The sequence below is a fragment of the Shewanella sp. NFH-SH190041 genome (assembly GCF_024363255.1).
GTDB lineage: Bacteria > Pseudomonadota > Gammaproteobacteria > Enterobacterales > Shewanellaceae > Shewanella.
Window position 1 is genome coordinate 3,111,033 of the sequence record NZ_AP026070.1, and the last position, 461,373, is coordinate 3,572,405.

Annotated in this window: 393 protein-coding genes, 11 tRNA genes, 2 other RNA genes, 4 pseudogenes and 1 riboswitch (2 of these 411 running past the window's edge); of the genes and pseudogenes, 172 read left to right on the top strand and 238 right to left on the bottom strand. The window is 47.6% G+C overall.

Translation table 11 applies throughout. The features are described from left to right. The 7 genes from NFHSH190041_RS13825 to rfaH all read right to left on the bottom strand — a co-directional run. A protein-coding gene (locus tag NFHSH190041_RS13825) for a glycosyltransferase family 4 protein (RefSeq protein WP_261922358.1) crosses the window boundary here: on the bottom strand, positions 1-856 show its 5' portion. It extends 311 nt beyond the left edge of the window; the window shows 856 of its 1,167 coding nt (coding positions 1-856); its start codon is at positions 854-856; the stop codon falls past the left edge of the window. After that, positions 853-2,124, bottom strand: a complete 1,272-nt coding sequence (locus NFHSH190041_RS13830) for a flippase (protein WP_261922359.1) — start codon at positions 2,122-2,124, stop codon at positions 853-855. The genes NFHSH190041_RS13825 and NFHSH190041_RS13830 overlap by 4 nt, the downstream gene beginning before the upstream one ends. Further along, positions 2,124-3,269 carry a UDP-galactopyranose mutase gene (gene glf, locus NFHSH190041_RS13835; protein ID WP_261922360.1) on the bottom strand — a complete coding sequence of 382 codons (1,146 nt, stop codon included), beginning with the start codon at positions 3,267-3,269 and terminating at the stop codon, positions 2,124-2,126. The genes NFHSH190041_RS13830 and glf overlap by 1 nt, the downstream gene beginning before the upstream one ends. Positions 3,270-3,361: 92 nt before the next feature. Next, the gene (locus tag NFHSH190041_RS13840) at positions 3,362-4,357 is read right to left on the bottom strand and encodes a sugar transferase (RefSeq protein WP_261922361.1); all 996 of its coding nucleotides are present in this window, start codon (positions 4,355-4,357) and stop codon (positions 3,362-3,364) included. Positions 4,358-4,372: 15 nt separating this feature from the next. Next, positions 4,373-5,338 carry a Wzz/FepE/Etk N-terminal domain-containing protein gene (locus NFHSH190041_RS13845; protein WP_261922362.1) on the bottom strand — a complete coding sequence of 322 codons (966 nt, stop codon included), beginning with the start codon at positions 5,336-5,338 and terminating at the stop codon, positions 4,373-4,375. A 418-nt stretch (positions 5,339-5,756) separates the two neighbouring features. Further along, entirely contained in the window at positions 5,757-8,519 is a 2,763-nt protein-coding gene (locus tag NFHSH190041_RS13850) for an SLBB domain-containing protein (RefSeq protein ID WP_261922363.1), read from the bottom strand. Positions 8,520-9,088: 569 nt separating this feature from the next. Next, positions 9,089-9,628, bottom strand: coding sequence for a transcription/translation regulatory transformer protein RfaH (gene rfaH / locus NFHSH190041_RS13855; RefSeq protein WP_261922364.1), 540 nt, complete (start codon positions 9,626-9,628; stop codon positions 9,089-9,091). A 379-nt stretch (positions 9,629-10,007) separates the two neighbouring features. Here rfaH and NFHSH190041_RS13860 point away from each other — a divergent pair, with 379 nt between their 5' ends. Beyond that, entirely contained in the window at positions 10,008-11,531 is a 1,524-nt protein-coding gene (locus tag NFHSH190041_RS13860) for a peptide MFS transporter (RefSeq protein WP_261922365.1), read from the top strand. A 50-nt stretch (positions 11,532-11,581) separates the two neighbouring features. Here the strand turns inward: NFHSH190041_RS13860 and NFHSH190041_RS13865 are convergent, their stop codons facing one another. The 4 genes from NFHSH190041_RS13865 to smpB form a co-directional block, all read right to left on the bottom strand. Further along, the gene (locus tag NFHSH190041_RS13865) at positions 11,582-12,688 is read right to left on the bottom strand and encodes a response regulator (protein ID WP_261922366.1); all 1,107 of its coding nucleotides are present in this window, start codon (positions 12,686-12,688) and stop codon (positions 11,582-11,584) included. 34 nt (positions 12,689-12,722) lie between these two features. Next, complete coding sequence (locus tag NFHSH190041_RS13870) at positions 12,723-13,448, bottom strand: VacJ family lipoprotein (RefSeq protein WP_261925130.1); 726 nt, start codon at positions 13,446-13,448, stop codon at positions 12,723-12,725. A gap of 345 nt (positions 13,449-13,793) precedes the next feature. Continuing rightward, positions 13,794-14,175, bottom strand: a transfer-messenger RNA (tmRNA) gene (ssrA, locus tag NFHSH190041_RS13875). 93 nt (positions 14,176-14,268) lie between these two features. After that, on the bottom strand, positions 14,269-14,757 hold the full coding sequence (smpB, locus tag NFHSH190041_RS13880) for an SsrA-binding protein SmpB (RefSeq protein ID WP_261922367.1): 489 nt from the start codon (positions 14,755-14,757) through the stop codon (positions 14,269-14,271). Positions 14,758-14,950: 193 nt separating this feature from the next. On the opposite strand from smpB, the gene NFHSH190041_RS13885 reads away from it, so the two are divergent. Beyond that, entirely contained in the window at positions 14,951-15,385 is a 435-nt protein-coding gene (locus tag NFHSH190041_RS13885) for a type II toxin-antitoxin system RatA family toxin (protein WP_261922368.1), read from the top strand. Further along, positions 15,375-15,683 carry an RnfH family protein gene (locus NFHSH190041_RS13890; protein ID WP_261922369.1) on the top strand — a complete coding sequence of 103 codons (309 nt, stop codon included), beginning with the start codon at positions 15,375-15,377 and terminating at the stop codon, positions 15,681-15,683. Before NFHSH190041_RS13885 ends, NFHSH190041_RS13890 begins: the two co-directional genes overlap by 11 nt. A 60-nt stretch (positions 15,684-15,743) precedes the next feature. On the opposite strand, the gene NFHSH190041_RS13895 is transcribed toward NFHSH190041_RS13890, so the two are convergent. The 5 genes from NFHSH190041_RS13895 to NFHSH190041_RS13915 form a co-directional block, all read right to left on the bottom strand. Beyond that, the gene (locus NFHSH190041_RS13895) at positions 15,744-16,238 is read right to left on the bottom strand and encodes an outer membrane protein assembly factor BamE (RefSeq protein WP_261922370.1); all 495 of its coding nucleotides are present in this window, start codon (positions 16,236-16,238) and stop codon (positions 15,744-15,746) included. Between the two features lie 152 nt (positions 16,239-16,390). Continuing rightward, on the bottom strand, positions 16,391-17,377 hold the full coding sequence (locus NFHSH190041_RS13900) for a two-component system response regulator (RefSeq protein WP_261922371.1): 987 nt from the start codon (positions 17,375-17,377) through the stop codon (positions 16,391-16,393). A gap of 16 nt (positions 17,378-17,393) precedes the next feature. Then, positions 17,394-18,383 carry a response regulator gene (locus NFHSH190041_RS13905; protein WP_261922372.1) on the bottom strand — a complete coding sequence of 330 codons (990 nt, stop codon included), beginning with the start codon at positions 18,381-18,383 and terminating at the stop codon, positions 17,394-17,396. Beyond that, positions 18,376-22,383 carry a PAS domain S-box protein gene (locus NFHSH190041_RS13910; protein WP_261922373.1) on the bottom strand — a complete coding sequence of 1,336 codons (4,008 nt, stop codon included), beginning with the start codon at positions 22,381-22,383 and terminating at the stop codon, positions 18,376-18,378. Before NFHSH190041_RS13910 ends, NFHSH190041_RS13905 begins: the two co-directional genes overlap by 8 nt. Before the next feature lie 124 nt (positions 22,384-22,507). Further along, positions 22,508-24,085, bottom strand: coding sequence for a methyl-accepting chemotaxis protein (locus NFHSH190041_RS13915; RefSeq protein ID WP_261922374.1), 1,578 nt, complete (start codon positions 24,083-24,085; stop codon positions 22,508-22,510). A gap of 272 nt (positions 24,086-24,357) precedes the next feature. On the opposite strand from NFHSH190041_RS13915, the gene NFHSH190041_RS13920 reads away from it, so the two are divergent. Genes NFHSH190041_RS13920 through NFHSH190041_RS13930 form a run of 3 tightly spaced genes read left to right on the top strand, consistent with a single transcriptional unit; the run spans position 24,358 to position 26,569 of the window. After that, on the top strand, positions 24,358-24,681 hold the full coding sequence (locus tag NFHSH190041_RS13920; protein ID WP_261922375.1) for a hypothetical protein: 324 nt from the start codon (positions 24,358-24,360) through the stop codon (positions 24,679-24,681). Next, positions 24,678-26,261: a PepSY-associated TM helix domain-containing protein gene (locus NFHSH190041_RS13925; protein ID WP_261922376.1), complete on the top strand. Its 1,584-nt coding sequence runs from the start codon at positions 24,678-24,680 to the stop codon at positions 26,259-26,261. The genes NFHSH190041_RS13920 and NFHSH190041_RS13925 overlap by 4 nt, the downstream gene beginning before the upstream one ends. Then, positions 26,258-26,569: a DUF3325 domain-containing protein gene (locus tag NFHSH190041_RS13930; RefSeq protein ID WP_261922377.1), complete on the top strand. Its 312-nt coding sequence runs from the start codon at positions 26,258-26,260 to the stop codon at positions 26,567-26,569. The genes NFHSH190041_RS13925 and NFHSH190041_RS13930 overlap by 4 nt, the downstream gene beginning before the upstream one ends. Positions 26,570-26,707: 138 nt before the next feature. Here the strand turns inward: NFHSH190041_RS13930 and NFHSH190041_RS13935 are convergent, their stop codons facing one another. Beyond that, complete coding sequence (locus NFHSH190041_RS13935; protein WP_261922378.1) at positions 26,708-28,501, bottom strand: M61 family metallopeptidase; 1,794 nt, start codon at positions 28,499-28,501, stop codon at positions 26,708-26,710. Between the two features lie 131 nt (positions 28,502-28,632). Here NFHSH190041_RS13935 and NFHSH190041_RS13940 point away from each other — a divergent pair, with 131 nt between their 5' ends. From NFHSH190041_RS13940 to NFHSH190041_RS13960, 5 genes are all read left to right on the top strand, one after another. Continuing rightward, positions 28,633-30,909, top strand: a complete 2,277-nt coding sequence (locus NFHSH190041_RS13940) for a tetratricopeptide repeat protein (RefSeq protein WP_261922379.1) — start codon at positions 28,633-28,635, stop codon at positions 30,907-30,909. A gap of 347 nt (positions 30,910-31,256) precedes the next feature. Beyond that, positions 31,257-32,810: a GGDEF domain-containing protein gene (locus NFHSH190041_RS13945; RefSeq protein WP_261922380.1), complete on the top strand. Its 1,554-nt coding sequence runs from the start codon at positions 31,257-31,259 to the stop codon at positions 32,808-32,810. A 26-nt stretch (positions 32,811-32,836) separates the two neighbouring features. Next, positions 32,837-34,192 carry a nucleotide 5'-monophosphate nucleosidase PpnN gene (gene ppnN, locus NFHSH190041_RS13950; protein ID WP_261922381.1) on the top strand — a complete coding sequence of 452 codons (1,356 nt, stop codon included), beginning with the start codon at positions 32,837-32,839 and terminating at the stop codon, positions 34,190-34,192. Beyond that, on the top strand, positions 34,192-34,971 hold the full coding sequence (gene xni, locus NFHSH190041_RS13955) for a flap endonuclease Xni (RefSeq protein ID WP_261922382.1): 780 nt from the start codon (positions 34,192-34,194) through the stop codon (positions 34,969-34,971). The genes ppnN and xni overlap by 1 nt, the downstream gene beginning before the upstream one ends. A gap of 108 nt (positions 34,972-35,079) precedes the next feature. Then, positions 35,080-35,490: a DUF3192 domain-containing protein gene (locus NFHSH190041_RS13960; protein ID WP_261922383.1), complete on the top strand. Its 411-nt coding sequence runs from the start codon at positions 35,080-35,082 to the stop codon at positions 35,488-35,490. A gap of 144 nt (positions 35,491-35,634) precedes the next feature. Here the strand turns inward: NFHSH190041_RS13960 and NFHSH190041_RS13965 are convergent, their stop codons facing one another. Then, a complete protein-coding gene (locus tag NFHSH190041_RS13965) occupies positions 35,635-38,409 on the bottom strand; it encodes a prolyl oligopeptidase family serine peptidase (RefSeq protein WP_410010833.1) in 2,775 nt (924 codons plus the stop codon). A 244-nt stretch (positions 38,410-38,653) separates the two neighbouring features. Here NFHSH190041_RS13965 and NFHSH190041_RS13970 point away from each other — a divergent pair, with 244 nt between their 5' ends. After that, positions 38,654-39,661 (top strand): isocitrate dehydrogenase, encoded by a 1,008-nt coding sequence (locus NFHSH190041_RS13970; RefSeq protein ID WP_261922384.1) that lies wholly within the window; start codon positions 38,654-38,656, stop codon positions 39,659-39,661. A 96-nt stretch (positions 39,662-39,757) separates the two neighbouring features. Here the strand turns inward: NFHSH190041_RS13970 and NFHSH190041_RS13975 are convergent, their stop codons facing one another. From NFHSH190041_RS13975 to NFHSH190041_RS13995, 5 genes are all read right to left on the bottom strand, one after another. Further along, on the bottom strand, positions 39,758-41,017 hold the full coding sequence (locus NFHSH190041_RS13975; RefSeq protein ID WP_261922385.1) for a valine--pyruvate transaminase: 1,260 nt from the start codon (positions 41,015-41,017) through the stop codon (positions 39,758-39,760). Between the two features lie 286 nt (positions 41,018-41,303). Next, positions 41,304-42,398, bottom strand: a complete 1,095-nt coding sequence (gene rlmM / locus NFHSH190041_RS13980; protein WP_261922386.1) for a 23S rRNA (cytidine(2498)-2'-O)-methyltransferase RlmM — start codon at positions 42,396-42,398, stop codon at positions 41,304-41,306. 118 nt (positions 42,399-42,516) lie between these two features. Continuing rightward, positions 42,517-42,903, bottom strand: a complete 387-nt coding sequence (locus tag NFHSH190041_RS13985) for a DUF423 domain-containing protein (protein WP_261922387.1) — start codon at positions 42,901-42,903, stop codon at positions 42,517-42,519. After that, entirely contained in the window at positions 42,896-43,582 is a 687-nt protein-coding gene (locus NFHSH190041_RS13990) for an alpha/beta fold hydrolase (protein WP_261922388.1), read from the bottom strand. Before NFHSH190041_RS13990 ends, NFHSH190041_RS13985 begins: the two co-directional genes overlap by 8 nt. Then, positions 43,563-44,474, bottom strand: coding sequence for a transcriptional regulator GcvA (locus NFHSH190041_RS13995; RefSeq protein WP_261922389.1), 912 nt, complete (start codon positions 44,472-44,474; stop codon positions 43,563-43,565). Before NFHSH190041_RS13995 ends, NFHSH190041_RS13990 begins: the two co-directional genes overlap by 20 nt. Before the next feature lie 165 nt (positions 44,475-44,639). On the opposite strand from NFHSH190041_RS13995, the gene NFHSH190041_RS14000 reads away from it, so the two are divergent. Further along, positions 44,640-44,888 carry a hypothetical protein gene (locus tag NFHSH190041_RS14000; protein WP_261922390.1) on the top strand — a complete coding sequence of 83 codons (249 nt, stop codon included), beginning with the start codon at positions 44,640-44,642 and terminating at the stop codon, positions 44,886-44,888. 159 nt (positions 44,889-45,047) lie between these two features. On the opposite strand, the gene thiI is transcribed toward NFHSH190041_RS14000, so the two are convergent. The 3 genes from thiI to pomA form a co-directional block, all read right to left on the bottom strand. Beyond that, positions 45,048-46,502 carry a tRNA uracil 4-sulfurtransferase ThiI gene (gene thiI, locus NFHSH190041_RS14005; protein ID WP_261922391.1) on the bottom strand — a complete coding sequence of 485 codons (1,455 nt, stop codon included), beginning with the start codon at positions 46,500-46,502 and terminating at the stop codon, positions 45,048-45,050. Positions 46,503-46,672: 170 nt separating this feature from the next. Further along, positions 46,673-47,620 (bottom strand): flagellar motor protein MotB, encoded by a 948-nt coding sequence (locus tag NFHSH190041_RS14010; RefSeq protein ID WP_261922392.1) that lies wholly within the window; start codon positions 47,618-47,620, stop codon positions 46,673-46,675. 3 nt (positions 47,621-47,623) lie between these two features. After that, positions 47,624-48,391: a flagellar motor protein PomA gene (gene pomA, locus NFHSH190041_RS14015; RefSeq protein ID WP_261925132.1), complete on the bottom strand. Its 768-nt coding sequence runs from the start codon at positions 48,389-48,391 to the stop codon at positions 47,624-47,626. Positions 48,392-48,733: 342 nt separating this feature from the next. Here pomA and xseB point away from each other — a divergent pair, with 342 nt between their 5' ends. Genes xseB through dxs form a run of 3 tightly spaced genes read left to right on the top strand, consistent with a single transcriptional unit; the run spans position 48,734 to position 51,748 of the window. Then, positions 48,734-48,973, top strand: a complete 240-nt coding sequence (gene xseB / locus NFHSH190041_RS14020) for an exodeoxyribonuclease VII small subunit (RefSeq protein ID WP_261922393.1) — start codon at positions 48,734-48,736, stop codon at positions 48,971-48,973. 2 nt (positions 48,974-48,975) lie between these two features. Next, entirely contained in the window at positions 48,976-49,857 is an 882-nt protein-coding gene (gene ispA, locus NFHSH190041_RS14025; RefSeq protein WP_261922394.1) for a (2E,6E)-farnesyl diphosphate synthase, read from the top strand. Positions 49,858-49,879: 22 nt separating this feature from the next. After that, positions 49,880-51,748 (top strand): 1-deoxy-D-xylulose-5-phosphate synthase, encoded by a 1,869-nt coding sequence (gene dxs, locus NFHSH190041_RS14030; protein WP_261922395.1) that lies wholly within the window; start codon positions 49,880-49,882, stop codon positions 51,746-51,748. A gap of 65 nt (positions 51,749-51,813) precedes the next feature. Here dxs and grpE read toward each other — a convergent pair whose 3' ends face one another. Further along, positions 51,814-52,392, bottom strand: coding sequence for a nucleotide exchange factor GrpE (gene grpE / locus NFHSH190041_RS14035; RefSeq protein WP_261922396.1), 579 nt, complete (start codon positions 52,390-52,392; stop codon positions 51,814-51,816). Positions 52,393-52,484: 92 nt separating this feature from the next. On the opposite strand from grpE, the gene nadK reads away from it, so the two are divergent. The 6 genes from nadK to NFHSH190041_RS14065 all read left to right on the top strand — a co-directional run bounded on the left by nadK (position 52,485) and on the right by NFHSH190041_RS14065 (position 61,858). Further along, positions 52,485-53,363, top strand: coding sequence for an NAD(+) kinase (nadK, locus tag NFHSH190041_RS14040; RefSeq protein ID WP_261922397.1), 879 nt, complete (start codon positions 52,485-52,487; stop codon positions 53,361-53,363). Positions 53,364-54,204: 841 nt separating this feature from the next. Beyond that, a complete protein-coding gene (locus tag NFHSH190041_RS14045; protein WP_261922398.1) occupies positions 54,205-55,857 on the top strand; it encodes an L-lactate permease in 1,653 nt (550 codons plus the stop codon). Positions 55,858-56,054: 197 nt separating this feature from the next. Continuing rightward, the gene (locus tag NFHSH190041_RS14050) at positions 56,055-58,862 is read left to right on the top strand and encodes an FAD-binding and (Fe-S)-binding domain-containing protein (RefSeq protein ID WP_261922399.1); all 2,808 of its coding nucleotides are present in this window, start codon (positions 56,055-56,057) and stop codon (positions 58,860-58,862) included. Positions 58,863-59,157: 295 nt separating this feature from the next. Further along, entirely contained in the window at positions 59,158-59,904 is a 747-nt protein-coding gene (locus NFHSH190041_RS14055) for a (Fe-S)-binding protein (RefSeq protein ID WP_261922400.1), read from the top strand. Positions 59,905-59,915: 11 nt separating this feature from the next. Continuing rightward, positions 59,916-61,289 carry a lactate utilization protein B gene (locus NFHSH190041_RS14060; protein WP_261922401.1) on the top strand — a complete coding sequence of 458 codons (1,374 nt, stop codon included), beginning with the start codon at positions 59,916-59,918 and terminating at the stop codon, positions 61,287-61,289. 2 nt (positions 61,290-61,291) lie between these two features. After that, positions 61,292-61,858 carry a lactate utilization protein C gene (locus tag NFHSH190041_RS14065; protein ID WP_261922402.1) on the top strand — a complete coding sequence of 189 codons (567 nt, stop codon included), beginning with the start codon at positions 61,292-61,294 and terminating at the stop codon, positions 61,856-61,858. 167 nt (positions 61,859-62,025) lie between these two features. On the opposite strand, the gene NFHSH190041_RS14070 is transcribed toward NFHSH190041_RS14065, so the two are convergent. From NFHSH190041_RS14070 to NFHSH190041_RS14110, 9 genes are all read right to left on the bottom strand, one after another. Then, complete coding sequence (locus tag NFHSH190041_RS14070) at positions 62,026-62,907, bottom strand: hypothetical protein (RefSeq protein WP_261922403.1); 882 nt, start codon at positions 62,905-62,907, stop codon at positions 62,026-62,028. Beyond that, positions 62,904-65,303, bottom strand: a complete 2,400-nt coding sequence (locus NFHSH190041_RS14075) for a fimbria/pilus outer membrane usher protein (RefSeq protein WP_261922404.1) — start codon at positions 65,301-65,303, stop codon at positions 62,904-62,906. The genes NFHSH190041_RS14070 and NFHSH190041_RS14075 overlap by 4 nt, the downstream gene beginning before the upstream one ends. Beyond that, the gene (locus NFHSH190041_RS14080) at positions 65,300-65,998 is read right to left on the bottom strand and encodes a fimbria/pilus periplasmic chaperone (protein WP_261922405.1); all 699 of its coding nucleotides are present in this window, start codon (positions 65,996-65,998) and stop codon (positions 65,300-65,302) included. The genes NFHSH190041_RS14075 and NFHSH190041_RS14080 overlap by 4 nt, the downstream gene beginning before the upstream one ends. A gap of 52 nt (positions 65,999-66,050) precedes the next feature. Continuing rightward, on the bottom strand, positions 66,051-66,554 hold the full coding sequence (locus tag NFHSH190041_RS14085) for a hypothetical protein (protein ID WP_261922406.1): 504 nt from the start codon (positions 66,552-66,554) through the stop codon (positions 66,051-66,053). A gap of 42 nt (positions 66,555-66,596) precedes the next feature. After that, positions 66,597-67,043 (bottom strand): hypothetical protein, encoded by a 447-nt coding sequence (locus tag NFHSH190041_RS14090; protein WP_261922407.1) that lies wholly within the window; start codon positions 67,041-67,043, stop codon positions 66,597-66,599. Between the two features lie 229 nt (positions 67,044-67,272). Beyond that, complete coding sequence (locus NFHSH190041_RS19680) at positions 67,273-67,953, bottom strand: helix-turn-helix transcriptional regulator (protein ID WP_315972944.1); 681 nt, start codon at positions 67,951-67,953, stop codon at positions 67,273-67,275. A 130-nt stretch (positions 67,954-68,083) separates the two neighbouring features. Next, entirely contained in the window at positions 68,084-69,151 is a 1,068-nt protein-coding gene (locus NFHSH190041_RS14100) for an energy transducer TonB (protein WP_261922408.1), read from the bottom strand. A gap of 160 nt (positions 69,152-69,311) precedes the next feature. Then, positions 69,312-70,700 (bottom strand): MATE family efflux transporter, encoded by a 1,389-nt coding sequence (locus tag NFHSH190041_RS14105; RefSeq protein WP_261922409.1) that lies wholly within the window; start codon positions 70,698-70,700, stop codon positions 69,312-69,314. 577 nt (positions 70,701-71,277) lie between these two features. Beyond that, positions 71,278-72,162, bottom strand: a complete 885-nt coding sequence (locus tag NFHSH190041_RS14110; protein WP_261925010.1) for an IS1595 family transposase — start codon at positions 72,160-72,162, stop codon at positions 71,278-71,280. Between the two features lie 404 nt (positions 72,163-72,566). Between NFHSH190041_RS14110 and NFHSH190041_RS14115 the strand changes: the two genes are divergently transcribed. Next, positions 72,567-73,481, top strand: coding sequence for a tetratricopeptide repeat protein (locus NFHSH190041_RS14115; RefSeq protein ID WP_261922410.1), 915 nt, complete (start codon positions 72,567-72,569; stop codon positions 73,479-73,481). 545 nt (positions 73,482-74,026) lie between these two features. Continuing rightward, entirely contained in the window at positions 74,027-74,926 is a 900-nt protein-coding gene (locus NFHSH190041_RS14120; RefSeq protein WP_261922411.1) for a tetratricopeptide repeat protein, read from the top strand. A gap of 302 nt (positions 74,927-75,228) precedes the next feature. Here the strand turns inward: NFHSH190041_RS14120 and NFHSH190041_RS14125 are convergent, their stop codons facing one another. Beyond that, complete coding sequence (locus NFHSH190041_RS14125) at positions 75,229-76,551, bottom strand: DEAD/DEAH box helicase (protein ID WP_261922412.1); 1,323 nt, start codon at positions 76,549-76,551, stop codon at positions 75,229-75,231. 880 nt (positions 76,552-77,431) lie between these two features. Here NFHSH190041_RS14125 and NFHSH190041_RS14130 point away from each other — a divergent pair. From NFHSH190041_RS14130 to ablB, 3 genes are read left to right on the top strand one after another with little or no spacing between them, the layout of a single operon-like run. Then, a complete protein-coding gene (locus NFHSH190041_RS14130; RefSeq protein WP_261922413.1) occupies positions 77,432-78,628 on the top strand; it encodes a KamA family radical SAM protein in 1,197 nt (398 codons plus the stop codon). Next, positions 78,628-80,082, top strand: coding sequence for a sodium:solute symporter (locus tag NFHSH190041_RS14135; protein WP_261922414.1), 1,455 nt, complete (start codon positions 78,628-78,630; stop codon positions 80,080-80,082). Before NFHSH190041_RS14130 ends, NFHSH190041_RS14135 begins: the two co-directional genes overlap by 1 nt. Before the next feature lie 4 nt (positions 80,083-80,086). Continuing rightward, positions 80,087-81,058, top strand: coding sequence for a putative beta-lysine N-acetyltransferase (gene ablB, locus NFHSH190041_RS14140; RefSeq protein WP_261922415.1), 972 nt, complete (start codon positions 80,087-80,089; stop codon positions 81,056-81,058). Between the two features lie 368 nt (positions 81,059-81,426). Here ablB and NFHSH190041_RS14145 read toward each other — a convergent pair. After that, positions 81,427-81,900, bottom strand: a pseudogene (locus NFHSH190041_RS14145) (MarR family winged helix-turn-helix transcriptional regulator); the annotation flags it as partial. A gap of 362 nt (positions 81,901-82,262) precedes the next feature. On the opposite strand from NFHSH190041_RS14145, the gene yiaY reads away from it, so the two are divergent. After that, positions 82,263-83,411 carry an L-threonine dehydrogenase gene (gene yiaY, locus NFHSH190041_RS14150; protein ID WP_261922416.1) on the top strand — a complete coding sequence of 383 codons (1,149 nt, stop codon included), beginning with the start codon at positions 82,263-82,265 and terminating at the stop codon, positions 83,409-83,411. 376 nt (positions 83,412-83,787) lie between these two features. On the opposite strand, the gene NFHSH190041_RS14160 is transcribed toward yiaY, so the two are convergent. After that, positions 83,788-84,243 carry a YHS domain-containing (seleno)protein gene (locus NFHSH190041_RS14160; RefSeq protein WP_261922417.1) on the bottom strand — a complete coding sequence of 152 codons (456 nt, stop codon included), beginning with the start codon at positions 84,241-84,243 and terminating at the stop codon, positions 83,788-83,790. Positions 84,244-84,430: 187 nt separating this feature from the next. On the opposite strand from NFHSH190041_RS14160, the gene NFHSH190041_RS14165 reads away from it, so the two are divergent. Together NFHSH190041_RS14165 and NFHSH190041_RS14170 are read left to right on the top strand one after the other, a co-directional pair. Continuing rightward, positions 84,431-84,796 (top strand): cytoplasmic protein, encoded by a 366-nt coding sequence (locus NFHSH190041_RS14165; RefSeq protein ID WP_261922418.1) that lies wholly within the window; start codon positions 84,431-84,433, stop codon positions 84,794-84,796. 443 nt (positions 84,797-85,239) lie between these two features. Beyond that, positions 85,240-86,541, top strand: a complete 1,302-nt coding sequence (locus NFHSH190041_RS14170; RefSeq protein ID WP_261922419.1) for an NAD(P)/FAD-dependent oxidoreductase — start codon at positions 85,240-85,242, stop codon at positions 86,539-86,541. Between the two features lie 151 nt (positions 86,542-86,692). On the opposite strand, the gene ltaE is transcribed toward NFHSH190041_RS14170, so the two are convergent. After that, positions 86,693-87,727 carry a low-specificity L-threonine aldolase gene (gene ltaE, locus NFHSH190041_RS14175; RefSeq protein WP_261922420.1) on the bottom strand — a complete coding sequence of 345 codons (1,035 nt, stop codon included), beginning with the start codon at positions 87,725-87,727 and terminating at the stop codon, positions 86,693-86,695. Between the two features lie 340 nt (positions 87,728-88,067). Between ltaE and NFHSH190041_RS14180 the strand changes: the two genes are divergently transcribed. Next, positions 88,068-88,709, top strand: a complete 642-nt coding sequence (locus NFHSH190041_RS14180) for a trimeric intracellular cation channel family protein (protein WP_261922421.1) — start codon at positions 88,068-88,070, stop codon at positions 88,707-88,709. An 81-nt stretch (positions 88,710-88,790) separates the two neighbouring features. Here the strand turns inward: NFHSH190041_RS14180 and NFHSH190041_RS14185 are convergent, their stop codons facing one another. The 3 genes from NFHSH190041_RS14185 to NFHSH190041_RS14195 form a co-directional block, all read right to left on the bottom strand. Continuing rightward, entirely contained in the window at positions 88,791-89,672 is an 882-nt protein-coding gene (locus NFHSH190041_RS14185) for a mechanosensitive ion channel family protein (protein WP_261922422.1), read from the bottom strand. Further along, complete coding sequence (locus NFHSH190041_RS14190) at positions 89,672-90,355, bottom strand: OmpA family protein (RefSeq protein ID WP_261922423.1); 684 nt, start codon at positions 90,353-90,355, stop codon at positions 89,672-89,674. Before NFHSH190041_RS14190 ends, NFHSH190041_RS14185 begins: the two co-directional genes overlap by 1 nt. 71 nt (positions 90,356-90,426) lie before the next feature. Next, positions 90,427-90,894: a PACE efflux transporter gene (locus tag NFHSH190041_RS14195; RefSeq protein WP_315972945.1), complete on the bottom strand. Its 468-nt coding sequence runs from the start codon at positions 90,892-90,894 to the stop codon at positions 90,427-90,429. An 86-nt stretch (positions 90,895-90,980) separates the two neighbouring features. Between NFHSH190041_RS14195 and NFHSH190041_RS14200 the strand changes: the two genes are divergently transcribed. Continuing rightward, positions 90,981-91,892: a LysR family transcriptional regulator gene (locus NFHSH190041_RS14200; protein ID WP_261922424.1), complete on the top strand. Its 912-nt coding sequence runs from the start codon at positions 90,981-90,983 to the stop codon at positions 91,890-91,892. Positions 91,893-91,961: 69 nt separating this feature from the next. Here the strand turns inward: NFHSH190041_RS14200 and NFHSH190041_RS14205 are convergent, their stop codons facing one another. After that, the gene (locus tag NFHSH190041_RS14205) at positions 91,962-92,537 is read right to left on the bottom strand and encodes a DUF4136 domain-containing protein (RefSeq protein ID WP_261925135.1); all 576 of its coding nucleotides are present in this window, start codon (positions 92,535-92,537) and stop codon (positions 91,962-91,964) included. Positions 92,538-92,786: 249 nt separating this feature from the next. On the opposite strand from NFHSH190041_RS14205, the gene yciH reads away from it, so the two are divergent. The 3 genes from yciH to ruvX are packed head-to-tail and all read left to right on the top strand — an operon-like array spanning position 92,787 to position 94,137. Beyond that, entirely contained in the window at positions 92,787-93,116 is a 330-nt protein-coding gene (gene yciH, locus NFHSH190041_RS14210) for a stress response translation initiation inhibitor YciH (RefSeq protein ID WP_261925136.1), read from the top strand. Positions 93,117-93,139: 23 nt separating this feature from the next. After that, on the top strand, positions 93,140-93,700 hold the full coding sequence (locus NFHSH190041_RS14215) for a YqgE/AlgH family protein (protein WP_261922425.1): 561 nt from the start codon (positions 93,140-93,142) through the stop codon (positions 93,698-93,700). A 14-nt stretch (positions 93,701-93,714) separates the two neighbouring features. Then, on the top strand, positions 93,715-94,137 hold the full coding sequence (ruvX, locus tag NFHSH190041_RS14220; RefSeq protein ID WP_261922426.1) for a Holliday junction resolvase RuvX: 423 nt from the start codon (positions 93,715-93,717) through the stop codon (positions 94,135-94,137). Positions 94,138-94,253: 116 nt separating this feature from the next. On the opposite strand, the gene hemH is transcribed toward ruvX, so the two are convergent. The 4 genes from hemH to NFHSH190041_RS14240 form a co-directional block, all read right to left on the bottom strand. Beyond that, positions 94,254-95,270 carry a ferrochelatase gene (gene hemH / locus NFHSH190041_RS14225; protein WP_261922427.1) on the bottom strand — a complete coding sequence of 339 codons (1,017 nt, stop codon included), beginning with the start codon at positions 95,268-95,270 and terminating at the stop codon, positions 94,254-94,256. A gap of 42 nt (positions 95,271-95,312) precedes the next feature. Further along, positions 95,313-95,942: a glutathione peroxidase gene (locus NFHSH190041_RS14230; protein ID WP_261922428.1), complete on the bottom strand. Its 630-nt coding sequence runs from the start codon at positions 95,940-95,942 to the stop codon at positions 95,313-95,315. A gap of 317 nt (positions 95,943-96,259) precedes the next feature. After that, positions 96,260-97,372, bottom strand: a complete 1,113-nt coding sequence (locus NFHSH190041_RS14235) for a PilT/PilU family type 4a pilus ATPase (RefSeq protein ID WP_261922429.1) — start codon at positions 97,370-97,372, stop codon at positions 96,260-96,262. A gap of 9 nt (positions 97,373-97,381) precedes the next feature. Further along, positions 97,382-98,419 (bottom strand): type IV pilus twitching motility protein PilT, encoded by a 1,038-nt coding sequence (locus NFHSH190041_RS14240; protein WP_261922430.1) that lies wholly within the window; start codon positions 98,417-98,419, stop codon positions 97,382-97,384. Positions 98,420-98,454: 35 nt separating this feature from the next. On the opposite strand from NFHSH190041_RS14240, the gene NFHSH190041_RS14245 reads away from it, so the two are divergent. The 8 genes from NFHSH190041_RS14245 to NFHSH190041_RS14280 all read left to right on the top strand — a co-directional run bounded on the left by NFHSH190041_RS14245 (position 98,455) and on the right by NFHSH190041_RS14280 (position 106,022). Further along, positions 98,455-99,147 (top strand): YggS family pyridoxal phosphate-dependent enzyme, encoded by a 693-nt coding sequence (locus tag NFHSH190041_RS14245; RefSeq protein WP_261922431.1) that lies wholly within the window; start codon positions 98,455-98,457, stop codon positions 99,145-99,147. A gap of 351 nt (positions 99,148-99,498) precedes the next feature. Further along, positions 99,499-100,317: a pyrroline-5-carboxylate reductase gene (gene proC / locus NFHSH190041_RS14250; protein WP_261922432.1), complete on the top strand. Its 819-nt coding sequence runs from the start codon at positions 99,499-99,501 to the stop codon at positions 100,315-100,317. A 45-nt stretch (positions 100,318-100,362) separates the two neighbouring features. After that, entirely contained in the window at positions 100,363-100,911 is a 549-nt protein-coding gene (locus NFHSH190041_RS14255; RefSeq protein ID WP_261922433.1) for a YggT family protein, read from the top strand. A gap of 10 nt (positions 100,912-100,921) precedes the next feature. After that, the gene (gene yggU, locus NFHSH190041_RS14260; protein WP_261922434.1) at positions 100,922-101,209 is read left to right on the top strand and encodes a DUF167 family protein YggU; all 288 of its coding nucleotides are present in this window, start codon (positions 100,922-100,924) and stop codon (positions 101,207-101,209) included. Positions 101,210-101,307: 98 nt separating this feature from the next. After that, positions 101,308-101,742 (top strand): DUF4426 domain-containing protein, encoded by a 435-nt coding sequence (locus NFHSH190041_RS14265; RefSeq protein ID WP_261922435.1) that lies wholly within the window; start codon positions 101,308-101,310, stop codon positions 101,740-101,742. 313 nt (positions 101,743-102,055) lie between these two features. After that, positions 102,056-102,655, top strand: coding sequence for an RdgB/HAM1 family non-canonical purine NTP pyrophosphatase (rdgB, locus tag NFHSH190041_RS14270; RefSeq protein ID WP_261922436.1), 600 nt, complete (start codon positions 102,056-102,058; stop codon positions 102,653-102,655). A 44-nt stretch (positions 102,656-102,699) separates the two neighbouring features. Continuing rightward, on the top strand, positions 102,700-103,833 hold the full coding sequence (gene hemW, locus NFHSH190041_RS14275) for a radical SAM family heme chaperone HemW (RefSeq protein WP_261925137.1): 1,134 nt from the start codon (positions 102,700-102,702) through the stop codon (positions 103,831-103,833). Positions 103,834-104,150: 317 nt separating this feature from the next. Further along, complete coding sequence (locus NFHSH190041_RS14280; RefSeq protein ID WP_410010834.1) at positions 104,151-106,022, top strand: DUF885 domain-containing protein; 1,872 nt, start codon at positions 104,151-104,153, stop codon at positions 106,020-106,022. A gap of 105 nt (positions 106,023-106,127) precedes the next feature. Here NFHSH190041_RS14280 and NFHSH190041_RS14285 read toward each other — a convergent pair whose 3' ends face one another. From NFHSH190041_RS14285 to trmB, 5 genes are all read right to left on the bottom strand, one after another. Next, on the bottom strand, positions 106,128-107,069 hold the full coding sequence (locus NFHSH190041_RS14285) for a LysR family transcriptional regulator (protein ID WP_261922437.1): 942 nt from the start codon (positions 107,067-107,069) through the stop codon (positions 106,128-106,130). Between the two features lie 544 nt (positions 107,070-107,613). Continuing rightward, positions 107,614-108,411: a YggN family protein gene (locus NFHSH190041_RS14290; protein WP_261922438.1), complete on the bottom strand. Its 798-nt coding sequence runs from the start codon at positions 108,409-108,411 to the stop codon at positions 107,614-107,616. A 231-nt stretch (positions 108,412-108,642) separates the two neighbouring features. Further along, entirely contained in the window at positions 108,643-109,557 is a 915-nt protein-coding gene (gene glsB / locus NFHSH190041_RS14295) for a glutaminase B (protein WP_261922439.1), read from the bottom strand. After that, the gene (locus NFHSH190041_RS14300; RefSeq protein ID WP_261922440.1) at positions 109,558-109,884 is read right to left on the bottom strand and encodes a 50S ribosome-binding protein YggL; all 327 of its coding nucleotides are present in this window, start codon (positions 109,882-109,884) and stop codon (positions 109,558-109,560) included. It lies immediately after the preceding gene. A gap of 40 nt (positions 109,885-109,924) precedes the next feature. Further along, positions 109,925-110,641 (bottom strand): tRNA (guanosine(46)-N7)-methyltransferase TrmB, encoded by a 717-nt coding sequence (trmB, locus tag NFHSH190041_RS14305; protein ID WP_261922441.1) that lies wholly within the window; start codon positions 110,639-110,641, stop codon positions 109,925-109,927. Between the two features lie 279 nt (positions 110,642-110,920). On the opposite strand from trmB, the gene mutY reads away from it, so the two are divergent. Both mutY and NFHSH190041_RS14315 read left to right on the top strand, forming a co-directional pair. Further along, positions 110,921-111,982, top strand: a complete 1,062-nt coding sequence (gene mutY / locus NFHSH190041_RS14310) for an A/G-specific adenine glycosylase (RefSeq protein WP_261925139.1) — start codon at positions 110,921-110,923, stop codon at positions 111,980-111,982. A gap of 10 nt (positions 111,983-111,992) precedes the next feature. Next, positions 111,993-112,271, top strand: coding sequence for an oxidative damage protection protein (locus tag NFHSH190041_RS14315; RefSeq protein ID WP_261922442.1), 279 nt, complete (start codon positions 111,993-111,995; stop codon positions 112,269-112,271). 65 nt (positions 112,272-112,336) lie between these two features. Here the strand turns inward: NFHSH190041_RS14315 and NFHSH190041_RS14320 are convergent, their stop codons facing one another. From NFHSH190041_RS14320 to NFHSH190041_RS14330, 3 genes are read right to left on the bottom strand one after another with little or no spacing between them, the layout of a single operon-like run. Next, a complete protein-coding gene (locus NFHSH190041_RS14320; protein ID WP_261922443.1) occupies positions 112,337-112,795 on the bottom strand; it encodes a MarR family winged helix-turn-helix transcriptional regulator in 459 nt (152 codons plus the stop codon). Next, entirely contained in the window at positions 112,776-113,891 is a 1,116-nt protein-coding gene (locus NFHSH190041_RS14325) for a DUF2955 domain-containing protein (RefSeq protein WP_261922444.1), read from the bottom strand. Before NFHSH190041_RS14325 ends, NFHSH190041_RS14320 begins: the two co-directional genes overlap by 20 nt. After that, entirely contained in the window at positions 113,831-114,880 is a 1,050-nt protein-coding gene (locus NFHSH190041_RS14330; RefSeq protein ID WP_261922445.1) for an HlyD family secretion protein, read from the bottom strand. The genes NFHSH190041_RS14325 and NFHSH190041_RS14330 overlap by 61 nt, the downstream gene beginning before the upstream one ends. 331 nt (positions 114,881-115,211) lie before the next feature. Between NFHSH190041_RS14330 and NFHSH190041_RS14335 the strand changes: the two genes are divergently transcribed. The 6 genes from NFHSH190041_RS14335 to NFHSH190041_RS14360 all read left to right on the top strand — a co-directional run bounded on the left by NFHSH190041_RS14335 (position 115,212) and on the right by NFHSH190041_RS14360 (position 119,817). Further along, a tRNA-Phe gene (locus tag NFHSH190041_RS14335) sits at positions 115,212-115,287 on the top strand. A gap of 6 nt (positions 115,288-115,293) precedes the next feature. After that, a tRNA-Thr gene (locus NFHSH190041_RS14340) sits at positions 115,294-115,369 on the top strand. Positions 115,370-115,567: 198 nt separating this feature from the next. Next, positions 115,568-116,398 carry a phospholipase A gene (locus NFHSH190041_RS14345; RefSeq protein ID WP_261922446.1) on the top strand — a complete coding sequence of 277 codons (831 nt, stop codon included), beginning with the start codon at positions 115,568-115,570 and terminating at the stop codon, positions 116,396-116,398. A 223-nt stretch (positions 116,399-116,621) separates the two neighbouring features. Continuing rightward, positions 116,622-117,080: a peptidylprolyl isomerase gene (locus NFHSH190041_RS14350; RefSeq protein WP_261922447.1), complete on the top strand. Its 459-nt coding sequence runs from the start codon at positions 116,622-116,624 to the stop codon at positions 117,078-117,080. A gap of 238 nt (positions 117,081-117,318) precedes the next feature. Further along, a complete protein-coding gene (locus NFHSH190041_RS14355) occupies positions 117,319-118,065 on the top strand; it encodes a DUF2076 domain-containing protein (protein ID WP_261922448.1) in 747 nt (248 codons plus the stop codon). Between the two features lie 630 nt (positions 118,066-118,695). Continuing rightward, on the top strand, positions 118,696-119,817 hold the full coding sequence (locus NFHSH190041_RS14360; RefSeq protein WP_261922449.1) for a patatin-like phospholipase family protein: 1,122 nt from the start codon (positions 118,696-118,698) through the stop codon (positions 119,815-119,817). Positions 119,818-119,947: 130 nt separating this feature from the next. On the opposite strand, the gene NFHSH190041_RS14365 is transcribed toward NFHSH190041_RS14360, so the two are convergent. Genes NFHSH190041_RS14365 through NFHSH190041_RS14375 form a run of 3 tightly spaced genes read right to left on the bottom strand, consistent with a single transcriptional unit; the run spans position 119,948 to position 123,023 of the window. After that, complete coding sequence (locus NFHSH190041_RS14365; protein ID WP_261922450.1) at positions 119,948-121,012, bottom strand: DUF4056 domain-containing protein; 1,065 nt, start codon at positions 121,010-121,012, stop codon at positions 119,948-119,950. Continuing rightward, the gene (locus NFHSH190041_RS14370) at positions 121,012-122,145 is read right to left on the bottom strand and encodes a BamA/TamA family outer membrane protein (protein ID WP_261922451.1); all 1,134 of its coding nucleotides are present in this window, start codon (positions 122,143-122,145) and stop codon (positions 121,012-121,014) included. The genes NFHSH190041_RS14365 and NFHSH190041_RS14370 overlap by 1 nt, the downstream gene beginning before the upstream one ends. Further along, complete coding sequence (locus NFHSH190041_RS14375; RefSeq protein ID WP_261922452.1) at positions 122,142-123,023, bottom strand: virulence protein; 882 nt, start codon at positions 123,021-123,023, stop codon at positions 122,142-122,144. The genes NFHSH190041_RS14370 and NFHSH190041_RS14375 overlap by 4 nt, the downstream gene beginning before the upstream one ends. 132 nt (positions 123,024-123,155) lie before the next feature. On the opposite strand from NFHSH190041_RS14375, the gene NFHSH190041_RS14380 reads away from it, so the two are divergent. Beyond that, positions 123,156-123,755 carry a TetR/AcrR family transcriptional regulator gene (locus NFHSH190041_RS14380; protein ID WP_261922453.1) on the top strand — a complete coding sequence of 200 codons (600 nt, stop codon included), beginning with the start codon at positions 123,156-123,158 and terminating at the stop codon, positions 123,753-123,755. A 12-nt stretch (positions 123,756-123,767) separates the two neighbouring features. On the opposite strand, the gene NFHSH190041_RS14385 is transcribed toward NFHSH190041_RS14380, so the two are convergent. Continuing rightward, positions 123,768-125,714 (bottom strand): monovalent cation:proton antiporter-2 (CPA2) family protein, encoded by a 1,947-nt coding sequence (locus NFHSH190041_RS14385; RefSeq protein WP_261922454.1) that lies wholly within the window; start codon positions 125,712-125,714, stop codon positions 123,768-123,770. A gap of 222 nt (positions 125,715-125,936) precedes the next feature. Between NFHSH190041_RS14385 and NFHSH190041_RS14390 the strand changes: the two genes are divergently transcribed. Continuing rightward, positions 125,937-126,818: a GGDEF domain-containing protein gene (locus NFHSH190041_RS14390; protein WP_261922455.1), complete on the top strand. Its 882-nt coding sequence runs from the start codon at positions 125,937-125,939 to the stop codon at positions 126,816-126,818. A gap of 86 nt (positions 126,819-126,904) precedes the next feature. On the opposite strand, the gene tilS is transcribed toward NFHSH190041_RS14390, so the two are convergent. The 3 genes from tilS to NFHSH190041_RS14405 all read right to left on the bottom strand — a co-directional run bounded on the left by tilS (position 126,905) and on the right by NFHSH190041_RS14405 (position 133,511). Beyond that, positions 126,905-128,329, bottom strand: a complete 1,425-nt coding sequence (gene tilS, locus NFHSH190041_RS14395) for a tRNA lysidine(34) synthetase TilS (protein WP_261922456.1) — start codon at positions 128,327-128,329, stop codon at positions 126,905-126,907. Between the two features lie 9 nt (positions 128,330-128,338). Beyond that, positions 128,339-131,812, bottom strand: coding sequence for a DNA polymerase III subunit alpha (gene dnaE / locus NFHSH190041_RS14400; RefSeq protein ID WP_261922457.1), 3,474 nt, complete (start codon positions 131,810-131,812; stop codon positions 128,339-128,341). Between the two features lie 574 nt (positions 131,813-132,386). Continuing rightward, positions 132,387-133,511, bottom strand: coding sequence for an ISAs1 family transposase (locus NFHSH190041_RS14405; protein ID WP_261922458.1), 1,125 nt, complete (start codon positions 133,509-133,511; stop codon positions 132,387-132,389). Positions 133,512-133,571: 60 nt separating this feature from the next. Here NFHSH190041_RS14405 and NFHSH190041_RS14410 point away from each other — a divergent pair, with 60 nt between their 5' ends. Next, complete coding sequence (locus tag NFHSH190041_RS14410; RefSeq protein WP_261922459.1) at positions 133,572-134,696, top strand: tetratricopeptide repeat protein; 1,125 nt, start codon at positions 133,572-133,574, stop codon at positions 134,694-134,696. A gap of 54 nt (positions 134,697-134,750) precedes the next feature. Here the strand turns inward: NFHSH190041_RS14410 and rnhB are convergent, their stop codons facing one another. The 15 genes from rnhB to rpsB form a co-directional block, all read right to left on the bottom strand. Further along, positions 134,751-135,371 carry a ribonuclease HII gene (rnhB, locus tag NFHSH190041_RS14415; protein ID WP_261922460.1) on the bottom strand — a complete coding sequence of 207 codons (621 nt, stop codon included), beginning with the start codon at positions 135,369-135,371 and terminating at the stop codon, positions 134,751-134,753. A 46-nt stretch (positions 135,372-135,417) separates the two neighbouring features. Beyond that, entirely contained in the window at positions 135,418-136,575 is a 1,158-nt protein-coding gene (lpxB, locus tag NFHSH190041_RS14420; RefSeq protein ID WP_261922461.1) for a lipid-A-disaccharide synthase, read from the bottom strand. 1 nt (position 136,576) lies between these two features. Further along, positions 136,577-137,347 carry an acyl-ACP--UDP-N-acetylglucosamine O-acyltransferase gene (lpxA, locus tag NFHSH190041_RS14425; RefSeq protein WP_261922462.1) on the bottom strand — a complete coding sequence of 257 codons (771 nt, stop codon included), beginning with the start codon at positions 137,345-137,347 and terminating at the stop codon, positions 136,577-136,579. Then, entirely contained in the window at positions 137,344-137,805 is a 462-nt protein-coding gene (fabZ, locus tag NFHSH190041_RS14430) for a 3-hydroxyacyl-ACP dehydratase FabZ (protein ID WP_261922463.1), read from the bottom strand. The genes lpxA and fabZ overlap by 4 nt, the downstream gene beginning before the upstream one ends. 35 nt (positions 137,806-137,840) lie before the next feature. Next, positions 137,841-138,860, bottom strand: a complete 1,020-nt coding sequence (gene lpxD, locus NFHSH190041_RS14435) for a UDP-3-O-(3-hydroxymyristoyl)glucosamine N-acyltransferase (RefSeq protein ID WP_261922464.1) — start codon at positions 138,858-138,860, stop codon at positions 137,841-137,843. A gap of 4 nt (positions 138,861-138,864) precedes the next feature. Beyond that, positions 138,865-139,362, bottom strand: coding sequence for an OmpH family outer membrane protein (locus NFHSH190041_RS14440; protein ID WP_261925140.1), 498 nt, complete (start codon positions 139,360-139,362; stop codon positions 138,865-138,867). A 66-nt stretch (positions 139,363-139,428) separates the two neighbouring features. Next, positions 139,429-141,912: an outer membrane protein assembly factor BamA gene (gene bamA, locus NFHSH190041_RS14445; RefSeq protein ID WP_261922465.1), complete on the bottom strand. Its 2,484-nt coding sequence runs from the start codon at positions 141,910-141,912 to the stop codon at positions 139,429-139,431. 31 nt (positions 141,913-141,943) lie between these two features. Further along, entirely contained in the window at positions 141,944-143,314 is a 1,371-nt protein-coding gene (gene rseP / locus NFHSH190041_RS14450) for a sigma E protease regulator RseP (protein WP_261922466.1), read from the bottom strand. A 14-nt stretch (positions 143,315-143,328) separates the two neighbouring features. Then, complete coding sequence (gene ispC / locus NFHSH190041_RS14455; protein ID WP_261922467.1) at positions 143,329-144,519, bottom strand: 1-deoxy-D-xylulose-5-phosphate reductoisomerase; 1,191 nt, start codon at positions 144,517-144,519, stop codon at positions 143,329-143,331. A 5-nt stretch (positions 144,520-144,524) separates the two neighbouring features. Continuing rightward, positions 144,525-145,382 carry a phosphatidate cytidylyltransferase gene (locus NFHSH190041_RS14460; RefSeq protein WP_261922468.1) on the bottom strand — a complete coding sequence of 286 codons (858 nt, stop codon included), beginning with the start codon at positions 145,380-145,382 and terminating at the stop codon, positions 144,525-144,527. Positions 145,383-145,402: 20 nt separating this feature from the next. Further along, a complete protein-coding gene (gene uppS, locus NFHSH190041_RS14465) occupies positions 145,403-146,227 on the bottom strand; it encodes a polyprenyl diphosphate synthase (protein WP_261922469.1) in 825 nt (274 codons plus the stop codon). Between the two features lie 83 nt (positions 146,228-146,310). Continuing rightward, complete coding sequence (gene frr, locus NFHSH190041_RS14470; RefSeq protein ID WP_410010879.1) at positions 146,311-146,832, bottom strand: ribosome recycling factor; 522 nt, start codon at positions 146,830-146,832, stop codon at positions 146,311-146,313. 57 nt (positions 146,833-146,889) lie between these two features. After that, positions 146,890-147,618 (bottom strand): UMP kinase, encoded by a 729-nt coding sequence (gene pyrH, locus NFHSH190041_RS14475; RefSeq protein WP_261922471.1) that lies wholly within the window; start codon positions 147,616-147,618, stop codon positions 146,890-146,892. A gap of 195 nt (positions 147,619-147,813) precedes the next feature. After that, positions 147,814-148,665 (bottom strand): translation elongation factor Ts, encoded by an 852-nt coding sequence (gene tsf / locus NFHSH190041_RS14480; RefSeq protein WP_261922472.1) that lies wholly within the window; start codon positions 148,663-148,665, stop codon positions 147,814-147,816. 132 nt (positions 148,666-148,797) lie between these two features. Continuing rightward, positions 148,798-149,526 carry a 30S ribosomal protein S2 gene (gene rpsB / locus NFHSH190041_RS14485; protein WP_261922473.1) on the bottom strand — a complete coding sequence of 243 codons (729 nt, stop codon included), beginning with the start codon at positions 149,524-149,526 and terminating at the stop codon, positions 148,798-148,800. Between the two features lie 332 nt (positions 149,527-149,858). Between rpsB and map the strand changes: the two genes are divergently transcribed. The 3 genes from map to dapD are packed head-to-tail and all read left to right on the top strand — an operon-like array spanning position 149,859 to position 154,093. Beyond that, complete coding sequence (map, locus tag NFHSH190041_RS14490) at positions 149,859-150,656, top strand: type I methionyl aminopeptidase (RefSeq protein ID WP_261922474.1); 798 nt, start codon at positions 149,859-149,861, stop codon at positions 150,654-150,656. A 13-nt stretch (positions 150,657-150,669) separates the two neighbouring features. Next, positions 150,670-153,243, top strand: coding sequence for a bifunctional uridylyltransferase/uridylyl-removing protein GlnD (gene glnD / locus NFHSH190041_RS14495; protein WP_261922475.1), 2,574 nt, complete (start codon positions 150,670-150,672; stop codon positions 153,241-153,243). Between the two features lie 25 nt (positions 153,244-153,268). Next, entirely contained in the window at positions 153,269-154,093 is an 825-nt protein-coding gene (dapD, locus tag NFHSH190041_RS14500) for a 2,3,4,5-tetrahydropyridine-2,6-dicarboxylate N-succinyltransferase (RefSeq protein WP_261922476.1), read from the top strand. 50 nt (positions 154,094-154,143) lie between these two features. Here the strand turns inward: dapD and NFHSH190041_RS14505 are convergent, their stop codons facing one another. The 3 genes from NFHSH190041_RS14505 to NFHSH190041_RS14515 all read right to left on the bottom strand — a co-directional run bounded on the left by NFHSH190041_RS14505 (position 154,144) and on the right by NFHSH190041_RS14515 (position 156,038). Further along, the gene (locus tag NFHSH190041_RS14505; RefSeq protein ID WP_261922477.1) at positions 154,144-154,605 is read right to left on the bottom strand and encodes a flavodoxin; all 462 of its coding nucleotides are present in this window, start codon (positions 154,603-154,605) and stop codon (positions 154,144-154,146) included. A 319-nt stretch (positions 154,606-154,924) separates the two neighbouring features. Then, entirely contained in the window at positions 154,925-155,731 is an 807-nt protein-coding gene (gene truC / locus NFHSH190041_RS14510; protein WP_261922478.1) for a tRNA pseudouridine(65) synthase TruC, read from the bottom strand. Further along, positions 155,718-156,038: a YqcC family protein gene (locus NFHSH190041_RS14515; protein ID WP_261922479.1), complete on the bottom strand. Its 321-nt coding sequence runs from the start codon at positions 156,036-156,038 to the stop codon at positions 155,718-155,720. The genes truC and NFHSH190041_RS14515 overlap by 14 nt, the downstream gene beginning before the upstream one ends. A 181-nt stretch (positions 156,039-156,219) precedes the next feature. Between NFHSH190041_RS14515 and NFHSH190041_RS14520 the strand changes: the two genes are divergently transcribed. Further along, positions 156,220-157,236, top strand: a complete 1,017-nt coding sequence (locus NFHSH190041_RS14520; protein WP_261922480.1) for a DUF3549 family protein — start codon at positions 156,220-156,222, stop codon at positions 157,234-157,236. Next, entirely contained in the window at positions 157,233-157,622 is a 390-nt protein-coding gene (locus NFHSH190041_RS14525) for a DUF3301 domain-containing protein (protein ID WP_261922481.1), read from the top strand. Before NFHSH190041_RS14520 ends, NFHSH190041_RS14525 begins: the two co-directional genes overlap by 4 nt. Positions 157,623-159,053: 1,431 nt before the next feature. On the opposite strand, the gene NFHSH190041_RS14530 is transcribed toward NFHSH190041_RS14525, so the two are convergent. Next, positions 159,054-159,695: a GNAT family N-acetyltransferase gene (locus NFHSH190041_RS14530; RefSeq protein ID WP_261922482.1), complete on the bottom strand. Its 642-nt coding sequence runs from the start codon at positions 159,693-159,695 to the stop codon at positions 159,054-159,056. 193 nt (positions 159,696-159,888) lie between these two features. Then, complete coding sequence (locus NFHSH190041_RS14535; protein ID WP_261922483.1) at positions 159,889-160,263, bottom strand: DUF3192 domain-containing protein; 375 nt, start codon at positions 160,261-160,263, stop codon at positions 159,889-159,891. A 131-nt stretch (positions 160,264-160,394) separates the two neighbouring features. Between NFHSH190041_RS14535 and NFHSH190041_RS14540 the strand changes: the two genes are divergently transcribed. Together NFHSH190041_RS14540 and NFHSH190041_RS14545 are read left to right on the top strand one after the other, a co-directional pair. Further along, positions 160,395-160,706, top strand: a complete 312-nt coding sequence (locus NFHSH190041_RS14540; RefSeq protein ID WP_261922484.1) for a hypothetical protein — start codon at positions 160,395-160,397, stop codon at positions 160,704-160,706. 4 nt (positions 160,707-160,710) lie between these two features. Continuing rightward, positions 160,711-161,484: a Zn-ribbon-containing protein gene (locus tag NFHSH190041_RS14545; RefSeq protein ID WP_261925141.1), complete on the top strand. Its 774-nt coding sequence runs from the start codon at positions 160,711-160,713 to the stop codon at positions 161,482-161,484. A gap of 48 nt (positions 161,485-161,532) precedes the next feature. Here the strand turns inward: NFHSH190041_RS14545 and NFHSH190041_RS14550 are convergent, their stop codons facing one another. After that, positions 161,533-162,060 carry an RNA methyltransferase gene (locus NFHSH190041_RS14550; RefSeq protein ID WP_261922485.1) on the bottom strand — a complete coding sequence of 176 codons (528 nt, stop codon included), beginning with the start codon at positions 162,058-162,060 and terminating at the stop codon, positions 161,533-161,535. Between the two features lie 91 nt (positions 162,061-162,151). Further along, positions 162,152-162,808 (bottom strand): SecY-interacting protein, encoded by a 657-nt coding sequence (syd, locus tag NFHSH190041_RS14555; protein WP_261922486.1) that lies wholly within the window; start codon positions 162,806-162,808, stop codon positions 162,152-162,154. A 61-nt stretch (positions 162,809-162,869) separates the two neighbouring features. Here syd and queF point away from each other — a divergent pair, with 61 nt between their 5' ends. Further along, the gene (gene queF, locus NFHSH190041_RS14560; RefSeq protein WP_261922487.1) at positions 162,870-163,730 is read left to right on the top strand and encodes an NADPH-dependent 7-cyano-7-deazaguanine reductase QueF; all 861 of its coding nucleotides are present in this window, start codon (positions 162,870-162,872) and stop codon (positions 163,728-163,730) included. A gap of 467 nt (positions 163,731-164,197) precedes the next feature. On the opposite strand, the gene fusA is transcribed toward queF, so the two are convergent. From fusA to NFHSH190041_RS14575, 3 genes are all read right to left on the bottom strand, one after another. After that, a complete protein-coding gene (gene fusA / locus NFHSH190041_RS14565) occupies positions 164,198-166,216 on the bottom strand; it encodes an elongation factor G (RefSeq protein ID WP_261922488.1) in 2,019 nt (672 codons plus the stop codon). Positions 166,217-166,557: 341 nt separating this feature from the next. Next, positions 166,558-167,337 (bottom strand): hypothetical protein, encoded by a 780-nt coding sequence (locus NFHSH190041_RS14570; RefSeq protein ID WP_261922489.1) that lies wholly within the window; start codon positions 167,335-167,337, stop codon positions 166,558-166,560. Next, a complete protein-coding gene (locus NFHSH190041_RS14575) occupies positions 167,337-167,876 on the bottom strand; it encodes a heme NO-binding domain-containing protein (protein ID WP_261922490.1) in 540 nt (179 codons plus the stop codon). Before NFHSH190041_RS14575 ends, NFHSH190041_RS14570 begins: the two co-directional genes overlap by 1 nt. Before the next feature lie 324 nt (positions 167,877-168,200). Between NFHSH190041_RS14575 and NFHSH190041_RS14580 the strand changes: the two genes are divergently transcribed. Next, positions 168,201-170,060 (top strand): methyl-accepting chemotaxis protein, encoded by a 1,860-nt coding sequence (locus tag NFHSH190041_RS14580; RefSeq protein ID WP_261922491.1) that lies wholly within the window; start codon positions 168,201-168,203, stop codon positions 170,058-170,060. 191 nt (positions 170,061-170,251) lie between these two features. On the opposite strand, the gene NFHSH190041_RS14585 is transcribed toward NFHSH190041_RS14580, so the two are convergent. After that, a complete protein-coding gene (locus tag NFHSH190041_RS14585; RefSeq protein WP_261922492.1) occupies positions 170,252-170,902 on the bottom strand; it encodes a metal-dependent hydrolase in 651 nt (216 codons plus the stop codon). A 431-nt stretch (positions 170,903-171,333) separates the two neighbouring features. Between NFHSH190041_RS14585 and NFHSH190041_RS14590 the strand changes: the two genes are divergently transcribed. After that, a complete protein-coding gene (locus NFHSH190041_RS14590) occupies positions 171,334-172,077 on the top strand; it encodes a sporulation protein (protein WP_261922493.1) in 744 nt (247 codons plus the stop codon). Positions 172,078-172,164: 87 nt separating this feature from the next. Here NFHSH190041_RS14590 and NFHSH190041_RS14595 read toward each other — a convergent pair whose 3' ends face one another. The 7 genes from NFHSH190041_RS14595 to NFHSH190041_RS14625 form a co-directional block, all read right to left on the bottom strand. Further along, positions 172,165-174,285: a TonB-dependent receptor plug domain-containing protein gene (locus tag NFHSH190041_RS14595; protein ID WP_261922494.1), complete on the bottom strand. Its 2,121-nt coding sequence runs from the start codon at positions 174,283-174,285 to the stop codon at positions 172,165-172,167. A 96-nt stretch (positions 174,286-174,381) separates the two neighbouring features. Then, positions 174,382-175,191: a class I SAM-dependent methyltransferase gene (locus NFHSH190041_RS14600; RefSeq protein WP_261922495.1), complete on the bottom strand. Its 810-nt coding sequence runs from the start codon at positions 175,189-175,191 to the stop codon at positions 174,382-174,384. After that, the gene (locus NFHSH190041_RS14605) at positions 175,181-175,960 is read right to left on the bottom strand and encodes an ABC transporter ATP-binding protein (protein WP_261922496.1); all 780 of its coding nucleotides are present in this window, start codon (positions 175,958-175,960) and stop codon (positions 175,181-175,183) included. Before NFHSH190041_RS14605 ends, NFHSH190041_RS14600 begins: the two co-directional genes overlap by 11 nt. Next, complete coding sequence (locus NFHSH190041_RS14610) at positions 175,960-176,958, bottom strand: FecCD family ABC transporter permease (RefSeq protein WP_261922497.1); 999 nt, start codon at positions 176,956-176,958, stop codon at positions 175,960-175,962. Before NFHSH190041_RS14610 ends, NFHSH190041_RS14605 begins: the two co-directional genes overlap by 1 nt. Before the next feature lies 1 nt (position 176,959). Further along, a complete protein-coding gene (locus tag NFHSH190041_RS14615) occupies positions 176,960-177,994 on the bottom strand; it encodes an ABC transporter substrate-binding protein (protein WP_261922498.1) in 1,035 nt (344 codons plus the stop codon). Positions 177,995-178,217: 223 nt separating this feature from the next. Then, positions 178,218-178,559 carry a zinc ribbon domain-containing protein YjdM gene (locus NFHSH190041_RS14620; RefSeq protein ID WP_261922499.1) on the bottom strand — a complete coding sequence of 114 codons (342 nt, stop codon included), beginning with the start codon at positions 178,557-178,559 and terminating at the stop codon, positions 178,218-178,220. A 186-nt stretch (positions 178,560-178,745) separates the two neighbouring features. Then, positions 178,746-179,318 (bottom strand): porin family protein, encoded by a 573-nt coding sequence (locus NFHSH190041_RS14625; protein WP_261922500.1) that lies wholly within the window; start codon positions 179,316-179,318, stop codon positions 178,746-178,748. A gap of 235 nt (positions 179,319-179,553) precedes the next feature. On the opposite strand from NFHSH190041_RS14625, the gene NFHSH190041_RS14630 reads away from it, so the two are divergent. The 3 genes from NFHSH190041_RS14630 (at position 179,554) to NFHSH190041_RS14640 (ending at position 184,424) form a co-directional block, all read left to right on the top strand. Then, positions 179,554-180,714, top strand: coding sequence for an iron-containing alcohol dehydrogenase (locus NFHSH190041_RS14630; RefSeq protein ID WP_261922501.1), 1,161 nt, complete (start codon positions 179,554-179,556; stop codon positions 180,712-180,714). A gap of 525 nt (positions 180,715-181,239) precedes the next feature. Beyond that, complete coding sequence (locus NFHSH190041_RS14635) at positions 181,240-183,867, top strand: TonB-dependent receptor plug domain-containing protein (RefSeq protein WP_261922502.1); 2,628 nt, start codon at positions 181,240-181,242, stop codon at positions 183,865-183,867. A gap of 191 nt (positions 183,868-184,058) precedes the next feature. Further along, positions 184,059-184,424, top strand: coding sequence for a DUF333 domain-containing protein (locus NFHSH190041_RS14640; protein WP_261922503.1), 366 nt, complete (start codon positions 184,059-184,061; stop codon positions 184,422-184,424). Between the two features lie 201 nt (positions 184,425-184,625). On the opposite strand, the gene NFHSH190041_RS14645 is transcribed toward NFHSH190041_RS14640, so the two are convergent. Continuing rightward, entirely contained in the window at positions 184,626-187,175 is a 2,550-nt protein-coding gene (locus tag NFHSH190041_RS14645; RefSeq protein WP_410010880.1) for a TonB-dependent receptor, read from the bottom strand. 771 nt (positions 187,176-187,946) lie between these two features. Between NFHSH190041_RS14645 and NFHSH190041_RS14650 the strand changes: the two genes are divergently transcribed. The 3 genes from NFHSH190041_RS14650 to NFHSH190041_RS14660 all read left to right on the top strand — a co-directional run bounded on the left by NFHSH190041_RS14650 (position 187,947) and on the right by NFHSH190041_RS14660 (position 190,641). Then, entirely contained in the window at positions 187,947-188,615 is a 669-nt protein-coding gene (locus tag NFHSH190041_RS14650; RefSeq protein WP_261922505.1) for a glutathione binding-like protein, read from the top strand. An 81-nt stretch (positions 188,616-188,696) separates the two neighbouring features. Beyond that, positions 188,697-190,028 (top strand): RsmB/NOP family class I SAM-dependent RNA methyltransferase, encoded by a 1,332-nt coding sequence (locus NFHSH190041_RS14655; RefSeq protein ID WP_261922506.1) that lies wholly within the window; start codon positions 188,697-188,699, stop codon positions 190,026-190,028. 466 nt (positions 190,029-190,494) lie between these two features. Then, entirely contained in the window at positions 190,495-190,641 is a 147-nt protein-coding gene (locus NFHSH190041_RS14660) for a small highly charged protein (protein WP_261922507.1), read from the top strand. Between the two features lie 74 nt (positions 190,642-190,715). On the opposite strand, the gene NFHSH190041_RS14665 is transcribed toward NFHSH190041_RS14660, so the two are convergent. Both NFHSH190041_RS14665 and NFHSH190041_RS14670 read right to left on the bottom strand, forming a co-directional pair. After that, positions 190,716-191,261: a YfaZ family protein gene (locus tag NFHSH190041_RS14665; protein ID WP_261922508.1), complete on the bottom strand. Its 546-nt coding sequence runs from the start codon at positions 191,259-191,261 to the stop codon at positions 190,716-190,718. A 92-nt stretch (positions 191,262-191,353) separates the two neighbouring features. Continuing rightward, positions 191,354-191,869, bottom strand: coding sequence for a GNAT family N-acetyltransferase (locus tag NFHSH190041_RS14670; protein WP_261922509.1), 516 nt, complete (start codon positions 191,867-191,869; stop codon positions 191,354-191,356). Positions 191,870-192,053: 184 nt separating this feature from the next. Here NFHSH190041_RS14670 and NFHSH190041_RS14675 point away from each other — a divergent pair, with 184 nt between their 5' ends. Together NFHSH190041_RS14675 and NFHSH190041_RS14690 are read left to right on the top strand one after the other, a co-directional pair. Next, complete coding sequence (locus NFHSH190041_RS14675; RefSeq protein ID WP_261922510.1) at positions 192,054-192,533, top strand: glutathione peroxidase; 480 nt, start codon at positions 192,054-192,056, stop codon at positions 192,531-192,533. 1,281 nt (positions 192,534-193,814) lie between these two features. Beyond that, entirely contained in the window at positions 193,815-194,576 is a 762-nt protein-coding gene (locus NFHSH190041_RS14690; protein ID WP_261922116.1) for an IS5 family transposase, read from the top strand. An 87-nt stretch (positions 194,577-194,663) separates the two neighbouring features. On the opposite strand, the gene NFHSH190041_RS14695 is transcribed toward NFHSH190041_RS14690, so the two are convergent. The 5 genes from NFHSH190041_RS14695 to NFHSH190041_RS14715 all read right to left on the bottom strand — a co-directional run bounded on the left by NFHSH190041_RS14695 (position 194,664) and on the right by NFHSH190041_RS14715 (position 199,336). After that, complete coding sequence (locus NFHSH190041_RS14695; RefSeq protein WP_261925142.1) at positions 194,664-195,635, bottom strand: PstS family phosphate ABC transporter substrate-binding protein; 972 nt, start codon at positions 195,633-195,635, stop codon at positions 194,664-194,666. Between the two features lie 25 nt (positions 195,636-195,660). Next, positions 195,661-195,810, bottom strand: coding sequence for a hypothetical protein (locus tag NFHSH190041_RS14700; protein ID WP_261922513.1), 150 nt, complete (start codon positions 195,808-195,810; stop codon positions 195,661-195,663). A 269-nt stretch (positions 195,811-196,079) separates the two neighbouring features. Beyond that, positions 196,080-197,402 carry a phosphate regulon sensor histidine kinase PhoR gene (gene phoR, locus NFHSH190041_RS14705; protein WP_261922514.1) on the bottom strand — a complete coding sequence of 441 codons (1,323 nt, stop codon included), beginning with the start codon at positions 197,400-197,402 and terminating at the stop codon, positions 196,080-196,082. Positions 197,403-197,434: 32 nt separating this feature from the next. Next, entirely contained in the window at positions 197,435-198,124 is a 690-nt protein-coding gene (gene phoB, locus NFHSH190041_RS14710; protein ID WP_261922515.1) for a phosphate regulon transcriptional regulator PhoB, read from the bottom strand. A 252-nt stretch (positions 198,125-198,376) separates the two neighbouring features. Further along, a complete protein-coding gene (locus tag NFHSH190041_RS14715; protein WP_261922516.1) occupies positions 198,377-199,336 on the bottom strand; it encodes a porin in 960 nt (319 codons plus the stop codon). 285 nt (positions 199,337-199,621) lie between these two features. On the opposite strand from NFHSH190041_RS14715, the gene rdgC reads away from it, so the two are divergent. The 9 genes from rdgC (at position 199,622) to hydF (ending at position 209,952) form a co-directional block, all read left to right on the top strand. Beyond that, positions 199,622-200,533, top strand: coding sequence for a recombination-associated protein RdgC (rdgC, locus tag NFHSH190041_RS14720; protein ID WP_261922517.1), 912 nt, complete (start codon positions 199,622-199,624; stop codon positions 200,531-200,533). Between the two features lie 237 nt (positions 200,534-200,770). Further along, positions 200,771-202,486 carry a C4-dicarboxylic acid transporter DauA gene (dauA, locus tag NFHSH190041_RS14725; protein WP_261922518.1) on the top strand — a complete coding sequence of 572 codons (1,716 nt, stop codon included), beginning with the start codon at positions 200,771-200,773 and terminating at the stop codon, positions 202,484-202,486. A gap of 480 nt (positions 202,487-202,966) precedes the next feature. Beyond that, positions 202,967-204,199 (top strand): iron hydrogenase large subunit HydA, encoded by a 1,233-nt coding sequence (hydA, locus tag NFHSH190041_RS14730; protein WP_261922519.1) that lies wholly within the window; start codon positions 202,967-202,969, stop codon positions 204,197-204,199. Between the two features lie 14 nt (positions 204,200-204,213). After that, a complete protein-coding gene (gene hydB, locus NFHSH190041_RS14735) occupies positions 204,214-204,534 on the top strand; it encodes an iron hydrogenase small subunit HydB (protein WP_261922520.1) in 321 nt (106 codons plus the stop codon). Positions 204,535-204,547: 13 nt separating this feature from the next. Beyond that, positions 204,548-205,234: a cytochrome b/b6 domain-containing protein gene (locus tag NFHSH190041_RS14740; protein WP_261922521.1), complete on the top strand. Its 687-nt coding sequence runs from the start codon at positions 204,548-204,550 to the stop codon at positions 205,232-205,234. 85 nt (positions 205,235-205,319) lie between these two features. Next, positions 205,320-206,777 carry a [FeFe] hydrogenase H-cluster radical SAM maturase HydG gene (gene hydG, locus NFHSH190041_RS14745; RefSeq protein WP_261922522.1) on the top strand — a complete coding sequence of 486 codons (1,458 nt, stop codon included), beginning with the start codon at positions 205,320-205,322 and terminating at the stop codon, positions 206,775-206,777. Further along, positions 206,749-207,564 carry a hypothetical protein gene (locus NFHSH190041_RS14750; RefSeq protein WP_261922523.1) on the top strand — a complete coding sequence of 272 codons (816 nt, stop codon included), beginning with the start codon at positions 206,749-206,751 and terminating at the stop codon, positions 207,562-207,564. Before hydG ends, NFHSH190041_RS14750 begins: the two co-directional genes overlap by 29 nt. 53 nt (positions 207,565-207,617) lie before the next feature. Beyond that, positions 207,618-208,724, top strand: a complete 1,107-nt coding sequence (hydE, locus tag NFHSH190041_RS14755; RefSeq protein ID WP_261922524.1) for a [FeFe] hydrogenase H-cluster radical SAM maturase HydE — start codon at positions 207,618-207,620, stop codon at positions 208,722-208,724. Continuing rightward, a complete protein-coding gene (gene hydF, locus NFHSH190041_RS14760) occupies positions 208,708-209,952 on the top strand; it encodes a [FeFe] hydrogenase H-cluster maturation GTPase HydF (RefSeq protein ID WP_261922525.1) in 1,245 nt (414 codons plus the stop codon). The genes hydE and hydF overlap by 17 nt, the downstream gene beginning before the upstream one ends. 167 nt (positions 209,953-210,119) lie before the next feature. Here hydF and NFHSH190041_RS14765 read toward each other — a convergent pair whose 3' ends face one another. Further along, complete coding sequence (locus NFHSH190041_RS14765) at positions 210,120-210,572, bottom strand: hypothetical protein (protein WP_261922526.1); 453 nt, start codon at positions 210,570-210,572, stop codon at positions 210,120-210,122. Positions 210,573-210,746: 174 nt separating this feature from the next. Between NFHSH190041_RS14765 and NFHSH190041_RS14770 the strand changes: the two genes are divergently transcribed. Beyond that, positions 210,747-211,331: a hydrolase gene (locus NFHSH190041_RS14770; RefSeq protein WP_261922527.1), complete on the top strand. Its 585-nt coding sequence runs from the start codon at positions 210,747-210,749 to the stop codon at positions 211,329-211,331. Positions 211,332-211,457: 126 nt separating this feature from the next. Here the strand turns inward: NFHSH190041_RS14770 and NFHSH190041_RS14775 are convergent, their stop codons facing one another. From NFHSH190041_RS14775 to NFHSH190041_RS19770, 3 genes and pseudogenes are all read right to left on the bottom strand, one after another. Next, on the bottom strand, positions 211,458-212,921 hold the full coding sequence (locus NFHSH190041_RS14775) for a peptidase inhibitor family I36 protein (RefSeq protein WP_261922528.1): 1,464 nt from the start codon (positions 212,919-212,921) through the stop codon (positions 211,458-211,460). Positions 212,922-213,167: 246 nt separating this feature from the next. After that, positions 213,168-214,070, bottom strand: a complete 903-nt coding sequence (locus tag NFHSH190041_RS14780) for an alpha/beta hydrolase family esterase (protein ID WP_261922529.1) — start codon at positions 214,068-214,070, stop codon at positions 213,168-213,170. 333 nt (positions 214,071-214,403) lie between these two features. Beyond that, positions 214,404-214,565: pseudogene (locus tag NFHSH190041_RS19770) on the bottom strand (isochorismatase family protein); the annotation flags it as partial. A 193-nt stretch (positions 214,566-214,758) separates the two neighbouring features. Between NFHSH190041_RS19770 and purE the strand changes: the two are divergent. Next, complete coding sequence (gene purE / locus NFHSH190041_RS14785; protein WP_261922530.1) at positions 214,759-215,253, top strand: 5-(carboxyamino)imidazole ribonucleotide mutase; 495 nt, start codon at positions 214,759-214,761, stop codon at positions 215,251-215,253. A gap of 2 nt (positions 215,254-215,255) precedes the next feature. Next, positions 215,256-216,338: a 5-(carboxyamino)imidazole ribonucleotide synthase gene (purK, locus tag NFHSH190041_RS14790; RefSeq protein ID WP_261922531.1), complete on the top strand. Its 1,083-nt coding sequence runs from the start codon at positions 215,256-215,258 to the stop codon at positions 216,336-216,338. 201 nt (positions 216,339-216,539) lie between these two features. On the opposite strand, the gene NFHSH190041_RS14795 is transcribed toward purK, so the two are convergent. The 5 genes from NFHSH190041_RS14795 to NFHSH190041_RS14815 form a co-directional block, all read right to left on the bottom strand. Further along, positions 216,540-217,157: a hypothetical protein gene (locus NFHSH190041_RS14795; protein WP_261922532.1), complete on the bottom strand. Its 618-nt coding sequence runs from the start codon at positions 217,155-217,157 to the stop codon at positions 216,540-216,542. Between the two features lie 130 nt (positions 217,158-217,287). Then, the gene (locus tag NFHSH190041_RS14800) at positions 217,288-217,788 is read right to left on the bottom strand and encodes a hypothetical protein (RefSeq protein WP_261922533.1); all 501 of its coding nucleotides are present in this window, start codon (positions 217,786-217,788) and stop codon (positions 217,288-217,290) included. Then, entirely contained in the window at positions 217,772-219,355 is a 1,584-nt protein-coding gene (gene gshA, locus NFHSH190041_RS14805; RefSeq protein WP_261925143.1) for a glutamate--cysteine ligase, read from the bottom strand. Before gshA ends, NFHSH190041_RS14800 begins: the two co-directional genes overlap by 17 nt. Positions 219,356-219,708: 353 nt before the next feature. Further along, a complete protein-coding gene (locus tag NFHSH190041_RS14810; RefSeq protein WP_261922534.1) occupies positions 219,709-222,555 on the bottom strand; it encodes a M16 family metallopeptidase in 2,847 nt (948 codons plus the stop codon). A 273-nt stretch (positions 222,556-222,828) separates the two neighbouring features. Then, positions 222,829-223,254 carry a YqaA family protein gene (locus NFHSH190041_RS14815; protein WP_261925144.1) on the bottom strand — a complete coding sequence of 142 codons (426 nt, stop codon included), beginning with the start codon at positions 223,252-223,254 and terminating at the stop codon, positions 222,829-222,831. 251 nt (positions 223,255-223,505) lie between these two features. On the opposite strand from NFHSH190041_RS14815, the gene NFHSH190041_RS14820 reads away from it, so the two are divergent. Together NFHSH190041_RS14820 and NFHSH190041_RS14825 are read left to right on the top strand one after the other, a co-directional pair. Beyond that, on the top strand, positions 223,506-224,765 hold the full coding sequence (locus NFHSH190041_RS14820; protein ID WP_261922535.1) for a dicarboxylate/amino acid:cation symporter: 1,260 nt from the start codon (positions 223,506-223,508) through the stop codon (positions 224,763-224,765). A 431-nt stretch (positions 224,766-225,196) separates the two neighbouring features. Continuing rightward, positions 225,197-225,382 carry a hypothetical protein gene (locus NFHSH190041_RS14825; protein ID WP_261922536.1) on the top strand — a complete coding sequence of 62 codons (186 nt, stop codon included), beginning with the start codon at positions 225,197-225,199 and terminating at the stop codon, positions 225,380-225,382. Positions 225,383-225,533: 151 nt separating this feature from the next. Here NFHSH190041_RS14825 and NFHSH190041_RS14830 read toward each other — a convergent pair whose 3' ends face one another. The 17 genes from NFHSH190041_RS14830 to recA all read right to left on the bottom strand — a co-directional run bounded on the left by NFHSH190041_RS14830 (position 225,534) and on the right by recA (position 237,266). Then, the gene (locus tag NFHSH190041_RS14830; protein WP_261922537.1) at positions 225,534-226,664 is read right to left on the bottom strand and encodes a sodium ion-translocating decarboxylase subunit beta; all 1,131 of its coding nucleotides are present in this window, start codon (positions 226,662-226,664) and stop codon (positions 225,534-225,536) included. 9 nt (positions 226,665-226,673) lie between these two features. Then, on the bottom strand, positions 226,674-228,488 hold the full coding sequence (oadA, locus tag NFHSH190041_RS14835) for a sodium-extruding oxaloacetate decarboxylase subunit alpha (RefSeq protein WP_261922538.1): 1,815 nt from the start codon (positions 228,486-228,488) through the stop codon (positions 226,674-226,676). A gap of 32 nt (positions 228,489-228,520) precedes the next feature. Continuing rightward, positions 228,521-228,757, bottom strand: coding sequence for an OadG family transporter subunit (locus tag NFHSH190041_RS14840; protein WP_261922539.1), 237 nt, complete (start codon positions 228,755-228,757; stop codon positions 228,521-228,523). A gap of 506 nt (positions 228,758-229,263) precedes the next feature. Then, positions 229,264-229,340, bottom strand: a tRNA-Arg gene (locus tag NFHSH190041_RS14845). Positions 229,341-229,363: 23 nt separating this feature from the next. Next, positions 229,364-229,440 (bottom strand) — tRNA-Arg (locus NFHSH190041_RS14850). 14 nt (positions 229,441-229,454) lie between these two features. Further along, positions 229,455-229,546: transfer RNA gene (locus NFHSH190041_RS14855), tRNA-Ser, on the bottom strand. A 9-nt stretch (positions 229,547-229,555) separates the two neighbouring features. Then, positions 229,556-229,632: transfer RNA gene (locus tag NFHSH190041_RS14860), tRNA-Arg, on the bottom strand. Between the two features lie 21 nt (positions 229,633-229,653). Beyond that, positions 229,654-229,730, bottom strand: a tRNA-Arg gene (locus NFHSH190041_RS14865). A 29-nt stretch (positions 229,731-229,759) separates the two neighbouring features. Then, positions 229,760-229,836 (bottom strand) — tRNA-Arg (locus tag NFHSH190041_RS14870). A gap of 54 nt (positions 229,837-229,890) precedes the next feature. Next, positions 229,891-229,967: transfer RNA gene (locus tag NFHSH190041_RS14875), tRNA-Arg, on the bottom strand. Positions 229,968-229,993: 26 nt separating this feature from the next. Beyond that, positions 229,994-230,070, bottom strand: a tRNA-Arg gene (locus NFHSH190041_RS14880). Positions 230,071-230,090: 20 nt separating this feature from the next. Beyond that, positions 230,091-230,182 (bottom strand) — tRNA-Ser (locus tag NFHSH190041_RS14885). A gap of 1,212 nt (positions 230,183-231,394) precedes the next feature. Continuing rightward, a complete protein-coding gene (gene csrA / locus NFHSH190041_RS14895) occupies positions 231,395-231,592 on the bottom strand; it encodes a carbon storage regulator CsrA (protein ID WP_261922541.1) in 198 nt (65 codons plus the stop codon). A 119-nt stretch (positions 231,593-231,711) separates the two neighbouring features. Next, a complete protein-coding gene (locus tag NFHSH190041_RS14900) occupies positions 231,712-232,959 on the bottom strand; it encodes an aspartate kinase (protein ID WP_261922542.1) in 1,248 nt (415 codons plus the stop codon). Between the two features lie 10 nt (positions 232,960-232,969). Further along, complete coding sequence (gene alaS / locus NFHSH190041_RS14905; RefSeq protein ID WP_261922543.1) at positions 232,970-235,591, bottom strand: alanine--tRNA ligase; 2,622 nt, start codon at positions 235,589-235,591, stop codon at positions 232,970-232,972. 176 nt (positions 235,592-235,767) lie between these two features. Continuing rightward, positions 235,768-236,193: a regulatory protein RecX gene (locus NFHSH190041_RS14910; protein WP_410010881.1), complete on the bottom strand. Its 426-nt coding sequence runs from the start codon at positions 236,191-236,193 to the stop codon at positions 235,768-235,770. 23 nt (positions 236,194-236,216) lie between these two features. Further along, positions 236,217-237,266: a recombinase RecA gene (gene recA / locus NFHSH190041_RS14915; RefSeq protein WP_410010835.1), complete on the bottom strand. Its 1,050-nt coding sequence runs from the start codon at positions 237,264-237,266 to the stop codon at positions 236,217-236,219. Positions 237,267-237,611: 345 nt separating this feature from the next. On the opposite strand from recA, the gene mutS reads away from it, so the two are divergent. Then, entirely contained in the window at positions 237,612-240,188 is a 2,577-nt protein-coding gene (gene mutS, locus NFHSH190041_RS14920; protein ID WP_261925146.1) for a DNA mismatch repair protein MutS, read from the top strand. A 162-nt stretch (positions 240,189-240,350) separates the two neighbouring features. On the opposite strand, the gene rpoS is transcribed toward mutS, so the two are convergent. From rpoS to rlmD, 13 genes are all read right to left on the bottom strand, one after another. Further along, entirely contained in the window at positions 240,351-241,343 is a 993-nt protein-coding gene (rpoS, locus tag NFHSH190041_RS14925; RefSeq protein ID WP_261922545.1) for an RNA polymerase sigma factor RpoS, read from the bottom strand. Positions 241,344-241,422: 79 nt separating this feature from the next. Beyond that, entirely contained in the window at positions 241,423-242,310 is an 888-nt protein-coding gene (locus NFHSH190041_RS14930) for a peptidoglycan DD-metalloendopeptidase family protein (protein ID WP_261922546.1), read from the bottom strand. A gap of 39 nt (positions 242,311-242,349) precedes the next feature. Continuing rightward, positions 242,350-242,988: a protein-L-isoaspartate(D-aspartate) O-methyltransferase gene (locus tag NFHSH190041_RS14935; RefSeq protein WP_261922547.1), complete on the bottom strand. Its 639-nt coding sequence runs from the start codon at positions 242,986-242,988 to the stop codon at positions 242,350-242,352. After that, on the bottom strand, positions 242,985-243,731 hold the full coding sequence (surE, locus tag NFHSH190041_RS14940) for a 5'/3'-nucleotidase SurE (protein ID WP_261922548.1): 747 nt from the start codon (positions 243,729-243,731) through the stop codon (positions 242,985-242,987). The genes NFHSH190041_RS14935 and surE overlap by 4 nt, the downstream gene beginning before the upstream one ends. Further along, positions 243,728-244,801, bottom strand: a complete 1,074-nt coding sequence (gene truD, locus NFHSH190041_RS14945; RefSeq protein WP_261922549.1) for a tRNA pseudouridine(13) synthase TruD — start codon at positions 244,799-244,801, stop codon at positions 243,728-243,730. The genes surE and truD overlap by 4 nt, the downstream gene beginning before the upstream one ends. A gap of 26 nt (positions 244,802-244,827) precedes the next feature. Next, positions 244,828-245,310: a 2-C-methyl-D-erythritol 2,4-cyclodiphosphate synthase gene (gene ispF, locus NFHSH190041_RS14950; protein ID WP_261922550.1), complete on the bottom strand. Its 483-nt coding sequence runs from the start codon at positions 245,308-245,310 to the stop codon at positions 244,828-244,830. Further along, complete coding sequence (gene ispD / locus NFHSH190041_RS14955; RefSeq protein ID WP_261922551.1) at positions 245,310-246,050, bottom strand: 2-C-methyl-D-erythritol 4-phosphate cytidylyltransferase; 741 nt, start codon at positions 246,048-246,050, stop codon at positions 245,310-245,312. The genes ispF and ispD overlap by 1 nt, the downstream gene beginning before the upstream one ends. Beyond that, positions 246,047-246,346 carry a cell division protein FtsB gene (gene ftsB, locus NFHSH190041_RS14960; RefSeq protein ID WP_261922552.1) on the bottom strand — a complete coding sequence of 100 codons (300 nt, stop codon included), beginning with the start codon at positions 246,344-246,346 and terminating at the stop codon, positions 246,047-246,049. Before ftsB ends, ispD begins: the two co-directional genes overlap by 4 nt. Before the next feature lie 112 nt (positions 246,347-246,458). Continuing rightward, complete coding sequence (gene eno, locus NFHSH190041_RS14965; protein ID WP_261922553.1) at positions 246,459-247,751, bottom strand: phosphopyruvate hydratase; 1,293 nt, start codon at positions 247,749-247,751, stop codon at positions 246,459-246,461. Between the two features lie 359 nt (positions 247,752-248,110). Further along, positions 248,111-249,748, bottom strand: a complete 1,638-nt coding sequence (locus NFHSH190041_RS14970; protein WP_261922554.1) for a CTP synthase — start codon at positions 249,746-249,748, stop codon at positions 248,111-248,113. A 106-nt stretch (positions 249,749-249,854) separates the two neighbouring features. After that, positions 249,855-250,652 carry a nucleoside triphosphate pyrophosphohydrolase gene (gene mazG, locus NFHSH190041_RS14975; protein WP_261922555.1) on the bottom strand — a complete coding sequence of 266 codons (798 nt, stop codon included), beginning with the start codon at positions 250,650-250,652 and terminating at the stop codon, positions 249,855-249,857. Between the two features lie 26 nt (positions 250,653-250,678). Further along, on the bottom strand, positions 250,679-252,886 hold the full coding sequence (gene relA / locus NFHSH190041_RS14980; protein ID WP_261922556.1) for a GTP diphosphokinase: 2,208 nt from the start codon (positions 252,884-252,886) through the stop codon (positions 250,679-250,681). Between the two features lie 202 nt (positions 252,887-253,088). Then, positions 253,089-254,411, bottom strand: a complete 1,323-nt coding sequence (gene rlmD / locus NFHSH190041_RS14985; protein WP_261922557.1) for a 23S rRNA (uracil(1939)-C(5))-methyltransferase RlmD — start codon at positions 254,409-254,411, stop codon at positions 253,089-253,091. 101 nt (positions 254,412-254,512) lie between these two features. On the opposite strand from rlmD, the gene barA reads away from it, so the two are divergent. Beyond that, a complete protein-coding gene (gene barA, locus NFHSH190041_RS14990) occupies positions 254,513-257,353 on the top strand; it encodes a two-component sensor histidine kinase BarA (protein WP_261922558.1) in 2,841 nt (946 codons plus the stop codon). Next, on the top strand, positions 257,310-257,909 hold the full coding sequence (locus NFHSH190041_RS14995) for a YjaG family protein (protein WP_261922559.1): 600 nt from the start codon (positions 257,310-257,312) through the stop codon (positions 257,907-257,909). The genes barA and NFHSH190041_RS14995 overlap by 44 nt, the downstream gene beginning before the upstream one ends. An 86-nt stretch (positions 257,910-257,995) precedes the next feature. On the opposite strand, the gene NFHSH190041_RS15000 is transcribed toward NFHSH190041_RS14995, so the two are convergent. Further along, entirely contained in the window at positions 257,996-258,916 is a 921-nt protein-coding gene (locus NFHSH190041_RS15000; RefSeq protein ID WP_261925147.1) for a LysR family transcriptional regulator, read from the bottom strand. Positions 258,917-259,169: 253 nt separating this feature from the next. On the opposite strand from NFHSH190041_RS15000, the gene recN reads away from it, so the two are divergent. Both recN and NFHSH190041_RS15010 read left to right on the top strand, forming a co-directional pair. Then, on the top strand, positions 259,170-260,831 hold the full coding sequence (gene recN, locus NFHSH190041_RS15005; RefSeq protein WP_261922560.1) for a DNA repair protein RecN: 1,662 nt from the start codon (positions 259,170-259,172) through the stop codon (positions 260,829-260,831). A gap of 119 nt (positions 260,832-260,950) precedes the next feature. Continuing rightward, positions 260,951-261,550: pseudogene (locus NFHSH190041_RS15010) on the top strand (ISAs1 family transposase); the annotation flags it as partial. 22 nt (positions 261,551-261,572) lie between these two features. Here NFHSH190041_RS15010 and NFHSH190041_RS15015 read toward each other — a convergent pair. After that, positions 261,573-262,457, bottom strand: coding sequence for an IS1595 family transposase (locus tag NFHSH190041_RS15015; protein WP_261925010.1), 885 nt, complete (start codon positions 262,455-262,457; stop codon positions 261,573-261,575). A gap of 78 nt (positions 262,458-262,535) precedes the next feature. On the opposite strand from NFHSH190041_RS15015, the pseudogene NFHSH190041_RS15020 reads away from it, so the two are divergent. The 5 genes and pseudogenes from NFHSH190041_RS15020 to pbpC form a co-directional block, all read left to right on the top strand. After that, positions 262,536-262,703 (top strand): annotated as a pseudogene (locus NFHSH190041_RS15020) (ISAs1 family transposase); the annotation flags it as partial. Positions 262,704-262,797: 94 nt separating this feature from the next. Further along, positions 262,798-263,922, top strand: a complete 1,125-nt coding sequence (locus tag NFHSH190041_RS15025) for an ISAs1 family transposase (protein ID WP_261922561.1) — start codon at positions 262,798-262,800, stop codon at positions 263,920-263,922. Then, positions 263,885-264,280, top strand: a complete 396-nt coding sequence (locus NFHSH190041_RS15030) for an ISAs1 family transposase (RefSeq protein ID WP_315972946.1) — start codon at positions 263,885-263,887, stop codon at positions 264,278-264,280. Before NFHSH190041_RS15025 ends, NFHSH190041_RS15030 begins: the two co-directional genes overlap by 38 nt. A gap of 799 nt (positions 264,281-265,079) precedes the next feature. Next, positions 265,080-269,672 carry an alpha-2-macroglobulin family protein gene (locus tag NFHSH190041_RS15035; RefSeq protein ID WP_410010836.1) on the top strand — a complete coding sequence of 1,531 codons (4,593 nt, stop codon included), beginning with the start codon at positions 265,080-265,082 and terminating at the stop codon, positions 269,670-269,672. A 55-nt stretch (positions 269,673-269,727) separates the two neighbouring features. Then, positions 269,728-271,896 carry a penicillin-binding protein 1C gene (gene pbpC / locus NFHSH190041_RS15040; protein ID WP_261922563.1) on the top strand — a complete coding sequence of 723 codons (2,169 nt, stop codon included), beginning with the start codon at positions 269,728-269,730 and terminating at the stop codon, positions 271,894-271,896. A gap of 58 nt (positions 271,897-271,954) precedes the next feature. Here the strand turns inward: pbpC and gltS are convergent, their stop codons facing one another. Then, positions 271,955-273,181 carry a sodium/glutamate symporter gene (gene gltS / locus NFHSH190041_RS15045; RefSeq protein WP_261922564.1) on the bottom strand — a complete coding sequence of 409 codons (1,227 nt, stop codon included), beginning with the start codon at positions 273,179-273,181 and terminating at the stop codon, positions 271,955-271,957. 794 nt (positions 273,182-273,975) lie between these two features. Between gltS and NFHSH190041_RS15050 the strand changes: the two genes are divergently transcribed. Next, a complete protein-coding gene (locus tag NFHSH190041_RS15050; RefSeq protein WP_261922565.1) occupies positions 273,976-274,899 on the top strand; it encodes a M14 family metallocarboxypeptidase in 924 nt (307 codons plus the stop codon). Positions 274,900-275,114: 215 nt separating this feature from the next. On the opposite strand, the gene NFHSH190041_RS15055 is transcribed toward NFHSH190041_RS15050, so the two are convergent. The 10 genes from NFHSH190041_RS15055 to glyA all read right to left on the bottom strand — a co-directional run bounded on the left by NFHSH190041_RS15055 (position 275,115) and on the right by glyA (position 283,443). Then, positions 275,115-275,315: a hypothetical protein gene (locus NFHSH190041_RS15055; protein WP_261922566.1), complete on the bottom strand. Its 201-nt coding sequence runs from the start codon at positions 275,313-275,315 to the stop codon at positions 275,115-275,117. A gap of 508 nt (positions 275,316-275,823) precedes the next feature. Continuing rightward, positions 275,824-276,318 carry a phosphatidylglycerophosphatase A gene (locus NFHSH190041_RS15060; protein WP_261922567.1) on the bottom strand — a complete coding sequence of 165 codons (495 nt, stop codon included), beginning with the start codon at positions 276,316-276,318 and terminating at the stop codon, positions 275,824-275,826. Then, positions 276,319-277,275 (bottom strand): thiamine-phosphate kinase, encoded by a 957-nt coding sequence (gene thiL / locus NFHSH190041_RS15065; protein ID WP_261922568.1) that lies wholly within the window; start codon positions 277,273-277,275, stop codon positions 276,319-276,321. It abuts the gene before it with no gap. Between the two features lie 193 nt (positions 277,276-277,468). After that, positions 277,469-277,873, bottom strand: coding sequence for a transcription antitermination factor NusB (nusB, locus tag NFHSH190041_RS15070; RefSeq protein ID WP_261922569.1), 405 nt, complete (start codon positions 277,871-277,873; stop codon positions 277,469-277,471). 15 nt (positions 277,874-277,888) lie between these two features. Continuing rightward, the gene (gene ribE / locus NFHSH190041_RS15075; RefSeq protein ID WP_261922570.1) at positions 277,889-278,365 is read right to left on the bottom strand and encodes a 6,7-dimethyl-8-ribityllumazine synthase; all 477 of its coding nucleotides are present in this window, start codon (positions 278,363-278,365) and stop codon (positions 277,889-277,891) included. Between the two features lie 198 nt (positions 278,366-278,563). Next, positions 278,564-279,667, bottom strand: coding sequence for a bifunctional 3,4-dihydroxy-2-butanone-4-phosphate synthase/GTP cyclohydrolase II (gene ribBA / locus NFHSH190041_RS15080; protein ID WP_261922571.1), 1,104 nt, complete (start codon positions 279,665-279,667; stop codon positions 278,564-278,566). 75 nt (positions 279,668-279,742) lie between these two features. Continuing rightward, positions 279,743-280,399, bottom strand: coding sequence for a riboflavin synthase (locus tag NFHSH190041_RS15085; RefSeq protein WP_261922572.1), 657 nt, complete (start codon positions 280,397-280,399; stop codon positions 279,743-279,745). Between the two features lie 53 nt (positions 280,400-280,452). Continuing rightward, positions 280,453-281,589: a bifunctional diaminohydroxyphosphoribosylaminopyrimidine deaminase/5-amino-6-(5-phosphoribosylamino)uracil reductase RibD gene (ribD, locus tag NFHSH190041_RS15090; RefSeq protein ID WP_261922573.1), complete on the bottom strand. Its 1,137-nt coding sequence runs from the start codon at positions 281,587-281,589 to the stop codon at positions 280,453-280,455. Between the two features lie 45 nt (positions 281,590-281,634). Next, positions 281,635-282,084, bottom strand: coding sequence for a transcriptional regulator NrdR (gene nrdR / locus NFHSH190041_RS15095; protein ID WP_261925148.1), 450 nt, complete (start codon positions 282,082-282,084; stop codon positions 281,635-281,637). A gap of 105 nt (positions 282,085-282,189) precedes the next feature. Continuing rightward, entirely contained in the window at positions 282,190-283,443 is a 1,254-nt protein-coding gene (glyA, locus tag NFHSH190041_RS15100) for a serine hydroxymethyltransferase (protein ID WP_261922574.1), read from the bottom strand. Between the two features lie 433 nt (positions 283,444-283,876). On the opposite strand from glyA, the gene ettA reads away from it, so the two are divergent. The 7 genes from ettA to NFHSH190041_RS15135 all read left to right on the top strand — a co-directional run bounded on the left by ettA (position 283,877) and on the right by NFHSH190041_RS15135 (position 295,377). Next, positions 283,877-285,544, top strand: coding sequence for an energy-dependent translational throttle protein EttA (gene ettA / locus NFHSH190041_RS15105; RefSeq protein WP_261922575.1), 1,668 nt, complete (start codon positions 283,877-283,879; stop codon positions 285,542-285,544). A 197-nt stretch (positions 285,545-285,741) separates the two neighbouring features. Continuing rightward, a complete protein-coding gene (locus NFHSH190041_RS15110) occupies positions 285,742-287,505 on the top strand; it encodes a DUF1800 family protein (RefSeq protein WP_261922576.1) in 1,764 nt (587 codons plus the stop codon). 11 nt (positions 287,506-287,516) lie between these two features. Beyond that, the gene (locus tag NFHSH190041_RS15115; protein ID WP_261922577.1) at positions 287,517-288,929 is read left to right on the top strand and encodes a DUF1501 domain-containing protein; all 1,413 of its coding nucleotides are present in this window, start codon (positions 287,517-287,519) and stop codon (positions 288,927-288,929) included. 177 nt (positions 288,930-289,106) lie between these two features. Then, complete coding sequence (locus NFHSH190041_RS15120; protein WP_261922578.1) at positions 289,107-289,412, top strand: antibiotic biosynthesis monooxygenase family protein; 306 nt, start codon at positions 289,107-289,109, stop codon at positions 289,410-289,412. Between the two features lie 507 nt (positions 289,413-289,919). After that, entirely contained in the window at positions 289,920-291,014 is a 1,095-nt protein-coding gene (locus NFHSH190041_RS15125) for an efflux RND transporter periplasmic adaptor subunit (protein ID WP_261922579.1), read from the top strand. Further along, on the top strand, positions 291,014-294,172 hold the full coding sequence (locus tag NFHSH190041_RS15130; RefSeq protein ID WP_261922580.1) for a multidrug efflux RND transporter permease subunit: 3,159 nt from the start codon (positions 291,014-291,016) through the stop codon (positions 294,170-294,172). Before NFHSH190041_RS15125 ends, NFHSH190041_RS15130 begins: the two co-directional genes overlap by 1 nt. A 206-nt stretch (positions 294,173-294,378) precedes the next feature. Next, a complete protein-coding gene (locus NFHSH190041_RS15135; RefSeq protein WP_261922581.1) occupies positions 294,379-295,377 on the top strand; it encodes an FUSC family protein in 999 nt (332 codons plus the stop codon). A gap of 212 nt (positions 295,378-295,589) precedes the next feature. Here NFHSH190041_RS15135 and NFHSH190041_RS15140 read toward each other — a convergent pair whose 3' ends face one another. Beyond that, a complete protein-coding gene (locus NFHSH190041_RS15140; RefSeq protein WP_261922582.1) occupies positions 295,590-296,015 on the bottom strand; it encodes an OsmC family protein in 426 nt (141 codons plus the stop codon). A 458-nt stretch (positions 296,016-296,473) separates the two neighbouring features. Between NFHSH190041_RS15140 and NFHSH190041_RS15145 the strand changes: the two genes are divergently transcribed. Next, complete coding sequence (locus tag NFHSH190041_RS15145) at positions 296,474-296,803, top strand: DMT family transporter (protein WP_261922583.1); 330 nt, start codon at positions 296,474-296,476, stop codon at positions 296,801-296,803. On the opposite strand, the gene NFHSH190041_RS15150 is transcribed toward NFHSH190041_RS15145, so the two are convergent. Together NFHSH190041_RS15150 and NFHSH190041_RS15155 are read right to left on the bottom strand one after the other, a co-directional pair. Beyond that, a complete protein-coding gene (locus NFHSH190041_RS15150) occupies positions 296,744-298,630 on the bottom strand; it encodes a putative bifunctional diguanylate cyclase/phosphodiesterase (RefSeq protein ID WP_261922584.1) in 1,887 nt (628 codons plus the stop codon). The genes NFHSH190041_RS15145 and NFHSH190041_RS15150 overlap by 60 nt on opposite strands. A 39-nt stretch (positions 298,631-298,669) precedes the next feature. Then, positions 298,670-299,518 carry an HDOD domain-containing protein gene (locus NFHSH190041_RS15155; protein WP_261922585.1) on the bottom strand — a complete coding sequence of 283 codons (849 nt, stop codon included), beginning with the start codon at positions 299,516-299,518 and terminating at the stop codon, positions 298,670-298,672. Between the two features lie 258 nt (positions 299,519-299,776). On the opposite strand from NFHSH190041_RS15155, the gene yegQ reads away from it, so the two are divergent. Next, a complete protein-coding gene (gene yegQ / locus NFHSH190041_RS15160) occupies positions 299,777-301,129 on the top strand; it encodes a tRNA 5-hydroxyuridine modification protein YegQ (protein WP_261922586.1) in 1,353 nt (450 codons plus the stop codon). 831 nt (positions 301,130-301,960) lie between these two features. Here yegQ and NFHSH190041_RS15165 read toward each other — a convergent pair. Both NFHSH190041_RS15165 and NFHSH190041_RS15170 read right to left on the bottom strand, forming a co-directional pair. Further along, on the bottom strand, positions 301,961-302,932 hold the full coding sequence (locus NFHSH190041_RS15165; protein ID WP_261922587.1) for a hypothetical protein: 972 nt from the start codon (positions 302,930-302,932) through the stop codon (positions 301,961-301,963). Next, entirely contained in the window at positions 302,929-304,284 is a 1,356-nt protein-coding gene (locus NFHSH190041_RS15170; protein ID WP_261922588.1) for an AAA family ATPase, read from the bottom strand. Before NFHSH190041_RS15170 ends, NFHSH190041_RS15165 begins: the two co-directional genes overlap by 4 nt. Positions 304,285-305,815: 1,531 nt before the next feature. On the opposite strand from NFHSH190041_RS15170, the gene gfa reads away from it, so the two are divergent. Continuing rightward, the gene (gfa, locus tag NFHSH190041_RS15175) at positions 305,816-306,364 is read left to right on the top strand and encodes an S-(hydroxymethyl)glutathione synthase (RefSeq protein WP_261922589.1); all 549 of its coding nucleotides are present in this window, start codon (positions 305,816-305,818) and stop codon (positions 306,362-306,364) included. Between the two features lie 243 nt (positions 306,365-306,607). Here gfa and NFHSH190041_RS15180 read toward each other — a convergent pair whose 3' ends face one another. The 3 genes from NFHSH190041_RS15180 to NFHSH190041_RS15190 all read right to left on the bottom strand — a co-directional run bounded on the left by NFHSH190041_RS15180 (position 306,608) and on the right by NFHSH190041_RS15190 (position 311,167). Then, positions 306,608-307,939 carry a leucine-rich repeat domain-containing protein gene (locus NFHSH190041_RS15180; RefSeq protein WP_261922590.1) on the bottom strand — a complete coding sequence of 444 codons (1,332 nt, stop codon included), beginning with the start codon at positions 307,937-307,939 and terminating at the stop codon, positions 306,608-306,610. 332 nt (positions 307,940-308,271) lie between these two features. Continuing rightward, the gene (gene alr, locus NFHSH190041_RS15185; RefSeq protein WP_261922591.1) at positions 308,272-309,498 is read right to left on the bottom strand and encodes an alanine racemase; all 1,227 of its coding nucleotides are present in this window, start codon (positions 309,496-309,498) and stop codon (positions 308,272-308,274) included. Between the two features lie 835 nt (positions 309,499-310,333). After that, positions 310,334-311,167 (bottom strand): hypothetical protein, encoded by an 834-nt coding sequence (locus NFHSH190041_RS15190; RefSeq protein ID WP_261922592.1) that lies wholly within the window; start codon positions 311,165-311,167, stop codon positions 310,334-310,336. A gap of 543 nt (positions 311,168-311,710) precedes the next feature. Here NFHSH190041_RS15190 and NFHSH190041_RS15195 point away from each other — a divergent pair. Next, entirely contained in the window at positions 311,711-312,478 is a 768-nt protein-coding gene (locus NFHSH190041_RS15195) for a hypothetical protein (RefSeq protein WP_261922593.1), read from the top strand. A gap of 145 nt (positions 312,479-312,623) precedes the next feature. Here NFHSH190041_RS15195 and NFHSH190041_RS15200 read toward each other — a convergent pair whose 3' ends face one another. Next, positions 312,624-312,935, bottom strand: a complete 312-nt coding sequence (locus tag NFHSH190041_RS15200) for a hypothetical protein (RefSeq protein ID WP_261922594.1) — start codon at positions 312,933-312,935, stop codon at positions 312,624-312,626. Between the two features lie 324 nt (positions 312,936-313,259). Between NFHSH190041_RS15200 and NFHSH190041_RS15205 the strand changes: the two genes are divergently transcribed. The 3 genes from NFHSH190041_RS15205 to NFHSH190041_RS15215 all read left to right on the top strand — a co-directional run bounded on the left by NFHSH190041_RS15205 (position 313,260) and on the right by NFHSH190041_RS15215 (position 315,765). Further along, a complete protein-coding gene (locus tag NFHSH190041_RS15205; RefSeq protein ID WP_261922595.1) occupies positions 313,260-313,778 on the top strand; it encodes an endonuclease V in 519 nt (172 codons plus the stop codon). A 282-nt stretch (positions 313,779-314,060) separates the two neighbouring features. Next, on the top strand, positions 314,061-315,191 hold the full coding sequence (gene cfa / locus NFHSH190041_RS15210; RefSeq protein WP_261922596.1) for a cyclopropane fatty acyl phospholipid synthase: 1,131 nt from the start codon (positions 314,061-314,063) through the stop codon (positions 315,189-315,191). Between the two features lie 322 nt (positions 315,192-315,513). Next, the gene (locus NFHSH190041_RS15215; protein WP_261922597.1) at positions 315,514-315,765 is read left to right on the top strand and encodes a YfhL family 4Fe-4S dicluster ferredoxin; all 252 of its coding nucleotides are present in this window, start codon (positions 315,514-315,516) and stop codon (positions 315,763-315,765) included. Between the two features lie 83 nt (positions 315,766-315,848). On the opposite strand, the gene NFHSH190041_RS15220 is transcribed toward NFHSH190041_RS15215, so the two are convergent. Beyond that, positions 315,849-316,259: a nucleotide triphosphate diphosphatase NUDT15 gene (locus NFHSH190041_RS15220; RefSeq protein WP_261922598.1), complete on the bottom strand. Its 411-nt coding sequence runs from the start codon at positions 316,257-316,259 to the stop codon at positions 315,849-315,851. A 160-nt stretch (positions 316,260-316,419) separates the two neighbouring features. Between NFHSH190041_RS15220 and grxB the strand changes: the two genes are divergently transcribed. Then, positions 316,420-317,070 (top strand): glutaredoxin 2, encoded by a 651-nt coding sequence (gene grxB / locus NFHSH190041_RS15225; protein WP_261922599.1) that lies wholly within the window; start codon positions 316,420-316,422, stop codon positions 317,068-317,070. A gap of 269 nt (positions 317,071-317,339) precedes the next feature. Continuing rightward, on the top strand, positions 317,340-317,879 hold the full coding sequence (locus tag NFHSH190041_RS15230; RefSeq protein WP_261922600.1) for a DUF3016 domain-containing protein: 540 nt from the start codon (positions 317,340-317,342) through the stop codon (positions 317,877-317,879). 103 nt (positions 317,880-317,982) lie between these two features. Here NFHSH190041_RS15230 and gcvP read toward each other — a convergent pair whose 3' ends face one another. The 7 genes from gcvP to NFHSH190041_RS15265 all read right to left on the bottom strand — a co-directional run bounded on the left by gcvP (position 317,983) and on the right by NFHSH190041_RS15265 (position 325,839). Next, entirely contained in the window at positions 317,983-320,871 is a 2,889-nt protein-coding gene (gcvP, locus tag NFHSH190041_RS15235; protein ID WP_261922601.1) for an aminomethyl-transferring glycine dehydrogenase, read from the bottom strand. Between the two features lie 101 nt (positions 320,872-320,972). Then, positions 320,973-321,362 carry a glycine cleavage system protein GcvH gene (gcvH, locus tag NFHSH190041_RS15240; protein ID WP_261922602.1) on the bottom strand — a complete coding sequence of 130 codons (390 nt, stop codon included), beginning with the start codon at positions 321,360-321,362 and terminating at the stop codon, positions 320,973-320,975. Between the two features lie 26 nt (positions 321,363-321,388). After that, complete coding sequence (gene gcvT, locus NFHSH190041_RS15245; protein ID WP_261922603.1) at positions 321,389-322,483, bottom strand: glycine cleavage system aminomethyltransferase GcvT; 1,095 nt, start codon at positions 322,481-322,483, stop codon at positions 321,389-321,391. Then, entirely contained in the window at positions 322,473-322,610 is a 138-nt protein-coding gene (locus tag NFHSH190041_RS15250) for a hypothetical protein (protein WP_261922604.1), read from the bottom strand. Before NFHSH190041_RS15250 ends, gcvT begins: the two co-directional genes overlap by 11 nt. Positions 322,611-322,720: 110 nt before the next feature. Continuing rightward, the gene (locus NFHSH190041_RS15255; protein WP_261925149.1) at positions 322,721-323,935 is read right to left on the bottom strand and encodes an FAD-dependent monooxygenase; all 1,215 of its coding nucleotides are present in this window, start codon (positions 323,933-323,935) and stop codon (positions 322,721-322,723) included. Continuing rightward, positions 323,936-325,168, bottom strand: a complete 1,233-nt coding sequence (gene ubiH, locus NFHSH190041_RS15260) for a 2-octaprenyl-6-methoxyphenyl hydroxylase (RefSeq protein WP_261922605.1) — start codon at positions 325,166-325,168, stop codon at positions 323,936-323,938. It lies immediately after the preceding gene. A gap of 98 nt (positions 325,169-325,266) precedes the next feature. Then, positions 325,267-325,839, bottom strand: coding sequence for a UPF0149 family protein (locus tag NFHSH190041_RS15265; protein WP_261922606.1), 573 nt, complete (start codon positions 325,837-325,839; stop codon positions 325,267-325,269). A gap of 234 nt (positions 325,840-326,073) precedes the next feature. Between NFHSH190041_RS15265 and NFHSH190041_RS15270 the strand changes: the two genes are divergently transcribed. The 5 genes from NFHSH190041_RS15270 (at position 326,074) to NFHSH190041_RS15290 (ending at position 330,431) form a co-directional block, all read left to right on the top strand. Beyond that, the gene (locus NFHSH190041_RS15270) at positions 326,074-326,430 is read left to right on the top strand and encodes a cell division protein ZapA (protein ID WP_261922607.1); all 357 of its coding nucleotides are present in this window, start codon (positions 326,074-326,076) and stop codon (positions 326,428-326,430) included. Between the two features lie 8 nt (positions 326,431-326,438). Further along, a non-coding RNA gene (ssrS, locus tag NFHSH190041_RS15275) (6S RNA) lies at positions 326,439-326,620 on the top strand. A gap of 18 nt (positions 326,621-326,638) precedes the next feature. After that, a complete protein-coding gene (locus NFHSH190041_RS15280; RefSeq protein ID WP_261922608.1) occupies positions 326,639-327,211 on the top strand; it encodes a 5-formyltetrahydrofolate cyclo-ligase in 573 nt (190 codons plus the stop codon). A 397-nt stretch (positions 327,212-327,608) separates the two neighbouring features. Further along, entirely contained in the window at positions 327,609-329,777 is a 2,169-nt protein-coding gene (locus tag NFHSH190041_RS15285) for a TonB-dependent receptor plug domain-containing protein (protein ID WP_261922609.1), read from the top strand. Positions 329,778-329,828: 51 nt separating this feature from the next. After that, positions 329,829-330,431 carry a TlpA family protein disulfide reductase gene (locus NFHSH190041_RS15290; RefSeq protein ID WP_261922610.1) on the top strand — a complete coding sequence of 201 codons (603 nt, stop codon included), beginning with the start codon at positions 329,829-329,831 and terminating at the stop codon, positions 330,429-330,431. Positions 330,432-330,547: 116 nt separating this feature from the next. Here the strand turns inward: NFHSH190041_RS15290 and NFHSH190041_RS15295 are convergent, their stop codons facing one another. Beyond that, the gene (locus tag NFHSH190041_RS15295; protein WP_261925150.1) at positions 330,548-331,459 is read right to left on the bottom strand and encodes a DUF808 domain-containing protein; all 912 of its coding nucleotides are present in this window, start codon (positions 331,457-331,459) and stop codon (positions 330,548-330,550) included. 254 nt (positions 331,460-331,713) lie between these two features. Between NFHSH190041_RS15295 and rpiA the strand changes: the two genes are divergently transcribed. Then, a complete protein-coding gene (gene rpiA / locus NFHSH190041_RS15300; RefSeq protein ID WP_261922611.1) occupies positions 331,714-332,370 on the top strand; it encodes a ribose-5-phosphate isomerase RpiA in 657 nt (218 codons plus the stop codon). Positions 332,371-332,563: 193 nt separating this feature from the next. On the opposite strand, the gene NFHSH190041_RS15305 is transcribed toward rpiA, so the two are convergent. Then, positions 332,564-333,085: an SCP2 domain-containing protein gene (locus tag NFHSH190041_RS15305; RefSeq protein ID WP_261922612.1), complete on the bottom strand. Its 522-nt coding sequence runs from the start codon at positions 333,083-333,085 to the stop codon at positions 332,564-332,566. Between the two features lie 239 nt (positions 333,086-333,324). Between NFHSH190041_RS15305 and NFHSH190041_RS15310 the strand changes: the two genes are divergently transcribed. The 3 genes from NFHSH190041_RS15310 (at position 333,325) to NFHSH190041_RS15320 (ending at position 337,342) form a co-directional block, all read left to right on the top strand. Then, positions 333,325-334,338, top strand: a complete 1,014-nt coding sequence (locus tag NFHSH190041_RS15310; RefSeq protein WP_261922613.1) for a peptidase U32 family protein — start codon at positions 333,325-333,327, stop codon at positions 334,336-334,338. A gap of 45 nt (positions 334,339-334,383) precedes the next feature. Further along, positions 334,384-335,247, top strand: a complete 864-nt coding sequence (locus NFHSH190041_RS15315; protein WP_261922614.1) for a U32 family peptidase — start codon at positions 334,384-334,386, stop codon at positions 335,245-335,247. A 736-nt stretch (positions 335,248-335,983) separates the two neighbouring features. Further along, entirely contained in the window at positions 335,984-337,342 is a 1,359-nt protein-coding gene (locus tag NFHSH190041_RS15320; RefSeq protein WP_410010837.1) for a YjiH family protein, read from the top strand. Positions 337,343-337,429: 87 nt separating this feature from the next. On the opposite strand, the gene NFHSH190041_RS15325 is transcribed toward NFHSH190041_RS15320, so the two are convergent. Beyond that, positions 337,430-338,782 (bottom strand): NCS2 family permease, encoded by a 1,353-nt coding sequence (locus tag NFHSH190041_RS15325; protein WP_261922615.1) that lies wholly within the window; start codon positions 338,780-338,782, stop codon positions 337,430-337,432. Positions 338,783-339,536: 754 nt separating this feature from the next. On the opposite strand from NFHSH190041_RS15325, the gene NFHSH190041_RS15330 reads away from it, so the two are divergent. Genes NFHSH190041_RS15330 through torD form a run of 4 tightly spaced genes read left to right on the top strand, consistent with a single transcriptional unit; the run spans position 339,537 to position 344,044 of the window. Further along, positions 339,537-339,707 (top strand): periplasmic nitrate reductase, NapE protein, encoded by a 171-nt coding sequence (locus NFHSH190041_RS15330; protein ID WP_261922616.1) that lies wholly within the window; start codon positions 339,537-339,539, stop codon positions 339,705-339,707. 36 nt (positions 339,708-339,743) lie between these two features. Continuing rightward, positions 339,744-340,922: a NapC/NirT family cytochrome c gene (locus tag NFHSH190041_RS15335; protein WP_261922617.1), complete on the top strand. Its 1,179-nt coding sequence runs from the start codon at positions 339,744-339,746 to the stop codon at positions 340,920-340,922. A gap of 21 nt (positions 340,923-340,943) precedes the next feature. Then, entirely contained in the window at positions 340,944-343,436 is a 2,493-nt protein-coding gene (torA, locus tag NFHSH190041_RS15340) for a trimethylamine-N-oxide reductase TorA (protein ID WP_261922618.1), read from the top strand. After that, positions 343,433-344,044: a molecular chaperone TorD gene (gene torD / locus NFHSH190041_RS15345; protein WP_261925152.1), complete on the top strand. Its 612-nt coding sequence runs from the start codon at positions 343,433-343,435 to the stop codon at positions 344,042-344,044. Before torA ends, torD begins: the two co-directional genes overlap by 4 nt. Before the next feature lie 57 nt (positions 344,045-344,101). Here torD and torR read toward each other — a convergent pair whose 3' ends face one another. Next, complete coding sequence (gene torR / locus NFHSH190041_RS15350; protein WP_261922619.1) at positions 344,102-344,812, bottom strand: two-component system response regulator TorR; 711 nt, start codon at positions 344,810-344,812, stop codon at positions 344,102-344,104. Positions 344,813-345,083: 271 nt separating this feature from the next. On the opposite strand from torR, the gene NFHSH190041_RS15355 reads away from it, so the two are divergent. Beyond that, a complete protein-coding gene (locus tag NFHSH190041_RS15355) occupies positions 345,084-345,446 on the top strand; it encodes a PilZ domain-containing protein (RefSeq protein ID WP_261922620.1) in 363 nt (120 codons plus the stop codon). 113 nt (positions 345,447-345,559) lie between these two features. On the opposite strand, the gene radA is transcribed toward NFHSH190041_RS15355, so the two are convergent. Then, a complete protein-coding gene (gene radA / locus NFHSH190041_RS15360; RefSeq protein ID WP_261922621.1) occupies positions 345,560-346,930 on the bottom strand; it encodes a DNA repair protein RadA in 1,371 nt (456 codons plus the stop codon). A 98-nt stretch (positions 346,931-347,028) separates the two neighbouring features. On the opposite strand from radA, the gene NFHSH190041_RS15365 reads away from it, so the two are divergent. Further along, positions 347,029-349,380 carry a PilZ domain-containing protein gene (locus tag NFHSH190041_RS15365; protein ID WP_261922622.1) on the top strand — a complete coding sequence of 784 codons (2,352 nt, stop codon included), beginning with the start codon at positions 347,029-347,031 and terminating at the stop codon, positions 349,378-349,380. A gap of 129 nt (positions 349,381-349,509) precedes the next feature. Here NFHSH190041_RS15365 and NFHSH190041_RS15370 read toward each other — a convergent pair whose 3' ends face one another. Further along, entirely contained in the window at positions 349,510-350,469 is a 960-nt protein-coding gene (locus NFHSH190041_RS15370) for an alpha/beta fold hydrolase (RefSeq protein ID WP_410010838.1), read from the bottom strand. A gap of 107 nt (positions 350,470-350,576) precedes the next feature. Then, positions 350,577-351,560 (bottom strand): phosphoserine phosphatase SerB, encoded by a 984-nt coding sequence (gene serB, locus NFHSH190041_RS15375; protein ID WP_261922624.1) that lies wholly within the window; start codon positions 351,558-351,560, stop codon positions 350,577-350,579. A 120-nt stretch (positions 351,561-351,680) separates the two neighbouring features. Here serB and NFHSH190041_RS15380 point away from each other — a divergent pair, with 120 nt between their 5' ends. Then, entirely contained in the window at positions 351,681-352,322 is a 642-nt protein-coding gene (locus tag NFHSH190041_RS15380) for an AhpA/YtjB family protein (RefSeq protein ID WP_261922625.1), read from the top strand. A gap of 91 nt (positions 352,323-352,413) precedes the next feature. Here the strand turns inward: NFHSH190041_RS15380 and deoD are convergent, their stop codons facing one another. The 8 genes from deoD to prfC all read right to left on the bottom strand — a co-directional run bounded on the left by deoD (position 352,414) and on the right by prfC (position 361,995). Beyond that, complete coding sequence (gene deoD / locus NFHSH190041_RS15385; protein WP_261922626.1) at positions 352,414-353,124, bottom strand: purine-nucleoside phosphorylase; 711 nt, start codon at positions 353,122-353,124, stop codon at positions 352,414-352,416. A 61-nt stretch (positions 353,125-353,185) separates the two neighbouring features. After that, positions 353,186-354,400, bottom strand: a complete 1,215-nt coding sequence (locus tag NFHSH190041_RS15390; RefSeq protein ID WP_261922627.1) for a phosphopentomutase — start codon at positions 354,398-354,400, stop codon at positions 353,186-353,188. An 11-nt stretch (positions 354,401-354,411) separates the two neighbouring features. Next, the gene (deoA, locus tag NFHSH190041_RS15395; protein WP_261922628.1) at positions 354,412-355,743 is read right to left on the bottom strand and encodes a thymidine phosphorylase; all 1,332 of its coding nucleotides are present in this window, start codon (positions 355,741-355,743) and stop codon (positions 354,412-354,414) included. Between the two features lie 146 nt (positions 355,744-355,889). Further along, a complete protein-coding gene (deoC, locus tag NFHSH190041_RS15400) occupies positions 355,890-356,663 on the bottom strand; it encodes a deoxyribose-phosphate aldolase (protein WP_261922629.1) in 774 nt (257 codons plus the stop codon). A gap of 369 nt (positions 356,664-357,032) precedes the next feature. Continuing rightward, complete coding sequence (locus NFHSH190041_RS15405) at positions 357,033-357,821, bottom strand: outer membrane protein OmpK (protein WP_261922630.1); 789 nt, start codon at positions 357,819-357,821, stop codon at positions 357,033-357,035. 274 nt (positions 357,822-358,095) lie between these two features. Further along, on the bottom strand, positions 358,096-359,394 hold the full coding sequence (locus NFHSH190041_RS15410) for a NupC/NupG family nucleoside CNT transporter (protein WP_261922631.1): 1,299 nt from the start codon (positions 359,392-359,394) through the stop codon (positions 358,096-358,098). A 178-nt stretch (positions 359,395-359,572) separates the two neighbouring features. Then, positions 359,573-360,334 carry a TatD family hydrolase gene (locus tag NFHSH190041_RS15415; protein ID WP_261922632.1) on the bottom strand — a complete coding sequence of 254 codons (762 nt, stop codon included), beginning with the start codon at positions 360,332-360,334 and terminating at the stop codon, positions 359,573-359,575. Between the two features lie 74 nt (positions 360,335-360,408). Continuing rightward, positions 360,409-361,995: a peptide chain release factor 3 gene (gene prfC / locus NFHSH190041_RS15420; protein WP_261922633.1), complete on the bottom strand. Its 1,587-nt coding sequence runs from the start codon at positions 361,993-361,995 to the stop codon at positions 360,409-360,411. A 614-nt stretch (positions 361,996-362,609) separates the two neighbouring features. Between prfC and NFHSH190041_RS15425 the strand changes: the two genes are divergently transcribed. Beyond that, positions 362,610-363,158 carry a hypothetical protein gene (locus NFHSH190041_RS15425; RefSeq protein ID WP_261922634.1) on the top strand — a complete coding sequence of 183 codons (549 nt, stop codon included), beginning with the start codon at positions 362,610-362,612 and terminating at the stop codon, positions 363,156-363,158. A 275-nt stretch (positions 363,159-363,433) separates the two neighbouring features. Here NFHSH190041_RS15425 and NFHSH190041_RS15430 read toward each other — a convergent pair whose 3' ends face one another. Continuing rightward, positions 363,434-363,733: a DUF1289 domain-containing protein gene (locus tag NFHSH190041_RS15430; protein ID WP_261922635.1), complete on the bottom strand. Its 300-nt coding sequence runs from the start codon at positions 363,731-363,733 to the stop codon at positions 363,434-363,436. Positions 363,734-363,866: 133 nt separating this feature from the next. Here NFHSH190041_RS15430 and NFHSH190041_RS15435 point away from each other — a divergent pair, with 133 nt between their 5' ends. Beyond that, positions 363,867-364,391: a DUF4136 domain-containing protein gene (locus NFHSH190041_RS15435; protein ID WP_261922636.1), complete on the top strand. Its 525-nt coding sequence runs from the start codon at positions 363,867-363,869 to the stop codon at positions 364,389-364,391. Positions 364,392-364,406: 15 nt separating this feature from the next. After that, complete coding sequence (locus NFHSH190041_RS15440) at positions 364,407-364,934, top strand: SRPBCC family protein (RefSeq protein ID WP_261922637.1); 528 nt, start codon at positions 364,407-364,409, stop codon at positions 364,932-364,934. On the opposite strand, the gene NFHSH190041_RS15445 is transcribed toward NFHSH190041_RS15440, so the two are convergent. From NFHSH190041_RS15445 to NFHSH190041_RS15455, 3 genes are all read right to left on the bottom strand, one after another. Beyond that, the gene (locus tag NFHSH190041_RS15445) at positions 364,923-365,489 is read right to left on the bottom strand and encodes a phosphoribosyltransferase (protein ID WP_261922638.1); all 567 of its coding nucleotides are present in this window, start codon (positions 365,487-365,489) and stop codon (positions 364,923-364,925) included. The genes NFHSH190041_RS15440 and NFHSH190041_RS15445 overlap by 12 nt on opposite strands. A gap of 583 nt (positions 365,490-366,072) precedes the next feature. After that, entirely contained in the window at positions 366,073-366,762 is a 690-nt protein-coding gene (locus NFHSH190041_RS15450) for an LrgB family protein (RefSeq protein ID WP_261922639.1), read from the bottom strand. Further along, positions 366,759-367,118 (bottom strand): CidA/LrgA family protein, encoded by a 360-nt coding sequence (locus NFHSH190041_RS15455; protein ID WP_261925153.1) that lies wholly within the window; start codon positions 367,116-367,118, stop codon positions 366,759-366,761. The genes NFHSH190041_RS15450 and NFHSH190041_RS15455 overlap by 4 nt, the downstream gene beginning before the upstream one ends. Before the next feature lie 185 nt (positions 367,119-367,303). Between NFHSH190041_RS15455 and NFHSH190041_RS15460 the strand changes: the two genes are divergently transcribed. The 3 genes from NFHSH190041_RS15460 (at position 367,304) to NFHSH190041_RS15470 (ending at position 370,049) form a co-directional block, all read left to right on the top strand. Continuing rightward, entirely contained in the window at positions 367,304-368,218 is a 915-nt protein-coding gene (locus tag NFHSH190041_RS15460) for a LysR substrate-binding domain-containing protein (protein ID WP_261922640.1), read from the top strand. A 94-nt stretch (positions 368,219-368,312) separates the two neighbouring features. Beyond that, positions 368,313-368,981, top strand: a complete 669-nt coding sequence (gene nfsB, locus NFHSH190041_RS15465; RefSeq protein ID WP_261922641.1) for an oxygen-insensitive NAD(P)H nitroreductase — start codon at positions 368,313-368,315, stop codon at positions 368,979-368,981. Positions 368,982-369,377: 396 nt separating this feature from the next. Further along, complete coding sequence (locus NFHSH190041_RS15470; RefSeq protein ID WP_261922642.1) at positions 369,378-370,049, top strand: thiol:disulfide interchange protein DsbA/DsbL; 672 nt, start codon at positions 369,378-369,380, stop codon at positions 370,047-370,049. Positions 370,050-370,133: 84 nt separating this feature from the next. On the opposite strand, the gene NFHSH190041_RS15475 is transcribed toward NFHSH190041_RS15470, so the two are convergent. After that, on the bottom strand, positions 370,134-370,646 hold the full coding sequence (locus NFHSH190041_RS15475) for a cytochrome b/b6 domain-containing protein (protein ID WP_261922643.1): 513 nt from the start codon (positions 370,644-370,646) through the stop codon (positions 370,134-370,136). After that, positions 370,643-371,188 (bottom strand): menaquinone-dependent protoporphyrinogen IX dehydrogenase, encoded by a 546-nt coding sequence (hemG, locus tag NFHSH190041_RS15480; protein ID WP_261922644.1) that lies wholly within the window; start codon positions 371,186-371,188, stop codon positions 370,643-370,645. Before hemG ends, NFHSH190041_RS15475 begins: the two co-directional genes overlap by 4 nt. 309 nt (positions 371,189-371,497) lie before the next feature. Between hemG and NFHSH190041_RS15485 the strand changes: the two genes are divergently transcribed. Then, a complete protein-coding gene (locus tag NFHSH190041_RS15485) occupies positions 371,498-372,418 on the top strand; it encodes a TIGR03899 family protein (RefSeq protein ID WP_261922645.1) in 921 nt (306 codons plus the stop codon). Positions 372,419-372,433: 15 nt separating this feature from the next. Here NFHSH190041_RS15485 and cysC read toward each other — a convergent pair whose 3' ends face one another. The 5 genes from cysC to cobA form a co-directional block, all read right to left on the bottom strand. Further along, positions 372,434-373,054, bottom strand: coding sequence for an adenylyl-sulfate kinase (cysC, locus tag NFHSH190041_RS15490; protein WP_261922646.1), 621 nt, complete (start codon positions 373,052-373,054; stop codon positions 372,434-372,436). A gap of 24 nt (positions 373,055-373,078) precedes the next feature. Continuing rightward, positions 373,079-374,986, bottom strand: a complete 1,908-nt coding sequence (locus NFHSH190041_RS15495) for an SLC13 family permease (RefSeq protein ID WP_261922647.1) — start codon at positions 374,984-374,986, stop codon at positions 373,079-373,081. A gap of 3 nt (positions 374,987-374,989) precedes the next feature. Further along, positions 374,990-376,528: a sulfate adenylyltransferase subunit CysN gene (gene cysN / locus NFHSH190041_RS15500; RefSeq protein ID WP_410010839.1), complete on the bottom strand. Its 1,539-nt coding sequence runs from the start codon at positions 376,526-376,528 to the stop codon at positions 374,990-374,992. Positions 376,529-376,542: 14 nt separating this feature from the next. After that, positions 376,543-377,598, bottom strand: coding sequence for a sulfate adenylyltransferase subunit CysD (gene cysD, locus NFHSH190041_RS15505; RefSeq protein ID WP_261922649.1), 1,056 nt, complete (start codon positions 377,596-377,598; stop codon positions 376,543-376,545). A gap of 68 nt (positions 377,599-377,666) precedes the next feature. Next, a complete protein-coding gene (cobA, locus tag NFHSH190041_RS15510; protein WP_261922650.1) occupies positions 377,667-378,539 on the bottom strand; it encodes a uroporphyrinogen-III C-methyltransferase in 873 nt (290 codons plus the stop codon). Between the two features lie 234 nt (positions 378,540-378,773). Here cobA and NFHSH190041_RS15515 point away from each other — a divergent pair, with 234 nt between their 5' ends. Beyond that, positions 378,774-379,787, top strand: a complete 1,014-nt coding sequence (locus NFHSH190041_RS15515; protein WP_261922651.1) for a phospholipase A — start codon at positions 378,774-378,776, stop codon at positions 379,785-379,787. A gap of 32 nt (positions 379,788-379,819) precedes the next feature. Further along, the gene (locus NFHSH190041_RS15520) at positions 379,820-381,226 is read left to right on the top strand and encodes a hypothetical protein (protein WP_261922652.1); all 1,407 of its coding nucleotides are present in this window, start codon (positions 379,820-379,822) and stop codon (positions 381,224-381,226) included. Positions 381,227-381,443: 217 nt separating this feature from the next. Here NFHSH190041_RS15520 and NFHSH190041_RS15525 read toward each other — a convergent pair whose 3' ends face one another. Together NFHSH190041_RS15525 and NFHSH190041_RS15530 are read right to left on the bottom strand one after the other, a co-directional pair. Continuing rightward, positions 381,444-383,153: a hypothetical protein gene (locus NFHSH190041_RS15525; RefSeq protein WP_261922653.1), complete on the bottom strand. Its 1,710-nt coding sequence runs from the start codon at positions 383,151-383,153 to the stop codon at positions 381,444-381,446. A 190-nt stretch (positions 383,154-383,343) separates the two neighbouring features. Continuing rightward, positions 383,344-383,880, bottom strand: a complete 537-nt coding sequence (locus tag NFHSH190041_RS15530) for a thioredoxin family protein (protein ID WP_261922654.1) — start codon at positions 383,878-383,880, stop codon at positions 383,344-383,346. A 370-nt stretch (positions 383,881-384,250) separates the two neighbouring features. Between NFHSH190041_RS15530 and NFHSH190041_RS15535 the strand changes: the two genes are divergently transcribed. Both NFHSH190041_RS15535 and NFHSH190041_RS15540 read left to right on the top strand, forming a co-directional pair. Then, complete coding sequence (locus NFHSH190041_RS15535) at positions 384,251-384,550, top strand: hypothetical protein (RefSeq protein WP_261922655.1); 300 nt, start codon at positions 384,251-384,253, stop codon at positions 384,548-384,550. Continuing rightward, entirely contained in the window at positions 384,547-385,176 is a 630-nt protein-coding gene (locus tag NFHSH190041_RS15540; RefSeq protein WP_261922656.1) for a LysE family translocator, read from the top strand. The genes NFHSH190041_RS15535 and NFHSH190041_RS15540 overlap by 4 nt, the downstream gene beginning before the upstream one ends. 259 nt (positions 385,177-385,435) lie before the next feature. On the opposite strand, the gene NFHSH190041_RS15545 is transcribed toward NFHSH190041_RS15540, so the two are convergent. Beyond that, positions 385,436-385,765, bottom strand: coding sequence for a DUF3144 domain-containing protein (locus NFHSH190041_RS15545; RefSeq protein WP_261922657.1), 330 nt, complete (start codon positions 385,763-385,765; stop codon positions 385,436-385,438). A gap of 119 nt (positions 385,766-385,884) precedes the next feature. Between NFHSH190041_RS15545 and NFHSH190041_RS15550 the strand changes: the two genes are divergently transcribed. Continuing rightward, positions 385,885-386,217, top strand: a complete 333-nt coding sequence (locus NFHSH190041_RS15550; protein WP_261922658.1) for a DUF2956 domain-containing protein — start codon at positions 385,885-385,887, stop codon at positions 386,215-386,217. A 72-nt stretch (positions 386,218-386,289) separates the two neighbouring features. Here NFHSH190041_RS15550 and NFHSH190041_RS15555 read toward each other — a convergent pair whose 3' ends face one another. After that, on the bottom strand, positions 386,290-386,583 hold the full coding sequence (locus tag NFHSH190041_RS15555) for a winged helix-turn-helix domain-containing protein (protein WP_261922659.1): 294 nt from the start codon (positions 386,581-386,583) through the stop codon (positions 386,290-386,292). A gap of 255 nt (positions 386,584-386,838) precedes the next feature. Here NFHSH190041_RS15555 and NFHSH190041_RS15560 point away from each other — a divergent pair, with 255 nt between their 5' ends. Further along, positions 386,839-387,384 (top strand): DUF924 family protein, encoded by a 546-nt coding sequence (locus NFHSH190041_RS15560; RefSeq protein ID WP_261922660.1) that lies wholly within the window; start codon positions 386,839-386,841, stop codon positions 387,382-387,384. An 83-nt stretch (positions 387,385-387,467) separates the two neighbouring features. On the opposite strand, the gene NFHSH190041_RS15565 is transcribed toward NFHSH190041_RS15560, so the two are convergent. The 4 genes from NFHSH190041_RS15565 to NFHSH190041_RS15580 all read right to left on the bottom strand — a co-directional run bounded on the left by NFHSH190041_RS15565 (position 387,468) and on the right by NFHSH190041_RS15580 (position 390,249). Beyond that, the gene (locus NFHSH190041_RS15565; protein WP_261922661.1) at positions 387,468-387,893 is read right to left on the bottom strand and encodes a hypothetical protein; all 426 of its coding nucleotides are present in this window, start codon (positions 387,891-387,893) and stop codon (positions 387,468-387,470) included. Positions 387,894-388,017: 124 nt separating this feature from the next. Continuing rightward, the gene (locus NFHSH190041_RS15570) at positions 388,018-389,025 is read right to left on the bottom strand and encodes an adenosine deaminase (protein WP_261922662.1); all 1,008 of its coding nucleotides are present in this window, start codon (positions 389,023-389,025) and stop codon (positions 388,018-388,020) included. Between the two features lie 90 nt (positions 389,026-389,115). Further along, a riboswitch (purine riboswitch) is annotated at positions 389,116-389,215 on the bottom strand. A 124-nt stretch (positions 389,216-389,339) separates the two neighbouring features. Beyond that, positions 389,340-389,780: a universal stress protein gene (locus tag NFHSH190041_RS15575; protein ID WP_261922663.1), complete on the bottom strand. Its 441-nt coding sequence runs from the start codon at positions 389,778-389,780 to the stop codon at positions 389,340-389,342. A gap of 85 nt (positions 389,781-389,865) precedes the next feature. Then, a complete protein-coding gene (locus NFHSH190041_RS15580; RefSeq protein ID WP_261922664.1) occupies positions 389,866-390,249 on the bottom strand; it encodes an STAS/SEC14 domain-containing protein in 384 nt (127 codons plus the stop codon). Between the two features lie 171 nt (positions 390,250-390,420). Here NFHSH190041_RS15580 and NFHSH190041_RS15585 point away from each other — a divergent pair, with 171 nt between their 5' ends. After that, complete coding sequence (locus tag NFHSH190041_RS15585) at positions 390,421-391,875, top strand: coniferyl aldehyde dehydrogenase (protein ID WP_261922665.1); 1,455 nt, start codon at positions 390,421-390,423, stop codon at positions 391,873-391,875. 28 nt (positions 391,876-391,903) lie between these two features. After that, complete coding sequence (locus tag NFHSH190041_RS15590; protein ID WP_261922666.1) at positions 391,904-392,470, top strand: TetR/AcrR family transcriptional regulator; 567 nt, start codon at positions 391,904-391,906, stop codon at positions 392,468-392,470. 78 nt (positions 392,471-392,548) lie between these two features. Here the strand turns inward: NFHSH190041_RS15590 and NFHSH190041_RS15595 are convergent, their stop codons facing one another. Both NFHSH190041_RS15595 and NFHSH190041_RS15600 read right to left on the bottom strand, forming a co-directional pair. Continuing rightward, positions 392,549-392,938 carry an MAPEG family protein gene (locus NFHSH190041_RS15595; RefSeq protein WP_261925154.1) on the bottom strand — a complete coding sequence of 130 codons (390 nt, stop codon included), beginning with the start codon at positions 392,936-392,938 and terminating at the stop codon, positions 392,549-392,551. A gap of 83 nt (positions 392,939-393,021) precedes the next feature. Further along, positions 393,022-393,684: a porin family protein gene (locus tag NFHSH190041_RS15600; RefSeq protein ID WP_261922667.1), complete on the bottom strand. Its 663-nt coding sequence runs from the start codon at positions 393,682-393,684 to the stop codon at positions 393,022-393,024. Between the two features lie 290 nt (positions 393,685-393,974). On the opposite strand from NFHSH190041_RS15600, the gene NFHSH190041_RS15605 reads away from it, so the two are divergent. From NFHSH190041_RS15605 to NFHSH190041_RS15615, 3 genes are all read left to right on the top strand, one after another. Then, positions 393,975-394,412, top strand: a complete 438-nt coding sequence (locus NFHSH190041_RS15605) for a hypothetical protein (RefSeq protein WP_261922668.1) — start codon at positions 393,975-393,977, stop codon at positions 394,410-394,412. 396 nt (positions 394,413-394,808) lie between these two features. Beyond that, positions 394,809-395,852 carry a GMP reductase gene (locus NFHSH190041_RS15610; protein ID WP_261922669.1) on the top strand — a complete coding sequence of 348 codons (1,044 nt, stop codon included), beginning with the start codon at positions 394,809-394,811 and terminating at the stop codon, positions 395,850-395,852. A 407-nt stretch (positions 395,853-396,259) separates the two neighbouring features. After that, positions 396,260-397,741, top strand: coding sequence for an FMN-binding glutamate synthase family protein (locus NFHSH190041_RS15615; RefSeq protein ID WP_261922670.1), 1,482 nt, complete (start codon positions 396,260-396,262; stop codon positions 397,739-397,741). 88 nt (positions 397,742-397,829) lie between these two features. On the opposite strand, the gene djlA is transcribed toward NFHSH190041_RS15615, so the two are convergent. From djlA to NFHSH190041_RS15630, 3 genes are read right to left on the bottom strand one after another with little or no spacing between them, the layout of a single operon-like run. Further along, the gene (gene djlA, locus NFHSH190041_RS15620; protein ID WP_261922671.1) at positions 397,830-398,612 is read right to left on the bottom strand and encodes a co-chaperone DjlA; all 783 of its coding nucleotides are present in this window, start codon (positions 398,610-398,612) and stop codon (positions 397,830-397,832) included. A 15-nt stretch (positions 398,613-398,627) separates the two neighbouring features. Further along, on the bottom strand, positions 398,628-399,335 hold the full coding sequence (murU, locus tag NFHSH190041_RS15625) for an N-acetylmuramate alpha-1-phosphate uridylyltransferase MurU (RefSeq protein ID WP_261922672.1): 708 nt from the start codon (positions 399,333-399,335) through the stop codon (positions 398,628-398,630). After that, the gene (locus tag NFHSH190041_RS15630; protein WP_261922673.1) at positions 399,335-400,345 is read right to left on the bottom strand and encodes an aminoglycoside phosphotransferase family protein; all 1,011 of its coding nucleotides are present in this window, start codon (positions 400,343-400,345) and stop codon (positions 399,335-399,337) included. Before NFHSH190041_RS15630 ends, murU begins: the two co-directional genes overlap by 1 nt. A gap of 163 nt (positions 400,346-400,508) precedes the next feature. Here NFHSH190041_RS15630 and lptD point away from each other — a divergent pair, with 163 nt between their 5' ends. The 6 genes from lptD to NFHSH190041_RS15660 all read left to right on the top strand — a co-directional run bounded on the left by lptD (position 400,509) and on the right by NFHSH190041_RS15660 (position 407,349). Next, on the top strand, positions 400,509-402,803 hold the full coding sequence (lptD, locus tag NFHSH190041_RS15635) for an LPS assembly protein LptD (RefSeq protein ID WP_261922674.1): 2,295 nt from the start codon (positions 400,509-400,511) through the stop codon (positions 402,801-402,803). 167 nt (positions 402,804-402,970) lie between these two features. Further along, positions 402,971-404,269 carry a peptidylprolyl isomerase SurA gene (surA, locus tag NFHSH190041_RS15640; RefSeq protein ID WP_261922675.1) on the top strand — a complete coding sequence of 433 codons (1,299 nt, stop codon included), beginning with the start codon at positions 402,971-402,973 and terminating at the stop codon, positions 404,267-404,269. Between the two features lie 4 nt (positions 404,270-404,273). After that, the gene (pdxA, locus tag NFHSH190041_RS15645) at positions 404,274-405,263 is read left to right on the top strand and encodes a 4-hydroxythreonine-4-phosphate dehydrogenase PdxA (RefSeq protein WP_261922676.1); all 990 of its coding nucleotides are present in this window, start codon (positions 404,274-404,276) and stop codon (positions 405,261-405,263) included. Positions 405,264-405,274: 11 nt separating this feature from the next. After that, entirely contained in the window at positions 405,275-406,081 is an 807-nt protein-coding gene (rsmA, locus tag NFHSH190041_RS15650) for a 16S rRNA (adenine(1518)-N(6)/adenine(1519)-N(6))-dimethyltransferase RsmA (protein ID WP_261922677.1), read from the top strand. Between the two features lie 50 nt (positions 406,082-406,131). Then, the gene (apaG, locus tag NFHSH190041_RS15655) at positions 406,132-406,512 is read left to right on the top strand and encodes a Co2+/Mg2+ efflux protein ApaG (protein ID WP_261922678.1); all 381 of its coding nucleotides are present in this window, start codon (positions 406,132-406,134) and stop codon (positions 406,510-406,512) included. A 9-nt stretch (positions 406,513-406,521) separates the two neighbouring features. Continuing rightward, a complete protein-coding gene (locus tag NFHSH190041_RS15660) occupies positions 406,522-407,349 on the top strand; it encodes a symmetrical bis(5'-nucleosyl)-tetraphosphatase (RefSeq protein ID WP_261922679.1) in 828 nt (275 codons plus the stop codon). A gap of 113 nt (positions 407,350-407,462) precedes the next feature. Here the strand turns inward: NFHSH190041_RS15660 and folA are convergent, their stop codons facing one another. The 4 genes from folA to rplU form a co-directional block, all read right to left on the bottom strand. Further along, a complete protein-coding gene (gene folA / locus NFHSH190041_RS15665) occupies positions 407,463-407,945 on the bottom strand; it encodes a type 3 dihydrofolate reductase (protein ID WP_261922680.1) in 483 nt (160 codons plus the stop codon). A 122-nt stretch (positions 407,946-408,067) separates the two neighbouring features. Next, positions 408,068-409,234, bottom strand: coding sequence for an Obg family GTPase CgtA (gene cgtA / locus NFHSH190041_RS15670; protein WP_261922681.1), 1,167 nt, complete (start codon positions 409,232-409,234; stop codon positions 408,068-408,070). A gap of 217 nt (positions 409,235-409,451) precedes the next feature. Further along, entirely contained in the window at positions 409,452-409,706 is a 255-nt protein-coding gene (gene rpmA / locus NFHSH190041_RS15675; protein WP_011760936.1) for a 50S ribosomal protein L27, read from the bottom strand. Positions 409,707-409,721: 15 nt separating this feature from the next. After that, positions 409,722-410,033, bottom strand: coding sequence for a 50S ribosomal protein L21 (gene rplU, locus NFHSH190041_RS15680; RefSeq protein ID WP_261922682.1), 312 nt, complete (start codon positions 410,031-410,033; stop codon positions 409,722-409,724). 274 nt (positions 410,034-410,307) lie between these two features. Between rplU and ispB the strand changes: the two genes are divergently transcribed. Next, positions 410,308-411,279, top strand: a complete 972-nt coding sequence (gene ispB / locus NFHSH190041_RS15685; RefSeq protein WP_261922683.1) for an octaprenyl diphosphate synthase — start codon at positions 410,308-410,310, stop codon at positions 411,277-411,279. Between the two features lie 453 nt (positions 411,280-411,732). Next, a complete protein-coding gene (locus NFHSH190041_RS15690) occupies positions 411,733-412,293 on the top strand; it encodes a prepilin-type N-terminal cleavage/methylation domain-containing protein (RefSeq protein ID WP_261922684.1) in 561 nt (186 codons plus the stop codon). 153 nt (positions 412,294-412,446) lie between these two features. Here NFHSH190041_RS15690 and ung read toward each other — a convergent pair whose 3' ends face one another. Next, complete coding sequence (gene ung, locus NFHSH190041_RS15695) at positions 412,447-413,115, bottom strand: uracil-DNA glycosylase (RefSeq protein WP_261922685.1); 669 nt, start codon at positions 413,113-413,115, stop codon at positions 412,447-412,449. A 537-nt stretch (positions 413,116-413,652) separates the two neighbouring features. Between ung and NFHSH190041_RS15700 the strand changes: the two genes are divergently transcribed. Then, positions 413,653-415,419: an ABC transporter transmembrane domain-containing protein gene (locus NFHSH190041_RS15700; protein WP_261925155.1), complete on the top strand. Its 1,767-nt coding sequence runs from the start codon at positions 413,653-413,655 to the stop codon at positions 415,417-415,419. A 696-nt stretch (positions 415,420-416,115) separates the two neighbouring features. On the opposite strand, the gene NFHSH190041_RS15705 is transcribed toward NFHSH190041_RS15700, so the two are convergent. Genes NFHSH190041_RS15705 through NFHSH190041_RS15715 form a run of 3 tightly spaced genes read right to left on the bottom strand, consistent with a single transcriptional unit; the run spans position 416,116 to position 420,579 of the window. Next, on the bottom strand, positions 416,116-416,916 hold the full coding sequence (locus NFHSH190041_RS15705) for a phosphoadenylyl-sulfate reductase (protein ID WP_261922686.1): 801 nt from the start codon (positions 416,914-416,916) through the stop codon (positions 416,116-416,118). Then, a complete protein-coding gene (locus NFHSH190041_RS15710; protein WP_261922687.1) occupies positions 416,909-418,600 on the bottom strand; it encodes an NADPH-dependent assimilatory sulfite reductase hemoprotein subunit in 1,692 nt (563 codons plus the stop codon). Before NFHSH190041_RS15710 ends, NFHSH190041_RS15705 begins: the two co-directional genes overlap by 8 nt. A 47-nt stretch (positions 418,601-418,647) precedes the next feature. After that, the gene (locus tag NFHSH190041_RS15715; RefSeq protein ID WP_261922688.1) at positions 418,648-420,579 is read right to left on the bottom strand and encodes a sulfite reductase flavoprotein subunit alpha; all 1,932 of its coding nucleotides are present in this window, start codon (positions 420,577-420,579) and stop codon (positions 418,648-418,650) included. Between the two features lie 269 nt (positions 420,580-420,848). Between NFHSH190041_RS15715 and NFHSH190041_RS15720 the strand changes: the two genes are divergently transcribed. From NFHSH190041_RS15720 to NFHSH190041_RS15735, 4 genes are all read left to right on the top strand, one after another. Further along, a complete protein-coding gene (locus tag NFHSH190041_RS15720; RefSeq protein ID WP_261922689.1) occupies positions 420,849-422,045 on the top strand; it encodes a Re/Si-specific NAD(P)(+) transhydrogenase subunit alpha in 1,197 nt (398 codons plus the stop codon). Then, entirely contained in the window at positions 422,045-422,320 is a 276-nt protein-coding gene (locus tag NFHSH190041_RS15725; RefSeq protein WP_261922690.1) for an NAD(P) transhydrogenase subunit alpha, read from the top strand. Before NFHSH190041_RS15720 ends, NFHSH190041_RS15725 begins: the two co-directional genes overlap by 1 nt. Positions 422,321-422,326: 6 nt before the next feature. After that, positions 422,327-423,709, top strand: a complete 1,383-nt coding sequence (locus NFHSH190041_RS15730) for an NAD(P)(+) transhydrogenase (Re/Si-specific) subunit beta (RefSeq protein WP_261922691.1) — start codon at positions 422,327-422,329, stop codon at positions 423,707-423,709. A 248-nt stretch (positions 423,710-423,957) separates the two neighbouring features. Continuing rightward, positions 423,958-424,248 carry a hypothetical protein gene (locus NFHSH190041_RS15735; RefSeq protein WP_261922692.1) on the top strand — a complete coding sequence of 97 codons (291 nt, stop codon included), beginning with the start codon at positions 423,958-423,960 and terminating at the stop codon, positions 424,246-424,248. Here NFHSH190041_RS15735 and NFHSH190041_RS15740 read toward each other — a convergent pair. Together NFHSH190041_RS15740 and hldE are read right to left on the bottom strand one after the other, a co-directional pair. Next, the gene (locus NFHSH190041_RS15740) at positions 424,198-425,277 is read right to left on the bottom strand and encodes a hypothetical protein (protein WP_261922693.1); all 1,080 of its coding nucleotides are present in this window, start codon (positions 425,275-425,277) and stop codon (positions 424,198-424,200) included. The two genes, NFHSH190041_RS15735 and NFHSH190041_RS15740, sit on opposite strands and share 51 nt — an antisense overlap. Positions 425,278-425,351: 74 nt before the next feature. Beyond that, positions 425,352-426,782, bottom strand: a complete 1,431-nt coding sequence (hldE, locus tag NFHSH190041_RS15745; RefSeq protein ID WP_261922694.1) for a bifunctional D-glycero-beta-D-manno-heptose-7-phosphate kinase/D-glycero-beta-D-manno-heptose 1-phosphate adenylyltransferase HldE — start codon at positions 426,780-426,782, stop codon at positions 425,352-425,354. Positions 426,783-427,028: 246 nt separating this feature from the next. On the opposite strand from hldE, the gene lpxL reads away from it, so the two are divergent. Together lpxL and NFHSH190041_RS15755 are read left to right on the top strand one after the other, a co-directional pair. After that, entirely contained in the window at positions 427,029-427,955 is a 927-nt protein-coding gene (gene lpxL, locus NFHSH190041_RS15750) for an LpxL/LpxP family Kdo(2)-lipid IV(A) lauroyl/palmitoleoyl acyltransferase (protein WP_261922695.1), read from the top strand. 79 nt (positions 427,956-428,034) lie between these two features. Beyond that, complete coding sequence (locus NFHSH190041_RS15755) at positions 428,035-428,946, top strand: L,D-transpeptidase family protein (protein WP_261922696.1); 912 nt, start codon at positions 428,035-428,037, stop codon at positions 428,944-428,946. Between the two features lie 158 nt (positions 428,947-429,104). Here the strand turns inward: NFHSH190041_RS15755 and NFHSH190041_RS15760 are convergent, their stop codons facing one another. The 4 genes from NFHSH190041_RS15760 to glnE all read right to left on the bottom strand — a co-directional run bounded on the left by NFHSH190041_RS15760 (position 429,105) and on the right by glnE (position 435,292). Continuing rightward, positions 429,105-430,160: a 3-oxoacyl-[acyl-carrier-protein] synthase III C-terminal domain-containing protein gene (locus tag NFHSH190041_RS15760; protein ID WP_261922697.1), complete on the bottom strand. Its 1,056-nt coding sequence runs from the start codon at positions 430,158-430,160 to the stop codon at positions 429,105-429,107. Continuing rightward, entirely contained in the window at positions 430,151-431,005 is an 855-nt protein-coding gene (locus NFHSH190041_RS15765) for a hypothetical protein (RefSeq protein WP_261922698.1), read from the bottom strand. The genes NFHSH190041_RS15760 and NFHSH190041_RS15765 overlap by 10 nt, the downstream gene beginning before the upstream one ends. A 259-nt stretch (positions 431,006-431,264) precedes the next feature. Further along, positions 431,265-432,212: a succinylglutamate desuccinylase/aspartoacylase family protein gene (locus tag NFHSH190041_RS15770; protein ID WP_261922699.1), complete on the bottom strand. Its 948-nt coding sequence runs from the start codon at positions 432,210-432,212 to the stop codon at positions 431,265-431,267. A gap of 230 nt (positions 432,213-432,442) precedes the next feature. Further along, on the bottom strand, positions 432,443-435,292 hold the full coding sequence (gene glnE, locus NFHSH190041_RS15775) for a bifunctional [glutamate--ammonia ligase]-adenylyl-L-tyrosine phosphorylase/[glutamate--ammonia-ligase] adenylyltransferase (RefSeq protein WP_261922700.1): 2,850 nt from the start codon (positions 435,290-435,292) through the stop codon (positions 432,443-432,445). Between the two features lie 193 nt (positions 435,293-435,485). Here glnE and NFHSH190041_RS15780 point away from each other — a divergent pair, with 193 nt between their 5' ends. Then, a complete protein-coding gene (locus tag NFHSH190041_RS15780; RefSeq protein WP_261922701.1) occupies positions 435,486-436,271 on the top strand; it encodes an ion transporter in 786 nt (261 codons plus the stop codon). Positions 436,272-436,422: 151 nt separating this feature from the next. Here the strand turns inward: NFHSH190041_RS15780 and NFHSH190041_RS15785 are convergent, their stop codons facing one another. Further along, positions 436,423-437,439 (bottom strand): inorganic triphosphatase, encoded by a 1,017-nt coding sequence (locus NFHSH190041_RS15785; protein WP_261922702.1) that lies wholly within the window; start codon positions 437,437-437,439, stop codon positions 436,423-436,425. Between the two features lie 235 nt (positions 437,440-437,674). Between NFHSH190041_RS15785 and NFHSH190041_RS15790 the strand changes: the two genes are divergently transcribed. The 3 genes from NFHSH190041_RS15790 to NFHSH190041_RS15800 all read left to right on the top strand — a co-directional run bounded on the left by NFHSH190041_RS15790 (position 437,675) and on the right by NFHSH190041_RS15800 (position 440,343). Next, positions 437,675-438,355 (top strand): TIGR00153 family protein, encoded by a 681-nt coding sequence (locus NFHSH190041_RS15790; protein WP_261922703.1) that lies wholly within the window; start codon positions 437,675-437,677, stop codon positions 438,353-438,355. Between the two features lie 23 nt (positions 438,356-438,378). Beyond that, entirely contained in the window at positions 438,379-439,653 is a 1,275-nt protein-coding gene (locus NFHSH190041_RS15795; protein WP_261922704.1) for an inorganic phosphate transporter, read from the top strand. A gap of 111 nt (positions 439,654-439,764) precedes the next feature. Then, the gene (locus tag NFHSH190041_RS15800; RefSeq protein ID WP_261922705.1) at positions 439,765-440,343 is read left to right on the top strand and encodes a TIGR04211 family SH3 domain-containing protein; all 579 of its coding nucleotides are present in this window, start codon (positions 439,765-439,767) and stop codon (positions 440,341-440,343) included. 312 nt (positions 440,344-440,655) lie between these two features. Here NFHSH190041_RS15800 and NFHSH190041_RS15805 read toward each other — a convergent pair whose 3' ends face one another. Beyond that, the gene (locus NFHSH190041_RS15805; protein WP_261922706.1) at positions 440,656-440,901 is read right to left on the bottom strand and encodes a hypothetical protein; all 246 of its coding nucleotides are present in this window, start codon (positions 440,899-440,901) and stop codon (positions 440,656-440,658) included. A 394-nt stretch (positions 440,902-441,295) separates the two neighbouring features. Between NFHSH190041_RS15805 and putA the strand changes: the two genes are divergently transcribed. After that, entirely contained in the window at positions 441,296-444,628 is a 3,333-nt protein-coding gene (gene putA, locus NFHSH190041_RS15810; RefSeq protein WP_261922707.1) for a bifunctional proline dehydrogenase/L-glutamate gamma-semialdehyde dehydrogenase PutA, read from the top strand. Between the two features lie 138 nt (positions 444,629-444,766). Here putA and NFHSH190041_RS15815 read toward each other — a convergent pair whose 3' ends face one another. Both NFHSH190041_RS15815 and NFHSH190041_RS15820 read right to left on the bottom strand, forming a co-directional pair. Beyond that, entirely contained in the window at positions 444,767-445,150 is a 384-nt protein-coding gene (locus NFHSH190041_RS15815) for a DUF2541 family protein (RefSeq protein ID WP_261922708.1), read from the bottom strand. Positions 445,151-445,480: 330 nt separating this feature from the next. Next, complete coding sequence (locus NFHSH190041_RS15820) at positions 445,481-445,843, bottom strand: YggL family protein (protein ID WP_261922709.1); 363 nt, start codon at positions 445,841-445,843, stop codon at positions 445,481-445,483. 317 nt (positions 445,844-446,160) lie between these two features. Here NFHSH190041_RS15820 and NFHSH190041_RS15825 point away from each other — a divergent pair. Further along, positions 446,161-447,284, top strand: a protein-coding gene (locus NFHSH190041_RS15825) for an IS3 family transposase (RefSeq protein ID WP_261921917.1) whose coding sequence is annotated in 2 segments (ribosomal slippage) — positions 446,161-446,413 and positions 446,413-447,284 — 1,125 coding nt in all. Because the reading frame shifts where the segments join, the coding sequence is not laid out codon by codon here. A gap of 263 nt (positions 447,285-447,547) precedes the next feature. Here NFHSH190041_RS15825 and NFHSH190041_RS15830 read toward each other — a convergent pair. After that, positions 447,548-447,982 carry a DUF6491 family protein gene (locus NFHSH190041_RS15830; protein WP_261922710.1) on the bottom strand — a complete coding sequence of 145 codons (435 nt, stop codon included), beginning with the start codon at positions 447,980-447,982 and terminating at the stop codon, positions 447,548-447,550. Between the two features lie 250 nt (positions 447,983-448,232). Here NFHSH190041_RS15830 and NFHSH190041_RS15835 point away from each other — a divergent pair, with 250 nt between their 5' ends. Both NFHSH190041_RS15835 and NFHSH190041_RS15840 read left to right on the top strand, forming a co-directional pair. Beyond that, positions 448,233-448,409 (top strand): helix-turn-helix domain-containing protein, encoded by a 177-nt coding sequence (locus NFHSH190041_RS15835; protein ID WP_261922711.1) that lies wholly within the window; start codon positions 448,233-448,235, stop codon positions 448,407-448,409. A gap of 337 nt (positions 448,410-448,746) precedes the next feature. After that, a complete protein-coding gene (locus NFHSH190041_RS15840; RefSeq protein ID WP_261922712.1) occupies positions 448,747-450,099 on the top strand; it encodes a DUF5666 domain-containing protein in 1,353 nt (450 codons plus the stop codon). Between the two features lie 110 nt (positions 450,100-450,209). Here NFHSH190041_RS15840 and NFHSH190041_RS15845 read toward each other — a convergent pair whose 3' ends face one another. The 4 genes from NFHSH190041_RS15845 to cydD all read right to left on the bottom strand — a co-directional run bounded on the left by NFHSH190041_RS15845 (position 450,210) and on the right by cydD (position 455,226). After that, on the bottom strand, positions 450,210-450,686 hold the full coding sequence (locus NFHSH190041_RS15845; protein ID WP_261922713.1) for a NifB/NifX family molybdenum-iron cluster-binding protein: 477 nt from the start codon (positions 450,684-450,686) through the stop codon (positions 450,210-450,212). Next, the gene (locus NFHSH190041_RS15850) at positions 450,683-451,024 is read right to left on the bottom strand and encodes a DUF134 domain-containing protein (protein ID WP_261922714.1); all 342 of its coding nucleotides are present in this window, start codon (positions 451,022-451,024) and stop codon (positions 450,683-450,685) included. The genes NFHSH190041_RS15845 and NFHSH190041_RS15850 overlap by 4 nt, the downstream gene beginning before the upstream one ends. Positions 451,025-451,576: 552 nt before the next feature. After that, positions 451,577-453,376: a heme ABC transporter ATP-binding protein/permease CydC gene (cydC, locus tag NFHSH190041_RS15855; RefSeq protein WP_261925156.1), complete on the bottom strand. Its 1,800-nt coding sequence runs from the start codon at positions 453,374-453,376 to the stop codon at positions 451,577-451,579. Then, positions 453,376-455,226, bottom strand: coding sequence for a heme ABC transporter permease/ATP-binding protein CydD (cydD, locus tag NFHSH190041_RS15860; protein ID WP_261925157.1), 1,851 nt, complete (start codon positions 455,224-455,226; stop codon positions 453,376-453,378). Before cydD ends, cydC begins: the two co-directional genes overlap by 1 nt. Positions 455,227-455,501: 275 nt before the next feature. On the opposite strand from cydD, the gene NFHSH190041_RS15865 reads away from it, so the two are divergent. After that, complete coding sequence (locus tag NFHSH190041_RS15865) at positions 455,502-457,220, top strand: DEAD/DEAH box helicase (RefSeq protein WP_261922715.1); 1,719 nt, start codon at positions 455,502-455,504, stop codon at positions 457,218-457,220. 120 nt (positions 457,221-457,340) lie between these two features. Here the strand turns inward: NFHSH190041_RS15865 and NFHSH190041_RS15870 are convergent, their stop codons facing one another. After that, positions 457,341-457,931 carry a cytochrome b/b6 domain-containing protein gene (locus NFHSH190041_RS15870; RefSeq protein WP_261922716.1) on the bottom strand — a complete coding sequence of 197 codons (591 nt, stop codon included), beginning with the start codon at positions 457,929-457,931 and terminating at the stop codon, positions 457,341-457,343. A gap of 104 nt (positions 457,932-458,035) precedes the next feature. Further along, entirely contained in the window at positions 458,036-459,064 is a 1,029-nt protein-coding gene (locus NFHSH190041_RS15875) for an endonuclease/exonuclease/phosphatase family protein (protein WP_261922717.1), read from the bottom strand. Between the two features lie 855 nt (positions 459,065-459,919). Between NFHSH190041_RS15875 and NFHSH190041_RS15890 the strand changes: the two genes are divergently transcribed. Continuing rightward, on the top strand, positions 459,920-460,786 hold the full coding sequence (locus NFHSH190041_RS15890; RefSeq protein WP_261922720.1) for a substrate-binding domain-containing protein: 867 nt from the start codon (positions 459,920-459,922) through the stop codon (positions 460,784-460,786). A gap of 98 nt (positions 460,787-460,884) precedes the next feature. Here NFHSH190041_RS15890 and NFHSH190041_RS15895 read toward each other — a convergent pair whose 3' ends face one another. Further along, positions 460,885-461,373, bottom strand: the 3' end of a protein-coding gene (locus NFHSH190041_RS15895; protein ID WP_261922721.1) for a transcriptional regulator. Its footprint extends 792 nt past the window's final position; only the last 489 of its 1,281 coding nucleotides appear in the window; its start codon lies off the right edge, out of view; the stop codon is at positions 460,885-460,887.

Below are 461,373 nucleotides of genomic sequence, written 5' to 3' on the forward strand. Positions count from 1 at the left end.
CAGAGTTTTTTAATTCTGATAAAATATCACTATGTGGCATTGAATCAATAAATGAAACATTTGAGAACTCACTACACAAAGAAACAAGTGAATTCTTCATATCACCTGCACCAACAACTTTTATATCAAATCTATTCATGATGTCTCTAGGTAATAATTTCAATGCATAAATAAAATCTGAAAATCCCTTTTGATTATTCCCTAAATAATCCATTCGTCCCAAGGTGAATATTTTAATTTTTTCACCTACAATATAATCATCTGATGAATTAATTTCAACTGTATTAGGTAATACAAAAAAATTCTTTTCACCAATATTTATTAAGTTATTATTAAAATAATATTTTTTTACAAAATCAATATGAAAACTATTAGTTGAAAGAATCCATTTTATTTTTTTTGTAAGATATTTTTTTATAATATATTTTCTTAATTTAAAATCAAAAGAATTTCCAAATATAGTATACTCAGTTTCATTAGTTGAATGAATTCTTACAGCCAATCGTTCATAAATTTTTTTATTTAATGAATTTAAAAAAATAGCACTATCAAAAGTTTCAACAATTAATAAATCGAAATTATTTCGTAGAAATATTTTCGAAACAGTTTTCGCATAAAAATAAGGATTTAAAAAATACCTTAAAATTTTAATTTTTATTTTAGCTTTTAATCTTATAATGCTAAGGCGCTCTCTCTTTAGTTCTTCAATTCCATCTTCTAATTGATCAGGAGTTACAACAGTAATTTCAACATCTTGATCATGTTGAAGAATAGAGTTTACCAAATTTTGAAATGCATTTGAATATCCAGTATTTCTTGGATAAAACTCATTGCAATACAACATTATTTTTTTCATAAGACTTTCTTTAATTTCAAAAAAACATACATGGTAGAAGTCACAATAATTTCAACTAACAATAAATTAATAGCAGTACCAAAATCACTATATATAGGAACCAATATTAAAGCTAAGCAAAGACCAATTGCTGCCGCTATGATTAAAATTCTACTAAATTGTTTTTTATAACCAAGATTCAGCATTGTCTGTATACCATACATGTTACTTAAAGAAATAATGAATGGTAAAAATGACATCACCTTCAACAAAATAATTGATTGATGATACTGCTCACCAAGGAAAATATTAATTATTGGCTCAGAAAATAAAAAAACGATCAACGAAAAGAAAAGCATACCAGAACTAACAAATAAGGTTATTTTTTTAACAAATAATAACCCTAACCTTCTATTATCATGAATTTTTTTCCCTATGAGAGGATAAATAGATTTAGACACAGGCATATACAAACCTTTTACAGCTTGTATAATTCTATCCGCTGCGGAAAAATAACCGACAACAGTATTATTTGAGAACAGCCCAAGAATAAAAGTATTTGAAATAGTGTATAAACTAATTGCAATATCAGAAAAAAAAATATGCCATCCTTCAATTAATTGAAATTTAATATTTTCAAACTTCTGTAAAGTTAACTTAACCTTGAATTCTTTTTTTGCCAAAATAAGAGATAATACACCTGAAAGAATAAACCCTAATGAAGTAAAAAAAGGAACCAGTAAAAAATCTGATTGTTTTTTAACAAAGATAAAAATACAAACTGTAAATATTACTTTAGCACCTATGTTTAAATAGGTAATGTATTTCATTTTTTCCATACCTTGAAATAACCAAACAGGAAAAATTACTTGCCCTACGACCATTCCAAAGCTGATTAAATACAAATCCCAGTGATCTTTAAATTTATCGAAAATTAAAACCAATGCAATCATTACAAAAAAACTTGCAAACATCAATCCAATTTTTATCAACATTACTGAGCTAAAAATATCATTTACTTTTTTTTGATCTCCACGAAAAATTGAAATTTGTCTAGTGGCAGATAAATTAAAGCCATAATCGGTAACAAGTGCAAAATATGCGATGGTTGCAGAAGAAAATGCTAGCAAACCGAAATAATCAGGCCCTAACACTCTAACCAAGTAAGGCATAGTAAGCAAAGGTAATATGTAGTTTGCACCTTGGAGTATGGTTAATGAAAAAATATTAGAAATTAATCTTTTATTTTCTTCTGAATTCGCAAATTTATTTTTTAAATTTACGAACATTAAATTGGCTCTACAAAAAATGTTGGTAAAGTTTCATTAGAGGATATAAAACTTATTATTTGTCGACTTGATTCCAAAGCTTCCAAAATTGTAACATCCATATCCAGATACCTATAAGTCCCTAATCGTCCAAGAAAACTCACTTTACTTTGCTCTTTCGCCCTTTCAATATAAGTCATTAACATAGCTTTTTCATTCACTAATCGAATTGGATAATATGGAATATCCTCGTCCTCACAGTACCGACTATATTCCTTAAATATGACCGTTTTATCGTGGTATTCCCATGGTGAAAAATGTTTATGTTCACTAATTCTAGTATATGGAATATCTTGATCACCATAATTCATGACAGCACAACCCTGATAATCCCCATCATGCTCTTCTCGCTTAAAATCGAGAGTACGATAACCTAACCTACCATATTCATAATTAAACCAAGCATCAATTGGCCCAGTAAAAAATACATGATGAAAATCATCTTTTTGATCAGAGGAAAATTGAGTATTTAAATTTAATTTAATATTTTTATGATTTAATAATGACTCAATAATTGGTGTATAACCATCCTTAGGAATACCTTGATATTTATGATTAAAATAATTATCGTCATAATTAAAACGCACTGGCAATCTTTTTAAAATACTTGCTGGTAGCTCTTTAGGTTCAACGCCCCACTGTTTTATAGTGTAACCTTTGAAAAAAGATTCATACAAATCTTTACCAATGAACTTTAGCGCTTGCTCTTCAAATGAAGAAGGATCTTTTATACTCTCATCTGCAATAGATTCAATTAACTTTTTGGCTTCATTGGGATTTAAACATTTGTCAAAGAATTGATTAATAGTATGAAGGTTAATTGGAAGGGAAAAAACCTTACCTTTAGAAATAGTTTTCACTCTATTAATATACGGCATAAAGTTGGCGAACTGATTCACATAATCCCAAACTTCTTTATTATCCGTATGAAATATGTGAGGTCCATACTTATGTATCATTATATTTGTATTTTTATCACGTTCAGAGTGACAATTTCCTCCAATATGGCCACGTGATTCAAATATATGAATATAATGTCCCGCATTTGCCAATTCATAAGCCAAAACAGCACCCGAAAAACCAGCCCCAACAATTGCAAAATTCATAAATTACGCCTCAAATTATATCATTGTAGTTTGCATACATAAATTTTTCTTTTATTCACATTCTGTGGTGTTTTAGGTATATGAGTAAATCACTATCTACCCATGCCAAACATGACCACTTTAATTGTTTTTAATAATATTTTTAAATCTAAAAAACTACTGTGATGCTTAATATAATAAACATCATACTTATGCTTCCAAATAGCATCCTCCATGGAAGCTCCATAAGGATAACTAACTTGCGCCAAACCTGTTACACCTGGCTTTACTGCATGTCTAAATCTATAATATGGTATTTCTTTTTCAAGATTAGTAATAAAATATTCTCGCTCTGGGCGAGGACCAACAATAGACATCTCACCTTTAAGAATATTAATAATTTGTGGTAGCTCATCAATTCTTGTTTTTCTGATAAATTTTCCTACTTTAGTCACTCGCATATCATTTTTAACAGCCCATTTTGCACCTTGTGATTCAGCATCAACAGACATTGAACGAAATTTAATTACTTCAAATTGTTGATTATATAATCCTGTTCGCTTTTGTTTATAAAACACAGGACCTCTACTTTCTAATTTAATAACTAAGGCGGTCAATATAGAAATAGGAAGCGTCAATATCAACAAAAAAACCGCTGAAACAATATCAACAATTCTTTTAACTAGCTGAGTTCTTTGGGAAGACAAAATAGAAAATGCTTTCTGATGTAAAAAATAACCACTTCCAAGTAGTTTAACTTCAGTATAACCTAATCTTGCATCCAAATAGCTTACAAAAGGCTCGACCCAAGCACCAAGTTCAATTGCGCTAACCAAAAATAACCTTTGCTTCTTATCTAACAAAGCGCTTTCATAATGACAAATTACCTTACAACTAAAATCTGTAATTGAATAATCATTAATAATAATTTTAAATTTGTAATCTTGGGATATTTCATTTATTTCATTTATACGTTCTTCAGGACAGAATACATAGATTGGATCTGAGTTTAGTACTTGTACTTTTGTTTTAAAATGTCTATGGCGCACTTGTTGACTCGGTTCAAGTACTTTTTCAGGTGTTAATGCAGAACTTCTAAACAAATTCATTAATAATTATCCAATCTATATTTTACGCTTAGAAAAATAACGAATTAATACAATCATTACCCCTAGAATGACACCAAGTATAGTCCCCAAAATAGCCATCAATGCTCGTTTAGGTTTGGCCTTCTCTTCCGGCACCAAAGCAGGATCTATTGTCTTAAATACATATTCTTCTCGAACATTAGCAAACATAATTGTCTTCGCAGCTTGTTCCATTAACTGGTAGAGAACCGTCCTCATGTCTGCTACATTTGTTTTCCGTAATTGTTCTTCCAAAAATATCTGTCCACGAACAGCCTCCTCAACATCACGCTGTTTCATAACTTGATTTATATCAGCCACGAGCCAATCAACCCATTGTTTAGCAAGATTAGGAGAAAGACTCTCGATAGAAACTGTAACCATCCCTGAATCTTTTTCATTTTTAACATGAAATATCTTTATAAATACTTTATATGCTTCCTGCATTGATGGTTTAGGTTTAAAAGGTGCTTTTACCTCTCTAACCCATTCTTTTTTTTCTACGTCATATATTTCTGAATCATAAATTAACTTATTTGTCGCCATATCCCATTTATCAGCGGCCATTAACTCAGGTAAAATTTTATGTTTTTGAATAAAATCACTAATAAATTGTCGAGACTTTATCACCTCTATAGCTAATTGAGTTTTGTCTGTATGACTATCACCTAAGTTAATCCCAGCCATACTAGCTAAACCACCAAATTGGCCAGCTAATGCAGCCAACCCATTAGAATGGCTCTCACTCCCAGCAGGTGCTAATAATGCCTCTGACTTATAAATATTAGGTATACTCAATGCGTAAATTATCGAGCAAACAGCAAACAGAGCTGAAATTGCTATAATTACCCACTTGCCACCCCAGATAACAGAAAATAGCTCTCGCAGATCGATTTCATCATTAGCTATTTGTGAAGCTGTAATTTTAACGTCTTGATAGTTAGGTTGTACTTTATTAGCCATTTGTTAACTCAGGTTCGAGGCCCTAAGCTATAAGCTAAGGGTTCCATGTTGATACTTTAGTCAGCTGTATTCTTTCAATGACTTCTATTTTTATCTCTATATAAAGATATATCGTAAATTATCCTGTGGTTCTTTTTGCGAAATAGAAAACTCCGCAGGCTCAACTTCATTTTCTTTCCTCTATAGGATATTTGAATATATAGAGATTTCCGAGTGGGTCATTTGCCCTTTGAGCGCCACAACACCAGCAGGCGTAACATTTGGTATACGTTACACTCTAGACAATCACAATGCTTCCGTATGCCCGAGTTTTAAATTTATAAAGCTTTATATCATGATTGAGCTTCATTAGAGCCATCACAAGAACTATGTGGCCACGTTTCAAGCTCTAAAAAGAGCTAGAAACGTGGCCAATACCTTACAATTTTGCAACAGTAGCAAATGCTACAGCACTATTGTAGATAATCTGTGTAACTTGGGTCCATAAACTCAAATGATCCTTATATTCAGTATCAAGTGGAACAATGATAGTATCGCCAGGAATTAATTTGTCTCGATTGGTAAACCAAAAAGAATTTTTAGGAATCATTACACTACCATCAGCCTTTATCACATACGTATGGCTATCATCTGCACGACGTCGTGGTCCACCTGACATTTCGATATAATCATCAACAGTCAAGCCTTTTTTATATCTGAGCGTCGCTGCATGCTGAACTTCTCCCATAACGGCAATAGTCTGCTTCGTAGATGGAATATAAAGCACATCCTGATTCTCAAGTTGTAAATCAGCTTGTTTAACACCTAGTGCTATGGCAGGTAAGTCCACAACTAATCGACCAACAGGCTTGATACTCTCTAAGTCTGTTAACATCAATTGCGCATCTTTATAATTTGTCACATTACCATCTTTAGATACTCCCCTAGTAGCAATATCCCGCCTCAATTGATCTGCTAATTGTTTTACTTCCAAGGCTTCTTGTTTTCGTACCGATTCACGAACAAATACTGCAGCGGGAAGATAGGCATAACTAGTAAAGCCTCCTGCACGTTTAAGCACATCATGTAAGGTTTCACCACGTCGAATATTATATATACCAGGAAATTTTACTTCTCCTCGAATTTCAACTGACTGATAATCTTGCCAATCTGGTGTAGTCATCACAGTCAAAATATCCCGACTTTTAAGTACTGTATTTGCAGTCTTATCTCCATCGAGAGCCTTAGTTAAGGCAATATTTAAATGGGTAATAGATGATTCTTGGTCACCAAGCACAGTTCGAGACAGTTCTGCACGCTCAGTATAAGCGCCGTCCTTTAATCCGCCAGCTGCGGTTATTAAATCAAGGGCTTTACCATCGACGGGAAGCGGATAGATTCCGGGGTAACGGACTTCTCCATTAATTGCCACTACTTTAACACCATCACCTGCACGGCTTTGACTATTAAGTTTAACAACAATAGGATAGAGTAATTCTGCACGATTCATTTCACCACTAAGTTTGATAAGATCTTTATCCTCAAACAAGTTAGCCAGCATTTTGTTCACTTCACCTGAAATCAACTTCTGCTTATCATCATTAAGATTTTTCTTGTGATCATTTACAACTACACCACCTAACTCATGACGCTCAGTTAAGGTTCGCTGCTGTAATTGAGCAAATCCAGCTTTAAAAAGATCATTCCCTATTAAGCTATCATCAGTTAACGCTGTTGCTTTAGCGACACGTTGTTTTACTAATTTATTCAACTCATAACGATTTTTTGTTTCATCATTAAAGTTAAAAATAATAATCTTATCACGTGGTTGCAGAATTAAATTTTGAGCAATATCTTTATTAATAATTGCTTTTCCTGGTGCAAATTGATAAACCTTAACGTCACCAAATTTGTTCACTTCACGAATCAACAAGCCATAATCTAAATCTGCGGAGATAGCTAAATCCCCCCAAATAGAAGGCAAAAGGTCACTTATCCGTTGACCTTTTGACCACTGATATTTACCTGGCCGAACCACAGCACCAACAATCGTAATTGCGTCTTCAAACTGATTTGTAGCACTTTTTACATTCAGAACATCCCCAGATTGAGCTATAAGCTTCTTTCCTTTAGAAGAAGTTAAGTCAACATTAACTAGTGTCTTTAATCCTAAAGTATTGAAGCGTTCAATAGTACTAACCTTTGGATATGCTCCATTTTTAATACCTGCCGCCATAGTGATGACATCTGCCATATCATCACCATTTTTAAGCTCGTATATTGCCGGCCGACGAACTTCTCCTGTTACAGTAATTTGATTTTTTACTGCAGGAATAAACACCACATCACCAGATTGCAACCTGATATCACCAGATGCATCGCCCCTCATCAACAAATCATAAAGGTCAAATATTCCAACTAGCTTACCATTACGCTTCACCTGTATATTTCGCAGTGAACCGATATCATTAACACCACCGGCTACAAATAGTGCTTGAGTGATAGTGGATAGACTCGAAACAGTATATGAGCCAGGCTTATAAGCATCACCAGCAACAAAAATACGGATTGACCGTAACTCACCCATAGTGATATTAGAGTCAACACCAAGCATTTGATGACTAATTTGCTTACTTAAACTGGTACGTAATTCACTAAAACTCATACCTGCCACAGGGATTGGGCCAAGCTCTGGAAACTGAATAGAGCCATCTCGTCCTACGAGTAAGGTGTAATTCTCATTTTCCTTACCATAAAGCTGGATTTTAATATTATCACCTGGACCAACAATATATTCACTTGGGACTGGTACATCAGAAACAGGTGCAAATGTCGTAGGTGAGCCAGCAAATAACTCGATACCAAATCGTCTAAGCGGCTTTTTATCATCAGAGTCTTTCGCATGCTTTAGAGCACTAGTAGAATTAAGCTCAACTGAAACCTTTTTATCATTATCCTTTAATTCATCAACTCGAGGCGTAACAACCTGAGGAGACTCTAATTTTTGTGACGTACTAGCATTATCCCCCAACATATTCAAATCAATGCCATATTGCCGAGCAATTCTTTCCTGTTCAGCATGAGGCAATTGTTTGAATTGCTCTATCATTTGCGGGGATGGTGTAAAGGCTTGTGCATATCCAGTCAGCGTCGCCAAAACACACAGTCCTGTAATGAAGAGTTTCTTGGTTTTATGTAACACCGGTTATCTCCGTGATAAAAAGATCAGCTCTTGAAAAGAAAACAGATCCGAAAAGACAAAACTCAGGAACTATATCCGTAGTTAGAGTAAGAATTGTTAATAGTGTGAAAATATGACAATGCTCTAAATCAATTATTTCCAGATCTTGGAATACGCTATTTCGCACCCTAAAATGAAACATAGAACTACAATGTCGAAGTTATACCGTTACTAAAAGTAACAAGTTATTAGCTTGTTAAGCGCGAAAATGAAGAATTTAGGCACGCTACCGCCCGTGGATTATGGCTTCCAGCATGCCCCAGCCCAAGCAACTAATAGCTTAGTTCAAATAAAATTATGCTATATCACTATGGTCAGTTATGAAAACCGGTCCATACCATCACATAAGCCACGATATCGTCACATCTATACCTTATACAGCTAAACAAAGTGAAGCTCATTTACCCATATGTCACCAATCGGATAGTTCTGAATGCATGCCTACGCCGATATACCGCAACGAAAAACTGCAACTATATTACAACAACTATCCTTATTAGCTAGAAAATACTTACAACTACCTTAAGTCCTTATACTTGCGATAACTGAGCTAATGGCACTTTTGTGGATTGTATTTTCCCTAATACCGTCATTAATACTTGACATCGCCGAGAACCACTTGCCTGCTCAAAAACCCCTTCCAAATCTTTAAAAGGGCCACTGACAAACTTCACTTTTTCACCAGCGGTAAATGTTGGTAATGACAAAGAATCATCAAATTGTTTTGTATTTTCAATGGCGGCTTCTGGTGAGTCTATCATGTTTAACTTTTCCTCTTGCCGTCTAAGCGCAAAAACTAAATGGCATAGAGGTGTCATCTCTTCTCTACAATCAACCAGCTGTGCAACTCCTCGTGTTGCCTTAATTTTTGACACACTGATTACTTTAGGATCAAACTTAGCAAAAATGTAATTGGGAAATAGTGGGGATTCAACCAGTACTTCTTTGCCCCGCACAATCTTCTTGGCCTTAGCCATAGGAAGGTAAGTGTGTATATTTTGCAGGGTCAAATTTTGTTGTGCCCTCGTTTCACTTTTAGGCTTGCAGTACAACAGATACCAAGCATTCATTTGCAATTCTCAATACTAGATTAATGATAGGATGACGTCCCTTTGCAATCGCTAATTTTAATAGATTCAAGCATAGATTGAAAGCATCCCATGTAGAGGCTGACATGGTAAGCGCCATACAAAACAACACACTTACAATAAAATCATATCCATAACAGCAAATATCGATTTGACTTTACATCAATAACGAGGATATATAAGTGACCACATCTATTCTCAATCGCCATTAAATTATAACAAAATGATACATACAGCTGACTTTAGGGTAAAAGTAGCGATTGTTTGAAAAATCTCCCTATTTAAGTCTTTTGTTATTTGGTGCTGCATCAACTGCATGCCTTACACAAAACTAGTATGATCAAACTGAAGGTGGATATTCATGAGCGTCACAAAACCTCCGGGGACCATTCTTGGTCATCCTAAAGGATTATTCCTACTCTTTACGACCGAACTCTGGGAACGGTTTAGTTATTATGCAATGCGGGCAATTCTAGTACTATATTTGGTCGACCAGGTGGATAAACAAGGTGGCGGAGGTCTTGGCTGGACTCAAGCTGATGCTTTATCCCTTTATGGCACTTTTACTGCGCTAGTCTATTTGACACCATTGATTGGTGGTTGGTTAGCTGACAATTATCTTGGTCAACGAAAAGCGATTTATATTGGTGGTGCTCTTATGGCGCTTGGTCAGTTCACACTGGCCACACCGCACGACTTGTTTCCAGGTAATGCTACGGCCATATTCTATATCGGTTTAGGCACTCTCATTATCGGTAATGGGCTATTTAAACCCAATATCTCTACTATGGTAGGCGATCTTTATGAAGATGGTGATCATCGGCGTGATGGCGCTTTTACCATCTTCTATATGGGGATCAATTTAGGTGCCGCATTATCAGGTTTCGTCGTAGCTTGGGCCTATACCCACTTTGGGCATACAGAAATCATCGATGGGAAAGAACTATTTATCAACAATTGGCAAGCTGGCTTTTTCTGTGCCGGTGTAGGTATGGTGATATCTCTCATTATTCAGTTCCTTTTTGCCCAAAAACTCCTAGGTGATATCGGTACAGTCCCCGCAGCTAAATTGGAAAAATTGCGTGAGGCTGAACATGGCAATATACGCAAAGAACCGTTGACAAAAGAAGAACGTGATCGTATCAAAGTAATCATGGTGATGGGTTTATTCACTATCATTTTCTGGGCAGGTTTCGAGCAAGCCGGCGGCTTAATGAATCTATTCACGAATGACTTCACTGACAGAAATATTGGTACTTGGGAAGTACCAACCACATATTTCCAATCTCTTAATGCTATTTTCATTGTGTTATTTGCACCTGTGATAGCATCAATCTGGATACGACTAGGTAGCAAAGAACCAAACTCTCCGGTCAAATTTGCCTTGGGCTTATTTTTACTTGCCGTCGGTTTTCTTTTTATGATCGGCGCCGTAGTTGAAATGGATGGCAACCCAACAAACAAGTCAAGTATGTGGTGGCTGGTTGGAGCCTATTTTTTTCATACTATGGGAGAATTATGCCTCTCACCAATTGGTCTCTCGATGGTGACAAAACTTGCCCCCCTTCGTATAGCCTCTTTGATGATGGGAGCTTGGTTCCTCTTCATTGCAGCAGCAAATAAAGTAGCTGGCGTTGTCGGTTCATTTATTGGACATGGTGGCGCGAAAGAAGAGCAATTAGCTAATGCAATGGCTATCTTTTCTGGAATTGCCATTACAGCAGTGATATCCGGCATTATTCTTTATTTTATGGCCGATAAATTAGTTGATTGGATGCACGGTGCCGAAGGTAATATACATCCTTCTGAAGAGGAGGTTTTAGAAAGTGAAATTGCCATTACAGGGGAGCATGAAGCAATAGCAAAACATATGCCTAAACTATAAAGGCATAAAATGAAGCCGTTGAGCGACGGCTTCATTCTAACAATATACAACTATAGCCTCTCTAATTTAATGATTATTTCAGAGCTAGAAGAATGATTTTTACTCTTTTCATCAAACCTATTTACTAAATTATTAACATCAACACCTGAAAATAAATAAATATCTTTCGCCTCCACCCAAATATCTTCATTAACTAAGCTTTTCTCAGTAGAAAATGATTTTTGGGGTAGCATACGATCAAATCCACTATTTTTATTTACTATAGAAATATTATTTTTTGATGTTATATATAAATTAATTTTATTACTTGAACTGAGACTATTCAATTTCTTCTCTCTGAGATTAATTATAGTCACTAATATTTCAACAGCGAAATCCATCTCAGAGTTTAAAACTATCTCATCAATATAAGATTTTATTTCATTAAGCCTATCAATTGGAGTTTTATTATAACCATAAAATCTAGTACAGTAATCATTAATAGCGCTTTTAATGATTAAAGATACAATAGGGACTTGATTATTTTTTGGTGAAAATTTTGCAATATAAATCAAGATGTTATCATCATCTAATTGCAAGTAATCGAATGAAAAATCACTGATTTCAAAGTCATATGATAATTTATAACTCAATACAGTGTTATTAATCCTTAAATTATTTTGCGGATAAAGCTGAAGCTGAATACCTTTGGCGATATCTGGGCTTTTATCAATTACAGCTAAAGTCTCAAGTAACTCCTCTTTCGCCAACTGACCATAATCAAATGAACTATCTGTAGTTTTTTGAGATAATATCCCTTGTTTAATAGCTCGCTCAACCTCAAACAAATCTTTTACTGGTTTAACTAAAAAATCAGATGCCCCAAGCTGCAAAGAAGAAACGACATCGGCCATATTATCATTTCCAGAAATAACAACAGCAGGAGTTTCAGGCTTAATCACCTTAATCTCTTGTAACATCCCCAGACCATCGAGATAAGGCATCGATAAGTCAGCTACTACAATATCAACACAGCATTGTGTAAAAACCTGAATTCCTTGTAAACCATTAGCAGCAAAAAATACTTCAGCGCCTCTTTGACGTAAAAAATTGACCAACAGCGCTCGAAATATAGGATCATCCTCAACAACAAGAATCGAAGTTCCAATTAATGCCATAAGCCATCCTTCGCACTACTTCTCGAAATAATAATTAGTCCAATTGCTCAAGATACTCATCCAGCAATTCGTCACTATTATCCTGTTTAATCGGCATATTCCCATCATATACTTTGTAATCCATATGCTGGAGATAAGCATCCTTTACAAACGTATATGGGTCAAGCGCATTATCAACTAAGCGTTCCTGGTCAATTGCTTCTGCTCTTTTATTCAGATTTTTAACACCCCATTTCAACACAGACTGTGCAAACGTAAACTCAGATAAAGGGAAATACAGGCTATCCACCCAATCTGAAGCCAGTTCCCGAGTCACATGCGGCCCAAAAAACGGTGCCATAATATACGGCCCATTAGGAACGCCATAATAACCAAGCACTTCATTGAAATCATCTTGTTTACGGTGCATTCCCATCATATCGGCAACATCCACTAAGCCTACCAAGCCAATTGTTGAATTAACAAGAAAGCGTCCCCCCGCATTTGCAGCCCAGCCCCACTTTCCCTGTAGCGTATTATTAACGACACTTGCAGGCTCTTCGAGATTATCAATAAAATTGTTCAGACCATTTTTGACTGGCGAAGGAACATAATCAGCATAAGAATGCGCTACAGGCCGATAGATATAATGATCAAGATAGTGATAATTGAAATCCCACATACTGCGGTTAAAGCTCTCAAAGGGATCCCTTGGATCGTTATAAACAACCTTTGCTTTTGTCGTTATCGTATTATCATCTGCACTTTTGGCATCAACCATGCCAACTAAACTAAACCAGACATACAGCACTATCAATATTTGCTTCATATCATTCTCAATCGCACTTCCTGCGGCACAGCAACTACCCGAATTTTTTGATTACATCACTATAACAAAACTGATTGATAACGTCTCCGCCCATTAAGCGTCTACGCCCATTAAGCGTCTACGCCTATTGGGAAGATTCATCATTCAATGTCAGCATGACAAAGCGTCAGAAAATTGAATACTTATTTATATGCTAAAAATCAATGCCATAAAAGAAGTTCAAAATCAGTCGAGATAGGAGTTTAGTGAAATTTAGGCAATAAAAAAGACGTCCGAAGACGTCTCTTTTATCAGGTTTGGTGGAGGCGGCGGGATTTGAACCCGCGTCCGAAAAACCTACGCTCAAGGCGCTACATGCTTAGTCTCTCTTTTGTTTAACCAATCAACCTCCGAAAGACAGGATTTTAATTGGTGAGTCCGGTACTGTTTCGCGGTTCACCCCCGAACAAGGTTCCCTCGCTAGCATCATGTTAGATGACCATCAGATTCCACTACCCATGTGCTAAGCATGTGGCTGATGGGGAGATCTAGCCGATTAGGGCTAGAATTATGCTGCTAGAGCAACTCCGTTGTAGTTATCGTCGTTTGCAACTATAACTGTGCGGCTTTTAACGAGGCCAACCGCCCCTCGGCATGCTCCCGGAGTTTCGCGAATCCCGTCGAATCCAGAATCGCCCCCAAGATGTAAATCATTGTAATGCTAAAGCTGAATAATACCAAGCATGTTTTAGCCCGGCTTAAATCAACTGCCTGAATTATCGGCAGTTGCTAATTATTTGTTCTTCATTACTCGGGCTTTTTCAATTGCCCACTCTCGCTGTTTAGTATCTTCACGTTTATCGTGATCTTTTTTACCTTTACCCAGCCCGATTTCCACCTTAACCCAGGAACCTTTTCCCCAGTACATGGAAATCGCCACAATAGCATAGCCTTGCCGTTCAACCAGCCCCGCCAAGCGATCCAGTTCTCGACGATTTAGCAATAACTTTCTTGCCCGAGTCGGATCTGCCACTACATGAGTCGATGCCGTGTTCAATGGCGTGATATTGCAGTTATACATATAAGCTTCGCCATTTTTAACCATTACGAAGCTCTCAGACAGGTTTATTTTACCAGCCCGGATTGATTTTACTTCCCACCCCATCAGGGACAGGCCCGCTTCCAGCTTTTCATCAAAACGATATTCAAACGTCGCCCGTTTATTGCGAGCTATCGTTGCTGGTGCATTTTTTGCGGATTTTTTGGAATTTTTCTTAGCCATAGGCCCGTCATTATACGCTGAGGTAGTCAATTTGGAATTGTCTATTTATCACTTTTTCTTGTCATGTCAACCCAATGCTGTTTTTTTATCCACCTCTTAGCACAACATCGCCACTTCATAGGTTTATAAGTTCGACGATGATACAATACTCCGCAAATCGATACGAATAATGTTAATGCGGGATTATTTCTGAATGCCGAAAATCAGCCGTCAGGTACTGGTGCGTTTCAGTGCCCAACAAATGTTTGATTTAGTTAATGATGTCGAATCATACCCCCAATTTCTTCCAGGCTGTTCTGGGGGAGAAATTTTGGAAAGCAGCACCGAACATATGCTAGCCAGAGTCGATATTAGTAAAGCCGGAATAGCAAAATCTTTCACCACGCGAAATCGTCTCATTCCGGGAAAATTAATTCAACTAACACTGGAAAAAGGTCCCTTTAAATTTCTTCAGGGACAATGGCAATTTACAGCTTTGACGGATGATGCCTGTAAAATTGAATTCGAATTAGAGTTTGAATTTTCCAACTCTCTGGCAGCAATGGCTTTTGGAAAAATTTTTCAGGAATTAGTCGCCGCGATGGTAACAGCTTTTACAGAAAGGGCAAAAATTATATATGCCAAATGAACATGACAAATTTGCCGTAGATGTTATTTATGCGCAATCAGATAAGCAAAAAATTATCACGATTAATGTGACACCGGAGACGACCTTTATTGAGGCTGTTCGTCAAAGCCAGATGCAAGCATTTTATCCTGATCTTGATCTGGACACCGTTAAGTTAGGCACATACAGCCGATTAGCCAAGCATGATGAAATACTACAACCAGGTATGCGAGTCGAAATCTATCGACCATTAATCGCCGATCCTAAAGATGCTCGTCGGCGCAGGGCAGAAAGAGCCAAAGCCGACAAAGATGCCTGACATCGCTTAATACCTCATAGCCACACATAATTAAGCCCGTAGTTTACGGGCTTAATTGTTTTATTCCTGATCAATTTTCTGCTGCTGAGAAAGCGGTTTTTGCTCTTCAACGAGAGGTTTTGCCTCTGGGCGAGTTTCAGGTAATAGTGGCTCCTGAGGTTGGGCAGCGCCTCCTGGTAATGAACTTTGCTCCAATGGCACATTAAATTCTGGGCTCAAGGCATAATCACCATCAACACTCGCCAGATGGTCACCATTAAAATGTAAAATCAATTCCTTATGGGTAATACTAGCATCGCGGCCACTTTTGAAGTGGTAAACGTAATACCAAGTATCATCAGCAAAACTATCACGTAATACTGGTCGGCCCAGAATATAATCCACCTGTTCTTTGGTCATATCAATTCGGAGTTTTTCAACCTGTTGCGGCTCCATATAGTTGCCCTGAGGAACATCCGGCTTATATACCAACCAGTCAAAAACACTACATGCACTGAGTGAGAAAGACAGCGCGACAACACCCAGCAGGGTAACAGCTTGCTTTTTATTGATCATTATTTCTGCTACTTATTTGAAATCTATCGTTATCATACCCAAGGCTGAAGCAAAGTGACAGCACCTAACTCATTAGCAAAGCAATACCATCAATTCTCATCAAAAAAACGGCCTCATAAAAACTCAAGCACAACCATATTTACAAACTGATGTCAGTTATCAGGCCACTCCCGATACACTTTCTCCACTTGAGCAAATGTTTCCGGAGCTAAAAAATATTCCACCAGTTCGGGGTCAAAATGCACGCCAGCTTCACTGCGTAACCGCTGGCAGGTTTCAGTCAAGGACCAGCCAGACTTATAGGGCCGTTTACTGGTCAAAGCATCAAATACATCGGCTATTGCCACAATACGCCCAAATAATGGAATATCTTTACCAGCTAATCCGTGTGGATAACCACTACCATCCCATTTTTCATGGTGAGTCAGTGCGATCTCCCTGGCTGCACGCAGCAAGGGAATATCATGCTGGCCAATAATATCCGCACCGATCAGCGGATGTTGTTTCATAATCTGCCACTCATCGGCACTGAGTTTATCCTCTTTTAGCAAAATAAAATCTGGCGTGCCGATTTTACCCACATCATGCATCGGCGCAGCATGAAACAAGAGCTCGGCCTCACTGTCACTTAATCCAGCCGCTAATCCAAGCAACCGGGAGTAATGGCTCATACGGATAACATGGTAACCGGTTTCATTATCTTTATATTCAGCAGCCCGACCAAGTTTCTGCACAATCAAACGCCGAGTCTGTTCCAGCTCATCCAACTGAACCAAAGATAACTGATTACGGATCCTCGCCAATAACCTCGGGGCAGATAGCGGCTTAGTGATATAATCTACGCCACCAGCGGCAAACCCCGCAGTTTCATCCGCCTCACCATTCAGAGCTGTAATAAAGATGACCGGAATATGGCAGGTTGACCGGTGGGATTTCAGCTCACGACAAACCTGATAGCCATCCATCTGCGGCATCATAATATCCAACAAAATAAGTTGCGGTTGCTCTGCCCGGGCCCGCATCAGAGCTTCCTCTCCCGATTGGGCAAAACAGCAGCGGTAACCGGATTGCTCCAAAATACTCTTACACAGCTTCAGATTTGCCGGCATATCATCGACCACTAAAATGGGATACGACATTCAGCAAAGGCCTCCGTTATCCATTGCGCAAAGGCATTTTCAGGGTTAAGACTGTCTCTTGAGGGGTTGACTGACAGATCAATACCCCACCGTGTTTTTTTGCAATGACAGCCGCGCCAGCCAAGGACAAATCATAAAAATATTCGCTGTCATCCGCTGCTGCCATAGGGTCAAACATGGCATTAACGGCTTTGTCAGACAGCACAGGGCCGGAATCAAACAGCGTTAACATCACAGCATCTGCTCTCAGTGTAGACGACATCACCACATCATTGTTTTCTCGGCGAGCAGCACTGAAAGCAAACATGGCGACAAACATACGTTCCAGTAACTTACTGTCACCAGCGATGCGGAAAGGATCTTTAGAGTTATACCTCACCTCCACCGGGAATCTGTCTTTAACTGAAGCGCAGAGCTGCTTCATAAAACTATTGACTATAATGACATTTAAGCGAATTTCCGCTTTTTGAATTTGATAAAACTGCAACAGTTGGTCAATGCGGCTGATGCTTTTTTCCAACGCGCTTTCTGTGGCATCAGGATCCGAGTCGAGATTATCAATCGCCTGTTGTAACCGACTCAGTTCAGGGGTCAAAATTTGCTGTTGCGTTTCAATAGTGTCAAACACTGTCGGATGAGCCATACTGGCATCGATCCGCGCCAGCAACTCCCGTTTATTAAACGGCTTAGTTACATAATCTACCGCCCCTAATTGAAATGCCCGCAGCTTATCTTCAACCCGGTTCAGGGATGACAGCACAATCACTCTAATACGCCAGCTACGATCCCATTTTCGCAGCCGATCTAATACCTTGTAGCCGTCCATATCAGGCATCACCAGATCCAACAGCAGCACATCAAATGGCTCAGTTTCTATCCGCCTGATAGCATCTGGGCCATTAATCGCAAATGAGACCTCATAGCGGCTGGTACTAAGAATACTCTTAAGTAACTTTAAATTTGCCAATTCATCATCAACGGCCAATATCCTTGCTTTTTTATTCATGCAGGCCTTCCATCGTCAATATCAGCGCCTCGGCAATCCGGCCGATACAACTGACAGCGCCCTCAAAATCAAACTCATCAACACGAGTAGCCAGCTCAGCAATCACATCACGATCTAAATAACCCGCTAATCCCTGTAGCACATTAGCTAACTGCGTATCATCAAATGTTCCTCTTTGTAGAGCCTGTTTCAACGCTTCCAGCTCAGCCATAACATCCGCCAGCGGTCGCGAAGGTAAGGCCGTTTTAAAATCAGCTTCAACCGCGGGGGTTATGACCTGATTTAATACCGGCAACAAAGCAATCGCGGTGAGTATTTGGGATAATTGTTCCGTTAATTGCTCTGCGCATTCGAGGAGACTTTCGGTTGAAGCTGATGCCTTTATTGCATTTTCCAGCGTCCGAGCTGCATGGCTCAAACTCATCATGCCCAATCCACCAGCAACACCTGTCAATTGATGAGCAAGTTGGCTGCAGGCATGTTTGTCCTGCTGTAATAATGATGTCATCTCTGCGGCACCATGTTGCCACTTAACGGCAAAATCCCTCACCATTACCAGATATTTATCTTCACTGCCCCAATTATCCAGCGCCATGTCCAAATCCACTAAGGTGCTGAGTCCAGATAAGGGTTGTTGAATAGTCGATGCAGGCTCAGACTGAATCTGGGAGAAACATGTTTCAGAGAACGCCTGAGGTAAAAGTTCAGCCATCACAGCAGTAAGTTGGCTAAAGTCCACCGGTTTAATGACAAAGCCAGCCATTCCGACATCACGGCACTTTTCTCTGTCTTGTCCCATACCACTGGCTGTCAAGGCAATAATCGGCACATTGACTCCATGCTCAGCATTAAAACGGCTTATTTCTTCGGCAGCCTGATAACCGTTCATCATCGGCATATGAATATCCATCAGCACCAAATCAAATTCCCTACTGCGTTTTTTATATGTGTGCAGCGCCTGTAACCCATCCTGACACCAGCAAATTCTGTGCCCATCTCGGCCTAGTCGGGTTTGGATAAGTTCAGCATTAACGGCAATATCTTCTGCCAACAGAATATTTAATGATTGAGTGGGCTGAAAAATTCTTGTCGCATCATGGCAAGATACACTCTCAATCACCGGCGCCTCACATGACGGTAAACTAACGGTGAAATGAAACTTAGAGCCAACCTCAGGCTCACTTTCAACCCAAATTTTACCGCCCATTTTTTCCACTAATTCCCGGGAAATCGTAGTGCCTAACCCTGTGCCACCAAAACGGCGTGAAATGGAACCATCAGACTGCACAAACGGTTTGAAAATATGTGCTAACCGGTCTGGCGCAATTCCAATTCCAGTATCAGTAACCGTAAAATGGATTACCTTGTCATCCTCAGCAGGTATTACAAACACGTTCACCTCACCCTGCTCAGTAAATTTGACCGCATTACCGACTAGGTTCACCAACACCTGACGCAAACGCACCGGATCGCCTTTAACCCGAGTAGATAACCTTGAGTCAAGCTCACAACACAGTGACAACCCTTTGCCTTTGGCCTGCACTTCACTGATGCCGACTGCGGCCTGAACCACAGGTGCCAATTCAAAAGTAACCTGCTCAATCTCCATTGAACCACGCTCTAATTTGGTTAAATCGAGAATTTCATTTAACAGTGCCAGCAAAGCATGGGCCGATTTAGATACCGTGGTGAGGTGCCGGCGCTGCTCAGCAGAAAGCTGCGAGTCCAGCACCAAATCTGTCATACCAATAACCGCATTCATCGGCGTTCTCAGTTCATGGCTCATATTGCCAAGAAACTCAGATTTAAACCGGTTAGCCTGCTCAGCATCATCCCGGGCCTTGCGCAGTCTAACTTCGGCCGCCTTTCTGTCACTAATATCCCGTAACACCAAGGTATAGCCTTGCAAACTACCGCCATGAACGGCTGTTACTGACAACTCTATCGGAAAGATATGACCGGATTTATTGATAGCCTCCAACTCGGTTAACACAGCGGTACGGCGGGAAGATGTCTGCGCCAGCTCCCGACACCAAGATGCCATATCCACAATTTTGTTATCACAGGACAGCAGCACAGCGACATTCTGCCCGGACAGCTCATTGGTATTAAAGCCAAAAATGGTGCTGGTGCTGCGATTGGCCTGGCGAATAACCCCGTTGTTATCCACGACCACCAATGCGTCCATCATGGCATCAAAGGTAGCCCGCAGTTGATGCTCCGCCTGTTGCAGAGCCAATGTCCTGGATTGCACCCGATTTTCCAGATACAGATTCAACTCCCGTATCTGCTGTTCATAATTTTTCAGCTCACTGACATCAGTTTCTATGCCAACAAAATGGGTAATCACATTATCTTCATTGCGCACCGGAGAAATATAAAGGTGATTCCAGTACAGCTCCCCATTTTTACGGTAATTTTTCAGCACCACGTCAATGCTGCGGCCAGCTTTCAGCGCTAGGTTAATTTCTGCTATCTGGGGCTGGTCAGTGTCCGAACCTTGCAAAAAACGGCAATTACGTCCCAAGGTTTCAGATGCATCGTAACCTGTGGTGCGATAAAACGCCGGATTAGCATAAATTATCGGCGTATCTGCGGCCTGAGCATCTGCAATCACAATTCCTGTGGTCGCGGTATCAATCGCAGCGTCTTTAAGCAACAACTCCCGGCGCTGCTCATTATTTTTCTGCTCCAGTTTGTTTTTATAAATCAGATGATGTCGCAACACATCCAAAGCAATAAATGCCTGCTGGACTTCCCCTGTCAAACGATGGCGCAACACCATACTATCGAGTTGATTTTTAGACAGCGCAGCAATGGCGCGGGCCAACGCCGATAGTTCCTCCGCCAAACGATGGCCAAATATGATACTGGCTAACAAAATCAGCAGTATCACTCCGCCCATCAACCAAATAACCTTATTATTGGCCGCAATATTGGCGGCAAATGCCACCGCCACCGGCCGCCCGATCAGTACACTCCAGCCCGTACCGTGAAAATCATATGCTCCCTGGCTATGGGCATAACCAATCAATGCCGTATCAGACTGCCCTGGAAAGCGCCCCTGTATCGCCCCAGACTGGCCTGCAATGGCGGCCAGTGCCGCAGGCATCTGCAATTCAGCCCAATTATCACCCCGCAATGCCAACGCCTGACTCACGTGCGTCGGCATTACTGCTGTGGGCGCTACCTGCGGCAGTGTTGACTCCCGCCACAGGCCGGCATCTGACGGTGTAGCAACATGATGTTGTTGAGATAACGGCATCGATGCAGTATCAGAGGTCAGTAACACCCGACCACTGCCATCCAACAGCACCATAGCATCATCATGGGTCACCCCTTGTTGTTGCAGCAGGTGATGAAAATCATCCACCATCTGAGCTATGGCATTAAAATCCATCAAATTAACCAATACAGCCACTGGATGACCGTTTTCATCTCGCAGTGCAAAAGCAAAAATCATGTCATAGCTGTTTGGCTCTTGCGCGCTATAAAGGGGATTGGTCAAGGGGCCTGCAGTTACTGTGGGCACAGAGTCTGCGGTGTGATGGCTTCCGTGGGTGAGTGCTTGTTTAAACCAGTCAGAATGCCGGATAGCATCCGTATCTATGGCTAATAACGGCAAGGCATGTCCATCGGCACTGGAGTGATTACCTGCCAAGAACTCCCCTTGAGGGGATAACAGAACAATGCGCCGGTAAATCTGATAAAACCGCACCAGTTGGTCAAAATACACCGAAATCTGACGACGATTTGCTTGCGGTAAGGGGAAAGGATCTTGGCGCCCTTTAAGACTGAGAACAAATGCCTGAGCATCGTAGTAACGCTCAAATAAATTACGGTCGATAAGATCAGACAGCACCATGGCTTCATTGGCTAACTCACTGTATACCAACTCACGCACAGTGGCATTATTCTGGCTGTACTGAAAATACACCGCTGCAATCGGCAATGCGCCGACCAGCAACAAAAGTATGATCAATTTGCCCTTAAATGACATCCTGTATCCGCCTAATCCCTTTGAAAATGCAGCAATAAACACTTTCAAATAAGCATAGGCGATTTTGTCATTAAGGGCGGAAAAACCGCACCAGTGCCACCAACACACTGGCGCTAATGCCGGATCAGTCCAGGCGGCGTTGTACGCTTTGTTTCCAGAACTGAGCTGACAGACCGTAGGTTTTTATCGACAAACGGTGCATTTGACTGCCCATCTCTTCGGCTTGACGGGTCTGCTCAAAGCTATCTTGTGCCAAACCACTAATATCGTGGATGGATTGGCTTATCTCACCGGCGACCGTGGTCTGTTGACTCATGGCCGCCGCATTGGCATCACTTAAGCTGTTGAGACTTTCCATCGCTAATTGCAAATCCTGAAATGCCGTATCCGCCTCTCTGGCAAGTGCCACCGCTTTATCGACTTGCTCATTGCCCGCTTCCATCGCTTGAGCGGCACTGTCGGTACTGGCCCGGAATTTCTGCACAATGGTTTCAATCTGACCGGTAGATTCAGCAGTTCTGGCAGACAAGTGCCGCACTTCATCAGCCACCACGGCAAACCCACGGCCAGACTCACCGGCCCGGGCAGCTTCAATTGCAGCATTTAATGCCAACAGATTGGTTTGATCCGCAATCGCCCGGATCACCTCCAAAACATCGTTAATGGCTTGGCTGTCTTGCTCAATGGAATGCACAATGCCGGCAAAACCGCTCACCTGCGTGCTGACTGTTTCAATGGCATTTACCAGCAACTCCAGTTTGTCATGACCCTGATCCGCGGATCGCAGACTATCATGTACGGCACTGGCGGCTTGCTGAATATTATTGCCCACTTCGGCGAAACTGCAGTTCATCTCTTCAATGGCCGTTGCAGAGGCCGTTGTGTGTTCACTCTGGCTCTGGGCCCGCGCACAACTTTGCTGCATCATGTCACTCATATCCGCGCTCTGCTCACTAATCGATGCCGCAGAATCAGCCATACGCCCGACCACACCAGCGGTTTCTGAAACCAAAAACTGCAGGGCTAAATCCAGCTGACCGATATCATCTCGTCTGCCGGTGTAAATCGCCTTCGCCACAGGGTCATCAATAATTTTTTCTGCCCGGCGCACCAAGCGATTAAATGGTGCCAATAACGCCAGACCACCACCCAGTCCCACGACTAAACCAGCCACTAAACCCAATAACCAGTGACCTTGAGCTGCGGCCACAGAAATCGCACTGACCAGCGCCAACAAAAAGAGTATCCGGCCTGTCAGGCCTAATTTATCTTGCTTAATAATCCGTGGCGTTTTACCCGCATTCAGCGTCTGATACAAAGCTTCGGCGGCATTTATCTGCGCCCGAGTTGCCTGACGACGAACCGATTGATATTCATGTACCTGACCATTTTCATAAACCGGGGCCACATAGGCATTGACCCAATAATGGTCACCGCTACGGCAACGGTTTTTTACCATGCCCATCCAAGGCTTACCGCTTTGCACCCGTTGCCATAATGTTTTAAATGCAGCTTTAGGCATATCCGGGTGACGGATCATATTGTGTGGTCGACCATGCATCTCATCCATGGTGTATTCACTCTGCTCACAGAAAGCCTGATTGGCGTATTTGATTCTTCCCTTAAGATCTGTTGTCGACAGTAAAATTGCGTCCTCTGCAATCGGCTTTTCCCGTTGAGTCACAGGAGCCTGATCTCTCATTACTCTGATACCTTTGTAAATCATTGAAGCAGCATTTTGACAAGTCAGGCCATTAAACCCTATGACACATATCAAATGCATTTAAGTTAATTTGTTCGCCATCTAATAACTGGCGAAAAATAAGGAGGATTACCAGGGAAATACCGGCACGGAAGTGGGATCAACTTGGCAGAACCCAGCAATGGTACACTGAACGAGAATAAAAACGTTTATCAATTAAATTAATTTTAATTAAACTGACGCTCTTTCAAATGCCCTATGCGGACCAATAAATGTCATCCCACCGGACAAAGAACAGCGCGACTTTTTCTTGGCAATTTCCCCGTTCGCTCTATCCACTGAATCGGATACTCGCGGCTGGCGTCGGCGGCTATCTCACCACATCAGCACTGATTGCGCTGGCAGCAATTATCCTGCCGCTACCAGCCGCAGACAGTACATTACTGAGCATGATGTTAGCCTTCGCTATTTGGTGTGGGTTTGCATTGTGGGCATTTGCGGCGCGCTCTGCCACTTGGATGTGGGCTGTGATGACGGTGCTAAGCCTAGGCAGCTGCGCCATTATTTTTCTGCTACAACAAAGGCCGCTGCTATGAAAGAGAGTTTTTTCCGCACCATGACCTGGCTGCACAGCTGGACCGGTCTGCTGGTATGCTGGCTGCTATTACTGATCTTTTTTGCCGGCACCCTAAGCTATTACCGTTATGAAATTAATTTATGGATGAAGCCCGAGTTACACAGTCAGGTGATCACCGACTACGACAAGGTGGATTTGGCTGCGACATTGGTGAAAGGTCAGGCCTATCTGAGTGATATTGCCCCCCACGCTGCCAGTTGGCAGATCCGCCTGCCAAGCCACAGAATTCCCTACGTAAGCTTTGCTTGGCAGGAACCGTCAAGTCCTGGCGAGCGCGGAAAATTCTATGAACATGTGGTCACCACGGAAGGGCGAACGATTACTGATGTTCGGGCGACCAAAGGTGGCCACTTCTTTTACCGGCTACACTTTGACCTACACTATCTGCCGGTACCGCTGGCACGATATCTAGTGGGTTTTGCCACCATGTTTATGCTGCTGGCCATTATCAGCGGTATTGTGATCCATAAACGTATCTTTAAAGACTTTTTTGCACTGCGGCTGAAAAAGGGACCTCGCAGCTGGCTAGATGGGCATACCCTCACCAGTGTGCTGGCCCTGCCTTATCATCTGATGATCACTTATACCGGTCTGTTGGCCCTGATGTTTCTCTATATGCCTTCGGCGCTACATACTGCCTTTGATGGCGACCGCAAGGCACTGCAACAGGCGGTACTTCCTTTGGCGAAGGTGACTGCCTCAGGCCATCCAGCACCTCAAATAGCCCTGGGATCACTACTGCCGAGTATCCTTGAGCACGCCAAAGGCCATGCCATTAAGGATATCAAGGTAATTCATCCCGGCGATCGCAACAGTCAGATCCAGGTATGGCTTCGCAATGACCAATGGATCAGCGAAGCTGAACCTCGGCTGTTATTTAGCGGTACTGATGGTCGTTTTCTCGGCCGGGTGGGAGAAAGTCTTAGCCCGATGAAACAAAGTTACGATACCCTCATTGGCCTTCATGCTGCACGTTTTGCCGAGCCAACACTACGTTTTGCTTTCTTTATCAGTGGAATACTAGGTTGTGTGATGATAGCTTCCGGCGCACTACTATGGACCACCAAAATGCGGCAGAAATATCGCAGCAGTAAAACCAGTCACACATGCGGCAGCCAATTAGGGTTAGCAATCTGTGATGGTCTCAATCTTGGTTTTATCACTGGGTTGCCGATAGCCACTGCCGTTTTCTTATGGGCAAACCGCTTATTACCATGGGATTTGCCAAGCCGTTATCACTTTGAAATAAATATGTTTTTTATTGCTCTTGGCAGTACTATACTGCTGGCACTGTGCCAGAAATTGCGCTGGCATCAAGCATTACTGGCCGGAAGTCTACTTTGGCTAGGAGTGCCATTAATCAATGCTGCCAGTTCCAGTGAACATCTGCTTAGTAATATCGCCAAGGGACAATGGTTTATTGCTTGGGTGGATATCATGGCTCTGTGTTTCGCCGTCCTACTCATGCTGGGCGCCCATCACAGTAGGCAGCGCAACAGTCCTCGCACCATATTGCAGGCAAAGGAGGCCGCACTGTGAGTCAACTGCTGTTACCCCTGACCCTTATTAACCTGTGCGCATTTGCTTGTTTTGCTCTAAGTAGCTTTGGCATCTACCGCGAGTGGTTTGGCCGTGCGCCGGGGACAAGAACTAGCCTTATACTTAAATTGAGCGGGGCGTTACTGCTGTTCGCCAGCGCCCTACTCAGTGCTAATCATCAGCATTGGGGGCTGGGGATATTACTCTGGCTGGGGAATCTGACCATGACAGCGCTGTTTATCGCCCTGTTGCAATCACTTAAAGAGTTACGTGGCCAAACACAGAAAAGGCGGCAACAATCTCGCTAAAACAAACCGGATAACCGGTGTGCAGCACACAATAGCATTCATCACAACCGCAGCCGGCAATCACCGGCTGCATCGATGTCTTAGTTTTGTATCTAGTGCAGTGATAACAACACTTAGATTGCTACAGCATTGTTTGCCTTAACGAATAAATGCCCCTTTGGCATCGAATGGCCAATCAATACCTAACCAAGCAGTTAAAAAGGCTTTTTGCTGTTCACTGGCGCCGGCAAGAGCGCGGATCTGGGCTTTACCACTGTGGGTTTCCCCCAATGTCAGTGACAGTGTTTTCAGTTTGTCATTACTGAACAAGGTGACATCAAGTTTATCACCCGGTTGAAAGTCGGCTATCCGCTTATCAAATCTGGCACTCTCTAGCCTCAACCCATTAATAGCTACCAGCTGATCGCCAGCATGTAGCCCAGCTTGCCAAGCTGGTCCACCGCGTTGAACATGGGCCAAAGTTAAAGAGTCATCCGCCAGCATAACGCCCATAGAAGCTGTTACCTTATCGTCTTCTCCGTAACTAAAGCGTAATCCGGCCTGTTGCAATAAGGCGGTAAAGTCTAATGATAGTGGGCTATTCACATGGTGCTGCCACCAAGGGCGGTAATCCTGCCCACTCAATTGCTGCAAAATATGCTGTACCTGTGCCACGGTATAACCGGCTGGCAAACGATGATCGCGGTACAACGCACGGTGAACATCCCGGTAGGAATGAGCCAACTTAGTTTGCTCTAACAGCGAAAAATCCAGCGCCAGTGATGTCAGATACCCTTCAGAGTAAATATTGACGCTGTGGTTAATGGCATAATCCCCACCACTGCTGATCCAGGCGGTTTCACTGGCTTCAGCAACCGACTGCTGCTCCCGGCCCGGATTATTAAGATGCCGGTCTATGCGTTTAGCTAAATCAGCAAAAAACTCCTCTGGCGTCGCAATGCCAGCCCGCAGCAGTAATTGATACTGAAAATAACTGGTGGAGCCTTCTGCCAGCCAAAGCAATTGGGACATATTTTCCCCTTGATACTCATAGGGAACCAAGCCACTGGGGCGATATGCTTTCACATTCCAGGTATGGATAAATTCATGGGCGGCGGTGGCGATAAAGCCTAGGTAATCCTGCCGCTCGCGGAAACTGAAGCGGGGACGCTGGATAACAGTTGAATTCAGGTGCTCCGTGGCACCACGCTCACCCGCGGTGGCATGCACCATATAAACGTAACGCTCAAAAGGATAATCATCCCACAGTGCGGCAGCCGTACCACTTAACGCAGTTAAATCAGCCTCGATCTGATCCAGATCATAATTCCCCTCTCCCCATACAACTAACTCATATTCACGCCCATTGGCGTCAAAGGTACGGTGTTGAGAAATCCCAGTTTCAATTGGTGAATCCACCAGCACATCATAATTAGGGGCTACAAAACGATGCCGTCGACTGGATGCCATGCCTGAATAACTCTTCCATCCCCGCGGCACATCCAAATCAACCGTTACCGGCTCATCTCGAAAACGCGGGCTGTACATAAATACCCCGCTGGCATCGAGATAGGCATGACTGGCATCAATATGACGTACTCGCTTACCAAGTAGATCACCATGAATTTGGTAACGCACCTCGACCTCGGTTGGCTCAGGCAAACTGATTTGCCATTCACCGCTGGCAGTACGCTGCCAGGTCAGCGGTTTACCGTCCTCATCAAGCGCATTAAACATGCGCACCCCGTCAGCTAATGGCAGCACCTGATATTTACCTGTACGCCATACCGGCAAATTGACGGTCAACTGCCCCTCAGCTTGGGGGAAATTGATTTTTACCTGTGCGAGTTGATGCTCAGGTTCAGTTAAATCAATCTCATAACTAACCTCTGCCACAGCCGGCAAAGCAATAAGTGATGTGATGGTAAAAAATGCTATTAAACCCGGTTTCACTTGCAGTTCCTTCTGTTATCATTCCGGCAATAAAGTTCGCCGAGTATACCAAAACATTCTTCATATACTCAGCAACACTAACAAAACAAAAGAAAATTTCGGCCGGGAATGCCGGCCAGGATGATATGCCTATGTGTTTCACCGTCCGCGTTCTGTTTGCCCTGTTTTTACTGATTTCCATCCAGGTACCCGCCACGGAGATGCTTGATGATGAAATTCGTATCCGCGAGTCTGCCGCCAATTTTTACCAACAGATTAGCCTGCGACTTGATGAGTTACAGGGCAATGAAAGCCGCACTCAGTTACATCAATTTGCGGCTGGACAGGGGCTAAGTCGTAGCGGCCTATTTAGAAAAATTCAGTTAGCCGTCAGGCTGAATATGGAACCTGGGGTTAACCGTAACCCAGCCCAGCCGCAAAACCGCGAGCTACTTACCTTACTAGATAAATTGGCAGAGTCACCATTAGAAAAAGCCACTATCACCATGCTACTCGCCCGACTGGAGGGGCGTAATAAAATCCGTTATCAAGAAGCCATTACGCTCTACAATCATGCCCTGATACAGAGCGAGGAGCTCAGCGGCACCCAGGCTAAACTACTGCGCTACACCCTGCATGATCATCTCGGCTCGTTACACCTGCTGCTGCAGCAATACTCACTTTCACAGTCTCACCTAGAACAGTTACACCAAGTGGCCGATGAACTAAACAATGATTACCTCAATGCTTATGCCGCCTTTGCCTTGGGCAAACACTTTAATAAACGTGGTATGCAAACTAAAGCACTGCCTTTTTTCACCCGAGCATACCAACTGACCCGCCCGGATCAGCCTCAACAATTGGCGATGTTGAATCTGTCCTTAGCCAAGGTGCATCGGGAGTTAGCACACTGGGCAGAGGCGCTGAAACATGCTCATGATGCGTTACACAGCTTTGATAAAGCAGATAATGCGCCTTATTCATCCCATACCATGAGCGTCATAGCCAGTGTCTACGCCAAACAGGGAAACTGGCGTAAAGCTATCGATCACTATCTTAACGCCCAACAAATTGATATCCGCTCTGGCAACCGTATCAATCAGGCGCTAAATCTACACAACTTAGGGGAGGCGTATTTCAAACTGGGAGATTACCCTAATGCCATCAGATATCTGAGCAATGCTAACCACTTTTTTCAGCAGCGCCAGATGTCCCACTACCTGCTTTATAATGAGGCGCTATTAGCCGAAGTCTATCTAGCCGACCATCAATGGCAACCGGCCCGTCAACATGCCAAACTTTCGCTCCACCTGGCCGAGGAAAAGGGCTTAATTGAAGAGCAGCTTACCGCGCTCACCCTCAGTGCTACCGCCCTTCTGGCGCTGGACAACAAGGATAATGTCATTCAGCAGCAACAGCAGATTATTGCACTTAAAACGATTCCCCAGCGCCAAGCCGAAGACACCGAGGCCCTCAAAGCCGAGTTACAACGCCAGCAACACAGTCAAACGGAAACCAAGCTGCGCCATCAAATCTCCTCGCGGGATCAGCACATTATGCAGCAAACACAATTGCTATTATGTGCTGCAGTGATACTGATTATTTTGCTGCTGTTTCTTATCTATCTGCTACGCAGTAAAGCTGCTATGCAACAGCAAATAGCGCAATCAAAACGGCAATTGAGCATTGATGCAGCTACAGGCTTACCCAACTGTCACGCGCTATTTGAGCAATTATCACAACAGCAAGCGTACCAAGCCCCAGCCAGTCTGTTGTTGCTTGAGCTATGGCCAGAAATGCACGCCGATATCATGCAGGAACCCGCAAACCACCATTTAATGCTCCAACATTACCTTCACGGGATCACACATCAGGCTCAGCAGGATAATCCGTCATTAATACTTAGCCCTTTTATTATCCGCCCCGGCCTGCTAGCACTGTTAGGTAGCGCTCCACTATCAATTGAGCAAGCCCTGCACCTATTAACCCCTGCTGCAGCGCTGTTAACCCCTAGTTCCATCTGCGCTCCCGCTGTGGGCATTATTCCGCTGCCTCTGTGCGGCCATGCCAACTGGCGCATTGAACCACAACAACAGTTAGATGTTGCCCGTTACGCCCTGGCTGGCGCACTGTCACTGTCAAAGCCAGTATCCGTGGGCATATCATCCCCCTCTGAACCATGGGAACCTGACATCGATCAAGCTAATCACCAAGCTCAGCAACCAAAATCGGCGCAACAAGCGACGCAAAAAAATGGCATTAACATCCACGCAGTAAAACTCACGCCTCTGGAGTTTGCCCCACCGGGAATATTTACTGCGCCACTGTATTTCAATCTGAGTAAAGGCATTACCCGGGGGCTTATCCGGATAAGCTGCAATGCAGATAAAACCGCGATACGCTGGCCAAACGGTTCACCAACAAACTAAATAAAAAGCATTAATAGTTGGTGCTACCTGATAAGCCGATAACGTAGTAAAAAGGTGCCTCAAACGCGCCAGAAAGGTTCGGCTCTTAAGGCAGAGTCCTGTATCTATCCGGCTTGGTATTAGCCTGTCGCTATTATTCAAATTCCTTGCTGCCACACTGTTAGGTCACGACCTTGGTGGTAATTAAGGTACAAATTCCCCCTAAGGTTAGTCAGAAAGTCGCCCAAGGCTATGCTAGTTTTAAAAGGTAAATTTAGCCGTCGTTGTACAGCACATCAAAGCACATATTGTCGCTTTGCTCCCGAATACTTACTGACAGCATTACAGGGCAGGATAGTCATTCCACTATGGACACAAGTAACAACGCCTCACAAATCAAATTGCTGCAACAAAAACTGCAATCAGCCAAGCAGGCATTGACGGATATCAATGAAGATCGCAATGCCAAACTTCAAACCCTGCTCGAATTTATCCAGAGTCTCAGTCTTGCCTGTAAAGGGCAAAATCTAGAGCTAGATAATAAGCTAGCCAAACTACGCCACCAGCTAACTAACTACGAGAAATTGGATGATGCACTGCCGGACCTATTGGAAGTTGAACAGTTACTGAAAAAACAATATCACCTGATTATGAGTCAACTGGAGCAGAGTCGCGCCGGTCTAACCCGGATCACCCGACAAATTCAGCGTATTAATCTCCCTGAGGCAAAACTAAAAACCGAACTGAATTATTTTAAAAAAGGATTAGATAAACCACTGCATACAGTATGGGAGTATCTGCCTAAAATTGAACAAATTATCCAGTTTCAGGAACATCTACTCAGCGCGACTCTTGATCCAACCCAAAAAGAACAAGTGCTGCCTAAACATCAACAACTGGCGCAAGAACTGACCGAGCTAATTACAGAAATCGATTTCAACTATGATCAGCAAGATCAGATTCAGACGCTACAAGAACAACTGGGCAGCAATATTGATATCGACCATCTGCTAGAAGCCTATCAAACGATCCTAGGATTACTGCTGGGGAATATTGCCCAAGAAAAATGCGCATCCCAAGAGTTTCTTGCCACTCTTAACGATGCGCTCAGCGCAGTAAAAAACGTCGTAACTGACTCATATCATCAAACCCAACTCAGTGCCGATCTGAAATCTCAACTCAATGCCGAAATTAATCAGCAAGTCAATTCTGTGCAAAACAGCATTACCGATATCAATGAACTGCAGCAACTAAAAACTCGGGTATCAGATCAATTGGCCGGGATCCGTACGGCACTAACCCATAAAGAATCTTTAGAGCATAAAGAACAAGCTCTTATGAGAAAAGCAATAGAAGCCATGCGCAAAGAGTTAACAGAGCTAAACGAAGAGGCTAATAGCTACAAAGAAAAATTGATTGAGCAACAAAAGATCAACCAGCTTGATCCTCTCACCCAACTGCCTAACCGAGCGGCGCTGGAAGACAGAATGGCGCGGGAAATGCGCCGCTTCAAACGCCACGGTAACCCTTTGTGGCTGGCGGTAGTGGATATCGATCATTTCAAAAAAATCAATGATACTTTCGGCCACAGTTGTGGTGACAAAACCTTACAGGTTATCGCTATGGCACTTAAAAACGCCCTGCGAGATACTGAATTTGTGGCCCGATTTGGCGGCGAAGAGTTTGTGCTTTTAATCCCCAATGTCTCCGCCAAAGACATCAGTCAATTGCTCAATCGCGTGCGAGAAAAGATAAAAACCATCCCATTTAAATTTAAAAATCAGAAAATTACCGTTACAGTATCTATAGGAGCAGCACAGCTAAATCAGACGGAAGCGATGGAAGAAGTCTTTGAACGCGCCGATGCTGCTCTGTACCGGGCTAAAAACGCCAACCGGGACAGGGTAGAACTTGATAGCTGATCCTGTCCCCGGCTCAAGGAGGTGCCATGACAGTCAGGATTAGTCCCAAAGGCAGTATGGTGCAATTGTCTCAGCTGGAAGTGAATCTGCTGAAACAGAGCGCTAAAAGTGATTTATACCAGCTTTATCGCCGTTGCTCACTGGCAGTGCTGTCATCTGGCTTAAAAAGCGATGATGCCGATGCGCTGTTTGAACGGTATAAAGATTTTCAAATCAATGTCCTACAGCGTGAACGTGGCTTAAAGCTAGAATTGATGAATGCCCCGGAGCAGGCATTTGTTGATGGCCAGATCATTACCGGGATCCGCGAGCACCTGTTTGCGGTACTACGGGATATTCTCTATATCTCCAATAAATACGACAACCTGCGGCATATCAACCTGACTAATGCCACCCATATTACCAATGTTGTATTTGATATTTTGCGCAATGCTGGCGCAATTCCACCTGAGCGAGACCCTAATGTTGTCGTGTGTTGGGGAGGTCATTCCATCAATCCAACGGAGTACAGCTATACCCGGGAAGTCGGTTATCAACTGGGGCTCAGAGCACTGGATATCTGTACCGGTTGTGGACCGGGGGCAATGGAAGGCCCGATGAAAGGCGCAGCTATCGGCCATGCCAAACAGCGCATAAAAAATGCCCGTTATATTGGTCTGACTGAGCCCAGTATTATTGCTGCTGAGCCACCCAATCAGATTGTCAATGAATTGGTGATCCTACCGGATATTGAAAAACGACTAGAAGCCTTTGTCCGACTGGGACATGGCATCATTATTTTCCCCGGTGGGGCAGGCACAGCAGAAGAGTTATTGTATTTGCTGGGCATATTGCTTAATCCGGCCAACGCTGAAATTCCTTTACCGCTGGTATTAACCGGCCCGGCGCAGAGTCAAGATTATTTCCTTGAGATTGATGCCTTTATTAAAGCCACCTTGGGTGAAACAGCCCAAAATCGTTATCGTATCATTATTGATGATCCCGAAGCCGTTGCGAGGGTGATGAAACAAGGCATGGAAACCGTCAAAGACCACAGGCGCACCACAGGGGATGCCTATCAATATCAATGGTCATTGAAAATTGAACCCGAGTTTCAGCTACCATTTCAACCGAATCATGATGTTATGGCTAATCTCCGACTGAATTTTCAGGCCAATAAAGCTGAACTGGCAGCCAACCTGAGAAAAGCGTTTTCTGCTATAGTAGCCGGCAATGTAAAAGCTGACACCTTAGCGCTGATTAAGCGGCAGGGGCCTTTTCATATTCACGGTGATGAGAAAATGATGGAACTGATGGATCATCTTCTCAGCGCCTTTGTCACCCAGCAGCGCATGAAGCTGCCCGGCAATACCTATACACCTTGTTATCAAATCATCAAATAATGAATACGCTGCTTATTATTGACGGACTGAACCTGGTCCGGCGCATGCACGCCACCCAACCTAACGAAACAGATATGGCCGCCCTGACCTCCCGGGTCAGCGCAGCCTGTCGCAAACTGCTGCGTTTTCACCAACCAAGCCATGTGGCACTTGTCTGGGATGGTGACGGCGAAACCTGGCGCAAACAACTTTATCCCGATTACAAAAAAGGCCGAAAACCCATGCCTGAAGCACTGGCGCAGGGATTAGTTGCTCTAAAACAACACTTGGCCGATGAAGGGATTAACTCCATCAATGCTGAAGCAGAAGCGGATGATGTTATCGCTACCTTAGCCTGTAAACTGACCGAGCATGGCGGGCGGGCAATTATTGTCTCCACCGATAAAGGCTTTGCCCAATTGCTGCATCCGGCAATTAGCCAATGGGATCATTTCAGTCAGGGATATCTGGATATTACTGCATTGGAGAACAAACTTGGGGTAGATCGCAGCCAATTGCTGGACTTTTTTGCACTGGCAGGTGACAGCGGCAATCGCATTCCCGGCATCCCAGGTATCGGCCCCAAGTCAGCGGCAGAACTGCTGCGCAGTTTCCGGCATCTGCGTAACCTATATGCCTCGCTGGACAGCCTAGGCGCGAAACAGGCCAAAAAACTGGCGGATGGCCGAGAAATGGCCCGGCTCAGTTACCAATTAGCACGGTTACGTACCGATATCGACTTAGATATCCGTTTAAATCAATTCCGCTGCCAAGCAAATAAAACGTCACCAGCCCGTTAACCCGGTTTGGGTAAATACGTTTAACCCTCATATTTTTCACCGGTTTACCCAAACTGTGGGACGGGGTAAGGTAAGGCTTTCACGTTTACGCAAAGGATACTGTGTCACATGAAAGCCCCGATTTTTATTGCTGCCCTGGCAGGTGCTTATCTGCTTTTTGTCGCTATTGTGGTACTGAACTACGAAGCGGGTCCTGAGGATTTAGACTGGGATAAACGAGAGATACACAATCTGCAGGTGATTTCCGCTCTGCATCTGGGACAGGAAAAACATCAGGTGGTAAAACTGCTGGGCAATGCTGACTTTTCCGAAGCCAAACCCGGAGTTCAAGGGGATATGGTGGTACTGTTTTACCGCACCCGCCGTGCCCATGCCGATGGGCAAACCACCCGGGATGAATGCACCCCGCTGCTATTTCAGAATAACCGCCTGATCGCTTGGGGGCACGACACCTATCAGCAGTACCTTACCCAGCCGTGGGCACTCCAGCAATCTGCCGATATCAGCCATAAACTATAACCTTCTCAGACCCAGACAGATAGTTGCGAATACGCTAACAGCCAAACCGTTATCGACCAGCGCATAGCTGAAATGCAGAAAGCAAAATAACAAAGAACCGGCAAATAGCCGGTTCTTTTCTATCGCTACCCAAGTTAACGTAGATTATGACTTATCGTATGGCTGGTAGGCCTCACCGCGCCTTATCCAATCGGGCGCCGGTGTCCCTTTCAGATAATGATCAAAGTACTGCATCATCCGCACGCTGTAATCAAGCTTATTGGGGTATTTTTTGAGATGATGCGGTTCATCTTCATACTGTAAAAAGACCACATCTCGCCCGGCGCGGCGCATCGCTAAGTACAACTCAATCCCCTGCTCCCAAGGCACAGCATCATCCTTATCTCCGAACATGATCATCATGGGCGTGCGGATGCGATCGGCATAAAATACCGGTGAGTTTTCCATATATTTATGGGGCGCAGCCATTAAACTAGCACCAATGCGGCTCTGACCCGCTTCATACTGAAATTGTCGCGCCAATCCTGAGCCATGGCGAATACCGCTAAATGCACTGGTCATATTCGATACCGGTGCCCCGCTCACCGCCGCCGCAAACATATGGGTCTGAGTCACGGCAAAAGCCGTCTGATAACCACTCCAAGAATGACCATGTAACCCGATAGCCTTAGGATCCGCTACCCCCATATCGATAATATGCTGCACCCCGGAGGTTAAAGCCTGCACCGCAGATGGGCCCGGGTAGCCCACTTCAAAACGGATATCCGGTAAAAATACCGCATAGCCCCGGTCGGTATACCAAGCAAAATTTGGTCTGTGGTTAATTTTCATGGCCGGGAAGCTGTGCAATCTGTCACTCATAAAGCGATAGTAATACACCAGCACAGGGTAGCGTTTACCCGGCTCATAACCGGTAGGCTTAATCAGTACCCCATCTAATGGCCGCCCATCACCATTTGTCCAGCTGACTAACTCTGCCTGACTCCAGTTAAAATCCTCTTTTTGTGCATCTAAAAAAGTCTGCCGTTTAGCCTGCTCAGGCTTGAGGTATTCAGCCGCATAGAGATCTGGAAACTGGTCATAGCGCTCTTTACTGAATATCAGCGTATTGGCATCGTTACTGCGCGATAGCAGTTTCAACTTATAGTCACCGGCCATTAATGGCGTAACTCCAGCCTGCCCCACGGTGGCTCGATAAAAGCCATCGCCCTTAGTGCGCTCAGAATATCCCTGTAGCATCACAGCCGCGGCGTTGGCTAATGTCGCCGGGCGGTCTTTATCCTGCGCAAGCCCTGTTACCCGATATTGAACACCATTACGGCGTCCTTGCCCATCTGTCAGCATAAAGCCTTGCTGCGCCCGGGTATCAAACTGCCAAATATCATATTTGTCATACACAAGTAAGCCGGCATCATCCTCCAACCAAGGACCAAAACCATAACCCGGCGCTGCCGATGGGTAATCATGGTCTTCATCAGCAAAAGGAGTGCTGATGCCACCGCTGAGTAAAATACGCCGTTTCGCGGCAATATCGTGCAGATATACCTGTCCTTGTTGGAAATAAGCGAGATAATTTCCGCCGGGAGACAGCGTGGGTTTATCGCCACTTGGCTGTTGGCTTATTACCAATTGCTTGGCCCCGGTATTGAGATCCACCAAATAATAGTCGCGGTAAAAACCCGCCCAGGTGATCATCTTACGGTAAGGGATATCCGAGCTAGCTAACAGGTAACGACGTTGTGGGCCAGCCATCACATCGGGCATGGTTTTATCGGCCAGCTGCACCACATTGCCATTGGGTAAGTGCATTACCGCCAGATAAGTGCGCTTACGTTCCTTATCATATTGTTTAATTTCATGGGGTTTAATTCTGGCATCTTCACCATGCCAAATGCGCAGATTACGCTTAGCCGCGATAATGTCCGGATCGAATAAATCGGCTTCTTGCTGATATTGCGGCAAGGTCAGCGTCTGACTCAGCTGGGGGACACGCCCAAAAAATAGCCGACGATTGTCCGGACTGAAATCCAATTTCGCATGGCGATTCAATTGCCACTCGCGGGTGTTAGGCACCCTAATCTGCTCAGCTGAATCAAGCTGCTGCACAATTAACTGATATTCCCGCGCATCAGGCTCATCTCCGGCATGTCCTTGGGTAAATGCCAAATACGCCCCATTATCACTCAAGGCTAATGCGCCGATTTGCTGGCCCGGCTCACGGGGGAGCAACTGGGATTTCCCGGTGTCAATCTTCAGCAAGGTCAATTGGTGAAACCCACTGGCAGTGTCATTGCTGGCAATGGCAACCAATGGCTTATCCCGACTAAAAGCAAAGCCGGTCACATGGGGAAAATCATAGTGTTTATCTGCCGCTAAATGCAGTAACGTCATGGGTGTGCCGCGATCCGCTTTTGCCGTTTTTTCGCCGTCATTCCCTTTTGCTGATTTTTTTTCAGCCGCATCTGTCGATTGAGGTGCCTCAAACCAAATGGCAAGATAAGCCCCACCAGCAGAAAAATGCGCCGACTTCACCCGTTCAAACAGTTGCTGCCGACCGGTGTGGGTATCAAGCAGGATCAGATTATTTTTGAGCTGTTTTTTTGTCTTACTGTCTGCCGTCTCACGCTGCAACAATGGCAGTTTTTGAGTCATCACAACAAAACGGCCATCAGCACTGACTTGAGGGTTACTGCCGCCCGCAATATCAAAGCTGCGCTCACCGGTTAATTGGCGTATCAGGGTGCGGGACTGCCCTCGGTCTGGTGCGGCCTCAACAGCGAGCAAAGTTCCATTATCGGATAGCCGGGGCTTTTTTAGGGATTCAAAAGCCATAATATCTGGCAGGGTTATCGGTTCTGTGCCGGCGATAGCTGCGCCAGACACCAGCATCATGCAGGAAACCAAAGGTAGTAACTTCAATGTTATTCTCTTCTTATTGTTTGGTTGAATTAACGTGTTTTGCAGGTTATCGGCTCAATCTTCGCGACTTGCAGCCATTTATGCAAGTCAACATCCATGACCAAACGTGAGGATAATCACTAATTAATGTGAAAGCATGATAAAAAACGTTTAAAATAAGTGTTTCTTATGTCGAATAAAGTTGTTGGATTTAGCTATCCGGCACCGACACTTGCAGTAACGACCAACCGTGGATGGATTTCAGATGTCAAAAAGAACAATTACCGTGATCCCGGGTGATGGGATTGGTCCCAGCATCATTGATTCTGCGTTGAAAATTCTTGATAAAGCCGGCTGTGATTTTGAATATGAATTTGCCGATGCCGGTCTCACCGCATTAGAAAAACAGGGTGAACTGCTGCCACAGCGTACTCTGGAACTGATTGAAAAAAATCGTATTACTCTTAAAGGGCCATTGACCACCCCGGTCGGAGAAGGCTTTACTTCCATTAACGTTACCCTGCGTAAAACCTTTAGCCTGTATGCCAATGTCCGCCCGGTATTGTCTTTTGCTGGCACCCAGGCACGCTATGACAATATCGATATTATTACCGTACGGGAAAATACTGAGGGCATGTACTCAGGGCTGGGGCAGAAAGTCTCTGACGACGGCAGCACGGCAGAAGCCACCAGTATTGTGACTCGCCAAGGCGCAGAACAAATCACCACATTTGCCTATGAATTGGCTCGTAAAGAAGGCCGCAAAAAAGTCACCATAGTGCACAAAGCCAATATCATGAAGTCTACCTCCGGCCTGTTTCTGAAAACCGCCCGTGAGATTAGCCAGCGTTACCCGGATATCGAAACTGAAGAGATGATTGTCGATGCCACCTGTATGAAACTGGTGATGAATCCGGAAAACTTTGATGTGATTGTCACCACCAACTTATTTGGTGACATTTTATCTGATCTGTGTGCTGGACTAGTGGGCGGATTGGGGATGGCCCCTGGCGCCAATATCGGTAAAAACGCTGCGATTTTTGAGGCCGTACATGGCTCAGCACCTGATATCGCTGGCCAAAACCTGGCTAACCCCACCTCAGTGATCCTGGCTTCAGTGCAAATGCTGGAATATTTAGGTATGTCAGATAAAGCCGCCGCGATTCGCTGTGCCGTATCAGATGTGATTGCCAATGGCGATCGCACCACCCGGGATCTTGGTGGTAACCATGGCACCACTGATTTTACCCAGGCAGTGCTGGAGCGACTATAAAGCCATCGTGTTCATGACAATGAAAAGGTGAAGCAATACTTCACCTTTTTTATGCGATTGCTGTCATCAAACTGCAATTTATGACCGTTATGTTTGCTAATTCTGCCAAGCTTTTTTGACTTCCTCAGCAATAATCTCTATGCCACGGCGCATACTGTCCTCATCTTGCACATAATTCATGCGAATGCATTCACTGCGGTGGCGCCAGTTATCATCCTCATCCGACATACCAAAGAAAAAGTACTCGCCGGGCACCACCAACACGCCCCTAGCTTTTAACCGCCGGTACAATGTCAATGTTGTAATCGGTAATCCTTCAAACCAAAGCCAAAGAAAAATAGCGCCCTGGGGCTGATGAATATGAAAACCCGGTACATCAATGGCGGCCTGTAACATGACAACCGCTTGTTGGGCTTTATGCTGATAATAGGGGCGGATCACCTCTCGACTCATCGGCAATAGAGTGCCAGAAGCAATCATCTCACCAGCAACAACCGGCCCCATCCCTCCGGGAGATAGGCTGACAATGCCATTAATATTGGTCAGCGCCTGGGTGATCGCTTCACTGGCGATGACAATGCCACAGCGCAATCCGGGTAAGCCTAATTTTGATAAACTCATAGACAAGACAATATTGTCGTGCCACAGCGGCGTTGCTTTAGTGAAAATAATATTGGGAAAAGGCGTACCGTAGGCGCTGTCAATAATCAGAGGAATACCTCTTTGCTGCGCCAAAGCATCCAAGCGGTGGATCTCATCGTCGGTCAACACATTTCCGGTCGGGTTCGTCGGTCGAGAAACACAAATGGCAGCAATATCCTCATCCAGCGGCAGTGCTGAAAAATCCACATGATATTTAAACATGCCCCCTTCCAGCCGGGTAATCTGCGGTCGACAGGCAACAAATAACTCATCTTCCAACCCAGCATCACGGTAGCCAATATATTCCGGGGCGAGTGGTAGCAGAATTTTTTTCTGAATTCCATTGCGCTGCGGCCCAGCAAGTAAGTTAAACAGGGCAAAAAATGCGCTCTGACTGCCATTTGTCAGAGAAATATTATTAGCAGTCACCGGCCAGTCGTAAGTTTGCTGAAGCAGTGATGCTAACGCGTGAATAAAAGCATCATTCCCCCGAGGGCCGTCATAGTTAGACATGGCAGCGAGCAATTCGCCGCTTTCCAGTAATGATGCGGTAGCACGGTGAAAGTAGTCTTGCATTGCGGGAATAGCCGCCGGATTTCCACCACCAAGCATAATGACCCCCGGCGTGCGCAAGCCATCATTCAGATCATCCATTAATTGGGTAATACCAGCGTAACGGTTAAATTTTTCACCAAAGCGGGAAAAAGCATTCACAGGGTGTTATCTCATCTCCATTAAAATAATGCCTATGTATTAACAATAATGGTGGGGAAATGCACGAAAATGCGCTGTAAATAGCGACCTATCTCATAACATAAGACTGATTGCGGCGCTTGATATGCCCCGGAATCGGTGACTAAGTTACTCAAGTCAAAAGAAAAGCAGAAATAAAAACAGCCGGAAGGTTTCCCCGCCGGCTATCAGCATTGTGTAATGCCATTCAATGGGTGCTTCTCACTGACCACCTATGTCACCACACACAGAAATGCTCTTATACAATTTAATCCCGCGCAGGCACAGGATCATTGGGACGCAGCCACAGGTGTACTGTCACTTCATCACGATCATGGTACAGATGCTTACAGTTAATCGCGAAATCTTCTACGCCATTTTCCCGCAGGATCTCATCCATGGTTGCCAGAATTTGGCTCACTTCCTTAAACCGGCTTTTCATTGGCAATTTAAGGTTAAAAATGGCTTCCCGGAACCAGCCATTAATTGCCCAGGCTTCAATTAACTCAGCCACTCGGCTAGGTTTTTCCACCATATCACACACTAGCCAATAGATATTCTTGCGGGGCGGCTCCCAACGGAAACCATCAGCCCGGAAATGCTTTACCTGCCCGGTTTCCATCAGCTTGTCATTCATAGGGCCATTATCAATGGCAGAAACCATCATGCCGCGGCGCACCAGTTGATAAGTCCAGCCACCGGGACAAGCTCCCAAATCCACCGCATTCATACCACTGCGCAACCGGGTTTCATGGGCCTCTTTCGGAATAAAGTGGATAAAGGCTTCATCCAACTTCAACGTTGAACGACTTGGCGCATCAGCCGGGAACTTCAAACGGGGAATCCCCCCGAAATGAGGTGACGTATTATCACTAAAGGAAAAACCCGCGTAGGCCTGACCAGGAGCCACAAAACAGATATGGATCACCGGCCGACGTGGATTTTCTTTTGCCAGCAATGAGCCAGACTGGCGCAATGCCTGACGTAGCGGCACAGTAAACTTACGGCAAAAAGCCGACAGCTCTTTAGACTCATTGGTATCCGGAGTTTCAACCCGCAGCTCACCGGCTTTCTGTACATCAGCTAAAGCCGCCACGATCGGGCTCACTCTGTCTTCCTGTGGCAGATCTTTTAACAGCTCAGTAGCAGCGAACATCTGCCGGGTAAACACCAGAGAGTCCAGCGATAACTCCCGAGCCAGACGTTCAGCATCACCAGGGGCAAAACACTGAAAAATGACGTAAGCATCATTATTATTGGCTTTAACAAAGCCGCCTACGTTTAATTCGCCAGCGCGTTGCTGGATCTCCGCAGCACAGTCTTTCTCATAACCGGCGCGGCAAAACAAAAACAGGTTTTTCATCGGAAACTCTTGCAATGCAGGCCCGAGGGCCAGGATGAAATAAAATCGGCGCGCAGTATAGCAAGTTCAGCAAAAAATATCGCAGCCGCTTACTCTAAGCCTGTCAGGCCAATCAGCCTTAGTTACCGTCTACCACCCGATCGCGCCACACAGCAACGGCCAGCAGCAACCATCCCACCAGCAAACAACCGCCGCCCATGGGCGTGATAGGTCCGACCCACTTTACGCCAGTCAGGGTATAGAGGTACAGGGAACCAGAGAACAACACTATACCAGCCAAAAACAGATAGACCGCCCAATCCAGCAGCTTGGATTTTATCCAATGAGCTGCAAAGGCCGCCGCAATAATGGCAAAAGTATGGTAGAACTGATATTCCACGCCCAAATTAAATATTTCAATCAAATGGGGCGGAGCAATACTTTTTAGTCCATGGGCACCAAATGCCCCCAGCGCCACGGCCATAAAACCGCTGAGGGACGCCAACAGAAAAAAACCTTTACGCATAACATGCTCCAATAAATTGCTGACAAGCCCGACAGGCCTGCGCCATATTTTCATCCAGGGTAAACCCGCTACGTTTTCTGGGAATGAAGCTGTGATCGCCATCGGGCAAAAACACTGTCTCTACCTGCTGCCCCAGAGACCACGTGGCCAACTGCGCCTGATTACCGAAACTGTCCCGTTCTCCCTGGATCACCAACGTTGGCAACGGCACCTGCTGAAGTGGTGCAAGCCTAGGCTCAGCAGTTGCACGCTTAGCGGGTGGTAAAAAGGGATACCCCAAACAGACAACACCGGCAATCATCGCGGTATACTCAGGCTGGGCGGCTAGCATTGCTGCCATCCGACCACCCATAGACTTACCCATCAGTATCACTTTACCGGCGCCGGCATTGTACAGTTGTGTAAGATAATCGCCGAAACAAGCCTGCAGTTTCTCGGCTTTATCCGGTGGACGGCGCTTACCATCCAGTTGTCGTTGCTGCATATAGGGAAAATTAAACCGCACAACGCTATACCCACCTTGTCGTGCTAAATCTGCCGCGATTTGAGCCATAAAACTGTGGTGCATATCAGCCCCAGCCCCGTGAGCAAACAAAATCACCCGGCGTCCCGACGACAATAATGGTTCACCATCAACCAGTATCCGCCCGGCAACAATATTATCCCGGAAGCAGTTCACTGCGGGACTCCTCAGCAAACATATCCAACATCCATTCTCGGAATGCCACGATTTTGCCTAATTCCGCATGGCTTTGCTGGCAGACGAGATAGTAAGCATCCTTACTGACGAGCACTTCCTGAAACGGGCAGACTAGGCGACCGGCTTTAATATCCGGCCGAGCCAATACACTGTACCCCAGAGCCACCCCCTGCCCGTGTGCTGCCGCTTGTAGCACCAAAGACGAGTGGCTAAAAATCGGCCCCTGATTCACATTGATATCCGTTACCCCACACTGGCGAAACCAAGCCTGCCAGTTATGACGACTGCTATCATGCAGTAAGGTATGAAATTTCAAATCTGCTGGCTTTTCCAGTGGTTTAGGGCCATTGAGCAGCAGTGGAGAGCACACAGGAATTAAGACTTCATTACGCAGTTTATCTGCCCGCACCCCAGGCCAATTACCCTGACCGTAATAAATCGCCACATCAACATCATCGGTAAGACTGGCACTGTCTGAGTCCACCGCCTTGATACGTACATCAATATCAGGATTTTTTTCACTGAATTTTGCCAACCGGGGCACCAGCCATTGAATGGCAAAACTGGGCGACATGGCTACTGTTAGCGAGCCGATGGCACTTCGGGCCAAAAGTCGGTCAGTCGCCTCACCCAAATGAACAAAGATATCTTTGATATCAAGAAAGTAACTTTGGCCTTCTTCTGTCAGCAGTAAGGAACGATTCTTTCGCCGAAATAATTTTAATCCTAAAAAATCCTCCAGCGCCTTGATCTGATGGCTTACCGCTGCTTGGGTAACAAAGAGTTCTTCCGCGGCACGGGTAAAGCTAAGGTGCCTCGCTGCCGCCTCAAATGCCTTTACAGCATTCAGGGGGGGTAAGCGTCTAGACATAGTGATCACGATCCCGTTTTTTGATTAGTTTTTCTAATCATGATTGTTACATTTTATCGTTTGTTAACGCCACCAGATTTGACTAAATTTTGCGCCAACAACATTGAGTGTTCCTCGGCTCACAGGCTACCCACGAGCCGCTGATAAACTGCCAGGAGGCATATTATGCGCTTAATTCTTCCTTTTGCCGCAGCTCTACTGTGTTTCAGCCAGATAGCCACGGCAACTGAAGTTCAGGTGACTATGACACAGGATGTTCCCCCCACAGCAATTGAGTTTGATTTCAACGCGTTGGATCAGGAAATTGCCGGCAACCTTGCCGAGCAGCTGCAACAAATGCAACAGGCCGAGTTTTCAGAGTATGGCGGCGATGACATACTGCTGGCAAACGATAAAGACACGAAAACCCGCTAAGTCTAAACCAGCTATAAAAAAGCCGCATCAAAGATACGGCTTTTTGTGATAACTGCGTTGAAAATAACCGGTTAGGCAAAATCTGCTTACCTATGGCTCTCGCTTTAGCACCTGATATTTGCTAACCGATTACATCTTCTTATGCCTAGTAACACCAGGTTATGGACGGTAAACCTTCACGTTGTCATAGCCCTGCTCAATCAGATACAGTGCTTGCAGTTTACTCATCACCCCTCGGTCACAGTACAAGAGGTAAGTTTTGCTGCGATCCAAATCGGCAAACTGCGTCGCTAACTTGAAGAAAGGAATCACTTTCACATCCACGCCGTCAATTTCCAGCGGGCTATTTTCCTCTTCTTCCGGCGCGCGAATATCGACTACAATCTCACCAGCAGCAATGGCATTAACAGTTTCGGTTTCCGTTACCTTGGTATCCATACTGGCAGCAATCTCCCGGATATCGATAATTTTGGCTTCGGCCAGCACACGATCAATCAGATCTTCAGAGAATTTCGTCTCTTCGGCCTCAATTTTTGCCAATACCGCTTTAACTGTTGGACGTTGGGAAATCACACCACAGTACTCTGGCATAGACTTAGCGAAATCTTCAGTACCAATACGGCGGCTTTCATTGATGATATCCTGCTTATCCATGGTGATCAGTGGCCGCAGGATCAGGATGTCAGTACAACGGTCAATCACATTCAGGTTTGTCAGCGTTTGACTAGATACTTGGCCTAAGCTCTCCCCTGTTACCAGCGCCTGGATGCCCATACGCTGCGCAACTCGGCTGGCAGTACGCATCATCATCCGCTTAAGAATAACGCCCATCTGGCCGTTATCGATACGTTCCAAAATTTCTGCGACTACAGGCTCAAATGGAATAGAAACGAACTTAACCTTGTGTGACTCACCGTAGGTCTTCCACAGATGGTAAGCCACCTGCTTCACACCAATCTCATGCTGGGCACCACCCAAATTAAAGAAGCAGTAGTGGGTACGCGCCCCTTTTTTGATGAATTGGAAGCTCGATACCCCGGAGTCAAAGCCACCAGAAATCAATGACAACACATCTTCTTGAGTTGCCATTGGGAAACCACCCAGGCCATCAATGCGCTTTTCCACCATATACAGTTTGTCATTATCAATTTCTAGATTGATAACCATATCGGGATTTTTCAGCTTCACACCGGCCGCTTCAGTAAACTGATTTAAGCCACCGCCAACATAGCGCTCCACTTCGATAGATTTAAATTCGTGCTTACCGGTCCGCTTTACCCGCACGCAAAACGTTTTGCCTTTCAGCTGATCACGGTAAACCGGCAGCGCCTGCTGATAAATGTCATCAACAGAATCAAAGGTATATTCATTTACCTGCAGAGAGTGAGCAATACCTGGGATACAGGCCAAACGTTCAGCCAGTTTATCCTGCAATTCAGGTTTGTCTTTAGGTACCACAACGACCAACTTGTCCCACAATTGCTGAACTTTGACTTCTTCATCAACTTTTTTCAGCACATTACGGATATTGGTTTCGAGCATTTTGGTAAAACGTTTTCTTACCGATTTGCTCTTCATCATGATTTCTGGGTACAACTTAACGATAAACTTCATGGGGCTTCCACGGGCAATAATTCAAACAGCAATTTTCTGATTATAACAAAGAGCGCTGATACAGCGCACCACGTTTCCCCGTTCAGTTCATGCTACCAACGCAGTTTCCACTATTAATTGGCATCATCAATGCCATTAAACGCTGTTGGTATGAGCTAATATGCCTTGAACTAGCGGCCATCAACCGGGCCGATACTGATGGGATCAGACTGTTTCGCTTTCCCCTGCATAATGGCAATTTCTACGCGACGATTACGGGCACGGTTTCCCGCGGAAGTATTGGGACTAAGAGGGTTATTATCAGCCATCCCCACCACCTGCATTCGTGCAGGGTTTAAGCCCTTCACCTTAACCAATTCTTGAGCCACCGAGACCGCCCGGGTGGCAGACAAGTCCCAGTTAGAAGTGTAAAGCTCATTGGCAATTTGCATATTATCCGTGTGGCCAGAGACAATAATCACGCCGGGAACATCCTTTAGCAGCTCACCGATGGCACGAATAACCGGGCGAACTCTGGGTTGTAAAAAGCCAGAACCGGAGGCAAAAGCGCCCTTTTCACGGATACGGATAATAATTTGCTGCCCCAGTGATTCCAGCTCGATAGCGCCATCGGTAATTTCTTTACTCAGCTGCTCTGCCATTTTTTTCGCTTGCTGCTGTACTTCTTCTTGCTGTTTACTGCTGCTAGATTCACTCTGCGCTGCCGCAGCGGCCGCCTGCTGAGATGATGCGGCCGCGCTTCCCCCACGTTGAGCACCCTGCTGAGCCTGCACCCCGCCGGAGTTATCATCTTCTCCCGCTTGTAGCTCCATCATGGGCTCGGTCATTTCCTGAGTTTGCTGATTGATGACTTCGATGGGCGTAGGATCTGGCCGACCGGGACGAAATTCCAAGGCAATTACTGATGTCCCCTTGGGTACATCTTTCACATTGACCTTATTCTGCACCCCGAAAGCATGTTTCATGGAACCCGCAATTTGCTTGAACTTCACCACATCCATTTCAGAAAATGCCAACAGCAGTACAAAGAAACACATCAGCAGTGACATCAAGTCAGCAAAAGTGGCCAACCACATAGGCGCGCCCGGTGGGGGACAGACACACTTTTTCTTCGCCACCGGTTATTCCCCGTCCCCGGTTTCCAACTGACGCTTGCCTTCATGCAGATAGTTTTTCAGAAAACTTTCAATCACCCTGGGATTCTGGCCATCCTGAATCGCCAGTACCGCATCCATAATCAAATTACGTGCTAACAGATCTTCTGTCATACGTAACTCCAGCTTATCCGCAATAGGAATGGCCACCATATTGGCCAAAATCGCTCCATACAGCGTTGTCAAGAGTGCTACCGCCATCGCCGGTCCAATGGACTTGGGGTCGTCCATATTCGACAACATCGCCACCAAGCCCACCAGGGTACCAATCATGCCCATGGCTGGAGCAACATCGCCAAGGGCTTTGAAAATCCCTACGCCAGCTTTATGGCGCTCTTCCGTCAGGCCGATATCTTTTTCCAATGTATCACGCACCGCATCGGCATCATGACCATCAACCAGCATGTCCACCGCTTTTTGCATAAATGAGTTGGAAATCTGCGCCTCTTCCAATGCCAAAAACCCCCCTTTGCGGGCGGCATCGGCCATGGTGACAGACTGTTCAATCAGATCTTCCAATTTATCCAGCTTGAACATAAAAGCTTTACCAAAGATGCCCCCCGCCCCGATCAATGAAGCCAGATTGAATTTCATCATTACCACAAACAATGAGCCGCAAAACACAATCAGCACGGATGGAACGTCAATAAAAATTCCCAATCCGCCACTGCTGATCATGGCGCCGACCACAAAGCCAAAGGCCCCGATAAGTCCAATTAATGTTGCTAAATCCACCCAAGGCTCCTTGATCTGGACCGGCGCGGAGAGAACAGCCAATGTGTCACTGGCTGAGATGGCCGGTTGCATCCCTGTACTGTGCCTATTCCATTACTGACAACATATTCCGGTGCTCAAGCCATCAAGATGGCGCTTTTATCACCGGCAAAACAGTAAAGTCGTTTAATAAGTCGCTATTTTCAGTTATCGGACAAACTCCAGCCAAGTTTAGTCCGTTTTTATTTTTTCCAACAAAAATTGCCAGTTAAACCGTGCTATTGAGCAAATAACACGCGACTGAATTTGACCCAAATCCTCGCCTGATATACTTTGTGTCAGCTTAATCGAGGAATTGAACACGTGGCCAAAAAACCTGAAAATCTCAGCTTTGAAGAATCCCTGTCGGAGCTAGAAAAAATCGTTGCAGAACTGGAACGGGGTGAGGTTTCCCTGGATGATGCACTAAAACAATTTGAACGGGGTATTGCCCTAGTGCGCAGCAGTCAAACCAAACTGGAACAGGCCCAGCAAAAGGTGTCAATCCTGCTGCAGCAGGATGAACAAGCCGCCCTGTCGAGCTACAACACCGAGGAAGAATAAGCGTGTTAGCCGATTCCATTTTGCAGTATCAACAACGGGTTGATACGCAGTTAAAATCCTATTTAGATCCCCTTGATGACCATGCCAGCCAACTAAAATCCGCCATGACTTATGGTGCGTTAATTGGTGGCAAACGTATCCGACCATTTTTGGTATATAGCGTTGGTCAAATGCTGGGAGTGCCCCTGTCTCAATTGGATGCCTGCGCGGCGGCCATTGAATGTATTCATGCGTATTCGCTTATCCATGACGATTTACCCGCTATGGATGATGATGCGCTGCGTCGGGGAAAACCCACGGTTCATATTGCCTTTGATGAAGCAACGGCAATTTTGGCCGGCGATGCCCTGCAGACTCTGGCATTTGAAATTTTAAGCCAACCAATATCCGGCATGGCGGCCACGCAGCAGTTACAATTAATGTCAGCATTAGCCAAAGCGTCCGGCTATACCGGCATGTGTGGTGGTCAAGCAATTGATCTGGGTTGTACCGGCAAACATATTGATCTGCAGACCCTGACCCAGTTACACAATAAAAAAACCGGCGCCTTGATCCACTGTGCGGTGGAAATGGCACTGATTTGTGCCAATGCTGATAAGGACATTCGCCATGCCTTGCTCAGCTATGCCGATGCCATCGGGCTGGCATTCCAAGTGCAGGATGACATTTTGGATATTACCGCCACCACCGAGGAACTAGGTAAGCCACAAGGATCAGATTCTGAGGCCGATAAAAGTACGTTCCCACAGCTACTTGGGCTTGACGGCGCAACCGCGACAGCCGAGCAGCTTATTCAGGACGCACTTTCCGCACTGACAGCATTACCATACAATAGTCAGTTAATTGCAGACTTCGCTCAATACATTATTACGCGAAGAATATAATACAGAGACAAAGTAGCTCACTATGAGTTTGGACATTTCGCATTATCCACTGTTGGCACAGGCCAACACCCCTGATGAGCTCCGCCAATTGCCTCAGGAGGCCCTGTCACAGGTCGCCGATGAGCTGAGGGAATTTCTGCTCAAATCCGTAGGCATGTCCAGTGGACACTTTGCCTCTGGTTTGGGCACGGTTGAGCTAACCGTTGCGCTGCATTACGTCTATAACACCCCATTTGACCGCTTGGTCTGGGATGTGGGCCATCAAGCTTATCCCCATAAGATCCTGACCGGTCGCCGTGAACAGATGCCTACAATTCGTCAAAAGAACGGTCTGCATCCATTCCCGTGGCGCGGTGAAAGTGAATACGATACCTTTAGTGTCGGCCACTCAGGAACTTCCGTCAGTGCCGCATTGGCGATGGCCGTTGCCGCAGAGAAAGAAGGTGCTGGCCGTAAAGTGGTTGCGGTTATCGGTGATGGCGCGATGACAGGTGGTATGGTATTTGAAGCCATGAACCACGCAGGTGATCTGCATAATGACATGCTGGTTGTGCTAAATGACAACGAAATGTCCATTTCTGAAAACGTTGGGGCACTGAATAACCATCTGGCGCAATTGATGTCAGGCCGCTTCTACACCACGATCCGTGAAGGCGGTAAAAAAGTATTGCAGGGAATGCCTGTCATCAAGGAGATGGCCAAGCGGACAGAAGAGCACCTCAAAGGCATGGTGGTACCAGGCACCCTGTTTGAGGAGTTAGGCTTTAATTATATTGGCCCAATTGATGGCCATGATGTCAATGCCATGGTGGAAACCCTGCGCAATATGCGTAATTTAAAAGGGCCACAAATCCTGCATATCATGACCAAAAAAGGCAAAGGTTATGAACCTGCGGAGCGGGACCCCATCGGCTGGCACGCTGTGCCAAAATTTGATCCCAGTAAATTTGCCAAACCAGCAACCAAGCCTGGTAACCCGACCTTTTCCCAAGTCTTTGGCAAATGGCTGTGTGATATTGCGGCGACAGATGACAAAGTACTGGGCATTACCCCGGCGATGCGTGAAGGCTCCGGCATGGTGGAGTTTTCCCAGCGCTTCCCACAGCAATATTTTGATGCTGCGATTGCAGAGCAACATGCCGTCACCCTAGGGGCAGGCTTTGCTTGTGAAGGCTTCAAGCCAGTCGTGGCGATTTACTCCACCTTCCTGCAGCGCGGTTATGATCAGCTGATCCACGATGTGGCACTACAAAAACTGCCGGTACTGTTCGCCATTGACCGGGGAGGAATTGTGGGCGCTGATGGGCCAACCCACCAGGGGGCATTCGATCTGAGCTTTATGCGTTGTATCCCCAATATGGTGATCATGACGCCAAGTGATGAAAACGAATGCCGACAAATGCTGTACACAGGTTACTGCTATCAAGACGGTCCTACTGCGGTTCGTTATCCGCGAGGCAGTGCCACTGGGGTAACACCGGATGAAACCATGACAGCATTGGAGATCGGTAAAGGTCGCGTTGTCCGTCAGGGTAAGAAAGTGGCTATTTTAAACTTCGGCACCACCCTAAGCAGCGCTCTGACCGCTGCCGAGCAGCTGGATGCGACTGTCGCCGATATGCGTTTTGTCAAACCACTGGATACTGAGCTGGTTCGTCAACTGGCACAAGACCACGATGTGTTAGTGACACTGGAAGAAAATGCCATTATGGGCGGCGCTGGCACTGGTGTGCTTGAATGGCTGGCGCGTAATCAATTGATGCGACCAACATTACAGCTGGGTCTGCCAGATGAATTTATTAAACATGGCGCAGCAGATGAGATCTTAGCTGAGTTACGGTTGGACGCTGCCGGCATTACCCAGCAAATCAGAGAGTTTATCGCTGATTAACACGATTATCTTTAAAATAAAAAAGGACGCATTTTGCGTCCTTTTTGTTTTGCACAGTGCCAATCTTAGCCTTGGGAAACCATGACCATGGCTGGACGCAGCAGACGATCATTCAGCAGATACCCTTTTTGCATAACCAACATAACGGTATTTGCAGGGTATTCCGTGCTTGGCTGCATGCCAATGGCTTGGTGATGTTCTGGATTAAAAGCTTCACCCATAGGATCAACTGGGGTGATACCAAACTTGGCCACAGCAGTCATCAAGGTCTTCAGGGTCAATTCTACCCCTTCAATCACAGCTTTAGCTGCCTCATCTTCTACGGTACCAAGCAGAGCTCGTTCCATATTGTCGATCACTGGCAGCAGCTCATTGGCAAACTTTTCCAGGGCAAATTTACGTGATTTTTCAACATCAATGGCGGCGCGACGACGGATATTTTCCATTTCAGCGACAGCGCGCAGGGCTGCATCTTTTTCTTCTGCAGCTTTTGCTTCCGCTTCAGCCAGAGCCTGTTCCAGCTCTTCAATGCGGAAGTTAGCCTGGGTTAATTCATCCACCAGGGCGGCATCTTCCTGGGCAACCTCAGACTCAATAACGTCTTCAACCTGGTCCTGTGGTGCTTGCTTCTCTTCGTTGCTCATTGTTACTCCAGCTAAAAATGCTTTGGTTTCTGCATACTCAGGGCATATTATGGGGGCTAAATTTGATGTTTCAAGGCCTATGCCAGCTAAATATGACAAGCGAGTTCCACACTATCGGATTGATAGGAAAACCCCATCACAGCGGCACTAATCTCACTCTGAAACGCCTGCATCACTGGCTGACAATGCAGGGGTTTGAAATTCTGGTTGAAGAGCGGGTTGCCGGTGAACTCGGCAATCATGTTAAAGCGGTTGATATGCTGGAAATTGGCCAACGGTGCGACCTAGCCATCGTAGTCGGCGGTGACGGTAATATGCTCGGCGCCGCTCGGGTATTGGCCCGTTTTGATGTTGGCGTTATCGGAGTTAACCGCGGCAATTTAGGCTTTTTAACGGATCTGTCTCCCGATGCCTTCGAAGAAAAACTGGCGCGAGTATTAGATGGTGAATATGAAACTGAGCACCGTTTTTTGGTCGAAGCCGAGGTGTACCGCCATGGTAAACTGAAAGCCAGTAACACTGCGGTTAACGAAGCGGTGTTACACCCGGGGAAAGTGGCCCATATGATTGAATATGAGGTCTACATTAACGAGCAATTTATGTACAGTCAGCGGGCTGACGGTATGATTGTCTCTACCCCGACCGGCTCAACGGCATACTCTTTGTCAGCTGGCGGCGCCATCTTAACCCCGAAACTGCAAGCCATGATTTTAGTGCCCATGTTTCCCCATACCCTGTCATGTCGGCCGATTGTGGTGGATGCCGACAGCATTATCAAACTGGTGGTGTCACCCCATAATGGTGAAAATCTTGAAGTCAGCTGTGACGGCCATGTTACCCTCGCAGTATTACCCGGTGATGAGATTATTGTGAAGCGCAGCCCTGAGCGTCTGCGATTAGTGCACCCTAAGGGTTATAACTATTTCCATGTGCTCAGAAACAAACTGGGTTGGGGCAGTAAGCTGTTTTAGCCTGATGTTTAGACTGTGGCTCGACTAAGCTAAGGCAGCCTCACTTTCTGCCTTAGCGGCCTCAAGCCATCCACTCACGTGCTGGAGCTAGTGCTAATAAGCCTGTGATATAAATGTACTAACCGAGTAAGCCCTCTTCATCTCAACAATCGACTACCGCTTAACATCATCTCCAGCATCCATGCCTCGGCCGTTCACCCCGCTATCTGTATTACTGATTCAGCTGAGATATTTTCCGTTAAATAAGCCCATCACGCTCACGTCATAATTCACAAACCATAATTCACAAGCCATCTGCATAGTGGTATTGCCAAGCTGCAATGTTGCTGTCATAACGGCCGGCGCTACAAAAACGCAACATTATTTTTGGCAATTGAGTCATAGACATAGGACCTCCTAACCTGCAGCCATCATGACCCCAGCCTCAAAAATGTGATCAAGATCACCATTAAAACTCAAGCCAAAAACATGCTATTTATGGCAAAAATGAAAAAATAACGACAAAAAACACCATAAACACCATAAAAACCAGCCGTAGAACACAAAAAGCAAACAATCGAAAACATAAATAGCCATAATAAAAACCCAGTGATAACATCTGTGCGTAAGCAAGCGTGACACTTGTCACACACTGGCGTTTTATGCTGGCGTACTAGCTCTCATGCCCTTATATTGCGCTTCAGTAAGACACAAGGACCTTCCGGCCCCATGTTGCTCAGAAACACTGAGTCATGCCATCAAAATGCCCGCTAGAAGCATGCTCAAGGAGCCCCAACGGGGAGAGCAAACATCAGGCAGTAACCCCGATTGATTTCATGTAAATTGATATAAAGAGGCTAGCATGACCTTTCTCCAACTCCTCGCCAGTTTATCTCCCGTGATCAGTGTGATGCTATTTCTAGTGCTATTACGAATGCCTGCATCCCGTGCCATGCCCATCTCTATGGTTATTACAGCCTTGGCGGCAGTGTTTATTTGGAAAATGGATACTAACTTGCTAGCGGCCTCGGTTGTAGAAGGTCTGCTGTCAGCCATCACGCCATTGACGATTATTTTCGGTGCGGTTTTCCTACTCAATACCCTGAAATATTCCGGTGCAATGGACACCATTCGCGCCGGATTTACCAATATCAGCGCGGATGCTCGGGTACAGGTCATTATCATCTGCTGGCTGTTCGGTGCCTTTATTGAAGGCAGTGCCGGCTTTGGCACGCCGGCCGCTATCGGTGCGCCACTTCTGGTGCTCTTGGGTATTCCCCCGGTTGCTGCAGCAGTTGTTGCCCTGATCGCTGACTCAGCCTCAGTGTCTTTTGGTGCTATCGGCCTACCCGTTTTGTTCGGGATGGATCAGGGGCTGACCCAGGGTGGCGGGAATATGGCGGCAGCACAGATTGCCCAGCATGGTGGTAACTTTGCCGACTATGCCCAATTTATTGCCATGCATATGATCACCATAGACTTAATTATCGGCTCACTTATCCCCTTGGTGATGGTCTGTATCCTGACCGGTTTCTTCGGCCGCAATAAATCCATAAAAGAAGGTTTAGCGGTCTGGAAATTTGCCCTGTTTGCCGGCTTTACCTTTACGGTACCAGCTTGGTTAATTAACTATTTCGCAGGTCCTGAGTTCCCATCCGTTATCGGCGCCCTCGTTGGTATGGCAATTGTGATTCCTGTGGCCCGAAAAGGTTGGTTACTGCCCAAACAAACCTGGTTTGATTTTGCCGGTACCGAAAACGCTGACAATAACCAGCGTCAGGTCATTAGTGGCAAGCCCCCGTTCTCACAATTGGCGGCTTGGACGCCATACCTGATAATGGCGGTCTTGCTGGTCATGTCTCGCACTATTGCCCCACTGAAAGCCTGGCTGAGCAGTTTTAACCTCAGCTGGACAGGTCTGCTTGGCACTGAACTGAAAGCCGGATTTGCAACCTTGTACGCACCAGGTGCCTTCTTTGTCGCCGTGTGTATCCTGGGCTTTTTCCTGTTCAAAATGCGCGGAGAAGCTATCAAGACCTCGGTCAACGTATCACTTAAGTCAATGATCCCAACGGTTATTTCTCTTGGCGCTTCGGTGCCTATGGTCAAAATCTTCCTTAACTCAGGGGAGAACCATGCCCACCTTTCCTCCATGCCCGTTGCACTGGCGGATTTGCTGGCCTCCTCCATGGGACATATCTGGGACTGGGTTGCACCTGTTATCGGTATCTTTGGTGCCTTTTTGTCCGGTTCTGCGACCTTCTCCAATATGATGTTCTCTGGTTTGCAGTACAGTGTGGCGGATAACATCGGTGCCAACCATGCGCTGATCTTGGCGCTGCAAGGCATAGGCGCCAATGCTGGCAATATGATGTGTGTAATGAATGTCGTTGCCGCTGCAACTGTTGTGGGTATGGCCGGCCGGGAATCTGAAATTATCCGTAAGACCATGCCAGTTGCATTGGCTTATGCCATGCTGGCTGGCACCGTTGCCTTTATCTGGGGCGGATTCTAATCCCTAACCAGTGCCAGAGGCCGCCGTTTGGCGGCCTCTGTTTTTTGGTAACGACACAATTTAGTAATAAAGAATATAACCATAATAATCAGGCCTGCGAGATGTCGGCCACACCGGGGATGGGTTAACGCTTGCAGATAGTCCCAACCGGCTTTTTCGTTCAACGACCATTACGTGCTAACAAGAGACAATGACTGATGTCTATTAATTATCCCGCCGTGATACATGAGCTTACCGCTGCATTAGGTGAGCAGGCGGTATCGGCCGATCCAGTGCGCCGTTTTGCCTGGTCAACTGATGCTTCATATTTCCGTATTGTGCCTCAGGTAGTTGTCCATGCTGACACCTTAGCGCAGGCAAAACAAACCTTGGCTATTGCCCGTCGCCATGGCGCGCCGGTCACCTTCCGCGCAGCTGGCACCAGCCTGTCAGGTCAGGCCATTGGTGAAGGTATTTTGCTGATGTTGGGCCATGGAGGATTCCGTACGGTTCAAATCAGCGAAGACAGTAATACTGTGACCTTAGGGGTCGCGGTTATCGGTGCTGATGCTAATGCCAAGCTTAAGCCACACAATAAAAAAATTGGCCCAGATCCTGCCACCCTGGCCTGTGCCAAAATCGGTGGCATCGTTGCGAATAATGCCTCTGGCATGTGCTGTGGCACTGCCCAAAATTCTTATCAGACCATCCTCTCGGCAAAATTGTTGTTTGCCGATGGCACAGAGTTAGATACCGGCTGTGACGCATCCAAAACCGCCTTTGCCAAAAGCCATGGCCAGATACTGCAGCAACTCTGTGACCTGGCCCAAATGGCTAAAGCCAATACTGCTCTGGCCGAGCGGATCCGGCAAAAATACGCCATTAAAAACACCACAGGATATAGCCTGAATGCCTTGGTGGATTTTGATGATCCCTTTGATCTTATCAACCATTTGATTGTTGGCTCAGAAGGCACCCTTGCGTTTGTGGAGCAGGTGACATATCGCACAGTGGATGAGGCTAGATTCAAAGCATCGGCACTCGCGGTTTTTTACAATATGGAAGATGCCGCCAGCGCAGTGCCGCCCATCAAAGGTGATAGTGTCGCGGCCGCAGAATTATTGGACTGGGCATCCATCCGCGCAGTAACCGGTAAACCCGGTATGCCTAAGTGGCTTGAGCAACTCCCTGAAGGCGCAGCGATTTTACTGATTGAGTCCCGGGCTAATGATGAAGCAACTCTGGCTAACTACACCCAAGATGTGATTGCCAAAATAGCCCATATTCCCACCGAGCGGCCGATTGAATTTAGTTCAGATCCGGCGGTATATGGCCAATACTGGGCAATGCGCTCCGGTTTATTTCCCATTATTGGTGGTGCCCGCCCTAAAGGTACCTCAGTCATTATTGAAGATGTGGCCTTTCATTTGGAACACCTGGCAGGCGCTGCTGCGGATCTGACCGCCCTGTTCCAAAAGCACGGCTATCCCGAAGGGGTGATTTACGGCCATGCCCTGGCCGGTAATTTCCATTTTATTATTACCCCAACCTTTGCCACCCAAGCTGATATCGACCGCTTCCATGATTTTATGCAGGATGTCGCTGAAATGGTGCTGCATAAATATGATGGCTCCATGAAAGCCGAGCATGGCACCGGCCGTGCCGTGGCCCCCTTTGTGGAAATGGAATGGGGCCATGATGCCTATGTGTTAATGCAGCAGATAAAGCAGATTTTTGACCCTGAAGGACTGCTAAACCCCGGGGTGCTGCTCAATGATGATCCACAAGTCCATGTGAAAAACATCAAGCCTTGTCCTGTGGTGGATGATCTAGTTGATCGTTGTATTGAATGTGGTTTTTGTGAAAAAACTTGCCCAACCTCGGCATTAAACCTCTCCCCACGCCAACGGATAGCCACCTTGCGGGAAATCGCCCGGCTAGAGCAGGCTGGCGAGCAGGAAAAAGCGGCACAATTAAAAGCTGCCGCCAAATACGATGTAATTGATACTTGTGCCGCTTGTCAGCTGTGTACCATCGCCTGCCCGGTGGATAATTCCATGGGGCAACTGGTACGTAAGCTGCGCACGCCTTATATCAGCACTACAGAGCAAAAAGTACTGGATTTTCAAGCCCGTCATTATGCAGGGGTTAACCAGGCGATCAGCTCAGGCTTTAATGTACTGGGCATTTTGCATAAATTAACCGGCAACAGTATCACCGCCGGAGTAATGAATGCCGGTCGCCTGCTGTCCAAAGAAGTGCCTTACTGGAATCCAGATTTTCCCAAAGGGGCGGCACTGGCTAAACCAGCTCAACCGCGGTCTGACCGACCAACGGTACTGTATTTCCCCGCTTGTGGTGGGCGCACCTTTGGCCCAACGCCACTGGATCCTGATAACCGCAGTCTGCCAGAAGTGATTGTTACCCTGTTAGAGCGGGCTGGATACAATGTGCTAACCCCTGACAATACCCGGGATTTATGCTGTGGCCAGATGTGGGAATCCAAGGGAGATTTTCGCAATGCCGACAGTAAACGGGATCAGCTGATCCACGAGCTAGCCCGCCAATCTCACGGCGGAAAATTACCCGTGATTATTGATGCACTGTCCTGTACTAAGCGCACTTTACTGGGTAACCCGGATATCAATATTGTCGATATGGTGGATTTTATGCACGATGAATTACTCAGCAAACTGCATATTAAGCCAAAAGATCAGGTGGCGCTGCATATTGGTTGCAGTGCGCAACATCTGCATGTCGAGCAGAAGATGCTGACTATTGCCCAAGCATGTGCCCGCCAGATTGTACGGCCTGAAGGTATTTACTGCTGTGGTTATGCCGGGGAGAAAGGCCTGTACAAACCGGAAATTAATGCCAGCGCCCTACGTAACATTAAGAAACTGCTGCCAGCGGCCATTACGGAAGGGTATTATGCTAACCGCACCTGTGAAGTTGGCTTGAGCCATCACAGTGGTATTTCCTATCGCCATTTAGCCTTTTTATTGGAAGAATGTAGCCGCGGATAACGCGGTAAAACCGGGGGAAATGTAGACGCTAAGTGTCTGTTTTCCCCATTTATTCATTTTTGCTCTAAACATCCCGTAATCACAGCATTTAGTTGTAAAAAACACCCATAAAAAACGTTAAAAAACAAATGGTTAAATATTTTTCCAATTATGAAAAAATATTTAGGTTCATTTGCTAATTTAGCACTATTACTTATAAAGCTATCAGCCTATATTTGATAGCATTATGCTCTGCGTAAGGCATTTCAACGAGTGTTCCGCAGTGCAATAATCAGCCAAATAGTGAGATAACAAAATGAAAATCGCGCTTTTCATCCCTTGTCTGGTAAACCAGATGTTCCCTGAAGTGGGCGTTGCGACACTGGAACTACTGGAAAAACTGGGACATGAAGTGATCCTGCCTGAAGGGCAAACCTGCTGTGGTCAGCCAATGACCAACTCAGGCTGCTACGAAGATGCCAAGAAAACAACCCTGAAGCTGCTAAACGCATTCAAAGGCGTAGAATGTGATGCCATCGTGTGTCCAGCCGCATCATGTCTGGTTGCTGCCAAAGAAAACTTCCATGAATTCGACAACAGCCCAGAAGCCCAGGTTGTTATCGACAAGCTGTATGAACTGACTGAGTTCCTGCACGATGTAGCGCCGATTGCTGAATTCAAAAAGCCATTCCCACACAAAGTTAGCCTGCAGATGAGCTGTCACGGTATCCGTATGCTGAGCCTGGCAACGCCAAGTGAAAATATGTCACTGCAGCGCCACAACAAAGTGGAAGCGGTACTGTCTCAGATCGCCGATATTGAAATCTGCTACCCAGAGCGCCGTGATGAGTGCTGTGGTTTTGGTGGTACTTTCGCCGTTGATGAAGGCGCAGTGTCTGCCAAGATGAGCAAAGACAAGGCTTACTTCCACTATGAAACCGGTGCTAAGTACGTTGTCGGTTTCGACCCATCTTGTCTGATGAATATCGATGGCATGATCCGCCGCCAGAAGCTGCCGATTGAAACCCGTCACATCGCCCAAGTGATCAACGAAGCTCTGTAAGGGGAACCAGAATGTCTCATACTGCGTCCAAAATTCACGCCGATAAGGCAGCGATCTTCTGTAAAGATGAAGACCGCGTAAACTGGCACTCCAAAGCACTGTGGCTGCTGAGAGAAAAGCGCGACCGCGCTGCATCTAGCCTGCCAGAGTGGGAACAACTGCGCCAACTGGGCAGTGAAATCAAACTGCACACTCTGACCAACCTGGCCAAATACCTGGAGATGTTCGAGCAGAACTGTCAAGCCAACGGTATCCAGGTACACTGGGCAAAAGATGCTGCCGAGCACAATGAAATCGTGCACGGCATTCTGTCTCACCATCAGGTAAAGAAACTGGTTAAGTCCAAGTCCATGCTGACCGAAGAGTGTCACATGAACCCTTACCTGGAAGAGCGCGGTATTGAAGTGATCGATACCGATCTGGGTGAGCGCATCATCCAGCTGGCTGGTCAGCCACCATCCCATATCGTGGTGCCTGCTATCCACCTGAAAAAAGAAGAAGTGGGTGAGCTGTTCCATGAAAAAATCGGTACCGAAGCCGGTGCATCCGATCCAACCTATCTGACCCGTGCAGCGCGTGCTCACCTGCGTGAACAGTTCCTGTCTGCTGACGCGGCAATGACTGGCGTTAACATGGCTATCGCAGAAAAAGGTGCGGTAGTGGTGTGTACCAACGAAGGTAACGCTGATATGGGTGCCAACCTGCCTAAAGTGCAGATCCATTCCATGGGTATGGATAAAATGGTACCTAACCTGGATTCTGCCGCAGTACTGCTGCGTATGCTGGCCCGTAACGCCACTGGCCAGCCAGTGACCACTTACTCCAGCTTCTATCGCGGCCCTAAGGCTGGCGGTGAAATGCACGTGGTGATTGTCGATAACGGCCGCAGTAATATGCTGAAGGACAAGATCCTGGCTGAATCGCTGAAATGTATCCGTTGCGGTGGCTGTATGAATACCTGTCCGGTATACCGTCGCAGTGGCGGTCACAGCTACAACTACACCATTCCAGGCCCTATCGGTATTGCCGTTGGTGCCCAGAAAGATGACACCAACTCTATCGCATGGGCATGTACCCTGTGTGGTAGCTGTACTCAAGTGTGTCCAACCAAGGTACCGCTGGATAAGATTATCCACCACCACCGCCGCCTGAAAGCCGAAGCGGGCAACCTGCCTTACGGCAAGCGTAGCTATATGCCGGTTGTGGGTAAAGTGATGGGCAGCGCACCTATGCTGAACACCTCTATGGCTATGGCCCGTACTGCGCTGCGCATTCTGCCTGGCAGCCTGCTGAAGCCATTTGCCGGCGCTTGGGGTAAATACCGTGAGCTGCCAGTGGCACCAAAATCCAGTTTTGAAGCTTGGTACAAGAAGAACAGGAGCTAATCATGTCCAGCAAATCTTTTATTTTGAAGGCGCTTGAGCAAACTGCTATTGCCCCTCAGCCTATGCCGGAAATCAATGTGGCTCCACGGGTCGATGATCTGATCGGCCAGTTTGAAACCAACCTGAATACCGTTGCCGGTGTACTGCACCGTGCAGGCTCTCTTGATCTGGTTCAGGAAAAAGTGAACACTCTGGTTGCAGAAGGCAAGCAGGTGATTTCCTTGGTTGACGGCATTAATGCCAACCGCGAAACTCCAGAAGATCAACACGATCTGAAAGACATCGATTTTGCCGTTATTCCAGGTGAACTGGCTGTGGCTGAAAACGGTGCCATCTGGGTTAAGCAACCAGAAGGTCATCGGGTAACACCATTTATCTGTGAAAACCTGCTGTTAGTTGTTGAAGCTGACAATGTGGTTGCCAACATGCACCAGGCAGTGAAAAAGCTGACTCTAGACAGCGGCAAGTTTGGTGCCTTTATTGCCGGTCCATCTAAGACTGCCGATATCGAGCAGGCTCTGGTGGTCGGTGCTCACGGTGCTTGTAGCCTGAACGTGTACCTGGTGTAATCCAGCGTTATTCCGGTTTGTAACCGGTAAACAAAAGCCGTCACAACTGTGGCGGCTTTTTTGTTGTCTTCATTAAGAAAAAAGTGACCATCCCGAGCAAGATGGCCACAGTGAACAACACAGTGCCTGTTATTATCATTATGAGCAGCCTAGCGCCGTGTTACACCTTATCTTGCTTTTGCGGTAATCGTGATCTCCTCTGAGTAACGCCCTGCTGGCACATCCTGCATCTGTCCAATCCTCACTGTCATGGGATACAACACTGCCCCTCTATGCCGGGCATCCAAGGTATGCACCGCCCGATTTTTCAGATCCAGCGGATGCTGGGCAAACTTCATCGAGTAAGGTACCTGACCATTGCCATGACGACGCTGCAACATGCCCTGGTTTTTACTCTCAAACGTCAAGTCGACACTGGCATTACTGCGGATCAGCAATTCCAGTTGTTTTTGTTTTCCTGCCACCAATTGGCCAAAATCTAGGACGCAATAATCATTACGCCCGCCGTCACACTGTCCCGCCAGTTGCAGATCCACCACAGGCGTCACCGCAAAGTAAATCATGCTGTTTTCCTGCAGGTTATCAGTGCTTGCCCGATTCAATCGACCATTTAAGACGCCGGAATACATCCCTGGCACCATTTGCTCCACCTGGGGGATCCGCAGCCAAAAGTCGGTTATCCCGGAAGCATGTAAAAACAGTTGCTTACCGCGACCGAGATGGGTATCAGCCAAAGGCCGCTTTTGTTTATCAAACAGATACACCTGTTGGCGCATCCCGCGGGCATTAATGGTCACCGGCCGGTTCAATTCTCCACTCAGTACCACAGAGCCTGCGCAGCGGGCTGTCTCCGCTGACATCTGTACCTTAGCGGGGATCCACACTGCCAGCGGATCATGACGGATATAATTAGCTTTGCTCTGCTCAACCGTCAGTTGCCACTCACCGGCACAATCACCTGTTTGCGATGTTTGCGCCTGTAGCGTCAGTGGAAATACCATTACCATCAACGCCGCCAATAATGTGTATTGCGATATCAGGGTTTTCATTGCGCACTCCTTACGACAAAGATGGGCTCGAGGTATCTCAGTGCCGGGCCGTCTTGCTCTATTTGTAAAGTAAATTCACCAAACCGAGGGCTAGACAAGGTCATCCGGCATTCGCCCGGCGGCACCCCTTCGAGCACAAAACGGCCACCTTTATTGGTAAAAAATAACTGTGAGTCATCGCCACAATTCGCCACACCGCGCAGCAGAGCAACAGGGTGACCATCTTCCTGCAGCAGTGTGCCCACCACGGTTAAGGTGGCATCCGAGCCAATGGTGACGCTATGGCCGGTTAATGCACCGGGAGTCAGTGAAAGCTGCCCCTGTCCCCAGTCATATCCCCATTCCGCCTCGGGCACATCCAGCAACAATTCCTGGCGGTTAAACCCCCGTCCCAAATCAACCACAGCGGGCATTTCACTTGTGGCTAATGCTTCAGGCTGATCTTTAAAATCAGGATTGACATGCACATCGGCATTTAAGGTCTTATGGGCGCTGACCATGGCAAACGGCCCGCGGGACAGATTACCCAGGGCAAACTGACCATCTGCGTAAGCTAAACTGCTATTCAGCCTAAGCGAGGTACGTAAGTTATTCTGCCCCTGCCCGCTATTGCGCGTAGTGGATACTTCACCGCGCCAACGGTTGGCGTAGTAGCTAAGAGCAGCTTTCTGACCATCTTTTTCATCCTCATTGTTATAGTTGGCACTTAACTCATACCCATAACTGCCAACCCGCTCTTCATTGGCTTTTACAAACTCTGCGCTCATATTTTCAAAGCGGCTGTTGTAATTCGCCCGCGCACGATATCCTTGAGGATTGCCCCAGCTCCACTCCAAACTCAACTCCAGTTTCAGATCTTCTTCCAACGTCATATCCGGTCGGTCATAGATGCCAGCTAGGCCGACGCGCAAAAAGCGCCCGGTCCAGTTAATTCCGGCTTCCGCCTCTAGGCTACTATCCGCCTCAGCTTCAGCCTCGCTGTATAAACCGCTTAGCTGTAAATCCCAGGACTCATTGAAAAAGTAACTGTAATTCAGCAGGTATCTGTGCTCCCGCAGTGGCTCACCATCCTCCCAAGGGGTGGCGACAAAGTCATGATAATCTTCGAAACTAAAGCGCAAATTCGGGGTGTTATGATCTTGACCGGATAATAAGTTCGTTTCAAAATCAATGGAATACACCTCACCATGGCGCTGAGTCTTGCCATCGTAACTGCCCCGAGTACCGCGCAGGGAAATATTGCCCAGCGGCGTACCAATTACCCCGGTCAGCCCCCACAGTTGCCCCGCTGAACTGTATAAGCCACTGGTGCCAAGAGTGAGAAAATCTGTCACCCCGTATTCGGCAAAACCTGTGGCAATACCGTTACTTTGATAACTGTTGCTACCGCCATCAAGCTGGTTGGGATAGCCAAATGACAATGAGTAATCCCACAATCCGGCCGTCAACAACCGACTGTTATAGAACTGGCTAAAGCGAAATACCTCAGTACGACCATCGGCATAATAGGCCTTTACCAAAATATCGTTGGCACCAGTATTCAGTGGCAGATCAGATAAACGGTATTTCCCCGCATCCAAGCGGATTTTGCGCACGATATAGCCGTTAACGAATAACTTCACGTCGGCAGATTGGCGTAAATTCAGTACCTGATTACCACCGGGAGATAGCACCCGAGTCGGTTGCAGTTCAGCATAACTGCTTTGCAGCATCACCCCGCCGAGGTTGACTGAGGGTAGATGACCACCCACTGTAGGGTCGATATCACCGGCGCTTATCCGCAGCGGCCACTGGTGCACATCGTACCAAGCCGTCACATCCCCGCGCCGAAACGCATTATCCATGTCCCCTTCGTAATACAGATCCCAGGTCAGGTTAATGCCATCACTGCCACCCCAGTTAGCCTGCCCCAACCACTCTAAGGTCAGGTAGGTATCATCACTTTTATCTTCATGCACATAGTCATACATCAAGGTGAAGTTATTGTTGATGGCCAGCGGGGCCGCCTCACTTAGCTGGGGCAAACTGTAACCGGCCCAAGTGCTAACATCCTGTACAGCTTCAGCATTTTCAGCCAAAGTGAAACTTAAGGTTAAGGTACTGGCATCCAATATCAGGGTTATCCCTTTTTCAGCCAGCGCTTGCGGCTGCCAACTCTGCTGTTGTTGCAGCTGCTGTTTTATATCCGCTTTGATAAAGCGGCCAATACTCTGAATTAATGACTGGGTATCGACCTGCCGGATCACCCGGCCATCGGTATCCACCAACAGGGTGCCTACGCCCTGGTCCCTGAGCTCTGCCGGCAGGTCAAGATAATAACCTTCCCCACTCACCTGTCCTCCCAGCAGACATCCCAGTACCATGACAGCACAGGATATGGTCTGGGTTTTCATCATAATTTCCTGACATTAATAATTTCTGCCTGACTGATGGACTGAGCCAGTTCACCTTCCAAAGGAATGATTAGCGTGCGCCCCGGCATCACAAAGCTGGCTGGCGCTGTCTTGCGCAGTAATTCACCCAGCACTTGCTGCCGAGCTTTTTTCGTACGTAATTCTAACTGCCACTCCCCGAGCACCATGACTTCGGTGCCATGGTTAGTCATTAATAAGTGGGGAAGCTTATTACGCCACTGCAATCTGGCCTTAGGCTCTACCTTGCCGTCATGGGGGTTGATAAATACCAAGGTTGAAAAATTAAACAGCATCTTAACCCCGGTATCCTCAAGCTCAGACACCACGGGTAACTGGCGAAAATCCACCCGGTAAGAAATGGATTTGCTGGTATCTTCCTGCCCCATGTATTTCACTCTGAATACTTGAAATTGCCCGGGCGCTACCACAGCTTGCGGCGGCAAAATCAAAAAATCATCATCGGCAGGTTGCAGATGTTCTTTGCCTTTCACATCTAAAAAACGTCTGAAGGCTGAGACCTCAACAGTAACGTCACTACGACCGGTATTTTCCAAACGATAACTTGTATTGGACTCTTTACCCAACGCCTCCATTTGTTGAACCATAGGTTGAATTTGAAATGCTCGTGCGGAAGGAACAATCACGAGTAAAAGCAAAAATAATATGGATAATTTCATGGTGCTTTCCTCGAAATAGGCGGCAGGTTACCCCGCCGCCCAATAGGACAACTTATTTCAGTGCAATGGTGACTGTCAGTTCATCGGCATAATAACCTGCTTTAGACAAGCGATTCGCTTCATGGTCAATGATGAAATTAGTCACTGCGCCATCATTGGTATGATCGGCTTTCAATAATAATTTCATGCCATCTGAATCGACAATATCTTTATTACCTTGAGCATCAGTCACGTAATATCTGACTTTATCCTGATATTCATTTATGAGATATCCTTCATTTCTGGATGTTAATTCACCTTCCATATAGAAATGTCTCATATTACAGAATAAGTTGATCGCACCATTGGATTTAGCGCCCTTATCCATATCCACCCACATATGCGTAATTTTTTCAGATGGGGCATAAGGATTAACGAAGCCAACTTCACAGTAGGGATCAACAATGCCATATAACTCAACTGAGTCCATAGCCTTGTCCACGTCAGGCTCTGGACGGGCCATTGCGTTACCCGCTAACATTAAAGGCACCATAGCTAACACAAATAACTTTTTCATAATCAACTCCTTTTTAATCATAATAACGGTAATTTTTGGTGATTAATTCGCTTCAATTTCAACCGTGATAGTGTCGGTATACATCCCCGGCTTATATGCGGGATAACCTTCATGACTGACAACAAATTTATAATCTGTTACTCCGATAACATGAGGAATATCCATCTCATCACCATTACTCAAATCGATATCCATATTATTGAAGGTGAATTTATAAGGGATTTTTTTCTCATATCCCTGTTGAACTAATAAACCTTTATTTTTAGAAGTAAATTCAATTTCAAATGTTTCATAGTTACAGGAAATAGTTAAGTCATCTAATTTACTACCTGCTTTATTCAGGTTTAAATAAACTTCTTTATCCTGTCCGATAATGCTACAACTTGAACTGACTTCCCCATTGATAATAATTTTTGCCGTATCTTCACTCCCTTGGGCAAACAGTCCAAAAGGCACTAAAGCGGCTATTGCTAATAGCTTATAATTCATATTCCCTCCACGCCGGTATGTTGTTCATCACCAGATTAATGACGTGGAGAAATAAGGCATCACCACAGCGGGTGATTATTAAGGAGAGGGATGGGTGAGAAAGGCAGTATTTGCAAAACTAATTGATCTTGATCAAATTTCAAGCCGCTGAGTCATATATGACCAAGCGGCAGCAAGCATTATGTCGCGCAGCGCTTTACCGGCTCAGCGCTGTCTGTAGAGGCAAGATTCAACACGCGGTCGGTAGCTGGCCTGCAGATAACTTGGCAGTCAACTCACCCCGAGAGTTCACCCCCATTTTCTGCAATACCTTAGATACATGGGTTTTTACCGTGTTCTGGCTGATGTAAAGATGCTCCGCAATATCTTTATTGCTATAGCCCTGTGCCAACAGGGCACCAATTTCTCGCTCGCGACAAGTAAGATCAAACTGTAATAAACAATGCTGCCAATCCAATTGCTTATGGGGTTTCCCCCATGCTTGCTGAAATTGTTTGATGGATAAAGCGATAATATGGCGAGGATACCAAAGCTCCCCCAGCAGCAAGCTGCGCAGGGCGGTGGCATAGGTATCCGGGGGTTGATGGCTGTCCAGGGCGCCGGCAAAGCCTTGGGTAACACACTCCAGCAGTGCCAGCTCTGTGGTATGGCGTAAGATAATCAGCCAACTGCCGGGAAATTCCCGAGGTAATACATCGGCATCGGTGATTAACCCAAGGCTATCACTGTCATACACCAGCAAATCAGCCCGGCTTAACTCATCGGCTGAGCAGAACTGTAAACGGCTAAAATGCCGAATATGCAATCCGGGCAAACTGTATCCCAGTACCTGCCCCAATGCTCGAGCCCGCTCCTGATTAGCTGAAATAATCAGCAGAGTACGACTGTCACTGTCTCGTCTGATATCCATATCACATCCTGTCTCAGCCCATCATGAACTGGAAGATAAACATATAGATAACTATCTGATAATTCTTAGAGAAAAGCCTTGATAGGGATCACGCCTTGAGGCAGGAAATGTCAGTTTCCTGCCGGCATAACTAGCTCCGTTTAAAATCAATCCTGATTCGGGACTTTGCCGCTACCGGCTTGCCCTGTTCAAATTTCGGCGCATAACGCCATTTTTCCATCATGGTCAACGTACTGCGCTCAAAGCTGCTGCCACCTGATGAATTGAGCACCACAGGCTGAGTGACAAATCCTTGAGGATCAATCACAAACTCAAGCTCAACCCAACCTTCTTTTCCCGCTCGCAAGGCACTGGCCGGATATTCCGGCGTAATACGGTAGATAGGCGTCTGCTCCACATCATCCTGCCACGGCGTCATCTGCCCAATCGCCTGACAATGCTTTGAAGCCTGCTGCCGCAGCCCCTGATGCTCATAGGCTCTGACTAGATAAGCGCGGGCAGATAAGGCTACAGGGTGGGAGTAATCCAACACATCAAACTGATGGGTCACGCTTTCCAACAATTCTGCCGCTTGACGATAATCTTTGTTCGCCAACTTGAATTTCGCCAATCTAAAGGCTGCCAAATTACGCTCTAACGCATTTTCAGGGGTATGTTGCAGATATAATTGATAAGCCTGATGCGCATAACGGCTCGCTTTATGACTGTGCCCCGCCAATGCCTGTGCGCCGACATCATAAACCGAAGCCAGCAGCAAGGGATCATCCAGCCCTTTTGCTATTGCCAACATCTTGCTGATATAAGTTTTTACTCGACGTGGGTCATCATGGTGCAGTGCCAATTGAGTAAGAGGATCAAGTAATTGCTTGGCACTTTGCCCATATTCGGTTTGATAACGCTCCAACGCTTGTTGATATAACGTGATACCTTGTTTGGCTTGCTCATCCCCCGGATGACTCTGCTCCAACAACGCCTTAGCATAATTCATCGCTAAGTTAGTGGTATTAATATGCTGATGACCAAACTGCTGCTGCCCTAAATGGTATGCCTGAGCCGCTAAGGTGAGGCTGTGAGCCTTATCCCCCTGTGACAGAGATGCCTGATAGTCTCGATATGTTTGCGTAAAATCCGTCGCGGCCTGAGATGGCAAAACCAATACTGAGCCCAACAGTGTTGCAGCGATAATTCGTGTATGCATGTGATATCCTTAAATTCTGCCGGCCAATATCCGCTGGCCGCTACATCAAATCATTGTTGCTGACTTGGTTGATATCCCACCCAAGTCAAATGCGAACAAAAAACATACTGCACCAATAACAAAGATCAAACAATAGTCCATAACGACGTACCACTTAACGTCACGCTGGCTGATAAGGATTTAGTCCATTGTGCTGCCGATCAATTCGCCTCAGAGCCAATCCCATCCACAGGGCTAATATTGTTGAACTGACTGACAATGCCAGCCAAACACCCGTGGTACCCAGCCAATACCCGAGTAGCCATAGCATTAACATAATCACCACCAATTTAGTGCCCGTCAGCACTGAGGCTTCATAGCTGCGGTTTACCGCCTGACAAAAGCTGGCCCCCACCAAAAGCAACCCACCCATGGGTAATCCCCAGAAATACAGCAACATGCCAGTCTCCGCCACAGGTGTTAGCGTGGCATTATCCCCAGCAAACAGATACACCAGCCAATCTGGGCGGCTGTAGATGAATGCCATTCCTAACACAGCGATCACCAAGGTAGCGCCAAAGCCGATGCGCCTAGCCTGCAAGACTCTGTCATAACGCCCCGCGCCGGCATTAAAGCTCAAAATGGGTTGCACACCGAAGGCTATGCCTTCAAAAATCAGATAAAACAAGGCTTCTGAATAGCTGACCACACTGTAAGCGGCGACATAAATCGCGCCACCAACCCAGAGAAAAGCCATATTGTGCATCGTCAACACTAAAGAAAGGTACAAATTCATCAGCAAACTGGGCAGCCCTACCCGGCAAATATTGCTGCAGTGAGCCCAGCGCAGTTGCATCTGTTGCCAATTGATCCCCAACTGGGTTTTGTTGGTGAAAAAGTGCTGCAGACAGAGCAGTCCCGTCACCGCCTGAGAGAGCATGGTTGCCACGGCCGCTCCCGCCAAACCATAAGGCCACACCACAATAAACAGCCAATCAAGAATAATATTCAGCACGCCGCCAAGGATCAGTACCCAAGTCACAAATCCCGGCCGACCGTCGTTACGCAATAAGGCGGTAAATGCGATGGAAATAATCGGGAAAATCCCCAAAGCAAAGTACCAGAATAGATAACGCTCCGCGCTATTGAGTACCGCCCCTTCGGCCCCCAGTGCCGCTAAAATTGGCCGCCCTAAACTGGTTCCTACCAAGGCGAAAAATGCCCCGGTCAGCAAGCAAAGGGTAAAGGCATTTCCCAGCAACTGCCGAGCTTGCTCCACCCGCCCTTCCCCTTGGCGGATAGACACCAAAGCCGCAGCCCCCATGCCAATCATAGCCCCCACGGCATACAGCACAGCACCCACAGGATAGGCCAACATCATGCCAGCCAACCCCTGCTCCCCTAGGTAGTGGCCGACAAACATGCCATCAATGGCAACATAAATCCCCGTCACCAACATAGACATCACGGTTGGCAAACCATAACGCCAGCACAATCTGGCAACAGATTCAGTCAGTAGCGGATGATCCCGAACCGGCACATCGGTTAGGGCAGGAGAAGCACAGGACATGTAAACTCGCAGTCGACGCAGGCAAAAGTGCTGCCGAGTGTAACCGCACCACGCCCACTTTGGCCGCATTTTTTAGTATCAAACTGTGTCCCTGATTGCCGCATAATGTATTGGAAGCAACATTTAGCTAAACAGCAGGCGTACTTAAAATCGGCGTAATGAATGCAACTATATATTTATGCAAAGACGCACAGCCAAATGTTATTTGATGGCAATAACAGTATTGCCGAGAAAACTCGGCGGCATACGCTGAAACGTTTAAGAGCAAGCTTACTCTTTCATCGTCTTAATGATGGTGTTTATCAATAAGAATTGACGCCTATAAGGCTTGGTATTGAGTTACACAGTTCACTCAACAGATATTGACAAAACAAAAATAGGTCAGCTGAATGTATAGCCATATATCTAGAAAATTTTATAAACACAACACCTCAATATAATGAGAGCATAATAATTATATGAAAGTAATCACACTAATAATGATACCACCAATAATAACATCATAGTTTTATTTACATAATCTAATTATCAAGGCGTAAAATAATCAATAAAAAATTTACATGCCTATGCACTTTGCTCAGCATGAGTTCATAGGTGAATGAAAAATAGCTATATTTAACAGCCGCATAGGAATTTGTTTTTCTATTCTTCTGCGATTAAAACGATAAATGAACTCATTGAGGTATTCCTGTACATATTTTTTGGATATTCCGTGGAATGTGCCCTGAATAAATGTTTTCAGGTTGCTAATGGCGATATGTACCCACGGGAGCCACTCATCAACCAATTCTTTCGGCGTCACTCTGGCTTCGTGATGCTGGGTTTTATCAATGATAGTCAATGCACGTAGCCCATCTGAGCGAACATATTGATTGGGGAGAATATGCGCTTGCACAAATTGCTCGACACTTTGGTGGCTGATACGGTTAACAGCCTGCATGGCAATATAGCCGGCTCGTTCACCTTGGGTTTCAACGGCCACAATTATCGGTGTTTTCCCTGCCGCGCCTCGACCACGTTTACCTTTTTGTTTGCCGCCAACCAAGCAATCATCCAATTCTATGTTGCCAGATAACCAATACAGTCTGTCTCTGTGCCCCATTGCGATACGCAATTTTTTCAGTATCAACCTTGCCGTTCGCCAGTTAACTTCAATGAGCTTTTTGAGCCGTAATGCTGATATTCCGCCTTTGTCTGACCCTATAAAATAAATGGCCGTAAACCATTTAGACAGCGGGATATGCGTGCCGTGAAACAGCGTGTCAGATGTCACGGATGTTTGCTTATGGCACTGACAGCATTCATAAAGCTCACGGGTATGGATTTGATAGGCTTGACGATGACCACATTTAGGGCAGATAAATCCATCCGGCCATCGCTGCATTTTCAGGTAATCAAGACAGGCATTTTCTGAATGAAATTGACGTTGCCAATCTATAAAGCTCATTTCTGACATGTTCATCATAAAACCCTCCACAAGAAGCGATTTATGGTTCTATATTACGCCCAAACTGACCGAGGTGCATAGGCATGTAAAAAATTTATTACAATATTGCTTAAGAGAGATAATAACCCCGATGCACATAGGTTATATCAATTATAACCAGATCCTGAAGATTCATTAGCATTGCAGAAACTAGTAATATCCATTTCCGAAAATGGCGGTAAAGCCTTTGAGGCTATTATCTCAGAATTTAGAGCATTCGATTTAATCACAGATATCTCTTTATCTATCATTTATAATAAGTGTAAAATACAAACAATTTAATTCAGTATGGTAGGAAGGGAGCTGAAGATAAATCAATGAAAGAATAATGTGTGTATTTAATATTAAAAAAACTTTTATATGGAACTATGTAAATTAACATGAATAGAATTCTAACAATATTTTTAATTTTAATCTCGTTTAAATCTGTGGCATTCGGGGAATATAGCGGTAATCATACATATCATTTAGATATAATGAAAAATGGTAAAACATTCACATTAAATAGTGAAGATGAAACACTAAAGATATTTAATGATAAAAATCATCTTATTTTAAATTCAAGAAATTTCATTATCGATGGCTATTCATTTTTTTCTGAAATAAAGAAACTTCCAGGAAACCATAAAGGCTTTAAAATTATTAATGTTGGCGATCGCTTTTCTAGTGACATAACATACACGATTAAGTATTATAATAACTCATTTTTTGTTACAAATGTAAAGGAGCTAGCCTTCGTCAGGAGAGATGGCAGCCTCTTGTTTTCTAATAAAATAACGTGTAATCGAAATGTTAGTTACGACCTTAACAAAGAACCATATCCCACAATTCGTACAATTATATTTGACTATGATTATGATGATCATCGTAAATTCTGTAAAACAGAGGTTGTTCCTGTCTTCTCATTAAAACTTTTAGAGAAATATTTTAAAGAAAAACAGCTATTTGGATTAACTATGGCTGATACTATACGCTTAATAAAAGAAACACCTGTAACAAATAAAAATATAGTTACATATAACAATATCGCTTATTATGTTTATAGTGCAGGTGTAGATAATGATGAATATTTAAAAGAAAATACTAAAGTAGCAATATATATTTTAGAACATGTGATAAAAAAATCACCTAATCGAAGTGTTGCATACCTTAATATTGCTGATGCCTTTTTATCAGAAAAAAATTATAGTAAAGCAACAGAGATGTATAAAAAATATATATCCATATTAAAGGCGAAAGGCAAGGAAGATAAAATACCCAAAAGAGTTAAAGATTTTTTGCTTAATCATAAATAAGCTTTATAGTAACGCAAAAAATAATTAGACATGACAATTTAACCTACTTTCTTGTTTATTTCATCTGATAAAGAGTAAATATTGTAGATATCATAATATAAACCAGAATCAAACTTACAGATAAATATCTGTCTATACTTATTGCGACCAATCCAATATTTACAGGTAACAAATTTTGAAAAATCTATTTTCAGTAGCGAATGATACCTAGAGAAAAAGTATGATTTTGGCATCGATAGATTAACATTATTCAACGATATAATAAGTCTTGATATACGGATCAGTTAGTATATTAAAGCTTCGTTACACTTAAAAACATGAATACTTAGAAAGGAACTTTATGTGCTGATGTTTAATTATATATCATAGAATAATTGTAATTATGACGGCGACTACAACCATAATGTAAATGATTAATACGTTAAGGAAACACACTTAATAATAGGACTGCACAATAGTATTCAAATTTAGAATATATGGTTATGGTAAGAGACAAATCAAACAACAATGTGTATATTAAAAATTATTTTTCTGTGTAAATTATTATGAATAAAATTCTAACAATATTTTTAATTTTAATCTCATTTAAATCTATCGCATTCGATGAGTATAGCGGTATTCATACATATCATTTAGACATAATGAAAAATGGTAAAATTTTCACCTTAACTGAAGATAGTGGAGAAGGAACATTAAAAATATTAGATGATAAAAATGATCTTGTTTTAAATTCAAGCAATTTAATTATCGATGGGTATTCATTTTTTTATAAAATAAAGAATCTTCCAGGAAACCATAAAGGCTTTAAATTTATTAATAGAGGTAGTAGCTTTGATGGTGAAATGGTATATACCGTCGAATATTATAACAAATCATTTTTTATTACAAACGTAGAGGAAAGCGCTAACATTAGGAGAGATCCTAGTTACCAGTTTTCCTATGAAATAACGTGCAATAGAAAGGTTAGTTACAACCTTAATAAAAATCCATCACCAGAAATTCCATTTGTTATATTTGACTATAACAATAATAATTATGATAAATTCTGTAAAAAAAAGATTTATCCAATCTTTCCATTAAAAGATTTAGAAGAATATTTAAAAGAAAAAATAATGTTTGAAATCATTATGGATGATGCTATACATCTAGTAAAAGAAATACCTATAACAAATAAAAATATAGCTACATATAACAACATCGCTTATTATGTTTATATTAATGATCATTCAAATGCTAAAGTAGCAATATATATTTTAGAACATGTGATAAAAAAATCACCTAATAGAAGTGTTGCATACCTTAATATTGCTGACGCCTTTTTATCAGAAAAAAATTATAGTAAAGCAACAGAGATGTATAAAAAATATGTATCCATATTAAAGGCGAAAGGCAAGGAAGATAAAATCCCAAAACGAGTTAACGCTTTTTTGCTTCACCATAAATAAACTTATGGTAACGCAAAAAATAATTAGGCATGACAACTCAAGCTATTTTTTGCTTATTTTTTCTTCCGAAAAAAATATTGTAAATGTGATAACAAAATTTTCAATCCGTATTTGTAAATAAAGCGCCCGTTAGCAACAACTACCACTGTCAACGGACGCTTTATTACAAGTCAGGAATATCACAGTGATAAAAAGCGTACTATGTGCATATATTATGTTAATCAGGTTATAGAATCACACTGGGTTGAACACCTGATGATTTAAACGCCTTTTACTCCAACGCCTGTGAATTTAACGCCAATTTATTTAGTCGCTTTTCGCTCGCTACTGCGTCGTTGCGGTTGACCGCTGCGGGACTTAGCCGGGCGGCCAGCATCACGGGAACGGCGCTGTTCAGTGCCTTTATCCCGATTATGTGGCCGCTTAGCGCGGTTATCACGATTGCTGCGGCGTGATGCATTGCTATCGGATTTATGTTGTTCATAGCGGGCGGGTAACGGAGCACCGGGTTCATAGCCAGGGGCCACAGCCACCGGAATCGTTTGCTGCTGCAAAGCTTCAATCTCTTTTAATGCCAATCGCTCCGATGGGCTGAGTAAGGATAATGCCTCACCACTGTGTCCGGCCCGACCGGTGCGGCCAATCCGGTGAATATAATCTTCTGCCTGCTGCGGCAAATCAAAGTTCACCACTAACGGCAGTGCGGTAATATCCAGCCCCCGCGCAGCGACATCGGTTGCGACGAGCGCACGGATGGCGCCGGATTTAAAATCCTCCAACGCTTTAGCACGGCGGGCTTGGGTTTTATCACCATGGAAGACTGCGCAGCGCACTCCATCCAATGTCAGTTCATCAAAGACCTGCTCTGCCAGCATCTTACTACCAGCAAACACCAGCACCTGTGACAAATTCTGCCGACCAATCATTTCCGCTAAATATTCAGATTTACGCCGCGGATCTAACAGCACGCCATGCTGACGGATAGTGCCGCTTTGGCGATCACTGGCGACATTGATCTGAATCGGCGCCGTCATCAAGCCAGATGCCAATTGGCGCACCGCTGGGGTAAAGGTGGCAGAAAACAATGCGGTGCGATGTGCCAAGGGTAATAAACGTTTAACTCGCTGAATATCTTTGACAAAGCCCATATCCAACATGCGGTCAGCCTCATCCACCACCAATTGACTGATCTGCTCCAAACTGAGCCAACCCTGACCAATAAGATCAAACAGTCGCCCCGGCGTTGCGACCAAAATATCAATACCGGCAGCAATCGCTTTGCGTTGCACGGCAATATTTGCGCCACCAAACACAGCCAGTGCCCGAAGACCTGAGTCACCGGCGCAGGTAGTAAAACAATCACATACCTGAATGGCCAGTTCCCGGGTCGGCGTCAACACCAGTACGGTGGGAGAGCTAACGGCTGAGGGGTTCTCTATAGCTAGTAAACCGGCCAGTATCGGCAAGGCAAACGCGGCGGTTTTACCCGTTCCCGTTGGGGCGCAGGCCATCACATCCTGCCCCCGCAGCAGGGCGGGAATCGCCTGTTGCTGAACATCGGTCGGGGCGGTAAAGCCGGCGTTGGCGATAAGAGTGGCGGGCAAGCCAAGGGAAGAAAAAGACATAATGCTACCGATACTGATTTTGGGAACCGGAGTGTAACAAAAGCCGCCGCCGGACTCAGCAGTTTATCGCGCCATCAATGATTTTATGCCGCCTGATGGGGAACCAATGCTGTTCGTTCATTTGTTCGTCCATTGGGGTCTGACTCGAGACAGTTATCCGTAATGGGGTGAGATCGCTTAGGTTAATCATCTAGCCTTGCGCCCATCTCTTTGAAGATGAGCTCATTGAATCCTGAGCTTTGAGTACAGGGCTTTAAGTACGGGGCGTTAAGTGCAAGGCTGTGGCTATGGTGTTTTGAGCATGATGCTTTGAACATTATGCTGCTATAGCATTATGTAGGATACAAATTGTTAAGCGATTACTCACGCATGAAATACACAGTTCTCAAACTATCTTAAGATAAGCTGTGTGCCAGGCGAGAACGGTGAGTATCACATGCTCACTATACCGTTCGGTTCCGTTATCCCATATTGCTAGCCATTTTCACACGCCGCCTTATCCAGCAGGGCTAAACGCTTGCGATACGAGTGCAAAACTGGAGCAATAGAGCCAGAGTCAGATAGCGCCACGCTCACCCATTTAAAGTCAGTCCATTTAAAGTCAGCCGCCCCAATTAATTCCCTGCTAATTGCCTGCTAACTCACACACAAACTCACATGCTAGACGCTGGTTATGACTCATCGCCAAACATCATGTTGCAAAGATATCGTGACAGATACAACAAGGTTACACACTTGTATCAATCTCTGGTCAATGTAAAAATAGTTAGAACACTAACTATTTTTGTTGAATCTATTTAACTTGGTCGGCACGAGGCCGCCTAAGTGGTGTGACTTAACACCAAAGCATCATAATTATACGGTCAGGGAGACCCGCGCCATGCCTCAGTCCAATCTGAAAGTAAAACAATACAGCCCGCAAATTCCGTTAAAACTGATTAAACCCACGCAAGACAAAGCATTTTATAGCCATGATGAACTGATGGCTTTTGATGTTGCCGCCACCCCTTGGCGAGAGACACTGGCTCGCTCATTCAAAACCGACAAACAGCTCGCACAGGTATTCGATAATATTAATCCGGTAGATGATGCGGTTTATCAAGTGATTGCAGCCCGGATCACCCCTTATATTGCCCAGCTAATGGATAAGCAGGATCCTGCCTGTCCTATCCGCCTGCAATATGTACCGGAGCAGGATGAGATGGATGTAGCCCCTCATGAGATGGGCGATCAGCTGGCTGAAGACGATATGATGCCGGAAGGTACTTCCATCGTGCACCGCTACCCCAACCGGGTGCTGTTTCTGGTACACAATATCTGTGGGGCGTACTGCCGCCACTGTACCCGTAAACGTATGGTATCGGACCCGCTTAATGTCATTTCCATGGAGCGGATCCGCCGTTCGGTCGAATACTTACGGCAACATACCGAAGTGCAGGATGTCCTGCTGTCTGGCGGTGACCCGCTGTTACTGACTGATGATAAGCTGGATCAGATCCTATCGATGATCCGCGAAGCACGGCCAGATCTGAAAATTCTGCGTATTGGCAGCCGCTTGCCGACTCAGTTACCCACCCGGATTACACCAGAGCTGTGCAAGGTGCTGGTTAAGAACCGAGTCACCCTACTCAATACCCAGGTGAATCATCCTAAAGAAATTACGCCGCTGTTTATTGAGCGGATGTCACTCCTACGCTGCAGCGGCATTATGCTGGGGAATCAAAGCGTGTTGATCAAAGGGGTGAATGACAGTGTAGAGACGATGCGCGAGTTAGTAATGGAGCTGGTCTCCAATGGTATCCGCCCATACTATGTGTATTCCATGGACCCGGCACCGGGAAACAGTAAATTTCAGGTCAGCTATGACCGTATGTTGGAGATTTACCACGGCATCCGTGGTTGGGTATCCGGCCCTGCTATCCCCACATTTATTGTTGATGGTATTGGCGGACTGGGCAAAATGCCGGTACAGCCTGAATATGTCAGCAAGCAAATGATAGACGGCCAGCCCCGGCTGATGGCCACCAACTTTGAAGGCCGCAGTGCTGATGTGTCTTTCCTATTGGCTGATAACTGATGCATTGGCTGGATTATCTGATTTTTGCCGCCTATCTGTTCGGGCTACTGCTGTTTGGTCTGTACCACTACCGCAGACATCAAGGGGGCGAGGATTACTATCTTGGTGGGCGTAATATTCGCGCTCGCCATGTGGGATTCTCCATTGCCGCAACGGATGTCGGTGGCGGCTTTTCCATCGGGTTGGCGGGCCTTGGTTTTACCATGGGGCTCAGTGGCAGCTGGCTGTTATTTACCGGCCTACTGGGTGCTTGGTTATCTGCCGTGTTATTGATCCCCAGAGTTAAGTTACTGGAGCGCAAGCACTGTTTATCGACCTACCCGGACCTCTTACTCAGCCGCTTTGGCCCCAAGGTCACACTAGTCGCCGCAGTGATCTCTTGTATTGGCTATTTGGGCTTTACCGGGGCACAACTGCTGGCCGGGGCGAAATTAGCCGCGGCCACCTTGCTTGATCCACCAGCGACAACCGATGCCAGCAGTACAGCCGTTGATCCGCTGCAACTGGCGTTATGGCTTATTGGCGGCGTAACCATTATTTACACTGTGTTTGGCGGACTTAAGGCGGTGATCTATACCGATAGTGTACAGTGGCTGATCCTGCTATTGGGCCTGGCGGGTTTTGCCCTGCCCTATGCCCTGTCTGCCGTTGGTGGCTGGCAAGGGCTGATGCATAGCCTACCCGCACACTTTTTCAGCCTAGCGTTAGCACCTATCACCGCAATTAATTGGTTGCTCACCATCACGCCCATCTGGCTGGTTGCCATGACATTGTATCAACGCATGTATGCCTGCAAAGATACCCGCACCGCCAAGCGGGCTTGGTATCTGGCCGGAGTATTGGAATATCCATTACTGGCTTTTAGTGGGGTGATCTTGGGGATGTGCGCCAGGGTATTACTGCCACATTTAGAGGCTGAAATGGCGGTACCCGCTATGATCCGCGATCTCCTCCCCATCGGCTTAACCGGTATTATTATCGCCGCCTATTTTTCCGCCATTATGTCCACCGCAGATAGCTGCTTAATGGCGGCATCGGGTAATTTGACTCAAGATATTCTCAATATTCCCGCCAGTGGCCGCAATGCGGTGCATTACTCCATGATGGCCACCGCCGTATTAGGCGTTATCGCCATCATCTTGGCTAGCCAAGCCAATCAAGTGTTGGATGCCATTTTATATGCCTACGGCTTTATGGTGTCAGGTCTGGTGTTTCCCACGCTGGCAGCACTATTTTGGCCCAGTGTTAAGCCCATGACGGCCTTACTCTCCATGTTAGCCGGAGGCGTAACAACCCTGATATTACTCTTTGGTCTGCTGCCACCCCCGCTAAGTTACTGGGACGTGGCTGCTGAGCTTGATGCCAGCATTTATGGTCTGACGCTATCGGGCGCGGTAATGCTTCTGGGGCAATGGCTATCCCCCACCCGGCCCCAACCGATCACACAGGAGTGACATAATGCCCCCGCAGCTTATACAAAACCAACAAGCCCAACGTCATCCCGAGCCATTTAAACCTGTAGCAACTACCGCGGTAAAGCACACCGCAAGCTATGACACCTGTTGTCAGCTGCAAGGCGCCAGTATCCAGCACGGCCATAACAGTGACAGGGTTTACCTGATGTCCATGGGCAGCGCCGCACCTAAAACAATTATCCCGGCGATCAAGGCGCTGGCACAGCAACACCATTACGGAAAACTCATCGCCAAAGTTCCAGCGGGGGATGCCGCCGCATTTCTACAGGCCGGATTTACAGAAGAGGCTCGGATCCCAGCTTACTATCTATCGCAAGATGCCTTGCTATTGGCCTGCTATCTTGATGAATCGCGAAAACAGCAGTATCAGCACGACCAATATGAACAACATCTGCGACATGCGATGCAGGGGCTAAGTACCATTCATCCTAAGGATGAATATGAGAATAAAAACCGTAATGGGGTAACACAGCATCAGGCCGAGTTATTGCAGATACAAGATGCCGAAGCCATGGCAAAACTGTATCGCGCCGTCTTTCCCTCTTACCCATTTCCAATCCATCAGGCTGATTTTATTCGTGAAACCATGGCGGATAATCTGCACTATTTCGGCATTCGCGATCAGCAAGGCGCACTGTTGGCATTAGCATCAGCCGAGTTGGATAAGCAGCATCTCGCTGTGGAAATGACAGATTTTGCCACCCTGCCACAGGGACGGGGAAAATCGCTGGCGGGAATACTATTAACGGCAATGGAGCAACACGTTACTCAACTGGGGTATCGAACCGCATTTACCATTGCCAGAGCGGCCTCAGTAGCCATGAACCGCACCTTCTATAAACAAGGTTACCGTTACAGCGGTAGGCTGATTAACAATACCCAGATAAGCGGCAGCATTGAAAGTATGAATATCTGGCATAAACCACTGCAGCAACCAGACGAATACCCGGCGTAGATCAAGGCCGTTTTATCGCCGCCAAGGCATATCAAGGAAATCAAAGTAACTAAGCGAGATAAAGCCTGCAAAACAATAAAACCGCACACTTAATAAAACCGCACACTTAATAAAACCACACCATGGCTGTGCGGTTTTTTATTTCATATCGAGTTCAACTGATCATATTGTGTCGATTAATGCGTTGACTTAATAGGCGTTATGCTTGGGTTTCGTGCAATGGCGTAAGCCAACAATGTTGCGAAGCTGACGGATTAGTCTTGCTCACTTAAGCTTGCTGATTACCCTTGCTTAGTAAGCTTGCCCGCGGCCGGAATGTTATCTCGGGTATCTTCAGCAACCGCCGCCGGCGTTGCTGGCTCAGGTGCATCTTGGGAATGAATTTGCCCAACCACCAGCACAGGGGCGGCATCAAGCTCTTCAGCATCCATCATATAAGCAATACGCTCCACTGCCGATAACAGTTGGCTCTGCTCCCATTGCTCTAGGTTTTGATAACGGGTGATAAAGTGTTCCTGCAGTGCCCGGGGAGCCTCCTTATACAGCACTAAGCCCTGCTCACTAAGATACAAATGCACCTTACGTTTATCCGACTGACTGCGACGACGGATCACCAGGCCACGGGACTCCAACCGGTCAACAATATTGGTGACAGTGGCTGGGCTTAAATTAATTTCAGCTGCGACCTGCTTAGCAAGGGAGCCCTCTAACTCGGCAATTTTCTGCATCACCAGCAGCTGAGGGCCAGTGAGTCCCGCGTATTTATTTAACTGTTTAGAGTGGATATCAATGGCGCGGATAATGCGCCGCAGTGATACCAGAAGCTGTTCGTACTTTTCCATAAGTGTTCCACATGCTGCTATGCCAGCCAACATACCTGCTATCACGTTGTGATTAAAGGGGGGGCGGTGATTTTTCCAGCTCAGCACCACTGAGTGCTGCACAGTTTTACGGCGAAAGCGAGTAATTCGTCACTTTATCAACATGGGCTAATTTGACCCAAGCTGTATTTCCCATGGCTAAAACCGACTATCGGGACTTTATTTGCGCAGGATCACAAACATTTCCCAAACCCGCTGTTAGGTTAATAGTCAAGGTAACAAACATCACTGCAAGTTTACATAATTCGCTGTTTTTATTGGTTTTTAGTTGCAAATGCAAGTAACGAATTATGTAAATTACTCAACCAGTTAGAGGTGAGCTTATGGCCGCAAAATTCTTTATCCCTTCCGTTAACGTGTTAGGGCAAGGCGCAGTAGATGAAGCCATTAATGACATCAAAACCCTGGGATTTAAACGGGCGTTGATTGTTACCGATAAACCTTTGGTCAGCATCGGTCTGGCCGGAGATTTAATTGAGAAGCTGGGCAGCGCTGGCATCACCTCAACTTTATTTGATGGCGTACAACCTAACCCAACCGTCGGCAATGTCGAAGCCGGTTTAGCCCTGTTAAAAGCAAATAACTGTGACTTTGTGATCTCCCTTGGTGGTGGCTCCCCCCACGACTGCGCCAAAGGTATTGCTTTAGTCGCGTCCAACGGCGGCTCGATCAAGGACTACGAAGGGGTAGATAAATCCGCTAAACCACAGTTACCGCTGGTGGCCATTAATACCACTGCTGGTACTGCCAGTGAAATGACTCGCTTCTGTATCATCACAGACGAAGCCCGCCATATTAAAATGGCCATTGTGGATAAGCACACCACCCCAGTGTTATCAGTGAACGACCCAGAGCTGATGCTGAAAAAACCTGCCAGTTTAACTGCTGCCACAGGTATGGATGCGCTGACCCACGCAGTGGAAGCCTATGTGTCTACTGCCGCCAATCCAATTACCGATGCCTGCGCCATTAAAGCCATTGAACTGATTCAGGCAAATCTGGCTACCGCAGTTAAAGAAGGCAGTAATATTCAGGCTCGTGAACAGATGGCCTATGCCCAGTTCTTGGCCGGGATGGCATTTAACAACGCCTCTTTAGGTTATGTGCACGCCATGGCTCACCAGTTAGGCGGTATGTACGACCTGCCCCATGGTGTTTGTAATGCGCTGTTGCTGCCTTATGTTCAAGAATACAATGCCCAAGTCAGTGCTGAGCGGTTAACCGATGTTGCTAAAGCCATGGGTGTGGATATTGAAGGCATGACTGCCGAGCAAGGCGCTGCTGCGGCCATTGCAGCCATTAAGGCGCTGGCCCAGGCGGTGAATATTCCTGCCAGCCTGAGTGAACTGGGCGTTAAAGAGGAAGATATTGCCACTTTGGCTGATAATGCCCTGAAAGATGCCTGTGGTTTTACTAACCCTAAACAGGCAACCCATGAAGAGATCTGCCAAATCTTCAGAAACGCACTGTAATTTGCACTGTTTGGATTCGTTGCACTAGGGCGTGTTGACGTTTCGAGTTTGTTTTTGCAGCGATTTGAGGATTCTTTATACAAGGCAGAAGCTTTGATAGGTAGTTGCGCTACCTGATAAGCTGATAACGCAGTAGAAAGGAGCCTCAAACGCTGCCCGCAGGGTTTGGCTAAAAGCGTTTTACTCTTTGTTGAGCGGTTCTTGCTTAGCATACTAGGCGACAAACCACTCGCCGCGATTAAAACGCTTTTATCTCGAACAAAATTTAATCACGAAACGTCAACACGCCCTGGTTACATCGCAAGTCTTCTACTAAAAAAGCCACCTGACGGTGGCTTTTTATTTTCTGACGTCCCATGTTACTGCCCATATATTTTTACTGGCTATGCTTCAGCTTGGCTAATCGCTTGGCCCAATATTTATCGGCCGAAACAATATATTCATCTTTATGTTTCAGCCAAGTTTCCCGTACGGATTTAGAGTAGTTGAGATATAAACGCCCGCGGTACAAGGTAAAGGCTTGCGGATCCACCGGAACCAGAAAATCCTTCGACATAGCATAGGCACAATAGCCGCCATACTGGGGTTGATACAGGGCCGGATGGGCTAAAAAGGCTTGCCGGTTTGCTTCACTGCTAAACCACCAGGTTGCTCCCTCATACTGGGCCTGAAACTGACTACTGCCGGGCAGCGCCGCATTCTGTGAAAAGTAGGCCACCACGTCATAGCCATCAAGCACCACTTTTTGGTCATTGGTATTGAGCCCGCTAGAATTGAGTGATGCGCAGCCGCCAAGCAGCAGAAGGGTAAAAGCAAACAGGACTGATTTCATCAAATTTTCCGGTCAGTGTTTTTACATCAGACCTCACCCCTTCGAAAAAGCTTTCAATCCCCGCCCCTTAATGGCGCTGAAAAAAGCGCCACAATGCCGCCGCATCACAAAAAACATCGGGCTAAGTTGACCAAAGCGGCATAACTCCCCCATGATGGAATTACCCAGAGAAAAAGGAAATGAACGGATGACAGCCATTACTCAGGTGTACAACTATACCGTCAGAACAACCCGCCAAGCAGGAACCGCAGAGCCATTTGACTGGCACAAACATATCGAAATAAACCACTCATGTGAAATTGCGCTAGACCGCATCTATCGTTGGCATAATCAGGGCGGCACACTGACCGAAGATTTAGGCGCTATTGTTATCCGCCAGCAGCCGGATAAAACTGTTTTTTATGCCGTCATGCATGACAGGGTAAATGATAATAACCATGTTATGGCCACCTTTAAGCTCATCTTGGATGCCACATCAGCCCCCTTAAGTCCAAGGGAAGTATTTACTGAGTTGCTGGCCGATTATCAAACCCGTATTAGCCAACTGAAATAATAGCGAGCAACTGATTGTTATCTCACCGCTTTACGAGCAAATACACGGGGATAACTTGATTTTATACCAGCTAATTTAGTAATCGTTAAATAAGCACTTATTATCATCAGTTTTGTGGGCTGAGCCATTCTCAGCCCTCTTCCCACCAACATACTTAACATCATGATTTACAATGCAACAGCGGCAGATATTGATCACATTCCACAAAAATAACTTCCGCACCTAAAATGTAAAACAATACAAAAACTCTCTTTTATTACCTTTAAAATCATCATTTTGATGCTTAATTACCACAGTTATCACTATAAAAAATGATTTTCACTCCGTTTGTTGTATTTTTACCACATTGCTAAAATAGTGCCGCTGTCATAGAAAAGACATATCCAGCCTGGCAGCACGGGGCATTATCGCCATCTTCATCCTTACAGGAGCTTCAGGTAAACATGCAACACCAACCCAATATCGTCATTGTCGGCGGCGGTGCCGGCGGTATGGAAATTGCCACCAAACTGGGCCACAAAGTTGGTCGTAAAGGCAAGGCCAGGGTCACACTGGTGGACTGTGCTGATAGCCATGTTTGGAAACCCCTGTTACATGAAGTTGCCACGGGCGCACTGGATGTCGGGATTGATGCACTGGATTATCGTAGCCATGCCGCGGCTCACGGCTACCACTTCCAGCAAGGCGCCATGACGGATATCGACCGGCAGGCACGCCAGATTGTGCTGGCACCGCTTTTTAACGATAAAGGCATGGAGTTACTGCCCGCTCGCCGGATTGATTTTGACTATCTGGTAATTGCCATCGGCTCCATTGCTAATGATTTCCATATTCCTGGGGTGCGGGAGCATTGTGAGTTTCTCGATAGCACCGCCGAAGCCCTGGCTATCCGTAAGCGGCTGTTGAATAAATTTATGCGCTACGCCCGCCAGGAAAAACTGGATGAGCGCATTAAGATTGCCGTGGTCGGTGCCGGCGCCACCGGGGTTGAAATGTCCGCCGAGATGCACCATGCCGTGGCGCAGCTGCAAGGCTTTGGCTATCAAATCACCCCAGAGATGCTGGAGGTGACATTGATCGAGGCCGACAGCCGTATTCTGCCCAAAGTAGAAAAACCCCAAATTTCTGAATCCGTCACCCGTGAGCTGTTGGCACTGGGCATAAATGTTATGACCGATACCCGCATTACCAAGGTCGACACGAAAGGGCTCACCACATCCGACGGTACTGAGATCCCCGCCGATATGGTGATCTGGTCCACCGGGATTAAAGCACCTGACTTTCTGCAGCAAATCGGCGGGCTGGAAACCAACCGTATCAATCAAATTGTGGTACAGCAAAATATGCAAACTACACTGGATCCGCATATTTTCGCCATTGGTGACTGTGCCGCCTGCCCGCAACCTGATGGCAGTTTTGTGCCACCTCGAGGTCAAAGCGCCCGGCAGATGGCACTGATGACGGCTGATAATATTATTTTGATGCTGAAAGGTCAGGCACCTAAGCACGAATATCTGTATAAGGATTTAGGCTCACTGGTGAACCTGTCACGCTTCCATACTGTTGGTAACCTGATGTCATTTATTGGTGGTGGGGTACTGGTTGAAGGCAAAATCGCCCGCTTTGTTTATACCTCGCTGTATCGTCGCCATCTGATCGAACTACATGGTGTGGTTAAAGGCACCTTGCTGATGTTAGCAAAAGGCATCGGCCGTATTATCCATCCACATATGAAGCTGCACTGAGGCTAAGGCTTAGCGCCTAAAGCTCAGATACTGACAAATCCAATAGCAAACAGGCCGGGCATCAATACTGCCCGGCCTGTTATTTTCTGTCTAGCTTCCGCTATTTATCTTGCCGCCATACCGTGAGCGATAGCATGGTCACAGAGGAATCTCAGTGTTGTTGCTGCATAAATACTTTGAACTGACTGATGGTATAAAGAATATCTTCTCGACTGATATCCAGATGGGTCACAAGACGAATAGAGGCCTCTGGTGTGATTAAAATGCCCTGGTCGCGCAGAAAACGCGCCAGTTTCAACTGATAAGCCGGGCTATCAGCATGGGCTCCAGTCAAGGAGACAAAGACCATATTGGTCTGCACCTGACTCAAATCAACAGCCAGCCCTTCAATCTGTGCCAACTCACGGGCTAACAGGGCGGCATTATCATGATCCTCGGCTAAGCGCGCCACATGCTGAGTCAAAGCAACTTGTCCAGCCGCCGCCAAAATACCGGCCTGACGCATGGCGCCCCCTAACATTTTGCGCCAACGTCTGGCTTTTGCGATCAGCTTTTCATCCCCGAGCAACAATGACCCTACCGGCGCGCCTAGTCCTTTAGACAAACACAGGGACACAGAGTCAAAATATTGCGCCAGATCAGCCATCTCACAGCCTGAAGCCACCGCAGCATTGGCCAAACGGGCGCCATCAAGGTGAATCTTCAGGCGATGATGAAAGGCTAACTGCTGCGCTTGGGCTAAATAAGCTTGGGGTAATACCTTGCCACCGATAGTATTTTCCAAGCTGATCAGGCGAGTACGGGCAAAATGTACATCATCTGGCTTAATGGCAGCACGGATATCATCCAAGGCAATGGTGCCATCAGCTTGATTAGCCAGAGGCTGGGGCTGAATACTGCCCAGCACTGCCGCGCCGCCGCCCTCAAAACGGTAATTGTGGGCTAGCTGCCCACAGATATACTCATCTCCCCGCTCACAATGGCTCATCAATGCCAATAAATTAGCTTGGGTACCAGAGGGCACAAACAGTGCAGCATCAAACCCAAGCAGTTCAGCTGCGCTGTCCTGTAAAAGGTTGACGCTGACATCATCACCGTAAAAATCATCCCCCACTTCAGCCTCATACATGGCCTGTCTCATCGCTGGGGTGGGTCGCGTTACGGTATCACTGCGAAAATCTATCATGACGTTATCCAAAACAATTGATCGGGTTATGCCCACTTTAGACAAAGATGGTATCGGATAACAGCCTGCTATTGTGCGCTACCGCACCAAAAAACAACAATTAACCGGTATTTTTTACAAAGATAAAATTTAACTATTAGTTAGTTAATGATAATCATCGGCAACCAATAGGCAACATCAGATGCTACCTCGGTAAAATCAATCACTGTGGAATTCGCGCGCTGCATCACACTTAAAATAAAGATTAAATTTTCTAATGCATAGTTTGATTTTTTGTTGCTTGGTCGCAGCCAAATTTTCAGGCAAAATTCATGATAATTTCACTTTCAGGTTCCAAACAATGCAAGAAGCACAGTTCATCAGTTTTCTCTGGCTTATCGGGGTTCTGGCCGAAGCGATGACCGGCGCACTGGCGGCCGGCCGCAAACAGATGGATCTGTTCGGGGTGGTGATTGTTGGTGGGGCAACGGCCATCGGCGGCGGCACCCTGCGCGACATTCTCTTAGGCAATTATCCACTCGTATGGGTGGAGCATATTCATTATCTGATTGCGATTGCCTTTGCCTCCCTGGTCACGGTACTTATCGCCCCGGTGATGCGCTATTTGTCCAAACTGTTTCTTGCTATCGATGCGCTGGGGCTGGCGGTCTTTTCGATTATCGGCGCGCAAAAATCTCTGGTACTGGGCTTTAACCCGGTTGTAGCCGTGGTGATGGGGGTTGTTACCGGCGTCTTTGGTGGGGTGATCCGCGATATTCTCTGCAATCAGGTGCCATTGATTTTCCGCAAAGAACTCTATGCGGTTGTCTCTTTGCTAACCGCGGCATTGTATGTCGGCCTAAAAGCACTGGATGTGATTGAATGGGTTAATTTGATTGTCAGCCTAGGCTTTGGCTTTGGGTTCCGTATGCTGGCGCTGAAATATAAGTGGTCAATTCCTACCTTTGATTATCAGGCAGAAACTGATCCTCACGGCCACTAGGCTATGACACAGAGCGAGTACAGATAACAGCCATATACAGTCATAAAAACGGCCGGGGGAACATTGCCCCGGCCATGGTTGTTATTTTACCTCAGGTGAGTCCTGCTCTGGGGATGGCGATTTCTCACCGGCGGGGAAATGCACATCCATCTGCGGATAAGGTATGCCGATACCCGCTTCATCGAGCCCCAGTTTTATACTTTCTAACAGCTCATAATATGCCGGCCAGTAATCCGGGGTATTTACCCAAGGGCGAACCACAAAATTGACGCTGGAATCCGCTAGTTCATAAACCGCCACTGTAAAGGCTGGCTCTTCCAGCACATACTGATTCTGCTCCAGTAGCTGACTTAATAGCGCTTTCACCTCTCGCACATCGGCATCATAGGACACCCCAATCACCAAATCGATTCGCCGACTGGGCATCGCAGAATAATTGGTAATACTGCCATGCATTATGGCGGAATTGGGTACTGTCACCACCTTGTGATCCGAGGTCAGCAACCGCGTGGAAAATATAGTAATTTCATCCACGGTTCCCGACACCCCGGCCGCCACAATATAATCCCCCACCCGGCATGGTCGCAGCAGAATAATCAACACTCCGGCAGCAAAATTGGACAGTGATCCCTGTAGCGCCAAACCTATCGCTAAACCAGCCGCTCCCACTGCAGCCACCAATGACGCTGTATGCACCCCTAACTGCCCCAGGGTTGCGATAACCGTAAAGGCAAACACAGTGGCCCACATCATGTTGGCAATAAAACTCACCACGGTTTGATCGATATTGCGCCGGGTCAATACCTTGTGGGTCATGGCTTTTGCCAGCGATGACAACCAACGGCCAAGGGCAAAAATCACTATCGCTAACAGCAGTTTTAGCCCGTATTCAGTCACCAGCTCAGGTAACTGCTGCATGATTTTATCGCTGCTGAGTACCAGAGTATCCTGCATATCCGCCATTACTGCCCTCCTTGGCGGTTATCCGCCAAATGTCGCTGCTGCACAATAAATGCAACGCGGCGATTCAGTGACCGGCCATGGGCATGCTGATTGCTGGCTGCGGGCTGACTGGCAGCCTTTGCCTGAATCTTCAACCTGACAGGATCGATTTGATAATCATTGATTAATGCAGTGCGGATCAACTCTGCTCGCCGATAGGACAGCGGTTGATTCTGTAACTTATTACCCTGGTTATCCGTATGCCCGACTAGATAGAGGCTGACCGCCGGATAAGTGCGTAAAAACGCCGCTATCTGGGCTAAAACCGGCCATTGTGACTGAGGCAAATGACTGCTGTCAGAGGGAAAATAAACCGCCAATGGCTCAGTTGTCGCACACTTTGGCGGGTAACTTTGCCCTTGGCTATCCGGCAAGCACAAGGTGCTCAGGGGCGTCTCACTGCACCCATTAGCATGCACTGCCAGCCCTTTAGGCGTGTCGGGGCAAGCATCTTTATAATCTGGCACGCCATCATGGTCCTGATCGGCAAAGGCCATTGCCTTGGTGGATAACCCCGCTAAAAGCAAAACCAGCGCCAGCATCAACATCATGTTGCCAGACGATGTGAATGTCCCGGCTAGCTTTACCCTGTTACCGGCAGCAAGGCTGCGATATGTCAGCCTCTTGGTTTGTGTTGCCATCATGCTTGCTCCCATTTATTTTCCGTTTTCATGGGTATAGCTTACTGACAGGCAGAAAACAAAGTCCCCAACTATCAGGATAATTTGCCCCAATAATGGCTTCGAATACTGTCATAGGCCCAGTTAAACAGCAGGGCATAGGCAAAAAAGAAGAGTAAAAATCCCGCTTCCAGTGCCAATGCATGCAACAGGGAAATGTCCAGATACCATGCCACACTGGGGACAGTAACAAAAATTAAGCCGCCCTCAAATCCTGCCACATGGGCCAACCGCAAGGCCAGATTGCGCTGCAAGCGGGGCACCGAACACCAAGTATCAAATATCAGGTTGTAACAAAAGTTCCACACCACGGTATACAGGCTTAGCGCAACCCCCACCAATACTAACTCCCCGGCACCGCGCCCGGTAATGATGGCGGTTAGCGGGATCATCAGCCCAAGGGCAATCAGTTCAAATAAAATGGCATGGCCTACCCGCTCCTTTACTCCCATCACGGCGCTGTTCGTCTGCGCTGTCTCCTGTTTAATCACCCTACGCTGCATAATTGACTCCCGTAAAAATCAGACAAAGCAGCATTATCATCTGTTATATTTATAGCTAAAAGTTAGTATCTATCTGAAAATACGATATGTTAACCTCGGAACAATTAAGCTGTTTTGTCACAACCGTGGAGCAAGGCTCATTCTCTGCTGCTGGGCGCAAACTGGGTAAAGCCCAGTCAGCCGTGAGCCAACAAATTATCAATATGGAGATTGATAGCGGCACAGTGTTATTTGACCGCAGCGGCCGCACGCCGGTATTAACCCCAGCGGGGAAACAACTGCTCCCCTATGCCCGGGCCGTACTGGCCCAACATTTACGATTGGAGTTGCAGCTCTCTGCGCTACAACACAATGAACCGGCCAAATTGACGCTGGCATTGGATGAAGGTATCCCGCTCAATGGCCTGTTGCCGGTATTGCAAACCTTGACGGCGCAATTTCCCCACCTTGCATTGGAAACGCTGTCATCTGCCAGTGCCGATATTATTGATATGGTGGCTGAGGCTCGGGTGGATTGCGGGGTGATCTTTAGTGGGTTGCATTACCCTGCCATGGTGGATTTTGCTTCACTGGGCTGCGTCGCCTTTGATATCTACATCAGCCCTAACCATGCGCTGGCTCATACCCCATCACTGCATGCAGATATGCTGCGACTCCACCGCCAGCTAGTGATTGGCGCCCGCAATCAAGCTACCTGTGAATTTAACTATCCCCACTCGCCGGATGTCTGGCATGGCGATAATTACTATCTACTAGGGGAAATGACCCAAGCCGGATTAGGCTGGGCAATGCTACCTTGCCATATTGCTGCGCCGGCGGTAGCTCAGGGACAGCTTATCCGTTTGCCGGTGGCACTGGATCACCTTGGCTGGCAGGCCAATGTGGATTTAATTAGCCATCAGCGCATGGCGGCCAATCCTGTCTGCCAATTTCTGCGCCGTCATTTATCCACCCTGTTGCCACAGAACGAGGGGAAAACTGACAATAGCAACAGCTAAACAAAACAGGCGGCATAACACCATGTTATGCCGCCTGTGAGCTGCCAAGGCTGAATTTCTTACGCGAGTTTACTGCTCAGCTTTGGGCGGGTAATTAGCCAGAATTTTGGCCACTGACTGATTAATAAATTCAGTGCGTGCCTCGGGCGTTTTCTTGTCTTTGACAATATCAGAAATACTGCCGCGCCAGACAAGTTGTTTGGTGTGAGCATCAACCAAATCAACTATCAAGGTGCCAACATTGTATTCCCGAACCTGGGTTTGTGTCTGAGCGCCACCCCAAGGTGTGCCCCATCCCCACCCCGGACCATAGTATGGATAATAGGGGTTATAACCGTAGTAATTGGTAAAGGTATCCACATCCACCTTGGTATCTACCTTGGTCAGATAGTTCACCAAGAGCTCAGCATCGGCCTTATTGACCTGCTTCAAGCCTTTGGCTGCCAACTGGGTATCCACCGCATGACGCACTCTGGCATCCATCAGGCCATCGAGATGATACTCCGAGCCGTCATTATCGGCGGTGGCCCAAGCAAAGGTATGAAACTGACTGAAATTGATCTGGGGGTTGTAATCCCAGTTGGTATTGACGCTGGAGCAGGCACTTAAGCCCAACAGCGCACAGGCGAGGAATAGTATTCTCATCATGGTTCACCTACTGCTAATTATCATTGTTGCGGCAACCTGGCAGTCACCGGAAAAACCCACAGTAAACCATGGGTTAGCGCACAATTCTCGCTCTTGGATAATAAATGATCCGCCGCCGGGTTGCGATGGCAATTTTTCCCTTGGACCGGGCAATCAGCCAGATGGGCATTAATCTTGTTTCACACTCCCGCCCCGAGGCGTTATTTGATAGACTCGAACGCTAAATTCACCCAATTTTTACCCGTCATGAGAATCGATCCCAATATCGCGCTGGTCTTCAGTACCGACAAAGGCCGCATCAATCCTGAGCCCGAAGTCAAAGCCGTGCCCCAAGGCGACGGTACAGTGCGTATTCACCGGGACAGCAAAGGCCGTAAAGGCAAAGGGGTTTCCGTGATCAAGGGGCTGGGGCTGGACCAAGCCGCACTGAAAACCTTGGCACAGAAACTGAAAAAGCAGTGTGGCTGCGGTGGCACAGTGCGGGAATTTGATATCGAAGTGCAGACAGATAACCGGGAGTTAGTTAAAGGACTGCTGGAAAAACTGGGCTACACAGTGAAGCTGGCCGGCGGCTAAGACCGGTCACGGGAGCGTGAAATATGCAAAGTCTGCAACACCATTTTTTGGTGGCAATGCCATCACTGCAGGATACTTTTTTTGAGCGGACTGTGGTTTATATCTGTGAGCATGATAGCAAAGGGGCGATGGGGCTGATTATTAACCGGCCTTTTGATATCCCGGTGCTTGAGCTGCTGGAGCAGATGGAGCTAACCACAGAGCAAACCCGTTATATCGGATTAGATCAGCCCGTTATGGTGGGTGGACCGGTCGCTGCAGAGCGAGGATTTGTACTGCATACGCCACAATCTGGCTGGAGTAACAGCCAAGCCCTGAATGATGAGCTGATGCTGACTACGTCTCGAGATGTCTTGGCATCCCTGGGAACTGAGCAGGCCCCGGCACAATTTTTAGTGGCGCTTGGCTATGCTGGCTGGAGTCAGAATCAGTTGGAAGAGGAGCTAGCAGAAAACAGCTGGCTCACCATACCTGCCAATATGAATATCTTGTTTGATGTCCCTTGTGAGGACAGATGGCAACAGGCTACCCGCACCTTGGGATTTGATGTATGGCAGATGTCCGGGCAGGCCGGGCACGCTTAATAAGTGAAATAAACATGAACACACAAACAGTACTGGGCTTTGACTATGGCACCAAGAGTATCGGTGTTGCCATTGGCCAGCAGTTAACCGGCTCTGCCAACCCACTGACATCCCTTAAAGCCGTGGATGGCATTCCTAAATGGGAACAGATTGAAGCCCTGATTAAAGAGTGGCAGCCGGATTTTATTGTGGTTGGCCTGCCATTGAATATGGATGGTACAGAGCAGGAGATGACCCTGCGAGCACGCAAATTTGCTAACCGCATCAATGGCCGTTTTGGCATAAAAGTGGTAACCCAAGACGAGCGTTTGACCACCACTGATGCCAAAGCGCGACTGTTTGAGCTGGGCGGCTACAAGGCATTGACCAAAGATCAGGTAGATGCAGTTTCTGCCGTACTGATTATTGAAAGTTACTTTGAAAATCAGTACCAGTAAGCCTCCAATAACCAAATACAATAAAAAACCGGCAGCAAAAGCCGGTTTTTTTATGTACTAATGAAATTAGCACTGCGGAAAGGGGGTTCAGCTAAAAACGGTTAGTTCAGGTGGCATCAATCTAGATACGGCGTCAATAACTGCGCCATCATTTCAATATGGCTGTCGGCATCGTTAAGACAGGGAATATAACGGAACTTCTCCCCACCAGCAGACAGGAAAATATCCCGGTTTTCCACCGCGATCTCTTCCAGCGTTTCCAAACAATCAGCACTGAATGCCGGACATGCAACAGCAATATCCCGACAACCTGCTGTGGGTAACGAGCCCATAGTCTGATCTGTATAAGGTTGCAGCCATACCGCTTTACCGAAGCGGGACTGAAAGGTCGTCATAATCTCCTGCTCAGCTAACCCCAATTGCTCTGCCACCAAGCGACTGGTTTTCATACAAAAACAGTAATATGGATCGCCTTTATGCAAATTTTCTTCCGGCATACCGTGATAGGACAAGACTAATTTCTGCGGCCGCCCATGACGAGCAAAATCCTGAGCAATACTGTTACTCAAGGCGGTAATAAACGCCGGATTATCATGATAGGTATGGATAAAATGTAGCGATGGAACATAACGCCACTGGCTTAACTCCGCCGCCAATGCATCAAAAACCGACCCTGTGGTCGGGGCGGCATATTGAGGATAGAGCGGCAACACCACTATCCGGTCAACCCCATCTTGCTGCATCTGCTGCAACACACTGGCCATGGATGGATTACCATAACGCATGGCCAGATATACCTTTGCATGCTGCTTTTTTGCGCTCAATAGCGCCGTTAGCTTCTGCTGCTGACGTAAACTGATGTCCATCAGGGGAGAGCCCTGCTCTGTCCATACCTGACGGTATGCCGCGGCAGATTTCGCGGGGCGGGTGCGCAAAATAATCCCGTGCAACAATGCCTTCCATAATAACCTTGGCAGCTCCACCACCCTGGGATCAGAAAGGAACTCCGCCAGATAGCGCCGTAAAGAAGCCGTATCCGGCGCGTCCGGTGTACCAAGATTTACCAGCAAAATGCCGGTCTTATTGCGCTGGCCGTGTCCCTGCGCCTTGCTCAGCCCTGTGTATTGCACCAAACATTACCTCAACATGCAGAAATTCAATCAATTAGCTCGGCATTAAAGCACAGATTCTATTGCCTGAGTAAGCTCTGGACTGTTAGGTGCTACCCGAGAGTTGAACTGCTGCACGCTTTGGCCATCTTTACTGACCACATATTTGTAAAAATTCCACATTGGTGCCCCGGTTTTATCCGCCAGATAACGGAAAACCCGGTTAGCATCGCCGCCACGTACTGGAGAAGTGGATAACATGGTAAATGTCACGCCATAATTGATATAACAGACTTGGGCTGTTTTCGCTTCGTCGTCTTCTTCCTGAAAAAAGTCATCCGAGGGAAACCCTATCACCACCAGTCCCTGCTGCCGATATTTCTGATTCAACGCCTCCAACACTTTAAATTGCGGGGTAAAACCGCAGTTACTGGCCGTATTAACAATCAATACCGGCCGACCTTGAGTCAATTGACATAAATCGACCATTTCATCTGAATGCAGCCTTTTAGCCTGATATTGCAGATAATCTGGGCAGCTCGCTGACTTAGCGTTAAGGGCTCCGGGGTGTTTGTCTGAAGCCACAGTACTTGATGCGGCTGACTCCGCCCGGCTTGGCAACGGCGTCAGCGCTAAGCTGGCAATAAGCGTGGTAATGGCAGAGAGCCAAAGTCCGCCGGTGGCAATGCTTTTCATGAACCTATCTGTGGCTGCCGAATGACGGCGGGATAAGGTTGTGCTTCTGGAGTTGAATTGTTTAGACACCTTAATACCTCCCTGTGGTAGCGCACTCAATTGTGGTTTTAGCTTAGGGTTCTTGAGTACAACTGTGGAATAGGTTGTGGAGCATAATGGATATATGCTGCGGTTATATACCGACCGTTATATACCGGCTTAGACCGGAAAAAGATCAGTCTGGCCGGTATAACGAGGCTTTATTGGTTGAAAAGTGCCCATATATCATGGCAGCACAAGTTACATATAACTGCTGGTTGCCCGAATATGGCTGGCAATTAATCCATGTCGATAGTGACACCATCCATCATGCCAGAGCTGCCCTGGCCACTGCTGGCCAATTTGATCATCAAGCGCAAATCATTTGGTGAGTCGGCACAGTGCAGGGCATCGGCATAGCTGATCTCCCCTTCCTGATACAGACTGAATAGCGCCTGATCAAAGGTCTGCATCCCCTGCTCTGTGGATTTAGCCATGGTCTCTTTGATCAGATGCAACTCATTATTCTGGATAAGACTTGCCACCCTTGGGGTATTAATCAGTACTTCAATCGCAGCCCGGCGACCGTTACCGTCGATGCGGGGGATCAGCTGCTGCGCCACAATGGCTTTAAGATTTAATGACAGATCAAACAGCAACTGGTGATGTTTATTCTCCGGTACCAAATGCATAATTCGATCTAATGCCTGGTTGGCATTATTGGCGTGCAGGGTTGCCATACATAAATGACCTGTCTCAGCAAAGGACAGGGCAAATTCCATGGTTTCTTGGCTGCGGATCTCACCAATCAAAATCACATCCGGCGCCTGTCGCAAAGAGCTTTTCAGCGCGGCATCGAAGCTTTCGGTATCTATGCCAACTTCTCGTTGGGTGATAATGCTTTGATTGTGGTTATGAACAAATTCCACCGGATCTTCAATGGTAAGAATATGGCCGCGGGCGTGGGCATTACGATACCCGACTAAGGCAGCCAGTGAGGTCGACTTACCCGTGCCGGTGCCACCCACCATAATCACCAGCCCTCGTTTGCTCATCACCAAATCTTTCAGGATTTGTGGTAAATGCAGCTCCTCAACAGTAGGAATACGGGTTTCAATCCGGCGCATCACACAGCCACAAGACTCACGCTGCCAAAAAGCACTGACACGAAATCGTCCCAATCCTTTGACTGCAAAAGCGAAATTACATTCTTTACTCTGACTGAACTCCTGTTGCTGGGCGTCAGTCATCACCGAGTGCACCAAGGCTAGCGATTGCTCTGGGGTGAGGGCAGCATCGGATAATGGTGTTAGCTCACCATCGATTTTGGCACTGGGGGGAAAGCCTGCGGTAATAAACAGATCCGAGGCTTTACGCTCCACCATGGTACTTAATAGGGGACGAACATCCATACGATTTCCTTAGAAAGTGGCCTGACGGTTACTGCTTTTAGCCAGAGCATCCTCTCGGGTAATTTGGCCACGGTTAACCAGATTCTGCAGGCACTGCTCCAAGGTCTGCATTCCATGGGCCATGCCGGTCTGAATCGCAGAATACATCTGTGCTACCTTGTCTTCGCGAATCAGGTTACGAATGGCTGGCGTGCCCATCATAATTTCATGGGCGGCAATTCGGCCCCCGCCAACCTTTTTAATCAAGGTTTGAGAAATCACAGCCTGCAGCGATTCTGACAGCATGGTACGCACCATATCTTTTTCTCCGGCGGGAAACACATCCACTACCCGGTCAATGGTTTTAGCGGCAGAGGTGGTATGCAAGGTACCAAATACCAGATGCCCGGTTTCGGCAGCTGTCATCGCCAAGCGTATGGTTTCCAAATCCCGCAATTCTCCCACTAAAATCACATCCGGATCTTCACGCAACGCGCTGCGCAGCGCAGCATTGAAGCTATGGGTATGGCGGTGCACTTCCCGTTGATTGATCAGACAATGCTTATTGCTGTGCACAAATTCAATCGGGTCTTCAATAGTCAAAATATGGTCATGGCGATTTTCATTGATGTAATCAATCATGGCAGCCAACGTGGTACTTTTACCCGAACCGGTCGGGCCGGTGACCAATACTAACCCCCGAGGAAAACTGGCAATTTTTTTGAAGATTTCCGGCGCGGCTAATGCTTCCAGAGATAACACTTCACTGGGAATCGTCCGAAATACAGCGGCCGCACCACGAGCCTGATTAAAAGCATTAACCCGGAAACGAGCCAGATTCGGCACTTCGAATGAAAAATCAATTTCCAAATGCTCTTCGTAGTCTTTGCGCTGCCGGTCATTCATAATGTCGTACACCAGACTGTGGACGCCTTCATGATCCAGCGCGGGAACATTGATTTTTCTCACATCACCGTCGACCCGGATCATAGGAGATACCCCGGCAGAAAGGTGCAGATCAGATGCGTTGTGCTTTACACTAAAAGCTAATAACTCAGTGATTTCCATCGTTTCAGACTTTCCTTAAACTAATTGGTCACATCATGACAACAATAACAGACAGACTTGCTGCCGCCCAACAACGGATAGCGCAGGCTGCAGCAAATGCTTCACGTTCTTCCCATGAAATCAAACTGCTGGCAGTCAGCAAAACCAAGCCAGTATCGCAGATCCTTGAGGCCTATCAAGCTGGCCAGCGCCGCTTCGGGGAAAATTATGTCCAGGAAGGCCAGGAAAAAATCCTCGCCTTGCAGAGCGACTGCCCGGACATTGAATGGCACTTTATCGGCCCACTGCAGTCCAATAAAAGCCGGATTGTTGCTGAGCACTTTGATTGGATGCATACCGTCGACAGAGACAAGATTGCCCAGCGACTCAATGATCAACGTCCGGCCGATATGGCGCCATTGAATGTCTGTATTCAGATTAATATCAGCCAAGAGTCGAGCAAATCCGGTATTACGCCTACACAGATGATGGCACTGGCAAAAGAAATTGCCACTTTACCCCATCTCAAACTGCGTGGACTGATGGCGATCCCCACAGAGACGGATGACACCCAAGTACAAAATCGCGAGTTTGCCGAACTGAAACAGTGCTTTGATAAGCTCAAGGCGGCCTACCCTGAGGTGGATACACTCTCAATGGGGATGAGTGGCGATTTAGAGCAAGCTATTGCCCATGGCTCAACCATGGTGCGCATTGGTAGCGCGATCTTTGGTGCCAGGGGCTGTTGACCTTTCAAGTTTGTTTTTGCAGCGTGTTGGGGGTCTTTATACAAGGCAGAGGCTTTGATAGGTAGTTTCGCTACCTGATAAGCCGATAACGCAGTAGAAAGGCGCCCCAAACGCTGCCCAAAGGGTTCGGCTAAAAGCGATTTACTCTTTGTTGAGCGGTTCTTGCTTAGCATGCTAGGCGGCAAACCCCTCGCCGCGATTAAAACGCTTTTATCTCGAACAAAATTCAATCATCAAAGGTCAACAGCCCCTAGTAATACAAGTAAAACTTGTTTTTCAGTGATGTTGCCCAAATATCTACTCAAAGCAGCCACAGGCAGGATAGTCCTGCCTCTCACAATAGAGAACAGCATGAACCCAAGCAAAATTTGCTTTATTGGTGCCGGCAATATGGCCCGGGCCATTATCAGTGGACTGGTTGGTAGCGGTTATCCGGCCGATCATATCCAAGCCAGTAATCCCAGCCGCGGCAAGCTTGATGCCCTGAGTGACGATTTTGCCATTTTAACCACCTGTGACAATCACCAAGCTGTCCAATGGGCTGATGTTGTCGTGCTGGCAGTCAAACCTCAACTGATGGAAGCTGTCTGTCAGCCACTGGCGGATATTGATTTTAGCGATAAATTGGTTATCACCATCGCGGCGGGTATTCCTGTTGCACGTTACCGTGATTATCTGTCCCAATCTCTGCGCCTTATCCGCACCATGCCCAATACTCCGGCGCAAATTGGTTTTGGGATGACAGGCTTGTATGCCCCAGCTGACATTAGCCAGCAAGATAGAGATATTGCTACCCGGCTGATGCAAGCAGGCGGTGAAGTTGTCTGGGTTAAACAGGAGTCGGACTTAAATCTGGTCATCGCTCTGGCGGGCAGTTCTCCGGCCTATTTTTTCCTATTTATGGAAGCCATGGTCAGCGCCGCTGAAAAACTGGGCATGGATGAGCGACAGGCTAGAGCTCTGGCTCAGCAAGCTGCACTGGGAGCTGCACAGATGGTAATCCATAACCCGGATACCCCTTTAAGCACCCTGCGACAAAATGTCACCTCCAAAGGTGGCACCACAGCGGAGGCTATCGCCACCTTTGAGCAGGGAAATCTGCGGGATCTGGTCGATGAGGCCATGGTAAACTGCATTAAACGTGCCGACGAAATGGCGAAAACCTTTTAATACGGCTCCTGCGCATTAACTTAACCGGAAAAGGTAAACATCTGCATGAATGCAATGAGTTTTCTAATAAACACCCTGTTTGATCTCTATCTGTCAGTGGTGATTTTGCGGATTTGGCTGCAGTGGGCCAGAGCCGATTTTTATAACCCATTTAGCCAGTTTATTGTAAAAGCGACCCACCCATTAGTCGCCCCGATGCGCCGAGTGTTGCCATCTGTGGGCAATCTGGATAGTGCCTCTGTGGTATTGGCGCTACTGGTTGTTATCGTAAAACTGGTGCTGCTCAGCTTGATTGCCGGGGCTGATATGCAGTTTCTCAGCTTCTTTATCGTCGCTGTGGTCAGTGTGATCAAAAAAGCCGGGGTACTGCTGTTCTGGATGTTAATTATCCGGGCCATTCTCAGCTGGTTTAATCAAGGATATAACCCGATTGTCATGATTATGGAGCAGCTGACAGAGCCTCTGATGGCACCGGTACGCCGGGTGATCCCGCCTATTGGCGGTTTGGATCTGTCTGTGATGGTGATCCTGATCGGCATGAACTTCTTGAATATCCTGCTGGCACAATACATTCCTTACTGGGCCATAGTGTAAGGCTGAGTTGATGAGTGCCGTCAGTATGCAGCAGGATGACCTGCTGCTGAAATTGTATATTCAGCCAAAAGCGAGCCGGGATCAGATAGTTGGTTTGCATGGGGAAGAGTTGAAAGTTGCTATCACCGCGCCTCCGGTTGATGGCAAAGCCAATGCCCATCTGACCAAATACCTGTCAAAGGCATTTAAAGTGCCCAAAGGGGATATCAGTATTGAAAAAGGGGAGTTAGGGCGCCATAAGCAGATCCGCATCAGTAGCCCCAGACTGATCCCAGATGAAGTTGCTGCATTATTGTAAATTCAGTAATTAAGCATCATCGATTGTAAATAAACTGCTGGTCTGTAACAGCTGCGGCTTTTATACTTAAAGGCCATTTTCTGCACAGGCCAGCTATTATGTCCAAAGCTTTATTTGCCTTGCTGCTTAGCGCAGCCCTGTTCTGTATCCCGGCTCAAGCCGAGCAGAAACAACAGGTTGGTGACTTTGCCATTCACTATATCGCCTTAAGCAGTACCTTCTTAACCCCCAATATTGCCAAAACCTATGGTATTAAACGCAGTCGCTACACCGGCCTTGTGAATATTGCCGTACTGGACACTGCCCAGCAGGGCTCCCCCGCCGTCCCCGTTGAACTGAGCGGTATCGCCAGAAATTTGCTTGATACCCGCACTGAGCTGGATTTTCGTGAGATCCGTGAAGGTAAGGCCATTTACTATATTGCGGAAGTACCTTACCGCCATGATGAAGATATTCATTTTCAAATTGCAGTGAAATATGGCAAGCAGCTCAATACCATACTCAAATTCAAACAGCAGTTTTATGTTGATTAAGCCAGGCTCTATTGACCTTTCATGACCCAATTCGTTTGAGATAAAGCGTTTTAATCGCAGTAAGATGTTTGCCCCTTGGTACTAAGCACGAACCACGCAACAAAGACTAAAACGCTTTTAGCCCTAAGTCGCACATCAGTTTTGCCGCTATTAGGCGCCCTTTCTGGCTCAGCCTAAACATTACCCTCTGCGCCCCTTTCTTCCCCGCTGAATTCACACTCATTTTCAGCCGTCCACCAGCCACGGCGGGCGGTTTAATTTTATTGGGGACTTGGGTATGATGCCCGGATTAACTCCTATCGCGAGAAGCTCCATGAAACAGATTGTTCTGGCCAGCGGCAACAAAGGAAAGCTGCAGGAATTTGCCCAAATGATGTCCGGCTTTAAGGTAGAAATTCTGCCACAGAGCCAGTTTGATGTGCCGGAAGTGGCAGAAACCGGTACCACCTTTGTGGAAAATGCCATTATCAAGGCTCGTCACGCAGCCCAAGTTACAGGTCTGCCCGCTATCGCTGATGACTCAGGTTTAGAAGTGGATGCTCTGCGCGGCGCACCTGGCATTTATTCTGCCCGCTACAGTGGTGAAGGCGCTACCGATGTACGCAACTATGAAAAACTGCTCACGGCTATGGCAGATGAATCCAGCCGTAGCGCCCGTTTTCAGTGTGTACTGGTGTATATGCGTCATGCTGATGATCCCACCCCAGTGATTTGCCAAGCCAGTTGGGAAGGCCAGATTGGTGTTGCACCTGAAGGCCAGCAAGGACATGGTTATGATCCCGTGTTTATTCCTGAACATGAAAGCCGCAGCGCTGCCCAGATGAGCGCTGATGAGAAAAATGCCGTCAGCCATCGAGGTAAGGCGCTGGCATTGCTAGTTGAGCAACTGGCAAAACAGGGACAGCTGGCTTGAACCATTCACCCCATCATCTGTCAGCCAACGCGGCCGCACAACCAATGGTGTTACCACCACTGAGCCTGTATATCCATATCCCTTGGTGCGTGCAGAAATGCCCTTATTGTGACTTTAACTCCCACGGCCAACAGGGAGAATTGCCGCAACAAGAATATGTTGATGCCTTACTCAAGGATCTGGATGCTGATCTGCATTATGTCCAGAACCGCCCGCTGCACAGTATTTTTATCGGCGGCGGCACCCCTTCACTGTTTGATGCTGCGCAAATTGCCCGGCTGTTGGCAGGGATCCGTCAGCGGATAGACTTTGCTGCCGATATCGAAATTACCATGGAAGCCAACCCAGGGACGCTGGAACATGATGACTTTGCGGCCTATCGTCAGGCAGGGATCACCCGATTATCCATCGGGGTGCAGAGTTTTTCCTCCGATAAACTCAATCTGTTGGGGCGGATCCATAACCGCAATGAAGCTGAAGTTGCCGCGCAGCATGCCAAAGAGGCTGGCTATCAAAGCTTCAACCTGGATTTAATGCATGGTTTGCCGGATCAGGATTTAGCCCAAGCAATGGCTGATATCGATACCGCTGCAGCACTGATGCCGCCACATCTGTCCTGGTACCAGCTAACTATTGAGCCCAACACGCTGTTTCATTCTCGCCCGCCCCAATTGCCGGATGATGAGGCATTATGGGAGATTTATCGGGAAGGTCAGCGCCGACTCACTGCGCTTGGCTATCAGCAATATGAGATTTCCGCCTACGCCAAACCCGGCTATCAGTGCCGTCATAATCTGAACTACTGGCAGTTTGGGGACTACTTGGGGCTCGGTTGTGGTGCCCATGGCAAAATTACCCTAGCTGCAGAGCGTCGTATTATTCGCACAGTAAAAATCAAGCACCCCCGGGGGTATCTGGCGGCTATAGATTTTACTGATAATAGTTTTGACGTCGAAACGGACGATGTGCCATTGGAATATCTGATGAATCGGCTGCGGCTGATGAGCCCAATCCCTATGGTGGAGTTTGAGCAGCGCACAGGCTTAAGCCGAGACTGTATCCAAGACGGAATGGAAAAAGGTCGACAGCGGGGATTAGTGATTATCAGTGAAGATCACTGGGAACTGACGGATAAAGGCCACTTTTTTGTCAATGACTTACTGTCCCAGTTCTGTTAATACCCAATAACGCCCGCAGTTAATTGCTCAACAGCCGGTATCCAGTTTACCGGCTGTTTTATGTTAAAGAATCATATTTCACACCAAGCCCCCTGATGAGACTTTTAGCCTCGAAGCTTTTATACACGGCACTTTTATCCACGGCATACTAACTAGCATTTGCGACAGTAAGCATTACCGGCAGTGGTATCGCCGACAATCACTCATCGACACCCCTCATCAAAATTACAATAAATTCACATCCAGTAACAAAAAGTTAGAATATTTCTTGCTTGGCTCCATTAGCATATTTGCAACTTCAATTGCGGAGCATAAGAATGAAAACAATACCGACACTACTGACTGTCAGCCTATCTGCCGCCCTGCTTGGCGCTTGTCACACAGCCCCTGATACCAACAATGCTAACAATGCCGCTAATACCGGTTTAGCCGCTGTGAATGAGCCAAGTGCAGCAGACTCAACTACAGCATCAGCACAGGCCAATGCGCTATTTGAAACCATGTTTATGGAAAATGTGATGGCCAGTCCCGTCACTCAGACATATCTGGGCATTAAACAGGATTACGGTAAATGGGATGAAATCAGTGAAGCTAACCGACAAGCTGAGCTGGCACGTCATCAACAGCATCTGGCGCAACTAAAGCAACTGGATCCGGCTTTACTCGACGACCAGACGCGACTTAGCCTTAAGCTGGCTACCGATCTGCTTGAGCAACAGATCGCAGATTACCGCTGGCGCCATTATGTCTACCCGCTAAACCAGATGTATGGCGTGCACTCCACCACTCCAGCCCTATTGATTAACCAGCACCAGATCACCAACCTTGAGGATGCTAAAGCTTATATCAGCCGCCTTAATGGCATTAAACCGTTATTTCAACAACTGATGGCCGATCTGACCTTGAAAGCTGATATGGGGATTATTGCCCCCAAGTTTGTTTTCGCCCATGTATTATCAGACAGCAGCAATATCATCTCCGGCGCCCCGTTTGATAACACGGCTGACTCCACCCTATTGGCTGATTTTAAGAAAAAAATAAATAAACTCTCTATCAGCGATATGGAAAAACAAACATTGCTCAAGCAGGCACAGCAAGCACTGCTTGAATCGGTTGAGCCCGCTTATCAAGCCCTGATCCACTATGTGAAAGCGTTACAGCTACGGGCAGACAACCGCGATGGCGTGTGGAAATTGCCCCAAGGCGAGGATTTTTACAATAACGCCCTAAAGCGTACCACCACCACAGAAATGAGCGCCGGAGAAATTCATAATCTTGGCCTGGCGGAAGTGGCACGTATCCATAATGAAATGCGCCAAATCATGGTTAAAGTCGGTTTTAGCGGCACGTTAAAGCAGTTTTTCCAATTTATGCGGGATGATGAGCAGTTCTACTATCCAGATACCCAGCAAGGGCGTCAGGCTTATCTCAATCAAGCCAAACAGTATATTGATACCATGGATAACCGCTTAGATGAGGTATTTCGCATTCGCCCTCAAGCAGATTTGGTGGTCAAACCGGTAGAGGCGTTCAGAGAAAAGTCTGCTGGCAAGGCGTTTTACAATCAGCCAGCGCCGGATGGTTCACGCCCGGGAACCTATTACGCCAATCTGTATGATATGAAGGCGATGCCAAAATATCAGGCTGAAGCTCTCGCCTACCATGAAGGGATCCCGGGTCATCATATGCAAATCGCCATTGCTCAAGAGTTGGATAGATTGCCTAAATTCCGCCGCTTTGGCCGCTATACCGCGTATGTTGAAGGTTGGGGGCTGTATACCGAATATTTCCCTAAGGAAATGGGCCTGTATCAAGACCCTTACTCTGATTTTGGCCGTCTCGCGATGGAATTATGGCGAGCCTGCCGCCTAGTGGTAGACACGGGGATCCATCAGCTGGGCTGGACCCGGGAACAAGGGATAAATTACTACGTTAACAATACCCCCAATGCCAAGTCTGATGCAGTGAAAATGGTCGAGCGCCATATTGTAATGCCATCACAAGCAACCGCTTATAAAGTAGGTATGTTGAAACTGCTTGCACTTAGAGCACAAGCCAAAGAGCGCTTGGGAGATAAATTCGATATCCGGGATTTCCACACTTTAGTACTGAAAAATGGCCCGTTGCCGCTGGATGTACTAGAGCAACAGATTGATCGCTGGGTTAATTTAGCAGCTAACTATCAATAAAATAACAGCGCGCCGGTGACTGCCGGCGTGCTGCAATTCTAGTGTCATCTTCATTGTTGAACTGCAGTAGCCGTTAGCTCTGCTACTTCGGCCATTCATCTTTGCTTACTTGCGCTCGGCGTAAAGCTGAGCATATGGGGTATCCCAGTACGGAGGGGTACCAATCCGATCTTTAATAAAATCAATAAAAGCGCTCACTTTTGGTGCCAAATGTTTACGCCGTGGATACACCGCCTGTAACGGCAGGTGGTTGGTTAATTGCCAGTCTCGCAGCAATGGGACTAACGTGCCTTTCTCCAACTCACCATCCAGCAGATAACTGGCCAGATAAACCACACCTAATCCACTGACAGCAGCAGATTTTAACGCGGGCGCATTATCGACGCGGAAATTGCCGTTAACACCAATTTCGCAGTAATCATCCCCGCGGCGGAACTGCCAAATACTGTGTTCATGCCACTCTCCCTGATACACCAAACAGTTATGGTCAACCAACTGCTCCGGCCGCTCTGGCGCGCCATGACGGGCAATATAATCAGGAGAGGCTACCAGCATAAACTGACATTTCATTAAGGGTCTGGCAACCATCCCCAAAGGTAATTGCTCTGACATGGTCAGCAGTAAATCTAATCCTTCACTGACCACATCCACTTTATGATCCAATAAACTGACTTGCAGCTCTAATTCTGGGTGTTTGGCCATAAATTCTGGTAAGGCAGGAATGATGTGCATCGTACCAAAAGACTGGGAAATGCCGACTTTCAACACCCCTCGGGTGGCATCGTTCAGATTATGCACACTGGCAATAGCCTGATCGGCATCCCGCAGTAACTCTTCGCCTTGGACATACAGTAGGTTACCTGCTTCGGTCAGACTCAGGCTGCGGGTGGTACGTTGAATGAGCTGCACACCAAGCTTATGTTCAAGATCCGCAACTTGGGTACTCACTTTGGATTTGGAAATGCCCAACCGCCTGGCGGCAGCGCTAAAACTGCCGGCCCTGGCCACATGGGTAAAAATCGCAATAGGTTCTAAGAGTTCTAACATAGCAGTCGCCTTACGCTATACGCATCGCTGATTATATTTATCCCGGGGCGGGCAGATCCCTGGCCGGTCATTTACGCAAACTATGAAAATAAAATAGCGAACAATGCAACAGCAAGAAAAATTTCATCTAAATCAGAAGTTTTATTTTTCAGCCAAGGCAAAATCCTTGTCTCCTGGCGCTGCTGCACTGAACTAAACAAGGTGGCGCGAGTATATCAGACTCTATGGAAGGTTTAATATATGACTAATTACATTAGGAATTTAAAGATTGCGACAGCGTGGGCTAACTCACGCTGTGATAAAAATTCATTCTGTCGCTATCACGCTACCGTCAAAATTACCGTTATGTTTTGCAACACACAAGGGGTAAAAACCACACGATGTCATCATGCCACGGGAACATACTTAGGGAACATACTTAGGCAAAATACACAGTAATATCCGCATAAAAAAAGCCCCCGCCAGCGGGATAACTGACGAGGGCAAAGATGTCAGGGATAAAGCGAAAACAATTTACCAATTAATCAGGTACAGACGATTAATATCAATCTGCGGTATTGACCAAATCCATCTTAGCTAGCGCTGGTATCGCAGTGGTCAGTTGCTGCTCTAACTGCTCCAAACTGCGCAAGGTATGACACACCCCAGTTGCTCGCCGCTCTAGTTGCTCGCTGCTGTCATTCACCGCCTGCTCAATTTGCGAGCCCATCTGAGTCATCCGCGTACTGAACTTATCGATACTGTTATCTGCGTCGCTGGTATTATTAGACAGCATGTCCATGCCCATCTGCAGCATAAAACTGGCAATTGATTGCGTCGCTAACTCGGCTATCTGCTGCTCAAACTCCGCATCAAATACATCACTAAAAGCATACTCGGTAGCATTGAGGTGAAAGCCGTCATTATCCCTCCCCACCTGCCGTGCCACTTTTAACTTGGTCTGTTGCAAGATGTCACTCAGCTGCTGTTGCTGTGCCTGCCCTAATAATGGCCCCAGAGACGCCAAAAGGGCTTGGTTAACAACAGTCATGGTGTCATCTACTAAAGCTATCACTTCAGGCAACTGCTTTATCACCGCTTGGCGGTACTCTTCTGCCAGCGCTAATTGTTGAGGATTAAGGGCTAACCGCTGACCATCAAGCCACACACCTTGGGCTGAAAAACGGTATTGCTGGCTATCATCACCAGTTAATTCCAATAGGTTATTGCGATAATTAACATGATAGTTAAATGACAGGTCACAACTCTCGGTAGGTTCAGCCCAAACCGGGCTAGGGTATATTGAGGTGAGAAAAGCGCCGCATAACGCAGCAACCAGAGGGAGGCAGGCAAGTATTCGCATAGTGTATTCCTTTGTTTTTTATTATCTGTCCTTGATAGTGCAAGATAATAAAGCGAAGACCATGCCAGATTTTTATCTATATGTTTTATATCGGTTTATACTGAATTTCCATCATTTTGATGGACAGGGAACTGAGATAAAGAATAAAAAAATGAGACATTTCACCATCTAAGTTAGTGAAATATCCCATTATTTTTACAGCTAAAATCCGCTTAAAAGGAGTAACAGATCCTAGAAAATCGAACGGCCAAGATTCTGGCTTAAGGATTCCAGTATAGCGGTACCCGCCACAGAGTTGCCTTGAATATCCAATGCCGGAGACCAGACGCACACAGACATATCCCCAGGGATCACCGCAATAATGCCGCCGCCCACGCCACTTTTACCTGGCATACCGACCCGATAGGCAAACTCACCGGCACCATCATATAGCCCAGAAGTCGCCAGCAATGCATTAAGCTGACGGGCTTGCACGGGGGAAATAAGCTGTTTTCCTGCCAAAGACTGCCCCTTATTAGCCAGATACATCATGGCCCGGGAAAGATCAGCACAGCTCATACGGATAGCACAGTAATGGAAATAACTGCGCAATACGGTATCCACGTCATTATCGAAATTACCAAATGACTTCATCAAATAAGCAATCGCCGCATTACGGGCGCTGTGTTCAAACTCAGAGCGCGCGACCACCTTGTCATAGGCAATATTCTGATTACCGGATAGATTACGCACCAACTCCAGCATACGGTGCTTAGGTGCGCTCAGTCGGCCTTGTAGCAAATCGGAAATAACCAAAGCACCGGCATTAATAAAGGGATTGCGCGGAATTCCCCGCTCCAATTCCACCTGTACCAATGAGTTAAATGAATGGCCGGAAGGCTCTTTGCCTACCCGTTGCCAAATCTCATCTTCCTCGTACAGGGTCAACGCCAATGTCAGGCTGAATACTTTGGAAATACTTTGAATCGAAAAGGGCTCGAGATAATCCCCAGCCCCGATTGTCACGCCATCAGGGGTTGTTACAGCAATACCCAATTTGTTGGCGTTGACCTTGGCCAACGCCGGGATATAGTCTGCCACCTTGCCCTGACCTAGCAATGGTCTTGCTTCCTCGACCAATTGCTCAAGTAGTTCAGGTGCCGGCATTTATCCCCACCAAATATCGTAAAGCTCACTGACAGCTACATCTGATGCGCCCTGTTCCTGCCAGAAAGCCTGAACTGCGGCACGATCAGCATCGCTGCATTTCCCCAATTTCTGGGTAGCAATAATGCCTTCCCATTCACGGTGACCGCCACCATGGAATCCCAGACCCCGGACTTCAATCACCTCATCGATGAATTTATCCACCAGGCTGTCTATCTGCGCTTCGCTGACATCAGCATTAAAGGTCCAGTTAATGTCAAAACCCAGTTCCTGAAATTCGTCTACCCGTAATTTCTTACGCAGACGACGGCTACGGTTTGTTGCCATATTGACTCCCAAGGTTGCTTATTGTGGCTTAACTGATGTTTTAGCAAGTTTTCTCAAACATCAGATCCCAAACACCATGACCTAAACGCTGGCCACGGGCTTCAAATTTAGTCAGTGGGCGATGATCTGGACGGGGAACATAGTCACCATTGGCAGATTGATTCTGATAACCTTCTGCAACGCTCATCACTTCCAGCATATGCTCAGCATAGTTTTCCCAGTCAGTGGCCATATGGAATACGCCGCCAACTTTAAGTTTACGGCGGATAAGCTGGGCAAATTCACTTTGCACAATACGGCGCTTATGATGACGCTTCTTATGCCAAGGATCAGGGAAAAACAGTTGTACCCGAGCCAGAGAGCCATCAGCAATGGCATGCTCCAGGACTTCCATCGCATCGTGATGATAAACCCGCAGGTTGGTCACACCGGCTTTACCGGCATCACTCAAACAGGCGCCGACACCCGGCTTATGTACTTCAATACCGATATAGTTCAGCTCAGGTGCATTGTGTGCCATCTGAACCAAAGACGCCCCCATACCGAAACCAATTTCCAGCACGGTATCCGCTTCGCGGCCAAATACCTGATTAAGATCAAGGGCCTCGGAGGAATAATTCAGTCCCATGGTCGGCCACAGTTCTTCAATAGCCTGTGCCTGTCCATTGGTCAAACGACCTTCTCTTAATACAAAGCTTCTGATCTTACGCAGATACTTGCCATCTTCATTAAACTCAGCGGTGGTCACTTCGCTCATTTTTGCCTCGTCGTTACTGGCGCCCAAACACGGAAAAGAAGGGCATTATCCAAAGTTAACCTGCTAGCGCAAGCTTTTCAGCCCCCCGGACATCATTTTTTCCTCCCCGCCACCATTCACCAGTGACAATATGTCAAACTCCAGAAAAAATCTGTCTTGTTACCAGTCAGTTGGCTACCCGTTGCCAGGAACATGAAATTCCCACCTTCTGGCTTGTCAGTCAGCGCCATGCTGGCTACACTGCCGACGCCCTTTTATGGCCAGTATTTTGGGAACTTTATGACCACACAGGCTTCAGACAGCACTTTTTCTAGCAGAATCATCCAATGGTACAATGCCCATGGCCGCAAGCATCTGCCATGGCAGCAAGATAAGACCCCCTATAAGGTGTGGATTTCTGAAATTATGCTGCAACAAACCCAAGTGGCCACCGTCATCCCCTACTACGAAAAATTTATGGCCCGCTTTCCCGATGCGGTCAGTCTAGCTAATGCCGAAGCCGATGAAGTGCTGCATTACTGGACGGGGCTGGGTTATTACGCCAGAGCCCGTAATTTACACCGGGCAGCCCAAATTATTCGTGATCAGCTTAATGGCCAGTTTCCCACAGATTTTGAGCAAGTATTGGCGTTACCCGGTATTGGCCGCTCCACCGCAGGAGCGGTTCTGTCACTATCTCTGGGGCAACATCACGCCATTTTAGATGGCAATGTCAAACGGGTGCTGGCCCGTCATGGTGCCATCGCCGGTTGGCCTGGTGAAAAAGCCGTAGAGACCCAGCTGTGGCAGTTAACAGAACAACTGACGCCGAGGGATGAAATTGAAAAATACAATCAAGCCATGATGGATATCGGCGCGACCATCTGTACCCGTAGCAAACCCAGCTGTGAACATTGCCCGGTTGCCCTCGACTGCCGAGCTCAGCGGCAAGGGCGGCAAACCGAATACCCGGGGAAAAAACCAAAAAAAACCATTCCCGCCCGCAATGCATTTATGGTGCTGCTACGTCACAGCGATACGGTATTGCTAAATAAACGTCCACCAGCCGGGATCTGGGGAGGGCTCTGGTGCCTGCCACAATTTGATACGCTGGCCAATATGAACGCTTACCTAGCAGATCAGGGCATCACCCAAACGCCTCAAGAATTTGCCGCATTTCGACATACCTTTAGCCATTTTCATCTGGATATCAGCGCTTATACGGTAACCGTCGACGATAGCTTTGACAGCCGGATAATGGAACCGGAAGGGACTCTTTGGTATAACATTCATCAACCTGAAAAAGTAGGTCTGGCTGCAGCAACCGAAAAGCTGCTCAGCGGACTGATATCTGAGTATTGAAGGAGTAACCATGGCTCGCACCGTTCACTGCGTTTATTTACAAAGAGAAGCAGAAGGGCTGGATTTTCAGCTCTATCCAGGGGAGCTGGGTAAGCGCATTTTTGACAACATCAGTAAAGAAGCTTGGGGCCTGTGGCAAAAAAAACAAACCATGCTCATCAATGAAAAAAAACTCAATATGATGAACGTGGATGACCGTCAGTTCCTTGAAGCACAGATGACTGATTTTCTATTTGAAGGTAAAGACGTAGCCATTGAGGGTTATGTACCGCCAAAAGAAACCGAGTAATACCGAATCAAAAATCAAAATAAAAGCGCCCATTGGCGCTTTTATTTTGATTGGCTTATACACGGTTATTCATGGACCAGAATATCTTCCCGAACTAATTTACGGCACAGCCCCAACAGCAGTTTATTTTCTTCTTCACTCAAGCCACCAAAATAATGGCCGGTGATATCTGCCATCAACACATTGGCTTGTTTCAAAACAGCCAGCCCTTCTTCTGTCATCGCCAATAACTTGGTTTTACGGTTCTGGGCCGACTTTGCAGCAAACACTATGCCGCGCTTAATACAGTTATCCACCAAACGTTTGGTCACTGAGCGCTCCCGCAGCAAAGTATCCGCCAGCGTCTGTTGGGAAATCTGTCCCATGGCGTCCAGTACCCTCAGGGCGCCGTACATCTCGATGGTAATATGGAACTGCTGCTGCAGTTCATGGGTAACCATGCACCGGTACTGTTTGTAGGCCAGTCCCATCACAAAGGGGGTGCTGGCAAACAGTTGTTCGATTTTATCCTTTTGGATCTGCATTGCCCTTTTTCTCGGTTAACAGATGCAGTGCAAACATTATGGCCAGGGTCACACTCAGCTGCCAGCCCCGCAGATAAGCCCCTTTCAGGGTCATTCCGCTTTGACTGATATACAGCTGGATTGGCAAAATCGTGGCCAGCAAGGCATCTGCCTGAATCGTCCTGATATCGCCGCTGCTCTGCTCTACGGACCAGACAAACAGGTACACCAGAACAGCCAGACACAGGATATAAAAGCTTATAATATCCTGATGACCGGAAAGGAAAAAGGTAAAGAACACTGCTAAGGAGCATCCACCTACCTGCGTCAGCAATCGACGTTTAACATCACTCACATATCCCTGCCATGAAACCTGGGTGGCAATGGCAATCACAGGTACTAAGCAAAACAGCGCCGACATCATATCCACTATCAGCAAAAATGCCGTTCCTGTGCCGATTAACCCTAAGGAAATTGCCCGCTGTTTAAAAGTGACCCGCTGGGGCTGAAACTGATAATGAGGCTGTGGCTCCGCGGATGGGATCAGCCAAAACATCAACTTAGTGACAGAGATACAGATTAATACTGCCAGACAAATTTCCCGCAGATTAGCCGGTAAATCAATCCGGTTACCCTGCTGTGCCATCACGATATTCAGCACCCAGATAAAAATGGGCACCAAGATGCCAGCAACTTTTATCGGGGTATCGGCTCTGCGCCTTAGCCAGTCAAAATAAAACAGGCTAATGGTCCAGACAATAAAAGGGTGGGACTGAAATAACTCTGACAGCACTACGGCACTGGCAGCTGACAACACACTGGGCAGCAGCATTTTTACCATCAGTGGCAGATGAGCCTGTTTTAGCCGTATCACCAATACCGCTGGGAAAAAAGCCAGATACACGGGCGCGGTAAAATTTAAAAACTTTCCCAGCACCATACAGGTCACAATAATAAAAGTGCCCCGTACAGCCCTAAAATCGACTAAACGTTCCAGCCAATGGGTCAACTTCGCCAACTTGCGATTGAGCGTTTGGATACTCATAGCCATTAAACTCAATACAGATAACGCAGGTAACTGAGCAATGACATCCAACCACTGGCAACATAATGCCATACGCCCTTGGCTGGCAGCAGCATAACACTGGCTTTAGAGCCAGAAATTAAGCCATTTTCAATACTCCCAACCGTTAATCGGGCGCGGATATTTTGGTGCTCGCGTATCCAGCGATTGTTATTGACCACCACGGCTAACTTGCCTTGAGTATTGGACGGATCAAATACAGCATCATCAAGATTGCTCAACTTGGCTGGAAAAACCTTACCCGGATAGGCATCAAACACGACTAATGCCTGGGCACCGGCTTGTAATAAAGGCAGCCCGCGCTCATTAAAATCGGCATTAATCCAATCGTGCGTCGGCTCGGTCATCAACATGGCAGTACTGCCTTTGCTGATAAAAGTACCAGCACTGAGTTGCAAATTGGTCACTACGCCATCAGCACCCGCTAACACTTGGGTCTTTGATAGTTGAAGCTGAGCCTGAGCAACGGCATTTTTTGCCGCATCGACTCGGCTGTTATGGCCATTAAACTGATACTGCAGTTGTAATTTATCGATACTGGCCTTGGCCATATCCACAGCTGTTGCAGCCAACTCAGCCTGCTGGGTCGCATCATCCAATTTAGCCTTACTCACCAAACTGTGCTGCCCCAGAGCCTGTAAGCGCTTGAGATTACGATCCGCATTTAACTGCTGGATCTGGCGCTCTTTAAGAGTAGCCCGCGCAATCTCTAATTCTTTCAAGGTGGTTTGATTAGCCTGTAATGCCGACTCTAACTGACTATGCGCTTGAGATAATGCCAATTGATAAGGTTTAGCATCAATACTGAACAGTAATTCACCCTGAGTAACACGCTGGCCATTATGTACCGCCACCTGAGTCACCACACCTGACACCTCGGGAGCTATCTGCGCCACAGCTTTGCTAACACTGGCTTGGGTTGTGAACGGAGCCTTTACATCAGATGCAATCAGAAACACTGAAAACAGTGCCGTCATACTCAACAGGCTGTAGATCACATACTGGTAGAATTTCTCGCTCACTTTGTTTCACCTGCAACAATAAAAGGGGCACAATGTACTCCTGATAAGTTGTAGTTACAACAAAATTTATATTAACTGTCCTTAATATAAATCCGATTAATTTTTATCCGCACAGGGTAATAAAATGACCCGGTTCTCACAGTCGCTCACACTTTTTAGCACAATAATTCATCATCTCTAGCCTTGTGATGACCAGTTAGTTTAATTACTAGGCAAACACGCATAATCTAATAGAAAAGTACTTGCATCAATTCACAGCAAGCACTTATGATACAGCCACTTTGATGCGGAGCAGTCTGCAGCAAAGAGACGATTGGCTCTGACGCCAATTGCCCGAATAGCTCAGTTGGTAGAGCAGAGGATTGAAAATCCTCGTGTCCCTGGTTCGATTCCGGGTTCGGGCACCACCATTCGCCGGCATAGCTCAGTTGGTAGAGCAACTGACTTGTAATCAGTAGGTCCCGAGTTCGACTCTTGGTGCCGGCACCATACAAACAAAAAAGCCACTCACTGAGTGGCTTTTTTGTTTGTATTATTCGTTCATACACAAGACAACATTTATCAGCATTCTCTCTTCTAAATACTGCCCTTCCATTGCCAAATAGTTTAAATATATTTAATGCCTGACACACAAACTTAGCAGGTAGACTAAATTAATACTTAAACCCCACGCTGCTATTGCCTGTTATGCCCAGTTTCATCCCCAAAACCATACTACTTATTATTCTCTGTGGGCTTTCGCCATTAAGTTACAGTAAGCCTCAGGCGGATTTTTCCCCGCAAACGGATCAATTTACCCTTACCCCCTATGGCGATAATTATGCATTGCCATTTTTCTATACTACCGACCCCAACCAGGAATACTTTTCCCCGCAAAATCCCAATGGGAACGATATCAATAAAGCTAATTTTCAATTTCAAGTTAGCCTGAAATATGGCTTGGCCAGCAATGTCTTTACGGCAAATGATGGTATCTACTTCAGCTATACCCAAATTGCTAATTGGCAGGCATATGACCGGTCAGCTTATTTTCGTGATACCCAATATCAACCGGAACTGTTTTGGGTGTTCAACCAGGATATAGATGCCTCAGGGTGGAATTGGCATTACACCCGCTTTGGCTTTATGCACCAATCCAACGGTAAAGGCGGACATTTTGAGCGCAGTTGGAACCGATTTTTCCTCGAAACTCAATTTGGTAATGACAATGTTGATATTACTATCCGGCCATGGGTGAGATTACAAGTAAAGGGACATTATGATTACAACCCCAATATTGAAAAGTATATGGGTAATGGTGATATTCAATTCAGATGGCAACCTGGTCGACATATTCTGAAATTAACACTGCGAAACCAGATTGAGAGTGGTCTGTCTCGGGGCTACGAGGCGCTCAGTTGGCAATTCCCTCTTTATAAAAAATTACATGGCTATTTGAAGCTAGAAAGTGGTTATGGCTTTACCATTTCAGATTACGATTTTTATGATAATGCGGTAGGTATCGGTATCTCGCTATAACAATAAACAGATACTTCACGACATCTCGAGCAAGCCTTGCAATGATAAGATTAATAGTGAAACTGGAAAAATTACCATTAATTACCCATGCTAAGTTTCACCACAAACTTTCAACATGTTAGCATTATTGCAACAGCCACCCATTATGGGTGAATATATTCGGAAGTGCTGTACAGGCGGCGGTTATTCCGCACCCATTCATGCCGAACCAAAGGACGGCCACATGATCACAGAAAATAAAGTAGTCACCATTGATTATAGTGTCACTGACGAAACTAATCAGGTTATCGACAGCTCAGAAGGACGTGAACCGCTAAAATATCTGCATGGTGCGGGCAATATTATTCCGGGATTGGAGCAAGCCTTAGCGGGTAAACAGGCTGGCGATGTATTTGAAGTTACTGTTGTTCCAGAGCAAGCCTATGGCCAATACAATCCAGCCCATGTGCAAAAGGTACCAGCGGATGCATTTCAAGGGGTAGACAACGTCGAAGTTGGTATGTCATTTACTGCTCAGGGTGAAAATGGCAATTTTCAGGTTCGGGTCACAGCAGTTGAAGGGGATCAAGTCACAGTTGATGCCAATCATCCACTGGCAGGAAAAACCCTTACTTTCCGCGGAACAGTGCAAGAAGTACGAGATGCAACGGCAGAGGAAGCAGAGCACGGACATGTGCACTAATCACTCTCTCATTGAACAACCGGCTACGGCCGGTTTTTTTTATATCCATTATAAAATTAGTAAATAATTAGAAAACATATAGTTGCAAAGATATTAATTCTCATTCATGCATTAATGTGCTGCTAGTTTGATGCGTTAAACAGGCTATAATGAAATGTCATTGGGATCCTGGGCGTCGGGGGAGCAGGATTGATGAGACAGGCCCGTGACAGTAGTAATTAGTTGAAAGGTAAAAATAATGACCCCACAAGAAAAAGATCTTATTGCAAATGTTGCCCGTAAATTAAAGGACAGCCCAAACAAGCCTAAAGATGCTGAAGCTGAGCAGTTTATTAACAGCGAAATTGCCTCTCAACCGGATATCGTTTACAAGCTGACTCAAGCAGTATTAGTGCAAGAAATGGCACTGAAAGAGCTGAAGCAGAAAAACGATTATCTGCAAGAAAGCACCGATTATTATCGTGACGAATCTCAACGTGGCTCACTGAGCAAGATGTTTGGCGGCAGTCGTCCTGCCCCTGTACCACCTCAACCAGTTTCTCGCCCTAGTGCGTTTGGCGGCTTTATGCAAACAGCTGCTGGTGTTGCAGCCGGTATGGTTGCCGGTAATCTGATCAGCAATATGCTGTTTGATCATGATACCCCAGCTGCAGAAACTGCAGCAGCGCCTGCTGCTGATGCCGCAACTGAGACTGCTGCAACAGATACTGCGGTGCCAGCGGCTGACCCTAGCAGCGCAGCGACTGAAACTGCGGCGGCAGATACAGGCTCTGACAGTGGTTTTTTGAACGGTAATTCAGGTTTCAGCTCTGATTACACAGATCCAGGATTTAGCGGCGACAACGGTTTTGGGAGTGATTCAGGCTTTGGCGGCGATGATATGTTTGCCAACAATGATAACACTGACTCAGGTTTCTTCGGTGGTGACAGTGGTGACTCCGGCTTCTTTGGTGGCAGTGACGACTTCGGTGGTGATGACTTCTAATCGCTGACACAAGCTCTTCTCAGCTAGCAGATTTATCCCCTGTTAGCAGTGCTATTTAATCCGGTGCCGGCTTACCTGCGCACCGGATTTTTATTGTCAAAAGCCATTACCGCAAACAAAAATAATTCTCATTTGATAAGTTCCCATATATACTACGCTAATTGTTACTTTTAACGGGAGCCAAAATGTCATCTGCAATACAAGCTATGCTGACCCTGACACGTTCAGCTTGGAAAACTGACCGCCAATCTAATGCAGTAGAAAAAGTACCTCACTAAGTGTCAAAAGTGTCATCTATTTCAAGTTAAAAATTATACTCGTAAGAAGCTTTCTCTATCCAAATGCATAAGTTATCGATAGTAGTGCGCGGTAAATGACAACTGCTATCTTAGCGTTATGATGCCAACAAAGTCGCACTTGTTATCCACCATAGATTGCTTTAGATTGCTTTCTTAATGCTCTTGGCATCACATCATCAATTCAGTTAACGCAGCTACCCAGTTAACATTGCAACTAAATTAACATGGAAAGATAGCTAAGGGTGCTACTAAGCAATATTGCATGCTTGCTTTTTAGCGTAAAAAAATCATTAATTAAGCTATTGGCTCTAAGCACACGGATGGCATCATATTGGCAGGCACCACAGCATTAGTATTGGGCGGTGGCGGAGCCCGGGCAGCTTATCAGGTCGGGGTATTAAAAGCGCTGGTACAGTGCTACCCACGTAATCACCATATCCCATTTAACATTATCTGCGGCACATCTGCCGGAGCCATCAATGGTACTTCCCTTGCAACCCACGCATCTTGTTTTCATTTAGGGGTCAGAAAACTGGAATGGGTCTGGCGTCATATGCAGACCAGTCGAATTTATCGGACCTCAGGCCACTGCCTATTAGGTCACTTGCTGCAGATGCTACTCAGGGTTATGCAACCTAGCCATGTTAATACCGATGCCAGCAGTCTGCTTGATAATGAACCGCTGCGACAATTACTCAATGAGTTGATTGATTTTGAAAGGATTGATCGCAATATTCAGCGCGGCGCACTGCGGGCGCTAAGCGTTGAGACATCATGCTATAACAATGCAGGTTCCATTACCTTTTTCCAAGGTAATGAACAAGCCGGTAACTGGCGGCGGGCCCGAAGACAGGGGCGTCGCACCCGACTCAACACGGAGCATCTGTTAGCCAGTGCCGCCATTCCACTTATTTTTCCCTCAGTCAAACTGGGACAGCATTATTTTGGTGACGGTTCAGTCCACCAATTGGCGCCATTATCCAGCCCCGTCCACTTGGGGGCAGATAAAATCATGGTGATAAATCTCGACAGCCCTCACAAGTATTCACGCAAAGAAATGGCCTATCATCCTAAAGCAGCATCACTGGCAGGCCATCTGCTGGATACGGTGTTTTCCGATACGTTAAATAGTGATTTGGAGCGATTGGAGCGGATTAACAGCACGCTGACATTAATCCCGCCAAATAAACGCCAACAGCTAGCATTGCGGCCAATAGAAACATTAGTACTCAAACCCAGCGAAGATTTGAGCCAAGTAGCCGCCCCTTTCTATCTTGATATGCCCTTACCCATCCGCATGTTGCTGCGCGCGATGGGCATTATGCAAGCATCTGACTCAAGCCTAGGTTCTTATCTCCTGTTTGAGCAGCGTTATACCAGAGCATTGATTACCTTGGGCTATCAGGATGCCATGTGCCAAATTGACGATTTACGCCACTTTTTTGAGCTATAACCATCACGCCAGCATTATTTTAATGGCGGCATAGCTTAAGTTCATATGCGCTTTTTGTGCCGTGTAAACTAGCAATTATGCCAGATAGGCTTGGAGAATTGCACTATCTGGCTATCGGCTAACATGGCCGTTAAGTAGACTGATTAATATCCGCATCCGGGCGAAGTTTAAGGTCTTGATTGCGGGCGAAGTTTGCTAGCGTTTGGAATTGCTGCTCCGTCCAGTAAGGCTGATTTTTTAGCGCCTCAGGCAATACCGCAAAAGATGACTCACTATCGGCTGGAACCAAACGCAGCTCCACCAGCAAGCTATCCTGCAATTGCAGCGGCATCCCGGTAGTTGTGCCATGGGGATATCGGGTCAACGCCAGATTGTAATCCCGTTTACGCAGTACCCATTTGTTAGGTAAACGCTCATGACTGTCCCACCAGTTACCATCCAGAGCATCAATTCGTTGTTCTGTCGCCACTTTACTCACCACATCCAATTGACGCAGTGTCTGCTGCAACGCTTGTTGTAAGGCATAGCTAAATGCAGCGACATCCATCTTGGGCTGCTGCTGCAACACTTGCATCGCAAGTTTGGCTCCCAGCATATTGGAGTAGAGATCTTCTGGCGAAAACGCAGAGGCTAACTCAGACCAACCACTCACGGATGTCATACCAAACCACTGGGCAATTTCATGCCACTGAGCTAACTCAAATGCCATTAATCCAGCGAGTTTAATGCCCTGCTGACGTTTTTCCGCTTCAGTACGTAATTGACCGTCAGTATGTAATACAATTTGCCGATGGCGCAGCTCATCAGGCAAATCCAAGGTGAAACTGCTACCCACTTCAGGCCAAAGTTTTTGGTAAAGATAATAGGTGTAGTCTGCTGTATCACGCACATGGGCTGTATCAATAAACCCACCCTTGTGGGTATAAAGCAAACCATTTTTTTCATCAGACATACCAAGCAAACTACCTGTCACACCCTGCTCACCATCATTGTAAATATGCTTACCTAAACCATCGGGTGACAGTACATTTTCTAGCGAAAAAAAAGGGACCGGCATCCAGCCAAGCTCAGCTTTTAAATCTGTGCCAAAAGCACAACAGGGACGCACACCTGCAGGCGCCTGTAATGCCCATGCTGGTAGTGATGTACTGATTAGGATTGCGGCTCCCAACAGGCCATTAATAAATTTCGCCATCAAAACGCTTCATTGATTTGAAAATAAAATCCGGTGGTATCTTTACCTACACCGAAATCAAAACGGATATTGACCCTTGGCTTAAATGCCAACCGGTAACCAATACCGATAGTGGGCAACCATGCTTGATTAAACAACTGCTGACGCTCAGAGGCAACATTGCCACCACCGAGCCAATACACCAGACCATGACGCCCGGCCAAATGCTGACGCAATTCAATCTGCCCACTGAGCTGATATTTATCCCGATATTGTCCCTGATAGTAGCCCCGCATCCGGCCATCAATCCCTATCTGTGACATGGCAAACCAAGGCACATCGCCACTTAGCCCCTGGCCATATAGCTCCCAAGCTAACACTAAGTTTTTACTCAGCGCACTATATTGGCGGTAATTCAAAATTAAACTGTCATAGCTATGATCAGAGCCTAATGCAGCGTTATAGCTTTCATACACAGCGCTGAGCAATATTCCGCTGTAGGCGTTGAGAGCAAAATCCCGGCTATCATAAGCGAGCCCCAAGCTAACACCACTGGTATGGGCATCTTGAGTCTGCGCCGGGGTTAACGCTGACCCAGTCGTATGAATATTGCTGTAAGATTGAAAATCCCACCCCAAGGTTGCATAGGTATGGGTCAACAAGCGATAAGATATTTTGGGTGATAGTTGCAGTATTTGAGACTCAACTTCAGATTTATTCTGCTGCTGTTCGGCTGCGCTACGCCCAATGCCCCAATAATCGCTTGGTGCATGGCTTATCCAACCATCAACAGATAACCGAATACTGTCATCACTAAAATACGTACGATTCTCGACCCCCAAACCATAAGAGCCTGAGGTCGACACGTAAGATTTGATACTGACACTGGAAATTTGCGTATCAGCCTGACGGCCTGCAGGCGAATATAACCCAATTGCTGCAACGCCGAGACCAAAGCCCTGCTTTGGGTTAACAAAAGGGCCGGGCAATACGCCCCAGTCAATGCCCTTCTCCTGTGACAACGAATCACTGGCACCAAAGGTTTCCAGTAGTTTATCCAACCAGGATGGCGGGGAAGATGCCTCCGCAGCGATACAAGCGTTGGAAAACACCAAGGTCATACACAGACCCAAAATTGAGGTTAGCTTCTTCAAAAACGGTATTCCAATGACAACATGGCACTGCTACGACCGCCAAGGCCCGCCTCACCAATTAGTGAAAAATCTTGTTTAAATTGATACTGAAAGCCCACTAAGGTATTCCAAGGGGTACACAAATGCTGTTGTACTTCAAACCGCCCCTGGCGATCCTTATCCACTAAGCCCAGCAAGGCGCCCAGTTGTGGCCCCAGATCAAGTTTATGGATATAACCAGTCAGATCTTGTTCCACATCCTGATACATACCCCCCACCCAGACTTTCAGCGGCACCCCCATGTCGGTAAAGTTATACCCGACCCGAGGAGACAGCACAAAAGCATCAATTTCACCGTCAATCACAGTCAGGCGAGTTTCGGTCAAGCTGGCATCGACCAAGGTAAACCAATTGCCTGTCCCCCCAGCCACCACAACACCAGCACCAAATAGATCCCCATCAAGATCCAACTGAAAATCAAATGAGCGGTTGATAGCCACTTTCTTAGGAAAAAAAGACGACGTGGGAAGATTAAGCTTATTAATGGTAACTCGAGTGGCCGATGTTCCTTTCATTTTGCCGCCGACGGCGTACAAATTTAGAAAAGGTAAAACCCAAACATCGCCCCTTACGGTAAACACTTGGCTATCTTGGCTACCCGGCGCGGCAGAAATATCAATAAGGTTATCCGGCAGTGGATTACCCAAAAATTTTAATCCTGAAAAAGCAATTTTATCGATCACCACATCCTGATCCACATGCATGGCACCGATACTCACGCCATAGGGGCTAGGCAGAGTGTAACCCTGTTCTCGGGCTTCTTTGGCAAACAGCGGCAATTCAAACGCGCTGGCCTGAGCACAACATAGCATTAACCCGAGTCCAGCAAGATATTTCATTGAGCCGTTCCTATATAGAAGCTTCCATTGAATGCAGCGAATTTTATGCAGTGCCCCACAAAAAGTAAACTCATTAGTGTACTTTTGTGATCTGTGGTGATAAGTTGAGCAAAATTAATATTGACGCCGGTTATGAAGCTTTCTGACAGAAAAAAACTGGATATCCTTGATGCCGCAGAAACAGAATTTTTGCAACAAGGATTTGAACGAGCCAACACAGATGCAATAACGCAATTGGCGCGCGTCTCAAAACGAACACTCTACCGTCATTTCAACAGTAAAGAGACTTTATTCACTGCTGTACTCCACCGGCTCCATGACAGAATGCGCGATCCCAAAGGGCCGGTATTCAATGCAGACATGTCGCTCTATTCACAACTGCTTATCTTGCTACAGCATGAAAGCCAATGTCTGTACCGCACCTACAGCATTCCCATGCTACGCATGATTATGGTGGAGTTACTGCGCCAACCGGAATTAGCACGGGAAATCATTGAAGATATTTATGACAGAGATACCTTATTCTCTGACTGGTTAGCCAGCGCCGCAGATGCCGGCATGTTACAGATCACAGATTTAGAGGTAATGAGCCAGCTATTACAAGGTATGTTTAATGGGCTATTGCTTTGGCCGGCACTGATGACAGATGGTGAGCTGCCCTCCCGATCAGCATTGAAGGTTAGTTTGGCAGAAATTGCCCGGGTATTTGTTGCTGCATACGGCAAGGAATAACTACTTTTTATCTTATCCCTGCAACAGGTACTGCTCTGCCCGTTCCACCCGGCGGGGCTTACCTTGCAGCAATAAAATATCACCACTGCAAAGCTGCCAATGGCCAGCCCATTGCGCCATCTCTTCACCATTGCGTCGAATTGCCTTCAAATCCACTTTCAGTTTATCCCAAGGGATCTCACACAACTGTTGCCCTACGGCTGCAGCGCCATCAGGCAAAGACACGGCATGCAACTGCTCTAAGGTAAAATCCGATTCTGTGCCACTGAAAAAACCATGCAGATAGGGGTAGTGGTTGCGGCGCTCAGACTCGAGCCGCTTAAGGATCCGATTTAGGGGAATACCACATTGAAATAGTACCTGGGAGACCAGCATCAAACTGCCCTCCAGCGATTCAGGGATCACCTGAGAAGCTCCTGCCTGCTCCAATTGCTGCAGACTCTGATCATCCCGGGTACGTACCAAAATAGTCAGTTCAGGGGCCAATTCCCGACATAAATGCACTACATTCTCTCGCGAGCGAGAGTCACAAAAAGTCACCACTAAAGTCTGGCTATTACGGATCCCCAACTGTTTTAAAAGGCTTCGCTTACCGGCGTCACCATAATATACCGGCTCTCCTGCATTTTTCGCTTCAGCCACCCGGGTGGGGTCCAGATCCAACACCACAAAAGGCACCGCCTCTACCTTGAGAAAACGCGCAATCGTCTGACCAACCCGGCCATAGCCAAGAATAATAACTGTCTCTTTTTGCTTTATCTCGGGAATATCCGGCTCTTGCCAAGGACTATTATCCAAACGCGACTGAAGCCTTCCCCCCAGTTCCGCACTGTGGCGCACCAACCAAGGGGCGATAGCCATAGACAGCACAGCCACCATCACTAACTGTGTACTGATACTCATATCCAGCAATTGGTAATTCACCGCCAGAGCCAGAATAACAAAACTAAACTCACCGACTTGGGCCAAGGTCATCGCCGATGTCGCCGCGATTCGGATAGGTTCTCCCCCCAGACGCAGCAACAGATACACCACAGCGCCTTTGCCCATGACAATGGCAACCAGCAATAACAAAATCTGCCACCAATTATCCCAAACCATCTGAAAGTCCAGTAGCATGCCAATGGAAATAAAAAACAACCCCATCAGCAAGTCGCGAAATGGCTTAATATCCGCCTCAAGCTGTCGCTTGTACTGGCTTTCTCCCAGTAGCATCCCTGCCATAAAGGCACCCAAAGCCATCGACATTCCCATCCACTGGGTAAAGGCCCCTGTCACTAAAGCCACCACTAAAGTGGAAAGCACAAACAATTCATTAGAACGCGCCCGAGCCACTTCATCAAATATTCGTGGCAGCGCCCATTTCCCGGCAGCCATCAGAATCACAAATACGACAATGCCCTTAAATAACCCCAGAGCAATATCCTGATATGCCAGCGCTTCTCCATCACTGGCTAACAGTGGTAGTAAAATAAGTAACGGAACAACCGCTAAATCCTGAAATAACAGCACACTGACTGACAACTCGCCATGACGACGACGCAGCCAGTTCTGCTCATTCAATAATTTCAGCACAATTGCAGTAGAAGACAGGGCAATTGCAGCGCCAATCACAATGGCCGCGGTTACATCCTGTTGAAAATACCAAGCCGCCAGCGCACTGACCAATGCAGTTAATGCTACTTGGGCAGCCCCAAGACCAAATACAGTTCGACGCATGGCCCATAGGCGGGGTAAGGAAAATTCCAGTCCAAGACTAAACATCAGCAACACAACGCCCAGCTCTGCCACTGAGTGCATCTGGGCTTGGGAAAACCAACTAAAACCACTAGGGCCACTGACCACACCCGTAACCAGATAAGCAAGAATAGCCGGTAACCCCAAGCGACGAAATAGGGCTATAGCAGCAATGGCGATCACCAGCATCATCAACATTTGAATCAGAAAGCCATGTTCCATCAATGGTTCTCCTGCCGGTGTTAACTCAATACCCATCCCAAACCATACTGCTATCTGTTATACCAGAGTCAAAAATACGGCGCAAAACATAGATGTAAGGACTTACAGATTAACTTAATGACAAATAAAGACAAATTTATTTAACATTTATTGCAGCACGCTCTTTGCTTTGAACTCACTAGGACAATTCACCGGTTGTATGACAATGCGGAGGTCGAAACAATGAACATAGGGCTTGCAACTGAAGCGTATGCCAACAATTCTGTCGGACATGGGCAAATTTTCCATATGGAACAGGCCAATGGCCCGGATTTACTCCAGATAGCCCAAAAGCTACATGCAAGTTTGGATCCCGGGACTGTGTTTAGTAGTTTTGCTCGAACGCTCGGCCAAATATTGCCGCTGGTCGGCATTAATATGCACTTGCAAGGACAACGTTTTCAGTGGGGACAGCAAGGGAGCCTACATCTTAATCGCAGTACCAGCTGGGAAAAGGACAATGTTAAATTTGCCTATCATCTGCAGGCCCCACTCGGTGCATCACAGATTAGTCTGTTGAGTAAACTGGAACATCTATTGATGCAGCCACTGCGTAATGCTTGGCAATATCAAAATATGTCGCGTCAAGCCATGCTGGACAGTCTGACAGGACTGGGCAACCGTCGTGACTTTGAGCGGTCAGTCAGCACAGCCACGGCTAAAGCACGTCGCACGCTGCAACCATTGTCACTGTTGATCCTCGATTTGGATAAATTCAAACAACTGAATGATAACTGGGGGCATCCCCTTGGCGATCAGGTGCTCAAGGCCTTCGGGGAACTGCTCAGTAATGGCGTTCGCAGCGGCGATCAGGCCTTTCGGCTAGGCGGGGATGAGTTTGTCATTTTGCTTGACGGCGATTTAGCTGGCTGTCGGGTATTATGCAACCGGCTGCTAAACCGCTTACGGGAAAATAATCTACTCAGCCAATATCAAGTGCAAATCAGTATCGGCGGCGCCAGTTATCATGGCAGTATGACGCCAGAGCAGTTTTTCAAACAGGCCGATGATGCACTTTACCAGGCCAAAAATGGCGGCCGTAACGGTTATGCTCTGGCGGAGTAAATCCGCAGACCTCACCCATAAATTGCATCACAGGGGCTCAGTAAAGGGCCCCGGTGATATTGTCAGCCAAACGTATATCTTGGTGTTTATTGCTGCAAGTTCAAGGCAAATGCAATACCACTTTCATCACCGTCAGCCATAAATGCCTGCTCTACCCAAACACCGGGCACTGCGGCTACTCGGCCATCAATGCAAAGCAAAGGCAATTGCGGTCTTAACCAAGTGGGGACGGCAAATTCCTGCCAACACTTTTTCAACTCCCGCCCCTGATGGCGAGTATGTGGATGACAGCGATAGGAGCCATTTATCGCAAAATCAGCCATAGTACCCCACAGCCACACTTCACCAGTCTGCGGCTGACGCACTCGCGCCCCAGTGGATGTGAGTGTCAAATCCACCTGAAATTCGCCACAATTAAAGTGGGTTGGGAGCGCCACTACCCGGCTCGCCATATCCTCATTTTCTGACGATGGCGGATAAAGGATACGACTTGCCTGATACGCCTGCATAGCCTGTAGTGTGTTGTTCGGTGCATTGTGACTGGTAGCACTGCAAGCATAAACACTGCCATCATAACGGCGCAATAACAGCTCACCGGCTCGTACGGCCACTTTGGCATCCACTTTGGCTTGCAACAACTGTTTTAATGCTTCATCCAACTGTAGCTGGGACGGCAGAGGTAACCCTTGTTGCTCAATAAAGGCCCGCAGCAGCAAGTTTTGCCAATGCGGCTGGTTTTGCGCTAGCGCAACTAGCGGTAAGCTAACACCCCAAGCGCCGTGGCAAACCACCGCCGCTAGTTTCTCAGCCACAACCTCATCCAGCGCCATCTGCTGTTGGGCACAAAGCGCTGCACTGCGCCCAGCGGTATGACCCAATTGCGGCCACCGGGATTTCAGTAATGGAATAATGCGATGACGGAGGAAATTACGGTCGTAGCTGATATCGGCATTACTCTCATCTTCCACATGCGCCATACCTCGCGCCGCAGCATAAGCCTCAATGTCTGCCCGGCTTACATCCAACAATGGCCGCAGCTGTAATTTATCACCATCAAACGCCTGAATGCGCCCCATGGCAGATAATCCTCTTGGCCCTTGACCGCGCTTAAGCGCCAACAGTAAAGTTTCCAATTGATCATCTTGGTGATGCGCCGTCAGCAACAGATCACCAGGAGACATCAAAGCCGCAATGGCACGATAACGCGCCCGCCGAGCTTCCGCCTCAATGCTTAATCTGGCACCTTTCGCCACCGTGACCCGCTGCAAGGAAAATGGCAACCCATAACGGGTTGCACTGCAGCGACAATGCTCCGCCCAATCATCGGCATTACGACTCAGACCATGGTGGACATACACCAGCAGATAATCAAACTCTGGATGTTGTTGGGCAAATTGTGCCAGCAAACTGGCCAGCACTTCAGAATCGACGCCACCACTGTAACCAAGCAAAATCTTACAGCCGGGCCGCGTCGCAACCTGGCTGATGGTACGGCTTAATTGTTCAAACATGTGTTATCTTCAAAACAGAATACGGACCTTATCCGGTCCTATCAGACTCTGCAGGCTCAGCACTAAATCATCACTGGGATTGACTCGCCAGCCATCAGCCAATCGGAATTGTCCCCGAGCCTGACACTGGCGATAATTCACCACCACAGGCACGGCACCATTGCGCCAAGGCTGTAAGGTTTCGCTAAGCTGCACCAACCACTCAGGTGAGATCCCGTCAGCATCCAAATCAATTTCCAACGCCTTGGCAAAATGGCTGCGGGCCTCACTGATATCAATCATATTACGGATTGTCATGCGGTTTCCGCCGGAGAAGTCATCAAAACTGACTTCTCCTTCGCAAATCAGAATGCGATCTTTTTCAATCAGATGATGGAATTTCTCAAATGCTTCCGTAAACAGCATGCATTCCAGTCGGCCACTTTTATCATCCAGCGTCACCAGCCCCATTTTTGAGCCCCGCTTAGTCAGCATCACCCGCGAAGCGATAACCAGTCCTGCCGCTTTAACTGTTTTACCCCGCTCAGTAGGATGAATATCTTTCAATCGCCCAGAGGTATACTGCTTAAGTTCAGTCAAATACTGGTTGATAGGGTGACCGGTCAAATACAGCCCTAGGGTTTCCCGCTCCCCTTCCAGCCACACTTTATCCGGCCAAGGCACGCAATCCACAAACTGCTGTTTAGTATCTTCCTGCTCACTGTTAAGTAAACCGAACATATCACACTGGCCGATGGCCTCGGCCTTGGCATGCTGATCCGCTGCCCGAATGGCTTCTGGCAAGGTTGCCATCATTGCTGCGCGATGCGGGCCAAGCTGATCCAATGCGCCAGCCTGGATCAACCGCTCAATCACCCGGCGGTTGAGCTTTTTCAGATCCACCCGGGCGCAAAAATCAAATAAATCGGTAAAAGGCCCATCTTTACGGGCAGAGAGGATCGATTCAACCGGACCTTCTCCCACCCCTTTAATGGCACCGATGCCGTAGACAATATTCTGCTCGTCATCCACGGTAAATTTAAACAGACCTTTATTTACATCCGGCGGTAACAGCGGCAATTTCATGCGCTCACACTCATCCACCAAGGTGACGATTTTATCCGTGTTATCCATATCGGCGGACATTACTGCCGCCATAAATTCCGCCGGGAAGTGGGTCTTCAGCCACAGTGTCTGATACGACACCAAAGCGTAAGCAGCGGAGTGCGATTTGTTAAAACCGTAACCGGCAAACTTTTCCACCAGATCGAAGATCTTCATAGCCAGTTCGCCGTTCACACCGTTATTTTCTGCCCCGGTGCGGAAGGTGCCGCGCTGTTTCGCCATTTCCTCAGGCTTTTTCTTACCCATGGCGCGACGCAACATATCCGCGCCGCCCAGAGTATATCCAGCCAGTACCTGAGCAATCTGCATTACTTGTTCCTGATACAGAATAATGCCGTAGGTCGGGTCAAGGATGGGTTTTAAGCTCTCATGCTGCCAGGTGACATCCGGGTAAGAGATCTCTTCTCGGCCATGCTTACGCTCAATAAAGTTGTCCACCATGCCCGACTGGAGCGGACCGGGACGGAACAGTGCCACCAATGCAATCATATCTTCAAAGCAGTCCGGTTGCAGACGCTTAATCAGATCTTTCATCCCGCGGGATTCAAGCTGGAATACGGCAGTGGTTTCATAGCGCTGTAAGACATCGAATGACTTTTTGTCATCCAGCGGAATAGCAGCAATATCCACCAGATCTTGGCCAGTTTTCGCCATTCTGGGGTTAATCATGTCCAGCGCCCATTTAATAATGGTCAGCGTCCGAAGCCCCAAGAAGTCAAACTTCACCAGACCGGCATATTCCACATCACTTTTATCAAACTGGGTAACCGGATGTTTCCCCTCACTGTCGCAGTACAGCGGAGCAAAATCAGTAATTTTGGTTGGCGCGATAACCACACCACCGGCGTGTTTACCCGCGTTACGGGTCACCCCTTCAAGCTTGCGACACATGTCGATAAGGTCACGCACTTCCTCATCGGCTTCATAGGCTTCCGGCAGCGCAGGTTCAGCCTCAAATGCCTTGGCTAGCGTCATGCCCGGCTCTGCTGGCACCATTTTTGAAATCCGGTCAACAAAGCCATAGGGGTGGCCTAACACCCGGCCTACGTCGCGAATAACCGCTTTGGCCGCCATGGTACCAAAGGTGATAATCTGCGATACCGCATCCCGGCCATACATGTCGGCAACGTGTTCAATCACCTCATCGCGGCGATCCATACAAAAGTCAACGTCGAAGTCGGGCATGGATACCCGTTCTGGGTTTAGAAAACGTTCGAACAGCAAGTCAAATTCCAACGGATCCAAATCGGTAATTTTCAGGGCATATGCCACCAAAGAGCCCGCCCCTGAACCACGTCCTGGGCCCACAGGAATATCGTTATCCTTACCCCACTGGATAAACTCCATCACAATCAAGAAGTAACCAGGAAATCCCATCTGGTTAATCACACCCAGCTCAATATCCAGTCGCTCATCATAGGGGCCGCGCTTTTGGACACGCTCGTCGGGATCTGGGAACAAAAATGCCAGACGTTCTTCCAGCCCCTCTTTAGACTTGTGTACCAGAAATTCTTCAGTGGACATCTCCCCGGTGGGGAAATTAGGCAGGAAGTATTCATGTAGCCGCACAGTAACGTTACAGCGTTTAGCAATTTCCACTGTGTTTTGCAGCGCTTCAGGAATATCTGCAAACAGTTCACACATTTCCTGCTCAGTTTTCAGGTATTGCTGCTCACTGTATTTTTTCGGCCGTCGGCTGTCTGCCAAGGTATAGCCATCATGAATAGCAACCCGGATTTCATGGGCTTCAAAATCATCCGGCTGCATAAATACCACCTGATTGGTGGCCACCACAGGTAAGCCAACTTCCGCGGCTAACTCAACCGCTGCATGCAAGTAACGTTCTTCGTCCTGACGGCCGGTGCGCAGCAGCTCAAGGTAATAACGGTCAGGGAAATGGGTCTGATAAAACTCCACCAAGTTCATCACTTGGGCTCGGTTCCCCTTCAGTAGGGCTTTGCCGATATCCCCTTCTCGACCACCACTGAGCAACAAAATACCTTTGTTGAACTCCAGCAGCCACTGCTGATCAATGACCACGGTATCATTCACATGCCCACGCAGATAGGCATGACTGATCAGCTGAGTCAGGTTCTGATAGCCATCATTGTCCATGGCTAACACAGTCAACGAGCAGAATTCTTTCTCAAACCCAGGCACTATCATTTTTAAATCCGCGCCAATGATGGGTTTAATGCCTTTGTCATGGCAGCCGCTGTAAAACTTCACCAAACCACAGAGGTTATTCTGATCCGTAATCGCAAAGGCTGGCATGCCCAATGCTTCAATCTGACCAAGAATAGGCTTGACCTTGGCTAGACCGTCGGTCATGGAATAATCTGTGTGGATACGCAAGTGAACAAAACGCGGTTGTGACATGGGGAATGGAGTACTCTGACTGTCTGAAAAACCAAACGGCAAAGATAACATGAGCGAGGTCTGTGCCAAAGTTAAAGCGCCCCCATCAGGTGAATTTAGTCAGATAAATTCTGATAGCGCCTTTCTACCACATACAAACATTAAGCTTTGCTAAAGGCTATTTATGGAAAGCTTAACCACAAGGGAATGAAACAAAACGCATTTAACCTAAGGAATACACTTTTTGACCTGTGCCTGTTTCAGGCACAACAGTGCAAATAGGGAACTATATTTAATACATGTGATATTTTTATCAAAAAAATATTTTAATTTAGTAAAAAATAGCTAATGCATTACCAATAAAACATGAGGGTCATCACAAAATAAAATTCTAACCATTTAGAGGTAAATTATGATCAAAAATTGTCGCCTGCTTAACTACCTAATACTTCAAAATAAGTAAAAAGTTTCGATGAGATTCAGCAAAAATTTTTTCCAAACAACATGTTTAATTGTCTTATTATCTTCACCCGTGGTCACCGTACAAGCTCAAGAAATTAAAGTACTGAGCGCTGCAGGGTGAGAGCATGAATGCTTAGTTTTTATCCAACTCTGTTGTAAACCCTGAAGCAAGTACCTTTTCAAGATAGTTTGGCTTCATTGCGGCAATGTTTTGCTTGCGGCGAATACTTGCTTTCTTTGTGGTTTCGCTTCGTAGCATATTCACGGCCATATGCCGTACGACGGCTAAAACCTCGGCAGCGTTATCTCGATAAATTTGACAACTATCTTCTGACAGTGAAGCATCCAGCACCCAATGCAGACTATTTTCGATGCCCCAATGGCCCCGAACGGCGTTGGCAAACTGTGTTGTGGTCAAAGACGCTGAACTGATGTAGTAGCGATATTCCAATGATTCTTTGCCATTTTTTGTACGTCGATAGCTCATGGTTGCACCAATACTTGAAAGTTTGGGCCATTTGGGAAATTGCTTCGCTAACTCATCAGCAGTGATAACGGCATAAGCACGCGCTTCACTGCGACTATGGCTGTTTTCCAAGCAAGTTATTGCTGTTTTGATATGAGGTTTTAGCGCTGAACTCACGGTTTCATGCAGTGTTTTTTGATTACCTTTAACAGCCAAAAGGTAGTCACCACCTCGATTTACAATGGTTTCGGCGATCTCTGTCTGACACCCCATGGCATCAATAGATACCAAACATCCTTTAAGCTCTAATACCTGCAGTAATGCTGGGATCGCAGTGATTTCATTGGATTTATCATCGGTTTTTAATTGTCCCATGACGACACCATTTGCTGTTGCAAAGGCGCTGACCATATGAATGGTGGACTGTCGGTCTTCCCGATGATAGGAACCGCGCAATGTTTTACCGTCAATCGCGATCAGTTGCCCGTCACTGACGGCTGAAACTTGTGCCATCCATTTGATGAAACACTGTTGAAACTGAGTAGGGTCAAGGCAAGAAATGATCCGAGCTATGGTGTCATGAACCGGCAGTCCTGACTTAAATAACCCTTTAGACTGGAGCCAATCAAAATGAGCTTCACCAAAATCTTCAATATCTTCCCACCCGTTAGCTCCAGCAATGATTGCACAGACTGTCAGAAACAAAACATCGAACAGCAAATAACTGATTTTTGCTTTCTGGCGAGGATCTGTAATGTTTGAGAAGTACTCTGAAAATGCATCTGTGATCATGGCGCTATCGCTAAAAAGCAGTATATGTTCACAGATTGATCCGCTGGTCAATCAAGATATGTGAATTGCTTACAAAACGTTCGCGATCTCACCCTGCTGAGCGCTGTTGTCAAAGATACTCCTATTTCAGGTGCAAAAGTGACCCTGCAACGCAGTGGTTCCAGTTCTGTGATGACAACAACTAATACTAACGGTATAGCTAATCCTACTGGTTTGCCAGATGATAATAAAACGACCATGCTAATTGAAAAAGCAGGCTATTCTACTCTGGTCGCTCAATGTCCCTGTAATGGTTTCACCTATGCTATGTCCCCCAAAATGACTAATCTTGATGGTTTACGCATTGTACTAACTTGGGATGACAGTGTTCCTGATTTGGATTCACACTTAGTGTATCCACACAATCATATCTATTTTGCCAGCAAGCATGGCTCTCAGGCTTTGCTAGATGTGGATGACACTGATTATTTCGGCCCAGAAACCGTCACTATCGAAAAGAAAAAACAAGGGCAACGCTATGTTTATGCTGTAAATGATTACACACACCTCTATGATTCAAATTCATGGGCATTATCAAACAGCCATGCCAGAGTTGATGTTTATGTCGGTGAATCATTGATCCGCACCTATAAGGTTAGCCCTAATATTCAAGCAAATAAATGGGTCGTATTTGGTATAGATGAAAATGGCACTTTCCAAGATATCAATCAATATGCATCATTTGCAGGTGAGCCTGAAAAATACCTACAAAAGCTGATTCAAGCGCCATCTTTTGAGTCCCATAGCATTATCACAGAAAGCATGAAAAATAATGCTAAAGACTGGAATAGACAAGGTGAATCGGATTATAAAAATAAAAATTATAATGCTGCGCTGTATGCATTCCAGCAAGCTGTCAATCTTGACCCTAACAATGGACAAGTTTATAGCAATCTTGGAGTAACCTATTCCAAAATGGGTCGAAGAGCTGAAGCACTATGGGCTAACCGCAAGGCAATTGAATTAGCACATGGTCGTAGAGCTCATATTATAAAAGCCAGCTCATATTATAATATTGGTCGAATTTATGAGTCTGAAGGTGCCTGGCAAGAAGCGCTAAGTAATTACCGTGCAGCATTAAGCTACCGTGAGCATTCAGCCTATACAAATGGTATTGCTAGAATGGAAAAACATCTGAACCAGTAATGACTCCATTACTATCAAAAAAGCGGCCAATGGCCGCTTTTTCTGTTTGGAATCTCAGCTATTTTTTTCCAGCCGCTCTCTGACTGGGCGGAAACTGCGTCTATGTTGCGGCAATACCCCATGTTCATCCAAGGCAGCAAAATGCGCTTTAGTCGGGTAGCCCTTGTGCTTGGCAAAACCATATTGAGGATATTGCGCATCTAGCTCGTCCATTTCCCGATCCCGGGTGACTTTTGCAATAATAGATGCGGCACTGATTGCAGCAATCAAGCCATCGCCTTTTATCACCGCATCCGCCTCAATACCAAAGTCCGGCGTCCGGTTCCCATCCACCAAGACTTTTTCCGGCTTAATAGCCAACCCGGCAACAGCCCGTTGCATGGCCGTCATAGTTGCCTGCAAAATATTCAGCTGATCAATTTCTGCCGGACTACAACGCCCAACGCTAACGGCCAATGCTTTGGCCATAATTTCGCCATACAAAGCATCACGCTTTTTCTCGCTCAATTTTTTGGAGTCATTGAGCCCGGTAATGGGGTTAGCCGGATCTAAAATCACCGCAGCCGTGACCACATCACCAATTAGCGGACCCCGGCCCACTTCATCTACCCCAGCCACTAAACCGGCTGACAGCAGCTCAGCTTGTTCTGGGGTAATATTTTTTAATACTGCCACTTATTCTCAACTCTCAAGCTTATGACTATGACTTAGCGTATTATGCTCAGCAATTAACGCCATCGACCAACGCCAAAACAGCCTCAGCCGCCCGCTCACTGGCATTACAGCGCAATGTTTCATGTAACTGAGTGAACTGAGCAATCAGGGCGCTATTATCAGCGTTAAGCATTGTTGTTACCGCATCAGCAATCTGTGCCGGTGTACAATCAGCCTGAATAAGCTCTGGTACCAGATCTTTACCAGCCAACAGATTTGGCAGGGAAAAACGGTCAATCTGCATCAAGCGTTTAGCAATGCGATAGGTCATAGGCGCAACCCGATACGCGACGACCATCGGCCGCTTCACCAGCATTGCTTCCAATGTTGCTGTGCCTGATGCCAACAAAATGGCATCACTGGCAGCCATCACTTCGCGAGAATGGCCTTCAACCAATTCAAATTCCAGTTCAGGGGCCAACTGCTGCCAAGCTGAGACAAACTGCGCCCGGCGCATTTCATTGACCAAAGGCACCACAAAACGAATATCAGGGCAACGCTGTTTAATTAACTTTGCGGCAGCAATAAAAGGCTCGGCCAGCAGTTTTAACTCACCACCGCGAGAACCAGGTAATATGGCTAAATAGTGTCCATCTGCGGCCAACTGGAGCGTATTGCGCGCGGCGGCCCGATCACTAGTGAGGGGGATTTCATCTGCCAAGGTATGCCCGACAAAAGTACAAGGCACCTGATATTTATCATAAAACGCTTTTTCAAATGGCAGCAGGGCCAACACCATATTAGTGGCTTTTTCAATTTTGAAAATACGTTTCGGCCGCCAAGCCCAAACTGATGGGCTGACATAATGCAACGTTTTAATGCCGCGCTGTTTCAGCTTCAACTCGACACCCAAATTGAAATCTGGCGCATCAATGCCAATAAAACAATCTGGTTGCACAGCACAGATCTGCTCAATCAACTGCCGACGAATTTTTAGCAATCTGGGCAAACGAGATAACACTTCCACTATGCCCATAACAGCCAATTCTTCCATGGCAAACAGGGATTCAAAACCCAAGGCTTCCATTCTGGGACCGCCAATTCCCAGAAAACGGGCATTTGGATGTTTCTGCTGTAGTGCGCGGATTAAACCGGCACCTAAAATATCGCCGGAGACTTCTCCGGCGACAATAGCAAAAACAAGCGGTGTAGATTGGCTTGTCATATCAGCGAATAATACCCCGATTAGAACTAGTGCAGAAGGCAACAAAATCAGCCACTTCTGGATATTGCGCCGCATCTTGCTGCAAAGCATCAACTGCTTCTGCAACCGTTAAACTACTGCGATACATGGCCTTATAAGCCCGGCGCATCGCTTGTTGAGTCTCTTTAGTAAAACCGCGGCGTTTCATTCCCTCGAAGTTCAATCCACGGGGAGTGGCTGCCTGGCCTGATGCCATTACAAAAGGTGGCACGTCTTGCAATACTAAAGAACAACCTGCAGTAAATGCGTGAGCACCAATATGCACAAACTGATGCACACCAGTCATACCGCCCAAAATAGCAAAGTCACCCACATGACAATGGCCAGCAATAGATGCATTATTCGCCATGATCACATTGTTACCAACCACACAGTCATGGGCAATATGGACATAAGCCATAAACAGGTTATTGGAACCGATGCGAGTTTCACTGTTATCTTGGATGGTGCCACGGTGAATCGTCACTGATTCCCGGATGATATTGTTATCACCTATAATCAAACGCGTTGGCTCACCAGCATATTTTTTGTCTTGGCACTCTTCACCGACAGAGGCAAATTGGAAAATCCGATTACCTTGGCCAATAACGGTCGGACCTTTGATCACAACGTGGGAACTGATCCAGCAGTCATCACCAATCTCAACCCCTTCGCCGATATAGCTCCATGGGCCGATAGTGACATTGTTGCCGATTTTCGCGTCAGGATGTACAAATGCTAATTTATCAATCACTTATTAATCTCTCTGCGCGCACACATAATTTCTGCTGAACACACCAGTTCACCGTCAACCTTGGCTTCGCCATAAAACACCCCGATACCGCGGCGTTCTTTGAGCAGTTTCACTTCAAAATGCAACTGATCACCTGGCTCAACAACTCGCTTGAAACGAGCATTATCAATACCGGCAAAATAATACAGCACATCTGTAGATGGCTTATCACTCATGGTTTTAAATGCCAACAGGCCAGTTGCTTGTGCCATGGCTTCCAGGATCAGTACACCAGGCATAACTGGTTGTACTGGGAAATGTCCTTGGAAAAACGGTTCATTAATGGTGACATTTTTGATGGCGTGCAGGGTTTCACCTGGGGTGAAATCCAGAACGCGATCGATCAACAGAAATGGATATCTATGGGGCAAATACTGCAGTATTTCCTTGATATCCATTGTGTTCATTTCGTTCGACACGTGTTCATTTCCTCGAGCCGCCGCAGCGGCCATAATCAGTTTTCAGTTTTTTTCTCAATGTTTTTCACCCGCTGGAACAGATCATCCAACTGGCGGAAACGCACAGTATTTTTACGCCATAGACGATTATCCATCGCCACGGTCGCAGAAGATAAAATACCGGGTTCTTTCACTGAGTTAATGATGTTAGTGCTGCCGGTAATATGAACACCATCACAGATGTTCAGATGACCGGAAATAGCACAGTTACCGCCGATAATACAGTGTCGCCCGATAGTGACACTGCCTGCCACCACCGTACAGCCAGCAATCGCGGTATTGGCTCCGATAACATCGTTATGGGCTATCTGAACCTGATTATCAATAATAACACCATCGTGTATTTCAGTGTGAGCTAGTGCGCCACGGTCAATCGTAGCTCCAGCACCGATTTCAACTCGGTTACCAATGCGCACGCCGCCTGTCTGAGGGATCTTGACCCAGGTGCCACGCTCATTAGCATAGCCAAAGCCGTCTGATCCAATCACAGTGCCAGAATGCACAATACAATCCATACCGAGTTGAACATTGTGATAAATCGTGACATTGGCCCACAAGCGGGTGCCGCTGCCAATCACACAGTCCTGGCCGATAACCGTACCGGCACCGATCTGCACATGTTCACCCAAGATAACATTGGCCTCAATCACAGCATTGGCGCCAATGGCAACACCTTCACCCAACTTGGCTGTTGGATCGATCACCGCTGACGGATGAATATCATCAGCCGCTTTGGGCGTGGTATCCAGTAATTGGGCTACACGAGCAAACCCCACATAAGGGTCTTGCATCACCAGGGCCGCGCCCTGATAGTTTTCGGCATCTTTTTCTGACAACAAAACCGCACTGGCCTGAGTTTGCTCAAGCTGGGCGCGGTATTTGCTGTTGGCCAGAAAAGTCAGCTGGCCACTTTGGGCCTGCTCCAGGGTAGAAACACTGTCGATAACAATATTTTCATCACCCTGAACCCGGGCATTCAATAGAGTGCCCAGCTCTTTTAAGGTCACGCTTTTCATTCAATTATTGGCCTTTACTTAAGGCTTCCACTACTTTGTTGCTAATATCGGCATCGGCTTTGACATATACGGCAGCACCACGCTGCAGCACCAGATCATATTTGCCTTTCTCTGCGATGTTATTGATGACTTTCTGAACCTGACCTAACAGTTTGTTCTGCTCTTCACCCTGACGGCGACGCAGGTCCTCATCCAAGGCTTTTCCCTTCAATTGCAGCTCAGCCTGCAGGGATTCCATTTTACGCACCAGATCGGTTTTCTGAGTTTCGCTCATCAGTGCACCATCACGTTGCTGCTTTTCAGCCAAGCCACGCAATTCGTCCTGCATCTTTTTCACTGCAGCAACACGGTCACCAAATTCGGTCTTCAGCTGCTGAGCAATCTGTTCACGTTGTGGCAGCTGCTCAAATACAGAGCCCATATCAACCACAGCAATTTTTTCAGCATTGGCGGCCAGTGGCGCACCCAACAGCACTAACATCATCAGTGCGCGATTAACCATCTTTTTCAAAATAAACTCCTTTGTGCCTGCTTGTTCTAGTTATGAAACGTGCCAAGTGTATGTGTTTTAGAAAGTCCTGCCAATATTGAAGGAGAAGATCTCAGTATCATCATCCTGATACTCTTTCAGCGGCCAGGCCAAACTGAACACCATGGGACCCATAGGTGATAGCCACTGAACGCTCATCCCCCAAGACGCCCGAATATGCGCGGGATCACTGTAATCCTGCAGCTTATCAAACTCACTGGCTGGCAAGGTTTTTCGGTATTGATCCAGATTAAATTCAGTATCCCAAACGTTACCGGCATCGACGAAGAAGCTGGTCCGAACTGAGTTGCTGTAGGCTTCATCTAAAAATGGCGTCGGAACAATCATTTCCAGACTGGCCACCGCCATAGCATTACCGCCGATGCTGCGACCATCATCAACCACTACATGAGGAGTTGTACCATTACCGCTACAATTATTGCCACCAGGGCCCGGCACACAAGTATTATTGTCATCCACTACATAGAAGGAACGCGGACCAACCGAGTTAGACTTAAAGCCCCGCAGTGATGTTCCACCCAGGTAATAGTTTTCCCAGAATGGCAGCACCTGTTCATTGCCATGGAATTTACCATAACCATTGCCATAACCGGCCTTGGCACGCGCCAAGACAACGAACTTATGATCCCGAGTCAACGGGAAGTAGAAGTTAGTATCAAATTCCGTTTTAAAATACTGCAAGTCAGATCCCGGTACCGTCATCTTACCGGACAAACGTTGTGAATTACCTGCAGTTGGGAAAGTACCTCGGTTCAATGTTGAACGGTACCAGCCTAAGTTCAGTTCAAAGTTGTTAAAACTGAGATCGGCATTGGGATCCTGACTCTGGCTATAAATTTGATAAAAACGCTTTACATGCTCGTAGTAACTGTCCACTTCTGAAATGGTGTTATGACGGAAACCAACCCCGGCATTAATGCGATTATTTTCATTGATGGGGAAACCGGTATTTAATGCCACACCATAAGATTTGTTCTTATAGCGTTCCAAATCTGCATCATTGGCATCAAATTCATTCCAGTAAATACTACCACCTAAGCTAACGCCATCTTTAGTGAAATATGGATCTGTGTAGGACAGATTGACGTTTTTAGAATATTTATTGGTCGATAAATTAACGCCAACCTGATTACCCGTGCCAAGAAAGTTATTTTGCTTCACACCAAACTGCAAGCTAAGGCCAGATTCTGTACCATAGCCAACACCGGCATTAAATGATCCAGAAGGCTGTTCTTTTACAGTAAAGTTAACATCCACTAAATCATCACTGCCAGGCACCTGCACAGTTTCGGTATCGACCGTCTCAAAAAAGCCCAGTCGGTTCAGGTTCAGCTTCGACTGCTCAACTAAGGCTGAATTGAGCCAAGAGCCTTCCATCTGGCGCATTTCCCGGCGCAAGACTTCATCTTTGGTGACTTCGTTGCCGCTGACATTAATATTGCGGACATAAACACGCTTGCCCGGTTTAATATTGATATTCAACGTCACTTCCTGCGTCTTATCATCAATTTCCGGGAAAGTTTTTACTTCAGGATAGGCGTAACCGAAGCGGCCTAAATATTTGGCATACATCTCTTCAGTAAAGGTAACATCGCCACCATCATAAATACTGCCATCTTTAATTGGCAAAATGGACTTCATCAACGCTTCACGGCCAAGCAAATCGCCGGTCAGATTGACGGCTTTGACTTTATATTGCTTACCTTCATCCATGTTAATGGTGATATACAGCCCTTTGCGATCTGGCGTCATCGCAACCTGAGTCGAGGTGATCGCAAAACGGATATAACCATCGTTGTGATAGGCGTTCTTAATGGTTTCTAAGTCCGCTTGCAGCTTCTGCTTTTGATAACGACGCTCGCCAAACAGATCCCACCAGGCAACATAGTCTTTTAGTTCAATCATGCCGCGTAATTGGGCATCAGTGAACACAGTATTACCAACAAAGTTAATCTGTTTAATTTCGGCGGCTAAGCCTTCAGTGAATTTGAATTTCAACTCCACTCGGTTACGGGGCAGGTTAATAATCTGGGCCTGTACTTTGGCGCCATATTTACCAACACCGTAATAAAAATCCTGCAGCCCTTTTTCAATGCCTGAGATCATGGTGCGGTCTAGGGCCTCACCCACTTTAACCCCGCTGCCATTCAAACTTTCTTTGAGCTGTTCATCTTTAATGTCTTTATTACCTTCAAAGGTAATAACACTGATGGTCGGCCGCTCTTTCACGGTGACAATCAATACTCCGCCATCATGGCTGACTTTGACATCTTCAAAGTTTGTAGAGGCATACAAGCTTTTAATCGCCTGCTGTAATTTGGTTTGATCCAGCACATCGCCAACTTTGATCGGTAGATTCAGCAATGCCGCACCCAAGGCGACTCGCTGTAATCCATCGACCTGAATATCCGTGATTTTAAATGGCTGAAACCCGGCTTGGGCATTCCCTGAAATAGTCGCACCGACCAATAACATCGAGGCAAAAAGTTTATTCAATCTCATAGAGCACTTCTAATTATTTGTCTGTCCCTGCTCAGAGTCGGGCAAAATCATTGAACAGCGCAATGCTCATCAAGATCAGCAGCATGGCTGCCCCAAATCTGAATCCAATTTCCTGAACTTTTTCAGGCACGGGTTTACCTGTGACCAATTCGGCCAGGTAGTACATCAGGTGTCCCCCATCGAGCACTGGCAACGGTAAGAGGTTGGCAATGCCGAGGTTAACGCTAATTAGCGCCAGGAACCCCAAAAAATAAACCAATCCAAATTCTGCACTGTGCCCGGCTCCCTGTGCGATAGAGATAGGTCCGCTTAAATTACTCACCGATACGGTACCAGTCAGCAATTTGCCGATCATTTTGAAGGTAACCACTGCTAACTGCCAGGTTTTCTCTGCAGCGGCGTCAAACGCGTCTACTATGCCATACTGAAGTTGCAAACGCATGTTTTGTGGCCATTTTTCAACAACCGGCGTAATTCCTAATAAACCAATTTCTTGGCCATTAGCGCCCTGAGTTGCATGGGGCTTAACATCTAGCGTCATAGGCTCCCCTGCGCGAAGCAAGGTAAAACGCATCAACTGATTAGGCGATTGCCGGATAAGTTCAGATGTTTTCTGCCAACCAGGATAAGGCTCGCCATTAATTTGCTGTAGTACATCCCCCACTTGGAATCCAGCTTGCGCTGCGGCACTGCCACGGCTAACCGCTGCAATTTCAGGCTTAATCCCAGGACGATACATCCCTAGCCCTAAACTGGTAATGGGTGACTCTTTTTCCGGATCAAACTGCCACTGACGGGTATCCAGCCGATAAGTATGACTGCTACCGGCATCCTGAACCCCTCCCACTGGGGCCAGTGACATAGTGATACTGTCATCGCCAATATGGCTGACTAAGGCCAGATTGACCTCTTCCCAGTTACGTACTGGCTGCCCATCTACAGCGACAACCTGCTGAGGTGAACCATCTAGTTGGATCACCGCGGCAGGACTGCCTGGCATCACACTGTCAATGACAGGTTTTACCGCTGGCACCCCAATGAGATACATGGCATATAACGCAAAAATGGCAAACAAAAAGTTTGCCATTGGCCCTGCGGCCACGATTGCAATACGCTGCCAAACTGATTTTCGGTTGAATGCCTGAGATTGCAGTTCTGCCGGTACCGGCTCAACTCGTTCATCGAGCATTTTGACGTAACCACCAAGCGGGATCAGCGCAATGACATATTCAGTGCCATCTTTACCAATACGCCGCCAAATGGCCTTGCCAAAACCAATAGAGAAGCGCTCTACTTTTACTCCACAGCGACGAGCCACCCAAAAGTGGCCATATTCATGTGCGGTAATAAGCAGACCGAGTGCAACAATAAACGAGCCTAGATTCCACAGAAAATCGTACATTCAATTCCTATTTATCAGTTCATCCGGCTGAGGATTTCCCCGGCGACCTGTCGGGTCTGGGCATCCAATGCCAAAATATCTTCCAATGATGTCAAGCTGTTGCAAGTCAAATTCTGCAGACACTGAGCATTCACTTTCGCAATATCGGTAAAGCCAATATTACCGGCCAAAAACGCAGCAACAGCCATTTCATTGGCTGCATTGAGCACAGTGGTCGCTTCCTGTCCCTGACGGCAGGCTTCAATAGCCAATTCCAGACAAGGATAACGACTAAAATCCGGTTCACAGAAACTTAACTGTCCGACTGTGAAAAAGTCCAAAGGTTCAACCCCGGATTCAATTCTTTGCGGATATGCCATGCAGTGCGCAATGGGTGTGCGCATATCTGGATTACCCAGTTGCGCCAGTACGCTACCATCCCGATATTGCACCATTGAGTGGATCACACTCTGGGGATGGATAACAACTTTTAGCTGCTCCTTATTGGCATTAAACAGCCAACGAGCCTCAATATATTCCAAGCCTTTGTTCATCATCGAGGCGGAATCGACCGAAATTTTCGGTCCCATAGACCAATTGGGATGTTTGCACGCCTGAGCAGGCGTCATCAATTTCAACTGTTCAATCGGGGTATTGAGAAATGGGCCACCAGAACCCGTCAATAGGATATGGCGGATACCATTGCCATTAAGGTCGCAAAAACCAAGGTTTTGCTGCACAGACTCAGGTAAGCATTGGAAAATGGCATTATGTTCGCTATCGACTGGCAGAATTTGCGCGCCCGATGCTTTCGCCGCATCCATAAATAACTGGCCTGACATCACCAGCGCTTCTTTATTGGCTAACAAAATGCGTTTACCAGCATGAACCGCTGCAAGCGTTGGCACTAAACCAGCCGCGCCAACAATCGCTGCCATCACACTGTCCACATCATCCCGGGTGACCAGTTCAAGCAGAGCCTGCTCACCGGATGTCACTTCAATCCCGAGTGTTGGGTCCAACGCCGCCCGTAGTGTAGCCGCAGCGGCCTCGTCCACCATATGCACAATTTGTGGCCGATGCGCTTCGCACAGGGGCAACATCTTATCGACATTAGAATGAGCCACCAGACCAAAGGCGCGGTAGGTATCCGGGTTTTGGGAAATCACACTGAGTGTGCTGGCGCCGATAGAGCCAGTCGCACCCAAAATCACCATATTTTGCATAGCGCTTACATCCAGAATGCAATATAAATCAGAGTAAATACAGGCAGTGCTGCCGTCAAACTGTCAATACGATCCAGTACGCCGCCGTGACCCGGTAGAATATTTCCTGAGTCTTTAATGTTCGCGCTGCGTTTAAACATGCTTTCAGATAAATCGCCCACAGCAGAAGCGATAGCTGTTAGCAAGGTAACGGCAATCACCAAGGGCAATTCTTGCTCTGGGGACAGGTACATCACTAATGCAACCACTATCATGGTGGTCAGCAAACCACCTAGTAAACCTTCAAGGGTTTTACCTGGGCTAACCCGCGGCATCAATTTTCTGCGGCCAAGGCTGCGGCCAAAGAAATAAGCGCCTGAGTCTGCGGCCCACACCACCAAAAAGACTAAAAAGACCAGTGCCCCACCGTAGAAAGGATGGGCCACACTGCTCAAACTTTTTAGGGTAATCAATGCAGCAAAACAAGGTGCTAAGGTTAATTGACCAAACATCGACTTGAGCATCGGGCTGCTTTGCCAAAATTGGCTACTTTTGGGAAAGCCCACCACGAGGAACACAGAAATTAACCACCAGAGCCCGCCTAAACCAATGACACCCTGATAGACTGGATTCAAGACGCCAGCAAGCCACACTTTATCTGCCGGAACAATCAAATTCAGAGCAACGAGCAGTAGCCCCATCGTAAAAGTGAAACTCCATTGAGTCACATTACAGGCCGGTTCAATCATCCGGCCCCATTCTTTTGCAGCGATCAAGAAAATAGGCACTAATGCCCAGGCAAAATAGCTGGCAGGTAGATAAAAAATCCCCCCCAGTACAAATGGAATTAATAAAAGCGCTGTTATTATTCGTTGCTTCAGCAAAGGAAGTCCTCACTAACTAATCAGAGTGAACGCAGAGCATCAATCTGGCTACCGGTCAAGCCAAAGCGGCGTTGACGGCTAGCAAAGGCCGCAATGGCCCGATGAAATGCTTGTTCATCAAAATCAGGCCAGAGAATATCGGTAAATACCAACTCCGCATAAGCGGCCTGCCACAAAATAAAATTACTGATGCGGTAATCACCACCAGTACGGATCATCAGATCCACTTCGCCCTGCCCCTGCATGCTCAGGTGTTGGCTTAAGGTTTCTTCCGTGATCTCATCAGCCCGCAGTTGCCCGGCTTCCACCTGACGCGCTAATGCTTGAGCTGATTGCATAATATCCCAGCGACCGCCATAATTGGCTGCAACATTGAGGGTTAAATCAGTATTCCCTGCCGTTTTCGCTTCAGCGGCGCTGATTTGTTTTTGCAGGCGCTCTGAAAACCGGCTAGTATCACCGATCACATTCAACCGTACCCCATTATTGTTGAGTAATTTCACTTCCCGCTGTAGCACTGTAAAAAACAGTTCCATCAGCAAAGTGACTTCCCGATCAGGCCGCCGCCAATTTTCAGAAGAAAAAGCAAATAACGTTAATGACTTAACGCCTAAATTCCGCGCGGTACTGACTGCACGGCGCACCGCTTTCACACCAGCCCTGTGACCAAATACTCGCGCCTTTCCCTTGGCCTGTGCCCAGCGTCCATTGCCATCCATAATGATTGCGACATGATTGGGGATAGACTGCAGCAAGATATCGGGCAACTGGGCAGGAACGTCAACCGATGCAGGTGTCTCTAGAGTACACAAGGTTTCTGCATCAAATTCCACAGAGGATGACATTTACAACAACCCTTATAAATAAACAAACGCCGTGTAGTATACCGCTACACGGCGCTTTAACTCTAGCTACTTCAGCTCAGGAATTATACTTCCATCAACTCAGCTTCTTTTGCCGCCAAGATTTCATCAATTTTTTTGATGTGGGCATCAGTCATCTTCTGCACTTCATCTTCGCTACGGCGTACATCATCTTCAGTGCAATCTTTGGCTTTTTCCAGAGATTTCACATCAGAGTTAGCATCGCGGCGTACGTTGCGAACGGCAATACGGCCATTTTCCGCTTCAGCACGCACGACTTTTACCAAATCGCGACGACGCTCTTCTGTCAGAGCAGGCAGCGGGATACGGATAGAAGTACCAGCTGACATTGGGTTCAGACCCAGATCAGACATCATGATGGCTTTTTCTACTGCCTGAATCATACTGCGGTCAAATACGTTCACCATCAGGGTGCGGGCATCATCAATCACAATGTTACCTACCTGGTTCAGCGGCGTCATGCTGCCATAGTATGAAACCTGGATAGAGTTCAACAGGCTAGGATGAGCTCGACCGGTACGGACTTTACTCAACTGGCCTTTCATCGCTTCTACACACTTGCCCATGCGCTCTTGCGCGTCTTTTTGAATATCTTCAATCACGATAAATGTCCTTTTCGGTCACTAAATTGCTTTAATTAGCGTGCCTTCTTGTTCACCCATAATGGCACGGCGCAGCGCCCCGGGCTTATTCATATTGAATACCAGAATAGGCATATCATGATCCCGTGCCATAGTAAATGCAGCAAGATCCATGACTTTTAATTCTTTATCCAGCACCTCATTGTACCCCAGCTCGTCATATTTAACGGCATCGGCATTCTTCATTGGATCATCGGAGTATACCCCGTCAACCTTGGTGCCTTTTAGTACAACTTCAGCTTCAATTTCAATACCGCGCAGACAGGCGGCTGAATCTGTGGTGCAAAATGGGTTACCGGTTCCGGCAGCAAAAATTACCACCCGGCCGGATTTCAGCAGGCTGATGGCTTCAGCCCAGTTGTAACGATCACACACGCCATTAAGGGGAATAGCAGACATCAAACGGGCATTAACATAAGCACGGTGCAGTGCATCCCGCATCGCCAGACCATTCATTACCGTGGCCAACATCCCCATATGGTCACCGACCACTCGGTTCATGCCAGCTTTAGCCAGTCCTTCGCCGCGGAACAGGTTTCCGCCTCCAATAACTACGCCGACCTGAATACCCAGTTCAACCAGTTCTTTGACTTCCTGAGCCATACGCTCAAGGACTTTCGGGTCAATACCAAAGCCCTCTTCACCCATCAGCGCTTCACCGCTTAATTTGAGAAGAATACGTCGAAATGCAGGTTTAGGATTGGTGCTCATATTTTCTTGTCCTGGTACAAAAACCAAACTGTTTACTATTTCGGTGTGCCGGTAGCAAGCTGTTCTGGCTCGCGCAGCGCCAGCGGATTCAAGCTGCGAGTATATACCTGTTATGGCGTAATCTAAAAATTGCACACCGCAGGTATAACAAGACCGCAGCACAGGCCGCGGTCTTGAGGGACTCGCAAAGGCGAATTAAGCCTTCTTAGAAGCAGCGATTTGCGCAGCAACTTCAGCAGCGAAATCTTCTTCTTTCTTCTCGATACCTTCACCAACTTCCAGACGGATAAAGTTAGTTACAGTAGCGCCTTTTTCTTTCAGGAATTCGCCAACAGATTTCTTTGGCTCCATAATGAAAGGCTGACCAGTCAGAGATACTTCACCGGTGAATTTCTTCATACGGCCAGCAACCATCTTCTCAGCGATTTCTTTTGGCTTGCCTTCGTTCATGGCGATTTCAACCTGAACTTCACGCTCTTTAGCCACTACATCAGCAGGAACGTCTTCTGGGTTTACGTACTCAGGCTTAGAAGCAGCAACGTGCATTGCCAGGTGCTTCAGGGTTTCTTCGTCAGCTTCACCAGTTACTACAACACCGATACGGTCGCCGTGACGGTAAGAAGCCAGGTTAGCACCATCGATGTACTCAACGCGACGAACGTTGATGTTTTCACCGATCTTAGCAACCAGAGCAACACGCGCTTCTTCAAACTGAGCTTTCAGGTCGTCGATAGACACTTTACCAGCAGCAGCTACATCCAGTACTTCGTTAGCGAAAGCTAGGAAGTTAGAGTCTTTGGCAACAAAGTCAGTCTGACAGTTAACTTCGATCAGGGCAGCGAAACCTTCGCCGTTCTTGATCAGGATAGTACCTTCAGCAGCGATATTACCGGCTTTCTTAGCAGCCTTAGCAGCACCGCTCTTACGCATGTTTTCGATAGCCAGCTCGATATCACCATTGGTTTCAGTCAGAGCTTTTTTACAGTCCATCATACCAGCGCCGGTACGATCGCGCAGTTCTTTAACCTGGGCAGCAGTAATTGCCATTGTTAAGTCCTCTATAAATTAGGTGCGAAATAAATTCGACAAATTCTGTAGATGTAAAACAGGGGCCAATAGGCCCCTGTTAACCAATCAAATTGCTTGGTTAATAAGGGAGATGCCTAGCATCACACCTTATTATTCGGCCTCTACGAAACCGTCTTGCTCAGCTTGTACAGCCAGATCCTGACCACGGCCTTGGTTAGCAGCAGCAGCAACAGCAGAAGTGTACAGCTTGATAGCACGCATAGCGTCGTCGTTACCTGGGATGATGTAGTTAACACCATCTGGAGCAGAGTTAGTATCAACAACAGCTACAACTGGGATACCCAGGTTGTTCGCTTCTTTGATAGCGATATGTTCGTGGTCAGCACCGATTACGAAAATCGCATCTGGCAGGCCGCCCATGTTCTTGATACCACCCAGAGATTTTTCCAGCTTATCCAGCTCGCGAGTACGCATCAGAGCTTCTTTCTTGGTCAGCTTGTCGAAAGTACCATCAACAGACTGAGTTTCCAGCTCTTTCAGACGCTTGATTGACTGACGAACGGTTTTCCAGTTAGTCAGCATACCGCCCAACCAGCGGTGATCTACATAGAACTGATCGCAAGAGATAGCAGATGCTTTGATTGCTTCGCTTGCAGCACGCTTAGTACCAACGAACAGGATTTTACCTTTCTTAGAAGCAACGTTGCTGATGAAAGCCAGTGCTTCGTTGAACATTGGCACAGTGTGCTCCAGGTTGATGATGTGTACACCGTTGCGAGCACCGAAGATGAATGGCTTCATCTTAGGGTTCCAGTAACGGGTTTGGTGACCGAAGTGTACACCGGCCTGCAGCATGTCGCGCATAGAAACTGTAGTCATTTTAAATCTACCTTGTTAAAAAGTGGGGTTAAACCTCCACGCATCCCATCCCTTCGACCCAAGTTACCAAGGGCACCCCGAAGTATGTGACGATACGTGTGTGATTTAGTATTTACATTGATTGCCATGTATAATGGCGGCCACATTTTACGTGAGTAGCACCTCGCCGCCAATGAACTTTCGCTCATGCCCGGCTAAAAAGTGCTGCAAACAACGTCAAACATGACGGCGCGCTTTATACCATAAAGCCACCCTGAGCACAAATTTTTGCATGGCAAATTGTGCCACCCATAACGCCTGAACGTTTAGCCCAAACTGATAGAGAAAGCGAAATGAGTATAGTCATCAAGACTGCAGAAGAAATCGAAAAAATGCGTGCGGCCGGCAAGCTGGCTGCTGAAGTGCTAGAAATGGTTGCTCCCCATGTGAAAGCCGGTGTCACCACGGATGAACTGGATGCTATTTGTGCTAAATTCACCGCAGAACAAGGCGCAATTTCCGCCCCACTGAACTACCACGGCTTTCCTAAGTCTATCTGTACATCGGTCAATGATGTTATCTGCCATGGTATTCCTGGCAATTATGCCCTGCGTGATGGCGACATCATCAATTTGGACATCACAGTGATCAAAGACGGTTACCACGGCGATACTTCAAAAATGTTCCTGATCGGTGATGTATCCGCCAAAGACCGTCGCCTGTGCCGCATTGCTCAGGAAAGTCTCTATATTGCTATCCGCAAAGTACGCCCTGGGGTAAAACTGGGTGAAATCGGTACCTGTATTGATAAATTTATCAAAAACAGCAAAAGCGGTTTGGACAAGTACAGCATCGTAAAAGATTACTGTGGTCACGGGATCGGGAAAGGGTTCCATGAAGAACCTCAAGTCGTACACTACAAAAATGATGACAAAACCGTGCTACGTCCAGGCATGTGTTTCACCATTGAGCCGATGATCAACGCCGGTAATTTTAAAACCCGCCTGAATGAAACTGACGGCTGGACTGTTACCACCAGTGACGGTAAAAACTCCGCGCAATGGGAGCATACTTTGCTGGTAACCGAAAAAGGTGTAGAAGTACTGACACTGCGTGAAGAAGAAGACTTCCCACGCATTATCAATCACTAATTCGGATACTTTTATGGACACAGCCCAGGTCGCCAAGTGCGCGCTGACAGATCAAAACCAGCAACTGCTGAGCGAATTTCGGGCGCAAATCCCCATTACTGAACTGGTGCGGCAGCGTTGCCACTTTGTGGATCAGCTGCTGCAGCAGGCATGGCAGGATTTGGGGCTAAGCCAGCACGCTATCGCCCTCATCGCCGTCGGCGGATATGGCCGCGGTGAGCTACACCCCCATTCCGATGTGGATATTCTGCTATTACTGGGCCAGCCATTAACGTCAGCCAGCGAGCAGATAATCGGGGAATTTATCACCTATCTCTGGGATGCCGGATTAGAAGTCGGCCACAGTGTCCGTACCCTGCCGGAAACCCTGACTCAGGGCCGGCAGGATATCACCATTGCGACCAACTTATTGGAAGCGCGCTTTCTCAGTGGTGAGCCCAACTTATTTGATGCCCTGTATGATGGGATCCGCAGTGGGGATTTCTGGCCATCTCATGATTTTTTCCTTGCCAAACGGGATGAGCAGCGGGCAAGACATGCCCGGGCCAGTGCATTTGATTTAGAACCCAATCTAAAAACCTGCCCCGGGGGATTACGGGATATTCAAACCATTGCCTGGGTGGCGATGCGGCATTTCAATGCAGCCAATCTGGAAGAATTACTGGATTATGGCTTTCTGTCCGCCGATGAACTGGATGAGCTACTGGAGTGCCAGCAATATCTTTGGTCACTTCGCTTTGCGCTCCATATCGTAGCTAACCGGGATGAAAACCGCTTACTGTTTGACCTGCAACCTCAGGTTGCCAATGTGATGGGCTATAAAGATGGCACCGAGCTGGCAGTCGAGCAGATGATGAAGCATTACTATCGCACCATTCGCCGGGTACTAGAGCTCAATGACATGCTATTGCAGCTATTCAAACGCGCTACCCTGTCAGACAGCGAAGCATTAATCATCAGCCCGATCGATCATGACTTCCAACGCCGGGGCCGTTTTATTGAAGCATTGGATGAACACCTGTTTAACGAGCCAAGACAAATTATTCGCCTGTTTTTAGTCGTGGCCAGAAATTCCAATATTCAAGGCATTTATGCCCCAACCCTGCGCAGTCTGCGCCAGGCTCGTCGGGCACAGCAACAACCTCTGATGGTGCACAGTGAATGCCGGGAACTCTTTATGGAGATCCTGCGCCATCCCCGTGGTATTGCCGCACTTTCTTTGATGCACAGTCATGGGGTGTTATCCGCCTATTTGCCCGCTTGGCGGGCCATCGAAGGGCAAATGCAGTTTGATCTGTTCCATGCCTATACTGTGGATGAACACACCCACAGACTACTACTGAATATCGAACGCTTTGCCCAAAGCGATCAAAAAGATGAATTTCCTTTAGGTTCGGTACTGATCAATCAATTGCCGAAAAAGGGGTTACTGGTACTGGCCGCCATTTTCCATGATATCGGCAAAGGGCGAGGGGGGGATCATTCCCTACTGGGCGCAGAAGAAGCCTTATTGTTTTGTAAAGCCCATGATATGAACGATCATGATGGCCGCTTGGTGGCCTGGTTGGTTGAACATCATCTGCTGATGTCCGTCACCGCACAACGACGGGATATCTCTGATCCAGATGTTGTCGCCGAATTTGCTGATATCGTCCGCGATGCCGTGCATTTAAGCTACCTTTATTGCCTGACTGTCGCCGATATCTGTGCCACCAATGAACGCACCTGGAACAGCTGGAAAGGGTCATTGTTGCGGGATTTGTATTTCTCCACCCAGCGGGTATTAGCCCGAGGCAAAGAAAAACCTATCGATATTCGCGCCCGGGTCCGGGAACATCAAGCTAAAGCCCGGAAAGATTTAACCCGCCATGGCATTAAAGAAAAAGATCTCGATGCACTATGGAGCCGTTTTAAAGCTAACTATTTCCTGCGCCATATGCCCAACCAAATTGCTTGGCATGCTGAGGCTATTTTAAAACACCGCAGCGATGATCCACTGGTACTGATGTCCAAACATGCCACCCGGGGCGGCACTGAGTTGTTTATCTATGGTCCCGACCGGCCACGAATGTTTGCAACCGTTATGGCGGTGCTGGACAACAAAAATATCACGGTACATGATGCCCTAGTGATGAGTTCCAAGGATAACTACTCACTCAATACCTTTATTATTCTGGAGCAAAATGGCGAGGCAGTATCTCAATTGCCCCGGATCCAGAGTATCCGTAAGGCACTTGTGCGCGCCTTGGGTAATGACAGCGATACTGTCAAGCCACCGAAATTCCGTAAACTGCCCAGACGGATGAAACCGTTTAAGGTCGCAACACAAGTCAGCTTTTTACCCTCTTCTCGCCAAGATACCAGTATGATGGAGCTGATTGCACTGGATTCACCTGGGCTGCTGGCGAAAGTAGGCGATATTTTATATCGTTGCGGCTTACTGCTGATCGCAGCAAAAATCACCACCATAGGTGAAAGAGCAGAAGACTTTTTTATGCTGCAGACTCAAGATGGCCAAGCGCTATCAGATGTGCAGCAAACTCAACTACGTGATGCGCTGATCCAAGCGTTGTCACAACCTGTTTAATTCAATGACGAATTGGGAGAAATCAATGGAGGCTTTACGCCAACGTATCGAGGCAGCATTTGAGGCTCGCCAGTCTATTACCCCGGCTTCAGTTGACCCAAGTGTCCGTGCCGATGTTGAAACCGTTATTGGCATGCTGGATAAAGGCCAACTGCGGGTTGCAGAAAAAATTGAAGGTCAATGGCAGGTTAATCAATGGCTGAAAAAAGCGGTATTGCTGTCATTCCGTATTTTTGACAATCAAATCATTGATGGGGCAGAAACCAAGTACTTTGACAAAGTGCCGATGAAATTTGCCGATTATGATGAAGCCCGCTTTAAAGCAGAGCAAATCCGTGTTGTGCCACCTGCAGCAGTTCGCAAAGGGTCATTTATTGCCAAAAACACTGTATTAATGCCCTCTTACGTGAATCTGGGCGCTTATGTCGGTGAAGGCACCATGGTTGATACTTGGGCCACCGTTGGTTCTTGCGCGCAAATCGGTAAAAATGTGCACCTGTCAGGTGGTGTTGGGATTGGCGGAGTACTGGAGCCACTGCAAGCAGGCCCAACTATTATCGAAGATAACTGCTTTATTGGTGCTCGCTCTGAAATCGTTGAAGGCGTTGTGGTAGAAGAAGGCTCTGTAATCTCCATGGGCGTTTATATCGGCCAAAGCACCCGTATTTATGATCGAGAAACTGGTGAAATCCATTATGGCCGCGTACCCGCAGGCTCGGTCGTGGTATCCGGCAGCCTGCCATCCAAGAGCGGAAATTACAGCTTATATGCCGCCATTATTGTCAAAAAAGTGGATGAGAAAACCCGCAGTAAAGTTGGTATTAACGAACTGCTGCGTATGGCTGAATAATTAATACACTTCATGCCCCAATACGTCAGCTTGGGGCATGACTTTCCCGTCTATACTGGCAATATTTCAGCTTGCTCATGCCAACTTTTCAACCATTGCAGCGCCAATAGATCCGGTGTCATGGTTTCCATCGCATCAATTTTCAACATAGGTAGCAAAGCACGGCAGCCTAACTCATTAAGTAGTGACTCAAGCTGTAATCCTGCGCCACAAAAAGTGTCATAACTGGAGTCGCCCAAGGCGACAATGGCATAATTTAATTCGGGCAGCCATGGTGCTTGAGATTGCATCTGGGTAAACCAAGGCTGTAATTCATCTGGAATATCCCCCTGGCCGGTAGTGGCACAGATAAGCAATAGCAACTCATCTGTGGGCGGCACAAAACCATCTAGCTCATGCATTTGCCATAATCTGGCTTCATATCCGAGTTGCTCAAGTGATCGATGTAGCACTTCTGCAACGGATTGGGCACTGCCATATACTGTTCCGAACAGCAGATTGACTTTCTTCATGGTATACTCCCTTGCCAAATTCGATGACTGGTCCCTGTGTTCCCAGCACTGACCCGGCTGCGCTTTTTGTACCTTACGCAGCCAGCTGTCAGAGTAGGAAATTTTGATCAGTCAGGTCAATAGCTTGCTTACCAAGTTTGTATTATGCACAGCCAGGAGCACCCCAATGCGCCATGCCAACCGCCCTGTTCGACAGCGGCACCTGAAGCATCTGCACAAAACCACCCACCACAGACGCAGCTGTTATTTTTGTGCCCGGGAACAGGAGTCCAAGACCGAGCCATCAACCACTATGACCACCCCGCCCCCGGTGCCGTTTTCAAGCAATCAGTATTGAGGACGAACCACTGAGACACGCTTCATCCCAGCCCAAGCCAGCGAAAATATCCAGCCATTCCGGCTCTAACTCTGTCTCAATCGTCATGGGCTGCTGAGTTACCGGGTGTACAAACGACAATTGCTTGGCAATCAGCCACAGCCGATTATGTTGAAAGTGCTCTCGGAAAAAACGGTTCTGTTTACCATCACCGTGCGTGGTGTCCCCAAGGATGGGGTGCCTTAAATGTGCCATATGACGTCTTAGCTGATGTTTACGCCCAGTTAAGGGTTCAAGCTGCATCAGAGCAAAACGGCTGGTTGGGTAGCGGCCTGAACTAAAAGGAATTTCACTGTTAAGCAATGGCGTATAACACGTAATCGCCTCTTGGGCGGCTTTATCCTCATTCGCATATTTATCCGCCACTTTATCCAGCTCTTCTTTCAGCGGATAGTCTAACTCCCCGGCTTCATGCATATTGCCTCTCACTAATGCCAGATAACGCTTACGGACACTGTGCCCAGCAAACTGCTGACACAATTTGGCCGCCACCTCACTGCTCTTAGCAAACAACAACACCCCGGACGTCGGCCGATCTAACCTGTGCACAGGAAACACGTGGCATCCAACCAGATCCCGAGTCATCTGCATGGCGAAATATTTCTCTTTACGCGCCAGATAAGTACGGTGGACCAGCAATCCAGCAGGCTTATGGATGGCAACCAGATGCTCATCTTCAAATAACACAGATATTTCAGGCGCTACTTCTACTGCATCAGGGACGGTAGTAATCATCTTATCGGGATTCATTCAGTAAATTATCCAACTCTTCCAACAATTGAATTAGGGAAATTCTTTCAGGCTCATGCTGCCAAACATGTTGCGCCATGGGGGCAATGCCACATTGTGTTGGTAACAAGGCACCACTATCCAGCAGCGCATACATCCGCGGAATAAAAATAAACTGTAGCCATTGCTCAAAAGCCAAGGTATCACAGGCAAATGGTGCCTGACTTGCCAATGCGCTGTGATGTGGAGCCGTATCAGCCCAAAGGGAGTGTGCTTGTAGCTCTTGCTCAAGCTGCTGTAAATAAGCCCGCGTTTGGGTTTGAATCATATTGTAAACCGCTATCAGCTGAGGATCAGGAAGCCATGATACCACTGCCGCAGAGGTAACGGTCAGCCGGCAAGCCATTCTATCGCGGTTAAACCGCGCAAAGCATCTCACTGTCACCTTGTAAGTAAGTCGGTATAATCGCCTTAATTTATTCTTTTTATTTCATAATAAAGGTCAGTCCATGGCAGAGCTTACCACCTTGGGTCAACTACTTGATGCCGCCCACAGCCAATTCACCGTCTTTGATTTAGGGCGGCGAGTACAACATATCGATAATATGGCTTTTTATCAGATTGAAGCCCTACAGGCACCTTACCCCTACCCTATTCAGGGATATGCCCAATTCGCTCTGGTTTTCTGGGATCACCAGCAGCAATATTTTATCTGGTTTTTAAAGTTGCCACTGGATGAACAAGGATTACTGAATCCGGCGGCCCGCAGCCAATTTATTGGCATGGTCATCGATGCGTTAGGACAGAATTTAACTCAAAGTCTAAGTGACAGTCAGCAACAGGCGATGGCCAACCACCCACTCAGTTTTAAACCTTCCCAGGAAAAACTAGCCGTATTCAATGCCATGGTTAGGCGACAGTTGGGACAAGCGGCATCTTCACAGTATGAGTATGCCGTGCAATATCTATCCGGTAGGGTTGCACAAGACAAGTGGCAACAGGTTGGACTACAGGGATTAGCTGATATCTGTGCCAGGCTGGATTGTGCGGAGCACCACCAGCTGATCCTGCGCGGATTATCCCACGCCGCCCCCCAAGTCATCACGGCATTATGTCAGTGCCTTGAACATAGCACTTTAGATAATGTACTAGCCGATGCCGTTCTAGAGCGGTTTTACAGTGCGGAGAATCACCATTTAAGGCTGTATTTATTGCGAGCGCTGGCTTCCTGCCCCCAACAGAGCGCCTGCGCATTAGACTGGCTTGAGCAACATCAATTATTGGATCAGGATGCACTGATCACCATTGCCGCCCGCAATTGGTATGTGCTGAAACTCGAACCAAGTCGCACTCTCTACCTCGAAGCCTTATCCGGTCAAGATCAGCGCTTTTTTAATCAGGTATTTGCTGATATTGTCTCCATTCCTGCATTACGACCGCTACTACTGGCAGCGATCCGCAGTCCACAGCGCAGTACTCAGCTGTCTACAGCCATTGGTGGATTATTTAGAGCGACAAGGACATGATGACAGACTTGCTAATTATTTTGGCATTACTGGTGATTGCAGCATTTTTCTGGCAATTACGCTATATGGCGGAGCAGAGCCGACGCTTTGCCGAAAGAGAATGCCGTAAACAAAAGGTACAGTTATTGGCAATTGCTATGGAATCCGCCAAACCTTCTCTCGGCGGTCATGCAGGCTTATGTTGGCAAGCCCGCTATCAATTTGAATTTAGCACTGATGGCTTGAATCAATACCGAGCACATATTGTGATGCGAGGTAAAACCATTACTAAAATCGAATGGCCTATTTTCCCTGAGCCATTATGGGATGAGGCACCACAAGCAAGAGGTGCTGTTGGTGGTGGCTGTGGTAGCCGAGGCAATTGTCGCTCAGGGTCTTGTCGCTAAGCTGAACATCAGCTTCTGTCCATGAATAAAAAGAAAGGGCGTGATCCTTGGATCACGCCCTTCTGTTACTTTGTAAGCCTTCCTGCTATTTTGGTGCTCCCTGCTCCATCCTTGCGACTGAATATGCGTCCTGCATCATCCCTGTCTTCCCTGATATTCCCTGTACCTAAGTACCTTCCCTGTGACTTGGTGTGTCCATTACCAAGCTTGCTGCATCCCTGAGCGTGTCCTGCCACCATCCCTGAAAGACTTTTCTTCATCCTGAAGTCAAATCCTGACACAATCCGTTGCTGCCATCCCGGGCCGGTCAACGCTTCCTGCGTTTTTCCATGCTGGGTTATCAGCTCATTTGAGGCTTTTCGCGGTACATCCTGCACCATTCCTCAATGGTTCACATCCTGTGATAACAGCATCTGCTGTGTAGTTTTCCTTAACGGTTTTCATTGTAGGTATTCCGCGACAAGCTGTACTGACTGCAGAGCAAAAAAATACCCACATGAAAAACTGTTACACACAGAAACATTTCAAGGTATTGATTTTGAAGGAATTATAATGAAACCCTTCATTTTATCTGAATTAAAGCACACAAAAATATTACATTACTGTGAGAGATAGCTTACACAAAGGACAGCTAAAAGTAGGTTTAACTGTCAGAAGGGTAAAATAAACTGATAGACAAAATATCGTGTCGTTTTATCTCTATGTGCAGATAAAAATACCAAAAAGAAAGGGGCGCGTTTTGCAACGCGCCCCCTCGTCTTACATGTAAGCCTTCCCGCTATATGTCGTGCTCCCTGCACCATCCATGCGTCTGTATCACTCCTGTGATATCCTTTCCATCCATGAATTCCCTGTACCTGAGTACAACATCCCTGCGCTATCATCCTAAGAGCAATCACTCATCCGAGAGTTGATTTGGCATCCAGCCGAGTTGACTACATCCTGTAATCACACTATCCCTATCCCTGCTACCGACTTCCCGACGGTCCTTGCATCATCCTGACGCGTGTCCTGTTTCATCCATGATATTCATAAATTCATGTCAGTCTTTTCAATTAGGGACTTTTACTCTGAACTATATGATTCTGAGCTATACGCTTCCTGCGTTATTGCCATCCCCTGACTGCCATTTAAGTCTAATCTTTTACTGAAAAGATTTCGGCGCATTTTTGTTCAGATGAAACTAATACATCCAGTTACATTTAACAACCATATGAATAACATAGCTATTTTATAAATTCATCCCAAAAGCTTTATGTTTATCTCTCAGTTCTCTTACGGCTTTGTAAGCTATCTCTTACAAAAAAAATAGCATATCGCTTAAATATCAGTTTTCGCTATTCTCGATTTCAATCAAAACATAAGCAAATGAATGTCTACTGATACTGAAAAACCATTATTTTTGCTCTTCAAACAGGCATCTGTGTTAGATTAATCAGCTAATTTAGGTCCAGCATAAAACAACAGTTGCCCCTCGGTATTGCCACTCGCAAGCGCACCTAAGGGAACAAATCCATGCTGATTAAACCAATGCAGATGGGTATCTTGGTTAACCCACACCGCCAAACCATCCATTGATGGCTGCTCATCACACCAATGGGTCACAGCCTGTAATAACAGGTGACTTAATCCTTGTCCCTGTTCCTGAGGAGCAATACAAACAAACTGGATAATCCCACAATGGGGACCGGGCAATTGCGCCACCAGAGTACTTTCTTTATGCAACCATTGGCGAGTCCCGTGCCAACCAGCACCCAATATCATCTTCAAACGCCAGTGCCAGTATCGGCTATCCCCCAAAACATCCTGATGAGCAACAACACAGAGCACACCAATAAGCCGATGCTGCTCAAAAAGCCCTACCAAAGGTTGCTCTTGTAACCAGAGTTCATGTAACTCCTCCCGAATAGCAGCCCGCAATTTCTGTTCATATTGATTGCGATCACCATCAAATAGCGTATCAAGAAAAAAAGGATCATTAAGATAAGCGTTATAGATAACTGAAGCGGCCAAACGAAGATCTTCTCCTGTCAAGTAGACAGCGCGGTATCTTCCCTCGATGCTATTGTCCATTCCGGCACCCTGCTGATAATTAGGTTACTTAAATGTTAACCTAGCAGTCACCTTTCGTATTGTTAAGTATGAAATGCTGTCTTGTTAGGGAAGGTATGATGCCCATCATGGCTATTTTTCCTAAAAAAAGCCCACAACCATAATGTGCTGTAGGCTTCTTATTTGCGAGGTTGGTAGCCTCACTGCAGTTTAATCACATCAATTGTGTCGCAGTGGCTCCCCACCCAACTAATTGGCCTTGACGCAATACCAGTGGCGTACATTCATCTTTGCTGGTGCGACCATCGCCTTGAACACGCTGAGTCCGGTAATACAGCACCTGTACTAATTCATCCTGCCGTTGGTAGGCTTCATTAAAATCAGCAACCCCCATTAACTGCTCAATCTGTGCGGCATCCATACCGAGAGTCAACTTCGCTAACATCGCTCGGTTACGACTTTCCTGACTGTGCCATTCATCCTGACTCCATTGCTGTTCATATCTCCCTTTATCAACTTTGATAATACAACCAGTGAGGCTAAAGGTGGCTATACCGGCAAGCAGCAATGGCATAAACTTAGTGATCATTTTCGACATCCTTAATCTATTGTTGGCAAAATCACCTCTTTCCAGCAAAAGTCAGGCCACAAAATTAACTTGTTGATATATATAACTTATCACAAAGTTTCATCCGTCTAAATTGGGAAAATTCACGATTAATGAGTCAGATAGACCAGATTGTCAGCGTTGCCCGCTTTCTACAGCTAGCCGGTAAAACCCCCACGATTGCGCTACTAAAAAGCCAATTAAAAGAGATGCCAATGCCGTTATTGATCCAGGGAATACAAAAATTCAAATCCCTGTCCGCAGCAGAATTGGCCCAAATATCCCCATCGGCCGCCCATAATGAGGCAACATCGCCTGCTGCTAATCAGCCAAGCAGCGAACTAGATGAATTAAAACAACAACTGCATCGACTACAGCAGGCTTATGATGAGCTGGCTAAGCGCGTTGCGAAACTGGAACACTAACCCCATGTTTGTTACTGAGTTACGATTTGAATGTTTTGCTGACACCACCATCAGTGCGGCAGAAAAAGCGATTAATAATCTGCTAGAGGCCTACCGGGCCAATGGTCAGATCTTGGGGCGGGAGTTTGCCGTTGCCTTCAACCAAGGCGAATTTCGGGTACGATTGCTGCTGCCGGAAAAAGAGAGTCTGCATTACAGTTTCAACAGCCCTTGGGCCAAACTGGCATTAAAAGAATTAACTGACGCTAAGCTACTCAGCCCTCGGGAAAAATTTATTGGCCAAGATATTAATTCTGAAGCTAGTGCCACTGAATTTGCCAGTTGGCAGGTACTTTATACCAGCTATGTGCATATGTGCTCGCCACTGCGTAGCGGGGATAATTTACTGCCAATTCCGTTGTACCGTATTCCTGCAACGTTTAATGGCGATCATAAACGAATTATCCGCTGGCAAACGGAATGGCAGGCTTGTGATGAATTGCAGATGGCTGCTGCCACCAAGGCGGAATTTGCCGCGTTAGATGAATTAAGCTCACCACAGAGCGATTTATTCCGGCGCGGTTGGGATCTGCGCGGCCGTATTGAATTTCTGACCCAAATTCCAACCTATTACTACTTATATCGGGTTGGAGGACAAGATAAAACCACAGAAATGAGCCGTCCTTGCCCCCGCTGTGGTAATCCGGATTGGCGTTTAGAAGAGCCTTTGCTGGATATGTTCCATTTCCGCTGTGATAACTGCCGTATTGTCTCCAATTTATCTTGGGACTATCAGTAATACTAAGCCACAACGCCATTAGTCCGTTTAGCGAAAATCAAACAAATCTCAACGACCGGGTTTAACTTTAACCCGGTTATTGGTATCTCGACTGGAAGCAATCAGTTCGTCACTGCCTTCGGCTTGAGCGGATTTTGCCAAGCGGTCATATAAGAGCACATTGACTGATGCAGCGAGATTCATACAACCAACAGTGGGTACGTAAACCACCGCATCCGCCCGATCAATCACTTGCTGACGAATCGTGCCGTCTTCCGGGCCAAAAATATAAATGGCCTGTTCAGGATGATTAAATTGCGGTAAAGGAATCGCGCCAAGGACCAAATCAACACAGACTATTTTCATGCCCTGGGGTAAATCATCCAGCAAGTCTACAACCGAGGTTAGCGGGATCCGCCCCCGTGCATGATGGGTATCCGTGTCATATTGAGTTTGATTACGAGCAGCATATTCATACCGCTGGCCGGTATAACGAACCTGCGCTGCGCCATAACATCCCGCTGCGCGCATCACACCACCAACATTGGTGGGACTTTTAGGATTAGTTAAGCCGATAATAACTTTTGAAACGCTCATTGTGCCTGTATCCGATGCCACATATTGTCACGTCAGTGAACAAAAGGGGGCTATTTTTACCAAGCCCCACCGGAAATACAAGCCTGCTGGTTCAGCGGTCGGATTTACCTATCAGGTTATGCCACATCACTTTCAGCCGCGACCAAATGCCTGGGTGCTCTAGCGCTGGCATAGGAAGTTCTTCATGCTTGACTGGCGGCGCAACTTTGGGGGACAACTGCGCCAGATACTGGGCTAAACTATCAGCCAACTTCTCTTGCTGCACCTCGCCTGGCACTTCACTCCAAACGCTGCCATCGTCATTATTGACCGTCAGCATTTTCTCGCCATCATCCAGCAGGCCGACAAACCAAGTCAGGGGCTGACGTAGTTTCTGCTTCATCATCAAATGGCCAATCATATTTTGTTGCAGGTAAGCAAAATCTTCAGCATTCCACACCCCGGTCAATTCCCCGTCGCCACTAGGAGCATGAAACAAACAGGGGGCTGTCCAGAAATGACCATAAAAATCATTAATATCTGGATGCAAAGTAATATTCAGCGCATTAGCAACATTATCAAAATTACCCGGTTCATTCCGTTTAACCGGTTGCCAAAACACGGCATCACTGGCTTGCGTCGCATCACCGCTCATCACACAAGGAGAGTCTTCTCCCTGGGTAAAATATCTTGGATACTCAGATAAACGGCTCTGATAGGCCGCAGGATAGGCGTGTAAAAAGCTTTCCAGCTCAGCTAAACAAGGCACTTATTGGACTCTCATTTTCAGGGTATAATTCGAGCCTGATTTTGACACGGAATGATTTTAGATGACACAGCAGCACGATAATCCCTATAGCCATGCCAGTGAGTTAAGCGGCCTGACACTGGGTAAATCCACCGGCTATAAAGCTGAGTATGATGCTACCCTGCTGCAGGGCGTACCGCGCTCCCTGAACCGGGATGCCATCGCCCTGAGTGGCGATTTGCCATTTCACGGTGTGGATATCTGGACAGGTTATGAACTGTCCTGGCTTAATGCCAAAGGCAAACCTATGGTTGCCATTGCCGAGTTTTTCCTCAGCCATGACAGCAAGAACCTGATTGAATCCAAATCATTCAAGCTCTACCTCAACAGCCTGAATCAGACAAAATTCGATTCAATAGAACAACTACAGCACATTCTCACCACAGATCTTAGCCAATGTGCCCAAGGGGACATTCGGGTGAGCATTATTGAACCGAAACAGTTCGGTCACCAACGTGTAGTAGAGTTGCCAGGGCAGTGTATTGATGAGCTGGATATTGAAGTTACCGACTACAGTTTTAATCCCCATCATCTAGATAACAGTATTGACAGTAAACAGGTTGTGGCTGAAACCCTCACCTCCAACTTGCTGAAATCTAACTGTCTTATCACCTCACAGCCGGACTGGGGCAGTGTGATGATCCGCTATCAGGGGCCTAAAATTGATCGGGAAAAGCTGCTGCGGTATCTGATTTCATTCCGCCAACATAATGAATTCCACGAACAATGTGTGGAGCGGATTTTTATGGATCTGAAACGCTTCTGCCAGTGTACTAAGCTGACGGTTTATGCCAGATATACCCGCCGAGGTGGACTGGATATCAACCCTTACCGCAGTGACTTTGAGCAGCCTCCCCAAAGCCAGCGTTTGGCCCGACAGTAACTTCTGACTTATAGCAAAAACAGAAACAGCGCCATCGGGCGCTGTTTTATTATCCTGCTATGATCTGGTGTCAAAGAGCCAACCTCCATGCTGGTTAATAGTGCAATATACCCCTGCCGGTTGTCGCCCCACTATCAGTAATGACTGATTTTCTGCGCTCGCAACATCTGATGCTCAGCTTAGGGTTCTTTAACCAACGGGCTGCCCGGTAATATGCCCCTTATGGAGCGGTGCGCCGACGTCGTCGGGTCAAAAAATACCGAGAAGCATTGATATACGATTTAGCCCGGGAACGGCCGCAATGCAGCGCGCCCCCGACGTTTTAATTATGGTACGCTTTGGGAAAGATCGCCAACCTGACTCTTGATGCCCAAGATATCGCTAACATCCTCTAACAGAAACATTTTTCGTAGCCTTCACCTCTCCTAGAGCTATATTTCTTATCTATATAAAACTTATTCCATATATCACCGGGCAATATCCTGACCTGATAGCGCTACGTCATAACGGGAAAACATCAAGGTGTAATGCCCCTGTGCTCCGGTCAAGGCTTTAAGACGCTGGGCAAAATCACCTAACATTGCCATGGGCACTTCAGCCTCAATCAATATTTCCCCCTGTTCCAGGGTCTGAGTCCCCATAATCAATGCTCGCCGACTAGCAAGCTCAGCGGTAATATCACCGATAGAATGCGCCCCAGCCTGTAGTTGAATTTTCCCCCAAGGCTCCAATAAAACAGGCTCCGCTGCTGCCACGGCTGCCATCAGTGCTTTTTTTCCGGCACAAACAAAGGCGATTTCCTTAGAATCCACACTATGATGTTTACCATCAAGTAACGTCACTTGTAGATCAGTCAATGGGTAACCGGCCAATTCCCCCGCGTTAAGGGCCTCTCTTACTCCTTTCTCCACGGCAGGAATAAACACCCCGGGAATAGCTCCACCGACGACCTGATTAACAAAGACAAACCCGGCGCCACGCGGCAATGGCGTCACACTAAGTAATACTTCACCAAACTGCCCCGCGCCGCCAGACTGTTTTTTATGCCGATAACGAGCTTGCGCCGAACTCGAAATGGTTTCCCGATAGGCAACTGCGGGCGGCTCAGTATGCATTTTAACCCGGTAGACCTGAAATGCCTTTTCCAGCGCGATCTGCAGATGTTGATCCCCCAGTCCTTGCAACACAGTTTGCCCTGCGGTCTCATTTCGACTGAGTTGCAAACTGGGATCTTCACTAATCAACTTTTGCAATACTGCCGTTATTTTTTGCTCATCCCCTTGGCGCTGTGATGAAACGGCCAGACCAAAGATAGCCTGTGGCAGGCGCTGGGGTACAAGTGCCAAATCATCAAACTCATGACTGTCATGCAGCACATCCCCAAGGTCCAATTCTTCCATTTTTGACAAAGCAACAATATCGCCTGGCACACCTTGTGACATAGGCAACTGTTGCTCTCCCTGCAAAGTATAAAGCTGAGGGATTTTGACGGGCTTTCTGGCATCACCACTTAAGAGTTTTGCCCCGGGCAACAATGTACCTTGATAAATCCGCACAATTGCCCTTTTGCCAAGAAAAGGATCAATACTGAGACGAAAAACCTGCGCGACCAAAGGAGCATCAGATTTCAGGGACAGATCCACCAGTTGCGAATTGCCATTATGACAACTGACAAACTGGGGGGGATTTGCCTCCAAGGGGTTAGGTAGCAATTGTATGATTAAATCCAACAGTGCTTGAATACCACTTGGTTGCTCAGCACTGGTGAAGCATACCGGTACCAAATGCCCCATTCTTAGCGCTTGCTCCAGTGCTGGATGCAACTGCGCGGCAGTTAAACTTTCACCCTGCTCTAAATAGCGCTCAAGCAGTTGCTCATCCTCTTCCACCACGGTTTCTAATAACGCTTCATAAGCCGCTGCCGGAGTAGAAAACAAAGTCGCGTTGTCACAGTCTACTGCCGGATAACAAGCTACTACTCCACCGTTAACGCCGGGCAAGTTAACCGGCAAACAACGGGGGCCAAATGTATGCTGCACTGTATCTAATAATGCTGCTAACTGCGACTCATGACCATCAATGTGATTAATCACTATCATCACAGCCTTTCCTTGGGCCCGGGCTGCGGTAAACGCTCGCTGGGTAATCCCCTCTATACCGCTCGCGGCATTAATCACTAATAAGACTGATTCCACAGCACTAAGCACCTGCAGCGCACGGCCAAAGAAATCCGGTAATCCAGGCGTATCGATAATGTTGAGATGATGGTGTAGATAATCAATATTGAGGAAAGAAGGTTCGAGGGAATGTTGATGGGCTTTTTCTTGAGCGGTGAAATCTGCATGGTTAGTGCCCTGACTAACGCTACCCCTTAATGGTATTGCGTGAGCCTGGTAAAGCAGGGCTTCCAGCAAGGTGGATTTTCCGGCTCCGGTGTGTCCTAACACCGCAACATTACGGATCTGCCCGGTTCGATACTCAGCCATAACAGCTCTCCTTGAGTCACAATTAATCCAGCAGTCTTGGTGAGTATAAGAACAAGGTTGCGACTAAATATTGACCAAAGACAGGTTTTAGCCCCTTAGCCACCACCAAGTTTGAGATATCACAGTCGTTATCCAGTCAATATGGTAAAAGCTATCGAGCCCATAACACTGAGGATCAGAAGAGGGATTCAGCATATAAGCTGATGATTTAAAAACTAAAATAGCGAGGTTTACTATAAAAGCATTGAACAAGACGCTGTGCGGTGAACCATTAACTCAACAAAGCTATAAAGGTTCAGTGCTAATGATTTGTTCTACAAGTTAGATATTAATCTCCGGGTTTATGTATTACTGTCAGATTTAAGCCAAGGTTTTAACTGAGAGCAAGCCTGCTCCAATGCTGATACCTGGGATGCAAATCTGGCCGGTAATAATCCCGTCTCACGTCCAGCCTGTAACTGCGCACTGATCTGCGTTATCTGACGTAATGGTTCATATAATGACAAGGCGATATGCTGCAGAGGGTAATCACTTGGCGCATCCTGAGAACAAGCGTTTAGCTCTGCATTTAAATTTATAACTGTTTTAGTATCGCTGCGTTGTTCTATTTCAATTTCTGCCGGCTTGGTTATTTCGCTATGCTGCAGACGCTGCTTCACACTCTGCAGCTCTGCCAGAGCGGAAGCTTTAACACTCAGTGCCATCAACAAAGTTGCCATACTGTCAGAGGCAGCAAAATCCTGCAGCTCAAGACCAAGATCAGCCAACGCTGCTAATGACTCTACGCGAGGATAAGCAACTAAAAGCCAAGGCTGCGCGGCATCATCTAACTGATAAATCGCCCCCATTAGCGTCACTTCTGGGCGAGTCACTGACTCAAATACCGTGGCTAATCCCACCAAGCCTTCTACTGTTTCCGGTCTCAGCGGCATAATATTACGCCTAAGATGCAGTACCTCTGCAAGTGACCGCCCCAGGGAGGCGGACGGTAATAGTTTCAACATAGCCGGACTGAGAGTAGTAATCTGCAGTTTGGCATCCAATACCAGATAAAACCGGACAATCTGTTGAAAACAGGGATGGTTAAGCATGATCTCAGCATCCCCCTGAGTTATCGTCATCAAGCCAGCTCCTCTACCATAAACGCCGCTTCATAGTCAGAGTTTTCCCCCGACTCCAACAGACGCACTTGGGCGGGATAGCTGAAGTACTCACACAGCCCTTGTAACAATCCCTGAGTGAAAGCCGCTAACCCATGACGCTCGGAGTAATACTCAATGAGAATGCATTGCTCTGTTAGCTTTTCCACATGAAAGAATGGTGGCTTTAAGCCTGGCATCTGCAGTTGTAAACTGGCATGCATTTTATTGAGCTGACACATAAAGCTATAAAAATCAGAGCCGGTGACAGCAAATAACTCCGTATAATCTTCTTGTGCGGTAAAGCTAACCCAACGCTGCCCCAGCAATTGTAACAGCTCATTTTGGGGTGCCTGCAATACACAGCAAGCAGCTGCGACTAAATCAAAAGTGATTGCATCGGGGTAATTGGTTACCGCATCAATGGGCAAATCCGGATATCCCGCCTGCTGACAAATCTGTTGCCAAGCTGGCTCACCATATTCTTGGCTAATAGTGCGGCCGATAAATTTATTCACCATGCCATACATATGCTTTCCCCATATTACTGATACCCTTAACAAGGATAGCTGAATTGGAGAGTCAAGACGGTCAAGATAAACGATTAAAAAATAGACTAAGCACAGTTTCAATGCTTATCTATATTTAGGTATGACATTGTAATAGCTCGCATTTACGCCCAAAAAATATCCGCAAAACACAAGATGTGTCACAAAAATAGATTTCAGTTTTACACCACTTCAGCCGCAACCATTCTTGCGCTTTTTATCGCCAATTCATTTCATGGTAAAACGCCGCATCACCTAATTGATGCTTAACTAATGTCCTTATCAATCAAAAATCGCATGATCCTGTTAACTGCCGTCATTGTTGCCTTAGTATGCAGCTTACAGGCTTGGCTATCAGGAAGCAGCCTTAGTCAATTGACACTGAAAAGTGTTATAACCGAGATGAATCAAACAGGCGATGCTACCAGCGGCTTTATCTCTGATTGGTTTACTATCCGCGAACAAATGCTGCTAGCTAATAAAGATATTGTTGCCAGTGGTCAAGATGGCAGCCCACAAATGCTGCTAACTAAACGGGCAGGCCATTTTCTTTCCGTATATACAGGTTACGATGATGGTACTTTGGTCGCCGGGGATAAAACGGAAACCTGGGGTAAAGACTATGACCCTCGTGTCCGCCCGTGGTACAAAGATGCTGAACGCAGTAATAAAACGATTATCACTCCGCCTTACCATGATGTCAGTGGTAGTGTGATTATCAGTTTAGCTAAAGCATTTTCCGGAAAACGCTCTGGGGTCTTAGCACTGGATGTTACTGTCGATGATATTGTCAAACAGGTTTTAAATCTAAAACTGGATAATGATGGTTTTGCCTTTTTAGTTGACGGTAAAAATAATATCGTTGCTTACAAAGATAAATCTTTCACCGGTAAACCTCTCACCGCTTTAGATCCAGAGTTTACTCCGCAGGTAATTAATCATCTGGCACAAATTGATGATCCATTTCAATTTAAATTTGCCCAAGATCATAAAACTAAATGGATTTTCGTCTACCCAGTGAAGGGCACCAGCTGGAAGTTAGCCGTGATTATGGATGTACAAAGTGCCATGAGCCATGTTGTCCATCAAGTCTGGTTAAATGCCGGTATCACTCTAGCACTGTTTATTGTTGTTTCTCTGCTCAGTGGATTACTGATTAGTCGCATGCTCAAACCACTGCAGGAATTAAACACAGCGATTGATGAACTGAGTCAAGGGGATGCCGATCTGACTCGCCGTCTAACTGTCAAACGCAATGATGAAATCGGTCAGGTTTGTACTAGTGTGAACCGCTTTATTGCCCAACTGCAGCAACTGATTAGTGAATTAGTTGATCGCTCCGGAAAACTCGATGGCATAGTCCTTAAAGCTGGTCAGTTAGCGGAAGATACTGCCGGAGCAATTAACCAGCAACGGCAACAAGTAGATCAAGTCGCTACTGCCATTCATGAAATGTCTGTCTCTGCTGGTGAAGTTTCCAGTCATGCTGAAATGGCGGCCAGTGCAGCACAAGAATCTTCTGATGCTTGTAAACAGGGTCAGTCCATCATCAATGAAAATATGATGGCCATCGATGATGTCGCAGGCCAATTACAAAGTGCCAGTGGTATCATTGGGGAACTGGAAGCAAATGTACAGGGTATCCATAAGATCCTGACCAATATCCAAAGCATTGCAGACCAAACCAATTTACTGGCATTGAATGCTGCTATTGAGGCTGCCAGAGCTGGAGCCCATGGACGAGGGTTCGCTGTCGTGGCCGATGAAGTTCGGGTACTGAGTCAACGCACTCATACAGCAACCGAAGAAGTAGCCAAAATTATTGGCACATTACAGAGTAATGCCGAGCTGGCAGTCAATGCCATGCAAAGCAGTAATCATCAGGCAACCAGCAGTGTGAATTTGGCAAAACAAGCCAATGAACGACTGCAGCAAATCACTAATTCTATTGAGCAAATCACTGATATGGCAAGCCAAATTGCCAGCGCGGCCGAAGAGCAACGGGCAGTTAGTGAAGATATCAGTCGGAATACTCAAAATATTAAAGATATGGCTGATGATGTGGCAAAACAGGCCGATGAAAGCAATCAACAAAGTCAATTAATCGCCCATGAAGTCACAGGGATCAATAAGCAGATTGGTCAGTTCAAACTCTGATAGCAACCTGTAACAACAAAAACGCCTGCACTATGCAGGCGTTTTTATATCAATAGCCATAACGGCAAAAGCGCTCATCATGCTGAGCGCTAGATGATTTTCATCTTAGTTGAATGTGCTGCATTTAAGTCTTAACAATCAAACTAACTTCACTGTACCAACGAGCTTATTTCAACAACCATTTATCACGCTTAAAAGAACAAATGATGATGAGTTAAAGTAAAATGAGGCGCGATATAAAACAGTGCAATAATAATGGCAATTTGGGCAGTACTGATCACTGGGTTTCTGAATGAAATTAATTTCATCGCAGTACCTAAAGATGATTTAAATCTCTTTCCCTTCACATCGATACTATACATCTCGTCTAATACTAAATGGACGATACAACCACCAAATAAGAATAATCCTGATAGCCAAGCGATATCATCGCTCAATCCTAACAAGCTAACAGCATTAGCCATTGCGATACCAATTAATACTGCAAAGGCAATAGAGTGGCAGCATCCCCGGTGCACCGAAAATTTATCAAATATATTTTTAATGACAAATTGTACAACCAAAAACATCGCCAACATATTCACTATCACCATAATGGGTAATGACGATTTACTGAGCAAATACCCACAGGTTGCGGCACAGAAAAATGCCAATACCAAAAACACCACTTTACTGGATGTAGAATGCCCTGAATCAATATCTGGTGCTAAACCGCCGATAGTGCCTAAAAAAGCCAACCAAACCGTTGTTCTGATATCAATGTTCCCGACAACAAATAATCCTGTAGCCCCAGCGACAGATGCAACCGCAGCGACATTTAAATGCACTTTAAAATTAGCCATAACAATCTCGGTAAATATAATCTAAATTAAAAAAGCGGTTGATTTACCGAAAAATAAAATATCACCAGCTGATTTACTAACAGTTTAAATCGATCGTTTCTTTTTTATCCTTAATACATAATAAAAACAAACTTAAACAATGAATATAAATAACAATAAGAAATATAAATAAACAATAATGGCCGAAAAACAACGCCAAGGTTAACTAAATGTGTAATCTCACGGATTTAACTTTCAAGCGTATCAAGCCCCATGTTAACCATAAGTTTCACTTACTGCTTCTCCTAGAATGTCCATCGCAAAACAAGCTGAATGGCCACCAAAATCAGCGCGTTAATTTACTGACTTTGCTTTTTTTTTATGGTTTAGTTATTCCAAGTATTCCGGTTCATTGAACCAGGTGCTACGGCATTACATTTAAGGAGAACACCATGTTCAAGAAGATTCTCGCTTCTGTTGGCATCGGGGCGGCTAAAGTTGATACGATTTTGCAAACTGAGCACCTACTGCCAGGGCAGCGTTTCCATGCTGAAATCGTGATTAAAGGCGGCGATGCACCACAAGAGCTGTCAGGACTGGAACTGGCGTTAATGACCAAGGCTAAGGTCGAAAGCGATAATGGTAGTTATTTTAAAAACCAAGTCATCCAACAGTGGCACCTGTCGGACAGAAAAACCATTCAACCAGGGGAAGAAATCCGGTTGCCTTTTACGGCTCAACTGCATCCAGAAACCCCTATCACCGAATTACCGGTGCGACATAATCAATCTGTAGTGTGGTTGGCAACCGGATTAAGTATTGATCTGGCGCTTGATGCCTCAGACAAGGACTTACTCTATATCTATCCCAATGAGGCGGTAAAACATTGCTTAGGCGTGATGGAGCGAGCAGGATATCAAATGATGAAAGCAGATGTGGAGCAAGGTTTTCTCAGTGCCCCGGGATTTCGCTCCAACTCAGGGATTTATCAAGAACTGGAATATCGTCCAAACAGTCTCAGCTTATTTGGTGTAAAAGAAGTAGAACTATCATTTGTGCCAGAAGCGAACCAAACCCATGTGCTGATTGAATTAGATAGGACCTTTAGCCGAGATGGCTATAGAACGCTAACCATTCCCCATACCGCAACCGGATTGGAACAGGTTCGCTACCAATTAGAGCAGTTACTGCGTTAACAAACAGAGCATCTAACTGGCATCAGGCAATCTGATTGCTGACTCAGCAAAAGGCGATCACATAATCGGTGATCGCCATTGTTCAGCTTAATGGCCGAAACGATACTCTACCCCTAACCAGAAATTACGCCCCTGCTCAATATAACCTTCTGAATAAGCATACTGTCGATCAAACAGATTATTCACCGATGCATTGAGCTGTAACCCATCTAATACTTGGTAATCTACCCGCATACCCGTGACAGCAAATCCGGCCGCAATCTGTGAGCCATCAGTATTACTGTATGCTTGGCTACGGGCTTCTTGAGTCACAGTCAAAGTTAAATCCGTTAGTGGTTGCAATTTTAACCAAGCAAAACCCTGGTGATGTGGCAGATTGGTGACATATAAATCCCCTTGCTGCACATCACTGTTGATATAGCTATAACTTATCCCTAATGAAATTCCATCAGTCAGCTCGCCATACAGCCCGAAATCCGTGCCAAAATAATCCACTGCACCGCTATTTCGGTTCTGAATCGTAGTGGCATTGACGGTATGTGACAAAATGGCGTCAGCAATACGGTTGTAGTAAGCACTGGCTTCCAATTGCCACTGTTCAGCAATCGGTGCCCGATAAGTTAAATCCACATTACGGGCCCGCTCAGGCAATAAGTGAGGATTTGGCAACACCTGCTTATGATCTTTGGGTTTATGGGTTGAATAGCGTTCCTTCAACGTCGGGAAACGGCTACGGTCGGCATAGGATAGCTGTAATTCATCCCCATCTTTCAAGCTATAACGGGCCATTATCTGTCCATTAAACGCATGTTGATCATTATCAGGGTAATGCTGTAACTGCCCTGTTTTATCATGCTTATATGCCTGTAAACTATGGCGCTGATCGAAACTAATACTGCTAACGAGATCCAAACTCTCTATAATGCGCCATTGATATTCGGCAGCATAGGACAAAGTGCGGTCCCGATACTTATCATAAGGCCCTGATAGCTCTTTTTGTGCACGGTGTACATCATCTTTCCAGTGCAACGCAAAGGCTAACTCATCTGCTTGGCGTAATCCGACACTCAACTGCACACCAGCACCATTGCTGTAATCATCATAGTGGCTATACATCATGCCAGGTTTAGCCCCCTGACTACCGGGCTTATGCCCACTTTGCTGCTGTGATTGCCCCGGCTTGTTACCACCCGCTTTTTGGGCAGATTGATGAGGCAGCTTCCCACCGCCTGATGCCAATTTCGCTTTTCCCCCCATTTCCATCAATAGGGTGTTAACGAAATTATCATGGTATAAGCGGCTTTTCAGTGTCAACCGCTCTGCCAGCTTGGTATTTCCGTGATAGTAAAAACTGTCTTTATTATATTCTGGCCAATGCCAGTGACCGCCCTTCACATGAGGATTATTACCCGCATAAGGTGGCACATCTTTACTGCCATGCTGGCTGACATAAGTCAGCACATATTCATCCGATTGATTAGGTGTCAGGCCCAGTTTTATCACCCCTCGGTTATCGTGCGTAGCAGAATAGGCACGCTTGCCATCATGACCGGCTTTATCATTATCAACGCCATGGGGCAGCCCCTGAAAATCCTGACTCAGCCGGTTTCCACTTATCTGCACATAACCCAGTTCATTTCGGCCTCCGATAGCCCCTTCCAGGCTATAAGCATTACTCTTTCCCCCAGTCCAACTATTACGGGCATTGATATGGGCAGATAACCCCGGCTTTGGCTTACTGGTTGATAGATTAATGGCCCCGCCCATCATATTGGGGCCCTGCAGTAATGAGGCATACCCTTTAGAGACCTCGATAGAGGAAAGATCGGAGGCCAAGAATCGACCTAAGTCCAAATTGCCGTCATAAGGGATATAAATAGGGATACCATCAAAGAAAAGTGGCACTTGTCGACTGTTAAACCCACGCACGCGAACCTGCTGTTCATTACGGCGCCCGGCATTGTTCAGCGCAACCCCAGGGATGGTATTAAGCGCCTCAGCCACATTGTGTAAATCAAAATCATGAATAGCTTGCTGGCCAATACTGGTTTGAGTCGAGGCAACTTCAGTTCCCCAAACCACCAGCATTTCCAATGGTGCTTGCGGGTCAGATTCAGCCCCTAACTGAGACTCAGGAGCAGCCACTCCTGACTGACTCGTCAATAACAAGGGTAATAAACAGCCAAGCTGTGCCAGTTTCATCATCATCTCCAGTCGTTATATACTTTTTTATATAATGGTTTTTAATAAAAATGCGGCAACCAACGCTGCCGCATTCTGCGTTTAGATAGCTTTACTTAGCCATCAATCCAAATCGACTTTATCCCAATACACCATTGCCCAACTGCGATCCCCTGCCAGTAACGGTTTACCAGGCTGTTTATGGCTGTCATAAAACTGACGTAAAGCCATTGTTTCTGCTTCAGATAACCCGCCTAGAGACCAACTGACACTGTGCTCAAAATCCTCATAACTGTTATCTCGTCCTTGGCAGTTTAAACTGGTGATGTAATCGACCTTGGGGTGGATCCCCATCTGCTCCAACACAGTAACGGCATATAAATAATTCGGCAGGGTCACCACTTCCCGACCTATGGCGCGAATAATGCGAGGATCGATAAATGTCGGGGATACTGTATGGGTGGTATACACCCGTAACCGAGCGTGTTGATTCAGCTTATACATGGCGGCGTGTAAATCCCCCACAAGGGTGGAGCGGGAAGCAACCGCGATATCACACACAGGTATATCCTGCCAATCATCTTCCCAGGCTCGCTGCAGCAGATTGACATTACCCAGCCCTAACTGCACCGCCCGCCGACGGCAGACCGTCAACATCTGCGCACTGTAATCCACCCCGTATACCTGCTCAAAACGATCTGCGGCAGCAAGACAAATCGACCCGGGGCCACATCCCATATCCAATAGGGTGTCAGCGCCGGTTAAGTCCATCATGGCTAAAAAATCACGGATATAAGGATCATTGGGATTTGCACAGCTGACTGCCATTTCTTCTGCCCGTTTATCCCAGTGATCCGACGTTTTATGGCTGCGGTTAGCCTTTTTCAGATGGGCCTGATACATGGCGGCAAAGTCAACATCTTCAATAATCATCTCTATATCCTTGCGCTCCGGCTCCATTGCCGGACATATGTTGAATAATACAATCTTCACTGACCCCGTAGAGGCCGGCCAGATGGGCTGGCTGCAGCAACTGAGCCCCACTGCCCTGACGAGCAGTACCATCGCGCTCCAATGTCACGACAGTATCCGCTGTCAGCTCAGCATGCCGGGGATGATGGGTCGACATAACCACAGCAATCCCCCATTGTTTTAGCCGCTTAACTTGCTCCAACAACCTAATTTGATTGCCGAAATCTAAACTGGCAGCGGGTTCATCCATCACCAGTAACTGGGGTGCCTGTAACAAGGCTCTGGCGATCAGTACTAATTGCCGCTCACCACCACTTATCCGGTTTACTGGCTGAGCCGCCAACGCTTCCAACCCCAGCCACCCAAGAATTTGGCGGGCTCGCTTCTGCTCCCGACGACCCGGCGTACCAAATAAGCCAAGCCGTGGCTGACAGCCCATTAGCACCATATCCAATACAGAAAAACCAAAGCGGCACTCTACTGACTGGGGTACATACCCCACTAAAGCGGCCAAACTCAGTGGCGTCAGCGTTTCAAGTGGTTGGCCGGCAATACGTATTTGCCCGCACAGGGGCTGCTGCAGCCCCAACAGGGTTTTTAACAATGTGGTTTTGCCTGCACCATTACGGCCTAGCAAACAAAGGATTTGCCCGGGTGCCAAGCTGATATCCATCTCCCGGCACAAACAATGCTGCCCATACCCGATACTCAGATCTGTCAGCTGCAGCATCAGTTTCGCTCTCCCCGGATCAGCAATAAGACAAAAAATGGTGCGCCCAGACAGGAAGTTAATATGCCAAGGGGGATCTCTATGGTGGTCATACTGCGGGCCAACGTATCCGTCAGCAATAATAAACTGGCTCCGGTTAACATGGTGCAAGGCAGCAAACGACGAAAGTCTGGCCCTACCAACAATCTGGCAATATGCGGCACCACCAATCCTAGCCAGCCGATAATGCCGGCCAGCGAGACGGCCGCGGCGGTCAATAATGTCGCACAGGCAATAAACAACAAGCGGGTACGGGCGACATCCAGCCCCAAGGTTTTAGCCTCATCATCAGGTAAACTTAATAGATTCATACGCCAGCGCATTAGCATCAGGGGTAACAAGCCGATCAGCAGAGCAGGCAAAGTGATAACCACATCATGCAGGCTGATCCCAGACAATCCTCCCATCAGCCAAAAGGTGATAGACGGTAATTGACTGTAAGGATCTGCCAGCAACTTAAACAGGGAAATACCCGCACCACACAGTGCAGATAGTGCTAACCCAACCAAGACCAAAGACAATACTGGATCGCCCCGCCGGCTCAGTTTGGCAACACCACAAACCAAGGTCACCATCATTAGTCCGGTGACAAAGGCCAACAACTGAATCACCAACATAGATTGCCCCAGAAAGATACCCAATACCGCGCCTAAACCTGCGCCGGCGGATACCCCAAGAATATCTGGTGAAACCAATGGATTACGAAACATTCCCTGGTAAGCTGCGCCAGCGGCGCTTAATCCGGCCCCTATCACAATGGCCGCAAGGATACGGGGCAGACGCAAATGCCAGAAAACCTGATCGACAACAGCCAGCGTGTCATTGTGCTGACCGGTAATACATCTCACCAATAACTGACCTAAATCCTGTGGCGTAATGGGGAAATGGCCGCAACACAATGCCAATAAGATGCAACTAACAGCCACAGACATCAGTAGCGGTGCCTTTATTTGTTCCATTTCAGGCATCCAATAACTGTGCAGTCTGCTGTAGTGACAAGTCTGTCTGGAAAAAGTCCTGCATAAATGTCTGGATTAATGACACTGTGGCAGGCTGAATAGCAGCACCATTGATCAAATAAGATTGTAATAACTGCAACCCCAACAAACGGTTAATACCAGGAGGAAAATCCAGCCAGCCAAATGGTCGTTGAGGAAAAGCAAAAAACTGCCCCTGCTTCACCGCAGGTAGACTCTGCCAAAGCGGATGGTGCTGCATATCACGAATAAATTGAGGATCTTGAGCAATAATACAGTCAGGTTGCCAAGCAATAATCTGCTCTAGTGACACCTTGCCTAACCCATGAAATCCCTCAGCACTGACGACATTCTCCAGCCCTAATAACTCCACCGCCTGAGTGTGAATAGACCCCGCCGTGCCCGTTTCTAATCCATTTGCACCCCGAGCGAAATAAAACCGCCGCCCATATTGCTGACGGGAAAATTGCGTGGCCTGAGATAATATCTGTTCCGCTTTCGATGCCAAAAACTCAGCCCGAGGATGTTCACCTATCAACGCCCCCAGCTGCCGGTACTGCGTTGGGGTATCACTGAGTTGACCATCAACTAATACACAGGCAATCCCTGTCTGGGCGGTCAAACGCTCAGCCAAAGAACGATAAGTCGTATTCACCGTGCCACAATCAACAACCAGATCTGGCTGCAACTGCAGCAACGCCTCCAAAGACAATTGGGTATTTTTACCCGACAAGCGGCCCAATTTAGGCTTTTGATAACGTTGCGGCATAAATCCGGCCGCCACCAGCGCTTGAGGTGAAATATTGGCATAACCCAGCAATTTATCTGGGCAAAGAGACATCAATAGCAGATCTGCTGGTCCACCCGCGCTGATGATACGTCTTATCCCCGCAGACGCAGCATTGGATGTTCCAGTGGTGACCAGCAGATCCCGCTTTGAGCCAGCCATAACAAACGACGGCAAACATGTTACCCCCCCCAGGGCAAAACAGGCCTGCAAAAATTGACGTCTATTCAATGGCGACTCCTTTCTTGTGGTTACTGCAAAACGTTATATACATATCTATATAACGATGCAGAAATTAATATCACCTTAGGCTAAAGTCAATCATATTTGTCAGAGCACATACTAAAACAATGGATGGAGTCGATCTGGGTCACATTAATTACGGACAAGAGACAAACAAAAGGCGAGCCCTAGGCTCGCCTTTTGTTGATCAGCTATTTTGCAAGCAGGTTTATTAAACCTTTTTTACAAACTCTGATTTCAGGGACATGGCACCGATACCGTCAATCTTACAATCGATATCGTGATCACCGTCAACCAGACGGATGTTCTTCACCTTGGTACCCACCTTAACCACAGAGGAAGAGCCTTTAATCTTCAGATCTTTAATCACAGTAACAGTATCGCCATCCTGCAGGATGTTACCGTTAGAATCCTTGATTACACGCTCATCTTCAGCAGCCTCGGTAGCACCGCCTTCAGTCCACTCATGGGCACACTCCGGGCATACCAGCATGGTGCCGTCAAAATAGGTGTATTCGGAGTTACATTGTGGGCAATTTGGAAGAGCTGACATTCGAAACCTCTGTGTCGTTCAATAAAGCGCGGTATTCTATACCATCGCAGCGTGCTGTGGCATTGAAAATCACCAACACAAGATTAATATACGTTAATAATCCAGTTCAGATCACGCTTACCCCATTGAATCATTCAGTTAGCTGTGGCAAACACATTGGCATGTGCTCGCCTATCACCGACTCGATCAGAAACGGTAATTCAGGCCAAAGAATACATTTTTCACTGTTAACTTTTGTACCGGCACATACTGGTATTCAAGATTAACTCCCAAACCATTATCAAACTGATATTCCCAACCAGCTGCACCATAGAAGTCTACCCCGCTGTGATGCTCATCAATTTCCTGCTTATTAATAATTCGATTATAAGTCAACCGGTTGGCACTCAACCCTAGCTTGGCATAAAACAAGTTTGACTCAGATGCATGAACTTGGGCATAGGCTGCAGTTCGGATACCTGCATAGGCAAAATCCTTTGCATCACCTTCAGATGTCAGTAAGTTAGAAAATACTGACACTACGCCACCTTGACCACCAAAAATACCAGCTTCAATACCAAAATTATCATCGGTCATATAACGGTAATAGCTATCCAGCGAATAATTATCGCCCCCCGTATTTTCGCTGCCTGCTTGATCAAATGTCTGGCTGCCAATAGCAAAACCCCCACCGATAACTTGATTTGATTGTGCCAATGCTGGTGTTGCTGTCGATAACAGCGCCAATAAAGCTCCCCAGGTCACAAACTGTTTTTTCACTTTTTACCCCTGATCACAAAAGGTTAATTACAAGAAGGATTAACTAACGAATAAAGCTATTTGTAAGCAAATGTAACACAAAACAGCCTAACATCAGAGATAAAGCCAAATGCTTAAACATCAGCATTGATATATCACAAAAATTCTCTCAATCGATTGAGTCAATAACCACTTCTTTTCCTGATAGACAAACAGGCATAGAATATTCAGCAGACAATATTGCGAGGATGTAACAATGCAATTTCACTATGCCAATTCCACTGAGATCCTATTTGGTCAAGGTCAAATAGCACATCTAGGGCAAATGATTAAACCCAATAGTAAAGTATTGGTGATGTACGGTGGCGGCTCTATCAAGCGCAATGGTGTATATGACCAACTCAAGCAAGCTTTAAATGGTTACCAATGGCAGGAATTTGCCGGCGTCGAGCCTAATCCGACCAAAGAAACGCTGGATAAGGCTGTGGCTCAGGTTAAAACTGCTGGCATCGACTTTATTCTCGCGGTTGGTGGCGGCTCAGTGATTGATGGCGCTAAATATGTGGCCGCAGCCGCCTGCTACAACGGTGATGGCTGGGATATTCTGACCCGTAAATACAAAATCAATGCCGCCATTCCTTTAGGCGCAGTGCTGACCCTACCTGCTACTGGCTCAGAATCAAATTCTGGCGCCGTGATCACTAAAGCTGAAACCCATGACAAGCTGAGCTTCCTGTCGCCTTTTGTGCAACCGGTCTTTGCCGTGATGGATCCAGACACCATGAAAACCTTGCCAGAGCGGCAACTGATTAATGGTATTGTCGATGCTTGGGTACATATCTGCGAGCAATATCTGACCAAGCCTATCGGCTATATGGTTCAGGATGGCTATGCCGAAGCTCTGCTGAAAAACCTGTTAGCACTAGGCGCACAATTTGCCGAGCGTGATAACGATTTATGGCGCAGCAACTTGATGTGGACTGCCAACCAAGCCTTAAATGGATTAATCGGTGCCGGAGTCGAACAAGACTGGTCAACCCATGCCATGGGCCATGAGCTAACCGCATTATATGGTGTTGATCATGCCCGCTCCTTGGCCATCATCCAACCATCGCTATTACGCAATCAGTTGATGTTTAAGCAAGGCAAACTGGAGCAAATGGGCCGCAATGTGTTCCATTTAGCCGAAGGGGATGACTTGGCACTGCGAACCATTGATGCCATCGAAGCCTTCTATCATCGCCTTGGGGTTGCAACAGTATTAACCGCTGATGATCGCCAGGGACAGACTAAAACAGATGCTATCGATGCCGTCATGGCACAACTGAAAAAACATGGCCTCAATGCCATGGGGGAAAATCATGCCATTACCCCAGATGCCAGCCGGGCAATTTTAACCGCCGCTATTGCGAGTTAATCTCCTTGCCGATTGTGCGATAACCATTTAGCACAATCGGCATGTTTTAGTTGTATGCGGCATAACGAACAGTGATTAATACTGTCAAGCCAGCATGCCACCTCAGTGAAAAGCATTGTTAAAATCCTGTGCCAATACACAATAAAATTTAGCCATAAATCCCACAAAACGACCAATAGACTATTAGCGCTATAGTCCAAAAAAATTCCATTAAAATACAGCTAATAAAAAATCATACTTGCCATTTTTAGCCAGCATAACCCTCCCGGTTCTCGTTGATTTTATGCTTTCGTTCCTCACTGAGAATAAGGCTCTCTCCCCACTAAAAACCCTAAACCCAAGGTCAGAAATTCAATTAGGCAAAAAATTACTGACAAACAAACCTTTGACTGACGGAAAAGATACAAAACAACATCTATTGTTACTTTTTTATTAACAGAAGGTTTAATTTAAGGTATTAGTATGTGCGCACTATCTGCTCAGCAGGTTATGCCAATAATTGCGAACTAAAGACCAGGGAACAGCATGAACATAAAATATACCGGCCTGTACAAGGCAATGGTGCTGGCGTTAGCGTCAGGCACCGGGGCGATGGCAATGCCCGGCGCAGCTTTTGCTGAAGAAACGAATGCAGCAAAGGATGAAAATATTGAGAAAATCGCTGTCGTAGGTACCCGGGCAGCCCCCCGCTCCGTCACCGATTCTCCTGTACCGCTGGATATTATCAGCGGGGATGAATTTGTCCGTCAGGGCAATACTGATCTTAAATCCCTTCTTTCCAGCGTCACCCCTTCTTTTAACGTCAATGACCAACCCATTAATGATGCATCGACATTAGTGCGACCAGCTAACCTACGGGGGCTGGCATCAGACCATACTCTGGTCTTGGTTAACGGCAAACGTCGCCACCGTAGTGCCGTGATCACCTTCCTCGGTGGCGGGCTATCAGATGGTGCGCAAGGGCCGGATATTTCCAATATTCCAGTATCAGCCCTGAAACAAGTGGAAGTTTTGCGTGACGGCGCAGCGGCGCAATATGGCTCTGATGCCATTGCAGGTGTGATTAACTTTGTGCTTAAAGATGCCGATGATGGCGGCATGCTGGAAGCCAGATATGGCCAATATTATGAAGGCGACGGCGATACTGTGCAGTTTGCCGGTAACATCGGCTTGCCTTTGAGTGAAAATGGCTTTGCTAACTTCTCTGCCGAATACCGCACCGCAGACGACACTTCACGCAGTGTCCAGCGCGGCGATGCTCAGGGGCTAATTGACGCCGGTAATATTTATGTACCGGTACCTGCACAGATTTGGGGCACGCCAGAAATCAAATCAGATTTTAAATTTCTCGGTAATTTCGGGCTAGATTTGAATGATACTGATCGTGCCTATATGTGGCTCAACTATGCCAAACGGGATATCGACGGTGGTTTCTATTACCGTAATCCCCACACCCGGGGCGGTATTTTTGATGGCGGTATGAAAGATACCGGTCAGGTTGACGCTAATGGGGATGCCATTTTGGCTCAGACCCTGCTCATTGCAGATTTAACCCCGGATGATGGTATCGCCTGCCCCATTGTCTTTACCGGTGGTAATGTGCTGAATAACCCAGCTTTCCAGCAGGTACTGGCCGATCCAAACTGTTTTGCCTTTAATGAAATCGCCAGACTACAGGGCGGCTTTACGCCTCGTTTTGGTGGCGAAGTGACAGATATGTCCATGGCACTGGGCACGGAAGGTGAATGGGGTAACGAATGGAATTACGATATCAGCGCCAGCTTAGGTTACAGCAATATCGACTACTCCATTTACAACACCATCAACCCATCATTGGGGCCGGATACCCCCTTTGAGTTCAGTCCCGGTTCCTATACCCAGATAGAACAGACCTATAACTTTGATGTCAGCAAGCCCATTGATATTGCAGGCTGGAATGACCCGCTCAATTTCGCAGCCGGTCTTGAATACCGTCGTGAAACCTTTGAAATTGAAGCCGGTGATGCCAACTCTTTTGCTATCGGCCCATTAGCTTCCCAAGGCTTTGGTATCGGCTCAAACGGTTTCCCAGGCTTTAAGCCGGAAGATGCTGGCTCATGGTCACGCTCCAATTGGGCAGCCTATATCGATGTGGAATCTTACCTCACTGAAAACTGGCTGATGACAGCTGCCGTCCGATTTGAGGACTTCAGTGACTTTGGCACCACGCTGAACTGGAAACTATCCACCCATCTGCAGTTAAACGATACTTGGGGCCTGCGTGGTGCAGCCAGCACCGGCTTTAGAGCGCCAACGGTCGGCCAGAGCAATGTGCGTAACGTGACCACCGCCTTTACTGAAAATGGCTTGGAAGATCAGGCAACACTGCCGCCAACCAACCCCATTTCTGTTCAGAAAGGGGCGCAACCGCTGGAACCAGAAACATCGGTTAACCTCAGTGCCGGGTTAGTGGCAGAGTTTGAAAGCGGTGTGTACATGACAGTGGATTATTTCCATATCAAGTTGAAAGACCGTTTAAGCCAAACCTCACCACTGGCGTTGACCCAAGCGGATATTGATGCCCTGCTCGCCCAGGGAATTAATGATGCCACCAGCTTCTCCAGCGTAAAATATTTCACCAATGACTTTGATACCACAACCCAGGGTGTTGACTTGGTGGTGAACTACAGCATGGATCTGTTCGGCGGTGATACCAAGTTTGCCCTGGCCTATAACTGGACGGATACCACGGTTGATGCTCGAACCCCGACGGGTGTAGATGCCAATGGCAACCCCACTTACAACATCAATGATGCCAAAGTGGAAATGCTGGAAGATAACCTGCCAGCCCATAGATTTACCTTTACTACCGACTGGCGTTACCAGGATGTCGACATTCTGGCTCGGGTGAATTTCTACGGTAAATACTATGAGGATCACCTGGATACCGGTGGTGAGCTGCCCATTTATGCTGGCAGCGAAGTCACGCTGGATATGGAAGCCACTTATCACTGGAACGACAGTTTCAGTACTTCGCTTGGCGCCCAGAACCTGCTAGATAACAACCCGGACGTCAACCCATGGAAAACCATCGTCGGGTCCTTGTACCCAGCAACCTCGCCAATGGGGATTAACGGTGGCTTCTACTATGTCCGAGCTAACTACGTCTTCTAAACGGCTTGGAAATAGACCATAAGCTGGACTGACTCAGCTCAGGTTAAATTAAAAAGCGCCCACGGGCGCTTTTTGTTTGCCATAACATGGATTTATATCCGATGCATTGCTGCCTACCACCGTGCGCTCTATACTGCCCGGCACCATGCCGATGAAAACCATCAGCAGTAGACTCAAACCGGAGAATGAATATGGCCGCAAACATCGCTTTTGCCAGAGTAAACATAGCGTTCGGCTCAATGGTTTGTCTGGCGCTATTAGGTGGATGCAGCGCCACGGACGCTACGGGTTCACACAATGCCCAAGCGCACAGCGCGACGAATATGCCGCAGCATCAGAGCCAAACTTCACACCCTCACCTTATCGGCATGCCAAATCCAGCAGCGGTATTTTGTGAGCAAATTGGCGGCCAATACCAACTAATTGATACCCCGCAAGGGCAGGCCGGACAATGCTTTTATCTGGGACAAAACTATGATGCCTGGCAACTGTTTCGTAGCCACCATCAACCAACAGGAACACAAACCTCGCCAGCAGAAAACCACCAGCAACAATAATGATGCGAAGAGGCTTATTATGCCTTGCGAATATCTCGTACTTAATAACGGTTCCCCTCGGCATACCCCTTGAAATAATCTGAGTCACAATCTCCGTGACACAGCATAAAACGAAAAAATCCGCCTGCCAGCCGAAGCTGAGCAGACGGATAAGGGGAATTAAATCCATTGTATTATGTCAGCATCTGACATCAATGCGGTTTAAAACCTAAAGCTCACACCAGCATATATTTGCCGGCCAATCGTGTCATACACCTCTGGTACTGTGCCAGCTTCATTGCCACTTGCCACCATAGGCGGCTCCTCATCGGTCAGATTTTTCACCCCAAGGCTGGCACTGTAAACATCATTGAATTGATACCGGGCTGAAACATTGTGGTACAGCACACCATCAACCTTGTCGCCATAATTAATATCATCCATGGCACCAATATAACGGTTGGCATAAATCAGTTGCCAATCACCCTGTCCGGCCTGCAGACTAAAATTATTTTTCAGCTTGGCATAGCCACCATACATGCCACCGATGGTGCCGGTATAATCCACGCCATCTTGCTCAAACTGCAACAAATAGGTCAAATCGTTACGCACCTGCCAGTCCAGTCCGCCAAGGGCAAACACATAGAGCAGATTCATATCAACGCCACTGGTATCCTGATAGCCAACATTGGTCAGCGGGTTGGTCAGATTAGTTAAATTTCCGTCCGGCCCGATATTAAAGGTTTCGCAGGCACTGGTGTCACCGCCATGACAAGCGTTCAACCCCGCCTGGACATCCAACCGGGCAATGGCATCTTTGATTTTAAAGCGCCAGTAATCCACTGTGACTGACATGCCATCAAGATAGCGTGGAGAATATACCAGTCCGGCAGTGTAAGACTCGGACTGCTCAGCCTTCAGATCCGCATCTGAGGTGTAATTCACCAAAATCTGTGCATCTTCCTCATTACCCCAAGGATCCGTTAAATAGTCATAGGAGCCGGAGTTACCACCATATAACTCACTGACATTAGGCGCTCGAAAACCGGTTGCCGCTACGGTGCGCAGCATCAGTTCATCACTGGCTTCATATGTCAGGCCAATCTTCCAAGTCGTTGCTTTACCGAATGTGGAATAGTCATCAAAACGTAGGGCAAACTCACCGGTCAAAGCATCGGTAAATGGCAGACTGATCTCCTGAAACACCGAAATCACATCATAACTGCCATCAGTTGGATCCTGCTGCGCCGCAGTCCCATCACCCGCCACAATCACAGGGTCAGGCGTGTAATAACCACTGTCGTGACGGTATTCCGCCCCGACAGCAAAGGCTGCCATTCCGGCCGGTAATTCAAACAATTCGCCGCTAAGTAGTGCCGCAGCGATATGTTGCTCATTGCCGCCCTCAGTTTGTTCCAGATAACTAATATCATTGATAATACTTGGATCTAACGGCTCACCGCTGAACCAAGGATTACTGCACTCTGAACCACTACATTCACTGTCATAGATGGATTGTGCCATCTTGGTGGCATTAATGGAGTTATGCACCCAAGTCGTGGCACTGTTGTTGCCATAGGTATAAGACAGCTCCCAATCCATAACACTGGGTAAATCCAACTGACCACTTAACCCGGCCGACACCCTCAAGGTATCCGTGTCTTGTTCATAAATCCGGTTTCCCGCATCTGTCATCCGGCGACGGTACTCGACTCGACCTTGCTCATCCGGGGTGATGCCACCGATAAGCATCTGCTCTGTCAGGGTGATACAGTCACTGGTAGTATCGTCATCACACACATCCAGCATGACTGACGCGGGCTGAGGAGCCATCATCTGCTCCGACTGCCGCTTGGTATAAAGCAGATCCCCATTAAAACTGATACCTGAATCAAATTCATGCAGTGCGTTGGCAAATACGCTGTATTTGCTGCTGGGCGTCTGCAGCCAGCTTTCTTCGGTGTAGTCATAGCCTTCACTACGAGCAACCCAGTCATCGCCATCCCTGACTTTGCCATCTAGGCTACCGCCGGGCACAAAGGAGCTTGCCCCGGGTGGCACCCAATCGCGATCTGCCTGCATGACCCCTTGTCGATCACTGTAAGCCAACCCTAGGGTATAGTTACCTCGCTCAGTGCTGAAGCCATACAGGGCACTGAGCTCCACATTTTCGCCATCACCTTTATCTGTCGCGCCGCCATTAATATCAAACTGGAAACCATCAAAATCCTTCTTGGTAATAATATTCACTACCCCAGCGATAGCATCTGAGCCATAGACTGCTGATGCCCCATCTTTGAGAATTTCGACCCGGGCAATCATAGCGACTGGGATAGTATTGAGATCCACCGCACTATCTGCTCCAGAGCCAGAATTGACCATACGACGTCCATTGAGCAGCACTAAAGTCCGGTTCGCGCCCATACCGCGTAAATCAACTTGGGCAATACCATCTGCCCCATTATTCGTGGTGGCCCCTACGGCCATCCCCGCCATTGCCGGCTGAGCCTGCAGTACCTCATCCACAGATTGGTATCCCTCAGCCCGAATGGTATCGGCATCAATGACGGTTACCGGCGATGCAGTTTCCATACTCTGGCGACTGATCCGCGAACCTGTTACCGCGATACGTTCCATCGCCTGACCGTTATCAACAGTGCTATCCATTGTATTAGCGGCGCTAGCGGTATGAGTCACCGTCTGATTATTAGCCTGGCGAGCGACATCATTTGCCGTTGCCTGTTCGGCCCAAGCTTGGGGTAATGTCAACATGGATACCGCGCCAATCATACCTGTGGCGCAGGCCAGCGAACTGAGCTTATGCGTCATCTGGGGTCTCCCTGAATTATCTGTGTGCTGAATCGTGATACCGACATCCCTGATACCGGCTCGGCAACTCATACTGGGAAAACCCTGTGTGCCAGGTCAAACTGCAGAAAATTTACATCAGCCCCAAAATGTTAATAGCAAGTTTTAAATTGGTTTTTTTATGTTATTTCTCCACAATATTCTCCGGCCAATCGCTGAATATATAACAGCATTCGTTTTACTCACGACACTGTTCAGCCCATCCAGCGGATAGCAGGTGTACAAAAAACTTACATTAGCAAAGCCAGTTAATGTGACACTGATCACATTAACTGTGTGATGTAGATCAAATACTCTTAAAGAAATAGTGAAAATTAAGTCTGAAGCATGCTTTCACTGCTAATTACTGGTGAAGTGAAAAAAATGCTATCGAACGATTAACCAATGCAACGAAAGGTAACAGTGAAATGTTGCATATTGGTCTATTCAGCCCCAGCATCACCATGGCTGACACAATATATATTTAACATATGAAAAACTGAGCGATACCAATAACCAGCTGATTAAATAGATATTTTTACGACTATCTCAGGCTGCATGTCACAAATGTGACTCTGTCGCGGTCTGCTGCTTTACAGTACGAAGAGCCGTTCTCTGTGCCGATTACAACTGCCGCACTTAATTTAACTGAACGGTAACAATGCCGAAAAACGCCCAAATTAGCAGGAGAGCAAGATGATAGACTTTTATTCTGCCGCGACGCCCAATGGCTATAAGGTCGCAATTGCACTAGAAGAAATGGCTTTGACTTATCAACTGCACGCCCTTGACCTGATGGCGAATGAACAAAAACAGCCCGATTTTCTTGCCATTAATCCAAATGGCCGTATTCCGGCCATTGTCGACCGGGATAATCAGAATTTTGCGGTATTTGAGTCCGGAGCCATCTTAATTTATCTGGCGGAAAAAACCGGTCAGTTTCTGCCTGCAGAGCCAAACGCCCGTTCGATCACCCTGCAGTGGTTAATGTTCCAGATGGGTGGGCTGGGACCTATGATGGGCCAGGCGAATGTGTTCTATCGCTATTTCCCGGAAAAAATTCCCCAAGCCATCACCCGTTACCAACAAGAAGGCCGACGGTTACTGGAAGTCCTCAATACCCGCCTGGCCCAACACCCTTATTTAGCCGGTACGGACTATACCATTGCCGATATGGCTTGCTGGCCGTGGGCAAGGATCCATGACTGGAGCGGTATCAGCATCGATGGGCTGACTCATCTGCAACGTTGGATGGAAGCGATAGCCCAGCGCCCGGCCTGCCAACGGGCGTTAAATGTTCCGCCAGCTTCGACGCTCTCCGCTGAGCAGCAAGCTGAGGAAATCCGCCGGATAGTCACCCGCTGACTCAACTTTACCGCCGTTCTCTGATACACTGCGCGCCATTTTCATTTCCGGCTTGAGTGCCGGTTTATTCAGGCAATTTTCATGGCAAAATCGCACTCTTTCACCGCCGGATTTGATGCCGGCACCCTCAGTGTCTCCAGCCCAGCGCAGAAGCGGGCGCTGAGTTACGCCAGCACATTGCACCAACTGGTCAGTGATATTTTCAATTCAGGTATGCCGGCAGATCGCACCCTGGCCAATTATTTTCGCGAACATAAAAAGCATGGTTCTAAAGACCGTCGCTTACTGCGGGAAACCCTGTTTGCCCTGTTCCGTTGGTGGGGATGGCTGCAGCAAATTCAGCAAACAGCCAATCCACAGCCATGGCTGGCCATGCTGGCCACTGCAGGACATATAGAGCGGCACCAATGGCAGGATATTATTGCGGCCTGGCAAGAACTCAGTGGCTTAACACCAACAACTGAACAGCGCCAAGCCACTGAAATGGATGGCTTGAGTGCACAACACGCCTTTAACCAATGCTTCCCCACGCTGCAGGTAACACTGGCACAATTAGCCCCCCAGTGGTTTTGGCAGCATTGTCACTGTGATGACACGGCGGCACTGGCTCAAGTGCTCAGTACCCGGCCGCCTATCTGGGCGCGAGTGCAAGGGATCTCTCGTGAAAAAGCCCTTGCAGAACTGCAAGCCCTTGGCATCGATGCCAGCCCAGCACCAGCCTTTAAAGATGCACTGTCTCTGGGACATAAAAGCATGAACCTCAATGAGGTTAAGCTGTATCAGCAAGGCAAACTGGAAATTCAGGATTTGGCCTCTCAGGTCATCGGCCAAATTTGCCAACCACAACCGGGGCAGACCTGGTGGGACTGCTGTGCCGGCGCGGGCGGGAAAAGTCTGCAACTTAGCAGTTTGATGGAAGATAAGGGTGATATCACCGCATCAGATATCCGTCCCCAAGCACTGACTGAGCTAGTCAAGCGGGCCAAGCGGGCAGGCATCAAGCATATTCGCACCGCCCTTTGGCAATCAGATGATCTGCCTGTAGCCGCCCAAGCATTTGATGCTGTGTTAGTTGATGCGCCCTGCTCCTGCACCGGCACTTGGCGGCGTAATCCGGATATGCGCTGGCTGGATGATGCCAGTGCTGTAACCGATAAGCCGGCGCTGCAGCTGGATATTCTTAGTCGGGCCAGTCAGGCCGTTAAATCCGGTGGTGACTTGGTTTATGCCACCTGTTCATTGGCTGAGGCGGAAAATGGTGCCGTAGTCGATGCCTTTTTGGCCGCGCATCCTGAATTTGAAGCCGTGACCATACGTCATCCATTTACCGGACAGGAGTGTCAGCACCTGACAGTCTGGCCGCAGGATGCTGACAGTGATGGTATGTTTGTCAGCAAAATGCGCCGTAAGTAAAGTTTAAACACAAGCTGGTAGCATCATCATCAGCAAACCTTGCGATATCGCCCCGCCTGATCCCAAGCGGGGCGTTTTTATCCCCACCCAATTTGTCGGCAAAATATGGCTTACTATTCTCTGTCGACGAAACGGTGACATCAGCACATCAGCACATCAGCACATCAGCACATCAGCACATCAGCACATCAGCACATCAGCACATCAGCACATCAGCACATCAGCACAGCTTAACCTTAAGGGAGAATATGAAAAATATGGCTGAGTCGATTTAACTGGAAGGGTAAAAAAACAGCGGAGAAAGCGCCAGATAAAGGCATTAAACAGCCGCTTTATCTACCAAAGCACATGATACATAGTGATACAAATAAATTTGCCCTCGGGGGTAAAAATTATTTGCTTTCCAGATCTGGCGAGCAAGGGCAAAAATGCCGTTGTGCCAATCCCGACACACACGGAAATCACCATGTCACACAGTCAACACTTTGATGAATGGGAAGAGCCTTCCCGCAAAGCCAAAACCAAAAAAGTCAAACAGCGCCGTCGTGATGCCAAACGCCGCTTTTTTGATGATACTACTGAGTTAGATTATCAAAACAGCAAATGGCGCTAACCGACCGCGAATACATGGATACAAAAAAGCAGGCATAGCGCCTGCTTTTGTGATTTATCTGACCTAAAAACCGCTTAGAAACGGGCTTTCATGCCAACATAAAAACCGGAGTCAAAGGTCCGATCGACCCCACCATCATACTCAAAACGAATATAACGATAACCCGCGTAGAAACCCATCTGCGGGGTCAGATCATACTGAATCGTACTGCCCAACTGGTAATGCCCGTCAAGATGGCTGAAAGCCAATACCTTCGGGGTGTAATAAGCATCGGCATGGAATGACAGATGTGAGCCCAGATCTAAACCATATTTGCCGCCCAGACTGATAAAGGCAGCGTCAGGTAGATGATTTGCCCACAAATGCCCCAGATTCGCACCGAACTCCAGGTGATGCACACCCGCGTCATGGGTCATTGATGCACCTACCTGTGCTAGATGACCACGGTCATCGGAAAAAATATATCCAAGAGAACCGTTAACGTGATCGCCTATCTGGCTAGTCAGCGAAGTAGAAACCACATTATCGTTGACGCCTAAGTCCAGTTCATCGGCTGCGGCGGTCGCAGATACCATCAGGCTGACGGCCGCCATGGCGCCTGCCCGCAATAATTGACTCATGAAAACCTCTGCTCTTCATGTTCTAAAAGCGGCATGATACCCGAAAGCCTCTGAAAAGTGACCGGTTACTACTGCAAATGCTTTATTTGGCGTCAATCTACCCGAACGCGATCACCCACCAGCGACTGCATTCTGGCATCAATATCCAACCCATCTTCAATGGGCAGATAATACCAACCCACAACATTCCCTGTGCCACGGACACTGAGATAGTTATGCCAAAAATGCCAGCCATTTTTCAGCAAATTTGCCTTACTGGCGGTGTTCTCATCCCGCACAGTCGCCCACAGCATTTTAATACCGTCCTGTTTAGCAACGCTAACACGCTCGCGGGTAAGACGCTGGGCAATACCCCGGCGGCGATATGCCGGAGATACCATCAGGTAGCCCATTTCAGCCATGTCGCCCTCACCTTCTTTAATGGCGGCGCAACCGACCATTCCGCCTTCTTTAGTCAAAGCGACCACCACAGAGCGGGAACGGAAAAAAGACTCATGATTCAGCGGATGGGCATTATCATCCCGGGTATCAACCAAATTGGCGGCAGCCTTCAGATAGGCCGGCTCCCGGGTAACCAAATAGGTAAAAGAAGAGGATAAATCTGTCATGACACTGTAACTTCATAGATGAATATCTGTCGGGCGCGCATCATAGCAGTTTTAGTGATAAAAGTTGCCTGCGACACCACACTTCAATGAGATATTTTTGTCATACTGGCAGCCTGACAGCAAGGAGAAAAATTCAACATCCTGCTGACCGGTATTTTATTGCAGGCAAAACAAGGAGCATGGTATGGAGACACTGTATCAGTTTGAGGTAACCGACATTCAAGGACAACAGGTCAAGATGGCAGACTATGCCGGGAAGGTACTGCTGATAGTCAATACTGCCAGCCAATGCGGCTTTACCCCTCAATATGCTGGGCTAGAAGCCTTGTATCAAGAATTTGGTCTTCAAGGGCTGATGGTACTGGGCTTTCCCTGCAACCAATTTGCTAAACAGGAACCCAAAGATAACGCTGCTATTGCCAGTTTTTGCCAACTGAATTTCGGCGTCACTTTTCCCCTGTTTGCCAAAATAGCCGTAAACGGTACAGATGCAGCACCATTGTACCGTTACCTCAAGCACCAAGCCCCCGGGCTGCTGGGCAGTGAGGCAATAAAGTGGAACTTTACCAAGTTTTTAGTAGACCGCCAGGGCAATGTGATTAAACGCTTTGCCCCCCAAGATACCCCAGATAAACTGCGCCAAATCATTTTGACATTACTGTAAATTAAAATTTGAACTCTATGATTTACCTACTATATTTAAATTATTGAAAAAATTTTTCATCGCAGTTGGAACTTACTGACAGCGATAAGCTCAAAGATTATGAACACAGGAATTTACTTCTCACGTTCATCATTCTCCCTGGGACTTCTAGCGCAGTCCCCTTGATCGAACTTGATCTCCAGGCAACCACAACATGGTGGTTGCTTTTTTTATGCCTGCAGCACAAAACGTGCAAAAACAGCCATCTATCTCCCTCACCAGTCACAAAGCCCATTATCCCTCAGCCTAATCCAAGCTAACCGCCAGCATCATCACCAGCACAGATAGTTAAAAAGAAAAATAACTCACTAAAAATCATCGCATTAGCAGTGCTTTTTACTTAAATACAATTATTGCGATTTTTTTTACCCTTATAGGGAACCATCCCTAAGCACCCCGGTCTGAATATATGAACCGAATCATTGTTAATGTGTTTCATCGTTCATCAACCTCCCTTAAAAGATGGTTTCTAGCGCAACCATCCTTGCCTTCCAGAATTGGAACCAAGCGGCCCGACTTTCTGGCCGCTTTTTTTTATCCTGTCACTGTCGTATTCCTTGTTGCCCTAGTCATCCTTTCGATAACTGATCGCTAAGTCCTACGATTACCATTTCAATCACTAGGGTCTGTTGACGTTTCAAGTTTGTTTTTGCAGCGATTTGAGGATGCTTTATACAAGGCAGAGGCTTTGATTGGTAGTTGCGCTACCTGATAAGCCAATAACGCAGTAGAAAGGAGCCTCAAACGCTGCCCGCAGGGTTCGGCTAAAAGCGTTTTACTCTTTGTTGAGCGGTTCTTGCTTAGCATACTAGGCGACAAACCACTCGCCGCGATTAAAACGCTTTTATCTCGAACAAAATTTAATCACGAAAGGTCAACAGCCCCTAGGGTCTGTTGACCTTTCAAGTTTGTTTTTGCAGCGATTTGAGGGTTCTTTATACAAGGCAGAGGCTTTGATAGGTAGTTGCGCTACCTGATAAGCCGATAACGCCGTAGAAAGGAGCCTCAAACGCTGCCCGCAGGGTTCGGCTAAAAGCGTTTTACTCTTTGTTGAGCGGTTCTTGCTTAGCATAACTAGGTGGCAAACCACTCGCCGCGATTAAAACGCTTTTATCTCGAACAAAATTTAATCATGAAACGTCAACAGACCCTAGGGCGTGTTGACGTTTCGAGGATGATTTTTGAGCAACATGCAGAGGGGTTATAATCTCTTTCGCCAAAAACAAACCACAACCCCAAAGCATGCCGAGAACAATATTAACTGACATAAGATGGGAACTGCTACTACAGATAATGAAAAGTACTGGTCGTATCTACAATAAATCTGAACATAGAATGACCTTTGAAGGGATACTTTTCCGTATGAGAACGGGGATCCCTTGGCGAGATTTACCTCCGGGATTTGGTGAATGGAGCTCAGTATATAGACGATTTAACCTTTGGTCTAAAAAAGGTATTTTAAATCATCTTTTCAGTCAGTTAGCAAAAATGGCAGACTTCGAATGGGTGTTCCTCGATGGCTCAATTATTCGTGCACATCAGCACAGCACAGGCGCTGCTACAAATTTCTCTGAGCAAATAGGTAAAAGCAGAGGTGGGAATACAACAAAAATCCACTTAGCTGTCGATAGCGGAGGTTTGCCCATTTGTTTTGATTTATCAGAAGGTCAGCGAAATGACATTGTTCTTGCAGAAAGTCTCGTAGAACAACTGGGGGAGATAGATACTATTGTATGCGATAAAGGATATGACAGTGAATCTTTCCGCGTTTTTGTTCAACGCAAAGGAGGAAAAACTGTGATAGCTAGGCGTAATTACGGGCAAGATATTGGTAAGGATACAATGGATTGGTGCTTATATAGGTATCGTCATTTGGTGGAAAATGCCTTTGCTAGGATTAAGCATTATCGTGCTATTTCAAGCCGTTATGATAAGTTGGAACGGAATTATGCCAGTATGGTATCGCTGGCATTCATGCTTATGTGGCTACCGATGTATTGCTGAGTGAGAAATGAACAGCAAACGTCAACAGACCCTAGGGATTTCGCTATAAAAAAAGCCCCTGGCGGGGCAAGTAAGTGACAGATGAATTTAGGGTGCCAGCGCCAATTTTTGCAATTCTTTATCAGCTACCCTAGCAGGCAGTGGAACATAGCCATCTTTAGCCACTATCGCCTGCCCCTGAGCGGACAGCATAAAGCGAATAAATTCTCGCACCATAGGCGTTAATGGCCGGTTGGGATGCTTATTAACATAGACATACAAATAACGAGATAACGGGTAGCTGCCATTGGCCGCATTCGCTGCCGTGGCCGGCACGAATTTTCCATCATGGCGTGACAGCGCCACCGCCTTCACGCCAGCAGTCTGATATCCGATGCCAGAATAACCAATGGCATTGAGGGAATGGGATACAGACTGCACCACAGAGGCACTGCCGGGCTGCTCATTGACATTGTTTTTAAAGTCCCCTTTGCACAAGGCTTTTTTCTTAAAATAGCCATAGGTGCCTGACACCGAATTGCGGCCATAAAGCTGAATATCCCGACCGGCCCAATTGCCACTGAGCCCGACACCACCCCAACGGTTGATATTAGAGTCGCCGCATTTATGGGTTGAAGAAAAAATACCATCCACTTGAGCCAGTGTAAGCCCGCTAATGGGATTATCCTTATGCACAAATACAGCTAAGGCATCGATAGCTACCCAAATGGCTGTGGGCCGGTAACCATAGTGTTTTTCAAACGCTTCGATTTCTCCGGTTTTCATTTTCCGGCTCATCGGGCCAAACTGCGCCGTGCCTTCGGTCAATGCCGGTGGCGCGGTGGAAGAACCTGCCGCCTGGATCTGAATATTGACGTTGGGGTACAAATGCTTAAATTCCTCTGCCCAGAGGGTCATCATATTGGCCAGGGTATCAGAGCCCACTGAAGATAAATTGCCGGAAACACCTGCAGTTTTATGGTAATCCGGCAGCGCATCCGCCGAGCCAGCATAAGCCCAACTGGCGATGCCCAACCCGGCAGTCAGGGACAGCGCCCCTACAATCTGAGTCAATTTCATCATCATCTCCCTGTTATTCCCTGCGTTAACTGTTCAAGCCTAAGCGGGTCGCAATTCCCGCTGTACTCTTCAGCGCCCCGGCACAAAACCGGGAAAACACACAATGTGGTGCGGTAACCGGCACAGTACGCACCGGCACGATGATCAGCATATGGCGGCTATATGACAGAGGCATGACAATCGCCTTAAGCCAATGGGAATTGACACGAAATATCTGCCAATAAAGACGGAAGAATAAGATTAGAAAATAAGACTTGAGGCGATAGCTTAAGACAAAATCTTTAAAATAAGGCTTATAAAACCGATTCGAAAAGCGGTTTAGCCGTTTCACTGCAAAGTATTAAGTATCAGGAAGCAGAGCGAATCGCAAGGCAACAATGCTATTTAACGCTAAATAGCCAACTGTCGCGAGCGGCTTATATGCCGCCATATAACGGCAGCAGCTCAGTGATGGGCAGGCGTGACCAACAGGTGCGGTGGGATAACAAAACTAAAACAGCTGCCATGATCCAAGCGGCTACTGATCTCCAATTGGCAATGGTGGTGCTGCAAAGCATGCTTTACGATCGCTAATCCTAAGCCACTGCCACCCGTCTGGCGTGAACGGGCACTATCGACCCGGTAAAAACGTTCAGTCAAATGAGGGATATGCTGCGGGGCAATACCAATGCCACTATCCCGGACACTGAAGCGAGCACCGCCATTTTCCCGCTGCCAAGTAATATGAACCTGTCCACCGGCCGGGGTATAACGCAGCGCATTAGCAATCAAATTCATACAAGCACTGCGCAGTTGGGCACTATTACCATAGAGCGCCACGCCCGCGGCCACATCAAAAGTAAGCTGATGACCATCCGCCAGTAACTTAGCATCCTGCGCCAGCACAGTTAGCATATCATCCATATCCACCACTTCCTGCCAACTTCCCTCCGGCGCATCTTCAATCCGCGACAGTATCAGTAACTGCTCTACCATGGCCTGCATGCGGTCTGTCTGTTGTTGCATCAATTGCAGCGCCCTTTGCCGAGCGACAACCTCTGGCCCGACGTCCACAGCCAGAGCATCACTGTCTTGCAACATTTCCAAATAGCCCTGCAGCACAGTTAATGGGGTTTTCAGCTCATGGGAGACATTGGCAACAAAGTGTTTGCGCGTTTGCTCTAACTGCCGCAATCTGCTGATATCACGGGCAATCAACAGTAGCTGACGCTCGCCATAAGGCATCAGCCGCAGTTCTAAACGTTGAGTCGGGGAAATAGGAGATGCCAGTTCTAATGGCTCAGTGAAACTTGCCCGGTGCAAATAACGGGCAAAGTCCGGGTGGCGGATCAAATTATCCAACCGCTGGCCTTTATCCTTAGGCCAAGAGAGCCCCAATAAACGTTGGGCTAAGGAATTACACCAAAAAATGGCATAGTGCTCATCAAGTACCACTGCAGCGTCGGGCAAGGCTTCTGCACCCTGCCGAAACCGACTAATTAACTCTCTGAGCTGATTAACTTTACGACGTTTTTTTTGCTGCAGCCGGTAAACACCGTTAAAAACCCCTTCCCAACTGCCCCGGCTTTGAGGCGGCGTCAGACGTCGATCATGCCATAACCAATGCAGCAGTCTTTGCAACTGACGGTAATGCCAGCCCAGCAAAAATAGCGTCCCGGCCAACAAACACGGCAAGAGTTGATCCAGCAGCCACCCCAGCACAAGCACCGCCAGCGCGTAGACAGCCACGGGTAACCACAACCGGGAGCCGGAATAATTATTAAACATGGTGGCACATTTCCATCACGCAGTTCAGTGGCTTATCCCCGGGCAGAAAAACGATAACCGGCTCCGCGCACCGTCTGGATCAGGCGATCATGGGCGGTCGCCGCCATGGCCTTGCGCAGGCGGCGGATATGCACATCCACGGTGCGATCTTCCACATAGACATTGGTGCCCCAGACATTATCCAGCAGTTGCTCACGGCTGTAGACCCGTTCCGGGTGGGTCATAAAAAAATGCAGTAACCGAAACTCCGTCGGCCCCATCTCCAGGGCGGTGTCATTCACACTGACTCGATGACTGGTGGGGTCCAACACCAACCCCTGCACATCGATACGATCTTGGGATGACGTGGGGGCGCTGCGCCGCAATACCGCTTTAATCCGGGCGATCAACTCTTTATTAGAAAAAGGCTTAGTGATGTAATCATCAGCCCCCACATCTAGGGCTCGCACCTTATCTTCCTCTTCGCCCCGGGCGGTGAGCATAATCAAAGGAATATGCCGGGTCAGCTCATGTTGACGAAAATGTTTTGCCAAGCCGATGCCACTGCCGCCGGGCAACATCCAATCAAGCAAGATTAAATCCGGGTAAGGCTCACTAACAACCACTTTAGCCTCGGCAACATCTCCGGCCTCGCTGACATTAAATCCCTGCTGCGCCAACATCAGGCTCAACATTTCCCGAATGGCGGACTCATCTTCAACTATCAGTATCCTTGGGCTCATAGTGCTTCTGTTTCTGTCAATGAAGGGGCACGTCGGCCATTATTCAGCCGAATTATTACAGAATTATGATCATGTTCTGATACCACAACCGCCTCTTAATGTATCTGCCCTTGGTAACGGCTTCAAGCGGATAACTGGCAATGTTTGAGCGCCTCGTTTTACCGCTGTGAGACAGCTCAAACCATAAATACAACAACGCCCGCAGGCATATTGCTCTGCGGGCGTGAGTAAAGCATACAAAATGGGAAGCAATTAAAAACGCTGAGATAGGCCAATCCCCAAAAAGCGGTCTGGCTTGCTGAGGCCATCGGGATCCCGCTGGGTATAAAAGGTATATACCTTGGTTGCCTTAGCAGCTTGGTAATCAGCACCGACAGACCAAGATGAGCCCTTATCATCCATATGCTGATACTGGGTTTTTAATTTTACGGCAAAGAGCGGGTATGCTGCACTCAGCAAGTAACCACGGCGCTGCAAGCCTGAATCAATTTTCTCCTGCTGCTGAAACATACCGCCAAGGGTGATATCGGCAATGCGCCCCTGCAAAGAAGCGCGCAAAATATCATACCCCTTAACCTTGGCGTCATAGGCTAATGCGGCATATAGAGAAGAGGATTTCAATTTTGTATCACCATAACGGGCACCGATGCTAACCCCATCAGTGCTTTTCTCTATTAATGTTTCCCCGACTTGGGTTTCATAGGACTGGCCGCTGTCCCCCTTAGCAATATAAGTGAGCCCCAGAGATAGGCCGCCCAGTTTCGGCGTCTGATAGCTGACGGTCTGTGCCATACGGTTATCGCCTTTAAACAGCTGCTTCAGATCGCCGTCCAGATCGCTGAAGAGATCCACCTTACCCTGGGACTTTTTTAACATGGTGTCGTTGCGCCCCAGCGTCAATGCACCGAAATCCCCTTTCAAACCGACAAACTGATTACGCGCCTTAAAATTCTCTTTCACGGCACTGTCGGTATCCACTTCATATTCCACGGTATAAAAGGCCGTCAGTTGATCATTCACCGCCATCTGTCCTTTTACCCCTAAGCGTGAAGAGTTACTTTTGACCAGCGTCTCTGATTCACCTTGCATCTTATTGACCTGCAAGGACAAATTCAGTTTGCCATAGACAGTCAGCGCATCATTGGCACTGGCCGATAAGGGTGCCAGACAACAGAGGGAGAGCAGCAGAGCATTGTTATACAGAGCCATCATTTCATCCTTTCGACATTATCCATTCGGACTTGATTACTAAGCACAATCAAGTCTGCTGCATAATTGTTGCAGTTTTATTGCAAAACAGCTAATTAAGCGCTTCATGAAATAACGTCTTACTCAATGCCCGCCATACTTTGAAGCTGATTTGCTCATCCAGTATCGATATTCCCCATGCCACAACCATTACGGCCACTCATCAGCCAAGCAGCTAAGTTGATGGCTTTACCCTGTATCTCTGATGACTTACACTGCCTCCCTTTCATTTCTGTGTGAGCAAGTAGCATGTGGTTTAAAAATCTGACACTTTACCGTTTCAACAAACCCTTTTCCGTGGATGCGGACACCCTAGAAAAAGCCATGGCAGACTTCTGTTTCAGCCCTTGCTCCAGTCAGGACATCAGCAAATTCGGATTTACCAATGCCTTGGGTAAACATGGTCAGACACTGGTTCACAGTGCCGGTAACCGTCATCTGATCAGCGCTACCAAAGAAGAGAAAATCCTGCCATCCCAGGTGATCAAAGAAGCGCTGGAAGAAAAAGTGGCTCAGCTGGAAACAGAAGAAAACCGCAAGCTGACTAAAAAAGAAAAAGATGCGTTAAAAGATGAAATTACCACCACCTTGCTGCCACGAGCCTTCTCTCGCCGCAGTCAAATTCAGGCGTTACTCTTGCCAGAGCAACAGCTGATTTTGGTGGACAGCTCCAGTGCCAGCAAAGCAGAAGAGCTGCTGGCCCTACTGCGCAAAGCCTTGGGCAGTCTGCCGGTGATCCCGGTATCTTTTGCTACACCTCTGGAAGTACAAATGACCGAGTGGCTGAAAAATGGCAGCGCACCAGCGCCCTTTACCATTCAGGACGAAGCCGAGCTAAAAGCCATTGCCGATGAGGGCGGTATTGTGCGCTTTAAACAGCAGGATTTAAGTGAAGAAGAGGTGCTGGCGCATATTGAAACCGGCAAGCAGGTGCACAAACTAGCATTACATTTTGAACAGTCAGTGGCCTTCTTATTGTGTAGCGACGCCAGCCTGAAGCGACTGAAGTTTTCAGAAGAATTTCGCGCCGGTAATGATGAAGTGGGCAATGATGATCCCCTCGCCCGGCTGGATGCAGACTTTGCCCTGATGAGCGGTGAGCTGGTTGCCTTGTTAACCTCACTGGTACACGCCCTAGGCGGCTTAGAAAGCAACGACTAAATCCATTAAGTTCGCTATACAATCCCGGCTCCTGCCGGGATTTTTTTATCCTGCTGCCGATATCGCGCAGCCAAATGCATGAAATAACAGCAACACAATCTCTACCAGCCAAGCACAAGTTGATCACCAAGGAAAGACCTTAAACCTCAGGTTATGACCAATGTCACAACATACCACCGTTTATGACACTACTATTAGCGCCTTCTTTCACCCTCTAACTTGCATCAGGCTATAAACGTGCCACACAGAGCTCATCTATTTTCACTAAAAATCGGCCATGCCCTATCCCAGGCCTGTATTTCTGAGAAATACACTGGCAAACGGTTCGGTAAAGATATTTTGGCCGGTATTACCGTCGGGATTATCGCCATTCCACTGGCAATGGCATTGGCCATCGCCAGTGGTGTGCCCCCACAATACGGTCTTTATACCTCGGTTATCGGCGGCTTTATTATCGCGCTGACCGGCGGCTCCCGTTACAGTATCTCAGGACCGACCGCGGCCTTTGTGGTACTGCTTTACCCCATTGCAGAAAAATTTGGCCTCGCCGGTCTGCTATTAGCAACCGTGATGTCCGGTATTATTCTGGTGGCCATGGCGCTGCTGCGACTAGGGCGGTTGATCCAATATATTCCTGAGTCCATTACCTTAGGCTTTACCGCCGGGATTGGGGTGGTCATTGCCACTTTGCAGCTGAAAGACTTTTTCGGATTGCAGATCCACGATATGCCGGAACATTACTGGGATAAAGTTGCCACCTTGGTGCAAGCCTCTCCCAGTGCCCATTGGCCAAGTATCGTTATTGCAGCAGTCACCTTAGGTACTATGCTGTTGTGGCCGCGCTTAAAATTGCCGGTGCCCGCACACTTGCCAGCCGTCATTATCGGCAGTCTTATCGGCCTGTTTCTGACTCATCAAGGTTATGATATCGCCACTATTGGTAGCCGTTTCCACTATGTGTTACCTAACGGTCTGTCTGGCTCAGGTATTCCGCCAGTGATGCCAGAATTTGAATGGCCTTGGCTGCAAAGCGGCCCGGGTGGCCATGCTCTGGGGCTGAGTTGGGCCACAGTGCAAGCGTTATTGCCATCGGCATTTGCTATTGCCATGTTGGGCGCAGTGGAATCCCTGCTGTGTGCTGTCGTACTGGATGGGATGACTAATACCCGTCACAGTGCTAACAGTGAACTGTTAGGCCAAGGCTTTGGTAATATTATTGCGCCTTTCTTCGGTGGTATTCCGGCCACAGCCGCCATTGCCCGTTCGGCGGCTAACGTTAAATCCGGTGGCCAAAGCCCAGTATCCGCCATGATCCACTCACTGGTCGTACTGCTGGCTCTGGTCGCGCTGACCGGGGTATTGGCTTATATCCCTATGGCAGCTATGGCTGCACTGCTATTGGTGGTTGCCTGGAATATGAGTGAAGCGCCAAAAGCGGTGCACCTGCTCAAGACCGCCCCCCGCAGCGATATTTTAGTGTTCACCGCCTGTTTCTTGCTGACCGTTATCTTCGATATGGTCATCGCCATCAGTGTCGGCATTATGTTGGCTGCGCTGCTGTTTATGAAAGAAGTGGCGGAAATGACCCGGGTGAAAGACATCACAGATGACCGCCGCGTTATTCCAGAACCACTGCATGAAGATGTGGCGGTAATGAAAATTGAGGGGCCGCTGTTCTTTGCTGCTGCCGACAATGTCTTTGGTGAAATCAGCAGTCTGACAGGTGATCGTCATACTATTATTCTGCGCATGGACAGTGTTTATTTGTTGGATGCTGGCGGGTTATCCGCGCTGGCAAAACTGATCAGTAAATGTCAGGCCAATCGCACCCGATTACTCATTTGCGAGCTTCAGTTCCAACCACTGAAAACCCTGGCCAAGGCCAAAGTCACCCCGATTGACGGCGTACTGAAATTCTATCCCACCTTAAATGATGCGTTAGCTGATATCTGATCCAATATCACAGTCAATTAGGTAATTAATTTGAAGCCGGTAACAATTTACCGGCTTTTTGTTAGTGATAATTAATAACATTATTTAATATCCCAGCCACTGACAAAATGTCCCACCACCGGGTTTATCGATATTTCTTAAGCGGCAATAAATTAATATTCCTGCGTCACTTAACGAATTAATGTCGATTTTTTCTCTACTGCATATAAAACCAAAAAAACAATAACTTAAGAACATTGAAATTCAGCTTAAGCTAATTCACAATATAAAAACCCCGCAAGATATCTAAAAAAAAATAAATTTTTTGGAAATCTTATCGGCCGAATTCTAATATTTGACCTCCGACAAGTTTATTATTTCGTGTTTCTCCTATATTCCTCCCGCTTTTAAACGAATAAGGCATTAGCAGTTTTTTAAATAATCAAGTGAAAAATGATTAACTAAAAACCGCCAGGCCAATAATAAGGGACGCGAAACAATATGACTGCTACCACCTATCAACCCGGGGAAATCCAGGGGCTGATTGAGATTCAGGCATCCAAGTGTAAAGGCTGCGATGCTTGTAAAAAATTCTGCCCAGCCAATGCCATCGAGGGCGCATCCGGCGCCGTGCACTCTATCGATAAAAACAAGTGTCTGAGCTGTGGTCAGTGCTTAATCAACTGCCCATTTGGAGCCATTAAAGAAACCCACAGTGCGCTGGAAACTGTGATTAAGAAACTGGCGGACAAAAACACCCAGGTGGTGGGCATTATCGCACCAGCGGTACGTGTTGCCATCGGTGAAGAGTTTGGACTGGGTACAGGTGAGCTGGTAACCGGTAAACTCTACGGGGCGATGAACAAAGCCGGCTTTAAGATTTTTGACTGTAACTTCGCCGCTGACCTGACCATCATGGAAGAAGGCAGTGAATTTATTCACCGTCTGCATGCCAATGTCAAAGGTGAAGCGGATGCTGGCGCCCTGCCACAATTCACCTCTTGCTGCCCAGGTTGGGTTCGCTACTTAGAAACCAACTATCCAAACCTGCTGCCTAACTTGTCTACCGCCAAGTCACCACAGCAAATGGCCGGTACCGTAGCCAAAACTTATGGCGCCAAGGTATACGACATGCAGCCAGAGAAAATCTTTACCGTTTCTGTGATGCCATGTACCGCCAAGAAACTGGAAGCCTCTCGTCCTGAGTTCAACTCCGCGTGGCAATACCATAAAGAGCAAGGTGCAAACACCCCATCTTACCAGGATATCGATGCGGTACTGACCACCCGTGAAATGGCGCAGTTGCTGAAAATGCTGGAAATTGATCTGGCCAACACCCCAGTTTATGAAGGCGATAGCCTGTTCAGCGAATACACCGGCGCCGGCACCATCTTCGGTACCACAGGCGGGGTAATGGAAGCGGCACTGCGTACAGCGCATAAAGTACTGACTGGCAATGAAATGGCCAAACTGGAATTTGAACCTGTTCGTGGTCTGGAAGGGGTTAAAGAAGCCGCTGTAACCCTGTACGACAAAGAGCTGGGACAGAATGTTACCGTCAATGTTGCCGTCGTACACGATATGGGCAACAACGTAGAACCTGTTCTGCGTGACGTAATGGCCGGTACCTCACCTTATCACTTTATTGAAGTGATGAACTGCGCCGGTGGCTGTGTTAACGGTGGTGGCCAGCCTATTGAAGGCAACGGCTCTTCCTGGATTGGCAATATCTGATAAGGACCCCAGTCATGACTAAGAAAAAATACCTTTTTGCCGAAGATAGTTTCTTCCTGTCCCGTCGTAAATTTATGGTTGTTGGTGCCGCATTTGTTGCCGTGATGGCCATTCCTGTGGGTTGGTTCTCCAGCAAGATTGCCAGTCGTAATGACTATATCAAAGCCCGTAGTGCCGGCCTGTACAAGGACGACACCATTGCCAAAATCCGTGTCAGCCACGCTAACCCGGCGGTAGAGAAGTACTACAAAGAGTTTGGCGGCCAGCCACTGGGGCACTTGTCCCATGATCTGCTGCACACCCACTTTGTTGACCGTACCAAGCTGAACTCTTAATGGAGATATGACGATGCATCACGAGCACGATACTAGACCGATTCTGAAGCATCCCTTCAATGTACGGGTGTTTCACTATATTTTGCTGCTGAGTTTCCTGCCTCTGGCAGCGACCGGCTTGCTGCTGTTTTTCAAGCCTCTGACCCAGTCAGGCATGCAATTGACCTATGACATTCACATCATCGCCGGTGTGGTGATGGCACTGGATGCCGTGGCCTTTACCCTGATGTCCTTTGACCGGGTAGTGCTGTTTATCGCTCGCGTATTCAGCCTGTCTGAGCGCGATGTGAAGTGGTTTATGGTGCTGGGTGGTTACCCACAGAAGTTCCTGCTGGGCAAAAAAGTACCGGTTCCACCAATGAACAAGTACAACTCTGGCCAGAAGCTGTTCGGTGCCTGTGTACTGATTGGCGGCACCCTGTTGATCCTGTCCGGTCTGGTGCTGTGGCTGGTTCCTCATGCGGTACCACGTGATCTGGTATGGTTCCTGGGGCAAGCACACCTGGTCAGCGGTCTGTTGTTAACTGCCTTCCTGCCTGTACACCTGTTCCTGGCGGTATACCGCTTTGATGACTTCAAAGCCATGATGATCCACGGCAATGTGCCTTACCACGATGCAGCTGAGTACACTCCGCTGTGGGTTGAGCAGGAAATTGCTCCGGTAGCAACCAATGGTGACCAGCTGAGCAACAACAAGTAAGTTTGTTGTCCCTTCAGTCCTCAAGCAGCAGTCACCCTAAGGCGGCTGCTGCTTTTTGATAGATTACGAGAGATATTTATCGGTTATGAGCAAAACAGAACATCATCATCCTATTACCATTTCTGACTACAACCCCAATACCAGCTTTATCAATGATGAAGCCATCTGGGACGTAATTAACCACGCGGCCAACCCCGATGCCGCACTGGTACGGCGCATTCTGGATAAGGCCCGGCAGTGTGAAGGACTGAGCATCGAAGAAACAGCAGTACTGCTGCAAAATCAGAACAAGGAACTGGATGAAGAGCTGTTTACCGTTGCCCGCGACATCAAAAACACCATTTACGGCAACCGTATTGTGTTGTTTGCCCCCCTGTATGTCTCTAACCACTGCGCCAACAGTTGCAGTTACTGCGGATTTAACGCAGATAACCATGAGCTGAAGCGTAAGACCCTAAAACAAGATGAGATCCGCCGGGAAGTCGAGATCCTGGAGGAGATGGGGCATAAGCGCATTCTGGCTGTCTACGGCGAGCACCCGCGCAATAATGTTAATGCCATCGTTGACAGCATCAACACCATGTACAGTGTAAAACATGGTAAGGGCGGAGAGATCCGCCGCATCAACGTCAACTGTGCCCCACTGAGTGTTGAAGATTTCAAAGTACTGAAAACCGCTGCTATCGGCACTTACCAGTGCTTCCAGGAAACCTACCACAAGCCCTCCTATGAAAGTGTGCATTTAAAAGGCAAAAAGAAGGACTACCTCTACCGCCTGTATGCCATGCACCGCGCCATGGAAGCGGGAATTGACGATGTGGGTATCGGCGCGCTGTTCGGCCTGTATGACCACAGATTTGAACTGCTAGCCATGCTGACCCATGTGCAGCAGATGGAGCAGGATTTAGGTGTTGGCCCCCATACCATCTCCTTCCCCCGTATTGAGCCGGCCCATGGCTCTGAGATCAGTGAAAAACCACCCTATGAAGTGGATGATGATTGCTTTAAGCGTATTGTAGCCATCACCCGTCTGGCCGTGCCTTATACCGGCTTGATTATGAGTACCCGCGAAAGTGCGGCGCTGCGGAAAGAATTGCTAGAACTTGGGGTATCACAAATCAGTGCCGGTAGCCGCACCGCGCCTGGTGGCTATCAAGAAGGCCAGCAAAATGATGATTGTAATGCCCAGCATGATGCCGAGCAGTTCAGCCTTGGGGATCATCGTCCCATGGATGAAATCATTTATGAGTTGGTGACCGAGTCCAACTCCATCCCCTCTTTCTGTACCGGCTGTTATCGCAAAGGCCGCACAGGGGATCACTTTATGGGACTGGCTAAGCAGCAGTTTATTGGTAAATTTTGTCAGCCCAATGCGCTGATCACTTTCCGGGAATACCTCAACGACTATGCCGGGGAAAAAACCCGCGCGGCCGGTAATGCCCTGATTGAAAGTGAGCTGGCCCGAATGAGCCCGGCCCGGGAGCGAAATGTGCGCACCTGTCTGGATAAAACCGATGCTGGCGAGCGGGATATTTACCTGTAACCAGAGATTGCCCCAGCATGAGTCCGCCCCGGCGCAGGTCAAATCCCCCGCCGGGGTTTCTTACCACACAGGAGTTAGACGACTGAACAGCGTTTCCCCCCCACATCAACTGCTAAGCAGCAGTCAAGGCATCACGATCAGTGCCGGGCTTGACCGAGCAACACTGCTTGATGCCATTACCCGCGCCGCCACCATGGTCTGGCACGCTGCCATTTACAACAATTTTGCCGGAACCGAGATTGAATGCCTGATACGGTCACGACTGCAAAGCGGCGCGCTGACCCGGCTCGATATTATCTCTCTTCGGCCACACCCACAGTGGGGACAGGAGTTTGCCCGCGTGCTGCGCCCAGAGCTGAGTGAGCATGATACTGCCGCGCTATTTGCCCAATCCCAGCAGTGGTGCGATGACTTAGCGGCCAACTTCCCCGAGCAAGTGCGACATATCCGCAGCCATGCCCTGCCACTGCAACCCATATTGTTGCTGGGTGACACCCTACTTGCCGGCCAGTATGCCCATTCCAGCCTGATTTCGGCGCAGGGGATTTGGATAACACTGCAGGCCGCCGATATGGGGTTAGCCGATGGCGCGCTGTGGCAACGCTATCTTGCCGCAGAGCTGCCCGGCAACGCGTCCGCAGGGGCAAGCGCAATACCAGCGCAGCCATGGCAAAGCCCGTGGCCAAAAGCTCTGGGGCGTTATGTGGATGAATGTCGCCAGGCTGCACATATGAAGTGCGCAACTGAGTCAGTCTCAAGCCCGGCGGATAAACTGTGGTACAGCTAACAGCCTCGGCCAGATAACAGCAGGGATAATGGCATCGAGCCACTGGAGAACAAATGCAATCTTTCCCCCCCAATACATTTGCCCCGAATACGGATACCTTGGCCAGCACATATGGCGCGGCGGTAAAACCCGGTGCTATCCGGCAGGTCAATTTGTTCAGTCACAGTCAAATTCTCGCCCTGCTGCAAGGAGAGGATGATGACTGGTTATTTAGCCGGGCACAGCTCGCCACCGAGCTGGAATTTAATCAGCAAGTTTACCTGCGCGGCATTGTTGAATTTTCTAACCACTGCCGTAATAACTGCCATTACTGTGGCCTGCGCAGTGCTAACCGCAATGTTGAACGTTACCGTCTGACGCCGGAGGAGATCCTGCGCGCGGTAGACGATATCGCGGCGCTGGGCATGGGCACAGTGGTATTGCAATCTGGCGATGATTTTCACTACCGTCCCGGCACGGTAGCGGCCATTATTCAGGAAATTAAACGTCGGCATGGCCTGGCCATCACCCTGTCACTGGGTGACAGAAAACATGAAGAGCTCAAACTGTGGCGTGAAGCCGGTGCCGACCGGTATCTGCTGAAAATGGAAACCTTTGACCGGGCGCTGTTTCAACAATGTCGACCCGGTGCCGATTATGATGAACGCTTGGCACGGCTGGCGTATATCCAATCATTGGGTTACCAGACTGGCTCGGGGGTGATCACGGATTTACCCGGCATGACCGACGGCATTTTGGCATCGGATCTGCTCACTCTGACCAATATGGGGCTGGATATGATTGCCTGCGGCCCCTTTGTTGCCCACAGTGAAACGCCGTTTGCCGACTATGCCAACGGCGATGTGTTGAAAAGCCAGCGGGTCAGTGCCATTTTGCGCCTGATGAACCCCGGCGCCAACATTCCCGCCACCAGCTCATTAGATGCCTTGGTGCCGGGTAGCCGGGAGCAGGCGCTACTGCGGGGCTGCAACGTCATTATGCCCTCCTTTACCCCGCAGCGGGTATACGCCAGATACAACATTTACCCCGGCAAAAATGCCGCTATCGCTGCCGCCCATGAGCGGGTCGGCCAGCTATGCCACCAGATAAAACTGCACGGGTTGGTCCCCAGCCATGCCCGTGGCGATTCGAAAAGGAACAAGTATGTGTCAAGGTATTAATCCCGAAACTGCCGGTAATGCCGGTCAAAGTGCCCCGCGGGGAATGCGCTACCACATTGCGCTAGTCGGGCGACGTAATGCCGGTAAATCGTCCCTGCTCAATATGTTGGCCGGGCAGGAAATCTCTATTGTCTCTGACACAAAAGGCACCACCACGGATGCCGTTGCCAAGCCCTATGAGCTACTGCCGCTGGGGCCTGTGACCTTCTTTGATACCGCGGGTATTGATGATGAAGGGGAGCTGGGTGAACTGCGGGTTAAGGCCACCCGGCGCATTTTGTGTCGGGCCGATATGGCGTTACTGGTTACCGACGAGCAGGGGCTAACGGATGCTGAATTGAGTCTGATCCGTGAGCTGCAAGCACTGAAATTGCCTTTTATGCTGGTGTTCAATAAAGCCGACCTCTGCCCGCCAAGTGCAGACGATCTTGCTTTTTGTCAGGCGCAGCAGATCCCCTTTATTGCCGTATCCGCAATCAATGGGCTGGGTAATCGGGAAATCAAACAGCTGATGTATGACCTCGCACCGGCTGAACTAAAAGCTGAGCCGCTGCTGGCCGGGGATCTGTACCACAGCGGAGACAGTATTATTTGCGTAGTTCCCATTGATATGGCCGCCCCTAAAGGCCGGTTAATCCTGCCCCAGGTACAAATTTTGCGCGAGGCGCTGGATAACAATGCCATGGCCATGGTGGTCAAAGAAACTGAATTACCCAAAGCATTGGATGCCATGACCACACCACCAGCATTGATTATCTCTGATGCCCAAGTGATCAAACCGGTATCAGCCATGGTACCGGACAATATTGCGCTAACGACCTTCTCCACCCTGTTTGCCCGTTTTAAGGGTGATTTATCTGCCATGGTGGCAGGCGCAGAGGCATTTGATCAGCTTAAAGACGGTGATCGGGTATTGATCAGCGAAGCCTGCAGCCACCATGCGCAGGATGATGATATCGGCCGGGTGAAACTGCCTAACTGGATCCGTAGTTACAGTGGTAAAACCCTCACCTTTGATGTGGTCGCCGGCCATGATTTCCCGGACAATCTGGAAGATTATGCTGTGGTCGTACACTGCGGCGCCTGCATGTTTAACCGCACCGAAATGCTACGCCGGGTGCGGGAATGTCAGCGTCGGGGCGTGCCCATCACCAACTATGGCGTGGCAATTTCTAAGCTACAGGGAGTATTAAGCCGGGTTATCGCGCCCTTGGCTCATGGGTTATAGACGACTCTTTTATACAAATTTAATTCTAACAATGGCCAAGCTTAGGCTTGGCCTCATTTCTAAAACACAATATTTTAATATCGAATAACCACAGAAAATAACGACTAATCATGTTAAACGCATATCAATATAAAAATAGTTATAAAATAAAATCAACAATATATTCATTAATATTCTAACCATGGAATATCATCTTCATTAACCCACTCAATTGAGTTCGGCATTACTGTTGGGGCAGTTAAAAACGCTTTCACAGCTAACCAAGCGATTTTAGGTTTCATAAAACATCCTGACGGCATGAACAACTCATCATCAACCAAGGTCATGTTATTGATTTTTAATTTATTTCCCACGGAATAATATGACGATATTGAAGTTTGGTTATTTTCATTAAATTTACTATATGTAAGTAAAATACCATATCTTAAATCTTCTATAATAATCAGAGAGTATTCGATTCCATTATTATCGTAATATTTAAATAATCCATCTCCAGAGCCATCTTTCCATTTAGATGGTGTATAGTTTAAGAAATAATCTTCATAATAATTAGGCTTTGGATATCTTTCCATTGCAAAGTCTAAAAAATTACAAATAAATCCTTGTCTATAGATATTCATTCTAACTCTAATATATCAAACTACAAATTAGTTAATATCAATATTATTGATATATAAAATATCGAGGACAATATCATATTAGTAGTATAATGAAAAAGTCTTAAGCATAAATATGGAATGCTTTAATCAGTCTGGGGGTATGGTTTAAATGTATTGTTCCACGAGGCTAGGTTAATGTTCACTTTCTCTCCCCAGCAGACCGCATTGGTATTAATTGATTTACAGCAAGGGATCTTACCTGTAGTAGGTGGCCCCTATTGCGCTGAAAAAATTATTGCTAATACCACGGCAATGGCACACGCCTGTCACCAGCACGGTGTACAAGTGGTGTGGGTAAGAGTGGGGTGGAGTGATGATTTTGCCGATGCGCCACATCAAACTGTGGATGCGCCATCAAGATTAACGGCCTTACCCGCCAACTGGTGGCATTTCCCCGCCGCACTGCCGGTCACTGATGGCGATATTCATATCACCAAACATCAATGGGGGGCATTTTATGGCACAGATTTGGATTTACAGTTGCGGCGTCGGGGCATTCAGACCCTGATTTTAGGTGGCGTAAGTACCAATATTGGCGTTGAATCAACAGCCCGTTGTGCTTGGGAACATGGTTACCAACTGATTATTCCAGAAGATCTTTGCAGCGCTGCTGACCGGGAGCAACATAACACCAGTTTCCGTTATATCTTCCCGCGCATTGCTTTGACAACAAATTGCAAAACGCTGTTATGCTATATATCTAATTTATCGACCCTATAAAATAAATCTAAACCAGATACAAATATTCAATATGGCCTCATACTGGGATAGTAAACTGACGAAAATACCTATTAACCTCAGATTTACTATCCCCTGTAGAAACTACGGTTCTTTTATAAAAATATTCTAATTAAAGCCTGTACAGTTAAATCTTACACTTTGAGTTCTGTCATTAAATCCGCCGCCAATAAAGTTTAAATCAGTTTGATTTAAATCTCGACACCCTCCAGCATAGCCAACATCTTTACAGACTCTAACAACACCGAATGCTGGCGTTATACTAGCAGATGAAAATGTATTTCTACTTCTATCACCGACATCCCATAAATTTACATTATCAAAACCACTGGGTTTATTTATACAGTAACGACGCCCCCGCTGATTTGCATGTTCATAAAAGCAAATTTTGATATCCGCATTACGGCAATCATTATTATTGGGAATCTCATCACCAACCCGCAAGCTGGAAACCTGCATCTGATGTTGAGATGAAAAGTTTCCACTCTCACTGTGCGTGACACACCAACCTTGAAAATTAAAATGTTGGCAGAACGCTACACTATCTATATCGGCACTGATAGAGAAAGAGCGTGATCTGTCATTCATAAAACTAGCAGTAATAGATGAAACACCATTACCTTCTCTCAGATCCCAACATAATTTATGACCTGTTTGATTTAGGCCTTGATATAAACAAACTTGCCCTAATTGTTGAATAGGTTCAAATGCTTCTCCTAATAACCTCCAACTTCCACTTAACTTAATAAGTTTAACCGTTTCACCTCGCTTAGGACTTATTGTTTTACCAGAATAATTAACTGATACCGCCCATGTTGAATTACGGTAGAAAATCAACATGGTACCATCATCAACGTCATCTGTTTTTAAATTTAACTTAGATAACCAATTACCATCCGAAGTTTCTACTTTTAAAACACCAGCAGATTTTAAAGCATCTCTTAAATTATTATCATTCTTGATACTATTTAATTGATTTTGGCGTTTTATTACTCGACTAGGCGTTGGATTCCACTGGGTACCATCAAATTCAAACTCTAACTGCTTGTTTTGAGGAATTGTAATAAATGGAGTGGTATGATTAACCGCAAAGTGTACTTTAGTTGAATCAAATGCTCGTCTAATAATTTTAATTTTAATACCGTTATCAGTCGTACCTAATTGGGGCAGGTTAAGATCAGGAATACCATTACCATCTGAAGTCACAATGTATAGGGGGCGATATTTTTTTAATAAACTTATAAAATAGGCAGAATCAGCTACTAATCTATCCATTTCTCTTTGTGTTTTTATCACACCATCGCTAACACAAAATGCATTTCCAGCAGTCCCTCTCTTTACTTGAAAACGATAACCAGATCCCATTATCACATGCCGATCAGCAATTTGAGAGATCTGCCATCTACCCATATTATTGCGAAAAAATGACATATTATCTTGAACATCTTTTACTGGCACATAATATTCAGGATAAACACAATCTCTGGCAGAGGTTATTTTATTATAAACTACCGCATTTGCAGTTCCGCAAATACAAAAAAATAATACGATTACTAAATAGTTAAGTCTCATGTATTACCTCCACTCAAACTGTTATCTGTCTATCCAAATAAATCCATATTCCAACCTACCCACGCCTGCTTCAGCAAAACTTTAAACTGGAGCGCAGCATGAAAACAGTACATTATCCCAGACAAATAATTAACTCAATATCACATATGATTAAACACAAAACCAACAGCGCTCTTACACCTTAACCGTACTCCCACCGGCCCCCTATGTTGTATGTCTGCAACACAGTTGTTGGAAGCCGTGTGGTTAGTGGGAAAGATTAGTTTGGCGTTGTCCGTGAATATCGTATTGCGCTAAGGCTTGCCACAATAGCTGATTAGCCGATTGCCCCTGAAAATCAAAATTAAACCAACTGTGCCCCCCGCCATCGACCCGGTAATGCTCAACGCTGACATGCCCCATACCATTGGGATATGTCAGGTGGGTAATCTCAGTGCCATTGTCTGTTGCCAAACGTGTGTTCGGGGCGGTTTCAGTGCCGTTAGCGTTAATCCAATACTCCAGCACCTGAGTTACGGCAAGGTAATCGTGATTGCCCTGATAGGGGATAACCGTGTCATCACTGCCGTGGAGACTGATAATCCCCATTGGGTGAGTATAGGAACAGTCTGTTGCCAGCATGGTGGCGGCCACAGCCGCAACGGCGGCAATATTGGCGCTGTGATAGCAGGCCAAGGCATAACTGAACATGCCACCGTTGGAAAATCCCATGGCATAAACCCGATTGAGATCGATTTGGTACTGGCTGGCGAGGTGAGTGCGCAGCGCGTCGATAAAGCCAAAGTCATCGGCTGAGCTTTTATTGTCATTGCCGGGGAGCGCTGCATTCCAATGGCTGGTGCCCGCTAATAATGTGCCCTGGGGATAGACCAAAATAAATTGGTGAGCTTCTGCTTGGGGTCTTAAATCGGCATAGGCCATAAACTCACTGGCATTGCCGCCGTAACCATGAAAATTAAACAGTAAAGGTACTGGGGTGTCAGCATTGTAGCTATCGGGAATATACGCAATATATTCCCGAGTTATACCATTGTGCTCAATTGTATGCAGTTGGGTTCCCGGCGGCGCTGTAGGTGTATCAGACTTGTTTTGTTCGCTACAGGCCGAGGTGAGTAATAACAGACAAACCGCGGTAAGATGAAACTTCATGCCAAAATCCATGGGTCATGCCTACAGTCATGTTAAGGTTAACTCCCATCGCGCAATAGCGCGCTCAGGGGATGGCTTGGGTTATTGTGCTGGAATAAATGGCATCGCGGATAGTCCGTTTTCATCTGACATAGTCATGACCGCACGGCATGTTTGATGTTCGCGCTAATACTGTCTGCCATCCATTGCTAATTAAATGTGGAGCAGACAGTCACAGCTCTGGGGATGAGTGTAGGCTGAGCGTTACACATTGGCAAAGTGCTAGAGCAATGCCTCACAGCGGGTGATGTGTGCAATGCGAGGGAAGATATAACGGAAGGTGTTATGTTGCTCTCAGTCAGCGGCGCTGCAGAGATCTTCTAAAATAATCAGTTGGTCACCATATTTCCAAGCGCAACGGGCTGTTGATTCAGCGCCAATATTAGTACTTCCTCCACCCAGAATTAGGGGCTGAATGCCTCGACGCCTCAGCGGTAAATCCAAATTCGTGCCATAAAATGCCCTATTGGTTTGAGGATCATTTAAAACTCAGTGTATGCCTCAGCGTACACTGAGTTTTTGTATCTAAAACCTGAAGTTGCCTTGCCCATGTTATGATCCCGCGCCATAAGCTGATGTGGTTTTCACCCTGTCTCTACCCGGCCGTTTATCGGCCAACCAAAATAACAAACTGAATTAAGGAATGAAGATGCAACCTTTGGTAGCTGTTGTTATGGGATCAAAGAGTGATTGGCCTACCATGGCGGCTGCAGCGGAAATTATGGATCTGCTGCAGGTGCCTTATCATGTGGAAGTGGTCTCCGCCCACCGCACCCCAGATAAGCTGATGCAGTTTGCTGACAGCGCAGCCAACAAGGGCTTTGAGGTGATCATCGGTGGCGCCGGTGGCGCAGCCCATCTGCCGGGAATGATAGCGGCTAAAACCCGTTTACCGGTATTAGGGGTGCCGGTACAAAGTAAAGCTCTCTCAGGTATGGACAGTCTATTATCCATCGTTCAAATGCCCAAAGGCGTCGCCGTCGGCACCTTGGCTATCGGGACAGCCGGTGCATTTAACGCCGGACTGCTGGCTTGCCAGATATTGGCAAATCATGATGCCGCACTGGCTGAGCGACTGGATAATTTTCGCCAGGCACAGACAGATGCAGTCCTGACACAGGCTGATCCCCGACAGGAGTCATAGGTATGAGCACACCAAAGATTTGGGTTTTGGGTGATGGCCAATTGGGCGCCATGATGCGCTATGCGGGTCAACCTCTGGCGCTAGATGTGCAACCGGTTGATATTATGGCCCCTAGCGCCAAGACCCTGCCGTTAGCTGAACAGGATATTGTTACCGCCGAGCGGGAGCAATGGCCGGAGTCGGCCACCAGCCGTCAACTCAGTGAGCACCAAAACTTTATAAATGGCCCGGTTTTTGGCCGCTTAGCCGACCGCTTCAGCCAAAAATCCCTGTTAGATAAGCTCGGCATTGCCACCTCGCCTTGGGTCAATGTCACGCAAACCACCTCCGCCACGGAGCTACACCGACAACTGGGAGACAAGGTGCTGCTCAAGCGGCGCACCGGTGGCTATGACGGCAAAGGGCAATACTGGCTGTATGCCGATAAGCCTGATGAGGTCCCGGCACAATGGCATAATGCCGCCATTGCCGAGCAGGGCATCGCCTTTGATGAAGAGGTCTCTTTGGTTGGCGCCCGCAGCCGTGATGGCCGTTGTCATTTTTACCCGCTGGCACTGAATCTGCACCAAGATGGCATCTTAATGGCCTCGATTGCTCCCCTTCCCCGGCTTAATTCACTGCAAACTCAGGCTGAAGCCATGCTAAGCAGTATTATGGCGGAGCTGGATTATGTCGGCGTCATGGCTATGGAATGTTTCCGCGTGGGAGATACCTTGCTGGTGAACGAACTGGCTCCCCGGGTACACAATTCTGGTCACTGGACTTTAACGGGGTGCCATACCAGTCAGTTTGAACTGCATCTGCGCGCGCTAATGGGTTGGCCCATTGCGCCACTCGTACCCGCCCTGCCCGTGGCCATGGTCAATCTCATCGGGGTTGACTGGCAAGAGCAATGGCTAACGCTGCCAGGCGCTGAGCTATTCTGGTACAACAAGCAGGTACGGCCGGGGCGTAAAGTTGGCCATTTGAATCTTAATGTGACTGATGCCGCGCAACTGACCTGCACACTGGCCACGCTAAAAACCTGTATGCCCGCGCATTATCTGGCGCCGCTAAATTGGCTAGGTCATGAGTTGCTAAGCTAACAAACATGCTTATTACAACGGGACAATCAACCCCATCACAAAACGTCCGCCTATAAAGCATGATACTGGCATCAAATAGACAAAAGGCGCTGATATTCAGCGCCTTTTGTTATATCAGTTAGTTATGTTAGTGCGTCACTTTATTAGCAGAGCTATCGGCATTCAGAATTCTGTCAGCGAGCCTGCTGCAACGGACCAATATCAGCCGAAAAACAGCCGGGATAACCAAGAGCGGTCCAACTCTTTTTTACAGCCACGGTATTGGGTCGCATAACGGCGGGCACGTTGATCCACTTTAGCCGCCACCTTAATCAGCCAAGGTTTCGCTTTATAAGTGCCGCGGCGGTAACCGCCCCACCCCTCATGGTAATTAAGGTATTGATCCCGCGCATCCCATTTGGAGACCCCGTTAATTTGATGGGTTTTATAAATAAACCAACCCATAAAATCCATGGCATCACTAAAATTGGAGCGACTGGCCCAACTGTTGTCGGTTTCCCGGACATAATCATCCCACGTCATGGTTTTGGCCTGTGCATAACCATAGGCACTGCTGACCCGGCCAATCGGGATAAAACCAAGAAAATACTCCATCGGTGGCGCGGCATCGTGGCGAAATGAACTCTCCTGATACATCATCGCCAAAGGCACATGTACAGGTACTCCCCATTTTTCCCGGGTATCCTTAGCGGCGTCATACCAACTGCGGTGCTCGGTAAAAATAGCGCAGATATTATCGGGATCCCGGGGCGGAGAAGCGGCACACCCTGCGAGCTGCATCAGCACCAGTGCCGTCAATATGCGAAAAAGCCAAACCATGACAATGAATTCCTACAAGCAATAGCGTCTGTCAGCCGATCAGTGTTACCCAGCTGGCAGGCTTAGGCAATGGTTGAAATTCTCAACTGTCGAAAAAATCACAGCTATCACAAAAAAGACTGACGCCCGATCACAATGGCATACCGGAGGTCTGCGGGAAGTGACAAGTGATGGCATCTTGCTGCCACACCACAGGCTGCCAGAAATTTTTACCATCGCCATCTGGCAGATAATGAGCAGCAAGATGGTAGCGAGTATTTGGCTTCACCTCTATGGTCAAGGTTTTCGCTACCCGCAGCGACAAGGGCACATCTAACTGCGGTGCATCAATCAACTCCACGAGGGTAAATGTATGCCGGCCGGGCAGGAGTTGGTAATTGGGCTGAGAAATCACGCTGCGACCGTCAAGGTTGGTAACGACCGTGCGATATAAACCTTCCGCTCGGGCTGGCTCCAAATATGCAGAGACCATACCACAAGGCTTACCAGCATCATCAGGCGAGGCGCAGCCGCTCAAGGTCAAACCGGCTGCTAGCAGCGCGGCGAAAAACCGACCGGGACGCAACAGAAAAGCCGCCATCATGCCGCTACCATGCGCAGCGGCCTCTCTGGGTTCAAGATTGTGGATCATTAAAGTACTCAGATAAGAAACTATCAAAACTTTGGCTGTCTGCAGCTTCAATTGCAGCCTGCCGGGCAAGGGAAGCTGATGCTTCCGCCTCATAATCAGCTTGCTGCTGCGGCGTTAACGGGTAACCGCGCAGATATTGGCTGTACTCCTGCGCCAGATTTTTCACCCACTGACCATGCCCCATACCGGGCTGCAAAATGGCCTGTAGCATCCGGCCTGACAGGGTCTGTTGTGGATCATCCACACACACCTGCCACTGCGCCAATGCCTGCTGATAAGGCTGTCCCTGCTGCCCGGGTGCATTATCGAGCAAAGGCGCCAATGCCGCCATGCCGGTGAATATTTCACCCAACCAGTGCTGCAGGGAAATGGCCTGTCCATTGCGCGCTAACATCAACCCGGGTTCTCGACCGGTTAACACCACGGCCCGTAGGTTTGCGGCCATTTCCAGCTCACCAGCCGCGTCGGTTGGTGCACTGGGTTGCAACAGGCAATAGAGTAAGAAAAGATCCAGCAAATACACTTGGCTGGCGTCTATTCCTACAGGGCTAAACGGATTCACATCCAGCGCCCGCACTTCGATATACTCCACGCCAGCCCGCGCCAATGCTTGCGAGGGTTTTTCACCGCTGGCCGTCACCCGCTTGGCACGGATCGGCGCGTAAAATTCATTCTCAATCTGCAAAATATTGGCATTAAGCTGACGGTATTCGCCGTCCACCTTCACCCCAATACGGGCAAATTTTTGCGATGGCATAGCGATGGCGCGGCGGATCCCAGCTAAATACTCATCCAGCGAGTTATAACTGATACTGAGTTTTTCCTGCTCCTGATTGGTATAGCCCAAATCGCTCATGCGCAACGAGGTGGCATAAGGCAGGTACAGTGCGCCAGCGCCTAAGGAAACAAAGGGTAAATTGGTCTGCCGCCCTTGAATGAAGGACTGACAAATCGTTGGCGAGGCACCAAACAGGTAAGGCAGCAACCACACCATGCGGCGATAATTACGGATCAGACTGAAATAGCCTTCGGAAATAAACTGCCCCAGCGGCTCACTACTGCCAGAAAAGCGATGTAACTGTTGCCATAACGCCGAAGACACAGAAAAGTTGTAATGCACCCCGGCAATAATCTGCATCAAGGCGCCGTATCTGTGGGTCAACCCAGTGCGGTACAAACTTTTCATCCGACCGGTATTGGAGCTGCCATAGCGGGCAATGGGAATATCCCCTTCATTGGCAACAAAACAAGGCATACTGACCGGCCAAAGCTGCTCACCATGCAGATGCTGCACACTAAAAGCATGGGTCTGGGTTAAGCTGTCGAGCAGACTGTCAACACTGCTGCAAACCGGGGTAATAAACTCCAGCAGAGACTCACTGTAATCAGTGGTGATACGGGAATGGGTTAAAGCTGAGCCTAGCTCTCGGGGATGGGCATCACCGGCTAATTCACCACCAGGGGTAACCCGCAGGGTCTCCCGCTCAATTCCGCGATGAATCCCCGCCAGGGCTGCACGCCCCTGCTCTGTAGCCAGACACTCTACCAATGCATTGAATGATTTCAATTTAACCTTCTCTTTTCTGATACCGGTTAAGGTAAGCTTTAGCCGGGCCAAATAACCTGGCCGCTTACCTCCGGGGTAAGATCCATCTGATGCCCATTTCACTCAGTCAATCTAACTCAATTTAAATCAACATCAGTCAAACAGCGGCGATACCCGGTGCAGCCCCCAAAATATAAGCAAGCGGCGCTGGCAGCAAGCCTTTATGCGCCGGGGTTGATGAAAAAGGCTTTATCCTCAGGCCATCTGTTCCCAACAAGCATAAAAAAACGGGCAGCACCAGTGTATTTTCACTGATGCTGCCCGGCCATGATAATGATTGTCAGACCCGCTGCAATCTTTTATCTAATACTGGGTCAGTCAATCGATTTTACCGGATAACCCAAGGCTTTAAGGCCCGGTTCAATTTTGGCCTGATCGCCGACCACCAGCATAATCATCTGACCAATATCTAATTCAGATGCCGCCAACTTATTCAGCTCAGCCCGGCTAATATGGGCAATAATGTCGGCTTGCTTATCCGTAAAGTGATGATCTAATCCATACTTCTGAATCGTGCGAATAAAGCCGGCTTTCTGGTATGGGGTTTCATAATCCAGCGCCTTACTTTGGGAAATAGACTTACGCATAAACTCCAGCTCTGCATCAGTCATCCCTTTGGCACGGAAGGCTTTTATCTCCTTGATAAACTCGATTAGCGCCTTATCTGTCACATTACTGCGCACATTGGCATAAGCCATAAAGGTGCCGGTATCACGACCACCATTAAAGCCGGTGCTGGCACCATAGGTGTAACCCTTATCTTCCCGCAGGTTAAGGTTAATGCGACTGTTAAACGCGCCGCCCAGCGGATAGTTCATCAGCTCAGATTTAAAGTAATTACCTGTGGCATCAAACGGCAGGGCCCGCTTACCAATCATAATCACGGATTGTGCTGCCCCAGGCTTGTTGACCAGATAAATGGTCCCGCCAGCCAGCTTAGGTAATGGCTTCATAGCCGGAATGGGCGTGGCAGCACCCTGCCAGGTATCCAGCCCTTTCAGATCGGACAGCATTTTGCTTTCAGGCAGATTTGATACTGCCACGATTTGGGCATTACCGGCGCGGTACTGCTGCTTATAAAACGCTTTAACATCATCCAAGGTCAGCGCGGAAACCGTTGCCAAGGTGCCATCACTGCTGATCCCCCGAGCATTATCAGCCCCATACATCAACTTGATAAAGGCGGTACGGGCCAAATAATCAGGCTCAGCCATCTGATGCTGTAACCCTTGTAACTGCTGCTGTTTCAACCGTTGAAAATCGGCGGCATTAAAGGCTGGCGAGAACAATTTCTCTGTCACGATTTTCATGGTCTGAGGCAGGTTTTGGGTCAGGGCCGATACCTTGATGTAACTCTGATTACCGCTGGCGCCAAACTGCACACTTGAGCCGAGCATTTCCAGCTGCTGAGCTAACGCTTCACCGCTGTGCTGAGTTGTAGACTCATTCATCATGGCCGCTGTCAATACCGCCAGACCAGACTTAGCCACTGGCTCTAACTCATGGCCGCCATTGAGGTAAATCAACAGCTCAACCGTTGGTGTCTCGTTGCTCTGCGTGCCCATCACCTCAATGCCGTTACTCAATTTGGCAGTCCATAACTGGGGCACAGTCATGACCGGGGCAGCACCGGCTTTAGGCATTTTGCTGCGGTCAAAATTATCAACAACCGGTTTGGCACCATCACGGGGATCTTTCACCGGCAGCGCGGCGATATCTGCTGGCGCTGGCATCTTCGCAGTGTAATTATCCCCGTGGGCAATCAGCTGTTTTTGCCCTTCGGGCACCACACTCATCACCACATGGGGTTTCCCCTTGATGTATTTATCAAATACCCGCATCACATCGGCTTTAGTCACGTTGGAGTAACGCTTAAGATCCGCTGCGGTCAAATCTGGCTGCCCAAAGAAGGTTTGGTTATGGGCCAAGGTTGACACCTTGCCGCTGACGCTTTGCAAACCAAAGATGGTATCGGCCTTAAACTGGATTTTGGCTTTTTCCAGATCGGCATCGGTTACGCCACGCTTTTCAAATTCAGCAATGGATTGATTGATGCGTTTTTCCAGATCGGCCAACGTTTCTTTTTTCGCCGGATTAGCCAACGCATACATAAACATCTGGCAGGACAGCTCGCTACAAGGGTGGCTGACACCAGCCTGTACCGCGTAACCATTTTTTACCAGATTTTTGTAAAACAGTGAGGTTTTACCGCCACCTAAAATAGTGGCTAACAGATCCAGCGCCGGCTCATCCTGATGGCGGGCATATACCGTTGGGTAACCAATGCGGATCAGCGGCAGATGAACCCGATCTTCCATCGAGATATAACGGGTTTTATCTAGTGTCACCGGCGTTTTAGGCAATGGTTTTACTTCAGGTCCGCGGGGGATATCACCGAAGTATTTATTTACCCACGCCAGCGCTTGAGCTTCATTGAAATTACCGCCAATGGTGAGCGTGGCATTGTTAGGGCTGTACCAACGTTTGAAAAATGCCCGTACATCGTTGAGGTTGGCGCGGTCTAAATCTTTAGGCCAACCAATCACAGGCCAAGAGTACGGATGCCCTTCGGGATAGAAAGCTTTGGAGAACTGTTCATCCATGCGGCCATAGGGCTGATTATCAATGCGCTGCGCCCGCTCGTTTTTCACGGTTTCCCGCTGGATTTCAAATTTCTTCTCAGTCAGTGCCGGCAGGAAGAAGCCCATGCGGTCTGCTTCCAACCACAAGACTTTCTGTAACTGATTGCTTGGCACAGTTTCATAATAATTGGTGCGATCGCTATTGGTGGTGCCGTTGAGGGTACCGCCGGCTTCGGTGATCACTTTAAAATGCTGCTCATCGGCCACATGCTGTGAACCTTGGAACATCATATGTTCAAACAGGTGGGCAAAACCGCTTTTCCCCGGTAACTCCCGGGCGGAGCCCACATGATAGGTCACATCCACATGCACTAGAGGATCAGACTTATCCTCATGCAGGATCACGGTCAGGCCGTTGGCCAACTGATACTTTTTGAAGGGAATACCGATGGCTGACTGGCCAGCTTGTTCGGCGGCGATAAACTTAACGCCCTGAGGCAGTTGACTACTGGTTGGCGTTTGGGTGGCACAACCTGCCAGCGCCGCCGAAATGGCAGCGGCCAGGATCCATTTTTTCACAGAAAGCTCCTTTGCTTTAGGAAGTAAGCAATATTATCACTTTGATATCAGACACAAAGCCACAAAAGATGGTTCCCTAGCGGATGTGATTTCCCAAAATCCATCCTGACTACTGCACAGCAGACTGCTCATCTGTTGATGCAATCCCAGCGGGAAATATGTTACCGAACGCCAACTTTTGCTCAGATATTAAGCAGCAAAAACAACTAACAACAGTGTTTTTTTGTTAACATTTGTACCTACTCAGAGTAGGGATACTAAGTCTCAGTAAGCCTAATAGCCCCAATGCAGTACTGCGGCAATAATCAGCACATAACGCAGAGTTTTACCCAGTAGTATCATCGCAGTGCTGGGCCATAATGGTAGCTTGAGCCAACCAGCAAGCAGGCACAGTAAGTCACCAATAATCGGTGCCCAGGCCAACAACAAACTCCAAATACCATAACGCTGCACCAAGGCTAACGCATGGCGATAACGCCCATGGCTCATGGCTTCTGGGGTTTTAGCAAACCGTCCCAGACGACCAAGATAAAAGCTGGTCAACGAGCCTAAGGTATTACCTAGTGCAGCGGCAGCCAGCAACGCAGGCCAGTGGAGTGGTGCCTCTTCCACCAGCACGGCCAACAAGATTTCCGAACCGCCAGGTAGCAAGGTGGCAGCCAAAAATGCCCCACTGAACATCAGCCATAAAGTGATTATCACGTGTTATTACTCCCGGATGTTATCGAAATAAATCCGCTTACATAATTAAAACAAACTTGCATATCACAATAAGTTATAAACAAAACGATTTGTGCAACATCTGTCTATCTCTATACAATGCGACCAAGCTAAATTTTGATTATTCCTTGAACAAATCATAGGGTTGCAAAATCAGCACAGCGTTCACCGTTCCTGCAAATACCGGGCGGAGAGATGGACAATATCAGTCGGACAACAGCGGACACATTATGATTCTATCCCGTTTATCAGCAATACCCTTTTGGCAGAAAGTGCTTATTGGCTTTGCACTTGGTGCCCTCACAGGTGTGATCCTCGGCCCACAAGCAGCCAGTTTAAAACCCCTGGGCGATCTGTTTATCAGCGCCATTAAAATGCTGGTTGCGCCATTGGTACTGTGTGCCATTGTGGTCAGCATTACTTCTCTCGGACAGCAGGCCAACCTTAAGCGGCTTAGCTTAAAGACTCTTGGTATGTTTATGTTTACCGGTACTATTGCTTCTCTTCTCGGTCTGACCATCGGCTCGATGATCGATATGGGCGGCAGTTTGGATTTGGCCAGTACCGCAGTGCGAGAGCGTAATATTCCCGGTTTTACTCAGGTATTACTGGATATGATCCCGGTGAATCCCTTCGCCTCGTTAGCAGAAGGTAAAGTGCTGCAGATCATTGTCTTTGCTGCGCTTGTCGGTATTGCCATCAACACAGTTGGTGAAAAAGCGGCGCCGCTTAAAAAATTGTTTGAAGCGGGCGCTGAAGTGATGTTTCAGTTAACCCGCATGGTATTGACCTTAACCCCGATCGGCGTATTTGGCTTGATAGCTTGGGTGGTCGGTAAATATGGACTGGATACCTTGTTACCGCTAGCCAAATTTATTGGCGCGATTTATCTGGCCGCCTTTATCCATATTCTGTTTGTTTATGGTGGGTTGGTGCGCTATGTGGCCCGACTCAGTCCTTGGCAGTTTTTCCGTAAGGCCATGCCAGCACAGCTGATCGCCTTTAGTACCGCATCAAGCTTTGGCACCCTGCCTGCCACCACCCGCTGCACCGAAGCCATGGGCGTATCCAAACGTTATAGCGCTTTTGTCTTACCTTTGGGCGCAACCATGAATATGGATGGTTGTGGTGGAATTTACCCGGCAATTGCAGCCATCTTTATCGCCCAAATCTATGGTGTCACACTGGATATGACCGATTACATGCTGATAGCGGTGACAGCAACTGTCGCCTCTATCGGTACCGCTGGGGTACCCGGCAGCGCCATGGTAATGCTGACAGTGACTTTAGGCGTGGTGGGGCTCCCGCTGGAAGGCATTGCTTTTATTGCTGCCATTGACCGGGTGATCGATATGGTCAGAACAGCCACCAATGTTACCGGGGATATGATGACGGCGGTCGTTGTCGGTAAGTCAGAGCAGCAGTTAGATGAAAACCGCTTCTACGACAATAGCATCACAGGCGCAGGCCCCGTCAGCCAAAATGCCTGATAAGGTTAAGGGGTCGCTTCTTTACCTCAACCATGTTTAACCTTCCTCGTTGACGAGCAAACCTTATGTCACGGCGCAGCCAATACTGTGCCGTGACACTGTATCAGCCCATTCGACTACACATGCCAGGTTCAAGCTGATTATCTACCTGCAACTAATGCATAAACACAGGGTTAGCTCTACTTAGGGTACCTTGATAACAGATTCATTTTTCTGATAAAAGTGCCATTAGCTGATTTCACGGTAAGCCAATTACTTCTACACTAAAAAGGTTGGTCATATTTCGATAATTCGGCCAACATCCTATCCGCTGATGTTGCTGTCACTTCCGAGCCACCCATTTGCTAGATGGAAAGAGACTCTCGGACTCAGCCGCCTAGGTCGGAGATATAAAGCGTCATAACTCACAAAACATAACAAGGAGGTGAAGCATGGCTGGACTGTTTTTGCTGCCGATTATTTCCTCACTGGCCTGGCTGCTATTCCTGCACTACAACAACATTCCCCTAAAGCAGGGACGTAAAGGGTTTATGTATATTCTGGCGATCAGTGTCCTGCTTATTCTGACCCTGACAGCTCTGTTATGGCTAACCGCCTACCAGCACCAAGCTTATTGATTTTCAGATAAGCATCGACACAGAATACGACCATGCCGCTCACCCAAATGGTTAGCGGCATGGTTTTGTGTATGAACGATTCTATTTTCCTTTCTACTTGAGCCGTCCTGTTTTAGCCCCGGATTTCAGCCCCGGACTTTCGCCTAAAACGTTAACCTAAGACGGCCAATAAAATACCAGCGGCCACGGCACTCCCCAGGACACCAGCCACATTCGGCCCCATGGCATGCATTAACAAGAAGTTCTGGCCATTGGCCTCTAATCCCACCTTATTGACGACCCGCGCAGCCATGGGGACAGCAGAAACCCCCGCAGCGCCTATCAACGGATTAACCTTGCCACCGGAGAGACGACACATCAGCTTTGCCATTAACACGCCAGATGCAGTCCCGATTGCGAAGGCCACAGCGCCAAGCAGTAAAATCCCTAAGGTTTCCAACTGCAAAAATTGCTCAGCAGATAATTTTGACCCCACCGCCAAACCGAGAAAAATGGTCACGATATTGATTAGCTCATTCTGGGCAGTCTGTGACAAACGGTCAACCACGCCAGCCTCTCGCATTAAGTTACCCAAGCAAAACATACCCACCAAAGGGGAGGCGGCTGGCAAAAACAGCACTGTTAACCCCAGTACCATTAAGGGGAAAATAATTTTCTCTTGTTTACTGACATCCCGCAGTTGCTCCATTTTAATTGCACGCTCAGATGCCGTGGTCAGCGCCCGCATAATTGGCGGCTGAATAATAGGAACCAGTGCCATATAGGAGTAAGCTGCTACCGCAATCGCGCCTAAGAGTTCCGGCGCCAGTTTGGATGCGAGGAAAATTGCCGTTGGACCATCAGCCCCGCCGATAATGGCAATTGCAGCAGCATCCTGCAGGGAAAACTCAAACCCAGGCACCAGATTCAGTCCTATCGCCCCAAGCAAGGTAGCAAAAATACCGAACTGCGCGGCGGCACCTAACAGTAGGGTGCGAGGATTAGCAATCAAGGCACCAAAATCTGTCATGGCCCCCACTCCCATAAAAATCAGTAGCGGGAAAATTCCAGTCTCAATACCAACCGCATAGAGGTAATACAGTAATCCTCCCGGTTCAGTAAATCCGCCATTGGGAATATTCGCTAAGATAGCGCCAAAGCCGATAGGTAGGAGTAGCAAGGGTTCAAACTTTTTTGCGATAGCCAGATAAAGCAGCCCGATCCCCACGGACATCATGATTGCCTGCGGCAGGGTAAAATGAGCAATCCCCGTTTCCTGCCAAAACGCCATTAAACCTTCCATGCTTCGCCCCTAGCCCAATGCCAACAGGCGAGCGCCGACGCTGACGGAGTCACCTTCCTTAACAAATAACCCGGCAATGACACCATCAACAATGGCGCGGATTTCGGTTTCCATTTTCATTGCTTCCAGAATAATCACCACATCGCCGGCTTTAACGCTGTCACCCTGACTCACTGCCACTTTAAAAATATTGCCAGACAGTGGTGCTGTCATTTCCGTGGCAGACGCTAAGGACGACATCACAGGTTCATTCGGCTGAGGCGCCACAGCCGGTTGCACCTGAGTGATATCACCACCAGCGGAAACCTGCACAACAAAGGTTTCGCCCTGTACGTTAACGGTATAGGTTTCTGCTGCAGAAGTGCTATTTGACTTAGCTTGGGGCTGAGGCGGTGACTGAACCTGCGTTTGAGGCGATGCAGCCGTCACACTGCCCGGAGCCGGTTCAAATGCGTCGGCGTTGCCTCGATTACACAAGAACTGCCAACCGATTTGCGGAAACAGCGCATAGGTCAACACATCGTCATCTAACTGCGCGGCTGAGGCTAATGCCAAATTGGCGGTCGCCGCTTTCTCTACCAATTCGGATTTTAAGCGGTCAAATTCAGGCGCGAGTCGATCTGCTGGGCGGCATGTGAGCGCTGGCTCACCCTGTAAGACTCGGGCTTGTAAGGCTTTATCCACCGGCGCGGGTGTTGCACCATATTCCCCCCGCAGCACCCCTTCAGTCTCTTTTGTCATGGATTTGTAGCGCTCCCCCGTCAGCACATTCAGTACCGCCTGAGTACCGACAATCTGCGAGGTAGGCGTCACTAATGGTAAATAACCCAAATCCTCCCTTACCCGCGGGATCTCTTCCAACACTAAATCAAGCTTATCAGCAGCGCCCTGCTCCTTTAGCTGATTTTCCATGTTCGTCAGCATCCCGCCGGGCACCTGAGCACGCAAAATACGAGAGTCAATGCCCTTGAGCGAGCCTTCAAACTGCGCATATTTCTTGCGCACTTCCCGGAAATAGGCCGCGATCTCTTCTAGCAACACCATGTCATAGCCAGTATCACGTTCCGTGCCCTCAACCATGGCAACCAGTGTTTCTGTCGCACTGTGCCCATAGGTCTGACTCATTGATGAAATGGCGGTATCCAATACATCAATACCGGCTTCAATGGCTTTTTGGTAAGTTGCAGTACTTAACCCAGTGGTAGCATGGCACTGCATCGCAATCACTAAATCAGTCTGCTGCTTCAATGTGGAAATTAACTCAAAGGCCTCCATTGGCTTGAGTAGCCCGGCCATATCTTTAATACATAATGACTGGCAGCCATAATCTTCCAGCTGTTTTGCCATCGATATCCAAGTATCCAGTGTATGAACTGGACTGGTGGTATAGCTAATGGTGCCTTGAGCATGGCCATCTACCCGTTTTACCGCATCAATTGCGGTTCGCAGATTGCGCACATCATTCATAGCATCAAAGATACGAAAAACATCCACACCATTGTCTTTTGCCCGGGTGACAAAACGATTCACCACATCGTCGGCATAATGCCGATAACCCAGTAAATTCTGCCCCCGTAATAACATCTGCTGTGGCGTATTGGGCATGGCCTGTTTTAGTAAGCGGATACGCTCCCAAGGGTCTTCACCAAGATAACGGATACAAGCATCAAAGGTTGCACCACCCCATGACTCCAGTGACCAAAAACCGACCCGATCTAATTGCTGCGCAATAGGCAACATATCTTCAATACGTAATCGGGTGGCCAGAATTGATTGATGGGCATCTCGTAACACCACATCGGTCAGGGCTAATGCACGGCTCATGGTAATGATCCTTATAAAAATCTGTGTCAGATTCAGTTTTTAGTACGGTACAGGTGGATAGCTGCAGTGATCGCAGCCAATTTTTTCTTATCTATTTTCGTATGAGGCATATCACTAGACTGGACCGGTACAGAGGAAATACCAGGTGCATATCGAGTCGCAACGATTTTGATGCCCGCAATCAACAGGCTGAGAAATAAAAAGACCAGTAGCATACCCATTGCCATGACTTGTAACGCCAAGGCGAACGCTTCAGTTATCTGGGCCATATTGTCCTCTTCATCATCCATGGGCAAAGGGGAGTATGTCGGTCGTCAACCGCCCAGCGCCTTTACTAACAATTAATATTTATGCAAATTGGCATTATTGCGTATCTATACCAACCCCATGCAAAACTGTAAATTGGTTATACCAAAAAGCTAAATTACCAGCCCACAGTACCAAATAAAAGCCAACAAAAACGACTTAAATTTAAATATTTCATATTTTAAAATGACAACCTACTGATATTAGTTAACTATGCCAACCAGTAATATTGGTATGCAATATTTAGTTATATGTAAATTGCTTTAAGTAATATTTATCTGTAGTGACTAATTATGCATCAGTAAGCGCTAATACATACATCGCGCAAATGCAGTAGGTTAAAATTGAAAATAAGCAAAATAAAGGAATAAAAATGTCATAGAAAGGGGGGCTTTCGTCAGTAAAAACACGATTCGTTTTCAGCAGACAAAAAAATACCCCGAACAGTGTTCGGGGTATCTCTTTATTATGGTGCGCGTGAGAGGATTCGAACCTCTGACCGCCTGGTTCGTAGCCAGGTACTCTATCCAGCTGAGCTACACGCGCAGAATAAGGCATTTAAATCAACATGGTGCGCGTGAGAGGATTCGAACCTCTGACCGCCTGGTTCGTAGCCAGGTACTCTATCCAGCTGAGCTACACGCGCATCGTTGAAATAAATGGCGGAGAAGGAGGGATTCGAACCCTCGATGGGAGATAAAGCCCATACTCCCTTAGCAGGGGAGCGCCTTCGGCCACTCGGCCACCTCTCCGACGTAAAATGGTGCGCGTGAGAGGATTCGAACCTCTGACCGCCTGGTTCGTAGCCAGGTACTCTATCCAGCTGAGCTACACGCGCAAAATTCTGTCGTTTTTTTGATGGTGCGCGTGAGAGGATTCGAACCTCTGACCGCCTGGTTCGTAGCCAGGTACTCTATCCAGCTGAGCTACACGCGCAATCAAAAAATAATCTGTTGCAGTTTTTATGGTGCGCGTGAGAGGATTCGAACCTCTGACCGCCTGGTTCGTAGCCAGGTACTCTATCCAGCTGAGCTACACGCGCAATATAAAAGTCGATACTGAGAAAAGCGATAATGCGAAATGCGTTACTGCAAGATGGTGCGCGTGAGAGGATTCGAACCTCTGACCGCCTGGTTCGTAGCCAGGTACTCTATCCAGCTGAGCTACACGCGCCAATCGTATCGTACTGCATAAATAAATGGTGCGCGTGAGAGGATTCGAACCTCTGACCGCCTGGTTCGTAGCCAGGTACTCTATCCAGCTGAGCTACACGCGCAATCTATTTAAGCAAGAAAATGGCGGAGAAGGAGGGATTCGAACCCTCGATGGGAGATAAAGCCCATACTCCCTTAGCAGGGGAGCGCCTTCGGCCACTCGGCCACCTCTCCGTTTTCTTGGCGCACATATTACTGTTTGAAGAAAATAAGTCAAACGCTTTTTAGGAAACAAAATTCGTTTGAACTGATTTTAATCAGATCGTCGTAATTTCCAGCAAACCCTTGTCCCAACTGCATCATAAGTGAACAATTATTGATGCTATTCCAATAATTGCATCAGGTGCAATGAGTCAAAAGTACAAAGTACCTTTTGGTCAGTAAGGTTATTTTACTGTCGATAAATGGCAATTGCCTGCTATTTAATCACATTTATGCGACTTTATACACCCAATTCCAAAAAACTTATGAATCAAAACGAAGTTAGCTATCAGTAAATAGCACTTTCACTCCTGGTGACGACATGTATTTAGCGAGTTCAGACTACAGTAAAGTCCATCTCACCCAGTTTTACGCCAGATTTAACCATTATTATGGTTAAACAAATATGCCATCTAGCGTAATCTGTGACGATGCGAACTAATCCTGTCGGCTGACAAGCGACGCTTCCATGCTATAAACAGCCTTTGCTCACCAATGTTGCCCATGTTATTTACTTATAGAGCGGCTTTAACCGCTGAATCAGGTACTAACAGCAAGTGCGCAATGTCTATATAGCTCAGTGTATTACTCGCCGTAGCTGGAAAGTTGCGGTAACGCTCTAGGGTCTGTTGACCTGTCGTGATTAAATTTTGTTCGAAATAAAAGCGTTTTAATTGCGGCGAGTGGTTTGTCGCCTAGTATGCTAAGCAAGAACCGCTCAACAAAGCATAAAACGCTTATAGCCGAACCCTGCGGGCAGCGTTTGAGACTCCTTTCTACTGCGTTATCGGCTTATCAACTACCTATCAAAGCCTCTGCCTTGTATAAGGCATCCTCAAATCGCTGCAAAAACAAACTTGAAAGGTCAACAGCCCCTAGCAAGAGCTAGTCATGCCGTCGCACATAAATACCATATTCGATGGCATCATTTGCAACGGCTACGAAGTCATCACGGTATAATTGATCGCCACTCAAGACAGCGGCACATAAATTGAAGTCAGCAAATGAGGTGCAAATGGGTTCAAAATCAACAAGCAGAAGGTAGAGATAGTAAACAAGCGGGAACAACAAAAGAGGAACTGTGGGTTGAGGAAACGAACTGAGCAATAAAAAAGCCAGCTCGAAGCTGACTCTTCTACCAAACGGGTTACTTCACGTATTACTACCCAGTTATTGAGCAACTGGTTAGAAGTTACCGCCTTCGTTATTTGAACCTGATTTTTCAGACTGAATACGCTGATAAATCTCTTCACGGTGTACAGAAACTTCTTTTGGTGCATTCACACCAATACGCACCTGATTACCTTTTACTCCCAGCACTGTAACTGTGACTTCATCACCAATCATCAGTGTTTCACCAACACGACGAGTCAAAATCAGCATTCGATTGCTCCTTTACGTTCCCAATTCAGCAATAACTCGGTACTCACCCGGTACATAAGTGTATTATAAGGTCAGCTTAGTACAAATTAATAGTAGTCGTTACCAAATTGGTTATTTAATTACAGCTCGTTTAAGCCAAAAGCGTGATGTAACGCACAAACTGCCATCTGCAGATACTTCTGCGGGATAACTAATGCCAGTTTTATCTCAGAAGTTGAGATCAACTTAACATGAATACCCAGTTTACCCAACACATCAAATACTTTAGCTGCAACATCTGTTTTAGCCAGTGATCCACTCGCAACAAGCGAAATACGAACCAGATCCCGTTCATAAAATACTGAGCCCAAATTAACTGTCTGACTCAATCCATCCAGCTCTAACAACACTTGTTCCAGCCAGGCTTCAGACACAGTAAAGCTAACAGAAGATGAATCTGTTTGGGTTTTACTCAGTAAATCCGTTTCAACACCTAATACAGATAATTGCTGAAATAGTTTACCCAAAGGTTCTGTGGATTTATCCGCATCTTCAAAAGATACCATAGCAAGATCACGACTAACCGCAATCCCAACCACATTTCCACTGATATGGCAGGCTTCATCCACACAGATGAGCGTACCTTCTCCGGACTCAAAACTGGACAGCACCCGTAAAGGTACTTTGAATCGCTCTGCATAGGCCACAGAGTCCGGGTGTAAGACTTTGGCGCCTAAGCGCGCCATTTCATACATAGTAGTAAAACTAATACAAGATAAACGCCGAGCGGCAGGCTCAAGATTGGGGTCCGTGGTAAAAACACCACAAACATCAGTATAAATCTGACATTCATCGGCAGAAAGTGCCACCGCCAGAGCAACTGCAGTCGTATCGGAGCCACCTCGCCCCAATGTGGTCACATCACCGTGGGGATTGCGTCCCTGAAAACCAGCAACGACAGGAATTATATCTGATGCCAGCAATGACTCGAGATAATCCGTATCGACCCGTTCAATGCTGGCGCGGCCGAACTGACTGTTGGTATGAATTTGAACCTGATCCCCTGTCAGGGATACTGCTTTAACGCCACGCTTTTGTAATGCCATTGCCATTAACGCAATACTGATCTGCTCTCCGGTAGAGATCAGCATATCCATCTCACGGGCATTACCATGGGGATCAATTTGACCACCCAGGGCGATCAGGCGATTGGTTTCACCTGCCATAGCAGACAAAACAATCACCTGACGAATGCCAGCACGATGTGCTGCGGCAATCTGCTCGGCGAGCACTTCAATACGCTCGATAGAGCCTACTGAAGTTCCGCCGAATTTTTTGACATAAAGCTTATGGGTCTGGGCCGGACTAAGCTTTTCTTGGTTTGGCACGAATGACCTCTTACAGACGTTCACTCACCCAAGGCATAACCTGGGCCAGTGCATTGTCCAGATTCTCTGGCTGACTGCCACCGGCCTGAGCCATATCTGGGCGGCCGCCGCCTTTACCGCCAACCATGGCAGCTACCATAGCCACCAGTTCACCGGCCTTAACTTTACCCACCAAGTCCTTGGTCACACCTGCGATCAGATTCACTTTCGCATCACCAGCAATACCCAGTACGACAACACCTGAGCCCAGTTTTTGTTTCAGTTCATCCTGCAAACCACGCAGCGCACCCGCTTCCACGCCTTCCAGTTTCTTCACCAGTACTTTAACACCGGCAACCTCTACGGCATCACCGGCCAGATCAGCACTTGCTGCGGCAGCCAGCTTATCTTTCAGCTGAGCATTTTCTTTTTCCAGCTGCTTAGCTTTTTCCAACTGCGCCTTCAACTTAGCGACCAGAGACTGGCTATCCGCTTTCAGCAGCGATGCAGCTTCACTCAGCTCCGCCTCTTCTGCAGCAACATACGCTATGGCAGCTGCGCCAGTTACCGCCTCAATGCGACGAATACCGGCAGCAATACCACCTTCAGAGGTGATTTTGAACAGGCCAATATCACCGGTACGACCAACATGGGTACCGCCACACAGCTCGATAGAGAAGTCACCCATAGTGACTACGCGCACTTCAGCATCGTACTTTTCGCCAAACAGTGCCATCGCACCTTTTTCCTTGGCACTATCAATATCCATTGTTGCAGTTTGCAGCTCATGGTTACGACGAATTTGGGTGTTTACCAGATCTTCAATCCGCTTCAGTTCGGCAGGCTTCACCGCTTCAACATGAGAGAAGTCAAAGCGCAGACGATCAGGATCGACCAAAGAACCTTTCTGAGTGACATGTGTACCCAAGACCTGACGTAGGGTCGCATGCAGCAAGTGAGTCACAGAGTGGTTCAATTGAGTACGATGGCGCAGTTTTTTGTCCACCATAGCCGCAACAGACTGACCAACAGTCAGCGTACCTGTATGCAGTACACCAGCATGGCCGGTTGCTTGACCGTACTTTTGTGTATCAGTCACTTCAAACTCGATACCATCAGCCTGCAGATGACCGCGGTCGCCTACCTGACCACCAGATTCGCCATAAAATGGCGTGCAAGCCAATACAACAACGGCTTTATCACCGGCAGTGATGCTATCAACAGCCTGACCCTCTTTGTAGATAGCAGTAATGGTGCTGTTACCCGTCATCTGCTCATAACCACAGAATTCAGTCTGGCCATCAATTTTTAATCCGGCATTATAATCAGCACCAAATTTACCCGCTTCTTGAGCACGGCGGCGTTGCTCAGCCATCGCAGCTTCAAAACCAGCTTCATCTACGTTGATATTACGCTCACGGCAAACATCCGCAGTCAAATCGACAGGAAAACCATAGGTATCATACAGTTTGAATACAGTCTCGCCATCAAGCGTGTCACCGGTCAGATTTTCCAGTGCCTGATCCAACATCCCCAAGCCACGTTCCAGTGTACGGGCAAACTGCTCTTCTTCTGCTTTCAGGGCTTTTTCTACGATGCTCTGAGTCGCAACCAAGTCTTTGGCGGCATCCCCCATCACGTCAATCAACGTTGGCACCAGTTTGTAGAAGAAGGTGTCGGTTGCACCCAATTTGTTACCATGGCGAACGGCGCGACGAATAATGCGGCGCAGCACATAACCGCGGCCTTCATTGGATGGCATCACACCATCAGCAACCAAGAATGCACAAGAGCGGATATGGTCAGCAATCACCTTCAGTGAATTGTTTTCCAGATCAGATACACCGATGATTTCAGCGGTTTTAGCAATCAGCTTAGTGAAAATATCGATTTCATAGTTGGAGTGAACACCCTGCAAAATTGCAGCAATACGCTCCAGCCCCATACCGGTATCAACGGAAGGCTTTGGCAGTACATCCATAGTACCGTCGGCCTGGCGATTGTATTGCATAAATACAATATTCCAGATTTCGATAAAGCGGTCGCCATCTTCTTCTGGTGTGCCAGGACGACCACCCCAGATATGATCACCGTGGTCATAGAAAATTTCAGTACATGGACCGCATGGACCGGTATCACCCATCTGCCAGAAGTTATCTGAAGCAAACGCGGCACCTTTATTGTCACCGATACGGATAATACTCTCTTCAGGAACACCGATTTCGTTCTTCCAAATGTTGAACGCTTCATCATCGGTTTCATAGACTGTCACACACAGGCGATCTTTTGGTAATTTCAGATCTTCAGTCAGGAAAGTCCAGGCAAAACGGATCGCATCATGCTTGAAATAATCACCAAAACTGAAGTTACCCAGCATTTCAAAAAAAGTATGGTGACGCGCAGTGTAACCAACGTTGTCCAAATCGTTATGCTTACCGCCGGCACGAACACAGCGCTGTGCTGTGGTGGCTCGGCTATAGCTGCGCTTGTCAAATCCCAGAAATACATCTTTAAACTGGTTCATACCCGCATTGGTAAACAGCAAGGTAGGATCATTACCAGGAACCAGTGAACTGCTGTCCACGACCTGATGACCATTTCTGGCGAAAAACGACAAAAAGGCGCTTCTCAGCTCTGCAGTGGTTTTGTACATGAAATCTTCCTGAATGGATATCTTTGAATAATGCAAACGGGCAAGTCTACACACTTACCCACAATTGCCCAGCATTATAAGCAGACTGGCCAAAGACGACCAGCTTTGATTGACGAATCGCTATTTAGGAAGGATAGAATGCAGCAAACGACAAAAGGCTGCAGCAATTTTAGCGGTTAATTCTCATCGAAAGGATCATAATCCAGTGCATAAGCTACCTGATCATAGCTAAAACCCTGGCTCATCATATAGCGGATACGTTTGGCTTTTTCTTTATGGTCTGAGGTCTTGGGAAGCTGATACTTACGCAACGCTTTTTCTCGAGCCAGCTCAAACCAATCACAATCACTGGCATCCAGAACCTGTGCAATCAGATCCCGTGCCAGCCCTTTTTGCATAAATGCCTGACGGATCCGCACAGGGCCATGCCCTTTAGCGATGTGGGAACGCAGCAACAAACCGGCAAAACGCTCATCATCCAGATAGCCCATTTCTTGGCAATAATTGACGGCCAAGATACAGTCTTCGACACTGAATCCTTTCAGCTGCAGTTTACCGGTTAATTCTGCAATTGAATGATCACGCCGCGCTAATATTGTCAGCGCGGCCTGTTTTACTGCTTGGCTCAGAATACTTCACCTGTTTCCAGATCAATGTTTTCATCACCTGAAGCCGGAGCTGCAGTCGCTGACGTTAGCAGCTTAGCACGCAGCTGTTGATCGATTTCTGCTGCAATCTGTGGGTTTTCAACCAGGTATTTACCTGCATTAGCTCGACCCTGACCAATCTTGTCACCTTTGTAGCTATACCAGGCACCAGATTTTTCTACCAGCTTATGGGCTACACCCAAGTCAACCAATTCACCGGTACGGTTAATGCCTTGCCCATACAGGATCTGGAATTCAGCTTGCTTAAATGGTGCAGCAATTTTGTTTTTAACTACTTTCACCCGAGTTTCGTTACCCACAACCTCATCACCATCTTTGATGGCTCCGGTGCGACGAATATCTAAACGGACAGAAGCATAGAATTTCAGTGCATTACCACCAGTTGTAGTCTCAGGGTTACCAAACATCACCCCAATCTTCATACGGATTTGGTTAATGAAGATACACATACAGTTGGATTGCTTCAGGTTACCAGTCAATTTGCGCATCGCCTGAGACAACATCCGCGCCTGTAGACCCATGTGAGAATCACCCATTTCGCCTTCAATTTCAGCTTTCGGGGTCAGTGCAGCGACAGAGTCAACAACAATTACATCTACAGCACCACTGCGAGCCAATGCATCACAAATCTCTAACGCTTGCTCACCAGTATCAGGCTGAGAACACAGCAGATTATCAATATCTACACCTAATTTTTTGGCATAAATAGGATCCAACGCATGCTCAGCATCGATAAACGCACAAGTCTTACCTTGACGTTGTGCTGCGGCAATCAATTCTAATGTCAGCGTGGTTTTACCGGATGACTCAGGACCATAGATTTCGGTAATCCGTCCCAGAGGTAAACCACCAGCACCCAATGCAACGTCCAGAGACAGCGAGCCGGTCGAAATCGTTTCGACATCCATTGTGCGGTTATCACCCAGCTTCATGATAGAACCTTTACCAAACTGCTTTTCAATCTGGCCAAGTACAGCTGACAGTGCTTTCTGTTTGTTTTCGTTCATTAACAAATCCTTTAGTCGCCTAAATGGTTTTAACTCACCACAATGGAGGTGTATCTGTATTGTCTTTATGTCATTTTCACTGCTTTAGAGTCTATGGCCGACAGGTGTCATGCTCATCCTTAGCAAGCCATCATACCGATAGATCACAGCAGTGAACCTGACCTAGTATACTGTACAATCATACAGTATCAAGTACTGTATAGAAATTTTTTACCACCATGGGTTTTTGCTAAAAACAGCAGATTTTTCCCCCACCCCATCACATCCAAGATGATTATTGTTAAGATTGCCACCAAAGAAATGATTGCGGCTCAGCCGAGCCATAACAAAGGCAATACAGCTTCAATGACGGCAACAATTGACACTTCCGAACTGGAAAAACATACCCCTATGATGCGTCAGTATCTGACCATGAAAGCACAGCACCCAGATATGCTGTTGTTTTACCGAATGGGAGACTTTTACGAACTTTTCTATGACGATGCTAAACGGGCCTCTGAAATGTTGGGTATTTCCCTCACTGCACGGGGGAAAAGTGGTGGCGATCCTATTCCTATGGCGGGTATTCCCTACCATGCAGTAGAAGGCTACCTGGCTAAATTAGTGCAGATTGGTCAATCTGTTGCCATTTGTGAACAAATTGGCGATCCCGCCACCAGCAAGGGGCCTGTCGAGCGTAAAGTTGTTCGTATTGTGACACCCGGAACCTTAACCGATGAAGCGCTCCTGCAGGAACATCAAGACAACCTGTTAGCCGCTGTGTATGAATATAAACAGCATTACGGTTATGCCACACTGGATGTCGCATCCGGTCGATTTGTCATTATTGAACTGGGTAGTATCGAAGCGTTAGAAGCTGAACTGCAGCGTACTAACCCAGCAGAGCTGCTATACAGTGAAGACTTCGGCCAAATGCAGCTCATCAATCACTTCAAAGGTAAGCGTCGACGGCCAGAATGGGAATTTGACTACGATACCTGTGTCCGCTTATTGCTAGAGCAATTTGGTACCCGAGATCTCCGGGGTTTTGGTATTGCAGATGCCAGATTATCTCTACAAGCGGCTGGTTGCTTAATGCAGTATGTCAAAGATACCCAACGCACCGCGCTGCCCCATATCAATGCCATCACTCGATTTAGTCAAAGTGACAGTATTATTCTTGATGCTGCAACCCGGCGGAATTTGGAGCTAACCACCAATTTGAGTGGTGGTCGAGAAAATACGCTGGCCTCGGTATTGGATGCCACTGCAACACCTATGGGTAGCCGTATGCTACAACGCTGGTTACATCAACCATTGCGGCATCACGGGCAAATCTTAGCCCGCCAGCAAGGCGTGAGCGAATTACTGCAAAACGGCTTATATACCGAACTACATGAAATGCTTAAGGAATTAGGTGATGTAGAGCGGATTATGGCCCGATTAGCACTGCGCAGTGCCAGACCTCGTGACTTTGCCAGACTGCGCCAAGCGCTGGCAATGCTGCCAGCGCTACAACAATTATTAGCTGACTGTGATAGTGAGTATCTACGCCAACTGGCGCTACAGCTAAGTGAGTTTCCACAACTTCATGATCTGCTGGAGCGGGCTATTATCGATAATCCGCCGGTGCTTATCCGTGATGGCGGAGTGATCCGTGAGGGTTACCATGCAGAGCTAGATGAATGGCGCAGCTTAAGTGATGGTGCAACCGGCTATCTCGAAGAAATGGAAGCCAGAGAAAAAGCCCGTACAGGTATCCATACCCTTAAGGTCGGTTATAACCGAGTACATGGGTACTTTATTGAAGTAAGCCGCGCTCAGTCAGCATTGGTACCATTAAATTATCAACGTCGACAAACACTTAAAAATACCGAACGCTATATTACTCCAGAGCTGAAAGAACATGAAGAAAAGGTGCTGTCCAGCCAGGGCAAAGCCTTAGCACTGGAAAAACAGCTATGGGAAGAGCTATTTGATTTAATCCTGCCACACCTGCATCCATTACAGCAATTTGCTAAAGCCGCCGCTGAGTTGGATGTGATCAGCAATTTTGCCGAACGAGCCGATATGCTGGATTATCACTGCCCAGAGTTATCTACTGAAGCAGGGATCTGGATTGAAGCGGGCCGACATCCAGTCGTTGAGCGAGTCAGTAGTGAGCCATTTATTGCCAACCCTGTTGCACTGAATAACAACCGTAGAATGTTGATCGTCACAGGTCCCAACATGGGGGGAAAATCCACTTATATGCGTCAGGTAGCATTGATCACCCTGATGGCACATATTGGCTGCTTTGTGCCAGCCCAACGGACAATCGTTGGGCCTGTTGACCGTATTTTCACCCGTATCGGCGCATCTGATGATTTGGCTTCAGGTCGTTCAACCTTTATGGTGGAAATGACTGAAACAGCCAATATCCTGCATAATGCTACAGCGCATTCCTTGGTACTGATGGATGAGATCGGTCGGGGAACCTCCACCTATGATGGTCTCTCTCTAGCATGGTCAGCGGCAGAGTATTTAGCCCAAAATATTGCGGCAATGACACTATTTGCCACTCATTATTTTGAACTGACACAGTTGCCAGAATTACTGCCCCATGTCTGTAACGTCCATTTAGACGCAATGGAGCATGGTGATACAATAGCCTTTATGCATGCAGTGCAAGAAGGCGCGGCAAGCAAAAGTTATGGTCTGCAAGTTGCGGCATTAGCTGGGGTGCCAAGTGCAGTGATCCAATCAGCTAAACTTAAATTGCAGCAATTGGAAAACCGAGAACAGCCTCAAACCACTATCTCACCACAGCAGCAAGCATTGGCATTTTCAGCACCAGAGCCGAGCGCAGCGCTGAATCGCCTGGCACAAATTCACCCGGATGAATTAACCCCGCGCCAAGCCTTAGAACTGATCTATGAATTAAAACAGTTAGCCAAAGATTAAAGCTCGTCATCTTTAGCCCACAGTGGAAATCATAGGTTTACATCTCAACGGCTAAGAACAATCACTAAAAAACGCACCAATTGGTGCGTTTTTATTTGAAGTTATTCCTAAGGTCTAGTACAGATGTCATCTGTGCTATGTCATATAGCAGAAACCACAGTACTAATTTTTAAATAATGCCTCAACAGATAACCCCTGGGCACTTAATAATTCCCGCAAACGTTTTAATGCTTCAACCTGAATTTGACGAACCCGCTCACGGGTTAAGCCAATTTCTGCGCCAACATCTTCTAATGTTGATGGCTCATAGCCAAGCAAGCCGAAACGTCGCGCCAACACTTCGCGCTGTTTGGTATTAAGCTCATTGAGCCAACGGACAATAGAGTTAGAAATATCTTCATCCTGTACCTTGTAGTCAGGCGCGACAGAATCATCATCTGGCAATACATCAAGCAGAGCTTTATCACTTTCCCCGCCCAACGGGGTATCTACAGAAGATATTTTCTCATTCAATTTGAGCATACGACTGACATCAGCACTGTCCAAATCGAGTTTTTCTGCAATTTCTTCTGCGGTTGGTTCATGATCCAATTTATGAGCCAATTCCCTTGCAGTACGCAGGTACACGTTCAATTCTTTGACCACATGAATCGGTAGACGAATTGTACGGGTTTGATTCATAATTGCCCGCTCAATGGTCTGACGGATCCACCAAGTGGCATAAGTTGAAAAACGAAATCCTCGCTCTGGATCGAATTTTTCCACAGCCCGGATCAAGCCAAGATTCCCTTCTTCAATCAAGTCCAGCAATGCTAGACCACGGTTGTTATAACGTCGGGCTATTTTGACCACCAATCTTAGGTTACTTTCAATCATACGGTTTCTGGATTTTTCGCACCCCTTAAGCGCCTTACGCGAGAAATAGACTTCTTCCTCGGCACTAAGCAGCGGGGAAAATCCTATTTCACTCAGATATAGCTGGGTTACATCCAGATTTTTATGCAGATCTTCCTGAACCTGTTGTTCCAATTCAGCTTCCTGAACTGGGCTGAGCTGTTCTGACTCCCTGTCTTGCGATCCTTCATGGGGATCGGGCTGATTAACGGATAAATCTACAAGCTCTTCTGCTACGGCTGCATTTTTTTTCCGGCTCATAATTTACTCTCCCAAACCTGTGAACACTCAATAACTACTGCACTGTCGTATCCTCCATTGCCAAACTGGCTGCCTAAAATTATCGCTTAGGCAAATAGTTAAGTGGGTTCACAGACTTACCGTGGTAACGGATCTCAAAATGAAGCATTACCCGATTTGCATCCGTGCTGCCCATAGTCGCAACTGCTTGACCGGCTTTTACCGCTTGCTTTTCTTTGACCAAAATTTTATCGGCGTGAGCATAAGCACTAAGATAATCATCGCTATGCTTAATAATCACCAAATTGCCATATCCCCTAAGGGCATTGCCTGCGTATACCACTCGGCCTTTGGCAGCAGATTTAATGATTTCACCCCGATTACCAGCAATTTTAATCCCTTTATTTCCCTGTCCCGATTCAGAGAAAGTATCAATCAGCCGACCTGTTACTGGCCACACCCACCGGTTTACCTGCTTAGGCAGTTGTTTTACCGGCTTGGCGTTACCTTGGTTAACTTTTTGTTGCGAACTTGTTGCATGGTACGGTGGCGGATTTTTATTGACAAGGTTTTTTTCACTATAAGTGGCAGTTTTTACATTATCTCCACCATTCGTATTAGCTGCAGTTTCTACAACTTTTTTATTCTTCGCTGTGGATATAGATGCTGATTTGATGATTTTTTCTTTGTTATTCTGCGGCTTAGAGTAAATATAAGGTGTGGATAATCTGAGGATTTGTCCGGGGTAAATTGTGTATGGCTCAGACAAGTTGTTAAATTGAATCAAATCAAGGAAATCGGTATCAGCCCCCCAAGCAATAGAATATAACGTATCACCTCGCTTCACCCGATAATTATCTCCCTGAATACTGCCTTTACTGTATACCGGCCGCGCAGTAAAACTCAGGCTTTCCACCGGCGCAGGATGGGAAGCCTGAAAACTGCAGCCAGACAACGTTAATAGCGCTGAAATAGCCATGTGCGGCATTATTTTCACCTGTATTCCCCCATCCTTTACCGGTCTATTTCAGGCTAAATCGCCGTTAATCAGTGGCACAAATCTAACGGCTTCAATCACTTCCCGGTGCAATCCATTGTCCGTTTTAGTAATACGTAATAATTGCTGACTCGCCTCCCCAACGGGAATGATTAGCACGCCGCCTAGGGCTAGCTGGGATAACAGTGCTTCTGGGACCTGGGCTGCCGCCGCTGTCACAATAATGGCATCAAAAGGCGCTCGGTTATGCCAGCCTTGCCAACCGTCACCATATTTAAATGCCACATTATGTAAATTCAGCCGTTTGAGTCGTTGGCGAGCTTGGATCTGCAAGCTTTTAATGCGCTCAACAGTACAAAGTTGTGGTACCAAATGAGCCAATACTGCAGCCTGATATCCTGAGCCGGTACCAATTTCCAGTACTTTTTCAGGATTGGTTTGCATAACAAGCTCAGTCATTCTCGCCACAATATAAGGCTGGGAAATCGTCTGTCCCTGACCAATTGGCAGAGCAGTATTTTCATAGGCCTTATGTGCCAACGCGCCGTCCAAAAAGATTTCTCGCGGCGTCACGGTAACGGCCTGCAATACCCGGGGATCTCGGATACCGCTCATTGCCAGCTTTCTAGCCAGGTTTCTTGCGGCTGCACCTGAAGCCAACGGGTTCATATTTTTTCAATCCAATCCTGCAGCTGCGCTATCTGGCGATAGGCGGTTAAATCAACGGTTAAAGGTGTAATTGACACATATCCAGCCGCCACCGCAGCAAAGTCAGTTCCTTCTCCCGCATCTTGCTCTGCACCAGGAGGACCTAACCAAAAAATCTCTCGCCCAGCCGGATCGGTTGTGCGCACCATATCTTCAGCACGGTGGCGTACACCCAAACGAGTCACCTTAATGCCTTTGATTTCATTACGGGGAAGATCTGGCACATTGACATTCAAAATTTGATCCGCAGCCAATGGATACTGTCGTAATCCAGCTACCAGACGCACGGCGTAGTAAGCCGCAGTGTCATAATGCGCTAATTGGTGACCCACTAATGAAATAGCCATTGCAGGCAACCCCAAAAAGCGGCCTTCCATTGCAGCGGCAACCGTACCTGAATAAAGCGTGTCATCCCCAAGATTCGCGCCAGCATTAATACCGGACACCACCATATGCGGTTCTTGCTGATACAGCTCGCGAATAGCCAAGTGCACACAGTCTGTTGGTGTACCGTTGACAGCTACATAGCCATTCTCAAGCCGATTAATCCGCAGTGGGTTGGTCAGTGTCAAAGAATTACTAGCACCAGAACAATTCCTATCCGGTGCCACCACGGTAATATTTGCATTAGCTGACAGCGCATCAGCCAACGCTTTAATGCCCGGCGCATGTACACCGTCATCATTACTGATCAAGATATTCATTCAATCTCCTGCTGGGCTTTTTCAGCAGCAAGGCGCTCACGGTAAAGCCGCTCTTGCACATCATCATACTGACACAGCTCCCGCAGCACAGATGTGGCAAAACACCCTGATGGCAACATAAACTCCAGCAGCAGTGTGCGGTTATCAATCACGGTGGATTTCAGTCCTTCCGGCCGCAGCAACAAGGTGCGACGCTCCTGTTCCAGACCCGCATTTTCCAGCCCATCGCAATCGCTTTGTAGTCCTGCAGCTGCAATTTGCTGCAGTTCAAAGTCCCCCGCATCTCCAGTCGCGGGTAACTGACCACGTCCCCATAATGGCGCGGATAATTGAATATCCCGGTCAGCCAAACGTTGACTCAAGGTGTCGTCCCATTGCTCGGCGACAAAAAAAGAACGCGAGCCGGTTAACATGACACAATCACCCGCCAAAGGGAGCACACCGTGAATCGCCAAGCGACGAGACACCACTTGGTTGAAAATATTAGAGCGCACCGCCGACAGATACATGCTGCGCTTATTTCTGTCTTTTACCTTACGTCCAGCCAGCATTTTGCGGCCGTTATCAAGATTGCGTCCATCATGGCCAAAACGCTGCTCACCAAAATAGTTAGGCACTCCGGCAGCAACACTAGCAACCCGAGATAATAACGCTTCCATATCAGAAACTTGTCGTAAGGTCAGAGCGAAGCGGTTACCGGCCAATGCCCCAATTCGCAGTTTTTTATTGTGGCGGGTACTGGACAGTACCGTCAAATCATCGCTGTTCAATTCATGCCAAAGTGGCGTAATCTTGCCCGGGATCCGAATACCAAACCACTGTTCAGTAATAGCATTTTTATCTTTTTGCCCGGCAAAAGTGACTTCCTTGGGATGCACCTTGGCAAAGTCAGCCAGCATTTTTGCCACCTGAACGGTATTCAGGCCAGATTTGCGAATATGGACCAGATGGTGCTCTCCTTCGCCACAAGGAACAAATGGCAGGATCTCCTGCACCTGGAAGTCAGCATTTTCAGTACGCAAATCCGCCTTGACCGCCGGACGGCCAAAGCGGTATGTCAGTTCATTCATGAAGTAAAAATATTATCTTATGTCAGTTACTTAATAGCTGTCATCAAGACGACAGCCTCAACAGCAATACCTTCCTTACGGCCGGTAAAACCTAATTTTTCCGTGGTGGTCGCTTTCACATTGATCCGATCAATATCCGTTGCTAAATCCTGTGAAAGTACCTGTCTCATTGCGGCAATATGCGGCAACATTTTTGGGGCTTGAGCAATAATCGTGACATCCAGATTACCAAGACAGTACCCTTTCGTCAGCGCCAGTTGGTAACAATGGCGCAGCAATACCCGACTGTCAGCTCCGGCAAATTCAGGATCGGTATCCGGGAAATGTTTACCTATATCCCCGAGTGCCAGCGCGCCTAAAATAGCATCTGTGATGGCGTGCAGCACGACATCACCATCTGAATGAGCGATGAGTCCGGTATCATGGGGGACGGCAACGCCACCCAACATCAATGGCTTATCACCACCGAATTTATGTACATCAAAACCATGACCGATGCGGATAGTCATTATCTAGGGTCCTTATGATTGGGAATAGCAGGCTGCGCCTGTAATTGCTGAGCCTGAATAAATAATGCCGCTAAGGGCAAATCATCGGGATGCGTCACCTTGATATTATCAGCCCGGCCGGGAACAAGCCCTGGTTGAACACCTGCCCACTCCATGGCTGAAGCTTCGTCGGTGACTGTGGCTCCGGCGGCTAAGGCTGCTGCAATGTTTTCAGCCAAAACCCCGGCTGGAAACAGTTGCGGTGTCAATGCATGCCATAGATGCTCCCGGCAAACAGTTTCACCAATACAATGTTCACTGCCGCTAGCCGTACTCGCCCGTTTCATGGTATCACGAACTGGCATGGCTAAAATTGCCCCTTGGGGGTAAGCCTCGCGCGAGGCCAGCAAGTTATCAATATCACTGGCATGAATACAGGGCCTGGCGGCATCATGCACCAAAGCCCAACTATCAGCGGGAACCGCCTGCAGCGCGGCCAATACTGAATCAGCCCGTTCATTCCCCCCGGTAACGCGGGTGAGTTTTGGGTGAGCCGCCTGGGGCAGCGTATCAAACCAGGTATCATTCGGGTGCAGCGCTACCACCACGCCAGAGATCCCCGGGTGGGACAATAAGCGATCCAGCGTCTGACCCAAAATGGTTTGCTCACCGAGCGAAAGGTACTGTTTAGGGTAGCCGGCCCCCATACGGGCACCTATGCCGGCAGCTGGCACAATCGCCAGCGTTGTGGGTAATGTCATTCAAATGTCCGGGGTGAAGATTGTTCGTTGCCAACCACCCGGTAAAAGGTTTCACCCTCTTTAACCATACCAAGTTCATTGCGGGCTCGTTCTTCCAAAGCCTCCGTTCCCTGACGGAGGTCATGGATTTCTTCGCGCAAAACCTGATTGCGTTCAATCAGTTTGGCATTACTGTCGATCTGACTGTGGATCTGCTGCTTTAAATTGAAATACTCAGGCAGACTGTTTTCTCCCAGCCAGAGCCGGTATTGTAACATCGCCAGCAGAATAAGCAGTGCGAGCAGGAAACGTATCATGGCGTGGTAACGTCAGCGTTCTTAGGCAACCAATTGGAATAGCGCAAATAATACAACAAAAAAGGCCGCTGGGTGGCGGCCTTTTTCCGTTTGGTTCAGTCAAGCGCAGTAATTACTGGCCTTTAATTTCACTCAAACCGTTAAATGCAGCCTTGTCACCCAGCTGATCTTCGATACGCAGCAGTTGGTTATACTTGGCAACACGGTCACTGCGGCACAGAGAACCTGTTTTGATTTGGCCTGCAGCAGTACCTACAGCCAGATCGGCAATAGTTGCATCTTCAGTTTCGCCACTGCGGTGTGAAATAACAGCGGTGTAACCGGCTTCTTTCGCCATGCGAATAGCAGCCAGTGTTTCAGTCAGAGAACCAATCTGGTTGAACTTAATCAAAATAGAGTTAGCAATCTTATTCTCAATACCACGGGTCAGGATCTTAGTATTGGTCACAAACAGATCGTCACCGACCAACTGGATCTTATCTCCCAGAATTTGAGTCTGGTAAGCCCAACCGTCCCAATCAGATTCATCCAGGCCATCTTCAATAGAAACAATTGGATACTGCTCAGTCAGTGACTTCAGGAAGTCAGAAAATTCGTTAGCAGTAAAGACCTTGCCTTCACCAGCCAGATCGTATTGACCATTTTTGTAGAATTCAGATGCCGCACAATCCAGTGCCAATGTGATATCAGTGCCCAGTGTATAACCTGCAGCTTCAACAGCTTCTTTAATCACAGCCAGTGCATCAGCATTGGATGCCAAGTTAGGGGCAAAACCACCTTCATCACCAACAGAGGTGCTCATACCTTTGGCATGCAGTACTTTTTTCAGGTTATGGAACACTTCAGCGCCCATACGCAGTGCTTCGCGGAAAGATTTAGCGCCCACAGGCTGAATCATAAACTCTTGAATATCCACATTGTTATCGGCGTGCTCACCACCGTTCAGAATATTCATCATAGGAACTGGCATGCTGTATTTGCCAGGAGTGCCATTCAGCTCGGCGATATGGGCATACAGTGGCATACCTTTAAAGGCAGCAGCGGCTTTAGCAGCGGCCAGAGACACAGCCAAAATAGCGTTAGCACCTAGCTTGTCTTTGTTTTCGGTGCCATCCAGATCAATCATAATTTGATCCAGGGCGGCTTGAGCAGTGGCATCTTTACCCAGCAGCGCATCTCGGATAACACCGTTTACATTGGCAACGGCAGTCAGGACACCTTTACCCATGTAGCGAGATTTATCACCGTCACGCAGTTCCAGTGCTTCACGGCTACCAGTAGAGGCACCAGATGGCGCAGCAGCCATACCAATAAAACCGCCTTCCAGATGCACTTCTGCTTCTACAGTTGGGTTACCACGGGAGTCTAAGATCTCACGACCAATTACATTAATGATTTTAGCCATAATGCCCTCAAGAATTATCTAAAAAATAAAAATTACAAACTATATTCAAATCACCTCAGGATACAGGTCACAACTGCCGCTGCAGCGCCGCCGGGATCAGCTGAGTTAAACTGACTTGCATCCAGCATCTTGAGGTAACTTGAATATAGTATGTCCGGTTTGACAGATTTAAAGGGTTAACGATAGAAACTTTTCTTTTTTAAGATTTTTATCGCCTTTTACCTCGCCAAGACCTGATCTAACCGCGTTTTTGGCCAAGTTAATGGTGACAGAGATCCCACTGTCACCATTGCTCAGCAATCCACTGGCTTTTGTCCTGGTATAAAAAAAGCCGGCCCATTACTGGGTCGGCTTAATCATTACTCTACATCACCTTTCTGATGTTGGGCTGCTGCAGCAACAAACCCTTCAAACAGAGGATGACCATCCCGAGGCGTTGAGGTGAATTCCGGATGGAACTGACCGGCAACAAACCAAGGATGATTTGGCAGTTCAATCATTTCGACCAGTTTAAAGTCTGAAGAACGGCCACTGAATACCAGACCGGCTTTTTCTAACCGCTCGATATAGTTGTTGTTTACTTCATAACGGTGACGGTGACGCTCAACACACGTTTCTGCACCATAAGCCGCACGGGCTTTAGTGCCTTCAACCAGATGACACAGTTGCGCACCCAGACGCATAGTACCACCCAGATCAGATGCTTCATCGCGCTGCTCTACCTGACCTTCTTTGTCGATCCACTCAGTGATCAGACCCACAACTGGGTGTGGTGAGTTCTTATCAAACTCAGTGGAGTTAGCTCCGGCCAGACCGGCGACATGGCGGGCAAATTCAATCAGCGCAACCTGCATACCCAGACAGATACCCAGATATGGGATCTTGTTCTCACGGGCAAAATGGGCAGCGAGGATCTTACCTTCTACACCGCGCTCACCGAATCCACCTGGCACCAAAATACCGTCCAAGCCAGCCAGCACTTCATCACCCTTAGCTTCAACAGTCTGGGAGTCGATGTACTTGATGGTCACAGAAACACGGTTCTTCAGACCAGCATGCTTCAGCGCTTCGTTAACAGACTTATACGCATCAGGTAGTTCAATGTACTTACCTACCATACCGATGGTCACTTCACCATTAGGGTTGGCTTCTTGATAAATTACATTTTCCCATTCAGACAGATCAGCTTCCTGACAGCTCAAGCCAAAGCGCTTAACCACCAGCTCATCCAGACCTTGAGAACGCAGCAGGGCTGGGATCTTATAGATGCTGTCAACGTCACGCAGAGAGATAACTGCACGCTCTTCTACGTTACAGAACAGGGAGATCTTGGCACGTTCAGTTGCTGGAATTGCACGGTCACCGCGGCAAACCAGAATATCAGGCGCAATACCGATAGAGCGCAGTTCTTTAACAGAATGCTGAGTCGGCTTGGTCTTAACTTCTTGAGCAGGACCAATAAATGGTACCAGTGTCAGGTGCATATACATGGAACGATCACGGCCCAGCTCTACGCCCAATTGACGGATAGATTCCAAAAATGGCAGAGATTCGATATCACCAACAGTACCACCAATTTCCACGATACATACATCGTGACCCTGACCGCCTTCCAGAACTTTTTCTTTAATGGCGTTGGTGATATGTGGGATCACCTGGATGGTTGCACCCAGGTAGTCACCGCGACGTTCTTTACGCAGCACTTCTTCGTAAATACGACCGGTGGTGAAGTTGTTACGACGGTTCATCTTGGTACGGATGAAACGCTCATAGTGCCCCAGGTCCAGATCTGTTTCTGCGCCGTCCTCAGTAACAAATACTTCCCCGTGCTGGATTGGGCTCATGGTGCCCGGATCAACGTTGATATAAGGATCCAGCTTCATGATAGTCACATTGAGGCCACGCGCCTCCAGAATCGCAGCCAAAGAAGCCGCTGCAATGCCTTTACCCAACGACGAAACCACGCCGCCGGTAACAAAGATATACCTAGTAGTCATGCTGAACCTGAGAAAAATGAAAGTGAAATATAGTGTGCTTGTAAGAAAGCACCAGGACGGGGCGACAGTATACTAAAGTCGCCCCGACGAGACAAACAGGAATCGGTTAATTTTTTTGTTCAGCCACTTTGGCCTGTTGCCAGTATACTTCTAACTCAGCCAGGCTGTGCTGTGTCATCTCACGACCACTATCACGGGCCTGTTGCTCCACACTGGAAAAACGCCGACTGAATTTATCATTGCCGCGCCGCAGCGCTTGCTCCGGCTCAACCCCTAGATGACGAGACAGATTCACCACAGCAAACAATAAATCGCCCATTTCATCTTCTATGCGCGAAGTTACTCGCTCTTTAGCATTCGCCTCGGCCATCACCTCATCAATTTCTTCATGTACCTTAGCCAGCACATCATTCAGGTTGTCCCAGTCAAACCCAACCGCAGCAACTCGCTTTTGAATTTTCCCTGCCCGGGTCAATGCCGGTAAGGCGCGGGGAATATCATCCAGTACACTAAATTGCTGCCGCGCAGCTCGTTCACCAGCCTTAAGTTGTTCCCAGTTAACCCGCACTTCATCACTGGAAGACAGACTCATATCACTGAATACATGGGGATGACGCTCAGTCAACTTGCGGCAGATCCGCCGGGTAACCTCATCAAAATCGAACATGCCCCGCTCTTTGGCCAGCTGGCAGTAAAACACCACCTGAAATAGCAGATCCCCTAACTCACCGGGCAATTCATCCCAAGCTTCACGCTCTATGGCATCGGCGACTTCATAGGCTTCCTCTAGGGTAAAGGGCACAATGGAATGAAAATCCTGCGCCTTGTCCCAAGGGCAGCCGTCAGCAGGGTCGCGTAATGCCGACATAATATTAAGCAGCTGCTCCAATGCAGATTGAGCCATCTTATTTCCTATCATCTATTTTACCGTCAGTGACGGTGTACATCCGCCACCCCTTCAACCTGGCTGAGCTTGGTCAATATCCGTGACAGACCATCTGAGTTATACAGCTCCAATTCCAGATCGATCGTGGCGGTTTGAGTTTTCACATCCGAGGCTGAATTCATGGCCATGACATGGGACTTTTCTGATGCCAGAACCGACGTCACATCCCGCAGCAAGCCTGTTCTATCATTGCCGGTCACCCGCACCCGAACCCGATAGCCGCCGGAATAATTTTCGCCCCAGACCACGTCCACGGTACGTTCCGGATGTTGACGCATCAGCTCTTTTATCTGCTCACAATCATCTCTGTGCACTGAAATCCCCCGGCCTTTGGTGATAAAGCCGACAATTTCATCACCCGGAACCGGGTGGCAACACTGGGCAATATGGCTGAGCAAATTACCCACGCCATTGACCTCAACCTGATCCTGATTTTTCCGCTCGGGTTTAGGCTGGGATTTTTTCACCAGATCCTCAACCACATCCTCAACACTAGGTTCCTCACCGCGATGACGACTCTGGATATGGTTAACCACCTGATTTAACCGAACATCACCGCCGCCGATCCCCGCCAGCAGATCATCCATACTGGTCATATTGAAGCGTTCGGCTGCGCTCTGCGCATCTTTCAGCTTCAAGCCACTGCGGGCCAACTCAGCTTCCAGCATCTCCCGACCAGCGACAATATTTTTGTCTCTGTCCTGCTGCTTAAACCAGTGCTGAATTTTAGAGCGGGCACGGGAAGAGCGGATATACCCCAGGTTGGGGTTGAGCCAGTCCCGTTTCGGATTAGGGGTTTTCGAGGTAATAATTTCAATTCGCTCACCGGTTTCAACCTGGTAGGTAAAGGGCACAATCCGGCCATCTACCTTGGCACCAATACATTTGTGCCCCACTTGGGAGTGAATGTAATAGGCAAAATCCAACACGGTTGAGCCCTGGGGCAGATCCACCACTTCACCGCTTGGGGTAAAGACATAAACCCGGTCTTCAAAGACTTGAGAACGGATTTCTTCCACCAAGTTACCACTTTCAGCCACATCTTCCTGCCACTGCAGAATTTTGCGGAGCCAGTTAATTTTCTCTTCGTAGCCACTTTGTTTGCCGCTATGGTTCCCCTCTTTATATTTCCAATGCGCAGCAACCCCTAACTCTGCATCTTCATGCATCTGTTGGGTACGGATCTGGATTTCAACGGTTTTCCCTTCAGGGCCCACTACCACGGTATGAATTGACTGATAACCATTTGGCTTAGGGTTAGCCACATAATCATCAAATTCCCGGGGAATATGGTGCCACATGGTATGTACCACCCCTAATGCACCATAACAGTCCTGCAAACGCTCGGTGACAATCCGAACGGCCCGTACATCAAACAGTTCATCAAAGGCCAGGTGCTTGCCCTTCATTTTGCGCCAGATGGAATAAATATGTTTGGGACGACCATAGACCTTAGCGCGAATATGCTCTTCATCCAGCCGCGCCTGCAATTGACTGACAAAATCATCAATAAAGGTTTCCCGATCCAACCGTTTGCCATCCAACTGACGGGCAATGTCCTTGTAGGTTTCTGGGTGCAGATAACGAAACGAGATATCCTCCAGCTCCCATTTGAGCTGGCCAATGCCCAGCCGGTTCGCCAGCGGGGCATAAATATCACTGATCTCCCGGGCCAATAATACCCGGGTCTCTTCATCAGCATTTTTTACTGCTCGCAGCAGGCAAATACGCTCCGCCAGCTTGATCACCACAGCCCGGACATCTTCCACCATCGCTAATAGCATGCGACGGATATTATCTATCTGAGGTTCACTGGTGCGCGACTGGTTATTGATTTTCAGCGCGCTGATGGCATTCATGGTCACCACACTGTCCACCAGCTTACCCAAAGACGGGCCGAACTGCGCTTCCAACTGTTCACGGTCCAGCAAACCCGCTTCCTGCGCTTCAAACAGTACGGCGGCTTGCAGAGTTTCAATATCCATATTCAGCGGCGAGAGAATTTCCACCATCTCCCGCGCTCTGGCGACCATCTGTCGGCCATCAATATGCTTGGCCTGCACCATGGTATCTATCCGGCGGATCAGTGCCAGCAACATCGTGGCCTCATCTGCATCGGCGACATAACGGTCAACCCACTTTTCCAGTTGAAAATCCGGATCATTAAAGTGCGCTTCACGGACAGATACCATTTCCTCTTCCTTATTGTTATCAGACTAGACGCAACGTCTTACTCTATTTGACTATCATCAGCATTGCGCTGAGCTTGTCAAACCTCTGGACACTAACTGAGCAGATTTTTAGCAAAAAACAATTACAGCTTAATTATCATTAATTTAAGTAACGTTTTATCGCATAACCTCTCAGTGAAATCTTCTTTTTTGCCACAGATGGTTAAAGTTCAAATAATGCCATGGTTTCAATATGATGGGTTTGTGGGAACATATCGATAAGCGACACCCGACTCATCCGATACCCTTGCGCCAATAGCTGCTTACAATCCCGGCTCAGACTTGATGGGTTGCAGGAAACATAAACCACTTTGCGGGGTTTCATCCGCTTAAGCCATTGTAGACTCTCAAATGCTCCAGCTCTGGCGGGGTCCAACAGCAGTTTATCCACCCGACCAAGCCAAGGCTCAGCTGACAAATCACTGCTTAAATCGCCATGGAAGAAAGCCAGATTATCCAGTCCTGCCGCGCTGGCATTGGTACTGGCCTGACTGACCATCTCAGGCACACCTTCCACCCCAATGACTTGGGCACCAGATGCTGCCAATGGCAAACTGAAGTTCCCGACACCGCAGAAGAGATCCAATACCCGTTCACCCGCAACTGGCGCCAACCAATCAATGGCCTGCTGCACCATACGGGCATTAATGTCACCATTAACCTGAATAAAATTCCCCGGCTTAAATGCCAAGGAAAATCCAGCGACCTGATAAGCTGGCGTTACAGCATCGCCTTGCAAATCACAGCATTGGCCTTGATTATCCTGCAGTAAGACGGTCACGCCCCTATCGTGAGCAAATGCAGCCAATGCCGCTTTATCTGCAACAGAGACCGATTGCGTCACCCGTAACACTACAAAACAGCCATTATCCACCTCGATCAATTCCACATGACCAACAGAGGTTTTTAACGCCAAGGTGTTGAGTAAAGTAGATAAAGGGGCGATCAGTGCTGATAACTGCTCGGCCAGAACCGGGCAGGCATCAATGGCGATAACCTGCTTGCTGCCTTCTTGACGAAAGCCCAAGGTCAGGGTTTTATGCTGTTTGTCATACCAGGTTGCCAATCGGGCGCGACGACGATAATGCCAGCCCTCCCCAGCTATTGGCTGTTCAAGCTGAATGTCATAACCGCAGGCCCGGCTCAGCATATTCACCAAAATGTCACTTTTGATCTGCCGCTGGGTCACTAAGTCAGTATGTTGTAAATCACAACCACCGCACTGAGTATAATAGCGACACGGAGCCGCACAGCGGCTTGGCGCTGGAGTATCAATCTGCAATAGCTTGCCCCGGGCATACTGTTTTTTCTGCTCGGTTAATTGCGCCGTGACAGTTTCACCTGGCAGGGCACCGGGAATAAACACCACTTTTCCTTGGTGCTGCGCCATACCCGCGCCCAGATGATCCAACTGGGTCACTTTCAGCTGTAACTTTGCCGACAACTGCTTGGATCTATTTGGTTTTGCTTTAAAAAATTGTGCCATACCGGCCTCAAAATCAATAAATAACTGGCAAAGGCTGCCCGGTTTCTGGCAGTCTTGTACCATTAATAAGAGTTTTGTAATTAAAGGGTTATCCCATCACCATGAACAATGCCAATGATATGACCAAATACAGCCTGCGGGCTTGGGTGCTGGTTCTGGCATTGGCACCAACGGTTCTGGTGGGGATCCTGCTGGGCAGCTATTTTACCATAGATAGATTCTATGAGCTTGAGCAGACACTGATAGAACAGGGCAGTAATATTATCGACCCATTGGCGATTGCCAGTGAACCCGGGTTAGAACATAACGACAGAGAAGCCAGTAAACGCCTGCTGGCCAGCGCCCAGCTCAACCGCTCGCCTTTAGTGAAATCCATCGCTATTTTTGACCGCCATAATCAGCTATTCGTCACATCCCATTACCACAAAGATTTTGAAATCATGCGGTATAACGGCCCACTGGATAGCTTACGCCACACTGAACACCAAACCATTGGCGATGTGCTGATCCTACGCAGCCCGATTTTTGATACTCGCGCCAGTGGAGAGTTGCAATTGGCGGCCAGTGAAAATGAGCCCAAGCTGGCCCAAACTGGACATCAAGAGCCATTGGGGTATATCGCCCTGATGCTCAATAAAGAAAAAACCCTGCTGGAGTATCATCGTTCGGCGGTGGCGGCTTTTATTATTGTGCTGATCGGAGTGCAATTAAATCTGCTATTTACCTTCCGGCTGGTGAAAAATGTCACCCAGCCAATTACCGAAATGGTGCGTGTGGTTGCCAAAATCCGCGAAGGAAAATTGGATACCCGGCTTGATGGCAATCTGATTGGTGAGTTAGATCTGCTAAAACGCGGTATCAATGCCATGGCCGGGTCTTTGTCGGAATACCATGATGAAATGCAGCAAAATATTGATCAGGCGACCTCAGATCTGCGTGAAACCTTGGAACAGATTGAAATTCAAAACGTAGAGCTGGATTTAGCGAAAAAACGGGCGCTGGAAGCGAGCCGGATCAAATCTGAATTTCTGGCCAATATGTCCCACGAACTGCGCACCCCCTTAAACGGTGTGATCGGCTTTGCCCGCCAATTAATTAAAACGCCGCTACATGCCAGCCAACAAGAATATATCCGCACCATTGAACGTAGCGCCACCAACCTGCTGGGGATCATTAATGATATTCTCGATTTCTCCAAACTGGAGGCGGGGAAAATGGTCTTGGAAAATATGCCCTTTGCCCTGCGGGATATGCTGGATGACACCATAGCGCTGGTTGCTGGCAGCGCCCGGGAAAAAGGGCTGGAGCTAGTCGTCGATATCGACCCTGATGTCAGTGATAGTGTGAGTGGCGATGCCATGCGCGTTGGGCAAATCATCACGAATTTGGTGGGGAACGCAATCAAATTTACCGATGAAGGCAGCGTGCTGCTACGGATAAGACAAGTGGGCAACAGCAAGGATAAAGTCACTCTGCGCTGTGAAGTGATTGACTCAGGTATCGGCATAGATGAAAGCCAACAAGAGATGCTGTTTCAGGCTTTTGGGCAGGCTGATTCTTCCATTTCCCGCCGTTTTGGCGGTACTGGGCTGGGATTAGTGATCACCAAACGCCTGATTAATCAGATGGGTGGCCAAATCGGCTTTAAATCCAGCCCAGGTGATGGTTCAACCTTCTGGTTTGTGTTGCCGCTCAACGCCAGTCAATTTCCCATCGGCGGCAATCAATCACTGGAAAAACTGCAAGGCAGTAGTATCACCCTGTATGAGCCGAGGGAATTGTCCCGCAATATGCTGCTACGTCGGCTGGAAAGCTGGGATATGACGGTCATTGAACTCAAAGACTTATCTGCACTGCGCCGCCATATCCGTGAGCAGCGCCGCAGTGATTATATGCTGCTGAGTAATCAAGGGCTCAGTGATGAAACAGAGCTAACCGAATTACTGGCTCAGTGTCGGCCGCTGACAGCACACTTATTATTGCTGGATGATAACCCCCTCCCCCACTTGCTCAGTGAACAGGGACGCCATTTGGTGGATAAGGTACTACAACCACCGGTTGGCGATCATATGCTGGGTCGTAATCTTATGTTTGCCGGCGGCGGTGAAGCCTTGCCTGCGGCCTCTTTGCCCCAGACGATGCCAGCTACTCGCCACAGTTTGAGCGTGCTGGCGGTGGATGACAATCTGGCCAACCTTAAACTTATCGACACACTGCTTAATGAGCTGGTCAGTACCGTCATTGCAGTAAATAGTGGCGATAAAGCTGTTGCCCAAGCGAAAAACCGGCATTTTGATCTGATATTTATGGATATCCAGATGCCAGGCACTGATGGCATTACGGCAACCCGGCAAATCCGGCAGGAATCACTCAATCGCAACACGCCAATTATTGCCGTCACAGCCCATGCCATCGCAGAGGAGCGGGAGCGTATCCTAGGCAGCGGCATGGACGGTTACCTGGCCAAGCCAATTGATGAAGCAGCACTAAAGGGCGTCATTAGCCGTTGGATCACCCGCCCCAAATTTACCCATTTTGATCTCCACACCCTAAACTGGGAGCTGTGCTTAACCCAAGCCAACCAAAAAACCGATCTGGCTTTGGATATGCTGCGCATGATGCTCGACTCCCTGCCCCAAACCATCAGCCAGATGGAAACTGCTTTAGAGCAATATGATGAGAGCCTGATGCTAACCACAGTACATAAACTGCATGGTGCCAGCTGTTATTGTGGTGTTCCCAACACGCAAAAGCTATGTCAGGAAATTGAGTCCGCCCTAAAGCGGGGTTCCAGTGTGGCTGAGCTCGAGCCAGAAATTCTCGAGTTACTTGACGAGTTAAGTAAGGTAGAATCGGCAGCAAAGCAAGTGATCTCGCAGCTATCAGCGGAAATATCAGATGACAAACAAGACAGGTTTCTTCAAACGCCTAAAGGCGCTTGATCCCCTTCAAAAGCAATTATTTGCCACCGCGCTATGTCAGCGTATGTACCCTAACTATCAGCTTTTTTCTGAAGTGTGTGAATTTGGTGATGCCAAAGTACTCGCAACGGCACTGGAGCTGGCATGGCAATCTTTGTATGACCGCAAGCTGAAGTTCAATATTGATGTGCATCTGGAACGCTTAGATGCCATTACCCCGGAACCAACCGATTTTATTGTTTATGGTGCCTATCCAGCGATGGATGCTGCGGTAGCAGTTACCGCACTGCTCAGTGCGATTCAAGGTAAGCAAGAAGACGATATGATCAATATCAGTAAATTGTCTTCTGCCACTGTGGCCAATTATATTGAAGCGACACTGGATACCGAACTGACCGGCGATGCACTGGATGATATGGTGTTTGCCCATGAAGTGATGCAAGAAGAACGGGAGCTGCAGGCGTCACTGCTTGATATCATTGAGCAAAATGCCAAAGTCAGTGCCGACTTGGTAAAAGAGCTGCGCCGAGAAATTATCAGCTCAGGTGTCTCCAATATCGGTATCAGTGCTGAGTAATACTTTGTTTAAGCGCTCAAACTAGTTGCTTAGCAAATACTAAAAAGGGACCTATGCGGTCCCTTTTTATTACCCAATAACAGGCACTACTCTTTAATTACGGGATTTGGCGCCATAGAAAACAATTCCGAAGCTTTGGCCTGCATAAATTCAATAAACAGTCGAACCTTGAGCGGCTGCTGACTGCGCTGATGATATTGAATGGAGATACGCCGTTTTTCACCAATCCACTCCGGCAGCAACACCTGCAACTCACCACTGGCCAACTGTTGTTTTACAAACAGCTCTGGACCATAAAGAATCCCGCCATCAGCAACAGCCGATTCAATTGCGCCATGCAGATCTGTCAACGTCAGTTGGGCTGGACCATCATAATAATAACTTTCCCCCTGTGGATGGCGTAGCAACCAGTTAAACAGTGGCCAGACTTTGATTAGCTTATGGTGCGGTAGCTCCGATGGGTGCAATAAATCCCCCGCCTTAGCCAAATAGCCGGGCGAAGCCACTAAACGATAATCCAATACGCCTAAGGTACTGGATACCCAAGATGAATCCGGCTGAGTACCGCCGACAATGGCAATATCTACACCTTTATCTATCAGATCCACCACTTGGTTGGACTGGGAGATATGCAATTTAATGTCCGGATACAGGCGACAAAATTCATTAATGGCCTGCATAAACATAATTGAGACAATGGAAATCGGTGCCGCAATCCGCAGCGTGCCTTCCGGCTTGTCATTACCGGCACCGGATAGCTCATCAAATTGGCTGACCAGCGCATGATAACGCTGGAACATATCCAGCCCTTCCTCGGTCAGGCGCAATTTACGGGTGCTGCGCATAAACAGCTGCTGATCCAACTGAGCTTCCAATTTCGCCAGCTTACGACTGACGGTGGCTATTGGCATGGATAGCTCTTTGGCGGCAGCTGAAAAACTGCCCGCATTAACCAAATGCACAAATAAATAAATCAGTTCCAAGTCACTGCCAGGATTTTCCCGCACCACATTTTCCCCTTATTACTGGTTATGTCAGAAATTGTACTCTCCCTGTTACAAGTCTCCAGAATGTTTTTTCAGTTTCCTGATCTGCATGACCCAAGTTGCTGATATTTTAACTTGCTTCACTGTTAAGTCGGTTTTTTGAGCAAAATATAGCCCTGATTGTTTACTGTATATAAAATCAGTATATACTGTTCATCAATACAGTATTGGCTTTGTTAACCATCACAAGAGTATTCCAGACAGGAAACCCGCTATGCTCTGCCAACTCAGCATCAATAATTTTGCCATTGTGCGCTTTCTTGAATTGGACTTCGGTCCGGGTATGACCAGCATTACCGGTGAAACCGGTGCCGGTAAATCTATCGCCATCGATGCGCTTGGGCTTTGCCTTGGCAACCGGGCCGATGCCGCCAGCGTCCGCCCCGGCGCAAGCAAAACTGAGGTCAGTGCCAGCTTTTCCCTGCATGATGTACCTTTGGCCAAACGTTGGCTGGAAGATAATGATCTTGAATTAGAGCAAGACTGTATTTTGCGCCGCACCATCAGTGCTGATGGTCGTTCTCGAGCTTACATCAATGGTAATCCGGTACCGCTGCAGCAACTCAAAGGGCTGGGGCAACTCTTAGTTGGCATTCATGGGCAACACGCCCACCATGCGATGCTCAAAGCTGAGCATCAACTGACCCTTGTTGACAGTTATGCTAACCATCAGCAGCTGCTGGAAAATGTCGCCAAGGCGTATCAAGCTTATAAACATACTGAAGCTGAGCTAAAGCGTCTGCAACAATCCGCTCAAGAGCGACAAGCCCGCAAACAGTTATTGCAATACCAAGTCGAAGAGCTGGATGAATTTGCCCTGATGCCAGGGGAATTTGAGCAAATCGAAACGGAACACAAACGTCTGGCCAATGGCAGTGCCTTGATTGAAACCTGTGAGCATGGGTTATATCTGCTCAGTGAAGGGGAAGACGGTAATGTTGAATCACTGCTCAATAAAGCCGTTGCCCTGGCTGATGAATTAAAAGAATTTGATCCCGCATTGGAATCTATCGGCAGCATGCTCAATGAAGCACTGATTTCCGTGCAAGAAAGTGCCGCAGAACTCCAACGCTATCAAAGTCATCTTGAGTTAGACCCAGAGCATTTTGCACAGCTGGAAAGCCGATTATCACAGGCAATGCAACTGGCGCGTAAACATCAGGTTAGCGCCAATGAATTAGCAACCCACCATCAGGCATTGAAAGCTGAGCTGGAAGGGATAGACAGTGATAACAGCAAACTTGAGTCTATTGAAGATGCACTCAATGACAGCCGAGACGCTTATCTGGTACAAGCCAGAAAACTGAGCCAGAGCCGTCAGCGTTATGCTAAAGAGCTGGATAACTTGGTCACTTGCTCTATCCATCAACTGAATATGCCCAATGGCCAGTTTGAAATTGATATCAGTTTCAGTGACAGTCAGATGTCACCGCTGGGCTCAGACAAACTGGAATTTCTAGTCAGCACCAACCCGGGACAACCACTTCAGCCGCTGGCAAAAGTTGCCTCAGGTGGTGAGCTATCCCGGATTGGCTTGGGAATTCAAGTGATTACAGCTCAAAAAGTGGCAACGCCAACCCTGATTTTTGATGAAGTGGATGTGGGGATTTCCGGGCCAACGGCTGCGGTAGTCGGCAATATGTTGCGACAGCTTGGACAATCCACCCAGGTATTTTGTGTGACTCACCTGCCACAAGTTGCTGGTAATGGACACCAACATATGTTCGTCAATAAATCCAACAGTGACGGACAGACAGAAACCTCCATGAAGCCATTAAATCATGATCAGCGTATCGAAGAGCTGGCTCGACTGTTAGGTGGTGATACTATTACCAGTAATACTTTGGCTAACGCCCGCGAACTATTAAAAAGCTAATCACTTAGGCTCGCGTAGTCGCTACTGCGCGAGCCTTGATCCTCCCAGTGCCAGGGCGGGATCGCACTTTATTAAAAAATATGATCAAATAGCGGCGTCTTTTATTATTGGTCATTGCTATGGACTTGTTTGAACACCTCTCCGTCGTTACCGAAACACGCTCTGACATTAATCGTCGGCACGATCTTATTGATGTCATCTTTCTTGTTATTAGTGCCATTGCCTCAGGAGCTGAGGGTTGGCGCGATATTCAAGAGTTTGGGGACAATAAAATTGATTGGTTAAAGCAGTACCGTTTGTATGAATCAGGTGTTCCCCGCCGGCACACGATTGCGCGCATCTTGCGCGCTATTGAAGTCGAATCACTGCTGTTAGCCCTATTAAGCTGGGCCAATGAGCATCGTTACCATTCTGGTAAGCCACTGATTGCACTGGATGGCAAGGTACTTCGAGGGGCTTATCGTAATAACCCCAAGCAAGCATTGCAGCTTGTTACTGCATACGACTGTGAGAACGGACTCGTTCTCAGCCAGCGGCCGACAGCCAATAAAAACGGTGAAATCAAAGTTGTACGACAGATGCTCAAAGTCCTTGATATCAAAGGTGCCGTCATCACTATGGATGCACTCCATTGCCAGCGTGAAACGCTTGAGTTAATCAGCAGTAAGAAAGCTCATGTCGTTGTTCAAGTTAAGAAAAATCAACCTCTACTGCATAAATTTACATGCCTATGCACTTTGCTCAGCATGAGTTCATAGGTGAATGAAAAATAGCTATATTTAACAACCGCATAGGAATTTGTTTTTCTATTCTTCTGCGATTAAAACGATAAATGAACTCATTGAGGTATTCCTGTACATATTTTTTGGATATTCCGTGGAATGTGCCCTGAATAAATGTTTTCAGGTTGCTAATGGCGATATGTACCCACGGGAGCCACTCATCAACCAATTCTTTCGGCGTCACTCTGGCTTCGTGATGCTGGGTTTTATCAATGATAGTCAATGCACGTAGCCCATCTGAGCGAACATATTGATTGGGGAGAATATGCGCTTGCACAAATTGCTCGACACTTTGGTGGCTGATACGGTTAACAGCCTGCATGGCAATATAGCCGGCTCGTTCACCTTGGGTTTCAACGGCCACAATTATCGGTGTTTTCCCTGCCGCGCCTCGACCACGTTTACCTTTTTGTTTGCCGCCAACCAAGCAATCATCCAATTCTATGTTGCCAGATAACCAATACAGTCTGTCTCTGTGCCCCATTGCGATACGCAATTTTTTCAGTATCAACCTTGCCGTTCGCCAGTTAACTTCAATGAGCTTTTTGAGCCGTAATGCTGATATTCCGCCTTTGTCTGACCCTATAAAATAAATGGCCGTAAACCATTTAGACAGCGGGATATGCGTGCCGTGAAACAGCGTGTCAGATGTCACGGATGTTTGCTTATGGCACTGACAGCATTCATAAAGCTCACGGGTATGGATTTGATAGGCTTGACGATGACCACATTTAGGGCAGATAAATCCATCCGGCCATCGCTGCATTTTCAGGTAATCAAGACAGGCATTTTCTGAATGAAATTGACGTTGCCAATCTATAAAGCTCATTTCTGACATGTTCATCATAAAACCCTCCACAAGAAGCGATTTATGGTTCTATATTACGCCCAAACTGACCGAGGTGCATAGGCATGTAAATTTATTCGTTCTCAATTCCAAACTCTGTGTGATGCCAATAAGGAAAAGGTCATTACTGAAGTTATTCAGCAAGCTCATGGGCGTACAGAAGCACGTTACGTCTTTCAGTTAAAGGCTAAGCTCACCCCGGAGTTAATAGAGAAATGGCCGACCATCCGCAGTTTCATTGCAGGGTGAGATCGCGAACGTTTTGTAATCAATTCACATATCTTGATTGACCAGCGGATCAATCTGTGAACATATACTGCTTTTTAGCGATAGCGCCATGATCACAGATGCATTTTCAGAGTACTTCTCAAACATTACAGATCCTCGCCAGAAAGCAAAAATCAGTTATTTGCTGTTCGATGTTTTGTTTCTGACAGTCTGTGCAATCATTGCTGGAGCTAACGGGTGGGAAGATATTGAAGATTTTGGTGAAGCTCATTTTGATTGGCTCCAGTCTAAAGGGTTATTTAAGTCAGGACTGCCGGTTCATGACACCATAGCTCGGATCATTTCTTGCCTTGACCCTACTCAGTTTCAACAGTGTTTCATCAAATGGATGGCACAAGTTTCAGCCGTCAGTGACGGGCAACTGATCGCGATTGACGGTAAAACATTGCGCGGTTCCTATCATCGGGAAGACCGACAGTCCACCATTCATATGGTCAGCGCCTTTGCAACAGCAAATGGTGTCGTCATGGGACAATTAAAAACCGATGATAAATCCAATGAAATCACTGCGTTACCAGCATTACTGCAGGTATTAGAGCTTAAAGGATGTTTGGTATCTATTGATGCCATGGGGTGTCAGACAGAGATCGCCGAAACCATTGTAAATCGAGGTGGTGACTACCTTTTGGCTGTTAAAGGTAATCAAAAAACACTGCATGAAACCGTGAGTTCAGCGCTAAAACCTCATATCAAAACAGCAATAACTTGCTTGGAAAACAGCCATAGTCGCAGTGAAGCGCGTGCTTATGCCGTTATCACTGCTGATGAGTTAGCGAAGCAATTTCCCAAATGGCCCAAACTTTCAAGTATTGGTGCAACCATGAGCTATCGACGTACAAAAAATGGCAAAGAATCATTGGAATATCGCTACTACATCAGTTCAGCGTCTTTGACCACAACACAGTTTGCCAACGCCGTTCGGGGCCATTGGGGCATCGAAAATAGTCTGCATTGGGTGCTGGATGCTTCACTGTCAGAAGATAGTTGTCAAATTTATCGAGATAACGCTGCCGAGGTTTTAGCCGTCGTACGGCATATGGCCGTGAATATGCTACGAAGCGAAACCACAAAGAAAGCAAGTATTCGCCGCAAGCAAAACATTGCCGCAATGAAGCCAAACTATCTTGAAAAGGTACTTGCTTCAGGGTTTACAACAGAGTTGGATAAAAACTAAGCATTCATGCTCTCACCCTGGTTTCATTGCGGTGGAGCGCCATCGTACTCAAGATGGTAAAACCTCAATCGATACCAGCTTCTACGTCAGCTCTTTATCACCAAAACATAAGCTTTTAGGACACTATATTCGTCAACACTGGCGTATTGAAAATAGTCAACATTACATCCTTGATGTTGTTTTTAAAGAGGATGCTTCGCGCATTGCAATGGGTGATGCCGTTGAAAATATGGCGCTATTTCGCCGGTTTGTGATGAACCTGTTGCAGCAGTGCCATTGTGATGCACCAAGCCAACGAAATAAGATAAAAAAGGCGGGCTGGAATGATGATTATCGTTCAAAGGTCTTCTTTGGATAAAAAGTCATCGAAGTATGCTCTCGCCCTGCTCCCAGTGCAGTAAAATGCCAGTCATAATGTATTTATTCATTTGATTTAAATATGTGTGTTTAATTATTCTTCTTCACAATATTGTGCATACCAGCCCACTATATACATTTCTATAGGCTTTATTACCGTATCCCTGACGTGGAAACATCATCACAGCCATGCTTATTAAGTAACACATTTAGAATACGCTTTTGTATTAAATATATATCCATCAATAGTGATATATATTTAAAATATAATTCTACCTGAAGACATTTAACTGATATTTTAACCAGAAATCAATATGGTTATAGTTAAATGTTTGATTAACGTGACAACTATTGTTTTATAAACACCAACATTTAAACTAGATAAAATTATTTATACCTTAAAAGCTAACCTATAAATAAACAGCGTATTGGTTTATTCATTCTTAATTTATATCGATAATAGGTTACATATAGCCGTTCTGTTCTCCAATAAATGACTACTCGCATCCAATTACGTTGTTAAAAAACTTATCTTTTTTGATTTATCCTAAAGCCCCCTGAGAATAACAGCCAAGCACAATAGCTTTGTTCGGATTATCAGCATCACGATAACCATTTTGTCATGTCATTACTTATAAATAATAGTGAAAAAATAACGTAGATAAAATAAATTATAAACAAAGTAATTCTCTAACAATAATTCTAGACTAAATAAAGATTATTTAATTAAAACAGGTATAATGCCGAAAAAATGATTAACTCAGATTTATTCTACAATAATGTTTGTTAGAGATTTATTTATGTATTTAACCCAGAGGCGAAAACTTTCGCTCTTATTTACGCTATTTTCACTCAGTTTCTTTACATTACCAGTAAATGCTGAACAGGAAAAACTGCAGAACCCCATTTTACAAATCGTGGGGAATGGACCACTCGTTCCCCAATCAGATTATCAATCCTTGCCGATCAACTTTATGAATTTAAAAGAAGTTGATATTGAGGTCATGCATATCACTGATCCCAACCGTTTTTTAAATCAATATTACTTAACTGAAGATTTAAAGAGCTGGCAGTTAGATAATATTAAACATGATTTTGTCAGTGTCTATTCAGAGCGGGTAACGCTACCCGACAGTAAAGAAAACGAGCAAACATCAGCCCGCATTCCACTCCCCCATACCTTGGCATCTGGCTGGTACCTTGTGGTACTGAAATCTCCTGGTGAATTTTATAATATAAAAGCCAAACACTTGTTGCTGACCGATATCAGCATTCAGGCCAAATTAAATCTTCATCAAGCCAGTTTTACAGCGACCAGACTATCATCTGGGCAAGCAGTCAATTCAGGCATTATGGAGATCTATCGCGATGGCAAACTGTTAAAGTCTGCGCCCATTGATCCTTTAGGTAATGCCTACTTTGATATTGAAACCTATAGCACAGATACCGTCATTGCCCGAGTGGCCAAAACGCCGGGAAGCAATAGTGCTGATCAATCCAAGCAGAAAGAAGAAATTGGTATTCTACCGCTGCGGGAATCTCCCTTAGATTTATCCGACTACGCGATTGGGGGGCGGGAATATCAGCCTTATGAGGCTTTTATTTACAGTAATCGGGATATGGTCAAACCGGATGAAACACTACCGCTGAATATTCTGTTACGTAATCAAGATGGTGAAACCACCACGAATCAAGATATCACGCTGACACTGTTAAACCCATACAATGATGTGATGCTGACAGAGCAGCTCTCACCACAGGCCGCTGGGTATTACAGTAAACAGTTGCAGACATCAATTAAATGGCCAACGGGTCGTTATACGGCTCAGGTACGCCTAAACCCCAAGTCAGATAAACCTATAGGACAATTTACCTTTAACTTAGAGGAATTTGTTCCTGAACGAATGGATCTGACCTTTACCGATCCTGCCAAATTTGCCTTAGCTGGTAATCTCAATACCGTGCAGCTAAATGGCCGTTACCTGTTTGGTAGCCCTGCCAATGGCAATCTTCTATATACCTCGGTTACCTACTCTCCTCAACGCCATTTTGAAGGCAAGTTCAGTCAGTATTTTGTCGGCGTCCCCTTCCGCTTAAATAATAACTATACCGAACTAGAAGATGTAAAAATGTCAGAGCAAGGCACTGCCTCTGTCGCTATCCCAACATCAAATCCAAACAGTATTTCCAGCCCGGTAAAAGTTCAGGCCAATTTCAGCCTGCTGGAAGATGGTGGCGCCGCAGTACAACGTAGCTTGGCTTTTACCAGTTGGAAAAACAGCCCTATTCCCGCTATTCGGCCACATCAATTTAAGGTTGGATACCATACTAGCCCAGACTTTGATATCGCACTGCTCAGCCCTGATGGACAATCAATGTTGGATGGTGATATCCAACTAGATTATGAAAGAGAGCAATGGCCATATTATTGGTACTATGAAGATGATATTGGCTGGAAACAGGAAAAGCAGGATAAGTGGAAACATATTTCCACCCAAACCATCAAAGTAACAAAGGGAAACAAAAAACTTATCACCCTGCCATCACGTTGGGGAGACTACCGCATTACGCTGACAGATAAAAAAAGCGGTAATATCACCCAATACAGCTTTTATGCCGGTTGGTATGATGAAAGTGATCAGGTGCGCGAAAAACCTGAACATCTCAACATCAAGTTAGATAAAACGGCCTATATCGCTGGGGATAACATCGGCATCAATCTAAATAGTCCGATAGATGGTAGTGCAGCGATCACCTTAGAAACCGATGAAACGATCAGAACCCAGCGGGTTGCGGTGAAAAAAGGCCAATCCCAACTGAATATCACCCTGCCAAAAGAAATCAAACGGCATGATATTTATTTAACCGTGACGCTGACCGGAAATGAGAATCACGTTCCGAAACGCTATTTCGGTATTACTGCTATTTCGCTGGATAGACAAAAGCAAAAACTGGCGATTAATGCACCACTACCCAGAATTATTAAGCCGCTAACTAAGGTCACAGTCCCAGTCAGTGTCGATAACATTACCGCTACCCAACAAAATAATACCTGGGTAACCCTGTCTCTGGTTGATAAGGGGATTATTAATCTCAGCCGCTTTACCCCCGTCAACCCATTTGATTATTTCTATGGTCAACGTAGATATAGCGCCGATATTATTGATCTTTACTCCCGACTGTTTGACTTGCGACCAGATCCATTTGCGCAATCACATTACGGCAGTGATGCTGTCGATAATACTGATAATAAAAACGACAATCTGGTTGAAAGCAAAAGTATCATTTTAATGACTAAGCCAGTAAAGCTGGTTAATGGGAAAGCGAATATCGAATTAGATATCCCAGACTACAATGGTGAAGGTCAACTGATTGTTACCGCATTTAATGACAATCAAAGTGGTCAACTAGTCAAAAATCAGACAATTACATCACCAGTTGTGGCCGAACTGAGTATTCCCCGATTTTTGATCCCAGGGGATAAGCCCAGTGTCACTGTGGATATTCACAATAACAGTGGCAACAGTAAAACCCTAACGTTGGCATTAACTAGTAGTGCCGCTATCGTACTCGATCAGAGCATTTTGCCCGCTCAAATTACGCTGAAAGATAAAGAGCATGTTAGCTTCAATATTCCATTCAGTGTCATCAACGCGGGTGAGTACAAGGCGAAGCTAACCCTGGATGTTAATGAAACACCAGCAAGTGAAGATGATGTGCATATCAGTCGCTCATGGCAAATTCCTGTGCATTCTCTGATGCCATGGGCAACGGCAACAACTAATGATGTACTAAGCAGTAATAGCAGCCGTCAAGTACCGTCCAATTTATGGTACGGCATGCAGACAGTGCAACAGAAACTGGGATATGCCTATATCAGTCAATTGCCGACACTGAGCATTGCTAAGCAAGCCCGCGATCTATTCCGTTATCCTTATGGCTGCGCCGAACAAACCACCAGTAAAGCAATGCCATACCTGCTGTCAGCGCCAGAGTTAGATAGCTTTAAGCTCGCAGTAGTAAAAGACAGTCAGCACAGTCAATCTGGCGCGGCCACGAACCATATCGATCACCTTGACCGGGATATGCTGTCCAAAGCGATTACCACATTGCAAACCATGCAATATGCTAATGGTGGCTTCTCGCTGTGGAGTTTAAGTGATAATGATGATTACAATCACGAACTCCCATGGTTGACAGTCTATGTGACTGATTTTCTGATCCAAGCGGATAAGCGCTTTGCCAACCTAGTACCTGAAGATATGCTGCATCGAGCAACGGTACGGGTGTATAACTACATTAAGGACCCAAGTATTGTCCGCAAACTCACCTATAGCAGTGATAGCGCCTCAGCCGTGCTCACCTATGGTGCCTATCTACTGGCCAATAAAGGGATGCTGCAATGGAGTGAAATTAATAACCTGAATATTGACAGTTATCCTTCACCCCTTAGTTATCTGCAACAGATTAGCGCTTACGCTGCGGTTGGTGACAGTGGTAAAGCTCTGACCATGCTGGACAACTATGCCAATATCAATCGTAAGAATCTCTATTTTCATGATTATGGCTCCAATATCCGCGATAAAGCACTGGCCGTGGTAATTTTGGAACAATTGCGGCAAAACCCTCAGCTGCAACAAGCCGCGGCGGTAAAGCAGGCCGAATTGCTAGATCAGCTGATTAAGCAGGAAAATCGCGACTATTGGCTCAGCACTCAGGAACAAGGGGCGTTATTACAGGCTGCAGTTATCAGTCACCAGCATAATAATAACCAGCAGTTCAGCGTAGAAATTGATGGAAAAGTGGTTAGCCATCAAGGCGCATTCTCTGTGCCGCTGACCAAAGACACCCTAATTAAAAACCTAGGACAGACCCCTATCCATCTGAAGTGGCAAGCGCAAGGTTATATTGATCAAAATATTGCCAATAACAGCCTATATCGCAATACCCTGTCAATGGAAAAAGTGCAGCGTCAATTATTTACCCCAGATGGTAAGCCTTTTGATGGTGATCATGTCAAAGTAGGCGATAAGCTGATTGTACTCCTGACGGTAAAATCTCGTAGTGATCTGTACGATATGATGCTGACCGATAAAATTCCGGCTGGATTTGTACTGGAAAATCCAAGCATCAGTCCCAATTTGAATCTGACCGAGCTATTGCCCAATGACACGGCACTAAGCAAACCACAACATACTGAATATCGTAATGATCGTTTCGTTGTGGCTGACAGTTTGGGACTATACGATAACCCGCATCAGTATGCTTACGTCATCAGAGCAGAAGTACCGGGTACCTTTATTGCCGGGGCAATTTATATCGAAGCTATGTACCAACCACAGGAGCATAGTATGTACTGGTTCGCCCCTGGCACATTCACCATTGAAAAATAATCATCTCTCCACTCAGGCTGCACATCCCCTTCTCCGGGGGGTGCGCCTTGGCGGTATGCTGATCGTTCTAATAGCAGCCAGTTTCTGGCTGCTCGATACCTTATGGCCACTGCCGGATAGTTATCCTAATGGTCCGGCAACGGTCATCATCAGCCGTCACGGCGAGGTGCTACGCTCTTTTGCTGACAACAAAGGTGTGCACCGTTATCCAGTCAGCCTAACTGACAATGCCACACATAATCAGCCTCAGGTTTCAGCTTTTTATCTGCAGGCACTGCTAAATTATGAAGATCGCTGGTTCTATTACCATCCCGGCTTTAACCCTGCGGCCATTGTCCGAGCCGCCTGGCAGTGGCTACGTTATGGTCATGTGGTCTCTGGTGGTTCAACCCTAACCATGCAGGTCGCCCGACTGATCTCGCCTCATTCCCGCACTTTGCCGGGCAAAATTAAGCAGGTGTTTAGGGCGATACAACTGGAATACCATTACAATAAATCCGCTATCCTCACGCTGTATTTAAATCTGGCACCATTTGGTGGCAATATTCAGGGTGTTGAAGCGGCTTCGCGGCATTTTTTCGGTAAATCTGCAGCTAACCTGACAAAAACAGAAGCAGCCTTACTGGTTGCCCTGCCGCAAAAGCCATCCCGTTACCGGCCAGATCGCTATCCTGATATCGCTATGGCCATGCGTAATAAGGTTCTGGATAGACTCGTCAGTTATGGCGTACTGAATCCCGCAGAAGCGCAACGGCTCCAGCAAGAAAAAATTCAATTGTATACCCAAGGTCCAGCCACACTGGCCCCCCTGCTGGGACGGCAATTGAAACGCACTTATCCGCAGCGACATCTGATCCATAGCAGCATACGGTATGAACTACAGCAACGAATACAAAGGTTATTCGCCCGTTTAACCCAGCTATTACCGCCCAAAAGCTCTGCCGCTATCGTGATTATGGATAATGCTACCGCCGAAGTGATCGCCTATCAGGGCTCCGCCGATTTTAATGATGCAAGTCGCTTTTCCCATGTGGATATGGCTCGGGCAATCCGCTCACCCGGCTCTACACTAAAGCCTTTTATTTATGGTCAAGCGCTGGATCTGGGGATCATCCATTCCCAAAGTCTACTCAGTGATATTCCCTATGATTTTGCCGGTTACAAACCCCAAAATCTGAATCGACGTTTTCAAGGTGCTGTCAGTATGAGTAGCGCCTTAAAACAATCACTGAATATGCCGCTAATCCAAGTCTTCAATAAAGTGACGCCAGTTGCATTTGAAGACCGTCTCAAACAGGCTGGGATCCAATTACATCAGCATAAAGCGAATTTAACGGTTGGACTGGGAGGAACCGGAACGAATCTGCTGACATTAACTGCCATGTACCGCACTTTAGCCACGGGAGGGCAGTATCTTCCTCCTAGGTTCACACTCGCTCAACAACCGTTAGCGCAAACCGGTGAACCCCTGCTTTCCCCCCAAGCCAGCTGGATTATTTTTAAAGTTCTCAGTGAAATCAGTGCGCCAGATAGAGTTGTGCCATCCATCCGTCGACGAATCGCTTGGAAAACAGGAACCAGTTACGGTTATCGAGACTTTTGGTCTATTGGTGTCAGTCCAGATTACAGCGTCGGAGTTTGGGTTGGACGACCAGATTCCAGCCCTGTTGTTGGCTATCTTGGCGCAACCCAGGCGGCACCGATAATGTTTGATGCTTTTGATCAACTACCACCAGACAGACACAGATTACCTCAGCCAGGTGGAGTAAAAAAAATGACCATTTGCTGGCCTGGTGGCCGCAGTCTAGCGACTACACCGCCAGCGCAATGTCTCAGCCGTAAACAGGCTTATACTCTCGGTGGACTGACACCAGCCACCATGGATATTGATGGCCGTTTTATGGTCAATGCTAACCGAGACAGTGCCGATGTGATTTGGCCTCAGGGATTGGTCAATTGGCAATTACAGCATCAGACATTAGTCGAAGAGCACGCCATTGACGATGCTTGTCCTCATATTCAACGCATCGCCACCGGCCAGCATTACTATAAAAATCAACTAACGGCATTACCATTAAAAGCCAACTTACCCAAACTAAACTGGTATGTGAATGATCAACCCTATCATCAGACACAACTGGTATTGGCTAATTTTAATGGCAAAGTCGTAATTGATGCCTGCCAGGCTCTGACCTGTGATCGGCGCACCATCTATATTCACTGATAAAAATGGGACCTTTCGGTCCCATTTTCATCATTTATCGCAAAGAGTACGCAAGCTGTTACACCAAAAATGACATATATGTTTGCAAAATAATCAAATTCACCAAGTCGATAAAGAAAGCCCCAACAATCGGTACCACCATAAAAGCTTGTGGAGATGGACCATAACGGTTAACGATAGAGCCCATATTCATTACCGCTGTTGGCGTCGCCCCCAGACCAAAACCGCAATGACCACTAGAAATGACCGCAGCGTCATAGTTACTGCCCATCATTTTGAAGGTTATAAAGTAGGTAAAGACCCCAACGGCAATAGATTGTACGGCCAGAATAATTAAAAATGGCACCGCCAAATCAAAAATATTCCACAGTTTTAAACTCATTAACGCCATTGCTAAAAATAACGATAATGATACCGTACCTAACATATCCACGGTTTCTGTTTCTACTTTCCTTAGTTTGGTGACCTCTAATATATTCGTGATAACCACACCAATAAATAAAGCGTATACAAAATCAGGGATCATTAACCAACTAATATTAAATTGAGAAACCCATTGTTCTAAATATTTAGCACCATTTACGCAGAGCAATAAAATAAATAAAACTTCAATGACTTTTTTCGCAGTAACCTTATCCTCTTCATACTCGTTATAAGTTACAATTTGAGGATCGCGCATACGATTCTGGCTAGCACAGCCATATTCAGATTGAAGTTTATTTTTTTCAATTAATCGCTGAGCTACTGGACTACCAATAATCCCGCCCATAATCAAACCAAAGGTCGCAGAAGCCATGGCGATTTCTAGGGTATTGTGCAGACCATACATATCTGACAAGGTCTTAGCCCAAGCTGCGCCGGTACCATGGCCACCAGATAAGGTAATCGAGCCAGCAATTAGCCCCATCAGCGGATCTAACCCCAATGCCGTGGCTAAAGAAACCCCGATAGCATTTTGCATAATAATACATAAGGATGCTGCACCAAGGAAAATAAATACCTTAGCCCCCCCTTTTAATAATTGGGTATAATTTGCAGATAATCCTACTGTCGCAAAAAACATTAACATAAATGTATTTTGCAATGGCAAATCAAATTTTAAATCTACTGACTTAAAATGTAATACTGTAATAATAAAGGCTACGACTAAGCCACCAACTATGGGCTCCGGAATATTAAATCGTTTTAATATTGGTAATTTCGAATTAATAACATGCCCAAGAAACAGCACACTGATGGCAATCATAAATGATTCCAATGCACCAACTGATATTACGTGACTCATAACACCTCTTTTATCTTTTTATTTATATGTTGCTCATCCTTCCTTAATGATCGAAGGGTCTTGACCTCCCTGTGAACAACTAATCAATCACCAACTCCTAATTTATCGGACTGGTTTCGAGTCTAGGTTTTCATAATTTAACAACTGCTAATTGCACACTTATGCAAACATGATTTACATCACAATGATAATTTACAGATAAATTCTGAGATGTAGTTCAAAAAAATGAGAAAAAAACCCTACCCATTGATGTAAAAACAGGCAAATAGAAAGAGGATTTTACTAAGAAAGCACTCAGAATTTCGCGTAATTATTCATTAATTACTACGCCGGGAAGTAGCCGGTCAATGCTAACTAAAACAAGACAATCACGGGGTGCTGGCCATCATACAGGCCTCAAAATATTACGCTTGTATAGGTTGACTAACTTACTGCTAAAAAAATGGTTTTTCAATCACAGCAAGCGAATATCCCAATAAATCTCAACTCAACACCTCCTTGTTAACCGGGTAATTTCACTTTAGCTACCGATGGCACACCCCAAAATCAGTCAGATAACATTCCCTGATATTTTGCCGCAATAGGCCGATATATAAACCTTACTCAAGCACTTTTGAACCATGCTTTATATTCTTTGTCATCGATATAGGCATTTTATTTCTAAATACAACAATTATGCACTTTTAACAGATAAAAACGCATTTCGCATAAAGGCAGCGCACTTTTATAGCAGACAACTTGTATGACTCAGGCCATACTGCAGCCTATAAACAATAATGGAGAAAATAGACGCAATGACCACACAATTTTACCCCATTGGTACTGTCGGGCAGGCATGGGGAACGGTAGAGAAAGCCCAGTGGCTGGCAAGCCGACAAATCCAGCGCAGCTACCATGATGAAGTGATTGCCAAACTAACAGCTCTGGATGATAGTTTAGAGCTGGTACAGTACGGGGCACTCAGTCAGGATCCGCAACGCTATCCTCTGCTCGCAGTAAAAAGCCGTCATTGGGATGACAATAAACCCAAGGTATTGATCACCGGCGGTGTACACGGTTATGAGACCAGTGGCGTTCAAGGCGCGATTGAATTTATTCTGCACCATGCGCCAACCTATCTTCAGCGCGTGAATCTGCTTATTGCTCCCTGCGTCAGCCCTTGGGGATATGAGGTCATCAACCGCTGGAATGCCAAGGCCATCGATCCCAATCGTTCATTTATCGCTAACAGCCCCTGTGAAGAAGCCGCGGCACTGATGACACTACTAGATAGTCTGGGACGGGATTTTCTGATCCATATTGATTTGCATGAAACCACAGACTCTGACGAACAGGAATTTCGCCCCGCTCTAGCCGCACGAGATGGGAAAATATATCAGCCAGATACCGTGCCAGATGGTTTTTATCTGGTAGGCGACAGTGAACAACCTCAGGATGCTTTTCAACAAGCCATAATCGCTGCAGTCAGCCAAGTCACTCATATTGCCCCACCCGATGCCAATGGCCTAATCATCGGTGAGCCCCTAGTGCAACCTGGAGTGATCAATTATCCGGTCAAATCTCTGGGACTGTGCGCGGGGGTGACTCAATGCCGTTACTGCACCACCACTGAAGTTTATCCCGATAGCCCTAAGGCCAGCGATAGTATCTGTAATCAAGCTCAGGTCGCAGCCATATGTGCCGGATTAGATTTTGTTCTGTCTCAAGCGAATGAGTAAAGGCACTTTTAAGCGTAATGCTAACGAAAAAAGCTCTGACACTCTTAGCCTTGAGCGAGTCAATCGTCCTGAGCTCATAGCGCTACACCAATAACATAAAGAAAATAGCAAACAAGCAAATAGCGCCATCATTCAGACAATAAAAAACTCTGCCAAGGCAGAGTTTTTTATTGGACTACACAGCTGATAGCAAGTCACTGCGCCGCCATTAATTATCAATATTGATCGCTACGCTCTCCTACCTGTGCTTGACGGCTAAGCCAAGCAAAAGGCACCAACCAGATCCCCAGTAAAACCATCATGGCCGTAATCGCAAACTGTTTATCACTCAAGGTGATACCAAGTAAGGTAATCACTAAAGCAAAGCCTATCGAGATCAGCACATTCCACATACCGGCTTTTCTGACACTCATCATTATCTCTCCTATTGACTGTCAGCCCTTGGCTGCTGTCCGATATTCATTCCGGGCGGATAGCAGGCCCCCACCTGATATCCGCCGCCTTTCAGTCAGTCATGCTGAGGCTGGCAGCACTGTGTATCTGACCATCCCCCCGGATCCCCCGATACCCTGTTGTGCCTTAAACCATACCGGCGATACTGACCACTTCTCCTGGCATAACCATCATTACTTACTGTGATACGTATCAAGCATTCAAAACGCGCAATAAAAAATCACATTGAATTGATTCGCTCACGTCATCTAAGCGGCTTATTGTGCTTGGCGCGGCTAATGAATCATGTCGACCAAGAAAGCCTGGCGATAGCGAAAGCATTATTGGTGAAAAAAACCACATACATTGCGAATAATTCTCAATTTCAAATAAAGTAATGCAGTCAAGCAGCAAGTGCAAGTAAATTTTCGATTACCCCAAAGAAAAAAACCGTTCACAAAGGAACGGTTTTATCAGGGGATTAACTGGTGGTTATAGCAGCCAATAAGCCAGTAACTGCATACAGATAAAAGCAAATACCCCAGCTAACACATCATCTATCATAATACCTAGGCCGCCATGTACTTTGGCATCCAGCACCCGAATAGGCCAAGGTTTTAAGATGTCAAAAAAGCGGAATAAAATAAATCCCGCCAAAATCCACAGCCATCCGGCAGGCGCCGCAATCATGGTGATTAACAGCCCGGCAATCTCATCCCAAACAATAGCGCCATGATCATGTACCTGCATATCAGCAGATGCCTTGCCGCAGATAAAAATCCCCACCAAGATCACCAGCGCGGTAGCCAATAGATACCCGCCCATCCCTAACTGAGACAACAGCAAATAGACAGGGATCCCTGCCAAGGTACCAAAAGTACCGGGAGCTTTGGCAAACTTACCACTGCCAAAACCCAGCGCTAAAAAGTGCACTGGGTTTGCCAGCGACAACCGTGCCAGTGCTTTATCTTTTGCAAATAACTTCATTTAAAAATGCTCAAATCCCAAATAGGTTGGGGTAAATGGCTCACCATCTTGCAGCAATTTCAGCTGCTCTCCGGTGCACAGTTGGCCTATCTGAACAAAGCCTACACCGCTTTGGCTTAAAGAGGTTTCCAACGCGCCGCGTTGAGCTTCAGGAACAGTAAACAGCAGCTCATAATCTTCACCCCCGGTCAGGGCGTAACTGATAGCCTGATCCAGTGGTAGCGTATCACGCATCGCTTGGGACAGGGGTAACTGATCCACATGAATAACAGCGCCTAAACCGGTCGCGTTAAGCAGATGGCGGATATCCGACACCAAACCATCAGACAAATCAATGGCGCTCGAGGCTAATCCGCGCAGAGCCTGACCTGCCAGCACTCTTGGCGTAGGTCGGTAATGTCGCCCCACCAAATAAGCCTGATGTTCTGGCCGGGCATCATGTTTACCCTGCAATAAAGCCAGCCCCAATGCCGAATCCCCTAAGCTACCAGTGACATAAATCCAGTCACCGTTACGCCCACCACTACGGGTCAGTGCTTTGCCCGCTGGGATCTGGCCATTGACCGTGATGGTAATAGACTTAGGTCCCCGGGTGGTGTCGCCCCCGACCAGAGCAATACCATAGTACTGCGCGGCATCCAGCAAACCATCAGAAAAACGTTTTAGCCATAACTCATCCACACTGGGCAAGGTCAATGCTAAGGTCATCCACGCGGGCTCAGCCCCCATGGCGGCTAAATCAGACAAGTTAACAGCCAGTGCCTTATAGCCTAAATCTTCCGCCGGCATGTCCGGTAGAAAATGGACATTTTCCACCAGGGTGTCCACGGAGATAGCCAAGGTCTGATTTTCCCCAGGACGCAGCAGAGCACAGTCATCCCCTATGCCCAACAGCACATCCCGGCGCTGCGGCCCACGGCCGCTGAAAAAATTATCGATTAATTGAAACTCTTTCACAGTCGCTTTACCTGCAATGATTCCGGTCGGTCCGGCTGTGCGGCAGCAGTGAAAACACCTGAGGCGGGGAGAGATACTGGTAACGCGGCAATGGCGCGTCGCCGAGTACTTGCCCGCAGCGGGGCACAGTCAGATGACGGGAATGAATCCTTCCATAGAAAAACGGTACCCCTAAGGATACCGTTTTTTTGTCTTACTTACGTGCAACCAGTTTGTCCAGAATACCGTTGACAAACTTGTGACCATCTTCAGCACCAAAGGTCTTGGCAGACTCAATGGCTTCGTTGATCACCACTTTGAACGGCACATCCTTACGGAAAGTGAGTTCAAATACTGCCAGACGCAAAATGGCTTTCTCAACCGGATCCACTTCATCCAGTGGACGCACCAAAAATGGGATAATCATCTCATCCAGTTGCGCGGTTTTGGTTGCAGCGCCCGCAAACAGTTCACGGAAATAAGCAACATCAACCCCGTCCAGGTTCTGCTCAGTCAGAAACTGATGTTCCACATCAGCGACGTTGTTACCGCTCAATTGCCATGAATAAACGGCCTGAACCGCTAAGCGGCGGGCCTTACGGCGCTCAGAAGGCTTCATTGGATTTCCTACTATTTACAGCTGTTGTTCAAGTTCTTGCAGCACATTGACCATTTCCAGCAGACCCAGAGCAGCTTCGCCACCTTTGTTACCAGCCTTGGTACCTGAACGTTCAATCGCCTGTTCAATGGTATCTGTGGTCAGTACCCCGAAAGAAACGGGAACATCAAACTCCAGAGACACCTGAGCCAGACCCTTGTTACATTCGCCTGCAACAAAATCAAAATGCGGCGTACCGCCACGGATCACCGCACCCAGTGCAATAATACCGTCGAATTGGCCGCTGGCCGCCACACGGCGGGCTGCCAGAGGCAGCTCAAACGCACCTGGTACACGGACTACAGTGATATTCTCATCTGCAACCTGACCAAAACGCTTCAGCGTATCAATCGCCCCGCTCAGCAAACTTTCAACAACAAAGCTGTTGAAACGCGATACTACGATCGCAACTTTGGCATTTTTCGCTTCGATATTACCTTGAACTACGTTCATTATCTTACCTAATTTAGCTAAAGCACCCGGGCAGGGCGAAAAAGTGGCGCTATCATACCACAGGCTTTCTTCCCAGACCCCATGCAAATTTTCACAAAAAAGTTAAATTATCCGCTCTTGGGTCAACATGCCATGAAAATTTTCAAGTTATTGCTTGTAAAACAAGGCTATGCCAACCCAAAACCGGGGAATGTCGGCTTATTCCGCTACGTATTCTGTCACTTCCAGTCCGAAACCGGACAAGCTGTGGTAACGCTTTGGAGAGCTGAGCAAGCGCATCTTGGTAACACCCAAGCTGGCAAGGATCTGCGAACCAACACCTACGCGGCGAGAGGTGCCTTCCCACTTGGCTGATGCCGGTTGTTCACCTTTATCTTCTGCGGCAAACGCCTGCACTTTAGCCAACAACTCTGGAGTGGTTTCATTATTGGCCAGTAAGACCAAGATACCGCCTTCATCAGCGATACGCTCCATCGCCAAATCCAGTGGCCAGCTGCGGGTCTGATCCCGCTCGGAGAACAGCATATCATTGAAGGTGTTAGGCAAGTGTACCCGTACCAATGGATTATCAGTCACATCGCCTTTAACCATGGCAAAGTGCAGCTGGTTATCGATAGTGTCACGAAAGGTCACCATGGTGAAATCACCAAAACGGGTTGGCAACTGGCATTCAGCTTCGCGAACGACTGTGGTTTCTTTGGTGTTGCGGTATTCAATCAGATCGGCGATGGTGCCAATTTTTACGCCGTGCTTTTCACTGAATTTTTCCAGATCCGGACGACGGGCCATAGTGCCGTCTTCATTAAGGATCTCCACAATCACAGCCGATGGCTCAAACCCGGCCAAGCGGGCTAAATCACAACCAGCCTCAGTGTGACCGGCGCGGATCAGCACGCCACCTTCTTGGGCCATTAGGGGGAAAATATGTCCTGGCTGAACCAGATCCGCCGCTTTCGCATCCTTGGCAGCAGCAGCTTGCACTGTTACTGCGCGGTCATGGGCACTGATGCCGGTGGTCACGCCACGGGCGGCTTCAATGGAAACGGTAAAATTAGTGGAAAACTGGGCTTTATTATTAGTCACCATCAATGGCAGATTCAGCTGTTGGCAGCGCTGCCGGGTCATGGTCTGACAAATCAGGCCGCGGCCATAGGTGGCCATAAAGTTGATCGCTTCTGGCGTCGCCTGCTCGGCGGCCATAATCAGATCACCTTCATTTTCCCTGTCTTCATCATCCATCAGAATTACCATTTTGCCCTGACGGATATCTTCAATGATCTCTTCGATTGTATGTAGCGCCATTGTAAGACCTTTATTGTGTTCGTTGGCTGTAATAACGGCCAACATTGTAAGTGATTTGTTTAATAAATCTGTCGCTTATCGCATAAAACCAGCACGGGCCAACAAATCCATTGTGACCCCACCTGTGCTTTTGTCGTTATCCTGGCAGCTCAGTAGCCGTTCCAGATAACGAGCAACCTGGTCCACCTCAATATTGACCTGACTGCCGACCTGCAAATCCAGCAAGGTGGTTTCCCCTGCCGTGTGTGGCACTATGGTCAGACGGAAACGGTTACCATCAACCTCATTCACCGTCAGACTGACGCCATCAATAGTAATTGAGCCTTTATGGGCGATATAACGGGCCAGCTCTGCCGGTGCTTGTAGCCAAAACTCCACCGCTGCGCCACGGGCGCTGCGCTCAGCCACAGTAGCAATACCGTCAACATGGCCAGACACCATATGGCCGCCTAAACGTGTGGTCGGAGTAACGGCTTTTTCCAAATTCACCCGAGTGCCAACCTGATAACGGTTAAACCCTGTCAATGACACGGTTTCAGCGGACACATCCGCCACATAACCATCTGCCAGACATTCCACCACGGTCAAACACACACCATTAGTGGCAATACTGTCCCCTAAGCGGACATCGCTTAAATCCAATTTACCGCTGGCCACCGTCAGGCGGATATCATCCCCCCGGCGCTGGATTTGGCGCAGTGTACCAACGGCTTCAATAATCCCGGTAAACATAGCTACTCGCTCTTTGTATCCGACGCCCAAACGCGCCGAGGACTCATTTTTTATTACTGTTTCAGCGCCAAAATATAGCGTCGGTCAGGCCCGATATTGCGGGCATCACGCACGGGGCAGTCAATCACATCACTCATGGCGCGATAGGCTGGCAATACCAACATATCCCGGCCCTGATCCCCTAATATTTTCATCGCCTGATACAGCACCAGTTCATCGGCCAGCCCCGCAGCAATAAAGGCACCGGCTAATGTGGCACCGGCTTCCACCAGCACACTGTTTACCCGCTGCCCCAAGTGCTGTAACAATGCCGTTAAATCCACACGCCCGGCCACCGCAGGCAACACCAGTGTTTCTACATGGGCGGGGAATTGTGCCAACTGGGCATCACTGTATGGCCGGGTAGTGACCAGCAGAATCGGCGCGGTGAAGCCAAACAGATTGGTGGCATCTGCCGCTATCAGTCGGGCGCGACTATCCAGTACCACGCGCAGCGGCTGCTGTAGCGTCATGTCATTCAATACGCCAGTGTCACAACAGACACTGTCTAATTGTGCCAAACGCACATTCAGCGTGGGGTTATCTGCCAGCACGGTGTCAATGCCGGTTATCAAAGCACTGTGACGGGCACGCAGGCGCTGCACATCAGCGCGAGCCGCCGGGCCGGTAATCCACTTGGACTCACCGTTACCCAGTGCCGTTTTACCATCTAGACTGGCAGCGACTTTCACCGTGACAAAGGGCAGACCGGTTTCCATGCGGGTCAAAAAGCCCGGATTTAACGCTCTAGACTGGGCTTCCAACAACCCGGCACTGACGTCTATCCCAGCATCACGCAGCATGGCAATGCCCTGCCCGGCGACTTGAGGATTAGGGTCTTTCATCGCCACGACAACCCGACTCACGCCAGCATCAATCAGCCCTTTAGCGCAAGGTGGGGTGCGGCCATAATGACTGCAAGGCTCTAGGGTGACATAGGCTGTCGCCCCCTGCGCCTGCTCACCGGCTTGACGCAAGGCATGCACTTCAGCATGGGGACCACCGGCGCGGATATGAAAGCCTTCACCGATAACGGTGCCATCTTTTACCAGCACACAGCCGACATTGGGATTGGGTGCCGTGGTATAACGGCCACGGCGGGCAAGGGTGATGGCTCTGGCCATCATTTGCATATCAAAAACAGACCACATGGGAAACCCAGATAAATAAAACCGGGCAAAATGCCCGGCTGCAACTTATTTTTGCAGTTTGGCAATGGCCTCGCCAAACTCGGACACATCTTCAAATGCACGGTAAACCGATGCAAAGCGGATATAGGCAACTTTATCCATGTGCATCAACTGCTCCATCATCAGGTTGCCAATCATCTCTGATGGCACTTCCCGCTCACCGGTTGCCCGCAGCAGGGATTTGATTTTGCTCAGCGATTGCTCCAACTGATCCATGGATACGGGCCGTTTTTCCACTGCCCTTAACATACCACCCCGCAGTTTTTCCTCATCAAAAGGCTGCCGGCTGCCATCACGCTTGATCACCCTCGGCATGACCAGCTCCGCCCCTTCAAAGGTAGTGAATCTTTCATGACAGGCGGTACATTCACGGCGTCGACGAACCTGATGGCCTTCGCCAACCAGACGAGAGTCGATCACCTTAGTATCAGTTGCGTTGCAGAACGGGCAGTGCATTAAGCCTCCGGCGGTGCGGTAATTCGGTTTACTCAGATCAAAATGGCCGTCGGATGCACTGCGCACCCGACGGCCATCAAAGTCTATCCTATTTGTGACGACAGGTTAACCGTAAACAGGGAACCTAGCGCACAAATCAAGTACCTGCTGCTTTACTTTCTCAATGTTAGCTTGGTTGTTAACGTCATCTAACACGTCACAGATCCAACCGGTCAGCAATTTGGCTTCTTCTTCCTTAAAACCACGGCGAGTGATCGCTGGGGTGCCGATACGGATCCCTGAGGTCACAAAAGGTGAACGAGGGTCATTCGGTACAGAGTTTTTATTCACGGTAATATTGGCATGCCCCAAAGCCGCATCGGCCTCTTTACCGGTAATGCCTTTATCAATCAAATCCACCAGCATCAGGTGATTTTCAGTGCCACCGGAGACAATCTTGTAACCGCGCTGCAGGAACACCTCAACCATGGCTTTGGCATTGGCGACAACTTGCGCTTGATACGCTTTGAATTCTGGCTCCAGCGCTTCTTTAAAGGCCACGGCTTTACCGGCAATCACGTGCATCAGTGGGCCGCCCTGACCGCCTGGGAATACAGCAGAATTCAGTTTCTTATACAGATCTTCATCATCGGCCGCAGAAAGGATAATGCCGCCACGAGGGCCTGCCAGCGTCTTATGGGTAGTCGAGGTAACCACATGGGCATGTGGTAGCGGATCTGGATAAACGCCCGCAGCCACTAAACCAGCCACATGCGCCATATCCACAAACAGGTAAGCCCCGATTCTATCAGCGATCTCACGCATGCGCGCCCAATCAACCACACCTGAATAGGCTGAGAAGCCACCGATAATCATCTTCGGCTTGTGCTCCAACGCCAAGGTTTCCAGCTCGTCGTAATCAATTTTGCCATTATCATCAATACCGTAAGGTACGATGTTATACAGCTTGCCAGAGAAGTTAACCGATGAACCATGGGTCAGGTGACCACCGTGGGCCAGATTCATGCCCAAAACGGTATCGCCCGGTTGCAACAGCGCCATATACACGGCGGCATTCGCCTGGGAACCGGAATGAGGCTGCACGTTGGCATAAGTGGCACCGAACAGCTGTTTCGCCCGTTCAATGGCCAGGGTTTCTACCCGATCAACATACTCACAGCCGCCGTAATAACGCTTACCTGGATAGCCTTCGGCGTACTTATTGGTCAACTGAGAGCCTTGAGCCTGCATCACCCGCGGACTGGTGTAGTTTTCAGAAGCAATCAGTTCGATATGCTCTTCCTGACGGCGGGTCTCATCCTCGATTGCCGCAAACAGATCTGGATCATAATCCGCGATATTCATGTCTTTTTTCAGCATTGCTCACTCCGGCTGTAAAACTGATGGTTGACGAAACTGCCCCGTAACTCGGTTCCGTTTGATTGCGCCGTATTCTACTCTGCTATTGATCACAATCACAGTCTTGCCCGGGGGGATTTTTGCCCGGCTACGAGGCAATAGCCGAGGTAATTTTCTTTACAAAACCAACGCTTGTTAAGCCAATCGCGCCCTACAGCCCGGTGGGAATATTTTGCCACCGGGCTGTTCGCCCAAGCGTAAACTTTATTTATCAGCGCAAAATACGTGCAAACATGCGCAAATGGCCACTTTTAACCACTTTAGCTGTCGACTTAGTGTTCATCTTCGCCTAACAAAGCCTTGCTATTACAGTACTGACTCTGTGGGGTAGTCGCTGGCAGGGGGGGATGCAATTTAGTAAACTGCGGTCAGTTTTAAACACAGGAAACAATACATGGCTCAGTTTGTTTACAGCATGCTGCGGGTGGGGAAAATCGTGCCACCCAAAAAGCAGATCCTCAAGGACATTTCATTAAGCTTCTTCCCAGGCGCCAAAATCGGTGTACTGGGTCTTAACGGTGCCGGTAAATCAACACTGCTGCGCATTATGGCGGGTATCGATACCGAGATCGAAGGTGAAGCCCGGCCAATGCCCGGCATCAAAATCGGTTACCTGCCCCAGGAGCCGAAACTGGATCCGGAACAGACTGTCCGTGAAGCGATCGAAGAGGCGGTAGCAGAAGCTAAACACGCCCTGACCCGTCTTGATGAAGTGTACGCAGCCTATGCTGAGCCTGATGCCGATTTCGATGCGTTGGCCAAAGAGCAAGGTGAACTGGAAGCCATTATCCAGTCCCATGATGCCCATAACTTGGATAACGCGCTGGAACGGGCGGCCAATGCCCTGCGTCTGCCAGAGTGGGATGCAAAAATTAAGGTTCTGTCCGGGGGTGAGCGCCGCCGGGTGGCCATCTGTCGACTGCTGCTGGAAAAGCCAGACATGCTATTGCTGGACGAACCGACCAACCACTTAGATGCGGAATCTGTGGCTTGGCTGGAGCGCTTCTTAAAAGACTACAGCGGTACTGTCGTTGCTATTACCCACGACCGTTACTTCCTCGACAATGCCGCCGGGTGGATTTTGGAACTTGACCGCGGTGAAGGTATCCCGTGGGAAGGAAACTATTCTTCCTGGCTGGAGCAGAAAGATGCCCGTTTGCAGCAGGAGTCTGCCGCAGAAAGCGCCCGCCAAAAGACCATCGCCAAAGAACTGGAATGGGTGCGTCAGGGGGCCAAGGGCCGTCAGTCCAAGGGTAAGGCGCGGATGAACCGTTTTGAAGAGCTGAACAATAACGATTACCAGCGCCGCAATGAAACCAATGAGCTGTTTATTCCACCCGGGCCACGTCTGGGCGACAAGGTCATTGAAGTACGCAATCTGAGCAAGTCTTATGACGGTCGGGTACTGATTGATGATCTTTCCTTCAGTGTGCCTAAAGGGGCTATTGTTGGCATTATCGGTGCTAATGGTGCCGGTAAATCGACCCTGTTCCGGATGTTGAGCGGGGCAGAAACCCCTGATAGCGGTGACATTGATGTGGGTGAAACCGTACAACTGGCTTCGGTTGAGCAGTTCCGTGATTCCATGAATGATAAAAATACCGTGTGGGAAGAGATCTCCGGCGGTCAGGACATCATGCGCATCCATAATATGGAAATCCCCAGCCGTGCCTATGTAGGTCGTTTTAACTTCCGGGGTGGCGATCAGCAAAAAATCATCGGTCAACTGTCCGGTGGTGAGCGCAACCGTGTTCACCTAGCCAAGCTGCTGCAGGCCGGTGGTAACGTCTTGCTGCTTGACGAACCGACCAACGATTTAGATGTGGAAACCCTGCGGGCCCTGGAAGAAGCCCTGTTGGAATTCCCGGGCTGTGCCATGGTGATCTCCCACGACCGTTGGTTCCTGGACCGTATCTGTACCCATATTCTCGATTACCGAGATGAGGGCAAGGTGAACTTCTACGAAGGTAACTACACAGAATATTCTGCTTGGCTGAAAGACACTTGTGGCACAGATGTGATTGAGCCTCATCGTCTTAAGTACAAACGCATGAGTAAATAATCTCATACCCACTCAATAAAAAGCCGGCCTTGTGCCGGTTTTTTTATTTCTTCTTGAGATCAAAAAGCAATTCTATAGTTAAAAGGATTATAGAAAAGCCGACTAACAGCATTTATGTTTTGAACAGCAAGGATAACTGGGGGTTATCACCATAAGCGATCCCTTTGAGGATATCAGGAAACAACAGGAGTCAGATCATGACAATCGCTCAGATGGGATCCGTTAGAACTGTGGTGTGTTTACTGATATTAACCAGCTCGCTTTTCGGCTGTGGTGGCGGTGATGGTAACAACACTAATGGGGTAACACCGCCACCGACGCCCCCAGTTCAACCAGCTCCAGATCCACAACTTTCCTACAATAACGCAGTTAAATTTCTAAATCGGGCTACATTTGGCGCTTCACCAGCGCAAATAACGCAAGTGCAGCAGCAGGGACGAGAAGCCTGGTTTACCGAGCAAATCGCCCAGCCAGCCAGTCTATTATTGCCTCAGGTTGAAAAAGATACCCGTAATCAAGAACCCGGCCAATTCACCATGGCCAGCTCAAGCTTCGCCTTTTGGCATAATGCGATAAGCGCCGAAGATCAATTGCGTCAGCGCATGGCCTTTGCCCTGTCAGAAATTCTGGTGGTATCTAATGCCACTAATGATGAGCTAGCTGACTATCCCCAAGCTATTGCCAGCTATCAGGATATTTTGATTAATCATGCCTTTGGCAATTATCGGCAGTTATTACAGCAGGTCACCTACTCACCTACCATGGGCTTTTACCTGACCTATTTAGGTAACCTGAAGGGGGATGATGAAACAGGGCGAAAACCAGATGAAAACTATGCCAGAGAGCTACTACAACTTTTCACCCTGGGCGTGACCTTACTGAATATGGATGGCAGCGCCAGACTCAATGCCGAGGGTCAACCGCAAGAAACCTATGGCTCGTCGGATATTGAGGGGTTGGCAAGGGTCTTTACCGGACTAAATTTGGATGAAACCAAACTGGAAGAATCGCCCGTAGCGGCCTTTACCTCCCCCATGGCCAGCTTCCCAGAGGATCATTCCAACAAAGAAAAACGTTTTCTTGGGGCTGTGATACCGGAAAATACCCAAGTTGATGATTCAATCACCCAAGCATTAGATATTATTTTTGCCCATCCCAATCTAGCCCCCTTTATCAGTAAACAGCTTATTCAACGTCTGGTGACCAGTAACCCAAGCCCTGATTACATCAATACGGTGGCGCAAGCCTTTAACAATGGCAGCTATCAACTGCCTAGTGGTCAACAGGTAGGTACGGGGCAACGGGGCGATCTTAGCGCTACCTTGGCCGCTATTTTGTTTGATACTGAAAGCACCAACTTAGCGGCCAGCACAGGGGGCAAACTGCGGGAGCCGATCATACGTTTTACCCACTGGGCCCGGGCATTTAATGCCACCAATATTGAGCCTGAATATCTGTTCAAACTCTGGAATACCAGCTTAGCGACCGCCTTAGCACAACATCCGTACCGTTCTCCCAGCGTGTTTAACTTCTTCCGCCCCGGGTATAAAGCACCAGGTTCTGAGTCCGCCGCGCAGGGATTGGTCGCGCCGGAATTACAAATTACCAACGCCACTTCAATCCCAGGGTATATCAACTTTATGACGTACTTTGTCTTCAATCAGCAGCGTTTAATTGATGTCCCTGCCATGTCAGAGACCTTTGAAGAAATCGGGGTGCCACTACAAGCTGAGCTTGCGCCATCCCGCTTTACCACCAGCTATAACACTGAATTGGCGCTGGCCAATACGCCTTCAGCCTTGGTCTCACATCTCAATAATCTGTTAACCGGTGGGGCAGTGAGCGCAGAAAAACAAGCAGAAATCGTTGAACTACTCACAGATACTGAGTCCGAGGCCGTCAGAGTACCGCTGGCAATTGTACTGATAATGACCTCGGTGGATTACCTGATCCAAAGATAGGAGCAATCAAGGTGAAAAGAAGACATTTTCTCAAGCTGACCGCAACTTCTATCGCAGCTGCCACCACAACCAGTATTAGCGCTTTACTTGGCAGTCCTCAAGCATTGGCCGCGACAAATGACTACAAAGCCTTAGTCTGTGTGTTTCTCTATGGTGGTATGGATTGCCATGACACCGTCATCCCTTATGACAACGAGAACTATAACCGTTGGGCGCAGATCCGTTCAGCCATGTTAAATCAATACGCCACGCCCCGCAGCCAAGCTAATCTTAGCCCTATCAGCACACCGAGCCGATTTGGCAGCCGGCAGTTTGCCCTGCCGCCAGAAATGTCGGGGTTACACAATCTGTATCAAACCGGCAAAGCGGCCATTGTCGGCAATTTGGGCCCGCTATTGGAGCCAGTCACCGCAGCACAAATCCGTAATGAAACCGCCAAATTACCCGCCAGACTGTTTTCCCACAATGATCAACAATCGACCTGGATGTCAGGCCATACCGAAGGGGCGCAATATGGTTGGGCGGGGCAAACCCAAGATGCGTTGATCAATGCAGGGATCAGTCAACGCAATATTTTTTCAGCTATCTCAATGTCCAGTGGCGAGCTGTTAATCACGGGACAACAAACCACCCCCTATCACCTGATTGGCGGCAAAGCGCAGCAACCTGTGCTACTGCAATCTGGTATTAGTGGCGCACCTAATCCTAACCAAGTTTATCTGGGCACTGATGCGGTTTCAGTTGCCGGATTACCGGAGAATCTGAGCAACTACTTTTTTACCCAAGACCAATATGCAAACCTGCTCCAAGCAGATTTTGCCACGCTACAACACAATGCTTTACAAGCTAATGTGCTATTTAACCAAGCCGTCGATGTCAGAAAAGTGACCGCTGCATTTCCTAATCACCGGCTGGGGAACCAGCTAAAACGGGTATTTGCCACCATTAACGCCAGAGATACACTCGTCGCCAATCGGCAGGTCTTTGTCGTCTCGCTGGGCGGGTTTGATACCCATTCGGAACAACCACAAACCCTGCCAGCGTTACAATCCATGCTAGACACTGGTATCAGCGCTTTTTATACCGCCCTTGAAGATGCCGGATTAAGCGAGCAGGTAACCCTCTTTACCGCATCAGACTTTGGACGCACATTGGCCTTTAATGGCGATGGCACAGATCATGGCTGGGGGGGACACCATTTTGTGGTGGGCGGCGCGGTCAAGGGCGCCACCATATATGGCGATATCCCCGTCAGTGAATTTGACCATGCTCAGGATATCGGCGGCGGTCGCTTAGTACCTACCTCAGCTATCGATCAATATGCGGCGGATTTTGCCACTTGGATGGGCTTAAATGACACTCAAATTCTGCAGCTCTTCCCCAACCTGACTAACTTCAATGGCAGATTGGGCTTTATGCGCTAAAGCTATCTCCTCATCGAGGTAATAAGAATCTTCTTGATCGAATCAACCCCGTATAAATTTTTACTACATGGAGATATGACGGTTTGTTAACTTGCTGAGCGATAACAAAGGCTCTAGGGTGAATAGCATTAGGCATAAAGTCCTTATACCTCTCATTTTCACCACAGGAGCTTTCCTATGTATATCGCTATGAATCGCTTTAAAATCAAACCCGGCTGCGAGCAAGAATTTATTGATGTTTGGGCTGGACGGGACAGCTACCTAGACACGGTGCCTGGCTTTAAAGAGTTTCACCTGCTACGTGGCCCAAGTGAAGCCGATTACACACTATTTTCTTCCCATGCAGTGTGGGAATCCAAAGCCGCATTTGAAGCTTGGACCCAATCAGATGCCTTTAAAAAAGCCCATGCCAATGCGGGCAAACAGCATAGAGATATCTACGCAGGACCGGCCAAATTAGAATGTTTTGACGTAGTGCTATAACCCTGACCGATAAGCATGGCGCGCAATGTATTGGCGTGCCATGAATTACCCAGCTATTCCTTACTGCCATCCCGCGCTATAGCAAACAGATATCAATTCCTTTGCCACTTTCCGGCTTACCTTATTACCTAGGGTCTGACTTTATTTTGAGGTTAGCTTCTTTTGCTGAGTATCTTGCTCATTACATGTACTGTTAGTAGTACTACGGCAGTCGTTAAGCAGCAAGACTAGTGGTTAAAAACATTTATTTTGACCATTTAAGTGCAAATCAATAGTGAGTACGGACTTTTATCCTAATGTTATGTATCAAGGATAAACTGAAATAACTGAAACACTCTGAAACCCTTAGACATATCCTGTTACACCTCTCTTTTTACTCAGTGACAACTCTCACAAAAATAGATAATTCAGCGGTAAATTTACCCAAGTTTACCGAGTTTTTTATTGTGATTTTATAGAATGGCTTGCCCAAATGGGCATTTTTGCTGCTTTGTGAGAAAAGAGGCCATGAAAAACTCCAATAGTCCACTGTTACCCCTGTCCCTGTTCGCCATTGTCTTTTTGGTCTGCTTGGGACTGTTTAGCCCTAAGCTGTATGCCAACCCTGAAGGGGCAGCTGAACGCCGACAAGTGGCGGTGGTCACTGGCCTGGTTGAACAACAAACATTATCAGAATCTGTCAGTGTCATTGGCAAACTCACCGCTAAGCGATCAGTCACCTTAGCGCCTATGGTCACCGGCCGTATAAGTGATATTGCCGTGAGTGATAATCAACGGGTCACACGGGATCAACCACTGTTTCGTCTCGATGCTGGTCGAACACAGGCTGCATTAGATGAAGCCCGTGCCCAGTTGCAGGATGAAGAGCGCAAGCTGGCTGAATTTACCAAGCTGGCTAAATCTGACGCTATCAGCCAGAGCGAGATTGATGCCCAGCGAGCTAAAACCGCCATCGCCACAGCCAGATTTCATGCTGCCCGCACCGAATTGGACTATCACACTGTGCGTGCTCCCTTTGCCGGGCATGTTGGACTTGTGGATTTCAGCCAAGGCAAAATGGTCAATGCTGGTGAGCAACTACTCACACTGGATGATTTAGGGCAGCTACAGTTGGATCTGGCGGTTCCTGAACAGTATCTCTCTCGACTGCGCCGTGGCATGGCTGTCACCGCAGCAGCCCAAGCCTGGCCCAATAGTCACTTCACCGGGCAGATCACCGCCATCAATCCCAGAGTCGATCCCCAGAGTCTGAACCTGACTGTACGGGTAGCATTGACGAACCCCGAGCTGAAACTCATGCCGGGCATGATGATGGCGGCAGATATTCCACTGCCAGCCGTAACCCAGGCAGCCATCCCGGTGCAAGCACTGGAATACTCAGGCACCAAGCGCTATGTCTACCGGGTAGCTGATAATAGTCAGGTACAACGCACTGAAGTGACCTTGGGTGCCAGAATTGGTGATCGGGTACTGATTAATTCCGGCCTCAACATCAATGATGTCATCGTGGTACAGGGACTGGTCAATATGCGCGATGGCCTCAAGGTAAAGGTGCTGGCGCAACATGAAACCGGCCAACCCCAATCAGGAGCCCGTAGCTGATGTTGTTATCTGATATTTCCGTTAAACGCCCTGTTGTCGCAGTGGTGCTGTCACTGCTGCTGTGTGTGTTCGGTCTGGTGTCATTCAGCAAGCTGTCCGTCCGGGAAATGCCTGACTTTGAACGCCCGGTTGTCACAGTAATGACCAGTTATGAAGGTGCCTCGGCGGCGATTATGGAAAGCCAGATCACCCAGGTGCTGGAAGATGAAATTACCGGGATCTCCGGCATTGATGAAGTGACCTCAGTGACCCGTAATGGCATGTCTCGCATTACAGTGAACTTTGAAATGAACTGGGATCTGACCCAAGGGGTCAGTGATATCCGTGATGCCGTTGCTCGAGCTCAGCGCCGTTTGCCGGAAGATGCCAAAGACCCGGTAGTATCTCGGGATAATGGCTCAGGTCGGCCCGATGTTTATCTGATTTTAAAATCGGACCGGATGGATCGCACCCAACTGACTGACTATGCCCAGCGGGTACTGGAAGACAGATTCAGCTTGATCTCCGGCGTGAGCTCCGTCAGCCTCACCGGCGCCCTGTACAAGGTGATGTATGTCCAGTTAGAGCCGGAATTAATGGCTGGCCGTCAGGTTACCGCCCAAGATATTACCGCAGCGCTGCGACGGGAAAACGTTGAAGCTCCGGGCGGAGAGGTGCGCAATGACACCACAGTGATGGCGGTGCGTACCGAGCGCTTATACCAAAATGTGGATGATTTCCGTCATCTGGTGGTGCGCCGCAGTGACAACGGGCAACCCATTTACCTCAAGGATGTCGCCCGGGTCTATATCGGGGCCGAAAATGAAAACTCCTCCTTTAAGAGTGATGGTGAAGTCAATCTGAGTATCGGCATTATTACCCAATCGGATGCCAACCCGTTGCAGGTGGCTCAGCGGGTGATCACTGAAGTCGCGCGAATGCAGAAATTCTTGCCCGACGACACCACGCTAAAGGTCAATTATGACAGTACTGTGTTTATCGACCGCTCCATTAAAGAGGTGTACTCCACACTGTTTTTCACCGGCGCGCTAGTGGTGTTGGTGCTGTATATCTTTATCGGTCAGCTGCGGGCAACTCTGATCCCGGCCATTACCGTGCCGGTATCACTCATCTCCGCCTTTATCGCGGCTTACCTGTTTGGCTATTCCATCAACCTGCTGACGCTGATGGCACTGATTTTAGCAATCGGCCTGGTGGTGGATGATGCCATTGTGGTGGTGGAAAACATTTTCCACCATATCGAAAAAGGTGAGCCTCCGCTGCTGGCAGCTTTTAACGGTACCCGGGAAGTAGGCTTTGCCGTGGTCGCCACCACAGTGGTGCTGGTGATGGTGTTTTTGCCTATCTCCTTTATGGAAGGCATGGTCGGGCTGTTATTTACCGAGTTTTCCGTCATGTTAACCATGTCGGTGATTTTCTCATCGCTGATCGCTCTGACGCTCACCCCTGTGATGTCCAGCTATCTGTTGCGAGCCAATGTAAAACCCGGCAGCTTTACCCGATTAATTAACCGGGGTTTTGCTAGGTTAGAACAGGGATACCGTAAAGCGGTTGCCCAAGCGGTTAGACTGCGCTTTGCCGCCCCTGTGGTGATCATTGCCTGTATTGCTGGCAGCGTGATGTTAGCCAAAACCGTGCCCTCCCAACTGGCGCCGTCGGAAGATCGCGGCGTACTGTTCGCCTTTGTTAAAGGAGCAGAAGGCACCAGTTATAATCGCATGACCGCGAATATGGATCTGGTCGAACAACGGCTGCTGCCATTGCTGGGACAAGGGGTACTGCGCTCATTCAATATGCAGGCGCCGGCATTTGGTGGTCGCGCCGGGGATCAAACCGGCTTTGTGATCATGTTGCTGGAAGACTGGGAAAAACGGGATGTGCATGCCACTGAAGCACTGAAAATCATCACCAAAGCGCTGAAAGATATTCCTGACGTCAAAGTTTGGCCCATGTTGCCGGGCTTTCGTGGCCAGTCTAGTGAGCCGGTGCAATTTGTGCTGGGGGGCAGTGATTACCAAGAGCTGAATCACTGGGCCAATGCGTTAAAACTGGCCGCAGAAAAAGCCCCGAAGGCGATTATTACGGATGTGGATCTGGATTATGCCGAAACCACGCCAGAGCTGTTAGTGACCATCAACCGTCAACGGGCAGCAGAGCTGGGGGTCAGTGTGCGGGATATTGCGGACACCTTGGAAGTGATGCTGGGGGGAAAACGTGAAACCACCTATGTGGAGCGCGGCGAAGAATACGATGTTTATCTGCGCGGGGATGAGGATCACTTCAATTCCGTTACGGATCTGAGCCGAATTTACCTGCGTAGCCAAAGCGGTGCACTGGTGACACTGGACAGTCTGACCCGGGTGGAAGAAGTGGCGTCAGCGCAAAAGCTTAGCCACAGCAATAAGCAAAAATCCATTACCCTCAAGGCCAATGTGGCCCCTGGTTATACTTTGGGGCAAGCGCTGGATTTTCTTGATAATACCGCCATTGAGATGCTACCAGCGGATATCAGTATCAGCTATGCCGGAGAATCCAAGGACTTCAAAGAAAACCAAAGCAGCATGGGGATCACCTTTGCCTTGGCATTACTGGTAGCCTATCTGGTGCTGGCGGCTCAGTTTGAAAGCTTTATTAACCCGCTGGTCGTGATGTTTACTGTGCCCATGGGGATTTTCGGGGGCCTGCTGGGGCTGGCACTGACTGGACAAGGACTGAATCTGTACAGTCAGATCGGCATGATCCTGCTGATTGGTATGGTGACCAAAAATGGCATTTTGATTGTCGAATTTGCTAACCAACTCAGAGATCGTGGACTGGCGTTGACCGATGCCATTATTGACGCCTCGGCGCGCCGATTACGGCCGATATTAATGACGGCCTTTACCACGCTGGCTGGCGCTGTGCCGCTGATTATCAGTACGGGAGCCGGCGCTGAAAGCCGCATTGCCGTGGGAACTGTTGTGTTCTTTGGTATGGCCTTTGCGACGTTAGTGACCCTGTTTGTTATCCCGGCCATGTATCGCTTGATCTCAGGGCGCACCCATTCACCAGGGTATGTCGCTGACCGGCTAGCACAACTGCAACAGGCCGCATTGGCAGAAACCGCCACTGCAGATGATGTGCCACCCAAGGCATCAGCGCCAATCACATCAAAGTAATCACAACGAGCACTGCCCGGCTTGCCCCCACGGCCGGGCAGTGCCAAGTGCTTAACAGCAGGTTATCTCACCTGCTGTTAAGTGGCTTATTCTCGATATCCCACGCAGCGAAACACCGCTAAGCGGGATTAATTTTCTTTCATAGGGCATGCATCACTAAGGCTGGCTTATATCATAAGCGCCTGAATATATGATGAGACACCTGTGTGATTGAATTGCCCTCCCACTCCGAATGGCTTCGGGGTGGCGCTTATGCCCTGGCCATGGGGCTACCTTTGAGTCTGAGTTATTTCGTCAACGCCCCGAATATCCTCGCCTATATGGCGATGGGCGCGATGTTTTCCCTGCGGCTAGATCCCCACCGCAGTCCTAAACGGCAGGCGGCAGCGATTCTTGGTGGCATGCTGCTGATGATAGCGTCTGCAGGCCTTGGGGTATTGCTCGTCGGCCACAAAGGTCTCTCGATTGCCGCACTGGTGCTAATTGCATATCTGGCGGGACAGCCTAAGTCTGATCAGGCCTACCTCAGTCTTTTGACGAAATTTATCGCTGCCGCCATGTTATTGGCAGATATGGGGCTGCCCACCAATGCAGGAGTCGCGCTGGCTTATTTTGTCGGCGCTATCTGGGCCTTTATGCTGAGTTTATTGGGCGACTGGTTGCAACCGGATGATAATAGCGGCTGGTCACCGGCCGATGAGCTGCACCGCCTGATGGCGGGCGATATCAATGGCCCCCTATTTGGCCTCACCCTACCTATCACTATTCTTGCCGCTACGCTGACGGCGGATATGCTCCATGCCCAGCACGCAGCTTGGGTTGGGCTGACGGTACTGTTTGTGATGCACGTGAATGATGCTAACACCTGGACCCGACTGCGGCAGCGGATGATTGGTACACTACTCGGGGTGGGACTGGCTTATGTGGCGGTGCTCTGGCTCCCGCGGCCACTCTTTCCGCCGCTGATTACGGTACTGGCGCTATTGATCCCAACCCTGCTGCGCCAAAGTTATCAATGGTTCAGTTTATTGATAACCCTCGTGGTATTGCTGGTGATTGATATCGCCATGACCCACCAAGGCGGTGATTTAACCCTGCTGCGCTGGCGCTTTTTCGATACCTTAATTGGCTGTATGTGGGTAGCCATTGCCTTGGTATTGCTGCGTTTTGCCAAACATTGGTGGCCGGAGCGAACCACAGAGTAATTTGTTATCGTCACCAGCTCTGGCCCGATGATTGACAATCACATTGCAATACTGCTCAAAAAAGGCCACCGCTCAATAGAGACGGTGGCCTTTGGGCTATATCGGCTTGCAGGGCGGTTTGGGGAACCTGACTGACGTAATCACATCGGCACTGCCGCCCTCGGTTTAGGCAATATTAAGTTGAGTAAGCAACATCAAGCAGCTGAATCAGCTTAAGCGATGCTATGTTCCACCAGCGTTGGATGTAGCAGGTTGTCATGCACCGGGCAACGGTGACAAACCCGATCTAAAAATGCATTTTTCTCTTCAGTTGTCATATCGGCATCAATGCTGGCACTCAGTTCAATACGCTTAAATCCCACAGGATCATCCGTTGGCTGCCCCATCAAGCCGGCACTATTCATTTCCCCGCGCACATGCACGTCTAACCCTCGCAGCTCAATACGCTCTTCCCGTGCCACCATACGGGCAATCGCCGAGATACAGCCGCCCAAGGAAAATAAAAAAGTTTCCAGTGGATTTGCCCCTTCATCAGTGGCAGTGGGCTGATCAATCACTAAATGGTGATTACGTACCTGAGCGGTCACCTTCCAGCCACTGCCCATATGAGTGTGCACTTCAACAATCTTTTCAGCCATGATGTTACCTCTTTACTGGTTATTCATTTTCAGCCCGCTTGCCACCCCATCCTTAAGAGCGTGCCAGCGGTACGTTTAAAGCCATTAGAAAAATCTAATGCGAAAAAGCATACGCTGGCAACAACTGGCTGGCAAGGGTAAATAATTGATTTTAATAGACTGAATGGCAACAAACCGTGACAGAGATAGGTGCAGCCCTACGACAACGATGACTGGCTAGCCTAAAACACACTAAAGCAGAGCAATTCGAATAAACACTGTCGCGAGTGTGACAACAAAATAGATTGCCTTGACCGTTTAGCCAGATAGTACAGGTGTAACCTCTTGTATCTCATAGGCTTAACAAAACATTACCCGGATGGATATCAATCCGCAGCACTGAGGGAGATGTGAGCAGGTGACAGCCGGTTTTCGCTCAGGCACAATGCGCCGCTTGAAAAATATCAGAAGAGTTCATCATGGGTTATTTCTACCTTGCCATCGCCATTGTCGCTGAAGTGATTGCCACCAGTGCCATGAAAGCCTGCGCCGGCTTTACCCGCCCGATCCCCAGCATCTTGGTGCTGGTCGGGTATGCCATTGCTTTTTACTGTCTGTCACTGGTGCTGAAGACCATTCCGGTGGGGATTGCTTATGCTATTTGGGCGGGAATCGGCATTGTGATGGTGACCTTGGTAGCCATTGTACTGTATGGGCAAAAACCGGATTTACCTGCCGTGATCGGCATGTCATTTATCTTGGTTGGCGTGGTGATTATCAACTTGTTCTCCCGCATGAGCGGCCATTGAGTCTTGGGGCGCGGCTGACTGGGCATCAGCCGCCCGCGCAGCAAGAGGCTGATACCAATCATGCTCTAATGCCTCAGCTGTCATTGGCGGCGCAATCAGATCTCCTTGCAGTTTATCGGCCCCCATACGGATAAGCACCTGCTGCACTTGAGGTGTTTCCACCCCTTCAACTGTGACTTCAAACCCCAGTTTGGTCGCCAGCATAATACTGGTTTCCATAATGTGCCCGGCTTGGGGATCCGTCAGCAGATCCGCCACAAACGCCTTATCAATTTTGACCTCATCCACCGGCAAATGCTTCAGGTAAGCTAATGATGAATGGCCGGTGCCAAAATCATCTATCGCCAGCTTCACCCCCAAGGTTCGCAGTCGTCGCAGGGTATGCAGCGCTTTGTCGATATTGGCCATCAAGGTGCTTTCAGTAATTTCAATCATCAGGGCATCGGCTGGCAACTCAAAACGCGTCAGCTGCGCACTGATATCTTCACACAGGGTGTCATTGGTTAAATCCCGGGTAGACAAATTTACCGCCACTTGCACATTTACCCCACGACTGCGCCAAATTTGTTGTTGCTCGAGCACTCTGGTCAGCGTCCAGCGGCTTACCAGCCCTATCATGCCGGCATATTCTGCCAGCGGAATAAACTCCGCGGGAGACACCGCCCCCAATAAATGGTGATTCCAACGCAGCAATGCTTCCACCTGCAGTGGCGCGCCATCGGGCAGCCCCGCATCAGGGCAAGCGTCAAGGTGAGTAACCGCTTGCTTAGGCTGAAAAACTAGGTAAAACTCGCCGCTAATGAGCCCTTTGGGCAGGCTATTGATTAAGGTCAGCTCCCGGTGCTGCCGGGTATCATCCCCATCGGCATAAAAGCCAATCAGATCTTTGGCCTCACGGCCTTTTTTCAGCGCCAAATCTAACCGGCGCAACAAAATACTGGGGTGGGTATCAAAATGTGGCCGGGAGAGGACACCAAATTGCACCCGGACTCGTACTGGCGTGCCCTGAATATCAAAGGGGACCTGCAGCCGACCTTTCAAGCGCATAATCTGTTGCCGGTCCACCGCCTGCGGCCAATACAGCACAAATTCATCCCCATTTAACCGGGCCAGTAACGCCGGGGGATGCTGCAATTTATTTAATCGCTCTGCAAAGGCTCGCAGCAGGGTATCGCCAAATTCAAACCCGAACAGATCGTTGACATAGCGAAAGCGGTAAATATCCAGCAGCACTAATGTGCCCTGCTCTGCCAGTGAGTCAGTTGCACTCCCGCCAGCGGTGATGTTAGCCGCACGTAGCCCGGCTTTACTCCCTGTCTTGCTACCGCTGTTACTGCTGTAGCTATTTAGTGCAGCCGCAGTTTCTGCGTTATGGCTAGCGTTATGGTGACAATGATTATCGTGGCGCTTCCCACTATGAGTATGCCCGTTATTATTGGCCTGATTTCGCGCGACAGCCTCAGCCAACCCCGCACCAGACATTCCCTCAGGTACCTGTCCTAATGTCAGGGTTTGGCCAATAATGGCCTTAAAACCAACCCGGTTAAGCAGGCCGGTCAGCTTATCACGCCCATGTTGCCCCTGCTGTCGGGTAATTAATGCATCCAATTGGCTGCACAGGGGGCGAAATCGAGCCGGTATCCGCTCAAGCCCTAGGGCGGTGGTTGGCAAACTGCGATGGCTCAGGGTATGGGTCAGACGGCGTAAAAACTGGCGGTAGCGCCATAGCAGCCAAGCCTGCAGCAACACCAGTAGCAGGATAAGCCCTACCAGCAGGAGTAACGGCAGCATGTCCGGGGTGAGGCCATCTTTGAATATGGGGATCATGGGGCTCCTGTTATTGATGTTACCGACCTGCAAACACGGTTATTGATAACTCTGACGGATAGACTGATAACGTTCAAGGAAGGTGTCATCAGTCAGTTGCTCCGCAGCAACAGGCAATCCTCGGCGAGCAAAAGTGTCCAATCGCAATGCTGCACTGGGGCGAAGTTCCCCGGTAAATAATGCTGCGGCGCGAATAAAATCCAGATAAGACACCTGTGATGGCAGATAGGCAGGATCAGCAAAACGCTCCACCACGGTGATCACATTGGGGCTGAACTCCCAACTTTTCAGCACTGCGCCACCAAGCGGCCCCTGTACCCGGCGCACGGTGGCGCGCAATGTCTCTATGGCGGTAAACAGCTCAGGATTAGCCTCCGCCTCAGTCAGCACAGGCAGCGCACCAATATTGTGTACCAACCCGCTCAAAGCCAGTGTCTCACTACTGAGCCCTGTTATCCCGGCGGGGATGGCATCTTGTTCGCGGCAACACTGTAGCAGTGCCAGCGCAGCGGCCGTCACATCCACCGAAGACTGCCACACCTCATCCATCACCTGCCAGACCATTTCATTGGTGGAGATAAACAGCTGCTCCATGGCAATTGAGGTGGCGATGCTGCGGATTTGCACCAGCCCAATTCGGTTAACCGCCGCGCTGACATTGTCTACTGCCGTCCCCCGGCCATACAGGGCACTATTGGCAACCTTGATAAGCCGGGCCGACATGGCGGCATCTTGGCCGATAATCCCGGCTACATCCCGCAACCCGGCTTCGGGGCGACCGGCAATATCCTGCACCTGCATCGCTACCTCGGGTAAGGTGGGTAATACCAAGCTATCATCCTTCAGCCGCCGCAGCAGACTGACCAACATTTGCTGTATTTCCGCCATCGCACTCTCCATTGCACAAAAATCATCCATCGCCCAAGTATATACACAAGGCAGCCCTGCGGGCAGTCGGACCTGATCAGCTTTTACTGTCAATTTATGCTTACCCTGAGCGCAGTTAGCCCACCTATAAGGCGATGGCAGAATTTGCCCATCGCGGCGCGATTGAGTAAAATGCCGCCCCCGCGCTTGCTCCCTTGACCCGAGCCGGTTGCTGCCGTGCAGCACTGATGATAAGCGCCCAGCCAACAGAGAGTGATTATGTTTAAACCTGAGCTTCTGTCCCCTGCCGGGACACTGAAAAACATGCGTTATGCCTTTGCCTACGGGGCAGATGCCGTTTATGCCGGCCAGCCAAGATACAGTCTGCGGGTGCGCAATAACGATTTTAAAATGGAAAATCTGGCACAGGGCATCCAGGAAGCACACTCTCTGGGCAAAAAGCTGTATGTGGTGAGCAATATCGCCCCCCACAATGCCAAGCTAAAAACCTATATCCGCGATATGGAGCCTGTGGTAGCCATGCAGCCAGATGCGCTGATCATGTCTGATCCGGGGTTGATTATGATGGTGCGGGAAGCCTTCCCGGATCAGGTGGTGCACCTGTCTGTGCAAGCCAATGCCATTAACTGGGCTTCAGTAAAATTCTGGCAATCCCAAGGCATTAAGCGGGTGATCCTGTCCCGTGAGTTGTCACTGGATGAGATTGAAGAGATCCGCCAACGTTGTCCGGATATCGAACTGGAAGTGTTTGTTCACGGCGCGCTGTGTATGGCCTATTCTGGCCGCTGTCTGTTGTCAGGCTATATCAATAAGCGCGACCCGAACCAAGGCACCTGCACCAATGCCTGTCGCTGGAAGTACGATGCCCATGAAGCCACGCAAAATGATGCCGGTGATATTGTGGCGATTCAGCCAGCGGCGCCAACCTTGGGTGAAGGTACGCCAAGCGACAAGATTTTCCTGCTGCAGGAAAACAACCGTCCGGGCGAATATATGCCAGCGTTTGAAGATGAGCACGGCACTTACATCATGAACTCTAAGGATCTGCGTGCCATTCAGCATATCGAACGTCTGACCAAGATGGGCATCGACTCGCTGAAAATCGAAGGCCGGACCAAATCCTTCTACTATGTGGCCCGTACCGCTCAATTGTACCGTCAGGCTATCGACGATGCCGTCGCCGGTAAAGACTTTGACCGCAGCCTGATGACCCGTCTGGAAGGTCTGGCTCACCGTGGTTACACCGAAGGCTTCCTGCGCCGTCACGTACATGATGAGTACCAGAATTATGAATATGGCCACTCTATCAGTGACAACCAGCAGTTTGTTGGTGAATTCACCGGTAACCGCAATGCGGCAGGTATGGCTGAGATTGAAGTGAAGAATAAGTTTTTGGTCGGTGACAGCCTGGAGATGATGACGCCACAGGGCAATATCAATCTGACGCTGGAATCGCTGGAAAACCGTAAAGGGGAAGCCGTGGAAGCTGGCCTTGGCAGTGGTCATACCGTGTATATGCCAGTTCCTGCGGATCTGGACTTAAAAGCCGGTATTTTGCTGCGTAACCTGCCTGAAGGGATGGATACTCGTAATCCGCATTCAGCGAAATAATGACCTTCGCTGTATCATGAAATGGAAAAGGCTACCGATTGGTAGCCTTTTTTGTTTTTATTGATGATTTCTGAGGTGACAATTTCATTCATCTACTGTTGCCTACATAGATGTTGTCCATTGCCTGCCGCAGGCTACTGCGTAACCGACCAAATGACTCGCCGTAAAATCATCCCTGATGGCTCGACGATGACCAAATTCATCCCTGAATAAATGCCAGCAGTACATCCCTGTACTGCGCTCATAAGCTCACTTATCACAGATAAGTATTCGCCTTGTCATCAACGGTCATTTGTCCAGTTACGTCGGAGATTGGTGCTCCCCGTAAGTAATGGAGAATAATAAAAGGGAGAAGAGAAAGGAGAGTTCCCGAAATCCGCATTCAGCGAAGTAATAACTTTCGCTGTGTCGTAAAATGGAAAAAGCTACAGATTTGTAGCTTTTTGTTTTCATTGATGATTTCTGAGCTGACAATTTCATTCACCTACTGTTGCCTACATAGGTGTTGTCCATTGCCTGCCGCAGGCTACTGCGTAACCGACCAAATGACTCGCCGTAAAATCATCCCTGATGGCTCGTCGATGACCAAATTCATCCCTGAATAAATGCCAGCAGTACATCCCTGTACTGCGCTCATAAGCTCACTTATCACAGATAAGTATTCGCCTTGTCATCAACGGTCATTTATCTAGTTGCGCTGGAGATTGGTGTATTCTGTTATTTTTAGTTAGTAATATTATACTCGTATAATATTACTAGCATTTATGGTCATGTGGATTCCAATGTATTACTTACCAAGAAGCGAACAGCAAAAACTAATAACCCCTAGTTTCATAAACAGGCACAACCAGGCTCAATATTCTTCTGCAAAGTATTGTGAATCTCAGTAAAGTTAGTAAATTCAGGCCGTTTCACATTAAATATATTATCTAATATTTTAGTTGTTCTAAATATATCTAACCCATTACCAATCTGAACCACATGATCACTATCAAATCTCAACATTCGATCGTGTGCCGTCTTCCCAAATAATTTATTTTTACATAATGAAACATCAAAATTTAAAATACAGCGATTATAACAAGGCCGTTTTCTTAAAACATTATCCAAGTATAACTTAAAACTTTTAATATTTGTAACATCACCACCAATATCGCAGGCACCGTAGAGTTTAACAGAAAACTTTTGACCAGTTTTATCCAAAAATTCGACAAAACTTTCTATAGATGTTTTTTCACCTTTATCATAATCCTCCATAATATTCTTTACTGAGAATCTATCAATAATAGTTATCACCTTAGAATATTTTGCCAATTCATGAAATCTAGTCTTCCAAATTTCTGAAATTATATCTGTAGGGACTATATCTGTCTTGGAATATTTTTCACTATCTATAAAATGTATAGACTCATTAATATTGACAGGCGTAACTATTTCAAATCCACTATCATTACACAAGTGAGTTTTGTACAATTCTAAATAATCATATGGAATTATCGTTGTTTTAACACCCAAAGGCTCAACACTTCCTTTAAGGTCATTAAAACTCTGAAAATCAGATAGCTTTCGCAACTCTCCGTTCACATTAAATCTTTTAAAATTAGATAATGCAATCACCCATTTCTGATAGTATTTAGGAGCTACATTTTTTATTGCACTGTTAATTTCTGCATATGACTTATCGTTAGACACCAAACATCCAAAATTTCGCCAATTTTCTAATAATACAGAATTAGACAAAGCCTGATTTTTTAAATTTGGATCATCAAATAACTCACCATCAAAATAAAATGTTGTTATCATGATTCAATTCCGCACATCTCATTCAACCTTTCTTCAAAAAAGCCATTAGGCCAATGAGCAGTAAAATCACCTTCGTCGTCTAAACCAATTGATGTTACTTGCGCACCAGACTCACCCACATCAATGTACAGTACCGAAATCAAATCATGAGAAATTTTGCGTTCTCTAATTCTTCTTTGAATACGCAACATAATTGCTTCACTATGAGTTTCAACAATCCATTGGTTATGTCCAGAAGTTACAGAATCAATAAATAAATCTGCAAGATGAGCCTGCAATTTTGGATGAAGATGAATTTCAGGTTGCTCCACACATATTAAATTATTTTTAGACACTACTGATTCTAAAATAATCGGAAGAACTTGACCAATTCCAAAGCCAACATCTTTAGGTGTTACAACCGCATTATTTCTTAAATCTTTTAACTGTATAGAGATTAGTTGACCTGTGTTAATATCACCAAGATTTACCGCATCTATTTTATAGGGGATATTAAAATTTAACATAAATGTTTCAAGTTTTAATCTAGTTTCATTATCTGCATTATAAATTGCCAAACCAAGATTGTTTTTACCTTGTCCTTTTTGATAATTACCAATATCACTTGAATAATATTTTTTAGGAGAACTTCTAAGTGGTCCCAAATATTTCATACTATCAAAAACATGCTTAACATCGATTAAAGTTTTATCTATATACTGGCTAAGATCGCTAGTATCTTCACTAAAGCTAGTAGGTAAATTAATATTTGAAGATAGTTTAAACGAATTTGATAAACTATTATCAAGATTACTCCAGCCGTTTAAATCATCTGGTTTTAACTTTTGTTTTTTTGAAATGACGCTCCTTAAACTATCTGGATTTTGCAAGCGATAAGTAATTCCTACTGATGATTTAACTGGGTTGTTTAACTCAAAACTTATTTTTTCACTGTTACCATCATTACAAGAAAAACTATAACTATCCAAAAAAGAAATATCATTAGACTTTCGATAACAAAAATCAATTTTCCTTAAGAATTTATTACCAAACAACATCGGAAAAGAATTCTTTTGGATAAACTCTTGTGCATCATGATTAGTGTTATATTGAATAGAAAATTTTATATTTCTTTTTATATCTTGGGCATGCACTAAAGAATCAAATGTTCCTAAATCAATAGAATCTCCTGAAGTAACTAATTCAGCATTTTTAGTATTCGAAAGTATTGTTTGCTTCAACATCATTAACGATTGGATTACCGAGCTTTTACCTGATGAGTTTGGTCCAAAAATTAATGTTATAGGAGCAAATCTTAAGGATTGTTTACCTGAAAAAGATTTAAAGTTCTCTAACTCAAAATTTGTAATCATTATTTTTCTCTATATTTAGATTTATAATATTTACAGCCGTTGTTAATTATTATTTTTTATGAATTACTTATAAAGCTAGTTTGCATATTAATTTGTAACTAATTAGCTTATAAGTAATATATTTATCAAGAACTTATAATTATGTTTTTATTGTTCTTAAAAAATAATTTATTGATAAATAAAATCTTTTAAATTAAAGCAAATATCACCTCTAACGTAATATATTCATTTCACCATGCGTCAGGTTGCATGGATTTGGCTATAGTGAGTACTTCGTGGTTGATCGCTTTAGCTTTCTTTCTAACTAAATCAGACTGCCCCATTCAGAACACATAGAATCAATCCAGACGAATAATAAATTGCAGGCAAGCTACCGCCGATGGTTTAGGGCTGCATCTTGCCGAATTGAACAAATTTTGACGTTCAATTTAACAGCAGTGCAGAAATCAAAGAGTGACAAGCAACTCATATCCGCATGTTTTTATATGATATTTTTTAAAACAGGTCATTTATCATCAGCAAAGATTTTCTTCGCGTGCTTCGTGGTGGGTCACTTTGGTTTTAGCTTTTTCCGCTATACGATCTTTTGGGGATACCCATAATTTTTTAGCGCTTTTCTTCTAGCCTTTCCTTCGTGTGCTCTGTGTAACGAACGCAGTGAGTGCTTCGTGGTTGATCGCTTTAGCTTTAGCTTTCTCTCTAACTAAACCAGACAGCACCATTCAGAACACATAGAATCAATCCAGACGAATAATAAATTGCAGGCAAGCTACCGCCGATGGTTTAGGGCTGCATCTTGCCAAATTGAACAAATTTTGACGTTCAATTTAACAGCAGCGCAGAAACCAAAGAGTGACAAACAACTCATATCCACATGTTTTTGTATGATATTTTTTAAACATACAATTTCTCATCAGTGCAAATTTTCTTCGCGTGCTTCGTAGCGGGTTGCTTTGAATTTAGACTTTTCCGCTATACGATCTTTTGAAGATGCCCATAATTTTTTAGCGCTTTGCTGCTAGCTTTTTCTTCGTGTGCTCTGTGTAACGAACGCAGTGAGTGCTTCGTGGTAGGTTGCTTTAAATTTAGGGTTTTCAGCTATACGTTTTTGGAAGATTCCCATAATTTTTAGCGCTTTACTTCTAGCCTTTTCTTCGTGTGCTCTGTGTAACGAACGCAGTGAGTGCTTCGTGGTGGGTTGCTTGGGTTTTAGCTTTTCCCGCTATCGTAGAAATCTCTATATACCCCTTCTTAACCGCATAGATTAACGCTATTTTGACGGCAACAGAATCACCAAATAAGACACTGAATAATATATATTTACCCATCAATTCTGCCCGAAAAATATTGTGTTGCCTTTACCGGGTTTATGTCTATTTTGCTGCCTTTTATTATTACCACATGGTAATAATAAATTTCTAAAATGCGTATTGTTCCAATATGAGAAAGTATTCAGAATCTGTGGCCGTTAATCTGAAATGCTTTGAATATGCTCAAATTTCTTAAACGTGTTTTTTTCCGGAAAAAAAATATGCAAACAAATATCCAAATCCATCCTGCCATTGATAACCCAGCACAATTCAATGGTGGCGAACTGCGCTGCCAGTGTCAGCGTAATCCTGTGGTTGTGAAGGTAACTGCCCAAACAGCCCATAACCATGCCTGTGGTTGCTCTAAGTGCTGGAAACCGGAAGGGGCATTATTCTCTATGGTGGCCGTCGTCGGTCGCGATCATGTCTCTGTGACTGAGAATGCTGACAAGCTGGTGATTGTGGATGAGAAAGCCGCTATTCAGCGCCACGCCTGTAAAGTGTGCGGTGTACACATGTATGGCCGCATTGAAAACCAAGGTCACCCATTCTACGGCCTGGACTTTATTCATACTGAACTGTCTAAAGAAACCGGTTGGTCTAAGCCTGAGTTCGCTGCATTTGTCTCTTCTATCATCGAGACTGGTACCGATCCTGAAGATATGCCAGCTATCCGTGCACGTCTGGTTGATCTGGGTCTGGAACCTTATGACTGCCTGTCACCTGCATTGATGGATGCTATTGCCACCCATACTGCAGCGCAGAAATAATTGGTTGTATCACTGCCATAAATAAGCAGTAATCATCCCCCGGTACTACCGCGCCTTTGTTCTGACTGATGCAGGACAAAGGCGCGACATTGCAAGATAGGGTTAATTGACCATAGCTTGCGAAACCTGCAATAAAATAGCTGTTTTTTCTTACATTCAATATAAAGATATTAAATTAAATTGCCGGGTTTATAGCGGACATTTAAATTTTTATAATCTTATCAATTATTTCATTTCAAAATATTAATCAAATGCCCATTTTCCTATATTAGTTTGTGTATTTTTGACAACCACACTTTTAAGATGGTTTTGTAAAAACGCCTTTTCTCCAACACAGGTTACCGAGTTAGGAATAACTACACTTTGGATATGATTATTTATAAATGCCATATCGCCAATTTCAATCAACCCCTTTGGAAGATTCAAATTCGTCAACACATTATTTGCAAATGCCCTATCTCCAATAGAGGTGATTGATTCAGGGAGACTAATACTTGTTAATGCATTGCTCATAAATGTGTTGCGCTCTATTCTGGTCACCGCCTTGGGAATTTTTACACTCGTCAAAGCATTATTTGTAAATGCACCTTCACCAATAGATGTAACCGAATCAGGCATAATCACGCTAGCTAACTTATTGTCAGAAAAGGATGCCTCGCCAATAGAAGTGACTGAGTTAGGAATGATCACGCTGGTTATGTTATTTCCGTAAAATGCTCTATATCCAATAGAAACTACCTGATTAGGGATGGTTATACTTGTTATCTTATTATTACTAAAGACTTCATTATTTATAGATTTCAGTGAATAAGATAGCCTAACCGTCTTCAGCTTATTATTTTGAAATGCTGAATTCCCAACATTCGTAACCGAATCAGGTATAGTTACACTTGTTAATTGATTTCCTAAAAACGCTGCTCTACCAATGGATGTAATCGAGTTAGGAATCGTAATTTTTGTGAGTTTATTTATTTTAAAAGTATCATTCTCTATAGCGGTAATGGACTTTGGGATACTCACTGTTGTTAATTTATTTAATGAAAACGCTCCTCTGCCAAGAGTAGTGACTGAGTCAGGAATGATAACACTTATAATACGATTTGCAGTAAACGCTTCATTGCCAATGGATGTGACTGAATGTGGGATTGTTACGCTTGTTAACTTATTCATTGCAAACGCCCCATCGTCAATCGATGTTACCGAATCGGGAATCGTCACATTTTTTAGAGAATTCATCGCAAACGCGCTATCACTAATAGATGTTACTGAATGAGGAATGACGACATCTGTTAGGTTATTTATGTAAAACGCCCTCTTACCAATCGAAGTGACTGAATCAGGGATAATTACACTTGTTAATCCTGCAAATGAAAAGGCATCATCTCCAATTGAAGTCACTGAGTCAGGGATAACGATATCCTTCTCCACGCCTTCATAGCTAACAAGTATGCTCTTGTTTATTGAATCATCAGGATTTTTTGCATATACAAAGCCATCATTTCCAGCTGTAGCTGGATAACAAAATAACAATAAAATGGCATTAAGAAAGATGGTTATTAAAGTTTTAACGTTCATTTTTTATCAAATTAAAATTTTGAACATATCATAACCGAGCTAAATAATATTGTATATTAACTATAATACTTAATGATGTTTTTATTTAATATCATAGAATTTGAATATGCTAATATTTATAATCTTAATAGCTATACTATTAACTTATTATATCAAGCTCTAAAAACACCTATAATTAATTTGATATAATTTTAATAATGTCAGTATAAAACAACATTGAAATTATTATTTCAGAACAAATATAAACAAGCTAAAAAAATGGCACCAAATAATTTGATGCCATCTTAAGTCTAACACTGCAGCGGATATATCAACCCGATGCCAGCGTCAAATTAACGTACATATACTCGTGGGTTAGTTGCGCCCCAAATGGTGTACATTTCAGGGAAGATCAGGCCTGAGTATTCTTCCATTTCAGATGCCTTAATGCGGGCACCTTCTTGCTCACCAAACAGTACAACTTCATTCTGCTCACGAACACCATTGATATCAGTCACATCAATCATAGTGGTGTTCATTGACGTCATACCCATAACATGAGCACGCTGGCCTTTTACCAGTACATCGGCTTTATTACCCATACGGCGTGGGTAACCGTCAGAGTAACCCATAGGCAGGTTTGCCAGTACAGAGTCACGCAACAAGGTTACAGTGCTTCCATAACCAACAGTGCTGCCGGCAGGCAGTTTCTGCAAAGAGGCAACTCGGGTTTTGAAGCTAACAATTGACTTATATTCTGGGTTTGATGCGATATCACCGTACAGTACGCCACCTGGACGAACCATATCAAACTGAGCTTCTGGCACATTCAGAGAAGTGAATGAGTTAGCAGCGTGCAACGTGATTTCATCACGGTTCAGATGAGCACGTTTGATGATTTCTAAACTGCCCTTTTCAAAGTTGGCTGCTTTTGGCAGGATTTCATCACGGTCTTCATTCGGGAAGTGCGTCATGATACCCACGATCTTCAGGTTAGGTACCTGAGCGATACGTACTGCTTCGTTCATGCCTGCTTCAGTTTTGATTTCAACACCGTTACGGCCCATGCCGCCAGCGTTAATCACCAGGTGAACACGCAGTTCCTGACCATTCTTTTCAGCGATACGAGCCAAGTGCTTGGCATGCTTCAAGCTACCAACCATCTCTTCAATATCATACTGCAGTGCATTTTTAACTTCGTTAGCAGATGCAGTACGTACGCGGAACAGCTGACCATTGTAGCCAGCGTCACGCACAATGCGGGCTTCTTCGTTGCTAGCAATAGCAACACAGTCAACACCCTGCTCCATTACAGTGCCGATCAGGCCACTGATACCGTTACCGTAAGCGTCAGCCTTCATTACTGCACACATGCGGGTACCCGGCTTTAACTGAGACTTGAACATATCAATGTTGTCAGCAAACTGAGTCAGATTGATTTCCAACCAGCTGTTGCTGATTTTTTTGAATTCATGGCCATTATCATAAGGGGTGGTGTTCAGCATTGGGGCGCTGATAGCAGGAGCAGATAGCAGAGCAGAACCAACGGTCAAAGCAAGCAGGGATAATTTTAATCTCACAAGATATTCCAGCTGAAAAAGTGATATCAAACCCACGTTATACCGAGCACACAATACGCTACAATTGCATAACGATTCATGGTTATATCACTTTTGAGAAATGAAGCCGGACGTTTTACACAGGCCAAATTAAAATGTAAAGGTATAATTATAAATAGATTATTATTACAGACTTAATTTTAAGCAAATACAATAAAACGAATAATTATTAACCCATAATTTAGCCATGAATGATGTGAAAAATAATTAACAATTTTGCGGTAACAACCAGTATTCTGATGGTTTTTTGCTAACTATCTTGTTAAAACAATTACCGTGATAGCCTTGTAAAATACAGCGAAATAACATCATCATTTAGCTTTGATAAAATAATCTAATGTCATACTAATATTATTTTTCCAAGTGATGGCAAGAGGAGCCCAATGTAACCTGAAGCGTACAAAAAATAGCGACTATACGGGTGCGATAGAAATAGAGAAGAGCAATAAAAACCGAGGCTCTCATCAAGCTTGACGTATGTGTGCTGGCATTATCACCACAGCTGCTGAAGATATACCAGCGGCACACTTCTAAATTAATTGAGCATCTCAAATGCGTGACTACCACTGTAGGAATGAATAATACCATTATCACCCCTACAACGGGGTTTTGAGTCGTTACCACATCCTTAGCCTGACAGCGGCAGGACAACGATACGCCACCCTGCTACTCTCGGCATGGATTTTTCATTCTGAAAATAGCTTGGAGCTAGTGCTATTAATCTGATTCATCTCAAAAAGTAGCTAGTATCAATTACTCGTGAAAGGCCTAGTTAGTTAAGTTCATCTTGTTTAATTCAGCCCCGAAATGGCCGCTTAGGATTAAATTCAACATAAATATACCTTTCACCATGATCAGTTTCAGCAAAATCTAATAAGCGCACCTTGTCCCCTTTAATGAGATAAGCTTTTCTAAGCTGAAAACCATTAGTTTGCTGTTGGTAAAAATAGGCTTTATTGACAATAACCTCAGCCATCACATTCAAACTATCCGTACTATGGTCGCGATGTTGAGAATGGTTATTTAACACGATATTAAGTTTAGTATTATCACCTTGTGGAATACATTTTATGTCATCGATATTAAAATGAGCAGGAATAATTGTTTGCTTGATCATTTCCTTATTACCATCAAATATTGTCAGTAATTGATAATCTCTATCTATTATTCTTAGCTGTTTAAATAAAAATAATCGCTGTTTTTTATTATCATAACTATATTGTTCTTGATAGTAATTAGCACCATCATGGAACTTACTGACTAACTGTCCATTGATAACCTCTGGGTTAGATAATTCTAACATTTCAGCATCTGCGGATTTCATTGGAATAAAATATTGCTTTGATGCTGATTTTATATAAATAAGATAACTTTGATTAACTTCATTTTCAGCGACGTTAACACCTAAAATACAAGTATGATCGGCCATTATTATATTGATATAATCAGGGTCATCAATTTCAGCAATATCACTGCGGATCTTATTAAATTCATCAGTCCCTAATAGCGCTTTTAAACTACTAACGTTGACATTACCCCTTTGTCCACAAGTCTGAATTGCCTCTCCATCCATTAGCGGGTAATAATTCAAACTTAACACAGACTCATCTTGATCGGCTTCTGCTGCCATACAGTGGTTAAATAGTAAGCTGCAGTAGCTTACTAGTATTATCAACAATAATTTCATCACGATAGTTATACATATTTATATTTCAAAATGAAATCGAGATGGTGCCGCAGCTTACCTGTTAGGGCAAGGGTGAAACCAACATATAACCACTCCATATAAAGAAGAGCAGCAATCTAGGTTGATAGCCGCTGGTTGAGAAACAATTAATCCACGGAATCAATCCCTTGGAGCCCAAGGCGATAAAATTAAGCAAAACTGCCGTCCACTTCTCTCAGAGATAACAACTTTTCTAATCAAGTTATCAATTTTTCTTCGAGAAATAGATTAATATTTCTCCAAACAGATTAAAATCACTCAATAATTTCAGCAACGCCAAATGAGCATGGTATGCTTGTAATTAAGATTTAGCTGCATTAATCCGTGACGCAGATTTATATCTGTAAAATCTACTGAACGTTACCATTTTATTGAGTCTGGATAAATTTGAGACATTTTTTTCAGCATTTAACATCAATCTTTACTTTTTTACTTATCTTTAGCTGTATGACGGCCTATGCTGATCAACAACCTAAAGCGGTAAATTATGCTTTTGCCAATTATCTGGAAAGCGGTATTTATCGTTCCAGCGAGCATACTGCAGCCGTAGCCAGCATTCCCCTTAGTTTTAATCTGAAAAAAGGCGACGATTATAGTGTGGCTTTGCGTTTGCCGGTCTCCTTGGGCTTTTTCAATTACTCATGGGAACAACTGCCCGCTTTAGATTTCCCTCAATCTTTAGGCACACTGACAGTCACCCCAGGTATCGCCTATAAGCGGCAGCTATCTCCCCGCTGGAAAATGGAGTCTTACCTAGATTTAGGGTTTGGACATAATTTCAGTGATAATACTAACGTTGGTATCTTATCTGTCGGTCTCTCTGGCCTCTATTCTTTTGATATACCCCGCTATACGCCAATTTGGGTTAACCGTTTTTACAGTGCTGGATACCGGAATATGCATAGCGGACGGACAGATTATTTTTCCGCCTTTAAAACCGGGATAGAAAGTGGCTTGGGTATGGGATTTCATGCATTTAACCGACGGATAGACCCAAAAGTTTTTACCGCTGTACATTGGTTTTTTAGCCAAGAACAACATAGCAAACGCATGTTTCATACCTTGCTGCATGACAGCACGATTGAAACCGGTTTCAGCTTAGCTTTCAGTCGTCCCGTGGGTATTGGGCCAATAGCATTTGATCATTTAGGTGTCAGCTACAGCCGGGTAGACCATGATGATATCTGGCGACTCTTTTTTAGTTTTGCCCTGTAAATTTCATTTAAACTAATCTTATTGAATTAACAGCAATGTCAATTTCAATTAATAGCCCTACACACTATCGAAACTAAACTGATGATAGAAAGGTAAAATATAGAGCTATTAGTTTATGTTATGTTTTATCTTCTACTGAATAAAACTACTTATTAATGTTAGCGACTCCTACAGGCTTGAATGCAATACCTTTATTGGTAATACAATCAACAGCTAACTTAAATGAATTAAATGCAGTATTAAACTCGTTATCTTTTACATTCGCTAAATCTGCGATAGCCTCATCAATATGGCATGTCGCTGCAATTTTTTGTTTAGCTATTTCCGGCACCTTTTTACCGCTAGTATAAAACCAATCATACACGGTATCTTCGGACAATGCGGCAAAAGGAAGGGAAAGCAAACTGGTACAGAGTAGCATTCTTTTTATTAACATACAGGCCTCAATTAATTCCACTAGTTACCATAAATTTACTCATTTATGGCTAAACAATTCAATCTCTTTTTATCAGTATAAATTCATTTATCAGCTTTCTTAAGCATATTGTTTGATTTCTAACTAAGCTTTATAGCAATACACTACAAGAACTAAGGACAGCAATATGCAAAACTCAACACACAAAAAACTGATTTGTGAAACAATTATGCACCAAGGTGTTTTCTATGCCGAAAAAAGACAACAACAAGAAAGACGACAGTTCCGGCCTAAACAAGTTTTGTTTGAAAGACGACACAAACGTGATAAAAGGAGTAGCTTAATTAAATCTATCAATATTTGTGTATGATTTTAGCTATCGATGTGCAATACCATCAAGATGAAGCCTTTATTGCTGGTATATTATTTGAGTCTTGGCAATCCACTTCAGCAGTAGCCGAATATACCAGCAAAGTATCTGGCGTTGCTGATTATATTCCCGGTCAATTTTACCGCCGCGAGCTACCTTGCATTTTAACGCTATTAACTGAGCATCAGCTTACCCCAGAAGTGATTATCGTTGATGGCTACGTATTTCTTGATGACCAAAAAAAGCCTGGATTAGGTAAACACCTGTTTGATGCCCTGGATGGTAAAAGCCAAATCATTGGTGTTGCAAAAAAACCATTTAGCGGACTTTCGCCACAATGCCGCCTCTTAAGAGGCAAAAGTGACAAGCCATTATTTATCACCACCACAGGTGATCAAGCTTTAGCTCTGACGGCAATTGGTTCAATGGCAGGAAACTTCAGGTTACCGACACTCTTAAAACGAGCGGATACCCTTTGCCGGGAACAGGCCAAACAAATGCAAACCTGTGGGTGAAAATTTACATTTTGGAATGACCATCAAATGGCACTAACCAATTCGTAAAAAATATTTTTTAATTTCCCAGAATAGTTTGATTTGTATAAATAATCACAAAAAAACTTTATATTTATGAAAAAGTTACTGTTTATTATTACTGTTTTTTTTAAAAGTACCTTGTCATAAACTGAACAAGCGTTAATGCGTGATCGGCTTCAAAGAATCACTGAAATATGCCAACTAGATTGCCTGACATAAAAATAATTTATCTCATAATTTTATCTTTAAGGGATGTTATCTATGTCAAATTTTGACCTATTCCAGAATATGCTGAGTAAAGCCGATATTAAGCTTAATGGTGATCGGCCCTGGGATATTCAAATCTATGATGAAGCTGTCTTTGATCGCGTACTACAGCACGGTTCACTAGGCTTTGGGGAAGCCTATATGGATGGCATGTGGGATTGTAAACAGTTGGATGTGATGTTGGATAAAATTATTCGCGCACATATTGACCAACAGGTTTCAACCATAACCAAACTCAAATTGGGGGCGGCTAAGGTCAAACAATTTTTTAATCCGCAAAGTATTCTGCGGGCGAAAAAAGATGTGTCTTACCACTATGATACCGGTAATGATCTGTTTGAAGCCATGCTGGATAAAAACATGGCCTATACCTGTGCTTACTGGCATGACGCTGAAAATTTAGACGAAGCACAAGATATGAAGTTAGATCTTATCTGCCGCAAACTGAATCTGCAGCCAGGCCAGCGGGTGTTGGATATCGGTTGTGGTTGGGGCTCATTTATGCGCTATGCCGCGCAAAATTATGGCGTAATTTGCGATGGTTTAACCCTATCTGCAGAGCAGACTAAATTGGGTGAGGAACGCTGTAAAGGGCTGCCGGTCAACTTTATTCTACAGGATTACCGCGAGTATCAGCCTGAACAACCTTATGATCATGTTGTTTCCGTAGGTATGTTGGAACATGTTGGCCCAGACAACTACGCGACCTACTTCCAATGCGCTAAACGTTTTCTGGCTGATGACGGTATTTTCTTGCTACATACCATCGGCGGTAATGTGTCGAATACGGTAAATGAATGCGATCCTTGGATCCGTAAGTATATTTTCCCCAATGGGGTGATTCCATCACTGGCACAATTAGGTAAAGCCACTGAACAATTGTTTAATATTGAAGATCTGCATAACTTCGGTCCTGATTACGACAAAACCTTAATGTCATGGGCACAGCGTTTTGACCAATCCTGGCCAGAATTAGCCAGTAAATATGGCGACAAATTCTATCGTATGTGGCGTTATTATTTACTTAGTTGTGCCAGCGCATTCCGCGCCCGGGATTTAAACTTGTGGCAACTGGCACTAACAAAAGTCGGTCACGATCATCCTGACTGTGTGCGCACCTGTTAATCAGTCATACTGACTGTCTTGGTGCAGGCTTGCCTGCACCAGCATCACAAATTATTTCGCTATCTCGCCTTCTCTTTATCAACGCAACAAGCACAATAATTCAGCATGTTAGCTAATATGTTATCATTTGCTGATATGAGGCCAGCCCTGATTGCCACAGGATTTGCGCTGTCAGCAATGCCCTTTATTGACCCAATAATATAATTACTTGCTAGAGACTCAGTGGTATCATCCCGACAATTGTAAGCCCTGGGTAATTATCAAAATGATCGCTGCAAGCTGCAGTAATATGACGTTACCCCTGCATTAATTGAGATTTTTTATGGCCTTAATCATCGATGACAGCTGCATCAACTGTGATATGTGTGAACCGGAATGCCCCAATGAGGCAATCAGCATGGGTGAAGAAATCTATGAAATTGACCCGGCCCGCTGTACCGAATGCGTCGGTCATTACGACAAGCCAACCTGTATCTCTGTTTGCCCTATTGACTGCATCAGCAAAGATCCGCAGCACAGCGAATCAGAAGATGAGCTGCTGATCAAATACGCCACCCTAACCGGCAAACTCTAATTCTAATACCCATGGTAAATTGATAGCAGGAATAGGACAGCACAACTCCTGCTATAGCCGCTTCGTCTGTTACCAACAAGTAATTAGTCACAGAGGCAATCGGGCTGATTCCGTAATAAGGTAGCAAAAGGTAAAAATAGCGGACTTGGCAACTGCTGTGGTTCAAACCATTGCCACTGTCGACATTTTTCCGGCTCCATTAACTCAGCATCTCCGTCTGCTACCGTCGCTGTGACAAATAGCGTGACATAATGTTTATCCTCTTGGGTAAATACATCAGAGGTAAAGCCTAAGTGCTGCACTGCTAGTACATTCAAGTTGGTCTCTTCTTTCACTTCCCGACTGGCGCATTGCTCAATACTCTCCTGCCACTCTAAATGGCCTCCCGGCAATGCCCAAGTGCCTTCGCCATGGGAACCTTGACGCAACCCCAGCAAGACTTTCCCCTGACGCATAATCACAACGCCTACCCCAACACGTGCCTGTTTCGACATACCATTTCTCTTATCTGACTCAAATGCATGCAGTGTACTCTTTTCACCATCCAGAGACTGTGTTTATCATCAATCAGTCATAATCACCGGCTGGCCTTTATTTGTGTCATCACATCATGACACAAGGGTATCAATCGGCCTGCCTATCGAGGATAAGATAATGAAGCTCTTTGTGTTTGATCACTGCCCTTACTGCATCAAGGCGATGATGGTTGCCGGTTGGAAAGCGCTGCCAGTCGAATGGGTCTATCTGCAGAATCATGATGTCAATGCCAGAATTGAAAAAGTCGGGGCGAACCTGGTCCCCATTCTACAAAAGCCAGATGGTAGCTATATGGCTGAAAGTTTAGATATTGCCGCCTACCTGGATAATCTGACTGGCCAGCCCCAGCTACAACCCGGTGTTCATGAGCAGCAAATTAACCGCTGGAGCCAACAGGCGCGCCAGTTCGGTGCCCCACTGCTCTACCCTCGCTGGATGGAAATTAAGTTGCCAGAGTTTCAATGTGATGAGGCCAGAGCTTGGTTTACTAAGAATAAATCGGCGTCTATCGGTATGAGTTTTCCCGCCGCATTGGCACAAACCCCCACTTTACTTGCAGGGCTGAACCAACAACTGGCCACCATAGATTGGCTTGTACTGCCATCTGAGCGGGAAAACCGCCTCAGTTATGACGATATTAACTTTTTTCCTACGCTGCGAAATTACACCGTAATTAAGGGGATAGAATTTCCCCCTCAGGTGCGGCGTTATATTGATGAGGTGGCCGCATTAACCGGTATCGAGCTGTATGATAACCAAGCCTGTTAGGTTTACTGGCTTTAGGATCCGCCGGCTCAATTAATTTGGCTGGCGGTTACATTGCGCTATAAAAACAAACCGCTAATTACTAATTAATATATTGACAATAACCCTCTGAATAACTGAGGTTAATACAACTAATCACACTCACTATTTAGCATTCTTTAGCTCTGAAACCGGTAAGCATTTGGCCATTACTTGCACCTCAATGTAAATTATTCAACACTGAAACAGCTCGTTAACCTATCCCTAATTTAATGTCTGTACTTGGAGCGAATATGAACTACCGACTGCCTTTACTGGGAACATTGGTTGCTGCAACACTCACTGGTTGTGCGACCACCAATAAACAGCCTGTTGTAGAAAAAGTGCTGACCCATGATGGCGACGTGAATATTATTTGGCAAAATCCGGCCAAATTCAGCGATATCAGGTCGACCACCTTTTTACAGTCCAAGTTCCAAAATTATCTCTTTACCGAATTAACTGATGCCCTCGGGCATGTTGCCGACCACCATTTTGGTAAGAATATGCAGTTGGATTTACAGGTAACTAACTTAGATCTGGCTGGTGATGTACAGCCCACCTTCGGCGGTACAGCAGAAGATATCAGGGTGGTTTCCCAGCTTTATCCTCCAAAAATCAGCTTTGATTATGTCCTGCGCCGTGATGGCAAAGTGGTGAAATCCGGCTCTGAAAAACTCAATGATATGAATTTCCTGTTCGGTATTCAGCCCATCACCAGCGATCCCTTCCCTTATGAAAGGGAGATGCTGCAAAACTGGTTTTTACAAACCATTAAGCCAGCATTGAAATAATGATTTCTCCCGTCATCTGAACAAAAAGGAGCTGAAAATCAGCTCCTTTTATTATTGCCGTTATCCGCTATAAACATCGGCTCATAACATAAATAGACAATGATTATTCATAGTCACTGATGGGCACACAGGCACAGAACAGATTCCGATCGCCATACACATCATCAATGCGGTTAACTGTCGGCCAAAACTTATTGGCCTTAACAGCATCCGATGGGAATACGGCTAACTGGCGGTCATAAGGCCGCTGATCAAAAGCCGGATCCATAATATCAGCCAGTGTATGGGGAGCATGGTGCAACGGATTGTTATCTACTGGCCATTGGCCACTTTCAACCCGAGCAATTTCATGCCGGATAGCAATCATGGCATCGATAAATCGATCCAGCTCCACCTTTGACTCAGACTCAGTCGGTTCCACCATCAGGGTACCCGCCACGGGGAAACTCATGGTCGGTGCATGGAATCCATAGTCATTCAGCCGCTTGGCCACATCCATCTCAGTCACCCCACAGGCTTCTTTCAATGGCCGCAGATCCACAATACATTCGTGGGCTATTAACCCATCGCGCCCGCGATACAAAATGGGGTAATGCTCCCCCAAGCGCTTGGCAACATAATTGGCATTCAGCATGGCAACCTGAGTCGATAGCGTCAGCCCTTTAGTCCCCAGTAAGTAGATATACATCCAGCTGATAGGCAAAATCCCAGCGCTCCCATATGGCGCGGCTGACACTGCGCCGTTATCTTTTGCAGCCCCCTCAAGGGCAACAACGCTGTGACCGGCGACAAAAGGCGCTAAGTGGGCTTTCACCCCGATAGGCCCCATGCCCGGACCACCGCCACCATGGGGAATTGCGAAGGTTTTATGTAGATTCAGGTGAGACACATCGGCACCGATATACCCTGGGGAGGTAATACCCACCTGCGCATTCATATTGGCACCATCAAGATAAACCTGACCACCATACTGGTGAATAATGCCGCAGATATCCCGCACGGTTTCTTCATATACTCCGTGGGTCGACGGGTAAGTGATCATCACACAAGCCAGACTGTCAGCCATTTCAGCCGCCTTGGTGCGCAGATCGTCCAAATCCACATTACCCAGTTTGTCACAGGCGGTGACCACCACTTTCATCCCTGCCAACTGGGCAGATGCCGGGTTAGTGCCATGGGCAGATTGGGGGATTAAACAGATATTTCTGTGCCCCTCTCCGCGGGACTCATGGTATTGACGAATCGCCAGCAAGCCTGCGTACTCACCTTGCGCCCCGGAATTAGGCTGCATACACACAGCATCATAGCCGGTAATATCCACCAGCCAATCCGCCAACTGGCGAATCAATGCCTGATAGCCCTCCGCCTGCTGCTGCGGACAGAAAGGGTGCATATTGGCAAATTCCGGCCAACTGATGGGTAGCATTTCCACTGCAGCATTAAGCTTCATGGTGCAAGAGCCTAAGGAGATCATTGAGTGGTTCAATGCTAAATCTTTGCTTTCTAACCGCTTGATATAACGCATCATCTCTGTTTCTGAGTGATAGCGGTTAAAGGTTGGATGGGTTAAAAACTCACTCTTGCGCCGCAGTGATGCCGGAATACTGCCAGAGCCAGTGGCCAGCAGCACTTCATCGATAAGCCCAGGTTTTAACCCGTGGCCAGCACCAAGAATAATATCAAACAGTTGCGCCACATCAGCCCGCGTAATGGTTTCATCCAAGCTGACGCCAAAGCTGCCGTCGGCATCACAGCGTAGATTTACATCTGCGGCAGTCGCCCGGGCCAATAATGCTGCGTTGTCGGCCACGGTAAAGGTTAGGGTATCGAACCAGCTGGCATTTTTTAGGTCAATGCCTTTAGATTTAAGCCCTGTGGCTAAAATATCCGTTAGGCGATGTATACGCTGAGCAATGCACTTTAGCCCCTCAGGGCCATGGTATACCGCATAAAATGAGGCCATATTGGCCAACAGCACCTGGGCGGTACAGATATTAGAGTTGGCCTTTTCCCGGCGAATATGTTGCTCTCGGGTCTGCATGGCCATCCGCAGCGCTCGATTACCCCGGCTATCTTTAGAGACCCCGATAATACGTCCCGGCATCGAACGCTTATACTCATCCCGGGTGACAAAGAATGCAGCATGTGGACCGCCAAAGCCCATCGGAACCCCAAAGCGCTGGGCTGAGCCAAACACCACGTCCGCCCCCATCACAGCTGGGGCGCGCAGTACCACCAACGACATAATATCGGCGGCCATGGTCACCACGGCTTTCATCTCATGCAGCTGAGCGATGAGATCCGTGTAATCACCAATCTCACCCCAACGGTTGGTATACTGCAAAAGCACACCAAAGACATCATGATTAACCGCTTCTGCCGCAGGCCCTACGATGACCTCAAACCCAAAACAGCGGGCGCGGGTTTTAACCACATCCACCGTTTGCGGGAACACATCATCTGCCACATAAAATACATTGGCTTTTTTCGCCTTCGATACCCGCTTAGCCAGCGCCATGGCTTCTGCCGCGGCGGTCGCTTCATCCAGTAATGACGCGGAGGCTAAATCCAGCCCGGTCAAATCAATGGACAGGTGCTGAAAATTTAATATGGCTTCCAACCGCCCTTGGGCGATTTCTGGCTGATATGGGGTATAAGCGGTATACCAGCCGGGATTTTCCAACACATTGCGTAAAATCACCTTGGGCACTTCAGTGCCGTAATAGCCCATACCAATATAGTTTTTACAGACCTTATTGCGCGAAGCCAGCGCGCGAATCGCGCTAAGCCCTTCAGCTTCGCTGTAACTTGGGCCAACGGACAAAGGTGCGGGCAGACGAATCGCCGGCGGCACAATCCGCTCAGTCAATTCATCCAATGATGCTGCGCCGACGCAGGCCAGCATCTCAGCCTGCTCCCCGGCATCCGGGCCAATATGGCGGCGGATAAATTCCTCATGCTGCTCAAGCTGAGTGAGGGTATATTTACTCATGATTTACCTTGTTCTATCTATTGCCGGCTTTTTATGGTGCCGATCTGGGGTACAGGGCAAAAACAAACAAAGCCCCGCAGGGCTTTGTATGGGAAACGGCATTACTCTTCGTCGATAACAGCCTGATAAGCATCAGCATCGAGCAGATTTTCCAGCTCAACCGGATCACTTGGCATTACCCGGAAGAACCAGCCATCACCATAGGCATCGCTGTTAACCAACTCAGGGGAGTCTTCCAGGGCTTCATTCACTGCCAGCACTTCACCACTAAGCGGAGAATAGATATCAGATGCAGCCTTAACTGATTCAGCCACGGCGCAGTCTTCCCCGCTATTTACTGTGTCACCGACTTCTGGCAGCTCAACATACACCATGTCTCCCAGCAGCTCTTGGGCATGCTCGGTGATCCCTATGGTATAGCTACCGTCTTCTTCTTTACGCACCCATTCGTGGGACGGGACGTACTTCAGCTCGGTCGGGATATTGCTCATTGTTATAATTCCTTGTTCCGTTATCGTTAGAAAGCTTGTTTACCGTTGCGCACAAAGCAGGGAGCCACTACTTTTACCGGCACACGTTTCCGGCGCATTTCTACTTCGGCGCTGTCTGCCACGGCCGGGTTCACCCGGGCCATGGCAATAGCATATCCCAAAGTGGGTGAAAAACTACCACTGGTGATCACGCCCTGATGCTCTGTTCCTGTGTCATCGCAAAACAGCACTGGCATTCCGTGACGCAGCACACCTTTGTCTGTCATCACCAACCCGACCAGCTTGTCACTGCCCGCCGCGCGAACCGCTTCTAGAGCACTGCGGCCGATAAAATCACGGCTCACCGGCTCCCAAGCGATTGTCCAGCCCATATTGGCCGCCAGCGGACTGACCAACTCATCCATATCCTGACCATATAGGTTCATGCCAGCTTCCAGACGCAGAGTATCTCTGGCGCCCAAACCACAAGGGGCAACACCGGCATCCAGCAGTGCCTGCCAGAATGACGCCGCCTGCGCTTTGGGCAACATGATTTCATAACCGGCTTCACCGGTATAACCTGTGGTCGCAATAAACAATTCCCCGGCCTGACAGCCGAAAAATGGCTTCATCCCTTCAGTGGCGCTGCGTTGCTCAGCATCAAAAACCGTGGCAGCAAGCGCCCGGGCGTTTGGCCCCTGCACGGCAATCATGGCGAGGTGGGATAATTCGGTCACACTGACGCTAAAACTGTTGGCCTGCATTGCCAGCCATGCGAGATCTTTTTCCCGGGTGGCAGAATTCACTACTAGGCGATACCAGTCATCGTTGAGGTAGTAAGTGATCAGATCATCAATCACGCCGCCATCATGGTTCAGCATGGGGGAATAGAGGGCTTTGCCCGGTAGGGTCAGTTTGGCCACATCATTGGCCAGCAGGTATTGCAAAAATACTTTTGCATCTGGGCCGGTAATATCGACCACCGTCATATGGGATACATCAAACATACCGGCATGGCGGCGCACGGCATGGTGTTCCTCCAACTGGGAGCCATAATTGATGGGCATTTCCCAGCCATGGAAATCCACCATCTTGGCACCGGCTTCAAGGTGCTTGTCGTAGAGTACTGTTTTATTGGCCATTATCATCCCTTATCTGGTATTCCGGGCCACCTGGCAGATCTGCGCCTGCGCATTGCTGAACCCATTGCAGAGGAAGTGCGGGAGCTAATGCCCGATAAAACACTGCCTTTCCCTCTGCAGGCCGCATCCGGTGACCTGGATTATAAAAGCGGCAAAATTATACCGCGGCTTGTTATTTTGTATACAGTATATTTTCCCGTCAAACAGGCAGTTATCTTGCTATGTTACCGGCTCCTATCAACGGCAAAGTGTGGGCAGCGAAGCCTTATTGCCCATGGCCTGGCGGATAAACAAGCTTTTCAATGGTGAAACCGAATCCACCAAGTTCAGGCCCAGATCCCGCAGGGCTTTTTTTACCGGATTATTACCAGAAAACAGCTGCTTAAAACCTTCCATTGCCGCAATCATTTCCACCGCATCCGCTTTACGCCAACGCTCCAGCGCCCGCAGATTACGGTACTCACCAATATCTTTGCCCGCCTGATGCAGCTCAGTCACTGTATCGATAATTGCCCCGGCATCCAGCAGCCCCAGATTTGCGCCCTGACCCGCTAACGGGTGTATGGTGTGAGCTGCATCGCCGGCTAGCAGTAATCGATGGCGCGCAAAATGGCGGGCATAACGCATCCGCAGCGGAAATGCCCGGCGCTGCCGACTGCCACTGAGGCGACACAATCCCATGCGCCCATCAAAGGCGGCGGTAAGGGATTTCTCAAATTCATGCTCATCACAGCCCAGCAAACTGGCGGCTTTTTCCGGCGATACGGACCAGACAATGGCACTTTGGTTAGCATCATGCAGTGGCAAAAATGCCAGTACGCCGTCACTTAAAAACACCTGCCGGGCGGTCTGCTCATGGGGCAACTCGGTCTGCACCGTAGTCACTAGAGCGTGGTGGCCATAATCCCAAAAAGTCAGTGGAATTTGGCAAATTTGCCGTACCCGCGACTGGGCACCATCGGCGGCAATCACCAGTGCTGCGGCAAACTGTTCGCCACTTTCCAGCGTTAACCAAGCTTCTCGCTCACCAAAAGCCAGCTTATCTAATCTGGCGTGGCTTAAGCAGGTTAGCTGGGGCAACTCTGCGGCACACTGGCTCAGGGCATAACTGACGGCATCATTTTCCACAATGCTGCCGAGGGTATGCTCACCTAACTGGGCAGCATCAAACTGGATATGTCCCATACCATCTTTATCCCAAACCTGCATACGGCGGTAAGGGCCAATTCGATCGGGAGCCAGCAAAGGCCAAGCGCCCAGCGAAGTTAACAGCCGTTGGCTGGCCTGATTCAGCGCGCTGACGCGCAATCTGGGTTCACCACTGACTGCCTCACACTGGCCGGCATCAATCATCAGGGTTTTGATCCCAGCTTGGGCCAGCCCACAAGCGGTTGCCAGCCCCACCATACCACCGCCGACGATGGCAACATCATAGGTTGTTGTTATCAAGATTCAGTTCCTTTTCCATCCCATAGCCCGCTGTACTAGCGGGGCTTGCAGTGGTGGCAGCCATGCCAGCAACCTCAGCCCCAAATTTCGCCCAACCACCAAGGGCCAATCATCATTGGAAAATCCCCTGACCAGCCACTCAATACCGCAGACGGTTTGTTGCCGATCCGACGCTCTTTCTTGCAAATAACGGTGCAGCCATGCATGCTCACCGATATCAACGTCGCCTTGTGAGGATGTGGCCAATGCCTGGGCAATCACCTGCTGTAACGCCAACACATCACGCAGCCCGAGATTAAATCCCTGTCCGGCAATAGGATGCAAAGTCTGAGCAGCATTACCTATAAAAATACAGCGGTGATAAATAGGTCGGGGCATCACTGTCATGGTCAGTGGATAAATATGCCGCTGACCGGTGCGGATAAAACGCCCGGCGCGGTAGCCAAATGCTTGCTGCAATGCCGCCAGAAAATCCGCATCCTGCCATTGTTCAGCCTGCTGGGCTTCTGCCCGGCTCATGGCCCACACCAGAGATAAGCGTGATTGCCCCGCCTCTGGCGCCATCGGCAATAATGCCATGGGGCCATGATGGGTAAAGCGTTCCCAAGCCCGGCCAGCTACGCCATCTGTCACTGCGACATTGGCGATCACAGCGCTTTGATCAAATTGATAAGTCTCTAACGGTAATTGCAAGGTTTGCCGCACAAAGGAGTTCGCGCCATCAGCGGCAACCAGTAAACGAGTAAACAGACGTTGACCACAGGCCAAGGTAAGAAGGTGACCGGATTGCTGCGGCTCAATCTGGCTTAGGGTAACGGGGCAAAAATAAGCTACTTGCGTATTATCCAGCATCTGCGTCAATGCATTGCCGGCCTGAGCTAACTCAATCACACAACCAAATGGCTGCCGGCTAAAACGCTGCGCCTCAAGGAGCGTCATCCCCGCATGCCCTCGGTCTGAGACATGAATGCTGTCGATAGCCGCGCTATTTCCCTTAAGTGCTGACCATAGTCCATGTTCATTTAGGGCATTCACACTGCCCTGAGCCAAAGCAATAGCTCTGGCATCAAATCCAGGATGCCCATCACCGGGGCGACTGGCTTCCACCAGTGCAACCGTTAATGGCCGGCCGGTTGGTTGACGCAGTTTAGCCAGCATCAATGCCAGCGTGGCCCCCGTCATGGCACCGCCGATAATCACAACATCAAAACAGGGACAATCTTTGTCCTGCAGCATGGTTAACTTCCAACGAAACCGGCTCAGTCCGGCTTCTCACTGTTATCATATTCCATTGGATAAAAAAATGGCGGCCAAGGCCGCCATGCTCAAGGTGCTTAGTGGATCACCTTTTCTTCTTGGTTATCTGCCGACGGCTCAGGGCCAAATTCGGAATAACACAAAATCGCGGCCATACGGACAAATTCCAGAATTTCCATATAGGCGGCTTCTGATTCCTCATCCTCGGTCACGTCCAGTTCTACCCGGGCAATTTCAGCTAAGTCTTGAATGACTTCTCGCACATCGGCAGAGCCTTTATTCAGCTTTGGTTGAATAATAGCAAGCCCGGTCAAAAAGCTTTGGGTCCACAGTGACAATGCCTCAACCCGATCTGCCAGCGGCTCTTCCTCTTCTGGCAGCATAGGAACAAACCCAAATTCCACATCTGCAAGGCGGGCTGTGGCATCTTGGTACATATCTGCCACCAGATGCTTCAATTCTGCCGGTAATGGCTGACCATCGTGCATCAAGTCTGCCAACGGCTTATGCCAGCCATCTTGCTGTGATTCAACGCCACCGGCGATCAACCCCACCAGGGCACCGTGAACTTCCACCGGATGCTGACCGATTTCTGCGTGATTTAAGGCTGCCTTGAGATTTTCAATACAAATGGATGGAGGGTTAGCCATAGGTGATTTCCAAAAATACAGTTTATTGCTGCCATGCTAGCAGAGTTCCCCCCCTGTCACCAAGATGGGATAATCGTCTGAAGGCACAAAAATTATCCTATGCTGTGCCAGCCTGCTCACTTGCTCAACAAACACAGTGATCCGAGGCGATTTCACAATGCAGTTATCTTGCACTTTAGTCCCGCGCCTTATATAGTCCGGCACAAGAGCTTAAAGAAAGGATACCAGCGTTCCATGAGTAGCAGTGCAGTTGATATCACCCTGTTGGGTCGCACATACTCTATCGCCTGTCCTGCAGGTCAGGAACCCGCGCTCCGAAATGTGGCAGACAAACTGGAAAAACAGTTGTTGTCCCTCAAAGCGCGAACCAATAATTTAAGCCGCGAAGAAATTGCCATCATGGCTGCACTCAATATTGGTTATGAACTTTTTGAAGAAAAGCAGAATAATCAGGAATATAATAGACGCATGGATGAACGTATTGCGCTATTGCAGGCCACGATTGAAAATGCACTGGTTGAACGGGAACGTCAGGCGAATTACACTGCCAAACCAGATGCTACTGCGTCAGACGCAGACGATTCACAATAACAGTTTATTGCTCTCTGGGGTGTACGACAGTCGGTAATGTCCCTGTGCCGATATTTTTAGACCCAGGGTGAACGCTTTACCAACATTGAGCATGCTCGGCTCGTACCGAGAAGCCTTAGGCGGTAATCGCTTACCCGCCTTGAACCTACGGTTCAAGGGCTTACACCGATAACGGCACTTTGGAGAGCATCCAATTTCAGGCATGGTGATGGAAACCAGAAGCCGGATAAGACGCCAGATGCGCCAGCGGCGCAACGCACTCACACCTGAGCAGCAGCAACAAGCTGCTGCTAGGCTGGCCCAGCACCTTCCCCCGCTACTTCAGCAGCATCATTATCGCCATATTGCCCTCTACCATGCGACTGATGGTGAACTAGATACAGCGCCACTGATACACGCTTTGTGGCAACAAGGCATCAAAACCTACCTACCAATCCTGCATCCATTTTGTGCCGGGCATTTATTATTTTTGCATTATGATGCCCATACCCCCATGGGGAAAAACCGCTTTGGTATTGCTGAGCCGCAACTGGATGTGCGTCAGGTGCAACCTGTGCATCAGCTCGATGCAATTCTCACCCCATTAGTTGCCTTTGACACTCAGGGCAACCGGCTTGGCATGGGGGGGGGCTTTTATGATCGAACCCTTAGTGCAGAAAATGCGCCCCCCGCGATGGGATTGGCCCATAGCTGTCAACAGGTCGAGTCTCTGCCAATTGCTGACTGGGATATGCCGTTACACGCCATTATTACCCCGGATACGATCCATCTGTGTCGTTAACCCCAAGGTATAGAACACAGCTATCAAGAGTAAAGAATCAAGAGCGGTTCTTGCTTAGAATAACTAGGCGACAAACCACTCGCCGCGATTAAAACGCTTTTATCTCGAACAAAATGTCACTACGAAAGGTTAACAGCCCCTAGTTAATCGACTTTTATTAATCTCTGTTCTTCTGTCTTGCGTGTCTTCCTACCTGACATTGTTGCCGTCAGCAACGAAATATCAAACTCTGCATAACAAAACTACTGTTTTGTGATCAAGCCTTAACTTTTCAACATTACTGCAACTAAAGTGCGCAAACGCCATTGCTGTTGCGAACCATTCTCATTAACCTTTATGTCACTTATCCGGTACCGCCCACCGGTTTTCATGGAATTCATAATAAGAGACAGGATCAATGTTTAATAAAACCTCTGTAGCATTGGCCGTTTTGCTGGCCATCACCGCTCCTAATGCCCTGGCACACAGTAAACCCGCTAAAACCGACACCACAGCCGAAGAAAAAATTGAAACCATTGAGGTGCGTGGCGTACGCCAGCGGTTAGAAAAGGCCGGGGTTTTATCCGATAACATCATGAAAACCGAGGTAATTGGTTCTGAATTGATGGATAACAAAAATGCCGTCAATCTTACTGAGGCCATCAATAACACCCCGGGCGTCCGAGTCTCCAATGAGTGCTCCATGTGTGGGGTTAAACGCATTATGCTCAACGGTCTGCGCGGCGAGCAAACCACCATTTTAGTGGATGGATTGCCGGTGCATGCCATGATTGCCGGTTATTATGCCGTTGATGCCATCCCCACCACGGGCCTTGACCGGATTGAAGTGGCTCGCGGCGCTGGCGCATCACTGATTGCACCAGAAGCCATCGGCGGCACCATCAATATCATTACCAAAACAGCCACTGAAAACGGTGCAACAGTGGATATTTCCGCCGGAGAAAATGGCAACCGAAAAGTCGGCATACTGGGCACAGGGGTCAGTGAAGATGGCCGTAGCCGAGTCACCCTGATTGCGCAATATGATGATAGAGATCAGGTGGATGAAGATAATAACAAGGTCAATGAAGCTCCTGCTCAGGAAAACCGTACCTTCACAGTGCGCATGTCCCATGATCTGACTGACAGCGATAACCTCGTACTGCGCTATTCCAATGTTGATTCAGAAATTTTCGGCGGCCCCATGTTAGGAGAAACCTATGCTGACGGTAAAGCCAGCAGCATAGGCACAGTGTTAAGCGCCTTTGATAACGTAGAGTCAGATGAACTGTTTGCCGGTGGTGATGTACGTAATGACTTTATCGGCAAAGCCTGGGAAACCACTGAGTGGATCCATACTCAGCGAGATGAGGTCTCTTTAAGCTGGCTACATGAACTGAGTAGCGACTGGAATATGACCCTATCAACCAGCTATTCCGATCATATGCAGGACTCTTTCTATGAGGGATTTCGCTACTATGCCGAAGATACCATGGTGTATCTGGATGCTAGGTTCAATTATTTCCTGAATGACAGTCATCTACTGACATTTGGTAGTGATAATCGCCGGGAAGAAATGCGTTCTCGCTCCAGCGGTGAAGGCGAACCAGATTATGTTTCCGACTCTTTTGATTACGATGTATTGGGTTTCTACCTGCAAGATACCTGGCAGGCAACGGATGAGTTGGAAATTGCCATGGCGCTGAGATATGACCATGTGCAAGCTGACTTTATCGACCCGAAAAAACCGGGCACAGAAATTGATAAGTCCATTCTCGCGCCACGGGTTGATATTCGCTATAGCCACAACGATAGCTGGACCTCTCGCCTGTCCGCCGGACGCGGTTACCGTGCACCGCTGTCTTTCTTTGAAACCGACCACGGTGTACTTGACGCGGCACTGGGATTTGAAATTGATATCGAGGAGTTAGAACGCTCCACATCCGCTACCTATGCCTTAAGTTACACAGGTGACGCCCTGACCATGACCACCTCCGTGGCATGGACTGAAGTGGAACATCTGGCCATGCTCACGGAAACCGACAAAGGTGTACCACTGCTAACCCAGATGGATGAAACCGCGGCAGTGACCACAGCAGATATCGCCTTTGGCTATGATGTCAGTGACAATTTGACCCTGAACTTTACCGCTGAAGGCTTCTTCTACGACGATGCCTTTAAATCCTCTTATTCTCTGGCTCCGGTGGAAGAGCGCCTGACCCTGAATGCTGACTGGCTGGTGCACGGCTGGGATATCTTTGCCAACTTAGTATGGATTGGCGCGCGGGATCTGGCGGACTATGGCTATGAAGGTTACAACCAGATTGACAGCAATGGCGATGTGATTCTGGCCTCGAAAAAATCGACCAAAGCACCATCTTACTGGACGCTGGATCTGAAGGTGACCCGAGCACTGAGCGACAATATCGATTTCTATGCAGGCGTTAATAACCTGTTTGATTACACCCAGGTGACTGAAGGAGAAACACCGTTATTCTTCGATGCTTCAGGTGGATATGATGTCGCATACATCTGGGGACCGCTGCGCGGCCGGGAAGTATATGCCGGCATTAAAGCCAGCTTCTGATACGTCTAAAACAGCCGCCGCTATGGCGGCTTAATTTCTGAGGTTTCCCCGATGTTATCGCTGTCTCAACGGCTTACCACAGTACTCTTTGCCATACTATTCGGCGCCCACGGGCTTATCACCCCGGTATTTGCGCAAAACCAAACCACCGCCACGCATCACCATACTCAAGATGGAGATAACAGCCCCCAGGTGCCGTTACTGGGTTACCAACATCAAGCACTTAATGGCAGCAATAATGCGCGCAGTAGTGATGGCACGCTGCAACATCTGACAGGTAAACCAACCTTGATGATGTTCTTTGAGCCGGGCTGCAGCTGGTGTGTTAAACAGGGAAAAGCCCTTAACCAGCTGCTGGCCAGTTGTCATGGACAGCTGCAGGCCGTTGCACTGGGAACCGGCGCCGATCGCGCCACACTAAAAAAAACCTGGTGGCAAATGCAGCTGGATTTTCCCGGCTATCAGGTTGGCCGCGAGATGATGCAGCAGCTTGGTGAACTGCCCGCGACCCCCATTACACTCATAGCTGATCAACAAGGGCAGTTAAGCGGCTACCTGCGCGGATACGTTAAACTCAGTACCTTAAAGCCGTTATTGCAACAGCGATTGGGGCTGGACTGCAATGCAGACACACTCAGCGCCAAGCGACTGTAACTACGCCCAGCGCAGTACAATTACCGTGAGATCAGGCTCGCTGAGCGGCAATGATGTCCAGATGATGCATGCCGCTCCCTGCTTGGTAGATGAGTTAGCAGAATTAGCCAGACAGTTTATTTTCCCCGTAAACGGCTAATGCCGGATACCACGACTAAAGCGACAGCGCCGGCTAACACTCCGAACAAGGTATGCAGCACGGTTGGCAACAAATAAGCCAATACAGGTCCGATACCCGCCCATGGCTGAACTAAGGTAGCCAGATGGTCAAAGTACGCGCCGATACTGTGCAGGCCATGAACCAAAATGCCGCCCCCGACCATAAACATGGCGATGGTGCCAACGATGGTCAGCAGTTTCATCAATTTAGGTGCCGCAGCCAGCAACAGATTCCCCAGCCACAGGGTCATACCGGATGCCTTTTCCCGACGAACCAAATACAGCCCGGCATCATCCAGTTTGACAATGGCCGCCACAATGCCATAAACCCCTGCCGTCATCACAATGGCAATAATCACGAGGGTAAACAGTTGGGTCAGAAAATCTGCATCGGCCACCACACCTAAGGTGATGGCAATGATTTCGGCAGACAGTACAAAATCGGTACGGATAGCGCCTTTGACTTTGTCCCGTTCATAGACGGCAGGATCAATATCGGTTGGCAAACTTTCCCGCTCGGCACTTTCTCCCCGGTGACACCAGGCATGCCAGAGCTTTTCCGTGCCTTCAAAACAGAGAAACAAACCACCACACATCAACAATGGGGTGATCAGAAATGGCACAAAAGCACTGATCAACAGCGCCGCTGGCACTAAGATGGCTTTATTCATTAAGGAGCCTTTGGCCACGCCCCACACGACTGGCAGTTCCCGCTCAGCATTGACGCCGCTTACCTGCTGGGCATTAAGGGCTAAATCATCACCCAACACCCCGGCAGTTTTACGCGCGGCCACTTTGCTCATTAAAGCAATATCATCCAAAATTGCTGTTATATCATCGAGTAAGGTCAGTAAGCTTGCACCGGCCATCATGTTTCTCCCGCCTCGGTCAACCCGGTTGCCAAGGCCATTGCTATGTTGAATTAATTGCTGTCGCGGGATCCTACTCTACCGTTATCCGGTTAAATAAATTAACTTTGATTTAGATTGCCCAAGCAATGCGTCAAAGTGTCAGCAAATCGGGCCGCTTGGGATGTGCAGGAATTTGCACTGCAACACTTTGTTGCGGATACAAATCGGTATAATCGAACCCAGTTACCGTTTCCCGATGGAAGGATTTATCTATGACTCAAGATGAAATGAAAAAAGCCGCCGCTTGGGCTGCTCTGCAATATGTTGAGAAAGACACCATTGTTGGGGTAGGCACAGGGTCGACTGTTAACCACTTCATCGATGCACTGGCCACCATGAAAGCCGATATTGAAGGCGCGGTATCCAGCTCTGTGGCCTCCACCGAAAAAATGAAAGCACTGGGTATTCCAGTATTTGATCTGAACAGTGTCAATGAACTGTCCATCTATGTGGACGGTGCCGATGAGATTAATCCGCACATGGCGATGATCAAAGGCGGTGGTGCGGCCTTAACCCGGGAAAAAATTGTTGCCGCCGTGGCAGATAAATTTATCTGTATTGCCGATAGCAGCAAACAGGTTGATGTACTTGGTACCTTCCCGCTGCCCGTTGAAGTCATCCCGATGGCGCGCTCTTATGTGGCTCGTGAGCTAGTGAAACTGGGTGGCGATCCGGTTTACCGTGAAGGGTGTGTCACAGATAACGGCAATATTATTCTGGATGTTTATAACATGCAGATAATCAACCCTAAAGAACTGGAAACTCAGATCAACGCCATTGTTGGTGTGGTTACCAATGGTCTGTTTGCCCACCGCGGTGCAGATGTCTTGCTGGTCGGCAGCCCTGATGGGGTCAAAACCATCAAATAATACCTGTGTTTGCCCACCTGGCATCATTGTTAGCCGGGGCTGACACGGTTACCAAAAGCCTCCCACTCAACCATCTCTGGGAGGCTTTTTTCTACCTCAGCAGTCCAACCTGTACGCTAAGCTCTCAAGAGCTACTACCTCAGTCTGTGCCTTTACCTCAATCTGAGCCTTTGGCATAGCAACAGCGAAACCATTAGTGCGGCTGATATTCAGCGCTGCACTGCAAATGCATCAAACTGGCCGCCAGAGCGGTTACTGATAAACGCACAGGTAAAGGCAATGCATCTAACTCAAGCTGCAGCAGTAAGTTTTTGACTTCCAGCCCCAACTCAGTATCGCCTTCTATCACCAAGCGGCGCTGGAAAAACAAGGTGTCGGGATCTTCTTTACTTGCGGCAATCAACAGCAGCTCCTGGGACGCGGCACTAAAACTGACATCTGCAGCCTGACCTGGCATCCGAGGCGTCACCAACCAATCGCCATCATACTGCACCACAAATGCCAATTTCAGATCCGTCACCGTTACCGCTACAGTGCGTTGCTGTAAAAATGCCAATTCACCATCGTCCATCTGCTGTTGCAGCATCTGCCGTAGCAGGGATGCAATGATTTTTGCCTTCAAGGCAAAAGGCACAATAGCCAAAGGCTTCGCCGCAATGTTAGGGGTGTGCTTTAATAACTGCTTTGCCATCCGGGCACCCAGCGCCTGCACCATCCTTATCTCCTATTGTTATTGCTATTTCATTCAACACAATTGTTTGAATTATCATCAAATCACCGCAGTTTAGCCGAGGAAGTACTGCAAAAACCTGCGTTATATCAAATCTTGTTATAACAAATACTTATACACTCAATCACGCATAACAATAACAATGGCGCTGCAAACTCTAACCTTGCGCCACATTCACATTACAGAGCCAGACTCTGCTGAACTGAGACAAGGATGCTGTCAGGATGGAACTTTTATGCCCAGCGGGTAATCTTGCGGCCGTAAAATCTGCCCTTATCGCCGGGGCGGATGCTATCTATTTGGGCTTGAGAAACGAAACCAATGCGCGCTCCTTTGCCGGGCTCAATTTCACCCCAGACCGACTGGAGCAAGCGGTAAAACTAATCCATCGCCGAGGGAAACAGGCCTATTTGACCTTAAATACCTTCGCACAGCCGGGACAAGAAGCCCGCTGGTATCAAGCTATTGATTTAGCGGCTGATCTGCGGATGGATGCCGTTATCGTGGCAGATCTAGCCCTGCTGGCCTATGCCAGAGCTAATCACCCGGCACTGCCTTTGCATCTCTCGGTACAAGCCAGTGCCAGCAATGCCGCGGCGCTGCGTTTTTACCGTCAGCAATTCAATATTCGCCGCGCCGTGTTGCCCCGCGTGCTTTCTACCCGACAGATCCAAGCACTGGGACGGGAAAAAATTGTCGACTTAGAGGTATTTGCATTTGGCAGCCTGTGCATTATGGCCGAAGGTCGTTGCCGACTATCCTCTTGGGTGACCGGCCAGTCCCCTAATACCGGAGGCTCCTGCTCTCCCGCAAAATTTGTCCGCTGGCAGGAAAATGGCGCTAACCGGGATACCCTGCTTAATCATATGCTAATCGATCGCTCAGGATTACAAGATGCCATGGGGTACCCTGTCGTTTGTAAGGGCCGCTATCTTGCTGCATCACAGACAAAGCCTGATGCAAAACCCGCCTATCTGTTGCAAGCGCCCACCAGTCTGTGCACATTAACGCTGCTGCCGCAACTGCAGCAAGCCGGTGTGGTATCCCTGAAAATTGAAGGACGGCAACGCAGCCCGGCTTATGTCGATCAGGTCACTCGGGTATGGCGGCAAGCCATCGACAGCCTGACATATTCAACATCCTCCTATCGGGTTGAAACCCAATGGCAAAAGCAATTAGCAAAGATCTCAGAAGGTCAAATAACCACCCCCGGCGCTTATAGCCGAGATTGGCAATAGCAAGCCAGAACAAAAGAAAGAACACAAAAGATAAGGACATTGAGCATGCAGTTTTCATTAGGGCCGTTACAGTACTGCTGGGAGCACGAGCAAATTCAGCGCTTTTATCAAGCTGTCGCAGAAAGTGATATCCCGCTGGTGTATCTGGGGGAGACTGTTTGTGCCCGGCGCAGGTTGATGAAAACGGCTGATTACCTAGCGATTGCCCGACAACTGCAGCAAGCAGGTAAACAAGTGGTGTTATCGACCCTAACATTAATCACGGCACCTTCCGAGCTGACCGAGCTGAAAAAAATTATCGAAAACGGCCACTGCACCATTGAAGCCAATGATATGGCAGCAGTCATGCTGGCTCATGAAGCTGAGGTTCCTTTTACTGTCGGGCCTGAGCTAAACCTGTATAACGCCACTAGTTTGGCAATCTTGTATCAATTAGGTATGCAACGCTTTGTGATGCCGCTGGAGCAATCACAGGAATGGCTGGCAGCTTTATTAGCGGATAAGGCTATGCCAGAGGTTGAAGTGGAAGTCACGGGTTATGGTTATCTGCCACTTGCCCACTCCGCCCGCTGTTTTACCGCCCGCCAACAGGGTTTGACCAAAGATAGCTGTGAGACAAGCTGCCGACACCATGCCAATGGCATTACTGTTAACACCCAGATAGGGCAACCTTTGCTGCGACTCAATGGTATTCAGACCCAGTCAGCAAGCTGCTGCGATCTGCAGCAATTTATCCCGCAGATGCAGCAAATGGGCGTGCATTGGTATCGCGTTTTACCCGATGGGGATAACTGCCTTGATTATGTGCGTCAACTACAGCAAGGAGCGCAACAAACCAAGCAAAACAGTGAGGTAACCCAAAGATGCCAAGGATACTGGCAGGGGCAACCGGGGATGGCATCTAGCTAAACTAAGCTAAGCTAAGCTAAGCTAAGCTAAGCTAAGCAGCCAAGCTAAAGTAAATAGCCGCCGTAATAACGGTTACTCGCTGCGGCCAGGCCCTCATGACAGCTCACGCTGAAAACATCATATTCAAAAGGCAATGCACACCTTATGCATACCGCAAGATAAAACTGCATATTCATGCAGCATATTATGCCCATCACAATCTCAATATCATTCAATTCAGACGTTGATTGAGTCTGCTCCTTTGCTCAGCCGTAATTTATGTCGCTCTTGTTCATCCTTTCATTACGGTTCAACGCCGAAGGTAAATATCAGCAATAGGCGGTAAGCCGCACAGATTGATTAACTAAATAAAGGGAGAAACTGGATAACACTTGGTGTTTTACCGATTATTTTGCTTACTTCCCCACTAATAACCTCGCGCTTACAACTGAAACAGCAAAATACAAATATTTTACCAAATTTGCATTTTGCAACTCACCGGCGACACAGTATGATAACCTGAAAAATTTATAGCCCCAGATAATAAATTTCGGGTAATATATAACTACTCAAAAAAAGAGTATATTTATGCTGTGAGTTGATAGGGTTTTTATGACAGAAAATATCAATTTATACCATATGTAAACAGGGGTTAGCTTTAACCTCAATAATTGATAAACCAGCTGCCTAAATTGCATAAAAAGTTTTCACTTATGAAACGGATTTCTGGCAGCCAGCCATTCAGGGTTTATGACTCGTGGAAAAAGTTACTTCAAAGCACAATACCAAAACGATACTCACATTTATCGTGCCATCCTTCATCGGTCTATTGCTGTTTATGATGCCAGTGCATTATCAAAGTGCGCTGACTATCCCTGTGGCGGTGATTGCCAAAGGGCTGCAAGCGTTACTGGCTGATGAACTTCCCCTGATAGTGACTTGTATCGTGGTCGTTACCGCGCTGCTCACGACCATTGCAAAAGTATTTAAACCCAAGGGGCTTAACCAGCATCCCTTTTTGAAAAACCTACTGAATGTGACCCCGGCTTGGTTTGCGGTACGTATTGCTGGTGCCTGCTTTATTGTGATGACCTATATGGGCATTGGCCCGGAAGCAATTCATTCAGGTGATACCGGCTCATTGGTCCTTAATGATCTGCTGCCCGTACTTTTCTGTGTATTCTTGTTCGCCAGTTTGCTGCTGCCATTACTGCTGAATTTCGGGTTACTGGAATTACTCGGTGCCTTACTGACGACCATTATGCGCCCCCTGTTTAATCTTCCCGGTCGTAGCGCTATCGACTGTATGACATCTTGGTTGGGTGATGGCAGCGTGGGGATCTTGCTAACCACCAAACAGTACCAAGATAAGTTTTATACCCAACGGGAAGCGGCAGTTATCGGTACCACTTTCTCAGCTGTGTCTATTACCTTTTCTCTGGTGGTGATTTCTCAAGTCAATCTGGCTCACCTATTTGTCCCCTTTTACCTGACCGTCTGTCTGGCGGGGATTGTTGCCGCCGTGGTTGTGCCTCGCCTGCCACCATTGAGCTGGAAAAAAGATCACTTTATTGATAACACACCACGTAATGCTGAAGATGAGATTATTCCCACAGGTCACTCTGCCCTGTCATGGGGTCTGGATCGGGCACTGTTTCGGGCGAAACATTCAGGTGGCGTAAAGAGTTTCTTCAGTGAAGGGGTACGTAACAGCGTTGATATGATTTTCGGTGTACTGCCGGTGGTAATGGGACTGGGTACCCTGGCACTGATCATCGCTGAATACACCCCTATCTTTACTTATATGGGTAAACCATTTATTCCACTGCTGGATCTGTTGCAGATACCAGAAGCGGCAGAAGCTTCCAAAACCATTGTGGTAGGTTTTGCTGATATGTTTATCCCATCTATTTTGGCCGCCTCAATCCATTCAGATCTAACCCGGTTTGTTATTGCGGCAATGTCTGTCACTCAGCTGATCTATATGAGTGAAGTGGGCGCGCTACTGCTGGGTTCAGGTATCCCGGTAAAATTGTGGGAACTGTTTGTTATCTTTATTTTACGTACACTGGTCACCCTGCCAGTGATAGCCCTGATGGCACATTTGATTTTCTAGACCGACGCAATTGCAACGGTAATGGTACAAAAAAGCCGACAAATAGGACTGTCGGCTTTTTGATGCTCTGTACTTAAAAACTCAGCGTTAAATAGCCCAACCGCCGAGATAAAATGCCGCCAATCCAATAGTAATCAGCACCACGGCTAGGTTCAGTTTACGCCACTCACCGGCGCAGATACGACCGATAACCAAGGCAACAAAACCCAACATGATCCCAGTAACAATATTGGCAGTAAAGACAATAAATACTGCACAGGTCAAACCGGACATGGCATCCACTTTATCGTCAAAATCCAGTTTAGACACGTTGGCCAACATCAGCATGCCCACATACATCAGCGCTGGCGCCGTGGCATAAGCCGGCACTAAATAGCTCAGTGGCGAGAGAAACATCAGCAATAAAAACAAAACACCGACGACAGTAGCTGTTAGACCGGTTTTGCCGCCAGCCGCCGTCCCCGCAGCAGACTCAATACACACAGCTGCCGGGCTACCACCCATTAAACCTGCAAAAATACTGCTAACAGAATCGGCTGTTAGCGCCTTATCACCATCAATAATTCTGCCCCGGCTATCCAAAAGATTAGCCTGCCCAGCCATCGCGCGAATCGCGCCTGTTGCATCAAATACCGCCGTCATAACCAATGCCAACACCACTGGTAACACCACGGGATTAAGCGCGCCCATAATATCCAGCTGGCCAACCAAGCTATGTTGGGAGGTAAAATCAGGCATGGCAAACAAACCGTGGTAGCTCACTTTGGGATCAAAAATCACCCCAAATATGGTTAGGGCAATAATCACCAATAAAATGCCACCTGGCACACGGCGACGCTCTAAGCCAATGGTGGCAGCCAGCCCAACAACAGAAGCCATTACCCCAAGGCTATTAATATCGCCCAGCTTCACAGGTAACCCCTGACTGTTGCCCACAATCAACCCAACACTGTTACTGGCGATCAGGAACAAAAACAACCCGATACCAATGCCGGTACCACTGGCAATGCCTCTTGGAAGATTGGTTAAGATCCACTGACGCACACCAGTGACACTGACTAAGGTAAAAATCACCCCCATCAGGAAAATAGCGCCAAGGGTGACAGGAATGGAAATACCTTGGCCTAATACCAAGCTAAACGCAGTGAACGCCGTCAAAGAGACAGCACAACCAATAGCCATTGGCAGATTGGCCCATAACCCCATCAGCAATGAACCAAAAGCTGCAACTAAGCAGGTGGCAACAAATACCGCTCCCGGATCAAAGCCCGCGATACCCAGCATTTTCGGCACAACGATGACGGAATAGACCATCGCCAAGAATGTAGTTAAGCCGGCAATCACTTCCTGCCGCATAGTTGAACCACGTTGAGACAGTTTGAACAGCCGTTCAAACAGGGGTGACACAGCAACCTCTGAGGTTGTTTTTGCAGATTTCATTTAATTACCTTGATCTCTTTGAACCTACCCATTGGCATTACACCTGCGGGTCACATCATTTTGGTCTTACAGACGCCGGCCATGGCAGAAAGAGCCTCGTAGTTAAAAAACAACGAGTGAGAGATCCACGCTATGCGTGATCTGCAGGCAAAATAGTTCACCCATCCAGAGTTTCCTCCGGAACACAGCCTTTGTTGGCGGCGGATAATACGCGAAAATCAGGATAGCGAACGCACTTCCATATTATTTTGCGAATTGGATCGCAAAATAAACACACAACAAGGAAGGACATTATGTGCAGCACATCACACTCAGAGATGATACAGATATGGCGAGACAGAACATGGTTACAGCAATTTTTAAACATTTAAAAACTGTTTCACTCACCCAAGTCACGCATTACAAACGTAAATTTAAAACAAAAAAATGATAAAAAAGTAAAAAATACGCGAGTTAATTTTATATCAATAATTTACAAGTTACTGATTATAATAACTTTAGACCTTGCTTAACATTACAAAAAATCTAAATAAATCAGGTTTTAGCATATTTTGCTTGCCAATCTGGTTCAGCTAGCGCTAATCTCGAGTCGGTGATTCAGGGACAGAACTTCACAGGTAGTTTATTTTCTAAATTTTCATATTTTTACATATCAAATCAAATTCCATTCACACCCAGTGCCATATCCATTCATAACCTTGCTCTATAGTTCTAAGATCCCAACCCCCCAAACCTTTCTGGAGACTTATAGGTTATGGCAAATAACGTCCCCACAGAACCATCAGAAAGTAAAGCTAAGCGTAAAGAGCTAACAACGATTGGTTTTATTATCGTGGTTTTATTCCCACTGCTGTTTGCAGGCATTTTTGGCATCTATGGCTTCTGCATTTGGATGTACAACATGTTTAGCAGTGTACACAGCTAACCCTTTATCACCCTTTTAATTTCGAGGAAGCTTTATATGAAGTGGTTACGTAATCTCTGGCGTACACTTAACAAACCTGCCCGCTATCTGACCGTAGGTACAGTGGCGCTTTCAGCCTTTATCATGGGTATGATTTTCTGGGGCGGTTTTAATACCGGCCTGCACCATACCAGTACTCAGGAATTCTGTATGACTTGTCATACTCCTGATAAAGCCCCTACCAGCGAACTGATGAAAACTGTTCACTGGTCTAACAATGTTGGTGTTCCTGCTACCTGTCCTGACTGTCACATCCCCCATGACTGGACTCAGATGATGGGTATCAAGGTTGCTGCACTGCGTGATATCTATGGCCAGATCACTGGTACCATCGATACTCCTGAGAAGTACGAAGCCAAGCGTCTGGAAATGGCGACTGTGGTTTGGAAGATGTACGACCGTAACAAGTCTCAGAACTGTAAGAACTGCCACCAGTACAAGAAAATGAAGTGGGATGAAATGTCCCCAATGGCCGTGAAGCAGATGAAACCAGCCGCTGAAAAAGATCAGAGCTGTATTGACTGCCACAAGGGTATTGCTCACCACCTGCCTAAGATGGGTACTTCACGTGCACCTCAGCTGATTGCTGAAGTAGGCCAAGGCGTTACTCCTTCTGCCGGTCAAAACTACTACTCAGCCCTAACCAAAGAGCTGTTTGAAGGTCCAACCGGTAAAGAAGATGCCGGTATGCTGAATATTGCGACTAAGGTGAAAGTGGTTGATGTTAAAGATAACCGCGTGAAAATCGTGATTAACGGCTGGCGTAAGCGTATCGGTGCAGGCCGCGTTATCTATCGTGATTTCGGTATCAACATCCTGTCTGCTCAGCTGACTAAAGCCGCAGCTAAGCATGATGGCACCATCAAAGTATTTGAAGAAAAACAAGATCCTATGACAGGTTTAACCTGGCAGCGTGTTGAAGTCACTGTATGGACAGCTAAAGACTATCTGTTAAACAGTAATGATCAACTGTGGAGCTATGCAAAAGACACTTACAGCACTTCTTGTAGCGTATGTCATACCCAGCCAGAACCAGGCCACTTCGATGCCAACACTTGGCCAGGTATGTTCCAGGGTATGCTGGCGTTTGTGAACATGGATCACGACACCACTGCACTGGTACAGAAGTATCTGCAAGAGCATTCATCCACTTTTAGCAAGTCTGGTAAGCACTAATTTAGGACGCGCATAATGACAATGAACAGAAGACATTTTTTAAAAGGCCTGTTGTCAGTATCCTGTGTCGCAATCGGCGGCGCATCGGTACTTAAGCCTCTGAGTGCAGTGGCAGGTCCTTTAAGTGAACCGGCTGAAGACTGGTTGATTACTGCCTCTCACTTCGGTGCATTCAAAATCAACCGTAAAAACGGTGTGATTGATCAGGTTGTACCATTCGATGCCGATAAATATCCAACCGATATGATCCACGGTATCCGCGGTATTGTGTACAACCCAAGCCGTGCCCGTTACCCAATGATCCGTCTTGATTACCTGCTGAAAGGCTGGGACAGTGACACGACTCGTCGCGGTGATTTCCGCTTCGTACGTGTGACCTGGGATCAGGCACTGGAAATCTTTATCGACGCCCTGAACACAGTACAAACCAAGTACGGCCCATCCGGCCTGCACGCCGGTCAAACCGGCTGGCGCGCGGTAGGTCAGCTGCACTCTTGTACTAGCCACATGCAACGTGCTGTCTCTATGCACGGTAACTATGTGAAAAAAGTGGGTGACTACTCTACCGGTGCGGGTCAGGTCATCCTGCCATACGTACTGGGTTCAACTGAGGTTTATGCCCAAGGTACTTCTTGGTCACTGATCCTGGAGCAGTCTGACACCATTATTATGTGGTCTACTGACCCATACAAAAACCTGCAGGTGGGCTGGAACACTGAAACCCACGAGTCTTACTATTACTTAGCCGAACTGAAGAAGAAGGTTAAAGAAGGTAAGATCCGCGTGATCAGCGTTGACCCTGTGGTCAGCAAGACTCAGGACTACCTGGAATGTGAACACCAGTATGTTAACCCTCAGGCCGACGTACCATTGATGCTGGGTATTGCCCACGAAATGTACACTAAAGGTCTGTACGACAAAGACTTCGTACAAGGCTACAGCTTAGGCTTTGACGAATTCCTGAAATACCTGCTGGGTAAATCAGACGGCGTTGAAAAGACCCCTGAGTGGGCCAGCAAGATTTGTGGCATTAGCCCAGAGCGCATCCGTGAACTGGCTAAGATTATGACCACAGGCCGTGTACAGATGATGGTCGGCTGGTGTATTCAGCGTCAACAGCACGGTGAACAGCCTTACTGGATGTCTGCAGTACTGGCAACCATGATCGGTCAAATCGGTCTGGCTGGCGGTGGTATCAGCTATGGTCACCACTATTCAGGTATCGGTATCCCCGCATCTGGTGCGGCAATGCCTGGCGCATTCCCACGTAACCTGGATGAAGGCATTAAGCCAATCTTTAACAGTACTGACTTTAAAGGTGCCAGCAGCGTGATTCCGGTTGCCCGCTGGATTGATGCCATCATGGAGCCAGGCAAGGTGATCGATGCCAACGGCTCTAAGGTAACCTTCCCTGATATCAAGATGATGGTGTTCTCCGGTTGTAACCCATGGAACCACCACCAAAACCGTAACCACATGAAAGAGGCTTACCGTAAGCTGAAGTGTGTGGTTACCATTGATACCAACTGGAACGCCGGTGCTCGTTTCTCAGACATCGTACTGCCAGCTTGTACCACTTTTGAACGTAATGACCTGGATATCTATGGTTCTTACGCCAACCGCGGTATTTTGGCCATGCATAAGATGGTTGAACCTTTGTACGAAAGTCTGTCTGACTTTGAAATCTTTACCCGTTTTGCACGCAAGCTGGGTAAAGAGAAAGAGTACACCCGAGGTATGACCGAACTGCAGTGGATTGAATACCTGTACAACGGCTGTAAGCAAGCCAACGCAGGTAACTTCAAGATGCCTGAGTTCATGACATTCTGGAAAGAAGGTTATGTCGACTTCGGTCAAGGTAAGCCTTGGGTTCGTCACCAGGCATTCCGTGAAGATCCAGAAATCAACCCACTGGGTACTCCATCTGGTCTGATCGAAATCTTCAGCCGTAAGATTGCGCACTACAACTATGATGACTGTCCAGGACACCCAACTTGGATGGAAAAAGTTGAGCGTAGTCACGGTGGTCCAGGTTCTAAGAAACACCCAATCTGGTTGCAGTCTTGTCACCCGAACAAGCGTCTGCACTCACAGATGTGTGAATCTGAAGAGTTCCGCGCAACTTACACTGTAAAAGATCGTGAGCCTTGCTATATCAACGCTCAAGATGCCAAAAAGCGTGGCATTAAAAATGGCGATTTGATCCGTGTATTCAATGATCGTGGTCAGGCTCTGGTTGGTGCGGTGATTTCACCTAACTTCCCTGAAGGCATTATTCGTATCTCTGAAGGTGCTTGGTTCAGCCCTGTTGGTAAAGATGGCTCTAAGGCCGGTGGCTGGGAAATCGGCGCACTGGATTCCTATGGCGATCCAAACACCATGACACTGGATATTGGTACCTCTAAACTGGCACAGGCTTGCTCTGCTTACACCTGTCTGGTTGACTACGAAAAATACACAGGTAAAGTACCTGAGGTAAGTGGTTTCAGTGGTCCTATTGAGGTAAATCTATAATGGATAAGGAAATGAATCAGGCACGCAGCTTGGTTTATAGCCTGCTTTCCTCCCTGTTTGCCAGGGAGGTGAGTTCCATTCGTCAACAAGAGTTGACCAGTCCGGAAGCATTGGAGTTTTGGGCAATGTTATCGCAGGATCCTGAGCTTGCACCGCAAGTTCAGCTCCTGCTGGCAACCCTGACTCAGATGACCAATGAACGGCAACGGCTGGAATTAGCTGCAGATTTCTGTGGTCTGTTCCTCGTAGGCGATCGCAATAATGCCTCGCCTTATGCCAGCCTGTACTTAAGTGATGAGGCAGATCCTACGATCTTTGGTGAACAACACCACCAGATGTGTGATTTTCTGCGTCAGAGCAAACTACAGGTTCAGGGTGATTTTAAAGAGCCCGCCGATCACTTGGCCGTGATGCTGGCTTATATGGCACAACTGTGTACCAATACCAACAATGATGTACAGCTCAGTTTTCTGACGACCTGTATTAATTCTTGGTTGGCGCGCTTTGTTGCCCGGGTCGATAGTAATGACCCCGGCCAGTTCTACCGGGCATTGGCACAATTGACGTTGAAATGGACTCAGGCAGATACCGAGGCATTGTCCCAGTAATCAGCCAATAAAAAACGCAGCTCAGGCTGCGTTTTTTTATTGTGAGATGACATGGAATTAGTCCCGGGGAGAAGCCGCAAATAAATACCCTTCACCATGGACAGTGACAAACAAATCACTGGACATCTTATTTCGCAAACGCCGGATAATCACATAAATGGTTCTGTCGTTGACATCTTGATTACGGTGACTGGTCTGCTGCATCAGTCGCTCACGGGACAATACCTGCTGAGGATGTAAGGCAAATACCACCAGCAATTCAAATTCAGCTTTGGTCAGCTTAATCAGTTCAGAGCCTTTGCGTAGCTTACGGGAGTTTAACTCCAACTCGTAATCCTCAAACTGGATCAAGTTATCCTGCTGGGAAAACTGCTGTGCCACAGCGGCTTCGGCTTTACGCACCAAGGAGATGCGCCAGAGCAGATTACGAATACGCACGAGAAGCTCACGGATTTCAAATGGTTTTGCCATATACTCATCAGCCCCCATTTCGAGGCCGATAATTCTATCTATCGCTTCATCCCGATCACTGAGCAGCACAATGCCGACATTGGATCGCGCCCGTAACTCCCGGGTGATCTGTAACCCTTCAGCCCCCGGCTGATTGATATCCAGCACCACGACATCAATATGCTGACGATTGAATTCATACCACAGCTGCTCGCTGTCTGACACTCGGATAAGACGGTAACGGTTGGGTTCTAAATACTTTTCTAATTGCCCAAACAAAGCTGATTCACCATCCACAACCAGAACATTGTAGGTCATAGTTTCACCCTGTTGTTAATCTCCGCTAATTTTATTCACATTTGTTCATATTTTCATGGATATTTTTGAAGAATTAAGTGGTTATTCGATTAAATTTAGTTCACCAGACTGTTGCATCAAGTTTAAGCTTTATCTCATGCTTGAGCAGATTTCCGAATTCAAAATGATAATTTGCTTGGCATAATTATTATTTCAGCAAAAACTGAAAAATGATTTATGCTTTAAAAACATTCACATTCATTCAAATTAGTTCTCAACCTGGGAAAGCGCTATGAATGACAGACGCAGATTTTCACGGATATTGTTCGCAACACCGGCCACACTCAGCAGTGAAAAAGAAAATTGGCACACCAAGATATTGGATTTGAGTCTAAATGGGGCATTGATTGAAAAACCAGCCAATTACTGGGGACAATTCGAAACATTGCGACTGGACTTCCAACTGCCGGAGTCCAATATCTGCATCAGTATTGCCATGCAGCCAGTACATGAAACAACCGAGCAACTGGGATTGAAATGTCTGCACATAGATCTGGATTCAATTAGCCACCTGCGCCATATGGTAGCCATGAATAAAGGCGACAGCACACTTTTAAGCCGGGAACTGGATCTTTTTATCCATCAAAGAGATTAATGCCTCGGTTGCGCCACAAAAGCAGAGCCCAAAGCCCAGCTCCGGGTCCCCGATGCAAGAAATAAATACGCATAACACTAATAGCAGCACTATGACTGCCACTGTTTTGATACTCAGTCGACTAATGCTTCCAATGCATCACTTAATTTGCTGACACCGATAACCTGCATCCCGGCCGGGGCTTTTTTGGGGACATTAGCACGGGGCACAATTGCCCGTTTAAACCCGTGTTTAGCCGCTTCAAACAAGCGCTCCTGACCATTGGGCACTGGACGGATTTCACCACTTAAGCCCACCTCGCCAAAAGCCACCATGTCTTGGGGCAGAATATGGTTACGAAAACTGGATACCATCGCCAACAGCATGGTCAAATCGGCACTGGTTTCAGTCACCTTGACCCCACCGACCACGTTGACAAACACATCTTGATCTGACATTTGTAATCCGCCATGACGGTGCATTACCGCCAATAACATCGCCAAGCGGTTACCATCCATCCCCACTGCGATTCGGCGAGGATTAGCTAGCGCAGAACTATCCACCAATACCTGCAATTCAACTAGCAGTGGACGGGTACCTTCCCATACCACCATCACCAATGAACCGGGCGCGGCATCATCCCCACGGGAGAGAAAAATCGCCGACGGATTAGCGACTTCTTTTAACCCCCGCTCCGTCATAGCAAATACCCCTAACTCATTGATGGCACCAAAACGGTTTTTATGGGAACGCAAGGTTCGGTAACGGCTATCACTATCCCCTTCAAACATTACAGAGCAGTCAATACAGTGTTCCAGCACTTTAGGGCCGGCCAAACTCCCATCTTTAGTCACATGACCAACCATGATGACAGCAATACCCTGCTGCTTGGCAAAACGAGTCAGAAAAGACGCTGACTCACGCACTTGGGATACACTGCCCGGGGATGACTGCACATCACTCATGTGCATCACCTGAATCGAGTCCACCACCATCACCTTGGGTTTTTCCCGCAGCGCTACTTCACAGATTTCCTCTACGCTGGTTTCTGACAACATCCGCAATTTGCCCGTTGGCAGCCCAAGACGATGGGCTCGCATTGCGACCTGTTGCAAGGATTCCTCACCGGTGACATACAATGCCGGTAAGGTTTCTGCCAATTGACACAAGGTCTGTAACAGCAAAGTACTTTTACCTGCACCGGGGTGACCACCAATCAAAATGGCCGAGCCAGGCACGATACCGCCGCCCAGCACCCGGTCAAACTCCGTAAATGAGCTGCTTAAACGGGGCAGTTCATTTAAATCAATCTGATCCAGCGTCTGCACTTCACTGCCACTGGTACCGGCATAACCGGAAAAGCTACCGCCTTTGGCTGGTTTACTTGGACCAAGGCGCATCTCAGTAATGGTGTTCCACTGTTTACAGGCACTACATTGCCCCTGCCAACGGGGAAAATCTTGGCCACATTCATTACAGACAAATGCCGTCTTATTCTTTGCCATAACTCGGTTAAATTCGTATAAGCTTAAATCAGGTAAGCACTATTGTTACCTATGCGGCAGGAATATCCCATCTTTAAAACAGTGACAAAGAGCAACGGATGCGCGCAACTTTACAAAACGCCATTATTGAACAGCTCAAACCCTTGCTGATGGAACCGGATTTTGAGGTTGCCTTTAACCGCCTGACGGCAACAGAGTCCAATTCAGACCGGTTTCTCATTAAAATGGAACTAAACCGTCTGAAAAGTACCTGCACCCGAATTATTGATTTGCGAGATAAAAGTGAATTTGACTGTCAGACTGTCACCCAAGGTCAACAACAACACTTTCTTGATGCCCCTGCGATTGAGGTCTTTCACAGAACATTAGCCATATACGGCAATCTCTATACCACAGGGGTATATGAAGCTGTGATGGACAGTCATCAACAGCGTCGGCAGCAACAGTACACACCGAGCGATAATTCGTCTGCGCCCCCCTCCGACACTATTACTCACAGTGCCTATCCGGTGCCCAAGATTGTACTTGGCAGCTATTTCAACCGTAATGAAACCCGGCTGTATTACCGCTTAGAGGTTATTGTGACTCAGGCAGGCATTCCACCAGTACAAGGCTACAGTATTGATTTATCCCTTAATGGCGCACAGATCCGATTGCCTGCTGATACGCAATTACAAACGGCGCTACCGGTCAGGCTACTACTGCCAAAACTTAAACAGGAATATCTGCTTGATGAGCTCAACCAAGGAATTGAATACCGGATTATCAGCCAACAAGAAGTGGAGAATGAACAGCTTTACAGTCTGCAGCGCCTGCCCGGCAGCGACAAACTCGACACCTTACTCAATAACCTGATTAACAGTTATAAAATCCGTTATAGAGCCGATATCAGTGATGTGCTGCAAACCACGACCGGCCTCGGGCTTGAGCAGCAATACCTCCCCCACATGCCTCATCTGCCACTGTTTATCGGTCAGGACAATCAGCAGCCAACGGTTCAATTTGCTCTATTGGGACAAGATAACCTCACGACACTCAATTATTTTTTGGATGAAACCCAGTGTAATCAGTTATCAGCCATGCTTTCTCCCGACCGACTAAAACAGCTAATCGATTGCCAGACGAGTGACGCCCAGATCATGTTCAGCTTCTGTCATCAGCGACAGGGACAAACCTTTTTCTACTCAGCTACTTTGACTGAGCTCAAGGCCAATGGCCTGCTCAACCGTTTTCTCAGTTATGGTGCGAGCAAGCCCGGCTGGCGGATATTCAAAGTAAATTGCAACAAAATAGACCATCAGCAAACTTATAAGGTCTCTGTGTTACCCGGAGAGCAAAGCTGTTATGCCCCTTTAATCGAGCAACAACTTAGCCAACTTAGCCATGTAATTCATCTGACAGATATTACGCACAGCGCAGCAAATCAGCTTTACCGCCATCGCCCATCTGATGGTGATGCCAATCAGCTAAAAATCTTCGGACAGCCTAAGTTACGCCGCAGTATGGTAAAACTTATCGCCCTCCCACTCGCTGATAAACGAAAAGACGCCAGAGTTAAGCAACAAGCTGAAATCAGCCTAACCACGGAAACACACAATATCGAAGGCTGGCTACACAATATCTCTTCCCAAGGGGTACAACTGCGCCTGCCTCACCCGGCAAGTTTGAGTACTGGTCAGCAGGTTGAGGTTCGCTTTACCCACGATAACCTCCCCACACTTAACTGCAACCTGGTTAAACTTGGCCGCGGTGGTCGTATTGTGCACCTGAGTGCCTTAACAGCCCATCACAGTGAGGATTTCATCACTGTGATGGAAAAACTCAAACAACAGTCGCCACTCCCCACCCTAGGCAATGAGCACTCAGCGTTGGCAGAAGGACTGAAAAACATCATGATGCGTCACCTGCCGGGCAATATTTTCTTTCTCGAAAAACAACAGGGGCATATCTTTATTTCCGCTATCGGCAGTAGCCCACATGGAGAGCAACCCGCGGAGATATTCAAGCAACCAGAAGAACAACGCTTTGAGCTAGGCCCGTTATTGCAAGATGGTCTGCTAAGCAAAGCAATCATGCCAGTGCTGCGCAGTATGCGTCCCAGATACAGTCAAGAATATGTTGAGGTATTTATCCGAGTGTCCCACCAAGGGCATATTCAACATTGCTATACATCCCAAACACTCAATAACCTAAAGGCACAGTTGGCATTTTGGCAACAAAGCCAAACCTGTGGGCAATTTATCGCCCTAAGACTGGCCTTTGCCGCCGCACGTAAACCAGATTTAGCGCCTATTCAGCGGGAATTGGGTTACCTGTCACGTCAAGCTGCCCACAAAGCAAAAGCGTTACAACAACGGTTATGGCGGATTATTGCCGTGGGAGATATCACCAATATCACTGAAGAGGTAAACCTGCGGTTTGGCAGCCTGACAGCAACGAAGCAAAAATAACGAGGATGTAAAGTTAAGCGTTAATGTGTATCGTCATTATAGCTAAGGGAATAATCGCAATTGTCGTAGCCTTATGCCGCGTGCAGAAATACACACGACCTGAGCTTAAAGATACAGCTTAAAGATATGTCAGCACTTATTGTCAGTATTTTGGTACCAGGCAAGCACTTCAGGGAAGTGATCCTGCTCCGCATCGGGATGGGTTAACATTGCCCCATGGCCATAATTACGTCGGTAACCATTTTGCCGTGAAAGCAGAGTATAACGGGCGTCCGCTAGCCCGCATTCCTGCATCATATCCCGCACATCACAAGGATTGCCTAGCACTGCATCCGCCGCGCCAGCAATAAACCAGCTGCGCGGCCAACGACACTGCCGCGCAGCTGCGGCATAATCGAAGCCATCATCACCGTCAATCCAGCGACCTTGCACCCAATCAATACTCTGCAATAAGGCTGAGCGGCTTTCACTGTCCATGCCGATTTTCCATTTATCAGCCGCTAAGTACCCCTGACGCAAGGTTAACCAAGGGGCTAACCGATTCCAAATCACATCCACCATCAGCCATTTTTTCAATGACTGCACCCGGATAGTCCGTTTAGAGCCAAAGGTCAGCAAGGAAGCGGTTTGAGACTGAAGCTCAGGAAAACGAGCCAGCGCACTGGCCATCAACACGCCACCCCAAGAGTGGGCACACCAATGAACTTGTTTGACATCTAAATGGCGGCTGAGAATAAAACGATGGGCCTGCGGCAATTGTTCCCGAATAACTTCGCCCTGCCCCAACATGCAGCCAGCAGCAACGCTCGGGGTACTCTGTCCCCGCCCTGCACTATCAAGGATATACACTGTCATCCCCGCACGGGCTAAGAAACAGGCCAGTCCCCGCCCGCTATCACTGTAAAATACCCGACCATTGGACATTACCCCATGCAACATCAACACAGGCACACTATGATGTACTGATGAAGACATCCCCTCAGGCAACGTCACTGCAGACGATGCTATAAGAGGCGCAATACAGCGCAAATGCAGTTTGCCATCCCGGTAAGGCAGCCAAAAAGAACGCTGACTGATATGGTCCATCATCACCATCCTTATGCTGATTACATTCCTCTCGCTAAACTACGTCAGCCTTCTCCCCAAGGCAAATCAACCTGTCATACCGCTACCGCGAGGAGAATAAGGGCAAATAATCAATGCCCTTGTTGCTGCAATAAAAACGGTAATACTTGTAAATCAAGCTGGCAAATTGCCGCATCAGCGCGTTGCTTAAGCTTATCCTTGCCATGAAAAGCGATGCCCAAAGCAGCCTGCTGCACCATGGGAATATCATTGGCACCATCACCGATGGCCACACATTGCGTTGGAGCAATCGCAAATTGTTCAGCCAACTGGATCAGGATTTGCGCCTTGCGATTAGCATCAACAATCTCGCCGCACACTTCTCCGGTCAGAACGTTATCGGCAATCACCAGTTGATTCGCAAAGGCTGCATCCAGCCCCAAACGCTGACGCAATGCATCAACAAACGGGGTAAAACCGCCAGAAGCCAACGCAACACGCCAGCCATAATGTTGCAGTTCAGCGACCATTTGCTCCAATCCCGACATTAACGGTAATTGTTGCAGTAACTGCCCGATGATTGCCTCATCAGCACCGGCCAATGTTGCTACCCGCTGGCGTAGACTCTGGGTAAAATCCAACTGTCCCTGCATTGCCAACTCTGTTACCTTGGCAACCTTATCGCCAACCCCTGCCAATTTTGCCAGCTCATCAATACATTCAATCTCAATGGCAGTGGAGTCCATATCCATTAACAGCAACCCTGGCATATCCAACCTTGGCAACACGGCCGGCAAGGTAATACTGTCTAGCTGTGGCAAGTGCGCAAGTTCATCCAAGACCGTCTGAGAAAGGGGCTGCTCGGCCGAAATCTCCACACCACACAATGCATTTTGCCGCACCAGCGGGCATAAGCTGACTAGCTTTGCCACCCCAAGGAGCCATGTCACCACAGCCGAGGTCTCATCACTGCGCCAAATTAACCGATGACGCCAAGCGTTAGGCGAAGCTTCACTATGCCAGTTCAAATGGCAATCAGCCTGTTTAGCGCGGTTAATCAGCTCAGTACACCACAAGGGGAATTGTATTGATAAAACCTCAAAAGATTTGTCCATCTTAATTCACGTTCTCCAACTAAAATAAATAAGCGTCTTGTATCTGCTAGCGCTATTTCGCCCCATCGGATAAATCATTTATGATGGTGTAAAACATACAAAAAGTTTTCAAGGTTTCTTGTGTTATATCTCAAAGGGCTAAAGAAAATTTATCAATTTACCCGACTACTGCAACTACTTATCGCCGCGGGGCTGATTTTCGCACTGGTGCAGTTATGGTATGCCAGCCTGCTGCAGGGACAGCATTTGTTGGCCCATCAAAGTGATAAAATGGCTCGCATGATGGTGCAACAAATGGCTTACAGTGCCGCCCCTGCACTTCAGTTAGAAAATGATGAGCAGTTGCAATGGCTAACCCATGCCTTGGTGCAAGATCCTAAGGTTATGGCAGCAACCATTTATGATGCCGAAGGCAGACAGCTGTCTTTTGCCCAAAGTATCTCAGTCGAGCCATTACAGCCAGACTCTCCCCAATTAATTAAACTGCTCAAACCATACCCGCCCTTCGTTGAAGCGATATATCAGGACAACCTAAATCTAGGATATGTCGAGGTTAATCTAGCGCCACAGCTGTTTTTCAATGAAATTAAAGCCGCGCATCAGATAAATATGGAGCAACAGCAATTGATGTTGCTTATCGCAGGCATCATAGGCTTTTTACTCAGCCGGACCTTCTCATTTAAGCGGGCGGACTTTGATCGCCGCCGCAGCCGTGTGGCCCGGATCAGAGCCGCCGCCAAAACAGCTTCGCGCAATGGCTAAACCTTTTTAGGACGGGACACTGTTTCAGGACGGAACAACAGCCATAAAAAAGGCCCCATGATGGGGCCTTTTCTTGAGAAACTCGCTGAAATTACAGTGTCAGTGCAGCTTCCAGAGTCATTTCCAGCATATCGTTGAAAGTGGTTTGACGCTCTTCAGAAGAAGTCACTTCACCAGTACGGATATGGTCAGAAACGGTTACCACGCACAGAGCGCGAGCACCAAACTCTTTAGCAACACCGTACAGGCCGGCAGCTTCCATTTCTACGCCCAGAACACCCATTTTTTCCATGGTGTCAAACATACTTGGTTGTGGGGTGTAGAACAGATCAGCAGAGAAAACATTACCAACGCGGATTTTGGTACCACGGGCTTTCGCGGCATCAACAACAGCACTCAGCAGATCATAATCAGCAATCGCTGCGAAATCCTGACCTTGGAAACGCAGACGGTTAACGTTGGAATCAGTACATGCGCCCATGCCCACGATCACATCACGCACCTTCACATCAGTGCTGATTGCACCACAGGTACCCACGCGGATCAGGTTCTTCACACCATAGTCTTTAATCAGCTCAGTTGCGTAGATAGAGCAGGATGGGATACCCATACCTGAACCCATCACAGAGATACGTTTGCCTTTGTAAGTACCGGTAAATCCCAGCATATTGCGAACATCAGTGACTTGCTCAACATTTTCTAGGAATGTTTCAGCAATGTACTTGGCGCGCAGTGGATCGCCTGGGAACAGTACAGTTTCAGCAAATGCGCCGTCAACGGCATTGATATGTGGTGTAGCCATCTAGTAACCCCTGTATTTATCTCATATTGTTGCCGGCGGCATTGCCACCGGCCTTATTGCATTAGCGAATAAAAGATTCGCCGTATTCCATTGGTTCCAGCCCATGGAAGCTGGCAATGGATTGACCGATATCGGCAAATGTATTGCGTTTGCCAAGAGAGCCTGGCTGTACACCGCCACCCAGTACCAATACAGGCACATGTTCACGGGTATGGTCGGTGCCCTTCCAGGTTGGATCACAGCCATGATCCGCAGTCAGGATCAGTAAGTCATCTTCATCTAGCAGCGCCAATAGCTCAGGTAGACGCGCATCAAAATATTCTAATGCACGAGCATACCCGGCAACATCACGGCGGTGCCCATAGTGTGAGTCAAAATCAACGAAATTGGTAAAGACAATGGTATTTTCACCGGCCTGTTTTACCTGCTCCAATGTGGCATCAAATAGTGCTGGCAAACCTGATGCTTTGACTTTCTGGGTGATACCGCAGTGGGCATAAATATCGGAAATTTTACCGATAGAAACCACTTCACCACCGGCGGCTTTCATTTTATCCAGCACAGTTTTTGCAGGTGGCTCAATCGCATAGTCGTGACGGTTGCCAGTACGCTCAAAATCATGTGCACCAGTACCGACAAACGGACGCGCAATGACTCGCCCGATATTGTACGGCTCCAGCTCCTCCCGGGCAATTTCACACAAACGATACAGATTTTCCAGGCCAAAGGTCTCTTCATGGCAAGCGATCTGGAATACCGAATCGGCTGAGGTATAGAAAATTGGCATACCGGATGACATATGCTGCTCACCCAGCTCTTCCAAAATGGCGGTACCAGAAGCATGACAATTACCTAAAAACCCTTCAAGCCCTGCCCTAGCCAAAATTTTATCGGTCAACTCCTGAGGGAAAGAATTCTCTTTATCCGCAAAATATCCCCATTCAAACAACACAGGCACACCGGCCATTTCCCAGTGTCCACTTGGCGTATCTTTACCTGAGCTGATTTCTGCAGCATGGCCATAGGCGCCAATCACATCTGTTTCAGCAAAGCCTGGGGCAAATTCCCCGGTACTTTCTTTAGCAGCCATCGCCAGTCCCAGCTTGCTCAAATTCGGCAAATTCAGTGGGCCTTGACGGCCATCATCAGCCTGACCTTCGGCACACATGCGGGCAATGGCGCCAAACGTATTGGCACCGACATCACCGAATTGGGCGGCATCTTCGGCAGCACCAATCCCGAAGGAATCCAGCATTAATATAATGGTACGTTTCATAAGTCTTTCCTCTACAGGTCCGAAGCTCGGATCGCTCGATATACTTCTGGCGTTGCTTGAGGCTGAATATCATCCAGCACAATCGCCTCTCTGACAGCTGCCGCAGCCAACTCAAAGTCAGCTTCAGTACGAGCATGTACCATAGCAATAGGTGTGTCAGAGGTTATTTCATCCCCCAGGGCGCATACCTGACTCAGCCCTACGCTGTAGTCCAGGGCATCCCCAGGTTTACGTCTACCGCCGCCTAAGCCGACAACCGCCATCCCCAACGCACGGGTATCCATGCTATGGGCAAAGCCGGTCTGCATGGCATACACAGGACGAATAATCTGTGCTGTTGGCAGGTATCGATCATAATGTTCTACAAAATCAGCAGGGCCACCCAGTCCAGCCACCATCAGGCCAAACACTTCAGCCGCGCGACCATTGTCCAAAACAGCATCGAGCTTCGCTTTGGCTTCCTGCTGTGTTGCGGCTAAACCACCGAGCAGGAGCATTTCACTGCACAGTGCCATAGTCACAGCATAAAGACGAGGGTTACGGTACCGACCGGTCAGAAAATCGACCGCTTCACGGACTTCAACAGCATTTCCGGCGCATGAGGCCAGTACCTGATTCATATCCGTTAACAGGGCGGTCGTGCGGGTACCGGCACCATTCGCCACAGCCACAATACTGCGGGCTAAATCTTCCGATGCTTCGTAAGTTGGCATAAATGCCCCACTACCGACTTTGACATCCATCGCCAGAGCATCAAGCCCTGCGGCGAGTTTCTTGGATAAAATGGATGCGGTAATCAGGGGGATGGATTCTACTGTAGCCGTGTTATCACGCACAGCATAAAAACGTTTATCTGCAGGAACTAAATCGCCGGTCTGGCCGATAATCGCCACCCCGACTTCTTTTACAACTCGGCGGAACAATTCACTATCCGGCTCCGTCTGGTAACCCGGGATAGCATCGAACTTATCCAAAGTGCCACCGGTATGGCCTAATCCCCGGCCAGAAATCATTGGCACAAACCCGCCACAGGCAGCAATCATGGGGCCTAACATCAAGCTGGTAACATCTCCTACCCCACCTGTGCTGTGTTTATCTACCACAGGACCTGGCAGGTTCAGTGCATCCCAGTTGAGTACGGTACCTGAATCACGCATTGCAGTTGTCAATGCAATACGCTCATCCATGGTCATGTCGTTAAAATACACCGCCATGCCCAGTGCGGCAATCTGTCCCTCAGAGACAGTATTTTCAGTAATACCTTTAACGAAAAACTGAATTTCTTCGCGGCTTAACGCCAGCCCATTACGCTTTTTACGGATTATTTCCTGTGCCAAAAACATGAAACTGCCTCCGAGGATATGCCTGTTAGCGAGCGGTTATCCCGCTCAAACCAAGTTGGAAACATCAAAAACTGTAATATTGTTTCACTTGATACTAACTCAGTTCCGGCCTATCCCCGAGGACATGGATCACAATCCGAAAGGTATTAGTAACCTTTTGTTACAGCAGGCTTATCTGCTAATTCCAGGGTATGCAACAAGCTGGCCAGTAAGCTGGATGCACCAAAGCGGAATGTCCGGGCACTCACCCAGTCATCCCCCAAAATACGTTCAGCAGTACCGAGGAATTCAGCCGCAGCGGCAGCATCACGTACGCCACCGGCTGGTTTGAAACCAACTTTGCGATCTTTTTCACTGATTACAGTCAGCATAATTTCAGCCGCTTCCAACGTGGCATTAACCGGTACCTTACCAGTAGAGGTCTTAATGAAATCAGCACCAGCGTCAATCGCCAGTTCAGAAGCGCGGCGGATTAAGGCAGGATCTTTCAACTCACCGGTTTCAATAATCACTTTCAGCAACACATCGTCACCACAGGCTTCTTTACAGGCTTTCACCAATTCAAAGCCTACAGTTTCATTACCCGCCATTAATGCGCGATATGGGAACACTACATCCACTTCATCAGCACCGTACGCCACCGCTGCGCGCGTTTCCAATACGGCAATGGCAATATCATCATTACCGTGAGGGAAGTTAGTCACAGTGGCAATCTTGATATCGTCAGCACCCAGTTCCATAAGAGTTTTACGGGCAATCGGGATAAAGCGAGGATAGATACACACAGCCGCAGTATGTCCGGCTGGCGTCAATGCTTTATGACATAGCTCGATCACTTTCTGATCGGTATCGTCATCATTCAGAGTGGTTAAGTCCATCAGGTTGATGGCACGTTGTGCAGCTTTTTTCAAATCGCTCATAATTGCTCTCCAAAGCACAAATCAAATGAGTCAAAATCTGTCATTTGGCGGCATCTGAAAAAGCTGGCAATCATCAGCTGGCCGGGTCTTCAGACGCTGCCAGATGCAATAACACCTGACAAAATAAGTCGGTATTCAAATTTGATAACGAGTATCACGACTTGAATCCATGAAGACCGGAAGGGAGAAAGGATACAACACCCTTTCAGCCTGTCCGCGAAAATTCCGTTTTAGCGCGAGAAAAGTTCACTTTATTTAAATTTACTGCTTGTCAGCAATGAATTTAAGTAAAGATTTATAAAAACATGATCCTGATTACAAGGAAGCCGCAAAACTGCGGCTTCCGATAGTCGTTAATTCACGTATAAATTAGAAATTGTATTTCAAGGAGAATACGACACCATCTTGGTAAGTGGCTGACCCCAGCTTGTTATCAGCATAGCGGTACTGCACGCCAGCGGTAAATTGAGGCATAGGCAACCACCACAGTGCAACAGCACCATTCAGACCAGTTTGCTTACCATTTACCACTTCATACTCAGATGCACGGGCAAACTCAATTTCGTTCCAGTTAGACACCATAAATGATTGGCCTGCAAGGTCAAAGTTATAACCCAGAACCCAACCCGTCATACCACCGTTAAAGCCTGCGCCAATGAAGTTATTATGGACATAATGAGCCCCAATAAATGGTTTCACCCACAGACCAAAATCAGTGTTCAGATCATAACTCACACCCAGAGTCACGTTTTGCTCATAGAAACCGGAGGAGTCTGCAATACTGTAGATCTGACCATAATAGTTAAAGTTGGTATCGCCCATATTGATGGCGATGGAACCTTTAGATGCGATGCGGAAAGCTTCAGCTTTATCTTTGGTTGTCAGATAATCTTTATTCCACTCACCCTTAGTTGGGTTTTCGAAATCGATAAAGCCGTAAACATCACCCCAATCAAATCCTGCACCACCTTCAATTTCTAGGTAGGCAAAATCTTCTTTTCCGCCATTGGTGCGGGCGGTGGTGCCATCGGTCCAATCCAGGTAGTTGGCGGATACGTTGGCAAATCCATAATACTGTTCAGCTGAAGCTGTTCCAGCAGTCATAGCGGCAGTGGTAGCAGCGGCTAAGGCTAATATTCTAATGTTATTTTTCATCATCAACCCCATTTCTATTGGTTTACTGCTTGTTAGCAGCGTTTTATTCTGCAGGTGCATTTTATCCTTAAAGATGAAAATCGCAACTACTTAATTTGATTGGATAAATAAATGACAAACTAATGTTAATTTATAGTTTAATTACCTACCATCCAGCCACGAATAACCCACAAGTCTCCGCTTGTTAAGTCTGGTGCAATCCATGCTTGTAAATCGGTTGTTGAGCTTTTTATATTTTTGATAATCCGGGCTCAGAAAGAGCCCGGAGGATGTGAGGTTACATCGCCAGGAATAAACCGGCGAGTGTCGCACTCATCAGGTTGGCCAGAGAACCGGCAATCACTGCACGGATACCCAGTTTAGCCAGATCGTGACGGCGGTTTGGTGCCATAGCCCCTAGACCACCGAGCAAAATTGCAATAGAAGAAAGGTTAGCGAAGCCACACAGTGCGAAGGAGATAATCGCCTGGGTTCTGAAGCTCATCGCCGCTTTGGTCGTTTCCACACACAAAGGTAGTGTGTCTTTCACCACATCAGCAGCCACAGAAGTACATGCGGTGGCAGCATGATTGATATATGGGGCAAAGTTCAAATAAGCCACAAACTCGTTGACGACAATCTTCTGACCGATAAAGGAACCAGCCACCAGAGCTTCATTCCAAGGCACACCAATCAGGAAGGCCAGTGGCATAAAGATATAGCCTAAGATCATTTCCAGACTCAGGTGCGGCATACCGAACCAACCGCCAATACCACCGAGCATACCGTTCAACATGGCGATCAAGCCAACGAATGCCAGCAGCATCGCACCCACGTTTAACGCCAAATGCATACCAGATGCAGCACCAGCTGCGGCGGCATCCAACACGTTAGCAGGCTTATCAACATCTTCTGGCAGATCTTCCATTTCATTAATGGTTTTTTCTGTCTGAGGATGCATCAATTTCGCCATCAACAAACCACCGGGAGCCGCCATAAAGGATGCCGCTACCAGATACTCAATTGGTACTCCCATCTGGGCATAGCCAGCCAGTACTGAACCGGCAATGGATGCCAGACCACCAACCATAATGGCAAACAGTTCTGATTGAGTCATGGTAGGAATAAATGGACGCACAACTAATGGGGCTTCGGTCTGACCTACGAAGATATTAGCAGTGGCGGACATAGATTCAGTGCGGGATGTACCCAGGGCTTTTTGCAGGGCGCCACCGATAATACGGATCACCCACTGCATCACACCCAGATAGTACAGCACGGCAATCAGTGAGGAGAAAAACACAATCACTGGCAGCACGTTTACGGCAAAAATAAAGCCCAGTTTGAATTGGGCTAAATCTCCGAACAGAAAGTTGATACCGTTTTGTGCGTATCCGATAACAGAAGACACTGCGTCAGATACCGACTTAAGAATGTCTTTACCTATCGGCACGTACAAAACAAAACAACCGAAGGCCGTCTGAATTGCCAAGGCCCCCCCCACCGTACGGTAACTAATCGCCTTGCGGTTATTCGATAGGAGATAACCTATCGCAAGCAGGACGACCACCCCTACTAAGCTCATAATAATATTCATTTAACCATCACCCTATTGTTAACATTTATTGTTTATGTTGTTAACCAACCTATTTCCAGACCAAATTATATCGAAGACGCAGGGGAAAATCGCTGTTTTGATCAAAGTTTTGAAGTTTAATATCATCAGGTTAACTGAATAAAACCAATCACTTCAAAAGCTGTTCAGCTAAAAAAATCTATCGCTCAAATAGTTGTGATGCATTAACCGATAACTGTTCATAAATAGAGACAGATGTTTTTTTTTGCAAACAGGCGATTTTTTCAACAACGCAAGGCAGAAGTAATGGGGTAGATGACTGACCAGGAATGGGAGACATAGATGGCGAATCAGTTTCAACAACTATTTTGTTAACAGGGAGTTGTGTAACAGTATACTGTAATTTTCTGGCATTATCCTTCAGTAGTAATCCACCCACGCCAATAAAAAAACCTAAGCGAATATACCGCTGTGCTAACTCAAGACTGCCTGAAAAACCATGAATAACCCCCCGAATCCCAGTGTGCGCATCCAAGCAGGCCAACAACGCATTATGGGCTTTGACGCAATGCAGGATCAGGGGTAATTGGTAACGCTGTGCCAATTCAATATGATGGTTAACATAATCCAACTGAATCGATAGCGCCGGGCCTTTTCGAGTATCTAACCCGGTTTCACCAATGGCCACCAAGCTCGATTCCATTTTTCCCTGTTTAAGGGCGCTATCCAGCGCAGATATATCGTCTTCTATACGCTCAGGTGCCATATACCAGGGATGTATTCCCAATCCATAACGGCAATGATACTGCTCAGCAATTTGCTGTACCCGCGACCAGTATTGTCGCTCTACCGCAGGAATCACAGCCCCAGCAATATTGGCTTGACGCATCTGAGCAAACAGCTGAGCCCGTTCAGCATCAAACTGGGGGAAGTCGAGATGAGCATGGCTATCAATCAGCATAATGACTCCTTAAAGTTTTCTCATAACAAAACAGGCAGCCGAAGCTGCCTGTTAGATGCTGTTAATCCGTGTGATTAATGTTCACGGGTCTTAGCAAACTCAATGTCCGGATAACGCTCAGCAGACAGGTTCAGATTTATCATGGTTGGCGCGATATAAGTGAGATTATCACCACCATCCAATGCCAAATGGCTGGAACACTTACGACGGAACTCTTCCAGCTTACGTTCATCACTGCTGTAAACCCAACGTGCAGTCGCTACATTTACCGCTTCGTAGATAGCTTCAACGTTATATTCAGATTTCAGACGAGCAACCACCACTTCAAACTGCAGCACCCCCACAGCGCCAACAATCAAATCGTTGGAATCCAGTGGTCGGAATACCTGCACAGCGCCTTCTTCTGACAACTGCACCAAGCCTTTAAGTAACTGCTTTTGCTTCAGCGGATCTTTTAAGCGAATGCGACGGAACATTTCTGGAGCAAAGTTAGGGATACCGGTAAATTTCAGATCTTCACCTTGGGTAAAGGTGTCACCAATCTGAATGGTCCCGTGGTTATGTAAACCGATAATATCTCCAGCAAAGGCTTCCTCAGCACGCTCACGGTCACCGGCCATAAAGGTCACCGCATCAGAGATACTGACAGTTTTGCTGATGCGCACATGCTTCATCTTCATACCCTGAGTATATTTACCGGATACAATGCGCATAAAGGCGATACGGTCACGGTGCTTAGGATCCATATTGGCCTGAATTTTAAACACAAAACCGGAGAATTTCTCATCATCTGCCGTTACCAAACGATCACTGGTTTGACGTGGCATCGGCGCAGGTGCCCATTGAGTCAAGCCATCCAGCATATGATCCACACCAAAGTTACCCAGTGCAGTACCGAAAAATACCGGCGTCAATTCACCGGCTAAAAACAGCTCTTCATCAAATTCATTGGATGCACCAACCACCAGTTCCATCTCATCACGCAAGGTGTCAGCCAAATCGCTGCCTACAGCATCATCCAGTTCTGGGTTATCCAGCCCTTTGATGATCCGCACTTCCTGAATCGTGGCACCTTGGCCAGTTTGGTACAGGATGGTTTCATCACGGTGAATGTGGTACACACCCTTAAATGACTTACCACAACCGATAGGCCAGCTGATTGGTGCACACATCATATTCAGCTCGGTTTCTACCTCATCGAGCAGCTCCATCGGATCACGAATATCCCGGTCCAGCTTGTTCATAAAGGTGACAATCGGAGTATCACGCAGACGGGTCACTTCCATCAGCTTACGGGTACGGTCTTCCACACCTTTAGCTGCGTCAATCACCATTAGACAAGAGTCCACCGCCGTCAGTGTACGGTAAGTATCCTCAGAGAAGTCTTCGTGTCCTGGAGTATCGAGCAGGTTGACCAAGCAATCATTGTATGGGAACTGCATAACAGAGGTGGTCACCGAAATACCACGTTCTTTTTCCATCTCCATCCAGTCAGATTTTGCATGGTGGTTAGAGCCCCGGCCTTTTACGGTACCGGCTGTTTGAATGGCCCGTCCGTGCAACAATACTTTTTCAGTAATAGTGGTCTTACCGGCATCCGGGTGAGAGATAATAGCGAAAGTGCGGCGTTTGCCCACTTCCTGCTGCAGTGAATTAGACATGTGTGACTATCTTCTGGTTAACCGACGCAGCCTGACAACGGAATAATTCCGGATAGCACGGCGCCGGGTAGGTGAATCAAATTTGTCGGCTATTTTCCCTCATCGCCGGATGATTCACAATCATAGTGGTTAATTTAATCCACAGAAACTCTGACCAAGCGGTATGTAGATGTTTCATGCTGATTTCGGTAATTTGCACCGCAATCATATAGATAGACTTATAAAATCAAGGCTACGCCGGATGAATGGCACATCATCCTACCTGGCTAATCAATGAGTAACGTCCTCTTCTTGAGGGGGCCGCACTGATGCATCTGTAGTTTTAGCCACAACATCGAGAGTAGCCTTGCGCGCGCGACTAACAATGAACCGAGCCCCCCATCCCACTGCATAAAATTTGTAATATTTTGTATTATGAAATTTATTTTTCCATTATTTGAAATACACATACAAAACAATATCTGTTAGATACAATTTGTATAATAAAATAAAAACAAATAAATAAAGGAGTTAGCTAAATAATTTTGAAAAGCATTTTCCTTACCATCGCAAAAAAGATTTTTTCAGTATAATGACTTGCATGTAACAGCAGTATTTAACGTTACAGGGGGAATATGCTGCACATTAAAGATAAAAGTCTATTCAATATAAAACTGTTAAGTCTTGAATATGTAAAGCTTAAAATTAAATATTCAAAGCAACAGGATATTGTTAAAGCGCCGGGTTATCACAAATCCCACTATTCATATCAGATCCTCAACCGGGTTGCGGATATCGATGACAGTTTTGAAAAATTGAACAGTCAACACAATGAAACCCACCACAACCCTGATTGTAATCAGTATCTTGATTTGGTCGACAAGTGTTATCAGCTGGTGACCACTGCGGTAGAATGGGAACATGCTGCGAAAAACATACAGCTAAATCAAAACGATATTATGACCTATTTGGCAGATGGACATAGTGGTGTTTTGCTCAGTCTTAAGCGAATTGAGACTGTAGCCAAACAATGCCGAACCCGAGCAATGTCAGGGATTCATGAAAATACCGCATTTGGAAAGGGTTATTGCCCTAAATGCCTTAAAGAGTTACATACATCTGTATCTGAACTGCAGATTTCTCTTAGCGATATTTTTAAACATAAATTATCTCGGTTACATTAATTATATCTTTATTTATGAAAGGCTATTTCCATCGGATATGAGTGTAGATAATTCACAATATACATCATAACGATAAGCTGACTGAAAAATAACATTAGGAGTCTTAAACCAAATACTGAATATTCAATAAATAAGAATGGGTATGCATTCCCAAGGCAAGCTAATAAGGTATTACCTTTTTGTGGCGCTCTCTTTATTTACCGTGCCCAACCTTTCTCTAGCAAGCCAATATGCATAACTGAATCCATGGCCATGATAGCCTTGTGTGTATCACATCAGGAACCTTGGCCATTTTCAGGGCTATGATCTTCTTCCTCACCAAAATCAAAACTGCCATTCACATCATCACGTTGCTTGATTAATGCTGCTTTTCTAGCGCGTAATATCGATAATTGCCGATTACGACGCCGACGTTTACACAAACGTATCACCTCAAGCTTTTGCGCATCTGAAAATTGATTCCACTGGAATCGCTCTTCTCGACTGCGCAGACACCCCAAGCAATAGCCCCTGTTATCTGTTTTACAAATGCCTAAACATGGACTGGGAAGGGCAAAAAAACCTAGCTGTTCCATAGACCCCCGAATTTAACACCGCAGCTTAAATTAACCTATGTATAACATCTGCGTGGGTAATAAAACAGAATTCCTTGCCAAACCGGCGAGAAACTGAATACTCTTGAAACCAGTATCCCGATGAGGAGTCATTATGAAGCGCTACCGAATTCTGACATTATTACTGTCCGCCGTGCTGCTGACTGCCTGTGCAGGTCATCCACCTCGAACCGACTATCAACTGGGGTTTGATTTCAGCAGATTAAAAAATTTTACTATGCTGCCAGCAACAAAAGGCGATAATCCGCTCAGTGCTGACCGGGTGACAACGCAAATAAACCGAGAGATGACCGCCAAGGGCTACAGCAACTACCCAAGAGCGCCAGACTTTTTAGTCGGCTTCAAAATTGTTACTGCTGAGAAACCTGCTGATTCAGGTATAAAGCTGGGCGTTGGCGCCGGCACTGCGGGGCTGAACCTAGGCGTCAATGTCTCGCCTCAAGTAAAAACACTCACACAAACGCTGGATATTCGCATCTATGATCAAAGTAGAAAACTTATTTGGCGCGGCAGCGATAATTACAAACTCAGTGATAACGCCAAACAGAATGCAAAACAAACCCTAAGTGCGGTTAACGATATTCTGGCTCAGTTTCCACCAACCCTAACGGTCCAATAACCCTCATTAAGAATAATGCCAGCGTTGATGCCACAATGGGCTCAACGCGGCATATCAGCTATTGCCTTCCCCAGAGTTCACTACACCATGTTACTGACCCAGCAATCCATTTACCTTCCTCTGCCACCAGCGCAAGCATTTGACATAGTCTGTCGCCTAGAAAACTTCAGCCAATGGTTTCCCGGTATTATCCGCGTTACACCGGAAGATAACCGTCCCAACTTTCAAATAGGTAAACGGTATCGAGAAACCATCAAAGTACCGATAAAGGGGGAAATGGATATTATCCTGACTGTGGTGACATCTATCCCAGGCCAGCGCTTTGCTACCCAAGCAGAATTACCGATATTAGCCCCAAAAATGGAGATGCTATTTGAACCTCAAGGGCAAGGAACCGGGTTGACCTGGCGGATGCACAGTGAGCAACGTCATCATTGGTTGGGATGGCTACTGGCAAACAGCGCCGGAAAGATAATTGGTAGACGAGCTAACATTGGGCTGCAGACATTGGCAGCCCAATACCGTCAGACATTAACGGAATAATTCGCGGATATTGTGAATATCGCTTTTACCATGCTCCAGCTCTTCAGCAGACAAGCCGGCAACTTCATGGGGGAATACCAACCATTCGTCTGAGTTATGGATATAGTAATCTGGCGTTAATGGCACTTGGCAGTTTTGAGGCTTGTAATAAGGGCAGGCGATACGGATATCTTTTGGTATATTCAAGCGCATCTGCTCTTTGAGGTTTTGCATCAGGGCATAAACACTGCGACCAGAATCAAATACGTCATCCACGATCAACAGACCATCGTCAGCATTCGCGTTTTCAACAATGTAGTGCAAGCCGTGCACTTTGATTTCTTTGCTTTGCTTATCGGTACCGATACCGTAGTAAGAAGATGTACGCACAGCGATATGGTCAGTTTCAACTTTTTTAAAGTCGAAGTATTCCTGAACTGCGATACCAATTGGAGCGCCGCCACGCCAGATACCGACGATAAACTGTGGCCGAAAACCACTTTCATAAACCTGAGCAGCCAAGCGGAAGGAGTCTTCAAGTAACTCTTGAGCGGAAATAAAGCATTTTTCAGTCATCGTGCCATTCTCTTAATTATCATCAGCAATAATATCCGGTGGCACAGTCCAAAGTCTGGAGCGACGCAGTGCCGACCGGATTTTGGAGGCGCATTCTACTGCAAATACGCCAACATTGCTTGCAGAAATTCAACAAACTGATCAATTAACCTGACAAGCCCGCCAGCACAGCACTTATCACGCCCGCAAGCGTGCTTCCCACCAAGATTTTCCGCGTATCAAGACGCTATTTTGCGACGCTAACTGACCTCAAAGCCCGAAATAAACCTAAAAAGCCCCGTGGAAATCCACATCACAAACAGTAGAAAAACATGACTAAACGGCAACAAAGCTTCTGTTAATTGTGACAGAAGTTAATGGTGACGGAGAGGCCAGCACAACAAGCCTACACACGTACTCAATAGCCGTGGTGCTACACTATGTCAGAGTGAAGGATTTAGTCGATATTAAGCCAATAAACAGCAGCAATAAGATAGACCTTAACGGCATAATCAGCACAGCCAAACCATAAAAAAGGCCCCGATACCGGGGCCAAAGCGTCTTTCTTTCAAAGATAAATACAAGGTGCAAGTCAACAGATTAATTAACTCAACCAGCCAGCAAACACTGGGGCGCCCAATACCATGGAAATCCCGGTAAAAATCATGGTTAATGACGCGATGACGCCTTCTTGCTGACCAATTTCACTGGCTTTTGCAGCGCCGGCGCCATGGGCCGAAGCCCCTAATGCACACCCTTTACCAATCGCGCTTTTTATCCGCGCCAGTTTAAATAAAGGCTCACTCACCAACATCCCTATTACGCCAGTCGCTAACACCAACATTGCCGTCAGTTCCGGCACGCCGCCAAAAGAATGCACCGCAGCTAAGGCAAAAGGGGTAGATACTGAGCGAACTAAAATACTGTGTGATAAATCTGACGGCAGCTGCACCAGTTGCACTAACAACCAAGTGGTGCCCAGTCCAAGCGACAGGCCAGCCAATACCCCAAGACTGATGGTCAATGGATAACGACAGATCAATGCCCGTTCGCGATAAATGGGCAATGCAAAGGCAATGGTCGCAGGCGCCAACAAGGCAACCAGGTAATGGGTATATTCAAAATACACAGGTAATGGAATTTTCAACAGCATCACCAGCACCATCAAGGTCACAGGCGCCAACAAAATAGGTGCCCGCCACCAACTTTTATGGCGGCGATACAGCTTTTTGGCACCGTAATAGCACACTAAGGTCATGGCAAAGCAGGCTAATGCAAGAAGCGTCTGGCTCATGCCTGTACTCCCTGCATACGTCTTAGGTGCAGTTTCTGCTCCAGCTTAAATACCCGATCAACCACAAACCCGGTTCCCACCATCACAGATGCCGTTCCCAACACCAGGGTTAATAGCAGCTTCAAACCATAATGTTCCAGCATGCCTTCATATTTGAGCACAGAAATAACCGGGGGAATAAAAAACAGCAAAAGATCACCGATAAGCCAGGCGGCACCGACTTTTAACGCACTTTCCGGCACCCAATTCATCAGCAGCGCAAACAGTAATACGCCAAGGCCAATAACACTGCCAGGGATCGGAATATGGGCCGCCAATGCCAGATAATGACCAGCCATAGCGAGCAGACAGAACATCACCACCTGACCGCATAATTTTATTCCGGTAACTGACTGTTGTTTCCACTGACTGGAACCCTGCGGCTTAACTGCCAAAGACATTTGACGCACACCTCATCACAAAGAATTTTGCGATTCTATGCTTGCTGATTAGATAAAAAAAATGAATATTATCTATTAACTCAATAACCCATGATTATGCAATGGACCTGAAAGTTATCCGCCAGTTTATGGAGATTGCCGATGCCGGTGGATTCGGCAAGGCTGCCGACAAAATTCATCTCAGCCAGCCTGCACTATCCAAGGCAATGCAGCAACTGGAGCAAGAATTAGGGCTTACTTTGCTGGAGCGGGGCAAACGCGGCACAGCAATCCGTTTGACCGAAGCCGGGGAGGTAGTTTACCGACATGGGCAGGAACTCCTTAACAGTCGTAAACGTATGCTGGCTGAGTTGGCTGAGCGACGCCAACTAAAACAAGGCACCTTACGGCTGGGACTTGCGCCCCTAGGCAGCGCGGAGTTATTCGCCCCTGTTATTGCCCGCTACCGGGCGCGCTATCCGCAGATTGATATGCAACTGATGGCCCGTGGGGGAGTAGAACAGACCCAGGCGCTACAACAGGGTGATATTGAGCTGGCAACCGGGATTATCGCATTTGGCAAAGAGTTTGATGGGATACATATCCGTCGCGAGCCCATGGTTGCAGCAATCCCCAAACAACACGAACTGGCAGATGCTGCGGAAATTCGGCTGAGCATGTTAGCCCGGGTACCACAAATTATGTTCACCCCGGAATATGCCCTGCATGACCTGATCACTCAAGCTTGCCTAAGTGCAGGCTTCAACCCTTGGGATGTGACCCAAGTTAGCTACCCAGATTTTGGGCTGGCTCTGGTCGCGGCCGGTGGAGGGGTGATGATTTTGCCGCGCCTTATCGCCGAGCGCCATAGTGTCAGCGGGGTTGTGACTCGACCACTACTGGACAGTGAGCTGCACTGGCAATTGTCTTTATTCTGGCGGGCACAACATCCACTTTCCTTTGCTGCCCGAGCCATGATAGAAATGGTCAGTCAACATGTTATTCCCCCACTGCCAGACAATGGATATTCAGGATGAACACTGTGGCTCAGGATGACCCGGCGCAGTGGTGGCGTGATAATCAAATCATCGGCATATTACTATGCCAAGTGAGATAAACGAGCGCACCTGTATGATTGATACACATAAAATTGATATTGCTGCTTTAGCCAAAAGCCGTTACACCACCAAAGCCTTCGACCCAGCTAAAGCTATTTCTGCTGCAGACATTGCTCAGTTGAAAACCTTATTGCAATACAGTCCATCGTCGGTCAACTCCCAACCCTGGCACTTTTTCCTTGCTGGCAGCCCCCAAGGTAAGCAAACCTTGGCCAAGGCCACCGAAAAGTTCAGCTTTAATACCGAAAAAATCCTCAATGCTTCCCATGTGGTAGTACTGTGCCGCCGTACTGATATTGACAATAACTATCTTACCGAGCTGATTGAGCAAGAAGCCGCTGATGGCCGCATTCCTGATGACACAGTCAAAAATACCATCATGGGGGCTAGACAATATTTTGTTGGTCTGCACCAAAACCAACTGCATGATATGGAAAGCTGGATGGACAAGCAGGTCTATCTGGCACTGGGAACCCTACTGTTGGGTGCAGCGGCCCGACATATTGATGCTTGCCCGATTGAAGGCTTTGATGCTGATATCCTCGATGAGGAATTAGCACTAGCAGAAAAAGGACTTCATGCTAGCGTAATGGTGGCACTGGGATATCGGGCTGAAGGCGATTTTAACGCCAGCTTGCCAAAATCCCGGCTGCCGGAAGCTAAGATCATTACCGAAATGTAACCCTCACAGAGGAAATGCTTTCTGGGATGGGTAGGGACTGTTGACCTTTCAAGTTTACTATTGCAGCGATTTGAGGGTGCTTTATACAAGGCCGGGGCTTTGATATATCATTGTGCTAAACATAGGTAGTTGTGCGACTTGATAAGCCGATAACACTGTAAAAAGAAGCCCCAGACGCTGCCCGACGGGTTCGGCTAAAATCAACAGTCTCCTGTCCCCGGACAGCACAATCTGTATCACTAAAATAGCCACAGATTATGTAAACCTTTGGATAGGTCACACTATTTGCCGCAAACCTCACTAGCGTTTCAGCCATAATTAAGCCAGAAAAACTACCCTTGGCAGCATTAACCCCGGTATGCGGGTTTCCCTATCCCAGACTATCCAGAGGAATACATGATAAAGAAGATCGCCCTGGCCCTTACCTTGGCCATCGCTCCACTGAGCAGCTACGCCGCGAATTTTTACGAAGGCACCCATTACACTGAGATCTCTGATAAAGCAGCCAGCACCCAACCTAAGCTGACTGAGTTTTTCTCTTTCTACTGCCATAATTGTTATACCTTCGAAAACCAGTATATGCCGGCCATCAAGCCGCATTTAAACAAGAATATTCAGTTTGAAACCAAGCATGTGGAGTTTCAGCCCAGTACCTTGATGACTGAAGTGATGCGATCTTTAGCTGTCATTCAAGAACTATCCAAAGATAATCCCCAAAAAATGGGACCAATGAATTTGGCCATGTTTAACGCTATTCAAGGTGAGCCGACAGACACCCATGATCATGGTGCACCAGGCGATAACCATGAGCCAAAAATTAAAAACCGCGATGACATCAAAAAGTTATTTATGCAATTTGGCGTGTCCGCAGATCAATATGACAAGTTAGCTGACAGCAAAGAAACCAATGACAAGCTGGCTTTGTGGCGCAAACAGGCTCGTGAATTCCGGGTTCAAAGTGTACCGGCCTTTATTGTTAACGATAAATACATGGTCAACTTAGGTAACATCCGCAATCTGGGTGAAATGATTGATTTGATCAACTTCCTCTCTACCAAGCAGGGATAATTTCCTCCCCTTGATGCACAACGAAAACACCCCGCCATGCGGGGTGTTTTACTTTGATGTGAGAGTGGCTAAATCACAACAAGATTACTGGCGGATAAAATCCAATAAATGCAGCAAGGCACAGACAATATGCACACACAAAAGCACGGTAAAGGTCATTGTCGCGTCAATATGCCAACTGCGCCATAACATGGCATCAGCACTGCCCTGGGTAATAAACCAAGCCAATCCGCTCAATACGGTCACCAACAGACTCACCATGGTCAGCCCCTCAATCACACTGAACAGTCCGCGCCCGCCTGCAACCGGCAAACGTCCCCGCCCCAAAGCAACCAGATCTTGCAGTAATGGTTTGAAATCCCCTTTAAGCCAAGGGAAATATTGCTGCCAGCGGCCATCCTGCACATTACTCAATAGCAGTAGAGCCCCGGTCAGGCAGGTCAACAAACCTAAATAGACATGGGATAGATTCCACCAGCTGGTCTGCTCCGGTAAGCGCCGGGCTAACATGACCCAAGGGCTGGTCAGTAACAAATATACCGAGGGCACTAGCACCAGCACATGCAGCTTAAGTCTCAGGGACTGCCACGCCGTCATGCTGCTTGCTCCGCAGGGTTCTGCTGATGCTGAAAACGGTCAATAAAGTCATCTACCTTCTGCCAATCGGTAAACTCAAGATCGACATTCGGATCCGTCGGCCCTTTGGTCATCCACATAATAAAGCGGATAATATTGCGATCCATAAAGCCATAGCCTTGATAGTTTAGTCTGCCACCAAATACCGCCAGCTGCTTAGGCTGCCAATTGATTTGTGCCAAAAACGCCTGCATATAAGGATTGGTTTCCGGGGTGTTTTTCAGTGGCTTACGCGCCACCAAGCTGACAGAGAAAAAGCCATTCGCTTTTGACTCCAACTCATGCTGATGAGCGGCAATATATGCCTGCACTGCCGGATTATGTTTTCCATGTCGAATACTGGCGCCGATCAGCACCTTATCAAACCCGGTCAATGTGGGCGCATCAGTCAGATGGGAAACCGTGACATTGTCCCCCATGGCCGTCAGTTGCTTTGCCATATAACGACAAATTTTCTCAGTGTGGCCATGCACACTGGCATACAAAATTAGTGTGTTACTCATTTGCGCGTCTGCTGTTAACAGTTTATGTAGGTCAGTCTAGGGGATTGGCCGGGGTAATTTTATGAAACGGATCACTCTATTTCATTTCCCAAGCGGACAAGCCGCCAAACTTCTAGCCAATTCACAAAAATGTATCAATGCAATAGCCCGTTATACCAATCCGTATAGAAGGTTGCGCTCATCATAACGGGGGCTAAGTAACTAACTTCTTTATCTTGATTGGTATTAACACTGTTTTGCCAAACAGCCAGAGACTGACTACCTTTGAAAAATCCCCCATCTTTCAGAATGACCTGATAGGGAGTCAAAGTGCCTACGGCCCCTCACCCCATCATCGCCGCCAAGCAAGCAGCATTGTCTGATGACAATGATGCAGTCCCAGTTTCCCCAACTACAGCGGCGGCTCAAGAGAACACCGCATCAAGCCAGGCTGGAAATAGCACGCCCACAGGCTCTGCCCGGCAAAAAGCCTTGAAGTTAGGGCGAACACTTGGATTTGCCGCTACAGAGACTGAAGACATCACCGGACATGACAGCCTTATCCGCGCTCAGCGACGGCAACAGCGACTCACGCTGCAATATCAGCAGAATGTGGAACACATCTATCAACTGGCCTTGGGATATACTCCATCGAATGTGACGGGGAACGATTTAGATCCAGACTGGCAGCACCGCTTTTTTCAAATGGCCGAGCAAATTTTCAGTCGCAGTATGCAAAAACTGTGGGGCAAAATTTTGGCAGCAGAGCTGGTACAGCCGGGACGCTTCAATCTGCATACTTTAGAGGCCCTGACACGATTGACCCAGCGGGAAGCCAAAATACTGGAGCTAGCAGTAACACTGGCCTGCCGCCTATCGCAAGATCAGCGTCTAGCCATTGTGACCGGGTATCGTCTTAATGGCGGCCTGGGACAGGTATTTCGGCGCCAGCAGGGGATTAATGTCGATTTAGCCAGTATAGGCTTACCCTATTCCAGCCTGCTCAACCTTATGGATAGCCACATTCTCTATCGGGAAGAATTTGAAACAGGCCAGTTAGTCAGCGGTCAACCACTGGCATTGCAATTTGGTGACAGCCAAGTGTTATTGACCCCAAAGCACAGCCATCTGCTACTGCGTTATTACCGCTTTACACCGCTGGGGGAAGAATTAGCCCAGTTGCTGCCCAGCAGAGCAACTGTAAAATTTACCAAACTATTGCAGCACAGTTTTGCCCGGGATTTTACTTGAGTCAGCCCATAAAAGTTATTGTCCTGCAGCAACCTTAACCACGCCACAAGCTTGCAGATAGTTCAGCATCTGCATAACCTGGTCATCAATACTGCCACTGGCGGTATCAATAACCACTTCAGGCTGTAATGGGGGCTCATAGGGCGCGGAAATACCCGTAAAGTCACGGATCTCTCCAGCACGAGCTTTACGGTATAACCCCTTAGGATCGCGTCGCTCACACTCAGCCAAATCCGTGGCTACATGCACTTCAATAAATTGTCCTGCTGCTAATCCGGCGCGGATACTGTCCCGCTCTCGCCGCTGGGGGGAAATAAAAGCGCACAACACAATCAGTCCGGCATCTAACATCAGTTTGGCGACTTCTCCTACCCGACGCAGATTTTCGGCCCGATCCGCCGTAGAGAAACGTAAATCTCGACACAGCCCATGGCGCACATTATCACCATCTAGCAGATAAGTATGACAACTTAACTGAAGCAACCTCTGCTCCAATGCTCCGGCCAAAGTGGATTTACCCGAGCCTGACAGTCCGGTAAACCAGAGCACTGTAGGTTGCTGCTGTTTTAGTCCGGCCCGGGCAGCCATGTCCACACTGTGGCTATGCCAGACAATATCAGTATCAGGGCTAGACATAGGATTCTCCTGCAATACAAAGTGTTAAAATGGAAAAAATAATGGAATAAGCCACAGTACTAAAGCTGAATATAACAGCGAGACTGGTAACCCCAGTTGCAGGTAGTCCCGCAATTGATAGCCACCGACCTGCTGTACCATCAAATTAGTCTGGTAACCGTAAGGCGAAATAAAACTGGCACTGGCCCCAAACACCACGGCCAGAATAAAAGGACGGCTATCTACCGACAAATGTAATGCCGCGGCATAGGCGATGGGAAACGCCAGTGCCGCAGCGGCATTATTCGTCATTAATTCTGTCAGGAGTAACGTCAGCAAATAGACTGTGATCAGCACAGCCAATGGGCTGTGATCTGACAACAGGCCTAACAGCCCATCGGCCAAAGTACCTGCCAAACCGCTACTTAGCATTAACCCGGCTAAATTTAGCGCACTGGCAATAATCACCGCCAACTCCAGCGGGAACCGTCGCTGCAACTCAGTGGGGCTAATCACCCGAGTGGCCAGCAATAGCAGTAACAACAAGATCAAACCATTAATCAATGGCAACCACCCCGCCACGCCCAATCCAATCACAGCGAGAAACCCCGCCATCACCCAGCGACTCCGGCCCGGTCCCAATCCGGCTGCTAATGGCGTATCACTGACAATCACAAAATCCCGAGGCACAGGTCCTGCACTGGCAATGCTCTCTACCTGCTGGCGATATGCGCTTGGTGAAGGAGTGAAACGGGTATCGAATGCTGATATTGAAGGGCTAGCTACATTAGGTGCCGGCACTTTATTCACAGATGGCGCAGTGATTGGCACAGTAACCGCTTCTGCTTTGGGTGACAATGGGGCAAGGGGGGAGCCATTAAAGCCAACGCCAGGTTGCAGCAGTAGTTCATCCCCGGCGCAGAGGCGAAGATCCCCCAGCGCCACCGTTAATTGACGCTCACCTCGCCTTACCGCTAATACTGCTGCGTCAAACCGCCGGCGAAAATCGGCACTTTTCAAGCTTTGTCCGACCAATTGAGATGACGGTGATAATACCGCCCGTAACACCCCTTGTCCTCTGGCTTGTGAACGGCCATGCCACTGTAATCCTTCAAACTGTTGCAGCACGGCAACCGCGTTTTCATCACCACAAAAAGCCAATTGATCCCCTGCCTGCAACAGCATCTGCGGCGGCACAGGCGCAATACGACGACCATTACGGGTCAGCGCCGCTAAATACAACTGTCTAAGGCCGCGTAGACCATTATCCTGCACACTGCGTCCTATCAGGGCAGAAGCAGGCATTACGCCTGCTTGCAAAAGATAAGGCCGATGATGTTGTTGGGCTGCATGAGCACGTTCAGGCAAATAAGGCGCTGTAAGGATCAGCAGTAACAAACACGCTGCGGTGACCACTAACCCAATTATACTGAATTCGAAAAAGCCCAACGGTGCTAACCCGGAGTCAGTCACAAAGCCATTAATCAATAAATTGGTGGAGGTGCCAATCAAGGTCAAGGTGCCGCCTAAAATAGCCGCGTATGACAGTGGCAACAGCAAACGGGCGGGGGCATGGCGACTGTTACGCAATACCGGGGTCATCAGCGATGCCACCACAGCAGTGTTATTGGTTATCGATGACAGTAATGCCGCCGATAATCCCAAGCGAGTAAGGGTAATAGAGAGATTATCCTTCGCAAGGGTGCGGCTTAGCCGAGTAAAGTAGATGGTTTTTTCCAGTGCAATACTGACAGCGATTAGCAGTAATAAGGTGATTAACGCACTATGGGTAAAACCGGACAGCCAATGTGATAAAGAGACTTGCCCAGTTAAATATGTCAGCAAGGAGGCGGCAAAAAACAGTACGGCAGGCCGCCCGCGACCACTGAGCAAGCCAATTAAAAGCCCCAGTAAAATCAGCCCCAGCCATAACTGCTGTGATGCCCAGGCCATCACCTACCTGCGTTTCAGTTTACGAATATCCAGCGCCTGCCAATGAGGGTAATATCGCCGGATATAGGCATTGAGCTCTAGCTCTGCAGAAGAAAACGCTTGCTCATTAGATGCTTGCTGTGCGGACAAATCTGCAGTACGACTGATTGCGCCTGTCTCCGAGGCTGCCTGTCGGCTAGTACTCACTTGGCCGATTTCATTACTGGCTATATCTGTGATCATAGCTGCCGCTAAGGTAGCATTACTGAGCCGGTCAATCACAATCAACCCGCCAGTATCACGACAGTGAACATACTTATCAACTGCCAGAGGCTCTGTCAGCGACAGCGTCACCTGGGCGATGGCGTTAAGGCCAATATCTTTATGTGGCAATGGATTATAGGTATTGATATCTAAGACATAATCGACGGCTGTTATCTTGGCTTGGGTTACCCGGCCAGCTAACTTAACATCATATAAAGTCCCCAATGCCATTGGGCTTTGGTGTAGCCAGACCAGCATCACGGTCAACTCTGTAGCCAGATGGGCCGGGGCATTCATGTCACAGAGCAGATCGCCCCGGGAAATATCAATATCATCCTTCAGACACAAGGTAACAGCCTGACCAGCGTAGGCCCGGGGTAAATCACCATCAAAGGTGACAATCTGGCTAACTTGGCTGCACTGACCGCCAGGCAAGAGTAACACCTCATCACCCACGGCCACCTCACCGGCGGCAAGGGTGCCAGCATAGCCGCGAAAATGCCCATCGGGGCGATTTACATACTGCACAGGGAAACGCAGCGGCTGCGCGGTATCCTGGGCTTGGATATCCACGGCTTCCAATAAACTCAGCAGCTCAGGCCCCGAATACCAAGGCATATTCTTGCTGCGGTTAACGACGTTATCACCGCCAAGGGCAGATAGGGGAACACACTCTACTTTTGGGATCTGACCGGCCAAAGGTAAACCTTGTAGCAATGCCGCAAAGTCATTGCAGATCGCCTCAAAAACCGACTGGGAAAAATCCACTAAATCCATTTTATTGACCGCCACCACAAAGGTGCGGATCCCCAACAGTGCGGCAATAAAGGCATGACGCCTCGTCTGGGTCTGCACGCCACTGCTCGCATCAATCAAAATCACGGCCACTTCACAATTGGATGCGCCTGTCGCCATATTGCGGGTGTACTGTTCATGTCCTGGGGCATCAGCAATAATAAATTTGCGTTTTTCACTGGAAAAATACCGGTAAGCGACATCAATGGTGATGCCCTGCTCTCGCTCAGCCTGCAACCCATCCACTAGCAGGGCTAAATCCAACTCTGCACCTGTAGTGCCATGGCGCTGACTGTCTTGCTTTAGCCGACTGAGCTGATCATCGTAAATCTGAGCCGTGTCATGTAACAGCCGGCCGATCAGGGTGCTTTTACCATCATCAACACTGCCACATGTCAGCAATCGCAACAGCCCTTTATGCTGTTGCGCAGTCAGATAGTCCTGCACTTGCTGCTGCGCGGTTAACTTACTCTGCTGCTGGGATTGCGTCATCTTATGCTCCATTCTGGTTAGCGTGTTCAGAAATATCCCTGACGTTTTTTGCGCTCCATGGATGCGGCCTGATCGCTATCAATTAAGCGCCCTTGCCGTTCGCTGTCACGGGTCTGTAGCATCTCAGCGATGATTTGTTCCAGCGTGGTAGCATCAGATTGCACAGCGGCGGTCAGGGGATAACAACCCAGAGTACGAAAACGCACTTGCTGCTGAGTCACCTGCTCGCCCGGCTCCAAAGGCATACGCTCATCATCCACCATAATCAATTGCCCCTGGCGGGAAACCACCGGGCGATGACGGGCAAAATACAGCGGCACAATATCGATATTTTCCTGATAGATGTATTGCCAGATATCCAGCTCAGTCCAGTTTGACAGGGGAAATACCCGGATACTCTCTCCCTGATTGACCGCTGCGTTATAGTTATGCCACAACTCAGGACGCTGATTTTTGGGGTCCCATCTATGGTGGCTGTCGCGAAATGAATACACCCGCTCTTTGGCTCGTGAGGCTTCTTCATCCCGACGTGCACCACCAAAAGCGGCATCAAAACCATACTGATCCAACGCCTGTTTTAGCGCTTGGGTTTTCATAATATCCGTGTGTTTGCTGCTGCCGTGATCAAAAGGGTTAATCCCTTGCGCCAGCCCCTCTGGGTTGGTATGCACCAAGAGTTGCAATCCTAATTCGCTGACTTGCTGGTCACGAAACGCTATCATTTCCCGAAATTTCCAAGTGGTATCCACATGCAACAGGGGAAATGGCAGCGTACCGGGAAAAAAGGCCTTTCGGGCAAGGTGCAACATCACGGAAGAATCCTTACCGATAGAATAAAGCATCACAGGATTATCAAATTCAGCCGCAACCTCTCGGATAATGCGGATACTTTCAGCTTCCAACTGTTGTAGGTGAGTCAACTCGCCCCCAATGGCTGGTTCTGCTGCAAATTTCTCGGCAGTTAGGGCTTGCGCATGATGCAATCTTTCTTCCGTGCGGCATTGTTTAGCTGTATCTGTGACACTCATGGCGATCTCCCCCTCTGCTAATGCCAGTTTTGCTTTGCTCCTGACACTCTTCATCTGCTTAGCTTTAACTGTGTTATCTCAGCCGCAGGATTTTGACCTAGCGCTTTTTGACTGCAACGCACTCATTTACTCGCAATACCTGCTGAGACGGACTCTAAGGGCCAAAGGCTGTCACGCTCAACGGGTGCTAACCAAGGCGAAGGTGATGCAAATAACGCAGGCTCACTAAACGAAATCTCGGACTGGCGACAATTCACCACCTCCCCAATAATGATCAAAGCTGGCATCAGTTTGTTATCATCAGGGCATAAGCGAGCAAGATTGGCCAACTGGCCGGTAAACACCTGTTGAGCGGCGCTGCAGGCGCGAGAAATAATGGCGACCGGCGTCGCTGGCGGCATGCCTGCAGCAATTAACTGCTGACTGATAATTGCGCGGCAGTTAAAACCCATATAAATCACCAGAGTCTGCCCACCAGCAGCGTAAGGTTGCCAATCAAAGCCGCTATCGCCCGCGCCTTGGCCAGCAATAAAACTGACTGAGCGGGCATAATCTCTGTGAGTCAATGGAATTCCAGCAATTGCCCCTGCACCACTGGCTGCCGTCACGCCGGGGATCACCTCAGCATGAATATTGGCCTGAGCCAGTTGTTGTAACTCCTCCCCCCCACGACCAAAGATGAAGGGATCGCCACCTTTAAGCCGGACCACCATCAGCCCTCGTCGCGCTAATGCGATCATTCGTCGACAAATATCATCCTGACAATGGCTGGGCTGACCTGCCCGCTTACCAACCGGTAGCAGCTCAGCCTTAGTTGACACCAAGGCTAATATGCCTGGACTGATTAGGGCGTCATACAGCACAACATCTGCTTGCTGCAGGCATCGCCATGCACGAATCGTCAGTAAATCTGGATCGCCGGGACCGGCACCGACCAGAAAAACCTGACCTGAGGCCTTACCCGAACCGACAGGTTTGAACCTGGGTAACACCATAAACGGCCTCCGCATCAGGCAATATTCAACAGAACTAAACTATAACCCCTGTTTTTATTACATAAAAAATAGATATTAGTTCATTTTTATAACAAAAAGTTATGAAGCTTATGGGGTCGGCATCAGGTCTGTCCCGATGGGCTGTGATACATTGCGGAGGATAAAACTGCTTTATGTTCAAGCAAGAACATTCGAAAAACAGCACATAACAGCAAGAGCAAAAAGGAAGTGCAGATGTCAGCAGTATTGCACCAAATTATTCGCCAGCTATCTTTAGCCACTCTGCTTGGTGGGACTGTATATAGCAGCAGTACCTTAGCGGATCTCACCGCAACAAAACGGCCAGTAAGTACGTCCACCGTGTCTGCGCAATCAGAGACTACAAAAAATAACGGGGCCGCGACACATAAACAGACGGAAACTGAACATAATTCACTTATTGCCCACCGAGTGGAGGATGAACGCAATACCGCTGAATTGCCTTTCGTTATCACGCCACACAAAGTGAATTACATCCTACCGGTCAGTTATAACAGTCACCCCAATATGGCACCTTACACCACGGTCACTGACACTCAGTCCCATCAACTCGATCATTTGGAAGCCAAATTTCAGATCAGCTTTAAGCTGCCTCTGTGGCGAGATATCTGGCAAGGTAATGGCCAACTCTTTTTTGCCTATACCAATCAGTCTTGGTGGCAGGTTTACAATCAGGATATCTCCGCCCCTTTTCGAGAAACCGTGCATGAGCCTGAGCTGTTTGTATTGTTCAATAATGATTGGCAGTGGCAAGGCTGGACTAATGCATTCTGGGGGCTGGGTATTGTGCACCAGTCTAATGGCAAATCAGGGCAATTGTCCCGCAGCTGGAACCGGATATACGGCACAATGGTTTTTGATCGTGGACCATTAGCGATTGCAGCCAAGGTTTGGTGGCGCCTGCCAGAAAGCGCTAAGCGTTATCCCGGCGATCCCCGTGGGGATGACAACCCGGATATCACGGATTACACAGGTAATTTTGAGATCACCTCTGTTTATGGTATCGACAAACACAGATTTAGTATGCAGTTAAGGAATAACCTGCAGCGGGATAACCGTGGCATGATTGAGTTAACTTGGAGTTATCCAATTCTCGGCAATTTAAGATTTTATACGCAATACTTTAATGGCTACGCAGAGAGCCTTATCGACTATAACGCACATAATCAACGCATCGGCATCGGTCTGGCTCTGAATGATTTGTTATAGCCAGTCCGGTCTGGCTGTTTTTAGGGATTGCTATGCAGCCAGGATACCGGGAGGTTCTCCTCCTTTTTACCGCAGCATTGTTATTGTCTGTCGGGGCATTACTTTATCTTCACTTGCCATCGGCGCCGCCAGCAAAGCTGCTACACCAGCGCCAGATACAACAAGCTGCGCAACAATTTTTTGCAGCAATAAAAAACCACAGCGCCCATTACCCTTTACTGTCCGATAGTCAACAAAAGGATATCGCAACAGCGTTATCCCATCTGGGTAATCACAGCTTTATTCGCCGCCATGAGTTATATGCCGAGCTGAGTAAAATTCTTGCGCAACTGGGCGATCCGGCAGCCCAACTGACCGACATCCATGCTGACCATATTGCTTATCCGGTCATATTGCGCCCAGTTGTATTACAACCAGACTTACGACAACATCAGCCCCCGGCAAGTAACCCGGTATCGACACCGCCTATCCAACCACGCTGGCAGATAAGTGCTATCAACGGTGAGTTATTAGATCCTGCCCATCCTTATCTTAGCCATATTGATGGTATCGCCATTGATAATTTTATTGCCGCAGCCAAAAGGTATCTTCCCCAGCAATTTCACGATTCAGACAAACATTTAGCTCAGCAACTGCAATTAATGGATAGACTCAGGCAAGATATCGGCACAGATAGTCTTCAGCCGCCACGTCTCACCCTGACCAATCGAACTGGCCAGTCGGTTATCCGACGTCTGGCACCACAACGACGTAAAAGCCTCTCGACAACCACAGCATCCAAGCCCCCCTTTCCCGTCAACCGCCTAAGTTGGCTCTCGGCAGATACCGCTATCTTGATATTAGGGAATCTTGATACCTTGCCACCACATACTCTCCGCACGGCCCTAACCCAGCGAAGATTGATTCTCGATTTACGCCAAGTGGTAGGAGATCCTTTGCCATTATTGCAGGCATTATCTAAGGAAAATCCTACCATCCCCCCCGCTAATCAGTGGCTAGCTGCTTATCGGCTACAACCTGGCCGTACCCGGGACTATCTGCAGCCGGATCACTTTGTGCCCACGGACTATCTTGCCCTGCCTCAACCGGCCGCTCAGCTCAGTGCCCTGCACCCTTATCAGGATTTACCCCAAGGTGAAAAATATGGCAGGCAGCGGATTTGGTTAATTGGCCCCCATTGCGGCATAACCTGTGCCCGGCTAAGTTACTTTGCGAACCTGTGGCCCAATAGTCGCTTAGCTGGCCACAATACCCATGGCAACTACAGCCGCACAAGCCAACATAATTTGTCTGCAGTAGAATTTAGCTTATCACTAAGTACCACGGTCTTTTTCAACCACAGAGGAGAGTTACTGTCTGGCGTACCGGTTAAAGTGGACATGCCCCTAATATTAAAAGGCATCCGCCGCAGCCAACTACTGCAACTGTTCCATCCCTGATGTATGACTACCTAGCTCGGTAAAACAATCAGATATAAAACAGCCTTGCTCGATCATCTAGCCGGCCTTAGCATCCCGGGCTTTCACATAACGCACCATAAAAAGTGCTGCAGTCAACACAGAGAAAAAGCCGACAAGACAGAGATGAAATGCATCGGAAGAGAAAAACAAAAAGGCCGGATATCACCGGCCTTTAACAGTTACAGATAACACAAACTTACTTAGCTGTAGCTTGTGCCGGTGCTTGAGTCGCCATACGGGTATCAAATACCAAGCCTTTACTGTTTACGTCTATACCAAAATGCATCTGTACATTGGCATGTTTCAAGTCCGCCAGTTCAGATGGAATAGTTTCACCCATGCTTTCAGCCATGGTGATAAATGGACCAAAGAACTTTTTGTAATCCACAGAGCCTGACAAAATGCCATTACCAGTTAAGGTATTGCTCTTAGCCAATTCATTCGCCAGTTTTTCTGACTTAGGACCTGAGTAGGCAACTAAGTGCTTACCTTTAATAGCCATCATCACTTTCAGATCTGGGCTCACCCCCAAAGCATCAGAGACATCAACTGCAGAGCCATCTTCTGGTAACTGGATAGCCGCTAGTGCAGGATCAAAACCACTGGCAACGGAGAACAGCTTCTTAGGGTCATTTACAGCAACGCTTACAAGCGCATCAACATTATCCAGCTGGCCATTCTGATTCATCGCATAGTCAGATACCACAACAGAAACACCTTTAGCGCCCTGTGCCATACCGGATGCCATGCTCAACATGGCAGGGTTGGCCTGAGATAATTCAGACTGCAAACTTGCTAATACTTGACACTGGAATTGAGGGCGGGTCATCTGCTCCCAAATTGTATTCATTGCAGAGGCAACATTATCAGTATTAATGCCCAGTCCCAGTGTAAATACACTGTCACCGAATTTTTCAACCGCAGGATCAATAAAGCCACGCAGACTCTGCAGCGCGGCCATTACCTTAGCATTCTTACTTTCAATAATGGTTTGAATATCCATATCGCTGTGATCAGCAGTGATATCCATATTCTTCATCCCCATGACAGTCATGGGCCAATTTGCTGCCAGCGCATTAATCTCTTTTTGGCAAACTGGTGTACGCAGTTCAGCCAGAGCGTTATCACCTGAGTCTGCAAACAGGGCAGTTAATTGTTTGCCCAGTTCATTCTTGTCTTCAGTCAGCGCTTTGGCAATTGCTTGATGATTGATAAAGCTAACGCTTTCACGTAGGAAACCATGTCGAGCGACAATATCCTTAAGCAATGGTGACTCAGTCATATTGTTAGCGACAGGTTTCAGTCCCAGAGACTGTTCAAGCACTAACTTATCTTCACCTTTGTAAGATACAGTCACTGTCATCCAGCCCAGATGCTCACCCACCAGCATATGCAGATCACTATTACCGCTATCCAGTGGATAAGAACGGTATTGGTAACCCCCAATATCAACCATTTTCGCAGTTAAACCGCTTTTTTGAGATGCTAAATCCAACTGACTGAACAAGGCTTCAGGCTTGGTAACCTGCACCTTAAGCACAGGCACCATACCTAAAGTATAAAAATAAGCCTGTTCATAATTAGGAAGCCCAAATGCAGCTAACAGAGCATCCGGATCTTTTTCCAACGCAACATATTGGTTATACAAGGAAAAGAAGAAACGTTTTTGTGGAGAGTCCTCACTAGAAATAGGCAGTGGAGCAGATTGCGGATAACTGGCAGCAAGGGAATGCAAGTAGTCTTTTAGGGGGAAGGGAGCCAACTGGCCTGAGAATACTGCGGTGTCTGCCGGTACATATTCCAATGCACCGTTTGGCCCATATCCTTCGGCCTCAGATTTATGAACCAAATAATACGCACCGGTGCCAGCCACTACGATTATTAGTGCAATCAATAGATTTTTCATCAATAGACTCCATATAGAGATTTTTTTTGCATCTTATACGACAAGTGTATCAGAGTGCATCAAGCGCGTATAAAACACCATGACCGAATCAATAGCAATATTAAACTTCTTCTGCTGGTTACATTTACAGCAAAATCAACTAAATATATATTTCAATCCTCGTTGCCACGAAAGTGCCAACATGTGCTGATTACCCAGCTGGCAACACGGATAACAAAAGCGGCACATTTAATTCCCGGGGAAGCACTATGCCTTCGGGATGGGCCGGACTATATACCCGGTTATAAGGGACGCCGCTGTGTCCTTGAGTGGTGAGATAACGTTCAACCACAGGGTTAGGCTGTGACCAGTCCCCACGCATCAGTACGATATTTCGCTTATCTAATGCTCTCGTTACCTGCTCCCGCTGCCACACTCTGGCTTTGTTCTGCTGACAAGTGCTACACCAATTAGAAGTAATATCAACCAATACCGTTTTACCTTCAGAGACTAATTGGGGGATCTGCTCCGGTACCAGAGGCTGCCATTTCAGCGTTTGCCAATGGTTGTAATCCTCTCCACGGAAAACAAACACCACTACAGCCGCTAAGACGATAGATAAGCCACCCTGCACAAAAATAGCGCCCATCGGCACCTTTTTCTGTTTTATGCGCATCCAAATCAGCAAGGCCAGAATGATCAGCATGATAGCCAGCAAAGTAAAACTGGCAGCTTCTGTAGCGGTCATCTTGTTGTCTCAGAGGTTAATTGTCAGGGGATTCACAGCTTTAATCACCAGATATGTTTACTGGCGACAATTATTCGTTACGCAAAATCCAGGCGCCCCAAGCACCTCGATATTCATATAACGCAGGTGTGATTGGCAGCTAAAAGTGATACGCCATAAACCACAACCAAGTGCCAGTGTAGCGGCAATTTTAACCAATTAACAATCCAGCTAATGGATTTTATTAATCTAAATTAGCGATTTCACCGTTAGAAAATCAACACCATGGCCACTTCATGTTGGGGGATGTCAACGCAAAACCTAGTTTGCAGCATGGTAGATGAATGAGTATGCTGCTGCGCATAAAAGCATCAACAAGGACGATAACCCCATGCCGTACGTATTCCTGCGTCTTATATTTTCCCTACCACTATTTATTAACAGAAACTGGCAGCTGGGCATAGTGCAGCGAGGAAATCGGGATTTTCGTATCTTTATTGGCAATGGTTATTTCGATTTAGCCACACCATTTTTTGCCACGGAAAACACTATCGCAGACAACGGTATCATCCCAGATAGAGTCACAATGCACTACTATCCTGCCGGTCATATGATGTATGTTCAGCCAGAATCCTTAGCACAAATATCCGCGGATCTTCGCCAGTTTTACCAAACAGGTTCCGGCCAATGACGCTGACAATCTGGCTTAGCTTACTCCTTATCTGCTTATTGGGCGCCGCATCCCCCGGCCCGAGTCTGGCTATGGTGATGCGCCATACCCTCAGCCGAGGCGCCGTTGCCGGTCTTATTTGTGCTTGGGCTCATGCTATCGGTATTGCGTTATATGCATTACTGACACTAATAGGGTTAGCGCTGGCGCTACAACAAAGTCCTGTTCTATTTAATGCCTTAACACTGGCCGGGGCGGGGTATCTAGGCTGGCTCGGCTGGCAAGCGCTGCAATCAAACGGTACAAGTCAAACCTATGCCAATAAGGCACAAGCAGTCTCGTACTGGCGCGCAGCAACCGATGGCCTGGCGATTTCACTGTTTAACCCCAAAATACTGTTGTTCTTTTTGGCGCTTTTTAGCCAGTTTGTCACCGCGGCGGATAAACACACTGGCCGGATATTGCTACTGGCAACGCCGGCGTTAGTTGACGGACTCTGGTATAGCCTGATTGCCCTGACGCTATCCCGGCCTGATATCGTTTCCCGGCTACGGCACCACAGTGCCCTCATTGATAAGCTGTCAGGAATCGTACTCATTTTGCTCGCTCTGCGTGTCGTTTATACCCTGTTAACTGCAACGGAATAAATTCTCGGACAAAGTGCTAAAACTCAGTACTACTCCAAACTAGGGTAATTTGAGCTTAGCAACGCTAATCCTTATTTCACCTTTGCCGCGAGATCCTGCTATGGAAAATAAAAATGCCCCGCAAAACTCTGCAGGGCATTTTTATTATCACTTCAGTTACTTAGGGCCTACCGACCTTTCAAGTTTATTTTTGCAGCGATTAAAAGGCTTATATCTCGAACAAATTTTAATCATGAAAGGTCAACAGGCCTTCCTAAAGTTAACCTTTAAAGATTTCCACACCGTCTGCGGCATTGTCGCTATTGACGTCATCACTATTGGTTACCGGTGGATTAGCAATATGATCTTCAAGGTTATCATTGAGCATTTCCCGGAACTCTGAGGTGAACCATTCCAGCGCATTTTCTTTTTCTGCGGCCAAATCAGCAGACTTAATTGCAGCTTCAAAGGCATTGAATCGGGCAGCGGCAAAACGCAACGCAGTGCCGACCTTGCCGACATCTTGCTCCTGTTGCACCAATTGGTTAGCCAGAGCAATAAATTGATCAGCCAGTTGGTACAGGGATGTTTCATTGGCTTGTTCAGACATATGCGGATAACTCCAGAAAAATACAAATTACGCCCATGATACATGAGTTAGCGTGTGAATTAACCTGCAAATCTACCGCCATGGTATAGTCTGCGCATCACTGTGTTGCAGAGTCTGCTATGAAAAACACTATTTCCGACGAAAGCCGCATCGAAGCGGCCAAAATTGCCCGGGCCACCCAAAAACCGGGACAAACCAAAGAGCAAACCAAATTAATTGCTCAAGGTATTGAGAAGGGCATTGCTGAGTATAAAAAACAGCAAAAAAGCAAAGCCAGAGAACGGGATAAAAACCGTAAGCAGCAACAAAAAGCTAAAATCCGTGAGCCGCAGCCTCAATTAATAACAAGCCCTGAAACGATGGAAACCTCAAATTACTCGGGGAAATTGCCGTGGATATTACTGGCATTAAGTTGGGTCGGCTTTATCGCGAGTTATCTGCTCTTGCACTAAGCACTCGGCAAAAATTGAACCGACTGATAATACTGCAAAGGTAACATTATCAGTCGGCATATTTGGTATTGATCAACTGGCGGTCAAAAGTGCTGCTAATGCATCAACTTGGTTAGCAACCCACTCAGGTTTAATCGGTCCCCAATCTTCCACCCGATAAAATCCGGCATTATTTCTTGGCCCCTGCTGTACAAAGCTAACCCGAATCCCCACATCACCAAATGCAGCAATGGCATCTTGCAAAGTGCGGCGAGGCATACCCGTCAACTGCTGCAAAGCCGGTAAATTATGCTCCCCCTGATCGATCAGGTACGCCAGATAGAGTTTGCGCAAAAATGCCTTGTGTTGCTTACTGATATTATCCATTTTGCACCATCCTGTTTCGCGGATAAGTGATCCCCTTGGCCTCAGGCGCCGAACCACCCAGAAATAGAAGTTGTTATAGATACATATCAACATGTTATATCAGTAAGGTCTGTGGCACCCTTCGCAGATATACTGATTTCCACCGATGAAATTTTCATCAAGCTTAACTTTACAGTGCCCAGACACAGTGGCACTGTAATCCGGCAACACGCCATTTTTTCTGGTAAAACAAACCGCTATACCAAGGAGAGAATTATGTCTGTTTGTCCGGAAACCATATTGCAATTTTGGTTTGATGAAATTGAGCCTAAAGCCTGGTGGGTAAAAGATGCGACATTTGATCAAACCGTGAAACAACGTTTTGAACCTATATTGACGCAAGCCAAACGGGGGGAGTTTTATCACTGGCGCACCAGTCCCCGGGGACGTTTAGCGGAAATCATCATTCTGGATCAGTTTTCGCGCAATATTTACCGCGACACCCCACAAGCATTTGCTGCCGATGCCATGGCGCTTGCTCTTGCTCAAGAGGCGGTCGCCCATCATATCGAATCTGAGCTTACCCCTCAGCAAATCCAGTTTTTATATATGCCCTTTATGCACAGTGAATCCCCTGCAATTCATCAGGTTGCAGAAACGCTATTTCGACGTGATGCGGTAAAAGATAATCTTGATTTTGAACTGCGCCATAAAGCGATTATTGATCGTTTCGGCCGCTACCCGCATCGCAACAATATTCTAGGGCGGGAGTCGACCACTGAAGAGTTAGCCTTTTTGACTCAGCCCGGATCTTCGTTTTAATGGCTATGGCCTGATGACATTGACTGTGGCTGATTAAATCATTGCCGTGACAGCCTACCCTGCCACGGCAAAATAGGCTCAACTTACTGAGAAACCTGGCAAGCCGCGGGGATCGTCTCTGAATATGTTTTCAGCTGCTCTAGCCGTAATACCGCATCATAATCTGCGGGAAAACCATCTTCCGCTTTCCCTTCATTAACCCCGGTAAACTCGACATAAAGTGCGGGATAGGGCTGTTTTTGCTGCAAGCGGATATCATCAAAACGCTTTGCCATTGCTGTCGTTGTGGCAGTTTCATGCGGTACATACAACCAGTAATCCTGCTGACTACCACAGGGGGTAAAAGCACTGACTTCAAATCCGCTAACCAATACCCCGCGCCAATGAACAACATTATCTTGTGACGCAGGAGCCGTTTCAGCCTGTAGCCGTGAGGAAAGCTGACTGCATCCAGTCGCTCCCATGATAACGCCCAATCCAATTAATGCAGCACCAAACAAGGGTTTCATAGTCACTTACCTTAAATTCATTGTATTTATGCTAATTTTATCTTTTTTATCAGAGTGATGCTCTTATACCTGCCAAATAAAAAGGGCCAATAGGCCCTTTTTATTTATCCAAACATACCAATGGTTAGCTATGTTGCGCCAGATAAGCACAGGTTCGCTCAGCTAACTGCTGTTTAGCTGCATCAGTAATAAAACTGGCTTCAATGGCATTGAGCGTAAACTGAGCCAACTCCTTATGATTCAATGGCAATGCCTCTGCCACAGCCATAAAGTTGTCAGTCATATAGCCACCAAAATAGGCTGGGTCATCAGAGTTAATGGTGACGCACAATCCACGGCGCAGCAGATCGGTAATATTGTGTTCACTCATTTTATCGAACACTTTCAGCCGAGTATTCGATAGCGGACAAACTGTCAGCGGCATGCGATTAGCGGCCAGTTCATTCATCAGCGCTTCATCCTGAGAACAGGCCACCCCATGATCGACCCGGGATACACCCAATAGGCTCATCGCATCACGGATATTATCTGCCGTGCCCTCTTCACCGGCATGGGCCACAGTGAGAAAACCGGCCTCACGAGCTTTGGCAAATACCCGGGCAAATTTCTCCGGAGGATTACCCTGCTCAGAAGAATCCAACCCTACCGCAATAATTTTGTCCCGGTATGGCAGCGCCATTTCCAGCGTGGCAAAAGCAGATGCCTCATCCAGATGACGCAAAAAACACATGATCAGTTCACTGCTGATCCCCAGTTGCTCGCGGCCGTCAGCCAATGCCCGGCTGATACCATTAATCACTGTGGCAAAGGCCACACCGCGATCAGTATGTGTCTGAGGATCGAAAAAGATTTCAGTATGAATAACATTATCAGCATGACAATGCTGCAGATATGCCCAGGTCAAATCATAAAAATCCTGCTCATGGATCAGGACATTGGCCCCCTGGTAATAAATATCCAGAAATGATTGTAAATTATGGAAATCGTATGCCGCCCGCACCTGCTCTGGCGTCGAAAATGGAATGTGTACCCCATTGCGCTGCGCCAATTCAAACATTAAGTCCGGCTCCAGCGTCCCTTCAATATGCAGATGTAATTCTACCTTGGGTAAACCCTGAATAAAGTCTCTCATCACCCTGTACTCTCTTGATAACAGTGAATATCGTGAACGGGATAGGCCTAGGGTGCTGATTGCTAAAAAATACAAAGAGCAAAGCGCCGGTAGGCTTACCTCACTCTTCGTAATCTGGAGTTTACGGTTCCAGGTAGAGACCCCCGTACCGAATTAACGGGGTTATACGAAGTACCAGATAAACAGTTAGGTGCACTATCGCCCAATGCTGCTCTGGTTAGGTGCGGATTCTGGCACACTCTCTCGCGCTGGACAAGCCAGAGAGTGAGTCCATCGTCATGAATATTCTCTCCGCATTCATCATTACTAATGTGCTATTTCACGATCAGCACAGGACAACTGGCTCGTGCCGTCACCGCCTCAGCAACATTATCGTGCCATAAATGCGCAAGTCCGGTGCGACCATGGCTGGCCATAACAATCATGCCAATGTCACCCTGCTGCGCTTCTTTGACAATCTGCTCGGCGATATTATTTTCCTCACAGCGGCGTACCAAGGTTTCCACTTTGACATCTGTATCTAATTTCGCCAGCAAGCCCTGCATCTGCTGCGCCGCAACGGCTTCCATATTCTGCATTAACTCTTCTGGCGTAATAGCTAGGATTTGGAAATTTTCATCCCCGGACAGCTGTTCAACAACATGCAAGATCCGCAGTCCTACATGGTAAAAATTGGCCATTTCTACCGCATAGGATAATGCGTGCAGAGCAGTTTCAGAAAAATCGGTCGGCCATAGAATATTGCGAGTACGCATGCACTACCTCCTGTTACCGGGATCCAGAGGCTGTCAGCTGCCGGCCATCACCGGCACTGACAGGCTTACAGGGTAAAATGGCTTATCAATCCTTCAGCCAATGGATAGCATCAAAGGTATTGAGGAAAAATTTCACCTTGATGGAAGTAAACCAATTGGCCACTTTGGTCAGCCACTCTTGGGTATTGGTATCGCCAATCACAGCGATTTTTTCAAAGTGACGGCCATGTTTAAAGTCTAGCTTCAAATCATCCCACATGGCCCGGGCCTCCCATCCTTCTAGCTCGGTAATATCACATAACACATAGATATCGGGATCTTTAACCCCAGCAATAGCAGACTCCAACATAGGTACCATCTGCTCATAATCTGCGTGGGTCAGTTTGCCTACCAGTTTGAGCGTGACAAAAAAATCATCTTCGCCGACCCGCTCAATGCCCACTGAAATCCCGTGACGATCAAGTTTCATAATCCCTCCTGAATCATTCATCTGCTTAGTGAGTGTAGCCCTGCCAACATACACCACTTATGCCACAGATCACATTTGTTGTTTTATTGAACTGCTCACCAAACTGCTCTAACATTGGCCAAACATTAGACCGACTAATCAGTCTATTTTTATGCCGGCAGGAGATTTTTGATGGATATGGCAACCGAGGGAATGCAACAGCAACAACTGCATCAACACTTTACCGCGCAACGGCAGGCATTTTCTCAAACAGACATGCCCGATTATCAACACCGTATCGCCCAGCTCAAAGCACTAAAGCAAGCATTGCTCGCCCATCAAGATGAATTGCTCCGTGCGCTGAGCGAGGATTATGGTTACCGTAGCCCGGATGACAGCATGCTGTCAGATATTCTGCCGGTGATCAGTAATATCAATTACAGCATCAAACACCTGCGCCGCTGGATGAAACCCAGCCGTCGCCATGCCGGACTGATGCTTGCTCCGGCCAGCGTCACTGTGCATTATCAACCCCTCGGCGTTGTGGGCATTATTGTGCCGTGGAATTTCCCCTTAACCCTGTCACTGGGACCATTAGCCACTGTACTGGCCGCGGGGAATCGAGCCATGCTGAAATTGTCTGAGTTTACTCCAACAACTAATCAGGTTATCCGCCGATTATTAGCTAAAGCCTTTTCACCTAAATGGGTGTGCGTTATTGAAGGTGAAGCTGATATCGCCGCCGCGTTTTCTGCCTTGCCATTTGATCATCTGCTTTTTACAGGCTCAACCTCAGTGGCTAAGCATGTCATGCATGCGGCAGCGGATAACCTGACCCCGCTGACACTGGAGCTTGGTGGCAAATCTCCGGTGATTATTGCTCCGGATATGCCAATAACAACTGCGGTTGAACGACTTATTTATGGCAAATGCCTCAATGCTGGGCAGATTTGTGTAGCACCAGATTATGTGCTTTGCCCCGCCGGGCAGGAACAAGCGTTTATCCAAGCCTACCGGCAACAATTTCGTGCTATGTACGGTGCCAAATTGGCTGACACTCCTGACTATGGCAATGTTATTAATGCGCGGCAATTTAACCGCTTGCAGACATTACTGGATGATGCCCAAGCCAAAGGAGCCCAAATTACTCCGGCACTGGATGAAACACAGGGCTCACAAGATAACAAAACTACAAATCAGCAAAACAGCCGTAAATTAGCTACCCAGTTAATCACCAGGGTAACGGATAACATGCTGTTAATGCAGGAAGAAATCTTTGGTCCGCTACTGCCTATCGTCAGTTATAACACGTTGGATGAGGCCATTGCTTATATTAATGCTCGTCCGCGACCATTGGCGCTTTATCTAATGAGCTTTGATAATCGGACACAACAGCAAGTGTTAAGCCGTACTCACTCCGGCGGTGTGTGCATTAATGAAACTGTGTTTCATGTCGCCGCTGATGATGCACCTTTTGGGGGGATCGGCCCATCCGGCATGGGGCATTACCATGGCCATGAAGGTTTTTTGCAATTTAGCCACGCTAGAACCGTGCTGCACCGCGGCCGACTCAATACCGGGAAGTTGGTTCATCCCCCTTACGGCAAGTTCTGGCAAAAATGGTTAGTGCGTCTGTTTGTCCGTTAACTCACTGAGTACCGATAGGAGTCACTTAATGGCCGACAGTAAAAAACAAGCCATTTTACAAGCGGCACTGCCGTTGTTTGTCGAGCGGGGTTTTGATGCCACCTCAACAGCAATGTTAGCGCAGCAGGCCGGAGTGGCAACCGGTACTCTATTTCACCACTTTGCCAATAAAGATGCGGTATTAGCAGCGTTATTTATCAGTACTAAGCAGGAATTTGCAGATCATATGCAAGCGTTCTCCCCTGTAGGGGAATTCGCTCAGCAACTGCAACAATTATGGGACAGAGCAATAGAGTGGTCGCTGGCAAATCCTCTCAAACAGCAATTTTTCCAACACTATTGTTTGTCACCAGCCCTGCCGCAGGCCCTTCGTGACCGCGCTATGTTTGATATTTTGGGCTTTTTGGCTGAGCACTTACGCCAAGGACAAGCAAGTGGAGAATTAAGTCACTGGCCACTGACCTTGTTACTGCATTACTGTCACGGCCAATACCTTGCCAGCAGCCAATTGTTTGTGCAGCAGCCGCAACTGTGGCAGCAAGCAGATTACCGCTTGGGCAGTTTTCAACTGCTCTGGCAGGCAATTAAAGCGTAATTTAAGCATCTTAACGTATCAGCCCAGCAACTAGCCGGGCTGATACTCTGCAATAGGTTTAATCACAGAGGTGATAGATCAGAAATCAAATACCTGACTGAGGATCACCAAGCTACTCAGCATACCGATAAGCCAAGCCAGTGAACGCGCTTTATCGAAATCTTTCAGGTACAGATAATGATAAACAATGCGGGCAACAATATGCACCATGGCGGCAATTTCAGCGACAACAGTGACTCTATCGGTTGCCAAAACGGCCAATACAGCGCAAGCAAAGATCAACAAGGACTCAAAAGCATTTTGATGAGCCGCCAATGCCCGGGCGCCAAAACCGGTTAACTCCGACTGCTGCGTCCGAGGTTCACTGTTATCATACCCGCCATCGTGGCGCATCGCCTTAGCTAAAGGGTATTTCGCCATATAAGGCAATAACATCGCGAGGGTCAGGCAGGTCAGCAGCAGTGTCATAGCGGTATCCTTGTGATTGATTTCCATAAACTATCTCTCAAACACAAGCTAGCAGACAGCAAAGGATAGCGCCAATTTTGCCCCTAGAAACGGAATTGGATCCCTAAGTTGGCCTGTCCTTGCAGCAAGGTACTGGCACTGATTAACCATTGGCAGCGACTGCCATCGCAAAACAGCTCATTATCGGCATCAACAAAGGTGGCAAAACCCCGCACCTCGGCCAGTAAAGCCAAATGATCTGAAAACCGCACTAACGTACCAAGCCCAAGCCCCATGGAAAAACGGGTTTCACTGTTCAGCTCGCCCGCAGGTCGTAACTGAGTCAATCCTGCTGAGGCGGTAACATAGGGCTCCCACATACCGGAAGGGAAATAGAGCGTGCCACCTAAATGCAGATAATCCAGCTGCAGATCGCTAAGCCTTTGGGCCGCAAATAATCCACCACTACGTAACTCAGTATCTTGATGACTGTAGAGCAGATAAACATCTCCAGGGTCATTAGTGGTCATCCCCAGCATCAAGGCATAATTAGCGGATTCCTGAATTGATGCACTATCACTTTGCTCTGCGGCTGCATCAGTTAAATCCAGAGAGGATGCACCAAAACTGTATCCCCCCATTGGCGTGAAAAATATCCGTCCCGCTTCTGCCGCCGCTAAGGGCCCACTCAGTAACCCAGAGATGACGGCAACCCTGATACCTGTTTTAACATGCTGACTAACAGCCCTACGCTTATATCCCGGCATAACAACTTACTCCCTGTTGATTTGCAAAGGGTTTACCCTGCTCCGGCCTGTTATAACCCGCCCAGCGCACAGGTTCAACACAGCGTATACAAAATGTTCACCCGCCCTGAGATTAACATCAGAAAACTGGTGAGCAGCATATGTCTGATTAAAGCACCATTGGCATATCATCAAGGGAATCGCGGCAAAAGAGCACGGATAGCAACGACGGTATAGCAGTAAATAATGCTCGCAAGTCTGATTAGGCTCGCCGATACTCAGTCAGTATCAAGTCAATGAAGGAGAGCAATATGCTGTTACCCTGTGATATGAAACAGCAATATCTATCTCTGGGGGAGCTACCCACCACCCACTGCCCACGTTGTGGTTATCAATATCCTTGGCAGTTGTGGCAAGAGTCAGAGCAAGCAACCGTGCTGTTTATTCCCGTGTGGCGTTTCACTCCTCGCTATTTGGTCTGTTGCGGACAATGCGGCATCTCTTGGCGACTACCAGACAAGCTCGCAGCGGGTGCAGCACAGTACGCAAAAACACGCTCAGCAACCACGCCCTTTGACGTCAGCCCAACAAACACGCCCCAAGTACAAACCGAGGCTGAGCATAATCCGGTTCAAACCCATGATGAATTGCTCAATGCAACTCAGCACACTAACGCTGATATCTCCCCATGGGGAGAAGAGGTTTGCCGATGGATTACTAACCAACGCCCGGATCATCCCGCCTATTAATTAGGTAAAAGACATCTCAGCGAAACATTGGGATACACTTGATGATTTTAACGGCGCTAAAGTGATTATTCCGCCTGAAAAACCCTGAATTCTGCATATTAATTAAGTAATAAAAAACTAATAAAGTAATAATTAAAATCTTTTTAATTCAATCTGTTAACTTGATATTAAAAAGCTAAAACCGTTAAATACAGAACAGGATAATCGAAGCGGCGGGGAATTATGATGGTTGTCAGAAATCTCTACTTGCCAGACATAGTTACGTGCCTATAATGCCGAAAACCGGAGCGTCTGCCAACGCTCCGGTTTTTTTGTGCCTGCCTGTCAGAGCATGGTGATTATCTGCCGATAATCTTAAGCAATGACCGGCGCCAGACAGATTTAAGGAATTGCCAAATGCGTATCGAACAAGACTTGAAACTGGGTTTTAAAGACGTTCTGTTTCGCCCGAAACGTTCTACCCTGAAAAGCCGGTCCCAGGTTGAATTAACCCGCGAGTTTACGTTCAAACACAGTGGTCGCCAATGGTCCGGGGTGCCGGTTATCGCCGCCAATATGGACTCGGTCGGATCCTTTAATATGGCCAAATCCCTAGCTGAACATGGCTGTATCACCGCCGTACACAAGCACTACAGTGTGGCGGATTGGGCTGAGTTTGTAGCCAGTGCCGATAAACAGACGCTGAACAATGTTATGGTATCCACCGGTACATCAGCGGCCGATTTTGAAAAGACGCAGGCGATTATGGCCATGTCTGATGAGCTGATTTTTATCTGTGTGGATATCGCCAATGGTTACTCAGAGCATCTAGTGGAATATGTCCACAGGGTGCGTACCGCCTTCCCTGACAAGGTGATCAGTGCCGGTAATGTGGTCACCGGTGACATGGTGGAAGAACTTATCTTGGCTGGTGCCGATATTGTCAAAGTCGGTATTGGTCCTGGCTCTGTCTGTACCACTCGGGTAAAAACCGGTGTCGGCTATCCGCAACTGTCAGCCATTATTGAATGCGCCGATGCGGCCCACGGTCTGGGTGGTCAAATTATCGGTGATGGCGGCTGTACCTGTGCCGGTGATGTTGCCAAAGCATTCGGTGGCGGCGCTGATTTTGTCATGCTTGGTGGCATGCTGGCTGGTCACGAAGAAAGTGGCGGTGAAGTATTTGAACAAGATGGCAAAATGATGATGAAGTTTTACGGTATGTCATCCCAAAGCGCCATGGACAAACACTCTGGCGGGGTTGCGAAGTATCGCGCCGCTGAAGGGAAAACCGTGCTGCTGCCATTTCGCGGTACCGTACATAACACCATTGCCGATATTCTCGGTGGCGTCCGCTCCACCTGTACCTATGTTGGTGCCGCGAAACTCAAAGAGCTCACGAAGCGCACCACCTTTATCCGGGTACAAGAGCAAGAAAATATCGTTTACGGCAAAGAATAACCGCAAATAATGTAGCCAATAACGGGATAGATACCACAGGCCGTGCAGGCAACTGCCCGGCCTTTATGCTACCAAATTCATACTACTCATCTCGGTAGCTCCAACCTTTTTATTCTTCATGGCACACAATTTGTCCCTCTCGCATCGCCATTAGCCAATCTTATTCAGCATAAATTCAACAAATTCTTGCGCCGTCATGCTTGTTGTCGACAAGTTCATTTCACTAAAACTATCAATCACCTTGCCCAGATCACAAACATTCCTCCGCCCAAGCTACCCGATATTCTCTGGCTTTATCGCATTTTGACAGTAACAAGTTCTTATTATGGGCGGTCTGATGACAAATGCCTCGCCGTTACCCCCCATAGCACAGAGGATGACTTAACCTGCCCCCGGAGGAAAATCCAATGCACGACATGCTGTTTAATTTCCTCGATCTGATGACCAGCCTGTTTTTATTTGCTGTCGGCTGTATTGTGGTTTGGATCGTCTATATGTACATAGTGGATAAACACCAACAGCGTCACGCCATTCGCCATAATTACCCCGTTATTGGCCGCTTTCGGTACTTATTCGAAAAACAAGGTGAGTTTTTCCGGCAGTATTTTTTTGCTCAAGATAGAGAGGAGATGCCCTTTAACCGCGCTGAACGCAGTTGGGTTTACCGCGCCGCAAAAAATGTCGATCGCACTGTCTCATTCGGCTCCACCCGCAGTCTGAGCCCCAGTGGCACCATATTGTTTATGAACCATCCTTTTCCCACCTTAGAAGAAGATGCCTGTCCCGTGGGGGAAATTACCTTTGGCCAGACACTGCCTCACCCCTTTACCACGGCGGCCATCTTTAATATCTCCGGTATGAGTTACGGCGCACTTTCTGCTCGGGCTGTTCTGGCACTGTCTCGCGGGGCAAAGCAAGCCGGTTGCTGGATGAATACCGGCGAAGGCGGACTAAGCCCTTACCATCTCGAAGGTGGCGCAGATATCGTGTTTCAAATCGGCACGGCCAAATACGGTGTCCGTGATTGTGAAGGGCAACTCAGTGATGACAAATTGCGGGAAATTGCCGCGCATTCCCAAGTCAGAATGTTTGAAATCAAACTCAGCCAAGGGGCAAAACCCGGCAAAGGCGGGATGTTGCCCGGCGCTAAAGTCTCAGCTGAAATTGCTGCTATTCGCGGCATAGCTCAAGGACAGGATTCATACAGCCCCAACCGGCACCCGGATATTAATAGCTGCGCGGATCTGCTAGACATGGTTAGCCGGATCCGCAGGGTAACCGGTAAACCCTGCGGGTTTAAACTGGTGGTAGGTTTTAGCCAGTGGCTCGATGAGTTATTAGGATTAATTGCCGCTCAAGATGAGCAGTTAGGGCCAGATTTTATCACCATCGACAGTGCTGACGGTGGTACCGGCGCGGCGCCTCAACCTCTTATGGATTATGTCGGGCTGCCGCTACAGGAAAGTTTGCCTTTAATCGTTAGTCTGCGGCATAAACATGGCCTAGATAAACGGCTGCGAATTATTGCATCAGGAAAACTGATCACGCCGGGCAAAGTTGCCTGGGCACTGGCTTGTGGAGCAGATGCCGTGGTATCAGCTCGGGGAAATATGTTTGCCCTTGGCTGTATTCAAGCGCTGCAATGCAATAAAAACACTTGCCCCACCGGCATTACAACCCATAACCCGAAGCTGCAACAGGGGCTAAATGTGGATGACAAAGCGCAACGCGTCGCTAATTACAATCGGTATATCCATTATGGTGTCGGGTTGATAGCCCATTCCTGCGGCGTTGGTAACGTGCGTCAGTTAAGTCCGCAGCATGTCCGCATTGTTACAGATAACAGTATGTCTGAGGCAATGGACAAGTTATACCAGCATTATCACTGAGCTTGTTGAAAGAGCCGTCGAGCAACAAAAAAGGAAGCCTCAATAGGCTTCCTTTTGCGATGGGACTAACCTGATAAACTGAGCTTATTTATTTCATGCCCCGTTCCAGTTTCACCCTGTCATAGGCGGTCTGGATATCTTGGGCTTTATGCTTGGCTATTTCCATCATTTCCGGTGGTAACCCCTTGGCAACCAGCTTATCCGGATGGTGTTCATTCATCAGCTTACGGTATGCCCGCTTGACTTCCTGATCAGATGACTCTGCCGTCACTCCAAGCACAGAATATGCCTGACCAATTGGCTGCATCTGGGCATTACCATGGCTTTGGCGGAAACGAAATTCAGCCTGCCAGCGGCTAAGCAGTTCATCCAACTGGCGGCGATTAAAGCCTAATTCTTTCCCTATGGTATGCAGAATTTCCAGCTCATTGGGATGCAACTCACCATCAGCCAGTGCGGTTTGTAATTGGATTTCCAAAAACATCTGCAACAGTTCTGGTCGCCCCATGGTCAGCATGCGAAATGAACGCAGACAGCCCCGCAGATCAAAATCCGCTGATTTACCATCTCGAAATGCTTGCTGGGCATCCCGGCGCGCATCACCATTTAGGCGCATCTGATCCATAATCATGCTGGCGAGGCGAATATCATTTTCCGTCACCCGACCGGATGCCTTGGCCATATGGCCCATCACAGCAAAGGTTGAATTGAAAAAAACCGCCTGACGGCTGTTTCCACGCCCAACCATGCGCTTTATTTTGCCACCACGTGTATCCCAGTAATGGCCAATCACCAACCCAAGCAGCGCCCCGCCAAACCGGCCGAACATAAAGCCGATAACGACGCCGAAAAATTTACCCCAAATCCGCATTGCATTATCCGTTATTTAGCGTGCCCGGTGACACGTCTGTATTAACCGCTGTTCCAGCCCCTGTAGGCGGGTAACCGTGCCGACATCGCACCAATAGCCTTCAAAGTGGCTACCGCACACCCGACCCCGAGCAATTTCCCGGCGGATCAGTAAAGGGGTGCCAAATGCACCTGTGGGCGAGTCATTAAAAAACTCTGGATGATACACTCCTATCCCACTGAAGGTCAGCCGTTTATGGTCAAATTCCGGCTGCAGGGTCAGTAACTGACCATCTAGGGCAAAATCACCTTGGGGATGTTGCGCAGGATTATCTACCAGAAACAATTTTGCCAGCATGCCGTCAGGCAGTGTCCAATGCTCAACATGAGGTAATTGATCAACAAATACATCCCCGTTAACCACCAAAAAAGGCGCCGGATTTCGGCCATTATCTGTCAACAGTGGCAAGGCTTGTTTAATGCCGCCGCCCGTTTCCAGCGCTGCGGTTTCCGGGCTGTAAACAATCTCTAACCCCCAGCGACGACCATCGCCCAGCTGCTGCTCCAGCATATGCCCAAGCCAGGCATGATTAATCACCACCCGGGTCACCCCGGCGGCGGCCAGATTTTCCAAATGGTATTCAATCAAAGGTTTGCCCGCAGCCTTAATCAGTGGCTTGGGGCTGTGATCCGTCAAAGGACGTAACCGCTCTCCCCGGCCAGCGGCCAGAATCATGGCATGCATTATTTTGCCTCCCGAGCCGCAAACGCAGGCATCAACTCCGCCTCCACCCAGTGCCCAAAAGCGCTGAGCTCTGGATATTTCCGGGCGATATCGCGAATGTATTCTAGGGTTAGTGGGATATCTTTAAGGTAACCGGCTTTGCCATCACGATGATAAAGCCGGGCAAAAATCCCCGCCGCCTTGATATGGCGTTGCAGCCCCATCAAGTCAAACCAACGTTGGTAGACTTCCCAGCTGACATCCGCATCTAAGAAGCCTTTATCTTGCATCAGCTGCATATGGTAGCGAGCCAGCGACATGACTAACTCATCACCCCAGCGCACATAGCAATCTCGCAGCAAGGAGACCGCGTCATAGGTCAATGGGCCAGATACCGCATCTTGAAAATCAATCAAATACAACTGATCATCGCGCACCATAATATTGCGGCTGTGAAAATCACGATGCATACCGCAAACAGGCTGAGCTAAAGCACTGACAGAGAGACAATGGTTCACATCACTGAGTAGTTGCTGCGGCAATTGCGCATCTCGCCAGCCTAAATGGACGCCTAATAACCATTCGGGGAAAATCGCGAGCTCACGGGCAATAAACTCGCTGTTATACACAGGCAATGGCCCGCCGTCCGTCTGCTGTACCGCGGCCATCTGCGGTAGCAAATCCAGTGCCCGGGTATACCACTGACGAACATTATCGCCACGAAGACACATCCCAAGTTGGCAATCCCCCAAATCCTCCAGCAGCATAAAACCCAACGCCTCATCCTGCGCCAACACAGCGGGCACCAACAACCCAACATCAGACAGCGCCTTATCTAACGCGATAAAAGGCGCGATTGGCACCAGCTGTGGCGGAGAGTCAACCGCAATAAAGTGGGTATCATTGTCTGTCACCCGGAAATAGCGGCGGAAACTGGCATCCCCGGAGATCAGGGTGATGCTGATACTGTCATTCAGGCGCTGCGTTAACCAGGTCGCCAGGCGAAGAAATCTCGGGTCGGACTGGGTCATTTCATGGCTCTTGGGGAAAAATTGCTTTATTATAACCAGCATAAAATCCGGAAGCAGCCAAGATAATGAATATTCTTGGTTTGACAGTGTTGCGACAGGAAAATGCAACCTTTCCCTCCGATATTTGTCCAGACAAAGAAATCACAGTTTTTATTGACCTAGAATGCAGATCCGTTATCTCGTGGCCCTGAGCCTGTTTTCCCAATTCGCAATGGCAGGCGAGCCCCCCGCTGACACGGTCTCTCAGTGTTTGGTGGAGCCGCCTGTGCCCCGGCCGGAAGCGCCGGTGTCCGGCAATGCCATTAATAAACAACTGATCAGCATCAGTTCAGAATCCTCTGAAGCCCAAATGGGCAAAGAAGCCAAATTTCAAGGCAATGTGACCTTTAAGCAGGGTCAGCGCCGCATCCAAGCTGATGAAGCGATTTTAAATCAGCAAGATGAAAAGCTTGATGCCAATGGTAATTTGGTATTCCAAGACAGCATGTTCACCGTAACCGCAGATTCTCTGGTAGCACGGATGAAAAGCAACAGCGCCACCCTTAAAGGGGCGCAATACTGGCTGCACGGGCAGCAGGTACATGGCGACGCTAAAAAGTTGGAAATTACCCCCAACAATAACCTGCTGCTGACCGATACCAACTTTACCACCTGCCCCCCAGACGATGCCTCTTGGCTACTGGAAGCAAACAAAATTAAAATCGACTCCAGTGATGAATGGGGCGAAATTTGGGGTGCCAAACTGCGTATTGGCGGCATCCCTGTGTTGTACATTCCCTATATGACCATCCCGGTGTCAGATAAACGTAAAACCGGTTTTCTGTTTCCCAATTTCAGCACCAGTACTACCAATGGGGTTGAAGTCTCCATACCTTGGTACTGGAATATCGCTCCGGAATATGACCTGACATTTACACCAAATATCATGTCTAACCGTGGCTTATTCCTGAAAACCGAATTCCGCTATCTGGCTGGTGAAGCCCAGCAAGGTAAAGTGAATGTAGAGTATTTAGGCGATGATCAGAAACTGACAGGCCATCCCAACCGGTATTTGTACCACTGGGAACATCAAGGCGCTATTGATGAAAACTGGCGGGTACTGGCCAACTATACCGGAGTGTCTGACAACAATTATTTTAATGACTTGCCATCAGACGTCGCCCGGGCAACCGATAACCAGATCTCTCGGGTGGGCGAGATCAGTTATTTCCAACAAAACTGGAATACCAGTTTAAAAGTGCAAGACGTCAAGGTATTAGGGGAAACCCAAGAACCTTATCAAGTCATGCCGCAATTTAGTTTCAACTACAGCTCGCCGGATATGTGGCGTAATCTCGACTTTGCCTTCCATAGCGAAGTGAGCAACTTTGAGCATACCAGTACAAAAAAAGGGTATCCGACAGCTACCCGGGTACATCTTGAGCCGTCTTTAACTTGGCCAATATACGGGCCGGCGGGCGCTTTTGTGTCTGAAGTTAAGCTGTATCAAACCAATTACTGGCAGCGGGATAACCGTCTGCAGCCTGAACTAGCATCTCATGTCAGCCGGACAATTCCTCAGGCACGTTTATATGGCCAGATTAATTTTGAGCGCCATACCAAGCTATTTGATGAAAATTACCGCCAGACATTAGAACCCCAAGTGCAGTATCTGTATGTCGGCTATCAGGATCAGTCTGATATCGGCATTTATGATACCGCTGCGCTACAGGATGACTTTTACGGTTTGTTCCGCGACCGCCGTTACTCCGGCTTGGATAGAATTGCCAATGCCAACCAAGTCACGGTGGGGATGACGAGCCGCCTGTACGACAGCCACAATGAAGAGCAAATGAAGTTCAGTCTGGGGCAAATTTTCTATCTGGAAGATAACAAAGTCAGCCTCAACCCAAATTTAGTGGAAGAGACACCTTCATTTTCAGTATTGGCAGCAGAAATGGATGCCAAGCTGTACCAGGATTTCTATTTCAGCGGTGCCCTGCAATATGACACCAAAGAAAAGGACAACAAAAAAACCGAGGTGACACTGGATTATCGTCCCGGCGCGAATCAATTAGTGCAACTCAGTTACCGTTATGTACCGGATTTGCTCAATACCAATACCAATAATCGGGTAGATATTTCTCAGGCCGGATTACGTACTGCATGGCCGGTACGGGACGATCTGTATTTCGTCGGTAGCTGGTATTACGACTTAAAAGAGCACCGCAGCGTTGAAGCCTATACTGGCTTCCAGTATGAATCTTGCTGCTGGGCGGTACGGTTAAGCTACCACTACCGTATCAATACCAATTATGATGACAAGTTCGATCCAGTGGATGACCGCGCCCAGTTTGAAAGTGGTTTTTATCTCAACTTTATGCTGAAAGGATTGGGCGGCTCCGGCCCGCTCGGCGTATCAAAGATGCTGGATCAAGGCCTGTTCAGCTATCGCAAGCCACTGTATTTGAAAAACTAGTTAGCTAATCCCGGTGTAGGCAGCTGCACCGGGTTGTCGTCACAGACAAACCCGCTGTTGCGGGGAAAAATATGGTAAATTGCTGAACCAGAACAAGGACTGGCAGTCCAATAACAAAACAATATTCAGGCGATCAGCCTGAGTCATTTACGGCCAAGGATTTGTGGATGAGACCCTTTAAAAAACTGATTTTTGCTTTTTTGGCACTGGTACTAAGCCAAAATACATTTGCCGCTCCCCAACCACTGGATCAGGTTGCGGTGCAGGTGAATGATGGTGTGATCCTGCAAAGTGAAATTGACAATATGCTGGCCAATGTGAAACGCAATGCCAAAGAGTCCGGGCAAAAACTGCCATCGGATAAAGCACTGCGGACCCAGGTGATTGATCGCTTGATCCTCACCCGGCTGCAATTGCAGATGGCTGACCGTATGGGGCTGCATGTTGGTGACTTACAACTGGATCAAACCATCGAAAATATTGCCAAAGATCAGAAAATGACCGTGGCGCAATTGCGTCAAGAAATTGAAAGAAGCGGCGAAAGTTTCAGCCAATATCGTGAGCAGCTACGCCAGGAGATCACCCTGGGTGAAGTGCAACGTATTCAGGTGCAACGCCGTATTCAGGTCTCCCCTCAGGAAATCAATGCGCTGGTAAAGCTGATCAATCAACAGGGCATGAAAAATGTGGAATTCCAAATCGGCCATATTTTGATTGAAGTACCCAATAATCCAACAGAGGCTGAGCTGGCTGGTGCGCAAAAGCGGGCTGATGCTGTGATGAAGCGACTGAAAAGCGGTGCTGATTTTCGTCAGGTTGCCATCGCTGCCTCTGCTGGGCCCAAAGCGCTGGAAGGTGGGGTATGGGATTACATGAATATCAATGAAATGCCTACCCTATTTGCTGAAGTGGTCAATGGCGCGAAAAAAGGCGACATTATCGGCCCGATAAAGAGTGGTAGCGGCTTCCATATTATCAAAGTACTGGGGATCCGCGGCCAGCAAACGAAAGAAGTTGATGAAGTTAAATCCCGGCATATTTTGCTAAAGCCATCACCGATCCTGTCAGAAGACAGAGCTAAAGCGATGCTGACCAAATTCGCAACCGAGATCCGCGATGGCAAAGCCAGCTTTGCCGAATTAGCGAAAAAGTACTCTGAAGACCCGGGCTCTGCCGCTAAAGGTGGTGAGCTGGGCTGGGCTGATCCAAGCATGTATGTACCGGCTTTTGCCAATAAACTCAAAGAACTGAAAAAAGGCCAAATCAGCGCACCATTTCGCTCCAGTCACGGCTGGCATATTGTGCAGCTGGAAGAGCGGCGAAAGACTGATGCAACCGAACAATTCAATACCAATCGGGCGCATCAGCTGATTTTCCGCCGTAAGTTCAATGAAGAGCTGCAAAACTGGCTGGACGAAATGCGAGCAGATGCGTACATTCATGTGTACGACACCGATAAGGAGTAGCAGCTTGAGTATCAAACGCATTGCAATCACCCCGGGGGAACCGGCCGGTATCGGCCCGGATCTGGTGGTGCAACTCGCGCAGCAGGCTTGGCCTGATGCAGAGCTGATTGTCTGTGCGGATCCCAATCTGCTGCAGAGCCGGGCAAAACGACTGGGGCTGCCGCTTCAACTGCGGCCTTATCAACCTGGTCAGGCACCCAGAGCTCAAGAAGCCGGTACCCTGACCATAGTACCTTTTAATTTGGTGGCTGAGGTAAAATGCGGTCAACTGAATGAGGCAAACAGCAGCTATGTTGTCGATACCCTGCGCTATGCAGGGGAAAAGAACATTGCCGGTGAGTTTGATGCTGTCGTGACAGGGCCGGTACATAAAGGCATCATCAATCAGGCAGGGATCCCCTTTAGTGGGCATACGGAATTTTTTGCTCAACAGGCAAATTGTCAAGATGTGGTCATGTTATTGGCCTGTCCCGGTCTGCAAGTGGCATTGGTCACCACCCATATTCCGCTGGCCTATGTGGCCAAAGCTATCACCCGGGAGCGACTACAGCATATTATCTGTATTTTGCACCGGGATCTGGTGGCGAAATTCGGCATTACGGATCCGAAAATTTATGTCTGCGGATTAAACCCCCATGCGGGGGAAGACGGCCATCTTGGTCGGGAAGAACTGGATGTAATGATCCCGGCGCTTGATGAGCTCAGAGACGAGCAGAATATGAGTATTGTTGGCCCACTGCCAGCAGATACTCTGTTCCAGCCCAAATATCTGCAGGATGCTGATGTGGTGCTGGCGATGTATCATGATCAGGGCTTACCTGTGCTCAAAGCACAGGGGTTTGGCAGAGCGGTTAATATCACCCTCGGCCTGCCCTACATCCGCACCTCGGTGGATCATGGTACCGCACTGGAATTGGCAGGCACAGGAACCGCCGACACAGGCAGTTTTGTCTGTGCCTTAAATAAGGCCATTGAGCTGGCCTCAAAGAATTGAAATCTGAGTTAATGAGTAACAAAGTCCATTTAGGCCACACGGCCAGAAAGCGTTTCGGCCAGAACTTCCTGACCGACAGCAATGTAATTAACCGCATCGTGGGTGCCATTGCCCCGGATAACGATCATGTTATGGTGGAAATTGGTCCCGGCTTGGCTGCACTGACTGAGCCTGTTGCCGAAGGCATTGATAACCTGACAGTGGTTGAACTTGACCGGGATCTGGTTGAACGTTTAAAAGTACATCCCGTACTGAAGGATAAATTAACTATCCATCAAGGTGATGCACTGCAATTCGACTTCAACAAATTGATGGTACCGGGCAAAAAACTGAAAGTATTCGGTAACCTGCCTTATAACATTTCAACACCACTGATGTTCCATCTGTTTGAGTTTGCCGAACAGATTGAAAATATGCACTTTATGTTGCAAAAAGAAGTGGTGCTGCGTCTGTCAGCGTCCCCCGGCAGCAAAGCTTACGGCCGTTTGACTGTGATGGCGCAATATTATTGTCAGGTTGTTCCTGTGCTGGAAGTACCACCAGGATGCTTTACGCCACCACCAAAAGTGGACTCCGCCGTCGTACGCCTGGTGCCATATGAGCAAAAACCTTGGCCATGTAAAGATGTAGCTGTACTGCGCCATTTGTGTACCACAGCCTTCAATATGCGTCGCAAGACATTGCGTAATAACCTGAAACAACTGTTATCCGATGATGACTTCGCCGCTTTAGGCGTGGATGCGACTCGTCGGCCAGAAGAGATCAGCGTTAAGCAATATGTCGCTATGGCCAACTTGCTGTGTGATAAAAACAATTGATTAAAAAGGGCACCTTGGTGCCCTTTTTATTATTTTCTGGAACAACATCAATGACTGCATCCGAAGCCAGCATCCGGATTGAGGTGGAAAGCCAATATGTGGCTCAGCAATCGAATCCGGAAGAAAACAAATATCTGTTCAGCTACACAGTAACCATCATCAATCAGGGCACCCAGGCTGCCAAACTGGAAAATCGTCACTGGATCATCACAGATGCCAACGGCCTAAAAAGTGAAGTACAAGGCAAAGGTGTGGTGGGAGAAACCCCGACGATTGAGCCTGATGGTACTTATCAATACACCAGTGGCACCGTATTGGAAACGCCACTGGGAATTATGCAGGGCAGCTATAAAATGCGCCTCGCTTCTGGTGAAAGCTTTAATGCCCCGATCCCACCGTTCCGCTTGGCTGTCCCCGGGTTATTACATTAGGAGTGCAAATTGGCACATTATTTTGTAGGTGATCTCCAGGGCTGTTATCGCGAATTTAAACTGCTGCTGGATAAAGTGGCCTTTAATCCATCCAAAGATGAGATTTGGGCCGTAGGCGATTTGGTTGCCCGGGGGCCGGACTCCTTATCAGTGCTACGATTTTTCGCCGATGAAGCTAATAGCGGCCGAGTGGTATTAGGCAATCATGATCTGCATTTACTGTCTGTTTATGGCGGGCTAAAACGCGCGAAACCCAGTGATCAACTCCAGCCACTGCTTGATGCACCAGATACGGGGCAATTGATTGATTTTATCCGCCATCAGCCACTGGTGCGGGAGCTGCCAGAATTTAATCTGGTCATGACCCACGCTGGCATTCCCCCCCAATGGGATTTAGCGACGCTGCGTCATGAGGCTGCAGCAGTCTCTGACGTGCTGCAGCAAGATAATTACCTCGATGCCTTGATCAGTCACATGTACGGTACGGATATCAATCGTTGGTCAACCGAGCTTAGCGGCCTAAACCGGCTAATTTATTGTATCAATGCCTTGACCCGTATGCGTTATCTGCATCCTGATGGCACATTGGATTTTGACTGTAAGCTCCCGCCGGGAGATGCTGCAACCCATGATGACCTGCGCCCTTGGTTTACCTTTAACAGTAAACTGCCACAGCAAACTCAAGTGGTATTTGGCCATTGGGCAGCGCTGATGGGCCAAACACATAATTGCCGTTATCAGGCCTTGGATACCGGCTGTTGCTGGGGTGAATATCTGACTTTACTGCATCTGGAAACTGACGAAAAGCTCACGCAGCAAGCGCTTTCCCCGCGTTGATTACACGATTGATGGTTGGCAAACCGGCTCTATACCCATCATAGATACCATAATGCACTTCACAGCGCCTAAAACGCGCTGTGAACGACGTTTTAATAGCTGTTTGAAAGGGCTTAGCCTTTTCGAGTCAACTTCTCAAAACTATATTTAAGCCCTGTCGCACTGGTGCCACCACCCAAGACCTCTGTATGCCACTGCTGAGGCTGCCAGTCAGGAAATTGCGTATCGCCGGCAACATCCAGATCTATCTGAGTCAAATATAAAATATCTGCCTGAGCCAGCAATTGAGCGTATAACTGGCCACCACCAATAATCACCAACTCATCACATGAATCTGCTGCATCACAGGCAGCTGCAAATGATGTCACACAGGTCACCCCGTCAATCTGCAATGCTGGATTTCGACTGATAACAATATTATGCCGCCCCGGCAATGGCCGCCCGATAGAGTCAAAGGTTTTACGCCCCATCACCACGGGTTTACCCAGCGTCATTGCCTTAAAATGCTTTAAATCTTCCGGCAAATGCCAAGGCATAGTGTTGTCTTTGCCAATCACCCGGTTATGGGCCATGGCGGCAATCATGGCAATTTTCATTGTAATTCCTTATATGGCAGATAAACAAAACGGCCGGGATAAGCAGATATCCTCAGCCGTTTAATCTATTGTCGTTACCGTTGTAAAATTTATCTCCAACCCGGAAATAAACATTAAGCGGATCAGCGTTGGTAGATCACTTCAACATCATAATCATCATCATCGAAATCATCGTCGAAATCATCGTCATAATCTTCGTTGACGTCTTCCAGGCTAGCCTGATGATAATTATCCCATTTGAACTCAATATCCGCATCGGGATCCTGTTCAGCTTCTTCAGCTGGCAGACTCTTGATAAAGTCCATCAACTTTTCAGACAGGGGTTGTGTACCTTCACGGGCATAAGCAGACATGGTGAAAACTTCACCTTTCCACCCCAGTTCAGACACAATGCGGTCAACCTTTTCCTGTACTTCTTCTTCCAGCATCAGGTCAACTTTGTTGAATACTAGCCAACGTGGCTTGCCAGCCAGTTTCGGCGAATATTTTTCCAGCTCTTCCACAATCGCCTTTGCGGCATCAACCGGATCACTACCATCAATCGGCTCAATATCCAAAATGTGCAGCAATACGCGGCAACGCTCCAGGTGCTTCAAGAAGCGAATACCCAGGCCCGCACCATCTGCTGCACCTTCAATCAGTCCAGGGATGTCGGCAATCACAAAGCTTTGACCGGGACGAGGGTTAACCACCCCCAGATTTGGCACCAAAGTGGTAAACGGATAGTCCGCTACCTTTGGTTTAGCTCGGGATACAGCACGGATAAAAGTAGATTTACCAGCATTAGGCATGCCCAGTAGCCCTACATCAGCCAGCAGCATTAGCTCCAATTTCAGGCTGCGTACTTCACCCGGGGTTCCCAAAGTTTTCTGCCGTGGAGCACGGTTAGTAGAACTTTTAAAACGGGTATTACCCAAACCGTGGAAACCGCCTTTGGCTACCAGTAATTTCTGCCCGTGCTGGGTCAAATCCCCCAGTACCTCTTCCGTTTCCTGATCCCTTGCCCGAGTACCCACTGGTACTTTCAAGACCAGATCTTTACCGCCTTTACCAGTACAATCACAACCTCTACCATTTTTCCCACGCTCAGCCATATGGAAACGTTCGAAACGGTAATCGATCAGTGTGTTGAGGTTTTCATCAGCCTGCAGAAATACATCACCGCCATCACCACCGTCACCACCATCAGGCCCACCATCAGGTACATACTTCTCTCGGCGGAAACTGACGCAGCCACTGCCGCCGTCACCCGCTTCAACTCTGATCACTGCTTCATCGACAAACTTCATACTTACTCCAGGCGCAGGGGATTGAGGCAGTATACCGTCATCCTCTATACGCGCCAAACAAACACTGAATAGGTACGCCAAAGCCGATGCCAACCGGATGTTCCGGCCAATACTGTTTCAGGCTCTGCGTAGTTATACCCGTTCATTTATCCGGAATGGGCATAAAACAAAAGCCCCACCAATGGCGGGGCTTAGAAATCAAGCTTGAAAAAGAAAATTAATCTTCGATACTAACGAACTTACGGTTGTTAGGACCTTTAACTTCAAACTTAACTTTACCATCAGTCAGGGCAAACAAGGTGTGGTCACGACCAATACCTACATTTACACCGGCGTGGAACTTGGTGCCACGCTGACGAACGATGATGTTACCAGCCAGAACTGATTCGCCGCCGAAGCGCTTAACACCAAGACGTTTGCTTTCTGAATCGCGGCCGTTACGAGTAGAACCGCCAGCTTTTTTGTGTGCCATTAGTCAGACTCCTAATTACGCGTTGATAGCAGTGATTTTAACTTCAGTGAACCACTGACGGTGGCCCATTTTCTTTTCGTGGTGCTTACGACGGTTGAATTTCTGGATAGAAACTTTCTCGCCGCGACCGTGGCTGATAACTTCAGCAACAACTTTGCCGCCTTCAACCAGAGGAGCGCCAACTTTAACGTCTTCGCCATTAACAACCAGCAGAACCTGATCAAATTCGATGGTTTCACCAGTAGCAACTTCGATTTTTTCTAAACGCAGGGTGTGGCCTTCAGCAACACGGTGCTGCTTACCACCACTTTGAAAAACAGCGTACATAGCTATTTTACTCCGAAACATTTAACACACTGGCCTACAAAGTGAGCAGGGCAGGTGCTACAAAAACTTTATTGACAATGGGCGCGGAGTTTACGCTAAGAATGGTTAACTCGCAACCCCTTTCGCCGAAAGATTAAAAAAAGATCGGCTAAATTCTCACAACTCTCCAGCAATAATGCCTTATTCAATTCATTCAGGTAAAATCTGCGATATCATACAACTTTCGACTAAAATCAGGGCTACTTCCCAGCCCTTTTTGAACCAGAGTCTTCCTATGGATTTAAATGCCATCCGTCAATTGGCGGACGCCGATATGCAAGCGGTCAATCAACTGATCTACAAGCAACTGGAATCTGATGTTGCCCTGATAAATCAGTTGGGGTTCTACATTATTAATGGCGGCGGGAAACGACTTCGCCCACTGCTTGCGGTGCTGGCCGCCAGAGCCGTGCAATATGAGGGTGAAGCCCACCTGAAACTGGCTGCCATTATCGAATTTATCCACACGGCGTCTTTATTACATGACGATGTGGTTGATGAATCAACCATGCGTCGAGGTCGTGAAACCGCCAATGCCATGTTTGGCAACAGCGCCAGTGTATTGGTTGGCGACTTCCTTTATACCCGCTCATTTCAAATGATGACTGAGCTGGAAAATATGAAGGTACTGTCTGTTCTGGCCGATGCCACTAATGTGCTGGCGGAAGGGGAAGTGCTGCAGTTGATGAACTGCCAGGATCCTGATACCACAGAAGCCAGTTATATGCGGGTTATTTATTGTAAAACAGCCAAACTGTTTGAAGCCGCAACTAGACTTGCTGCTGTATTGGCAGGTAGTGATCCTGCCTGGGAAACCGCACTGGGTGACTATGGTAAATATTTAGGCACCGCCTTCCAGCTGACGGATGATTTGCTTGACTACACCGCTGATGCAGAAGAGTTAGGTAAAAATATTGGGGATGATTTGGCCGAAGGAAAACCGACGTTACCGCTGATTTATGCCATGGCCCACGGCACTGATGATGAAAAACGTATGATCCGCAACGCCATTGAACAAGGTGATGGCACACAGGATATTGAGGCTATCATCAGCGCCCTGCACCATTGCGGCGCGTTGGAATACACTCACACCCGCGCGGTGGAAGAATCCCAAAAGGCTATTGATGCCCTAGCAATCATACCTGATAGTGACGTAAAAACAGCGTTGGTATCCTTGGCGAAACTGTCTGTGGCACGCAACCACTGATGGCAGAGTATTAGCGCATTAAGTTCAAGCTGTCGCGATGCTGCGACAGCTTACTTTTATCGCGTGACACCAGCTTGGAATTAGTCATATTTACCGGCCCTCTCCACTTGATTTAGACGAACAAACACTAAAACTGTGTAGACGACTAAAAGTAACAGTATTCCAGTCATCATCTGACTATTTCATCCATCCTTTTACCCATTACCGCCCCTAACGCCGCCTCACACAAAACAGACCATTTCCCAATAACCACAGCTGAGCTTGCTTACTGCCTGGCATAACATCGCCCCGCAAACTTAAGGGAATAGCACAATTTCCACGCTGACATGGTTAACCTACTCTTCATCACAGGTCGAACTCAGAATTTAACCATGTTTTTACATTGTTAACTGGAATTAAATAATTGTTGCACACTATACTGGGCTAATAATCAACCAACATGAGGTTCAACATATGCCCATCAAAGACCGGCTAAGTCGCGCCCGCCATCAAGGGTTTACCCTAATTGAGCTTATCGTGGTCATCATTATTCTGGGATTGCTCGCTGTTGTAGCAGCTCCAAAGTTTTTGAATTTTGAAGATTATGCGCATTCAGCAACTGTCAAGGCTACCGGTGGGGCGTTTAAAACCGGGGTCGATTTAGTGCAAGCAGCTTGGGTAGTCAGAGGTGCACCTCCAGGGGGAATAAATGATGCGCCCGTTTTTTCCGATAATCCCAATAAGTCCGGTACTGTAGATATCAATGGCAAAGGTTGGCCAACACAGCATTTTATTACCGGTCCTGCAGCAGGAACTGAACCCACGTTAAATAACGTACCGGACTGCCTTTCAGTGTGGCGCATTTTATTTTCTGGGGATGAACCTACGGTAACAGATACAACTGGCGCACAATATAAAGCCACGTATACTGATCCCGGCAAGTGTCGCTATACCTTGATTGGAAACCCCAATATGTATATCGATTACGATTCTAATACTGGCGATGTGATCACAACGGCTCCGGATGGACAATAAGTCATCTTAGGGAATTCAATTTTCGTTATCCCATCGCTAATGATGCTACAAGTAAATAAGGCCGCAGTTGCGGCCTTATTTACTTGTAGCATCATTAGCTTACAACTTAACGTGCACGAATATAACTGCAGAAATCCAGTGTGTGACTAAGTATTAAACCTGCCAGTGGATCGGCTCCTCACCTCGTTCTGCCAATAATGCATTTACTTTCGAGAAGTGCCCACAACCGAAAAATCCTCGATAAGCAGAAAGCGGTGATGGATGTGGACCTGTCAACAAAGTATGCTGCGGCGCGGTAATTACCTTACCTTTTTTAATGGCGTGACTGCCCCACAATACAAAAATAATTGGCTGGGTTTGTTGATTCAGTAATTGCATTGCTGCACCGGTAAACGTCTCCCACCCCGCTTTTGCATGTGAGTGCGCCTTACCTTGCTCGACCGTCAGTACCGTATTAAGCATTAAAATGCCTTGCTGCGCCCAGGACTCCAGATAACCGTGATCTGGAATGGTAAAGCCGGGAATATCCGTAACCAACTCTTTATACATATTGGCCAAAGATGGCGGGGCCTTAACACCGGGTTTGACTGAAAAACACAGTCCATGGGCCTGACCCGGGCCGTGATAAGGATCTTGTCCCAAAATCACAACCCTCACTTTATCCAGTGGTGTTAACTCAAATGCGCGATAAACCTCATCCTCGGGTGGAAATACGGCTTTACCCTCAGCGCGCTGCGCAGCAACAAACTCATTGAGCTGTTGAAAATAGGGCAAGTGTTGCTCAGCAGCAATAAACTCCGGCCAACTTGTGGGCAAGGTCATAATTCAATCCTGTCTGTAAAAATCGGCACAAGAGTAAAGCCATGATAGAGAAAATTCAATCACTGCCATTTCGCTATCAACCACGTCCAGCCAAAACAAATAACCCCGGATAAATAGTCTTTTTCACCCACTATTTGTTCACTTACAGTGACAACTCAATAAGCGCTAACATAACGGCGGTACATTTACTTTGTTCATACCTGCCTTATCCATGGCATCAATGCCTTAATAACTGCTCCCTTGTTATAAGCTTAAAGTCAGCCTATGTGCAGATAATGCCGATACGCTAAGTTCAAGTGATATCAACTAATCCTTTGTTCGTCCCAGTAGTGACGACAAGCTGATATGATACAGTCAAATTATCAACCACTTGAAAACAAGGATCGCCAGGTGACAGTGCATGATGACAGTGATACTCCCAGCTCTACTGCTGATAAAACATCCCACCAGCTTCCCCATCCTGTGCGCCCCCAAAACCAAGCTAGCACTTCGGAGCACAATCACACACTGACATCACCCCATCACAAACCAGACACAATGCCAGATAAAGCTGTAGCCAAGAGAGCTGTCTTTCACTGGCTAGCCAGTTTTTTACGGCCATACGCCGGCCAGGTATTAGCTGCGTTGTTTTTTTTACTACTAAGCTCTCTGGCCTGGCTCGCCATCGGTCAGGGAATACGCATGTTAGTGGATCAGGGCTTCAAGGAAGGTGCGGAGCAACTGCATCAGGTATTACTGGGGCTCGGCGCCGTGATTTTACTCAGCGCAGCGGCAATATTTGGCCGATATTACCTGATGAGTTGGCTGGGAGAACGGGTCAGTGCCGATATCCGCCTGACGGTATACCGGAGACTATTGCAACTGTCCCCGGCCTTTTATGCCAAAGCCCGAACAGGTGAAGTGCTCAGCCGTTTCACCTCAGATACCACACTGTTGGAAAATGTAGTCGGCTCCAGTTTTTCCATGGCGCTACGCTCGCTAATATCCATGTTGGGCGGTTTAGCCATGATGTTATTTACCAGCTGGACACTAACCGCCATGGTATTAATTATGGTTCCTTTAGTTATCGTGCCAGCGGTATTTTTCGGCAAAAAAGTGCGGCAACTGGCCCGACATAGTCAAGACCGTATTGCCCAACTCGGGGCGTTTGTTGATGAAAGCATCCATGAAATTCATACATTACAGTCTTATGGCCATGAACCTATCGCCCAGCGCCACTTTGGCCATCACGTAGAAGCTGTACTGAGTACAGCCAAACAGCGCATTTTTTATCGGGCTATGCTGGTCTGTCTGATTATGACCCTATCTTTTTTCGCGATTCTGGCAATTATATGGGCTGGCGGCAACGCCGTTATTGCCGGAAATATCAGTACCGGTGAGCTCTCTGCCTTTATGTTTTATGCCGTACTGGTGGCAGGCAGTGTCGGAACCATCAGTGAAGTCTTCAGTGAAATACAGCGCGCCGCTGGTGCCAGTGAAAGACTGATGGAGCTGGCTCACAGCCAAAGTGATATCCCCGAACCCTGCCCTGCCCAAGCGCTGCCACAACAGGTAAAAGGGGCACTGCAGTTACACAATTTAAGCTTTGCCTATCCGCAACAACACAAGTGTGTATTGCACCACCTTGATCTTGAAGTGCAACCCGGAGAAAGGATTGCATTGGTTGGTGCCAGCGGCGCGGGGAAAAGTACCTTACTGGCATTACTGCAACGTTTTTATGCCGCTCCGCCCGGTAGCATACGTTTAGATGGTATTGCGATTGATCAACTCCGTCTGTCTGATCTGCGCGCTCAATTTGCCTTAGTGCCTCAAGAGTCGGTAATTTTTGCCACGAGTGTGCTCGATAATGTCCGCTTCAGCCGCCCAACAGCCAGTGAGCAAGAGGTCATTGATGCCTGTAAAGCGGCCAGAGCCCACGAGTTTATCTGTGAATTAGAGAATGGTTACCATACTGATTTAGGTGAGCGTGGGGTGAGACTGTCTGGCGGACAAAAACAGCGGATTGCAATTGCTCGGGCGATTTTAGCTAACCGGCCAATATTATTACTCGATGAAGCGACTAGTGCATTAGATGCCCGCAGTGAAATTCTAGTCAAACAAGCATTAGACAGTTTGATGCAACATAAAACCACCTTAGTCATCGCCCACCGGCTGGCGACCGTGATTAATGCCGATCGCATCCTTGTGTTAGATAAAGGCCGAATCATTGCCAATGGCAAACACGCCGACTTGCTTAACGATTGCGAGCTGTATCGGGAGTTGGCTAGCTTACAATTACTCACAGACACTTTTGAGACATGCTGAGCTTAGGGTCTATTGATTTTTAATGATTAAATTCACTCGAGACAAAAGTCACTGACAAAATAGGGAAAACTCCCGCCCCAAAAGTCAGAACAAGAACAATAAATGTCCCGCCAGAGCCATAGAAATATCGATAGGTTTAATGAATTTAGATGCACCAGAATATTGCAGATACAAAGCAAAGACCAAGCATATCCCGGGCAGCGGTGACGCCGCTGCCCGGGGAGGGACTGATGATTGTCTAGCGCTAGCAAGTCAACCAATCAGTTGCCGCTAAAGCGGCTAGCCTGTGACACACTGCGCCGATTCATCCTTGAACCATCCGGAGCACCTGTGGTTACCAAATAGCGACCTAAAACAGGTTGGAAGCTTCCGGGGATAAAGCGGTTTAAAACCGTTTATCGAGCAGTGTTATATCCCAGACCATCTACGGGAACACTGACTATATAACAACTTATTAACCTGTGCATAACCGTGTGGGTAAAACTGTACAAAAGTATGAATAAAATACAAATAAACAGAGTTAAAGCACTGTTTCAAATAAAGTAAATATTTACAATTCTCATTCAGCAAGTGTTAAATCCATTATTCACACGTTTTTTACCCCTGTAATTTGTAAGCCGATTTTTCTGCTGTGATGCAAAATCTGACCGCAGGATCGACTGATCGCAGATCGATCCCAATACCGAGGTCATAGACTCACAGATCCAAGTGCAAACCGCATTCCCGAGTCATGCCATTAAAGCGGGTCTGCTCTTCAGTCATGCCACTGCTAAGTGGCGCACTGGAATGCCAATCCCCCACAGAAACATAACCTTCTTGCCACAGGGGATGATAAGGCAAATGATGCTGCTGCAAATATTGATGTACCCGACGGTTATCCCAGTCGATAACCGGCAGCAATTTAAACCGGCCGGCTTTTAATGCCAACACAGGCAAACTACTCCGGCTATCGGCCTGACTGCGCCTTAACCCGGCAAACCAACACCCAGCATTATGTTCAGCCAATGCTCTGGCCATAGGTTCCACTTTGTTAAGTTGATTGTAACGCCGCAGCCCTGCTTCTCCCTGCTGCCAAAGCTGACCATACTTTGCCTCCTGCCAAGCCGGACTCAACTTGGCCCGATATATCTGCAGATTGAGTGACAGTTGCTGGGTTAACTGATCGATAAAACGATAGGTTTCAGGAAACAGATAGCCAGTATCTGTTAACAATATCGGGATATCAGGCAATTGCCGACTCACTAGATGCAGCATCAGCGCCGCCTGAATACCAAAACTGGATGACAATACATGATGTCCCGGCAAGGTTTGCAGCGCCCAACTCACCCTTTGTTGCGCAGTCAAAGGCTGCAACCACTGATTCAGATCCGCTATCAGAGATTGATCGTCCCGCTTTGCGGCTTGTACTAACTCATCGGCCGACACCGGACTAGTAGGAAAAGTAACAGGCACCGCCAACCGATTGGTAGAGTTGGGATTTGAGTGAATGTCAGTCATAAAAGTCCTCCGCAGCATTGATAACCGCTTTCACTCGGCCGACACGCACGCAGAAATCACCGATCCCCTCGCCATCAAGCCGTTCTGAGGCATAATCACGAAACAAGCTATCCAAAATGCTCAGTATCTCGGCCTCAGTCTGATTCTCCCGATAACATTTATTTAGCCGGTCGCCATTAAAGCTTCCCCCTAAATACAGGTTGTAACGTCCAGGAGACTTACCCACCATACCGATTTCCGCCGCAAATGGCCGAGCGCACCCATTCGGACACCCCGTCATGCGGATCACCATGGGTTGCTGTGCAATATCATGCTGTTGTTGCAGCGCCTCGATCTGAGAAAGCAGTGACGGGAAATAGCGCTCTGCTTCCGCCATCGCGAGAGGACAAGTAGGCAATGCCACACAGGCAATGCCAAGGCCACGACTGGCACTGACCTGTCGCAGTAAACCGTATTGCTCTGCTAGCGCAGTAATTTTGGCTTTATCTTCAGCAGTAACCGAGCTGACAATTAAATTCTGATTTGCCGTCAGGCGAAACTCCCCCTGATGACACTTGGCTATTTCTCTCAGCCCCGTCTGTAACGGCTGGTCGGGCTGATCACTAATGCGTCCCCCTTCGATAAACAGGGTCAAATGCCATAATCCATCCGCCCCTTCATGCCAGCCGTAGCGATCTCCCCGATTGGTCAGCGTCACGGTCTTTGCTGGCTGAAACACGACATTAGCCCGGCGACTCACTTCTGCTTTTACCTTATCCAGCCCATGATCTTCCACTGTGTATTTCAACCGTGCTCGGCGACGGTTTTCCCGGTTACCCCAATCACGCTGCACTGTCATCACAGCTTTCACCGCGGCCATGGTGTCGGCCAGTGACACGAACCCCAACGGCTCAGCCAGACGGGGAAAGGTCTGATGATCGCCATGAGTACACCCCATGCCACCACCGATCAGCATATTAAAACCAATCAGCTGCTCCCCATCAGCAATCGCTATCAACCCCAGATCATTGGTGTAAACATCCACATCATTATCCGGCGGCACAGCAATGGCCATTTTGAATTTACGTGGCAGGTAGGTCTCACCATAGATAGGTTCCTGCTCAGCCGCGGTATCCAGCAGAGTTTCACCGTCCAGCCAGATCTCCGCATAAGCACGGGTATGGGGCAACAATTCATCGGACAGCTGTTTAGCCCACTGCTGTACTTGGGTATGCAATATGGAAGCTTGGGGATTAGGACTACACATCACATTACGGTTTACGTCACCACAGGCAGCAATGGAGTCGAGCGCTTGACGATCCAGCCCCTGGATCAAGGTTTTCAGATTGCGCTTGGCAATACCGTGATACTGGAATGTCTGTCGGCTGGTTAAGCGGATAGAGTGGGAATGGGTCAGCTCAGAAGCGATGCTATCTACCCCCAGCCATTGCGCTGTAGTACAAACGCCACCCGCCACTCGGGCCCGAAGCATAAAGGAGTAGAGCGGTTCAAGTTTCTGCTCTGCCCGCTCGCGGCGCAGATCCCTGTCATCCTGCTGATAAAAACCATGAAATTTAATTAGCTGCTGATCTCCGGCGGCAAAAGCTCCGGTCACCTGAGTTGCCAGCCCTTCGGTAATGGTGCCGCGCAATAACCGGCTATCCCGCTTCAGGTATTCATTTTCTGCCAGTTTTTTTTCTGTCATATCGGTTCTCCGCCTATAGCGCCACAGTCCGGTGTGGGTTGATAGGCTTAGTAAACATCTTTCTGATAGCGCTGCTGCTGCCGTAACTGGTTCAAATACTCCGCAGCTCCAGCCTCATCCAGCCCGCCATACTCTGCGACCACATCCAGCAGTGCCCGGTGTACATCTTTGGCCATATTGCTGCCATCACCACAGATATACAGATGAGCGCCCTGCTCCAGCCACTGCCACAACAGCTCGCCTTGCTCTGCAATACAATGCTGTACATAGCGCCGCGAGGGACCATCGCGGGAAAATGCCACATCTAAACGGGTTAACAGACCGGATTTAAGGTGTTGCTGCCACTCGGTCTGATAAAGAAAATCCTGCTCAAAATAGCGATTGCCGAAAAACAGCCAGTTTTTCCCCGTATCACCACGCACATCACGCTGCTGCATAAAGGCACGAAATGGTGCAACCCCGGTACCGGGGCCAATCATAATCACAGCGGTATCTGGCGAGGGGGGCAAACGGAAATAACGGTTAGCAACCAGGTACACCAACAGCTCAGTACCAGCATCCATCCGACTCAGAAAACCAGATGCGCCACCAAAACGGGGAATGTCGGCATGTAAATCGGTTTTCAGAGCGACAGTGAGATGCACTTCATCACCCACATCATCTTGAGCGGAGGCGATAGAATACAGTCGTGGCGTAAGCGGCGGCAGCATATCTACCAGCTGCTGCGCCGAGATAGTTATCGGCCAACACCTGAGTAAATCTGCCAATTGAAATTCACAGGCAAACTCCCGGATAGAATCGACCTCATCAAGCAGCGTGCTGAGGGTATTATCCGATTGTAATTCCGCCCACTGCTGCAATAATCCGGCTGACACTTGAGTCAGCTCACGCCGGGTGAGTAATGCCTGTTCAAGCGATATCGTCTCAACTTGCCCGTTATCATTATCCGGCGCTAAATTTCCCTTAGCTATGCTATCGGGTTCTGAGGGCATATCAGCTGTTATGGTGGCAGTATGTAATACGCCTTGATGTAGAGGTGCTACCTGCACAGGCGTCTCAGCGGCCAATGATAACCCTGCGAGAATTTCGCCAACCAGCTCGTGACTATTGTGAAACCATACCCCTAAAGCATCACCGGGGTGGTATTGCAGCTGCTCGTCCGGCAAGGCGAGCTCAAGGTGATGTATGGCGCGCCCGGCGTCTCGCCCGGTAATAGGCTGATTAACCAGTACCTTAGCAATAATGGGGCGGTCTTTATTGACCGTCATCGCCGCAGCTTGCGGCAACGCTGCGACGCCAAGCTCTCCGCCCAACCCCGCGCCCTCCCCAACCACATCGTTTGGCTGTAACGTCTGCAGCCTTGCCAACAGACTGCGGCGCCAATCTGCTGCAAGCGCGCTGTAATCCACATCGCACTCCTGCAATGGCAACAATGGCTGAGCACCGAGTGCACTCAATTGCTGGTCAAATTCACGCCCTGTCTGACAAAAATACTCATAACTGCTATCCCCCAGAGCTAACACTGCATATTGCAAGTCCGGCAACTGACCCGCTCGGGAAGAGTGCAGAAACTGATGGAGCGCCAACGCATCATCGGGAGGATCACCTTCACCATGAGTCGATACCACTACAGCCAAAAAGGCTACCTGTTTCAGGCGCCTGGGCTGAAAGTCTCCCATCGCGGATAAGCTCACCTGCCAACCGGCTTGTTTCGCCTCCTCAGCTAATTGTTCTGCCAATGCCTGGCCATTACCCGTTTGGCTACCATAAAGCACCGTCAGGATAGGGGATGATGTTACCGCGGGTGATTCCGTTGTTGACGTGCCCGCAGCTGTTGTGGCAACACTGGCTTGCCCGGCTAAATAGCCACTAAGCCAGGTGAGCTGTTGTGACGACATATCGGCAGTCAACTGAGACAGCAATAATTGTTGTTTCTCAGAGAGAAGATGGGGAAAAGGTGAAGAAACGTTAAACGCCATGTGCTGTCATCCACAGAATATTCCTGTTGGCAGCATAGCTTTGTTAAATAAAGGCAAAAAAGAATAAAATAAAATTTTTTATTACTGTTTCGAATATGAGATGTTGCTTTTTTGCGCTACAAAAACGTGACCCAGTGCAAACTATTTATGCCTCACTGGTCAAAACCTGTCATGGACTCAGCCTTAAGGCTTGTTAAAAAAGAAAGACTTGCCACAATGTCAGTCTCTTCTGTGACGAAAGTCAATTTCCTGTAAGCGAGGTTTCCCCGTTGAAAATAGGTCTGCCCAAAGAGAATTTTAACCAAGATACCCGGGTTGCACTGATTCCGGCCAATATAACTAGGTTAATGAAAAAACCTGTCCAAGTCTTAGTGCAAAGTGGGGCCGGAGACGCCGCCGGATTTACCGATGATGATTATGCCAAGGCCGGGGCGACGATCGTTACCGACCGTGCCGCCCTGCTGCAGGAAGCGGATATTATCACCCTAGTTAATGCTAAAGAAAGCCAGCTGGAGGAGATAAAATCCCACGGCAAGCCTGGGCAAATTATCATAGGTATGATGGATCCTCTCACCAGTGCCGCTGAGCTAGCAAAACTGGCTGATGGCGGTCAAACCAGCATTGCCCTTGAACTGATTCCCCGTATTACCCGCGCCCAGAGCATGGATGTGCTCTCTTCCATGGCCACTATCGCTGGCTATAAAGCCGTTATTCTGGCTGCCCACTACGCTCCCCGCCTATTCCCTATGATGATGACCGCAGCTGGCACCCTCAAACCGTGCCGGGCCTTTGTCATGGGCGTTGGGGTTGCAGGTTTGCAGGCCTGCGCGACAGCAAAACGCTTGGGCGCAGTTGTCGAGGCCTATGATATCCGCCCAGCAGCCCGGGAGCAGATTATTTCTGTGGGTGCTAAGCCGGTTGAGTTAGACATTGAAGCGGAAAACACTGAAACCAAAGGCGGCTATGCTGCTGAGCAGAGTGATGACTTTATCCAGCGCCAACAACAGGCGATGGCCAATGTGCTGGCACAACAAGATGTGGTGATTACCACAGCGGCGATCCCTGGCCGTAAAGCCCCGGTACTGATCACTAAAGCCATGGTGGATGCCATGAAACCTGGCACTGTGATTGTTGATTTAGCCGCAGAAACCGGTGGTAACTGTGAGCTGACCCAAGCCGGTGAAATCGTTGTGCACCAAGGCGTGACGATTTTAGGACCGAAAAATATTCCCGGCAGCGCCGCAACCCATGCGAGCCAGATGTATGGCACCAATGTGGAAAATCTGCTGAAACTGCTGCTGGATGCTGAAGGCAAATTGCAGTTAGATTTTGCCGACGAAATTATTAACGACACTGTGGTCACCCATCAGGGTGAGCTGGTCAATGCCCGCCTGCGAGAGCTGGCAGGTATGCCAGCCCTTAATCCGGCCCCCGTCACTGAGGACAGCGAGAAGGAGGCTGAATAATGGATCTGTTATTGTTACTGACCCTATTTGTGGTCGCGGTATTTTTAGGGGTTGAACTGATCACTAAGGTGCCCCCAACCCTTCATACCCCTTTGATGTCCGGCTCTAATGCGATTTCCGGTATCTCCTTGGTCGGCGCCCTGTTGGCTGCCGGTAGCGGTGCTGGATGGTGGGTTAATGTACTGGGCTTTATCGCTGTGGTACTGGCAACCATCAACGTGGTCGGCGGTTACTTAGTAACCAATCGTATGCTTGCCATGTTTAAGAGGAAATAAGCCGACATGAGTACAACTATTATTTATCTTGCGTATTTGTTGGCTGCCAGCCTGTTTATTCTGGGTATCAAAGGCATGACCAAACCACGCACCGCAGTGCGAGGTAATCAATTATCCGCTATCGGTATGTTGATTGCGGTCGTTGTCACCTTATTTGACCAACACATTCTCAGCTATGAGTGGATCTTGGCCGGTCTGGTTATCGGTGCCGTGATCGGCGGCGTAATGGCGGTTAAAATCCAAGTAACCTCCATGCCACAGATGGTGGCATTGCTCAATGGTTTTGGCGGTGGCGCCTCTCTGTTTATCGCACTGGCTAACTTTGTTGATCCAGAGTCAGCAACGCATGTGGTTGCTTTAATTTCTATCGCTGCCACCGTCTTAATTGGTGCCGTGACCCTGTCTGGCTCACTGATCGCCTTTGCCAAGCTGCAGGAACTTATGTCCGGTAATCCGATTCGGGTACCCGGCAACAAAGTGATTAACGCAGCGCTGCTGATCGCCGCGGTAGTTCTGAGTGTTCTGGTCGTCACTGAGCCTGCCAACCATGACTATATCTATATTCTGGTTGCCGTTTCGCTGGCGCTGGGGATTTTCCTTGTCGTGCCCATTGGGGGCGCAGATATGCCTGTGGTCATCGCCTTGCTGAACTCCTATTCAGGTATTGCAGCTGCAACCACAGGTTTTATTACCGGTAACACAGTGCTGATCGTTTCAGGCTCTCTGGTGGGCGCATCCGGAATTATTCTGACCCAGATTATGTGTAAAGCGATGAACCGTTCACTAGTCAACGTACTGTTCGGGGTCATGGGTGAAGGTGGTGAAACCATTGATGCCGATGAAGTCTATGCCGGAAAAGTTAAAGCATCTTCTCCAGAAGAAGTCGCTATGCTGCTGGAAACTGCAGAGCGAGTCGTGATCGTGCCCGGTTATGGTCTGGCGATGGCACAAGCCCAACACGCGGTGCGGGATCTGGCTAACCTGCTGCAAGAACGTGGCGCAGAGGTAAAATACGCGATTCACCCTGTGGCAGGCCGTATGCCAGGCCATATGAACGTGCTGCTCGCTGAAGCTGAAGTACCTTATGATCAGCTGGTTGAAATGGATGAAATCAACCCACAGTTTGAACAAACCGATGTGGCAATTGTGATTGGTGCCAACGATGTGACCAACCCAATGGCGCGGGAAGACAAAACCAGCCCTATTTATGGCATGCCTATTTTGAATGTGGATAAAGCCAGAACCGTGGTTGTGGTGAAGCGCTCTTTAAGCCCGGGCTTTGCCGGTTTGCCTAATCCGCTATTTGCCAAAGATAACACCCTGATGTTATTTGGCGATGGTAAAAAGGCCATTGTTGAACTAACTCAAAATCTGAAAGATGCTGACTAAGCATCAATATTAATTAAAAGCCGGCTTGTTGCCGGCTTTTTTATTGTCTAAATCACCGTAAGTATCCAACTTGTACTCAAGTTCAATTCCTGCTTATATAGAAAGACAAAATCTATAATAAACATCACGTTGTATCTGTTTTAATTTCAAGCTACAGATATCCGTCAGGCTCTATTCGAGCAAGGGGCCAAAGCATAACACTGACAGTTAATCTATGATGGCCAGCGATGACTCAGGGAGGAGACACTATGGCATTACTGATATCCCATCCACAACCGGCCAATATGATAGACAGGCGCGCGGCACCTGCTTATCCACCTGAACACTGGGCACATATGAATCTGGCGCAACAGTTTGCCTTTTACACCCTTACCAAATTGGGGTATCAATTATTGTTTGTGAGACAACAGATGACTGAATTGGCGATAGCCGTAGCCTGCCTAAATGAGCAACTGGCTACCATAGATGCTGCCGGAGATATTCATTTTTCACCGGATATCAGGCTCAGAAGCAGAACTAATCAATCTATGCCCCTGTAACAAGGTGGTCGCCTTATGCGTCCCTATCAGCGCCGTGAACGTCGGCGCTAAGTACTGGCCAAGCGCTGGACGACGCCAGTATAAATATCCAGGTAAAGTCTGCATCATACCACTGCCAAACAGCCGCTGAACCAAGTTGTTATACTCATCAAGCACAGGTTGTGACGGCAGTCCTTGTTCCCACATTTTCCCCGCTGTAAGCGGCTGGCGGCGGGAGACAAGCTGTAGTTCATGTAGCAAATCGGCAAAACTGTCTAGTTGTGCCAGATGCGCAATATCACCTCGTTGCAGCAACAAGTGCAGCACAGGCCCACTCCAATGGCTGATATTGTCGCGGTCATTTATCAGCGCCAGATTGCGCCGATGCAGTTGCTGCCAAGCCAGGCTTGCATCTGAGCATAATGACAAACTGCGCCAAGCAGCAAACAGATCGGCTAAAGCTTCATGCTGATATAGGGATAACTGGCGCGGTAGTATCTGCCCCTGTAATCGAGTGACCTCAAGATGCCCTAACTCATGCCACAACGTCAGCAGCGGCTGAGATTTCAACGGTAAACGATAAACGCTGGCGCCAAGAATACTACTGAGTTCAAACGCAATCTGCTGGTGCTGATAAACAATCACACCTGTTAGTTGTACTTGATCAGCAGGAGGCGATGAAGATGAAGGGGCGTAGGATTCGGGAAGCAAGAGCAACGCCATGGCGCCGCGCTGGCCTAATAGATGGCGCACCGCTTTAATGTCAGGCAATTGCCCCCTAAGTGCTGGCGGCAACTGCTGCAAACATAATGTCAATTGACTCAAGGGGCAGATCAGCCCAACGCTGCTATCATCTGTCGTCAGCGGCACTGCAAACCCAGCTGTATTTTCCCGTAATTGTCCTGTTAACGACAACTCAGTAGTCAGCGCCATAGCCGATACTATCGGTACTTTGGCCCCGGTTGGCAGCGTTACGTGCAGGGTAACAGCCTGAGCTCCCGGCAGTAATGCCAGCCAAAGCAGCAAGATGACAAACAGTAAGGCTGGCATGTCACCTCCGAAGCAAAACGCAGCAATGGCGGCCTAACAACTAGGGGCGGCCTAGGCTAAGGTTGAGGCCGAGGTTATTGACGCGCCATAATATTTTCAATAATGGCAGTGGTCGAGATACCTTCTTCAAAATGCAGCACCTGCACCTGGCCACCTGCGGCCATCACTTCAGCACCGCCAGCGATCTCTTCTACCCGATAATCGCCACCTTTCACCAGCAGATCTGGCAGCAATCGCGCGATCACCCGCTGTGGCGTATCTTCAGCAAAAGGGACAACCCAATCCACTGCGGCCAATCCGGCCAGAACTGCCATACGGCGATCTACGCTATTGACTGGCCGACCATCGCCTTTGAGACGCCGAACAGATTCATCATCGTTTACCGCCACAATCAGTCTGTCACCCAGTTTGCGGGCAGCAGCCAAATAGCTGACATGGCCGGCATGCAGGATATCGAAACAGCCATTGGTCATGACAACACGTTCACCGCGTAATCTGGCTTGCTCCAGAGCATAGGCCAGTTGATCTTCACTGACGACACCGAATCCGGACTCTCCATCAGTCAGCTTCAGAGCATCAATCAACTCAATGCGACTTACCGTTGAGGTACCCAATTTACCCACCACGACCCCGGCGGCAGTATTGGCAATCGCACAAGCCTGAGGCAAGTCACTGCCGGCTGCCAGTGCGGTGGCCAAAGCAGAAATGACGGTATCACCGGCGCCAGTCACATCATAAACCTCACGCGCGACTGTTGGGATGTGTAACTCAGGAGCATCACGGGTGATCAGCGTCATACCTTTTTCTGAACGGGTCACTAACAAACCATGTAACTGGTGAGCTGCTAACAGTTGCTGCGCCTTAGCAACCAATTCCGCCTCAGTGGCAACCGGGCCAACCACAGCCTCAAATTCGCTCATATTCGGCGTCAGCAAATATGCACCGTGGTAACGGCTAAAATCCGTCCCCTTGGGATCCACCAGCACTTTTACCCCCAGCTCATTTGCCTGTTGGATAAAAGCTTGCGGCTCGGCAATCGCACCTTTGGCATAATCAGATAGCACGACAACATCGGTCTGCGGCAGTAACGCCGCACTTTGACTGAGCAGCGCATCACTGTCCTGACGGGCAAATTGCTGTTCAAAATCTAGTCTAATAAGCTGTTGATTGCGCGATAGAACCCGTAATTTAGTAATGGTGGGCTTGTCATCCACCTGATGCCAACGCGGAGCCACACCCAGCGCCTCAATACCTCGACTTAAGGCATCGGCATTCTCATCCCGGCCAACAATGCCCGCCAGCTGAACCTGACCACCTAACGTGGCAATATTCAGCGCCACGTTGGCTGCGCCACCGGGACGGTCTTCAATCTGGTTAATTTGCACCACAGGCACAGGCGCCTCAGGCGAGATACGGCCGGTTGGGCCAACCCAGTAGCGATCTAACATAACATCGCCCACAACCAAAACCCGGGCCTTTTCAAATGCTGGTAGCGTAACCTTCATAGCGCTCTAACTAAATTGATGGAGTTTAATGGCCGATTGTACCCAATCCCCCTACCCATAAGAAAGAGGCCATCATCCCAAGCTAGGCTGACTGCCCCAGAACTTTGCCATCAATTACCGGTCAAAGGCACCAAAATGCCCTGATATAACAAGCGGGCAGACATACTCGGTTACCATTGGCGTTGGTATTAGTTGCCGCTAACGTTAGAATACCGACTCATTTTTCTCCCTGACAGTGAGGTTCAAGTGGTAGAACACGCGCAATTTTCCCGCAAGCTGTACCAGCCAGGTAACTGGCTTCTCTGGGCGGGAATTGGCCTGATGCGCCTGCTAACCTTTATCCTGCCATTATCACTGCAAATGAAACTGGGTGGTGCAATCGGCCGCTTGGCAATGAAGTTTGTCCCGGGACGGGTCCATACCGCCCGCCGTAATCTGGCATTGTGTTTTCCTCAACTTAGCCCACAGGCCCAACAAGCATTACTGCGACAGAATTTTACCGAAACGGGCAAAGCTATTTTTGACACCCTCAATGCCTGGTGGTGGTCAGACAGTCAGGTACGCAGTCATATGCAAATCTCCGGGCAGGAATATGTCGAGCAAGTTACCGCCCAAGGCCAAGGCGTCATTTTGTTTGCCGTACACTGCCTGCCACTGGAAATGGGTGCCCGCATCTTCGGTCAGTTTCAACCTGGGGTCGGCGTATACCGCCCGCACAATAATCCCGTGATGGAATACCTGCAGGTTCGCGGTCGACTGCGCTCCAATAAAGCTTTGGTACCCAAGCGGGACCTGCGACAAATGGTGCGTTGTCTGCGCAAAGGTGATGTGATTTGGTATACCGCAGATCAAGATTTTGGCCGCTCCAGCGCGGTATTTATTCCCTTCTTTGCCGTACCAGATGCCGCCACCATTACCGGTGCCACCACGCTGGCCAAGCTTGGCAAAGCCAAAGTGCTACCATTTTTTGTTGAGCGCACCGCCAAAGATAAGGGCTACCGTATTGAGATTATGCCGCCACTGGACAACTTCCCCACCGACAGTGAACTGGAAGATGCCAAACGGGGTAACCAGATTATTGAGCAACTGATTGACAAGAACCGGGCGCAGTATATGTGGCTACACCGCCGCTTCAAAACCCGGCCACATCAGGATGATCCGTCTTTGTATTGATTTTACCTGCAGGATCAATAAGTATGCCTGTGGGAACTATTTCCCGGCCCTTAGGCCCAACTATTGGAAACACAGCCGAATGACCACATTCCGCCTGATTTTACTAGCAGTGATCTGCTCTGTAACACAACCAGCATTAGCCACCGACTACCCACTGCCACCAGCCAACAGTCGTCTGGTGGGTGAAAACACTACCTATACGGTAAAACACAATAAAGAAACCTTGGAAAGTATTGCCGCCAAGTATCAGCTGGGACTATCCAATATGCTGGAAGCGAACCCTGATGTAGATCCTTTCCTCCCCAAAGCCGGCAGTCGGTTGATTATTCCGCAGCAGTTAATTCTGCCAGATGCGCCCCGCGAAGGCATAGTGATCAATGTGGCGGAGATGCGGCTGTACTACTATCCCAAGGGTGAACACATTGTCCGCGTACTGCCCATAGGTATCGGCCAAATCGGCCGGGACACCCCTGAAAACTGGGTTACTCAGGTATACCGTAAAAAAGATGGCCCCACCTGGACACCGACTGAACGCATGCGCAAAGAGCACGCAGCCAGAGGTGAGATCTTACCTAAGGTTTGGCCCGCCGGCCCAGACAACCCCATGGGACTATACGCCCTGTATGTGGGGGACCTGTATGCTATTCATGGTACCAATGCCAATTTCGGTATTGGCCTACGGGTGAGTCAAGGCTGTGTTCGTCTGCGAGCTCCGGATATCAAAAGTTTATTTGAAACCGTCCCCGTTGGAACCCGGGTGCAGTTTATCAATCAGCCTATCAAAGCCACCCAGGAGCCTGATGGCGGCCGCTATTTGGAAGTGCACCAGCCATTGTCCCGCACCGAGGCAGAGTTCGACTCCACAGCACCAGTCCCCCTGCAGTTGTCTCCGGCTATCACCCGTTTTATTGCCCACCGGGACACAGATTCGTTTGTGATTAAACGCCTGCTGGAAGATAGAACCGGCATGCCGACTCGCATTAACCCATAAACAGCAACCGACCGGGAGCTATCCCGGTCGGTTATTTTGCCTGTGGGCACCTTTCAACTGCGTTCCCGGCTTATCAGGTAGCCCAACTACCTATCAAAGCCTTTGCCTGGTATAAGGCATTCTCACATCACTGTAAAAACAAACTTGTTTAACAGCCGCTAAAGATGGTGATAAACAAAGCCACCATAGAGGTATTTGGTCGCTTCAGCGCCCAAGACTAGCACCCTGTCACCGGGGCGCAGCTGACCACGCTCTCGCAGTCTGGCTAGGCTCATCCAAATCGCCGCTGACCCTAGATTACCCAATGATTTAGCATCATTGATTATTCGCTCTGGCGCAATGGCCAAGGCGGCAGCTAATTGGGTATCAATATGGCCATTGGCCTGATGGGGCAAAATAAAGCGAAAATCATCCAGGCAATACCCCCTAGCTAACACGGCACTTAATCCAGCTTTAAATAGCGCCGGCCCAATGCTGCGCACACTTTGGGCATCATGATGAAATCGCGCCATCTGTCCTTCCCCTACATCAGCGGCGCCACCACTAAGATAAAATCCCGGTGCTTTTCCATTGCCCATATGTCCCAAGTACATATCTGATAGCCAAGGGGTTTGGGGCCGTCTTGCTGCCAGCACGACCGCAGCAGCGCCATCCCCCATCTGGACATAATTAACCAGTTGTCCCGCATCAATAAACTGAGGAGAGATATCAAAATAAACCGAGCCGGTTTCCATTGCCGCAACGGCCATGGGGCGATCCGAAGCCAGCGCCATCGCCGAGACAATCTGCAAGGCATTGGCAAAGCCGGTGCAGGCTTGGCGCAGTTCAAGGTAAGGGCCGGGATAATCCAAGACTTCCGCTAACCAAGCCGCATTGGGCGGCACCTGAGTCTGAGGAGTACAGGTGTGGGTCAACAAATATTCCAGCTCAGTTGCAGGCAAGGCAGCCTGCTGCAACGCAACGGCTAAGGCCTGTTGTGCCAGAGTAACACCACTGGGGGTTGGTACACTTCGCGCCATATCCAAGCGACGACACAGATGGCGGGATTCAATTCCCAATCGGGAGACTAATGCGGCGGCCCGCCGTTTAAGTCTGGGATCAGGACATAATCGTTGTAGTGCATCTAACAATTTTGGGGTCGATACAGCTTCACCGGGCAGACTGAATCCACTACCCAGCACGCTGAGCTCAGCCGGAGCAAACTTCAACGCCATTTATCCTCCAATCCGGCGCAGAGGCGGTCTAAGTCCACGCCCAGCCATTCAAATTCATGCTGGCGCAGACTCAACAAGTTCTGCAGCCGTTTTAACACCAGATCCGCCTCAGCCGCAAAGTCATCGCGCTTAGCCCCCAATGCCCGGGCATGTTCCCGCGCAACATACACATGACGAGATTCATCCCGGCGAATAAGCCCACATAATTGCGCAAAACTATGCTGCCGCCCCAATCGCCCCAACTCTACGCCCTGCATAATTCGGGTCACGCATGTATCCAACACGGCAATGCGCACAAATTGCATCGCAAGAGAATCGACTCGGCTAAGAGAGGTAAAAAAGCGCCGCGACTGTTGCTGCACCCGGCGATTATCCCGCTCAGCCGCTAACTGAGATAAGACAAATTGCAGCGCTTGATCATGATGCCATTCATCAGCTTCTACGCTCTGTAATACCGCGCCAGCCCGTTGCGAATGCTTATCTGCACTGGCAATGCCTCTGTGAGAGGAACAATGACTGGCTGTCAGTTGCCCTGTCGCGACACTATCTCCCCCGGGGGCTACTATGTGCTCTGCAACAAACCCCGCCTTGGGCTCACAACAGAGCCGACTGACCTCCGTATTAAAGACCAACTGCGCTGACTGCTCACCGCACAGCAATAGCGGCAACAGACCACACAGAGTGTGTTGCAAGGTATCACTATAAGAGGTTATCTCAGCGCCATATTGCTGCTGCCAGCGCTGCAAAGGATGATATAGATGAGGAGAAGCTGACAAAGGAAAAACAGCCGCAGGCTGCTGCGGGGTAGGGAAACAACGATAGGCCTGATTATGCCGCTGGCTCACATACCCTCCGGGCTTGGCTGCAATAGACTAAGTCTATGCAACAGACCGGAAAAATGGGGGTTGTTATTCAAAAAGCATAAATTCAAGCCCGCATGCTAAGCCAGAGCCGCTTAACAAAACGTAAAACGCTGTTAGCCAACCCCTCCGGACAGTGTTTGAGGCTCATTTCTACGGCGTTACCGGCTTATCAGGTAGCGCACCCCGATGATAAACGTGAGTAAATAACCTTGAGCCCGCCCCATTAGGCGCCCTGTAAAGTTCAATCAAGAATATGGCTGATGAAGGTTTCGATTAAAGCACTGTTAGCCAGTATACGGCGGTCAAATTCCGCCTGCGCCGGAGTGTGGCTACTGACTGCAAACCGGGCACCGCTGCGCACTAAAAAAGCCCCAAACGAAGTATCAAAGCGATTAAAGATGATGCCTTGTGGCGTTAACTGTTCATCACAAGGAATTGATGCCTGAGAAGATAATGGTGGCATCGCCGATACTGGCATGCTCGCCAATGATGGGCTGGCATCCGCCATTGCTGGTACTAATGCGGTTTCGGCAACAACCTCTAAGGCCGCTGATTCAGCTTGGGCTGCAGCAGGTAATGCAATTGGGAAATGGCGAGCTAACGTGGTGCGCATGGCCAAACTGAAGGCTCCAGGCTGGCATCTAGGTTCAAAGGTGGCAAGGTAAGCCTCGTGTGCCTGAATATCTTCATGGCAACTCAATACGCCATCACGGCTGGCAGCCTGTAGCAACTGACTATTGGCATGCAGAATACGGGTTTCTTCAGAAGCATCATCATGGATTTTTGGCCGACCATGTTCCAGAACAAATCCCTGATTCGGGTTCATGCCATGACGGTTGTACCTTTGTCCTTTACGAAATCCAGCCGGATTAATCACAGGTAACAAACTGATATTCACCCGATCAAACAGCTCAGGGCGCTGCTTCATCAACCAGTTAACCACCCCCCAAGGACCTGCAGCCTCTTCACCATGGAAACCGGCACAAATTAAAACTGACGGGATTTCAGCATGGGGCGCGGGACTTTGGTACATCAGCAGTGGGAATTTTCCCATTTCACCAAGCTGCAACTGCTGCATACCAAGCCGTTGAGCTTCTTCCGCCAGCATGGCCTGGCAATGGTCAAGATCATTACTGTCGCAGGCAAACATATTTGACTGCCATTGATGGGATTGAAAAGGGGAGCGCATGGGTTATTCCGACGGCATGGATAGCCGATATCATAACAGTATGGCGAGCAAACGGAATCGATAAACACCGCGTGAGGCCACATATTTTCGCTATAACATAAACCCTACTGGATACCGGTTGCCCCTCCTTCGTCGTAAGCGTCCTTAGCGACAGTATCAACCCTGAATTATCGCTATCCAAAATGCGGCGGCCAGCCAACTATTTATCGGCTAGCGCTAGCACACTTAAGCTATTGTCCCTCATCTCCGAGGATATGACGATATATCACTTGTACTTGCTCAACTTGAGCGGCAACCTGCGTGAGAGGCACAACCCCCTCCTGCCCCTGTAGGGTCAACCTATGGCTGTTATCACGCAGTTGACAATAGGCCTGAGTCAACAATTCCGCTTCAGCGGCAGTCAGGATCGCCAATTCCGCCAAGTCAGCAAAAATGCGCACATTATCCGACCAGGTTGTCAGCACAGGATGGGCGTGACTGTGGGCCAGCACCAAATACTGGGCAATAAACTCAATATCCGTGATCCCACCGGCGCTCTGTTTTAAATCAAATTGATCGGGGCGCACATGTAGCAGATGGCTGCGCATTTTACTGCGCATATCCCGCACCTGAAGGGCTAATGCTGCAGGTTCGCGGGATTGCGCCAACACATGAGCCCGGATAGCACAAAAACGTTGCGCCAATTCGGCATCGCCATACGTAAAACGGGCTCGCACTAAGGCCTGATGTTCCCACGTCCAAGCTTCATTAGCCTGATAATCGCCAAAATGGCCAATTTCACTGACCAGTAAACCGGATGCACCGGAAGGTCGCAGACGCATATCCACGTCGTAGAGCGCACCGGAGACGGTGCGGGTAGAGAACAGATGCAAAATCCGCTGCGCCAGCTTGAGGTAAAAATGGCTGGCATCTATCTGCCGGTCGCCATTGGTCTGCACTCCAGGTGGGGCATTATGTAAAAACACCAAATCCAGATCTGAGCCATAACCCAGCTCAATTCCCCCCAGTTTGCCATAGCCCACGACCGCAAAGCCCAGCTCACCGGCTTGCAGATGAGCGGGGATGCCATGCCGCTTGGCTATCTGCTGCCAAGCATAGTGGATCACCTGCTCTATCATAGCTTGAGCTAAATAGGTCAGATGATCGCTGACCTGCATCACCGGCAAAATACCGGTAATATCCGCCGCCGCAATTTTCAGTTGCTGTGACAACTTAAACTGCCGCAGGCCTTCCATTTGCTGCTCCATATCATCTTCCGGGATCCGCAGCAGATATTGTCGTAACTCAGCAGGGTAATCATCCAAATCCGTGGTGTCGTACAACTGTACCGGATCGATTAATTCATCGAGCAGCATAGGGAAACGCGCTAATTGCTGGGCAATCCAAGGGCTGGCACTACAGAGCTTAACCAACTGCTGACGGGCACCGGGATTTTCGCACAATAGTTCCAGATAAGTAGTGCGGGTCAAAATCTGATCTAGCACCTGAGAAACCGGTACAAAGGCGGTGTGGGGCGAACTGAGTATAAACAGTTCTTCCAACAGCCGGGGCATCAGTCGGTCTAGGGTATCTCGTCCCCGTGGCCCGATAGTGCGGCGCATGGTCTGTTGCCGCCACTGACTCAACAATGGCCAAAAACTGTCACTGTCGATGCCATGGTTGGCCAACATGAACCGGGCATCCTCATCTTGCTGATCATGCCACAGGGCAATGGTCCAGTGCTCCCGCACATCGTCTTCATCTTCACCGCCAATGGTATCGAGAAAGTGCCGATGTACTTCAGCCATCACAGCAGTAATGTGCAACTGCAATGCCGCAGGATTGTCATAGCCCAGCACCCAGGATAATCGCAGCCAATCGAGGTCATTATCCGGTAAGCTCTGGGTTTGACGATCCGCCATGGCCTGTAGCAAGTTCTCCACCCGGCGCAGAAACACATACCCCTGCTGTAATTGTTCTATGGCCTGATATCCCAGCTGCCCAAGCTGATGCAGGGCGCTCAGTGCAGACATCAATCCCTGACAACGCAGTGATGGCTCACGCCCACCCCGGATCAGCTGAAAACTCTGCACCACGAACTCAACTTCCCGGATCCCGCCCGCGCCCAGTTTGATATTATTGGTCAATTGCCGGCGGCGGACTTCCCGGGTGATCAGCTGTTTCATTTTGCGCAGCGCTTCAATGGCAGAAAAATCAATATAACGGCGGTAAACAAATGGCCGCAGCATACGCTGTAAAGCATCACCGGCCTCCGTCTGTGGCCCCAGCACACGGGCTTTGACCATGGCATAACGTTCCCAATCTCGCCCCTGCTCCTGATAATAATCCTCAAATGCTGTGGCACTGACCACCAAAGGCCCACTTTCGCCATAGGGGCGCAGGCGCATATCCACCCGGAAGACAAAGCCATCACAAGTCACCTGATCCAGCAAGTTCACCAGCTTCTGTCCCATACGGGTAAAGAACTGCTGATTATCCAGTGCTCGCCGGCCGCCTTGGGTTTCGCCGTGCTCAGGGAAGACAAAAATCAAATCAATATCAGAAGAAAAATTCAGCTCCTGACCACCCAGTTTTCCCATCCCTAAAATCAACAGTGGCTGGGGTTGGCCTTGACGATCGCAGGGGGTGCCATAGCGCTGACATAAACGCTGATACAGCCAATCTCGGGCAGCAATAATCAGCGCCTCCGCCAGTTCAGATATTGCCACCAGCGCCTTTGCAACCGGAATTTGCCCGAGATTATCGAGACAAGCCAGCCGCACCAGATGCCGATTGCGGTATTGGCGCAATATTTTTTTCACCTGCTCATCATCAGTCATATCACTCAATAATGCCGCCAACGCCTGATGATGCACCGCCAAGCTGTCTGCCGGGTTCAAGGTTTGCGTCAACCAATCCGGGTGGCGACACAACTGCTCGGCAATAAAGTCGCTAAGCCCTAATACATGGCTTATTTGCTGCTGAGCAGCATCCGTTAACCCTTGCCACTGCGTCGGGGCATCCGCGATTAAACGCTGCAAATAACGCTCGGACTGCTGCTGCAAAAGTGATGGTAATTGGGATAACGGAGAGACGGCCATGGTGATTCCTGCACTGGTAATAGGCGCAACTATCTTACCGGAAAAATGACCAACTGCGAGTGGCCAATAACAGTGAAAAAGCAGTAAACACAGTAAAAACAATGTGCTTAATTACATTTAACGAGGGATTGATTGATACCGGTGCAGTTATTATCCTGACTCCATCCAACCCAAGCTGAAATGGAAAGTTCAAATGAGTGACTCCAGGCACTGGAAAGTACGGGATATGGAAGCACCAACCCCTATTGAGCTGGCGATGATGGTAATTTCGCTGGTTTCTGTAGTACTGGTACTGGTCCTGTCATTTGCCACGCTCGATCCCCAAACACGGGAATTGCTGTTCTTTATCGATACCGGGATCTGCTTTATTTTCCTCAGCCATTTTTTTATTGGCCTTGTTCGTGCCCGGGACAAAGGTTTTTTTATCAAGCGCCACTGGATTGATTTTGTCGCCAGTATTCCGGCAATAGAGCCGCTACGCATGATGCGCCTTTTTCAGATTTTGCGGGTGATCCGCTTAATCCGCATGACCCGCAGTCTATTAGTCCCGCTGTTACGGCAACGCGCCCAAACCACCCTGGCCAGCTTGCTCGTCGCCATGGTGCTGATCCTCAGTATCTCTTCTGTACTGATTCTATTAGTTGAAAGCGGTGCACCGGGAGCCAATATCCATACCGCCCAAGAGGCCATGTGGTGGGCAATTGTGACTATCTCCACGGTTGGATACGGTGATTTTTACCCTGTCACCACTGTAGGACATGTGGTCGGTACCCTCGTCATTATCTGCGGCGTCAGTTTTTTCGGGGTGATATCCGGTTATATGGCTTCTGTCTTTGTGGCGCCTGAGCAAAAAGAGCAAGCTAAAGAGCAGCAGCAAGAAATGCGTAATGAAGTGGAAGCCGTGCTCAAACGAATGGAAGAAAATCAAAGCAAAATGCTGGCGGAAATTGCCGAGCTAAAAGCCCGGCTAGAAAAATAAACGTCAAACTTGACGCGCTGTTAGCTTTGCAAGTTTTGTAGCCGCAATCTGGGGTTTCTTTATACAAGTCAGAGGCTTTGATAGAGCTTTGATCGATAGTTGCGCTACCTGATAAGCCGAGAACGCAGTCGAAAGGCTGCCCCCAACGCTATCAGCTCAATATGCGTTGTACCAGAGCCAACTGTAATTGACCATATTGCTTGTGCTGCCGCAGCGCTTGTAACTGCTTAGCAAGCGTATCGGTATCGCCGACCTGCTGAGAAGTTAACTGCAGTTGTTGCAGCAATGGCTGCCACACCAGCATTGCTGCCGCGCTATTATCCCTCGTTTTATCAGCTGGCGCGTTAACCAGCAGCGCTATTAATGCTGAGATTAATTGTGTTAACTGCGGCCACCATGCCTGGTGATGTTCTGCTGATGGGTGCAATGCTGCGTATTCAACCGCCGCATCTAATTGCTGCCAAAGCTCAACGCCCCGACTAAATGTCTCTATTAATACTGGCCCAGTTAACGGGCCAGAGGGTAGTTGAGTATCAGCTGGGACTACAGGTTTTGCCGAAGATAACCCGGCCAGTTGATAGCCACGCTGAGCTTTACTGGCTCGACCAAGTCGCACTGGCAGCCAGCCAGCAGCCTGCTGCGCTAATGCCAGTAATGCGGTAATTTGGCCCTCGAGCAGCTCAAACTCCAACTCGCAAATAGGCTCTGACTTGCCGCCACTGGTGATTACGCCCCGATCCAATGCCACCTCTACCCGGCCATAGGCTGTTTGTACATGCCAGCACTGACGACAAAAATCTGTGCTGAACAAACATTTAAGCGACTGACCCAGCGCCGGAATGTCGCTCCCAACCGGCCAAATTTCTGACGGGAATAACGTTAGATCCGGCACATCAGCCTGGATATCAATATTGTATTCTGGGCGCGAATGGATCCCACCGGCGACTTTGCCGGCAGTTTTAATGGTTTGTTCACGATGGGTGCCATTGCCACGCACCCTTAGCCCCATATCCCAATGACGCAATTGCAAATCTGGGGTATCAAAATAGCGGTTGGTTAACTCTAAGTCGGGCAGACGCTGCGCCTGAGGCAGGCTATTTAAGCCCTGCTCCAATGCGGCGTAATCCGCCTCTGAGAAGAAAAGTTTTAGTTCAATTTCAGCGGCCATGGGGAAAACTCTGTGGCAAGGTAATGGAAAATCATGAATGTGACATTCTGTTCAGACAATGTCATATTGCTGTCATAAAAAGGCTCTAGGATTTGCGCGCTGACGTTAATAAATAGCGCGTTAGCATAAAAACTGTGCATCGCTATATAAAAACACAGTTTCAATACGCGGACGCATGGGGTAACATTCGCCCGCTTTTTCCACTATAGGGAATAACCTAAATAGGTACACGGCTATGCCAGTAAACTCTATTTTAGGCGTGTTTGCAAAATCGCCAATCAAGCCTCTACAAGAGCATATCGACAAAGTATACGATTGCGCATCTGTACTTGTCCCATTTTTCGAAGCAACTATCGCAGGCGACTGGGATAGTGCCGTTGCACAGAGAAAGCAAATCAGTCAAAAAGAACGTGAAGCGGACGCATTAAAGCGTGAAATCCGTCTGCATCTGCCCGGTGGACTGTTTATGCCGGTTGAACGGACTGACTTGCTGGAACTGGTGACCCAACAGGATAAAATTGCCAATAAAGCAAAAGATATCTCCGGCCGGGTAATTGGCCGTCAACTCTTAGTCCCTCAAGCTATGCAGGATCCTTTTATCGCTTACCTCCACCGCTGTTTAGATGCTGTGGCGCTGGCGAAAAAAGCGATTAATGAACTGGACGATCTGCTGGAAACGGGTTTCCGCGGACGGGAAGTAGACCTGGTAGCCAAAATGATCAGTGAACTCGATGCTATCGAGGAGGACACTGACGATCTTCAAATTCAGGTGCGTCGGCAACTGTTTGCCATGGAAGCTGAGCTAAATCCTATCGATGTGATGTTCCTTTACAAGATCATCGAATGGGTTGGCGACTTGGCAGATTTGGCCGAGCGGGTTGGTTCCCGTTTAGAGCTGATGCTAGCTCGCGTCTGATAACAAGATTTCAAGGTAACAACATGGTTGATGTATTAGTAACCCATGGCACGCTGTTAATTGGGATAGCGGCGCTGTTTGGATTTTTGATGGCGTGGGGCATTGGTGCCAATGATGTGGCTAATGCCATGGGCACTTCTGTAGGCTCCAACGCTATCACGATTAAACAGGCAATTATCATCGCAATGATCTTCGAATTCGCGGGCGCATATCTGGCCGGCGGCGAAGTGACCAGCACCATTCGTAAAGGCATTATTGACTCGTCCTATTTTATCAATCAGCCTGAACTGCTGGTATACGGGATGATATCTGCTTTGCTGGCAGCCGGTATTTGGCTGGTTGCAGCGTCAGCATTGGGCTGGCCGGTATCGACCACTCACTCTATTGTGGGTGCCATTATCGGTTTCGCTTCTGTGGGCGTTGGCGTTGATGCGGTCGCCTGGAGCAAAGTAGGCGGGATTGTCGGTTCCTGGATTGTCACCCCGGCGATTTCCGGTTTTATCGCTTTTGTCATTTTCCAAAGCGTACAAAAACTGATTTTTAACACAGCTGATCCGCTGGCCAATGCGAAGCGCTATGTGCCTTTCTATATGGCGCTGGCAGGCTTTATTATGTCTTTGGTGACGATTGCCAAAGGTCTGAAGCACATTGGTCTGCAACTGACATCCAATGAAGCCTACCTGCTGGCATTAGCAATCGCGGTGGCTGTGGGTATTTTCGGTAAAATTGCCATTACCCGTCTGAAAGTTACCGGCGTAACCGGCACTGGCACTGATACCCAGTTTGGCGATGTTGAAAAAGTATTCGCTATCCTGATGGTAGTGACAGCCTGCTGTATGGCATTTGCTCACGGCTCTAATGATGTGGCAAACGCTATTGGCCCTTTAGCTGCGGTAGTTTCTGTGGTTGAAAGCGGTGGTAATATTTCCTCTCAGGCTGCTATTGCATGGTGGATTCTGCCCTTGGGCGCTTTTGGTATCGTATTCGGTCTGGCCATTTTTGGTAAGCGCGTAATGCAAACCATTGGCAAGAATATTACCCACCTGACCCCAAGCCGCGGTTTTGCCGCTGAGCTGGCTGCAGCCTCGACTGTCGTGATTGCTTCAGGTACTGGTCTGCCAATCTCCACCACCCAAACCTTGGTTGGTGCAGTTTTAGGTGTGGGTATGGCCCGTGGTATCGCCGCAATCAATATCGGCGTAGTTCGCAATATTGTTGTCTCTTGGGTAGTTACTCTGCCTGCAGGTGCGGCATTATCTATTGTGTTCTTCTACATTATCAAAGCATCATTTGAATAAGCGTCAATAGATGTCAAAATTACAAGAGGGAAGTCAATTGACTTCCCTCTTGCATTACATGCTCTTAATCCATAGCATGTGAAACAGACCACTTATAGAGAGAATGCTTCCGTGTTTCGAGTCCTCACTCTGGTAGCCATGTTACTGGTTTCACCGACTTTATTTGCCAAAGGCCAGACCAACTATATCTCAGAAGATATTTATGTATTTGTACATGGTGGACCGGGTAACCAATTCCGCATCATCGGCAGCGTCGAAGCCGGGCAGCCGGTTCAGTTGCTAGGGAAAACCCAAGACGATTACAGCCAAATCATTGACCATAAAGGCCGTGAAGGCTGGGTATTAACCAGCCAGCTGCAAGCTAGCCCAAGTTTCCGGGTGGTTGAACCTGATCTGCGCAGCAAATTGAAAGCCAGCCAAGATAAGCTGCAACAGGCGATGACCAGCGGTCAAAGTCAAAAAAGTCAGATCACATCTGCTAATGAGCAAATCAGCCAGCTAAAAGCGGCTCTGGAAACCGCGTCTCAGGAGCGTGACACCGCAAAAGCAGAACTGGCCAATATGGTTGATGACCAAAATTATGATATGTGGCGACAAGGCGGCATGATTGCTGGCTTTGGCCTTATCTTAGGTCTGATTGTGGCTTACCTGCCACGACCTCAGCGTCGTAATAAAAATCGCTGGATGTAACGTCTACGCTGTTAAAAAGCCACCTACGGGTGGTTTTTTTATTGCCTAAACGATTGGCCAAAGCGATTGCCTTAGCAAGCACGGGAAGGCCTTATTCGTGATAAGGCAAGCTCATAAAGCATATTCCCCCGGCTACGCCTCATCTCTCGCTTAGCTGCTCATTTAGCAATAATAGGCCTAAGAGGGCATTACAAGATAAGCGTATTAGCCCATACAGGGTGAATAGGGTGAAAATGCCAAACCGGTAGAAAGACGTCGCGTGATATCGCAACGATTGGGGCTGAAAATGGCTCCAGCCCTGATAAACCGTAATTACTTACGGTTTCGCTTAAACGCGGTCAACAAACGGTTACCGTATTTGCCAGTACTGACATAATCATTAGCATCCAGATACTGCAGATACAGACCTGTCATCGCCATTTTGAAATTAAGCCAGGTGATACCCCGTGACAAGGTCGCGGGCAATGACACCACAACCCCTAATACTGTCAGCGTCAAACTGAGCATCAGCCACAGCGTCATCGGCAGGGTGCGAAAAAATTTAGTGAGCTGCAACATAACTCTTCTCAACAGGAACTGCTAAAGCAGCCATTTTACCGGTCAGCTGATGAGCTTTCAGTTAATTCCGCTTCATACTCTGGGCTGACACGACTCAGACTATAGGGTTTTATGCTGTTTATTCACGCAGTTAACAGCATTATCCAGCCGAAAAATTGGTTTGCAAAAGTCTTGTTATTGCCAAGGTTTATCAAGTGTACTCACCTCGCCTAAAGCCCACTGCAAGCCAATTGCATCTCGCTGGCAAATCAGGTAATTTCCCAAATATTCACACAGTTAACATCATATTAAACAGAGACTAACTCAGAGCAGAACTTACCTATCTTTTCGCCGACACAGGTAGCATGCCCGCTATGGGCAATCAGGTGCGGCGGCCGCCAACAGGGAGCACACGATGTTTGAGGCCAAAGAAGTACTGAGCGGACACTATCAAAACGCCACCCCAGCAGAGCTATTTACACTGATCAGCCCGCATTATGCTATTGATGAAGACCATTATCTGCCGCAGTTAATGACACTGGTCCCCGGCAGTGGCCGGGATATTGCCCAAATCACCCAACAAGCTGCCAATTTGGTCAACCAAGTGCGGAATATCGATAAAAAAGGGTTGATGGTCGGCATTGATGCTTTTTTGCAGCAATACAGTCTAGAAACTGAAGAAGGCATTATTCTGATGTGCCTGGCTGAAGCACTATTGCGTATTCCTGATGCTGCGACGGCCAGCGCCTTGATAGAAGATAAACTATCAGGTGCTAGCTGGGATAAACATCTAAAACAAAGTGACTCTACCTTGGTTAATGCCTCAACTTGGGGGCTGATGCTCACCGGTAAAATCGTCGCGCCCGATAAAGATATGACTGGCAGTCCGGGAACCCTGCTTAACCGACTACTCAATAAAGTGGGGGAGCCCGTTATTCGCAACGCCATGTATGGCGCGATGAAAATTATGGGGCGGCAATTTGTATTGGGGCAAGATATCCAACAGGCGCTGAAAAACAGCGAGTGCGAGCGCAGTAAAGGCCGTTGCCACAGTTATGATATGTTGGGTGAAGCTGCACTCACCGCTGCAGATGCGGCAAAATATTATCAGGACTATGCCGCAGCAATTACGGCCATAGGCTCCCAAGCCTATGAGGATAACGCTCCTCGTCCAACCATCTCAATCAAACTCTCTGCCCTGCACCCCAGATATGAAACGGCGCAACAGCAGCGGGTGATTACAGAGTTATATGATAAAGTCTGCGCCCTGATCACCCTCGCGCGGCAGCATCAGGTCGGTATATCCATTGATGCCGAAGAAGCGGACCGGCTGGAGCTTTCCCTCACCTTGTTTCAGCAGCTGTATCAAAGTAAGGCGGCAAAAGGCTGGGGACAGCTGGGTATAGTGGTACAAGCATACTCCAAGCGGGCGCTGCCGGTGCTGGTCTGGCTAACCGCCCTTGGTCGTCAGCAAGGAGATAGCATCCCGGTACGACTGGTTAAAGGTGCCTATTGGGACAGTGAAATCAAATGGGCACAGATCCGCGGGGATACGGGCTATCCGGTATTTACCCGCAAAGCGGGAACCGATATCTCTTATCTGGCCTGCGCCCGTTACCTATTGAGTGACGCAACTATTGATGTCATCCAGCCCCAGTTTGCAACCCATAATGCCCAAACGGTTACAGCCATTAACGCAATGGCTGGTACCCGTACAATAGAGTTTCAACGCTTACACGGCATGGGGCAGGATCTGTACGACTGTTTTCTGGCCAACAGCACAGCGTCGGCATTATCAAGCGAGAATGTTCAGCATACTGAAAACACCCCACTTAGCCATAATCAAACAGCTCATATCCGCATTTACGCCCCGGTCGGTGCCCACAAAGATCTCCTGCCCTATCTGGTCAGGCGACTGCTGGAAAATGGAGCCAACACTTCTTTTGTACACAAATTGGTTGACCCGGCAACACCGGTTGCTGGGCTGGTAGAGCATCCACTGATCACTCTGCGTCAATGTGCCACCCCAGCCAATCACAATATTCCTTTACCGCGGGATATTTTTGCCGACCGAGTTAACTCAGCGGGGATTAACCTGGCTATTCACAGCCAGTCCGCGCCACTATTTACCGCTCTGGACACTTTTGCGAAGCAGCAATGGCAGGCTCATCCGCTCGTGTTTCAGTCTCCCCCGCATTACGCCAGTTATGACAGCTATGCGGCAGATACCGCAGGAAATCCAGAAAGTAGGGATAATACCAAGGTGCCGGGTGATGATGACTATCCGGAAAATAATAGCCAAGCATTGTGGCACAGCGTGCTTAGCCCCTATGACAGAAGTCAACTGGTTGGCCGGGTGCAATATGCCAGTGCCGATGACGTTACCCAAGCCCTGAGCTGTGCGCAACAAGCCTTTCCCCGCTGGCGCGATACTAAGGTGACACAGCGGGCTGCGATGCTACAGCAACTGGCGATACTGCTGGAAGATCACCGGGATGAACTGATTGCCCTGTGCTGTCTCGAAGCCGGTAAAACCTTGCAAGATGGTATTGATGAAGTGCGCGAAGCGGTAGATTTCTGTCGTTATTACGCCAATCATGCAACCAGTCTGATGGCAAGGCCACAAGTCATGCCCGGACCGACAGGAGAGCGTAATGAGCTATCACTGCACGGGCGAGGCGTGTTTGTCTGTATCAGTCCATGGAATTTCCCCTTAGCGATATTCCTCGGTCAAATAACCGCGGCGCTGGCAACGGGTAACTGCGTGATCGCCAAACCTGCCGAGCAAACCTGTCTTATTGGTTTCAGGGCTGTCGAATTGGCATATCAGGCTGGTATTCCCAAAGATGTGCTGCAGTTTCTCCCCGGCACTGGCACTGAGGTTGGTGCTCAGCTAACCACGGCAGCAGGTATCGCTGGCGTTTGCTTTACTGGGTCAACCCTCACAGCCAAAGCCATCAATAGCAACTTAGCTCAGCGGGATGGTGCGATTATCCCGCTTATCGCCGAAACCGGTGGCCAAAATGCCATGATAGTGGACTCAACCTCACTGCCAGAGCAGGTGGTCACCGATGTGGTGGCCTCGGCCTTTACCAGTGCCGGTCAGCGCTGCTCAGCCTTACGAGTACTGTATCTGCAAGAGGAAATAGCTGATCAGATGATTACGCTGCTGCAAGGCGCAATGGATGAACTCAGTTTGGGCAACCCTTGTTGTTACAGCACAGATATAGGCCCGGTGATCAGTGCGCAGGCTCAGAGTCAGCTTTATCATCATATTGAGCGCTGGCAACAAAACGGGGGACTTATCCATCAGCGTCCTTTGCCTCAACACTGTAGTAGTGGCACATTTGTGCCACCCACGGCCTTGTCTATCAATAGCATCAGCGAATTAGAACAGGAACAATTCGGCCCAGTACTGCATATTGTCCGTTATGCCAGTGATGAACTGGATAAAGTCATCGCCGATATTAATGCCACCGGATTTGGCCTAACGCTCGGGATCCACAGTCGCAATGAAAGCCATGCTTTAGCGCTGGCGGCGAAGCTGGATGTGGGGAATGTCTATATCAACCGTAATCAGATTGGCGCGGTTGTCGGGGTGCAGCCGTTCGGTGGACATGGGCTATCAGGAACCGGGCCTAAGGCCGGTGGTCCACTTTATTTAACCCGCTTTGTAACAGAGAAAACCTGCAGCAATAATATTACCGCCATCGGCGGCAATGCCACGTTGCTGTCGCAGACAGATTAATCAGTCTGCCCTCGTACAATAAAGGTAATGCCAAAAAGAGCCAGCATTGCGCCGGCTCTTTTAACTATGCAACTTATCAACGCCTTGGTCTTGTATAGTGCATCCTCAAAACGTTGCAAAAACAAGCTGTAAAAGATCCTAGTCTTTTTTCCGCCCCAAGACTTTCAGCCCAGCAGTACCATCTTTGGCTTCACCAAATACTTCGATATTTTTAACACAGCGACGGTAAGCAAATTTACGCCAGTCAGTGCTGTCGCCTTTTTTCACGTCACGGTAAAAGTTGATGGTACGGGTTTCACCGTTTTGGAAGGTAAATACCGCTTTACGCAGTTTTAAATCCCGCTCGGCGCGGATTTTAATGGCATCGGTTTTACGGCAAACAATCAGCGGGATTTTGGCACCATGGTTGCCATCTTCCAGCAAAATAGTGCGACCCAGCGTGATGTTTTCAGCCGCCTGAACACCGGCTGCGCCCATTAATGTCACGCCAGCCAACATAGCTAATACAGTTTTTTTCATCATAATTTTGTATCTCAATAGCAGGGAATGCCACAGTGCTGCATCGCACCGCGAAGTGAGGCTATATTAGTCCTGCATGAGATACCCAGCTATCAGCTTCGACGTAAATTCTGATCTCGCCGACAATTTGCTTTTTGGAGCTATCACCACAAGTTACACCTGTATCAACCGCAACGACACCTCTGATACCTTGGCAGTAAAAATGTCGCAAAACCAAAAAGTAATGACCAAACAATACGACCCACTTGCCTACGGCAATAAAGGAAAAGAATGATAAAAAAACCCAGCGAGGCAAACGCCTACGCTGGGGTCATTTCAGCAGGTGAGATAGGATCAGGCTTCTTCGCCAAACTCACCATAGGTTAAATCAACCAGTTCACCCACGTGCACCTCTGTCACCATTGGATGCTGTGCCAACCAGCTTTGCAGCTCAGTGCGATCTTGCTCTGTTGGGCTACCATAGCGAGCTTCCGGCATAACAAATGCGTCGCAGCGACCGTGGGACGCCCCACACACAGTGCTTAAATCCCGCGCTTCCATCCAGCAGATCAGCTCATCGCTAAACTGGTCATAATCAGCATCCGTCTGACAGGCCAAACTGCACTGTACTTGAAAACCGAAAACCGCAAATTCCCCCAGATAGAGCTTTTTACGCAGCCGTTTGGATTTATTATCAACCTTGTCCAACTTCATCATGTTTCACCTAACCGATAATTACGATGTCTGACAGGCATCATACTGCGGCCAATTTAGCAGTGCCAGATAAAGGCTACGATTTACCACAGATTGCCGTAGAAACAGACAAAAAAGGCGGATGAAAAACATCCGCCTGCAAATCCATCGCTCAACTTAGTGTTACATTATTGCTGAGGATAGAAACGCACCTGGTTGTTACCAGCCTTACCGTCCAATACAGCAAACTGCCCCTGTACCACAGAAATGGCTCCAATTTTTAAGACAGTGATTAAGAGCAAATAATCTGCTTTAATTGTAAACAACAAAAGGAGCAGAGCATGAGCAAAAAAAGGAAAAATCACTCGCCGACATTCAAGGCTAAAGTTGCACTCGCTGCGGCCAAGGGAAACAAGACGCTGGCTCAACTTTCTTCTGAATTTGGTATCCATCAATCCCAGATTGGCAAATGGAAGCAGGAGCTTCTAGATAATGCCTCGACCCTGTTTGAAAGCAAGGCTGACAAGGCTAAAAAGAACGAAGTCGACTGTGAAAAACTCCATGCAAAAATCGGTCAACTGACCATGGAAAATGATTTTTTAGCCAAAGTGCTCGGTCGTTAACGAGAGCACAACGGAAAAATAAAGTCGACCGTAAGGATAAATTGCCCGTTTTACACCAGTGTCGTTTGTTGGGTATTAGCCGCTCTAGCGCCTATTACGAGCCTGCTCCGTTTTCAGCAGAGCAGCTTGAAATCATGCGCCGGATAGATCAAATTCATCTGAAACACCCGTTTTATGGCAGCCGTAAAATCACGCTGGAACTTTGTGCCAGTGGCTTTCATGTCAACCGTAAACGGGTGCAGAGACTGATGCGTTTAATGGACATTGTGCCTCTGTACCCAAAGAAGCAAACATCTCGGCCCAATCAGGCTCATACCATTTATCCGTACTTACTGCGTGAGCTGAGTATTGAGCGGGCAGATCAGGTCTGGGCCACGGATATCACCTATATTCCGATGGAAAAAGGGTTTGCTTATCTGATCGCCATCATCGACTGGCATAGCCGAAAAGTGCTGGCATGGCGCATGTCCAATACCATGGATACACAGTTTTGTCTTGATGCACTCGATGAGGCATTGGCCAAATACGGTAAGCCTGAGATTTTCAATACCGATCAGGGTAGTCAGTTTACCAGTGATGCGTTTACCGGCAGGCTGAAAGAAATGGATATCAGGATTAGCATGGATGGCAAGGGGCGTTGGGTAGATAATGTGTTTATTGAGCGACTCTGGCGGAGCTTGAAATATGAGGAGGTGTATATCAAAGCTTATGGCACTATTACAGAGGCAGAACTTGCTATTGGTGAATATTTCGTGTTCTATAACGAACAGAGATTTCATCAGGGACTGAATAATCACACACCTGATCAAGTCTATTTCGCTAAAAAGAAGTTTGCCGCTTAACCAAACAGATTATTTCTCTTAAAAGATGAAAAATCTGTCTAACCAATTGGGTCCAGCTTACCCAAAAGGTGCTAGACACAAAGCAGCAGTCATGCTAATCACAGTGAATGAGTCGAGAAAAAGGGAAAGAGAAAGGAAAATAAAAAGAAGTGGAAGAGATTGAGATAACCAATGATGATACGGGAAGCCCCCACAAAACCCCAATTAGACATCACACCAATTAGGGTTTTGATACCATAAACGACTTAGTCTTACCGCACAAATTATCGCGCGGTATCGGCTTCTACACGACGACCAAGTTGTCGTAAGCTTGTATCCTGCGCTTGAGTTAATGGGTAGATTTTGCTGATGCGACAAGGAATATCGGGATTATCTGGCGTTGCCACTGAATCAAATTTAGCTGATAGCGAGGATGACATGCTCTGCTCGGTTAACAGTGCATTGGCAAAACTCAACCCCGAACAGCGGGAAGCCAATTCAATCAAATAAGGCTTAAAAGGGGTGGTTCTGATAATCAGATAGTTTTCCCCCAATGATGCCCAGCTATCCAAGTTAAACGTGGTAATACGCTTTACCGGTTGCAGCTGCCATTGCCGCACTTGTTTGCTGACTTCAGACTGCCATTGTGCATTAGATAAATTATTGCCGGCACAGCTCGCCAACAAACCGGTTAGCATCAGGATCATCAGTGTTTTCATCGTTTCTCCTTGATCTTAATTATCACTCAGTTAACCATTTCACTTTAGCGGCAACATTGTACAAATAACAATCAAAATCAAGCTGTCGACTAACATCCCTCAGTCAGTGTCAATTTTCGCGGACAACCCGCCGCAATTTGCTCTCAATTCAATTTTCTTAAGGCCGAGTGCTACCCAGCAGGACAATATTCCTTGGCTATACTGAAATCACCCGATGGAAACACACCCTTTACCCAAGAAGGAAACCGTTATGGCTGACAAACTGCTGACAATGGACGAAGTCTGTAAAATCCTTGATAAATCTCCTACCACCATCAAGCGCTATGCCCGAGAAAACTTGCTTAGCAGTGTGCAGCGTGGCGAAGAACTTAAGTTTCCAAAAGAAGAAGTCATGCGCTATCTGGAATTTTCCAAACGGTTAGGCTAGCTAGCCATAAAATGACACCCACTAAAAAGCGCTGCCCTGGCAGCGCTTTTTAGTTCAATGGTTAATAGCATTGTCCGATCAATCTAAAAAGGCACACTTGTATCGCTAAATATCTTAATAGCCACTCTACCAAAAATTTTTTCGATAATCCTTATCGAAAAAACCAGCCAAAAACCGCTCAATACTATCGTTTTTCCGCTGTAAATGGCTATTTTGTAAACTTATGTTTTCAAATTATTTTATTAACAAAAGCAACGCTAATTTAGTCGCTCGCCAATAAGAACTCAGCTAAGTAGAATTGCCCACAATATCTATTTTTTGCTGTGAGAAAATCTCCATGAAACGCCATTTTGCCCTGCTCCCCTTAGTTGCACTGTTAAGTGCCTGCGGTAATTCCAATGATGATTCTGCCATTAACACCACACTGCCCAGTGTTATCACCGGAGCACTTACGGCAGTACATGGGACAATGCTAACCATTAACCAAAACACCACAATCGATGCTGCAGACGCCTCTATTGAAACAGGAAGTAATAGTAAAACGCCAATAGAGCTACAAACCTTAAAACCCGGCATGATGTTGCAGATTAATACCGCTGATAATAAAGCCACCTCTATCGTATTTGATAGCCAACTGCAGGCCCAAGCGACATTTGATCCAATACACGACCAACTGACTATGGCGGGCATAACGGTTTATACAAAAGATGCCAAATTAGCACCGGGATTGGAGTTAAGTAAACTGCCCCAAAATACATTCCTAGAAGTCAGTGGTTACTACATAGACAGCACCCATTTACAAGCCACTTATATTGAAGTTGAAGACGATTTCCAACCACAAACTGAGCTGGAAGGAAGAGTCACCGCTTTAAATGGTGAGACATTCAAGCTAGGTCAACTGACCATTGATTTCAGCCAAGCCGCCCAAAAACCAGCTGCAATTAAAAATGGTGACTGGGTAGAAGTGGAAGGTAACCTCAACGGTCTGACTCTCACCGCCTCTGAAGTCGAAGTGGATCAGCCTGATTACGACAAAGATGCCAGTCTTGAAATGCAGGGCGTAGTGAGCTGGATAAGCTCCAAAGCCGATCATCTGGTAATTAACCAAACTCAGGCCGTCACATTACAGCCAAGCACCCAATATGAAGGCATTACAGCCGATGCGATTAAACCTGGTATGGTACTGGAAGTGGAGGGCCACTGGAACCTAGATTCCATGACTCTGATGGCCACTGAAGTTGAACGGGAAGATGCCGGTGAGCCAACTATTCCAGTTAATGCCAGTGAATTTGAACTGGAAGGTAAAGCTGAATATCACCGTGCGTCAAATACTGTAACAGTAAATGGATATAGCTTTACTGTTACCCCGCAAACAGAGTTGGATGACGGGCTTGCGCTGGATAATCTGCAAAATTATTCTTGGGTCAGTGTTTCCGGTTATGAGCAGAACAATCACTTTATCGCGCTGGAAATCGAACCAGAAACGCAGGAAACGACTGTTGAACTGCAAGGTAAAGTGGTGATCAATAACAACAAGCAATACACATTATGGGGTTACCAAGCCTCTGATGACTCATTGAAAAAGTTCGCGACCGGCCCTTTCAGCGATAAAACTGTTGAACTTGAATGTTATTTCAACTTCGGTGAACCCAAGTCTGTTTATGGTTGCAGCCAAGAACTTGATGACTAATCTTACCTGAGTTTTATATCGATACCGATATAATAAGGCGGCCTAAATAGCCGCCTTATTAATATGTTATTCGAGCACTTGAGCCTAATACACAGTGATATTCTAGCCTGTTACAACTTTTTAAAGCCGGTAATAGGAGCCGCTTGAGGTATGCCAACTGGACTTAGTAGACTGGTTTGAATCTCCGCTTTATGGCTGTGTCCACCGCAACCGCCACCACATCCCCCTTTTTTCGCATGATTTAACGATGGTCTACCTTGGGATGCAGATGTCAGCAATCGCTCTTCAGCCTGGCAATCTGCCAAAACTGCTGTCAATTCAGCCCGACTATCACAACGGCTAACCGCAGCGCCACACGCTAACAGCTTACCCAGCATGCGCTCACCGATTTCATCCACTAACACCAAATCAGTACCCTTGGCCTTAATCAGATTAAGCATGGCCTTTTTCGCAGCGCACCCGCCGGCTTGAGCCGGGTTATCCAGCAATGCTAATAACTGATGATCACCATCATAAAATGCAATTTGACCCGCTTTAGTAAAGTGACGAGCCAAACGGTTTCGACTCATTGGCACAGCAATAATCATTTTTCAGCGTCCTGTAATTTTTCCGGCGCGGCCGGTAATGCAATCGTCTCCTGCATAGCAGGCTGTGGTGGTAGGGCCAAAGCCCGTCCCTGGGTAATCGCGGTAGCGGTCTTCTGTCTAGCACTGGCAATTAAATTACCGAATGTCTGACGGGAAACGCCCATCTGCTGAGCGGCTTCTTGCTGATGTAACTGCAGCACATCAGCGAGGTGCAGCGCCTCAAACTCATCACTTAGCAACTGGATTTTATCCAGAGTGCACCCCGGAATGCCGTTAGGTTTAAACATACGACAAGGTACATGGGTACTCAGGTGACGACATTTTTTCGGTCTGGCCATATATAGGTACCGGTTGGATTTATCTAGTTATTGGCATATGCCAACAACTAGATTGTGCAAAAGTACGCTATTGAAATCAGTGATCAAGTGCAAAAAACGCCATGAATGCCTTGTCGTTATTCATCCCACTCTTCACCTGATATCGGCTTTACAAAGTGGTAAAAACATTAAAGCGAGGAATAAACAGCACAGGCTATGGCCTAAAGCAAGTTAAGACAGGGTCTAAAGTAAGGACATCCCCTAAAGTAGAACTAGTTGAAATACTTAGCTTTATCAATCCCGATAAAAAGCATACACAAAAGTAAGTGCCAACTTACTTTTTATCATTAATTAGCCTCTCCCCAGCATGCAGCCAACTCTCTGCGCTTGGTGACACTTAACCATAAATGGGTTAACGGGATAACGATGAAGATGTATCCGGCCCTATCACAAAGATGTCTCAAGGGAGCCAACAAGAATGTGTCTTCGACAGATCAACATGCCCAGCTTAACCATTAAACAATGCCCGCAGATAACATTAACACTGCAGGCATTATCTAATGGTTCAAGTGTTTACTGGCTGATATTCAATCGCTGATACAAGCTTTGATAAGCGGTATTTTTTGCCAACAATTCGGTATGAGTGCCAGAGGCACTGATGCGCCCCTGCTCTAGCAAATGAATTTCATCCATCTGCGCCATGGCGGTCAGGCGATGAGAAATCATCAGCAAAGTGCGGTCTTTCGCAAACTCAAACAGCAAATTCAGCATATCTCTTTCCGTGCGCTTATCCAGCCCTTCAGTGGGTTCATCCAGCAGCAGTAAGGGCGCATCATGCAGCAGTACCCGGGCAATACCAATACGGCGTTGTTCTCCACCGGATAATTGACGCCCGCCATCGCCTAGCCAGGTATCCAGCGGTTTATCCCCCTGCAACAAAGTCTCTAGTCCTACTTGCTGTAATACTGCACTTAGGCGCATATCCAACCGCGTCCGCGCCGCTTTGCGCTGCGCCAGCGTCATCTGACTCCAATTCATATCCACATCATCTGCCGGTAATGCCAAGGTCAAATTATCCCTCAGGGTACCGGCAAATAAATATACCCGCTGGCTGACCACAGCAATGCCCCGGCGCAGAGCTTCCTGGCTGTAACTGTCAATCTCCCTACCATCAATACAGATACTGCCGCTGTCAGCCTGCCACTGACGGGTAATTAACTTCAGCAAACTGGATTTACCACTGCCGGTCTGGCCTAACAAGGCCACTTTTTTACCGGCTGGCACATTAAGATCCAATTGCGACAATACCTGCTGCCCCGCTTGGTAAGCAAAGCTCAGCCCTGTCACGGATAATGCACCAGTACGAATATCGCCTGTCGATGTCACAGGAAAGACAATACCCGGTTGCCGATCAGTCACATCAGATACCCGCTCAGCAGCCATCACACAGGCGGAAAGGTGCTGAAATGATCCCGCCAGCGGCATCAACATCTCAACACAGGCCAGCGCTGCAAACACCACTAAGGCATACATGGGACCAGGTGGCGTGTTGCTTCCAACACCGGACGCGGCCAGTACCAGCATCAACAGCAATGCCGCGCCGCTGACTAACACTAAAGCGGCCTGACTCAGCGCCGTAATGGTGGCCATTGACTGCTGCGCTTGCAAAAACGCCTTATTAACCTGCTCCAGTGCATCACGATAACGACCGCGGGCATTAAACAGTGTCAGCTCCCCTTGCCCCTGGAGATATTCCAGCAACTGGATCCGAAAACGCCGCCGCTGTACCAGTACTGCCCGTCCCGGCTGTTTACCCAGCCAATAAAATACCGCGGGCAACATAAAGCAAGCCAACAAGAGTACGCTACACAGCACCCGAGCAAGCTGAGGATCAAACCAAGCTAAAAACAAATACAGTATGCCGGTCATCACCAGTGATGCCAGTAGCGGAGTCAACAAACGCAGATAGAGGTGATCCAGCGTATCAATATCTGCCACCAAGCGGTTAAGTAAGTCACCGTAACGTACTCCGGCCAAATCCTTTTCTGACAGCGGCATCAACCGCCGCCAGACCCAGATCCGCAAGGATGTCAGTAGCTGAAAAGTCGCTTCATGGGTCGCTAAGCGCTCACCATAACGACTGGCAGTGCGGGTTATGGATAAAAAACGAACTCCGCCTGCGGGGGTAAAAAAGTTAAAAGCCTGAGCTGACACCAAAGTGACACCAGCAACTGCGGTGGCAGATAAAAACCAGCCTGATAGTGACAACAGGCCAAAACCGGCGATCAGAGTGACAATACTGAGCACAATCCCCACCAGCATCATCAGCCACTGCCGACTGAATAAACGGATAAAAGGCAGTAACACTCTCATCATAAATCTCCTTGTCCGATCTTCGAGTGGCTATCGTCATCAGGCTTTGCCCCTGCGTCATCCAACGCAGACGTTAACGTCACCTCATCGAGTCGGTTTTCCCCCAACAGTCGGGCAAACAGCCCATCTGTCCGGGCTAGCGTCTGATAACTGCCCTGCTGCACAATGCGCCCGCCATCTAACACCAAGATGTCATCCATTTGCGCCAACCAGTCGAGTCTATGGGTGATCATCAAACAAGTTTTCTGCTCCGTAGCCTTGGCCAGCGCCTGCATCACCAGCTGCTCACTGTGGCTATCGAGACTGGCGGTCGGCTCATCCAGTAAATACAGGGAAGCCTGCTGTGCCAGCGCCCTTGCCAAGGCGATCCGCTGGGCCTGGCCCACAGACACCCCACCGCCTTGCTCGCCAATCATATAATCCAATCCTTGTGGCTGCTGATGGATAAAATCCGCGACACAAGCCTGCTGCAACAATTGATAGACAGCCGCATCATCCAGCTGTGGCTGCCCTAATGTGACATTGTCCCGCACACTGGCGTGAAACAGCTGTGGCTCCTGGCCTAACCAAGCCAACTGCTGCCGCAGCCAAGTCTTATCCACCGTCGCAAAATCCTGACCATTCACGGTTAAACTGCCGCTGATAGGTAAAAACCCCAGTAGCGCATTAAGCAAACTGGTTTTTCCCGCTCCACTTGGCCCTACCAAGGCGAGATGCCGCCCCGGCTGCAAGGAAAAACTCACCGGCCCCAGCAGCTGCTGGCCATCCGGGCTGAACACGCATAAATCCTTAGCTGTGACGGTCAAAGGGCCAGTATCCAACGCCTTTACCGCCTCCGTCCCTTGCACTAACGGCTCAGGTTGATTTAGTAGTGTCATCAAAGCTTCGGCCGCGCCAATCGCTTGGGCCTTAGCGTGATAGTGGGTGCCCATATCCCGCAGTGGTTGGTAAAACTCTGGCGCCATAATCAGCACAAATAGGCCGGTAAAGAGGGTGACGGGCACGCCATAGTGGCCGAAATCCAGATGATGTAAGTAGGTAAAACCAAAATATACCGCCAGCACCGCAATTGATACCGCAGCAAAAAACTCCAGCACGGCCGAGCTTAAAAAGGCCATGCGCAGTACCGACATAGTGCGACTGCGAAACTCTTCTGATGCTGCCGCAATGGTATCAAGCTCAGCAGCTTCCCGGTTAAACAGCTTGAGGGTAGATAACCCTTGCAGTCGATCCATAAAATGGCCTGACAGGCGGGACAAGGCCGCGAAATTACGCCGGTTGGCATCCGCCGCACCCCAGCCCACTAACATCATAAATAGCGGGATCAAGGGCGCAGTCACGAGCAAAATTGTCCCGGCGGCCCAGTTCAGCGGAAATACCACCGCAAGGATAATCAAAGGGATCAAGGCGGCCAGGCTCATCTGCGGCAGGTATCTGGCATAAAAATCCTGCAGATCTTCTATTTGCTCCAGCACAATACTGGCCCAGCTACCGGCCGGTTTGCCTTTTATCACCGCAGGCCCCAAACGCTCCAGCTTATCCAATACCGCTTGGCGCAAAGTTTGGCGTAGTTGTAGTCCCGCCTGAAAACTGACCCGCTCACGGCTGAACGCCAATAATGCCCGCAATACAATTAAGCCGCCCAGTTGCCACAACTCAGAGGCAAAATGGCTGGCAGGTAATGCCTGCATAATCACGCCGTGTAGCACGCTGGCCACCAGAAATGCCTGGCCAATCAATGCCACACCATTTAGCAGTCCTAAGCCCATGGCCAACAACAGATAAGGGCCACAAGCCCCTTTTTGCTGCTTCAACCACAGGGTTAATTGTTTCTCTAGTGATTTATCCATGGGATCCCGGTCACATATTCTGACAACGGCTGGCAGTATCGCAGCAGTTAGCTGGGGAATAAACTGCCCCGAACGCTTTTCCCGAGCTTTTGTTATAGGACTCACAAAAATTGATGCAGATCAAAATATTCCCACCAAAACCAACGGCGAACAAACGGGTGAAATCCATCCTGCTCCTGCTTATACCATAGCCAAAGACGGCGCTATCCTGTAAGCTGCCCAGCGCCTGCGGGCTTTTGGCCTGTTGGCCCCTCTTAACGACAGAACGGTACTACATGAGTTTTTCTTCCCTGGGCCTGTCGGCCCCGATCCTTAAAGCAGTAGCCGCTCAGGGCTACCAAACCCCATCACCTATTCAGGCTCAAGCCATTCCCGCAGTCCTTACTGGCCGGGATGTTATGGCGGCAGCCCAAACCGGTACCGGTAAAACCGCCGGTTTTACCCTGCCATTATTAGAGCGGCTGAAAGATGGCCGGCGACCTGCAGCCGGTGAAGTTCGCGCCCTGATCCTGACCCCGACCCGGGAACTGGCCGCGCAGATCAGTGATAATGTCACCGCATACAGCGCCAACCTGAAACTGCGCAGCACAGTGGTATTTGGCGGCGTCTCCATTAACCCGCAATTAGCAGCATTAAAGCGCGGGATGGATATTCTGGTCGCCACACCTGGGCGACTGCTGGATCTGCACGCCCAGAAAGCGGTGAGCTTTGACAAACTGGAAGTACTGGTGCTGGATGAAGCGGACCGCATGCTGGATATGGGATTTATTCATGATATCCGCCGCATTCTGAAACTGCTGCCAGCCAAGCGGCAAAATTTGATGTTTTCCGCAACCTTCAGTGATGATATCCGGGCGCTGGCAAAAGGGCTGGTCAATGATCCGGTCGAAATTTCAGTGACACCACGCAATACCACAGCCCAAACCGTCAGCCAGACAATTTGTCCCGTGGATAAGAGCCAGAAATCAGCGTTGTTGACTCATTTGATTAATCAACATAATTGGCAGCAAGTACTGGTATTCTCCCGCACCAAACACGGCGCTAACCGTCTGGCCAAATACTTAGATGGTAAAGGCATCACGGCGGCGGCTATTCACGGCAATAAGAGCCAAAATGCCCGTACAGCGGCACTGGCTAACTTTAAATCCGGCGCGGTGCGGGTCATGGTAGCAACAGATATCGCCGCCCGCGGGCTGGATATCGACCAACTGCCTCAAGTAGTCAACTTTGATCTACCGAATGTGCCAGAGGATTATGTCCACCGTATTGGCCGTACTGGCCGGGCAGGCGCAAGCGGCCATGCGGTATCACTGGTCTCAGATGACGAAAGTAAGCAACTGCGGGATATTGAACGTCTGATTGGTCGCCGCATCGAACGGCAAATGACCACAGGTTTTGAGCCGAGCAAAACGCTGCCTCAAACCGAACTGAGCAGCCCAAATAATCATGGCCGTAATCAGCGTCAGCCAGCAAGCAAAGAAAACGGGAAAAATCCCCGCCGCCCGCAGCAGCGTGACCATCAGGCAGCTAACCGCCACGGCCGCAAGGCAGATGACAGAGTACTCGCTGCCGTCATGGATGAGCCTACTGCGCCGCGTCGCAATAGCAAAGATGGTCAGGATAACCGTTCTCGTCAGGCTAACACTAATGGGCAGCAGCCAAGTCGTCGCCGCAGCCATAACAGTGCCGCAGGTAATGGTCAGTCAAACAACCAAGCTCGCAGCCGTGCCCCCCAACATAGTGCCCATACCAATGGGAACAAGGGTGATGATAAAGGTGCTAACCATAAGCGCGCCAATAGTCAACGCCATGGACAACAGGCGGGTACCCAGCAGCGAACTCATGCTGATAGCCAACGCAGTGAGCGCACTAATGATCGACGCAGCGATGGCCAAGCCAAAACAAGTCGCAATCATCATGGGGATAATAGCCAGCATCGCAACCGCCGTAGAAGCCAGCCTTCCTCGGCAAAAATGCAAACGCCTCAGGCGTAATAGGATATCCCTGACGGCAAAATAAAGTGCGCCCCTTTAGGGTGAGTCCAGTGCCGAGATAAATAAGCCCGCTGTTTATGCGGGCTTTGTTTTTATGCTGACTTTTGTTTTCCAGCAACCTTAACGGGATAAATACTGTTGTCGAGTCGCAATAAAGTGCAATATCGCCATACCACCGTGGCCATAAAGATACAGTTCCACTAATCCAGTCAATGATTTATGCAAATGGCGCAGTTCATTGGCAACATCTGGCGCCCACTGCCAGCACACTAACCACAACAACCCGGACGTCAGCACCAATAACATGGCGCCCATGCCTAATCCCTGCACAATATTGGCAATGCCACCCGGCAGCATCTCAGGTAACTGCTTATTGCGGATCTGCTGCCAATTACGCTGCAGCGCTTGCGTATCCCCATACAGATAGGGGAAAAACATCCGTAATCCCTGCTGACTCAGCATCTGTTGCAGCATAATGATAAATACTAAAGCCGCAATCAGCCCCAAGGCGATATGTAGCCAAAGAAATACCCCGGACCACAGGCCGCCGCGCAGCACTCCGGCATGGGTCATATGGATAAAATTACTGTTGATAATCTGGCTGATGACCAATAAGGCCAATAGCCAGTGACAATGGTAAATCTGCCTGACAGTAAGATTCTGCTGCAGATAACGGTCAAATGCCCGTCCCCAACCCAACCAAGTGCCCATGGGAGTATCCTCCTGCCCGGAGCGGTGATATCACGGTAGCCAATATCTTAGCGGGTTTTGATGATGCAGGAACTGACCTAGGATGAAACCTACTTCACCCGGCCTTACCCTCTGGCTTTGAGCTGTATCAGCACAGGAGCATGATCACTGGCCTGACTGTCCAAGGCAAAATCCGGTCGCATCAAATGACGGTCAAACACACGATAATCCACCACATCCCAGGTACTAAAACGGCTCCCAGAATCAAACTCGGCAGACAACAAAATATAATCCAGTACACTGCCTTTAGCGCCCCAATAATGGGTTGGTAATGACCGGGCAGCGGGATTGAGTACCTGATGCAGGGCAAAACTATTTCTCAGGCCATAATAATCCAATCCCGGTGCCACCGGCCGATGACCACTTGGTCGCAATTGCGGCAACCCACTGTCCAGCACGGCTAATGCAGTTGATGTCAGTTCGTCATTAAAATCCCCTAATAGCGCTACCGGCAGACCCGAGCGTTGCCGCCGGTCTGTAATGGCCTGCAGTAAGGCTGCGGCTTCTAGCGAACGCTGCGTCGCGGAGGCGGCGCGCCCTAACGCCTGATGCAACATTGCCGATGCTAATGCGTCTGTATCGCCTGGCAATACGTCTGGCGCTAAATCCGGTCGACGGGATTTAAAATGCACCACATAACAGTCCAATAAACCAATATGTGGCAGCTGGATCTGACACCATATCGGCGCGCGACTAAAAGCAAAATCCGCCGCACCACCCAAAGCCAAGATAAGTTGAGGATCAACGGTAACCGCGGCAGAGTGTGTTATGGGATAACGACTGGCAATCGCATTCACTGGCCGATGAAAAATATAGTCATCGCGCAATAATGGCTGCTGCACCACAGTAAAATGCATCCACCCTTGGGAGGCCAACAATGCCTGTAGCGCTACTGGGCTAAAGACTTCCTGAAAGGCAATCACATCAGGGCGATAAAGTGTTAAGTAGTCGCAAATCCACTGACATTTACGTTGCCACTGTAGTTGACTGTAAATATTGTCATATTCATAACTGGCAAATGGTGGCTCGGCAAAATTGAGCAGGTTAAGGGTTGCAAGACTTACCCCGTCCCTTGCGGATAATACAGTTAGCATTCTTATCTCTATCCACTCTTATTTATGCTAGGGTCTGTTGACCTTTCAAGTTTGTTTTTGCAGCGATTTGAGGATGCTTTATACAAGGCAGAGGCTTTGATAGGTAGTTGCGCTACCTGATAAGCCGATAACGCAGTAGAAAGGCGCCTCAAACGCTGCCCGAAGGGTTCGGCTAAAAGCGTTTTACTCTTTGTTGAGCGGTTCTTGCTTAGAATAACTAGGCGACAAACCACTCGCCGCGATTAAAACGCTTTTGTCTCGAACAAAATTTAATCACGAAAGGTCAACAGACCCTAGGGTCTGTTGACCTTTCAAGTTTGTTTTTGCAGCGATTTGAGGATGCTTTATACAAGGCAGAGGCTTTGATAGGTAGTTGCGCTACCTGATAAGCTGATAACGCAGTAGAAAGGAGCCTCAAACGCTGCCCGCAGGGTTCGGCTAAAAGCGTTTTACGCTTTGTTGAGCGGTTCTTGCTTAGAATAACTAGGCGACAAACCACTCGCCGCGATTAAAACGCTTTTATCTCGAACAAAATTTAATCACGAAACATCAACAGCCCCTAGTGCTATACCAATACCTGACAGCCAACCAAGTCAAAATATTGACGAGTCATTTTGTCCATAAGCCTTTGACATTGATACAAATGAAGACATTTTGTCTGCGACAGTAGCTGACTTTACATAACTATTGGAGTTTACCGGATTTTCTTCGTGATCTCTCACAAGTTCATTGCAAAAGCCGGGATAACATTTTGTTGAAATAGTTACAATTAATTGTTTTATAACGTTATCTCTCATTGTAACCCGCTGTACTCCTGATTCTTAGTTTAGGAATACCGTTAGCATGATATCTCTGATGAAAAATAATAAAGCATTAACTATTTTGCTGTTGCTGGCGACACTAAGTGGCTGCGCTAATCACAATTCGTTGACAGAGCCAGAAGCAGAGCCGAATAACGATACGGTCCGAGCAGCCGTTATTGGCGGTATGGTGTATAGCGGGCTGTGGCCCGAAATTGTCCGCCGTTTTGAAGCGCGTACTGGTTATCAAGTTAAAACCGTTAAATTCGGTATCCGCCCCCAACTGGCAACCAGTCTACGAATGGGCCAAGTTGATTTACTCACCATGCATTCAGGGGATATCACCACAGATTTGGTTGCCGACGGCTATGGCATCAATATGCGCCCTTGGACCCGTAACGATTTGGTTATCTGGGGTCCCAAGAGTGATCCGGCCCATATCCGTGGACTCACCAGCGGCATTGAAGCTGTAAAACGCATCGCGGCGACGCGCAGTAACTGGATTGATTTTCGTGGGATAGGTCCCCGAGAGCTCGGGCATAACCTGTGGCATCAGGCGGGCATCAAGCCACAAGGTGCGTGGGTGCTACAGGATGATCTGCCCGGTGGCCGACAATTAATGACACAGGTGGCGGCAAAAAATGCCTATATCATTACCGGACGCATGCCAGTATTACTGGGTAAATGGCATGCCGATCCGCAAATGGAAATGCTAGTAGACAGCGATCCCACCATGCGTCGCCCCTATATTGTGATGGAAGCCAATCCCGCCCGTCATTCTGATGTGAATAGCGCCGGAGCTAAAGCGTTGGCAGATTTTTTGCTCAGTGATGAAGTTCAGCAATTTCTGCTCACATTCGATGGCCCGGTCAATGATGGTGTCCCTCTGTTTTATCCTGTCTGGCCGACCTTAACTAGATAAGCACGCATTACTTCTCTCCACTCAAACGTGGTTGCCGCACGCTACCTTGGTGCGGCTTTTTTCTTACTATATCCAAGCAAGACAGAGGACATCTGTGGCTATAAACCTACTTTTTGGTATTTCGTCCACACAACAATATTGCCCATCCGCGGAATAATCCAAATAGCACTGGCCTCATTTTGGTACAAACGATAGAAGGTTAGCTGATCATCTTGAATATCATCTTTACGAATATTTCGGAAAAAATACGCCGCAGATGGATTAATCATTTCTGGATTGTAGAGGTTTTTACATTTCACCTGAATATGGAATGCATCCACCTGCCAATCACCAATTTTAGTTTTATCCTGGGTAAAATCGCCCCGGAAAGTATATTTAATCGGTGCTGTTAAACAGTCTTGATCCGTTAAACAAGATGAGAAATAAAAACTACCAGATTTATCTGTGTCATAAACCAGAGACATGTTAATGTCATAGCGTTCCAGCAATTTCCCTGCGACGGGGAAATAAACATCCGCCTGATAATTGTGTTCATTAACATCAGACTTTTTACACATGCCTTCAGGAATAATAATTTTGTTATAACT

Excerpts from the sequence above, each read along its gene's own strand:
- NFHSH190041_RS14930 (WP_261922546.1), bottom strand. The coding sequence starts at position 242,310 with ATGCCGCACATGGCTATTTCAGCGCTATTAACGTTGTCTGGCTGCAGT.
- NFHSH190041_RS15365 (WP_261922622.1), top strand. The coding sequence starts at position 347,029 with ATGCGCGCAACTTTACAAAACGCCATTATTGAACAGCTCAAACCCTTG.
- NFHSH190041_RS14540 (WP_261922484.1), top strand. The coding sequence starts at position 160,395 with ATGAGTCAGATAGACCAGATTGTCAGCGTTGCCCGCTTTCTACAGCTA.
- cydC (WP_261925156.1), bottom strand. The coding sequence starts at position 453,376 with ATGAGAGTGTTACTGCCTTTTATCCGTTTATTCAGTCGGCAGTGGCTG.
- NFHSH190041_RS15560 (WP_261922660.1), top strand. The coding sequence starts at position 386,839 with ATGTCTGTTTGTCCGGAAACCATATTGCAATTTTGGTTTGATGAAATT.
- hemW (WP_261925137.1), top strand. The coding sequence starts at position 102,700 with ATGGTGTTACCACCACTGAGCCTGTATATCCATATCCCTTGGTGCGTG.
- NFHSH190041_RS14110 (WP_261925010.1), bottom strand. The coding sequence starts at position 72,162 with ATGAACATGTCAGAAATGAGCTTTATAGATTGGCAACGTCAATTTCAT.
- NFHSH190041_RS15055 (WP_261922566.1), bottom strand. The coding sequence starts at position 275,315 with ATGATGAGTGTCAGAAAAGCCGGTATGTGGAATGTGCTGATCTCGATA.
- NFHSH190041_RS14060 (WP_261922401.1), top strand. The coding sequence starts at position 59,916 with ATGTCTCATACTGCGTCCAAAATTCACGCCGATAAGGCAGCGATCTTC.
- NFHSH190041_RS15170 (WP_261922588.1), bottom strand. The coding sequence starts at position 304,284 with ATGATTACAAATTTTGAGTTAGAGAACTTTAAATCTTTTTCAGGTAAA.
- NFHSH190041_RS15785 (WP_261922702.1), bottom strand. The coding sequence starts at position 437,439 with ATGGCCGCTGAAATTGAACTAAAACTTTTCTTCTCAGAGGCGGATTAC.
- NFHSH190041_RS15735 (WP_261922692.1), top strand. The coding sequence starts at position 423,958 with ATGGCATTACTGATATCCCATCCACAACCGGCCAATATGATAGACAGG.
- NFHSH190041_RS15615 (WP_261922670.1), top strand. The coding sequence starts at position 396,260 with ATGCACGACATGCTGTTTAATTTCCTCGATCTGATGACCAGCCTGTTT.
- NFHSH190041_RS14135 (WP_261922414.1), top strand. The coding sequence starts at position 78,628 with ATGCATTGGCTGGATTATCTGATTTTTGCCGCCTATCTGTTCGGGCTA.
- NFHSH190041_RS15425 (WP_261922634.1), top strand. The coding sequence starts at position 362,610 with ATGCTGCACATTAAAGATAAAAGTCTATTCAATATAAAACTGTTAAGT.
- NFHSH190041_RS15840 (WP_261922712.1), top strand. The coding sequence starts at position 448,747 with ATGAAACGCCATTTTGCCCTGCTCCCCTTAGTTGCACTGTTAAGTGCC.
- NFHSH190041_RS14675 (WP_261922510.1), top strand. The coding sequence starts at position 192,054 with ATGGAGACACTGTATCAGTTTGAGGTAACCGACATTCAAGGACAACAG.
- putA (WP_261922707.1), top strand. The coding sequence starts at position 441,296 with ATGTTTGAGGCCAAAGAAGTACTGAGCGGACACTATCAAAACGCCACC.
- NFHSH190041_RS14350 (WP_261922447.1), top strand. The coding sequence starts at position 116,622 with ATGATCACAGAAAATAAAGTAGTCACCATTGATTATAGTGTCACTGAC.
- NFHSH190041_RS14695 (WP_261925142.1), bottom strand. The coding sequence starts at position 195,635 with ATGAAATTGACTCAGATTGTAGGGGCGCTGTCCCTGACTGCCGGGTTG.
- truC (WP_261922478.1), bottom strand. The coding sequence starts at position 155,731 with ATGAATCCCGATAAGATGATTACTACCGTCCCTGATGCAGTAGAAGTA.
- NFHSH190041_RS14345 (WP_261922446.1), top strand. The coding sequence starts at position 115,568 with ATGCCCAGTTTCATCCCCAAAACCATACTACTTATTATTCTCTGTGGG.
- NFHSH190041_RS15280 (WP_261922608.1), top strand. The coding sequence starts at position 326,639 with ATGGAAACCAGAAGCCGGATAAGACGCCAGATGCGCCAGCGGCGCAAC.
- nfsB (WP_261922641.1), top strand. The coding sequence starts at position 368,313 with ATGATTGATACACATAAAATTGATATTGCTGCTTTAGCCAAAAGCCGT.
- NFHSH190041_RS14995 (WP_261922559.1), top strand. The coding sequence starts at position 257,310 with ATGACAAACAAGACAGGTTTCTTCAAACGCCTAAAGGCGCTTGATCCC.
- NFHSH190041_RS14520 (WP_261922480.1), top strand. The coding sequence starts at position 156,220 with ATGGCAGAGCTTACCACCTTGGGTCAACTACTTGATGCCGCCCACAGC.
- NFHSH190041_RS15430 (WP_261922635.1), bottom strand. The coding sequence starts at position 363,733 with ATGGAACAGCTAGGTTTTTTTGCCCTTCCCAGTCCATGTTTAGGCATT.
- NFHSH190041_RS15355 (WP_261922620.1), top strand. The coding sequence starts at position 345,084 with ATGAATGACAGACGCAGATTTTCACGGATATTGTTCGCAACACCGGCC.
- NFHSH190041_RS15605 (WP_261922668.1), top strand. The coding sequence starts at position 393,975 with ATGCTGTTACCCTGTGATATGAAACAGCAATATCTATCTCTGGGGGAG.
- NFHSH190041_RS15435 (WP_261922636.1), top strand. The coding sequence starts at position 363,867 with ATGAAGCGCTACCGAATTCTGACATTATTACTGTCCGCCGTGCTGCTG.
- rlmM (WP_261922386.1), bottom strand. The coding sequence starts at position 42,398 with ATGAAAAACCTGTTTTTGTTTTGCCGCGCCGGTTATGAGAAAGACTGT.
- NFHSH190041_RS14085 (WP_261922406.1), bottom strand. The coding sequence starts at position 66,554 with ATGAAAAAGTTATTTGTGTTAGCTATGGTGCCTTTAATGTTAGCGGGT.
- deoD (WP_261922626.1), bottom strand. The coding sequence starts at position 353,124 with ATGGCTACACCACATATCAATGCCGTTGACGGCGCATTTGCTGAAACT.
- purE (WP_261922530.1), top strand. The coding sequence starts at position 214,759 with ATGCAACCTTTGGTAGCTGTTGTTATGGGATCAAAGAGTGATTGGCCT.
- dnaE (WP_261922457.1), bottom strand. The coding sequence starts at position 131,812 with ATGTCACAACCGCGTTTTGTTCACTTGCGTATCCACACAGATTATTCC.
- NFHSH190041_RS15850 (WP_261922714.1), bottom strand. The coding sequence starts at position 451,024 with ATGGCCAGACCGAAAAAATGTCGTCACCTGAGTACCCATGTACCTTGT.
- recA (WP_410010835.1), bottom strand. The coding sequence starts at position 237,266 with ATGAACGAAAACAAACAGAAAGCACTGTCAGCTGTACTTGGCCAGATT.
- NFHSH190041_RS14045 (WP_261922398.1), top strand. The coding sequence starts at position 54,205 with ATGACCTTTCTCCAACTCCTCGCCAGTTTATCTCCCGTGATCAGTGTG.
- NFHSH190041_RS13925 (WP_261922376.1), top strand. The coding sequence starts at position 24,678 with ATGAAAGAGAGTTTTTTCCGCACCATGACCTGGCTGCACAGCTGGACC.
- NFHSH190041_RS14610 (WP_261922497.1), bottom strand. The coding sequence starts at position 176,958 with ATGGAACAAATAAAGGCACCGCTACTGATGTCTGTGGCTGTTAGTTGC.
- NFHSH190041_RS14215 (WP_261922425.1), top strand. The coding sequence starts at position 93,140 with ATGCAAAGTCTGCAACACCATTTTTTGGTGGCAATGCCATCACTGCAG.
- lptD (WP_261922674.1), top strand. The coding sequence starts at position 400,509 with ATGCAGATCCGTTATCTCGTGGCCCTGAGCCTGTTTTCCCAATTCGCA.
- ispF (WP_261922550.1), bottom strand. The coding sequence starts at position 245,310 with ATGACTATCCGCATCGGTCATGGTTTTGATGTACATAAATTCGGTGGT.
- hemG (WP_261922644.1), bottom strand. The coding sequence starts at position 371,188 with ATGAGTAACACACTAATTTTGTATGCCAGTGTGCATGGCCACACTGAG.
- rdgB (WP_261922436.1), top strand. The coding sequence starts at position 102,056 with ATGAAACAGATTGTTCTGGCCAGCGGCAACAAAGGAAAGCTGCAGGAA.
- NFHSH190041_RS14765 (WP_261922526.1), bottom strand. The coding sequence starts at position 210,572 with ATGAATATCTATAGACAAGGATTTATTTGTAATTTTTTAGACTTTGCA.
- gcvH (WP_261922602.1), bottom strand. The coding sequence starts at position 321,362 with ATGAGCAATATCCCGACCGAGCTGAAGTACGTCCCGTCCCACGAATGG.
- NFHSH190041_RS15705 (WP_261922686.1), bottom strand. The coding sequence starts at position 416,916 with ATGACTGACATTCACTCAAATCCCAACTCTACCAATCGGTTGGCGGTG.
- NFHSH190041_RS14100 (WP_261922408.1), bottom strand. The coding sequence starts at position 69,151 with ATGCATACACGAATTATCGCTGCAACACTGTTGGGCTCAGTATTGGTT.
- NFHSH190041_RS14545 (WP_261925141.1), top strand. The coding sequence starts at position 160,711 with ATGTTTGTTACTGAGTTACGATTTGAATGTTTTGCTGACACCACCATC.
- NFHSH190041_RS14255 (WP_261922433.1), top strand. The coding sequence starts at position 100,363 with ATGAATGCAATGAGTTTTCTAATAAACACCCTGTTTGATCTCTATCTG.
- rpmA (WP_011760936.1), bottom strand. The coding sequence starts at position 409,706 with ATGGCACACAAAAAAGCTGGCGGTTCTACTCGTAACGGCCGCGATTCA.
- NFHSH190041_RS14195 (WP_315972945.1), bottom strand. The coding sequence starts at position 90,894 with ATGCAGCGTAGGGTGATTAAACAGGAGACAGCGCAGACGAACAGCGCC.
- NFHSH190041_RS14570 (WP_261922489.1), bottom strand. The coding sequence starts at position 167,337 with ATGACGATAACTCAGGGGGATGCTGAGATCATGCTTAACCATCCCTGT.
- torA (WP_261922618.1), top strand. The coding sequence starts at position 340,944 with ATGAACAGAAGACATTTTTTAAAAGGCCTGTTGTCAGTATCCTGTGTC.
- NFHSH190041_RS14780 (WP_261922529.1), bottom strand. The coding sequence starts at position 214,070 with ATGAAGTTTCATCTTACCGCGGTTTGTCTGTTATTACTCACCTCGGCC.
- phoR (WP_261922514.1), bottom strand. The coding sequence starts at position 197,402 with ATGTTTAATAATTATTCCGGCTCCCGGTTGTGGTTACCCGTGGCTGTC.
- NFHSH190041_RS14165 (WP_261922418.1), top strand. The coding sequence starts at position 84,431 with ATGACAGCCATTACTCAGGTGTACAACTATACCGTCAGAACAACCCGC.
- NFHSH190041_RS14670 (WP_261922509.1), bottom strand. The coding sequence starts at position 191,869 with ATGACAGATTTATCCTCTTCTTTTACCTATTTGGTTACCCGGGAGCCG.
- NFHSH190041_RS14180 (WP_261922421.1), top strand. The coding sequence starts at position 88,068 with ATGCAAGAAGCACAGTTCATCAGTTTTCTCTGGCTTATCGGGGTTCTG.
- NFHSH190041_RS14205 (WP_261925135.1), bottom strand. The coding sequence starts at position 92,537 with ATGAGAATACTATTCCTCGCCTGTGCGCTGTTGGGCTTAAGTGCCTGC.
- grxB (WP_261922599.1), top strand. The coding sequence starts at position 316,420 with ATGAAGCTCTTTGTGTTTGATCACTGCCCTTACTGCATCAAGGCGATG.
- NFHSH190041_RS13945 (WP_261922380.1), top strand. The coding sequence starts at position 31,257 with ATGGACACAAGTAACAACGCCTCACAAATCAAATTGCTGCAACAAAAA.
- NFHSH190041_RS15845 (WP_261922713.1), bottom strand. The coding sequence starts at position 450,686 with ATGATTATTGCTGTGCCAATGAGTCGAAACCGTTTGGCTCGTCACTTT.
- NFHSH190041_RS14600 (WP_261922495.1), bottom strand. The coding sequence starts at position 175,191 with ATGATTATTGAAGATGTTGACTTTGCCGCCATGTATCAGGCCCATCTG.
- trmB (WP_261922441.1), bottom strand. The coding sequence starts at position 110,641 with ATGAGCGAAGTGACCACCGCTGAGTTTAATGAAGATGGCAAGTATCTG.
- NFHSH190041_RS14590 (WP_261922493.1), top strand. The coding sequence starts at position 171,334 with ATGTTCAAGAAGATTCTCGCTTCTGTTGGCATCGGGGCGGCTAAAGTT.
- tsf (WP_261922472.1), bottom strand. The coding sequence starts at position 148,665 with ATGGCAATTACTGCTGCCCAGGTTAAAGAACTGCGCGATCGTACCGGC.
- rdgC (WP_261922517.1), top strand. The coding sequence starts at position 199,622 with ATGTGGTTTAAAAATCTGACACTTTACCGTTTCAACAAACCCTTTTCC.
- ung (WP_261922685.1), bottom strand. The coding sequence starts at position 413,115 with ATGACCTTGCCCACAAGTTGGCCGGAGTTTATTGCTGCTGAGCAACAC.
- hydF (WP_261922525.1), top strand. The coding sequence starts at position 208,708 with ATGTGTCAAGGTATTAATCCCGAAACTGCCGGTAATGCCGGTCAAAGT.
- nusB (WP_261922569.1), bottom strand. The coding sequence starts at position 277,873 with ATGAAGCCTTCTGAGCGCCGTAAGGCCCGCCGCTTAGCGGTTCAGGCC.
- NFHSH190041_RS15540 (WP_261922656.1), top strand. The coding sequence starts at position 384,547 with ATGACGCTGACAATCTGGCTTAGCTTACTCCTTATCTGCTTATTGGGC.
- ftsB (WP_261922552.1), bottom strand. The coding sequence starts at position 246,346 with ATGATACGTTTCCTGCTCGCACTGCTTATTCTGCTGGCGATGTTACAA.
- grpE (WP_261922396.1), bottom strand. The coding sequence starts at position 52,392 with ATGAGCAACGAAGAGAAGCAAGCACCACAGGACCAGGTTGAAGACGTT.
- NFHSH190041_RS13870 (WP_261925130.1), bottom strand. The coding sequence starts at position 13,448 with ATGGTTGATGCCAAAAGTGCAGATGATAATACGATAACGACAAAAGCA.
- NFHSH190041_RS14325 (WP_261922444.1), bottom strand. The coding sequence starts at position 113,891 with ATGGCATTATGTTGCCAGTGGTTGGATGTCATTGCTCAGTTACCTGCG.
- rpsB (WP_261922473.1), bottom strand. The coding sequence starts at position 149,526 with ATGACTACAGTTTCTATGCGCGACATGCTGCAGGCCGGTGTACACTTC.
- NFHSH190041_RS15555 (WP_261922659.1), bottom strand. The coding sequence starts at position 386,583 with ATGGATAATATCAGTAAGCAACACAAGGCATTTTTGCGCAAACTCTAT.
- NFHSH190041_RS14585 (WP_261922492.1), bottom strand. The coding sequence starts at position 170,902 with ATGGCTAATTTTAAAGTGCATTTAAATGTCGCTGCGGTTGCATCTGTC.
- NFHSH190041_RS15130 (WP_261922580.1), top strand. The coding sequence starts at position 291,014 with ATGTTGTTATCTGATATTTCCGTTAAACGCCCTGTTGTCGCAGTGGTG.
- glyA (WP_261922574.1), bottom strand. The coding sequence starts at position 283,443 with ATGCTGAAAAAAGACATGAATATCGCGGATTATGATCCAGATCTGTTT.
- NFHSH190041_RS15535 (WP_261922655.1), top strand. The coding sequence starts at position 384,251 with ATGCCGTACGTATTCCTGCGTCTTATATTTTCCCTACCACTATTTATT.
- NFHSH190041_RS13940 (WP_261922379.1), top strand. The coding sequence starts at position 28,633 with ATGTGTTTCACCGTCCGCGTTCTGTTTGCCCTGTTTTTACTGATTTCC.
- NFHSH190041_RS15440 (WP_261922637.1), top strand. The coding sequence starts at position 364,407 with ATGCCAGCGTTGATGCCACAATGGGCTCAACGCGGCATATCAGCTATT.
- NFHSH190041_RS15875 (WP_261922717.1), bottom strand. The coding sequence starts at position 459,064 with ATGCTAACTGTATTATCCGCAAGGGACGGGGTAAGTCTTGCAACCCTT.
- NFHSH190041_RS14365 (WP_261922450.1), bottom strand. The coding sequence starts at position 121,012 with ATGGCGAAATTTATTAATGGCCTGTTGGGAGCCGCAATCCTAATCAGT.
- NFHSH190041_RS14840 (WP_261922539.1), bottom strand. The coding sequence starts at position 228,757 with ATGGCCCAGATAACTGAAGCGTTCGCCTTGGCGTTACAAGTCATGGCA.
- NFHSH190041_RS14635 (WP_261922502.1), top strand. The coding sequence starts at position 181,240 with ATGAACATAAAATATACCGGCCTGTACAAGGCAATGGTGCTGGCGTTA.
- NFHSH190041_RS15315 (WP_261922614.1), top strand. The coding sequence starts at position 334,384 with ATGCAGTTTTCATTAGGGCCGTTACAGTACTGCTGGGAGCACGAGCAA.
- yggU (WP_261922434.1), top strand. The coding sequence starts at position 100,922 with ATGAGTGCCGTCAGTATGCAGCAGGATGACCTGCTGCTGAAATTGTAT.
- NFHSH190041_RS15550 (WP_261922658.1), top strand. The coding sequence starts at position 385,885 with ATGAAAAACACTATTTCCGACGAAAGCCGCATCGAAGCGGCCAAAATT.
- NFHSH190041_RS14120 (WP_261922411.1), top strand. The coding sequence starts at position 74,027 with ATGAATAAAATTCTAACAATATTTTTAATTTTAATCTCATTTAAATCT.
- NFHSH190041_RS15470 (WP_261922642.1), top strand. The coding sequence starts at position 369,378 with ATGATAAAGAAGATCGCCCTGGCCCTTACCTTGGCCATCGCTCCACTG.
- gcvP (WP_261922601.1), bottom strand. The coding sequence starts at position 320,871 with ATGAGTAAATATACCCTCACTCAGCTTGAGCAGCATGAGGAATTTATC.
- NFHSH190041_RS15815 (WP_261922708.1), bottom strand. The coding sequence starts at position 445,150 with ATGATGAAAAAAACTGTATTAGCTATGTTGGCTGGCGTGACATTAATG.
- torR (WP_261922619.1), bottom strand. The coding sequence starts at position 344,812 with ATGACCTACAATGTTCTGGTTGTGGATGGTGAATCAGCTTTGTTTGGG.
- NFHSH190041_RS14320 (WP_261922443.1), bottom strand. The coding sequence starts at position 112,795 with ATGCAGATCCAAAAGGATAAAATCGAACAACTGTTTGCCAGCACCCCC.
- NFHSH190041_RS15335 (WP_261922617.1), top strand. The coding sequence starts at position 339,744 with ATGAAGTGGTTACGTAATCTCTGGCGTACACTTAACAAACCTGCCCGC.
- NFHSH190041_RS14355 (WP_261922448.1), top strand. The coding sequence starts at position 117,319 with ATGACCCCACAAGAAAAAGATCTTATTGCAAATGTTGCCCGTAAATTA.
- NFHSH190041_RS15565 (WP_261922661.1), bottom strand. The coding sequence starts at position 387,893 with ATGAAACCCTTGTTTGGTGCTGCATTAATTGGATTGGGCGTTATCATG.
- NFHSH190041_RS15690 (WP_261922684.1), top strand. The coding sequence starts at position 411,733 with ATGCCCATCAAAGACCGGCTAAGTCGCGCCCGCCATCAAGGGTTTACC.
- NFHSH190041_RS13885 (WP_261922368.1), top strand. The coding sequence starts at position 14,951 with ATGCCGAAAATCAGCCGTCAGGTACTGGTGCGTTTCAGTGCCCAACAA.
- NFHSH190041_RS15195 (WP_261922593.1), top strand. The coding sequence starts at position 311,711 with ATGACGGCCTATGCTGATCAACAACCTAAAGCGGTAAATTATGCTTTT.
- NFHSH190041_RS13915 (WP_261922374.1), bottom strand. The coding sequence starts at position 24,085 with ATGAGAGATCAGGCTCCTGTGACTCAACGGGAAAAGCCGATTGCAGAG.
- yegQ (WP_261922586.1), top strand. The coding sequence starts at position 299,777 with ATGTTTAAACCTGAGCTTCTGTCCCCTGCCGGGACACTGAAAAACATG.
- NFHSH190041_RS14715 (WP_261922516.1), bottom strand. The coding sequence starts at position 199,336 with ATGATGGCTCTGTATAACAATGCTCTGCTGCTCTCCCTCTGTTGTCTG.
- NFHSH190041_RS14390 (WP_261922455.1), top strand. The coding sequence starts at position 125,937 with ATGAACATAGGGCTTGCAACTGAAGCGTATGCCAACAATTCTGTCGGA.
- NFHSH190041_RS14160 (WP_261922417.1), bottom strand. The coding sequence starts at position 84,243 with ATGAAATCAGTCCTGTTTGCTTTTACCCTTCTGCTGCTTGGCGGCTGC.
- NFHSH190041_RS14820 (WP_261922535.1), top strand. The coding sequence starts at position 223,506 with ATGATTCTATCCCGTTTATCAGCAATACCCTTTTGGCAGAAAGTGCTT.
- rfaH (WP_261922364.1), bottom strand. The coding sequence starts at position 9,628 with ATGAATGCTTGGTATCTGTTGTACTGCAAGCCTAAAAGTGAAACGAGG.
- glf (WP_261922360.1), bottom strand. The coding sequence starts at position 3,269 with ATGAATTTTGCAATTGTTGGGGCTGGTTTTTCGGGTGCTGTTTTGGCT.
- cydD (WP_261925157.1), bottom strand. The coding sequence starts at position 455,226 with ATGGATAAATCACTAGAGAAACAATTAACCCTGTGGTTGAAGCAGCAA.
- relA (WP_261922556.1), bottom strand. The coding sequence starts at position 252,886 with ATGGTATCTGTCCGTGAAGCGCACTTTAATGATCCGGATTTTCAACTG.
- hldE (WP_261922694.1), bottom strand. The coding sequence starts at position 426,782 with ATGAAGGTTACGCTACCAGCATTTGAAAAGGCCCGGGTTTTGGTTGTG.
- NFHSH190041_RS15590 (WP_261922666.1), top strand. The coding sequence starts at position 391,904 with ATGGCCGACAGTAAAAAACAAGCCATTTTACAAGCGGCACTGCCGTTG.
- NFHSH190041_RS15525 (WP_261922653.1), bottom strand. The coding sequence starts at position 383,153 with ATGAAAAATCTATTGATTGCACTAATAATCGTAGTGGCTGGCACCGGT.
- map (WP_261922474.1), top strand. The coding sequence starts at position 149,859 with ATGAGTATAGTCATCAAGACTGCAGAAGAAATCGAAAAAATGCGTGCG.
- NFHSH190041_RS14935 (WP_261922547.1), bottom strand. The coding sequence starts at position 242,988 with ATGAACCCGTTGGCTTCAGGTGCAGCCGCAAGAAACCTGGCTAGAAAG.
- murU (WP_261922672.1), bottom strand. The coding sequence starts at position 399,335 with ATGCATGCCATGATTCTGGCCGCTGGCCGGGGAGAGCGGTTACGTCCT.
- lpxB (WP_261922461.1), bottom strand. The coding sequence starts at position 136,575 with ATGACAAGCCAATCTACACCGCTTGTTTTTGCTATTGTCGCCGGAGAA.
- ispD (WP_261922551.1), bottom strand. The coding sequence starts at position 246,050 with ATGACATTACCCACAACGCTGGCGATTGTGCCAGCTGCCGGCATAGGT.
- NFHSH190041_RS14235 (WP_261922429.1), bottom strand. The coding sequence starts at position 97,372 with ATGGATGTTCGTCCCCTATTAAGTACCATGGTGGAGCGTAAAGCCTCG.
- NFHSH190041_RS13900 (WP_261922371.1), bottom strand. The coding sequence starts at position 17,377 with ATGTCGTATCCCATTTTAGTGGTCGATGATATGCCGGCAAATCTGAAG.
- NFHSH190041_RS14550 (WP_261922485.1), bottom strand. The coding sequence starts at position 162,060 with ATGAGCGTTTCAAAAGTTATTATCGGCTTAACTAATCCTAAAAGTCCC.
- NFHSH190041_RS14380 (WP_261922453.1), top strand. The coding sequence starts at position 123,156 with ATGAAGCTTTCTGACAGAAAAAAACTGGATATCCTTGATGCCGCAGAA.
- NFHSH190041_RS13910 (WP_261922373.1), bottom strand. The coding sequence starts at position 22,383 with ATGTCATTTAAGGGCAAATTGATCATACTTTTGTTGCTGGTCGGCGCA.
- NFHSH190041_RS14645 (WP_410010880.1), bottom strand. The coding sequence starts at position 187,175 with ATGTTGACATTACCCCAAGCTTGGGCCGAACAGGCAACGGCAAATGAT.
- NFHSH190041_RS19680 (WP_315972944.1), bottom strand. The coding sequence starts at position 67,953 with ATGGATATCAGACGAGACAGTGACAGTCGTACTCTGCTGATTATTTCA.
- xni (WP_261922382.1), top strand. The coding sequence starts at position 34,192 with ATGAATACGCTGCTTATTATTGACGGACTGAACCTGGTCCGGCGCATG.
- ablB (WP_261922415.1), top strand. The coding sequence starts at position 80,087 with ATGCCCCCGCAGCTTATACAAAACCAACAAGCCCAACGTCATCCCGAG.
- NFHSH190041_RS14190 (WP_261922423.1), bottom strand. The coding sequence starts at position 90,355 with ATGATGGCAACACAAACCAAGAGGCTGACATATCGCAGCCTTGCTGCC.
- cysD (WP_261922649.1), bottom strand. The coding sequence starts at position 377,598 with ATGAAGAGTGTCAGGAGCAAAGCAAAACTGGCATTAGCAGAGGGGGAG.
- NFHSH190041_RS14605 (WP_261922496.1), bottom strand. The coding sequence starts at position 175,960 with ATGCTGCAGCTGACAGATCTGAGTATCGGGTATGGGCAGCATTGTTTG.
- NFHSH190041_RS14130 (WP_261922413.1), top strand. The coding sequence starts at position 77,432 with ATGCCTCAGTCCAATCTGAAAGTAAAACAATACAGCCCGCAAATTCCG.
- NFHSH190041_RS15060 (WP_261922567.1), bottom strand. The coding sequence starts at position 276,318 with ATGAAGTTATTTGCAAAAGATAAAGCACTGGCACGGTTGTCGCTGGCA.
- NFHSH190041_RS15295 (WP_261925150.1), bottom strand. The coding sequence starts at position 331,459 with ATGGCCGGTGCAAGCTTACTGACCTTACTCGATGATATAACAGCAATT.
- NFHSH190041_RS14580 (WP_261922491.1), top strand. The coding sequence starts at position 168,201 with ATGATCCTGTTAACTGCCGTCATTGTTGCCTTAGTATGCAGCTTACAG.
- NFHSH190041_RS14290 (WP_261922438.1), bottom strand. The coding sequence starts at position 108,411 with ATGCGAATACTTGCCTGCCTCCCTCTGGTTGCTGCGTTATGCGGCGCT.
- NFHSH190041_RS14640 (WP_261922503.1), top strand. The coding sequence starts at position 184,059 with ATGGCCGCAAACATCGCTTTTGCCAGAGTAAACATAGCGTTCGGCTCA.
- NFHSH190041_RS15405 (WP_261922630.1), bottom strand. The coding sequence starts at position 357,821 with ATGATGAAAAATAACATTAGAATATTAGCCTTAGCCGCTGCTACCACT.
- NFHSH190041_RS15460 (WP_261922640.1), top strand. The coding sequence starts at position 367,304 with ATGGACCTGAAAGTTATCCGCCAGTTTATGGAGATTGCCGATGCCGGT.
- tilS (WP_261922456.1), bottom strand. The coding sequence starts at position 128,329 with ATGTTTGAACAATTAAGCCGTACCATCAGCCAGGTTGCGACGCGGCCC.
- NFHSH190041_RS15015 (WP_261925010.1), bottom strand. The coding sequence starts at position 262,457 with ATGAACATGTCAGAAATGAGCTTTATAGATTGGCAACGTCAATTTCAT.
- NFHSH190041_RS14300 (WP_261922440.1), bottom strand. The coding sequence starts at position 109,884 with ATGGCAACAAACCGTAGCCGTCGTCTGCGTAAGAAATTACGGGTAGAC.
- yciH (WP_261925136.1), top strand. The coding sequence starts at position 92,787 with ATGAGAATCGATCCCAATATCGCGCTGGTCTTCAGTACCGACAAAGGC.
- NFHSH190041_RS15710 (WP_261922687.1), bottom strand. The coding sequence starts at position 418,600 with ATGACAGAAAAAAAACTGGCAGAAAATGAATACCTGAAGCGGGATAGC.
- ubiH (WP_261922605.1), bottom strand. The coding sequence starts at position 325,168 with ATGCTGCAGGACAAAGATTGTCCCTGTTTTGATGTTGTGATTATCGGC.
- NFHSH190041_RS15740 (WP_261922693.1), bottom strand. The coding sequence starts at position 425,277 with ATGCCAGCCTTACTGTTTGTCATCTTGCTGCTTTGGCTGGCATTACTG.
- NFHSH190041_RS13840 (WP_261922361.1), bottom strand. The coding sequence starts at position 4,357 with ATGAATTTGTTTAGAAGTTCTGCATTAACACCTGAAAAAGTACTTGAA.
- NFHSH190041_RS15515 (WP_261922651.1), top strand. The coding sequence starts at position 378,774 with ATGTCAGCAGTATTGCACCAAATTATTCGCCAGCTATCTTTAGCCACT.
- NFHSH190041_RS14660 (WP_261922507.1), top strand. The coding sequence starts at position 190,495 with ATGTCACACAGTCAACACTTTGATGAATGGGAAGAGCCTTCCCGCAAA.
- truD (WP_261922549.1), bottom strand. The coding sequence starts at position 244,801 with ATGAATGAACTGACATACCGCTTTGGCCGTCCGGCGGTCAAGGCGGAT.
- proC (WP_261922432.1), top strand. The coding sequence starts at position 99,499 with ATGAACCCAAGCAAAATTTGCTTTATTGGTGCCGGCAATATGGCCCGG.
- gfa (WP_261922589.1), top strand. The coding sequence starts at position 305,816 with ATGCAAACAAATATCCAAATCCATCCTGCCATTGATAACCCAGCACAA.
- NFHSH190041_RS14650 (WP_261922505.1), top strand. The coding sequence starts at position 187,947 with ATGATAGACTTTTATTCTGCCGCGACGCCCAATGGCTATAAGGTCGCA.
- rpiA (WP_261922611.1), top strand. The coding sequence starts at position 331,714 with ATGACTCAAGATGAAATGAAAAAAGCCGCCGCTTGGGCTGCTCTGCAA.
- deoC (WP_261922629.1), bottom strand. The coding sequence starts at position 356,663 with ATGAGCGATTTGAAAAAAGCTGCACAACGTGCCATCAACCTGATGGAC.
- nadK (WP_261922397.1), top strand. The coding sequence starts at position 52,485 with ATGACAAGCGAGTTCCACACTATCGGATTGATAGGAAAACCCCATCAC.
- NFHSH190041_RS15795 (WP_261922704.1), top strand. The coding sequence starts at position 438,379 with ATGGTTGATGTATTAGTAACCCATGGCACGCTGTTAATTGGGATAGCG.
- ribE (WP_261922570.1), bottom strand. The coding sequence starts at position 278,365 with ATGAACGTAGTTCAAGGTAATATCGAAGCGAAAAATGCCAAAGTTGCG.
- NFHSH190041_RS15215 (WP_261922597.1), top strand. The coding sequence starts at position 315,514 with ATGGCCTTAATCATCGATGACAGCTGCATCAACTGTGATATGTGTGAA.
- deoA (WP_261922628.1), bottom strand. The coding sequence starts at position 355,743 with ATGTTTTTGGCACAGGAAATAATCCGTAAAAAGCGTAATGGGCTGGCG.
- phoB (WP_261922515.1), bottom strand. The coding sequence starts at position 198,124 with ATGAGCCCAAGGATACTGATAGTTGAAGATGAGTCCGCCATTCGGGAA.
- mazG (WP_261922555.1), bottom strand. The coding sequence starts at position 250,652 with ATGGCTCAATCTGCATTGGAGCAGCTGCTTAATATTATGTCGGCATTA.
- NFHSH190041_RS15165 (WP_261922587.1), bottom strand. The coding sequence starts at position 302,932 with ATGATAACAACATTTTATTTTGATGGTGAGTTATTTGATGATCCAAAT.
- NFHSH190041_RS14655 (WP_261922506.1), top strand. The coding sequence starts at position 188,697 with ATGGCAAAATCGCACTCTTTCACCGCCGGATTTGATGCCGGCACCCTC.
- NFHSH190041_RS13905 (WP_261922372.1), bottom strand. The coding sequence starts at position 18,383 with ATGAATAAAAAAGCAAGGATATTGGCCGTTGATGATGAATTGGCAAAT.
- folA (WP_261922680.1), bottom strand. The coding sequence starts at position 407,945 with ATGAAAATTGCCATGATTGCCGCCATGGCCCATAACCGGGTGATTGGC.
- NFHSH190041_RS13845 (WP_261922362.1), bottom strand. The coding sequence starts at position 5,338 with ATGGCTAATAAAGTACAACCTAACTATCAAGACGTTAAAATTACAGCT.
- surE (WP_261922548.1), bottom strand. The coding sequence starts at position 243,731 with ATGAATATCTTGATCAGTAATGATGACGGTGTACATGCGCCGGGCATT.
- NFHSH190041_RS15545 (WP_261922657.1), bottom strand. The coding sequence starts at position 385,765 with ATGTCTGAACAAGCCAATGAAACATCCCTGTACCAACTGGCTGATCAA.
- ribD (WP_261922573.1), bottom strand. The coding sequence starts at position 281,589 with ATGTGGTCTGTTTTTGATATGCAAATGATGGCCAGAGCCATCACCCTT.
- barA (WP_261922558.1), top strand. The coding sequence starts at position 254,513 with ATGAACAATGCCAATGATATGACCAAATACAGCCTGCGGGCTTGGGTG.
- thiI (WP_261922391.1), bottom strand. The coding sequence starts at position 46,502 with ATGAAGTTTATCGTTAAGTTGTACCCAGAAATCATGATGAAGAGCAAA.
- glsB (WP_261922439.1), bottom strand. The coding sequence starts at position 109,557 with ATGCCGGCACCTGAACTACTTGAGCAATTGGTCGAGGAAGCAAGACCA.
- ltaE (WP_261922420.1), bottom strand. The coding sequence starts at position 87,727 with ATGATAGATTTTCGCAGTGATACCGTAACGCGACCCACCCCAGCGATG.
- serB (WP_261922624.1), bottom strand. The coding sequence starts at position 351,560 with ATGGACAAATCTTTTGAGGTTTTATCAATACAATTCCCCTTGTGGTGT.
- cysN (WP_410010839.1), bottom strand. The coding sequence starts at position 376,528 with ATGGAGCATAAGATGACGCAATCCCAGCAGCAGAGTAAGTTAACCGCG.
- NFHSH190041_RS15530 (WP_261922654.1), bottom strand. The coding sequence starts at position 383,880 with ATGACCGCTACAGAAGCTGCCAGTTTTACTTTGCTGGCTATCATGCTG.
- glnE (WP_261922700.1), bottom strand. The coding sequence starts at position 435,292 with ATGGCCGTCTCTCCGTTATCCCAATTACCATCACTTTTGCAGCAGCAG.
- glnD (WP_261922475.1), top strand. The coding sequence starts at position 150,670 with ATGGACACAGCCCAGGTCGCCAAGTGCGCGCTGACAGATCAAAACCAG.
- NFHSH190041_RS15570 (WP_261922662.1), bottom strand. The coding sequence starts at position 389,025 with ATGAGAGACTTTATTCAGGGTTTACCCAAGGTAGAATTACATCTGCAT.
- csrA (WP_261922541.1), bottom strand. The coding sequence starts at position 231,592 with ATGCTGATTTTGACTCGTCGTGTTGGTGAAACACTGATGATTGGTGAT.
- NFHSH190041_RS15755 (WP_261922696.1), top strand. The coding sequence starts at position 428,035 with ATGACCACATTCCGCCTGATTTTACTAGCAGTGATCTGCTCTGTAACA.
- NFHSH190041_RS15790 (WP_261922703.1), top strand. The coding sequence starts at position 437,675 with ATGCCAGTAAACTCTATTTTAGGCGTGTTTGCAAAATCGCCAATCAAG.
- NFHSH190041_RS15865 (WP_261922715.1), top strand. The coding sequence starts at position 455,502 with ATGAGTTTTTCTTCCCTGGGCCTGTCGGCCCCGATCCTTAAAGCAGTA.
- NFHSH190041_RS14070 (WP_261922403.1), bottom strand. The coding sequence starts at position 62,907 with ATGAAAACCCTGATATCGCAATACACATTATTGGCGGCGTTGATGGTA.
- ppnN (WP_261922381.1), top strand. The coding sequence starts at position 32,837 with ATGACAGTCAGGATTAGTCCCAAAGGCAGTATGGTGCAATTGTCTCAG.
- NFHSH190041_RS14665 (WP_261922508.1), bottom strand. The coding sequence starts at position 191,261 with ATGAGTCAATTATTGCGGGCAGGCGCCATGGCGGCCGTCAGCCTGATG.
- alaS (WP_261922543.1), bottom strand. The coding sequence starts at position 235,591 with ATGTACAAAACCACTGCAGAGCTGAGAAGCGCCTTTTTGTCGTTTTTC.
- NFHSH190041_RS15270 (WP_261922607.1), top strand. The coding sequence starts at position 326,074 with ATGAGTAGCAGTGCAGTTGATATCACCCTGTTGGGTCGCACATACTCT.
- cysC (WP_261922646.1), bottom strand. The coding sequence starts at position 373,054 with ATGTCTAGCCCTGATACTGATATTGTCTGGCATAGCCACAGTGTGGAC.
- NFHSH190041_RS15125 (WP_261922579.1), top strand. The coding sequence starts at position 289,920 with ATGAAAAACTCCAATAGTCCACTGTTACCCCTGTCCCTGTTCGCCATT.
- mutY (WP_261925139.1), top strand. The coding sequence starts at position 110,921 with ATGACCACACAGGCTTCAGACAGCACTTTTTCTAGCAGAATCATCCAA.
- cobA (WP_261922650.1), bottom strand. The coding sequence starts at position 378,539 with ATGGTGTTACCCAGGTTCAAACCTGTCGGTTCGGGTAAGGCCTCAGGT.
- NFHSH190041_RS15495 (WP_261922647.1), bottom strand. The coding sequence starts at position 374,986 with ATGGCCTGGGCATCACAGCAGTTATGGCTGGGGCTGATTTTACTGGGG.
- NFHSH190041_RS14185 (WP_261922422.1), bottom strand. The coding sequence starts at position 89,672 with ATGGCGGATATGCAGGATACTCTGGTACTCAGCAGCGATAAAATCATG.
- NFHSH190041_RS15110 (WP_261922576.1), top strand. The coding sequence starts at position 285,742 with ATGACAATCGCTCAGATGGGATCCGTTAGAACTGTGGTGTGTTTACTG.
- NFHSH190041_RS15730 (WP_261922691.1), top strand. The coding sequence starts at position 422,327 with ATGAGTACAACTATTATTTATCTTGCGTATTTGTTGGCTGCCAGCCTG.
- NFHSH190041_RS13895 (WP_261922370.1), bottom strand. The coding sequence starts at position 16,238 with ATGATCAATAAAAAGCAAGCTGTTACCCTGCTGGGTGTTGTCGCGCTG.
- NFHSH190041_RS14700 (WP_261922513.1), bottom strand. The coding sequence starts at position 195,810 with ATGCCTCTGTCATATAGCCGCCATATGCTGATCATCGTGCCGGTGCGT.
- dxs (WP_261922395.1), top strand. The coding sequence starts at position 49,880 with ATGAGTTTGGACATTTCGCATTATCCACTGTTGGCACAGGCCAACACC.
- NFHSH190041_RS15305 (WP_261922612.1), bottom strand. The coding sequence starts at position 333,085 with ATGGTGCAGGCGCTGGGTGCCCGGATGGCAAAGCAGTTATTAAAGCAC.
- ruvX (WP_261922426.1), top strand. The coding sequence starts at position 93,715 with ATGAACACACAAACAGTACTGGGCTTTGACTATGGCACCAAGAGTATC.
- NFHSH190041_RS14630 (WP_261922501.1), top strand. The coding sequence starts at position 179,554 with ATGCAATTTCACTATGCCAATTCCACTGAGATCCTATTTGGTCAAGGT.
- NFHSH190041_RS15285 (WP_261922609.1), top strand. The coding sequence starts at position 327,609 with ATGTTTAATAAAACCTCTGTAGCATTGGCCGTTTTGCTGGCCATCACC.
- smpB (WP_261922367.1), bottom strand. The coding sequence starts at position 14,757 with ATGGCTAAGAAAAATTCCAAAAAATCCGCAAAAAATGCACCAGCAACG.
- eno (WP_261922553.1), bottom strand. The coding sequence starts at position 247,751 with ATGGCTAAAATCATTAATGTAATTGGTCGTGAGATCTTAGACTCCCGT.
- apaG (WP_261922678.1), top strand. The coding sequence starts at position 406,132 with ATGACTGCATCCGAAGCCAGCATCCGGATTGAGGTGGAAAGCCAATAT.
- NFHSH190041_RS15290 (WP_261922610.1), top strand. The coding sequence starts at position 329,829 with ATGTTATCGCTGTCTCAACGGCTTACCACAGTACTCTTTGCCATACTA.
- NFHSH190041_RS13865 (WP_261922366.1), bottom strand. The coding sequence starts at position 12,688 with ATGGCATTAATTGGAACTTCGATTCTTGTTGTTGAGGATGATCCTATA.
- NFHSH190041_RS14830 (WP_261922537.1), bottom strand. The coding sequence starts at position 226,664 with ATGGAAGGTTTAATGGCGTTTTGGCAGGAAACGGGGATTGCTCATTTT.
- NFHSH190041_RS13995 (WP_261922389.1), bottom strand. The coding sequence starts at position 44,474 with ATGTCTAGACGCTTACCCCCCCTGAATGCTGTAAAGGCATTTGAGGCG.
- NFHSH190041_RS14240 (WP_261922430.1), bottom strand. The coding sequence starts at position 98,419 with ATGGAAATCACTGAGTTATTAGCTTTTAGTGTAAAGCACAACGCATCT.
- NFHSH190041_RS14000 (WP_261922390.1), top strand. The coding sequence starts at position 44,640 with ATGCGCTTAATTCTTCCTTTTGCCGCAGCTCTACTGTGTTTCAGCCAG.
- NFHSH190041_RS15410 (WP_261922631.1), bottom strand. The coding sequence starts at position 359,394 with ATGAATATTATTATGAGCTTAGTAGGGGTGGTCGTCCTGCTTGCGATA.
- NFHSH190041_RS15770 (WP_261922699.1), bottom strand. The coding sequence starts at position 432,212 with ATGCGCTCCCCTTTTCAATCCCATCAATGGCAGTCAAATATGTTTGCC.
- NFHSH190041_RS15330 (WP_261922616.1), top strand. The coding sequence starts at position 339,537 with ATGGCAAATAACGTCCCCACAGAACCATCAGAAAGTAAAGCTAAGCGT.
- purK (WP_261922531.1), top strand. The coding sequence starts at position 215,256 with ATGAGCACACCAAAGATTTGGGTTTTGGGTGATGGCCAATTGGGCGCC.
- NFHSH190041_RS13985 (WP_261922387.1), bottom strand. The coding sequence starts at position 42,903 with ATGCGTAAAGGTTTTTTTCTGTTGGCGTCCCTCAGCGGTTTTATGGCC.
- frr (WP_410010879.1), bottom strand. The coding sequence starts at position 146,832 with ATGGGCAAGTGTGTAGAAGCGATGAAAGGCCAGTTGAGTAAAGTCCGT.
- rsmA (WP_261922677.1), top strand. The coding sequence starts at position 405,275 with ATGAGTAACAAAGTCCATTTAGGCCACACGGCCAGAAAGCGTTTCGGC.
- NFHSH190041_RS15725 (WP_261922690.1), top strand. The coding sequence starts at position 422,045 with ATGGATCTGTTATTGTTACTGACCCTATTTGTGGTCGCGGTATTTTTA.
- NFHSH190041_RS14595 (WP_261922494.1), bottom strand. The coding sequence starts at position 174,285 with ATGATGATGAAACTGGCACAGCTTGGCTGTTTATTACCCTTGTTATTG.
- NFHSH190041_RS15220 (WP_261922598.1), bottom strand. The coding sequence starts at position 316,259 with ATGTCGAAACAGGCACGTGTTGGGGTAGGCGTTGTGATTATGCGTCAG.
- NFHSH190041_RS14970 (WP_261922554.1), bottom strand. The coding sequence starts at position 249,748 with ATGACTACTAGGTATATCTTTGTTACCGGCGGCGTGGTTTCGTCGTTG.
- NFHSH190041_RS14280 (WP_410010834.1), top strand. The coding sequence starts at position 104,151 with ATGAAAACAATACCGACACTACTGACTGTCAGCCTATCTGCCGCCCTG.
- NFHSH190041_RS14170 (WP_261922419.1), top strand. The coding sequence starts at position 85,240 with ATGCAACACCAACCCAATATCGTCATTGTCGGCGGCGGTGCCGGCGGT.
- surA (WP_261922675.1), top strand. The coding sequence starts at position 402,971 with ATGAGACCCTTTAAAAAACTGATTTTTGCTTTTTTGGCACTGGTACTA.
- NFHSH190041_RS15415 (WP_261922632.1), bottom strand. The coding sequence starts at position 360,334 with ATGCTGATTGATAGCCATGCTCATCTCGACTTCCCCCAGTTTGATGCT.
- ettA (WP_261922575.1), top strand. The coding sequence starts at position 283,877 with ATGGCTCAGTTTGTTTACAGCATGCTGCGGGTGGGGAAAATCGTGCCA.
- NFHSH190041_RS14530 (WP_261922482.1), bottom strand. The coding sequence starts at position 159,695 with ATGGACAATAGCATCGAGGGAAGATACCGCGCTGTCTACTTGACAGGA.
- NFHSH190041_RS15310 (WP_261922613.1), top strand. The coding sequence starts at position 333,325 with ATGGAACTTTTATGCCCAGCGGGTAATCTTGCGGCCGTAAAATCTGCC.
- mutS (WP_261925146.1), top strand. The coding sequence starts at position 237,612 with ATGACGGCAACAATTGACACTTCCGAACTGGAAAAACATACCCCTATG.
- lpxD (WP_261922464.1), bottom strand. The coding sequence starts at position 138,860 with ATGAAAAGCGTGACCTTAAAAGAGCTGGGCACTCTATTGAATGCCCGG.
- NFHSH190041_RS15325 (WP_261922615.1), bottom strand. The coding sequence starts at position 338,782 with ATGAAATCTGCAAAAACAACCTCAGAGGTTGCTGTGTCACCCCTGTTT.
- NFHSH190041_RS14105 (WP_261922409.1), bottom strand. The coding sequence starts at position 70,700 with ATGTCCTGTGCTTCTCCTGCCCTAACCGATGTGCCGGTTCGGGATCAT.
- NFHSH190041_RS13890 (WP_261922369.1), top strand. The coding sequence starts at position 15,375 with ATGCCAAATGAACATGACAAATTTGCCGTAGATGTTATTTATGCGCAA.
- NFHSH190041_RS15520 (WP_261922652.1), top strand. The coding sequence starts at position 379,820 with ATGCAGCCAGGATACCGGGAGGTTCTCCTCCTTTTTACCGCAGCATTG.
- NFHSH190041_RS14800 (WP_261922533.1), bottom strand. The coding sequence starts at position 217,788 with ATGATCCACAATCTTGAACCCAGAGAGGCCGCTGCGCATGGTAGCGGC.
- NFHSH190041_RS14050 (WP_261922399.1), top strand. The coding sequence starts at position 56,055 with ATGTCTATTAATTATCCCGCCGTGATACATGAGCTTACCGCTGCATTA.
- NFHSH190041_RS15600 (WP_261922667.1), bottom strand. The coding sequence starts at position 393,684 with ATGCCGGGATATAAGCGTAGGGCTGTTAGTCAGCATGTTAAAACAGGT.
- NFHSH190041_RS15700 (WP_261925155.1), top strand. The coding sequence starts at position 413,653 with ATGCCAGATAAAGCTGTAGCCAAGAGAGCTGTCTTTCACTGGCTAGCC.
- NFHSH190041_RS14690 (WP_261922116.1), top strand. The coding sequence starts at position 193,815 with ATGCCGAGAACAATATTAACTGACATAAGATGGGAACTGCTACTACAG.
- NFHSH190041_RS15450 (WP_261922639.1), bottom strand. The coding sequence starts at position 366,762 with ATGAGCCAGACGCTTCTTGCATTAGCCTGCTTTGCCATGACCTTAGTG.
- NFHSH190041_RS15050 (WP_261922565.1), top strand. The coding sequence starts at position 273,976 with ATGACCACACAATTTTACCCCATTGGTACTGTCGGGCAGGCATGGGGA.
- rplU (WP_261922682.1), bottom strand. The coding sequence starts at position 410,033 with ATGTACGCTGTTTTTCAAAGTGGTGGTAAGCAGCACCGTGTTGCTGAA.
- NFHSH190041_RS15630 (WP_261922673.1), bottom strand. The coding sequence starts at position 400,345 with ATGACCCAGTCCGACCCGAGATTTCTTCGCCTGGCGACCTGGTTAACG.
- NFHSH190041_RS15120 (WP_261922578.1), top strand. The coding sequence starts at position 289,107 with ATGTATATCGCTATGAATCGCTTTAAAATCAAACCCGGCTGCGAGCAA.
- NFHSH190041_RS14750 (WP_261922523.1), top strand. The coding sequence starts at position 206,749 with ATGCTGGCGAGCGGGATATTTACCTGTAACCAGAGATTGCCCCAGCAT.
- gltS (WP_261922564.1), bottom strand. The coding sequence starts at position 273,181 with ATGAGTCACGTAATATCAGTTGGTGCATTGGAATCATTTATGATTGCC.
- NFHSH190041_RS14115 (WP_261922410.1), top strand. The coding sequence starts at position 72,567 with ATGAATAGAATTCTAACAATATTTTTAATTTTAATCTCGTTTAAATCT.
- cfa (WP_261922596.1), top strand. The coding sequence starts at position 314,061 with ATGTCAAATTTTGACCTATTCCAGAATATGCTGAGTAAAGCCGATATT.
- cgtA (WP_261922681.1), bottom strand. The coding sequence starts at position 409,234 with ATGAAGTTTGTCGATGAAGCAGTGATCAGAGTTGAAGCGGGTGACGGC.
- NFHSH190041_RS15890 (WP_261922720.1), top strand. The coding sequence starts at position 459,920 with ATGAAAAATAATAAAGCATTAACTATTTTGCTGTTGCTGGCGACACTA.
- NFHSH190041_RS13830 (WP_261922359.1), bottom strand. The coding sequence starts at position 2,124 with ATGTTCGTAAATTTAAAAAATAAATTTGCGAATTCAGAAGAAAATAAA.
- rlmD (WP_261922557.1), bottom strand. The coding sequence starts at position 254,411 with ATGGCACAATTTTTTAAAGCAAAACCAAATAGATCCAAGCAGTTGTCG.
- NFHSH190041_RS15150 (WP_261922584.1), bottom strand. The coding sequence starts at position 298,630 with ATGATCCCCATATTCAAAGATGGCCTCACCCCGGACATGCTGCCGTTA.
- oadA (WP_261922538.1), bottom strand. The coding sequence starts at position 228,488 with ATGAGCCGTGCATTAGCCCTGACCGATGTGGTGTTACGAGATGCCCAT.
- NFHSH190041_RS14515 (WP_261922479.1), bottom strand. The coding sequence starts at position 156,038 with ATGATTCAAACCCAAACGCGGGCTTATTTACAGCAGCTTGAGCAAGAG.
- NFHSH190041_RS13920 (WP_261922375.1), top strand. The coding sequence starts at position 24,358 with ATGTCATCCCACCGGACAAAGAACAGCGCGACTTTTTCTTGGCAATTT.
- NFHSH190041_RS15085 (WP_261922572.1), bottom strand. The coding sequence starts at position 280,399 with ATGTTTACCGGGATTATTGAAGCCGTTGGTACACTGCGCCAAATCCAG.
- NFHSH190041_RS14090 (WP_261922407.1), bottom strand. The coding sequence starts at position 67,043 with ATGAATTATAAGCTATTAGCAATAGCCGCTTTAGTGCCTTTTGGACTG.
- bamA (WP_261922465.1), bottom strand. The coding sequence starts at position 141,912 with ATGAGATTGAATAAACTTTTTGCCTCGATGTTATTGGTCGGTGCGACT.
- NFHSH190041_RS15805 (WP_261922706.1), bottom strand. The coding sequence starts at position 440,901 with ATGTTGCAGCTCACTAAATTTTTTCGCACCCTGCCGATGACGCTGTGG.
- NFHSH190041_RS14405 (WP_261922458.1), bottom strand. The coding sequence starts at position 133,511 with ATGATCACAGATGCATTTTCAGAGTACTTCTCAAACATTACAGATCCT.
- rseP (WP_261922466.1), bottom strand. The coding sequence starts at position 143,314 with ATGTACGATTTTCTGTGGAATCTAGGCTCGTTTATTGTTGCACTCGGT.
- NFHSH190041_RS15835 (WP_261922711.1), top strand. The coding sequence starts at position 448,233 with ATGGCTGACAAACTGCTGACAATGGACGAAGTCTGTAAAATCCTTGAT.
- radA (WP_261922621.1), bottom strand. The coding sequence starts at position 346,930 with ATGGCAAAGAATAAGACGGCATTTGTCTGTAATGAATGTGGCCAAGAT.
- NFHSH190041_RS14775 (WP_261922528.1), bottom strand. The coding sequence starts at position 212,921 with ATGAGACTTAACTATTTAGTAATCGTATTATTTTTTTGTATTTGCGGA.
- NFHSH190041_RS14525 (WP_261922481.1), top strand. The coding sequence starts at position 157,233 with ATGATGACAGACTTGCTAATTATTTTGGCATTACTGGTGATTGCAGCA.
- NFHSH190041_RS15190 (WP_261922592.1), bottom strand. The coding sequence starts at position 311,167 with ATGGCAGCAGAAGCCGATCAAGATGAGTCTGTGTTAAGTTTGAATTAT.
- prfC (WP_261922633.1), bottom strand. The coding sequence starts at position 361,995 with ATGTCTAATTCACTGCAGCAGGAAGTGGGCAAACGCCGCACTTTCGCT.
- NFHSH190041_RS15145 (WP_261922583.1), top strand. The coding sequence starts at position 296,474 with ATGGGTTATTTCTACCTTGCCATCGCCATTGTCGCTGAAGTGATTGCC.
- NFHSH190041_RS14230 (WP_261922428.1), bottom strand. The coding sequence starts at position 95,942 with ATGAAAAGCATTGCCACCGGCGGACTTTGGCTCTCTGCCATTACCACG.
- NFHSH190041_RS15780 (WP_261922701.1), top strand. The coding sequence starts at position 435,486 with ATGAGTGACTCCAGGCACTGGAAAGTACGGGATATGGAAGCACCAACC.
- rpoS (WP_261922545.1), bottom strand. The coding sequence starts at position 241,343 with ATGAGCCGGAAAAAAAATGCAGCCGTAGCAGAAGAGCTTGTAGATTTA.
- NFHSH190041_RS14200 (WP_261922424.1), top strand. The coding sequence starts at position 90,981 with ATGTTAACCTCGGAACAATTAAGCTGTTTTGTCACAACCGTGGAGCAA.
- NFHSH190041_RS15580 (WP_261922664.1), bottom strand. The coding sequence starts at position 390,249 with ATGAAACTTGATCGTCACGGGATTTCAGTGGGCATTGAGCGGGTCGGC.
- NFHSH190041_RS15610 (WP_261922669.1), top strand. The coding sequence starts at position 394,809 with ATGCGTATCGAACAAGACTTGAAACTGGGTTTTAAAGACGTTCTGTTT.
- NFHSH190041_RS14795 (WP_261922532.1), bottom strand. The coding sequence starts at position 217,157 with ATGGTTTGGCTTTTTCGCATATTGACGGCACTGGTGCTGATGCAGCTC.
- NFHSH190041_RS15575 (WP_261922663.1), bottom strand. The coding sequence starts at position 389,780 with ATGCGTACTCGCAATATTCTATGGCCGACCGATTTTTCTGAAACTGCT.
- NFHSH190041_RS14075 (WP_261922404.1), bottom strand. The coding sequence starts at position 65,303 with ATGATGAAAACCCAGACCATATCCTGTGCTGTCATGGTACTGGGATGT.
- gcvT (WP_261922603.1), bottom strand. The coding sequence starts at position 322,483 with ATGGCCAATAAAACAGTACTCTACGACAAGCACCTTGAAGCCGGTGCC.
- NFHSH190041_RS14065 (WP_261922402.1), top strand. The coding sequence starts at position 61,292 with ATGTCCAGCAAATCTTTTATTTTGAAGGCGCTTGAGCAAACTGCTATT.
- djlA (WP_261922671.1), bottom strand. The coding sequence starts at position 398,612 with ATGCGGATTTGGGGTAAATTTTTCGGCGTCGTTATCGGCTTTATGTTC.
- ispC (WP_261922467.1), bottom strand. The coding sequence starts at position 144,519 with ATGCAAAATATGGTGATTTTGGGTGCGACTGGCTCTATCGGCGCCAGC.
- NFHSH190041_RS13860 (WP_261922365.1), top strand. The coding sequence starts at position 10,008 with ATGAGCGTCACAAAACCTCCGGGGACCATTCTTGGTCATCCTAAAGGA.
- NFHSH190041_RS14125 (WP_261922412.1), bottom strand. The coding sequence starts at position 76,551 with ATGTCTTTTTCTTCCCTTGGCTTGCCCGCCACTCTTATCGCCAACGCC.
- fusA (WP_261922488.1), bottom strand. The coding sequence starts at position 166,216 with ATGGCTGAGTATCGAACCGGGCAGATCCGTAATGTTGCGGTGTTAGGA.
- NFHSH190041_RS15475 (WP_261922643.1), bottom strand. The coding sequence starts at position 370,646 with ATGACGGCGTGGCAGTCCCTGAGACTTAAGCTGCATGTGCTGGTGCTA.
- NFHSH190041_RS14385 (WP_261922454.1), bottom strand. The coding sequence starts at position 125,714 with ATGGAACATGGCTTTCTGATTCAAATGTTGATGATGCTGGTGATCGCC.
- NFHSH190041_RS15455 (WP_261925153.1), bottom strand. The coding sequence starts at position 367,118 with ATGTTCTGTCTGCTCGCTATGGCTGGTCATTATCTGGCATTGGCGGCC.
- NFHSH190041_RS14620 (WP_261922499.1), bottom strand. The coding sequence starts at position 178,559 with ATGTCAGCTCTTCCAAATTGCCCACAATGTAACTCCGAATACACCTAT.
- NFHSH190041_RS14315 (WP_261922442.1), top strand. The coding sequence starts at position 111,993 with ATGGCTCGCACCGTTCACTGCGTTTATTTACAAAGAGAAGCAGAAGGG.
- dapD (WP_261922476.1), top strand. The coding sequence starts at position 153,269 with ATGGAGGCTTTACGCCAACGTATCGAGGCAGCATTTGAGGCTCGCCAG.
- NFHSH190041_RS15595 (WP_261925154.1), bottom strand. The coding sequence starts at position 392,938 with ATGACACTGCTGCTGACCTGCCTGACCCTCGCGATGTTATTGCCTTAT.
- NFHSH190041_RS15820 (WP_261922709.1), bottom strand. The coding sequence starts at position 445,843 with ATGATGAAGTTGGACAAGGTTGATAATAAATCCAAACGGCTGCGTAAA.
- NFHSH190041_RS14245 (WP_261922431.1), top strand. The coding sequence starts at position 98,455 with ATGACAACAATAACAGACAGACTTGCTGCCGCCCAACAACGGATAGCG.
- hydA (WP_261922519.1), top strand. The coding sequence starts at position 202,967 with ATGACTGCTACCACCTATCAACCCGGGGAAATCCAGGGGCTGATTGAG.
- NFHSH190041_RS14535 (WP_261922483.1), bottom strand. The coding sequence starts at position 160,263 with ATGATCACTAAGTTTATGCCATTGCTGCTTGCCGGTATAGCCACCTTT.
- NFHSH190041_RS15230 (WP_261922600.1), top strand. The coding sequence starts at position 317,340 with ATGAACTACCGACTGCCTTTACTGGGAACATTGGTTGCTGCAACACTC.
- NFHSH190041_RS15180 (WP_261922590.1), bottom strand. The coding sequence starts at position 307,939 with ATGAACGTTAAAACTTTAATAACCATCTTTCTTAATGCCATTTTATTG.
- NFHSH190041_RS15585 (WP_261922665.1), top strand. The coding sequence starts at position 390,421 with ATGGATATGGCAACCGAGGGAATGCAACAGCAACAACTGCATCAACAC.
- NFHSH190041_RS14825 (WP_261922536.1), top strand. The coding sequence starts at position 225,197 with ATGGCTGGACTGTTTTTGCTGCCGATTATTTCCTCACTGGCCTGGCTG.
- NFHSH190041_RS14375 (WP_261922452.1), bottom strand. The coding sequence starts at position 123,023 with ATGAAATATCTTGCTGGACTCGGGTTAATGCTATGTTGTGCTCAGGCC.
- NFHSH190041_RS14740 (WP_261922521.1), top strand. The coding sequence starts at position 204,548 with ATGCATCACGAGCACGATACTAGACCGATTCTGAAGCATCCCTTCAAT.
- NFHSH190041_RS15250 (WP_261922604.1), bottom strand. The coding sequence starts at position 322,610 with ATGCGGCCTGCAGAGGGAAAGGCAGTGTTTTATCGGGCATTAGCTCCC.
- NFHSH190041_RS15870 (WP_261922716.1), bottom strand. The coding sequence starts at position 457,931 with ATGGGCACTTGGTTGGGTTGGGGACGGGCATTTGACCGTTATCTGCAG.
- NFHSH190041_RS15760 (WP_261922697.1), bottom strand. The coding sequence starts at position 430,160 with ATGGCGTTGAAGTTTGCTCCGGCTGAGCTCAGCGTGCTGGGTAGTGGA.
- NFHSH190041_RS15830 (WP_261922710.1), bottom strand. The coding sequence starts at position 447,982 with ATGAAAACACTGATGATCCTGATGCTAACCGGTTTGTTGGCGAGCTGT.
- pbpC (WP_261922563.1), top strand. The coding sequence starts at position 269,728 with ATGCTGATCGTTCTAATAGCAGCCAGTTTCTGGCTGCTCGATACCTTA.
- NFHSH190041_RS14575 (WP_261922490.1), bottom strand. The coding sequence starts at position 167,876 with ATGGTGAATAAATTTATCGGCCGCACTATTAGCCAAGAATATGGTGAG.
- NFHSH190041_RS14440 (WP_261925140.1), bottom strand. The coding sequence starts at position 139,362 with ATGGTTAATCGCGCACTGATGATGTTAGTGCTGTTGGGTGCGCCACTG.
- NFHSH190041_RS13970 (WP_261922384.1), top strand. The coding sequence starts at position 38,654 with ATGTCAAAAAGAACAATTACCGTGATCCCGGGTGATGGGATTGGTCCC.
- NFHSH190041_RS15155 (WP_261922585.1), bottom strand. The coding sequence starts at position 299,518 with ATGGCGGAAATACAGCAAATGTTGGTCAGTCTGCTGCGGCGGCTGAAG.
- NFHSH190041_RS14080 (WP_261922405.1), bottom strand. The coding sequence starts at position 65,998 with ATGAAATTATCCATATTATTTTTGCTTTTACTCGTGATTGTTCCTTCC.
- NFHSH190041_RS14505 (WP_261922477.1), bottom strand. The coding sequence starts at position 154,605 with ATGAAGAAAGTCAATCTGCTGTTCGGAACAGTATATGGCAGTGCCCAA.
- recN (WP_261922560.1), top strand. The coding sequence starts at position 259,170 with ATGCTCTGCCAACTCAGCATCAATAATTTTGCCATTGTGCGCTTTCTT.
- uppS (WP_261922469.1), bottom strand. The coding sequence starts at position 146,227 with ATGTCATCCTCTGTGGAATTTGATGCAGAAACCTTGTGTACTCTAGAG.
- NFHSH190041_RS13960 (WP_261922383.1), top strand. The coding sequence starts at position 35,080 with ATGAAAGCCCCGATTTTTATTGCTGCCCTGGCAGGTGCTTATCTGCTT.
- NFHSH190041_RS15715 (WP_261922688.1), bottom strand. The coding sequence starts at position 420,579 with ATGGCGTTTAACGTTTCTTCACCTTTTCCCCATCTTCTCTCTGAGAAA.
- hydB (WP_261922520.1), top strand. The coding sequence starts at position 204,214 with ATGACTAAGAAAAAATACCTTTTTGCCGAAGATAGTTTCTTCCTGTCC.
- NFHSH190041_RS15445 (WP_261922638.1), bottom strand. The coding sequence starts at position 365,489 with ATGACTGAAAAATGCTTTATTTCCGCTCAAGAGTTACTTGAAGACTCC.
- NFHSH190041_RS15140 (WP_261922582.1), bottom strand. The coding sequence starts at position 296,015 with ATGGCTGAAAAGATTGTTGAAGTGCACACTCATATGGGCAGTGGCTGG.
- NFHSH190041_RS15265 (WP_261922606.1), bottom strand. The coding sequence starts at position 325,839 with ATGGCTAACCCTCCATCCATTTGTATTGAAAATCTCAAGGCAGCCTTA.
- NFHSH190041_RS15370 (WP_410010838.1), bottom strand. The coding sequence starts at position 350,469 with ATGATGGACCATATCAGTCAGCGTTCTTTTTGGCTGCCTTACCGGGAT.
- pyrH (WP_261922471.1), bottom strand. The coding sequence starts at position 147,618 with ATGAGCACCAATCCTAAACCTGCATTTCGACGTATTCTTCTCAAATTA.
- NFHSH190041_RS15205 (WP_261922595.1), top strand. The coding sequence starts at position 313,260 with ATGATTTTAGCTATCGATGTGCAATACCATCAAGATGAAGCCTTTATT.
- NFHSH190041_RS15035 (WP_410010836.1), top strand. The coding sequence starts at position 265,080 with ATGTATTTAACCCAGAGGCGAAAACTTTCGCTCTTATTTACGCTATTT.
- hydG (WP_261922522.1), top strand. The coding sequence starts at position 205,320 with ATGAGCAAAACAGAACATCATCATCCTATTACCATTTCTGACTACAAC.
- NFHSH190041_RS15025 (WP_261922561.1), top strand. The coding sequence starts at position 262,798 with ATGATCACAGATGCATTTTCAGAGTACTTCTCAAACATTACAGATCCT.
- yiaY (WP_261922416.1), top strand. The coding sequence starts at position 82,263 with ATGGCCGCAAAATTCTTTATCCCTTCCGTTAACGTGTTAGGGCAAGGC.
- ispB (WP_261922683.1), top strand. The coding sequence starts at position 410,308 with ATGGATTTAAATGCCATCCGTCAATTGGCGGACGCCGATATGCAAGCG.
- ribBA (WP_261922571.1), bottom strand. The coding sequence starts at position 279,667 with ATGGCGCTACATACAATCGAAGAGATCATTGAAGATATCCGTCAGGGC.
- NFHSH190041_RS14055 (WP_261922400.1), top strand. The coding sequence starts at position 59,158 with ATGAAAATCGCGCTTTTCATCCCTTGTCTGGTAAACCAGATGTTCCCT.
- NFHSH190041_RS15390 (WP_261922627.1), bottom strand. The coding sequence starts at position 354,400 with ATGAAACGTACCATTATATTAATGCTGGATTCCTTCGGGATTGGTGCT.
- nrdR (WP_261925148.1), bottom strand. The coding sequence starts at position 282,084 with ATGCACTGCCCGTTCTGCAACGCAACTGATACTAAGGTGATCGACTCT.
- NFHSH190041_RS14265 (WP_261922435.1), top strand. The coding sequence starts at position 101,308 with ATGTCCAAAGCTTTATTTGCCTTGCTGCTTAGCGCAGCCCTGTTCTGT.
- NFHSH190041_RS14285 (WP_261922437.1), bottom strand. The coding sequence starts at position 107,069 with ATGTTAGAACTCTTAGAACCTATTGCGATTTTTACCCATGTGGCCAGG.
- NFHSH190041_RS14770 (WP_261922527.1), top strand. The coding sequence starts at position 210,747 with ATGTTCACTTTCTCTCCCCAGCAGACCGCATTGGTATTAATTGATTTA.
- queF (WP_261922487.1), top strand. The coding sequence starts at position 162,870 with ATGACACAGCAGCACGATAATCCCTATAGCCATGCCAGTGAGTTAAGC.
- hydE (WP_261922524.1), top strand. The coding sequence starts at position 207,618 with ATGCAATCTTTCCCCCCCAATACATTTGCCCCGAATACGGATACCTTG.